The organism is Streptomyces sp. HUAS TT7, from assembly GCF_051550175.1.
In the GTDB taxonomy this organism is placed as follows: domain Bacteria; phylum Actinomycetota; class Actinomycetes; order Streptomycetales; family Streptomycetaceae; genus Streptomyces.
Window position 1 is genome coordinate 957193 of the sequence record NZ_CP196175.1, and the last position, 461373, is coordinate 1418565.

Here is a 461373-nt window from a genome sequence, read left to right on the forward strand (position 1 = left end):
CACGTGAGGTGCTGGACCACGGAGACCCGCTCCGGGTTCTCGTCCGTGGTCTCGGCGACGTCGTAGCCGGAGATGCCGCCCAGGCCGTGCTCCGCGCCGAACAGGGTGAGCAGGGACTTGGGGGCCGGGGCGAGGGCGTACGGGTCGGCGTGCCAGTCGGGGCCGTTCACCGTCAGGTGGGCGGAGGCGTCCTTGTCGCCGGCCACCACCAGCGCCGGGGTCGTCATCGGGGAGAAGTCCGGGGTCCGGAGGAAGGCGAAGTTCTCGGCCACGTGGTCGGTGAGGGCGTCGCCTCCCCTGCCGGGCGCGGCGAGCAGTACGCCCGCCTTGATCCGAGGTTCGGCCAGGTTCACCTCCGTACCGTCGTCCGGATCGATGAGCCTCGCGCCGAGGAGCAGGCTCGCGGTGTGGCCGCCCATCGAGTGGCCGGCGACGGCGACCCTGCCACGGTCGAGGCGCCCAGCGAGCTGCGGGACGGCGGCCTCGACCGCGTCGAGTTCGTCGAGGATGCGCGTCATGTCCTCGGCCCGCGACCGCCAGTACATCGGCGCTCCGGGGGTGGTGGGGTCCAGGCTCAGCGCCGTCGAACTCAGGTGGGTGGGCTGGATGACCGCGAAGCCGTGTGCCGCCCAGTAGGTGACGAGCGGGGCGTAGCCGTTCAGTGAGGAGAGGTGGTTCGAGTAGCCCTGTCCGTGGGAGAGGAGGATGACGGGCAGGGCTGTTCCGGTGGCCGGGGCGGAGACCCGTACCTCCAGGTCCACGGGCCGGCCGGGAGCCGGCACCACCACCGGAGCGACCGAGAGGACGGGAGCGGGCGGCGGGGTGAGGGTGTGGGCTGCGTACGTCGATGTCGGTTCGCTCATGGTGTGCGTGCCCCTTCGGTGTGCCTGCGAGGTGTCTGCGATGTGCCCTGCAATGCGCCTTCGACATGCCTTCGATGGCCCCTGACGGCGGCGGCTACACAGGGCTCTCAGCGCAGGGGGAGGCGGTCGGGCGCGTCCGGCTTGAGCTAGGCTGCAAGCGGAACGTTGTTCCGTTTAATATACGGAGCGCTGTTCCGTTTGGTCAATGGCTGTCGGAAGGAGTGCGCGGTGCCCAGGACAAGTCCCGCCGGGGAAGGTGCGGCCCGGAGCAAGCGGGCCGACGCGCTGCGCAATCAGCAGACGCTCCTCGACGCCGCCGCCGCGGTGTTCGTCACCTCCGGCGTCGACGCGCCGATCCGCGAGATCGCTGCCCGGGCGGGCGTCGGGATGGGGACGATCTACCGCCACTTCCCGACACGGGCCGACCTGGTCGTCGCCGTCTACCGCCATCAGGTCGAGGCGTGCGCCGAGGCCGGCCCGAGCCTCCTGGCCGACGGCGAGTCCCCGCTCGCGGCCCTTCGCCAGTGGGTCGGCCTCTTCGTCGACTTCCTGGTCACCAAGCACGGGCTCGCCAAGGCGATGCAGTCGGACAGCAGCGGCTTCGACGCGCTGCACGCGTATTTCCTCGACCGCCTGGTGCCCGTCTGCGCGGAGATGCTCGACGCCGCGGTCGGCTCCGGGGAGATCAGGCCCGGTACGCAGGCGTACGAGCTGATGCGCGGCATCGGCAACCTCTGCATCGGCCGCGACAGCGACCCCCGCTATGACCCCCGCCGTCTGGTCGAACTGCTCCTTCGGGGGCTGGAGCAGCCCCGGCCCTAGGGGTTCCGCCCCTTCACTCCCCCGCCGAGCCCTCGCACCGCTCGCGAGCCGCCCGCAACCGGACCAGCGGGTAGTGGGCCTGCTCGTTCGCCAGGGCCGCGATCGCCTCGTCGATCAGCGGCAGCGCCTCCGCCGGACGGCCGCTCTGCTCGAAGGTCTCGGCGAGGTCCGTGAGCGTACGGGCCGTGTTGTACGCCTCGTGGGTGCCGCGGAAGAAGGTGAGCGCGCTCTCAAGGCGGGCCTCCGCCTCCGCCCATCGGCCCAGGCCACGCAGGGCCCGGCCGCGATGGCGCTCCAACAGGGCGCGGGCGCGCGGGAGATCGGCGCTTCCCTCGCCGTCGGCCGTCACACCGTCGAGGATGCGGTCCGCCGCCTCGAAGCAGTCGTACGCCTCCGGGTAGCGCCATTCGCGCAGCCGCAGCAGTCCGAGGGATTCGACGGCGGTGGCGTGGCCCCGGGCGTGGCCGACGGCTTCTTCGATGCGGGCGGCTTCGCCGAAAGCGCTCTCCGCTTCGGCCGGTCGATCGAGTTCCGTGAGGTTCAGGCCGAGCAGGGTGTGCATGCGGGCGGCCTCGCGGGAGTCCGGGTAGTGGGCCTCCATGGCCCGGATGCCGACGCGCAGGGCGGGGAGCAGTTCGTCGTGGCAGCCCATCTTCAGCTGCACCGGCCACAGGGCCTGGTTGAGCCGGAAGACGGCGTCCGGGTCGGCCAACTCCTCGGCGGTGAACACGGCTAGGAGGAGGTTGCCGAGCTGGTCGTGGAGCGCGCTCAGCGCCTCGCCCGCATCCGCGTACCGCACGCCGTCCTGTGTCGGCGGCTCCGGATCACCGAGGCGCCAGCCTTCGCGCAGGGCGGCTTTGCTCGCCGGTTCGGCGAAGGCCACACACCAGTGCACAGCGCGCCGCACCGCCCCTTCCACCGCCTCGATGCCGTCCTCGCGCAGCGCCTCCGCCGCGGCGTACTCCCGGACCAGCGGCCGGATCCAGTACGTGCCCTGGGCCGCGAACGTACCGTTGGCCGCGCTCTCAAGCAGACGGCTGCCGGCCAGTTCGCCCAGGACTCGCTCGGCGGTCGGCTCGTCAACGCCCAGCGTGGCCGCGGCCATCGGCGCGCCGATGGCGGGCCAGTCGCGCTGGGCGAGCAGCCGCAGGGCGCGCGCCGCGTCCGGGCCGAGGTCGCGGATGTCGTCGGCGACAGCTGTGCGGGCCGCCTCGCCGCCCGGGTCTCCGCCCTGCCGCCAGTGCTGCGCGATGAGGCGGGCCGCGGCGGCGCGCAGCGCGAAGGGCGAGCCGTCGCAGCGGGCGAGGACGGCGGGCAGGGCAGCGCGGTCCAGCGGCACGTTCCCGGCCTTGGCGACCTGGGTGAGCAGCCGCCGCGCGTCCTTGTCGGCGAGCGGCCCGACCGGGATCCCCACCGCGTCGAGGCCGGGCAGCGGGTGCCGGGCCGCCACCACGACGAACACGCCGGGCGCGGAGGTGAGTACGGGAAGGATCTGCGCGGCGGACCGGGCGTGGTCGAGGATGATCAGCAGTCGGCGGTCCGCCGTGCAGGCTCGCAGCAGCGCCTGGCGGTCGTCCGGGCGGGGCGGGATCTCGGCTGCCGGGATGCCGAACTGCTGGAGCAGCAGGCGCAGTACGGCCGAGGGGTCCCGGGGAGTGGAGCCGGTGCCGCGCAGGTCGGCGTACAGCTGTCCGTCGGGGAAGCGGCGCAGTTGGGTGCAGGCCCAGTGGATGGCGAGGGCGCTGGTGCCGATGCCCTGCGGGCCGTGCAGTACCGCGACCCGGGGCCGGCCGTCCGCCTTGCGGAAGGCCTCCGCGCTCAGGGCCTTGCGCTCGCTGTCGCGGTCGGTGAAGAAGCGGGTGGAGGCGTGCAGAGCGGGCACCCGGTTCGGTCCGCCGGGGCGTGGGGCGCTGCGGGCGAACGCCGTCCAGGCTTGGGCGAGGGCAGGGTTGTGGCGCAGGGCGTCGTGCACCTGCTGGGCGACGCTGTCCAGTTCGTCGCGTCCGCGCGGGGCCCTGACCTCGCGGCCGACGATGCGGCGGACCAGCCCGCCGGCGCTCTCCCAGGCCGCCTTGCCCGCTTCGTTCGCGACGGCCGTGCCGACCGAGCCGAGTACGGCGGCAATGGCCGCCGTCGATGTGAAATCCAGCATGTCCCGCCCCCGCTGCGCCTACCGCCTTGACCTACCGCGGTCACGCTAGCAAGCAACATCCTTTGCGGCAGGCCGAGTTCGCCCGGGGTTGGCCGAAACCTAGCGGGTCGGCACCACGCTGAGGTGGGCGCGGCCGCGCCGGGCGACGGTGGGTTCGGTTTCCCGGAGCACCAGGGTCAGCCGGCGAAGGCCGAACTCCCGCAGCGTGCGCGGGGATTCGCTGACCAGGCGGCAGCTGGTGCGGCCGCGCTCCGGATCGGGGTGGCGTACGTGGCGTACCGCGCCGTCGTGGTGCACCGCCGCGTCGCCGACCGCCCGGACCCAGTGCGGGAGGCCGAGGCGGAAGGCGGCGTCCATGATCGGGTCGTCGGCGATCTCCTGGCGGATGTCGCGAAGGCCGGGAGCGCTCTCGTCGTCGGCGTAGGCCTCGGCGAACTGCGCCAGCATCGGCAGGCACCAGGCCGTCTCGTGCTCGGCGAGCACGCTGGCCGCGTCCGGGTGGAAGAGCACGAAGCGCAGGAAGTTGTGGCCGGGCATGGCGGTGGGGTGCGGCCCGATGCCGCCGAAGAGCGCGTCGTACGCGGGGTTCGCGTGGGCCACGCCCCAGCCCGGATCGAGGACCACGGACGGGAAGGGCAGGGCGTCCGTCATCGCGAAATAGTCGTGGACATAGGCCCTGAGCTCGGGGTCGTCCGGAAGCTCCCTGGCCTCAGGGGCACCTGTTCTTACGGTCGTCGTGTCGTCGGCGGCACGCTCCCCCGCGGCCGTCTGCTGTCCGGGCCGCTCGTGGACCAGGGCGAACGGGCGCCCCACCACCGGAGCGTGCACTGCCACAACCTTGGTCACCGAATCCTTCGCCACCGATTCTTCCGCCATCGAGTACGCGACTCCTCTTGCTGGCCCGCGAGTGCGGCGGCCGGCCTTCGGGCCCGCCCGGGGCTCGGAGGGCGATCTTCACACCGCGTGGCGATCCTGATACCGCCGACACAATGATGTCAAGCATCGTGGCATTCCGGCCCCCCGAAGCATTGATTGCGCCACAACTGTGGCAAGTTCTGGTTGTTGTTGCCGGGACCCGCTAACCTCCGGAGCATCCACTGTTGTGCCCACCGACCTCGCATGATCTAGGAGAACTACTGGTGACGGACGGCTTCTTGGTTCCGGGACCGGCGGCCACGGGCCCCCTCGCGGCCGTCGTCGCCCGTGTGGCCGAGCTCGCCGGAAAGCTCGGTACGAGCCAGGCGGACGTGTTTGACGTCCACCGGCTCTCCGAGGCCTCGGGCGTTCCGGCCGACGTCGTGGGCGCGCTCCTCGACGGGCAGCCTGCCGGCGAACCCGATCTGCAGGCACGCTTCCTGCAGCGGTTCAGCCTGCTGCGCAGCACCCGGCGCAAACCCAACGGCCGCCCGTACACCCAGCAGGAGATCGCCGACGGCGCGGGGATGTCGCGCCAGCAGGCGGGCGCGCTGATCAACGGCGACCGGCGGCCGACGATGGAGCACTGTGACGCGATCCAGCGCTTCTTCGGCGTCCACGCGGGGTTCCTGACCGCCGACGACACCGACGCGCTCGGCGGTGCCCTGCTGCGCACCGAGCAGGAGCTGCTCCAGCAACTCGCGGGCCGCGAACGCGAGGGCGCGCTCGCCGGCGCGCCGGGCGGGGACGCACTGGAGCGACTGCTCCAGGACCACGGGGTACGCGGCATCGCCTGGCGGGCCGCCCAGCTCCCCACCGACAAACACCGCGACAAGGTCACCGAGTGGCTCGACATGCTCCTGGAGAGCGTCAAGCGGTCGGAGTCCTGACATGATCCGCACCATGCGGCGGCAGCGCCCTGCCGCACCCATCGGCCTGCCCGGACATCGTCGTCCATTCATTTCAGGCCGTCATGTGATGCCGAGTTCAACGAACTCCGGCTCAATGTTGACTGGATCAATCGCATGCGGCTCGGCAGGCTGCACAGAGACGGGCTGCTCGACGAAGTGCTGCTCCATGAACGGCTGGCGGGGAGAACGGTGGGCATAGGCAAGGAGATGCGCCGGCTGTGCGGCGAGCTGGTCGCGGGAATCACGATCCCTGCCCCGGCGGAGCCGACCGCTCTGTACGCCGCCCTGTGCGAGGGCATGAGCAAGCGCCGGGGCCGCCCGGTCGAGTTCCGCATGGCGGCCTTCCCGCCGGGCACCGCGAGCGGGCTCTGGCTCGACATGGCGGACCGGGACCTGGTGGTGGTGGAGGAGCGCACCGCACCGGACCACCAACTGGTCATCCTGGGCCACGAGTTGTGGCACATGAACGCGGGGCACGGGAGCCACCACGTCGACGGCGGCACGGTCGCGGCCCGGCTGCTGTCCGCGGAGGGCGACCTCGGCGCCGCCGTCCGCAAGGTGGCCGCGCGCACCCGCTCCCACCTGTCCGAGGAGACCGACGCCGAGAGCTTCGGGCTGCTCCTGGGCAGCAAGTGCCGGCCCTGGCTGACCGGTTCCGGCATGCGCGGACCGGTGCGCCGCGACATGCTGGCCGGACGTATCGAGGCCTCGCTGGGGTACCGCGGGCCGCAGGGCTGAGGCGTGCAGAGCCAGGACTACTACATACCGGCCGCCGCGATGGGGGCCGCGCTCGCCTTCAAGGTTCCCTCGCTGGCGCGGGCCTGGCGCGATCCGCTACTGCGCGCGGTGTGCGCGCTGCTCGCCATGGCCGGCCTCGTCTTCTTCTTCGCCGCACCGGCGACCATCGCCGAGGTCAACCGGATCACCGGCATCCGCAACTTCTCGGCTCCCCTGGTCTATTCGCTCCTCAGCGCGTTCAGCGCCTCCTGCCTCGTCCTCATCGTCAACTGGCGTGGCGGGCCCCCGGAACAGACCCGGCGGATCTCGCGCCGGTGGATCACCGCGTACAGCATCGAAGTCGTCGCGCTCATCGCACTGTTCACGCTGGGGAAGACCCCGGTGGAGCGGCTGCGGGACCTGGACACGTACTACGCCAACACTCCGTACATCCGGGAAATGATCCTGCTCTACCTCGTGGCGCTCACCGTTGCGGGTGTCTCGATGAACGTGATGTGCTGGCGCTGGGCGCTCCAGGTGCACGGCTGGCTGCGGGCCGGCCTGCTGATCATCGTGCTCGGCTATCTGTTCAACCTGGCTTACCTCGTCACCAAGTTCAGCGCGGTGTTCGCCCGCTGGGGCGGACACGACCTGGACTACCTCAGTTCGGACGTGGCCCCGACGCTGGCCTCCTGGGGTGCCCAGATCAGTGCGGTCGGCTTCTGTCTGCCGCTGGTCTGCCAGCGGTTCGCGGACAGCTGGAGCACCTGGGCCACCTACCGGCAGCTGGGGCCGCTGTGGCACGTACTGCACAACGGGGCGCCCCAGCACCACAGGCCGGTCCGCATCTCCTGGTGGTCCTCGGCCGAACTCCGTGTGACGCAGCGCGAGTCCGACATCCATGACGGCATGCTGAGCCTGTACCCCTACTTCGACGCCAAGGCGCGCGCCGCGGCCTACGAGGCCGCGCTCGCGGCGGGCTCCGACCCGGTGCTCGCACACGCCGAGGCCGACGCGGCGATGGTGACGGCGGCGGTACGGGCCCGGGCCGCCGACCCACTCGGCAAGATCGTCAATTCCGCCGAGGCATCCGGATCGACGCCGCCCGAGTGGCCGCGCGATCTGGTGCGGATGTCCGTCGTCCTGCGTCAGTCACCCGTCGTCGCGGCAGCCCGAGGGCACGCCGCGACCAGGTCAGAGAGCGATTCCCATGAGCGAACCCGTTAGCGTCCGTCGGGGTACGGGCCCCCGCAGAGCCGTTGTCATCGGCGGGGGGATGGCCGGAATGCTGGCCGCCGCGGCGCTGCACGAGCACGCCGACCTGATCACCGTCGTCGAGCGGGACGTGCTGCCGACCGGTCCCGAGCCGCGCAAGGGACTCCCCCAGGCCCGTCACGTCCACGTGGTGTGGTCGGGCGGCGCCCGGGCCATGGAGAACCTCCTGCCGGGACTCACCGATCGCTGGCTGGCGGCCGGCGCCCGCCGCATCCCGCTGCCCACCGGGCTCGTGTCCATGCAGTCACAGGGCTGGCTGCGCCGCTGGCCGGAGATGCAGTTCATGATCGCGTGCAGCCGTGATCTGCTGGACTGGGTGGTGCGCGAGCAGGTCGTCGCCCGGCCGGGTGTCACCGTTCTGGAGCGCACCGAACTGCTCGGCCTGGAGGGGAGTTCGGCCCGTGTCACCGGGGTCCGGGTGCGCACCGCCGAGGGCGAGGAATCCGTCCTGGACGCCGACCTGGTCGTCGACGCGTCGGGACGCGGTTCGCGGGCCCCGCTGTGGCTCGGCGCGCTCGGAGTGCCCGCGCCGCACGAGGAGGAGGTCGACTCCGGCCTCGCCTACGCGAGCCGCGTCTTCCGCGCCCCCGGGGGCAGCGACGACTATCCGCTGGTCAATGTGCAGTCGGACGCCCGCGAACCGGTGCCGGGGCGCACCACGACGATCGTGCCCATCGAGGGCGGACGCTGGCTGGTCACTCTGTCGGGCACCCGGGGCGGCCAGCCGAGCGGCGACGCCGAGGAGTTCGAGAAGTTCGCCCGCTCGGTCCGCCACCCCGTCGTCGGCGAACTGATCGCCGAGGCGGAGCCGCTCTCGGACGTCGTCGTGACCCGCAGCACCGTCAACCGCCGGATCTTCTTCGAACGGGTCAAGCAGTGGCCGGAGGGCTTCGTCGCGCTGGGCGACGCCGTCGCCACATACAACCCGGTCTACGGGCACGGGCTTTCGGTCGCGGCCCAGGGAGCGGTCGCGCTGCGCGACAACGTGGCCGTCCACGGGCTCGCCTGCGCAGGGCTCGCCCGCCGGGTACAACGGGCAGTGGCTCGTCCGGTCTCGGTCGCCTGGGACCTGGCCACCGGGCAGGACATCCTCTACCCGGGGGCGGTGGGCAGGCAGCCCGGTCTCGGCGCGAAGGTATTGCGCCGGTACGTGGACCGGCTGCTGCTTACCGCGACCGGCCGGCCGCTCGTCACCAAGGCCTTCTTCGAGGTGATCACGCTCTCCTCCCCGCTCACCGCGCTGGTGCGGCCGGAGGTCGTGCTCGCCGTCCTGCGCGGCCCCGCGCTGCCGAAGCTGACGGCCCCTCCGCTGACGGAGCGTGAACTCGCCGTCGCCCAGCGCCCGCAGCGGACGCCGTAGGCGGAGGCGTCAACCCGTCGCCGGGTCCCGGGATGTGAGGGGATCGGTCCCGCACGATTTGGGGCGCGTATCGATGCTTCCATAGGATCCGGCGATGATCACCAGAAAACGGCTGGCGGCCGGAGTGTGCGCGCTGGTCGCCACTTTCGCCACCGGCATCCTCCCGGCCGCGGGCACGGCCTCCGCGGCCGCGGCGCCCGACGGGCAGTCCGAGCAGGCCGCACCCAAGGTCGACCTGGTCCTCGACGTGTCCGGTTCCATGCGGACCGCCGACATCGACGGCAAGTCCCGGATGTCCGCCGCCAAGCAGGCGTTCAACGAGGTCCTCGACTCGGTCCCGCAGGAGGTCCAGCTCGGGATACGCACGCTGGGGGCCAACTACCCCGGCGAGGACCGCAAGGTGGGCTGCAAGGACACCCGCGCGCTCTACCCGGTCGGCCCGCTGAACCGCACCGAGGCCAAGACCGCCGTCGCCACCCTCGCGCCCACCGGCTGGACGCCCATCGGCCCGGCGCTGCAGGGCGCGGCCGAGGACCTCAAGGGCGGTGACGCCACCCGCCGGATCGTGCTCATCACCGACGGCGAGGACACCTGCCAGCCGCTGGACCCGTGCGAGGTGGCCCGCGACATCGCCGCCCAGGGCATCCACCTCACCATCGACACGCTCGGCCTCATCCCGGACGCCAAGACCCGCGAGCAGCTCACCTGCATCGCGGAGGCCACCGGCGGCACCTACACCTCGGTGCAGCACACCGATCAGCTCTCCGGCAAGGTCAAGCAGTTGGTGGACCGGGCGGCCGACCCGGTCGCCGTGCCGGTCGCCACCAACGGCACCGCGAGCTGTGAGAACGCCCCGCAGCTCAAGCCCGGCCTGTACACGGACCGCGAGAAGTTCGCCGAGCACCGCTCGTACAAGGTGGACGTGAAGCCCGGCCAGGAGCTGCGCGCCTCCGCCAGCATCGGCGTGGACCGCCAGACCAACCCCGACTACGGCGTCCTGCTGCGGGCGGTGACCGCACACGGCCGCGAGATCGTACGCGGATCGGAGGCGGGCGACGGGCGTACGGACCTGATCTCCACGGGCCTGCGCTACCCCAAGGCCCCCGCGGACGACTCGGACGACAAGACCCCGGAGACCGTGTGCCTCCAGGTCTCCAACTCCTTCTCCGCGCCGCCGGGCGTCAAGACCGACCCGGGTCTGCCGGTCGAGCTCGCCATCGACGTGGTGGACGGCCCCGACCACGCCTCCGACGTGGCTTCCTTCGGTCTCGGCCGGGGCTGGTGGCTGCTCGGCGCGCTCGCGCTGGCCGGTCTCGTCGCGGGCCTGGTGTGGGGCTGGATCTCGCGCTGGCGCATCGCGGTCTGGCGGACCAACTGATGCCCGACACCATCTCTCACTCCGGGGGTCAACTAATGCGTACCGTACGGAAGTTGGCGATCGCCGCACTGGCCGGTGCGGCGCTCCTCGGCGGGGCCGGGACCGCGCTCGCCGACACGCCCTCGCCGAGCCCCTCCGCGTCGAAGAGCGATGCCGCGCCCACCGAGGCCGGCACCGCCTTCCGTACCGCGGTCGCCGTGCAGCAGGGCCAGAAGGCCACCGCGTCCGCGTCGACCGGCGACTACCTGTACTGGATGTTCCCCGCCGACGCCGGGCAGCGCCCGACCGTCACGGCCAAGGTCACGCTGCCGGACGCGGCCTCCCGGCACGGCGCCTCCACCTGGCGCATCGACGTGTACGACGGGCTGCGCCGCCGCCAGCCCTGCATGTACGGCATGCAGTCCCGCTCCGCGGCGCGGGACGCGACCACCGTCGAGCTGTCCTGCACCCTGCGGCCGACGGTCGCCTGGGCCGACACGTGGTCGAACGATCCGCTGCCGGGCAGCTACTACGTCCGCCTGACGGCGGTCTCGCTGCCCGAGACCGACCGGGGTCTGCCGTTCAAGACGGAGGTCGAGCCGACCGTCCTGGACACCGGCGGCGCGCACGCCGTGGACGGCAAGCTGGCCACCCCGCTCGGCGCGAAGTCCGCGGTCGAGCCGGACGGCGGCTGGGCGTCGGGCTGGTGGACCGACCGCTGGCTGTGGACCGGCGCGGGCGGCCTGCTCGCCGCGCTCGCGGGCGTCGCCGGCTACAACCTGACCCGCGGCCGCGGCCGGCCTTCGCGGGTGCCGCCCGGGGTGTGAGTACCCCCTGAGGCACCGGCTCCGGCCCGCCGTCCCGCCCCCGGGACCGGCGGGCCGGTCTCGTTTCAGGCGGCGCCGTACACCCGCCGGCGGCCCCATCCGTACGAGACTCGGAGGTACGCGACCGAGCGCCACCCTCCGCGAAGGAGTTCACCGTGTCCTCAGCTTCGAGCACGCCCACCGTCGCCGTACTCGGCACCGGGATCATGGGGTCCGGCATGGCCCGCAGTCTGCTGCGGGCCGGGCTGTCCGTACGGGTCTGGAACCGGACCCGGGCCAAGGCGGACGCGCTGGCCGGCGACGGGGCCGGTGTGCACACGGACGCCGACGAGGCGGTGCGCGGCGCCGATGTCGTCCTGACCGCGCTGAACGACGGCCCGTCCGTGTCCGCCACCCTCGACGCCGCGGCGCCGGGCCTGCGCCCCGGCCAGCTGTGGCTCCAGACCTCCACCGTCGGACCGGACGCGACCCTCGAACTGGCTGCCCGGGCAGCCGGGTTGGGGGTGGTGTACTGCGACTCCCCCGTCCTGGGCACACGCAAGCCCGCCGAGGAGGGCAAGCTGACCGTCTTCGTCTCCGGGCCGGCCGAGGCCCGCGAGCGCCTCACGCCCGTCCTGGACGCGATCGGGCAGCGGACCGTCTGGGTGAGCCACGAGCCGGGCGGGGCCTCGCGTCTGAAACTGGTCGCCAACACCTGGGTGATCAACCTGGTGGGCGCCGTCGCCGAATGCCTCGGCCTCGCCGAGGGGCTCCACGTGGACCCCCGCCTCTTCCTGGACGCGATCGCGGGCGGCCCGCTGGACACCGCCTATCTGCACACTAAGTCCGCCGCCCTCCTCACCAGCGACCTCACCCCAAGCTTCGCCGTCTCCACCGCCCTCAAGGACACCCGGCTGATCCTGGAAGCGGCCCGACAGGCGGGCGTACGGCTCGACTTGACGGAGGCGTCGGCCGAGCGGTTCGCCCGCGCCGAGGCGGCCGGGCACGGGTCCGAGGACATGGTCGCGACGTACTTCGCGGGCCGCACCAAGCAGTGACCCGCGGTCCGTTGCGGTGTTACGGCGTGCGGAAGGTGTAGAAGCCGCGGCCGAACGTCGCCGCGACCAGGCGGTGGTTGGTGTGGTCGTAGGAGAGGTCGTCGACCGGGACCAGCGGCAGGCCGCCGCCGAGGCGCAGCCAGCGGGCCCGCCCGTCGAGCACGGCGCCGACGAACACGCCCTGGTCCGTGGCGGCGTACAACACGCCCCCGGCGCCCAGGACCACGTCGTTGACCGGTGCCTGCGGCAGGTTGCCCGACAGGTCGCTCCAGCTCGCGCCCGCGTCCCCGGTACGCAGCAGATGAGGCTGAGGGGAGCCGGCCCGGTAGCCGGACAGCGAGACGTACGCCGTCGCCGGGTCGGCGGGGTCGACGGCGATCCCGGTCACCCAGGGCTGCCCGGCGAGGACCTGGGTCCAGTGTCCGCCGAGGTCCCTGGTGACCCACACCCGGCCGTCGTCGGTGCCTGCCCAAACGGTGTGCCCGTCGCGGGCGGCGGCGACGGTGGTGATGGTGCCGTACGGGTAGGTGTCGCGCCCGGGACCGCCGGTGAGGTCGGGGCTGATGGGCGTCCAGGTGGCGCCGCCGTCGGTGGACCGGTTGAGCCGGTTGCCGCCGTAGTAGAGGACGTTGGGGGCGACCGGGTCGAACCGGACGGGAGTCAGCCAGTTGCGGCGGTCGGCGGTGGTCGAGTCGGTGTACTCGGTCAAGGTGGTCCCGCCGTCGGTCGAGCGGAAACAACTCCCGTACTGGTAGCAGGCGTACACCTTGTTCTTGTCGGTCGGGTCGATCAGGTTCTGCAGTCCGTCACCGCCGAGGTACTCGTTGAACCGGGGGCCGCCCCAGGACCGGATGGAGCCGTTGTCCTGGGCGCCGCCGGATATCCGGCCGGTGTCCTGCGGGGTCGTGGCCACGGTGTAGAGCTGGGTCCACGGCTCGTACGCGGCCTTGGTCCAGCCGCCGTCGCCGCGCGCGTCGGAGCGGTAGACGCCGCCGTCGTTGCCGAGGTAGACGCGGCCGGGGTGCTTCGGGTCCCAGATCATGGCGTGCTGGTCGGCATGGACGGCGGTCTCCTCGGCCGTCCAGGTGGCGCCGCCGTCCTTGGTGGTCATCAGGGCGACCCCCGCCACGTGCACGTGACGGGCGTCGGCCGGGTCGACCCACACCTTGCCGAACCACCAGGAGTAGCTGGACTGCGAGTCGGCGAGCGCCGGGTTGTCGGGCAGCCGGGTCCAGGTGTCGCCGCCGTCGGCGGAGGTGAACAGGCCGCCGAAGCCGCCGCCGGTGGCACCGACCAGGGCGTACAGGCGGCCGGGTTCGGAGCGGGAGATACCGAGGCCGGTGCGGCCCGTGTCGGCGGTGGGCAGTCCGCCGCCGAGCCGCCGCCAGTGGGCCCCGCCGTCGTCGGAGCGGTAGATGCCGGAGCCGGTTCCGCCGTAGGCCCGCTTGTCCGGTTCGCGGCGGTGGTCCCACAGGACGGCGTAGACGCGGTCGGCGCGGGCGGGGTCGCGCTGTACATCGACGGCTCCGGTGAAGCCGTTCGGCACGTCCAGGACCCGCCGCCAGGAGGAGCCCGAGTCGTCGGAGAGGTAGACGCCCCGGTCGCCGCCGGCGTTGTAGAGCGATCCGGTGGCGGCTGCGAGGACGCGGCGCGGTCGGCGCGGGTCCACGTCGAGGGCGCCGATCGCCCCGGAGTCGCGCAGCCCGGCCTGCTGCCAGCTGCGGCCGTGGTCGGTGGAGCGGTAGATGCCGGTGCCTTCGTAGGTGACGCTGCCGCCGCCGGGGTTGGGTTCGCCGGTCCCGGCGAAGAGAGTGCCGTCGGGGGCGGCGGCGACCGCTCCCATGGCCTGGGTCTGCTGGGCGGGCCAGACCGGTTCGAAGGTCCGGCCGGCGTCGGCCGAGCGCCACAGGCCGCCGCTCGCGGCCGCCGCGTACACGGTGTCGGGGCGGCCGGGGTCCAGGGCCAGGGAGACGACCCGGCCTCCGATGTTGGTGGGCCCGGCGGACTGCCAGGTGCCGGGTGTGGCGGGCAGCGCGGCCGCCTGCGACGCCGCGGTGTCGTAGGCGTGGCGGGGCAGCGACTGCCCGGGGATCGCCTTCTGCACATAGCTGTACTCGGCGGGCGCGGCGGGCCCGCCGTCCTCGTCGTCGTCCCGGGTCCCGGCACCGGCCGCGTGGGCCCCGGGCGCCAGGAGTCCGGCGATCACGAGGGCCAGGGCGACGGTGACCCGCGCCCGGCCCGATCTCCCTGCGCGCATGGTGGGCTCCTTCCGCGTCCGGCGGGCCGGAGCGCGTCAAGTGGAAGAGCTTGCCGATCGCTTCCGATGGCTTGCGCGCGGTCCTGGTGACGCGGCAGACCCATCGGGGAGAGAGTTTTCATCAACTGCCGCTGTGGCACCAGCAGTTGGGCTCCACACCTGTCGGGTTCACGCCAACCGGGAGCCCGGTTCCGTGGTGCGCGTACTCCTGGTCGGCCTGAGCCCCGCTCCGGCGAGGCGATCACGGAGTGCCGCCGGTCATGGGTTCTCCGCCCCGCCCGGGAGACGACCGTCCGGCGAGGGCGGCCCGAGGAGGCGGGCCTCCACAGCAGGGAGGTCCGGGCCCGGCCGGAGTACCCCTGCGCCGGGCGCGCCTCGGCCCCGAAACTCCGGCGAGAAGCGTCCGGGCGGTTCGATAGCATGGCTCTGCCCATCGGGCGGGGGTGTCACCTGGTGTGATCCTCCGGGTGGGCCTCCCTACCTGGGTTCGCCGCGGCCGCGCCGCGGTGCCGCACGCACGAACATAAGGAGCATCCGAGGATGTCTCGACACCTGATCACCAGCGCGCTGCCGTACATCAACGGAATCAAGCACCTGGGCAACATGGTCGGGTCGATGCTCCCCGCGGACGTCTACGCCCGCTACCTGCGCCAGCGCGGCCACGACGTCCTGTACATCTGCGCCACCGACGAGCACGGGACCCCGGCCGAGCTGGCCGCCAAGGAGGCCGGGCTGTCCGTCGCCGAGTTCTGCGCGCAGTCGCACGACACCCAGAAGGCGATCTACGACGGCTTCCACCTGGCCTTCGACTACTTCGGCCGCAGCTCCTCGCAGCAGAACGTGGAGATCACGCAGCACTTCGCGCGGAAGCTGAAGGAGAACGGGTTCATCGAGGAGCGGGCGATCCGCCAGGTCTTCTCGATCGCCGACGACCGCTTCCTGCCGGACCGCTACATCGTCGGCACCTGCCCGCACTGCGGCTACGACAAGGCGCGCGGCGACCAGTGCGAGAACTGCACCCGCGTACTGGACCCGACCGACCTCCTCGACGCGCGCTCCGCGATCAGCGGCAGCAGCGACCTGGAGGTCCGCGAGACCCGGCACCTCTTCCTGCTCCAGTCCAAGCTCCAGGGCGAGGTCGAGGAGTGGATCGACCGGGTCGGCGGCGAGTGGCCGCAGCTCGCGTCGTCGATCGCCCGCAAGTGGCTGACCGAGGGGCTGCACGACCGCTCGATCACCCGTGACCTGGAGTGGGGCGTGCCGGTCCCGGCCGACACGTGGCCGGAGCTGGCCGCCGAGGGCAAGGTCTTCTACGTCTGGTTCGACGCCCCGATCGAGTACATCGGCGCGACCAAGGAGTGGGCCGACCTCGACCCGGCGAACCGCGACTGGAAGTCGTGGTGGTACGAGCCCGAGGGCGCGGCCGACGTCCGCTACACCGAGTTCATGGGCAAGGACAACGTCCCCTTCCACACGGTGATGTTCCCGGCGACCGAGCTGGGTGTGCGCGAGCCGTGGAAGAAGGTCGACTACGTCAAGGCCTTCAACTGGCTCAACTACTACGGCGGCAAGTTCTCCACCTCGCAGCGCCGCGGCGTCTTCACGCACGACGCGCTGGAGATCCTGCCCGCCGACTACTGGCGCTACTTCATGATGGCGAACGCCCCGGAGTCCGACGACACGTCGTTCACCTGGGAGCACTTCACGGCGACGGTCAACAAGGACCTCGCGGACACGCTGGGCAACTTCGTGAACCGGGTCCTGTCCTTCTCGCGCAAGCGCTTCGGCGACGACGTCCCGGCGGGCGCCGCGGCCGGGGCCGCCGAGGCGAAGCTGGGCGAGGAGATCGCCGGGCTGCTCGCCGAGTACGAGAGCCACATGGAGGCGCTCCAGTTCCGCAAGGCGGCCGCTTCGCTGCGCGCCCTGTGGTCGGCCGGCAACTCCTACCTGGAGGAGAAGGCCCCCTGGCTGGAGATCAAGACCGACCCGGAGGCGGCCGCGCTCACGCTGCGTACGGCGATGAACCTGATCCACCTGTACTCGGTGGTGTCCGAGCCGTTCATCCCGTCCTCGGCCAAGGCCATGCGCTCCGCGTTCGCGCTGACCGCCACTGTGCCTTCTGAAACGCATGCGACCTGGGTGACGTCCGAGCAGGCCAGGGCCCTGGACACGGTTCCCGCCGGTACGGCCTTCACGGTGCCGCCGGTGCTCTTCGCGAAGATCACGGAGGAGGACCTGGAGTCCTACCGCGAGCGCTTCGGCGGCGCGGACGAGGTCTGATGCGACTTTGATCCTTGCTACAGCTTGTGGGGCCCTGTCCGGTCGGACAGGGCCCCACAGCCGTCTGTACGGTCAGGCCGTGAGCAGCGCCGGGTCACTCACGCCCGACGCGCCGGTCTCGACATGGCCGGCGAACCGGCGCAGGAACGTGGCGTCGGCGTCCGATGTCACGGACACGTCGTACCAACTCTTGCTGCCGCGCAGGTCGACCGTGAACTTGACGGTGGCGCCCGCGGCCACGGTGAAGGTCTGGGTGGCCCCGCCGTAGACGCTCGCGTTGGCGACCTTGAGGTGGACCGTGGTCTTGCCCGCGTTGGTCATGGTGAGGTCGAGGTTGCCGGTGCCCGCGTTGTGGCGGGCGGTGACCTCGGGTCCGGCGGTCTTGCCCGGGCTCTGGAACGTCCGCAGGAAGCCGTTGGGCCCGAACACGCTCAGTTTGGTGGCCCCGCTGGAGTAGGTCGTGTTCCAGGCGTCGGAGATCGTCTTGCCCGCCTCCGTGGTGTAGGTCCACGGGCCGTCGGTGCGGTTGGCCGACGTCACGAGGAACTGCGCGCCGGCCGAGGCGCCGCCGCCGAAGGTGAGCGAGTACTTGCCCGTGCTCACGTTCGCCGACCCGTCCACGAAGGGCGCGTACGGCAGCGGGCGGGTGGGCCGGGACCCGGCCTCCTGCTTGGGGAGCGTGCCGGTGGCGGGCGGGACCGGCACGAAGTCGGGGTGCCTGTTGTGGTCCGGCGGGATGTACGCGGTCGTCGAAGGCAGCGACGGGGCCGAGGAGTTGGTGCGGCTGAAGTCGAACGCCGAGGTCAGGTCGCCGCAGATCGCACGCCGCCAGGGCGAGATGTTCGGCTCGTGCACGCCGAAGCGGCGCTCCATGAACCGGATGATCGAGGTGTGGTCGAACGTCTCGGAGCAGGTGTAGCCGCCGGTGCTCCAGGGCGACACGACGAGCATCGGCACCCGCTGGCCGAGCCCGTACGGACCGGCCGCGTAGCTGATGTTGCCCGGGAAGTAGTCGGGGGCGGTCGCGACCGTGGACAGGCCCTGGGAGGCGCCGGAGGGCACGAAGGGCGGGATCACGTGGTCGAAGAAGCCGTCGTTCTCGTCGTACGTGATGAACAGCGCCGTCTTCGCCCACACCGCGGGGTTGGAGGTGAGCGCGTCGAGGACCTGCGAGATGTACCAGGCCCCGTAGTTCGCGGGCCAGTTGGGGTGCTCGGTGAAGGCTTCGGGGGCGGCGATCCAGGAGACCTTGGGCAGCGTTCCGGCCTTGACGTCGGCCTTCAGGACGTCGAAGAATCCGTCGCCGTTCTTGGCGTTGGTGCCGGTACGCGCCTTGTCGTACAGCGGGTCGCCGGGCTTGGCGTTGCGGTAGTTGTTGAAGTAGAGCAGCGAGTTGTCGCCGTAGTTGCCCCGGTAGGCGTCGCTGATCCAACCCCAGCCGCCGGCCGCGTCCAGGCCGTCGCCGGTGTCCTGGTAGATCTTCCAGGAGACGCCCGCCTGCTCCAGGCGCTCGGGGTATGTGGTCCAGCCATACCCCTTCTCGTCGTTGCCCAGGACGGGGCCGCCACCGGTGTTGTCGTTGCCTGTATAGCCCGTCCACATGTAGTAGCGGTTCGGGTCGGTGGAGCCGATGAACGAGCAGTGGTAGGCGTCGCAGATGGTGAAGGTGTCCGCGAGCGCGTAGTGGAACGGGATGTCCTCGCGGGTGAGGTACGCCATCGTCGTGGACGTCTTGGCGGGGACCCACTGGTCGTACTTGCCGTTGTTGAACGCCTTGTGGCTGCCGGTCCAGTCGTGGTTCAGGTCCTGGATGAACTGGAGGCCGAGCTTGTCCGCCTTGGGCCGGAAGGGCAGTACCTCCTTGCCGCCGCCGACCTGGTGGAACACCGACTTGCCGCTGGGCAGCGTGACGGGCCGCGGGTCACCGAAGCCGCGTACGCCCTTCAGGGAACCGAAGTAGTGGTCGAACGAGCGGTTCTCCTGCATCAGGACGACGACGTGCTCGACGTCCTGGATGGTGCCGGTGCTGCCCGCGGCCGGGATGGACGCGGCCCGCGCGATGCTCTGGGACAGCGCGGCGAAGGCGGCGGTGCCGCCCGCGAGCTGCATGAACCGGCGCCGGTTGAGTTCAGCCATGAGTGGGGGCCTCTGCAAGCGTGAGGGGACAGGGGGGCGAGAGGGGTGTACCAAGAACACCCGGGGCCGCGGAAGCCCCCATGTCGTCACTGTGACGTTGCGCCGTACGGGAAACGAACAAGAACCCCATGTCGCGCGCCACACCACAGGTTTGTGGATTTCCTGTGCTTGCGGCCTATGCCATGCCTATGCCATCCAGAAGAAGACCGCGGTCATCCGCTTGTCGTCGATGGTGCTGCCGCAGTAGCCGGTCGCGCTGTGCATGGTGTTGGCCGTGTAGAGCAGCAGCCGGTTGTAGCGGTGCGCGACCCGCACGTCCTCGGTGAAGGAATCCGGCGGTACGAAGCGCGTGCCGAGCGCCTCTACGAGATTGTTGTGCGGGGCGGTGACCATGTTGCCGCCCAGGACCCCGCCGGGCAGGCTCTGCCGGAAGAAGCTGGTGCCGCAGTCCTTGGGCGCCTGCGGGTTGAGGTAGAGCACCGCGGCATAGCGGCACAGCGCCCGCGAATCGGTGTGCGGGCGCGGCTCGCTCTCGCCCGCGCCGACGACCTGGATGCAATTGTGGTTGAGGGTGGCACCGCCGGGGGCGGTGGCTTGCCACAGTTCCTTGGCCCCGGTGTGCTGCTTGACCAGGCGCTCCACGCGGGCGAGCTCGGCGGGCGCGAGGCCGGGCATGGTGCGCAGGCCCGGCCAGGACTCGGGCTTGTGCGGATATCCCTCGACCCAGTCGTCCTTGGCGACGCAACGCGCCCTGACTTCGTCGATGTTGGGCAGCACATCGTCCAACACCCAGTAGTCCCGGCCGAGTTTGGGCTTGCGATAGGGAAGAACCGGGAGCACCGGACGATTGGGTGGCATGCGGCCGACCATAGTGGCGGGTCACCTGCGACTCTCCTTCGAATGGGTCAACCTTTCGCCAATACAAGGGAATTGGCGGGGCCGGGAAATTGGGTATTGGCTCGCACATGTCCGGCGGACGAACGCGCACAAAGAAAGGGGAGGGCAAGGAAGGGCCATGATCGGGCAACGGATCGCTCCGCATTCCGTCAGGTGGGCGCCGTTCGGCCGATGGGCAGTGACCGGCGTCCGGCCGATGAGCCCGGCGGGAGTCGAGGCAAGGGCCTTCGCCACCACCGCCGGCCGATCGGGGCGCCCGTCCGAGTCGCGCGGGGCCCGTGAGAGCGCTCTCACCTGCCGCGCTCGGCATGGACGGCCGCCGCCCCGTGCCGCGGCGCTGGGATTAGGCTCATGGACGATATGGACGACCACTCGACGACTCCACGCAGCCATCCCGCCCGGCCGCTCGCTCCCAAGGCGGACAAGGACACGGTGCGTCGGCACAACCTCAGCCTGGTGCTGCGGGCCGTGCACGACGAGAGCGCTCTCAGCCGGGCCGGGGCCGCCGCCCGCACCGGCCTGACCAGGGCGGCCGTGTCCTCGCTGGCCGATCAGCTGATCCGGGGCGGGTTCCTCACCGAGTCGGGCAAGTCGTTCAGCGGGCAGGCCGGGCGGCCGGGCACCATGCTGACCCCGGCCCGCACCGGTGCCGCCGGGGCCGGGGTCGAGGTCAACGTCGACTATGTGTCGATGTGCGTGGTGGACCTTGCCGGGACCGACCGGGTGCGCCTGACCGAGCACCTCGACAACCGGGGCGAGCCGGCGGCCGACGTGCTGGCCCGGGCGGCGCGGATCGCCGCCCGCGCGCTGGACTCGGCGGCCGAGCAGGGGCTCCACCCGGTCGGCGTGGAGCTGGCGCTGCCCGGCCTGGTCTCCCAGGGTGCGGTGCGCCAGGCTCCCAACCTGGGCTGGAACCGGGTCGAGGCCGGGGAGATGTTCAGCGAGGCCCTGCTGCTTCTGCGCCCCAACTCCCCCGCCCTGCCTGTTGGTTCGGACAACGAGGCCAATCTCGCGGCGCTGGCCGAGCTGTGGTTCGGCGGTCCGGACGGGCGTGTGGACCACTTCCTCTACCTGACCGGGGAGATCGGGGTCGGCGGGGCGCTGGTCGTCGGCGGTGAACTGCTGCGCGGCGCGCACGGCTTCGCCGGGGAGATCGGGCATGTGGTGGTGGACCCGGACGGGCCGGAGTGCCGCTGCGGTTCGCGGGGCTGCCTCGAACAGTACGCGGGCCAGCTGGCGCTGCTGCGGTCGGCGGGCCTCGACGAGAACGCCGGGATGCCGGGCGTCACCGAGCTCGAACGCCGGGCCCGGGCCGGTGACGAGAGCGCTCTCGGCGCGCTCGCCGACGCGGGCCGCACCCTGGGCATCGTCCTGTCCGGCGCGGTCAACCTCTTCGACCCGGAGGCGGTCGTCCTCGGCGGCATCTACCGCACTCTGATGCCCTGGCTCGCCCCCGCCGCCGACCGCGAGCTGACCCGCCGAACCGTGTCGGGCCTCTGGCCCCCGGAGAGCGGCCGCCTGCGCGCCTCGTCCCTCGCGGGAGACGCGGCCCGGGGCGCGGCGGCCCGAGTCGTACGGCGCGTCCTCGCGGACCCGCTGGCTTACGGGTAGACGGCCTCGCGCGGGGAGCGGCCTGGCTACCCCTCAGTGATGCCCGTCCCCCCGGTTGAGTTCCCGGTACTCCTCGGCCGTCGGCTTCGGGATCTGGCTGCCGGGGCCGTACATCGCCTTTGCCAGGCGGGCGCGCAGGCGGTCGGAGCGGCGCGCTTTGCGCACCACTCCGTTCGCGTCGACGGTCGGGCCGAGCTCGTAGGGCCGGGGCTGTTCGTGGGCGGTCAGGGTGTACAGCTCGGCCTGGGTGAGCGGGTTGTGGACCTCCACGTACTCCCCGTGCGGCAGGCGCTTGACGATGCCCGACTCGCGGCCGTGCAGGGCCTTGTCCCGGTCGCGGCGCTGGAGCCCCTGGCAGAACCGTTTGGCGACGACGAAGGCGACGGCGGGGCCCACGAAGACACCGATGCGTACGAACCAGGTGATCGCGTTGATCGACACATGGAAGTGGGTGGCCCACAGGTCGTTGCCGCCGCCGATGAGCAGCACTCCGTACAGCGTCAGCCAGGCGACGCCGAGGCCGGTGCGGACGGGTGCGTTCCGGGGCCGGTCGGCGATGTGGTGCTCGCGTCTGTCGCCGGTGATCCACGCCTCGATGAACGGGTAGACCGCGATCGCCGTCATGATCAGCGGGAAGAGCATGAAGGGGATGAAGACGCCGAGTTGGAGGGTGTGGCCCCAGGCGTTGATCTCCCAGCCGGGCATCACCCGGATCAGCCCTTCGGAGAATCCGAGGTAGAAGTCGGGCTGGGCTCCGGTGGACACGAGGTCAGGCCGGTAGGGGCCGATCGCCCACAGCGGGTTGATGGTGGCGACCGCGCCCATCACCGCGAGCACCCCGAACACCAGGAAGAAGAAGCCACCCGCCTTGGCCAGGTAGACGGGCAGGAACGGCGCTCCCACCACGTTCTTCTCGGTCCGGCCGGGCCCGGCGAACTGGGTGTGCTTGTGGTAGAAGACCAGGATCAGATGGACCACGACCAGGCCGAGCATGATGCCGGGCAGCAGCAGGACGTGAATCGGGTAGAGCCGCGAAATGATGTCGTGGCCGGGGAACTCGCCGCCGAAGAGGAAGAACGAGAGGTACGTTCCGATCACCGGGATCGACAGGATCGCGCCCTGGGCGAAGCGGATGCCGGTGCCGGAGAGCATGTCGTCGGGGAGCGAGTAGCCGGTGAGCCCGGTGAGCAGGGCCAACATCAGGATCGTCCAGCCGAACAGCCAGTTCACCTCGCGCGGCTTGCGGAACGCGCCGGTGAAGAACACCCGCATCATGTGCACGAGGAGTCCGGCGACGAAGACGATCGCCGCCCAGTGGTGGATCTGCCGGATGAGCAGTCCCCCGCGCACATCGAGGCTGATGTTCACGGCGGATTCGTAGGCCCGCGTCATGCGGATGCCGTTCAGCGGCGGGTACGAGCCGTGGTAGACGACTTCGACGCCGCTCGGCTCGAAGAACAGGGTCAGCCAGATGCCGGTCAGGATGAGGATGAGGAAGCTGTAGAGGCAGATCTCGCCGAACATGAACGACCAGTGGTCCGGGAAGATCTTGCGCATGTTGGCCTTGGCCAGCGTGTGGATGCCGAGCCGGCCGTCCGCCCAGTCCGCGAGCCGCTCGCCCTTGCCGGTCTCGGGCGGCCGTCCGTTGGTCCGGGTGCCTTCGATGCGTCCGCTCATGCGTCTCCCCCTCAGGCGGATACCAGGGTAGACACGGTGTCCCCCCACAGCCAACAGGGCCTGGAGTAAAGGGATGTGATTAGCCATCAGATGGTGGCCGCATTCGGGTGGGGCGCGGCACGTTCACCGTGGGTGGTGCGTTCGGGTCGTGCGGCGGTGCCCGGCCCCGGCCGCCGCACACGGTGTCCGGGCGGCCATTCCCGCTGATTGCGGTGGCCGTCCGCGAGAATGCCGTACCGCAGTCTTTGAGGGGCTCGCTCGACAGACGGGACTCGGCACATGACGGAAATCGATGCGTCTCGCACGGCACCGGAAGCGTTCGAGGCGGGTTTCCGGCTGCGCGATGTGGTGGTGCGCGAGCTCGACGCACGCTGGCCGGCCGGGGCGGACGGCGTCGACGAGGTGTGCCGCCACTCGCTCCTGCCGGCCGGGAAGCTGTTCCGGCCGTGCCTGCTCCTGGCGAGCGCGCAGGCGGTCGGCGGCGACCCGATGAGCGTGCTTCCGGCGGCGGTCGCGGCGGAGTTCGGGCATGTCGGGAGCCTGATCCACGACGACATCATCGACGCGGACGCGGTGCGCCGCGGCCGTCCGGCGGCCCACCGCAAGTACGGGGTCGACGAGGCCATCGTCGCGGGCGACCTGCTCTTCTTCTCGCTCTTCGAGTGCCTTGCGGAGTGCCGCGAGCGGGGTGTTCCGGCCGACCGGGTGGTGACCGCGGTCGCCGCGATCTCGCGGGCCGGAATGGATCTGTGCCGGGGCCAGAGCCTGGAGGCGCGGCTCACCGGGCGGCGGGTGTTCGAGGTGGGCCCGTATCTGGAGATGGTCCGCCTGAAGACGGCTGCACTGTTCCGCGCGGCGTGCGAGGTCGGCGGGATCCTGGGCGGGGGCGGCCCGGCCGCGCTCGCCTCGCTGGTCTCGTACGCGAACCATCTGGGCGTCGCCTTCCAGGTCCACGACGATCTGCTGGCCTACACCAGCGACGCGGAGAGCGCGGGCAAGGCGCCGACGAGCGACATCCGCAACGGGCGGCCCGTGCTGCCGGTCATCCTCGCCCACCGCGACGGCGGCGAGTCCAGCCGTCGGCGGATCGAGGACTGCCTTTCGGGGCGTACGGATCCGGCCGAGGCGCTGGCCACGCTGACCGTGATCCTGCGGACGTCGGGGGCGATCGACGAGTCGCTCGCCCTGGCCGGCCGGCACGCGCGCGCGGCCGTCGCCGCGCTCGACGGACTGCCGCACGGCGAAGGGCGTGATCTGCTCGCCGAGTTCGTGACCCGGGCGCTGGCCGCGTTGCCGGGCGCGGGGACGGGCGCGGGGACGGGCGCGGGGACGGGCGCAGGGACGGGCGCGGGTGCGGGAACGGGCGCGAAGGCGGGCGCGGCGACGAGCACCCCCGGGAACCGGCCGGGCTGAGCCACCGGGGCCGAATCCGATCGAGGGCTGTGACCATCCGTCACAGCCCTCACTTGTGCCCCCTCGGCACCGGTCTCCGGGGGCCGTAAGGCGCCGCCGCACCCACCCCAACCAGCCATGTTTACTTGTTACTTGACTCAAGATGACTGCCAATGTTGAATTTATTGGGTCGCAGAGTCAGCCGAGGAGGCAGGACACTATGGGGGACGACAGCACCGCCGGAATCATCCTGGCGGGCGGCAGGGGGGAACGGGCGAAGCCCATCACCCTGCAGTCCGCCGACTACATCCGCAGCAAGGCGCTCATACCGTTCGCCGGCCGGCCGCTCATCGAGTGGATCGTCGAGGCCTGCCGGGAACAGGGCATCCGCCGCTTCTACGTGGTGGCCCAGGGCATGGAGAACCGGAGCCAGATCAAGCTCGTGCTCGGTCACGGCGAGCGGTACGGCGTCGAGATCAACTACTCGCGGTCCCGGTTCGACCAGTACAACGTCGGCTCGGGCGCCGCCACTTTGCACAACCTGGAGCAATGGGACCTCACCGGGCCCGCGCTCGTCATGCCGGTCGACTCGCTGTTCGACTTCTCGCTCGACCGGCTGCTCGCCACCCACACCGCAACGGACGCCCTTGTCACGGTCGCGGCCGTCACCCGCACCCCGCAGGAGACCGCCAACAAGTACGGCGTCATGCGCACCACCGGCCAGGGGCTCATCTCCGGCTTCGTCGAGAAGCCCCGGCTCCAGCTCATCGAGCACCTCTTCCCCGAGGCGCTCGCCACCCCACATGCCCGCACCATCGCCACCAGCGCGGGCATGTATCTCATCGACTGCGGCAGGCTCCGACTGGCCGCCCGCAATCCGGAGTTGATCCGGCTCGCCCAGCAACGCCTGGACTGGGGCGGCGACTTGCTGCCCTGGCTGGTCGGCCACGACTTACCGGTCGCCGTCGAGCCGATCGACCGGCTGGGCGACCTCGGCAGCATCGGCGACTATCTCGCCACGCTGGGCGAGGTGCTGACCGGCCAGTATCCGCAGATGAACCGGGCGATGGAGAGCCCGCTCAGCACGGAGCCGCGGTACTGGATCCACGAGTCCAGCCTGCGCACCAAGGACAACGTCACCGGAACCACCCTCGCCCAGAAGATCGCCGACGGCAGCGTCGTCATCGGGCCCGGGGTGCGCATCGGCCGCCATGCCGAGATCGGGGCCGGCGTCCACCTCCAGTACACGGACATAGGCGACGGCGTCGACGTGCACGAGGGCGTCCATCTGAACCGCTCCGCGCTGGGCGACGCCGCGGTGGTCGGGGCGTACGCGCAGATCAGCGACTCCTACATCGGGCCGATGGCGCATGTGCACTCCGAGCGGCGCAGCCCGGTCCGCCTGGACGACCACTCGGCTCTCGGCGACGGAGCCCATCTGTGGCCCGGGACCCGCCTGTCGGGGGTCAGCGTCTACCCGAGGCTGCGCGTGCCCGCCGTCTCGGGACTGCCCGCGGGGACGCAGCTCACCAGCTCGGACGACATCCTGCAATGGGTCTGACCCGAAGTCCGGGTCCCAACTCCCTGACCGATCAACGGATATGACGCTCTTTCAGGAGACTTCCGTGAACAGTCCGATCGCAGTGATAGGCGGTACCGGCCGGGTAGGCCGGCTCGTAGCGCAACGGCTCCTGGACCGCGGTGACGCGGTACGGGTCGTCGGCCGCAGCACCGAGCGCGGCCGGGAACTGCCCGAGGAGGCGCAGTTCTTCCTCGGTGACGTACGCGAACCGGAGACGCTGCGCATTCCGCTGCGCGGCTGCTCAGCGATCATCTACACCGTCGAGCCGGGCACCGATCAGGCGGGCCCCGACAGCCCCGAGTCCACCGTGCACACCGGGGTCCGCAACGCTCTGGCCGCGGCGCGCGGTGGAGCGGTGCTCCCGCAGTTCGTGCTGGTCAGCCAGCGCTACGTGACGCGCAGGGACCACCCGATGAACGCCTACGGCCGGATGCTGGACTGGCGGCTCGCCGGCGAGGACGCGGTGCGCGTGTCGGGCCTGCCCTACACGGTCGTGCGGCCGAGCTGGCTGACCGACCTGGACGGCGACTCGCGCATCACCCTTGAGCAGGGCGACCGCAGGGACGGCTATGTCTCGCGCCGGGACGTGGCCGAGGCCTGCGTCCAGGCCCTGTACTGCCCCTCCGCGCGCGGGGTCACCTTCGAAATGCGCAGTGAGCCCGGCAGCGCGCCGACCGCATGGGAGCCGCTCTTCGCGCGGCTCCGCTCCGACGAGCCGGCCTACGAGGCCTCTGGCCGCCAGTTATCCGATCCGGTCGCCGACCGGGCCATTGCTTGACCATCCGCTTGACGTCGAGTCATCAGACTCATCAGACCAGGGAGGCACCCGTGACCGAGGCGCCGCAGATCACCGCAGGACGGCCGCAGCCGCTGGGGACCACTGTCGACGCCGACGGGGTGAACTTCTCCGTCTTCTCCGAGCACGCCACACGCGTGGACCTGCTGCTGTTCGACCGCTGCGACGACCCCGAGCCCTCCCGGACCATCCAGCTCCACCCCGACCGCCACCGCAGCTTCCACTTCTGGCACTGCCATGTGCGGGGACTCGGCGCCGGGCAGGTCTACGCGTACCGGATGGACGGGCCGCACGACACCAGCAGGTCGGGCGCCCGCTTCGACCACCGCAAGGTGCTGCTCGACCCGTATGCCCGCGCCAACATCAACAGCCGCTGGAAGCGCACCCACGCCATCGGCCTCGACGACAACGTCGCGCACTCCATGCGCAGCCTGGTCGTCGACCTCGACGACTACGACTGGGAGGGCGACGAGCCACTGCGCACCCCCATGTCGGAGACGATCATCTACGAGCTGCATGTGCGCGGCGCGACGGCCTCACCGACCTCGCACGCCGCGAACCCCGGCACCTTCTCCGCCCTGACGGAGAAGATCCCGCACCTGAAGGAGCTGGGGATCACCGCCGTGGAGCTGCTTCCCGTCTTCGACTTCGACGAGACGCAGGTGCTGCGCACCGGGCCCGACGGCAGCGAGCTGCGCAACTACTGGGGCTACGACCCTTACGGCTTCTTCGCCCCGCACACGGGCTACTGCTCCGAGCCCCATCTCGCGGGCCACATCGCCGAGTTCCGCGACATGGTCAAGGCGTTCCACAAGGCGGGCATCGAGGTCATTCTCGATGTCGTCTTCAACCACACCAGCGAGGGCAACGAGTACGGCCCGACGATCAGCTTCCGCGGTCAGGCCAACGAGGCGTACTACCACCTGTGGCCGCAGGACCGCAGTCACTACATGGACTTCACGGGCTGTGGAAACGCCGTCAACGCCAACCACCCGATGGTCACCAAGTTCATCCTGGAGTCCCTGGAGTACTGGGTCCGCGAGCACCATGTGGACGGGTTCCGCTTCGACCTCGCCTCCGAACTGTCGCGTGGCGCGCTCGGGTACGAGATGGCGGTGCCGCCGGTGCTGTGGGCGATCGAGCTGTCGCAGGTGCTGGCCGAGACGAAGATCATCGCGGAGCCGTGGGACGGCGGCGGCCTCTACCAGGTCGGCCGGTTCCCCGGGAAGCGCTGGGCGCAGTGGAACGGCCCCTTCCGGGACGACGTACGCCGCTTCGTGCGCGGTGACGCCGGGCTCGTGGGGGACATCGCCGCCCGGCTCGGCGGCTCCGAGGACCTGTTCGGCCCGCAGCACGAACTGCCCACCAACAGCATCAACTTCATCACCTGCCACGACGGCTTCACCCTCAACGATCTGGTCAGCTACGACGAGAAGCACAACTACGCCAACGGCGAGGCCGGGGCCGACGGCGCCGGCGAGAACTTCAGCTGGAACTGCGGCGTGGAGGGACCCAGCGACGACCCCGAGGTCGAGCGGCTGCGGGTGCGGCAGATGAAGAACCTGCTCGCCGTGCTGATGCTCAGCCGGGGCGTGCCGATGCTGCTCGCCGGCGACGAGTTCCGCAACAGCCAGGGAGGCAACAACAACGCCTACTGCCAGGACAACCCGACGTCATGGCTCGACTGGGACCAGGCCGAGAAGGAGCAGGAGACCTGGAACTTCACCCGACGACTGATCGAACTCCGCAGGCGCTACCGCACCTTCCGTGAACCCCGTTTCTACAACGGACACCTCAACTCCCGTCTGCTGTCCGATGTCACCTGGCACGGCACCAAACTGGAGCAGCCCGGCTGGGAGGACACCCACGCCCGGGTGCTGGCCTGCACGCTCGGCGGCTTCAATCAGGACCCCGACCTGCATCTGATCCTCAACATGTACCACCTGGGCCTGGACTTCGAGCTGCCCCGGATCCGCGGCCGCCGCTGGCACCGCGTGCTCGACACCGCGCGCCCCGGTCCGTACGACATCCTCCCCGCCGGACAAGAGGAGCTGATCGACGACCACACCTTCCACGCCCACGGCCGCAGCGTCGTGTTGCTGGCGGCCCTGCCTGACGAGAAGGGCACCTCTCGATGAGTGGATCTGCCGAACGCCGCACGTTCTCCGACACCCTGGCGGGCTACGTCACGTACTACAGCCCCACCCAGCACCGTTTCGGTCTGCGCACCTCCGACGACCGGGAATTCACCGTCCACCTGCCCCGCAATGTCTCCTCTCGCATCGTGCGCAACCTCGGCGACGACTACCGCGACACCACCGCGAGCACCCAGGACATGCTCGCCGAGGGCCGCTACCTGTTCGCGTACGGGATCACCTACCAGTGGGAGGGCGGTGAGCGGTTCGAGGCGAAGGAGATCACCTTCCCCGAGGAGAGCCGCGGTTCCTACGTCTTCGAGCACCCGGCGTGGTGGGTCCAGCAGGCCGCCGCCGTAGCCGACTTCTATCTGCGCGGGCACTTCCCCGACGGCACGTACGACTGGCGCAACTTCCGCACCCATCTGACCCTCAGCGGCACCCATCTGCCCGACTTCGACGGCGCGGACGTGCGCCAGGAGACGGACACCATCTCGCGGCTCGTGTACGGGCTGTCCACCGCGTATCTGCTGACCGGCGAGGACCGCTTCCTGGAGGCCGCCGAGAGCGGCACCGAGTATCTGCGCGAGCACATGCGGGTCACCGACGCGCAGGACGGGATCATCTACTGGTACCACGGCATCGACGTGACCCGGACGGGCCAGCGCAAGGTGTTCGCCTCGGAGTTCGGCGACGACTTCGACGCGATCCCGATGTACGAGCAGATCTACGCGCTTGCCGGGCCCACCCAGACGTACCGCATCACCGGTGACCCGCGGATCCTGAACGACATCGACGGCACGGTGGCCCTGTTCGAGCGGTACTTCAGGGACCGGAGCCTCGGCGGGTTCTTCTCGCACCTGGACCCGATCACGCTCGACCCGAACGCGGACTCGCTCGGCCGCAACCGGTCCCGCAAGAACTGGAACTCGGTCGGCGACCACGCCCCCGCGTACCTGATCAACGCCTATCTCGCCACCGGCCGCGAGGACTTCGCGGCGCTGCTCGAAGAGACGGCGGACACCATCGTCGAGCGCTTCCCCGACGAGGAGACCAGCCCGTTCGTGCAGGAGCGCTTCCACGCCGACTGGAGTCCCGACCGCACCTGGGGCTGGCAGCAGGACCGGGCCGTGGTCGGCCACAACCTGAAGATCGCCTGGAACCTGACCCGGATCAAGGCGCTGCACGACAAGACGGAGTACGGCGTCACCGCCGACCGGATCGGCGAGATCATGCCGGCCGTGGGCAGCGACCAGCTGCGCGGCGGCTGGTACGACGTGGTCGAGCGGCGCCCCGACCCGGACAGCGGCATCCACCGCATGGTGTGGCACGACCGCAAGGCGTGGTGGCAGCAGGAGCAGGCGATCCTCGCCTATCTGATCCTGGCCGGCACCTCGGGCGACCCCGAGCAGCTGCGTCTCGCGCGTGAAGCCGCCTCGTTCTACAACGCGTTCTTCCTCGACTACGACGACGGCGGCGTCTACTTCAACGTGCTGGCCAACGGCATCCCGTATCTGCTCGGCACCGAGCGGCTCAAGGGCAGCCACGCCATGGCCGGCTACCACTCGCTGGAACTCTGCTATCTCGCGGCCGTCTACACCGGCCTCCTGATCAGCAACGACCCGCTCACGCTGCACTTCCGGCCGCGCCCGTCGGATCTTCCGGACCGCACGCTGCGGGTCGCGCCCGATCTGCTGCCGGCGGGTTCGGTGGAGCTGACCCGGGTGTGGGTGGACGGCGAGCCGTACCACCGCTTCGACAACAAGGAGCTCACCGTCAAGCTGCCCGAGGGGGACGTGCCGGTGCGGGTGCGCGTCGAGCTGGAGCCGGCACAGATGCGGCTGCGGATGCGCACCGAGTTCGACGGCGACACCGCGCACGTCCGCTGCGACGGGGTCATCGACGCGGCCGAGCTGGAGAAGTTCCGCCGGATTCTGGGCGAGGTCATGGCCGCGGAGCCGCAGCGGGTGGAGTTCCACCTGTGCCAGGTCACCGAGATGTGCCGGCCCGCCATCAACGAGCTCCTCTTCCAGCGCACCAAGGCCGGTCTCGACGCGGACTTCGTCATCGTGGGGTGCACGCTGCCCGACGTCGCCGACGCCCTGCTCTCCACCGATGCCTTCCTGCTTGAGGGCGGTGACGAGTGCGCCCATGAATGACTTCTCTCGTCCGCTGGGCTCCAGCGCACACCGATCGATTCGGACACTCCCGGGGGCACCGTGTCTTCCATCCTCCAACTCTCCGACGCCCGCAGGGCTCCTGCCACGGCGGACTTCACCGGCTACTGCCAGGACCTGTTCGTCGCGCTGACGCGCTCCGACCAGCGGCGCTGGGGCGAGGTGTATCTGCGTGGGCTGCTCGACGTACCGGGCCGCAAGACGCCCACCAGGATCTCCGAGCACGTGCTCGGGCACCGGGCGGTGCAGCAGCTCCAGCAGTTCGTCCACCAGAGCCCGTGGGACTCGGGGCCGGTCCGCCGGCGGATCGCCGAGCGGACGGGTGAGGTGTTCCGCACCGAGGCGTGGGCCGTCGACGAGGTGGTGTTCGCGAAGAACGGCGACCGCTCGGTCGGCGTGGCCCGCCAGTACGCCCCGTCGCAGCAGCGCACCGTCAACTGCCAGCTGGCGTACGCCACTTCACTGGTGGGGACGGGCGGCGGCCTGCCGGTGAACTGGCGGCTGCTGCTCCCCCAGCGCTGGGACCAGGACGAGCGGCTGCGCGGCCAGGCCCATCTGCCGGACGAGGAGCACTGCCGGCCGCGCTGGAGCTACGTTCTGGAGGCCCTCGACGAGATGACCGAGGAGTGGTTCCTGGAGCCGCAGCCGGTGCTCGCCGACTGGCGCTCCGAGAGCGATGTGGAACCGCTCCTTCGGGGTCTGGAGGCGCGCGGCCACGGCTACTTGATCGAGGTGTCGCCCAGCACCGGCGTCACCCTGCCGCGTCCGCATGCCGCCTCGCCGGCGACGCGGGGCACGGTGACCGAGCTCGCCGAGCACGTGGCGCGGCGTGACGAGCGCACCCCGATCGCCTGGCACGACCGTACGACGGAGCGGATGCGGCGCTCGCAGTTCCTGTCCGCTCCGGCGCTGCTGTGCTCGGACGGGCCGCAGCACGCGGTGCACCGGCAGCGGCCCCGGCACCTGGTCACGGACTGGCCGTACGGCCGGCCCGCGCCGCGCTCCTACTGGCTGACCAATCTGCCGGCCCGCCGGCTCGCCGAGGCGATTCCGCTGGCGCAGCTGCGCAGTCTGTCCGCGGACGGGTTACGCAGACTGCAGGAGGACTTCGGTCTTGGTGACTTCGAGGGCCGCTCGTTCCGCGGCTGGCACCATCACGTCACGCTCGCCTCGGCGGCGCTCGCCTTCGACGCGCTGAGCAGGCACACCGAGGAGGAGTGGCTGAGCGGACAGGGCGCCTGATGATCTGAGCTGTGAGTCGACCGGCCGTCCGCCGGGCCCGCTTGGGGCCCTGCGGACGGCCATTGGCTATTTCGTCCAGCCCACGGCCGCGAAGTCGATGTCGCCGAGGCCCGGTATCCCGTAGTTGGCGAGGCCCTTGCGGACCGCCATCATCTGCGGGCGCTGGTAGAGCTCGACGTCGTGGCCGAGCTTCCAGATCTCCGCGTCGGCCTGGTTGTACAGCTGGGCGGCGCGCGCCGGATCGAGGGTGCCGGAGGCCTGCTGAAGGAGGTTGTCCAGCGTGGTGTCCGAGATCCGGCCGTAGTTCTGGAAGCTCTGGGCGCCGCGCGGCAGCCGGTAGACGGCCTGCGACTGGCTGGGGTAGGTGAGGTCGGTGAAGCGGAAGATCGCCAGGTCGAAGTTGCCGACGTCGAGGTATTTCGGCCCGTAGTCGTCGGCCGGCACCTTCTGGATCTCCACCCCGATGCCGACCTGGGCGAGCATCTGCTGGAGCAGCTGGGCGAGGTCGAGGCCGAGCCGGTTGGTGGACTCCGCGATCACGAATCGCAGGTTGAGGGTCTGCCCGCCCTTGACGCGCGGCTTGCCCTGGCCGGGCGACTTCCAGCCCGCCCTGTCGAGAAGCTGTTCCGCGGCCTTGGGGGCGAACTTGCCCAACTCGCCCGAGTTGTCGGCGTATCCGGGCTGGTTGGTCATGAAGATGTGATTGCCGAGCAGCGGCACCCCGACGGGCAGCCCCTCGGCCGCGACGTTCGCCAACGCCTGCCGGTCGACGGCCTGTTGGAGGGCGTGGCGTACCTCGACGTCCTGGAGCGGGCCGCCCGCGCCGTTGAGACTGACATGCACCTCGTCCCAGGCGGAGCCCGTGCGCACCGTGCTGTTGCGGGCCGGCTTGAGCTGTTGGTACGCCTCGGCCGTGGCCGCGTTCACCGCGTCGATCTCGCCGTTGAGGTAGGCCTGGAGGGCGGCGGCCGGCAGCAGCGCGCGGAAGACCACCTTGTCCAGGCGGGGTCTGGTGCCCCACCAGGCGGGGTCGGGCACGGCCGTGACGGACTGGGTCGTGCGGTCCATCGAGGCGATCCTGAACGGGCCCGCGGTGACCGGGATCCGCCCGGACCAGCCGTTGTTGAACTGCTCGGGCGTGCTGGTGGCGGACGCCGGGAAGAGCGGGTCGAACAGGCGCTGCCAGTCGGCGTACGGGGAACGGAAGACGACCTGCACCTCGCTCGGGTCACCGCCCTGGCGCACCTCGGATATCTGGTCGTAGCCGGATGGATCGGCCACCAGATAGCGGTCGTCGCCCCGGCCGAGCGCCTTCCACTCGGCCTCGAAGTCGGCGACGCCGAGCGGCTTTCCGTCCGACCAGCGGGCGTGCGGGTTGAGCTTGTAGGTGACCGTCTGCGGCGAGGTCGTGGTGACGGACGCGGAGAGCAGGTAGTCGGGGTTGGCGTGCGGGACACCCTTGGCGTCACGGCGGAACAGCTTGGGCTCGACCAGGCTGTCGATCTCCGAGGCCTCGCCGATCGTCCCCGCGGCCTGGTTCACGTTGTACTGCGTGACCCACTGGGAGGTGGCGAGGGTGAGGGTGCCGCCCTGGCGGAGGTTCTGCGGCGGCTGGCGGCCGATGTCTTCGGTTCCGTAGGCGGGGGCCTTCATGGTGCGGGGGGACGCGCCGTGCTGCGGCGCCGCCGAGGTCGTACAGCCCGCGAGCGCCAGTGCCGCCGCACCCAGCGCCGCCCATGCCCGCGCTCCCCGTAACCGAGCCACTCCAGCCTCCGTCCTGACGACGCGTCAATTAGCCGAACTGATCTGCGATTTACCGCTGGGACCTTAGCATTGCGGCATGTCAGGCCGGTGAACTGTCCATGCCGCCCGCCCCTTTGAGGAGACACTCTTGGTCGGCCGCTTGTCCAAGCGCCTCGCCCACGGCGCGCTCCTGCTTCTGTTCTCGGTCTTCCTGTCGTACGTCATCTCCTCCTCCGCGCTCAGTCCGCGCGCCTACTTCGAGGACCGTCAGCCGCGTCCGTCGGCCGCCACGGTCGACCATGAGCTCGCGCTGCTCGGCACCGACGACCGGACACCGGTCCTGGAGCGCTTCGGGCACTGGTCGTGGCGGGCCGTCCACGGCGATCTCGGGCGAACGGTGGACGGGGGCTCGGTGGACGCGGAGTTCGGCCGCCGGATCGGGGTGTCCACCCGACTGCTGCTCATCGGCACCCTGGTCGGCACCGGGCTCGGCGTGCTCGCCGGGCTCTGGGCCGCGGTCCGCCGACACCGCCTGCCCGACCGGGCGCTGACCGTGTTCTCGTTCCTGGTCCTGTCGGTGCCCACGTTCGTGCTTGCGCTGCTCTTCAAGGAGGGCGCCCTGTGGTTCAACCAGAGCGCGGGCCACACGGTGATCCGCTACACCGGCGAGCGCACCCCCGGCCTCACCGGCTCCCTCGCCACCCATCTCAAGGACCGGGCCGTCCATCTCACCCTGCCCGCGGCCACGGTCGCGCTCGGCGCGGTCGCCTCCTACAGCCGCTACCAGCGCGGCGCCACGCTCGACGTGCTCGGCTCCGACCATCTGCGGACCGCGCAGGCCAAGGGGCTCACGCCGGGCCGGGCGCTGCTGCGGCACGGGCTCCGCACCTCGCTGATCCCGCTGACCACGTTCTTCTCGTTCGGCTTCCTGACCCTGTTCACGGGGGCCGTGTTCACCGAGGAGATCTTCGGCTGGCCCGGCATGGGCAGCTGGTTCATGGACTCGGCGCAGAAGGGCGACATCAACTCGGTGGTCGCGGTCAACCTGTTCGCGGCGGCGACCGTGCTGCTCTCGGGCTTCGTCGCGGACGTGCTGCACGCCGTGCTCGATCCGAGGGTGCGCACACGATGAGTACGGACGCGATGGACACGGAAGCGATCGTGCTGCGCGGGCGCGGCGCCACGACCGGGCGGGCCCTGCTCCGCTCCCCCGGGGCCCTGACCGGCCTCGCACTGATCGCGGGCCTCTTCGCTCTCGCGTACGCGGGCCCCTACCTCACCAACTGGAGCTACACCGACATCGACTACACGGCCCTGCGCAGCGCCCCGGGCGCCCAGCACTGGATGGGCACCAGCCGGATCGGCCAGGACGTGTTCGCACAGACGGTGCGCGGACTGCAGAAGTCGCTGCTCATCGGCGCCCTTGTGGCCCTGGCCAGTACGACGCTCGGGGCGGCCTTCGGGACCTGCGCGGGGTACTTCGGCGGCTGGGTGGACCGGGTGCTCATGTTCGTGGTCGACCTGATGCTGGTGATTCCGGGCTTTCTGCTCCTGGTGCTGCTCGCGCCGAGGCTGCGCGGCCTTGGCTGGCCGGCGTTCGCGGGGCTCCTGGCCGCGCTCGGCTGGATGATCACGGCGCGGGCGGTACGGATCATGACGCTCTCGCTGCGGGAGCGGCCCTTCGTCGCCGCCGCGCACCACATGGGCGTCGGGCCGTTCCGGATCATCGTGCGGCACGTCCTGCCGCACCTGGCCTCGTTCCTGATCACGGACGCGACCGTGGCGGTGGCCGCCGCCGTGATCAGCGAGACGGGCCTGTCGTACTTCGGGTTCGGGGTGCAGCCGCCGGACGTGTCCCTGGGCACGCTCATAGCCTCCGGCACCGATGTGGCGCTGACCTGCCCGTGGATGTTCCTCTTCCCGGCCGGCCTGCTGCTGCTCTTCGTCCTCGCGGTGCACCTGGTGGGCGACGCGCTGCGGGACATTCTCGACCTCGGGTCCGACCGGGCTCAGGCCCTGCGATGACGGCCGCCACGGTGCTCGACGTCCAGGACCTGCACGTGTCGTACGCGGGCTCCTCCCGTACGCCACTGCCGGTCGTGCGCGGGGTGGGGTTCACCCTGCGGCGCGGCGAAGTCCTCGGCCTGGTCGGCGAGTCCGGGGCCGGCAAGACCGCGACCGCGCTCGCCCTGCTCGGGCTGCTTCCGCCGGGCGCGCGGGTGACCGGCTCGGTGCGGCTGCTCGGCACCGAGCTGGTCGGCCTGCCGGTGCGCGACCTCGCCCGGCTGCGCGGGAGCCGGATCGCGATGGTGTTCCAGGACCCGCTCGCGGCCTTCAACCCGGCCCAGCACATCGGCGACCAGATCGGCGAAGTCCTGCGCATCCATGAACGTCCACGTCCTACAAGGGAGTTGGCGCGGGGGCGCGCCTTGGAGCTCCTGGAAGGCGTGGGCGTACCGGACCCGTCCCGCATCGCGCGCTCGTACCCCCATGAGCTCTCCGGCGGACTGCGCCAGCGCGCCATGATCGCCATGGCGACCGCCAACGACCCCGACGTCATCGTGGCCGACGAGCCCACCAGCGCCTTGGACGCCACGGTCCAGGCACAGGTCCTGGCCGCCCTGGAGCACGCCCGCCGGGCGACCGGCGCGGCGCTGCTCCTGGTCAGCCACGACCTGGGGGTGATCGCCGGCGCGGCGGACCGGGTGGCTGTCATGTATGCGGGCCGGATCGTCGAAACGGCGCCGGTGGACGCCCTGTTCACGCGGCCCCGCATGCCGTACACGCTGGGTCTGCTCGGCTCGGTGCCGCGCCTCGACGCCGCCGTGCCGCTGACCCCGATACCGGGCGGTCCGCCCGCGCCGGGCAGCGCCGGACCCGGGTGCTCGTTCGCACCGCGCTGCCCGCTCGCGGCGGATGACTGCCGGTCCGGGGAACCCGAACTGGCGGGTTTCGACGGCCACTTGGCGGCATGCGTCCGCCCGGACGCCCTCGCGGGACAAAAGGCCGCCGACCTCTTCCCAGCCTCGGCCCCGCTGCACGGCACTCCCCCGGGCGGCGCGCCCCTGCTGCGCGTCGCGGGCCTCACCAAGTCGTTTCCGCTGCCCGGACGTTCGGGCCTTCGGTGGCGCGGGCGGCCGGCGGAGGTCCGGCTCGCGCTGGAACGGGTGGACCTGGAGGTCCGCCGGGGCGAGACGGTGGCGCTGGTCGGCGAGTCGGGCTCCGGCAAGACCAGCACCCTGATGGAGATCATCTCGCTGGGCGCACCCGAGTCCGGGACCGTCGAGATCGCCGGGTACGACACGGCCGCGCTGAGCCGCGCCGATGCCCGCAGGCTGCGGGGCTCGGTGCAGATCCTGGTGCAGGACCCGATGGCCAGCCTGGACCCGCGGATGCGGGTGGCCGACATCGTCGCCGAGCCGCTGCGCGCCCAGCGCGCCCCGAAGGAGACCATCGCGGCGCGGGTGCCCGAACTCCTGCGCCGGGTCGGCCTCGACGCCCCGGACGCGGAGCGCCGCCCGCACCAGTTCTCGGGCGGCCAGCGACAGCGCATCGCGCTCGCCCGGGCCCTCACCGTACGCCCCGAACTGCTGCTCCTGGACGAGCCGGTCTCCGCGCTCGACGTGTCCGTGCAGGCGGGCATCCTCGATCTGCTGCGCCGGCTGCGCGACGAGCAGGGCCCGGCCTGCCTGTTCGTCGCGCACGATCTGGCGGTGGTGCGGCAGATCGCCGACCGGGTGGTGGTGATGTACGGGGGCCGGACCGTGGAGAGCGGCCCGGTCACCGACGTGTTCCAGAGCCCGCGCCACCCCTATACGCGCGCCCTGCTGTCCGCCGTGCCGCTGCCGGATCCGGCGGCCGAGCGGGCCCGCGCCAGGATCGTGCTGCCGGGCGAACCTCCGGGTGCGTCGGAACGCGCGACGGGCTGCCGCTTCCGTGGCCGCTGCGCGGTGTACGCCACCCTCGGCGAGGAGCGGCAGCGGTGCGAGCGCGAGACCCCGGCGACGACGGGTGCGGACCCTTTGAACGAACACACCTCGGCCTGTCACTTCCCGTACGACGCGAAGGGGGTGCCCGCCCGGCTCGGCCCGGAGCAGGAGGAACACCCCCCGGTGCGCTGAGCCTGTGTCCGTACCCCGTCCGGATCGGACACAGGCTCCGAGGGTTCACACCCGGTGGGCCGAGACCGCGTCGCGGTAGACCCCCAGGGTCCGCTCGGCCACCTTGTCCCACGAGAAGTGCTCCACCGCCCGCGCCCTGCCCGCGGCACCGAGTGCGGCGGCCCGGCCCCGGTCCTCGATCAGGTCGTTGACGGCTTCGGCGAGGCCTGCCGCGAACTTGTCGGGATCGACCGGTTCGCCCGTGGCGTCGTCCCGTGCCTCGAACCCGACGAGAAGTCCGGTCACCCCGTCGTCGACGACCTCGGGGATCCCGCCGACCGCAGAGGCCACGACCGGGGTCCCGCAGGCCATCGCCTCCAGGTTCACGATGCCCATCGGCTCGTACACCGAAGGGCACACGAACACCGTTGCGTGGGTGAGGAGTTGACGTACGGAGTCCTGATCCAGCATCCCGTCGATGCGGAAGACCCCGGTGCGTACGGTGCGCAGTTCCTCGACGATTTCCGCGGCCTCGGCGGCGATCTCGGGCGTGTCGGGCTGTCCGCAGCACAGCACCAGCTGGGCGTCGGAGCGCAGACCGAACGCGGCCCGCAGCAGGTGCGGCAGACCCTTCTGGCGGGTGACGCGGCCGACGAACAGCACGATGGGCAGGTCCGGGTCGATGCCGTACCGCTCCAGTGCGTCCAGGCGCGGGTCGGGCCGGTAGGCCTCGGGGTCGATGCCGTTGTGGATGACGTGCACCCGCTCGGGGTCGACGTCGGGGTAGACGCGCAGGATGTCGTCGCGCATCGCGGCCGACACGGCGATCAGGGCCGACGCGGACTGTGCGGCCGTGCGCTCCATCCAGCACGACAGGGCGTAGCCGCCACCGAGTTGCTCGGCCTTCCAGGGCCGCAGCGGCTCCAGGCTGTGCAGGGTCATGATGTGCGGCACGCCGTGCAGCAGGCCCCCGAGGTTCCCGGCCATGTTCGCGTACCAGGTGTGGCTGTGCACGACGTCCGCTCCGGCGCAGTCGGCGGCCATCGCCGCGTTTGCCCCGAGGAATCCCAGCGCGGCGTCCACCACGGCGAGGCGGGCCGGTGGCTCGTATGCGTCAACGCCGGGTTCCGTTCTGGCCGTTCCCAGACACCGCACTTGTACGTCAGCGAGCCGGCGCAGCCCCCGCGTCAGCTCGGCCACGTGAACGCCGGCTCCGCCGTAGACCTCGGGGGGATATTCACGGGTGAGTAGATCGATGCGCATTCCCTCTCCTTCCGATGTCCGCCTGTCAAGCCGGTTCAGCAGCACGTTCCCCCGTCCGCGTGCACCGCCTCCACGTGGGAACGCTGATAGCCAGGCGATATCGAGGCAGCACCTGATTCACGCATCAGGACCCCACTGATAAATACCCCCACAGAGAATACGGCGACAACGATCAGCCAAATCTGCTTCGATCCCATTGAAATATCCCCTCCCCGGACAGCTCAATTTGACTCAATGAGTCAACCAGGCGTGACCTTTTCAGTCAAGTCTTGTTTGGGTAATGAGCGATCTTGACTGTTACGGAAGAGGGAATTCCGAATAACCCGCGCAACGGGGCCCGAAAGCAGCCAAGTCACGCCCAGTTCGCCCCAAACCCCACGCCCGAAGCCCTTGCGGGCACCTGACTTCCGGGTAGCATCAGCTGTAATGATCTGAGTCAAGCCTCGTTGCTCAAGGAGTCACCGTGGATCACTCTGAGCCTTCCTCACCCGTCGGCCTTGGGCAGCGCATCCGGGAGCTCCGGATCCGGCGCGGGCTGAAGCAGCAGGACCTCGCATCCGAAGAGATCTCCACCAGCTATGTGTCGCTGATCGAGGCCGGCAAGCGGGCGCCCTCCGACGCGGTCCTGGGGGCCCTGGCCGAGAAACTGGGATCCTCCGCCGAATACCTCCGCACCGGCCGCGACCAGCATGAGATGAAGGAGGCCCGACTCAAGCTGGCCTTCGGCGACATGGCCTTGCGCAACGGGGCCGACGGCGAGGCGCTGCAGACCTTCAGCGAACTCCTCGGCGGCGCGTTGCCCCTGGACGCCGCGATGAAACGGCGGGCGCGCATGGGGCAGGCCGCGGCGCTGGAGAAGCTCGGGCGTCTGGAGGCCGCGATCCCCCTCCTTGAGGAGATCTTCGCCGACCGCGGGCTCGCGGCGGGATCGGACGAATGGTGCCGTACGGCTGTGGCGCTCTGCCGCTGCTACCGCAACATGGGCGACATCACGGTCAGCATCGAGATCGGCGAGCGGGCCATGAGCAAACTGGACTCGCTGGGCCTGGATGTGACGGTGGATCACATTCAGCTCGGATCGACCCTCATGGGCTCCTACCGCCAGCGTGGCGACCACGCCCGGGCCCATCTGCTGGCGCAGCGCCTCATCCCCGTGGCCGAGAAGCAGGGTGCGCGCGCCGCGCGGGGGGCCGTGTACTGGAACGCAGGCCTGGTCGCCCAGTCCCGCGGCCAACTGGCCGAGGCGCTGGCGCTGACCGAGCGCGCCCTGGCGATGATGGCCGAGGACGACAACGTACGCCACGTCGCCATGCTCAAGATGAACTACGGGTGGCTGCTGCTGCAGACCGAGTCCGGCGACGCCGCCCGGGCCAAGGACCTCCTGGAAGAAGCCCAGCAGTCGCTGGCGGAGGCCGGCAACGCCGACGAGCTCGCCCGCTGCGAACTCAACCTGGCCCGAGCCGACACCATGCTCGGCAACTGGGACGAGGCGGCCGCCCACGCCGAGCGCGCCCTCGGCCTGCTCGGCACCGAGCCCCGCGTCCTCGCCGTCTCCGCCCGCATCACCCTGGCCCAACTTCACTTCCTGCGGCAGGAGAGCGACCTCGGCAAGCAGGTGCTCGAAGCGGCCGCCCGTCAGTTGCGGCATTTCCCCGCTTCGCACGAGACCGCCACGTACTGGCGCCGTATCGGTGACCTGTGGAGGGACGAGGGACACTCCAAGCAGGCCCTCGCCGCCTATGACGCCGCGCTCTCCGCGACCGGGCTCCAGCCCACACCCAGCCCGCGCGACGCGCTCAGAGAGCAGGCGTCGCGCTAGCCCCCGAACCCGTCACCACGCCGAGCACCCGGTCGCGCAGCGTCTCCATCGCGGCCGGGGTCTCGGCCTCCACGTGGATGCGTACCAGCGGGGCCGTGCGCGCGGGGCGTACGTTGAACCAGGAGCCGTCGCCGAACTCCCCGGTGACGCCGTCGAGGTGGTCGAGTTCGGCCTCGGTCGCCGCGAAGTGCGCGGTGACGCGGTGCAGGGCCGCCACGGGGTCCTCGACCCGGATGCCGATCTCGCCGGAGCGCGGGTAGCGGTCGTGGCCCGCCGCCAGTTCCGACAGCCTGCGGCCCGAGTGGCCGAGCTCTGCCACGAGGTGCAGGGCAGCGAGCATGGCCGAGTCCGCGCACCAGAAGTCGCGGAAGTAGTAGCGGCCCGCGTGCGATCCGCCGAAGGCCGCGCCCTGTTCGGCCATCAGCGAGCGGATGGCCGCGCGCCCGACCCGGCAGCGCAGCGGGATGCCGCCGGCCGCCTCCACCGCCTCGACGGCGGTGCGCGAGGTGATGAGGTCGTGGACCACGGCGGCGCCGGGCCGCCGGGCGAGTTCGCGCGCCGCGACGAGGCCGACGACCGCGGCGGGCGGGACGGCGGCGCCCCGCTCGTCCACGGCGCGACAGCGATCCGCCCCCTCGTCGAAGGCGAGCCCCAGGTCCGCACCCGTACGCCGCACCCGCTCCCCGAGGTCCCAACTCCCTTGTGATGAGCGCTCGTTGGCTCCGAGGAACCGTACGGGCACGAGCTCCACCTCCGGGTGCAGCACCCGGGGTGCGGTGAGCGCCGCCATGCCGTGGGCGGCGTCGATCACCACCTTCAGCGGCCGGATGCCGGTGAGGTCGACGAGGGAGCGCAGATGCCGCGCGTAGTCGTCGAGGACCGGTGCGGCGACCGTGGAGCCCGGCTCGTCCGCCATCGGCGGGCGGGGTCCCGTGAGCCGCTCCCGGATCGCTTCGAGCCCCGTGCCCTCGGCGACCGTCACCGCGCCGGCCCGGCACAGCCCGATGCCGTGCGGCGCGCCGGGGCCGTGGCCCGCGGCGACCAGGGCACTGGGCACGTCCAACTGCCCCGACAGGTAGGTCAGGCAGTCCGCCGGTCCGGGTCCGGCGTCGAGGACGTCCGCGCCCTGGTCGAGTACCCCTTGGGCGAAGGCGTCCGCGAGCGCCGGCGAGGAGCCGCGCAGGTCGTGCGCCACCGCGACCACGGGCGCCCCGGTGAGCAGCGCGAAGGCGGTGCCGGTCCGGTAGGCGCCGCCCAGGTCCAGCTCGTCGGGGACCCGGCCGCGGATGCCGTACGTCCCGACGATCCGCTCGGCCGTGCCGCGTACCTCACTCATCGTCGCTCTCCTGGGGGTTCGGGCGGAGCCAGAAGGCGGCCAGCGGGGGCAGGGTGAGGGCGGCGCTCTGTGCGCGGCCGTGCCGGGGCACCGGCTCGGGCACGATGACGCCGGGGTTCAGCACGCCGCTGCCGCCGTAGCGTTCGGCGTCGCTGTTGAGGACCTCCGTCCATGCGGCGGCGTCGGGAAGGCCGATGCGGTAGCCGGTGCGGACCACCGGGGAGAAGTTGCAGACGACGACCAGCGGGCGGCCTTCGGCGTCGTACCGCACGAAGGACAGGACGTTGTCCTCGGCCCGGGATCCGTCGATCCAGGAGAAGCCCGCCGGGTCGCAGTCGAGCTGCCACAGCGCGGGGGTCGCGGTGTAGACCTGGTTCAGATCACTGACCAGGGAGCGGATGCCCCGGTGGTCGGCGTGGCCGGGCCAGTCCTCGTCGAGGACCCACCACTGCGGCCCGCGGTCGTGGTCGAATTCCTCACCCTGCGCGAACTCTTGGCCCATGAAAAGGAGTTGCTTTCCCGGATGGGCCCACATGTAACCCAGAGTGGCGCGGAGATTCGCGCGCTGCTGCCACCAGTCCCCCGGCATCTTCGCGACCAGTGAGCGCTTGCCGTGCACGACCTCGTCGTGCGAGAGCGGCAGCACAAACGCCTCGCTGTAGGCGTACACCATCGAGAAGGTCAACTCGTCGTGGTGATAGGAGCGGTGGACCGGGTCGCGGGCGACATAGCCGAGCGAATCGTGCATCCAGCCCATGTTCCACTTGAGGTCGAAGCCGAGCCCGCCGAATCCGTCCTGGCCCACCTCGTACGTGGGCCGGGTCACGCCCGGCCAGGACGTCGACTCCTCGGCGATGGTGAGGGCGCCCGGGGCGCGGCGGCGCACAGTATCGGTCATTTCCTGAAGGAAGGCGACGGCGGCCAGGTTTTCCCGTCCGCCGTGCTCGTTGGGGCTCCAGCCGTCCTCCTCCCGGGAATAGTCCAGGTAGAGCATCGAGGCGACGGCGTCCACGCGTATCGCGTCGACATGGAATTCGGTGCACCAGTAGACGGCGTTGGCGACAAGGAAGTTGCGCACCTCCCGGCGGCCGTAGTCGAATTCCAGGGTGCCCCAGTCCGGATGATGGGCGCGCCGGGTGTCCGCGGGTTCGTAAAGGGGCTCGCCGTCGAATCGGGAAAGGGCGAACTCGTCCTTCGGGAAGTGAGCCGGCACCCAGTCCGCGATGACCCCGATCCCGGCGCCGTGCAGCGCGTCCACGAGGTAGCGGAAGTCGTCGGGAGTGCCGAGGCGGGCGGTCGGGGCGAAGTAGCCGGTCACCTGGTAGCCCCAGGAGCCGCCGAAGGGATGTTCCATCACCGGCATGAGCTCCACATGTGTGAACCCCAGGCCGGCGACGTATTTCGGCAATTCTTCGGCGAGCTGACGGTAGGTCAGGCCCGGTCGCCATGACGGGATGTGGACCTCGTAGACCGACATCGGGCGTTGGCGGCAGTCCTCGCCGCCCCGCTGGGCCATCCACTCGGCATCGCCCCAGACGTACGAGGACTCATGGACGACGGAGGCGGTCGCGGGCGGGCACTCGGTTGCGCGGGCCAGCGGGTCGGCCTTCTGGAGCATGCGGCCGTCGCGGGTGTGGATCTCGTACTTGTAGCGGGTGCCGGGTCCGGTGTCCGGCACGAACAGCTCCCACACGCCGCTGGAGCCGAGCGAACGCATGGGGTGCGCGGCACCGTTCCAGCCGTTGAAGTCGCCGATGACGCGCACCCCTTGGGCATTGGGTGCCCACACCGCGAAGGTGGTTCCGGTGACGCCTTCGAGGGTGCGGACCCGGGAGCCGAGCGCCCGCCACAGCTCCCAGTGCCGGCCCTCCGCGATGAGGTGGAGGTCGAGGTCGCCGAGGGTGGGCAGGAAGCGGTAGCCGTCCTCGTGGCTCTCCTCGCGCTCGCCGTAGGTGACGTGGAGCCGGTAGGCGGGCACCGCGGTGCCCGGAAGGAGGCCGGTGAACAACCCGTCGCGCTGGTGGGCGAGTTCGACCCGGGCTCCGTCCGCGGTGACCGCCGTCACGCCGCGGGCGAGCGGGCGCAGCACTCTGACCGCGACACCGTCCGCGACCGGATGCGCGCCGAGCACGCCGTGCGGGTCGTGGTGCGCCCCCGCGAGCAGCCGGTCAAGCTCGGCGTCAGCCATGCGGGTCGTCAAGTGCCGTGTCTGGAGCACGGGTTGGGGTTCCTTTCCAGGGGTGTCCGATGGGTCAGCGGGAGCCCGCGAGCCGGTGGATCGCGGCCAGCGGGACGGGCAGCAGGGCCGGGCGGTGCCGCGCCTCGTAGACGGCCTCGTACACCGCCTTGTCGGCCTCGAAGGCGCGCAGCGGCACGGGCCGGCAGTAGGGGTCGGCGCCGCCCGGGTCGCGGTAGCCGTCGCAGAAGGCGCGCCGGTTGCGTGCGGCCCAGGCGTACGCCCGCCGGGTGCGCCGAAGGCGGGGTCCTGGGCCCGCGTCGGCGGACCGTTCCCGCACGTCGGCGAGCGCGGTGCGGGCGGCATAGTCGAAGGAGCGCAGCATGGAGGCGACGTCGCGCAGCGCGGACTGCGGCCGGGTCCGTTCGGCGGCGGGGGTGGCGGGCTGACCCTCGAAGTCGATGACCCGCCAGCCGTCGGCGGTGCGCAGCGCCTGCCCCAGGTGCAGGTCGCCGTGCGTGCGTTGGGCGAGCGTCGGGCAGCCGCGTGCGGCCCTGGCCGCGTAGTCCTCGTACAGGGCGTCGAGCGCGGAGCGGTACCGGGCGAGCGCGGGCACCTCCTCGATGGCTTCGGCCAGGCGGCGTTTCATGTGCGCGGCGTCGTCGGCCACCGCGCCCGGCCCGAGCAGATGGCGCGGGAACGCCTCGGCGAGTGCGGTGTGGACCTCGGCGACCGCCTGGCCGAGGGTGCGGGCGTGTGCGGTGAAGCCGCCGGTCGCGGGGACGGTGCGGCAGCTGCCCTCGATGCAGTCGGCGGCGTGCCGCACCGCGCTCTCCCACCCGTCGGCCTCGGCGGGCAGGAAGTCTTCGAGCAGCCCGAGCACCAGGTCCTCGCCGCCCGGCGCGTCGGTGCGCAGCGTGCCGTGGAGGCGGGGTGTGCGGGTGCAGCGCTGTTCGGTGAGGGCGCGCAAGGCGTCGATCTCGGCGTGCGGGCCCGGCTCCGGCCGCCGGTACAGCTTGAGCAGCAGCCGGTCGCCGTACGCCACCGTGCTGTTGCTCTGCTCGGCGGTCAGCGCGCGGGGTACGAGGCCGACGGGCAGGGGCAGCGCGGAGGCGCGTTCCAGGCGCGGCCCGCCGGTGCGGTCGCGCAGGGCCAGGGTGCGCAGGAGCACCCCGAGCAGCGCCGGGTCCTCGACGGCCTCGTACAGGGTCCAGCCCCGCCAGGGCCCGTCCGGCACCTTGGCGATGGCGGACGGGGCGAGGCGCGCGGGGAGGTCCGGGCGCAGCCCGAGGAGGAGCTGGTAGAGCTGCTCGGGGCGGCCGGCGTGGCGGGCCCGCAGCACGGCGTGGACCAGCGCCGGGGACTGTTCCCGTACGACGGTGACGGCGACCGGGGCGAGTTCGGCGAGCGGCCCGCCGCCGCCCGCGAACCAGCGGCGGGTGACCAGCCACGGTTCGAGGGCGGGCAGCAGCGGGGCCAGGATGCCCGGCTCGGTGGCGGTGACGCTCATGGCGTCGGCCCGTCGGTGAGCGGGGTCAGGAGGTGGGCGGGAGTGTGCGACGGCTCCAGGCGTACATAGGTGTGCGGGTGCCAGGTGTGGAGTTCGCCGGTGAGTTCGTCGCGCACCTTCAGAGAGCCGTCGTCCGGCAGGCCGAGGGCTGCGAGGTCGAAGGAGACGGTGGCCTCGCTCGCGTGGTGCGGGTCGAGGTTGACGACCGCGAGGACGGTGTCGGTTGTGCCGTCCGGATGCCTCAACTGCTTTGAATAGGCGAGGACTTGGTCGTGGTCGGTGGGGTGGAAGCGCAGGTTCTTGAGTTCCTGGAGGGCGGGGTGGGCGCGGCGCAGCTCGTTGAGGCGAGTGATCAGCGGGGCGATGGTGCGGCCCTCGGCCTCGGCGGCGGCCCAGTCGCGGGGGCGCAGCTCGTACTTCTCGGAGCGGGCGTAGTCCTCGGTGCCCGCCGCGAGCGCCTCGCCCTCGCACAGCTCGTAGCCCGCGTACATGCCCCAGGTCGGCGCGAGGGTCGCGGCGAGCACCGCGCGCGCCTCGAAGGCGGGCCTGCCGCCGTTCTGGAAGTAGGCGTGCAGGATGTCGGGGGTGTTGACGAACAGATTGGGGCGCAGGAAGTCGGCGCTGTCCTCGGCGAGTTCGGCGCCGTACTCGGCCAGCTCCTCCTTCGTGTTCTTCCAGGTGAAGTAGGTGTACGACTGCTGGAATCCGGCCTGGGCGAGTGCGTGCACCATGGCGCGGCGGGTGAACGCCTCGGCGAGGAAGACCACGTCGGGGTCGGTGGCGGCGACCGCTGCGATGACGCGCTCCCAGAAGGCGACCGGTTTGGTGTGCGGGTTGTCGACGCGGAAGATGCGGACGCCCTGGGCGATCCAGTGCCGCAGGATCCGTACGGTCTCGGCGACCAGGCCCTCGAAGTCGCTGTCGAAGTCGAGGGGGTGGATGTCCTCGTACTTCTTGGGCGGGTTCTCGGCGGAGGCGATGGTGCCGTCCGCGCGGTGGGTGAACCACTCGGGGTGCTCGATGAGCCAGGGGTGGTCGGGTGAGCACTGGAGCGCGAAGTCCAGGGCCACCTCCATCCCCAACTCTCCTGCCCTGGCGACGAATTGACGGAAGTCGTCAAGGGTGCCGAGCGCCGGGTGGACGGCGTCGTGGCCGCCGTCGGCGGAGCCGATCGCCCAGGGCGAGCCCACGTCGTCGGGGCCCGCGGTGAGCGCGTTGTCCGGGCCCTTGCGGTGGCTGCGTCCGATGGGGTGGATGGGCGGCAGGTACACCACGTCGAAGCCCATCGCGGCAACGGCCGGAAGCCGCTCGGCGGCGGTTTCGAACGTGCCGCTGACCGGCGCCTGCCCCGGCGTGAGCACCGCCCCCTCGGAGCGCGGGAACAGCTCGTACCAGGAGCCGACGAGCGCGCGCCTGCGCTCGACGAGGAGGTGCAGCGGCCGGGAGACGGTGACCAGTTCACGCAGCGGACGCGTGTCCAGCGCGGCGATCACCTTCGGGTCGGTGATCGCGGCGAGCCGACGGGGGGTGGGGCTCGCTTCGTCGCGCAGCGCTTCCGCCGCCGTGGTCACCGCCTCCCGGCGGTCCATGTCCGGGATCGCGAGGGCGGCCCGCTCGTGCAGCACGGCTCCCTCGGCGAGCGTGAGCTCCACGTCGACCCCCGCGGGAATCTTCAGCTGTGCGTCGCGGCGCCAGGTGGCGACGGGGTCGGCCCAGGCCTCCACGGTGTAGGTCCAGAGCCCGGTGGCGTCCAGGACGACGGTGGCCTCCCAGCGGTCGGCGTCGGCGTCGACGAGCGCCATCGGCGTCCATGGGCCGCGCCGTCCCGCCGGGTCGCGCAGGACCACGTTGGCGCCGACGAGGCCGCTGCCCTCGCGGAAGACGGTGGCGCCGATGGTCACGCTCTCACCGGTCACCGCCTTGGCGGGCACCTCGCCGCCCCGCACCTGCGGGGTGACGTCGAGGACCGGGATGCGGGCACCCCGGGGAGCGGTCGGCAGCGCGGCACGGGCGGAGGTCATGGAGGTCATCGCGCACTCCTCACGGCGGCCCCGCGGGCCGGGCGCTCCCGGTTCGCGAGCAGGTCGATGATGGTGCGGGCGAACAGGTGGCAATGGGCGCCGGTCCGCGCGGTGACCAGGTCGTCGTGAACGACGACGTCCTGGTCGACGTACTCGCCGCCCATGTTGCGCAGGTCGCCGAGCAGGTTGTTGTGGACGACCGCACGCCGTCCGCGCACCAGGGAGGGGACGGGGGCAGCGAGCCACATGCCGTGGCAGATGATGCCCTTGACGATCGCCGGGTCGTTGAACGCCCGGCGCAGGAACGTGGACGCGGGCGGCAGCCGGTCGGGGTCCTCGGTGTAGCGCAGCCGGTCGGAGACCATGCCGGAGGGCACGATCACGGCGGAGAACTCCTTGAGCGCGAACTCGTCGATGTCCTCGAAGGAGCGGTCCACCTCGAACGGCATCCGGTGCTCGTGTCCGGTGAAGGTCATCCTGTCCTGGCCCCACAGCCGGGTCAGGAAGTGCACCTCGGCGCCTTCCTCGGGGAAGCGGTGCTGGTAGTAGAGGATCTCCGGTTCGTAGAAGTCGCTCTCCATCAGGACGGCGATCTTGTGGCCGGTGAGTCGCACGGCTACTCCTCCCTCCCCCGGCCGGTGACCAGGTCGATGAGAAACGGCCCCGGGGTGCCGAGCGCCTCGGCGACGGCGGCACCTGCCTGGCCGGGCTTGTCGACGCGTACCGCGGGTACGCCCAGGGACTTGGCGAGGGACGTGAAGTCGATGGCGGGCCGGCTCAGGTCGAAGATCTCGGGGTGGTCGTGGGCGGGGACGTCGACCGAGCGCCAGTACTGCTCGATGTTGTCCTCAAGGAGCTTGTAGCTGCCGTTGTTGCAGATGACGAACTTGGCGCCGATGTCGTACCGGGCGGCGGTCCACAGCGCCTGGATCGTGTACATCGACCCGCCGTCGCCGGTGAACCCCACAACTACCTTGCCAGGATGGGCGAGTTGGGCCCCGATCGCGCCCGGGATGCCGACGCCCAGAGAGCCGCCGCGGGTCTGGAACCAGTGGCCGGGCCGGGTGGGCGGCAGATGGCGGAAGAGGTCGGGCGATGCGGTCAGCGCCTCGTCGAAGAGGATCGCGTCCTCGGGGAGCCGGCGGGCCAGCTCCTGCGCGAAGGCCGTGGTGGGCAGCGCCAGCGGGTCGAGCGCGGCCTCGTTCTTCTGCTGGTTCGCGGCGAGTTCGTAGGACCGCTCGGCGGCTCGGCGCTTGATCCACTCCTCGGCGCGGCGCCGGTTCACCGGGCTCATGCGGGTCTCCAGCGCGTCGGCGAGCGCGGCCAGGGTGCGCTTCGGATCGGCGACGAGACCGAGGTTCACGGGGAAGTTCTTGGCGATGGCGTCCGTGTCCAGGTCGATGTGCACGACCGGGGCGCCCGGCGCGAAGACGCCGTCGAGGGCGGGATACACCTCGGGCAGCGCGTACGTACCGACGATGAGGACGGCGTCGGCCGCGGCCGTGACCCGGCGGCTGTTCTCGCCGAACATGTGGCCCAACTGCCCTGCGTACGCCGGGTGTTCGACGGAGAGGTTGACCTCCGACCAGTCGGCTCCCCACACCTCCGCGCCCCAGGTCTGGGCGAGGCGGGCGAGTTCCTGCTGGGCGCCGGAGAAGTGCACCCCGTCCCCGGCGACGACGATCGGGCGCTCGGCACCGGCGAGCAGCGAGGCCGCCCGGCCGAGCGCCTCGGGGTCGGGGCTGCTCGCGGTGTCGAGGTAGGTGACCGGCACGGCCTCCTCGGTGGTGGGCCGGTCCATGACATCGGCGGGCAGCACCACGAGCACCGGTCCGTACGGAGGCGTCCCGGCCACCTTGAAGGCGCGGCGCAGGGTGCGCAGCGTGGACTCGGGGTCCACGACGCGGGTGGCCCACTTGGTGACCGGCTCGGCCATGGCCACCAGGTCGGCGGCCATCTGCGCTTCCATGTTGTCGTAGCGCAGACCGGCCTCGCCGGCGATCACCACGAGCGGGGCGTGTCCCCGTTTGGCCTGGTAGAGCATTCCGACGCCGTTGCCGAGGCCCACTCCGGTGTGGAGCTGGACGACGGTGGGGCGGCGGGTGGCCCGCGCGTAGCCGTCCGCCATGCCGACGGCGACGGCCTCCTGCAGTGCGAGGACGTACTCCAGTGAGGGGAAGTGGCGCAGTTCGTCGAGGAATCCCTGCTCGACCGTGCCGGGGTTGCCGAACATGTACCGGACCCCGTCGGCCTGCAGCTGTTCGAGCATCGCGACCCGCGCGGGCCTGCTGACCATGGTGTGCTCACCTCTCGTGCGGAACGGGAACTGCCGTGCTGTTCGGGTCAGTTGGTGAGGAACCCCCACTGGCGCAGGCCCTGCTCCAGGACCTCGACGACCTTCTGGCCGGTGAGGTAGGAGTCGGGGGTGGACCGCCCGGTGATGAACGGGTAGTCGACGATGACCGAGGTCTCCTTGCCGAAGTTGCCGTGGTAGGCGCCGCCGGGCGCGGTGGCGTCGCGCAGGATGTACTCCAGCGGGTACGGCGGCGGGCCGATCACGAAGTCGGTGCCCATGAAGCCGGTGCCGTCCTTGTAGTCGTACTCGATGCAGTGCCCGGTGACGTGCTTGCCCCGGATGATGCTGGTGCGGTCCTCCTGGTCGCGGGCGAAGGCGAGGGCCGCGACGCCGTAGCACTCGGCCGCGATCGGCAGGTCGAGGGCGTGGAAGGCGAGGATCAGGTCGTGCACCCGCCAGTTGTTGGCGAGGTCGACGATGGGACCGCTGCCGCCGACGACGAGCAGGGCGTCGTACCGTCCCGCGATCTGCTCGCGGACCTGCTCCAGGCGGGTGTTGTACGCCTCCCAGTCGCGCAGGAAGTACGGCTTGCTGCGGTAGGGGCGGTCCGGAAGCCAGGACGACAGGTCCAGCGGGTCGTCGAGCCGGTCCGAGGTGTCGATGGCCTTGACCTTGGCGGCCATCTCGGGGGTGGTGACCGAGCGGCCGAGCGGCGGGTCGATGTAGTCGGGGTCCATGCTCGGCGGCAGGGCCGGGGCCCGCTTGCCGGTCGGGGTCGCGAAGCTGACGTGATAGCCGGCTTTGTCGAACGTCTCCAGGGGGCCGATCAACTCCTCGCCCCAGTAACCGTATTCGGACAGGACGACGAGGATGCGCTTGCTCACGGGAGTTCCTCTCCTTGGGGGTTCCACGTGGTGCCGGGGTCCTGTCTAGGTCCGCCCGCTCGGCCGGGACCAGCCCTTGACGGCCGGGAGCACAGACATCCACAAGTGGGCGGAGGGACTACGGCATGTCGTGCTCAGGCCCAGGCCACAGGGTGTGGCGAGGTCTCAACATCCCTCGCTGACAGGCGAGTTGCCGCAGCCCGTACGACGACTTCACGCAGTGCGTACCGGCCGCGAGGCGGGCCGTGCGCGACGGTCGCGGGCTGTGCCGGAATCGGTGGGCGGCACCCCGCCCCGGGTGCCGCGCCGAGTCGTGCCGCGGGCCCCGGGCCCGCGCACTGAAGGGAGTCAGCCATGACGGCCGAGAAGACCGCGCCCGGCACGGGCATCGCCGCGTTCGTCCAGCACTGGTTCGACGTTCTCAGCAGCCACGAGCCCGTCGAGGAACTCCTCGCCCACATCGTCGACGACGGCCTGGAGATGGCCTTCCCCGAGCGCACCCTGCGCGGCCACGCCGACTTCCGCGAGTGGTACGAGGTGGTCGGCGAGGCCTTCACCGACCAGAGCCATGTGGTCGAGCGCCTCGACGTCTCGGAGGACAGCACCGGCGTCGACATCTCGCTGACCGTCGTGTGGACGGCCAAGCAGACCTCCGACGGCTCCGTCAGCTCGTTCCGCATCGGCCAGACCTGGCGCCTCGTCCGCGAGGCCGGCACCGGCCGACCGCTCATCTCCGGCTACCGCGTCGGCGACCTCAACCCGGCCTGACCGCGACCACCCCGATCCAGGAGGTTCCATGTCGCCCCGTTCCACGGGCAATTCAGCGCCTCGCGCCTTCGACTACATCGTGGTCGGCGCCGGGTCGGCCGGCTGCGCCGTGGCGAGCCGGCTCAGCGAGGACGAGGACACGGCCGTGCTCGTCCTGGAGGCGGGCGGCTGGGACGAGCGCCCCGAGATCCACCGCTCGGACGCGGCCGCGGTGCTCGCGCTGCTCACCTCCGAGTGGAGCCCCGAGATCGACTGGGGATACGCCACCGAGCCCGAACCCGCCATGGACGGGCGCCGGATCCCGGTCGCCCGGGGCAAGGTGGCCGGCGGCTGCAGCTCGGTGAACGCGCTGATGTGGGTGCGCGGCAGCCGCTACGACTACGACCGCTGGGCGGCACTCGGCAACCCGGGCTGGTCCTACGACGACGTGCTGCCGTACTTCCGGCGCTCCGAGGACTACTCGGGGGGCGGCTCGCGGCTGCGCGGCAGCGGCGGCCCGGTCCGGGTGCGCGACCTCGACGACCCGACCCCACTCGCCGGGGCGTTTGTCGCGGGCGCCGCCGAACTCGGTTACAAATCCAGCGAGTTGGACTACAACGCTGAGCGGCAGGACGGCTTCGGCTTCCTGTACCAGACGACCCGGGACGACGCCGGGGCGCGTTCCTCCACGGCGGACGGCTATCTGCGTCCCGCGCTGAGGCGGCCCAACCTGAGCGTCGAGGTGCGGGCCCGGGCCACCCGGCTGATCCTGGACGGCACCCGGGTCACGGGCGTCGAGTACGAGCGGGACGGGCAGCTGTACCGGGCGGTCGCCGAGCAGGAGGTCGTGGTCTCGGCGGGCGCCTTCGAGTCCCCGAAGCTGCTCATGCTCTCGGGGATCGGCCCGGCCGCGCATCTGCGCTCGCACGGCATCGACTGCGTACAGAACCTGCCCGGGGTCGGCGGCAACCTCCAGGACCACCTGTTCGTGCCGGTCTGCTACCAGTCGCTCCAAGAGCACCCCGAGGGAGCGCTGCTCTCCGAGGCCGGTCTCTTCACCCACACCCGGGACGCGGGCCCGGGCGAGCCGCCCGACCTCCAGTTCACGTTCGGGCCCGTCAAGTTCCTGGCGCCCGACGCACCGGCCGCGCACCAAGAGGGCCCCGGCTTCACGTTCGCGCCGATCTCGATGCTTCCGCAGAGCCGCGGCCGACTCCGGCTGCGCAGCGCCGACCCGTCGGCCAACGCGGTCGTGCGTGCCAACTACCTTGCGTCCGCCGCCGATACGGATGTGCTGGTGCACGGCATCCTGCTGGCCAGGGAGCTCGCGCACACCTCCGCGTTCGGCCCGTTCCGCGGCGAGGAGCTGGGACCGGGCGAGCACGTGAGGGACCCGCGCGAGCTGCGCGGCTACGTCGCCGCCCATGCGACCACCCTGTGGCACCCGGTCGGCACCTGCCGCATGGGCACCGGACCCGACGCGGTCACCGACGCCGAACTGCGGGTGCACGGCATCGACGGCCTGCGGGTCGCCGACGCGTCCGTCATGCCGACGATCGTCGCCGGGAACACCAACGCACCGAGCGTGATGATCGGCGAGAAGGCGGCCGCTCTCATCAAGAAGTCCTTCCTTCAACCGTCACTCCGGACCGAGGGGAATCCCCATGCCCACGTCTGACCACCTCCGGCTGTACGAGCGGTTCCTCACCGCGCTCAACACCGAGGACTACGCCGAGATCGCCCGCGTGATCGGCGCCGACTTCGAGGACCACCACCCCGGCTTCGACATCTCGGGCCTGGAGTCCTACCTCGACGCGCTGCGCGGCGCCCACCGCACGCTCGCCATCAAGGGCGAGCTCCTGGAGACCATCGAGTCGGGCAACAAGCTGATCACCCGGGTGCGCCTCACCGGCGCCCACCAGGACACCGTGCTCGGCTTCCCGGCGACCGGCCGCAAGGTGGAGTGGACCACCACCGAGATCTGGCGGATCCAGGACGACCGCCTCGTGGAGCGCTGGGCGGAGGACGATCTGCTCGGCCTGCGCGGCCAGTTGTCGCCCGACGAGGAGAACGTCGCCGTCGTGCAGAAGGTCAGTGACGCCGTCAACGAGCGCCGCTACGACGACCTCGACGACCTGTTCGGCCCCACGTTCAAGGACAACAACCCGGCGTGGGACGTGCAGAGCCTGGACGAGCTCAAGGGCATCATCAAGGCCGCCCACGACGCACTCGACTTCAAGGTCACCCTCGACGCCCTGTACGCCGCCGCGCCCGACAAGGTGATCATGCACATCACCTTCCACGGCAAGCACATCGCGCCGTTCTTCGGCATGGAGGCCAGCGGCAAGGAGGTGTCGTGGACCAGCCTGGAGGTCTACCGCCTGGAGAACTTCAAGGTGGTGGAGCGCTGGGTGCAGGCCGACACCGCCGGCCTGATGCGCGAGCTCGACGTACCGCTCCCGTAAGTACGCGCCGGCCCAGGAGGGATCACCCATGAACACGCGAGAGATCGTCGACACGTACTACCGTCTCGCCAACTCCGGTGAGTGGGACGCCTGGTGCGACCTGTTCGCCGTCGACCAGACGATGGACGAGCAGCTTGCCGGACACGTCGAGGGACGCGAGACTCTCAGGGAGATGATGAAGGGCTTCCCCGAGATGTACGCGTCGTTCTCCAACACCCCCGTGCACATCGTGGTGGACGGCGAGCAGGCCGCGGTGGTCTCGCATATCTCCGCCGTCACCACCGGCGGCGACACCGTCGAGGCGGAGGTCTGCAACTACTTCCGGATCTCGGGCGACCTGATCCACTACATGTCCAACTTCCACGACAGCGTGCCGTTCGCGGCCGTCACGGGAGCGTGACGCCCGTGTCCGCACCCGCCGACGTGAACGTCCGCTGGGCCCATGTGGGCCTCAACTGCCGCGACCAGAAGGCCACGGAGGAGTTCTACAGCCGCTGGTTCGGCTTCCGCCGGGCCCGCGTCGTCGAGGCCGACGGCAGCCGTGTGGTGTTCCTGCGCAGCGGCCCGGTCTACCTGGAGCTCTTCCCCACCGACGCGGCGCCCGCCTTCGACACGGTGAACGACGGGCCCGACAACCCGGGCGCGGCCCGCCACCTGGCCTTCCAGGTCGACGACGTCGACGCGTTCCTCGCGGCGGCGGACGGCGAACTGAAGGTCACGCTCGGCCCGCTCACCTTCGACGAGTTCATCCCGGGCTGGAAGACCGTCTGGGTCTCCGACCCCGACGGCCTGGTCATCGAGGTGAGCCAGGGCTACACCGACCAGTCCGCCGAGGAACTGCGGACGTACGCGTGAATCCGCACGATCGCACGGGGCACGGCCGGTCACTCGACCGGCCGTGCCCCCATTGGCACCACCCGACATCCCACGGAGTGAAACCGCATGAGCGCTGTCACCGAGCAGAACGTCCTCATCACCGGTGCGACCGACGGCCTCGGCCGGGCCCTCGCCCATGAACTGGCCGCCCAGGGCCACTCGTTGATCCTGCACGGCCGCAGCGCCCGCAAGGGCCAGGAGCTTCTCGCCGAGCTCCGCGAGAAGACCGGCAACGCGAACATCTCGTACGAGCTCGCCGACTTCTCCTCGCTGGGGGACATCGACGCCCTCGCCGACCGGATCCTCGACCGGCACGACCGGCTCGACGTCCTGGTGAACAACGCCGGCATCGGCGTGGAGCTGGCCCGCCAGGAGAGCCAGGACGGCCTCGAACTCACCTTCCAGGTCGACTACTTGGCGGCCTACATGCTCAGCTGCCGCCTCGCCCCGCTGCTCGTCCACTCCGCGCCGGCCCGCATCATCAACGTCAGCTCGGCCGGGCAGGCCCCGATCGACTTCGGCGACGTCATGCTGGAGCGCCGCTGGGACGGGGTGCAGGCGTACTGCCAGGCGAAGCTGGCCCAGATCAGCCTGACGGTGGATCTCGCCGAGCAGCTGGCCGGCACGGGTGTCACGGTCAATGCGCTGCATCCGGCCTCCTACATGCCGACCAAGATGGTGGTGCACCTGTTCACCCCGCAGAGCACGGTCGCGGAGGGCATGCGCAATGTGGCGCGGCTCGTCACCGACCCCGCGCTCGCGGAGGTCACCGGGGAGTACTTCGACCGCGACCGCCGCTCGCGGGCCGGAGCCCAGGCCTACGACCCGGCGGCCCGGGCCCGTCTGCGCGAACTGAGCGAGTCCCTGACGGGGGTGGCGCTGCCCGCGCTGGCCTGATCGCTGTTCGGCACGTGAAGTACGTGTAGTGCGTCTAGTGCGTGAAGCGCCCCGCTCCCGGTCTCGGGGCGGGGCGGTTCACGTAGTACGCGACCCGGTCAGGCGGTGATCGACAGGGCGTGGTGGAAGACGTTCTTCGGGTCCCAGGTCTTCTTGACCTTCTGGAGGCGGGGGTAGTTGCCCTTCCAGTACAGGGTCTGCCAGGGCACGCCCGAGGTGTTCCAGGCCGGGTCGGTGAGGTCGACGTCCGGGTAGTTGATGTAACTGCCGTCGGCGGGCCCGTCGGGCAGCGGCACTCCGCCGGTGTCGGCGTACATGTCCCGGTACAGGTTGCGCATCCAGGCGATGTGCCGGTCGTCCTGGCCGGGGTCGCTCCAGTACGTGGTGAAGTTGGCCTTCAGCATGGAGTCGCGCTGGGCCAGCGCGGTGGCGCCGGGGGCGACGGTGTTGACCTGACCGCCGTAGGTGTAGAGCAGGATGCCCGCGTGGCCGTCGTACGTCCTGTCGGAGAGGTTGCGCCAGAGCACGGCGAGCTGTGCGTCCGACCAGCTCTCGCGCAGGTAGGCCCCCTTGAACTTGCCGCGGTTGAACACACCGGTGTCGTACGGGTCCTTGAGGGTGGCCTTCAGCCAGGGCCAGCTGGAGGTGGCCGTGGTGTGCGGCGCGGTCACGCCCTCGGCGACCGCGGCGAGGTAACTGCCCATCAAATCAGCCGAGTTGGGGAGGGAGCCGTCGATCTGGGCGCTGAGGACGAGGGCGCCCTGGACGTAGTTGTTCAGGATGAACACGCTGTTGAGGCTGTCGTACGCGGTGCCGACGGTGTTGTTCGTGTGGTGCCAGTTGTTGTGGTTGCGCACCAGCCGGCCGAAGTCGGCCTCGGTGAGGTCGGTCCACTTCCAGCTCGCGGTGGCCTTGAGCAGGCTGGACGGCGGCTTGGGCAGCAGGCTGGACGGGGTGGTTCCGGTGGCGTTCGGCGAGCGGAACCAGTACCGGGTCACGATCCCGAAGTTCCCGCCACCGCCACCTGTGTGGGCCCACCACAGCTCGCGGTTGGGATCGGTGGTGTCCCGGGTCGCGACCACACAGCGCGCGATACCCAGGGCATCCACGTACACCACCTCCACCGCGTACAAGTGGTCCACGACCGCACCGTACTGGCGGCACATGGCCCCGTATCCACCACCGCTGACATGCCCGCCGACGCCGACGGTGGGGCAGGTGCCGCCGGGTATGGTGACGCCCCACTCCAGGTAGAGGGTGCGGTAGACATGGCCGAGCATGGCGCCGGCCTCCACGGCGAAGGCGCGGCGCGCCGCGTCGTAGGTGATGGCGCTCATCTCGGACATGTCGACGAGTATCCGGACGTCGGGGTCGTCGACGAGGCCGTCGAGGCAGTGTCCGCCGCCACGGACGGCGATTCTCTTGCCGCCGCTCACCGCCTCCTGCACGGCCTGCACCACTTGGTCGGTGGAGTGCACGAGGCGTACGGAATCGGGCTTGGCGGCGAATCTGGCGTTGTAGCCGCGGGCCGTGAGGTCCAGATAGCGGGGGTCGTCGGGGGTGACGGTCAGGGCGGCGACGGTCGTGCTCGTCGTGTCGGCCGTGCCGGTCGCGGCGCGGGCGGAGCCGGCCGCGGTGATGCCGAGCACGGCGGCGCCGCCGACCCCGGAGGCGGTGCCGAGAAATCCCCGGCGGGTCACTCCAGCCATGGTGGTCTCCTTCAACAGGTTCAGCAGGTGGGTGGGGCAAGGGTTCAGCAGGTGGGTGGGTCAGGGTTCGACAGGTGGGTGGGGCGGGTGAAATGGGAGCTGCCGCTCTCCGAAGCGAGGGCCTCGGGGAGCGGCAGCGGAGGGAGCGGGGTGTGGCTCAGTAGACGTCGTGACCACTGACCGTGGTCTCCGGCACGTCCTCGCGGACGTCCCAGTGCTCCACGATGCGGCCGTCGTCGATGCGGAACACGTCGACCACGACCATGCCGCGGTGGCCAGGCTGCGGCCGGAAGTGGGAGTGCGTGAAGACCAGGCCGTTGTCGCCGACGGCCCGGCGGATCTCGAACCGGGCCTCGGGCAGCTGCTTGCGGAAGCCCTCGATGAACTCGACGAGCGGCTTGCGGCCGTCGGGCAGGTTCGGGTTGTGCTGGATCAGCCGGTCGGCCAGGTACTCGTCGGCCCGGTCGGTCTGCCCCTCGTTCCAGATGTTCTCGATGTAGTCGCGCACGAGCTGCACGTGGTGGTTGGACACGGTGTCTCCTTGTTGTTTCTGCCTGTTACGAGGTGTGGTTCGGGTGGGCCCTCACGAGCTGGGGACCGGGGCGGTGGCAGGCTGCTCGGCCACCGTGACCTTGCGCGCCGACGAGGCGTGCGCGAGGGCGGCGACGGCGAGGATGACGAGGGCGACGGCCGGGATGGGGCCCGCGCCCATGCCGGGCAGCAGGGCGCTGCCGATGAAGCTGCCCAGGCTCATGCCGAGGTAGAGGGCTGCGGCGTTCATGGCCAGGATGAGTCCGGGCTGGGTGGGCAGCAGGTCCACGAGGCGGGCCTGCTGGGGTGCCTGGTACATCTGGCTGAAGAACGCCCAGATCGCGAAGAGCACGAGGCCGGGCTCGGAGTGCGGGGCCACCAGAAGCAGGACGAATCCGGCGGCGAGGCCGGCGACCGCGACGGTGATGGTGCGCGAGCCGCCGAGCTTCTCGGCGATCCTGGGCGACGAGGCGTTGCCGAGGACTCCGATGACGCCGAACGCGAGCAGGGTGGCCGAGATCAGCCCGGACGAGGCGCCGAAGCGGTCCTTGAGATAGGCGCCCGCGATGCCATAGACCGTGAACTGGGCCGCCATGAACAGCAGCGTCGTCGAGACGGTCGAGAGCGCGGCGGGGGTGCGCAGGGTGTCGCGGTAGGCCTTGATCGTGGGCGGCTCGCCGGACGGGATCTCCGGCACGTACACCGCGACGAGCAGACACCCGAGTGCCGACAGCGCGGCCACTCCGAGCATCGCCGGGCGCCAGCCGAGGCTGCCGCCGAGGAACGAGGCGAGCGGCACGCCGAGCACCGCGGCCGCCGTCATCCCGGCGAACACGGTGGCGAGGGCGCGCTGCCTTCGCTCGGGCGGCACGATCAGGGAGCCCGCCGCGGAGGCGCCGGGTCCGAAGACGGCCGCGCCCATCGCGCCGACGACCCGGGTCACGGCGAGGAAGCCGTAGTTGGGGGCGAGGGCGCCGAGGGCCGCGCCCACGGTCAGCAGACCGATGCCGAGCAGGAGCACCCGCTTGCGGTTCCAGCGGCGCAGCAGAATCGGGGCGGCCGGGGCGAACAGCGCGAATGTGAGCGCGAAGACGGTGACCAGGAAGCCCACACGAGCCGGCGCGACGTGCAGGTCGTCTCCGATGGGGCCGTTGAGACCGACCACTGCAAGTGAGATCGTCCCCAGACTGAAATAGCCCAGCGACAACGCGAGCAGGGCCGGTGTCGAACTGCGGGACGGCATCACGCCACCTCCTTTTCCATGCCGGAAAACTTGAGTACGCAGGAACGTTAGGGGCCGGGTGCCTCGGTTTCGCGCTCGGCGGGCACCCTCCGGAGCACTCTGCGAGGTCCTTCGCCGTACTACGTCAACTAGCGTTCTGACGAGGCCTGTTGGGCCTTACGGAAGATCAGCGGAACGGACCGTCCGCCGCTGGTCAGCCAGTGCTCGATGCCGTTCACGGCGACCAGCAGAGCGGCCGCGGAGCCGAGCGTGGCGAGCCCCGGAAGCCAGGGCGCGACCCCGCCGAGCGCGAGCAGGGCGAGGCCTCCCGCGAACCGGGTGAGGGAGGCGGCGCCGAACATGCGCCGGCGGGTGTAGCAGAAGGTGAGCGTGAAGAGCGCGGCGCCGACGGGAAGCAGTGCGGCGGCGATTCGATGGGGTACCTGGGTGGGCTCGACAGCAATGCGATCCGCCCCGACGGACACGAGCAGCAACCCCAGGACCAGCACCAGATGGCCATAACTGAGCACATCTCGTACGACGACGGACGGGGTGGGGTGGGTGCGCAGGGCGTGGGCGATGGCGGAGGCGACGAGGTGGAAGTAGAGCCACCACAGGGCGCACCCGGTGAGAAAGGCGAGGGAGACGGAGAGCAGTTCGAGCACCCCGAGCCGCCGCCCGGCCACCCAGGCGCCCACGGACACGACGTTCTCCCCGAGCGCGATGATGATGAAGAGCCCGAACCGCTCGGGCAGATGGTTGACCCCGAAGGCCAGCTGCCGCAGATGCCCGCTGAGTATGAGCGGAGCGAGTATCTCCGCGGCCACGGCGACGGCCCAGCCGATGGTGCGCAGCCCGGAGGGCAGCACAGCGGTGGCGAAAAGAACAAGGGCGAACGCGAGCCCGGCCCGGTAGGGGTGAATGGTATAGACAGCGCACTCGCGCCGGATGGCCTCCCCGATGAGCAGCCGCAGCGCGAGATAGCACCCGGCGTAGAGCAGCGCCTCGTAGCGGGTCTCCAGAGCGTGCGGGGCGGCGACGCTCATGCCGTACGTGGCGAGCCCGGCGAGCAGCAGGAACACCCGCTGCATGGTGGTCTCGTGCACGGCGTTCATCGCCATGACGACATCGACCCAGGCCCACCAGAGCGGCACCAGGACCAGCAGGCAACTGCCCAGCGTGGCCCAGTCGGGCCGCTGTGCGAGCACGTGCGCGATCTGGCTCACCCCGAAGGCGAGCACCAGATCGTAGAAGAGTTCCGTCCAGGTGGCCCGGTCCCGCACATCGACGAACCCGGGCTCCGCGGACCGTACTTGACCAGCGAGATAAACCACCGCCGCACCTACTCCCCTCGACCGACGGGAATGCTGGTTGCAGCGTCAAATGTGCGTGTGCCCCCAGAGGCACCCCCCGGCACGGGGTGGCATGGGAGCACATTGCAGTAAGTCGCGGAGGGGGCTGTCCGAACTCGATGGGCAGGGCCGGCGTCACGAGGTGACCCGCGCCGGCGGGCTCGCGCCCTGCGTGTTGCCCCGGCTGGTCGCCGGGGCGACACGGTCGATGGCGGCGCTTCTACAGACCGAGCAGGCCGAGCACGGCGTGGAGTAGTCCGCCGAGCAGATCTCCCAAACCTCCCATGACAATGTCCTTTCTGTGGAGGATGTCGGGTTCTAGCTGCTCCGACGCTACCCAGACCCGCCGAGTGGCGCTCTACGGGTCACCCATTCGGGGACACCGGCCCCCAGCCCAGGCCGCCCTAAAGGCCCCCGCCGGGCAGCTCCCGCATCGTCGGGTACGAGTCCTGCGCCCCTCGCCGGGTCACCGCCGCCGCGCCCACCCGCGCCGCGAACGCCGCCGCCACCGCAAGGTCCTCGCCCGCTCCCAGCCGCCACGCCAGCGCGGCGGTGAACGCGTCGCCCGCGCCCGTCGTGTCGACCGGGGCGACCTTCGGGCTCGGGACCCGTACGCACCCGGCCGGGGAGGCTACGAGGGCGCCGTCCGCGCCCAGGGTGACGACCACCGAGCGCGGCCCGAGGGCCAGCAGCGCCCGCGCCCAGGCCTCCGGCCCCTCCCCGGCCGACTCTCCCAGCATGAACCGCGCCTCGTGTTCGTTGACGATCAACGGGTCGCAGGCCGCCAGGACTTCGGCGGGAAGCGGGGCGGGCGGTGACGGGTTCAGGACCAGGCGCGCGTCCGGCGCGAGGGAGCGGGCCACCTCCGTCACCGTCTCCAGGGGGACCTCCAGCTGTACGGAGACGACCGGGGCCAGGGCGAACAGGGTTCGGGCGGCGCGGATGTCACCGGGCGTCAGCCGGCCGTTGGCGCCCGGGGACACGACGATGCTGTTGTCGCCCGACGGGTCGACGGTGATCAGGGCGACTCCGGTGGGCGTCTTGTCCACCAGCACGCCCACCGTGTCGACCCCGGCCGCACGCAGCGACGTCAGCAACAGCCGTCCGTGCTCGTCGTCGCCCACCTTGGCCAGCAGGGCCGTACGGGCTCCCAGGCGCGCGGCGGCCACCGCCTGGTTCGCGCCCTTGCCGCCGGGGTGGACGGCGAGGTCCGAGCCGAGCACCGTCTCACCGGGTGCGGGCCTGCGCTCCACTGCGATCACCAGATCGGCGTTGGCCGACCCCACCACCAGCAGACCGTAGTCGTGCATGAAATCGTCGTCCTTCTCTACAGCTGATCGATGGTCAGATACCAGTGCCGCGCGGCGCGTTCACGAGACGAATTCCGCCGCGTTCTTCTTCGTGACCACCTTCACCGGCACCTTCACCGCGCTCTCCGGCTTCTTGCCCTGCGCCGCCCTGACCGCGTTCTGTACGGCCATCCTGCCGAGTTCCGCCGGCTGCTGGGCGACCGAGGCGTACAGCGTGCCCGCCTCAACTGCCTTGATTCCGTCGGGAGTTCCGTCGAACCCGACGACCGCGACCGAGCTGCCCGCCTTGCCGCCCAGCGCCTTCACCGCGCCGAGCGCCATCTCGTCGTTCTCGGCGAAGACGCCGCTGATGTCGGGGTGGGACTGGAGGAGGTTGGTCATGACGTCCAGGCCCTTGGTTCGGTCGAAGTCGGCGGGCTGGCGGGCCGCGACCTCGATGCCCGGGTACGCCTTGAGGCCTTCGGCGAAGCCCGCGCCGCGCTCCCGGCTCGCGGAGGTGCCCGCGGTGCCCTGGAGGATCGCGATCTTCCCCTTGCCGCCGAGCTTCTCGGCGAGGGTCTGCGCGGCGAGCCTGCCGCCCGCCACGTTGTCGGAGGCGACCAGCGTCGCGGTCTCTGCCTTGTTGACCCCGCGGTCGGCGGCGACCACCGGGATGTCCGCCTGGTTGGCGCCGCGTACGGAGGGGCCGACCGCGTCCGAGTCCACCGGGTTGACGATGATCGACTTCATGCCGGAGCTGGTGAAGTTCTGTATCTGGTTGGCCTGTTGGGACGCGTCGTTCTGCGCGTCGGTGACGGTGAGGTCGATGCCCTCCGCCTTCGCCTCGGCCTGCGCGCCCGCCTTCATCTGCACGAAGAACGGGTTGTTGAGGGTGGACAGGGACATCCCCAGTTTCGTGGTGGTGCCCCCGGACGACCCCGGGTTCAGGAGGTACCCCGCGCCCACGACGGCCGCCAGGCACACCGCGGCGACCGCGAGTTTCACCGCGCCGGGCCCCTTCCCGCCGGACCCTGCCGTGCCGGAAGGGGTGCCGGGCGTCGCGCCCGCCTTGCGGCGCAGGGTGTCGAGCAGCACCGCAAGGGCGATGACGACGCCGATGACGACCTGCTGCCAGAACGCCGACACGGAGAGGAGGTTGAGCCCGTTGCGCAGCACCGCGAGGATCAGCGCGCCGATCAGGGTGCCCGACGCCTTGCCGACGCCGCCCGACAGGCTGGCACCGCCGATGACGACGGCGGCGATCGCGTCGAGCTCGTAGCCCTGGGCTGCCTGTGGCTGCGCGGAGACGAGCCGGGAGGCCAAGACTATGCCCGCGACGGCGGCGAACAGACCGGACAGCCCGTAGATGACGAGTTTCTGCCGCTTCACCCGCAGCCCGGAGAGCCGCGCCGCCTCCTCGTTGCCGCCGATCGCGTACATCGAGCGGCCGATGTACGTACGGGAGAGGACGAGTGCCGTGACCAGTCCGGCCGCGATCATCACCAGGACCGGGACCGGCAGCCAGCCGCCGAGTGTGTCGCCGAGGACCGAGACCGAGTCGGGGAAGGCGATCGGGCTGCCCTGCGAGATCACCAGGGAGAGGCCCCGGCCGACCGACAGCATGGCCAGCGTGGCGATGAACGGCGGGAGTCTGCCGTACGAGACGAGCACGCCGTTGACAAGACCGCAGGCGATGCCGGTGGCGACGGCCATCAGGACGGCGAGCCACACGGGCACGCCCTCGGACGTCGCCGACCAGGCGAGGACGGTCGCCGACAGCGCGGCCACCGAGCCGACCGACAGGTCGATGCCCGCCGAGACGATGACGAAGGTGACGCCGAACGCGAGGATCGCGGTGACCGCGGCTTGCACGCCGACGTTCAGGAGGTTCTGCGTGGTGAGGAAGTCCCCGGAGAGCAGCGCCATCGCCGCGACCAGGACCACCAGGGCGCTGAGCGCGCCGTTGTCGAGCAGCAGGCGGCGCACGATCGCGGCCCCGCCCGCGCCCGTACGGTTGTCGAGCGTGTCAGTGGCCACGGGAGCCCTCCATGTCTTCCTGGTCCTGCTGTGCGTTCGGTGCGGCGACGGCCAGGGCCATCACGGCGTCCTGGGTCGCTCGATGTGCGGGGAGTTCGCCGGCGATGCGGCCCTGGTTCATGACGAGGACCCGGTCGCTCATGCCGAGCACCTCGGGCAGATCGCTGGAGATCATCAGGACCGCGTGCCCGGAGGCCGTGAGCTCGTTGATGAGCTGGTAGATCTCGACCTTGGCGCCCACGTCGATGCCCCGGGTCGGCTCGTCGAGGATCAGCACCAAGGCGCCCGCGAGGAGCCATTTGCCGATGACGACCTTCTGCTGGTTGCCGCCGGACAGGGTGCGCACCTGCTGGTCGAGCCCGGCCATGCGCACCCCGAGCTGCCCGGCGATGCGGGCGGCGGCCGTGCGCTGGCCCTTGAGGTCGACGAGCCCGGCGCGGCTGGCCGAGCGCAGCGTGACCAGGCCGAGGTTCTCCTGTACGGAGGCGTCGAGCACCAGGCCCTGCCCCTTGCGGTCCTCGGGCACGAGCCCGACCCCGGCGCCCATCGCGGCGTTCACATCGCCCCGGGCGAGCCGTTCGCCGCGTACCTCGACGGTGCCCGCGTCGTACGGGTCGGCGCCGAACACCGCGCGGACCACCTCGGTGCGCCCGGCGCCGACGAGGCCTGCGAGGCCGACGACCTCCCCGGCCCGCACCTCGAAGCTGACGTCGTGGAAGACACCGTGCCGAGTCAAGCCGCTGACCTGGAGCAACGGCCCACCCGGGGCGGGCCTCTCGCGCGGGTACTGCTGCTCGATGCTGCGGCCCACCATCAGCCGTACGAGCTCGTCCTCGGGGGTCGAGGCGGGCACCTGGCCGATGCTGCGGCCGTCGCGCAGCACGGTGACCCGGTCGCCGAGGGCCGCGATCTCTTCGAGGTGGTGGGTGATGAAGACGATGCCCACGCCGTCGTCGCGCAGGGTGCGCACGATCCGGAAGAGCTTGTCCACCTCTTCTGAGGTGAGCACGGCGGTCGGCTCGTCCATGATCAGCACGCGGGCGTCCAGGCTGAGCGCCTTGGCTATCTCCACCATCTGGAGCCGGGCGATGCCGAGTTCGCGCACTTTGGTGCGGGGCGAGACGTCCACGCCGACCCGCTTGAGGAGCTTTTCGGCGGCCGCTTCCATCGTCCGGCGGTCGATCATCCCGAAGCGCCGGGGCTGGCGGCCGAGGAAGATGTTCTCGGCGACGCTCAGCTCGGACACCAGGTTGAACTCCTGGTAGATGGTGGCGATGCCGAGGCGCTCGGCGTCCTGCGCGCCGTGGATGCGCACCTCGCGGCCTTCGGCGAGGATGCGTCCGCCGTCGGGGCGATGGGCGCCCGAGAGCATTTTGATGAGGGTGCTCTTGCCGGCGCCGTTCTCGCCGAGCAGCACGTGCACCTCGCCACGCCGCAGATCGAAGTCGACCCCGTCGAGGGCGACCACGCCGGGAAAGGTCTTCCGGACCCCTTCGATACGCAGCAACTCACCTGAATCTACGGCCAGTTGACCCTCTGCTGAGCTCACTGCTCGCTCCTCGGGGTCGGGGCGCTCTCGCCGCAGGAACGGCGTACGACGAGCGAGGCGGGGAGGGTGACGGACCGCGGGGTCCGGCCCTCGATGAGGTCGGCGAGCGCGCGCACGGCGGCCCGGCCGAGTTCGCCGGTCGGCTGGGCGATCGCGGTGACGGGCGGGTCGGTGTGCACGAACCACGGGATGTCGTCGAAGGCGGCGAGCGCGATGTCGTCGCCGATGCGCAGCCCTCGGGCGCGCAAGGCATCGAGTGCGCCCAGCGTCATCAGGTTGTCGGCGGCGAAGACGGCGTCGGGCGGCTCGGGCAGGGCGAGGAACCGTTCGGTGGCCCGGCGCCCGCTGGCCGCCTGGAAGTCTCCCTGGCCGACGTAGTCGTCGGGGAGGGAGATGCCGTGCTCGCCGAGCGCCGCGCGGAACGCCTCTACGCGCTCGCTGCCGGTGGTGGTGGCGGCCGGGCCCGCGATGATGGCGAGCCTGCGGCGGCCGAGGCGGTGCAGATGGGCGACCAGGTCGCGGATGGCGGCGCGGCCGTCGGCGCGCACCACGGGTACGTCGATGCCGGGGATCCAGCGGTCGACGAAGACCATGGGGGTGCCGCCGCGCGCGGCCTCCAGCATGAGCGGGGAGCCGCCGTCGGTGGGCGAGACGAGCAGCCCGTCGATGCGGCGGTCCAGGAGGGTGCGGACGTGGTGGTCCTGGAGCTCGGGCCGCTCGTCGGCGTTGCCGATGATCACGCTGTAGCCGAGCGCCCGGGCCGCCTCCTCGACGGAGCGTGCTAGCTCGGTGAAGTACGGGTTCAGTACGTCGCTGATGACCAGGCCAAGGGTGCGCGTCTGGTCGGTGCGCAGCGAGCGGGCCACGGCGTTGGGCCGGTAGCCGAGCGTCTCGACGGCCGCGAGGACCCGGGCGCGCGCCGCCTCGCTGACCGACGGATGGCTGTTGAGCACCCGCGACACCGTGGCGACGGACACCCCCGCCTCGGCCGCGACATCCTTGATGCCCGCCATCGCCGGACCACCTCCTCGTGGAACCTCGACTCCCGATCCCAGGGACCGCAGCCCGGTCGTGGAATCGATTACACGCAGGCATTGGAATCGATTACACGACGGTCGGGCAAGACCTGAAGGGGGTAGCGAGACCGGATCGTGACAGTAAATCCCCGACCGCCCCAGAGGGGTTGCATAAACATTCGTATTGATGCATACTCTTCCCATGTCCAAGGTTCTCACCTCCCTGCCCGCCGGCGAGCGCGTCGGCATCGCCTTCTCCGGCGGACTCGACACCTCCGTCGCCGTCGCGTGGATGCGCGACAAGGGCGCCGTCCCGTGCACCTACACCGCCGACATCGGCCAGTACGACGAGCCCGACATCGCGTCGGTGCCCGGCCGTGCGAAGGCCTACGGTGCCGAGATCGCGCGCCTGGTCGACTGCCGTGCGGCGCTGGTCGAGGAGGGCCTGGCCGCGCTCGCGTGCGGCGCGTTCCACATCCGCTCGGGCGGCCGCGCCTACTTCAACACCACCCCGCTGGGCCGCGCCGTCACCGGCACGCTCCTGGTGCGGGCGATGCTGGAGGACAACGTCCAGATCTGGGGCGACGGCTCGACCTTCAAGGGCAACGACATCGAGCGGTTCTACCGGTACGGCCTGCTCGCCAACCCGCACCTGCGGATCTACAAGCCCTGGCTGGACGCGGACTTCGTGACCGAGCTCGGCGGCCGCAAGGAAATGTCGGAGTGGCTGCTCGCCCACGACCTGCCCTACCGGGACAGCACGGAGAAGGCGTACTCCACCGACGCCAACATCTGGGGCGCCACCCACGAGGCCAAAACACTTGAGCACCTGGACACGGGTGTCGAGACCGTCGAGCCGATCATGGGCGTGCGGTTCTGGGACCCGTCGGTCGAGATCCTCACTGAGGACGTGACGATCGGCTTCGCCCAGGGCCGCCCGGTGACGATCAACGGCAAGGAGTTCGCCTCGCCGGTCGACCTGGTGATGGAGGCGAACGCGATCGGCGGCCGCCACGGCATGGGCATGTCCGACCAGATCGAGAACCGGATCATCGAGGCCAAGAGCCGCGGCATCTACGAGGCCCCCGGCATGGCGCTGCTGCACGCGGCGTACGAGCGGCTCGTGAACGCGATCCACAACGAGGACACTCTCGCGCAGTACTACAACGAGGGCCGGCGGCTCGGTCGGCTCATGTACGAGGGCCGGTGGCTGGACCCGCAGGCACTGATGGTCCGCGAGTCGCTCCAGCGCTGGGTCGGCTCGGCCGTCACCGGCGAGGTGACGCTGCGGCTGCGGCGCGGCGAGGACTACTCGATCCTCAACACCACGGGCCCTGCCTTCAGTTACCACCCGGACAAGCTGTCGATGGAGCGCACCGAGGACTCCGCGTTCGGTCCCGTGGACCGGATCGGCCAGCTCACGATGCGCAACCTCGACATCGCCGACTCGCGCGCCCGCCTTGAGCAGTACGCCGGTCTCGGCATCGTCGGCACCGCGCACCCGGAGCTGATCGGCGCCGCCCAGGCGGCGGCGACCGGCCTCATCGGCGCCATGCCGGAGGGCGGCGCGGAGGTCATCGCCTCCCGCGGCCAGGTGTCGGGCGACGACGAGCTCCTGGACCGCGCGGCGATGGAGTTCGGCACGGACTAGCGCTCCACCGGAAGCGGAGTTCGTCGTCCGCGGCATACACGTCGGTCCGCTCCTCTCGGGGAGCGGACCGACGTGGTTCAGTCGTCGAGCAGCAGCCGCCGGGCGGTGAGGGCGAGCCGGGCTCTCAACAGCCCGGCGGGCTCGGTGAGTTCGACGCCCAGGGTCTTCCCGATCAGCTCCAGCCGGCGGGCGACGCTGCTGTGGTGCAGATGGAGCAGGTCGGCGGCGCGGCGCAGGGAGCCGGTGGCACAGTATGCGTCCAGTGTCTCCAGGTCCTCCGGGTTGCCGGCGAGGCGCGCGATCGCGGCCACGTCGGCGTTGTCGCGCGAGGCTTCCCGCGGTATCTCGGCCAGGAGCGCCAGAGCCCCCAACTCCTGGTAGCGGACGACGGGTTCGCGCGCTGTGGTGAACCGCAGTGCGGTACGCGCTTCGCACCACGACCGGTCGGGGCGCTCGGCGGCGCCGACGCCCGCGCGTACGCCGGCCGGAAGCCGGGCCGCGTCCACGCTCGCGGCCAGGATGACGCCCACGTCGCCGAGCGGTGCCGCCTTCACCGGGCGCGCGGGGCACAGCAGCCCGCCGATCTTGTCGAGCGGAAGGTGCGAGCGTACGGCGACGACGCGGACGGGCACCGCGGCGGCGAAGCCGAGGAGCCTCAGGGCCCGGGCGCGGGCCGCATCCTCGCTGTCCGAGCTGACGACCAGTTCGACGAGGGCGGGGTCGGCCATGGTGGTGCGAGCCGGGCCGTACCGTTCGACGGCCGCCGCGACGGCGATGGAGAGCCGTTCGAGCACCATGTCGTCGAGCGGCCCTGTCGCACCGGGCCGCTCCAGCCACACCGTGCCGATCTCCTCCTCGTCGAGGGTGATCGGCGCCGTGCTGGACGGGGGTGGTGGCGAGGCGGTCGCCGCCGTTCCGTCGGGCGCGAAGCGGACTGCCCGCCCGGTGCCGTGCAGCCGGATCCCGGCCACGCATTCGGCCAGGCCCGCCGACGCCCGGGCGAGCGCCGGGAGATCGACGCGCCGGCGCATCAGCGTGTCGTAGAACATGACGACGCGGATGGCGCCCTCCGCCGCGGAGTCCACCTGCGACAGCCGTATGACCAGTGCCTCCATGACACCTCCCCCCAGAGGAGGGTAAGCGCCGAACGGTGCGTGATGGGGACCCGGTGCCCGACGCCCGGCGGATGCTCCCGGCGGCCGGCCGGACCGAGGATGGTCCGCATGGAACACAAACTGGATCCCGAACTCGAAGCATTCGTCTCGCTGTTCCCCCGCGCCGACCTGACCGACCCGGTCAAGGAGCGGGTGAACTTCGCCGCACTGGCCGCCTCGGTGCCCGCACCGGACACCTCGAACCTGGACGTCGAGGACCTCATGGTGCCCGCCGATCCCCCGGTGCCGGTACGGATCTACCGTCCGCGCGAGGCGCAGGGCACCCTCATCTGGCTGCACGGCGGCGGATTCGTCATGGGCGACGTGGAGACCGAGCACCCGTGGGCCGCCCGCATCGCGGAGGCCTCCGGCGCGGTGGTGATCTCGGTGGGCTACCGCCTGGCTCCCGAGGACCCGTTCCCGGCCGCCCCGGACGACGCCTATGCCGTACTGACCTGGGCGGCCGGGAACGCGGCCGAACTCGGCATCGACCCGGACCGGATCGCGGTGGGCGGCCACAGCGCCGGCGGGGGTCTCGCGGCCGCTACCGCGCTGCGGGCGCGTGACGAGCAGGGCCCGCGCATCCACTTCCAGCTGCTCAACCAGCCGGGCCTGGACGACCGCCAACAGACCTGGTCCGCAAGGGAATTCACCGATACGCCCTGGATGACCCGCGACAAGATCACCGCTTCGTGGCGCCACTACCTGGGCTCCACACCGGCCTCCCCGTACGCCGCCCCCGCCCGCGCCACCGACCTGACGGGCCTGCCGCCCGCGTACGTCGCGACAGCGGAGTACTGCCCGAACCGCGACGAGGACATCACCTACGCGCTGCGTCTGCTGCAGTCGGGCGTATCGGTCGAACTGCACCAGTGGCCCGGCACGTTCCACGGCTCGCAGGCACTCCTACCCGCTGAGGTGTCACAGCGTCAGATAGCGGAGCTGGCCGCGGTGTTGCGCCGGGCCGTGACCAAGTGACCGCCCCAACCGCACTGCCGAAGGAAGGACGCCCGGAAATGACCAGCACCGACACCATGCCCCCGATGGATCTCTTCGCCCGTTTCATCCACCTCGGCGACGGCGGCCAAGTGCACCCGGAGCCACAGGTGTTCAAGGACTCCGGGAGGGGCGGCTGGCACATGATGACGTTCCACGTGGAGACCGACGCCGACGTCCATGCCGATCACTGGGAAGTCCACCCGGAGGCGGAGGAGCTGGTCACCTGCCTCACCGGAGGGATACGCCTGTACTTCCGCCCCGAGCAGCAGGGCGAGAAGGAGGAAGAGGCCAAGCTGGCGCCCGGCACCGCGGTCATCGTCCCGCGAGGCCGCTGGCACCGCATCGAACTCGACGCCCCGAGCGACATCATGTCCGTCACGGTGCGGGGCGGGAGCCGGCTGGAGAGGCGGGCATAGGCCCAGGCGGGGGCGCAGGCTCTTGCGCCCGAGGAGCCCTGCTCCAGGTGGGTCACCTGCCCCGCCCGGCTGGGGCGGGGCAGGTGACCATGTCAGCCGGCCGTGCCGACCTCTGCCTCCCCCGCCCATCGCCGACTCCAGGCCTCCAGCGGACTCAGCGCGTCCACGAGGTCCCGGCCGAGCGGGGTCAGGTGATGGGCGGCGCCGTCGAGGGTGAGCAGTCCGGCGTCCGTCAGCTCGTTGAGGATTCAATGCCAGGGTGTCGCATCGACAGGGCGGCGACCGTCACCTTGACGCGACGTCTGGCGACAACTCCCGCTCCCCTGCCGTGGTTTGGCCCTCGCGCGCACCCGGCACGACCTGCCGGACACTGAGGACGGCGGCCAGGGCGATGACGCCGCCGACCACCGGCACCGCGCCACCGCAGATGGCCCCCGTCCGGCCCGAAGGCCGGCCAGGGGCCGAGCATGTGTCCAGAGGTCAAGGTCGGCGGCGGTACAAAGCGCTCTACCAAACTGAGCTACACCGGCCGAAGCCGACGGCGGGACTCGAACCCGCGACATCTCGATTAATAGTCGAAGTAACCGCTGCCTGCGCACCTGGACGAGTTCCACCGTAGCTCGCGCGGAGTGACACCGGCACGTGAATAAAGTCCCGCCGCCCGAAGGAAGCCGGGCCGAGCCCGGGCTGCTCGACTGCCTGCGGACCGGCCGCGCGGCCATCGTCGCCGCGCACCTGCTCGGACTGGGGCGGCGTACTGACGCGGAAGGCAACCTCCGCCCCGGGCAGGGAGGTTGCTTGCCGCGGGCTAGCCGCGCCCCCTCACCCGGAGCTGCTCGGTGAGGACGACGGTGAGGACGAGGCATGGGGCTCCACGACTGGGATGTTGTACACGTGCTTCGGAGTCACGATCTTGGTGATGGCCTGGCCGAAGAGGGTGCTGGGCTCATTCTGGTTGTGCAGGATGTCCGTGTTGAGGACCAGGGTCACCGTGGCCTTTGCCTCGGGGAGGTACATCGTCAGGGCCTCGTACCCGGGCAGTGAGCCGTTGTGGCCGATCCAGCCCTGGATGTTGAAGATGCCCAGACCGTAACCGGCGCCCGGAATCTTCGTAGGGATGGTCTTGAGGCGCTCGGCCTGCGTCTTGTGCGAGAGCAGAGTGCCGGTGGCGAGCGTGGTGGCCCAGCTCTTCAGGTCGGACAGGTCGGAGATCACCGCTCCGGCCGCCCAGCCCCAGGAGGGGTCCCAGTCGGTGGCTTCCTCGACCTTTCCGGACAGCGTCTGGTTGGTGTAGCCCTGGGGATGCGGGCTGGGGAACGCCGCGTTCGTCGGGAAGCTGGTGTGGGTCAGCCCGGCCGGCTTCACGACCTTCTGCTCGATGAACTGGTTGAGCGGCATGCCGCCCGCCTTCTCCACGACCAGCCCGAGCAGGATCAGGTTGGTGTTGCAGTAGAGGAACTCCTTGCCCGGCTGGAACAGGACCGGGTGCTTGAAGGAGTAGTCCAGCAACTGCTGCGGTGTGAAGGGCTTCGTCGGGTTGGTGAGCAGCGCCTTGACGAAGCCGTCGTCCGCCGAGTAGTTGAACAACCCACTTCGCATTTCCGCGAGTTGACGCAGGGTGATCTTGTCACCGTTCGGGACGCCGGAGATGTACTTGCCGATCGGATCGTCCAGGCCCACCTTGCCCTGGTCGACCAGTTCGAGCAGCGCGGTCACCGTGAAGGTCTTGGTGATGCTGCCGATGCGCGTGTACATGTCCTGCTTCATCGGGGCACCCGTGGCCTTGTCGGCGACGCCGAAGCTCTTGACGTAGCTCCCCTTGCCGGGGGCCGAGAGACTTACGCTCACGCCGGGGACGTCCGCCTCTTTCATGACCTGCTTGATGGCGGTGTCCAGCTTCGCGGCGACGGCCGGGCTGAGCTGGGCGAAGTCGCCGCTGCTGCCTTTCGATGCCGACGCGGAGGGGGACGGGGACACGGTGGCTCCGTACGCGGTGCCCGTGACGGCCGGGACGGCCAGCAGCGCGGCCGCCGCGACCCCCACACCCGCTCTGCGCCACTGGATCTGTGAATACCTCACGGGCAGGCCTCCTGCCGGACGAGGAACATCCGGACATCGCCATCCGGACGATGACATCACTCGCTTCCCACGCTAGGCCCGCCGAGCCGCCCTCGCATGGCGGCCCCCGGGTTGCGAGAGCCCCAGGACCGTGCATACGCCCAGGTAGAACTGCCAGTGCCGCAATCAACCGGACGGATCCAGGCCCCCTCGGCGCCCAAGGTCTAGCCTCACCCCATGACCGCCGTCGAGAAACCTTGGGACCCGACAGCCGAGGGCGTCCTACAACTCCCCTCCGGTCTGCTCGTACGTGGCCGGGGCCTGAGACACCCGCTCCCTGCCGGACCGAAACCGCAGTTCGCGCTCCACCTACGGGGCCGCCGCCCCGCACCGGTCGAGTGGGAGCACCAGTGGCTCCGCTGGCCGGACTTCTGGCTGCCGACGGACCGGCCGGCCTTCGCGCTAGCACTGCGCACGCTGCTGGCCCGCGCCGAGAAGGAGCGCGTGGAAGTGGCCTGCGGAGGCGGCTTCGGCCGCACGGGCACAGCCCTGGCCTGCCTGGCCGTCCTGGACGGCGTCCCGAACACGGACGCGGTCGCCTACGTACGGGAGCACTATGCGCACCGCGCGGTCGAAACACCTTGGCAGCGAGGGTTCGTTGCAAGGTTCGGGTAGAGCCTCTCCAGGGTCAGGAGCCGTAGCGCCGCTGCCGGGCGGCGAAACTGCGGAGGGCGCGCAGGAAGTCGATTTCTCTGAAGGCGGGCCAGTACGTGTCGCAGAAGTAGAGCTCCGAATAGGCGCTCTGCCACAGCAGGAAGTTGGACATGCGCTGCTCGCCGCTGGTGCGGATGACGAGGTCCGGATCGGGCTGGCCTGCGGTGTACAGGTGGCGCGTGAGATCGTCCGCGCTCAGGGTGTCGGCGACCTCGTCGAGGGTGCGGCCTGCCGCAGCCTGCTCGGACAACAAGTCCCGTACTGCGTCGACGACTTCCTGTCGGCCCCCGTAGCCGATGGCCAGAGTCAAGTGCGCGCCCGTGGTGCACTCCCGCGTGGCCTCCACCGCCTGTTTGAGGGCGTGCGCGGTGGATTCGGGCAGGAGGTCGAGGGAGCCGGCGATGTGCAGCCGCCAGCGGGCGTCGGGGCGGGCGAGGTGTTCGGCTGCCACGGTCTCGATGACCTGCATGAGGAAGGCGACTTCGGCGTCGCTGCGGCCCGTGAGGTTTTCGGTGGAGCAGACGAACACGCTGACGTGCCGGATTCCCAGGAGCTCGCACCAGGACAGCACTTCCTCGACATGGTCGGCCCCGTGCTGGTGACCCAGGCCCGGATGGGCCAGGCCCATCTGGCGCGCCCAGCGCCGGTTGCCGTCCATGATCAGGCCGATGTGCCGGGGCAGCGGCCCGGAAGCGACCTGTTTACGCAAATTCCTGGCATAGAGGGCGTAGAGGGGTCCCGAGGCTTTCATGGCGTCCTTTCGCATGACCGGCGCGCGCGGCGGTCGGCTGGGTGCACGGGGCCGGGCTGCTTCGAGCACCCTGTGGCACGTTCGCCGCCATCCGGCCCTCGGGCATACTACGAGGCAATTAGCACGCGCCGCGTGTCATTGGAAAGACACACCCAAGGGAGCAGCCAGAAATGCAGACGACCGACGCCCAATTGCTCGTCCTCTGCGTGCTCGCCCGCGGCCCTCTGCACGGGTACGCCATCAACACCGCCGTCGAAGACCTGACCGGTCAGCGCCTCGGACGCGGCAGCCTTTCCAGCGCCCTGGCCCGACTGGAGGGCAAGCAGCTGATCGAAACGCTGCCCGCGCGAGGCAGACAGCGTCCCCTGCGACTGACCCCGGGCGGCCGCCAACTCCTGGAACAGGAGCTGGAGTTCACGGCCCGTATCACCCAGCGCATGTTCGAGTCGGCCGTACCCGACAGGGCCCACTACCAGGAGCGACTGGCGACGACCGACACCGCCCGCGCCTACAAGAGCGTCATGCGCCGGGCACTCTCGGCCGGTCCCGGACAGACCGTTCTGGACCTCGGCTGCGGCCCCGGTGGCGACCTGGACGCTCTGGCCGAGGAAGTGACCTCTTCGGGCCGTGCCCTCGGTGTCGACCACGACCCTCACATGGTGAAGCGCGCTCGCACCCGGCTGGCCGGGCGCCCCCAGGCGTGTGTCCTGCAAGCAGACGCGCACGCGCTCCCCGCCGGGGACGCGAGCGTCGACCGCGCCTGGACCGACCGGACGCTCCAGCATGCGGCCGACCCCGACCGGGTACTGGCCGAAATCCGTCGCGTGCTGCGCCCGGGCGGCCGACTGGTCATGGCCGAACCCGACTGGGAGTCCCTGGTCTTCGACCACCCGGATCTTGAGGCCTCGCGCGCCTACACCCGCCACATTGTGGAGCGGATCGTCCGCAACGCCCTCGTCGGACGCCAACTCGCCCGGCGCGCGGCACAAGCCGGGTTCGACGTCGCCGAGGTCGTCCCCGTCACCTCGGTACTGCGGGACGCACGTGAGGCCGATCAAATCCTGGGCCTGCAGCGCAACGCCCGTCGAGCCGCGCAAGCCGGCTACCTCACCACCGTGGCGGCGCAGGGGTGGTTGGACACACTCGCCCGTGAACCCTTCCTCGCGACAGTCACGTTGTACGTGGTGATTGCCGACCGGCCCGCATAGCGCCCTTTGGGCAAACACACATGGCGCAGGCCCTTGCCCTCGCACGTAATAAGCAACAAGCTAGCCCAGTCCTTACCATCCGCTTCCAGGTGCGCTCCAGTCGCAACGTCGACACCCCGACCGCCGGCGCACTCGCCTACCGCCGCTCGGGCATCGCGTTCCTCGTGTCCTGCGCGCCCATCTCACTGTCCACCGGGATACCGGCCTGGGCGTCCGCAACTCTCCTTCCGGCGGCGGTAGTTGTCCATACGATCGGTGAACTGTGGCACGCCGCAGCGGGCTTCGAGGTCAGCGCCACCAGCCGCACGTCCCGCAGGCACCCTCGAAGACCGCCGGGAAGCAGTCGGCCGCGACCTGAGGAGTGAACCCCCGCACACACACCCCCCGCCTCCGGGTGCAATGACGACTCCCGAGGACAAAGGCTCCCCTTGCATGCCCGATCGACGGACGACGTGACCCAGCATCGAGTCACTTAGGTTAGCCTCACCTCTCATGAATCTCGTTCACCTGGCCGCCTCGGCCGGATACACCACACCCCCGCTCTGGCGGATTCTCACGAAATCGGGCTATTTCGCAGGCTTGTCCGGGGCCATTGGCGCCACGGTGACGTACGCCGCCACGGTCCGCCCGGCACTTCGCGCGACCGGGAACGAGCAGGGCGACATCGACGTGCTGCGTCGGCGGTCGGCGACTTACCTGGCGTGGGCCGGGGTCGCCCTGCTGGTGACCGGTTACCTCCAGCTCGCCGGCCGCGTGGCGCGCGCCGGGAAGGGCATGCCGTTCGGCGAGGCGCTCGCGCCGGGGAACATCTGGGACTTCCTGCGCGCACCCGCGGCGAAGGGCGCGTGGGTGGCTCAGGGAACGATCTACATTGTGCAGAACGTGGTCCTGGTGCTGGCGTCCGCCGCGCTGATCGCGCTCCTCCTCCCTCGCGTTCGAAGACACCTCGACACCCTCGCTCGCACCGCCCTGCCCCTGACGGTGGCGGTGTCACTCATCGGGGCCGTACCGGCCACCGCGCCCAAGAACGCGGAGAAGGTGATCGACCTCGTGTGCGACCAGGTCCACATCGTGAGCGGCACGGTGTGGATCGGCGGCCTTGCGGTCCTCGCCGCCCTCGCCACGGCCCGCGGCCGCCTGAGCGAGAGCGCGGGCGCGCTGTGGGCGGACTTCTGGCGCCGCTTCAGCCTCGTCGCCCTGATCTGCGTCGGCGCCGTGCTCACCTCCGGGCTGTGGATGAGCTGGAAGCACGTCGGCGGCATCGGGCAGCTGTGGAGCACGAGTTACGGACTCTTCCTGCTCATCAAGATCGCTTTGGTGCTCGGCATGGTCACGGCCGGTGGCGTCAACCAGTTCTGGCTGATGCCGCGCATAGCCCAGGCCCGCCGGGCCGACGCCACCGCACCCCTGCTGCACCTGACGCTGCGTCACTTCCCCAAGGTCGTATGGGCCGAGGTCGCCCTGGGAATCGCCGTCCTGGCCGTGATCCCCTTCCTCAGCGGCTCGGCCCGCTCGGAGGCGGGCAGCCCGTCGGCCGTCACCAGCGGCAGCATCATCACGGTGGGCACCGCCCTGGTCCTCACGCTCGCGGCGTCCCTCTACATCACGGCGAGGACGTCGGACGCCCTGGCCCGCCGAGGAGACCCGGCTGTGGCCTGATCCCGTACGGGATGGCTGAGCACCTGGTCGGGCCGGCGCTCCTCACGCCCCGAGGGGCTCTCAGAGGAGACCCAGGTCGCGGAGTTCCTTGTGGAGGTCGGCGCGGCCCGGGTCCGGCGCGGCGGCGGGTCGCGCTTCACCCGGGACGGCTGCCGGACGGCGGCCGTCCCGCAGCAGGTACGCGCCGGCCATGCCGCCGACCAGCCCGCCGAGGTGCGCCAGCCAGCTCACGCCCGGCGTACCGGGCACGGCGACCGTCACCATGTACGCGAAGGACGCCGCCATCACCAGGCCGATGAGCGTGTCGATGAGCCGCCGGTCGAACAGGCCGCGCAGCACCACGTATCCGAAGTAGCCGAAGATCACGCCGCTCGCGCCGACGCCGAGGGTGTTGCTGCCCTGGAAGACCCAGACCGCGAGGCCGCTGGTCACCGCGACGAGCAGGGTCAGCCACAGAAAGCGGACCACACCCCGGTACGCCGCCAGGAAGCCGAAGACGAACAAGGGCCCGGAATTGGCCTCGATGTGATCCCAGCCGAAGTGCAGGAAGGGTGCGACGAGGATGGCGCCCAGACGGCCCGGGTCATGCGGGATGACCCCGAAGTCCATGTCCAGCCGGTAGTCCGACAGCCAGTTGACGACTTGCAGGGCCCAGACGACCACCATGAATCCGAACATGACGAAGAACGCCTTGCGCGCCTCCGCGATCATCTCCTCGGCGCTCCGCTGCCCCGTCCGATCCCAACCCTGCAGCAGCCTGCCCACCGAATCCGCCCCCTGTAGCCCATTCTTCGAACACTCTGGAGAGGAATGGTAAACCCGCACGAAATGCCACATCAACGGGTGACTCGGGCAGGCTCGCAACGCACTTCCCCGACCGCCGGGGCCCCGGGCAGCCCGCTGCGATCACAGGTAGGTGATCACCACGGTCACGGGTAGGTGATCACCACTGATCGGGCCGGATCACAGTCGTCCTGAATGCACCCCCGTTGGCCGCAGCGTGAGCAACGGCCTCATTCGCCTCGTCCAGGCCGAACTCCGTGACATCGAACTCGGCCAGGTCCAGGAGGCCGGACGTGATCAGGGTGGCCAGGCGGGCGCCGGCCACTGCCGGGTACATCCACCGACCCCGGACCGTGATGCTGTTCCGCATGAGCCACGCGTAAGGCAGTTGGAGGTCGTCGCCGCCCCGCATGCCCACGCCCCCCCATCAGGACGACCCGGCCGAACTCGCGGACGGTCATCGCGGCGGTCCGCACCGGGGTCGGCCCGGCGCCGGGCGGCAGCAGATCGAGTACGCAGTCGATCGGGCCCGGGGCCGCCCGGCGCATCCGTTCCCGGTCCTCGTCCTGGTCACCGGTGAGCCGCACGGGCCGGACGCGCGGGCCGAAACGGCGTACCAGGTCGTCAAGGACCGTCTCGTTGCGGCCGGGCGCCACCACACACCCCGCCCCCATCGCCAGGGCGAGGTGGACGGCCCCACTGCCGAAATAGCCGGTCGCGCCACTGACGAGGAGCGTCTCGCCTGCCTCGAACTGCGCCGCGAGGAGCCCTCCGTACGGCACCAGGAGCGGCCCGAGCGCACACCAGCGTCCGGCGTCCGCGGCGTCGATCGGGCCGATCGGGATCGCGTTTTCGGTCGGGATCAGCATCTGTTCGGCGAAGGGGCCGTGGCGGAAGTGCCGCTGCAGGCGCAGGCCGCCGTCACCGCGCGCGCTCAGGCCCTGGAGGGTGATGTCGGGGGTCCGCGCGTCGTCGCGCGAGCGAACGGTGGGATCGCAGAACACCCAGTCGCCGACGGCCAGCCGCGTCGCGTCGGGTCCGACCGCCCGCACCCTGCCGATCGCCCCGATCCCCGGCACGACCGGCAGTTGTAGCAGGTACCCGCGCTCGCCGCTCAACACCTCGTCCATATAAGGGAGTACGGAACTCGCCACGACATCCACGACCACCTCCCCCGTACCAAGGACCGGGTCCGGCATCGTCTCGACCACCAGCGGTGATCCGAACGTCCTGAGCAGTGCGGCTTTCATGGTCATGGCTCTTTTCTGGAGGCCCTGGAGGTCCATGGAGGCCCTGGGGATCCAGGGGATCCGTGGAGTCAGACCACCATGACAAGTCCCCCCCCGCCCGCATCCAGGAGCGGATCGTCCTAGGACTGTCAGGGCCCTGCCTGAGGTCTGGCTATGGAGCGGCGTCCGGGCCACCGTCGCTCGATCGCGACAGGCGTGGCGGGGTGAAGAAGTTCACGAGGTTGCCGTCGGGGTCGCGGAGGAGGAGCGAGCGGTTGCCCCACGGCATCGTGGTGGGCTTCTGGACGAGGTCCTCCACGAGGGCGAGGGCGGTCAGGTTCGCGTGGACGCTGTCGACATCGTCCACGCGGAATTCCAGGATGACGCTCCGGTTGTCGGCCGGGTGTGCGGCGCCGGGGGCGAACATCGGGACCGTACGGGTGCTGCCGATCGCGAGGGTGGCCGTGGCGGTGCTGAGTTCGGCGAAGTCCTCGGTGGACCATTTGGCCCGCACGCCGGTGGCTCGCTCGTAGAAGTCGACGAGGCGGCCGATGTCGTCCGTGATGATGCGGATCGAGACGAAGTCCATGTCCATATCCACGAGTTGTCTCCCTGAGTGAGGTGCGGGTGAGCGCGTTTGCGCTTCCGATCGCACGCTACGACCGATACCGGACAGAATCCGCCCGGTATCTGCGGGAGACTTCTGGACATGCCCCGACCCACCGCCCGCGTACTCACCCTCCTCGAACTCCTGCAGTCCGGCGGCGTCCGGACGGTCGCCGAACTCGCCGACCGGCTCGATGTGGACGAGCGCACCGTGCGGCGCTACGTCCAACACCTCATCGATCTCGACGTGCCCGTCGAGTCGGTGCGCGGGCGTTACGGCGGCTACCGGCTGGGCTCCGGTTACCGCATGCCTCCCCTCATGCTCGGCGACGACGAAGCGCTGGCCGTGCTCCTCGGTCTGGTCGCCGGTCAGCGGGCCGGCCTGATGACGAGCACGGGCGCGGCGAGCGAGACGGCTGCGGCCAAGGTCCGGCGGGTCCTGCCCGGGCGGCTCGGCCGCAGGCTCGACGCCGTGCTCGACTCGCTGGCCTTCACGGCCGGGCCCGGCGAGTCGAGCACACCTGAGACAACGGTCCTGCTCCCGATCGCCGACGCCGTACGCCATCACCGGCCGGTCTCGATCCGGTACGCCGCCGCCGACGGCCGGCGCAGCGAACGCACCCTGCACCCGTACGGGCTCGTCGCCCACTCGGGCAAGTGGTACGTGACCGGCGCGGATCCCGCGATCGGCGAGGACCGGACGTTCCGGCTCGACCGCATCGCCGACGCGAGGATCCTCCCCGGCTCGTTCGTGCCGCCCGCCGGAATCGACCCGGCGGAACGCGTCCTGTCCGGGCTCGCCACGGCTCCGTACCGGCATGAGGTGACCCTGCGGATCCAGGGAACGGCCGAGCAGATCCGCACCCGGCTGCCCGCAGGCCTCGCAATCCTGGAGGAGTTGCCGTCCGCGAGCGGCGCGGATGCGGCGGCCGGGCCCTGGTTCCGAGTCGAGCTGCGGGTGGAACGGCTCGACTGGCTGCCGGGCGTACTCGCCGCGCTGGACCGGCCGTTCGTCATCGAGCGACCGGACGAACTCCGGGCACGCGTCGCCGCCCTCGCCGCCCGACTGGCCAATTCGGCCCGACCGCTCGGGGACAGCGGGAGTCACCCGTGACCCCCTGGAAGCCATCGGGTGGTGGGTGCCTGGAGCCGCAGGCCACCGCGGTCCAGCTGCACGACCACGGTCAGATTCACCCCGAATAAGGGTTGGCCTAGACCTGCTGCCCTTCGCCTCTGCAACGTCAAGGATGATCAAGGTACGACACCGGGGGCGATCCTCCCGGGCCGATCACAGGAGACGACTGACATGACGGATGGTTCGACCGGTTCCCCGCACGGTGTGCGACAGGGACGCTCGTGGTTCACGGCGGGGTGGGTGGCGATGGGACGCGGGCTCGCCATGTTCGGCCTCGGGCTACTCTCCGTGTTCCTTGCCTGGTTCGCGCTCACCGCGATGTCCCTGGTGCTCATAGGCGTCGGCCTGTTCCTGGTTCCGCCGATGGTCGCGGCGGTGCGCTGGTCGGCGCAGGCCCAGCGCCGGATGACCGCTGCGAGCGGGGTCGAGGTCACCTCCCCCTACCGGCCCGCTCCCCCGGTACGGAGCGGTTGGCTCGGCGCCTGGCGCAGGTGCGAGGCACTCTTCACCGACAGCTCCACCTGGCGCGACCTGCTGTGGGCACAGGTCGCCATAACCGTCGGCGGACTCCTCGCGATCATTCCCTTCGGCATGCTGGCGCACGGCGTCTTCGGACTGCTGCTGCCCCTGATCTGGGAGCCGGTGGTCACCGCCTGGGACGGCAGCTGGTACATGTTCATCCCGCTCCGCGACCACGACGACGCGGTCATGGCCGCCGTGCTGGGCTTCGTCGAGATCCCGGTCGGCCTCTTCATCGCACCGTACGTACTGCGCCTGCACGCCCGCCTGACACACTCACTGCTCGCGCCCACGGAGCGGTCCCGGCTCTCGGCCCCCGCCCAGCATCCGGCCGGGCCCGGCAGGGATTTGGTGGGCTCCTCCGGTGCCGAGATCGGCCGCGGCTAGCGCGATCTGCACGATGGCGCCCCGAGCCGGGGCGCCAGGTCGGGCGCGCCCGACCGCCACAAGCGCCACAGGGGCGAGCCTCAAACCCGTACCGCGTGGGCACGACAACCACCAGGATGTACGGGTGAACCAGGTGACCATCAGCGAAGAAGACCGCCGGGCTCTCGGGCTCTGGGCCGCCGATTGTGTGGAGCGCGTGCTGCCCCTCTTTGAGGCGAAGGCCCCTTCGGACATCCGCCCCCGCGAGGCGATCGAGGGCATCCGGGCCTTCGTACGCGACGGGAAGCGGACCGGTCGGCTGCGAGCCGTGGCCTGGGCGGCGCTCGCAGCCGCCCGAGACGTCGACGACCCGGCCGCCACCGCCGCCGCCCGCGCCGCGGGCTATGCGGCGGCGACCCCGTACATCCACCCCTTGGCCACCCCGCACCAGTCGAGGCACGCCCTCGCGCCGGCGGTGTACGAGGCCCGCGCGAGCGAGCTGGCGGCGGGCGACGATGCCGCGGTCGGTGACAGGGAAATCCAACGAGCGATCAGCCACGCCTCACCGGAAGTCCGCGAACTGGTACGGCGCATGCCACCCCGCGCCCCCGGCCGCAGCCGCTTGGACACGCTGTATTACGAGCTGGACTCGGCCCTTCGCGGTTGAATGCTGGGCCGTGCGAGCCCGTCGGCTCCCCCACGATCCCCCGGACCCGGCCCCGCGCCGTGTGCCCCATGGTGCGCGTGAGGATCATGGGCGACACGGATGTCCCGGCGGTGGCCGAGATACGGGTGCGGGGCTGGCAGAAGGCGTACGCGGGCATCGTGCCCGGGTCCTACCTCGGCGCGATGAGAGCCGAGGACACGGCCCGCAGGACACGGGAGTGGCTGGCCGATCCGGTGGGCACCACCACCGACCTGGTGGCCGTCGCCGAGGACCACGAGATCCTGGGCTGGGCCGCCTGCGGCCCGAACGCGATCAGGCGCGGCAGTGCAGCATCTCGAAGCACGGGTTGGCCCTGTAGTCCGCCCAGAAATCGGCGCCGTACGCGGCGATCCCGGCGGGTGACACCTCGGTGGGCACCCACGTGATCTCGCTGAACCCGGCCTTGGCCAGGCACGTTTCGAACACCTCGCGGCGTGCCAGGCCGGAGGTGAACGAGATCGGCATGCCCTCCAACAGCGCGGTGACCCTCACCCGGGGCCCGGTGCCGGACTGCTCGCCCGTCAGCTCGGTGAGGAAGCCGTACGCGCGCGGCGAGGGCCCGGTGAAGTCGTAGTCCGGCTTCTGGTGGAGCATGAAGAAGTCGCCGCCGCTCTTCAGGCTCTCGTGCACCTTGCGACACAGGTGCTCGAACCCGTCGACGGTTTCCGCGTAGTTGAGCAGCATCACGGCGGTCGCCACATCGAAGCGTTCGTCCGTCAGCCACAGGTCGGCCACATCGCCGACCTGGTAGCGCACGCCCAGCGGGTCGGCCTGCTCGATGCCTGTCGCGGCGGCGATCATCTCGCCGGAGATGTCGACGCCGAACACGTCCGCCGCACCGCGCCGCTTCAACTCGCGGCTGTAGAAGCCGGTGCCGCAGGCCAGGTCGATCACCTTCTTGCCTTGGACGTCCCCGACCATGCCGAGGAAGCTGGGGGCTTCCACGTACTGGGCCAGCGGAAGGGCCTTGAACCCCTCGAACGCCTCACCGATCTCGTCGTACGTCTCCTGCGCGCTCATCGAGCACTCCTCCCGTTGGGGTGTCCTCTCCCGGACACCGGCAGTCTCTCCAGACTTGGCGGCAGGCCCGTACTGGCAGAAGCTACAAAAGATCCGGTGGCCGAGGCCGGGGTCACACGAACTCGGCGGCGAAGGGCCCGCACTGAAGCACGAGGACAAGCGATTCCCAGAGCGCCGAACGCGAGTCCATCAGTAGGGCGGGGAATGCGGGGGCCTTTGCCGAGGAGCGTTGGCCTCGTCGTTGCGAGCGCTCGCCAAGTCGGTCCGCCATCGGAGGTTTGTGCAGGTGGGGGTGGGCCGGTGAGGGTGGTCACGACGGCCGTTCGGTGGTCGTGTCCGCCAGCGCGGAGTCCGCCCCTCCACTGCCGACAAGCGGCGTCAACGGTGCTCCCGATTCCCAGGAGAAGGGCTCGCTCGCGTGTCGATGCACTCGGACCGCCACCTGCTATAGGCTCCGGCACAAACTGGATGGTAAGGGTCTAAGGGGATCATGGACGCGATCAATTCACCCGCCCCGTTGGTCTCGGTCCTGGCGGATGTCAGTGACCTGAGCGATGCAGAGCTGGCTGAGCTGCCCGACACGGTTTTCGGCGCCATGGTGGCTCGGTTGCGGGACGATGCGCTCCATCCCTCGTGCGAGCCGGTATCGGCGTTCACGTCGGCACTTGGTGCAGTGGACCGGCACCGTAAGTGACACTCCGTCAGTTTCTATTGAAACTGCATGGCCGGTGCAATCTGTCTTGTTCCTACTGTTACGTGTACGAGGCGGCCGATCAGAGCTGGCGCGCCAAGCCCCGGCGGATGGAGTCCGCGACGGTGCGGCAGGTGGCCCGGCGGATTGCCGAGTACCGGCAGGGGGACGAGGCAATTTCGGTCATTCTTCACGGGGGCGAGCCGCTGCTCGTCGGGGCCCGGCATCTGGATGAGGCACTGAGTGCGCTGCGTGACGCCCTGGGCGACGGGGGCGGCGAAGGGGCTCTGTGGGTGCAGACCAATGGAGTGCTGCTGCGGGACGCGGAGCTATTGCGGGTGCTGCGCCGGCATGGTGTACAGGTCGGGGTCAGCCTGGACGGAACTGCTCAGGACCACGACCGCAACCGGCGGTTCGGGGACGGGCGGGGAAGTCACCGGGCCGTCACCGAAGGACTTCGGGTGCTGGGGTCCGAGGTCAACAGGCATTTGTTCGCGGGGGTGTTGTGCACGGTCGATCTGGCCAGTGATCCCGTTGCGACCTACGAGGCTCTGCTGGAGTTCGCGCCGCCCAGGATGGATCTTCTTCTGCCGCACGGGAATTGGAGTGCTCCCCCGCCAGGTCTTGAGGGGTGCGTGCCACCGTGGATTCCGCCGACCCCCGGTGGGCGGAGCACTCCTTACGCGGACTGGCTGTGTGCCGTGTTCGACCGCTGGTACGGGGCGCCCCGCCGCGAGACCGGTATCCGGCTCTTCGAGGAACTCATCATGCTGCTGTTGGGCGGCCGGGCGGGCAGCGAGATGGTGGGGACCGGGGCGATGGACCTGGTCGTGGTGGAGACCGACGGGACCATCGAGCTGGCGGACAGCCTCAAGGTGGCGTACGACGGAGCCGCGATCACCGGGCTGAACGTGTTCGAGGACTCGTTCGCGGACGTGGCGGGGCATCCGGCGTTCAGCACGCCGCCGCGTGCCGCGGTGTGCGGACGCTGCGCGTTGGAGAGGGTGTGCGGGGGCGGGCTGTACGCCCATCGGTACCGGGCAGGCGCGGGGGATGTTTTCGGGTATCCCACGGTGTACTGCCATGACATGGCCGCTCTCATCGCCCACATCGGGGCCGCCGTGCAACAGGACGCGGCGGCGCTGCGTGCCCGCAGGGCACAGGAGGTGGGTGTGCGGTGATGCGGTCGCACGTGGTCCCCCGCGAGACGTTCCTCGCCATCGCCCGTGGGCGCGGTGGTGCCGAGGCGGTCGCCGTGCTGCGGGCGGGGCAGCTCAGCAAGCGGCGACTGCTGCTCGGCGCGGTGCGCCGGGCGGCCGAGGAGCGCCGGCCGCGAGCCGCCCGCCGGGCGCGGCTCGCCGAGACGTACGACGAGTTGGAGCGGCTGAGGTGTGGTTCGCGCGAGCGCTGGGAGGCGGCGCTGCTGCGGCCGTACGTGGATCTGTGGGCGGCCGACTGCCTGCGGGTGATGCACGCCGAGGGGGATGAGGAGCCCTGGCTCGGCGGGCTCGCCGAGCTGTTGACCGAGACGGGCCACGTGGTGCGGCTGGAGGCCGCGGGGCGCCGGTTCACCCTTCGCATCGACGATCGGGGACCGTACCGCGAGGCGCACGGCGCCCCCGTGCCCGGGCCCTTGGGGCAGGAGCTGCTGCACCGGTGGGAGGAGGCGCTCGCCGAGGCATGGCGGGTACTTGTTCACCGGCACCGCCGGCACGCGGAGGCTCTGAGCGCCGGTCTTTCCACGCTCGTACCGCTGCTCCCGCGGCCCGACGGAACGAGCGTTTCGTCGGCGGTGCGGCGGGGCTACGGGGCCGTCGGGGTCTCCTTGCCGCCGGATCCCGAGCGGCTCGCGCTGGCGCTGGTCCACGAGTTCCTGCACGTGCAGCTCGGAGCACTGCTCGACCTCGTACCTCTGCACCGGCCGGATTCCGGTGCCCGGTTCCACGCGCCGTGGCGGCCCGACCTCCGGCCGGCGGGGGCACTGCTCCAGGGCACCTATGCGCATCTCGGTGTCACCGACTTCTGGCGGGCTGAGGACGGGCCGTACGCGGAGGAGCAGTACGCACACTGGTGCGAGCGGACGTTGGGCGCCGCCGAGACCCTGCTGGGAAGTGATGAACTCACCAGTGACGGGCGGGAGTTCGTGACGGAGCTGCGGCGAACGGTTGTCGGCTGGAGCAAGGCGTAGGCGAGTTCTGGCCCGAATGTGACGCTCTGCCCGCCGCGTTGTGGACGGAGGGCACTAGCAGGCGGACACGCGGGGTATGTCCCTGTCCGCCGGGAGCGGGCTTTGCGTTCATCTGCTGGAGCCGTGGAGGGCGCGGTGGGGCCGTTCTTCTTCTTGAGCTACGCCAGGGTCGACGACGAGAACGCGTACGTGCGCCAGTTCTACGACGACCTGTGCACGCAGATCATCGAGCTGTCCGACACGGCGGCCCAGGTCCCCGTGGGTTTTCGCGACTACAGCTCGATCCGCATCGGTGAGCAGTGGAGCGAGCAGCTGGAGCGCGCGCTCGGCAGTTGCCGTTCCATGGTCGCCCTCTACTCCCCGGCGTATTTCCGCAGCGCGTGGTGCTCGCGCGAGGCAGGTGTGATGATGCGCCGGGCGCATCAGTACTTCGCGCGCAACCAGAAGGGCTCATCGGCGCTGATCCCCGTGCTGTGGCAGTCCGTCGAGGTGCCGCAGGAGGTCGCGCACATCCAGTACCTGACGGACGGATTCGGATCCTGGTACGCCGATGTCGGCCTGCAGCGGCTGCTCCAGCGGGACCCGACGGGCGAGGACTACCGGGGCGCGATCCGTCTGATCGCCCAGCGCGTGCTCGACGTCGCCCGGCACGAGGAGCTTCCGGTGCCCGAACGGCCGGTGCTGCTCGTGCACGAGCCGCTGTCCTTCCAGCCGCGGACAGCGCCGGCGCGGCCGGGCAGCACCGTGCGGTTCTTCGTCGCCGCCGGCACGAGCGAGACGGCCCCCGAGCACCGGCGCGGCACGCCGTACTACGGAGCCGCGGGGCTCGACTGGAACCCGTACCACCCGCAGGAGGAATATCCGCTCTACCAGCAGGCACAGCGGCTGGTCACCGCCCAGGGGTACGGCACCGCCTTCCAGGAGGTGCGGGCCGGGCTCACCCGGCAGCTCAGCCGCGCCTGGCACGACGACCAAGTGACGGTCCTCCTGGTGGACGCGTGGAGCGCGTCGATCACGCCCCACCGCCAGGAGCTGGAGCAGTTCGACCGCACGGAGCACCCGGCGACGGGCGTCCTCGTGCCGTGCCATCCACAGGAGGAGCGCGACCGCTACGAGCTGTGGAGCCGGGTCACCGAGGTCTTCGAACGCAAGGCGTCCCGGGGCATGCACGACCGACAGTTCCAGATACGCGTGTGCTTCGGGGACTTCAAGAGGGCGCTGGGGCAGATGGTCTCGGCCGCGCAGAACAACCTGATACGCAAACGGCAAGCGGTCGTCGTTCCGCCACAGGACGACGATGCGGACGCCGTACCTGCCACTCGGCCCATCCTGCGCGGGCCCGTCGGCGGCCCCTCGCGGCGCCCTCAGCCGCAGGAGCACCGGAACGGCGCGCACGACCCGCAGCCCAGCCGACCGAGGATCTCGTACAACCCGTACGCGCAGCAGGAATCGCGTGACGCCCGCAGAGAAGGAGGGCCGGCCCGATGAGCAGCCCGGATGCCGGTGAGTACGGGACCGTCGTGACGTTCTACTCGTTCAAGGGCGGGGTCGGCCGCACAATGGCCCTGGTCAACACGGCCTGGATCCTCGCCAGTAACGGGCTGCGCGTCCTGATGGTCGACTGGGACCTGGAGGCGCCGGGACTGCACCGGTACTTCCACCCGCTGCTCGTCGACCCCGAACTGAGCTCCACCCAAGGCGTCATCGACCTCATCCGCGACTACGCCCTGCGCACCGGCGAGCCGATGTCGAGCGACCACCAGGGCCGTGCAGCGTGGTTCCGCGACCGCAGCGACATCGACCGCTGCATCATCGGGATCGGCGTGGAGCTCGACAGCGCGGGCCGGTTGGACTTCCTGCCCCCCGGTCTGCAGGACGAGGGCTACTCCGCCGCCGTGTCCACCTTCGACTGGGACCACTTCTACACCCGGCTGCACGGCGCCGCGTTCCTCGCCGCACTCCGCGACGAGCTCCGCAGCCGTTACGACTACGTACTGATCGACAGCCGTACCGGCCTGTCCGACACGGCCGGCATCTGCACGGTCCTGCTTCCCGACGTCGTCGTCGACTGCTTCACCCTCAGCGCGCAGTCCATCCAGGGCGCCGAAGCGGTCGCCGCGTCCATCCGCGCCCAGGTCACTCAGCGGCCGGTACGCATCCTGCCCGCCCCCATGCGGGTGGAGTACGCCGAGCAGAAGAAGCTGGAGGCGGGCCGCGACCTCGCCCGCAGCCGCTTCCTGCCGTTCCTCCCCGGCATGAGCCGCGAGGAGCGCGAGCGTTACTGGGGCGACGTGGAGATCCCCTACCGTCCCTTCTTCGCGTACGAGGAGATTCCCGCGCCCGTCGGCGACCGGCCCCACCAGGGCGGCAGCCTGCTCGCCGCATCCGAGCGGCTCACCGGGCGGATCACCGAGGGACGCGTGACACAGCAGCGGGCGATGCCGGAGACGGTCCGCCGCGCGCTGCTGTCCCAGTACGAGCGGACCAAGCCGCCCGTGCCCTCGGACCTCTTCCTCACCTACGCGCCCGCCGACCGCATGTGGGCCGAGTGGATCGCTGCCCGACTCACCGGCCTGGGCTACCAGGTGGCGCTCAGCGGAGCGGCCGAGCAGGCGGGCTCCGACGCGCAGACCGAGGTGCGTCGGGCACTCGACGGCTCCGGGCGGATCATCGCGCTGCTCTCCCCGGACTATGTACGGCTGCCGCACGCGCACACCGTGTGGAAGGCGGTCGCGGCCCGCGACCCCGAGGCCTCGCAGCGGATGCTGATCCCCGTCCGCATCCATGCGGCCTCCCTGCCCGCGCCGTTCGCCGACCTGGTCGCCGTCGATCTCGTCGAACGGGACGGGCCGGATGAGGCGGAGGCGGCGCTGCTGGCGGCCGTCGGCCGGCCCGGCACCACCTCGGGGGACGCGCCGCGGCCACTCGCACCGGACGACGACCGCGGCCCGCGCTATCCCGGCACGCCGCCCCCGGTGTGGCAGGTCCCGCCGCGCAACGCCGCCTTCACCGGGCGCGGACAGACCCTGGAGGCGATCCGTGACGGATTCGCGGCGGGCAGCCCGCTGGGCGGCCCGCCGCAGGCCGTCTTCGGCATGGGCGGGGTCGGCAAGACCCAGGTCGCCATTGAGTACGCCCACCGGTTCGCCGCCGACTACGACGTCGCGTGGTGGATCAACGCCGGCCAGCCCGGCCTCGTCCGGCAGGAGCTCAGTGCTCTCGCACCCCGGCTGGGACTGCCGTCCGGCGACGACGTGAGGGTCACCTCCAACGCCGTACTGGAAGCTCTGCGCCAGGGTCTGCCGTACCGGCGGTGGCTGCTGATCTACGACAACGCCGAACAGCCCGAGGCACTGGCCCCATTGCTCCCGTCCGGCCCCGGCCACGTCCTGGTGACCTCCCGCAACCGGTCCTGGGCCGAGCGCGCGACGCAGGTCGAGGTGGACATCTTCGCGCGGGACGAGTCCGTGCGGCTGCTCCAGGTGCAGAACCCCGACCTGCCCGCCCGCGACGCGGGCCAGGTCGCCGAGGCACTCGGCGACCTGCCTCTGGCCGTTGCCCAGGCTGCGGCGTGGCTGGAACAGTCCGCCATGCCCGTGGAGACCTATCTGGAGCTGTTGAGCACCCAGCTGGCAACGACCCTGGAGCAGGAGTCGGCCACCGCCTATCCCCGCTCCGCGGCAGCCACCTGGCTGCTGTCGCTACGAGCCGTTCGCGAGTCGAATCCAGCGGCGGCCCAACTCCTGGAACTGTGCGCCTTCTTCGGCCCCGACCCCATTCCGATGTGGGCGCTGTACGGCAACAGGGCGGGCGAGCTGCTGGCCCGCCACGATCCGCGGCTGGTCGACCCGATGCGGATGGGCGCCCTGTTCGCCGAGATCAACAGGTACGGGCTCGCGCGGACGAACCAGAGCGACAAAACCATCACCCTGCACCGACTGGTGCAGGAAGTGCTGCGCTCACAGGTGCCGCAGGCCGAGTGGGCAGCCATGCGCGCGCACGTGCACGCCATCCTCGCCGAGGCCAACCCCGGGAACGCCGAGGACCCCGCCTTCTGGGCTCGGCACGCCTCACTGCTGCCGCACCTTCAGCCCTCCCGGGCGTTCACCAGCCGGGACAGCCGGGTGCGCCGCTGGATCGCCGAAACCGTGCGCTATCTGTGGCGCCGCGCGGACTACGCCACCGCACAGGAAACGGCGGAACGGGCGCTGGCCGCCTGGCTCCCCGCCTTCGGGGAGGAGGACCCACTGGCGATCTACCTGCGGACCCAGTACGCGAACGTGCTGCGTTCCAGCGGGCAGATCGACGAGGCGTACGCCATGGACGAGGCGGCGCTGCGACGGGCCCGCGAAGCACTCGGTCCCGAGGACCACTACACCCTGGTGGCCGCCATGAACCTGGGCGCCGACCTCCGCAGCAAGGGCGCCTACACCCAGGCTCGGGACATCGACCGAGAGACGCACGCCCTGTGCCTGCGCGTCTTCGAGAGCGACCATCCCCGCGTCCTGTGCGCTGCCAACAATCTCGCCGTGTCGCTGTTCCTCGTCGGAGGCCGGCTGGAAGCCCGCCACCTCGACCGGGACGTCTGGCAGGCCCGGGCCCGCGTCATCGGCCCCGCCCACCCCGACACACTCAGCTCGGCGAACAGCTACGCCCGCGACCTGTGCGAGACGGGGTCGCTGCCCGAGGCGCTGAAGCTGCTCCAGGAGACGGTGCAGGCGTTCCGCGACACGACCGGAGCACGCCACCCGGCGACACTGCGGGCCGCCCGCAACCTGTCCGCGGTACTGCGCCGCATGGGCCGGTACGAGGAGGCCGAGGCGCTCAGCACGGACATCCACAACGTGTCGAGGTCCGTCCTCGGCCCCGACCATCCGGACACCCTGGCAGCCGCCATGAACCTGGCCTGCGCCCTGGTCGCCACCGGGCAGGCGCAAGGGGCGCGGACGCTGGCCCAGGACAACCTGGACCGGCACCGCACGCAGCTGGGCGAGCGGCATCCCTTCGCCCTCGCCTGCGCGAACAACCTGGCGATCTACCTGCGCCTGACGGGTGATCAGGATGCGGCACTGGCTCTGTCGCGCAGGACGGTGGAGCAGTACCGCGAGGTGCTCGGACCCGACCATCCATACACGTTGACGAGCACGATGAACCACGCCACGGACGTGGTCGCCGACGGCGATCTGGCGGAGGCGGTCCGGCTGGGGCGCGAGGTCCAGGACAGGTTCGTACGCGTCCTCGGCGCCGACCACTACGACGCGATCGGCTGCTCGTCGAACCTGGCGCTCGACCTGCGGGCGACAGGAGCGAAGGACGAGGCGGGCGCGCTGCACCAGGACGCGCTGCGGCGGGCGCAGATTGCGATGGGGTTCGGGCACCCGACGACCCTGGCCGTACAGGGGTGGACGCGGCTCGACTCGGACATCGAGCCGCCGGACACCTGATGGTCCTGCGGCCGGCTTCACCCCGTCGGCGCGCTCGCCGTCTCCGGCGTGCGGATGTGCTGGGTGAGGAAGAGGGCCGCGCGGTCCAGCGCTTCGTCGGCCTCGTCGAGGACGCCGGCGAACGACTGGAACACGTGGGGCACGTCGGCGGTGATGTCGAGGACGACGTCCACTCCGGCGGCCCTCGCGCGCGCGGCCATGCGCGTGGAGTCCTCCAGGAGCACTTCGTTGGTGCCGGCCTGAAGGAGCATCGGCGGGAATCCGGTCAGGTCGGCGAGGACGGCCGGGCTGAGCATGGGCTGGTGAGGGTCCTGCCCCGCGAGGTACATGGCTCCGGTGCGGCCGAGGGATTCGCGTGTGAAGAACGGGTCGATGCCTGCTTTGGTGTCCATGCTCTCGCCGGTGCGGGTGGCGTCGAGTCCGGGGGAAAACGCGACGATCGCCGCAGGCAGGGGGAGGTTCGCGGCGCGGGCGGCGAGGCAGGTGGTGACGGTGAGCCCACCGCCCGCGGAGTCGCCGGCGAACACGATGCCGGAAGGGTCTTCGCCGCTGTCGAGCAGTGCGCGGTAGGCGCTCAGCGTGTCTTCGATCGCGGCCGGGAACGGGTGCTCCGGGGCGAGCCGGTAGTCCAACGAGTAGGCCCTGCGCCCTGTCTTGGCCACGAGGTTGCCCGTCAGGGACAGTGCGGTCTCGGGTGAGCCGAACACGAAGCCGCCGCCGTGGAAGTACAGGATCGTCCCTGCGCGGGCGCCGTCGACCGGATCGACAAGCAGTGCGGGGCGTGGGCCGAGTGTCGTGGGTGTGGTGCGGATTCCGTCCGGGACGATCATTTTGGCCATCATCGCCCTGAATCCGGCTCGGAGCGCCTCGACCGGCCGAGGGGCCTCGGGTCGGGGCTGCCGCAGCATGGCGTCAATCATCGTGCGCTGTTCCTTGCTCATTCCTGGCTCCCGTCGCAAGTAGCCGCTACGTAAGTATCTGCCGCTACACTATATGCTGTGGCATACAAATCGAGCACTGCTGATCTCCCGGGCTTCTTCTCCGACCTCGTCCGTTGCGAGACGCGGCTGTACAACGCCCTCAACGACCGTCTCCGCGAGCGGCACGGGATCGTCACGTCGCAGTTCGAGTTCCTGCGCCATCTCCGTGACCATCCCGGGTCCCGGGTGGCGGACCTCGCCGCCGAGTTCGCGGTCGGAATCGGGGCGACCAGCAAGGGCGTCGACCGCCTGGAGAAGCAGGGGTGGGTCGTCCGGCAGCGCAATCCATCGGATCGCCGGTCATCGCTCCTGGCGCTGACCGACGAGGGCTCGGAGCTGGTCGACGCGGCCGACCGCACCTTCACCGAGCGGCTGACCGAGCTGATCGGAGGCACGCTCGACGGATCCCGGATGTCGCCGCTCGCGCAGGCCCTCTCGGAGCTCCGCGCCGTACTGGAACGCGACCAGATCGGCATGCCCACAGGCTGACGGGCCTGCGCGGTCCAACTGCCCGCAGAGCGAGGAAAAGGGGGTGCGTACACGCTCCGCCTCCTGCCAGGCTGCCCCAGATGAACCGTGAACTCATCTCCCTGCATGCCCACGCGGACCATCCGATCGCGGCCCCGCTCGACGACGACTCAGTACGTCAACTGCTGGAGCACGGCATCCCGCGCGCCGACGCCCGCGTACTCGACCTCGGCTGCGGTGGCGGGGAGTGGCTCCTGCGCGCCCTGACCGCATACCCTCACCTGCGGGCCGAAGGCGTGGACATCTCCGAGGCCTCGCTGACCCGCGCCCATGAGGCCGCTCAGCTCGCCGGCGTCCAACAGCGCCTCTCCCTCCACCAGGAGGATGCCGCGGAGTTCGCCTCCCCGCACGCCTTCGACCTGGTGCTCAGCGTCGGGGCCACACACGCCTTCGGCGGCCTGCTTCCCACCCTCGCGGCGGCACGCAAGCACCTGGCTCCCGGCGGACGCGTCCTGGTCGGCGACGGATTCTGGACACGCGAACCCTCCCCCGAGGCCGCCGAAATGCTGGGCGACCTCGGCGACTTGGCGACCACCCTGGACCGCGTCGCCGCCAATGGCTGGACACCGGTCCACGGACACATCAGCACACAGCGGGAGCTCGACGCCTACGAATGGGCATGGACGGGATCCCTTGCCTCCTGGGCGCTGGACCACCCGGACGACCCGGACAGCCCCCAGGCCCTGGAGGCAGCCACCACCCATCGCGACGAATGGCTGAACGTGTACCGGGATGTCTTCGGTTTCGTGTGCCTGATCCTGCGCCCGACGTCCGGATGAGCCGGACCGTCCGCCCGGCCAACTCGGCGCTGCCCCGCACACATCGCGGACACCGCCCAGTCGATGAAGTGGGATCATCCACGTCGTGCACTCCTGGAATTCCCTGACCCTCGCGGAACAGACACTGCTGCGTCGAGCCATGTCCCAGGATCCCCTGGCCGGGGTGACCCAGACCTATGGCACGGCCCTGCGCTGGGCACATGCCGAAGAGGCCCCGCCGCCTCGTAGTTACTCCGAGGCCGAGCAGCGGGGGCTGGTCCCGCTGCTCGGTGCGGTGCTGCGGAGTCTCGTCGAACGTGACCTGGTCATCGTCCGGGAAGTGGAAGGCATGTCACCTTCCCCCTCTGACCCCGTCCTGACCGGCGATGCGCTGCACGCGGTCCTCAAGGACCCGGTCAACTGGCTCTGGTCACCCGCATCCGATCGCCGCTTCTCCCTTGCGACCCCGGACGCTGTCCGCCGCCATTGGGCCGACGATGCCTGCCCAGCGGTGGATACCGGTGGATTCCCCGCCTGGGACGGGTTGAGCAGAGCCCAACGCGAGGTTCTGGTCTGCGCCGCGGAGGCAAGCGGCATGCTGACGGGGCCGTTCGGGATCTGGGAGGACCTGCCGAGTGGGTCGACCACCAGCTCGCCCCGTTGATCCCCTTTGTTCGTGCCGGGTGGATCGAGGTTCGGCACTACCCCGGCGTGAACGACGACGCGTTCACGGTGATCCCTGCCGACGACCTCCATCGCGCCCTGTCCGACCCCGCCGTCCGGTACGAGGGCGAGGACTGGGGCGTCGGCGTCGGCTGTGTGTTCACCGACGCGGGTCTTGCCGTCTGGCGCGGCGGCTGGGGCCGCGCTTGGGGCAGGCGCCTCCGCGTCGACTGACCCTTCCGTAAAGCCCCTCCGCAGGGCCGGGAAGGGCCCCGACGCGACTGCGCCGAGCAGGCGTTCACCAGCAGGAGCGGAGCAGGGCGCGGCACCGGGTGTCCTCGCTGTCTCCTCGCCCGTCTCCTCGCTCCGACACGGGGCAACGCCCGTTGAGCTGCGGAGACATCAGGGCGTCGGCTCCGGGTGCCTGCGTGCTCCGCTGGGCGGGTCACTTCGGGGGCTGGGAGTTTCGGTCGGGCGGCGGCCGGTGATGCATGGCGTACCGGCGGGCGATGCAGGGCGGTCAGAGCAGCGTCGTACCCGCCGTATCGTCATTCGGAGGCTCCGTCGTGTCACTGCGCTACCGCCGCCTGCCGCTGCCCCGTCACGGCGGGCGCGCGGTCATCATCCTGCTCGCCGCCGCGTTGGCGCTGGCCGGCCCGGCCGGGGCCGCCCCGCATGGCGACGAAGACGGGGCGCTCCGGGCCCGCCTACGCGAACTGGTCGACCGTCCGGACGGCCCGCCCGGCGCCATCGCGGTGCTCCGGGACGGCGATCGGGTACGGGTGGTCCAGGCCGGGGTGGCCGAGCTCGGCACGCGGCGGCCGCCCAGCGCCACCGACCACATGCGTCTTGCCAGCGCCTCCAAGGCGTTCAGCGGTGCGGTCGCGCTCCGCCTGGTCGACCGCGGGCTGCTCAGCCTGGACGACACCCTCAACCGGCTGCCCTCGCTGCCGGCCGCCTGGGGTGCGGTGACACTGCGTCAGCTGCTCAACCACACGAGCGGGTTGCCGGACTACAGCGCGGCACCGGAGTTCGTCAAGCTGATCCAAGCCGACCCGCACCGGGTGTTCGACTCCCGGCATCTGCTCGACTTCGTTGCCGACCAAGACCTGGAGTTCGCCCCGGGCTCCCGCTACCGGTACTCCAACTCCGACAACGTCGCCGTCGCCCTGATGGCGGAGGCAGCGACCGGGCGCAGCTACGAGGACCTGCTGACCGCGGAGGTCTACCGGCCGCGCGGGCTCACCGAGACCAGCCTCCCGGTCGGCCACCGGCTGCCCGGGCCCTACCTGCACGGCTACGACGTCGAACCGGGCAGACCGACGGAGGACGTCTCCACCCTGTTCGGCGCCTCCGGTTCCTGGGCGTCGGGCGGCATGGTGTCCACCCCGGCGGACTTCGGCGTCTTCATGGCCGGGTACGCGGGCGGCACGCTGATCAGCGACGCGACCCGCAAGCAGCAACGAGCATTCGTCGACGGCGCCTCGGAACCGGCCGGCCCCGGCGCCAACCAGGCCGGGCTGGCGATCTTCAAGTACACCACCCGGTGCGGGGTGGTGTACGGGCACACCGGCAACACCGCGGGCTACACCCAGCTCGGCGTGGGCACCCCGGACAGCCGCCGCAGCCTCACCCTCTCCATCACCTCACAGGTGAACCAGAAGACCGCCCCGGCCCTGTTGGCACACCTGCGCGCCGTAGAGGAGGACTTCGTCTGCGCCCTGCTGACCCACTAGTGCTGCCGCTCCTCAAGGACGTACGCGTTGCGACGCCTGCGTGTACGGGTACGGACGGGAGGGGCCGGTCGGCTCCGGGCCAGGGACCGCGTCCTCCCCCACCCGGCCGGCTACGGTCCGGACAATGGCCCAGGCTGGCGGACACAGCCCTACAGTGAGCGCATGCCAGACGATCAGCAGCCCGTGGCCGTGGCGGCCGGCGTCGAGATCCCGGTCCCTGCCGATGGTGAGGTATGGACGGTGGGGGCAGTCGTCCTCCATCAGGACGGCAGAGCCTTCGCCCAGAAACGCAGCCCTGACCGGCGGCTCTTCCCTGACTGCTGGGACATCGTCGGCGGGCACGTCGAGCCCGGCGAATCACTCCTTGACACGCTCGCCCGCGAGGTCGAAGAGGAGACCGGCTGGTACCTGCGCCGCGTCCGGCGCCTGCTCGGGATCACCACCTGGACCGGCGACGACGGCGGCGGAACCCGGCACGAGGCCGACTACCTGGTCGAGGTCGAAGGCGACTTGGACAATCCGGCCCTGGAATGGTCCAAGCACACGGCCTACGACTGGTTCGGCCCCGCCGACCTGCACCGCCTCACGGAGAACCGGGCCCCTGGTGAATACCTGATCCGTGACCTCATTGCCGAGGCGCTACAAGATCGGACGGGCGCGGGCCAATCCTGAGCCGGGTCTGGTTGGTTGGCGCCCGCAGGCGCTGCCGCTGGCCTCGTGAAACAAAGCCCCCCTCCCCTTCCGGTCGCCCGACGCGCGCTGCGGAACCCGGCTTCAGCCGCTCGTTCCGTCGGCTTCCGGGTCCGGCTCTTGAGGGAAGCCGAGTCGGTCGAGGACCGAGTCGAGCAGCTCCTCCACGAAGGCCTCCCGCGAGCGCAGCACCTCCTCGATCGAGTCCACCTCCACGGCCCGTCCGAAGCCGGCCACCCCGTGCGAATCTCGCCGAGGTGAGCGCCGAGCTGCCCGGGACAGCCCGCTCCAGCCCCGGCGATGTTCCCCAAGTCGCCGTCCTCCCCCAGGAATTGCCTCCGGTTTACCCGCACTCCCTTCACAAGCCATGTGACATATGCAATTTTACAGACCGCGGAACCAAGCCGCGTTCATGCCAACTGTTCGGCTCGACCCGTGGGTCACCCGGGTCCGCTCCGTCACGCCCCGAGGTCAGGGGCGGCCGGGCGGGCCAGGCCCGCGGTACCCCCACCCGCCGCGCGCCGGAGCGCGGCCACACCGCTGGGAGGCGGCACGTGAACACCCGACCGGAAAGCCAGAGACGAAGTCTCACCGGTTTCCTGATACTCGCCCTCGCGCTCTGCCTCGGCATCGCCATGCTCGCCCAACCGGGCCGCGCCGCCGCCGCGGCCGCTCACCCAGAGGCGGCCGCGCCGTCCGCCGACAACAGCAGGAGCAGCCGGGCCACACCGCCGCCCGTCGGCTCGACGGCCGACATGTCCGACCGTTCCGACGCCCGCCGCAGCCCGATCGACGCTGCCCACCTGCCCCCGAACAGGCCGTTGACCTCACCGACCCCGCAGAAGCAGCAGGCGAAGGGCGACACGGCCAAGGGCGCGGCCGCGGCCTCCTGCACGCCGGGCGACTTCGGCAGCCGGACCGGATCCGACCTGGTCGCGTTCGTCCAGGCGTCGACCACCAACTGCGTCAACACCCTGTTCAGCCTCACCGGGACCAACGCCTACAACGCGTTCCGCGAGGCGCAGATGGTCACCATCGCGGGCGCCCTGCAGAACACCGCGCGCACCTACCCCGGTGACAACTCCACCAACGTGTGGCAGCTCGTGCTGTTCCTGCGCGCCGGTTACTACGTGCAGTCCAACAACGCCTCCGACGTGGGCCCCTACGGTCCGACCCTGGCCGCCGCCAGCGAGGCCGCCCTGGACACCTTCACCTCGTCATCGCACTTCATGGACGTCAGTGCGGCCAACGGCGACATCATGGGCGAGGTCCTGATCCTCACCGACAGCGCCAACGAGCAGGCGCGCTACCTGAGTACGTACAAGAAGGTGCTCAACGCCTACAACAGCTCGTACGACGCGTACTGGAGCATGCAGGCCGCGGTCAACGACGTGTTCACCCCGCTCTTCCGCGGCCACTGGAACCCCGCCTACATCTCGGCGGTGACCGCCGACCCGAGCATCATCGACACGCTGAGCACGTTCGCCCTGAACCACCTCTCCAAGCTCAACGACGTCTGGTTCTACCTGGATTCCAACGCGGGTACGGAGATGGCCCGCTTCCTCGACACCCCCGCGCTGCAGGCCAAGGTGCGTCCGCTGGTCAAGGGCCTCCTCGGCTCGTCCGCCATCACCGGCTCGACCGCGCCGCTGTGGGTCGGGGTCGCCGCGATGACCGACGCCTACGACAAGGCCCAGTGCTCGTACTACGGCACCTGCGACTTCACCGGCCAGCTCACCCGCGCCGCGCTGCCCATCACGTACAACTGCGACGCCGGCCACACCTTCCGTGCCCAGTCCCTGACCAGCGCTGCCCTCGCCGAGGCGTGCAAGAGCCTTCAGGGGCAGGACGCGTACTTCCACGGCATCGTCAAGGACAACGGCCCGGTGGCCGACGACCACAACAGCAACATCCAGATCGTGACGTTCGCCAGCCCGAAGGACTACCAGACGTACTCCGGCTGGATCTTCGGCAACAGCACCAACAACGGCGGCGAGTACCTGGAGGGCAACCCCTCCGACCCGAACAACCAGGCCCGCTTCCTCTCCTACGTGAAGAGCGTCAACGACGGCTTCCCCGGGGACATCTGGAACCTGAACCACGAGTACACGCACTACCTCGACGGCCGTTACGACATGGCCGGTGACTTCAACGCCGGGCAGGCCGTGCCGGACATCTGGTGGATCGAGGGCTTCGCCGAGTACGTCTCGTACAGCTACCGCGGCCTGCCCGACACCGAGGCGATCGCCGACGCCGCCCAGCACACCTACCCGCTGAGCACGCTGTGGCAGAGCACGTACGCCAACTCCGACCTGACCCGCACCTATCCGTGGGGCTACCTCGCCACCCGCTACATGATCGAGAAGCACCCGGCGGACGTCCAGAACATGCTGGCCAAGTTCCGCTCCGGCGACTACACCGGCGCGTACGCGGTGTACAACACCGGCATCGGCACCCGTTACGACGCCGACTTCAACACCTGGCTCGACGCCTGCGCCGCCGGTGCCTGCGGTGTCACGAGCGGCGGCCCCGCCGCGGCCTTCGACGCCACCGTCTCGGGCCTGACGGTGAAGCTGACCGACAAGTCGACCGACGCCGGCAGCACCATCACCGCCCGCGCCTGGAACTTCGGCGACGGTACGACCTCCACGGCCGCCAACCCGTCGAAGACCTACCAGGCCCCCGGCACGTACACGATCACCCTGAAGGTCACCGACGCGAAGGGCCTGACCAACACCACCACCAAGTCCGTCGCGGTGACCGGCGCCCTGCCCACCTGCACCAACCCCGACACCCGGGTCATGGACCGCAACTGCTCCCGCACCGGCCTCGCGGCCAACCAGGGCGACCTCGACTACCTGTACCTCTACCTCCCCGCCGGAACCGTCACCCTGCACATCACGACCACGGGCGGCACCGGCAACGCCGACCTCTACTACAACCCCAAGAACTGGGCGAGCCCGACGGCCTACACCGCCCGCTCGGTGACGTCCGGCAACACCGAAAGCATCACCGTCACCAACAGCACGGCCGGATACCGCTACATCAGCCTGTACGCGCAGACGGCGTTCAGCGGAGTGACGGTCACGACGGCCTACTGATCCCGGATACGGATCCCGCCCATTGACGGCGTTCGGTGCCGACTCGGAGATCCGGGTCGGCACCTCCGCGCGCCCTGTCCGCACATGAGTGCCGGGCAGGGCGCGATGCGTTGCCTTTTGCGCTCTGCCCGTTGCCGAGTCGGGCTCCTTGACGTTGCTCTGTTGTAGCCCTCATATTCAAGGAAGTCCTGACATGCCCCATGCTGCCCATATCGCCATGATCGGCACGCCTTTGGTCAGCCACGTGCTGCCCAGCCTGGAGATCATCCGTGAGCTGGTGGCCCGCGGCCATCGCGTGACGTACGCCAACGCCGACCACACCGCCGAGCTGATCGCCCAGACCGGCGCCGAGTTGGTCCCCCTGACCTCCACCCTGCCGCTCGCCCACCAGGACTGGCCGCAGGACCCCATCGCCGCCGCCTCCCTCTTCCTCGACGAGGCGATGGCCGTTCTGCCCCAGCTGCACGCGGCGTACGACGACGACCCGGCCGACCTGTACCTCTACGACATCGGTGCGTACGCGGGCCGCGCGCTGGCCGAGGCGCAGGGCCGCGCCGTCGTCCAGCTGTCACCGACGCACGTGGCCTGGGAGGGTGCCCGGGAGGAGATCGGCGCGGCGTTCGCCGAGCTGCCCGGAGGCCCCGCATACCGAGCGCGGTTCGCCGCCTGGCTGGAGCGGTGCGGCGCGGAGACCACGAATGTGGAGGAGTTCACCGGCCACCCGGAGCGAGTGCTGGCCATGATCCCGCGCGCCCTGCAGCCCTATGCGGACCGGGTCGACACCGAAGCGGTCACGTTCGTCGGCCCGTGCTTCGGCGCCGGCGAGGAGGAGGGCGGCTGGATGCGTCCGGCCGGCGCGCAGAAGGTGCTCCTGGTGTCACTGGTCGGCTCCGAGCACCCCCGGCCACAGGAGATCTACCAGCAGTGCATGGCGGCCTTCGCGGATCTTCCGGGCTGGCATGTGGTGCTCCAGACCGGCGGCGACAGCGATCCGTCCGAGCTGGCCGAACGGATTCCGTCCAACTTCGAAGTACGGCCGTGGACAAGCCCGTTGACGATCCTCGAGCACGCGGACGCGTGCGTGACGTACACCGGAATGGCCACCAGCAGCGAGTGCCTGTACGCCGGTGTGCCGGTGATCGCGGTACCGGAGGGCGCCCAACAGTGCCGCTACGCCGACCGGCTGGTCGAGCTCGGTGTTGCCCGCCAGGTCAACACCGCGGACCTCACAGCGGCAGCGCTGCGCACGGCCCTGATGGAACTCATCGGCGATCCGCGGATCGCCGCGCGCTCATCGTGGCTGTGGGCCGAGGTCCGCGCCGAGGGCGGCACCCGCCGCGCCGCGGACCTGATCGAGACGCAGCTGACAGAGGAGCGCGTGAGCTGACAACGCGGGGGGGGCGGCACCGGCACATCCACCATGCGGTTCGCCCTCCATCCGAGCCCTGCCCCGAGGGCCACGCAGGCAGACCGCGATTGACTTAGGTTAGGCTAAGCTAATCATCAACGGGTTGGCCCTGGGGACGCGCTCGCCCGTGACATCAGGGAGGGGAACACCACGGTCCTGCCGGCCATCGGTTCCCGCCCTGTGCCCGCCCGCTTCCACATGGCCGGCGCCCGCGTACCCGTTCGGCACCGCCCCGTGCCCGCACACCTCCCATGAACGCCAGAGAGAATGGAAGAACATGACCGTACGGGTCGCGGTGGCCGGCGCCAGCGGCTACGCGGGCGGGGAACTGCTCCGCCTGCTGGCTTCACACCCCGGCGTGGAGGTCGGCGCGGTGACCGCGCACACCAGCGCGGGCCGCCCGCTCGGGTCCGTACAACCGCAGTTGCCGCAGCTCGCCGACCGGCTCCTGCTCGACACCTCGGCTGACTCCCTGCGCGGCCACGACGTCGTGTTCCTGGCCCTCCCCCACGGCCAATCGGCCGCGCTGGCCGCCGCGTTGGACCCCGGCACGCTCATAGTGGACTGCGGCGCCGACTTCAGACTGCGCGATCCAGCCGCCTGGGAGCGGTTCTACGGTTCCCCCCACGCCGGCACCTGGCCGTACGGTCTGCCCGAACTTCCGGGCGCCCGGGACGAGTTGAAGGGTGCGACTCGGATCGCGGTGCCCGGCTGCTACCCCACCGCGGTCACCCTGGCGCTGTTCCCCGCCTACGTCGCCGGCCTCGTCGAGCCCGAGGCCGTCGTCGTCGCCGCCAGCGGAACCTCCGGCGCCGGGCGGTCGCTCGCACCGCACCTCCTCGGCTCCGAAGTGATGGGTTCCATGAGCCCGTACGGGGTCGGCGGCGGACACCGTCACACCCCGGAGCTCGTCCAGAACCTTTCCCTCACGGCCGGCGAGCACGTGACGGTGTCCTTCACTCCGACCCTGGCACCCATGCCCCGGGGCATCCTCGCCACCTGTTCGGCCCGGCTGCGCCCGGGGATCGCGGCGACGGGGCGGGACGACGAGGTGCGCGCCGCGTTCGAGGCCGCGTACGCCGACGAGCCGTTCGTACGGCTGTTGCCGCCCGGCCAGTGGCCGTCCACCGGCGCGGTGCTCGGCTCGAACACCGTCCAGGTACAGATCGCCGTGGACCCGGACGCCCGCAGGCTGATCTGTGTGAGCGCCATCGACAACCTGACGAAGGGCACCGCGGGTGGCGCGGTGCAGAGCATGAACATCGCCCTCGGCCTGCCGGAACGGCTGGGCCTGCCCACGAATGGAGTGGCTCCGTGAGTGTGACCGCCGCCCTTGGATTCCTCGCCGGCGGAATAAGCGCCGGCATCAAGGAGTCCGGTGACCCGGACCTCGCTCTGGTCGTGAACCGGGGGCCGTCGCGCGCCGCCGCCGGTGTCTTCACCTCGAATCGCGTACAGGCCGCGCCCGTACGCTGGTCCCGCCGCGTGCTCGCCGACGGGCGCGTCAGCGCCGTGGTGCTCAACTCCGGTGGCGCGAACGCCTGCACGGGGCCCGGCGGCGCCGACGACACCCGGCTGATGGCGGAACGGACGGCGCGGGCCGTGGACACCACACCCGACGAGGTCGCGGTGTGTTCCACGGGCCTGATAGGCGTCCGGCTGCCGATGGACCGGGTGACGGCCGGCATCACCGCCGTCGCGGACACCCGACGAGGTCGCGGTGTGTTCCACGGGCCTGATAGGCGTCCGGCTGCCGATGGACCGGGTGACGGCCGGCATCACCGCCGTCGCGGACGTCGTTTCGGCCGCGGGCGGTGAGGACGCGGCCGTCGCCATCAAGACGACGGACTCGGTCCACAAGACCGCGGTGGCCAGGCGCGACGGCTGGACAGTGGGCGGCATGGCGAAGGGCGCGGGCATGCTCGCCCCCGGCCTGGCCACCATGCTCGTGGTCCTGACCACGGACGCCGACGTCGGCGCCGAGGTGCTCGACCCGGCGCTGCGCGAAGCGGTGCGCACCACCTTCGACCGGGTGGACTCGGACGGCTGCATGTCCACCAACGACACCGTGCTGCTGCTCGCCTCGGGAGCCTCCGGTGTGACGCCCGGGGCCGCGGAGTTCACCGCGGCCGTGCATGCCGTGTGCCAGGACCTGGCCCGGCAGTTGATCGCGGACGCCGAGGGCGCGTCCAAGGAGATCGAGGTGTCGGTCGTCGGCGCGGACACGGAGGCGGACGCCGTCGAGGTGGGCCGCTCGGTGGCCCGCAACAACCTCCTCAAGTGCGCGCTGCACGGCGAAGACCCCAACTGGGGGCGGGTGTTGTCCGCCATCGGCACCACATCGGCCGTGTTCGACCCGGACCGTCTGGACGTGGCGATCAACGGTGTCTGGGTGTGCCGGGACGGCGCCGAGGGCGAGGCCCGCGACAAGGTCGACCTGTCGGAGCGGCGCATCGATGTCACCGTGGACCTGCGTTCCGGCGACTCCTCGGCCGTCGTCTGGACCAACGACCTGACGGCCGAGTACGTCCACGAGAACAGCGCGTACAGCTCGTGAGCGGGGCAGGAACGGCGGAGCCGAAGACGCCCGCCGCGATACCGGAGCCGCTGCCGGACGCACAGGATCTGCCGTGGCTTGAGGAACTCCAGGGCCGCACGGTCGTCGTCAAGTTCGGCGGCAACGCCATGGTCGACCCGTCGCTGCACCGGACGTTCGCCCAGGACGTGGTGGAGCTGTGGCACGCGGGTCTGCGGCCCGTCGTGGTGCACGGGGGCGGCCCGCAGATCAGCGCGATGCTCGACCGGCTGGGCCTGGAGGTGCGCTTCGAGGCCGGGCTGCGGGTGACCACGCCGGAGACGATGGACGTGGTGCGCATGGTGCTCACCGGCCGGGTCCAGCGGGAGCTGGTCGGGGCCATCAATGTGCACGGCCCGTTCGCCGTGGGCCTGTCGGGCGAGGACGCGCACACGATGACCGCCGTGCGGCGCACCGCCTCGGTGGACGGACGGCCGGTGGACATCGGTCTGGTCGGCGACGTCGTGGCGGTGGACTCCTCGGCGATCGGCGCGCTCCTGGAGCGCGGGCACATACCCGTGGTCTCGCCCGTCGCACGCGGCGAGGACGGTCAGGTCTACAACGTCAACGCCGATCTCGCGGCCTCGGCGCTGGCCGTCGCGCTCGGTGCGGACCGGCTGATGGTGATGACCGACGTCGAGGGGCTGTACGCGGACTGGCCGCAGAGCAACGACGTCATCGCCCGCCTGAACGCAGCCGAGCTGGACGCGCTGCTGCCGCGGCTGGCGAGCGGCATGCTCCCCAAGATGGAGGGCTGCCTGCGGGCGGTCCGGGCCGGTGTCGGCCGTGCGCAGGTCATCGACGGCCGCGCACCGCACGCGCTGCTGCGCGGCCTGTTCACCGAGGACGGACCCGGCACCACCGTGGTGCCGGACGAGGAAACCGGGTCCGAGGGGCCCGGCGGCAAGGAGGACGGCGCGTGACCGCCGCGAGCACCACCCCGCTGACCGACCGCTGGCGTGCGGTGATGATGGACAACTACGGCACGCCCGCGCTCGCCCTCGTCCGGGGCGAGGGCAGCACGGTGTGGGACGAACAGGGGCGCGCGTACACGGACTTCACCGGCGGGATCGCGGTCAACGCCCTGGGCCATGCCCACCCGGCCCTGCTGTCGGCCGTGCGGGACCAGGCCGCCAGGCTCGGGCACGTGTCGAACCTGTTCGTCTCGGAGCCGCCCGTCGCACTGGCCGAGCGGCTGCTCGACCTGGCGGGCAGGCCGGGCCGGGTGTTCTTCGCCAACTCGGGCGCCGAGGCCGTCGAAGCCGCCTTCAAGATCGCCCGACGGACCGGGCGTCCCCATCTCGTGGCCGCCGAGGGCGGATTCCACGGACGCACCATGGGGGCGCTCGCCCTCACCGGCCAGCCGTCCAAGCAGGCCCCCTTCGCTCCCCTGCCCGCGGAGGTCACACACGTTCCGTACGGCGACGCGGAAGCACTCCGCGCGGCCGTCACGGAGCACACCGCGGCGGTCGTCCTCGAACCGGTCCAGGGCGAAGCAGGGGTCGTGCCGGCCCCTGGGGGATATCTGCGGGCCGCCCGCGAGATCACCCGGGCCACGGGCAGCCTGCTCGTGCTTGACGAGGTGCAGACCGGGATCGGGCGTACCGGTCACTGGTTCGCGCACCAGGCCGAGCCCGGCGTGGAGCCGGACGTGATCACCCTCGCCAAGGGCCTGGGCGGCGGTCTGCCGATCGGTGCCACACTCGCCTTCGGCGGAGCCGCCGGTCTGCTGACGCCCGGTCAGCACGGGTCCACCTTCCCTATGTTGTCTGCAGGACCGGGCGAGCCCTTCGTATGGTTCTCCCACCCAGGGGCGTCGGGCGTGGCTTTCAACCTTCTGCCGCTAGTGGCAACCACCGATTGGCCACCCGACGCCCCACGACGACTCGGCTGCCAATTAGGAATTGCGAATGATCGCTCCGTAGGGAATCGACAGCGAGGTCGTCCGTCGGGAGGCACCAGCACCACACCGCACGGAGGCACCACATGGCCGCGATCTGGGCCGGCATCGACGCAGGCAAGACCCACCACCACTGCGTCGCGATCGACGAGAGCGGCCACCGGCTGCTGTCCCGGCGAGTCGCCAACGACGAGCCCGAACTGCTCGAACTCCTCACCGACGTCCTGGCCCTGGGCGACGAGGCGACCTGGGGAATCGACCTGGCCGACGGTGGAGCCGCCCTGGCCATCGCGATCCTCCTCAACCACGACCAGCCGGTCCACTACATCTCCGGACGCGCCATCCACCGCGCCTCCGAGGGCTACCGCGGCGAAGGAAAGACCGACGCCAAGGACGCCGCCGTCATCGCCGACCAGGTCCGCATCCGCCGCGACCTGCACCCCTTACACACCGGCGACGAGACGGTCACCGACCTCAAGATCCTCACCGGCCGGCGCATAGACCTCGTCGCCGACCGCACCCGCACCGTCAACCGGCTCCGGGCCCAGCTGACTGGGATCTTCCCCGGCCTGGAACGGGTCCTGGACCTCACCAACAAGGGTCCGCTGACCTTGCTGACCGGCTACCAGACCCCCGCGGCCATCCGCCGGCTCGGTGCCAAGCGCCTGGAAACGTGGCTGCGCAACCGCAAGGTTCTCCGAGCCGATCAGCTCGCCGAGACCGCGGTCGAAGCGGCCGAGCGCCAGCACACCAGCCTGCCCGGGGAGAAGCTGACCGCCCAGATGGTGCACACGCTCGCGAAGGAGGTGATGCTCCTCAACGAGCAGGTCGCCGAGTTCGACAAGCTCATCGAGGCCCGGTTTCGCGACCACCAGCACTTCGAGGTGATCACCAGCATGCCCGGTCTGGGCATCATCCTCGGTGCCGAGTTCCTGGCCGCTACCGGCGGCGACATGGCCGCCTTCGGGACCCCTGACCGCCTCGCCGCCTTCGGCGGCGTCGCCCCGGTCCCGCGCGACTCCGGAAAGATCAGCGGGAACCTGCGGCGCCCGCAGCGATACAACCGACGGCTCCAGCGCGTGCTCTACACCTCCGCGCTGTTCAGCATCCGACGGTCCGAGGAATCCCGCCGGTTCTACGACCGCAAACGCGCCGAGGGTAAGCGTCACACCCAGGCCGTCCTTGCCCTCGCTCGTCGCCGCGTCAACGTCCTCTGGGCCCTTCTCCGCGACGGACGGTGCTACGAGCTCACACCGCCGACCGCCTCTGCGGCTTGACAGACGGCATTAGGAATCGGTGGCAGTCCGGTCGCGTGCGCCGCCGGGCTCGCCGTTCTGGAGACCATCGAGAAGGAGGGGCTGCTCTCCCACGTCACGCGGGTGGGCGAGCAGCTTCGCGACGGCATCCGGCGGCTGGAGCACCCTCTGGTCCGCGAAGTGCGGGGCGCGGGGCTGCTCCTGGGCGTGGTGCTGGCGCAGCCGGTCGCCGCGCGGGTCCAGCAGGCGGCGCAGGACGCGGGTTTCCTCGTGAACGCGACGGGGCCCGGAGTCGTACGGCTGGCTCCGGCCCTCACGCTGCCCGAGGAGCGGGCCGATGCGTTCGTGACGGCGCTGCCCTCGATCCTCGACGCCTCGTACGGCACCGGTGGAGCGTCCTGAACTGCCTTGCAGATCCTGCCGGTTGATGGCAGAAGGGCGGGCCCGCCACTGGGCCCGCCCTTTCGGTATCCACCGAGTGCGTTTACGGAATGCGTCTAGAGAGTGCGGGCCAGGACGCGTGCGTTGCGGCCGGGGTCCAGGGTCCGGGCCCAGGCGGCCGGGGCCAGGTCCGGGCGGGACGGGACGAAGCCGTGGCCGAGGAAGAGCCGGCCGCTCCCGGTCGTCGCGGTGAACAGCATGGTCAGGGCGCTGGCGCGGGCCCGGGAGAACGCCGCCTGCAACAGGTAACCCCCCATCCCCGAGCCCTGCCGGTGCGCGGCCACGCAGAAGTTGTACAGGATGCCGTCCGCGGCGTGTTCGCTCAGCCCGAGACCGCCTTCGAGGGTGCCGTCGGGGGCTTGGGCGACGAGGAAGTCGGATGCCCGCGCAACGTAGAGGGAGAGCGGGCGTTCGCGGAGGGCGCCCGCGCGGACGAACGGCCGGGAGAGGGCGGCCAGCGCGGGAGCGTCGCCCTCGTTCGCCCGGCGGACCTGGAATTCGGCGCCATCTCGCCATCGGGCGGTGGGGGTTCGAAGGGGGGACGCGGCGAGGGCGGCGGGGGGCAGCGTGGCCGTGGTCAAGGCATTCCTTCCTCGGGTCGCACCGTTCGTGGGCGCGGGGCTGCCGGACAAAAACCCGGTGAGGGCAGAGCGTCGGGCAACCCCAACGGAACGGTCGAACTAAGGCTAGCCTTACCTAATTGAATCGGCCAAGTCGGCCACGTTGTCGGGGCCTGCTAGCCGCAGGGGCGGCCCGGGTAGGCGTCGGTCTCCGGGGCGCCCGCCTCGCGCATCCGGCGTATCACTTCCCCGAGGACTACGTCGTCCACATCGCACGGGATGTTCAACTCCCGGTCGAAGACGAGGGATTCGCCCGTGCTCACCTGCCAGATCACCCAGCGCCACTCGACGGCGGGGCCCTCCCACAGCGGGGAGAGCCGTTCCAGGGTGTCCATGCGAGTGTTCACAGCTTTCCTGCTTTCGTTGCTTCTTTTCCGTCGACGAATGTCGCCACGACCTCGATGCCGCCGATCCGCGAGTGATCGACGCGTAGCGGGTCGTCTCCCAGGACGACCAGGTCGGCACGCTTGCCGGGGGAGAGACTGCCTGCCGAGTCGTCCCAGCGGCATGCGTAGGCGCCCGAGACCGTGTAGGCGCGGAGCGCCTCCTCGACCGTGACCGCCTCCTGCGGTCCGACCCGGCGGCCGGAGGCGGAGGCCCGCTCCACCATGAACTGGACGGCACGCAGCGGCGCCCCGTCCGTGACGGGCCGGTCCGAGCTGCCCACGAGCGTCACGCCGTGGTCCAGGAATCCCCGTCCGCGGTACATCCAGGGCGCCCGTTCCGGGCCCATCACATCCGCGTAGTCGTCCCCGAAGGAGTACAGGAACGCCGGCTGGACGACCGCGCCGACACGGAGGGACGCGAAGCGCGGCAGCTGGTCGGGGCGGATCAGCCCGGCATGCTCGATCCGGTGGCGCGCGTCCGGCCGGGGCAGCAGGTGCTGCGCCCGCTCCAGCGCGTCGAGCGCGAGGTCCGCGGCCCGGTCTCCGATGGCGTGGACGGCGAGCTGCCAGCCGGCGAGATGGCCGTTCACGATGAGCCGGGTCAGGACTTCGGGGTCGTCCTGCAGCTGACCGGTGTGGCCCATGCCCGCGTACGGGGCGGTGAGCGCGGCGGTGCGGGCCATCATGCCGCCGTCGGTGTAGATCTTGAGCGCGCCCAGCGACAGCCAGTCGTCGCCGAACCCGGTGCGCATGCCCAGGTCCAGGGCGTGCGTAAAGCCGTCGGCCCGGTGTGCGTCGCGGGGGCGCAGCGTGTCGCCGGCCGCCATCAGCTGGACCCGCAGGGGCAACCGCCCTTGGTCGCGCAGTAATTGGTAGGCGCCGAGTTCCACCGGGCTGTGGCCGAGCAGGCCGCCCCCGATGCCCGCCTCAGCGACGGCGGTCACGCCTTCGGCGAGACAGGTCCGGGCCGCCCGTTCCACGGCGTCCGCGATGTCGGCCTGGGCGTAGGGCAGCCTCAGGCGCCGCGCCGCGGTCATGGCGCTCTCGGCCAGGAAGCCGTCCTGGTGCGGGACTTCGGCGGGGAGCAGGTCCAGGACCGCGCTGTTGACCACGCAGCCGTGGCCCGAGTCGTGCATCAGGAACACCTTGCGCCCGTGGCTGACCGCGTCGAGTTCGGCGGCGGTCAGGTGGCGGCCAAGGGCCCGCTGGTCATAGCCCATCACGTCCACCCAGTCGCCGGGCGCGCCGGTGCGCGAGGCCGCCTCCGCGACAGCCGCGAGCACCGCCTCCACGCGCTCGCAGGGAGCGACACTCGGGGCGCTCTGCTTCAACCCGGCCCAGGCCAGGTGGACATGGCTGTCGATGAACCCGGGCAGCACGGTGGCGCCCTGCAGGTCGATGACCTCGCGGGCGGGGAGCGAGGTCACCGCCTCGTCCAGGCCCACGATCCGGCCCCGCCAGATCCCCAGGTCCCGGGCGACCGGCCGGTCCGGGTCCATGGTGACGATGTTCGCGTTCGTCAACCTTGAGCACAGCATGGGAAGTCCGTCCGTCACAAGGCGTCTCGGCCGGTACCGGGGCCGGAGGCGCGGGCGTACGGGCGCGGCGCCGCCGGGCCCTCCCGGTCAGGCGTCGACGGCCGCCACGAGGGAGCGGGGGCGCAGGTCGGTCCAGTGGGACTCGATGTACTCCATGCACGCGTCGCGGGTGGACTCCTCGAACGCGACCGTCCAGCCCCCGGGCACCTCCACGAACGACGGCCAGAGCGAGTGCTGGCCTTCGTCGTTCACGAGGACCAGGAAACGGCCGTCGGCGTCGTCGAACGGGTTGGTGCTCATGTGTGGGTTCCTCCTGGAGCCCGATGGGACCGGCATGCCCGGTCCGGCGCGCAGGCGCGTTCCCGGGCGGCAAGGGCCGCGTCCGTGGGGGTGGTTGATCTGGATGAGGTCGGCCGCGAGGCGAGTCATGCTTAGGTTAGGCTCACCTAATCACAAAGCTTAACGTTTCCACCTCTTCCTCACAAGGAGGCACCGATGCCTGGACCCGGACAGCCACAGGAGCGGCTGGGTACGGCCGAAGTCGCTTCCGGTTGCCCAGCCGGCCCGGAGAGTCCGTTCGCCCGGTTCGGCCTGCCCGGCGTGCCCGGCACCGATGAGTTCTGGGCGGCGACTCCCGCGTACGTGCCGTCCGGCGACGGCGGTTGGGTCGCCCTGTTCCTGTGGCGCGGCGCCCGGGCGGTCATCGAGTTCGAAAGCTGGTCGGATCCGGTGCCGCTGGTGCGGTGGCGCGACACGGACTGCTGGTACGCCGAGGTGCGCATGCCCGCACGGCTCCGGGTGACCTATCAGTTCAGCACGGCTGACGGGTCGTACGCCGATCCGTACAACCTTGTCGGGGCCGGCGGTGAGCGGTCCGTCACCGCCACTCCGGACGCTCCGCCCCAGCCGCACTGGCCGGCCGTCGGAGCGGCCGATGTGCTGCCGCTCCCCCGCACCCGTGTGCGCTGGGCCAGTGAGCGCCTCGGCGGGCGGCGCCCCGTACGGATCCATCCGGTGGGCGGCGGCGGACCGGTGGTCCTGCTGCTCGACGGGGACGACTGGCTCCATCTGCACCCGGCGATGGCCGCGTTCGACGCCGCCTGCGCCGCGGGTGACATGCCACCGGTGACGCTGGTCTTCGTGCCGGCCAAGGACCGGCTCGCCGAGTTCGGGTGCCGGCCGGAGCTGTGGGAGGCGATACGGGACGAACTGCTTCCGCTCGTGGCCGACAGCGGGGTGCCCGCGGACCTGGACCGCCTGGTGGTCGCGGGACAGAGCCTGGGCGGACTGAGTGCGATGTACGCGGCGCTGGAGTTCCCGGACGTGGTGTTCCGCGTCGCCTGCCAGTCGGGGTCGTTCTGGTGGACGCCGGAGGCGGCCGCGCTGCCGGACCCCCTGGGCGGTCCGGTCGGCGGCGCCGTCGCCGGGCGCCTGCGCGAGCACCCCGCCCTGTCCGGACTGCGGATCGCCTTCGACCTGGGCGAGCACGAGACGCGCATGCGTCCCCACTGCGAACTGGTCGAGGCTCTCACCGAGAAGGCCGGCGCGACCGTCCGGACGTCGCGGTCGGCGTCGGGCCACGACCGGGCGGGCTGGCGCCAGGCCCTGCTCCGGGACGTCGCCTGGGCACTGGCCTGACACACGCGAACGGCCTGGGGGCCCGGCGATCACGCCGGGCCCCCAGGCCGTTGTCACCGGGTCACCGCCAGGCAATACGCCTCGTCGGTGGTCAGCAGCCCGCGGTGCGTGCCCTCGGCCGTGACCACTCCGTCGTCCACGACGAGGACCCGGTCGGCGGCGTCGAGCAGGGCCGGACTGCTGGTGATCACGACGGTCGTACGGCCCCGGCGCAGCTTCGCGATGTTGCGTGCGACGAGCTGCTCGGTGACGGCGTCCACGGCCGTCGTCGGGTCGCGCAGCACCAGTACCTCCGTGTCGGCGGCCAACGCCCTTGCCAGGGACAGCCGTTGACGCTGGCCTCCGGAGAGGTTCGAGCCCCGGTCGCGGACCTCGTAGTCGAGTCCTTGCCGGTGCAGGGCCACCACATCGGTCAGCATGGACGCCTCGACCGCCTCGGGCAGCATCCGGCTCGTCCCCGACGGGTCGATGTTCGAGCGGAGTGTCCCGGCGAAGATCTCCCCGTCGTAGGGGTTCACCAGGATGTGCTCGCGGACCGACTCGACCGAGAGGCCCGCGAGCTCACGCCCGCCGACCCGCACCACTCCCTCGTAGGCTTCCGGCGGAACGTGCGCGGCGAGGATCGACGCGAGCTCCACCGCCGCACGCGGCTGGTAGGCCGCGATCGCCGTGAACTCCCCGGCCGGAATCTGGAACTTCAGCCCCTGCAGGGACCCGTACCGGACGCAGTCGATCTCCAGGCTCCCGCCCGGGGCCGGACGCTCCGTCCCCGGGACCGTCACCGGCGGGGCGGACAGCACCAGGGCCATCCGCTGCGCCGACGCGCGTGCCATCATCACGTACTTCGGCATGTCCGAGAACTGCCGGAGCGGCTCCATGATGAACTGCGCCAGGCCGACGGCCATGACGAGTTGCCCGATGCTGATCTGCCCGTCGAAGGCCAGCCAGCCGGCCGTCAGGGTCACCGAGGCCGCGAGGGTGGCGTTCAGGCCCAACGCGGTGCCCGCGTAGGCGCCGTTCACCCGGGCGACGGTGATCGACTGCTCCTTCGCCTCCGTGCTGACCCTCCGGTAGGACCGGAACGCCGCGTGGTTGCCGCCGAAGCCGTGCAGCGGGCGCAGGCCGGTGATGAGGTCGGCGACCTTCGCCCCCGCTCGTGCCACCCGGGCCTGCTGCTCCTTGGTGCTGGTGCCGATCCGCCTGGACATCACGCTGAGGACGGAGAGGATCGCCACGGTCCCCGCCATGACCAGCAGGCCGAGGCGAAGACTTGCCATGCCCAGCGCGACCGCCGCGATCAGTACCGAGATCATGGAACTGATCAGGATCGGCACCACCTCGACGATGTCGGCGGTCTGGTCGGCGTCCTCGGTGGCGATGGTGAGCACCTCGCCGGACTTCAGGCCGGTTTCCCGGGCCACCGGCTGGAGGCCGCAGGCCGCGACCCGCACCCTCCAGCGGTGCGCCTCGGTCGTGTTGGCCTTCTGCAGGACACGCATCCCGAACCGCCACGACAGGGACACCACCGTGATGAGCACGGCCAGCACCGCGATCGACACCAGGAGCGATCCCGTGCTCCGCTCCCGCATCGTGTGCTCGACGATCTGGCCGAGCGCGATGGGGAACGCGGTCTCGCCGGCTTGGTAAAGGCTCATGAGGACGGTGCCCCAGACCATGGCGCCGACGTTGCGGCGTATGGCCGTCCGGAGGATGTCGGATCCCGGGCGGCGGGATCGCTGGGTGTCAGGAGTTGTCATCAAGGTGGCGGGCAATCGCTTCCGGGGTTCGCAGGGTGAGCAGATCACGGATGGTGATCACGGGGCCGAACTCCCGGCGCAGGAGCCCGACCAGACGTACGGCCAGCATCGAGTGTCCTCCGAGGGACTGGAAGTCCCCCACCGCGCTCACCTCGTCGTCGTCCAGGTCCAGGGTCTCCGCGAAGTACTCGCAGACCACCGTCTCGGTCTCGGTCTCCGGGCCGCGCTCACCCGAAGTGGTCAGCGCTCCCAGCGGCTTGGGCTCGGGGAGTGCCGAGGTGTCGGCCTTCCCGTTGACCGTGAGCGGGATGCTGTCGACCTGGGCGTAGTGCGTCGGCCGCAGGAAGTCCGGCAGCCCGGAGCCCACCTCGGCGGCGACGTCCGCCAGATCGGCGCCGTCGAGCACGAGGTACGCGGCAAGCCGGTAGGCACCGTCGACCTGCGGGTCGGGCTGGGCGACGGCAGCGGTGAACCGTACCGCCGGGTTCGCCGCGAACGCGGCCTCGACCTCCCCCAGTTCGACCCGGTGTCCACGGATCTTGACCTGCTGGTCGGTGCGGCCCAGATACATCAGGTTGCCGTCGGGCCGCCGGATCACCAGGTCCCCGGTGCGGTACATCCGCTCGCCGGGCACACCGAAGGGGGACGCCACGAACCGGTCCGCGGTCTGGGCCGGACGGTCGAGGTAGCCCCGGGCGATGCCGATGCCCGAGACGTAGAGCTCGCCCGGCACGCCGTCCGGCAGCGGCCGCAGCCACGGGTCGAGGACGTACACGTCGGTGTTGTCGATCGCCACGCCCACCACCGGGTCCTGGCACTCGAACGTGCCGACGCCCAGGGTGTTGATCGTGTACTCGGTGGGGCCGTACAGGTTGTAGCCCACCGTCCCCTCGGTCGCCGCGAGCCGCTGCCACAGGGTCGGGGTGACCGCCTCGCCGCCGAGGAGCACCAGTGCGGGACGCCGGGCCGGGTTGTCGAGCAGGCCCTCCGCCACCAGTTGCTGTGCGTACGTCGGGGTCACGTTGACGACGTCGATGGCATGCTCACCGCAGTACTCGACCAGGGCGGGCGCGTCGCGGCGCAGTTCCTCGTCGCAGATGTGGACCTCGTGGCCGTCGGCGAGCCACAAGAGCTCCTCCCACGACATGTCGAAGGCGAACGACACGGTGTGGGCGATCTTGAAGATCCGGTTGCCGTGCTCGGCGAGGACCGGTTCGAAGATGCGCCGCTGATGGTTGATCAGCATGTTGGTGAGGCCGGCGTACTCGGTCACGACGCCCTTGGGCTTTCCGGTCGAGCCGGAGGTGTAGATCGTGTACGCGGGGTGGCGCAGGCGCAGCGGGTCGTCCGGCGCGAAGGTCGTGAACGGCTCGGCCTGCGGCAGGGGGCGGTCCAGCTCGATCAGATCGCCGGTCAGCCGGTGCGAGACGGCGCCGACGGTGAGGATCACGTCCGGGCGGGCGTCCGCGACGATCGAGGCGATCCGCTCGTCCGGGTGGTCCAGCTCCAGCGGTACGTACGCGGCTCCCGTGCGCAGCACGGCGAACAGCGCCACGATCGAGTCGAGCGAGCGCGGGATCGCGAGGCCGACGGTCCGCTCGGGGCCGATACCGCGGGCGGCGAGCACTCCCGCCAACTCGCGGCTGCGGCCTTGGAGTTCGGCGAACGTCATGCTCCGGCCGTGCGAGACGAGCGCGATCCGCTCCGGGGCCCGGTCGGCCGCCAGGTCGAACCGGTCAACGACGGTGTCCGTGCCGATGTCCGTGCGGACGGCGGGCTCGGGCACGGGGCCGAGGCCGGGGAGCGCCCCCACCGGCCCGGTCGAAGCGACGAGGTCATCGAGGACGCGCACGTAGTCGTCGAGGAGACGGCGGGCGCTGTCGCTGTCGCCGTGGCGGTGCTCCAGCTTGACGGTGAGCCGGTCGCCGGGCGTGACGACCCAGGTGTACGGGTAGTGGGTGGAGTCGTCGGACTTCACCGCGGTGATGCCGTGGCGGGTGTTCATCTCGGCGAACGCGTCCATGTCCAGGAAGTTCTGGAGCACGAAGAGGTTGTCGAACAGGGCGTCGTGGCCGCTGGCCCGCTGGATCTCGCCGAGCCCGAGGTGCTCGTGCTCCATGGCCTCGACCCTGGACGCCTGCACGGCCGACAGGTAGTCCGCGACGGTGTCGCCGGGCCGCGCCCGCGTCCACATCGGCACGGTGTTGAGCAGCACGCCGACGATGCCGGAGAGGGAGGCGCCCTCGCGGCCGGAGACGGTCACGCCGAACACCGCGTCGCTGCGGCCCGTGTGAGCGCCGAGCAGAAGTCCGAACGCGCCGGTCAGGACGGAGTTCAGGGTGACGCCGTGCGTCTTGGCTGCCTCCCGCAGCAGCTGCGACTGCTCGGCGGAAAGCGTGTGGACGAGCGCGGGCGGCAGGTCCTTGGAGAGGGACGGCGCCGGTCCGGCGAGCAGCGTCGGACCCGTGAGCCCGGCCAGCTGCCCGGCCCAGAACCGCTCCGAGGCGGCCTGGTCCCTGGCGGCCAGGGTCCGGGCGTAGTCCTCGAAGGAGGGCGTGGCGGGACGGGTGTCCGGCTGCTCTCCGGCGAGGACGGCCTCGTACGCGGCGAAGAGGTCGCGCAGCACGATCTCGCGGGACCAGCCGTCCCACAGCAGCAGGTGGTAGCTGAGGAGCAGGCCGTCGCGGCCGTCCGGCAGCCGGATGACGGTGAGCCGGATCAGCGGTGGTTCGGCCGGGTCGAAGCCGGTGGTGCGGTCGCGGACGCGCAGTGCCTCCACCTCGGCTTCGGTCGACAGCTCGACCGTGCGGACGTCGATCGGCCGGCCGGCCTTGAGGACCTGGACCGGGTTGCCGTCGTCGTCGGTGGTGAAGCCCGCGCCGACCACGGGGTGCCGGGCGATCACCGAGGCCATGGCCCGGGCCAGTGCGCCGGTGTCCAGGCGCCGGTCGAAGGAGAAGTAGCTCTGTGCGACGTAGTGCCCGGCCGAGCCCGCCATCTGTGCCTGGAAGTACAGGCCCCGCTGGAGCGGAGTGACCGGCGCCGTGCGCTCGGCCGTCACCGCGGAGTCCGCGATGGCCTCCAGGGCGCGCAGCCAGTGGGCGGTGATTTCGTCGGGGATCTCCTCGGCGAGGGTGAAGGCGGCGTGCAGGCTGCCGGTGGCCGCGTCCGTCCAGGCGTTGACCTCCACGGCGTAGGGGCTGCCCTGGTCGCCGCCGGTGATGTGCAGGGCCTCCGATTCGCTGCCCCGGCCGAGGTAGTTGAACAGCACCTGGGGGCGGGCGGTCAGCAGTGGCGCGGTCTGCGGGTTGAGGTGCCGCAGCCGGCCGTAGGCGAGGTGCCCGGCCTCGTCGGGCTGCCGCTCGGCGAGTTCGCGGGCGGCGGCGACGGGGTCGGTGTGCGCGGTGAGCCGGACGGGCGCGATGGCGGTGAACCAGCCGACCGTACGGGTGTAGTCGTGGTGTTCAAGGACCGGGAAGCGGCCGTGCCGTTCCAGGTCGATCGCGAGATCGCAGGGCGACGCCTGGACCTCGGTCAGGGCGGTGCGCAGCGCTCCGCACAGCAGCTCGGTGAGCGCGACGCCGAGCGCGGCAGGAGCGGTGCGCGTGACGCGGTCGCTCGCGTCGGGCCCGAGCACCACGGTGGTGTCGCGCAGCGCGCCCACCGACGGAAGCAGCGCGGGCGCCTGGAGGGTGTCGATCCAGTGCCCGAGGGCGTCGGCCTCACCCGCGGACCGCAGAGTCAGGGCTTCCGCGTACTCGGCGTACGACGTCGTCACCGGTGCGAGGGGCTCGCCGCGCAGGACGGCCGCGATGTCGTCGAGCAGGATCAGCCAGGACACCGCGTCGACCGCGATGTGGTGGACGGTGATCACCAGGGTGCCGGTCGCCGCCAGCCACGAGAACGCGATGACGTCCCCGGCCTCCGGGTCGAGCAGTCCGGCCGCCTCGTTCGCGGCGGCCTCGGCGTCGGCGGAGACCGCGCGGACGAAGACGGCCTCGCGGGCCGGTTCGGTGCGCAGGGTCCACACCCCGTGCTCGGTGTTCAGCCGCATCCGCAGGGCGGGGTGGGCGGCAAGGACCGCGTTGGCGGCGCGCTCGGCGTCGGCGAGGGTGGTGCCCTCGGCCGGCTGCAGCGTCCGCGCCTGGGCGAACCGGGCCAGGGATCCGCCCAGTTCGCGCTGGCGCAGGATGATCGGCGTGGGCGGCACGGGACCGTCCTCGCGGCGTGCGGGCACGGAGGGGGCCGCCGGGGTCTGCGGCGCGCGGGTGCCGAGGAGTTCGGCGAGGGCCCTCGGCGTCTTGTGCAGGAACACGTCGCGGGGTGCGATCGTCAGCCCGAGCGCCCTGGCCCGGTTGACCACCGTGATGGCGACGATGCTGTCGCCGCCGGCTCCGAAGAAGTCGGTGTCGGCGTCCGCGTCGGGGTGGTTCAGCGTCTCGGCGAAGATGGCGACGAGACTGGACAGCGCGGAGCCGTCGACGGCCGACGGCGTCTCGTCCCGCGCGGCTCGCGCGGCCAGGGCCTTGCGGTCCAGCTTGCCGTTGACGGTCAGCGGCAGGGCGTCCACCGGCAGGATCCGGCCCGGCACCATGTGCACGGGCAGTTTCGCGGCGAGGAGCGCGGAGAGGTCTCCGGGCACCCGGCCCACGACGTGTGCGACCAGGTGGTCACCGCTGTCCGCGACGGTGACGGCCACGTCGACCACCCCCGCGAGGTCCCGGATCGCGGATTCGACCTCACCGAGCTCGATGCGGAAGCCCTTGAGCTGGACCTGGTCGTCGGCACGGCCGGCGAACTCCAGCTCGCCGTCGAGGGTGCGGCGGGCGAGGTCGCCCGTGTGGTACATGCGGGAGCCGTCGTTCGCGAACGGGTTCGCCACGAACCGGCCCGCGGTGAGGCCCGGCCGGCCGAGGTAGCCGAGTGACACCTGGTCGCCGGCCACGTAGATGGCACCGACCCGGCCCGGCGGCACCGGCCGCAGCCGGTCGTCGAGCAGGTAGGTCGTCAGGCCCGGGATGGGGCCGCCGATGGGGCTGACGTCGCCGCGGGCGAAGTCGTCGGCGGTCAGCACCCGGTGGGTCACATGGACGGTGGTCTCGGTGATGCCGTACATGTTGACCAGCTCGGGCGAGGCGGCGCCGTGCCGCTCGCCCCAGCCGCTCAGCCGCCCGAGGTCCAGCGCCTCGCCGCCGAAGATGACGCGGCGCAGGGCGGTCAGCGGTTCGGCGGCGTGCCGGTCGGCCTCGATGAACTGGTAGAAGGCCGACGGGGTCTGGTTGAGCACGGTCACTCCGCGCTCCCGGACAAGCCGGTGGAAGTCCACCGGCGAGCGGGTCAGTCCGTAGTCCGGAACCAGCAGTTCGCCGCCGTGTGCCAGCGCGCCCCACAGCTCCCAGACCGCGAAGTCGAAGGAGTACGAGTGGAACTGGACCCACACGTCGTCGGGGCCGAAGTCCATGTCCGGCCGGGTGTTGGCGAGCAGGGTCACCACGCTGGAGTGCGGGACGACGACGCCCTTGGGCCGGCCGGTCGAGCCGGAGGTGTAGATGACGTACGCGGGGTCGTGTCGGCTGACGGACGTTTCCGCCAACTGCCCGTCGCCCTGCGGAAGTTCGTCGTCCTGCGGAAGTTCGTCGCCCTGCGGAAGTTCGTCGCCCTGTACGAGGACGCGGGCCGGGACGCCGGCCTTTTCGAGCAGCGCCGTGAAGCGCTCGCGCTGGTCCGGGTCGACGAGGACGGCCTGGGGCGCGGCGTCCGCCAGGACGTATTCCAGGCGGTCGTCCGGATAGGCCATGTCCAGCGGTACGTAGGCGCCGCCCGCGCTGACGATGGCGACCAGGGCGACGACCTGCTCGATGGTGCGCGGGACCGCGACGGCCACCCGCCGGCCCGGCCGGACTCCGGACGCGCGCAGGGCGGCGGCCAACTCGTCCTTGGCGGCGGCCAGTTCACCGTAGGTCAGCGACCGGGTGGTGCCGTCGAGAGCGCACTGGGTGACGGCGGTGGCGGCCGGGTCGCGGCGGGCCGCCGCGTCGAACAGGTCGCCGAGCGTGGCGGGGGTGATCGGCGCCGGGCTCCGGGTCCCCTGCGGCACCAGGTCGCCGAGCACGGCGTCGGGCCGGTCGAGGAGGCCGGTGAGGGTGTGCGTGAACCTGCGCAGGATGTCCTGTGCGCCGCTCTCCCGCAGCAGTTCGCCGTCGTAGATCAGGTTGAAGCCCGGGCGTCCGTCGAGGGACCTCTCCACGACCAGCGTCAGCGGGTAGTGCGGGGCTCCCTCGTTGACGAGTTCGGTGACGACGAGCGTGTCGCCGGGGCTGCGCAGGGTGGTGACGTCGGTCGCCACGTCGAACACCACGAGGGTGTCGAAGAGGGAGCCGACGCCGGCCTGACGGCCGATCCGGGCCAGGGAGACGTGCTGGTGCGGCAGGACCGCGCCCTGGTGTTCGCGCACCGAGGCGAGGAGTTCGCGCGCGGTGGTGCCGGCGGCCCAACGGGCGCGCAGCGGAACGGTGTTGATGAACAGGCCGACCATGTCGCCGATGCCGGGCACGTCCGCGTCGCGGCCGGAGACGGTGGAGCCGAACACCACGTCCCCGGAGCCCAGGATGTCGCCCAGGGTCAGCGCCCAGGCGCTGTGCACGGCCACGCTCAGCGTGACACCGGCGGCCCGGGCGGCCGCGTCGATGTCGCCCGCCGGCTGCGTCGAGGTATCGGCGAACCGGTCGGACGGGATGTGCTCCCCGGCCACCAGCGAGGGGCCGGGCAGCCCGTCGAGCTCGGCGGCCCACACGCGGTCGCTCTCGTCGGCGTCGCGGCCGGCGAGCCAGCTCACGTAGTCGGGGAAGCCGCCCAGCGGGTACACGCTGCCCGGCGCGTGGTACTCGGCGAGGAGTGCGCGCAGCATCGGCGGCACCGACCAGCCGTCGGCGATGATGTGGTGCACGGTCTGCACGAGCACGTTGCGGCCCGGCTCCGGGTCGCGGAACAGGGTGAACCGCATGAGCGGGCCGGTGGCCAGGTCGAAGCCGGTCCGGCGGTCGCGCTCGGCGTGGCGGCGGATCTCCTCGTCGGTGATGCCGGGCCGGTCGACCGTGGTGAACGGAGCTACGGCGCCGCCTTCCAGGACGGAGACGACGCGGCCGTCGGCGAGGGCCGTGAAGCGGGCGGCGAGGTTGGGGTACAGGGTGAGCAGCCGGGTCGCGGCCGCCGCGAGCCGGGCGGCGTCGATGTCGCCCTCCAGCGTGAGCAGTTGCTGCTCGACGTAGCTGCCGGCGGAGTCATCGTCGAAGACCGAGTGGAAGTACAGGCCTTCCTGGAGCGGGGTGAGCGGCAGGACGTCGCGCAGCTCGGGGCCGTCCAGGGCGTCGACGTCGTCCTGGGTCAGCCGCACCAGCGGGAAGTCGCTGGGCGAGTGGCCGCCCTGGTCGAGCGCGGCGAGACCGGCGAGGGCGCTGCGGAAGTAGCCGCCGAGCGTCTCCACGTCCTCGTCGCTGAACATCCCGTCGGGCCAGGAGACGGTGGTGGCGAGTTCGTACTCGCCGGAGGCCGCGGGTTCGGCGATCGCGTTGAACTCCAGGGCGCGCGGCAGGCGCATCCTCGGGTCCCGCTTCTCGCCCAACTGGCCGGTGGTTTCGGCGAGTTGCCATTCCTCGGAGGTGCCCGCGTCGAAGCGGCCCAGGTAGTTGAACAGGACCTGGGGCGCGGGGGCGGCGAAGGAGGCGTCCGCCAGGTACCGCAGGGCGCCGTAGGAGACGCCGTTGCTCGGTACGCGGGCGAGGTCCTCCTTGACCGCCTTGAGCGCGGTGGCGAGGTATGCGGGGGCGGTGAAGTCGCCCGAGGTGCCGGGGTCCACGGTCACCGGGAAGAGGGTGGTGAACCAGCCGACCGTCCTGGACAGGTCCGGCTCGGCACCGGCGCTGCCCGCGACGTGCCGGCCTTCGCGTCCGTGGCCTTCGAGTTCGATGTGCGCGAACGTCTGGTCCTGGCCGCGGTCGCGGCGCCAGCGGGCGAGAGTGACGGCGAGCGCGGTCAGGAGCACGTCGTTGACGCCCGCGTGGAACTTCGCCGGGACCTCGCCGAGGAGCGCGGCCGTGAGGTCGGCGCCGACGGTGAAGGTGCGGTGCCGTTCCCGCTCGACCGTGTCGGCTTCGGACAGCGCCCGCCTGCCGAGCGGTGCGTCCGGCCCCGGCAGGGCGCGTTCGAAGTAGGCGCGGTCGTCGTCGAACGCGGAGCCCTCCAGAAGCTGCGTCCAGCGCCGGAACGACGTGCCCACCGGGGGCAGTTCGATCGCCTCGCCCGCGGAGGCCCGGCGCCAGGCGGTGGCCAGGTCCTCCATCAGGACGCGCCAGGACACTCCGTCGATCACCGTGTGGTGGATGACGACGACCAGCTGGCGTGCTGCACGGCGCCAGACGGCGCGCAGCATCATGCCGTTGTCCGGGTCGAGCCCCTCGGTGGCGAGGGCCACGCACCCATCGAGCGGCCGGTCGCTCTCCTGCCAGTGGGCCGTGGCTCCGTCGGCCTCCGGGATGTCGAAGCTCCAGCGGTCGCCGCGTACGAGCCGGGCACGCAGCATGTCGTGCCGGGCGACGACGGAGGTGAGGACGGCGTCGAGGGTGTCGGCGGTGAGGTCCGGCGGGGTGTTGAGGACGACCGACTGGACGAACCCGTCGATCGCGTCCGTGGTCTCGCCGAGCCACTGGACGATGGGCGATCCGGTGACGGGGCCGGTGGCGACGTCGCCGTGGTCCACCAGGGTCACGTCCTCGCGGCTCGCGACGGCTGCCAGCGCGCCCAGGACGCTGTTGGAGAAGATCTGCCGCACGGAGACGTACAGGCCCGCCTCGCGCAGCGCGCTCAGCAGGGAGATCGCGAGGATGCTGTCTCCGCCGAGGTGGAAGAAGTCCTGGTCGACGCCGACTTCGTCGAGCCGCAGCACGGAGGCGACGGCCGCGCACACGGCGCGCTCGTCGTCGTTGGAGGGCCGCACGAACGAGCCGGTCACGATCCGGGGCTCGGGCAGCGCGCGCCGGTCCAGCTTGCCGTTGGCGGTGAGCGGGAACTCCGCCATCACGACGATGTGGGCGGGCACCATGTACTCGACCATGTGCTCCGCGGCCCAGGACTTGACCTCGTCGGCGCTCAGTTCCTCGCTGCCTGCGGCGGGGATCACGTACCCGACGAGGTAGGTGCCGCCCGCGCTGTTCTTCTTGGCGACGACGCAGGTGTGCCGCACCCGGGGGTGTTCGGCGAGGCCGGCCTCGACGTCCTCCAGTTCGAGGCGCATGCCGCGGATCTTCACCTGGTTGTCGGCGCGGCCGAGGAAGTCCAGGGATCCGTCCGGGGCGAACCGGGCGAGGTCGCCGGTCCGGTACAGGCGCGATCCGTCGTTCGCGAAGGGGTTCGCCACGAACCGGGAGGCGGTCAGGCCGGGCGCGCCCACGTAGCCGCGCCCCAGGAGGAAGCCTCCTACGTAGAGTTCGCCGCCGACCCCGACCGGGACCGGGCGGAGCTCTTCGTCCAGGACGTAGAGCTGGGTGTTGGGGTTGGCCTTGCCGATCGAGGTCGACAGGCGCTCCGCCCTGCCCCGGTAGATGACGTGGGAGACGCCGATCGTGGTCTCGGCCGGCCCGTAGCCGTGGTACATCGGGATGCCGAGCCGGGTGCGGAACCGTTCGTACAGCTCCGGGGTGAGCACCTCGCCGCCGCACCACACGTGCCGCAGGCTGTCCAGGCGCTCCGAGTCGCCCGCGATCTCCAGGAGGACGTCGAGCATGGACGACACGAGATAGGTGAAGGTGACGCGCTGCTCGGCGATCACGCCCAGCATGTGGTGCGGGTCGCGCTCGCCGCCGGGTCGCAGGATCACCAGGCGGGCACCACACACCAGCGGCAGGAAGATCTCGTTGATGGATATGTCGAAGGACAGCGGCGCCTTGAAGAGCGAGGCGTCGTCGTGACCGAAGCCCAGGATCTCGTCGACCTGCCACAGCAGGCGCTCGCTGATCGCCTCGTGCCGGATCATCGCGCCCTTGGGGCGGCCGGTCGAGCCGGACGTGAAGATCACATAGGCCAGGGAGTCTCCCTGGACGGTGACTCCGGTGTCTTCGACGGGGCAGGCGCCGTACTGCCAGTCGTCGAGGTCGACGGCGACGGCGGCCGGTTCGGCGGGGTCGTGCTCACCGGTGGCGTTGAGCTGGACCGCGACCCGCGCGTCGTCGATGACGACGGCGCGGCGGGCGGCGGGCCACTGCGGGTCGAGCGGCACGAACGCGCAGCCGGCCTGGAGGACACCGAGCAGGCCGATCACCATGTCGGCGGAACGGCCCAGCGAGATGCCGACGACCTGTTCCGCGGCGAGTCCGCGTCCGAGCAGGTGGTGCGCCAACTGGGACGACTTCTCAGCGACTTGACGGTACGTCAGGGATCGGCGTTCGTCGACGACGGCCACCGCGTCCGGCCTGAGCCGGGCCTGTTCGCGGAACATCTCCACGATGGTCGGCCGGATCCGGTCGGCCGCGGTGTCGTTCCAGCCGGCCAGGATCTTGAGCCGCTCCGTCACGCCGGACGGGGCGATGGTGCCGATGGGCCGGTCCGGGAAGTCCGCCAGGTCGTCCAGGGCGAGCTGCGCGTCGGAGGGCAGGACGCCCTCGGGCACGGCGATGCGGATACCCTCCGAGGCGGCTTCGCCGACCTCCCAACCGCCCGGCGCGCCACCGCCGTTGTCGACCCAGCCGAGCACGTCCGCGAACAGCGTGCCGGGTGTGAGCTCAATGCCGTCCGGGCTCTGGCCGGTCGCCCAGTACGCGAGGCCGATGGCAGCCGCCTCGGCGACGGTCCGGTCGGAGTAGCCACCCAGGCGCCGGTGTACGTCGGCCAGACGCGCGGGGGAAAACAGCACGAGACGAGCGCTCGGTTCCATCATCGAAGACTCAACACCCTTCCAAGGCACATAGGTAACCCTAACCTAAATTAGGGTTACCTAACTACCGTCTCTCCAGGCCCGCCAGAGCCTCGCGTAGCGGCCGCCCAGAGCCACCAACTCCTCGTGCGTGCCCTGCTCCACGACTCGTCCCGCGTCCAGCACCGCGATACGGTCGGCGGCCACCGCCTGGGTCAGCCGGTGCGCCACGAACAGCGTGGTGCGGCCCGCACAGGCGGCCTGAACGGCGCGTTCCAGTTCTGCGGCGCCTTCACTGCCCGCCTCCGCGGTCGACTCGTCGAGCACCACCACCGGCGCCCGGCTCAACACGAGCCGGGCCAGGGCGACATGGGCGACCTTCATGCCGTCCAGGCGCTCCCCTCCCTCGCCGACCGCGGTGTACAGCCCGTCGGGAAGCGCCTCGACCCATGTGTCGGCGCCCACCGTGCGCAGCGCGTCCGTCAGTTCGGCGTCACTCGCCTCCGGTGCGGCCAGCCTCAGATCGTCGGCGAGCGGGCCGGAGAACACATGAGTCTCCTGGGTCAGGACGCTCACCAACGCCCTCGCACCGACCTCGTCCAGATCGGCGAGGTCGGTCGACCCGACGCGCACCGTCCCGGCCTGCGGGGTCTCCGTCCCCGCGACGAGCGCGGCCAGCGTCGTCTTGCCGGCGCCCGTCGCTCCCACGAGGGCCAGTGAGCCGCCCGCCGGGATCGTCAGGCTGACGTCCCGCAGGACCGGCTCCTCGGACCCGGGGTATCCGAACGTCAGCCCCTCCACCGCCACCGGGTAGGGGGTGCCGTCCTGCGGCGCGGCTGCCTCATGACCCACCAGCCGCTCCGCCGCGGGCTCCGTCAGCACCCCGACGAGCCGCGTCAGGCTCGCGCCCGACTTCTGCGCCTCGTCGAAGGTGAACATGATGGCGCCGAGCGGCGTGAACAGCCGGTGGAACACCAACGGGGCCGCCGACACGTCGCCGAGGCTGGCGCTGCCGGTCTCCAGCAGGACGTAACCCACCACGAGGATCAGCACCAGGCCGATGAACTCCGCACGGTTCTCCCTGCCGACGAACCGGCCGAAGAAGCGGAACACCTCGATCCCGTAATCCCGTACCCGCTGCGAGTCGTTGGCCACCTTGGCGCGGAACGTCTCTTCCAGGCGGTACGCCCGCACCGTGTCGATGCCGTTCAGACCGCTGATCAGGGCCTGCGCACGGTCGGCCTGGGCGAGCCGCTGTTTGCGGTAGAGCGGGGCGGACCGGGGCAGGTACCAGCGCAGGGCCAGCGCGTAGGCGGGCAGCGCGCAGGCTCCCGCAAGACCGAGCCGCCAGTCGAGACCGAACATGCCGATCGTGGCGACGGCCACCAGCACACCCGCGGAGAACACCGTGGGAATCGCCGAGCGGATGCCCTTGGACAGGACGGCGACATCGTCGCCGACCCGGGACAACACGTCACCTCGGCCCACCTCTTCGACCCGGGCTATGGGCATCCCGAGCACGGCCCGGACGGCACCTTCACGCAGGTGGGCGAGCAGATCCGCGCCGAGGCGCCCGATCAGATACGTCGACACCGCGGTGGCCGCCGCACCGAGCAGCGCGGCGGCCACCATCACGACCCCTGTGGTGAGCAGGGCCGAGCGCGGCTCACCGCCGACCACCCCGTCGACCACCCGGCCGAGCAGGAGGACCGGGAGCATCTGAAGCGCGGCCCCGGCCACCGTGCTGAACACGGTGGCGGCCGTCAGCCACGGCATCTCGCGGCAGCGGGCCGCGACCCATCCGGCCGCCTCACGGCCACCCGTCGTGCGCAGGGTGGCCGGGGCGGCATGCGTCTGCGTGGTCACCTAGCCGACCGACTTGACGAGCTGGTCGATGGCGTACGGCAGGGAGAGCAGGGTGGCCTGCGACATCGCCGCACCGGCCGCCGGACCCTCGCTGTCGAGCAGGTAGGACACCTTGTTGGCCTTGTAGACCTTCAGGTTGGTGAAGAGCTTGTCCTTCTTCAGGGCGTCCGTGTCGGCCTTGTCGTTGATGGCGAAGACGCGGTCGACGTCGACGAGGTCCATGCGCTCGGGGGAGAGCTGGGTGGAGAAGTTGGACCCCGCGATCTTGTCGATCTCGGTCTGGCCCTTGAAGCCCATGCCGGTCAGGAGCTGGCCCCGTACGTCGGTGGTGGTGAACGGCGTGACCGAGTTCTTGTACCAGGACAGCGCGACGGCGGTCTGGTTGGCGAACTCGGGGTGCGCCTTCTTCACTCCGGCGAGCTTGTCCTGGACGCCCTGGACCATCTTCTTGCCGTCGTCGGCCCTGCCGAGCGCCGTGGCGATCTGAAGGGCGTTGTCCTGCCAGGGAGCGCTGAACGGCTCCTTCTCGGCCTTCGTGCGGCCGACCGTCGGCGCGATCTTGGAGAGCTTGTCGTACGCGGCCTTGTCGATCTCGGAGTAGACCGCGACGATCAGGTCGGGCCGAAGAGCGGCGATCTTCTCGAAGTTGGGGCCGGTGTCGCCGTTGTGCATGACGACCTCGGGCTTGGCGCCGCCCCACTTGTCCTTCACCCAGGGCCACTGCGTGTTGATGTCGGGGCTCTGGCCCGACGGGTTCGGGTACTGGTCGACCATGCCGACCGGCTTGACGCCGAACGCGAGCACGGTCTGGTCGTCGGTGTAGCCGACGGTCACGACCCGCTTGGGAGCCTTGTCGATCTTCGTGGACCCGAACGCGTGCTCAACGGTGACCGGGAAGGCACCTGCGGCGGCCGGGGTGTTGGCGCCGTCGTCCTTGCCCTGGTCCGCCGAGTCGGAACCGCACCCCGCGAGGAGTCCTACGCCGAGGGCCGCGGCGGACACGGTCGCCGCCAGCCGCCGCCAGGGCTTCATACGTGTCGTTCGGTCGAGGAGCATCCGGAATCCCTTGCTTTCTTGCTGTCCACTGCGGCCCGGATCAGGGCAGGCAAACCTTAGCTTGCGTTAGTAAGGTAAGCCTAGCCTAAGTCGCAGAGCGGACGTCTCAGCTGCCCGGACCCTGGACGTGGGTACGTCCGATCGGCACGATGAGCGGCCGGTCCCCCACCGGATCGTCAATGACCTCGGCCCGCAGGCCGAACGCCTCGTGCAGCAGCTCGGAGGTCACCACGTCGCGCGGGTGCCCCTGCGCCAGGACCGAACCCGCCTTCATCACGATCAGGTTGTCGCTGTAGCGCGCGGCCAGGTTGAGGTCGTGCAGCACCATCACCACGGTGCAGCCGGACTCGTGCAGGTCGTCGACGAGGTCGAGCACGTCGACGGCGTGCGCCAGGTCCAGGTAGGTGGTGGGCTCGTCGAGCAGCAGGAGATCGGTGCCCTGAGCGAGCGTCATGGAGATCCAGGCGCGTTGGCGCTGGCCCCCGGACAGCGAGTCGACGGGGCGGTCGGCGAGGTCGGACACCCCCGTCAGGGCCAGCGCGCGCTCCACCACGGACACATCGTCCGAGGACCACTGCCGCAGCCAGCTCTGGTGCGGGTGACGGCCCCTGGCGACGAGGTCGGCCACGGTCAGGCCCTCCGGCGCGACCGGCGACTGCGGCAGCAGGCCGAGCTTCTTCGCCACGTCCCTGGTCTTGAGCCTGCCGATGTCCTCACCGTCGAGCACGACCGACCCCCGGGTGGGCTTGAGCAACCGCGACAGGGTCCTCAACAGGGTTGATTTCCCACAGCCGTTGGGGCCGATGATGGTGGTCACCACCCCTGGCGGGATCGTCACGTCCAGTGCGTCGATGACCGTCCGGTCGCCGTAGCCGACGGTGACACCCTTGGCCGCCAGCCTCGGAACGTCGGCGACTGCGGGCTCGATCCCGGTGATGTACTCAACGGCCATGACTACCCCTCAAATTAGGCTTGCCTAACCTTTCTATCACCTAGCGGCGGTTCGCCCGCACCAGAAGGTAGATGAGGAAGGGCCCGCCGATCGCGGCGGTGACCACGCCGACCGGCAGGGTGATCGGCAGCGCGGTCCGGGCGATGAGGTCCGAACCGATCAGCAGCAGCGCTCCCACCGTGGCGGAGGCCGCCAACGGCGGTGTCGGGTGCTTCGTCAGACGCATCGCCACCTGCGGCGCCACCATGGCGACGAAGGGGACCGGCCCCGCCGCGCTCACGGCGAATCCGGCCAGCAGCACCGCGCACAGCAGCAGCACCGCGCGCACCCGCGCGTGCCGGACGCCCAGGCCCGCGGCCACGTCGTCGCCGAAGTGCAGCGGCTTGAACTGGAAGGCCACGCCCACCACGACGGCCATGAGGGCGAGCGTGCCCCAGAGCGCCACCGACACGTCGTCCCACGACCGGTTGTCCAACGAGCCCACCAGCCAGGCCTGGGCCCGCGCCACGTCCTTGATGTCGGCGGTGACGAGCAGCCAGGTGGTGATCGCCTGCATCACGGCGCTCACGGAGATGCCGATGAGGATGAGCCGGAATCCGTCGACGCCGCGCCGCCACGCCAGGAAGTAGACGAGCAGGCCCGTGGCGAGACCCCCCGCGAGCGCCGCCCCGGACAGGCCGACCGAGCTGACGACCGCGGTGGCCGCACCGCCCGACACCGTCACCAGGAACACCGCGACCGCGCTCGCGCCTCCGGTGATCCCCAGGATGTCCGGACTGGCCAGCGGATTACGGGCGATGGACTGGGTCAGCGCCCCGGACACCCCGAGCGCGACGCCCACGACGAGTCCGGCCAGGGCTCGCGGCATGCGCAAGTCCATGATCACGAAGTTGTCGACCCGCTCGCCCCCGCCGAAGAGCGTGGCGATCACCTTCGGCAGGCCGACGGGGAAGTCCCCCACGGCGATGGACAGGCAGAACAGAAAGAAGGCCGCCGCCATCAAAAGCAGCGTGACCAGGACGACCCTGGGCCGCCAGACGAACGACACGCGGCCGAGCCGCACACCCGGCGCCACGGCCGGCTTCACCACTGTCACGTTCATGCGCTCTTGAACTTTCCCCGCCACACCAGGACGGCGAAGAAGGGGGCGCCGAGGAGGGCGACGAGGACGCCGGCGTCCAGCTCGCCCGGTCGCACCACGACGCGTCCGACGATGTCGCAGACCAGCAGGACGGCCGCGCCGAGCAGACCCGCGTACGGCACCAGCCAGCGGTAGTCGGGCCCGGCCAGGTACCGGGCCACGTGCGCCACCATGAGCCCGAGGAACGCGATGGGACCGCAGGCCGCGGTGGCCGCGCCCGCGAGCAGGGTGATGGCGACGATGCCGACGGTCCGGATCAGCGTGATGTTCACGCCGAGCCCCCGCGCCACGTCGTCACCCAGGTTGAGCAGGTTGACGGACGGCAGGAGCGCCAGGGCCAGGACGAGTCCGACGACGATGAAGGCGGTCATCGGCCAGATGACGCGGAACGGGACACCGGCCACCGAGCCGACGTTCCAGAACCGCAGCGCGTTCAGAGCCGCCTTGTCCGACAGCGCGACCGCCGTCGTCATCGCCGCGAGGAACACCGTGACCCCCTGTCCGGCCAGGGCTAGCGTCAGCGGGTTGCCGGCGCCCCGGCCGATGCTCGAAAGCCCGAACACGACGCCACCGGCGAGCGCGGCCCCCAGGAAGGCGAACCAGATGTACTGGAAGGGGTCAGTGAGCCCGAGGACGGAGATCGCCGACACGACGGCGAACGAGGCGCCGGTGTTCACTCCCAACAGACCGGTGTCCGCGATGGGATTGCGGGTGAATCCCTGGATCAGCGCCCCGCCGACACCCAGCGCGATGCCCGCCACGATCGCGAGCACGGTGCGGGGCACCCGCACGGTCTGCACGATGAGCCGGATGTCCGTGGCCTTCTGGTCGCCGTCCGCCCCCGCGAACAGCCCGTGCCACACCTCGGCCGGGGTCAACGCCCGTGCGCCCACGGCTATGGAGACGACGGCGGCGGCCACGAGGAAGGCGACGACGGCCGCCAGACCAACGATCCGCCGCTGTCGTACCCCTGCGGTTCTGGACGATGCCGGTCGTTGGACTGCAGTCGTGCTCATGTCGACAGAGGCTACCCGGGCGTCTGCGCCGGGCCGTTGGGGCCTCTCGCCCTCGCCCAAGGTCGGGCCGCCGGCGTGGCGGCGAGTGCCAGGGAGCACGGATCTTCCTTTCTCGTGCCTGGTGCGTACGCACCGCCGCCGTGCCTGGCCGGTGCGAACACCACAGGCACGGCGGCGGGCCAAAGGACCGGTCAGCGGGCCGCCTGCCCGACTCCGCCTTCGGTGACTTCCGCGACAGCACCCGTCTCGTCGGGTACGTCCTTGAGGTCGCGGTCGAGGATCGAGTCCAGGATCTCGCCGACGCGTATGGCGGTGTTGGACAGCAGGGAGGACGTGATGCCGTGGGTGTGCTCGGTGCCGCCCTGGAGGTAGATGGCGCAGCGCAGTTCGGGGTCGGTCGCCACCCGGTAGTCGCGCTCGACGCGGACGCGCCCCTGGTCGTCACGGTGGCAGCGGTCCGCGACCCCGCCGAGCAGGCCCAGACCGTCGGCCTCCAGATACCCGGTGGCGCAGACGACGACGTCGGCGTCCACCAGGCTCTCCTCGCCGGTGACCAGGGACTTGACGGTGGCGCGGACCCCGTCGGCGCTCTCCTCGACGGCGGTCAGGCGCGAGACGTTCAGGAAGCGCAGCCGCTCCTCGCCGAGCACCTTCTCCTGGTACGCCTGGCGGTACAGGTCGTCGATGAGGTCGATGTCCACCACGGAGTAGTTGGTGTTTCCGTGATAGCCCATCAGCCGGCGCTTGACGTCCTCCGGCGCCGCGAAGTATTCGTCGACCGCCTGGGGGTCGAAGATGCGGTTGGCGAAGCTGCTGTCGTCCGCCGGGCTGTAGCCGTAGCGGGAGAAGACCGCGCAGACCTCGGCCTCGGGGAAGCGGCGGTGGAGGTAGGCCACGTTCTCGGCGGCGCTCTGACCGGCGCCGACGACGATGAAGCGCGTGGGCTCGGTGCCCTCCAGCGCGTCAACCTTCTTCAGCAGGTCGGAGTTGTGCCAGACGCGGTCGGTCCGGTCGATGCCCTCGGGCATGACCGGGCGCAGTCCGGTGCCGATGACGAGATTGCGGGCGCGGTGCACGACGACCTCGTCGCCGGAGCGAGCCGTCACGTCCAGGTACTCCACCACGCCGTCACGCAGGACGGGTTCGACGGAGACGACCTGGTGGCCGTAGGAGACCAGGTCGTCGACCTTGGCCGCCGCCCACTCGAAGTAGTCGTGGAACTCCACCCGGAGCGGGAACAGGTTCTTGTGGTTGACGAAGTCGATCAGCCGCCCCTTGCTCTGCAGGTAGCAGAGGAAGCTGTACTCGCTCGACGGGTTCCGCAGCGTCACCAGGTCCTTCATGAAGGAGACCTGCATCGTGGCGTCGTCGATGAGCATGCCCCGGTGCCACCCGAAGCTCGGCTGCTGCTCGAAGAAGTGAGCGGTGACCGCCTCCTGCCTTCCGACGCGCGCGTTGTGCTCGCTCAGCGCGATCGCCATGGCGACGTTCGACGGCCCGAAGCCGATACCGATCAGATCGTGGACCAGTGGTGCGTCGCCAGGAAGAGCCTGTGACATGTCACTCCCGTTCGTGCGGGACAGCCGCCTGTCAGGCGTCGTGTCAGGGGTGGGAAAAAGGGGGCAGTCCAGGCACACCGGTGACCGGCAGCCGAGCGGAACTTAGGTGAGGCTAACCTGATCCGACCAGCCCTGTCGAACAGACAACCCGCACATATCGCCCACCCTTGGGTCAATCAAGCCCAGAATTGGCATCGTTGCGATGTTAGGTAAGGCTTGCTTTACTTACCCCTGATTGTTTCGCTCTTCTGAGGAGGAACCCCGATGCGGGTCGTCATGTTCGGCTATCAGACCTGGGGCCATCGCACCCTGAAGGCGCTCCTGGACTCCGAGCACGACGTCGTGATGGTCGTGACACACCCCAAGAGCGAGCACGCCTACGAGAAGATCTGGAGCGATTCGGTCGCCGAACTCGCCGAGGAGCACGGCGTTCCGGTCGTCATCCGCAACCGCCCGGACGACGACGAGTTGTTCCAGCGGCTGAAGGAGGCCGCCCCGGACATCATCGTCGCCAACAACTGGCGCACCTGGATCCCGCCGCACATCTACACCCTGCCCAAGCACGGCACCCTCAACGTCCACGACTCGCTGCTGCCCAAGTACGCCGGTTTCTCGCCGCTGATCTGGGCTCTCATCAACGGCGAGTCCGAAGTCGGCGTAACCGCGCACATGATGGACGAGGTGCTCGACGCCGGCGACATCGTGCGCCAGGAGGCGGTCGCCGTCGGCCCCACGGACACCGCCACCGACCTCTTCCACAAGACGGTCGACCTCATCGCCCCGGTCACCATCGGCGCCCTCGACCTGATCGCCGCCGGACAGACCGAGTTCACCAAGCAGGACCGGACGCAGGCCAGCTTCTTCCACAAGCGGGCCGAGGAGGACATCCGCATCAACTGGAACTGGCCCGCCGAAGTCCTGGCGCGCCTGGTCCGCGCCCAGTCCGCCCCGTATCCGGCGGCCTTCACCTTCCACCAGGGCAAGCGCCTGGAGGTGCTCTCCGCCGTCGTGTCCGAGGGCGTGTACGGCGGCACCCCGGGCCGCATCTTCTACCGCGAGGGCGAGGGTGTCGCGATCGTCGCCGGCGCCGACGCCCGCACGGGCCGCAACCACGGCCTGGCCATCACCCGGGTCCGGACGGAGGACGGCCAGGAACTGTCCGCAGCGGAGTACTTCACGTCCATGGGCGGCTACCTCACCGAACGCCCCTGACACAGGCGGCGCTCTTGCCGCCCCCCCCCCCCTGATCACCGGCCCGCCCCGGACGGTCCCGGGAGGACCGGTGTCGGCCGCCGCGCGGACCGTCCTTCCGCGCGGCGGCGCACTGACCGCCCTGCCGAGAACGGGCCGGCCTGTGCGGGTTTACTGGTGCTGCGTGCCGCGCGGGACGCAGCAGCGCCGCCGCAGAGTACTCGGTGGCTCCACCCGCTGAAGCGACGGTGAGCGGTCGCACCGGAGCCAACGGCGCGCGGCCTCGGGGGCGCCCGCTGCTCCCTCCGGAACTCCGGCCCTCAGACCGCGGTACGCACGGTCGGCAGCGGCATCAGGACCGGGCCTGCCGCCGGGTTCTTGCGGCAGGCGTCGCCGCACTCGGCGTCGAGCGAGCAGCACAGCGAGCAGATCGGCCCGGCCTGCACCGGGCAGTCGGCGATGTCCGGGAGTTCGTAGGCCGTCTCGCAGACCGCGCAGCTGTGGGTGGCCGTCACGTCCGCCACAGCCGCCTCCGGTCCGTTCACCGGGTTGGGGCGGGCGAGGTAGTACCTGCCCTTGGTGGCCCAGGCGATCAACGGGCACAGCACGAGCGCGAGTCCGGCCGCGATGAAGGTCGAGAAGGCTTCGGCGTACCGGCCGAACAGACCGAAGAAGGCCAGGATGGAGACGACCGAGGCGAACGCCATCGAGCCGAATCCGGCCGGGTTCACGGCGTACAGATAAGCCCTCTTGAACTCGATGTACTTGGGGCTCCAGCCCACCCGTTTGTTGATGACGAGGTCCGCGGCGACGGCCGTGATCCAGGCGATGCCCACGTTCGAGTAGAAGCCGAGCAGCTTGTTGAGGGCCGCGAACATGTTCATCTCCATCAGCGTCAGCGCGATGGCGAGGTTGAGGAAGATGTACCAGACCCGGCCCGGGTGGCGGTGGGTGAGCCGGGAGAAGAAGTTCGACCAGGACAGCGAACCGCTGTACGCGTTGGTCACGTTGATCTTCACCTGCGAGACGATCACGAACAGCGCGGCGGCCGGCAGCGCGAACGAACCGAGCCACGGGCGCAGGGCCTCGATCTGCGGGGCGATCGGCTCCAGGGCGTGCGTCTTGCCGACCGCCTCCAGGGCCACGAAGGCGAGGAACGCGCCGCCGAGCTGCTTGGCCGCGCCGATGATCACCCAGCCGGGTCCGGCGGCCAGCACGGCGAGGTTCCACCGGCGCCTGTTCGCCTCGGTCTTGGCGGGCATGAACCGCAGGTAGTCGGCCTGTTCGCCGATCTGCGCGATGAGCGAGAGCGCCACGCCCGTGCCGAGCCCGAAGCCGATCCAGGAGAAGCCGGAGCCCGCGCCCTCGGTGCCGCCGAAGGAGCCGAACGCGCCCCAGGCGTCCGGGGCTTCGAAGGCGAGCACCAGGAACGGCAGGACCATGCCGATGATCCAGAGCGGCTGGGTCCAGGCCTGCACCTTGGCCAGCGCCCCCATTCCGCGGAACACGATCGGGATCACGATGAGCGTGGTCACCAAGTACCCGACCTGGACCGGGAGTCCGATCGCCTGGTGCATGGCCTGGGCCATGATCGATCCTTCGAGGGCAAAGAAGATGAAGGTGAACGAGGCATAGATGAGGCTGGTGAGGGTGGACCCGAAGTAGCCGAAGCCGGCCCCGCGCGTGATCAGGTCCATGTCCAGGCCGTACTTGGCGCAGGCCCGCGCGATCGGGACACCGGTGACGAAGATGATCGTCGCCGCGGTCAGGATCGAGGCGAGCCCGCTGGTGAAGCCGTAGGTGAAGACGATGGATGCGCCGATCGCGAAGTCAGCGAGGTAGGCGATGCCGCCGAGCGCGGTGGACGCCACCATCGTGGGCGACCAGCGCCGGAACGAGTGCGGGGCATAGCGCAGCGAGTAGTCCTCGCGGCTCTCGTCGGCGGCCATCCTGGCGTAGCTGCGCCGGGGCCCGCCCTCCGGCGGCGGCTGCGCGCCCGCCTTGGCGGATGGTGCGGCGGCGGTGTCCGTCATCGCGGCTCCCCGTTCGTCGGTCCGGTGTGCGGTACGGACCGGAAGGTAGGAGCCGGACATGACGGCACGCCGCCGCCCAGGATTGCCTGCGCGTTAAGAGAGCCCGCCGCGGGTTAACTCCGGATCACACGGAACGGACGCGGGCTCTGGGACACCGGCAGTAGTGGTCGAACCATCCGGTGTCCCGCAGCGTGCGGGAAAGGGACGTCGTGCCGATCGCAGCCCCGAAGCCCCCCAAAGCCTCAGCCCGCCAGCTTCAGGTCGCCGCACCCCCGCTCACCCGGCAGGAGCGGGCGGAATTGCAGTCGGAACGTCGAGTTCCCGCTGGTCCACAGCGTGTCGGGGCGTGCCGAGGTCAGCAGGGTGCGGGCGCGGTCCAGGTCCGCGCCGGTCAGTACCGTGCAGGAGCCGCCGTTGACCTGCTCGCCGTCGCCCAACGGACCGAGTGGCCAGGGCCGGGCCTCGGGGGCCTTGCCCGAGCCCCAGATCCCCGCCGTCACGGCAAGTCGGGTGTAGGCGTACGGGACGGAGCCGCCTGTGCGGTCGGCGGGGGGCAGTTGGTCCGGGGTCATGGCGGCCAGGCGGGCTACGTCGCCCCGGCGCCCCTTCTCGGCGGGGTCCGGCTTGAAGACTTTGGTCACCGGGGTGCCTCCCGCGGCAGCGAGGGTGACGATCAGCCCCGGTGCGTCGGGCGCGGGCGAGCCGTACGTGTGTGCCTGGTCGAGGCCGGCGTCGAGGGCTCGCCGGTAGAGCCGTTCGACCGCCTGCACGGTGAGGAGCTGGACCCGGACCCCCGGTAGAGCACCCGTTGTCGGACCCGGCGTGTAGATCTTTCGGTCTCCGTACAGCGCGTAGTCCGGCAGTGGCGTGCCGGGCGCGGCCGGTGAGCTGGGGTAGTGCTGGGCTCGCAGGACCAGGGTCTCGGCGCCGCTCGGCAGGGTGATCTTGGAGGTCCCTGCCGAGCCGGTGCCGCAGCCTGCGAGCAGCAAGACCAGTGATACGGCGGGGATCAGGAGGCTGGGCAGGGTTCGCCGGCCCGCGGAGGTGCGGGGTGGTGGGGCGGCGCGGGGCAGGGGTGCGAGGCGGGAGCGGCGGGACACCGGGTTGGACGTGCCGTGTCGTGATCGGGTTCCCATGCCTCTTCGCCCCTTCCTCTTGGAGGGATGTTCCCCCGGAGTCATGCGGTGGAGCTGCGGTGCGTACGGGCCGAGCTGCGTACCGGTGCTGCTTCCGGTCCGTACGCACCGATCATGCTTTCTGTACCACCTGGTCGACTACGGGCTCGTAGCTATGACTTGGCCAGGGTGAGGGTGTAGGAGCCGCTGCCCGCCCTGTTCACCAGGACCACGCCGTAGCAACCGCCGGCCGTCGCCGTGTAGGTGAACGACTCGGCCTTGCCCGGGCCCTGTCCGCCGGCCTTGGCCGCCGCGAAGGCGCGGGGCTGTACCCACGTGCTCGACTGGGCCGGGTCCGACGCCATCAGGAACAGCTCTGCGTCCTGACTCGGATCCGAGGGCGTCGCCGTGATCGTCGCCTTCGTGTTCGCCGGTACGCACATGTCGCGGACCGTCACGATGTCGTTGGGGGCGGTCACCACGTCAGCGCGTCCGCGTGGACGGCGCCGCTCTTCTTGTCCGCGGCGTGCCGTGAGGCGTCGGAGATCTGGTCCTTCTTCGCCAACTCCACTTTTTTGTACGGGAGATCCGGGGTGGCGCGGCGCGGGGTGGCTCCCGCGGGCACCGTGGTGGAGCCCGAGATTCCCTGGGCCGGTGCTCGGTAGCCGAGCAGGGACTGGGCCGCGGTGGCGCCGGCGGTGACGAACGTGCGGTCCGCGCCGGAGTCCGTGCCGTCCTGCTTGGCGCCGCTGACCCGGACGTCGACCCGTGCGGCCCCGGCCGCCCCGGCTCGCACCGTGCCCTCGAAGTGGCGGGTCGCGCCGCGGGCGAGGGTGAGGGAGCCCTGCGCGCGGTCGAGCGGGCCGAGCGGCAGCGGGGCCGCTGAGTCCAGATGCCGCACCGACAGACCCGCGGGGGCGGTGACCCAGGTCAGCGTGCCGGGCAGGTCCGCCTCGACGCGGGCGCCGGACAGGTCGGTCTGCGCCGTGACGTCGATGGAGATCTTCGCCGTCCCGCCGACCGCGGGGACATGGTCCAGCTTCGTGACGACCCGTACGCAACGGGCTCATTCACCTTGCGTAAATGTGCACTGGGGCGCCGTTGACTTCGCCTTGCCGGACGTCTGGGCCGCGGGGCCGCTCGCGGCGGCGGTACCGCCGAAGACGAGCGCGAACCCGGCTCCCAGGGCCAGGGCTCCTCGCAGTCCGGATAAGCCGGGTGAACGTCTGCGTTTCATAGGTCTCCTCGGGCACGGCCGTGCCACGCACGAAGCCGTGCGGACGGGCGCGCCTCAGGAGGAACGGGAGGGGCAGATCACGGTGTGCCGTTCTCTTGCTTCCCCCGAGGCACACAACTTTGCTCCTGATGGACCGGCCCCGAACATAGCCATCCGGACCACTCGCGACAACCCGTCAAACGATCAACTTGCGACACGCTTCTTCCCACAACTCCGGTAACAGACACGGGAGTTGACGCCTACTCGGCCACCACCGTCGCCGACCAGACCGCCGGATACCGGTACGTCAGCCTGTACGCGCAGACAGCGTTCAGCGGCGTAACGGTCACGACGACCTGCTGATCCCGGCTGCTCATCCCGTTCGGTGCCGGTCCGAAGAATCGGGCCGGCACCGAAGCGCGTCATGGGGCATCCCTTCAGGACTCCCCCGGCTTCCCCCTTGGAGAAGGCCGCTTCCTTGGCTCAGCCGGTGTGCCCCTCGTGGCCGCCGTGTCCGGCGCCGTGGTCGAACGCCATCGCCTCCTTGGGCATGACGACGTACGGTCGCATCATCCCCATGTCCTCGTGCTCCAGCAGATGGCAGTGGTACATGAACCGCCCGTACGCCCCCTCGAACCGGCCCATCACGCGCAGGGCTTGTCCGCCGGGCACCCGGAACACGTCCTTGTACCCGTGCTCGTTCGGCGCGAGGGGTATCTGCCGCTGCGGGTCGACGGCCACGGGGCTGCGTGTGCCGCCCACCGTCGGGTCGAACCCCGACACGTCGTACGGGTCGCGGCCGAGGATCTGGAAGTCGGCCAGGTGGATGTGCATCGGGTGCGTGACGGGCGGGTTCACCGCGAGGTTGAGGAAGCTCCACTGTTCGTAGGAGCCTTCGGCGATCGTGAAGCCCAGGCCGTCGTTGAAGGTGCGTGCGATGCGACGGTACGTCTTGGTCGAGCCGTCCGCGCCGCGCACCTGGATGACGCCGTCGGCCGGCAGCCGCAGGTCCCCGGTGTCCTTGACCTCGGCCATCTCCCACATCTCCGGATGCCCGCCGCCGCCCTTCGTGCCGGGCGGGGTCAGCACGACGAGGCGGTGGCCGTGCTGAACGTCGTGCGTGATCCTGCGGAACGAGCCGGACAGGACGCTCGGCAGCTCGAAGTCGTCCGGCTCCCCCGGGTCTTCGCACGGGCCGACGCGGAACTCCATGACCTGCGGATAGCGCACGTCGCCCGCCACGTCGGGGACGCCCGGCGCCTCGTTCGGCCCCTTGTTGACGAAGCGGACGGCCTTCCCCGCGAGCGCCCGGAAGTCGATGAGGAGGTCCATCCTCTCGGCCGGGGCGATGGTGAGCGTGGGCAGGCCGAGGTCGAAGTCGACGGGCACCGGGCTCGGCAGGAGCCCCCCGTCGCTGCCGATCTGGTGGAGCACGCCCGGCACCGGCCGGTCGTGCTCGTCGACGAGCACCAGGTCGTAGATCCGGGCGTTGGACGCGTTGACCAGGCGGAAGCGGTACCACGCGGGGTCCACGTCGGCGTACGGCCAGATGCGGCCGTTGACCGTCGTGTACGGGCCGGTGAAGGGCAGTGTCACCGGCTTGCCCGTCTCGGCGTTCTTCGGGTCGACGATGAGCGTCTTGTGCAGCAGCCTGCCGTTGAGCCGGCCGCTCTCGTCCGTGGCCAGGTTCCGGTCGGCCAGCAGGAGCGGTATCTCCCGCTCACCGGAGGGGAGTTGGAGTGCATCCTCCTCGTCGTCCCTCAGGAGATACGTGCCGTACAGGCCCGTGTGGACGTTCCACCGGGTGATGTTCATCGCGTGGTCGTGGTACCACCACTGCACCGCTCGGTGGTCGTTCGGGTACTCCGAGAGCTGGGCGTCGCCGCAGCCCACGGCGTTGTCCGCCCAGCCGTCGTTGCCGCCCCCGGTGCGGGCGCCGTGCAGGTGCGTCACCGTCCAGGCGGGCAGCGCCGCGACGTCCTTGCTGGGCTCCGCGCCGCCGAGCCCCGGCTCGGTGGACGGCGAGGGCGTGGCCTGCGGGACCTCGACGGCGGTGACGGGATACTCACTGCCCGTCGGGACGCGGTTGGTCCATGCGATGCGCACCCTCTGGCCGCGCCGCACCTCGATGGTGGGTCCCGGAACGACGCCCCCGTAGCCCCACATCAGGGTGGGCGGCAGCTGCGGATGCAGCCGTACCCACGTGGGCCGTACGGCGATCTCCGTCTCCTCGCGCACGTCGTCGGAGGCGGGGCGCAGCAACGGAGGAATGGGCAACTCCGCGATGTACGGCGTCAGTTCACCGTCCTGCTGAGCCGGTGACACGTCGTCCTTCTCGGTCGGTGACGCCTCGCCGGTCAGCCGGTCCGCGATGCGCTCGATGATGTCGGTCAAGATGGAACACCCCCGTGTTCTCGTCTCGTGCACCTCCGCGTGGGTCAATACGCGCGGTGCCCCCGTCGGGCGGCCCGGTCAACGGCCACCCACACCGTCAGACGCCCGATGCGCCACGAAAGTTCACTGAATTCCTCAATCCGGTTGAAAGGCCCGCGAAGTCGTCCGGCGCCGAGCCCGGGCCGTCCGACCCGGCCGATCTTGTACGGCGAGGCATCCGCATACACCGGCCGGTGTCGCGCGCCGGAGATCCGACATCCCGCCCGGAAGGTGGCCCAGGTCACAGTCGGGCGGTGTCACGGTCTTGGGGGCGGGCGGTGTCCTATGGACGTCCGAATCGCCGCGGCACATAGGGAGAAGGCCTGCTGGGAGATCGCCGCCGGGCACGTTGTCGCGACCGGGAGTCCACTCGGCCGAACTTCTCTCCGCGCGTCGGGTTCAGGTGGTGGCCTCCGGCCTGGCCACCCGATCCGGCCGGTACTGCACTGAAATTCTGGAAGCGAAAGGAGCGTCGTCATGAAGGCCATGATCGTGTGTGTCTCTGTGTCGCACGGCAACACGAAGAGGATCGCCGACGTCATGGGAAACGTCCTTGAGGCCCCTGTTGTCGCCCCTGAACAGGTCGACCTGGAAGAACTCTCTGCCTGCGACCTCGTGGGATTCGGCTCGGGGATCTTCTCGATGGCCTTCCATCCGCGACTGCGCGAGTTCGTCCGGTCACTTCCGAAGGAGCAACGGGGCAAGGCATTCGTATTCGCCACCAGCGGATTCCCCGAAGCCCCGCTCCGGCCCTTCACCCGCCCTCTTCTCCAGCTGCTCCAACAGAAGGGTTTCGAGGCAGTCGACGCCTTCTCGTGCCGCGCGTTGGACACCTGGCTCCCGTTCAAGCCCATCGGCGGTATCAGGAAGCAGCGCCCCAATGCCGACGACCTGGCGGCGGCGCGGACGTTCGCCGAAGGCCTGCGAGCGCGGTTTCACACCACGTCCCGGCCGGCCTGACGGGGCCACCCGTGCGCTCGTCGGCCGTCGCGCACGCCGACGGCGTTGCTCACCTGGGGCTGAGGGATGCGGAGGGCCGACTCACCTGGACCGCAACCGGAACAGAAATGCCGACCGCGGCCGAGCCATTTCCTTGTGATGCGCCCCGGCCGAACGCGCCGACGGCGGGCAGCAGAACCAGGTGGGTGCCGACAGTCGAGTCGACCGGCGTCCGAGCGCACCTGGGGTAGCCGGCTCGGATGTGCTCAGCCAGCAGGTCACGGTCGGCTTGCGGGGCGATCGTCGCGAGGACGGTGCGCCCGAGACGCGTGCACATCGTTCCAACTGTCCGTTGCTCATGGGATGTCCATCGAGCCGCCCCGTGGACACATCGACGACCTGGAAGCAGAGCATTCACGTGGAAGCGTCCACGTGATGGCCCTATCGCGCCTGTACGGCGCCCGGTTTCCCCGGAATCATTCCACGTGAGCCGGGTGCGGAGGTGCACCGTGGATGTTCCGTTCGTGGGGCGCGGCGAGCTGCTCACCCTTCTCGGGCAGGCGCTGGACCGGGCGCGTACGGGCGTTCCGCAGCGGGTGTTGATCGAGGGCCCGGCGGGGATCGGCAAGACCGCACTGGTGAGGCGTTTCCTCGCGCTCGCCGACCTGCCGCATGTGCTGTGCGCGGCAGGCGAGGAGGACGAGTCGGGCCTGGCCTTCGGGGTGCTTGCGCAGTTGCTCGACGACGGCTCGCGCACCCCGGGCCACGAGGAATGGGGTGACCCGTCGGCGGCCGGGGCGGATCTGCTCGACGCCCTGGACAAAGCACAGGGCGATGACGGCGACACCGTGGCCATCGCCGTGGACGACGCGCAGTGGGCGGACCACCCCTCGCTCAAGGCCCTCACCTTCGCGCTGCGGCGGCTGCGCGCCGACCGTGTGGTGGCGCTCGTGGTTGTGCGAGACCTCTCCGACCATCGCATGCCGGAGGGGCTGCGCCGCCTGTGCACGGACTCTGACACCGTACACATCCGCCTTGAAGGCCTGGACCGATGCGAACTCAGGCTACTCGCAGGTGAGTTGGGCCTGGGCGGGCTCACTGCGCAGGCCGCTGCCCGGCTGCACGCCCACACGGCGGGGAACCCGCTGTATGCCCGGACCCTGCTGGAACAAGGGGGCCCCGGTCTTCTGGACGACCTGGAGCGTTTGGATGCGACCCTGCCCGCCCCGAAGCCGTTCGGCTCGTTCATCCTGGCCCGGCTCATCACCTGCACGCCCGAAACCCAGGCGTTGGTGTGCGCGGCGAGTGTGCTCGGCGCGCACTGTTCCCTCACCTCGGCCGCGGCGCTGGCCGGGCAGAGCGATCCGCTGCCCGCGCTCCAACAGGCCGTATCAGCAGGCCTGTTGACGGAACGGCCCGGGGATCCGGTCATACGGTTCCCGCATCCCCTGGTCCACGCCGCCGTCTATCACCAGCTCGGCCCGTTGCGGCGGGCCGAGCTGCATCTGCGCGCTGCCGCGTTGGCCGACGACACCGCGCTCGCCCTGCGGCACCGGGCCAGGGCGGCGGTGGGGCCGGATCCCGGGCTCGCGCGTGAACTCGCCGCGCTCGGGCGGCGGCTCGCGGCCGCGGGCGTGTGGTCGAACGCGGCCGGTCAGCTGTCCAGCGCCGCCGAGTTGTGCGCCGACCGCTCGGCATACGAACAGCTCACCATGGAGGCCTTGGAGTGCCGGCTCCTCGCGGGCGACGTCCCCGATGTGTCCGAGGCCGCCGAGAAGCTCCACGCCTTCGCCGCGAGCGGGTGGCGCAGCTATCTCCTGGGCCGGCTCGCGCTGTTCGACCTCGACCGGGCCGAGGCCCTGCTGCGCGACGCCTGGAGCCGTTGCGACACCGCCTCCGAACCGGCGCTGGGAGCCCGGATCGCGGGGCAGTTCGCCGCCCTGTACGGGAGCATGGCGCGAGGGCGGGACATGGCCGAGTGGGCCCGGACCGCGCGCGGACTCGCGCCCGAGGCGACCGCCACGGACATGATCCGCTACCTCGAACTCGCTGGGGCCGGGATGAGCGGGCGAGCCGCCGAGGCGCTCCCCGCCCTGGAGCACCTTCCCCACCCCGCGGTGGCCTCTCCCGTGCAGCTCGAAGAGCTTCTGGGGCGCGGAACGCTGCGTCAGTTGACGGATGATCTCCTGGGCGCGACACGGGACTTGACGGGCGTCCTGGACGCCAGTCACGGGCGGGCCGCCTCGTTCCGTGTGGTGACCGCCACGGTGCTCGCGTCCGCGGAGTACGGAGTCGGCCGATGGGACGACTCGATCGCCCGTTGCTACGAGACCGTGCGTCTGGCCGCCGACACCGATCAGCCCCACATCGCGCTGTACTGCCGAGTGCTCGCCGCGCTGGCCCACTCGGCGCGCGGCGCGTGGGAGGCCGCCGAGTCCCAGGTGGCGGTCATCCGCGAGTACGCGTTGTTCGGTCATCGCAACCCCGTGGTGTGGACGGCTCTGTCCGAGGCCCACCTGGCCCGTGCCCGCGGGAGCCCCGAACAGGTCGTCGCGGCCCTGGAACCGCTGCTCGCCCTCGGCAGGCGCGGCGAGTCCGAGGAACCCGGCGCCCTGCACTGGCCGGATCTGCTGGCCGACGCCTGGACCTCGCTCGGCGCGTACGAGCGGGCCGAGCAAGCCCTCGCCCCCTATGGGGAGTTGGCGGCCGCCCGGGGGCATCACGGTGCGCTCGCGCTGGTGGCCCGCAGCCGCGGGGGCCTGGCGGCCGCCCGTGGTGACACGGATGGCGCGGAACGGGAGTTCCGGGCGGCCCACGAACATGCCGCGTACACCAGTGTTCCCTTCGAGCGTGGCCTGCTGCATCTCGCGCACGGGCAGTTCCTGCGCCGCTTGGGCAAGCGGACCCGGGCGGGCGAGGAGCTGCGGGCCGCCAGGGATCTGCTCCTGCGACTGGACGCGCGCCCCGATCTGGAGCGCTGTGAGCGGGAGTTGGCGGCTTGCGGTCTCGCGCCCGGGGAACACGCGGCGCGTGATGCGTCCCTGCTGACCCCGCAAGAACTGGCCGTGGCACGGCGCGTGGCGGCCGGGCTCTCCAACCGCCAAGTGGCGCGCGAGCTCGTCATCAGCGTCAAGACCGTCGAGTACCACCTCGGCCGCCTCTACGCGAAGCTCGGCATCGACTCGCGCACCCGCCTCGCGGCCCGGCTCGCCGACAGCGACGGGCTCACCGACAGCGACGGGATCACCCGCGGCGACTAGGGAGTTCCCCAGGGCGTTCCCCGGGGCCCCGGCGGGGATCCGTGCATAGCGTCGGTCGCATCCAGGTAGTCACGGGGGGACGCGATGGTGCGAGTGAATGAGGTCTGGCCGGGGGGATCCGCCGGGCCGAAGCGGCGGCACGGCCGACGAGTGACCGTGGTGGGGGCGGGGATCGCGGGTCTGGTGGCAGCGTACGAACTGGAGGGGCTGGGGTACCGGGTCGAGGTCCTTGAGGGCAACGACCGTGTCGGCGGCCGCATCCGGACCCACCGATTCGGCGCCGGTGACGACGCGCCGTCGGTGGAGCTGGGCGCGATGCGCATTCCGACCCGTCACTGGCGGACCCTGGGCTACATCGATCAACTCGGCCTCGGTGACCGCATCCGCCGTTTCACCACGCTGCTGTCGGACGAGAACGCCTTCATCGCGACCGATGGCGGGCACACCCGTATCCGGGACGCCTCGGACGTCCTGTGCAGGCAGTTCCGACGCGAGGCCGTGTTCGCCCGCTACAGCGACGCGACGATCGCGTTCGGCGCCTGGCTCACCGCCGTCGTCGACGCGATCGCCCCGCCCGACCTGCGCAGGGCGCTGCGGAGCGATCTGCGGGACCAACTGCTCGACCTGGTCGAGAAGATCGACCTGACGAGCTTCCTGCACGGCTCGGCGCGGGACCGTGTCGACCTGCACTTCCTGTTCTCCGCGCATCCCGGGCTGCGCTCGGCGTGCAGCCGCCGGCTCAACAGCTTCCTGGACGACATCCTCACCGAGACCAGCCCCGCGCTGCTGCGGCTCGCGGGCGGCATGGACCAGCTGCCCCGGCGCCTCGCCGAGCGCCTCCAGGCCAAGGTGTCATGCGGACACAAGGTGGTGGGCATCGAGGTCCGGAGCGACGATGTGCTGCTCCATGTCAAAACGGACACCCGCACGTTCGTCAGGCGCACCGACTTCGTTGTGTGCACCGTTCCCTTTCCCGTGCTGCGCCGGATGTGGCTGAGCGGATTCGATGCCGACAAGCGGGCGGTGCTCAATGACACGGTCTACTGCCCGGCGACGAAGGTGGCCTTCCACTGCCGCGAGCCGTTCTGGCTCCAGGAGGGCATCACGGGCGGTGCGTCGTTCAGCGGGGGCCGCATCCGTCAGACGTACTATCCGCCGGCCGAGGAGGCTGCCGACCGGGGGGCGGCACTCCTTGCCAGCTATACGATCGGTGAGGAGGCGGACTGGCTGGGCCGGCTGCCCGCCGCGCAGCGCTACCGTGTCGTCCTCAAGGAGCTCGGTGTGATGCATCCCCAGGTGCTGCGGCCCGGCATGGTGCTGGGTGCGGCGAGCGTGGTGTGGGGGCGCTCGCCCTGGACCCTGGGCGGCTGTGCCACTCGCTGGGGCAAGGATGCGGCGGCCCGCGAGCAGGAGCGGCTGCGGGCGGCCCGCCCGGTGAACCGGCTCTTCTTCGCGGGCGAGCACAGTGCGTCGGTGCCCGCCTGGATCGAGGGGGCGATCGAGTCGGCGCTGCACGCCGTGCGCCAGATCGCCGAGTACGAACCGCCACGCGGCACCGCGCACTCGCGGCACCGCAAGACCCTGGGAGCGCCGCGATGAGCGTGTTCGAGCTGCCCAGACTGCACTTCGCCGGGACCGCGACGACGAAGCTCCCGACGGGGCAGCGCAGCGGCCTGGTGGACCTGGCCACGCAGACGGCGCTCACCGACGAGGGTCCGTTCGGTACGGACCGGCCGAGCAGCGAGTACCACGCGTTCCTTCAGCGGCGCGGCCCTCACTTCGACGCGTCGGGACGGATGTCGCCCGAGGGCTGTTTCAGCGCCGCCAAGGGGTGGAACTTCGACGGCAACGGGCACTTCTGGCTGGATGCGGCGATCGTGTCCGTCGAGATCCCGGGCGGCGGGGTGGACACCGCCGACCCGGTGGTCGGCACCAGCGTGGACGTCTGGGGCCACTACAACGAGTATCTGCGCACCACCGTCAACCGGGCCCGGATCCTCGACATCGACCCGGCGTCGCGGTGGACCACCGCGCTGATGGTCGGCCAGTTCTCCTTCGGCCGTCGCGACAGGTCGCACGACGAGGGCTATCTGGTCACCGGCCGGGTGAGCGGGCTGCATCCGCCGCGCTGGGTCGGCTTCAACCACATCCTCGACGTGGGTGATCACTTCTTGGCCCCGCAGCTGCGGTACTGCGCGGTGCACCAGTTCGTGGTCACGCGGGCCGAAGGGCTCGACTGGCTGCCGGACGCGGCTCCGTCCGGCGCCGTTCGCGCACTGCGCCGCGCAGTGGACGGCGGCGCCGACGGTCTCGTGGTGCAGCTCTCCCTGTCCAACATGTCCACGCCGCGGGTCCCGGACGCGCCGAGCCACTGGCAGGTGCGGGGCACCATCGCGCCCTGGCGGGACCGCGAGCTGCGCAGCTATCCAGCCGGGCGGCTCCTCACCCCGCGCGGCCCTCGCCGAGCCGGGACCCCAACTCCCTTACGTCCTTTGACCGTTGAGGTGGCCGAAGGGCGGGCCGTGCTCAACATGCTCACGGCCGTGCCCGTCACCACACGCGCGGAGGAGGCCGGACCGGGCCCGCTGCACCGGCTCGGCCCGCTCGTCGACGCGGGCGACTTGGAGCTGCGTACCACCGGAACCGGTCGCCTCGTCGCCCGGATCCCTGCCGAGTCGTACCGCGGCGAGGCGGCCGCGAACACCTCGGGCATCGTCACCGTCCCCGCCGAAGCGGCGTGGCCGGAGGCGGCGGATCAGGGCCTGCTGCTGACCGGGACGGACGGCGCGGGGCGCCGCGTCACGCTCCTGTCCGAGCAGGAGGTCAACCTCCAGGCCGACGAGGCTCTGCTCGTGCTGCACCATCCCGACCAGGCGGGCGGCCGCGACCACGCGGTCGAGGTCCCTTTCCGCTGCTACGTCCGGGGCCGCCCGGCCGCCGTCGACCGGGTGCATCTGCGCCAGTACTTCAACCCACGCGCCCTGCCGGCCGACGCCGACGCCGGTTCCCCGCAGGCCCGTTGCACGGATGCCGTCGTGCTCGGGGTGCGTTCGGGGCGCCTGCGCGAGGAAGGCACGTACGGCGATGCCTGTGTGGCGCACACCGACGAGGACGGGCAGGGCTGGTTCACGGTTCGCGGTGTCCGGCCGGGGACCTGTCGCCTCCTGCTGACCGCGGACCCCGCCGACACCCCGTGCTCCGCGCCCGAGGTGCCCGGCTCGGCCTGGACGGCCTACGACGACGAGGACGCGCTCGGTTACTGGGCGGGCGCCGGAGCGCTGGCCGTGCGCGTCCTGCCCGACGACTGGCGCCTGAACAAGATCCCCAGCTCCGAGGTCGACTTCCCGCTGCTGTACCGCGAGGTCTTCGCGTACTACGAGCACGTCTCCTCGTTCATGACGTCGGAGGTGTTCAGCCTCGCCGACCGCTGCAAGGTCGAGACGTATGCCGAGCTCATCTGGCAGATGTGCGATCCGGGCAACCGGACGAAGACGTACGCCATGCCGCCCGGCCGGGACCTCACCGACGCGAAGGCGCGACTGCTGCTCGCCTACCTGCGCAACTGCCAGGCACAGGTGCGTCCGCCGGTTCCCTACGGCATCGGAGCCGCGAGGGGTGCACAGCCGCGGATCACCACGCGGGGCGAGCTGTGGGCCGCGCTGAAACAGGCCGCCACGCTGGAGCTCGCGGTCATGCTCCAGTATCTGTACGCCGCGTTCTCCGTGCCCACCTTCGGGGCGGGCCGGGAGTACGTGCGGCGCGGGCTCTGGACGCCCGGGCAGCTGGAGCTCGCGTGCGGCGGCGGGGGCGCGACTCCGAACGACGGGATCCGCGGTGCGCTGCTGTCGGTGGCCCGCGAGGAGATGATCCACTTCCTGGTGGTGAACAACATCGTCATGGCGATGGGCGAGCCGTTCCACGTCCCGGCCTTCGACTTCTCCACCGTCAACTCCCTGCTCCCGATCCCTCTCGACTTCGCCCTCGAACCGCTGAGCGTGGGCAGCCTCCAGCGCTACATCGCCATCGAGCAGCCCGCGGAGCTCACCCCCGTGCTGCATGAGGAGGACGCCACGCCGCGCGGCGGCGCCTGGGGCTCGGTGAGCGAGCTGTACGGACTGATACGCGACGGGCTGCAACGCGTCCCGGACCTGTTCCTGGTCGACAAGGGCCGGGGCGGCGGCGAACACCATCTCTTCATGCGCCAGTCCGTCAACTGGTCCCATCCCGACTATCAGTTGGAGGTGGACGATCTCTCCAGCGCCCTGTTCGCCGTCGACTTCATCACCGAGCAGGGCGAGGGCGGCGTACTGGCCAGAGCCGCGCACTCGCCGGAGGAGCCCTCGCACTTCCGGACGTTCCTGCGGATGAGCGACCTCTTGACGACCGAGCGGACGGCGGGCCCGCACGGAATCCCCGTGCCGTGGAACCCGGCCTATCCCGCGCTGCGCAATCCGACGCTGCGGGCGGGCGGCGGGGTGCTTGATCCCGTCACCGACCCGGAGGCCCGCGCGGTGATGGGGCTCTTCAACCGCTCGTACTACCTGATGCTGAACCTGATGGTGCAGCACTTCGGGGAGAGCCCCGACGCGAGTCTGCGGCGCTCGAAGCTGATGAACGCCGCCATCGACGTGATGACGGGAATGATGCGCCCGCTGGGCGAGCTGCTCACCACTCTTCCTTCGGGGAGGCGGGGACGCACGGCCGGGCCGTCGTTCGAGCTGGACGTCGAGCCCGCCTTCAACTCCCGCCCCGATGTGGCGCGCCGCTCCCTCGCCCTGCGCTTCGAGCACCTCGCTGCGGCAGCCCGCAAGTGCGGCTCGGTGCCCGCACAGGTCCCCGACATGATGGCGTTCTACGCCGACTTCTTCCACCACACGCAGGGGCGGCCATGACCGGACACACCCTGGACACCGACGTGTTGGTGATCGGCGGCGGGCCCGTCGGTCTCGCACTCGCGCTGGATCTCAAGTACCGGGGCGTGCGCTTCGTGGTCATGGAGGCCTCCGACGGGACGGTCGACCACCCCAAGGTCGGTACGGTGGGCCCCCGTTCGATGGAGCTCTTCCGGCGCTGGGGCGTCGCGGAGCGGATACGGGCGGCCGGATGGCCCGGCGATCACCCGCTGGACATCGCGTGGGTCACGGCGGTCGGCGGCCACGAGATCCTGCGGCTCGACTTCGGCACCGCGGACACCCGGCCGCCCCTGCCCTACACGCCCGAACCGGAGCAGGTGTGCCCCCAGCACTGGCTCGGCCCGCTGCTCGTGCGAGAGGTGGGCGTCCACCCCGAGGGGCCGCTCAGGCTGCGCTGCCGTCTGGACGGATTCACCCAGGCCGAGGACGGCGTCACCGCCACGGCCACCGACCTCGCCGAGGGGACGGCCCTCACCGTCCGGGCCCGCTACCTGGTCGCCTGCGACGGCGCGGCCTCCCCGGTGCGCAAGGCCGCCGGGATCGCCGCACCCGCCCGGTACGAGCCCCTGACCTTCCGCAACATCCTCTTCCGCGCACCGTTGCTGCGTTCCCGACTGGGGCCGCGGGGCGCCCTGGTGCACTTCCTGACCCGGCCCGGCGCCCTGCGCTACCCGCTCCGCTCGATGGACGGCCGGGAGCTGTACCGGCTGACGGTCCCGGGCGCGGCGGGGCGGGGCGCGCAGGACGAGGACGCCGGGGTGATGGTGTCCCGGGCGATCGCCTGGGACACCCCCGTCGAGGTGCTCTCCGAGAACGTGTGGCATCTGACCCACCGCATCGCGCGGACCTTCCGGTCCGGCCGGGTCATCCTCGCCGGGGACGCCGCGCACACCCTCGCCCCGTCCGGGGGCTTCGGCATGAACACCGGCATCGCCGACGCCGCTGACCTCGGCTGGAAACTAGCCGCCGAACTGGCCGGCTGGGCCGGTCCGGGGCTGCTCGACACGTACGACACCGAACGCCGCCCGGTCGCCGAACGCGGACTGGAGGAGGCCAACCGCAACCTGCGGCGCACCGTACGCCGCACGCTGCCGCCGGAGATCCTGCTCGACGACGAGAGGGGACGGCGGGCCAGGGCGGAGCTGGGGCGGCGGATGGCGCAGGGCGGTGTACGACGCGAGTTCGAAGCGCCCGAGGTGCACTTCGGGTACCGCTACGCCTCGCCCGTGATCGCATCCGGCCCCGCCTCCGGCAGCGGGCCGACGGCAGCACCGGGGGCGCGGGCCCCCCATGCCTGGCTGGGCGGCGGGGCATCGGTCATCGACCTCTTCGGCCCGGCCTTCCACCTCCTGCGCTTCGCCGACACCGACCGACTCGACGGATTCCGGCGGGCATTCGCGAGGCGACTCGTCCCGCTGGAGACGACACGTTGTGACGACCGGACGGTGGCCGAGCTCTACGAGCGCGCGTTCGTGGTCGTACGCCCGGACGGCCACATCGCCTGGCACGGTGACGAACTCCCGGAAAATCCGGAGGGGTTGGCGGACACGGTACGAGGCGCGGCATGAGCGGCACACTGGCCCCGTTCCGTCTCACCCGCTCCGACGTGTCCGACCCGTACTCCGTCTACCGCCGCTACCGAGAGGCCGATCCGGTGCACCTGGCGTCGGATGCCTGGCATCTCTTCCGGCACGAGGACGTCTCACGGGCGCTCACCGACCGTCGCCTGGGACGCAGCGCCGCCACCGCGCACGAGGGCGGATCGCCTCCGCCGCCGCGCATCCCCGCCGACTTCCCGCACCTGACGCGGACGGTCGCGAACTGGATGGTCTTCCTCGACCCTCCACGGCACACCCGCATCCGGGCACTGGTGGCGAAGGCATTCACGCCCAAGGTGGTCGAAGGCCTCAGGCCGCGCATCCGCGCGCTGGCCGCCGACTTGGCGGACGAGCTCACCGCAGCACTGCACCGTGACGGGTCGGTCGACCTGGTGGACGTCTTCGCCGCCCCGCTCCCGATTCAGGTCATCAGTGAACTGCTCGGCGTTCCGCGGGAGTTGCGGACGTGGTTCCGCGCGCGGGCGGTCGGCCTCCAGCAGGCCACCAGCACCCGCACGGCCCGGGCCGCCGACGCGTACGCCGTCGCGGATCGCGCGGCCCGCGAGCTGGACGAGTACTTCCGCTCGGAGCTGGCGGCCCGGCACGGGACCGGCCGGGTGGATGGAGAACGGGATCTGATCGCGGGGATGATGGCCGCGGATGACGATGGGGAGCAACCACCGCTGTCCGACGACGAGTTGGCGGGTACCTTCGTCCATCTTCTGACGGCCGGCCACGAGACGACCACGAACCTCCTGGCCAAGGGACTCCTGGCCCTGCTGCGCCACCCGGACCAGCTCGCCCTGCTGCGTGCGCGTCCCGAGCTGATGCCGGGCGCCGCCGAGGAGCTCATCCGCTACGACTCGCCCGTGCAGACGGTCAGCCGATGGGCTTACGCGGATGCGGGGTTCGGCTCGCGTACGGTCCGCCGGGGTGACCGCGTCGTCCTGGTCCTCGGCTCGGCCAATCGCGACCCGGAGCGGTTCGCCGCGCCGGACCGCCTCGACCTGACCCGGGACGCCCGCCGCCACTGCGGCTTCGGTCTCGGCATCCACTACTGTCTGGGCGCCGCACTCGCCCGGGCAGAGGCCGAGACCGCCCTGGCCGAACTCCTCCGGGTGCTGCCGGAGTCGACGACAGTGGACCAACCGGTGTGCTACGCCGACGACTTGGTCTTCCACGGGCCGAGCAGCCTGGTGCTGCGGGCGGGGAATCAGGCGGCCCGGATCAGCCACCTGTCGAGGTAGGCGGCCACACGGGCGCGGTCGCCCGCACGGGCCCGCAGCCCGATGTATCCGTCCGGCCGCACCAACAGCAGTTCGCCGCGCGGCAGACCGGAGTGCCGTCCGGACTCGGCGTGGACGCGTACGACGTCGATGGGTGCGGCGTAGGTGTCGGCCAGCCGGCGCACCCCGGCGTCGTCCGCCCGCGCGCCCGGGAGGAGCAGCAGGGTCCATTTCTCGTAGGACAGCAGATCGTGGAGGGAGCGCCGTCGGCCCGCCACGACCACGGGCAGGTCCGGCAGCCGGTCGCCCGCGCGCGGTGTTCCGCCCCCTCCGACGGAGCTGCCGGGCAGCCCGCTCAGCTCGCTCGCCCGGTAGTGCATCACGAAGTCGCTGAGCATGCTGCGGACTCGTCGGCCCGCGCGTTCGCTCGCGAGAACGCTGGGCCCGACCAGACCCATGGCGTGGAGGGTGAGCCGGGTGGGCGGCAGTTCGAGTACGTTGCGCCGCATTTCCCGCATGACTTCCTTCGCGGTGCGGCGCTGTTCGGTGGAGTAGGTGTCGACCAGGGAGTCGACGGCCCAGCCCCGGTGCACGGCGGCCAGCTTCCACCCCAGGTTGTGCGCGCCGCGCAGCCCCGTGTTGAGCCCGTGCCCGCCGATGGGCGCCCACAGGTGGGCGCTGTCTCCGGCGAGCAGCGCCGGGCCGGTCCGCAGGGTGCCGGCGAGCCGGTCCTGGAAGCGGGCCCGGTTGGACCAGGCGGGGCTGGTCGGCACGAGCCGGGCACCCGGGTCGTGTGCGGCGCGCGCGACGAGGTTCTGCATCTCCGACACGCTCGGCGGTTCGTCGATGCGCGGATCGGGGTCGGTGCAGAAGCAGAAGAAGCGGTATCCGCCGCCCGGGACCGGGCTGGCGATCACGCAGACCTGGTGCTCCAGGAAGAAGTAGGTGACATCGGGGGCGTAGCGCGGGCGCCAGTCGGCCTTCGCGTTGATCTGTACGGCCTGGAGGTTGGGGCGGCGTTCCCCTTCGAAGGGGATGTCGAGGCTGGTCCGTACGAGACTCCGTGAGCCTTCGCAGCCCACGACCCAACGGCTGTGGACGGTCCGCACCTTGCCGTCGGGTCCCCTCAGCTCGGTCTCGGCCGCGTCGCCGGTCACCCGGACGTCGACCGCTTCAGTGGACCAGCGGACCTCGGTTCCCAGCTCCCCCAGCCGGTCGCCGAGGAGCCGCTCGGTGGCGTCCTGCTCGATCGAGAGGGGTTGCGGGTACGCAGTGTCGGTCATGGACATGTCGTGCCCACCGAGTGCGCGGCCACGGGCGTGGATTTCGGCCCGCCGCAGCGACAGGCCTTCGGCATGGAGCCGGTCCGCGCAGCCGAGATCGCGCAGCACCTCAAGGGCCCGCTGCCAGATCACACACGCCCGCGCTTCCCGCTTGGTGCTGGGTTCCTTGTCGACGACGACCGTGTCCACCCCGTATTGGCGCAAGGCGATCGACAGGGCGAGCCCCGTGGGGCCGGCTCCGATCACCAAGACGTCGCAGGACTCGCTCATGTGTGCCTCCCCTGGCACCCGAGGGACCCGAACGCGCCGAAACCGGGCGCGTACTGGCGAGCATGACGCCCTCCGGTGGCCTCCGGCCAGTGGGGGAAACCCTGTAGTGCCGGAACGGCACGGTCACCGGCGAGTACGCCGCTCACGGGTGTCACCGCTTCCCGGGGTGGGCACTTTCCTTCGTCTCCCCACCTTCTTCAGCAGCTGACGCACCCGGTCACGGCCATATCTTCCCGTGAGCCAAAACGGAATTGACGGAATTGGCGGACGATGCGGGACCGGTTGACCCGCGCTTTTCGCAGCCGTACGTTCTGGTCGTCGGCGCGGTCCACGGGGGACGCGCCCCAGCGCGTTTCCAGGAGGACGCGATGCACTGGTACGTGGACGGACTGAAGAAATACACCGTGTTCAACGGGCGTGCGCGGCGCCAGGAATACTGGATGTTCACGCTGTTCAGCATCATCGTCAGCGTCGTGCTGACACTCATCGACCTGGCACTCGGCACCAGCCCGGTCATCGGCACGCTCTACAGCCTCGCGGTGCTCCTCCCCACCCTCGCCGTGGGCGCACGCCGGCTGCACGACACCGACCGCACGGGCTGGTGGCAGCTGCTCGCACTGATCCCACTGATCGGCGCGATCGTCCTGATCGTCATGCTGGCGACCGACAGCAAGCCGCACACCAATGCGTACGGGCCGAATCCGAAGGAAGCGGCCGCCTACTAGAGACCCTGGTCGAACCGCACCTCCCACCGCTGGGGGGATCGCGGACGGGGTGGTGGTGCTGGGGCCGGTGGCGCGGCGGTCGGGGTGGCCGAGTGATTCCGGGGTTGGTGGGCGTTCGGGGGCCCGCCCGTGTGCGGGTGGGCCCCCGAACGGGTGGGCGGTGGTTATGGCCGCCAGATCACCGCGGTGTGCGCGGGGCTGGTGGGCGTCGGGTAGGTGACCCGGACGCCGACGGTCAGGCCGGCGTTGTTGACGAACAGGGCGTAGGAGTTGCCCTGCGGTGCCACGTTCAGTTCGGTCAGGGTCCCGTCGGGCTCCCAGCGGAGGGCGTAGCGGTTCTCATTGGACGGAGACTTTTGCCCGGTGTGCCCGACCGATACACCCGCGTCGTTGACGGCGACGGCCCTGGTGTATTCGTAGTCGGCGCCGATGGTCGTGGCGGCGCCGTCCGGGCTCCAACTCGTGGCGGTGTAGTCGATGTTGTCCTCTCCGAGCACGTAGCCGACGGCGGTGCCCGAAGCGTTGACGGCCATCGCCTCGGAGTGCCGGCCCAGGTCCGTGACGGTGCCGTTGGCGCTCCAGGTCAGGGAGCGCCACTGGTCGTTCGCGGCACCGGCCGGCGTGGCCCGCCCGAGCACGGTGCCGGCGTCGTTGATCTGACCGACCCACACGTCCCGGTAGGCCGAGGTCGGGTCGAGCGCGATGGGAGTGCCGTCCGGTCTCCACTTCACGGGGTGGGCGACGCCGGACGCCGAGTAGGACAGACCGGCCACCGTGCCCGAGCTGTTGACCGAGAGGGCGGTGCTGTTGACGTCACCGCTCAGCGCGGCGAGCGGGACGGCTCGGCCGTCCGGGCCCCACTTCACCGCGTGGGAGGCCGCGCCGATCGAGGATTCTCCGACCGCCGTGCCGGTGCGGCTGATCGCGGAGACATAGCCCCAGCCGCCAATGTCCCCGGGCAGCAACTGCAGCACGGTGACCGTGCCGTCGGGGGCCCAGCGCACCGTGTGGTGCCCCGAGAAGCCGACGGCGGTGCCGTCGTCGCTGACGGCCCGGGCCTCACCGTTCGGGTCCCCGGGCAGCAGCGGGAGTGCCGTGGGGCTGAGGTCCGCGTTCCAACGGACCGGGAAGAACCGGTTCGTCGAATCGGCGGCGTAGCCGACGATCACCCCGTTGTCGTTGACCCCGGAGGGATGGCTCCAGACGGCGCCAGGAGGGAAGGGAAGGTCGACGGCCACATTGGCCGCCGCCGGACCGGTGTCGGCCGTCGCGCTGCCGGCCGCGCCCAGCGTGAGGGTGCAGACGGTGGCCAGGGCGATGGTGGCGGCGCCTGCGGACCGCGGGGCTCGTATACCGATGCTCATGACGTGCGTTCCTCGTCTCGTGGACTTCGTCGGAATGGCACTGTGGTGATGCTGTGTCATGTTTCGCGTGGAGAGATCCCGTGCACCACACGGTTCGACGCACAGGAACTTCACTCAACCTTCACGACGTTCGGCGTCGGCGCAGCGGAATCCGGATGCCTGTCCGGGATCCGTCGGTGAAGCACGTATGACTCCCGATGACGCCTCATGACGCCTGGAGCCAATACCGGCGGCTGGCCGAGCTGACCAAGCAGGTCGCGGACACCCGCTCGGCGGCCTTGATCCTTCTCCTTGGCGAAGACCTTGGAGAGCTCGTGTTGAGGAAGGGCGACGGTGCCGCAGTCCGTGTCACCAGCCGACGGCTGGTTGCTCGGGTCGTAGGACGACGTGGCACCGATGGCCAGGACCGGGCGACCATCAATCCTGTAGCCGATCGACGCATGCGGGAGCGGTCGTGCGGCACGGACGCTGGTCATGGGCGGTCTCCTGAACCCAAGCGCCCCCGCGCAGGCGGAGTCCAACCACCACGCAGCAGCGGGCACGACCGCCGAGCGGGGCAGTTCCCGACGGGATCGGACACGCACGCCACGGCGTGGGACGAGCTCTGGCCATTGGCCAGCCGTGTCCACGTCCAGCCCACCGCAACAAGAAGGGGGCCGGACTTGCCGCACCATCTGAAACGACGGGCTGGGCCTGAGTTCGGTTTGAGCCTTTTCGCCACAGCCCGGACTCGGGGAAGTGTCCCGGGATTCCGCCGGTCACTACTGTGTCCTCCCGATTGGCGCTAGGCGCGGTGTCGGTTGATGGCCCGCGTCAGACGACTGAGGGGATCCCTGTGCGATTTCCATCGCTCCGCCGTAGAAGACCCGCGTTACGCCGCCTGGCAGGCATGGTGGCGGCCGTCGGAATGATCACAACCTGCCAGCTGACCGCCGGGGTGGCCGTGACGGCTCCCACCGCCGCCGCGGCTCCCGCCGCCGTGTCCGTCGGAGTGCCGGGCGGCGGTGTCGGCCTGGCTCGGCAGTCGGACCGCATCCTCACCGCTATGTTCATCGACACCGACGGCGTACTCAACGTCGCCTGGGAGTACAACAACGGTCCCTGGCACGCACCCGTCAGGATCAGTGCCTCGGTGGCCGAACCCGGCACCCCGGTCGCGTTGTCGATGCAGACCAGGACCCGGTTCACGGCCGCGTTCATCGACAAGTGGGGCAGGCTGAACGTGGCCTGGCTCGACGACAACGGCCCCTGGACCCAGCCCACACCCATCAGCGGACAGGTCGCCAAACCCGGCGGATCCGTCGCCCTGGCCCAGTACGGCGACAACCAGCTCACCGCCGCCTTCGTGGACAGCTCCGGCACCCTGCGCACGGCGTCGGTCACGGGCACCGGTCCCTGGTCCCCGCCGGCCCCGACCGGCGGCGCGGTCGGTCTCCCGGGGTCCCCGATCGCCCTGGCCAGGCACAAGACCGGTCAGGTGGACCGGATGGTGGCCACGATCATCGACAACACGGGCACTCTCAACACCGCCTACCAGCCCTACCCCGGTGGGCCGTGGACAGCGCCTTCCGTGGTCGGCTACCCGCTGACCAATCCGGGCGGCGGGGTGGCTCTGGCCCAGCAGAACGACAGCACCCTGACGGCGTCGTTCACCAGCACCTACGGGTTCATGCACGTGGCGTGGGTCAACGACGGAGGGAACTGGAACGGACCGGTCAGCGTCGACGGCCTGAACGCCGACAGGGGCACAGGCGGCGGCGCCATTGCGATGGCCAAGCAGACTCCCGGCATCCTGGTCGCCGCGTCCGTCGACTGGTGGGGATACTTCAGCGTCGCCTGGGCCGAAAACAACGGCGCCTGGAACCCACCGGTCCGCGTCGGCGGCAGCGTCGCCCCGCACGGCGCTGGTGTCGCCGTGTTCAAACAGTCCGACAACATCCTCACCGCGGCATTCATCGGCAACGACGGCAAACTGAACGTCGCCTGGGTGGAATACACCGGCGCCTGGGCAGGCCCAGTACCGATCAACTAGCGTCCAGCCCTGCACCGTGATTCGGCAACCGGGACCGGGGTCCCTCTGCGGGCCCCGTCTTCGATCTGCCCCCCACCACTGCGGACAGTATGCGTGGCCAGCACCCGGGGGCGGCCCCGACAGACCGCCCTGGGCCGGTCGGTGGCGTCTGCCCGCCCAAGGCCGTCCCTTCCTGACCAGCAAGGCGGCGGCTCAGCGGATCGCATGCTTGCGCGGCACCCGCCGACGAAATGCTGCGCGCGGCAACGGCCCGTTGCTGGCGAGACACGGGCGAAGGGCGACCACTAAGGACCAGTAACCAAGGAGAATGATGACGAGACCGCTTCGTACCAGCAGACGCGTGAGCATAGTGATGGCTTTACTGCTCGCGCTCATGGGTGTCATGGCCCCAGCAGCGTGGTCCGCGGCCCCCGCCGCGAAGGACAACGCACCGCGGGACCTGTCGACCGTGGTCGCAGATCATGCGAAACGTGGTGCGGCCTCCGCGTGCTACGGCAACGTGGTGATCACCTCGCGGGCCAACGGCCGACTGGTCTCCGCCGAACTGGGCTACGGCGGCGACAGCTACGCCATGCTGCGGGCCCGCGCGACCGCCGTGGGGCCGTGGGAACTGTTCACCGTGTGCTTCAACGACTGGTACTGGACCGTGCAGTCACAGGCCAACAACCTGTACGTCTCCGCTGAGCTGGGTTACAGCGGCGACAACAACGGAATGCTGCGAGCACGTGCGACCGCGATCGGCCCCTGGGAGCGGTTCTCGCTCAGCTCCTGCGGCCAAGGGTGCACGACCATCACCTCCATGGCCAATGCCTCCCTTGTCTCCGCCGAACTGGGCTACGGCGGCGACAGCTACGCCATGCTGCGGGCCCGCGCAACCGCAGTAGGCCCCTGGGAGCAGTTCACCACTCCGTTCTGATCAGGACGCGTGTCTGTCGCGCAGACACCTTGAGCAGCCTCGTCGATCCTGAGCACCGGCCACGCCGCAGATGGGGGTGACGGTCGCTGACAGACGGCCCCTTTGGCCTTCAGTCGATCACGGGCACGGTGAGCAGTCAGCTCCCGGCCCGCTGTGGAGGCTGAAATTGCCCGGGACAGGCGGGAGTTGACCGTGGTCCACTGGCTCGGCGCGCGGTGGAACGGGCCGCGCGCCGACGTACGACCACGAGTCTCTGCGTCGCCCTGGCGCCGCTGCCCGAACACCGCGTATCGCCACACAATGAGCTGTTGCCTGAAGTGCTCGATTGCACCAACGGGGGTGCTGCGATGAGCAGGTGGGTCTACGTCGGTGGAGGCTCGGGGCCGAATGGGACCGGGGGCGCGGCGCAAGTACTGGGGGTGCATGCAGCCCTGCTGCCGATGGGGCAACAGGGGCGGGTGCTCTACTTCTCGGGCAGCCAGTGGGTGGAGGCCCCCTTGTGGGAGGCCATCGAGAACGAGCCGAATCCGCCGGCCGACTCCCGGTACCCCGCCGGGAAGGCCCAAATCGATCACACCAGGCTGTACGACTACGCGACCCGGCAGGTGTCCAATCCGGGCTCACCGGACGACGACCTTTTCTGCAGCGGTCACGCGTTCCGGCAGGACGGGCGGCTGGTCGTTGCGGGCGGTACACAGCACTTTCCCGACCCCACCGAAGGGGATCTGCACCACGCCCACTGGAGCGGAACACGCTCCAGCCGGCTGTTCGATCACACCGCGCAGTAGCGGGCTCAACGCGGCGCGAGCGTGACCGCGCTCTGGCGGGGCGAGCACCTGGACCTCTTCGCCACCGGCACCGACGGAGCCATCTGGAGCACCTGGTGGGAACCCGGACCCAGCTGGCAACCCTGGTTCCTCATCCTGAAGGGGCAGTTCTGGGTGTTCGCGGGACAGCTGATCCGGGATCCGGCACAGCGGGCCGCGGGCGCGCCCATGGGCGGCGGGCGGTGGTACCCCACGCTGGTGACACTGGCGGACGGCGGTGTCTTCGCACTGACGGGGCATCCGCTGATCGGGAAGTACGGGGACCGGTCCTACGACTACGACGAGCGGCACGACAACACCAAGCCGGATATCTACCGCCAGCAGAACAATTCCTGGCAGGGCGTCGACAAACAGCTCGGTGGATGTCATGGACAAGAGCCTCTGCTACAGCCCCGGCGGTAAACAGGTCACGCGCGCGTTCACCGGGCCACAGGCGATCGACGGCATGTACCTGGACCGCTTCTTCACCAGTCAGCCCACCACCTCCGTGCTGCTGCCGTTGCACCACGAGGAGAACTACCGTGCACGGGTCCTGGCCTGCGGTGCCCAGCAGGCCGTCGTCACCGACCTGGGGGCCGCCAACCCGCAATGGGTGACCACGGCGGCGCGCGCTTTGACCGACCCCGCCTCGGGCCGGCCGCCTGTGCGCTACTTCTGCACCGCTACCCTCCTGCCGACGGGGGACGTGCTCGTCTCCGGGGGTGTCACCAAGGAGGAGTACAAGGAGGCTGACGGAGTCCGCACGGCCGAGCTGTACCACCCGTCGGCCAACGGCGGCAGCTGGAGCACCGGCGCGGTCGCGGCCGAGACCCGGGGGTACCACTCCGTCGCGCTGCTCACCCCGGACGGCCGCGTGTGGACGGCCGGCTCACAGTTCAACGACAAAACGATCCCGAACCTGTCCATCGAGCTGTGCGAGCCCGACTATGTGGCGGTCGCCGACTGGGTGACCATCAAGTCCGCGCCGGGTGCCCTCGGTTATGGCCAGGTCTTCCGGGTCGACTACACCCCGGCCTCCACCGCCACTCCCATCGCGAAGGTCGTCCTCATGCGGTGCGGCTCCGTGACGCGCTCCTTCGACGGCGACCAGCGGTACGTAAGCGTGCCCTTTACCGGAGCAAGCTCCACGCTCACCGTCACCGCCCCGCCGGACGGCACGGTGGCACCTCCCGGCTCCTACATACTCTGCCTCATCCTGGCCGCCGTGCTGCCGGCCGCCGGCGTCTTTGCCGTCCGGCAGGGCCCGGCGGCGGGCTTTCTCCCCCAAGCCACCTGGGGCGGCTGGCGGTCCCAAGAGGTGCTGCACTGGTCGGCGCACATCCGTGTCAACACGTGGGCGCACGCCGCCGAGGCGGAGATCCACATGGGCAAAGCCGAGTCGATCACGCTCAAGGCATACGGCGAGGACGCCCACGGCACCACGAACATGGACCCCACTGCCTTCACCCTCACCCCCGACGGGAAGCTCACCGGGCACGAACTCCCCGCCGCCGATGGGCACTTGGCGGAGTGACCGCTCGACTGCGGGGTTCACTCGTAGACCCGGACGCGTCGGCCGGCCTGATCTGCGGGTGTCGGCAACCCCGAACGCCTCTCTGGACTACCGGGCTCGACCGACTCCACGAAGCCCTCACGACCGCGGTTGGCCACCGGCATTTGCCGTGTCCAACTACTTGGGACTGGCCCCGCGTCGATTCGTCGGCGAGAACGCCTTCATTGATGCTCCCTGGCCGGATCGGCCCGTATGGGGGCGACCCGCCGACCGGTTCCAACAAGCGTGGCAACCCGGCCGCAGCTGCCAACAAGACTGTCCCGCCGGTTCCGACTCCGCTGGCCTGCAAGGTGAAGGAGCGCAGGTCGTCGCACTCTTTCGGGTCCGCCTACCGTGTCACGGCACGGCGTGGTCCAGGCCCCGGCCGGCCCGACAGCCCGCGCCCGTCCCCACGGCCGCCCGGGAGCGGACGCCCCTCGATACGCAGGCGGCAGGACCCAGCATCCCCGCAGTGGCTTTGCGGTCGACTCGCAGGTTCACCTCACCGCGACAGCCTGGAAGTGACCGCTTGAAGTGCTGGGCCGCGGAAATGACCACCTGGCCGAGGACGATCGTGTTCGCAACTGTGACCGAACAATCCACGCCGTTATCGGCTTGGCCACATCTGTTCCTGCGCGGCAGCCGGTACCGCCGCGATGGTAGGAGACCTGCGCTGATTGGCGTCCGGCCATCCTTCAGCGCGCCCGCGAGAGAGGAAGTCCGCACATGGCTCCGATCCCGATCAAGCCCGGCAAGTACAAGATCCACGCGCACATCATCGGCCCGACCTCCCTCCTGACGGCCACCGAGTACGCAGTCAAGTACGGCGCTCCTGTCATCACCGACCGCTTCAACCCGCTCCCGATCGAGCAGGAGTGGGTCATCGACGCCGCCGACCACGAGGTGGTCGGGTCGCCGTACGTCATCCACCTCGCGTACCACCCGGCTGCGGGCCTCGTCGTCCCCGAGGACAAGCTCTTCGTGAACAGTGTTCCGCGCGCCGAGTGGGCGAAGTTCACGTTCGAGCGGGTCATCGGAGGCGTCAAGATCCTTTCGGAGAAGGGGCTCGCCCTGCGGGCCGGGCACCGCGGCGCGCAGATCGCACTCGTGCCGCCCCAGCCCGAGTTCCAGGAGACCTGGACCCTGGAGTACGTGGGCCCGATCGCCGACACCGAGGAGTAACACACCACCATGGGGTGGCCGGCGGTCACACCACCGGCCACCCCACCGCCGCTCCCTCGCGGCCATCTTCAGAGCGATGCAGGTCTCTGGCGGCCAGAGCGTAGCCGCCCCAACGGGAACGCACGCCGGCCCGCAGCTCGGGGCAGCACCGCCCTCCTGAGTGCCCGGCGTATCCAACGACAACTTCGGGTCCCTGGCCCTCCGGGCTTGCCCGGCCCCTTATTATGTCAGTATGACGATTACGAAGGCGGAGATCGTCGTCGCCGCCGAACGCATTGCCCGCATCCTGTACGGGCGACAGGACGCGGAACTGCTGGTCGGGTTCGAGCGCAGGTATGACTCGGGTCCGTGGGTGGAGGTCCGCGACGGGGTCATTCACTACATCGTGCAGGAGCGGGGGTATGAGCATCCCCACAATGTCTACGATGATCTTGATGAGTTCATGTACGTGGTCACTGAGCAAGCCACGAGCTACATGGGCCGGTCGTGGGAGTCCAAGCACCGTGAAGAACCGCCGGAAGACCGGGACCCCCGCATCGGATGGCTGGCCAAGCAGATCCAGCTGATGCGGCGCGTGAACCCGGCATGGGCGGAACGGTTGAGGGCGAGCCTCGCGGAATGGCCCGACATCAGCCTTGAGGACATCGACACCCACCCCGTGGATTGACCCTGCGCCGCGGGGAGCGGAACGCCGGTGGCCCCCACCCGGACGAGCCGGGTGGGGGCCACCAAACGTTGACGTCACCCCGCGGGGCGGTCCGCTAGTCAAAGATCTCCACGATGTACTTGTTCTTCAGGAGCCAGTGGACGTTGACGGTCGAGGGCAGCTTGTACTGGATACCGCCGCCCGGCTGCTCGAACCACGGTGCGATCTTGCCGCCCTGGATGTCGCCGTGCACCCGCGCGTCCTCCGTCGTCCAGTCCTTGATCCACTTGTAGACGTGGTAGCCGCCCCTTTCGTCGACCTTGGCGACGACATTGTCCGGCGGCAGGGCCCGCTGGCTGTACGGGGTGCCGTCCCTCGGAGCGAGGAACCCCCCACCCCTGACCGCACCCTTGGCGTCGATGAAGCCCTCTCCGCCGAAGCGGTCCATGAACTCACCCTTCACCGGATAGTGCGGCTTGAACGCACCCTGGAACCCGTCGGGGAACCCGGCGGCCTCGGTGGGGTACTTCATCCCCCACTCTTCGCCCTTGGTCCAGTACTTGTGGAACCACTCCTCGATGGTCAGGTTGCCGAACGGCTTGTAGTCGTTCATCAACGGCTTGGCCTTCGCGGGCAGGCCGTCGAGCTGCGTCGGCAGGTCGACGATCTTGCTGAAGGAGGCCGCGAGACCGCCGGTCTTGTCGGCCTTGACCGCAGAGTCGATGATCGAATTCAGAGCCTTGGCGTACTGGTTGGTGGCCACGCCGGCCTTGAGGTCGTTCAGGGCAAGCTTGGCCTTGGCGATCTGCTCGGCCGTGAAGTTGACCTCGGCGAGGGGGTTGTCGACAACCTTCGCGGAGCTGCCGATCCGGCCCAGCGTGACGAGTGAGCCCAGCTGCATGCCGGTGTCGGCGCACTGGTCGGCCGTGGCCCGGGCGATCGGCGGGGAGGCGACGACGGGGGGCTGACTGGTGTCACCGGAGACGCACTGCATGAAGATTTTCGGGAGGTCCCCGAGCGTCTGACCGATGAACTTGTCCCAGCCGTCAGTGATGCGGTTGTACGTGCGGCTGAACTCTTCGGTCTGCGACTCCGAAGAGAATCCGGTCCAGCGGATGTCCTTTTCGGGGCACTTGCTGCCGATGTCCGAGGGGACGTTGGGGGCGGTGCAGTAGAACGTGTCGACGCTCAGCACGTAGTCGAGGCGGAACTTCTGCGTGCAGTGCAGGGCCCCCTCACACCCGCCGACCGTCGACACGGTGGGGTTGTTGTTCGGGGTGCGGTCGTCATACACACGGGCGGCCATGAACTCGCGCGGCACACCGTAGAAGCCGTTGTCCGGCAGGACGATGGAGTTGCGGTGCAACTGCTCCAGGGCGGCTGCGGCTCCACCGTCGCTTCCGCCGCCGAGGCCGTGGGCCTTGATATCGGCGATCTTGGCTTGCTCGCGGTCGTAGCTCGCGAGGGCTTCGTTGGCGAGCTGCTGCCACTTCGCCTTCACATCGGCGGGAACGTCATCGCCCCGGTTGCCGGAGTCGCCGCCGTTGTTGTCGGAGCCGTTGCCGGTGAACGTGATGGGAACGGTGGCGGAGGTTCCGGTGTCGTGCGCGGTGCGGACGTTGAGGGTGTGGGAGGTCGTGATGGGGGCGCCGGGGCGCAGGCCGGTGTCGACAGTCACCGACGTCTTGCCCGCGGCGTCCACCCGCTGCCACGCCCCGTTGTCCAGCTGCCACTCCACCCAACGGGCCTTGTGGCCGGCGGGCAGGGTGACGGTGAACTCGCCCGGCTTACCGTTGCTCGCCACACCGGACGGCTCCACCGGACGGTCAACCGGCGCGGTCACCTTGAACTTCGACCACGGGGACCAGTCCGTCTCGTACGCACTGCCGTCGTAGGCCGAGGAGCGGACGAGGTACGTCCAGCCGTCCTTCAGCTTCCCGTTCGGGACAGTGACAGAGGTCGGGGTGCCGGAGGCGGTGAACCCGGAGACGAGCACGCCCCACTGGTTGTCGTCGGTGAGGCTCACCTTGGACCCGGCGCTGCCGTCCGCCTTGACGGTCCACACCTCGAAGGTGCTGGTCGTCTTGTTCCCGTCCGGATCCACAACAGTGTTGCGGAGGGTGGGAGTCAGCGTATTCGTCTGCCATACGCCCGAGGTCTGCTTGAAGGGCGGGCCGACCTCCGGCCCCTTGGGCGTGTTCGGCGGACGGTTGGCGCTGACCGCGGCGCTGAATCCGGCTCCAGCTCCGAATCCGGCGCCCGGCGCACCGAACACCTGCGGCGGGGCCGCTGAGGGCCGCTCGCCGCTGGGGGCGGTAGCCGTCGGCGGGTCGTCGATGCCGGCGGCGGTCGCCACTCCGGAGCCAAGAGCGATGACCAGGGCCGTGGTCACGGCGACGGACGCTCTCCTCGCTCTGGAGGCGGGTATCAAATGTCTGAAACGACTGAGAGGGTTCACACAGATCCGTTCATATACACCTTCGCGTGATGCGTACGCGCCACGCGGTACTGGACAGTAACTATTGGTCCAGACCAATGCTATGACCCCGGTCACTCACGCGATAAGTCAACTACGCCCCATTTGCGGCCGTTTACCAATCCGCTTGAACTGCAGATACGAGGTACGAGCCATGGGAGCCCCAACCGAACCACCTCGTCGCTTCCAGTCGCCTTCGAACCGCGCCTGAATGCTGGGGTGTTCACCGCCGGGGCCTCACCGTCGGGCGCGTTCGCTCCGCGCTCGGAGGTCCACTTGAAGCGTTCGTCCACGCTGTCAGCCGCCCACAGCATCGCCGGCTCCCGCAGCGCGGTCAGGTTTCCCGCCCGGAAGTAGTTCGCCAGGGTCGCGTCCCCTTCTCGGGTGCGTAGATGTTGCCGTGCGCCATGCGGCGGCGCAGTGCCCCGGCGGGCACGCCGACCAGCTCGATTTCGTGGGTGCGGCGCACCACGTCGTCGAGGACGGTTTCCTGGTGAGTCACCTGCCCAGACGGCGCGACATCCTGGCCCTCGACGAGGCCTGATTCCAGTGCCCCGCGTCAGGCAATGTTCGCCCTCTGCCTTGCAAGGCAATGCAATTGGGGGACTTGATGTACGGCGGCATGCGGTGCGCTCTTGACAGTCGCTTCACGGTCGGGCGGGATGGTGGGTGCGCATCGGGCGCGGCTGTCGAGTCGGGGGGCATGTGGTGGAAGGTGTTGGTGGTCCGGACCGTGTGGAGATACTGGAGCGTTGGGCCCGAGGCTTACAGATGCTCCATGTGGCTCACAACATCGCCTCGGAGCGATTCAATTACTGGAACCGCGTCACCGGGATCTCCACAGCCATGCTGTCCGCAGTCGTCGGTACAACGCTCTTCGCCTCTCTCTCGGCCTCCGGCCTCAGCGGGGTTCGTGTGGGAGCCGGCGCCTCCAGCCTGCTGGCGGCTGCGCTCAGTGCCGGGCAACTGGTCTGGAACTATCCCGAACTCGCCTCACGCCACCGAACAGCCGCTGTGCGCTACGCGACCCTCCGCCGACAGGTCGAACTGCGGCTGGCGAACCGGGACCAAGTGACCGAGGCAGACCTCGACGTCACATCGACCGAGTGGGAGGAGATCGAGCAGTCTGCCCCACAGCTGCCGATCGGTGTCCGCCGCCGCGCCAGGAAAGAGACCTCCAGAGTCCCGCTACGTGCCTGAACTCCGCGCCTCAGGCTGTTGCGGTGTCAGAACGAGTGCGGGTGCGTGAGATAGATGATGGCGACGGCCGGCTGCTGCGGATCATCCGCAGAGGCTCCGGGTAGGTGGTTGACGTCATCAGCCGCGAGGGCCTGCGCATCCTGCTCCGCGAGGAGGGCGTCTCGTTTCAACGCGTGAATCCCTGGAAGGACCTCCCGCGACCCCGACTCACCTCCAAGAAGGCTCGCGTCGAGCACCTCTACGCCATCGCCGACGGCGAGGTCCTAACCGGACCGGTCGGAGGATGTGGCCGACGGCGAGGCCTGGACGCCGGCAGCGGTCCAGGCCGTCCGCTTCGAAGTGAGCACTGTCGGTGGACGGATCAGAGGCCACCATGGTGGGTCCGCCGGGGGCATGTACGTGAGCAGAAGGCGGTCGCCGTCTTCGGTTTGCATAGAGTTGTGGGCGCTGCCTTCGGTTCGCTCACGCGGTCTTTCGGTTTCTCTTCGCTCGCTTGGTGTCCGGGTCGGGTGAAGACCAGCGCGTCCTCGTGTTGCACGACGGAGAGGGGGATTCCGCGTTGGCGGGCGTCGCGGACGTTCTTCATCTGGAAGAACGAGGGGCGGGTGATGAGTTGGCCGTTGCGGATGCCGGCGAGGGGGGCGACGCAGCGTTCGGTGGGAGTGAGTCCGGCTGCTCTGCCTGCGGCGAGGACGGCGGTGGGCAGGTCGATGAGTTCGCCGCGTTCGCGCCAGGGGCGGGTGGTGATGATGACGGTGCCACCTGGGCGGAGCAGGGTGCGGCACTGGGTGAGGATCTCGGTGAAGGCGTCCAGGAGGCGGTCGGTGGAGACGTGGGCGAGGCCGTCCGGGTCGCGGCTGTAGCGGAAGTCCTTTTTAAGCACGCCGAGTTCACCGGTCTCCCTGCTGGAGCGGACCTGTCCGTGGACGCTGGGCCCGTACGGCGGTGAGGTGACGACCAGGTCGACCGTGCCTCGGACGGTGTGGGGCAGGAGACTGGTCAGGTGGCGGGCATCACCACCGTGGACGGCGCCGGTGCCGGTGGCGCCTGCTTGTGCGGCGGACGTGACGTTGAGGCGGGCGAGGTCGGCCCACTGGGGTTCGTACTCGACACCGAGTACGTGGCGGCCGAGGTGGACGGCCTCGACGAGGGTGGTGCCGATGCCGCACATCGGGTCGAGGACGAGGTCGCCCGGGCGGGTGTAGGTGCGGATGGCGTGGGCGGCAATGCCTGGGTGCATCTTCGCCGGGTGGGCGGCCGAGCCCGGCACGTAGCGGCCCTTGCGCTGGGCGGGGGCGGAGGTGGGGGCGGTGTTCCACAGCGAGACGGGCGAGGGCATGGCAACTCCTCCGGTGTTCAGGCGGGGTGGATCGCGGCCAGGACGACGAGGTCGCTGTGCAGGACACCGGGGCTGGCGTCGGCGGGCGGCCCGGGTACGAGCCGGTCGTCGGCGGGGTGGGCGTGGGCGATGACGATGTGTTGGAGGTAGCGGAACCCGGCCGTGCGTGCGCCGACGATGAGTGAGCCGGGCGGGTCGGTGGGGATTCCGCCGTCGCGGCGTTGGCGGGTGGCCAGCAGGAGGAGTCCGTCTTTCGGCAGGAGTCGGTGAGCGCGGTGGAAGAAGCCGGGCCAGCCGTTCTCCATGGCTCCGGGCATCTCGTTCGCGGCTGTCGAGAGTACGTCGTTGGGGGTGGGCAGGGCGTCGGGGTGGAGTTCGGCGAGCAGGACGGGTGCCTCGCTGCTCGTGCTGTTGGCGTAGGTCGTGCAGAGGGCGCGCGCATCCATGCCGGGTGCGGTGTCGTGGATCTGGATGGTGAGCAGAGGTGCGGGCGCCGCGTCCGGACGGTGGGTGTACTCGGTGCGGATCCTGTCGGACGCCCAGGCAGGCAGAACGCTGCCGGGGGTGGGTGCGGTGTCCGGCTGGTCGGGGGCCGGAGCCAGATGGTGGTCGGCAGGGGGTGAGAGGTAACTCGGGGGCGGGAAGGTGTGATGGCCATGGGCGGGTGGCGCCCGGGGCGGGGCCGGTCCGACTGGTGCTGACGTGAAGTAATAGGGGCGCGGCCGGGCGAGATTGTCATGGCCGTCAGCGGCGTGTGTCCTTTGCCGTCACATCTGTCCTCCGCGTCGTGCGCCTGCCTGCCCCCTACGGTTCCGTGTCGGCGAACGCAGTCACCGCAGGCCGGGCGCCGGATGACCATGCTGTCCCCCTCCCCCGGGCGGCCGCGTTCTCCCTGCTGTCAGGGGGAGGGTTTCGGCGTTCGGCGGGAAGCGGTTCCTGTCCGGAGGGCCGACGATTTCGTCGAGCTCGGTGAAATAGTCGGAGGTCGTGGTGTCGGCCACCACATGCACCGCTCAGTCGGCCTGACATCACCGTCCGGGTTGCTCACCCACGCTGCCCGCTCAGGCCGGGGCCGAGTGGTCAGTTCGAGCCAGTGCGCCGCTAATTGCGGCGGAACCGTGGCCCAGAGAGCACGGGTAAGCGGAGGTGCGTTGAGGGGGTGCGTCGTGTGGGACGGGTGGCAGGCCTACATGCGGGGGAAGCCTGTGGTTCCTGGAACGAGGAACCTGATCAATACATCGCGAATTACGCCCATTTAGGCCAATGCCCAACCTGCCGGCGCAGCAGTCTCCAGACCCGCGTGCTCCGCGATGTCTGTGCCGTCCCGCCGGGGGCTGGGCGGGAGGCTGGACTGCGGGTGGTGGGCTCGCTGTCCGCCGTGGCCTGTGCCGCGGGCGGACCCGCAGAAGTCCTTGTTGTGACCGTCGGCGCCACCGGTATGGATGCGGCTGTCCGGTGCCCTGGTCCGGCCGGCGGGGTAGTAGGTGTGCCAGATCCCGGGGACTGGTCAGGCCCCGGGACCCTTGGGGGGACTCTCTAACGTGATCTTGCGCCGGGTTCAGCGACTCGGTGCAGCCCCAGCCCCCCTGCTTCCCTCACCCGGCCCGTTGCGGGCCCGGTGAGGGGTGGGCGCCGCCGCTGTCCGTTCAGCTTGTCGCGTCGGCGGTTGAGGGGTCAGAGGAGCTTCTGCGGGCCCTGGTACTGGTCGACGGGTGCGAGGTTGCAGGCGGACTTGGGGCCGCCGAAGGCGTGGCCGCCGATGCCCTCGCCCTCGGGCAGCGGCACCGCGCAGCGGAGATCGATGTTGATGAGCGAGGCGCCGTAGGTGTTGAGGATGCCGCCCGCGTCGCCGGTGATGGCGGTGTTGCCGTTGCGGGTGCCGAAGTCCGAGGCACTGTCGCCGCTCGCGGTGGCATCGATGCCGGTCCCGGTGGTACCGGTTCCAGGCAGGGTGGTTCCGGTGCCGGGCAGGGTGGTTCCGGTTCCAGGCAGGGTGACGCCGGTGCCGCTCGTGCCAGTACCGGTCCCGGGCACAGTGGTACCGGTACCGCTCGTGCCCGTGCCGGTCGTGCTGGTGCCGGTCGTGCCGGTGCCGCAATTGCAACTGGTGCTGGTGCCGGTGCCGCTCGTCGTGGGCCCCTGCGCGGCATAGGCGGCGAGGAGGCTCTGGAGTGCACTGGTGGGAATCTGGACCGTGGTGGTGGGGGGCGGGGTGTTGGCCTGAGGCTTCGGGGTGTTTGCCGAGGCGGGCATGGCAATGGCCATGGTTGCGGCGGTGGCGAAGGCCGCGCTGGCGAGAATCTTCTTGATCACGGTGATGCTCCCAATTCGGTGGGGTGCCAAGGGGTGACAAGTCCTGCGGACAACCTGTCACTCTTGGAACGAGAGCATGCAGAAAACGTCACTAACTATGCACATTCAGACCAATATGCAGGAGTGGGGGCTGGTGCGCTTGCTGTCCGTGCCTCCCCGGGTCCGCGGGGGGGGTGTTGAGCGATTCTCGATCTGATCACGTACTCGGGGGATGGCGACCTTCACGGTGACTACGGCCTTCGAGCCTCACGTTGACGTTCGTGTACGACGACACCGTGCACATCAGCTGACCTTCCCCGGACTGCCCTTTGTGGCGGTGTTGCTCGCCGTCGACATGCTGTCGCGGGTCTTCGTTCGGGTGAGCTGTGGGTCCGGCAATACGGGGCCACATAAGCGAAGGGTGCCGACTCTTGTTGAGTGACCGCGATCCCGCAGAGTGATCAGGCCGCGCGACCGCGGCCACTGAACAAGAGCCGGCCCCCAAAGAGAATGCCCTTGGCCACCGATGGCACCGGTATGGGCGCGTATATCCGGTGCCCGGGTCCGGCCGGCGGGAGGGTGCCCGGTCCCGAGGCCGTGTCCGGACCCCGGGACCCTTGGGCACTCCCTATCGTGACCTCGCGCCGGGTTAAACCGCTCGTCGCGGCCCGGGTCACCCTGATTCCCCCGGCCAGCCCAGTGCGGGCCCGGGAGCCGTGCGAGGTGCTGTCCGTTCGGCCTGTCGCAGCGGTTCTTGTGGTGCCGACGACCCACATCCCTGAGCCATGCGTCGTGGCCCCGGCCGTCCAGGGCGGTCCGTCCTCAGCGGTCTGTTCGGTGTGTGATTTCGGTGTGTGATGCGGAACGACGCTCTCCAGCCGGCAGCCCCTGGGCGGGCGCACGGCCCCCTGCGCGGGCAGGGGGCCGTGCGTCAGGCGCGGCAGTTGAGAGGCTGTCAGAGGAGCTTCTGCGGGGCCTGGTACTGGTTGACGGGTGCGATGTTGCAGGCGGCCTTGGGGCCGCCGAGGCCGTGGCCGCCGATGCCCTCGCCCTCGGGCAGCGGCACCAGGCAGCGGCCGTCGACGTTGGCGAACGAGGCGCCGTAGGTGTTGCCGATGCCGCCCGCCTCGCCGGTGATGGAGGTGTTGCCGTTGCGGGTCCCGAAGTCCGTGGCGTCTGCCGAGGCGGGGGCTGCGACGGCCATCGTTGCGGCAATGGCGAGGGCCGACCCGGCGAGAACCTGCTTGATCACGATCATGCTCCCATTCGGTGGATCAGAGGGGTGACAGGCCCGCCTGGGGGCAGTGACCTGTCCCCCCTGGAACGAGGAACGTGCATAACACGTCACAAAGTGCGCTCATTCAGACCAACACACAGGAGCGGGGCAGGTGCCGGTGTGCCTGCTGTCCGCGGGCGGCACCCGAAAGCGAGCGTCTGGCCGCCGGGACCACCGGCAGGACGTGTATGTCCGGTGCCCGGGTCCGGCCCGGCGGGGTGGTGAGTGTGCCGGTCCCGGGGGCCGTGTCCGGACCCCGGGACCGTGTGCATCTCCATCGGGTTCAACGGCTCTGCGCAACCCTGGTCGCCCCGCCTCCCTCGCCCAGTCCTTCCCGCGCCCGGCAAGTCGCGTCAACTGCTGTCCGTTCAGCTTGTCGCGTCGGGCTTTCTGGTTGGACACCCACACCCCGAGCCGCACCCGCTCTCAGCGACGAAGCCCTGTCGATGTTCGCGGGTCGCCACGGTCGGGCAACCCGACAGCCCGTCAGGCGGCCGTGGCCTGGGCGTGCTTGAGGGTGCGGAGGATGAGCCACTGGTCGCCCCAGGCCATGGCGGTACCGATGACCGCCATCATGATGCCGAGCGTGAGCTGCCCGGCAGCCGCCCCGAGCGCGAGACCGGCGACACCAAGCCCGTACCGGATGACGAACCGAACGGCGAGGAGCCCGAGCGCGAGGAACCGGGTCCGCTTGTTCTTCCACAGCGACTTCATGTACCGGATCCGCGCCTTGAGGACGGTGAAGGCGAGCACGATCTGCACGATCGCGACCACCGGGATCAGCGCGTAGAGGACGGGGTAGGCGCGAGCGATGTCGAAGATCCCGGCGAAGAGCCCGACCAGCGGGAAGTACCAGTTCGGCAGCCCCTTGAGCACAACACCGTCAGTGGCGGCACCCTGGGCCTCTACCTGGACCGACGTCTCCATCACGACCGTGGCGCTCATGGCGTTCCCCTCAACCTTTTCCCACCAACCGCCGGCTCTTGCCGACATCTCTGATCCTGCCGTTGGGGACGGCGCGGGCGGCAGAGTGAAGCGTCCTGACTGCCACGGGACAAATGTCATCGGCGCCGCACAGCCCGACGCGTCAAGGCTGGGGGCGCTCGGCCGCCTCAAGCGGGTCGGTGGGGGTCTCGCCAAGCTGCGGGTTGAGCACGTCGAGGGCGTCGAACTCGGCACGCTGGAGGAGGTATTCAGCGTTCGGGAAATACGGGCGGTGGCCGCCGGTCGAAGCGTTGCCGTGCACCGCGCCGCCCGCTGAGGGGACGGCCGCCTCGGTTACGACCGCCTACCCGACGTGGTCGGTGTGCAGATGCGTGAGCACCGCGGTGTCGACGTCGGCCGGGTCGATGCCCGCGGCGGCGAGCGACTCGGGGAGCGCGCCGGGCACGGGCGCCCACGAGGCGGCCGGGCGTCCGCGTCAACCGTGCCCGGGTCGTAGCGGTCGGCCTCGGCCCACTGAGCGGGTGGCCTCAGGGAAGGCCCCGGCACACGGGAGAAGAACGGGCCCTCGCCGTCGGTCAGGGCAATGATCTCGGTCGAGCCGATCCGGAGGCGGGGAATGTTGAGGGACGTGGCCGCGATCCTGCCACGCCTGGATCCACACCCGACTGCCTTTTCAGGGCGGCACTCCATAGCGGGTGGCGATCTCGGTGGCACGGTTGCGCAGGGAGGTGCGCAGCCGCTGGGGGCCAGGGCTTCCGCGTTCGTGGCGAGCTGCCACAGCACCCATTCGGCGTGTCTCGAATCTTGGAAGATCACGTTCATCCGCAGCCAGCCGTCGGCGTCGGCTTCTTCGGCGCAGACGGCCAGCACGGTGCCCACCAGGTCCTCCCGGCGTGCCGAGTTGACCCGTACCAGCACGGCGACTTGGTCGCCGCCGGTCCGAAACTGCGTATTGCGTTCCTGCCAGGCCCGGTCCAGATCGACCCTGTCCGGACGCTGCGCGGGTTCATCGAGTTCCTCAGCGGCCAACACCCGGGACAGCCGGTAGGTGCGGTCGGCGCCCGACCTCGTGGCCAGGAGGTAGCCCTGATCGCGTACGGTGACCAGGCCGATCGGGTCCACCGTGCGCCACTTCGGGGTCTGGCCCACAGCCGCGTCGTGGACACGCAGCTTGTGTCCGGCGAACACCGCGCGCCGCCCGCCTCTGTCGAACGATCTGAAACTCGTCGGCGGGCGGCGGGTGAGACAGGTGTCGCGCGCCCTCCGAGGCGGCGTCGATCCGGAGGGGCGTCACATTGTAGGCGGTCAACGGCCCTCGAACCTCTGGCATTTCCCGCAGTCTTTCGTCATGAGGATGGGGGCGCGCGGCGGCTCGGGCCGATGACGGACAGCCCGCGACTCCCACCGGGACGGCCCCGCGGGGAAAGTCTTGTTGGCGAAGATCGGGGAACTATCAGCGTGTTTGACAACCAGCAGAACCAGCATCTGTCGCGGCGCCGTCTGCTCGGAATGGCAGCGCTCAGTAGCGCCGCCGTCGCCGGGATGACCACTATTTCCGCCGCCCCGCGTGCCGCGGCCGCCGAAAAGCGGAGTCCGCGGGCCGACAGCGGCTCGTTCGTACCCGCCGTGGTGATCGGTACGGGATACGGCGCCGCGGTATCCGCGTTGCGGCTCGGCGAGGCCGGGATTCCGACGCTCATGCTCGAAATGGGCCAGCTGTGGAACAAGCCCGCGGACGACGGCAACGTCTTCTGCGGAATGCTCACGCCCGACCGCCGGTCGAGCTGGTTCAAGTCGCGCACCGAGGCCCCGCTGGGCTCGTTCCTGTGGCTCGATGTGATCAACCGGGACATCACCCCGTATGCGGGAGTGCTGGACAAGGTGCACTTCGACCAGATGTCGGTGTACGTGGGGCGGGGTGTCGGCGGCGGCTCGCTGGTCAACGGCGGCATGGCCGTCGTACCGAAGCGCGCGTACTTCGAGGAGGTGCTGCCGCACGTGGACGCCTCGCAGATGTACGAGCGGTACTTCCCGCGCGCCAACTCCATGCTCAAGGTGAACCACATCGACCAGGGCTGGTTCGAGAAGACGGACTGGTACAAGTTCGCGCGGGTCTCTCGCGAACAGGCGGGCAAGGCGGGCCTGAGCACCACCTTCGTCCCCAACGTCTACGACTTCGGCCACATGCGACGCGAGGACGCCGGTGAGGTGCCCAAGTCCGCGCTGGCGGGCGAGGTCATCTACGGCAACAACCACGGCAAACAGAGCCTGGACAAGACCTACTTGGCCGCCGCGCTCGGCACCGGCAAGGTCACCATCGAGACCCTGCACCAGGTAAAGGCGATCCAGCAGCAGCCGGACAGCAGCTACGTACTGTCCGTGGACCAGATCGATGCCGACGGGAAGGTCGTCGGCCACAAGGAGATCGCCTGTCGGCATCTGTTCCTCGGCGCCGGCAGTCTCGGCTCCACCGAGCTGCTGGTGCGCGCCCGGGACACCGGTGCGCTGCCCGAGCTCAACTCCGAGGTCGGCGCGGGCTGGGGCCCCAACGGCAACATCATGACCGGCCGGGCCAACCACGTCTGGAACCCCACCGGTGCCCACCAGTCGTCGATTCCCGCCCTGGGCATCGACGACTGGAACAACCCCGCCGCCCCGGTCTTCGCGGAGATCGCGCCGATGCCGGCCGGCCTGGAGACCTGGGTCAGTCTCTATCTGGCGATCACCAAGAACCCCGAGCGCGGCACCTTCGTCTACGACAAGGCCAGCGACCGGGCGGTGCTGCGCTGGACCCGGGACCAGAACAGGCCCGCGGTCGACGCCGCGAGGTCGCTCTTCGACCGGATCAACAAGGCCAACACGACGATGTACCGCTACGACTTGTTCGGGCCGCAGCTGAAGAACTTCTCCGACGACTTCTGCTACCACCCGCTCGGCGGCTGCGTCCTGGGCAAGGCCACCGACGGGTACGGCCGGGTCGCCGGCTACCGCAACCTCTATGTCACGGACGGCGCGCTCATCCCGGGGTCCATCGGAGTCAACCCCTTCGTGACCATCACGGCCCTGGCCGAGCGGAACATCGAGCGGATCATCGCGGAGGACGTCAAGACCGCGTCCTGAACGCTCCGCTGGAACGGCGGTCCGTTCGCTGCGGGTCGTCCGCGGCCGATCGCGCGGTTCCCGCGCCATTCGCGGGGCGCGATACCGCGGCGGGCCGATGTGCCGCCGCATGGCAGGGGTTCGCAGCCTGCCATGCGGCGTTCGCGGTGGCGGAGGTCCAGCGTCCGCCGGCACCTTGCCGCGCCGGTCTCCGGCACCGCACCCGTCTCCGGTACGGCATCGGGCAGTCGGTTCGCCCCCGCCCCGAAATGCCGGACGGGTTCTACGGATTTTCCGGTGGGCGGCGTGAGATCAAAGGGGAGTGCGGCCAGTCGATCCGCACGACAGGGTGCTCGCCGAACCCCGTCTGTCCTCGCGAAAGGGAATCCATGGAATCCGCCCGACGGCCGATCCTCTTCGTCAGTCTTCCGGAGAGTGGGTTGGCCAATCCACTGCTCGTGCTCGCCGAAGAGCTCTCCCGTCAGAACGTTCCAGATCTCTGGTTCGCCACCGATGAGCCCCGGCGCGGGGATATGAAGAGGATCTCGGTCGGGTCCGAGGTGGAGTTCGTCTCGCTGGGCGACGTGGCCACCGAGTTGTCGGCGGTGACGTGGGACGACTCGGTCTATCGCGAGGTCACTCAGCCCTCGCGTTTCAAGGCGCACCGCGCGGTGATCCGGCACTCTTACAAGCCGTGGCGGCACGAGGAGAAGTTCCGCAAGTTGGCGGCCTTCGTCGACGAGGTGCGGCCGGCGCTGATGGTCATCGACTGCATCAGTTCTTTCGGGATCGAGTTGGCGATTTCTCGGAAGATTCCGTTCGTGCTGAGTGTGCCGTTCGTGCCGAGCAATGTGCTGACGGCATTCACTCCCTTCTCCAAGGGCTACACGCCGGGGGACTTCCCCGTACCGCACACAGGGCTGCCGCACCCGATGACGCCCGTCCAGCGGATGAGCAACGCGCTCTTCAAGTGGCGGACGCTGGCGATGTTCTGCACGCCGCAGATGGGCAAGGTGGTCGCGGAGGACAACCGGCGGCGGAAGGCGCACGGGCTCGGGCCGCTCAGTCCGATGGCGCGGATCGAGCACGCCGATCTGGTGCTGTGCAATTCGATCGCCGAGCTGGACTACGCCTTCGACATTCCGGAGAAGGTGCGGCTGGTCGGTGCGATGGTGCCGCCGTTGCCGGAAGCATCACAGGACGACGTTCTCTCGCAGTGGCTGGATGAGCAGTCCTCGGTCGTCTATGTGGGGTTCGGGACGATCACCCGGCTCACCCAGCACCAGGTCAATTCCATGGTGGAGGTCGCCCGTCGGCTTGAGGGCCGGCATCAGGTGCTGTGGAAGCTGCCGTCGGAGCAGCAGCACCTGCTGCCGCCGAAGGAGTCCTTGCCGGCGAATCTCCGCATCGAGAACTGGGTGCCCTCGCAGTTGGACGTGCTGGCTCATCCGAACGTGAAGGTGTTCTTCACCCACGGTGGCGGCAACGGCTACAACGAGGGCGTGTATTTCGGCAAGCCGCTCGTGGTCCGGCCGTTGTGGGTGGACTGCTACGACCAGGCCGTCCGCGGCCGGGACTTCGGTATCAGTCTGACCCTCGACCGGCCGCGGGACATCGACGTCGACGACGTGCTCGACAAGCTCACGCGGGTGCTTGAGACCCCTTCTTTCCAGGAGAACGCGAAGCGGCTCGGTGCCCTGCAGCGTGCGGCCGGCGGCCGGGAGACCGCTGCCGAGCTGATCCTCGGGCATTCGGCCCTGGCTCCGGCTAAGGCGTAAGGCCGCGCGCACCCACATACGTACCAGGACCACGAGGAAGACCAGGAAGAGGCAGCGGATGTCTTTCAAGTACCCGGTTTCCAGGCCCGCTCTGGACGGCAGGGAGTTGGAGTATCTGACCACCACCGTCGAGGACGGCTGGATATCTTCTCAGGGCCCGATGGTCCAGAGGTTCGAGCGTGCCTTTGCCGAATACAACGGGATCGCGCACGGCGTTTCCTGTTCGTCGGGGACGGCGGCGCTCACACTCGCGCTGCGGGCATTGGGAATCGGCCCGGGTGATGAGGTCATCGTCCCGGAGTTCACGATGATCGCTTCGGCGTGGGCGGTCACCTATACCGGTGCTACGCCCGTGTTCGTGGACTGCGGGGACGATCTCAACATCGATGTCACCCGCATCGAGGAGAAGATCACGGCGCGCACGAAGGCCGTGATGCCCGTTCACATCTATGGCAGGCGTTGCGATATGGACGCCGTGATGGATATTGCCCACCAGTACAACCTGCGGGTTGTGGAGGACAGTGCCGAGGCTCACGGCATCCGTCCGGTCGGGGACATCGCGTGCTATTCACTGTTCGCCAACAAGATCATTACGGCGGGTGAGGGCGGCATCTGCCTCACCGATGACCCCAAGCTGGCCGGGCAACTGGCGCACCTGCGGGCCATGGCCTTCACCAAGGACCACAGTTTCCTGCACAAGAAGGTCGCCTACAACTTCCGCATGACGGCCATGCAGGCCGCCATCGCGCTCGCCCAGGTCGAGCGGATCGATGACATCCTCGAAACCCGGCGGGAGATCGAGCGGCGTTATGACGAGGGCCTTGCCGGCGTTCCTGGTATCACGTTGATGCCGCCGAGGGACGTGTTGTGGATGTACGACCTGCGGGCCGAGCACCGTGCGGAGCTGCGGGAGTTCCTGGCCGGTGAGTCGATCGAGACCCGGCTGTTCTTCAAGCCGATGAGCCAACAGCCCATGTACTTCCATCCCGACTGGCCCTCGCTCAAGGCACATGCGTTTGCCGAGGACGGGCTGTATCTGCCCACCCACACCGAACTCACGGCCGCCGACCAGGACTTCGTGATCGACAGGGTCCGCGCGTTCTACGGCGCCAGCTGACGGACCGTTCGAGAGGGGATACCGACCCATGACGCACACAGGCCCGGCCGTGCCGCGGACCTGCCCGGCCTCGGCCCAGGCAGGTCCGGCCACGGACACGACGGATTCGCCGATGGTCGAATTTCCGCTGCGCCAACCCGGCGTGCCGTTCCCGCCACCCCATTACACCGACTACCGCGACCAGCAGGGGCTGGTCCTCTCGCACCTGCCCGACGGCAAGCGGGTGTGGCTGGTCACCCGGCACGAGGACGTTCGCGCCGTACTGACCAACCCCAAGATCAGCTCCAACCCCGAGCACGAGGGATTCCCCAACGTCGGGGAGACCGTGGGAGTGCCCAAGCAGGATCAGATTCCGGGCTGGTTCGTGGGGATGGACTCCCCCGACCACGACCGGTTCCGCAAGGCCCTGATCCCGGAGTTCACCGTGCGGCGGGTACGGGCGATGCGGCCCGCGATCGAACGCACGGTGGAGGCGCGCCTGGACGAGATGCTGGCCGCGGGCAACACCGCGGATCTCGTCGCCGACTTCGCGCTGCCCATCCCCTCTCTGGTGATCTCCTCGCTGCTCGGAGTGCCGCCCGCGGACCGTGAGTTCTTCGAGTCCAGGACCCGCGTCCTGGTCTCCCTCCGCAACGCCACCGAAGAGCAGCGCAAGACGGCCGGCAAGGAACTTCTGCGCTACATCAACCGACTGATCTCCATCAAGGAGAAGTGGCCCGGCGACGACCTGGTGAGCCGACTGCTGGCCAACGGCGTCATCGCCCCCCATGAGCTGTCGGGCGTGCTGATGCTGCTGCTCATCGCCGGCCACGAGACCACGGCCAACAACATCGCACTCGGCGTAGTCACCCTGCTGACGCACCCACAGTGGATCAATGACGACCGGGCCGTGGAGGAGACGCTGCGCTTCCACTCCGTCGCCGACCTGGTGTCCCTGCGGGTGGCAGTCGAGGACGTGGAGATCGCCGGCCAGCTCATCAAGGCGGGCGAGGGCATCGTGCCGCTGGTCGCCGCGGCCAACCACGACGAGTCCGTCTTCGAATGCCCCCACACGTTCGACCCCTCCCGGTCCGCCCGCAGTCACGTGGCCTTCGGCTACGGCGTGCACCAGTGCTTGGGACAGAACCTGGTGCGGATCGAGATGGAGGTCGCCTACCGGAAGCTCTTCGAGCGCATCCCCAACCTCCAACTCGCCACCCCGGTCGAGGGGTTGAGCATCAAGTACGACAGCGTGCTCTACGGGCTGCACGAGCTTCCGGTCCGCTGGTAGCCGCCCGGCCCGTCCGTCCGGGGCGCGTGCCACCGACCACCGGGCGGGCCCGCCTTCACCGCAGGAGAGACCAGGAGAGACATCGATATGCGTATCACCGTTGCCCCCGACCGCTGTGTGGGGGCGGGCCAGTGCGTGCTGAACGCGCCCGCGCTCTTCGACCAGGACGATGACGGACTCGTCACCCTCCTCACCGACCCGACCGCCGACCAGGAGACCACGGCCCGACTGGCGGGTGCCCTGTGCCCGTCCCGGGCCATCACCGTGCACGAGGGCTGAGGCCCGACAGGGGCAGGAGCCCGGGTCCGCACCCCGGCGTTGTCCCCCCACCACCAGACGAGAGTGCTTGAGATCCGGGAGTGATGGTGCCCGTCCACACAGATGACTACGTGATCCAGCCGCCCACCGACGCGGCGGAGGTACTGGGCGGCTACACGCTGTCCGATGTGTTCGAGGCCGCCGTGGGATCCGCTCCCGACTCCGTGGCCGTCGTCGACGGGGACCGCTCGTGGACGTGGACACAGTGGCGAGCGGACGTCGACGCGCTGGCCCGCGGCTTGCAGGAGTCAGGGGTCGCGCCCGGCGACGTGGTGGCGGTGCAGCTGCCGAACTGCTGGGAGCTGCAGACCCTGCACCTGGCCGTCGCGGCCGTCGGAGCCGTGCTGCTCCCCGTCCACCAGGGCACTTCGGCCCCGGAGGTCCATGCGCTGCTGACCCGGGCGGAACCCGTCCTGCTGGTCCTGTCGGCCTCCGGGAGCGAGAGCGCGGCGACGGCCCGTTCGCTCGGGGAGGGGGTCACGTCGCTGCGCGGTGTGCTGCTGACCGGGGCGTCGGAGGCGGAGTGCCGAGAGGCGGGTGCCGAGTCGCTGGACGGGCTGCTGGCGGCCTGGGCGGGCAGCCGGCCCCGGCCGGTGGACGTCACCCCTGACCTGCCGCTCGTTCTGATCCCCTCATCCGGAACGGTCTCGGCGCGGCCCAAGCTCTGTGTGCACAGCCACGACGGTCTGCTGTCGAACACCGCTGCCGTCCTCGCCGAGGATGCCGACACCTTCGCCGGTACGGTCCTCACGGCCTGCCCGATGACCCATCTGTTCGGCCTCCAAGCCGTGCATGCGGCGCTGCTCGCCGTCTGCGGGCAGGTGCTGCTCACCGGGTGGGACGCGGACCGCTTCGTGGCGTTGGCGCGGGAGCATGCGCCCCGCGTCGTCTTCGCCGTACCCGCGCAACTGCGGGACGTCGTCGCGCGGTTCGCCAGGACGGACGAGCCGGCGGGCTTCGCGCCGCACCAGGTGCGTACGGCGGGGGCCGCCCTGGCGCCCGCGCTCGCCGCTCAGGTACGCGGCGTCCTCGACTGCGAACTGGTCGTGGTGTGGGGCATGTCCGAGATCGGCACCGGCTCCTGCACCCGGGCCCAGGACCCCGACGGCAGCGTGGGCCGGCCGGTCCCCGGTGCGGACGTGCGGGTCGTCGACGAGAACGGCGAGGTGTGTGCGGCGGGCGAGAGCGGTGAACTTCAGTACCGGGCACCCGGGATGTTCCGCGGCTATTTCCGCGAGCCGGAGCTGACGCGCTCGGCGCTCACCGAGGACGGCTGGCTGCGGACCGGCGATCTCGGGGCCGTCGGCGCCGACGGAGTGGTGACCCTGCACGGCCGGACCGCCGAACTGATCAACACCGGCGGCCGGAAGTTCAGCGCCGCCGAGGTCGAGGGAGTGCTCGCGGGTCTTGCGGGCCTGGGCCCGCTGGCCGTGGCCGGCGCACCGGACGACCGGCTCGGGGAGTACCCGTGCCTGATCGTGACGGACCACGCGGACCGCACGATCGGCCTGACCGAAGTGACCGCGTTCCTGCACCGGCTGGGCCTCGCCGACCACAAGATCCCCCTCGAACTTCTCACCGTGCCCGAGCTTCCCCTCTCCCCCGCCGGGAAGCTCGACCGCCGGGCGCTCCATGGGCTGCTCACCGGCCTTGAGGAGGTGTCCGTCCCAGCCCGGCTCGGCGCGATCCCGCCGTACACGGTCGAGGAGGCGCTGGACCTCGTGCGCGACTGCGTCGGCCGGTTGCTCGGGAAGGACGGCACGTTCGTCCCGTTCTCCCCCGAGGCCGACTTCCGGCAGCTCGGCCTCGACTCCATCCTCGCGGTACGGCTGCGGAATCTGCTCCGGGAGGAGACCGGGCTCCTGCTCCCGACCACGCTGGCCTTCGACCACCCCACCCCGCGGGCCGTCGCGCGGCTCCTGGCCGAGCAGGAGGGGCCGGCCCGGGAAGAGCCGCGTCGGACCTCGCCGGACGATGCCGACCCGGTGGCCATCATCGGCATGGCCTGCCGGCTGCCGGGCGGAGCCGGCTCCCCCGAGGCCCTGTGGGAGCTGCTCACCGACGGGGCCGACGCCATGTCCCCCTTCCCGGAGGACCGTGGCTGGGACCTGGACCGGCTCTTCGACGAGGATCCCGACCAACCGGGTACCACCTACGCCCGTGAAGGCGGCTTCCTGCGCGACGCGGGCGACTTCGACGCGGGCTTCTTCGGCCTGTCCGACATGGAAGCGACGGCGATCGACCCCCAGCAGCGGCTGCTCCTGGAAGCGGCCTGGGAGACCTTCGAGCGGGCAGGCATCGCCCCGGAGTCGTTGCGGGGGACCCGTACCGGTGTGTTCGCCGGCGCGATGGACCGCGGCTACGGCGCCCACGCGTCCGCCACGCCCAACGCATGGGAAAGCATGCTCACCACCGGGACCGCCGGTAGCGCGACCTCGGGGCGCATCGCCTACACCTACGGGCTCGAAGGCCCCACGATGACGGTCGACACCGCCTCCTCCTCGTCCCTCGTCGCCCTGCACCTGGCCTGCCGGTCCCTGCGGTCCGGCGAGACCGACCTGGCGCTGGCCGGCGGCGTCACCGTCATGGCGACCCCGACGCCCTTCACACACTTCTCCCGGTTGCGCGCGCTCTCCCCCGACGCCCGCGCCATGCCGTACTCCGACTCCGCGAACGGCTCCGCGTGGGCGGAGGGCGCGGGGCTGCTGCTGCTGGAGCGGCTGAGCGACGCCCGGCGCAACGGACACCGCGTCCTGGCGCTCGTCCGCGGCTCCGCGGTGAATCAGGACGGCGCCTCCAACGGGCTCACCGCGCCGAGCGGGCCCGCACAGCAGCGCGTCATCCGCCAAGCCCTGGCCGACGCCGGGTTGACGCCGCAGGACGTGGACGCCCTGGAAGGGCACGGCACCGGCACGCCCCTCGGCGACCCCATCGAGGTCCAGGCACTACTGGCCACCTACGGCCAACGGCGCCCCGTGGACCAGCCGTTGTGGCTGGGGTCGGTGAAGTCGAACATCGGGCACACCCAGGCCGCCGCCGGTGTCGTCGGGGTCATCAAGTCGGTGCTCGCGCTGCAGCACGGCGTCCTGCCGCGGACGCTGCACGCGGACACCCCCTCGGCCGAGGTGGACTGGTCCGCCGGTGCGGTACGGCTGCTGACCGAGGCCCAGCCCTGGCCACGGGAGAGCGGACGCACGCGCCGGGCGGGAGTGTCCTCGTTCGGGCTCACCGGGACCAATGCGCACGTGATCCTGGAGGAGGCGCCGGGCGAGTCCCCGGAGGAGGCGCGGGGTGCGTCCGGGCCGGCGCGGAGCCCGGAGCCGGCCGACGACCCAGCCGCGCCCTGGGTGCTGTCCGCCCGGAGCCGGGCGGCGCTGCGCGCACAGGCACAACGCCTGGCCGAGCACGTGACGGCCCACCCGGACCTGCGCGCCCAGGACGTCGCCCACGCCCTGACCACCACCCGCAACCTGCACCGGCACCGGGCCGTCGTCACCGGCTCCGACCGGACGCAACTCCTTTCCGCAGCGGTGGAATTCGGGCGTGGCGAGCGCGCCCCCGGCGTCATCCTGCACGATGCCGCGCCGGGCGGACTGGCCTTCGCCTTCCCCGGGCAGGGTGGCCAGCACACCGGCATGGGACACGCGGCGGCCGCCGCTTTCCCCGCCTTCGGGCAGGCCCTGCACGAGGTGTGCGCCACGCTGGATCCCCTGCTGGCGCTGCCGCTGACCTCGGTGATGTGGGCGGCTCCCGGCTCCGACGAGGCGGCCCTCCTCGACGACACCACCTACACCCAGCCCGCGCTGTTCGCCATCCAGGTGGCCCTGTACCGGCTGTTCGAGTCCTGGGGCCTGGTGCCCGATCACCTGGTGGGGCACTCGTTCGGCGAGATCTCCGCCGCCCATGTCGCCGGTGTGCTCTCCCTCCAGGACGCGTGCACCCTGGTGGCGGCCCGCGGCAGGCTCATGGCCGCGCTGCCGCCCGGTGGCGGGACAGTGGCGGTACGCATCACCGAGGACGAAGTGATGCCGTGGCTGGCGGAGTTGAGTGACTGCGTATCGATCGCTGCCGTCAACGGGCCGCACTCCGTCGTGCTCTCGGGCGCCGAGGCCCCCCTCATGGCGCTCACCGACCGGCTCCGCGCCGCCGGTCACAAGACCCGACGGATCGCGGTGAAGGTCGCGGCCCATTCGCCGCTGATGGGCCCCATGCTGGAGGAGTACCGCTCGGTCGCCCGCGGGCTGTCCTACGCCGCGCCCGCCGTTCGGATCGTCTCCACCGTCACCGGCCGCCCGTTGACCACCGAGGAGGCACTCGACCCGGACCACTGGGTGCGGCACGTGCGACAGTCCGTACGCTTCGAGGACGCGATCGGCGTGCTCCGGGACGAGCGCGTCACCGGGTTCCTGGAGCTGGGTGCCGATCCGACGCTCACGCCGATGATCGACGAGTGCATGGAGTCGGCCGACCCGCAAACCGGGGCCGCCGTGGTGCCGAGCCTGCGCGCCGGAGTGCCGGAACGGCACGCCCTGCTCGCCGCAGTCGCCCGGATGCACGCCCATGGCGCTCCCGTCGACTGGGACGCGGTGCTGCCCGAGACCCGGCCCGTGCCGCTGCCGACGTACGCGTTCCAGCGGCGACGGTTCTGGCTGGCATCGACTCCCGCGGGACCGACGGGCCCGGCTGCCTACGGAGGCGTCGTGGATGCCGCCGGTGTCGGGGGTGCCCCGGTCGGTAGGGGCGGGACGGCGGCCGGTGAAGAGCCGTCGGGGCTGGACGCCCGCCTGTCCGGCCTCGACGAGGCCGCGCAGAACGCGCTCGTGCTGGCCCTGGTCCTCGACGAGACCTCGGCCGTGCTCGGCGGCCAGGAGATACGTGGCGAGGAGGGCAACCGCACGTTCAAGGAGCTGGGCATCGACTCGGTGAACGCGGTCGAACTGCGCAACCGCCTCATCTCGGCCGCGGACATGCGATTGCCGGCCACGCTCGTGTACGACTTCCCCACCCCGAACGCGGTGGTCCGGCTCGTACGTGAGCGCAGCACGGCGCGGCCCGCCTCCCCCGTGCGCGATGTGGAGTCGATCGTGGCCGAGTTGGAGGACCTGCTCATGACCGGCACGGAGGTCTCGGAGGAGACGGTGGCACGCCTGAAGGCGGTGGCGGCCGCGACGGTGGGGGCCGGCGGTGGTACGGGCGACGGCCCCGGTGGAGCACTGGACCTGGCATCGGCCAGCGACGAGGAACTGTTCCAACTGATGGACGCGGAGAGCTGACGGTGGGTGTGCGGGCCTTCTCCGAAGCCCCCCGCACCCACCCGTAGGCAAGCGGGCCGCGCGCATCGGGGAGTCCGGTGTGCGCGGCCCGCTTGCCTACGGGGCCCGACGCACTGCGCCAACACTAGAAAATCCCGCATCATTTCGGGCCATAAAGTCCCGTCATGAACTCCCATTCCACGGCGGCGGTGCAAGCCGCCCGCCACCTCGCCGTATCGTTCGTGGCCGCCGTGTCGGCGGTGGCGCTCACCGCGCCCCACGCCTCGGCCGAGCCCCTCGCCGCGCCCGCCGGAACAGCGCCCCGGCACGCGCCGCAGACATCGCTCACCGCACCCGGTATTCCGTTCACCGACGCCAAGGTCACCCAGCGGCCGGACGGCTCGTTCGCCGTGTCCTGGAAGGCGCCTGCGGCCGGTTCGGTCACCGTCTACGTCGGGGACAGGGTCGTGGCCTACGGTGGCGCCGAGGCCGACGTCACCGTACGTGGGCTGCCCCCCGCCGACCGCCAGTGGTTCCGCCTCGTCCCCGACCAGGGCGACCCGCTCACCCTCGCCGACCGCTCGTTACACCTGGAGGGCGCGCCCAACTTCCGCGACGCGGGCGGCCACCGCACCGCCGACGGCCAGTGGGTGAAGATGGGCGTGCTGTACCGCACCAACGACCTGCACGCGCTCACCGACGCCGATCTGGCCAAGCTCCAGCGCCTGGGCATCCGTACGGACGTCGACCTGCGCATGCCGGGCGAACGCGCCGAGGACCCCGACCGCGTGCCCGCGGGCGCACGCTATATCGCCGCCGATGTCTTCGGCGGCGACGTCAAGCGTGAGATGCCCGCCACGGCCGCCGCGTCCGAGCGGATGATGACCCGCTCCTACCGGTGGCTCGTCTCCAGGCCCTCCGCGCTCGACGCCTACCGTTCGCTGTTCAGTCTCGCCAACGCCCCCCGCTCCTCCCCGCTGGCCTACCACTGCGAGGGCGGCAAGGACCGTACGGGCTGGGCCACCGCCGCCCTGCTCACGGCCCTGGGCGTGGACCGCGACACGGTCCTGCGGGACTACCTGGCCACCAACGACTACCTCGCGGCGCGGAACGCCGCCACCCTCGCCAAGCAGACCCCCGAGATGGCCGCCCGTCTCAAGCCGATCCTGGACGCCAGGGCCGAGTACCTGAACACCTCCTTCGACGAGGTCAAGGCCCGCTTCGGCACCTTCGACGCCTATCTCCAGGACGGACTGGGCCTGAGCAGGCAGGTCCTGGAGCGACTGCGGGAGACCCTGCTCGTCGACTGACCGGCCGACTCGTCGACCGGTCAGCCTGCCGAGAAGCCTTGACGGACCGCACGAAAGAACGCCCCTCCCGGCGCTGCGGGAGGGGCGTCGTGTGTGGTCCCTTCGGTTCAGGAGAGGCCGATTTCGTTGTCGAGGAGGTCGAACACCTCCTCGTCGGAGGCGGACTCGAAGTCGAAGTCCCCGTCGGAACGGGAGTCGTCGTGCCCGGCTGCCGCGGGGGTGTCCCGCAGGGCGTCCCACTTCGCCCTGAGGACCTCCAGGCGGCCGGCTATCTGCTCGTGAGCCTCCTCCGTGACGTCGAGCCCGCCGAAGGTCTTCTCCAGCCTTTCGAGTTCGCCCAGGAGTGCCTCCGGTCCGGAGGGCGACTCGGGTGCGATCCGGGCGTGGAGGTGGTCGACGAGTTCGGCCGGCGTCGGGTAGTCGAAGAGCAGGGTCGCCGGCAGGCGGATTCCGGTGAGGGCACTCAGGCCGTTGCGGAGTTCGACCGCGGTCAGGGAGTCGAAGCCGAGGTCCTGGAAGGCCCGGTCCGGATCGATCTCCGTGCCGCTGGCGTGCCCGAGGACCACCGCGACCTGGCCGCCCACGGCGTCCAGTACGACCTCGCGTCCCTCTGCCGCAGACAGGCCGGTCAGCCTCTGCGCGAAGGCAGCCGAGGCGTCGCCCTCCGTCGTGGCCGCCGCCGTGCGCCGGCCTGCGGTGCGGATCAGGCCGCGCAGCAGTGGCTGGGGCTCGCCCTGTGCGCGGAGCGCCGCGAGGTCCAGACGGACGGGCAGTGCCGTGGACTCGGCCGTTCCGAGCGCGGCATCGAAGAGGGCCAGCCCCTCCTCGACAGACAGCGGCGGCATGCCCTGCCTGGCGATCCGCTGGACATCAACATCAGCCAAACCACCGGTCATACCACTGTCCTGGGACCAAGGACCCCACGCCAACGACACCCCAGACAGACCCAACGCACGACGATGACCCACCAACGCGTCCAAGAACGCATTACCCGCCGCATAGTTACCCTGACCAGCACTACCGACCGTACCGGCCACCGACGAGAACACCACGAACGCACCCAGATCCAAACCCCTGGTCGCCTCATGCAAATACCACGCCGCATCCACCTTCGGACGCAACACCCCCGCCAACCGCTCCGCAGACAACGACTCCACCACACCGTCATCCAACACACCAGCCGCATGCACCACAGCCGCCGGCACATGACGACCAACCAGATCCGCCACCGCCACCGCATCGGACACATCACACGCCTCAACAACAGCCTCCGCGCCAAACTGCGCGAGTTCAGCAACCAACTCCCCAACACCCTCCGCAGCCGGACCACGCCGACTCACCAACAACACACTCCGCACCCCATGCACCGCCACCAAATGACGAGCAACAACCCGCCCCAAACCACCCGTACCACCCGTAATCAAGACCGTACCGGACGGATCCCATTCGACGCCGGCTGCGGGAGTGTCCTGCCGCTGCACTCGGGCCAGCCGCGCGGCGAGGACCTGTTGGCCGCGCACCAGCAGTTGCGACTCGTCCGATGCCAACGCCGCCGGGATGAGCGTTACTTCGGCGTCGTCCTCCACATCCACCAGGCCGAAACGGCCAGGATGCTCCGACTGCGCCGACCGCACCAGACCCCACACCGCCGCACCCGCAAGATCCGCACCGGACACCGCACCCCGCGTCACGAACACCAGACGCGACGACACCAACCGGTCCTCCGCCAACCACGACTGGATCACGTCCAACGCCCCCGCCACCGCGGCGTGCACCGACTCCACCGTTCCGGCGGCTCCGATGGCCGGCGGGACGAGCACGGTCTCGTGGGCGCCCGCCTCCGCGATGTCGTCGAGATCCGTGTGGGGCTGGAGCGAGAGTCCGTCGAGGACGCCTTCGGCGTCCTTGCCGAGCATGGTGAGGGAGCCCACAGGCTCGCCTGCGAGGTGGATGCCGGTCCAGTCGACCTTGAAGAGGGAATCGCCGGCCTGCAACTGCCCGGCGCTGATCGGACGCACGGTCAGGGACCGTACCGAGGCCACCGGCGTGCCGGTGGTGTCCGCGATCGCGATCGACGTGTCGTTCCCGGTGGCACGGATGCGGACCCGCACCTGGGAGGCACCGGACGCGTGCAGGGTCACCCCGCTCCACGAGAAGGGGACACCCCGCTCGTCCGGTCCTTCGCCACCCAGTAGCGCCGCATGCAGCGACGCGTCGAAGAGGGCAGGGTGCAGCCCGTAGGCGTCGCCGTCCGTACCGTCGGGAAGCCCGACCTCCGCATAGACGTCATCACCCACCTTCCAGGCCGCCCGCAGGCTCTGGAACACCGGACCGTAGGCGAACCCGGCGTCCGCGAACCGCTCGTAGCAGCCCGCCACGTCGAGCGGCTCGGCGCCCTGCGGCGGCCACACCGCGGCATCGAACGACGGCGCCTCGGCAGCCGGGGCCAGGACACCACTGGCGTGCAGCGTCCACGGTTCCGCTCCGTCACGCGCGTGCACCGACACCGGCCGGCGACCCCCGTCATCGGACTCACCCACCCATACCTGCACCTGGACCGCGCCGTCGGACGCGGGCAGCACCAGCGGCGCGGCGAGCGTCAACTCCTCCACCTCGCCGCAGTCCACCTCGTCGGCCGCCCGCAGCACCAGTTCCACCAGTGCCGTGCCGGGCACCAGCACGGACCCCAGCACCACATGATCCGCCAGCCACGGATGCGAGGACACCGACAACCGCCCGGTGAACAACACCCCACCCGAGCCCGCAAGTTGCACCGCCGCACCCAGCATCGGATGCCCCGCGGAATCCAGACCCGCGAACCGCACATCACCGGAACGCGCCACCCGACCCGACGGCCAGAACCGCTCGCGCTGGAACGCGTACGTCGGCAGGTCCACCCACCGCCCACCCGAGCCGGCGAAGACGGCGGACCAGTCGACGGGCACGCCGCGAGCGTGCAGACGTGCCACAGCCGTGAGGAGTGCCGGTGCCTCCTCCCGGTCCTTGCGCAGTACGGGGGTCAGCACCGACTCGTCCGCCGCGGACTCCGCGGCGAGCGCGGAGAGGGCGCCGTCGGGGCCGAGCTCCAGGTACGCCGAGACGCCCTGCGCTTCCAGTGCGCTGACCCCGTCGGCGAAACGCACGGCTTCGCGGACGTGACCGACCCAGTATCCCGCGGAGCACAGTTGCTCCGCGGTGGCGGGTTCGCCGGTGACGTTCGAGATCACGGGGATGCTCGGCGCGCTGTACGTCATGCGGTCGGCGACGGCGCGGAAGTCGGCCAGCATCGGTTCCATCAGCGGCGAGTGGAAGGCGTGCGAGACCCTCAGCCGGCTGGTCTTGCGGCCCTCGGCCGTGAAGCGCGCCGCGATGGCCAGCACCGCGTCCTCGACACCGGAGACCACCACCGACGACGGACCGTTCACCGCCGCGATCGACACCTCACCCGTCAGATGCGGAAGAACCTCCTCCTCCGTCGCCCTGACCGCCACCATCGCCCCACCGACAGGCAGTTGCTGCATCAACCGGCCCCGGGCCGCCACCAGCGCACAGGCGTCCGCAAGGGAGAAGACACCCGCCACGTGCGCCGCGGCGACTTCCCCGATCGAATGCCCCGCCACGAAATCGGCGCGCACACCCCACGACTCCGCCAACCGGAACAGCGCCACCTCGATCGCGAACAGGGATGCCTGGGCGTACGCCGTCTGGTTCAGCAGCTCCGCATCCTCACCCCACACCACGTCCCGCAGCGGACGGTCCAGGTGCTCGTCCAAGGAAGCACACACCGCGTCGAACGCCGCCGCGAAGACCGGATAACGACCATACAACTCCCGCCCCATACCCAGGCGTTGTGACCCCTGACCCGAGAACAGGAAGGCGAGCTTGCCGGCGCGGGCCCGGTCCCGTGCCACGACGGCCGCCTCACTGCGGCCCTCGGCCAGGGCTGACAGCGAGCGCAGCAGCTCCTCCCGGTCCCCGGCCAGGATCACCGCGCGGTGCTCGAACACCGCGCGGCCCGTCGCCAGTGAGTAGGCGACATCCGTGACCCGCGGCGCCGGCTCACCGTCCAGTCGGGACAGCAACCGCCCTGCCTGGGCGCGCAGCGCCGACTCGGTCCGGCCGGACAGCGGCACCAGCACCGGCAGCGCGGCCCCGGCCGTCTCGTCCTCGGCGGCGTCCGGTGCGGCGTCGGTGTTGGTGTCGGCGGGGGCGGGTTCGGGCTGTTCCAGGATCACGTGCGCGTTCGTACCACTGATCCCGAAGGACGACACACCCGCACGACGCGGCCCGTCCCCCCGCTCCCACTCGACCGCAGACCTCAGCAACTCAACCGCACCGGCATCCCAGTCAACATGCGACGACGGCTCATCCACATGCAACGTCCGCGGCAACACACCATGACGCATCGCCAACACCATCTTGATCACACCCGCCACACCGGCGGCGGCCTGGGTGTGCCCCAGGTTGGACTTCACCGAACCCAACAACAACGGCCGATCCCCCGACCGCTCCTGACCGTACGTCGCCAACAGCGCCTGCGCCTCGATCGGATCACCCAACGCCGTACCCGTACCATGCGCCTCCACCACATCCACATCCGCCGCCGACAGACCCGCACTCGCCAACGCCTGCCGAATCACCCGCTGCTGCGACGGACCATTCGGCGCCGTCAAACCATTCGACGCACCATCCTGATTCACCGCACTACCCCGCACGGTCGCCAAAACCCGATGCCCATTACGGCGCGCATCCGACAAACGCTCCAACACCAAAATCCCGGCACCCTCAGCCCAACCCACACCATCAGCCCCATCAGCGAACGCCTTGCAACGCCCATCCGACGACAGCCCACCCTGACGGGAAAACTCCACAAACGTCGTCGGTGTCGACATCACCGTCACACCACCCGCCAACGCCAGCGAACACTCACCCAGACGCAACGACTGCGCCGCCAGATGCAACGCCACCAGCGACGACGAACACGCCGTATCCACCGTCACCGCCGGACCCTCAAAACCAAAGGAGTACGACACCCGACCCGAAGCGACACTGCCCGCACTGCCGCTGCCCTGATAGCCCTCGAACTCGCGCCCGGACAGCAGCGTCGAATAGTCGTGGTACATCACGCCGGCGAAGACACCCGTACGGCTGCCGCGCAGGGTGGCCGGGTCCATACCGGCGCGCTCCAGCGCCTCCCAGCTCGTCTCCAGCAGCAGTCGCTGCTGGGCGTCGGTGGTCAGGGCCTCGCGGGGGCTCATCCCGAAGAACTCGGGGTCGAACTCCGCCGCGTCGTAGAGGAATCCACCGGAGCGGGTGGCGATGGCGCCCTCCCTCTCGGGGTCGTCGGTGTCCTCGATCTCCCAGCCTCGGTCGGTGGGGAAAGCCGAGACGGCGTCCACCCCCTCGGACACCAGCCGCCACAGGTCCTCGGGCGAGGCGACGCCGCCGGGGAAGCGGCAGCTCATGCCGACGATCACCACCGGGTCGTCCGTCAGGGACGGGAGAGCGGACACCGGGAGCGGCGTCTCGGTCTCCGTGCCGAACAGTTCGCCCAGGAGGTGGCCCGCCAGGGCGTCGGCCGTCGGGTAGTCGAACACGGTCGTCGCCGGGAGTCGCAGTCCGGTGGCCCGGCCCAGCAGGTTGCGCAGCTCGACCGCGGTCAGGGAGTCGAAGCCGAGGTCCTGGAAGGCCCGGTCCGGATCGACCGTCTCCGGGCTCGCATGTCCCAGGACCACCGCGACCTGGGCCCGTACCAAGTCCAGCAGCGCCTCACGGCGTTCCACCGTGGTCAGCCCGGCCAGGCGCTGCGCGATGCCGGCTGCCGCGACCGCGCCGGATCGGCGGGTCCTCGTGCGGATCAGGCCGCGCAGCAGTGGCTGGGGCTCGCCCTGTGCGCGGAGCGCCGCGAGGTCCAGACGGACGGGCAGTGCCGTGGACTCGGCCGTTCCGAGCGCGGCATCGAAGAGGGCCAGCCCCTCCTCGACAGACAGCGGCGGCATGCCCTGCCTGGCGATCCGCTGGACATCAACATCAGCCAAACCACCGGTCATACCACTGTCCTGGGACCAAGGACCCCACGCCAACGACACCCCAGACAGACCCAACGCACGACGATGACCCACCAACGCGTCCAAGAACGCATTACCCGCCGCATAGTTACCCTGACCAGCACTACCGACCGTACCGGCCACCGACGAGAACACCACGAACGCACCCAGATCCAAACCCCTGGTCGCCTCATGCAAATACCACGCCGCATCCACCTTCGGACGCAACACCCCCGCCAACCGCTCCGCAGACAACGACTCCACCACACCGTCATCCAACACACCAGCCGCATGCACCACAGCCGCCGGCACATGACGACCAACCAGATCCGCCACCGCCACCGCATCGGACACATCACACGCCTCAACAACAGCCTCCGCGCCAAACTGCGCGAGTTCAGCAACCAACTCCCCAACACCCTCCGCAGCCGGACCACGCCGACTCACCAACAACACACTCCGCACCCCATGCACCGCCACCAAATGACGAGCAACAACCCGCCCCAAACCACCCGTACCACCCGTGATCAAGACCATTCCGGACGGATCCCAGGTCATCGCCTGCTCGGACCGGGCACGGGCCAGCCGCGGAACCAGCACCTCGCCGCCGCGCACCAGCAGTTCGGGCTCGTCGGTCGCGAGCCCTTGCGCCAGCACGGTCACATCGGAGTCGTCGGCCAGGTCCACCAGGCCGAAGCGGCTCGGGTTCTCCGACTGCGCCGACCGCACCAGGCCCCGCACGGCGGCACCCGCGAGATCCGCGCCGGCGACGTCCCCGCGGTTGACGAACACCAGGCGCGAGGTGGCGAACCGGTCGTCGGCCAGCCAGGACTGCACCATCTCCAGCGCCCAGGCAGCCGCGCGGTGTACGGACTCCACCACTCCGGCGGCGCCGGCGGGCGGCGTGACCAGGACCGTACCGGGCACGGTCGCCCCGGCCAGGGACTCCAGATCCGCGAGAGTTCGCCATGGTTCTCCCTCCGGACCGGTGCCGAGCTCGACACGCTCGTCCGTGAGCGGGACGGGAACCCAGTCGACCTTGAAGAGGGCGTCACGGTCGGCGGCCTGCAACTGCCCGGCCGAGAGCGGACGCACCACCAGCGACTCCACGGAGGCGACCGGCGCACCGGAGGTGTCCGCCATCGCGACCGACATTCCGTTGGCCGTGCCCCGGATTCGGACGCGAAGGTGGGAGGCTCCGGAGGCGTGCAGGGACACTCCGGTCCACGAGAAGGGGACTCCGCCCGCTTCCACTCCGCCCCATGCCGCCGCGTGCAGGGCGGCGTCGAAGAGGGCGGGGTGCAGCCCGTAGGCGTGGCCGTCCGTGCCCTCCGGGAGCCCCACCTCGGCGTAGACGTCCTCGCCGAGCTTCCAGGCGGCGCGCAGGCCCCGGAACACCGGGCCGTATGTGAGGCCGGCATCGGCGAGTTCGTCGTAGCCGTCCGCCACGTCCACCGACTTCGCGCCCTTCGGGGGCCATATCGCGGCGTCGAAGGAGAGCGCCTCGGCTCCCGTGGTCACCACACCGCTGGCGTGCAGCGTCCAGGGGCCCTCGGCCTCACGCGCATGCACCGACGCGGGGCGACGGCCCGAACCGTCCGCCTCCCCCAGCCACACCTGCACCTGCACACCGCTGTCTGACGCGGGCAGCACCAGCGGTGCGGCCAACGTCAGTTCCTCCAGCAGGTCGCAGCCGACCTCGTCGGCCGCGCGGAGGACCAGTTCCACCAGCGCCGTGCCGGGCACCACTACGGACCCCAGCACTACGTGATCCGCCAGCCACGGATGCGAGGACACCGACAACCGCCCGGTGAACAACACCCCACCCGAGCCCGCCAGTTGCACCGCCGCACCCAGCAACGGGTGCCCCGCGGAATCCAGACCCGCGAACCGCACATCACCGGAACGCGCCACCCGACCCGACGGCCAGAACCGCTCGCGCTGGAACGCGTACGTCGGCAGGTCCACCCACCGCGCACCCGTACCGGCGTACAGCGCCGCCCAGTCCACGCTCACGCCCCGGACGTACAGCTGCGCCAGGGCGCCCAGCAGCGCCGTCTCCTCGGGCCGGTCCTTGCGCAGTACGGGAGCAAGCAGGGCGTCGTCCGGTAGCGACTCCTGTGCCATCGCGGACAGCACACCGTCCGGGCCGAGTTCGAGGAAGCGCGTCACCCCTTCCGCGTGCAGGGCCCGTATGCCGTCGGCGAAACGCACGGCTTCGCGGACGTGCTGGACCCAGTAGTCGGCCTGGCCGAGCTGTTCGGGCCCGGCGAGTCGGCCCGTCAGGTTCGACACGACGGGGATCGTCGGCGTGCCGAAGGACAGCCGTGCCACCACCGCGCGGAAGTCGGCCAGCATCGGTTCCATCAGCGGCGAGTGGAAGGCGTGCGAGACCCGCAGCCGGCTGGTCTTGCGGCCCTCGGCCGTGAAGCGCGCCGCGATGGCCAGCACCGCGTCCTCGACACCGGAGACCACCACCGACGACGGACCGTTCACCGCCGCGATCGACACCTCACCCGTCAGATGCGGAAGAACCTCCTCCTCCGTCGCCCTGACCGCCACCATCGCCCCACCGACAGGCAGTTGCTGCATCAACCGGCCCCGGGCCGCCACCAGCGCACAGGCGTCCGCAAGGGAGAAGACACCCGCCACGTGCGCCGCGGCGACTTCCCCGATCGAATGCCCCGCCACGAAATCGGCGCGCACACCCCACGACTCCGCCAACCGGAACAGCGCCACCTCGATCGCGAACAGGGATGCCTGGGCGTACGCCGTCTGGTTCAGCAGCTCCGCATCCTCACCCCACACCACGTCCCGCAGCGGACGGTCCAGGTGCTCGTCCAAGGAAGCACACACCGCGTCGAACGCCGCCGCGAAGACCGGATAACGACCATACAACTCCCGCCCCATACCCAGGCGTTGTGACCCCTGACCCGAGAACAGGAAGGCCGTCTTCCCCGCACCGGACGTGCCCTCCGCCAGTCCGGCGTCGGCTTCGCCCACTGCGAGTGCGGACAGGGCGAGCACCAGTGCTTCGCGGTCCTCACCCCACACCACCGCGCGGTGCGGGAAGCTCGACCGTCCTGTCACCAGTGAGTGGCCGATGTCCCGCGCGGACCGTCCGTCGCGGCCGGTGACGAGGGGCAGCAGGCGTGCCGCCTGGCCACGCAGCGCGGCCTCGTTCTTGCCGGAGAGCACCCACGCCAGCGCGCCGGGCTCGATCACCGGGGTATCCGGTTCGGTGTCGGCGGGGGCGGGTTCGGGCTGTTCCAGGATCACGTGCGCGTTCGTACCACTGATCCCGAAGGACGACACACCCGCACGACGCGGCCCGTCCCCCCGCTCCCACTCGACCGCAGACCTCAGCAACTCAACCGCACCGGCATCCCAGTCAACATGCGACGACGGCTCATCCACATGCAACGTCCGCGGCAACACACCATGACGCATCGCCAACACCATCTTGATCACACCCGCCACACCGGCGGCGGCCTGGGTGTGCCCCAGGTTGGACTTCACCGAACCCAACAACAACGGCCGATCCCCCGACCGCTCCTGACCGTACGTCGCCAACAGCGCCTGCGCCTCGATCGGATCACCCAACGCCGTACCCGTACCATGCGCCTCCACCACATCCACATCCGCCGCCGACAGACCCGCACTCGCCAACGCCTGCCGAATCACCCGCTGCTGCGACGGACCATTCGGCGCCGTCAAACCATTCGACGCACCATCCTGATTCACCGCACTACCCCGCACGGTCGCCAAAACCCGATGCCCATTACGGCGCGCATCCGACAAACGCTCCAACACCAAAATCCCGGCACCCTCAGCCCAACCCACACCATCAGCCCCATCAGCGAACGCCTTGCAACGCCCATCCGACGACAGCCCACCCTGACGGGAAAACTCCACAAACGTCGTCGGTGTCGACATCACCGTCACACCACCCGCCAACGCCAGCGAACACTCACCCAGACGCAACGACTGCGCCGCCAGATGCAACGCCACCAGCGACGACGAACACGCCGTATCCACCGTCACCGCCGGACCCTCAAAACCAAAGGAGTACGACACCCGACCCGAAGCGATGCTGGCCGCGCTGCCGTTGCTGCGGAAGCCCTCGAACTGGTCGCCGACGAGGAGGTCCTCGTAATCGGTGTACATCACACCCGCGAAGACACCGGTCCGGCTGCCTCGCAGTGACATCGGGTCGATGCCCGTCCGCTCGATGGCCTCCCAGGCCGTCTCCAGCAGCAGCCGCTGCTGCGAGTCCGTCGCCAACGCTTCCCGAGGGCTCATCCCGAAGAACTCGGGGTCGAACTCCGCCGCCTCGTGGAGGAAGCCCCCGGCGCGGGTGTACGAGGTACCGAATGCCTCGGGGTCCGGGTTGTGGAGGGCCTCCACGTCCCAGCCGCGGTCGGTGGGGAAGCCGGACACCGCGTCCACGCCCTCAGACACCAAGCGCCACAGGTCCTCCGGCGAGGCGACGCCGCCCGGGTAGCGGCAGCTCATGCCGACGATCACCACCGGGTCGTCGGCCGTACCCGTCGAGGACGGCACCCGCGTCGGCAGCTCGACCTGAGCGTGCTCGCCGAACAGCTCGTCCAGCAGAAAGTCGACGAGCGCGCCGGCCGTGGGGTAGTCGAAGACGGCGGTGGACGAAAGCCTCATGTCTGTGGCTTTGTTGAGTCGATTGCGCAGCTCGACCGCGGTCAGGGAGTCGAAGCCGAGGTCCTGGAAGGCCCGGTCCGGATCGACCGTCTCCGGGCTCGCATGTCCCAGGACCACCGCGACCTGGGCCCGTACCAAGTCCAGCAGCGCCTCACGGCGTTCCACCGTGCCCAGTCCACTCAGGCGACTCACCAGGCCGGAGACGGCGGCCGAGCCGGCGACCACCGAGCGTCGGGTGCGGTCCCTGATCAGGCCGCGTAACAGGGGAAGCACCTCCCCTTGTTCGCGCAAGGTTGCCAAGTCGAAGCGCACGGGAAGGAGTTGGGCGTCGTCGGCTGCCAGCGCGGCGTCGAAGAGGGCCAGCCCCTCCTCGACAGACAGCGGCGGCATGCCCTGCCTGGCGATCCGCTGGACATCAACATCAGCCAAACCACCGGTCATACCACTGTCCTGGGACCAAGGACCCCACGCCAACGACACCCCAGACAGACCCAACGCACGACGATGACCCACCAACGCGTCCAAGAACGCATTACCCGCCGCATAGTTACCCTGACCAGCACTACCGACCGTACCGGCCACCGACGAGAACACCACGAACGCACCCAGATCCAAACCCCTGGTCGCCTCATGCAAATACCACGCCGCATCCACCTTCGGACGCAACACCCCCGCCAACCGCTCCGCAGACAACGACTCCACCACACCGTCATCCAACACACCAGCCGCATGCACCACAGCCGCCGGCACATGACGACCAACCAGATCCGCCACCGCCACCGCATCGGACACATCACACGCCTCAACAACAGCCTCCGCGCCAAACTGCGCGAGTTCAGCAACCAACTCCCCAACACCCTCCGCAGCCGGACCACGCCGACTCACCAACAACACACTCCGCACCCCATGCACCGCCACCAAATGACGAGCAACAACCCGCCCCAAACCACCCGTACCACCCGTAATCAAGACCATTCCGGACGGATCCCAGGTCATCGCCTGCTCGGACCGGGCACGGGCCAGCCGCGGAACCAGCACCTCGCCGCCGCGCACCAGCAACTGGGGCTCATCCGACGCCAATGCCCGCGAGAACACCGCCGCTGAGGCGTCGTCCTCCACATCCACCAGGCCGAAACGGCCCGGATGCTCCGACTGCGCCGACCGCACCAGACCCCACACCGCCGCACCCGCAAGATCCGCACCGGACACCGCACCCCGCGTCACGAACACCAGACGCGACGACACCAACCGATCCTCCGCCAACCACGACTGGATCACGTCCAACGCCCCCGCCACCGCGGCGTGCACCGACTCCACGGCGCCGTCGGAATCGGCCGTCACCGCTGCCAGCACCGTGCCGTACGCACGGCCGGATGCGGCCAGGGAGGCCAGATCCGCGTAGTGCTCGACCGGGTCCGCGCACCACGCGGCCGTCGAGCCCGCGGGGAAGCCGATCGCCGCGACAGTCCCCGCTGTCCCGGTCTGGCGCAGGTGTACGGGGTTCCACTGGACGCGGAACAGCGCATCGTGGCCGAGCGAGTTCGTGCCGCTTTCCCACTGGTCGGCGGAGACCGACCGCAGGACGAGTGCGCCGATGGTGGCGACGGGGCCGCCCTCGGTGTCGGTGACGTCCACGGAAACCGTGTCGCTGCTGTGCCGGGTGACCCGGACCCGTACGGCCGCGGCGCCGGAGGCGTGCAGCGAGACGTCCTCCCAGGCGAAGGGCACGACCTGCTGGTCGACTCCGTTGAGGGTGACGACGTGCAGGGCCGCGTCGAGCAGTGCCGGGTGCAGGCCGTAGCCAGGCGCTTCGCCTTCGGCCACGGCGGGCAGGGCCACCTCGGCGAAGACCTCGTCGCCACGGCGCCATGCGGTGCGCAGGCCCTGGAAGTGCGGGCCGTAGTCGAATCCGCGGTCGGCGAAGCGCGGATAGAAGCCGGTCAGATCGACGGGCTCGGCGTCGGCGGGCGGCCAGGGCGCCGAGGCGAAGTCGGCGGCGGCCGGCTGAGGGTCGACGGCGAGTACGCCGGTGGCGTGCTGCATCCACGGGCGGTCGCCGTCGCCCTCCGTCCTGGAGCGCGCGCTGAAGGTGCGGCGGCCCGCCTCGTCGGCAGGGCCCACGTGCAGTTGGAGGTGCACGCCGCTGTTCTCGGGCAGGACGAGCGGGGCGGCCAGGGTCAGTTCGTCGACGCGGTCGCAGCCCGCCTGGTCGGCGGCGCGGACGGCGAGTTCGACGAATGCCGTGCCCGGCAGCAGGACCGAACCCATGACGACGTGCCCGGCCAGCCACGGATGGGTGGCGAGCGACAGGCGCGTGGTGAACAGCACACCGTCGCCGTCGGGCAGTTCCACGGCGGCGCTCAGCAGCGGGTGCCCGGCCGCTTCGAGACCGGCGGCACCGATGTCACCGGTTCGGGTGTGGTCGGGGGTCGGCCAGAACCGCTCGTGTTGGAAGGCGTACGTCGGCAGGTCGACGGCGCGGGCGTCCCGGCCGGCGGCGGGGAACGCGCTCCAGTCGATCGTGGCGCCGCGTACGTGCAGTCGTGTCAGGGCCGCGAGGAGGGTCTCCTCCTCGCGGCGGTCCCGGCGCAGGGCGGGGACGAGGACGGTCTCATCGGGAGCGCTCTGGCCGGTGCTGTCGTCGTCCGGCAGCGACTCGCGGGCCATGGCCGTGAGCGTGCCGTCGGGGCCCAGTTCCAGGAAGCGCGTCACGCCCTGCGCGCTCAGGGTGCGGATGCCGTCGGCGAAGCGCACCGCGGCCCGCACGTGGGTTACCCAGTATTCGGGGGTGCGCAGCTGGTCCGGGGTGGCGAGGTCGCCGGTCGCGTTCGATACGACGGACAGTTCCGGCTCGCCGTAGGACAGGCCCTCGGCGACGGCGCGGAAGTCGGCCAGCATCGGTTCCATCAGCGGCGAGTGGAAGGCGTGCGAGACCCTCAGCCGGCTGGTCTTGCGGCCCTCGGCCGTGAAGCGCGCCGCGATGGCCAGCACCGCGTCCTCGACACCGGAGACCACCACCGACGACGGACCGTTCACCGCCGCGATCGACACCCCACCCGTCAGATGCGGAAGAACCTCCTCCTCGGTGGCCTGGAGCGCCACCATCGCGCCGCCGGCGGGCAAGGCCTGCATGAGCCGTCCGCGGGCCGCCACCAGCGCACAGGCGTCGGCCAGCGTGAGGACCCCGGCGACGTGCGCGGCGGCGATCTCGCCGACGGAGTGTCCGGTCACGTACTGCGGCCGGACGCCCCAGGACTCCACGAGCCGGAACAGGGCCACCTCGATGGTGAACAGCCCGGCCTGGGCGTAGGCCGTCTGGTTCAGCAGTTCCGCGTCCTCGCCCCACACCACGTCCCGCAGCGGGCGGTCCAGGTGCTCGTCGAGGGCGGCGCACACCGTGTCGAACGCCGCCGCGAAGGCGGGATGACGGTCGTACAGTTCGCGCCCCATGCCGAGGCGTTGGGCCCCTTGGCCGGAGAAGAGGACGGCGTCCCGGCCGGTGTGCGCCGTGCCGGTGTCGAGGGCGGGATCGGCCTCGCCCGCGGCCAGTGCGGTCAGGGCCCGCAGCGCGGTGGCGTGGTCGTGGGCACGGACGGCCGCGCGGTGGGCGAGGGCCGTGCGGTGCGTCACCAGCGTGTGGGCGACGTCGGTGAGCCGGGGTGCGGGCTCGTGGTCCAGGTGGGAGCGGAGTCGGGCCGCCTGGGCGCGCAGGGCGTTCTCGCCCTTGGCCGAGAGCAGCAGCGGTACCGTCCCGTCGGGGGCGGTGGTGGACGGTTCGGGTCCGGTGGCCGGGGGCAGTTCCAGGACCACGTGTGCGTTGGTGCCGCTGATGCCGAAGGCGGAGACGGCCGCGCGTCGCGGGCGGCCGGTCTCGGGCCAGTCGGTGTTCTCGGTGAGCAGTTCGACGGCGCCCGCGGTCCAGTCGACGTGTTCGGTGGGTTCGTCGACGTGCAGGGTGCGCGGCAGCATCCCGTGCCGCATCGCCAGCACCATCTTCATCACGCCCGCCACACCGGCGGCGGCCTGGGTGTGTCCGAGGTTGGACTTCACCGCGCCGAGCAGCAACGGCTGGTCCGCCGGCCGCTCCTGGCCGTAGGTGGCCAGCAGTGCCTGGGCCTCGATCGGGTCGCCGAGTGTCGTACCGGTGCCGTGCGCCTCCACGGCGTCGACGTCGCCGGCGGCCAACTGGGCGTTGGCCAGGGCCTGTCGGATCACCCGCTGCTGAGAGGGGCCGCTGGGTGCGCTCAGGCCGTTGGACGCGCCGTCCTGGTTGACGGCGGAGCCGCGTACGACGGCGAGTACCTGGTGGCCGTTGCGGCGGGCGTCGCTGAGCCGCTCCACCAGCAGCAGGCCGACGCCCTCGCTCCAGCCGGTGCCGTCGGCGGCGGCCGCGAACGGCTTGCAGCGGCCGTCCGGGGCCAGCCCGCGCTGCCGGGCGAACTCCACGAAGGACGACGGGGTGGACATCACGGTCACACCGCCCGCGACCGCTAGGGAGCACTCGCCCTGACGCAGCGCCTGCGCCGCCATGTGCAAGGCCACCAGCGAGGAGGAACACGCGGTGTCCACGGTGACGGCGGGTCCTTCGAAGCCGAAGGTGTAGGAGACCCGGCCGGAGACCACGCTCAGGGCATTGCCGGTGAGCCGGTGCCCGCTCGCTTCGTCCTGTGCCGTGTCCAGGACGGCGCCGTAGTCCTGGGTGTTGGTGCCCGCGAAGACCCCGGTGCTGCTGCCGCGGAGGGACTCCGGGTCGATGCCCGCCTGTTCGAGCACCTCCCAGGTGGTTTCCAGGAGCAGTCGCTGCTGCGGGTCCATGGCGAGGGCCTCGCGCGGCGAGATGCCGAAGAAGTCGGCGTCGAAGCCGGCCACACCGTCCAGGAAGCCGCCGTCGCGGACGTAGGTGGTGCCCTGGTGGTCGGGGTCTGGGTGGTAGACGCGGTCCAGGTCCCAGCCCCGGTCGGCGGGCATGGGGGCGATGGCGTCGCCGCCCTCGGCCAGCAGCCGCCACAGGGCCGCGGGCGAGTCCACGCCGCCGGGGAAGCGGCAGGCCATGCCGACGATCGCCACCGGTTCGTCGAGGGCGGCGGCCGATGCCTGTACGACCGTGGCGGGCCCCGTGGCGCCCAGGACTTCGGCGCGCAGGTATGCGGCGACCGCGACGGCGCTCGGGTGGTCGAACAGCAGGGTGGCGGGCAGCCGCAGTGCCGTCGCGACGGAGAGCCGGTTGCGCAGGTCGACCGCCATCAGCGAGTCGAATCCCTGCTCGCGGAAGGCGCGTTGGGCGTCGATGGTGTCCGGTGTGCGGTGGCCGAGGGACTTGGCGGCCTCTTCCCTGACCATGGTCAGGAACGCCTGTTCCTGTTCGGCGGGCGGCAGAGCGGCGATCCGGTCGCGCAGGGGGGAGCCTTCGCGGCGCGGGCCGTCCGCGGGGCGGACCGCGCGGCGGGCCTCGGGCAGGTCGCCGATGAGGGGGCTGGGGCGGACGGCGGTCAGGGCGGGGGCGTAGGCGCTCCAGTCGATGTCGGCCACGGTCACGTGGGTCATGCCCTGGGCGAGGGCCTGGCGCAGGGCGGCGAGCGCGGGGGCCGCGGCCATGGGCAGCAGTCCGTCGCGGCTCATCCGGTCGGCGACGTCACTGTCGACGGCCATACCGTCGCCCGCCCAGGGGCCCCAGGACACGGAGGTGGCCGGGAGGCCCTGCTGGTGGCGCTGTTCGGCGAGGGCGTCCAAGTAGGCGTTGGCGGCGGCGTAGTTGCCCTGTCCGGCGTTGCCCAGGACGCCGACGATCGAGGAGAACAGCACGAAGTGGTCCAGGTCCAGGTCCTGGGTGAGCTCGTGCAGGTGCTGTGCGGCCTGCGCCTTGGGGCGCAGTACGGTCTCGAAGCGCTCGGGGGTGAGCGCTGCCAGTACGCCGTCGTCCAGCATGCCCGCCGCGTGCACGACGCCGGTCAGCGGCAGATGCGGCGGGATGTCCGCGAGGACGGCCGACAGGGCGTCGCGGTCGGCGACGTCGCAGGCGGCGAGGGTCACCTCGACGCCGCGGTCGGTGAGTGCGGCCGCGAGTTCGGGTGCGCCGGGGGCCTGGGGGCCGCGGCGGCTGGTGAGTACGAGGTGTTGGGCTCCGGCGTCGGCCAGCCAGTGGGCGAGGTGTGCGCCGAGGGCGCCGGTGCCGCCGGTGACCAGGACGGTGCCGTGGGTGCTCCACTGGGCGTCGGTGTCGCCGCCGGGTGCGGTCCGTTCCAGGCGGCGGGTGAAGACCCCGGCCGGGCGGATCGCGACCTGGTCCTCGTCGCCGGCGAGGGTGCTCAGCAGCGCGGAGACGGTCCGCCCGTCCAGGTTCTCGGGGAGGTCGACGAGCCCGCCCCAGCTCTGCGGGGACTCCAGCGCGGCTACCCGGCCCAGGCCCCAGGTCTGCGCCTGTACGGGGCTGTTGAGCGCGTCGTGCCGGTCGACGGCGACGGCGCGGCGGGTCACGCTCCATAAGCGTGCCTGGATGCCTGCGGCCTCCAGGGCGCGCAGCAGCGCGGTGGTGGCGGTCAGGCCGCGCGGCACGGAGGGCAGCTGCGGGTGGGGGCGCTCGTCGAGGGCCAGCAGGGAGAGCACGCCGTCGACCGGGGTGTCGGGCCGGGCGAGGGCGTCGCCGGGATCGTCGGTGTCGGGCAGTTCCCGTACGTCGGTGTGCAGACCCTGGTCGCGCAGGGCGTCCAGGAGGCGGACGGTCCACGGATCTTCGGTGGCGCCGTCGGGCAGGACGACGAGCCAGTGGCCCGTGGCGGCGGGGTCGTTGGAGGCGGTGCGCGGGGTCCAGTGGGTGCGGTAGCCGAAGCGGTCCGCGGCGGCCTGGATGCGGCGTTGCCGGCGCCAGGAGGAGAGAGTGGGCAGGAGGTTGCCGAGGGAGTCCGCGTCGCTGCCGTCGATGGCGAGGACGGCCGACAGCTCCTGGAGGTCCTCGCGTTCGACGGCGGCCCAGAATCCGGCCTCGCCCGCCTCGGCGGCGGCCGCTTCCGCCGGCTCGTGTTCGGCCGGGTCCAGCCAGTACCACTGGCGCTGGAAGGCGTAGGTGGGCAGTCCCACGTGGGGAGCGCTGCGGGCGCCCAGGCAGGCGGACCAGTCGACGTGGGCGCCGTGCGCGAAGGCGGTGGCGACGCCCGTGGTGAGGGTGGGTGCTTCGGGGCGGCCGGTGCGCAGGAGGGGGACGAGGAGAGGCTCGTCGGGGGTGGTCAGACAGTCCTGGACCATGGGGGTGAGGACGGCATCGGGGCCGATCTCCACGAAGGTGGTGACACCCTCGGCTTCGAGGGTGCGCACGGCGGCGCAGAAACGGACCGCTTCTCGGACCTGCCGGACCCAGTAGTCGGGCGAGCACAGTTCGTCGTCGGTGGCGAGCTCGCCGGTCACCGTGGATACCACGGGGATGCGGGGGGCATGGAAGGTCAGGCCGCCGACGACGCGCCGGAAGTCCTCCAACATGCCGTCCATGTGCGGGGAGTGGAAGGCGTGACTGACCCGCAGACGTTTGGTCCGGCGGCCCTGCGCTGCCCAGTGGGCCGCGATCTCGGTCACGGCCTGTTCGTCGCCCGAAATGACGGTGGAGTCGGGCCCGTTGGCGGCGGCGACGGAGACCTGCCCCTCTAGGCCCGCCAGGCTGTCCCGGATCTCCTCCTCGGTGGCCTGGATCGCCACCATGGCGCCGCCTTCGGGCAGTGCCTGCATCAGGGTGCCCCGCGCGGCGACCAGTCGTGCGGCGTCCTGGAGGGGCAGCACGCCGCTGACGTGGGCGGCGGTGATTTCACCGATGGAGTGGCCGACGACGGACTGGGGGGTCACGCCCCAGGACTCGACGAGCCGGAACAGGGCGGTTTCCAACGCGAAGAGGGCGGCCTGGGTGTAGGCGGTCTGGTCGAGGAGGGCGGCGTCGGCGCTGCCTTCGTCGGCGAAGACGACGTCGTGCAGCGGCCGGTCCAGGTGCGGGTCGAGCTCGGCGCACACCGCGTCGAAGGCGGCGGCGAACGCGGGGTACGCGGCGTACAGTTCGCGTCCCATGCCCAGGCGCTGGGAGCCCTGCCCGGCGAAGAGGAACGCGGTGGCGGTCTTGGCGGCGACGCCGCTGACCAGGCCGGTGGTGGTGCGGCCCGTGGCCAGGGCGTCCAGGCCGTCCAGGAACGCGTCCCGGTCGTCCGCGACGAGTACCGCGCGGTGCTCCATCAGGGCCCGGGTGTCCACGAGGGCGTGGGCGACGGCGGCCGGTTCGAGGTCGGCACGCTCCCGTACGTGGCGGCCGAGGCGTTCGGCCTGGGCGCGCAGGGCCCCTTCGGTGCGGGCGGACAGGATCCAGGGCAGCGTGCCCGGCCGGGCGGCCGGCTCGGGGGCGGCTTCGGACTCGGGGGCGGGCGCCTGTTCCAGGATGACGTGGGCGTTGGTGCCGCTGATGCCGAAGGAGGAGACGGCGGCGCGGCGGGGCCGATCGGTGCTCGGCCAGGGTTCGGCCTCGGCGAGGAGCCTGACATGGCCGTCGCTCCAGTCGACGTGCCCGGTGGGCTCGTCCAGGTGCAGGGACTTGGGCAGTTGCCCGTGCCGCATCGCCAGGACCATCTTCATCACACCGGCGATACCGGCGGCGGACTGGGTGTGCCCGATGTTGGACTTCATGGAGCCGATCAACACGGGCCGGTCCGCGGGGCGCTGCTGCCCGTACGTGGCCAGCAGGGCATGCGCCTCGATGGGGTCGCCGAGGGTGGTGCCGGTGCCGTGCGCCTCCACGGCGTCGATGTCCGCGGTGGTCAGGCCCGCGCCGGTCAGGGCCTGGCGGATGACGCTCTGCTGCGAGGGGCCGTTGGGGGCGGTCAGGCCGTTCGAGGCGCCGTCCTGGTTGACGGCCGAGCCCTTCACCACGGCGAGTACGGGGTGGCCGTTGCGCACCGCGTCGCTGAGCCGCTCCACCAGCAGCAGGCCGACGCCCTCGCTCCAGCCCGTGCCGTCGGCGGTGTCCGCGAACGGCTTGCAGCGGCCGTCGGGGGCCAGGCCGCGCTGGCGGGAGAACTCCACGAACAGCTGCGGCGTGGACATCACGGTCGCGCCGCCCACCAGGGCCATGCCACACTCGCCGCGCCGCAGCGCGTGCATCGCCAGGTGCAGGGCGACCAGCGACGAGGAGCAGGCCGTGTCCACGGTCAGTGCGGGGCCTTCCAGACCGAGGACGTAGGAGATCCGGCCGGAGGCGATGCTGATGTGGTTGCCGGTCAGCAGGTGCCCGCCGACCTCGTCGGTGCGTCGGCCCGCCTCGGCGTCGTAGCCGCCGTAGTCGGTGCCGACGAAGACGCCGGTGCGGCTGCCGGCGAGGGATTGCGGGTCGATGCCGGCGCGTTCGACGGCTTCCCACGCGGTTTCCAGCAGCAGTCGCTGCTGGGGGTCCATGGCGAGCGCCTCGCGCGGGGAGATCCCGAAGAAGGCGGGGTCGAACTCGCCCGCGTCATGGAGGAATCCGCCCTCGCGGGCGTAGGCGGTGCCCTGGTGGGCCGGGTCGGGGTGGTAGAGCCCCTCCAGGTCCCAGCCACGGTTGCGGGGGAACGAGGAGATCGCGTCGACTCCGTCGCGTAGCAGTTCCCAGAGCTCTTCCGGCGCGCGGACGCCGCCGGGGAAGCGGCAGGCCATCGAGACGATCGCGATCGGCTCTCGCTGCTTCGCCTCCGTCTCGTCCAATTGCTGACGAGTCTCGTGAAGGTCTGCGATCGCGCGCTTGAGGTACTCGCGCAGCTTCTCCTCGTTCGACATCAGGACGCCAATCGTTCGGTGGAATGCCGGACTTCGGGAACAGAGCGTCGACACGCACGTCCGACCGGTTCCCCGCCATCTTCCACGCGGTGGACTGCGGGTTTCCGTAGTTGAGTGCCGGAATGCGCCGCGGCGGGCGGCCCGGTGGCCGCCCGCCGTGACGTTCTGTTCCTGTGCGCTGGTCAGGTGTGTGCCGTGGTTACGCCTCGCCGAGGGTGGCGAGCCATTCCTTGACGATCCGCGCGGTCTCCGGAGCGTCGTCGCGCACCATGGAGAAGTGGTCGGCTTCCACGAGGCGCACCTCGGCCGTCGGGAACGCCTTGCTCTTCGTGTCCTCGGCCGCAGCGGCCGCGATGGCCTCCAAGGCGACGGTCTCCCGGGTGGCGCGGACGACCAGCACGGGGGCGGTCGTGTGCGATACCTCAAGTTGGCTGAGCAGGTTCATCCACCGTCCCATGCCGGACAGCCTGGAGTTCGTCATCCGCACCGGCGATTCCTCGTCGACCCGGAAGTTGTGGTGCATCAGCCTGTCGTAGTCGATCTCGTCCTCGTCGTCGTGCCGGATGCTGACCGAGTCCAGCAGCACCACCGCTGCGGGCTTGATGCCCCAGGTGGCCTCCAGCAGACCGGCGGCGGCGTAGGCGTAGGTACCGCCGGAGGAGTGCCCGGTGAGGATGAACGGGTTGCCGTCGCTCGCGCGCAGGGCGCTCTCCGCGATGGTCCTGACCGCGGTCATCACCGTGGTCGGTACCCGTTCCCCGGCGGCGAAGCCGACCAGGGGCAGCGCGCAGACGTGCCGTTCGCCCCGGAAGGGTGCGGCGAACCTGGCGTACTCGTGGACGCCGCCGTTGGCGGTGGGTGTGCTGACGCAGATCATCCGCGGTTCGGCGGGGCCTTCGGCGAGCGTGGTCGGCAGCGGCAGTTCCTCCAGTTCGGCTGTGTTCTCGAAGGTCTGGCGCAGGCCGGTCAGGGCCCGCAGCATGAGCCTGGCCTCCGGGAACTTGCCGTTGTCCATGGCGTCGAGGAACAGCCGCTCCAGCGAGTCGGGTTCCGGCCCGGCCAGGAGCAGGCTCCCCGCGGACGCGGAGCCGGCGAGTCCGGGCTGTGCGGCGAATTCGCTGCGCAGCCGTGCGCCGAGGTCGGCGGAGGTCTTGGTGTCGAAGACCAGTGTCGCCGGCAGTTGCAGTCCGGTGGCCGTGGCGAGCCGGTTGCGCAGCTCGATCGAGGTCAGCGAGTCGAGACCGAGTTCGTAGAAGTCCCGGCGGGGCTCGATCTCCGCCGGGGACGCGTAGCCGAGGATGAGGGCGGCCTCGCCGCGGACGAGGTCGACGAGGTGGCCGACGCGCTCGCCTTCCGGCAGCTCCAACAGTTGCTGGGCGAAGGTGGCCGGGGTGCCGGACGTGCTCGTGGCGTTCGAGGCGGTCCGCCTGCTGGGGCGGACCAGGCCGCGGAACATCGGCGGAATCTCCCCCTGCGGCACCCGGGCGCCGGGGATCAGGCCCACCGCCATCACGACGGGCTCGACGTAGTCGCGAGCGCTGTCGAACAGTTCCATGCCCTCCTTGATGGAGACCGGCGCCATGCCGTTGAGCCGCATGCGCGCCACGGTGGCCTGGTTCAGCGATTCGGCCATGCCGCCGCCGTCCCAGTGGCCCCACACCAGCGACTGGCCCGGCAGGCCCAGGGCGGCGCGGTGCCGGACCAGGCCGTCGAGGAAGGCATTCGCGGACGCGTAGTTGGCCACGCCCGGGGCGCCCAGCACACCGGAGACGGAGGAGAACATGATGAACCCGGCCAGGCCGAGGTCCTTGGTGGCCTCGTGCAGATGCCAGGCGGCGTCCACCTTCGGGCGCAGCACCGGCGTCAGGCGCTCCGGAGTCAGCGCGGTCACCACGCCGTCGTCGAGGACACCGGCGAGGTGGACGACCGCGGTCAGCGGGTGCTCCGCCGGGATGGCGGCCAGGAGTCCGGCGAGCGCGTCCGGGTCGGCCGTGTCACAGGCCGCGATCGTGGGCAACGCGCCCAACTCCCGTAGTTCCTCGGCGAGTTCGTCCGCACCGGAAGCCTTCGGGCCGCTGCGGCTGACCAGCAGCAGGTGCCGGGTACCGTTCGCGGCGAGCCACCGGGCCAGTTCGATGCCGAGGCCGCCGGTACCACCGGTGATCAGTACGGTCCCCTCGGGGTCCCACTGCGACGGCCGTGTCTCGGCGTCGGTGGGCAGCCACGCCAGCCGCCCCATGAGCACCGCCTTGTCGCGCACGACGAACTGGGTCTCGCCGGAGGGCAGCAGGCCGGGCAGCGCCTCGACGAGCACCGCCAGGTCGCCGCCGTCACCGTTCTCGTCCAGCTCCTCGACGTCGGCCAGGACGAAGCGGCCGGGGTGTTCCGCGATCGTCGAGCGCACCAGGCCCCAAAGGGCGGAACCGGCCAGGTCACCGCCGTCCACCGCACCACGCGTCAGGAACACCAGCTGGGAGGTGGTGAAGCGTGCGTCGGCGATCCACTCCTGCGCCAGCAGCAGAGCCTGGGTCGTCAGTTCGTGCACGGCCGCCGGGAAGCCGTCCTGTGCGCGGGGCACGGGAACCACGACCAGGTCCGGGGTGCCCGTGATGTCGGCGAGTGAGGCGGTTCCCAGGGGCGCCAGGACGGTGCTCCGGAGACCGGGTACGTCCTCTGTACGCGGTGCCGGGATCCACTCCAGGCGCAGTAGCCGGTCCCGCTGCCTGCGGACGGCCCGCTTGGGGGCTTCCGCCAGGGCGCGCAGCGTGACGTGGCGCGCCGACAGGACGGGTTCCCCGGCGGCGTCGACCGCCGTGACGCTGACGGAGTCCGCACCCGTCTTCGTGATCCGTGCCCGTACCGCCGAGGCGCCGGTGGCGTGCAGCGACACGTCCTTCCAGGAGGCGGCGCAGGAGAGGTGCTCCTCGTCGCCCGCGCCGCTGAACGCGGTGCCGTGCAGGACCGCTTCGAGCAGTGCCGGGTGCAGGCCGAAGGACGGGGCGTCGGAGGCGAGGCCGTCCGGGAGTTCGGTTTCGACGAACGTGTCGTCGCCGCGGACCCAGGCCGCTTGCAGCCCGCGGAAGGCGGCGCCGAACTCCGTCCCGTCGTAGTAGCCGTCCACGTCGGCGTCGGAGGCGTCGCGGGGCGGCCAGTCGGACGCGTCGAAGTCCGCGGTGTGCTCGCCGGTGGTGAGGGTGCCGGTGGCGTGCCGGGTCCACGGTTCGTCCGGTGTGGCCTGGGGCCGTGAGAAGAACCGGATCTGCCGGTCGCCCTCGTCGTCGGGGGCGCCCAGCCACACCTGGAGCACCAGGGCCGTGCCGTCGGTGAGCGCCAGCGGTGTGTCGAGGGCGAGTTCGGCGACGCGGTCGCAGCCGAACCGGTCGCCGGCCCGGACTGCCAGTTCGACGAAGCCGGAGGCCGGGAAGACGGCCGTGCCGCCCGTCACGTGGTCCTTGAGCCAGGGGTGGGTCTCCATCGAGAGGCGGCTGGTGAACAACATGCCGTCGCCGTCCGCCAGCGGCACCGCCGCGCCGAGCAGCGGGTGCTCGGTGGGCAGCAGACCCGCGGAGGTCACATCGCCCGCCAGTGCCCTGCTCTTCGGCCAGTACCGCTGGCGCTGGAACGGGTAGGTGGGCAGGTCGACGTGGCGGGCGCCGGTGCCGTCGAAGATCCTGGCCCAGTCCGCGTCGACTCCGGCGACGTGCAGCTGCGCCAGGGTGGTGAGCAGGGCCGTCTCCTCGGGGCGGTCCTTGCGCAGGGCGCTGACGGCGAAGACGGTGCCGTCGCTGCCATCCACGTTGTGCGGGACCATCCCGGTCAGTGTCCCGTCGAGGCCCAGCTCCAGGAAGGCCGAGACGTCCTCGGCGGCCAGGGTGCGTACCGCGTCGGCGAAGCGGACGGGCTCGCGGACGTTGCGGACCCAGTAGTCGGCGCAGCGCATCAGGTCGTCCGAGGCCCGTTCGCCGGTCACGGTCGAGACGAGGGGGATGCGCGGCTCCTGATAGGTGAGGCCCTCGGCCACCTTGCGGAAGTCGTCCAGGATCGGGTCCATCAGCGGGCAGTGGCCGGCGACCCGCACGGCCACCTGCCGCGTCTTGCGGCCCTCGGCGGCGAATGCCTCGGCGATGCGCTGTGTGGCGGGTCCGTCGCCGGCGATGACGACGGCCTGCGGTCCGTTGATCGCCGCGATCGAGACGCCGTCGACGAGCCGCGCGGTTGCCTCCTTCTCGCTCGCCTGGATCGCCACCATGATGGCGCCCTGGCCCTCAAGGGTGTTCATCAGCCGCCCGCGGGCGGCCGCCAAGGTGCAGCCGTCCTCCAGCGAGAGGACCCCGGCGACGTGCGCGGCGGCGATCTCTCCGAACGAGTGCCCGCCGACGAAGTCGGGGCGGACGCCCCAGGATTCGACGAGCCGGAACAACGCCACCTGGATGGCGAACATGGCCGGCTGGGTGAACACGGTCCGGTCCAGCCGCTCGGCGTCGGTGAGCATCACCTCCCGCACCTCGTCGTCGAAGTGGGCCAGTGCCGCGTCCAGTGCCTCGGCGAACACCGGGAACCGGTCGTACAGTTCGCGGCCCATCCCGACCCGCTGCCCGCCCTGGCCCGGGAAGAGCATCGCCAGCGAACGGTCCTCGGCCGTACCGCGCGCCACCTCGTCCCCGGGGGCCCCGGCCAGCAGCACCGCGCGATGCTCGAACAGCGGCCGCCCGGTGGCCAGCGAGAAGCCCACATCGGCCGGCGCGAGTTCCGGCCGCTCACCGACCCAGTCCCGGAGCTGCCCGATCCCGTCGGCCAGCGCCTGGGGCGACCTGCCCGACACCAGCCACGGGACGGCCTGCGGCTCGACGGGCCGGGTGTCCCGGTCCGTCCGCTCGGCGCTCTCCGGTGCCTGTTCGAGGATGGCGTGGGCGTTGGTGCCGCTCATGCCGAAGGAGGAGACCGCGCCGCGGCGCGGGCGGCCGGTGTCCGGCCAGTCGGTCTGCTCCGTGAGGAGCTTGACGTCGCCCGCCGTCCAGTCGACGTGCGAGGAGGGCGTGCCGATGTAGAGGGAGCGCGGCAGCACACCGTGCCGCAGCGACAGGACCATCTTGATGACGCCGGAGACGCCGGCCGCCGCCATGGTGTGGCCGATGTTCGACTTGAGCGAGCCCAGCATCAGCGGCTGTCCCTCGGCCCGGTCCTGACCGTAGGTGGCGAGCAGCGCCTGGGCCTCGATCGGGTCGCCGAGCGAGGTGCCGGTGCCGTGCGCCTCGACGGCGTCCACGTCGCCCGTCGAGAGCCCGGCGTTCGTCAGGGCCTGGCGGATGACGTGCTGCTGGGACGGGCCGTTCGGGGCCGTCAGGCCGTTGGAGGCGCCGTCCTGGTTGACGGCCGAGCCGCGGACGACGGCGAGGATCTCGTGTCCGTTGCGGCGGGCGTCGGACAGCCGCTCCAGGACGAGTACGCCCACGCCTTCGGCCCAGCTCGTACCGTCGGCGTCGTCGGAGAACGCCTTGCACCGGCCGTCCGACGCCAGCGCACCCTGCCGGCTGAATCCGGCGATGCTCATCGGCGTGGACAGCAGCGTCACACCGCCGGCCAGCGCCAGCGAGCATTCACCGCTGCGCAGTGCGTGGGCCGCCAGGTGGAGCGAGACGAGCGAGGAGGAGCACGCGGTGTCGACGGTGAGGGCCGGGCCCTCCAGGCCGAACGTGTAGGAGAGACGCCCGGAGAGGACGCTGCCGGCGAGCCCGGTGCTGGCGTGGGCCTCGACGTCCTCGCTGGAGTTCATCAGGATGCTGCCGTAGTCGGAGCCGCTGGTGCCGACGAAGACTCCGGTCTCGGTGCCCCGCAGGGACACCGGGTCGATGCCGGCCCGCTCGATGGCCTCCCAGGAGGTCTCCAGCAGCAGCCGCTGCTGCGGGTCCATCGCCATGGCTTCGCGAGGGGAGATGCCGAAGAAGGGGGCGTCGAAGTCGCCGAGGTCGTCCAGGAAACCGCCCCTGGACGAGGAACTGCGGCCCTGGTCGCCCTCCGCCCCGCCGAGCAGGCTCTCCAGGTCCCAGCCGCGGTCCGTCGGGAAGGCGGAGATGCCGTCGCGTCCGTCGACGACGAGCCGCCACAGGTCCTCCGGGGACCGCACACCGCCGGGCAGCCGGCAGGCCATGCCGACGATGGCGACCGGATCGTCGGTGGACGCCGTGCTGATCGCGGCGGGGGCGTGGGCCTCGTCGTGCTCGTCGAGGAGGACGGCGATGAGGTGGCCGGCGAGTGCGGTGGGGTTGGGGTAGTCGAAGACGAGGGTGGCGGGCAGCCGCAGGCCGGTGGCCGTGGAGAGCCGGTTGCGGAGTTCGACGGCGGTCAGCGAGTCGAAGCCCAGGTCGTGGAAGTCCCGCCGGATGTCGATCGCCTTGGCCGAGGCGTGCCCGAGCACGGCGGCGGCCTCGGTCCGTACGAGATCGACCGTGAAGGCGCTCCGCTCGTCCGGGGTCAGCTCCGTCAGTCGCCGGGTCAGTCGCAGGACCGCTCCGGTGCCGCCGACGGAGACCGCGGCCGTACGGCGGGCGCCCTTGACCAGGCCCCGCAGCACCGGCGGTACGGTGCCGCGGCTCCGGGCGCCCGTGGCCAGGGGCCCGACCGGGACGAGGTGCGCCTCGTCGGTCGCGGTCGCGGCGTCGAACAACGCCAGTCCCCGCTCGACCGACAGCGGCGGCACGTCCAGGGACACGATCCGCTCGGGTTCCGCGGCGGCCGACGCCCGCGTGTTCCCGTCCTTCTTCACCCAGGCGCCCCAGGCGAGGGACTGGGCGGGCAGGCCCTGCGCCGTACGGTGGCGGGCCAGCGCGTCGAGGAAGGCGTTGCCCGCGGCGTAGTTGCCCTGACCCGGAGTGCCCAGTACGCCCGAGATCGACGAATACAGCGTGAACGCGGCGAGGTCGAGGTCCTTGGTGGCTTCGTGCAGATGCCAGGCCGCGTCCACCTTCGGACGCAGTACGGCCGACAGCCGCTCGGACGTCAACGACGCCGCCTCGTCACCGTCGAGGATGCCAGCGGTGTGGATCACCGCGGTCAGCGGGTGCGCGGTCGGAACGGCGGCCACCAGTCCATCGACGGCAGCCCGGTCGGCCATGTCACAGGCCCGCACGGTCACCTCGGCGCCGTGGACGGCCAGTTCATCCCGCAGTTCGGCGGCACCCGGGGCGTCCGGGCCACTGCGGCTGACCAGCAGCAGGTGGCGGATGCCCCGCTCGGTCACCAGGTGCCGGGCCAGCTCGCCGCCCAGCCCACCGGTGCCGCCGGTGATCAGCACCGTGCCGTCCGGGTCCCACGCCCGCGGCAGAGTCAGCACGATCTTCCCGATGTGCTGCGCCCGGCTCATGGACCGGAACGCCTCCGGCGCCCGCCGCACATCCCAGGAGGTCACCGGCAGCGGACGCAGCGCGTCCTGGGCGAACAGCTCCAGCAATGCGCCGAGCATGTCCCGGGTGCGCTCCGGACCCGCTTCCGCGAGGTCGAAGGCGCGGTAGTGCACTCCGGCGGCGGACCGGGCGTCACGGATGTCCGTCTGGCCCATCTCCAGGAAGTGGCCGCCCGGGGTGGTCAACCGCAAGGAGGCGTCGATGATTTCGCCCGTGAGGGCGTTGAGGACGACGTCCACGCCGCGGCCACCGGTGACCGCCCGGAAGCGCTCCTCGAAGTCGGTCGTGCGGGAGGAGGCGATGTGGTCGTCGGCGATACCCAGCTCGCGCAGCGTGTCCCACTTGCCCTCGCCGGCTGTGGCGAACACCTCGGCACCAAGGTGCCGGGCCAGCTGGATCGCGGCCATACCCACACCGCCGGCCCCGGCGTGCACCAGGACCGACTGGCCGGGCTGGAGATCGGCGAGGTCCTTCAAGGCGTAGTACGCGGTCAGGAAGACCATCGGTACGGAGGCGGCCTGGGCGGCCGACCAGCCCTCGGGGATACGGGTCAGCAGCCGCTCGTCGGCGACCGCCTCAGGGCCGTAGCCGCCGAAGACCAGGCCGGTCACGCGGTCGCCCGGGTGCAGTCCGCGTACGCCGGGCCCGGTCTCGGTGACCACACCGGCGGCCTCGGCACCCAGCGGTCCGGCTTCGCCCGAGTACATGCCCAGGGCGTCCAGGACGTCGCGGAAGTTGACGCCGGCGGCCTGCACCTGGATGCGGACCTGGCCCTCGGTGAGGGGCTCCAGGACTTCCGGGCAGGGAACGAGAGCCAGGTTGTCCAGGCTGCCCTTGGCCGCGCTGCTCAGCCGCCACGGCACGTCGGCGGGCGGCAACAGCCCCGCACTGCTGCCGAGCGGAGCCAGGCGCGCCACCCGGACGGCACCGTCGCGGACCACGAACTGGGCGTCGTCGGTGGCCAGCAGACCCGGCAGGTCCGCAAGCACCCCGGTCAGGTCTCCGTCCTGACCGTCCTGACCGTCTTCGAGGTCCAAGAGCGCGATCCGCCCGGGATTCTCCGACTGCGCCGAACGCACCAGACCCCACACCGCGCCCGCGGCCACATCCCGTACGGACTCGCCCTCGACGGCGGAGACGGCGCCACGGGTGACGAACACCAGACGCGCGGCTGCGGGCTCCTCCTGCCCCGCCCACTCCTGGAGCAGGCCCAGGACCCGGGAGGTGAGTTCGTGCGCCGCGGCGGGTACGTCGTCGCCCGTACCACCGGACACGGGGACCACCACGAGGTCCTCGTCGCCCGTGAGATCCGCCAGGGACGCGACCGACGCGCCCACACCCAGCTCATCGGCGCCCAGGGACACACACCGGACTTCGGAGGACTGCACCTCGGGCGCCGCCACCCAGTCCAGCGACAGCAACGCGCCGAATTCCGCGCGACGCTGTGCCATCAATGGGGTTGCTGCATCGGCCAGTTGGCTGCGAAGGATGAGCGCCTCGGCGGACAGGACGGGTGCGCCTTCGACGTCGACGGCCGCGAGGGACACCGAGTCGTCGCCGGTCTTCACCACCCGGACCCGCAGCACCGCCGCTCCCCCAGCATGCAGTGACACACCCCGCCAGGCGAACGGCAGAAGGAGTTCCTGCTCGCTGCCGACCCCGGCCAGCCGGTGGGACTGGAGCACCGCGTCCAGCAGCGCCGGGTGGATCCCGAAGGACTCGGCCTCCTCGGCGGCCGGGGTCGGCAGTGCGGCCTCGACGAAGACCTCGTCCCCGCGCCGCCACACGGCGTGCAGGCCCTGGAAGGACGGGCCGTACCCGGTCCCGTCGTAGAAACCCGCCAGATCCACAGCCACCGCGTCCTCCGGCGGCCAGGCCCCGGAACCGAAGTCCGCGATCCGCTCACCGCTGGTCAAGGTGCCGTGGGCATGCTGAATCCACGGCTGATCAGCGGATCCGTCGGCGGGTCCGTCGGCGGGTCCGTCGGCGGGTCCGTCGGCGCGCGAGTGCACCGAAATCGTCCGGGCACCCGCCTCGTCCGGGGCACCGACCAGCACCTGGACCTGTGCGCCTCCGTCCTCCGTGAGCGTCAGGGGCGTGAGCAGGACGAACTCCTCGACCCGGTCGCAGCCGACCTGGTCGGCGGCGCGCATGGCCAGCTCCAGGAAGCCGGTGGCCGGGAAGAGAACGCTGCCCCCCATCCTGTGGTCGGCCAGCCACGGATGCGCCTGCAACGACAGCCTGCCCGTGAACACCATCTCGCCGGAGTCGGCAAGAGTGAGGGTCACGCCGAGGAGCGGGTGCTCGGCCGGGAGGAGCCCAGCACCGGTGACGTCCCCGGAGAGCGCGGCAGGCCGGGGCCAGTACCGCTCGTGTTGGAAGGGATAGGTCGGCAGTTCCACGCGGCTGGCCCCCGTGTCTGCGAACCATGCGGCCCAGTCCACCGCCACACCCGTCACATGCAGGCGCGCCAGCGCCGTCAGCAGCGCCGACTCCTCGGGACGGTCCTTGCGCAACGCACTGACGAACACCGCAGCCTCGTCCGCACCATGCTGCGCCATCGCCGTCAACACACCATCCGGACCCAACTCCAGGAAGACCGAAGCACCTTCAGCCTCAAGCGCCCGCACACCATCCGCGAAACGCACCGTCTCCCGCACATGCCGCACCCAGTAGTCAGGCGAGCACACCAACTCCTCGGAGGCGAGTTCCCCCGTCACGTTCGAGACGATCGGGATCTCCGGTGCCTTGAACGACAGGCCCTTCGCGACCTTCCGGAAGTCCTCCAGCATCGGCTCCATCAACACCGAGTGGAAGGCATGACTCACCGACAGCCGCCGCGACTTGTGCCCCTCACCCGCCAGTTCCTCGGCAATCCGCAGAACCTGGGACTCCTCCCCGGCGAGCACCACTGCCTCGGGACCGTTGACCGCCGCGATCGACACCCCGTCGACCAACCGCGGCCGAACCACACTCTCAGCAGCCTGGACGGCCACCATCGCACCGCCCACCGGCAACGCCTGCATCAACCGCGCCCGCGCCGCCACCAGCACACACGCATCCTCCAGCGACAACACCCCCGCCACATGCGCCGCCGCGATCTCGCCGATCGAATGCCCGGCCACAAAGTCCGGACGAACCCCCCAGGACTCCACCAACCGGAACAACGCCACCTCGACGGCGAACAACGCCGGCTGCGTAAACCCCGTCTCGTCCAAACCCTCCACATCACCGAACATCACGTCCCGAAGCCCGGCCTCGAAACGCTCCAACACCGCATCCAACGCCCCCGCGAACACCGGGAACCGGCCGTACAGCTCCCGGCCCATCCCCACCCGCTGCGCACCCTGCCCCGAGAACAGCACCGCGGTCTTTCCGGCCGTGTCCTCGGCGAAGCCGCGTGCCACCTCGACGGTCTCGTCGCCCTCGGACAGCAGTACCGCACGGTGCTCCAGGTGCGCCCGGGTGGTGGCCAGCGAGAATCCCAGGTCGACCGGCGACAGACCGGTCAGCGCGGTGATCTGCTCGCGCTGTGCGGCGAGCCCATCCTCGGACTTGCCCGACACCAGCCACGGCACGACCGCCGGCGCAATCACCGGCGCGAGCTTCGGAGCGGCCTTCGGCTCACGGTCGCCCTGCTCGTTTTCGTCCTGATCGCTCTCGTCCTGCTCGCCGGGTTCCTCGGCGAGCGGTGCCTGTTCAAGGATGACGTGGGCGTTGGTGCCGCTGATGCCGAACGACGACACGCCCGCCCGCCACGGCCGGTCGGCCTTGGGCCACTCCCGGGACTCCGTCAGCAGTTCCACCGCACCGGATTCCCAGTCCACATGCGACGACGGCACATCGGCGTACAGGGTCTTCGGCAGGACGCCGTGCCGCAGCGCCAGGACCATCTTGATGAGTCCGGCCGCGCCGGCGGCCGCCTGCGTGTGGCCGAGGTTGGACTTCACCGACCCCAGCAGCAGCGGGCGTTCGGGGTCACGATCCTGACCGTAGGCGACCAGCAGGGCCTGGGCCTCGATCGGGTCGCCCAGGGTCGTGCCCGTGCCGTGCGCCTCGACGGCGTCCACGTCCGAGGGGGAGAGACCGGCGCTCGCCAGGGCCTGCTGGATCACCCGCTGCTGGGACGGGCCGTTGGGGGCCATCAGGCCGTTGGAGGCGCCGTCCTGGTTGACGGCCGAGCCGCGGACGACGGCGAGGATCTCGTGTCCGTTGCGGCGGGCGTCGGAGAGGCGCTCCACCACCACGATGCCGACGCCTTCGGACCAGCCGGTGCCGTCGGCGTCGTCGGAGAACGCCTTGCACCGGCCGTCCGACGCCAGCCCGCCCTGCCGGCTGAATCCGGCGAAGCTCATCGGCGTCGACATCACCGTCACACCGCCGGCCAGCGCCAGCGAGCACTCGCCGCTGCGCAGTGCGTGGGCCGCCAGGTGGAGCGAGACGAGCGAGGAGGAACACGCGGTGTCGACGGTGAGGGCCGGACCCTCCAGCCCGAAGCTGTACGAGAGCCGCCCGGACAGGATGCTGCCCGCCAGTCCGGTGCTGCCGTGGCCCTCGATGTCCTCGCGGGAGTTCAGCACGGCATTGATGTAGTCGACGCCGCTCGTGCCCACGAAGACGCCGGTGCGGCTGCCACGCAGAGCGGTCGGGTCGATGCCGGCGCGCTCCAGCGCTTCCCAGGAGGTCTCCAGCAGCAGCCGCTGCTGGGGGTCCATCGCCACGGCTTCACGGGGTGAGATGCCGAAGAAGCCCGCATCGAACGAGGCGGCGTCGACGAAGCCGCCTTCGGCGGTGGCGCTGCTGCCGCCTCCCTCACCGCTGAGAATGTCGAGGTTCCAGCCACGGTCCGTGGGAAATGCCGAGATGCCGTCGCGGCCGTCGTCCAGCAACTGCCAGAGGTCTTCCGGCGACCGCACTCCGCCCGGCAGCCGGCACGACATTCCGACAATGGCTATCGGCTCCTGCTTGGCGGACTCAGCCTCCCGAAGCCGTTGGCGGGTCTGGTGCAAGTCGTTCGTGACCCACTTGAGGTAATCGACGAGCTTGCTGTCGTTCGGCATGGCGTGGAACCTTCCGTGTAAATGCTGGGGCACTGACTCAGCGATCGCTGTGCCGGCCGAGCTCGTTGTCGATAAAGGCGAAGATCTCGTCGGTGCTGGCGGATTCGATCCGCTCGGAGACCTCCTCGCCGTCCTCCTCCGCCGGGGTCCCGCGCCAGTCGTCCAAGATCTGTGCCAGGCGGCCGGCGACGGCGGCCCTGGTACAGGCGTCGGGCTCGCTGACGGCGAGCGCGGAGCCGAGCCGTTCCAGCTCGGCGAGGAGGTCCGGACCCGTGGCGGACTCGTCCACGAGCTCCGCGACGAGGTGTTCGGCGAGTGCGGTGGGGGTGGGGTAGTCGAAGACGAGGGTGGCGGTCAGCCGCAGGCCGGTGGCGGTGGAGAGCCGGTTGCGCAGTTCGACCGCGGTCAGTGAGTCGAAGCCCAGGTCGTTGAACTCCCGCCGGGCGCCGATCGCGTTGACCGAGGCGTGCCCGAGCACGGCGGCAGCCTCCGTCCGTACAAGGTCGGTCGCCAGGCGTATACGCTCCTCCGGCCGTGCCTCCCGCAGCCGATGGCCGAACGTCGCCGCGGCTTCCGTGCCGCCCGTGGCGCCGGCGGCCGTCCGGCGGGCGCCCCTGACCAGGCCCCGCAGCACCGGAGGCACCGAGCCGCGGCCCGAAGTGCCCGTGGCGACCGGCCCGATCGGGACGAGGTGCGCCGTGTCGGTCGCGGTCGCGGCGTCGAACAACGCCAGCCCCTGCTCGGTGGTCAAGGGCGTGGCCCCGTAGGCGGCGATCCGCTTCAGGTCCGCGTCCGACAGGGCGGCGGTCATCCCGCCGCTCGGGGCCCAGGCGCCCCAGGCGAGGGACTGGGCGGGCAGGCCCTGCGCCGTACGGTGGCGGGCCAGCGCGTCGAGGAAGGCGTTGCCCGCGGCGTAGTTGCCCTGACCCGGAGTGCCCAGTACGCCCGAGATCGACGAATACAGCGTGAACGCGGCGAGGTCGAGGTCCTTGGTGGCTTCGTGCAGATGCCAGGCCGCGTCCGCCTTCGGACGCAGTACGGCCGACAGCCGCTCGGACGTCAGCGAGGACACCACACCGTCGTCGAGAACACCGGCCGTGTGGATCACGGCGGTCAGCGGGTGCTCGGCCGGTACGGAGGCCACGAGCGCGGCGACCGCCTCCCGGTCGGCCGCATCACCGGCCCGCACGGTCACCTCGGCGCCGTGGACGGCCAGTTCATCCCGCAGTTCGGCGGCACCCGGGGCGTCCGGGCCACTGCGGCTGACCAGCAGCAGGTGCCGCATGCCGCGCTCGGTCACCAGATGCCGGGCCAGCTCACGGGCCAGTCCCCCGGTACCCCCGGTGATCAGTACGGTGCCGTCCGGGTCCCACGGGCGCGGCAGGGTCAGCACGATCTTCCCGATGTGCTGCGCACGGCTCATGTAACGGAACGCTTCCGGCGCCCGCCGTACGTCCCACGTCGCGGTCGGCAGGGGGCGCAGCGTGCGCTGGGCGAAGAGATCCAGCAGTTCGCCGAGCATCTCCTGGACCCGGTCGGGGCCTGCTTCGGCGAGGTCGAAGGCACGGTAGTGCACTGCGGCGGCGGACTCAGGGCCGCGGATGTCGGTCTTGCCCATCTCCAGGAAACGGCCACCGGGGGCGGTCAACCGCAGCGAGGCGTCGACGAACTCACCTGCCAGGGCGTTGAGCACCACATCCACGCCCCGGCCCTCGGTGACCGCCCGGAAGCGCGCCTCGAAGTCGGTGGTACGGGACGAGGCGATGTGGTCGTCCGCGACACCCAACTCCCGCAGGGTGTCCCACTTGCCCTCGCTTGCCGTGGCGAATACCTCGGCGCCGAGGTGCTGGGCCAGCTGGATCGCCGCCATACCGACACCGCCGGCACCCGCGTGCACCAGAATCGACTGGCCCGGCCGCAGATCCCCGAGGTCCTTCAGGGCATACAGGGCGGTCAGGAACACCAGTGGCACCGACGCCGCTTGAGCCGACGACCAGTCCTCAGGGATACGGGCCAGCAGCCGCTGATCGGTCACCCCCACCGGCCCGTAGCCGCCGAAGACCATGCCCAGCACCCGGTCACCCGGACGCAGTCCGCTCACGCCCGGCCCCGTCTCGGTGACCACACCGGCGGCCTCCGCGCCCAGCAGCCCGGCCTCCCCCGGATACATCCCCAAGGCATTCAGCACGTCGCGGAAGTTCACGCCGGCGGCCTGGACCTGGATGCGGACCTGGCCCTCCGTAAGGGGCTCCAGGATCTCCGGGCAAGGCGCGAGCACCAGACCGTCCAGGCTGCCCTTGGCCGCGCTGTCCAGCCGCCACGGCACTCCGGTAGGGGGCAACAGCCCGGCTCCGCTGCCGAGTCGGGTCAATCGGCCCACCCGTAGCGCACCGTCGCGTACCACGAACTGTCCTTCTCCGAGGGCCAGTTGGCCCGGCACGTCCGCGAGCACCGCGGCGAGATCCTCACCCTCCGCCCCGTCCTCCAGGTCCACCAGCGCGATCCGCCCGGGGTGCTCCGACTGCGCCGACCGCACCAGCCCCCACACCGCGGCAGCGGCCATGTCCCGTACGGACTCCCCCGCATCCGCCGAGACGGCGCCACGGGTGACGAACACCAGACGCGAGGTGGCGGTTTCCTCCCGGTCCGCCCAGTCCTGAAGCACACCGAGAACCCGTGCGGAGAGCTCGTGAGCACCGGCGGGCACGTCGTCGCCCGCACCAGACACGGGGATCACCACAAGATCCTCGTCCCCCGCGAGATCCGCCAGGGAGGCGACCCACGCGCCCACACCCAGCTCATCCGCGCCCAGGGACACACACCGCACGTCGACCGACCGTTTGTCGGCCGACCGCGTCTCGGGAGCCGCCACCCAGTCCAGCGACAGCAGCCCGTCGTGCCCCGCACCGCGCCGAGTCGTCGACCGGCCCGTGCCGGGGTCCCGGTACGCCCGCATCACCATCGCCTCGGCGGACAGCACGGGTGCGCCTTCGACGTCGACGGCCGCGAGGGACACCGAGTCGTCGCCGGTCTTCACCACCCGCACCCGCAGGACCGACGCGCCCCCAGCGTGCAGCGAAACGCCCTTCCAGGCGAACGGCAGAAACTGGTCGTCGGCGCCGCCGACCCCGGCCATCCGGTGGGACTGCAGCACCGCGTCCAGCAGCGCCGGGTGGATCCCGAAGGCCCCGGCCTCCCCGGCGACCCGGTCCGGCAGCGCGACCTCGACGAAGACCTCGTTCTCGCCCTGCCAGACCGCGCGGAGCCCCTGGAACGCGGGTCCGTAGCCGGTCCCGTCGTAGAAGCCCTCCAGGTCGACATTCACGGCGTCCTGCGGCGGCCAGACCGGGGAGCCGAAGTCGGCGGTCCGCTCCCCGCTGGTCAGCGTGCCACCCGCGTGCTGAGTCCACGGCTGACCGGGGTCGCCGTCCGGGCTCGCATACACCGAGACGGCGCGGGCACCCGTCTCGTCGGCGGCTCCGACCAGCACCTGGACCTGTGCGGCACGGTCCTCCTGGAGCACCAGCGGCGTCATCAGGACGAGGTCCTCGACCCGGTCGCAGCCGACCTGGTCGGCGGCGCGCATCGCCAGTTCCAGGAAGCCGGTCCCGGGGAAGAGGACACTGCCGCCCATGACGTGGTCGATCAGCCACGGATGCGTCTGCAGCGACAGCCTGCCTGTCAGCACCACCTCGCCGGAGTCGGCAAGAGTGAGGGTCACACCCAGCAGCGGGTGCTCGGCCGGGAGGAGCCCGGCACCGGTGACGTCCCCGGAGAGCGCGGTGGGCCGGGGCCAGTACCGCTGGTGCTGGAAGGGGTAGGTGGGCAGCTCGACGCGGCGGGCGCTGGTGCCGGCGAAGATGCCGGACCAGTCCACCCCGACGCCCACGACGTGCAGGTGCGCGAGAGCGGTGACCAGCGCGGTCTCCTCCGGCCGGTCCTTGCGCAGGGCCGGAACGGCGGTCGCGGCGTCGTCCAGGGTGTGCTGGGCCATCGCCGTCAGCACCCCGTCCGGCCCCAACTCCAGGAAAGCCGAAGCCCCTTCGGCCTCCAGGGCGCCCATGCCATCGGCGAACCGCACAGTCTCCCGCACATGCCGCACCCAGTAGCCGGGCGAGCACACCAGCTCTTCGGCGGCCAGCCCGCCGGTCACGTTGGAGACGAGCGGAATCTGCGGGGCCTCGTACGACAACCCCTCCGCCACCCGGCGGAAGTCCTCCAGCATCGGCTCCATCAACGCCGAGTGGAAGGCGTGGCTCACCGGCAGCCGCTGCGTCTTGCGCCCCTCGGCAGCCAACTCATCGGCGATACGCGCCACTTCGGCCTCGCGACCGGAAAGGACGACCGCCTGGGGACCGTTGACCGCCGCGATCGACACCCTGTCGGTCAGCCGCGCCACCACCTCATCCTCGGCGGCCTGGACGGCCACCATCGCGCCACCGGCCGGCAACGCCTGCATCAACCGCGCCCGCGCCGCCACCAGCACACACGCATCCGCCAGCTTCAACACCCCGGCCACATGAGCCGCCGCGATCTCACCGATCGAATGCCCGGCCACGAAATCCGGCCGCACACCCAACGACTCCACCAACCGGAACAACGCCACCTCAACCGCGAACAACGCCGGCTGCGCAAACCCGGTCTCATCCAACCGCTCCCCGTCCTCGAACATCACCTCCCGCAGCTCACCATCGAAGTGCGCCAGCACCGCATCCAACGCCTCCGCGAACACCGGGAACCGGCCGTACAGCTCCCGGCCCGTCCCGACCCGCTGCGTACCCTGGCCCGAGAACAACACCGCCAGCGGGCGCGCCTCCTCCGCGCGGCCTCGGGCCGCCTCGGACAGCTCGCCGTCCTCGGACAGCAGTACCGCACGGTGCTCGAAGGCCGAGCGGCCCGAGGCAAGCGAGAACCCCACATCGACCGGTGTTGCCGCACCGCTGCGCGACGAGATCCGCTCGATCCCTGCCGCCAGCGCCTCCTCGGTCCTGCCCGACACCAGCCACGGGACGACGGCGGGCGCCAACCCCGGTTCGGTCTCCGGCTCTTCGGCCGGTTCCGCCTGCTCGATGATGACGTGGGCGTTGGTGCCGCTGATTCCGAACGACGACACCCCGGCCCGCCACGGCCGGTCGGCCTTGGGCCACTCCCGGGACTCCGTCAGCAGTTCCACCGCACCGGATTCCCAGTCCACATGCGACGACGGGGCGTCCACGTGCAGCGTCTGGGGCAGCACACCGTGCCGCATCGCCAGGACCATCTTGATGATCCCCGCCACACCGGCCGCTGCCTGCGTGTGGCCGAGGTTGGACTTCACCGAGCCGAGGAGCAGCGGCCGCTCGGGGTCGCGGTCCTTGCCGTAGACGGCCAGCAGGGCCTGCGCCTCGATTGGGTCGCCCAGGGGCGTGCCCGTGCCGTGCGCCTCGACGGCGTCCACGTCCGAGGCCGACAACCCGGCCCCGGCCAGCGCCTGCCGGATGACCCGCTGCTGCGACGGCCCACTGGGCGCGGTGAAGCCGTTGGAGGCGCCGTCCTGGTTGACGGCCGAGCCCCGGACGACCGCGAGCACCGGGTGCCCGTTGCGGCGGGCGTCGCTGAGGCGCTCGACGACGAGGATGCCGGCGCCTTCGGACCAGCCGGTGCCGTCGGCCGCATCGGCGAACGCCTTGCAGCGGCCGTTCGCCGCCAGTCCGCCCTGCCTGCTGAACTCCATCAGGGAACCGGGGGACGACATGACGTTGACCCCGCCGACCAGGGCCAGCGAGCACTCGCCGGCCCGCAGGGCGTGGGTCGCCGTGTGCAGGGCCACGAGCGAGGAGGAGCACGCCGTGTCGACGGTCACCGCCGGGCCTTCCAGGCCCAGCGTGTACGAGAGCCGGCCGGACGTGGCGCTGGCGGCGATGCCGGTGCCGATATCGCCGGTGGCGTCGGCCAGCGAGCGCACCAGCAGGTAGGCGTAGTCCTGGCCGTTGGTACCCACGAACACGCCGGTGCGGCTGCCACGCAGAGCGGTCGGGTCGATGCCGGCGCGCTCGATGGCCTCCCAGGAGGTCTCCAGCAGCAGCCGCTGCTGCGGGTCCATGGTGAGGGCCTCACGCGGGGAGATGCCGAAGAAGTCGGCGTCGAAGTCCCCCACGCCGTCGAGGAAGCCCCCTTCCTGGCTGACGGCGTTGCCACGCTCGTCGACCCCGGCGTCCCGCAGGGAGTCCAGGTCCCAGCCGCGGTCCGTGGGGAACGCGCCGATCGCGTCCTTGCCCTCGGCCAAGAGCTCCCAGAGGTCCTCGGGCGACTGCACGCCGCCCGGGTACCGGCAGGCCATCGCCACGATCGCGATCGGTTCCGTGGCCGCGGCAACGAGCTTGTGGTTCTGTCGGCGCAGGTGCTCGGCTTCCTTCAACGAGGCGCGGAGGGCTGCGACGACAGTTTCACTGGATGTGGTCATGGTCCGCTCTTTCAACGCTCTTGGGAGGAGTTGCCGTCGAGTGCCGCCTGTACCAAGCCGGCGACGTCCATCGCGTCGATCGACTCGTCGTAGGCGTCCGGTGCCTTTCCGGCGGCCGCGCCGTCGGATGCCGCGGCCTGTTCGGCGGCGAGCTTCATCAGGGGTTCGAGTACGCCGATCTCGCGTAGTTGGTTCATGGAGACGGAGGCGAGCAGGGCCCGGATTCCGGAGGGGGCCGGGTCGCCGTCGTCCGCCCCGTCCCCCGGTCCCTCGTCGGGGACGAGCAGGCTCAGGAGGTGGTCCGCCAAGTCGGCGGAGTTGGGGTGGTCGAAGACGAGCGTGGCGGTCAGGGTCAGTCCGGTGGCGGCGCCGAGCTGGTTGCGCAGTTCGACGGCGCTGAGGGAGTCGAATCCGAGGTCGCGGAACGCCCGGTCGGCGCCGACGACGTCGACGGTGGAGTGTCCCAGTACGGCCGCGGCTCGGCCGCGGACCAGGTCCAGTACGGCCCGGGCACGCTTGGCGGGCGGCAGGTCCGCCAGCCTCTCGCGCAGTGCGTCGCCGGTGGCGGCCTCCTCGGTGTCCCCCGCCGTCCGGTGCTCGGTGCCGGTCGGCCGGCCGAGGAGCGGGCTGGGCCGTACCGCGGTGAAGGAGCGGACGAACCGGTCGCGGTCGATGTCGGCGACGACCTCGGTGGGCCGCCCGTCCATGACGGCCCGGCGCAGCGCCACGACGGCGAGGTCCGGGTCCAGCGGGCGGATGCCGGTGCGCCGGGCCGCTTCGGCCGCCCGGTGGTCGGCGGCCATTCCGTCGCCGCCCCACACGCCCCAGGCGAGCGAGGTGGCGGCCAGGCCCTGGGCGCGGCGCTGTTCGGCGAGGGCGTCCAGGTAGGCGTTGGCGGCGGCGTAGTTGGCCTGGCCGGCGTTGCCGACCGCTCCGGAGGACGAGGAGAACAGGGCGAACACGGCCAGGTCCAGGTCCCGGGTGAGGTCGTGCAGGGCCAGGGCCGAGGCGGCCTTGGCGCGGAACACGGCCTCGTAGCGGTCCGGGGTGAGGCTGTCGAGGACACCGTCGTCCAGGACGCCCGCCGTGTGGATCACGCCGGTCAGCGGCGCCTCGTCGGGGATCGCGGCGAGGACCTCGGCGAGCGCGTCGCGGTCGGTGGCGTCGCAGGCGGTGAGGGTGACCTCGGCGCCCAGTGCGGTGAGTTCGGCCCGCAGTTCGTCCGCGCCGGGGGCGTCGGCGCCCCGGCGGCTGATGAGCACCAGGTGCCGGGCGCCCGCCTCGGCGAGCCGGCGCGCCACGTGGGTGCCCAGGGCTCCGGTGCCGCCGGTGATCAGGACGGTGCCGGTGGGGTTCCACTCCCGCGTGCCGGGGCCGGCCGGTACGGGTACCAGTCGGCGGCCGAGGGCGGCGGAGGGCCGGATCGCGATCTGGTCCTCGCCGCCGGGAGCCGCGAGAGTTTCGGCGAGGCGGGCCGCGGACCGCACGTCGAGGGTGTCGGGCAGATCGATCAGACCGCCCCAGCGCTGCGGGTACTCCAGGGCGGCGACCCGGCCCAGGCCCCATACGGCGGACTGGGCGAGCCCGGGTACCGGCTCGGCGGGGGTGGTGGCGACCGCGCCGCGGGTGACGCACCACAGGGGTGCGGCGAGGTCCGCGTCACCGAGTGCCTGGATGAGGGCGGTGGTCAGGGCCAGTGCCTCGGGGGCCTCCGCACCGTGCCCGGGTGCGGCGGCGAGGGTGAGCAGCGACACCACTCCGGTGAACTCGTGTCCCTTGGCGGCCAGTTGACGCAGTCGTGCGGCCAGCGCCGCACGGTCGGGGCCGGGCACTTCCAGGCGTACGGTGTCCGGGCCCAGGGCGGTGACGGCGTCGGCGGCCCAGGGGTCGTCGAAGTGGCCGGCCGGGAGCACGGCGAGCCAGGTGCCGGCCGGGGTGCGGACGGGTTGCGGGGTCAGCGGCTGCCAGGTGATCTGCTGCCGCCAGCCGTCGATGGTGTGCTCCTCGCCCCGCCGGCGGCGCCAGTCCGCGAGCGCGGGCAGCACCTTGGCCAGTGCGTCGCCGTCGACGTTGAGGGTCGTCTCCAGCGAGGCGAAGTCGGCCGCGTGGACCGCCGACCAGAAGCCGTCGTCCGCGGCGCCCGGCGCTGCGGGGTCGGCGGCCGGCTGGGTGGCCGGCCAGTACCGCTCGTGTTGGAAGGGATAGGTGGGCAGGTCGGTGCGGTGGGATGCGGTCGCGGTCCCGTCGAACAGGGCGTCCCAGTCGGGGGCGGCTCCGTCGACGTACAGCCGGGCGAGGGCGCCGACCAGGGACTCCTGTTCACCGCGGTCCTTGCGCAGCGCCGGTACGGTGACCGGCCGCGCGGGCAGGGCGACCAGGGTGTCCAGGGTGTCCTGGGCCATGGCGCCGAGTGAGCCGTCGGGGCCGAGTTCCAGGAAGGCGGTCACGCCGCGCTCGGCCAGGGTGCGGATCCCGTCGCCGAAGCGGACCGTTTCGCGGACGTGGCGCACCCAGTAGTCCGGGTCGCACACCTGCTGTTCGGTGGCCGCCCGGCCGGTGACGTTGGACACGATCGGGATCGCCGGGGCGTGGTAGGCAACGCTTTCGGCGACGCGTCGGAAGTCCTGGAGCATGGCATCCATGTGCACGGAGTGAAACGCATGGCTCACCCGCAAACGCGTAGTCTTTCGCCCGTCGGCGGTGAACTTCTCCGCGATGTCGGACACGGCGGCCTCGTCACCGGAGAGGACCACCGATCGCGGTCCGTTGGCCGCGGCGAGGGACACCCGGTCGGTCAGGTGCGGCCGGATCTCCTCCTCGGTGGCCTGTACGGCGACCATGGCGCCGCCCGTGGGCAGGGCGTTCATCAGCCGGGCCCGTGCGGCCACCAGTCGGCACGCGTCGTCCAGGGAGAGGACCCCGGCCACGTGCGCGGCGGCTATCTCGCCGACGGAGTGTCCGGCGGCGAAGTCCGGGCGGATGCCCCAGGATTCGACCAGGCGGAACAGTGCCACCTCGATGGCGAACAGTGCGGGCTGGGTGAAGCGCGTCTCGTTCAGCCGCTCCGCGTCCCCGAACATGACGTCCCGCAGGGGGAGTTCCAGTTCCGTGTCCAGGCGTGCCGTCACCGCGTCGAGGGCCTCGGCGAACACCGGGTAGCGGGCGTGGAGTTCCCGGCCCATGCCCACGCGCTGCGAGCCCTGGCCGGAGAACAGCACCGCGAGCTTGCCCCGGCGCTCCGCCGCCCGGCCGTGCAGGACCTGGGGGGTGTCGAGTCCGTCGGCGAGCGCGGCCAGGCCCGCGAGCAGTGCCTCGCGGTCTTCGGCGAGGACGGCGGCCCGGTGGGTGAAGGCCGATCGGGTGGTGGCCGTGGACAGTGCGAACGCGGCGACGGTGAGATCGGGCCGAGCGGCCACGTAGGCGTGCAGTTGTCGGGCCTGGGCCCGCAGTGCATCCGGCACGGTGCCCGTCACGGGGACCGGCAGCGGACCGACTGTCCCCTGGGGGCGCGCGGGCTCGTCCGTCGTGGTCTCCGCGGGCTGTTCGATGATCACGTGGGAGTTGGTGCCGCTGGCGCCGAACGCCGAGATTCCGGCCCGGCGCGGGCGTCCCGTACGCGGCCAGTCGGCCGCTTCCGCCAGGAGTTCGACGGCTCCGGTGGTCCAGTCGACGTGTGCCGACGGCTCGTCGATGTGCAGGGACCTGGGCAGCACGCCGTGGCGCATCGCCAGCACCATCTTGATCACGCCGGCGACGCCGGCGGCCGCCTGGGTGTGGCCGATGTTGGACTTCACCGACCCCAGCAGCAGCGGCAGTTGGGGGTCACGTCCCTGGCCGTACGTGGCCAGTAGCGCCTGCGCCTCGATGGGGTCGCCCAGGGTGGTGCCGGTGCCGTGCGCCTCCACGGCGTCCACGTCGGCCGGTGCCAGCCCCGCGTTGGCCAGCGCCCGCTGGACGACGCGGCGCTGCGAGGGACCGTTGGGCGCGGTGAGGCCGTTGCTGGCGCCGTCCTGGTTGACGGCCGAGCCGCGCAGCACCGCGAGGACCTGGTGCCCGTTGCGGTGGGCGTCCGAGAGGCGTTCCAGGACGAGGACGCCCACGCCCTCGGACCAGCCGGTGCCGCCCGCGGCGGAGGCGAACGGCCGGCAGCGGCCGTCCGGGGCGAGGGCTCCCATCTCCCCGAACTCGACGAAGTTCACCGGGCTGGACATCACCGTCACACCGCCGGTGAGCGCGAGGGAGCATTCGCCCGCCCGCAGGGCCTGGGCGGCCAGGTGGAGTGCCACCAGGGACGACGAGCAGGCCGTGTCGACACTGACGGAGGGGCCTTCCAGGCCGAAGGTGTAGGACACCCGGCCGGAGAGCAGGCTCGCCGACTGCGCGGTCTGCGCGTGGCCCAGCTGGCCGGCTTCGGGCCGGTAGTCGCCCGATCCGCCGCCGACGAACACACCTGTGTCGCCGCCGCGCAGCTGGGCGGGGTCGATGCCGGAGCGTTCCAGTGCCTCCCAGGTGGCTTCCAGGAGGATGCGCTGCTGCGGGTCCATCACCATCGCCTCGCGCGGGGAGATCCCGAAGAATCCGGGGTCGAAGTCCGCGACGTCGTAGAGGAATCCGCCTTCGCCGGTGACGGTCCGGCCGCGGCCGTCCCGGTCGCCGTGCAGCAGTCGGTCCAGATCCCAGCCGCGGTCCGTGGGGAAGCCCCCGATGGCGTCGACTTCGCCCGTGACCAGCTGCCACAGGTCTTCGGGCGAGCGGACCCCGCCCGGGTAGCGGCAGCTCATGCCGACGATGACGACCGGGTCCTCGGAGGTGTGGGAGTGCTGCGCCGGCACCGCACCGCGGAGTTCTTCCGCTTCCTCGCCGAGGAGTTCGGCCCGCAGGTGGCCGGCGAGCGCTTCGGCCGTGGGGTAGTCGAAGACGAGGGTTGCGGGCAGGGTCAGGCCCGTCGCGGTGGCGAGCTGGTTGCGCAGGTCGACCCCGGTCAGCGAGTCGAAGCCGAGGTCCCGGAACGCCTGGCCTGAGGGTACGGCGTCGGCGTCCGCGAACCCGAGCACCGCGGCGACCCGGGCGCGGACGAGGGCCAGCAGGACCTCGATGCGTTCCGTGTCCGTGCGGGCGGCGAGTTCGGCCCGCAGGCCGGTCGCGGTGCCCGCGGTGCCCGGCTCGGTACCGCCCGGCTCCGCCAGTGCCTCGTGGGCCTCGGGCAGCTCCGCGAAGAGGGCGCTGCGCCGGTTGCGGGTGAAGGCGGGCACGAACCGGTCCCACTGGACGTCGGCCACCGTCACCGAGGGGGTGTCGGTGCCGAGCGAGCGGGCGAGCGCGCTCAGGGCCCGGGCAGGGTCCATCGGGGGCAGCCCGTTGACCCTCAGGTGGGTGGCCAGGCTGTCGGACTCGGTGTCGGCCCAGCCGCCCCAGGCGACCGTCACGGCAGGCAGTCCGCGGGTGCGCAACGTGCGGGCCAGGGCGTCGAGTTGGGCTCCGGCCGCGGCGTCGGTGGCCCGGCCGCCGGCACCCCAGGTCCCGGCGATCGAGGAGAAGAGGACGAACGCGTCCAGGGGACGGTCGCCGGTCGCCGCCTCGGTCACCTCCGCCAGGTTCGCCACGTCGGCGCGCAGCGCGGCCAGGGCGGCGTCGGGCTCCTCGGTGCCGGACGGCGTTTCGGCGTAGACGACGGCGGTCAGCGGTGCCTGTGCCGGCAGTGCGGCGAGCGCGGTCAGCAGCGCCTCGCCGTCGGTCGGGGCGCAGTCGAGCACCGTCACGGGTACGTCGAGGCCGTCGAGCGCGGCGTGGGTCCGTGCCGGGTCCGGTGCGGTGGGGTCGGCCAGCACCAGGTGCCGGGCGCCGTGTTCGGCGAGCCAGCGGGCGCAGTGTCCGCCGGTGCCGGCCGCCGGGCCGACGATCAGGACCGTGCCGGTCGGCTGCCACGGGGTCGCCGGGCCGTCGTTGGTGGCGCGCACCAGTCGTCGCCCGAAGAGGCCGGAGGTCCGCAGCGCCACCTGGTCCTCGTCGCCGATGCCCGCGAGGACGGCACGGAACCTTTCGGTGGAGCGCCGGTCGAGCACCTGCGGCACGTCGACCAGGCCGCCCCAGCGGTCCGGGTGCTCCAGGGCGGCGACCCGGCCGAGTCCCCAGACCGTCGCCTGGGCGGGGCTGACCTCGGTCTCGGAGCGGCCCACCGACACCGCGTTGCGGGTGACGCACCACAGCGGGGCGTCGATTCCGGCGTCCGCCAGTGCCGCTATTGCCTCGTTCGGCCAGGCCGGTCCGGCGGGGGCGGCGTCGGTGTACGGGGCCGCGAGCAGCGAGACCGCGCCCGCGAACTCGACGTCGTGTGCGGCGAGTTCGGCCAGCGGACCGCCGAGTGCGGCACGGTCGGTCGGGTCGGCTTCGACGATGACGGCCGACTCGCCGAGGGCCGCGAGGACGGCGGCGGTCCACGCGTCGGCGGCGCCGCCCGTCGGGACGAGCGCCAGCCACCGGCCGGTGAGGGTGGCGGGCGGGGTGCCGGTCAGCGGGGTGAAGGTCACGCGGTAGCGCCAGCCGTCGACGGTCGAGCGTTCGACGCGCTTGCGGCGCCAAGCGGACAGCGCGGGTACGAGGGCCGACAGTGCGGCGTCGTCCAGTTCGAGGCCGTCCGAGAGCGACGAGAGGTCCGCGCGCTCCACGGCGTCCCAGAACTCGGCGTCCACGGAGTCCTGCGGGCCGTCCTGAAGGTGCCCGGCGGCCCCGGCCTCCGGCCAGTACCACTCCTGCTGGAAGGGGTAGGTGGGCAGGTCCACGCGGCGGGCGCCGGTACCGGCGAAGATCCCCGACCAGTCCACCCCGACGCCCACGACGTACAGGTGGGCGAGCGCGGTGACCAGCGCGGTTTCCTCGGACCGGTCCTTGCGCAGCGCCGGAACGGCGGTCGCGGCACCGGCCAGGGTGTGCTGGGCCATCGCCGTCAGCACCCCGTCCGGACCCAACTCCAGGAAGACCGAGGCGCCTTCCTCCTCAAGCGTCCGCACACCGTCCGCGAACCGCACGGTCTCCCGTACGTGCCGCACCCAGTAGTCGGGCGAGCACACCAGTTCCTCGGCGGCGAGATCCCCGGTCACGTTGGACACGAGGGGGATCTGCGGAGCGTCGTACGACAGCCCCTCGGCCACCCGCCGGAACTCCTCCAGCATCGGCTCCATCAGCGGCGAGTGGAAGGCGTGGCTCACCGTAAGACGCTGCGTCTTGCGGCCCTCGCCCGCCAACTCCCCGGCGATCCGGAGGACTTCGCCTTCGTCACCGGCGAGGACGACTGCCTCGGGGCCGTTGACCGCCGCGATCGACACCCCGTCGACCAGTCGCGGCCGGACCGCGCTCTCAGCGGCCTGGACGGCCACCATCGCACCGCCCGCAGGCAACGCCTGCATCAGCCGCGCCCGGGCCGCCACCAGCGCACAGGCGTCCGCGAGCGAGAACACCCCGGCCACGTGCGCCGCCGCGATCTCACCGATCGAGTGCCCGGCCACGAAATCCGGCCGGACGCCGAGGGACTCGGCCAGTCGGAACAGTGCCACCTCGATCGCGAACAGCGCCGGCTGGGTGTACCCGGTCTCGTCCAAGCCCTCCGCGCCGCCGAACATCACCTCCCGCAGCGGACGCTCCACCGCGTCCCCGGCCTCGAAGTGCGCCAGCACCTCGTCCAGGGCCGCCGTGAACACCGGGAACCTGTCGTACAACTCCCGGCCCATGCCCGCCCGCTGGGCACCCTGGCCGGAGAACAGCACGGCCAGTTTCCCGCCGGCCTCCTCGGCGACACCGCGTGCGAGTTCCCGTACGCCCGCTGCGTCGGCCGCGAGAACCGCGCGGTGGGCGAACGTCGAACGGCCGGTGGCGAGGGAGTGGCCCACGTCGAGCGGTGACGTGCCGGTCAGTGCCGAGACCTGCTCGATCTGTGCCGTCAGCGCGGCCGCGGACTTGCCCGACACCGGCCAGGGCACGAGGCCCGGCAGCGTGGCGGGCTCCGGTGCCACCCGTTCCTCGGTGTCCGGTGCCTGCTCGATGATGACGTGGGCGTTGGTGCCGCTGACGCCGAAGGCGGAGACGCCGGCCCGCCGGGCGTGCCCGGTCTCGGGCCACTCCTGCTGCTCGGTGACGAGCGCGACCGTGCCGTCGGTCCAGTCGACGTGCGAGGACGGGGAGTCGATGTGCAGGGTCTTGGGCAGGACGCCGTGGCGCATCGCCAGGAGCACCTTGATGGTGCCGGCGACGCCGGCGGCGGCCTGGGTGTGGCCCAGGTTCGACTTGACGGCGCCGAGCAGGAGCGGGTGTCGCCTGTCCTGCCCGTAGGTGGCGATGAGGGCGCCTGCCTCGATGGGGTCACCGAGGGTGGTGCCGGTGCCGTGGGCCTCGACGACGTCGACGTCGGCGGGGGTGAGGCGGGCGTCGGCGAGGGCCTGGCGGATGGCGCGCTGCTGGGCCCGTCCGCTGGGCGCGGTCAGCCCGTTGGAGGCGCCGTCCTGGTTGACGGCGGTGCCGCGCACGATGCCCCATACGTCGTGGCCGTTGCGGCGGGCGTCGGAGAGCCGTTCCAGGACGAGGACGCCCACGCCCTCGGACCAACTGGTGCCGTCGGCGGCGTCGGCGAAGGGCTTGCACCGCCCGTCGGGGGCCAGTCCGCCCTGGACCGTGAACTCGGTGAAGGAGCCGGGGCTGGACATGACCGAGACGCCGCCGGCCAGGGCGAGGGTGCACTCGCCGTTGCGCAGCGCGTTGGCAGCCAGGTGCAGGGCGACCAGCGCGGAGGAGCAGGCGGTGTCGACGGTGACGGCCGGGCCCTCCAGGCCGAACGCGTAGGAGAGGCGGCCGGACATGACGCTGGCGGTGTTGCCGGTGGCGACGTGGCCGCGGAGGTCGGCGGTGCCGGTGCCCTGGCGCAGGAGCGTGGCGTAGTCCTGGCCGTTGGTGCCGACGAACACGCCGGTGCGGCTGCCGCGCAGGGTGCTCGCGTCGATGCCGGCGCGCTCGAACGCCTCCCACGAGGTCTCCAGCAGCAGTCGCTGCTGCGGGTCCATGGCCAGCGCCTCGCGGGGCGAGATGCCGAAGAAGCCGGCGTCGAAGAGGCCGACGCCGTCCAGGAATCCGCCTTCGAGGGTGGCCGAGGCGCCCTGGGCGAGCGCATCGAGGTCCCAGCCGCGGTCCGCGGGGAAGCCGCTGACCGCGTCCTCACCGCGGCTCAGCAGCCGCCAGAGGTCCTCGGGGGACCGTACGCCGCCGGGGAAGCGGCAGTTCATGCCGACGACGACGATGGGATCGTCGTCCGCCGCCCGGCCGGCCGGGGCCGGGATGCCTGCGTCCGACTCGGGCAGGGTGCCCAGGAGTTCGGCGAGCAGAAAGTCGGCGAGTGCGGTCGGGGTCGGGTAGTCGTAGACGAGGGTCGCGGGCAGTTTCAGGCCGGTGCCGGCCGTGAGGGTGTTGCGCAGTTCGACGGTGGTCAGCGAGTCGAAGCCGAGGTCGCTGAAGGCGCGTTCGGCGCCGATGTCCGAGGTGCCGGTGTGTCCGAGGACCGCGGCCACCTGGGTGCGTACCAGGTCCAGGACGAAGCTCGGGCGGGCGGCCGGGGAGAGTCCGGCGAGCCGCTGGCGCAGGGCCGGTTCCCGTACGGCGGCGTGCGGTGTCCCCGCGGACGGTGTGGTTTGGCGCAGTGCGGGCAGGTCGCCGACGAGGGGGCTGGGGCGCGTCGCGGTGAACACCTCCGCGTAGCGCGGCCAGTCGATGTCGGCGAGGGTCGGCGTCGGGTCGCCGTGCTCGATCGCCCGCCGCAGGGCGGTGAGGGCGAGGTGGGGTGCCATGGGGACGAAGCCGCCGCGGCGGATCCGAGCCTGGACGCCGGTGCCGTCGGCCGCCATACCGGTCTCGGCCCAGGGGCCCCAGGCCACCGAGGTGGCGGGCAGACCGTGGGCGCGACGCTGTTCGGCGAAGGCGTCGAGGAAGGCGTTGGCGGCCGCGTAGTTGCCCTGGCCGGGTGCGCCGAGGGTGCCGGCGACGGAGGAGAAGAGCACGAACGCGCTCAGTTCCTGGTCTCGGGTGGCCTCGTGCAGGTTGAGCGTGGCGGTGACCTTGGCGTGCAGGACCGCGGTGAACTGCTCGGCGGTGAGGGTGTCCAGGGTGCCGTCGGCGACGGTGCCGGCGGTGTGGAACACCGCGGTGAGCGGGTGCTCGTCGGGGATCGCGGCCAGGACGGCGGTCAGCGCGTCGCGGTCGGCGGTGTCGCATGCCGCGAGGGTGACCTCGGCTCCCAGCTCTTCGATCGCCGCGGCCAGTTCAGCGGCGCCGGGGGCGTCCGCGCCGCGGCGGCTGACCAGCAGCAGGTGCCGGGCGCCCGCCTCGGCCAGCCATCGGGCGACGTGTCCGCCGAGCGCGCCGGTGCCGCCGGTGACGAGCACGGTGCCGGTGGGGTTGAAGGTGCCTGTCCCGGGGGCCGGTTCGGCTCGGTGGTGGGCCAGGCGACGGGCGAACGCCGCGGTGGTGCGCAGCGCGAGTTGGTCCTCGCCGCCACTGTCGGCGAGGACGGCGGCCAGGCGGCGCAGGGTGCTGCCGTCGAGCTCATCGGGCAGGTCGATCAGACCGCCCCAGCGCTGCGGCTGCTCCAGTGCGGCCACCCTGCCCAGGCCCCAGACGGCGGCCTGGGCAGGGTGGACCGGGTGTTCGGTGCGGTCCACGGCCACTGCGGTGCGGGTCACGCACCACAGGGGGGCCGCGATGTCCGCGTCGCCCAGGGCCTGGACGGCGGTGGCCGTCAGCAGCAGGCCCGTGGTCGTGGTGTCAGTGACGTCCTGTGTGTCGTCGCCGGTGGTGGCCAGCAGGGACAGGACGCCCGTGAACTCGCCGTGTGCGGCGGTCAGTTCGCGCAGCCGGTCGGTCAGGTCCCGGCGCTCCGGGGCGGTGACGACCAGGCGTACGGAGTCGGTGCCCAGCACACCGGCGGCCGCGTCGAGCCATCCCGGCTCGCCGTCGGCGGGTGCGAGCACCAGCCAGGTCCCGGTGGGGCGTGCGGTGGCCGGGGCGGCCAGGCGCTTCCAGGTGGTGCGGTAGCGCCAGCCGTCGACGGTGGAGCGCTCCCGGCTGCGGCGCCGCCAGGAGGAGAGGGCCGGGACGACGGCGGTGAGGGTGTCGTCGTCCAGGTCCAGCGACGAGCCCAGGGACTCCAGGTCCGCCCGCTCGACGGCCGACCAGAAGTCCGCGTCCGCCGCGTCGGCGGGGTGGGCGGGTGCGGTGGTTCCGGTGGCCGTCTCGGGCCAGTAGCGCTCGCGCTGGAAGGGGTAGGTGGGCAGGTCGATCCGGTGGGCTCCGCTGCCCGCGAACACGGCGTCCCAGTCGACCCGTACCCCGTGGAGGTGCAGGTGGGCCAGTGCCGTGGTCAGGGCCGGGGCCTCGGGCCGGTCCCGGCGCAGTGCCGGGACGGCGGTGGCGTGGGTCTCCTCGTCGGTGCCCTCGCGTACCGCGCCGCTGAGCACGGCGTCCGGGCCGAGCTCGAAGAAGGTGCGCACACCGTGCTCGGTGAGATGCCGTACGGCGTCGGCGAAGCGGACGGTGCCGCGGACCTGTCCGGTCCAGTAGTCCGGCGCGGCGAGTTCTTCGTGCGTGAGGAGCGTCCCGGTGACGGTGGACACCAGCGGCACGGTGGGTGCGTGGCAGGTGACGGAGCGGACGGCGTGGGCGAAGTCCGCCAGCATCGGGTCCATGTGCGGCGAGTGGAAGGCGTGGCTGACGCGCAGCCGCTTGGTGCGGCGGCCCCGCTCTTCGAAGTGCGCCGCCACGGCGAGCACCGCGTCCTCGTCGCCCGAGACGACCAGGGAGGTCGGGGTGTTGACGGCGGCGACCGCGGCCCGTCCCTCGTACGGGGTGAGCGCGGCGGCCACTTCGTCCTCGGTGGCTTCGACGGAGGCCATGGCGCCGCCCCGGGGCAGTGCGGCCATCAGCCGGCCGCGGGCGGCGACCAGAGTGCAGGCGTCCTCCAGGGAGAGGACTCCGGCGGCGTGTGCGGCGGCGAACTCGCCGATGGAATGGCCCGCGACGTAGTCGGGGCGCAGGCCCCAGGACTCGGCGAGGCGGAACAGGGCCACTTCGAGGGCGAAGAGGGCAGGTTGGGTGTAGCGGGTGTCGTCCAGCAGCGCGGCCTCGGGTGAGCCCGGGGCGGCGAAGAGGATCTCCCGTAGCGGACGGTCGAGTTCGAGGTCGAAGCGGGTGAGTACGGCGTCCAGTGCCTGGGCGTAGACCGGGTGCCGGTCGTAGAGCTCGCGGCCCATTTCGGGGCGCTGGCTGCCCTGGCCGGTGAAGAGGAAGGCCAGCCGGCCGCGATCCGGGCGGCCCGTGAGCAGCCCGGCGTCGGGGGTCGCGTCGCGCAGCGCGGTCAGGGCCCGGGTGAGGGTGTCGGGGTCGTCGGTGAGGACGGCCGCGCGGTGCTCCAGGGCGGCCCGGGAGGTGGCGAGGGAGAATGCGAGGTCGGTGAGCGGGAGTTGGGGGTGGTCGGAGAGGTGGGTCAGGAGCCGTCCGGCCTGGGCGCGCAGGCCCGCTTCGGTGCGTCCGGACAGGACCAGGGGGACGGGGGTGGTGTCGGCCGGGCGGGCCGGTGCGGTGGCTGCGTCTGCCCCGTCTACCTCGGATGCCTCGGCTGCCTCGGACCGGTCTGCCGGGGCCTGTTCGAGGATGGTGTGGACGTTGGTGCCGCTGAGCCCGAAGGAGGAGACGCCCGCGCGGCGCGGGTGTCCGGTGCTCGGCCATGGCAGCGGCTCGGTGAGCAGTTGGAGGGCGCCGGAGCTCCAGTCGACGTGCGAGGAGGGCCGGTCGATGTGCAGGCTCCGCGGCACGGTGCCGTGGTGCATGGCCATGACCATCTTGATGATGCTGGCGACGCCGGACGCCATCTGGGTGTGGCCGATGTTGGACTTGACGGAGCCCAGCAGCAGCGGGTGCCCGGGGTCGCGGCCCTGGCCGTAGGTGGCGAGCAGGGCCTGCGCCTCGATGGGGTCGCCGAGGGCGGTGCCGGTGCCGTGTCCGTCGACGACGTCGATGCTGTCGGGGTCCACGTTGGCGTTGGCCAGGGCCTGGACGATGACGCGCTGCTGGGACGGGCCGTTGGGCGCGGTCAGGCCGTTGGAGGCGCCGTCCTGGTTGACGGCGGAGCCACGGATGACGGCCAGGACCCGGTGCCCGTTGCGACGGGCGTCGGAGAGCCGTTCGACGAGGACCAGCCCGACGCCTTCGGCCAGGCTCATGCCGTCGGCCTGGTCGGAGTACGCCTTGCAGCGGCCGTCGGCCGCCATCGCGCGCTGCCGGCTGAAGCCGACGAACGCGCCGGGCGTGGACATGATGCTGACGCCGCCCGCGAGGGCCAGGGAGCTCTCGCCGTTGCGCAGGGACTGGCAGGCCAGGTGCAGGGCGACGAGGGAGGAGGAGCAGGCGGTGTCGAGGGAGACGGCCGGGCCCTCGAAGCCGTAGGTGTAGGAGAGCCGGCCGGACAGGACGCTGGAGATGGTGCCGGTGATCAGGTGTCCCTCGGCGCCTTCCGGGCTGGCGCCGGAGGCTCCGTAGTCCTGGTAGCTGGCACCGATGAAGGTGCCGGTGCTGCTGCCGCGCAGGGTGGCGGGGTCGATCCCGGCACGTTCCATCGCCTCCCAGGAGGTCTCCAGCAGCAGGCGCTGCTGGGGGTCCATGGCGAGGGCCTCGCGGGGCGAGATGCCGAAGAAGGAGGCGTCGAATTCGGTGGCGTCGTGGAGGAAGCCGCCCCGGGTCGAGTAGGTGTGGCCGGCCCGGTCGGGGTCGGGGTCGTAGAGGCCCTCGGCGTCCCAGCCGCGGTCGGTGGGGAATTCGCTGGTGGCGTCGCCCCCCTCGGCGACCAGGCGCCACAGGTCCTCCGGTGAGCCGATGCCGCCGGGGTAGCGGCAGCTCATGCCGATGATGGCGAGGGGCTCGTCGTTGGCGGCGCCGGTGTGCGTGGTCGGGACGGTGGTGCCGGTGGCGGACCCGGCGAGGGATTCGCGCAGGAACGCGACGAGGGCGAGCGGGTTGGGGTGGTCGAAGACCATGGTGCTCGGCAGGGCCAGCCCGGTCACGGCGGCGATCCGGTTGCGCAGGTCGACGGCGGTCAGCGAGTCGAAGCCGACGTCGCGGAAGGCACGTTGTTCGGAGAGCACGTCGGGTGAGGCGTGGCCGAGTGCGGTGGCGGCCTCGCCGCGGACGAGGTCCAGCAGGAGCCGGTCCTGCTCGACGACGGCCAGCCCGCGCAGCCGGGTGGCGAACTCGCTGCCGGAGTCCTTGGTCTGGCTGGTGTCGTCCTCGACGAGTCGCCGGACCTCGGGCAGGTCCGCGAAGAGCCGGGTGGGCCGCGCGGCGGTGAAGACGGGGTAGTAGCGCTCCCAGTCCACGTCGGCGACGGCCAGCAGCGTCTCGTCGTCGTCGAGGGCCTGGCGCAGGCCGGTGAGGGCCAGTTCGGGGTCCATGAAGACCAGTCCGCTGCGGCGGATCTGGCCGGGGTCGACGCGGCCGAGCTTGAGGTCGTCGGCCCAGATGCCCCAGGAGACGGCGGTGGCCCGGGCGCCGCGGGCGCGGCGGTGTTCGGCCAGGGCGTTGAGGTGGGCGTTGCCGGCGACGTAGGCGGCGTGGGCGCCGCTGCCCCACATGCCGGCGGTGGAGGAGTACAGGACGAAGGCGTCGAGGTCGTCGCCGAGGAGTTCGTCCAGGTGCCGGGCGCCGTTGACCTTGGCGTCCATGACCTTCGCGAAGTCGTCGAGGGTCGTCTCGTCCAGCGTCGCCAGCTCGATGGTGACGGCGGTGTGCACGACGGTGCGTACGGTGCGGCCCTCGGCCGTGAGCGCGGTGAGCATCTGGGCGACCGCGTCGCGGTCGGTCAGGTCGCAGGCGACGACGCTGGCCTCGCAGCCCAACTCGGCGAGTTCCCGGACGAGTTCGTCGGATCCGGGGGCCGCGGGGCCGCGGCGGCTGGTGAGCACTACGTGCTCGGCGCCCTGCTGGGCGAGCCAGCGGGCCAGGTGCGGGGCGAGGGTGCCGGTGCCGCCGGTGACGAGGGTGGTGCCCCTCGGCGTCCAGGGGCGGGCCGGAGCCGGGTCCGCGGGGGTGGCGCGTACGACGCGGCGGGCGAGGACGCCCGAGGCGCGGACGGCGAGTTGGTCCTCGCCGGTACGGCCGGTCAGGACCGCGGCCAAGCGCTCGGCGGCCCGCCGGTCCAGTTCCTCGGGCAGGTCCACCAGGCCGCCCCAGCGCTGTGGGTGTTCGAGGGCGGCCGTCCAGCCGAGGCCGAGGATCTGGGCCTGGCCGGGGCGGGTGAGCCGGTCCGCGCGGCCGGTGGAGACGGCGCCCTGGGTCAGGCACCACAGCGGCGCGTCGATGCCGGCGTCGCCGAGTGCCTGCACGAGCGTGACGGTCAGGGCCGTCGCGCGGCTGAGCGCCGGATGGTGCGGGCTCGGCTCCTCGGCCGCGGCCAGCAGGGACACCACGCCCGCGAGGTCCGCGGTGCCGTCGAGTTCCATGAGGCGCGCGGCCAGGGTCGCGCGGTCCGTGCAGGCGTCGTCCAGGACGAGGGTGCGGGCGTCGGCGCCGTGCGCGGTGAGGGCGCCGACGAGGTCGTCGTCGGTGGTGCCTTCGGTGGTGACGACGAGCCAGGTGCCGGTCAGTGCCGCCGTGGGCAGGGTGGTCAGCGGCTGCCATGTGGCGCGGTAGCGCCAGGAGTCGACGGCCGCCAGGTCGCGCCGGCGTCGGCGCCAGTCGGAGAGGGCCGGAAGGACGGGCTCCAGGGCGGCGCGGTCCAGGCGCAGACGGGAGGCGAGGGAGTCGACGTCGTCCTCTTCCACCGCCGTCCAGAATTCCGCGTCCACCGGGTCCGCTGCGGGCCGGTCCTGGGACCGGTCGGGGATCGCCCACAGATGCTCGCGCTGGAAGGCGTACGTGGGCAGCGGTACCCGGCGGGCGCCGGTGCCGGCGAAGACCGCGGACCAGTCGACGCCCGCGCCCCGGACGAAGGCTTCGGCGAGGGAGGTCAGGAAGCGGTCGGTGCCGCCCGCGTCGCGCCGGAGGGTGCCGAGCACCGCGGCCGCGCCGCCGGCTTCCTCGGCCGTCGCCTGGATGCCCATGGCGAGTACGGGGTGGGAACTGACCTCGATGAAGAAGCGGTGCTCCTGGGCGAGGAGTTCACCGATGGCGGGCTGGAAGCGGACGGTCTGCCGCAGGTTGGTGTACCAGTAGTCGGCGTCCATGACGGTGGTGTCCAGCCAGTCACCGGTCACCGTCGAGAAGAAGGGCACCTGCGCGGGGCGGGGGCGCACCGGCGCGAGGACGCGGTGCAGTTCGTCCCGTACCAGCTCGACCTGCGCGGAGTGCGAGGCGTAGTCCACGGCGATGCGCTTGGCCCGGACGTCCTCGGCGACCAGCTCGGCCTGTAGGGCGTCCAGCGGCGCGGTGGCGCCGGAGACGACGGTGGACCGGGGGCCGTTGACCGCGGCGATCGACAGGTCTTCGTACCCGACGGCCCCGGCGAGGCGCTGTTCGACGTCGGCGGCGGGCAGCGGGACCGACATCATGCCGCCGGATCCGGCCAGCCCGCGGGCGATGGCCCGGCTGCGCAGCGCGACGACGCGGGCCGCGTCCTGAAGGGAGAGCGCCCCGGCGACGGCCGCCGCGGCGATCTCCCCCTGCGAGTGGCCGACCACGGCGTCGGGGGTGATGCCGTGCGAGGTCCACAGTGCGGCGAGCGAGACCATGACGGCGAAGGAGGCGGGCTGTACGACGTCGACGCGGTCCAGCGTCGGCGCGCCGTCCACCTGGCGCAGCACGTCGAGCAGGGACCAGTCGACGAACTCCGAGAGGGCGGTGGCGCATTCGGTCAGGCGCTCGGCGAAGACCGGGGACTCGTCGAGGAGCCGTGCTCCCATGCCGACCCACTGGGAGCCCTGGCCGGGGAAGACGAAGACGGTCCTGCCGTCGGTGTCGGCCGTGCCCTGGACGACGCCGGGCGCGGAGCCGCCGGCGGCGAGGGCGTCGAGGGCCGCGCGCCGGGTCCACTCGTCGGTGCCGACGACGACGGCGCGGTGGTCGAAGAGGGTGCGCGCGGTCACCAGGGAGTGGCCGACGTCGAGGGCGCCGGGTGCCTGTTCGTCGTCGAGGTGGGCGGCGAGGTTGGTTGCCTGGGCGCGCAGCGCGCCCGGGGTGCGGGCGGTCAGCGTCCAGGGGATGGCGCCGCCGGCCGGGGGCACCGGCCACTCGGGGGCCGCCTCCTGCGGGCGGGGGGCTTCTTCGAGGATGGTGTGGGCGTTGGTGCCGCTGATGCCGAAGGAGGAGACCGCGCAGCGGCGCGGGCGCTCGCCCTCGGGCCAGTCGGCGGGCTCGTGCAGCAGGGCGACGGTGCCGGGGGTCCAGTCGATGTGGCTGGAGGGAGTGTCGGCGTGCAGGGTGCGCGGCAGTGCTCCCCGGCGCAGGGCCAGGACCATCTTGATGACGCCGGCGACGCCGGCCGCCGACTGGGTGTGGCCGATGTTGGACTTCACGGAGCCCAGCAGCAGCGGGTGCTCGGGGTCGCGGCCCTGGCCGTAGGTGGCGAGCAGGGCCTGCGCCTCGATGGGGTCGCCGAGGGCGGTGCCGGTGCCGTGGGCCTCGACGGCGTCGATGTCCTTCGGGGCCAGCCCCGAGTTGGCCAGGGCCTGGCGGATGACGCGCTGCTGGGAGGGGCCGTTGGGGGCGGACAGGCCGTTGGAGGCACCGTCCTGGTTGATGGCCGAGCCGCGGACGACGGCGAGGATCTCGTGTCCGTTGCGCTGGGCGTCCGAGAGGCGCTCCAGGACGAGGACGCCGACGCCTTCGGCGAGGGTCATACCGTCGGCGCCGTCCGAGAACGCCTTGCAGCGGCCGTCGCCGGCCAGGGCCCGCTGCCGGCTGAAGGCGATGAACGGGTTGGGGTTGGTCATCACGGTCGCGCCGCCGGCCAGGGCCAGGGAGCTCTCGCCGTTGCGCAGGGACTGGCAGGCCAGGTGCAGGGCGACCAGGGACGAGGAGCAGGCGGTGTCGACGGTGACCGCCGGTCCTTCGAGGCCGAAGAGGTAGGCCAGGCGCCCGGAGAGCACGCTGGGGCTGGTGCCGGTCACCAGGTGGCCGGCGGAGCCGTCCTCGACGCCGAGGCCGTACTCCTGGTAGGTGGAGCCGATGAAGGTGCCGGTCGCGGTGCCGTGGACGTGGGTGGGGTCGATGCCGGCCTGCTCGAACGCCTCCCAGGTGGTCTCCAGCAGCAGCCGCTGCTGGGGGTCCATCGACAGCGCTTCGCGCGGCGAGATGCCGAAGAAGGAGGCGTCGAACTCGCCCGCGTCGTGCAGGAACCCGCCCTGGGTGGAGTAGGTCGTGCCGGGGTTGTCCGGGTCGGGGTGGTAGAGGCCGGTGTTCCAGCCGCGGTTGACGGGGAAGTCGGTGATGGCGTCGACGCCGTCGCTGACCAGGTCCCACAGCTGCCCCGGGGAACGGACGCCGCCGGGGAAGCGGCAGCTCATGCCGACGATGGCGATGGGCTCGTCGAAGCCCCCCGAGGGAACGGCCACGGGCGTGGCCGCGGCGCCGTCGGTGCCCAGGAGTTCCGCACGCAGGTGGCGGGCGAGGACGGTGGGGGTCGGGTAGTCGAAGACGAGGGTGGCGGGCAGGGCCAGGCCGGTGAGGGCGGCCAGCCGCTTGCGCAGTTCCACGGCGGTCAGCGAGTCGAAGCCGGCGTCGCGGAAGGCCCGCCGCTCCGAGATGGCGTCCGCGGAGTCGTGGCCGAGGGCGATGGCCGCCTCGGCACGTACCAGGTCGGCCAGCAGCCGCGTCTGCTCGTCCTCGTCGAGGCCCCGCAGGCGGGCGGCGAATTCGGGTGCGGCGCTCGTGTCCTCCGTGCGGGCGAGGGCCTGGACCTCTGCCAGTTCGTCGAAGAGGGCGCTGGGGCGGGTGGCGGTGAAGACGGGGTGGTAGCGCTCCCAGTCGATGTCGGCGACCGTGACGGTGACGTCCTTGTCGACGACGGCACGGCGCAGTTCGGTGAGGGCGTTCGCGGGCGCGAGGAAGCGCAGGCCGCGCTTGTGCAGTGCGTCGGTGACCGCCTCGTGGGTGGCCATTCCGGCCTCGGCCCAGGGACCCCAGGCCACCGAGGTGGCGGGCAGGCCGCGGGCCGCGCGGTGCTCCGCCAGGGCGTCGAGGTAGGCGTTGGCGGCGGCGTAGGCGCTCTGCCCGGCGCTGCCCCACACTCCGGCGATCGAGGAGACCAGGACGAAGAAGTCCAGGTCCCGGCCGTCCAGCAGGCTGTCGAGGTGGGCCGCGCCGAGCATCTTGGCGGCCATCGCCTCGGCGGCGGCGTCCAGGGGGGTTTCGGCCAGGGAGGCGTTCTGACCGACGCCGGCCGCGTGCACGACGCCGGTCAGCGGGTGCTCCGGGGGTACGGAGGCCAGGAGTGCGGCGAGCGCGCCACGGTCGGCGGTGTCGCAGGCCGCGATGGTGACCTCGGTCCCCAAGTCCCGTATTTCTGCGGCCAGTTCGGCCGCTCCCGGGGCGTCGGGGCCGCGGCGGCTGGTGAGGAGGAGATGGTCGGCGCCGCTGCGGGCGAGCCAGCGGGCAGCCTCGGCGCCGAGCGCTCCGGTGCCGCCGGTGATGAGCACGGTGCCGCCCGCGGTGAAGGCGTCGGCGGGGGGCAGTTCGGCTTGCGGGTGGCGCACCAGGCGCCGGCCGAGCGCTCCGGTGGCCCGGAGGGCGATCTGGTCCTCGCCGCCCCGTGCGGCCAGCGCGCTGACGAGGTGCTGGGTGGTGGGGGCGTCGAGGGCGGCCGGCAGGTCGATCAGGCCGCTCCACAGCTGCGGGTGCTCCAGGGCGGCGACCCGGCCCAGTCCCCAGACCGCGGCCTGGAGGGGGTTGGTGAGCGGGTCGTCGGAGCCGGTGGTGACGGCGCCGCGGGTCAGCGTCCACAGCGGGGCGGCGAGGTCGATGTCGACCAGTGCCTGGGTCAGGACGAGGCTCAGCGCGAGCCCGGTGGGCAGCTCGGCGCCGGCCTCGGCGCCGGGCCGGTCGGCGAGCGGGAGCAGGGACAGGATGCCGGCGAAGGCGCGGTCCTGCGTCCGTACGGCGTCGAGCCGGGCGGCGAGTTCGGTGCGGTCGCGGCAGGCGTCGTCCAGGGTGAGGGTCTCGAACTGGGCGCCGTGGCCGCGCAGTGCGTGCAGGATCTCGTCGCTGTCGATGCCGTCGGCGGTGACGAGCAGCCAGGTGCCGTCGAGTACGGGCGCGGCGGCCGCCGTCGCGGGGCGCCAGGCGACGCGGTAGCGGGTGGAGTCCAGCAGCGCCTTCTCGTGCCGGTGCTGGCGCCAGGAGGACAGTGCGGGCAACAGCGCGTACAGGGAGGCGTGCTGTTCGTCGCGCAGCCCGAGGAGAGTGGCCAGCTCTGCGGCGTCGCCGCGTTCGACGGCGCCCCAGAGCTCGGCGTCCGCGGGGTCGGCGGCGGCCGGCGCGAGGCCGACCGGGGCCGGCTCGGGCCAGTAGCGCTCGTGCTGGAAGGCGTAGGTGGGCAGATCGACCGGGTGTGCTCCGGTGCCGGCGAGGTACGCGGGCCAGTCGACGGCCGTGCCGCGCACGTGCAGGCGGGCCAGGGCGGTGGCCGCACAGCGCTCCTCGCCGCGCCCGGCGCGCAGCAGCGGGACGATGTGCGCGTCCGCCGCGTCGCCGAGGGCTTCCTGGGCGGCGGCCGACAGCACGCTGTCGGGGCCCACTTCGAGGAAGGTGCCGGCGCCGGAGTCGTGTGCGGCGCGCAGGGTGTCGGCGAAGCGGACGGCGCCGCGGGCGTGCGCGACCCAGTAGTCGGCGGAGCGCAGTTCGTCGTCGGTGGCGGGTCGTCCGGTCAGGCCGGAGATGACGGTCACGTCCGGCGCGTGGTAGGTGAGCTCGGCCGCGACCTCGCGCAGCCCGTCGAGCGCGGGCTCCATGAGTGGCGAGTGGAAGGCGTGGCTGACCGTCAGGCGCTTGGTCTTGCGGCCCTGGGCGGCGAAGTGGGCGGCTATCTCCTCGGCGGCGGCCAGGTCTCCGGCGACCACGACGCTGTGGGGGCCGTTGACAGCGGCGAGGGAGACCTCGTGCTCGCGCCCGGCGAGCAGCGGCGCCGTCTCGTCCTCGCCGGCCTGGAGGGAGATCATCGCGCCGCCGGCGGGCAGCGCCTGCATCAGCCGTCCCCGGGCGGTCACCAGGCGGGCCGCGTCGGACAGCGAGAGGACGCCCGCGACATGCGCGGCGGTGATCTCGCCGATGGAGTGGCCCAGCAGCACGTCGGGGCGGATGCCCCACGTGCCCAGCAGCCGGTGGAGCGCGACCCCGACGGCGAACAGCGCGGGCTGGGTCCACTCGGTGTGGTCCAGCAGCGCCGCCTCGGGGCTGCCCTCCGGGGCGAACAGGACGTCCTTGAGGGGACGGTCCAGGTGCGGGTCGAGGGCGGCGGTGACCTCGTCGAGGGCCTGGGCGAACGCGGGGAAGCGGGCGGCGAGTTCACGGCCCGCGCCGGGGCGCTGGCTGCCCTGCCCGGAGAACACCACGGCCAGCTTGCCCGCGCCGCCGATCTCGCCCTCGGTGAGCGCGGAGCCGGGCCGGTCGGCGGCCAGGTCGGCGAGTGCACGCAGCAGTTCGTCGCGGTCGCCGGTGACGACGGCGCGCTGGTCGAAGGCGGTGCGGGTGGTGGCGAGGGAGAGCGCGACGTCGACCGGGTCGAGAGTGGGGCGCTCGTCGAGGAAGGACCGCAGGCGGGCGGCCTGGTCCCGGAGGGCCGCGCGGCTCTTGCCGGACAGCGTCCAGGGCACGACGGCCGGGGTGAGCGCCGGCTGTTCGCGCTGGTCGGAGGCGGCCGGCGGCTCCTCGACGATGAGGTGGGCGTTGGTACCGCTGAAACCGAACGAGGAGACGGCGGCGCGACGCGGCCGGCCGGCCTGCGGCCAGGGCGTCTCCTCGGTGAGCAGGCGCACCGCTCCGGAGCCCCACTCCACGTGCGAGGACGGCTCGTCGGCGTGCAGGGTACGGGGCAGCACGCCGTGGCGCATGGCCAGGACCATCTTGATGACGCCGGCGACGCCGGCCGCGGCCTGGGTGTGGCCGATGTTGGACTTCACGGAGCCCAGCAGCAGCGGGTTCCGCGGGTCGCGGTCCTGGCCGTAGGTGGCGAGCAGGGCCTGCGCCTCGATGGGGTCGCCGAGGGTGGTGCCGGTGCCGTGGCCCTCGACCGTGTCGATGTCCGTGGCGGACAGGCCGGCGGCGGACAGCGCCTGCCGGATCACCCGCTGTTGGGCGGGGCCGTTGGGGGCGGTCAGGCCGTTGGAGGCACCGTCCTGGTTGACCGCGGAGCCGCGGACCACGGCCAGGACCTGGTGCCCGTTGCGGCGGGCGTCGGAGAGGCGTTCCAGGACGAGGACGCCGACGCCTTCGGACCAGCCGACGCCGTCGGCGCCATCGGAGAACGCCTTGCAGCGGCCGTCCGGAGACAGGCCGCGCTGCCGGGAGAACTCGATGAGGGCGCCCGGCGTCGACATGACCGTGACACCGCCGGCGAGTGCGAGCGAGCACTCCCCCGCGCGCAGTGCCTGCATCGCCCAGTGCATGGCGACCAGCGACGACGAGCAGGCGGTGTCGACGGTGACGGCGGGGCCTTCCAGCCCGAGCGTGTAGGAGATCCGCCCGGAGGCGACGCTCGGGGCGGTGCCACTGCCCTGGTGGCCCTCGAACTGTCCGCCGGAGAGGACCGTGGCGTAGTCGTTGTACATCACGCCCGCGAACACGCCGGTCCGGCTGCCGCGCAGGGACGCCGGGTCGATGCCCGTGCGCTCGATGGCCTCCCAGGACGCTTCGAGCAGCAGCCGCTGCTGGGAGTCGGTGGCCAGGGCCTCGCGGGGGCTCATGCCGAAGAAGGCGGGGTCGAAGTCGGCAGCGGTGTGCAGGAATCCGCCGAAGCGGGAGTAGGAGGTGCCGATGCGGTCCGGGTCCGGGTCGTAGAGCGCGTCCAGGTCCCAGCCCCGGTCGGTGGGCAGGCCCGAGATGGCGTCGGTACCCTCGCTGACCAGCTGCCACAGGTCCTCGGGCGAGGCGACCCCGCCCGGGTAGCGGCAGCTCATGCCGACGATGACGATGGGGTCGTCGTGGGTGGCGGTGCCGGCGGCACGGGGAGCGCTCGTTGCGGTGGCGGCTTCGGAGCCCATGAGCTCGGCGAGGATGTGCGTGGCGAGGGCGTCGACGGTCGGGTAGTCGAAGATCACCGTCGCGGCGGTGCGCAGGCCGGTGGCCGCGCTGAGCCGGTTGCGCAGTTCGACGGCGGTCAACGAGTCGAAGCCCAGCTCCCGCAGCGGGCGCCGTGCGTCGATGTCGGCGGTGCTGGAGTGGCCGAGTACGGCGGCCACTTGACCGGCCACGAGGTCGAGCACGACCTCCCGGCGGTCGGTCTCCTCCAGCCGGGACAGCTTCTGTACGAGGGTGACGGCGGTCTCCGAGGCCGAGACCGCCGAGCGGCGGGCCGGGGTACGGATCAGGCCGCGCCACAGCGGCGGTACCGCGCCCTGGGCACCTTGGAGGCGCAGGACGGACAGGTCGAGCCTGGTCGGCAGGAGGACGGCGGCGTCCATGGCGGTGGCGGCGTCGAAGAGGGCTGTGCCCTGTTCCACGGTGAGCGCCGGGGTGCCCATACGGGCCAGGCGCGCGAGGTCCTCGTCCGTCAGGCCGCCGGTCATTCCGGCGGTGGGCTCCCACGGGCCCCAGGCCAGGGAGAGCCCCGGCAGGCCCTGGGCGCGGCGCAGTTGGGCGAGCGCGTCGAGGAAGGCGTTGGCGGCGGCGTAGTTGCCCTGGCCCGCCGTGCCCACGGTGCCGGAGAGGGAGGAGAAGACGACGAAGGCGGCCAGGTCCAGATCCCGGGTGGCCTCGTGGAGGTGCCAGACGGCGTCGGCCTTGGGCCGCAGGACCGTGCTGATCTGCTCGGGGGTGAGTGACTCGATCACGCCGTCGTCGAGGGTGCCGGCGCTGTGCACGACGGCGGTGACAGGGTGCTCGGCGGGCACACCGGCCAGCAGCCGGTCCACGGCGGCACGGTCGGCCAGGTCGCAGGCCGCGATGGCCACCTGGGCACCGTGTTCGGTGAGTTCGGCCACGAGTTCCCGGGCGCCCTCGGCGTCGGCGCCGCGGCGGCTGACGAGCAGGAGGTGCCGTACGCCGCGCTCGGTGACCAGGTGCCGGGCCAGTACGCGGCCCAGGCCGCCGGTGGCCCCGGTGAGGATCACGGTGCCCTCAGGGGCCCATTCCGCGGTGGTCTGCGATGCCTGGGCGCGGGCGAGCCGCGCGGTGAGCACGGCGGTGCCGCGGACGGCGGTCTGCGGCTCGTCCAGGGCCAGGGCCCGCAGCAGCGGCTGCGCGGTGGGCTCGTCGAGAGCGGGGTCGAGGTCCAACAGGCCGAAGCGGCCGGGGTGTTCGCTCTGCGCGACGCGCACCAGGCCCCAGACGGCGGCGGCCACCGGGTCCGGCGCCTGTCGGGCGTCGGTGGCGACGGCGCCACGCGTGACGAAGACCAGCCGGGACCCGGCGTACTGCTCGCTGTCCAGCCAGCTCCGCAGGCACGCCAGGACGTGGGCGGTGCGGGCGTGCACGGAGGTGACGACCTCGTCACCGGTGTCGGCGTCCGCACCCGCGAGGGGGGCGAGTACCACGTCCGGCGCTCGGGTGCCGTCCGCGCCGGGCAGCGCCATGACGGTGAGGTCCGGCGACGAAAGCGCCCGCTCCAGGCCGAAGAGGTCCGGGCCGAGGACGCCGACCGAGGCGGGCACCGTCTGCGGGGACTGGTGTGGTGCGGTCCAGCGCAGTTCGAACAGGGCTTCCCGGACGAGGGAGTTGGCGGCGCCGAACCGCTCGTCGGGCACCGTGCGCAGGACCAGCGAGCCGATGGAGGCGACGGCGGCGCCGGTGGTGTCGGCGACGGCGATCGCCACGGCGTCGTCTCCGGCCGGGGTCAGCTTCACCCGGACCGTCGTCGCCCCGCTCGCGTGCAACGTCACGTCCTGCCACGAGAAGGGCAGGCCGCCGCGGGCGTGCTCGCCCAGGTCGGCGAAGGCCGCGGCGTGCAGGGCGGCGTCCAGCAGGGCCGGGTGGATCCCGAACGACGCCGCGGAGTCGGCGTCGGAGCCGTTCGTGTCGGGCAGCGTCACCTCGGCGTAGACGTCGTCGCCGCTGCGCCAGGCGGCGTGCAGACCCTGGAACAGCGGGCCGTAGCCGAAGCCGGTGTCGGCCATCCGATCGTAGAAGCCGTCGAGGTCCAGCGGCTGGGCGCCGGCGGGCGGCCAGGCGGTGGCGTCGAAGTCGGCGTGGTGCTCGCCGGCGACGAGGGTGCCTGAGGCGTGCTGGGTCCAGGGGAGTTCCTCCGGCCCGTCGGGGCGGGAGTGGACGCTGACGGCGCGGCGACCCGACTCGTCGGGGCTGCCCACCCAGACCTGCACCTGGACGCCGCCCTCCTCGGGCAGCAGCAGCGGGGCGGCCAGCGTGAGTTCCTCCACGCGACCGCAGCCGGCCTCGTCCCCGGCGCGCACGGCCAGTTCCAGGAAGGCGGTGCCCGGCAGCAGCACCGTGCCGCGTACGGCGTGGTCGGCGAGCCAGGGGTGGGTGCGCCGCGAGAGTCGACCGGTCAGCAGCAGGCCGTCGGAGTTGGCGACCGACACGGCCGCCGTCAGCAGCGGGTGGTGCGCCGCGCCCAGGCCGGCGGCGCGCACGTCACCGCCCGTCGCGGGGACGCTCCTGGGCCAGTAGCGGCGGCGCTGGAAGGCGTAGGTGGGCAGAGCGGTGCGCCGGGCGCCGGTGTCCTGGAAGTAGGGCTCCCACTGGACGGCCACGCCGCGGGTGTGCAGACCCGCCAGCGCGGCGGTGAGGGTCTCGGCCTCGGGGCGGCCCGGCCGCAGCACGGCGAGCGTGGCGGGGACGCCATCGGCGAGGACGGCGTCGGCGGAGTCGGAGCCGCCGTCGGCGGTGCCGGTCGCAGCCAGGGAGTTCTGAGCCATGGCGGACAGGACGCCGTCGGGCCCCAGCTCCAGGAAGGTGGCGGTGCCGTGGCCGTGGAGCCAGTCGAGGGCGTCGGCGAACCGTACGGTGTGCCGGGCGTGGTTCACCCAGTACTCGGGGGAGGTCAGCTGCTCCACCGTGGCGAGGGTCCCGGTCAGACCGGAGACGACCGGGAGGACGGGCGCCTGGGGGGTGAGCCGGGAGACGACGGTGCGGAAGTCCTCCAGCATGGGCTCCATGAGCGGGGAGTGGAACGCGTGCGAGACGCGCAGCCGCTTGGTCTTGCGGCCCAGCGCGCCGAAGTTCTCCACGACGGCGCTGACGTCGTCGGCCCGGCCGGCGACGACGACGGCGGCGGGCCCGTTGACCGCGGCGATCGAGACGCGGTCCGACCGGTCCGCCAGCAGGGGCAGAACCTCCTCCTCGGTGGCTTCGAGGGAGACCATGGCGCCGCCTTCGGGCAGCGCCTGCATGAGGCGGCCGCGGGCGAGCACCAGGGCCGCGGCGTCGGCCACGGTGAAGACCCCGGCCACGTGCGCAGCGGCGATCTCTCCGATGGAGTGCCCGGCGAGGAAGTCCGGCTTGATGCCGAAGGACTCGGCGAGCCGGTACAGCGCCACCTCGATCGCGAACAGTGCGGCCTGGGCGTAGCCGGTCTCGTCGAGCAGGGCGGCCTCGGGCGTGCCCTCGGCGGCGAACAGCACCTCCTTCAGAGGCCGTTCGAGACCCTGGTCGAGGTGGCTGACGACCTCGTCCAGGGCGGTGGCGAAGGCGGGGAAGCGGGCGGCCAGTTCACGCCCCATGCCCGGCCGCTGGGAGCCCTGGCCGGCGAAGAGGAAGGCGAGCTTGGACCGCGTCCGGGCAGTGTCCTGCACCAGACCGGGGGCTGGCGCGCCGTCGGCGAGCGCGGTGAGGGCGGCGCGGGCCCGGCCCAGGTCGGCCGCGGTGAACGCGGCTCGGTGTTCCAGGCCGGAGCGGGCCGTGGCCAGGGAGTAGGCCACGTCCACGGGCGCGAGACCGGGGTGAGCCGTGAGGTGTTCGAGCAGCCGCGCCGCCTGGGCGCGCAGCGCCTCGCGGGTGCGGCCGGAGACAAGCCAGGGGACGTCGCCGACCGCCAAGGATGCGTCGGCGGCCGGCGGCGCGGTGCCCTCCTGGTCGGCCTCGGGGGACAGGGCGGCCGGGGCCTGCTCCAGGATCGTGTGGGCGTTGGTGCCGCTGAGCCCGAACGAGGAGATGCCGGCGCGGCGCGGCTGTTCTCCCTGCGGCCAGGAGACTTGCTCGGTGAGCAGTCGTACGGCGCCCTGTGTCCAGTCGACGTGCGAGGACGGCGCGTCGACGTGGAGTGTGCGCGGGAGCAGGCCGTGGCGCATGGCCAGCACCATCTTGATGACGCCGGCCATGCCGGCCGCCGCCTGGGTGTGGCCGAGGTTCGACTTGACGGAGCCCAGCAGCAGGGGGTGGTCGGCCTCTCGGCCCTGGCCGTAGGTGGCCAGCAGTGCCTGGGCCTCGACCGGGTCGCCCAGCGCGGTGCCGGTGCCGTGCGCCTCGACGACGTCGATCTCGTTGGCCGAGAGGCGCGCGCTGGCCAGCGCCTGCTCGATCACCCGTTGCTGCGAGGGGCCGTTGGGCGCGGTCAGCCCGTTGGAGGCGCCGTCCTGGTTGACGGCGGAGCCCCGGATGACGGCCAGGATCTCGTGGCCGTTGCGGCGGGCCACCGAGAGGCGCTCCAGGACCAGGACGCCCACGCCCTCGGCCCAGCCGGTGCCGTCTGCGGAGTCGGCGAAGGAGCGGCAGCGGCCGTCGGCGGAGAGCCCGCCCTGGCGGCTGAACTCCACGAAGGTGGTGGGGCTGGACATCACGGTGACGCCGGCGGCCAGTGCCAGGGAGCACTCGCCCTGACGCAGGGAGTGGGCGGCCAGGTGCAGGGCCACGAGGGAGGACGAGCAGGCGGTGTCGATGGTGACCGCCGGGCCCACGGTTCCGAAGAAGTACGCGAGCCGGCCCGAGATGACGCTGGTGGTGGTGCCCGTCAGGGCGAAGCCCTGGACGTCGTCGTCCGGACCCACCCGGTACTCCTGGGGCATCGCCCCGACGAACATGCCTGTCCTGCTGCCCCTGACCGCCGCCGGGTCGATACCGGACCGCTCGAAGGCTTCCCAGGAGGACTCAAGGAGCAGTCGCTGCTGCGGGTCCATGGCGAGTGCCTCGCGGGGGGATATCCCGAAGAAGGAGGCGTCGAACTCGGCCGCGTCGTGGAGGAATCCACCGGAGAACTCCCCCGCGTCCTCGGCCAGTTGCTCCCAGCCGCGGTCATCGGGGGAGGGCGTGATGCCGTCCCCGTCGGCGGCGAGCAGGGACCAGAGCTCTTCGGGGCTGCTCACGCCACCCGGGAAGCGGCAGCTCATGCCCACGATCGCGATCGGCTCGCGAGTCGCCGCCTCCAGCTCGCCCACCCGCTGCCGGGATCGCCGCAGGTCGGCGCTGGCCCGCTTCAGGTAGTCGCGGAGTTTCTGTTCCTGATCCATGTTCGCCACGTTCCAACCCATCTCAAGACCGTCGGACAGCAGAGGATTTCGAGGGGGACAGCCGGCACTGCGGACTGCTGTTCCACAGCTACTGAGTTATCTGCGTGCCCTGCACGAGGCAGCTCGACTTCCCGCACGCCACGCGCCCAGTCTCTATGGGGGTGACCATGGAATTCCGTAGAGTCGGCCGGGCCCGGGGCCGGCCGCGCGCAGACAGGCCGGAGGCGCCGCGGATGCTCAGCGGCACCCCCGGCGCCCAGTACCTCCTCGGCTCGCCCATGGAGCAGTCCGGGTCGCAAAGGCAGACCTCGGCCCGCGTCCGCGCGGCGAGCCACCAGAATGCGGGTAGGAGTGTTACTTGATGAAGTCCTCGACGACGCGGGGCGGCCAGGTCCCCACCGTCAGCGCCCCCATCGCATACGCGCGGGAGACCAGCGCCGCGCGGTTGGGAGCCTTCAGTTTCCGCAGCAGACTGGTGACGTGATATTCCACGCCATGTTGGCTGAGATACAGACGGGACGCCAGCGGAACCGTGGACAGGCCCGCCGCGATTCCCTCCAGAATTCGCGCGTCGATCTCGCTGAGCAGTTTCCTTTTCGGTGCCACCAATGCGTCGTCCGCCGGTCTCCGGCCTGACTGCATCACCACGAGGACGGCGGCCGGGGCGGGGCCGTAGCCGCTCACGGCGGCGGCCGTGAGGCTGCCGGTGAACACGTCGCCGGTCGGCCGCAGCGCCACCACGTTCGTGGCGAAGCGGTCCCGGCGGCCCTCCAGGAGCCGCTCGAACTGCCGCATGAGCGGCTGCCGCACGCTGGGGTGCACCAGATCGCGGAAATTACGCCCGAAGATGTCGGGTGCCGCCGTCGAGGAATCGGAGGGGGGAGGGGCCAGTACGTCGACGGAAGGTTCGGCGGGGGTCGCGAAGTGACGGAAGAAGTCCTGATTGGCCTGACGGATCGTCAGTGCCGGATCCAGTACGGATATGCACACGCTCGGCCACTCCTCTCCTCGGACCGCCGTACCGGTCGCGCCGACCGTACTGTGGCCTGCCGAAAACTGCAGAGAATCCACCAGAGCAGGAATCATCAAGGGACTGACATCCTTTCCAACCCCCGTATGTGAACCAGAAATCAAGAGACATCGAGCGAGAAGGAGAAATCCGGAGAATGAAGCGTGCCACGGGAACCGAGGGCCGCCCGGAAGCTGCCGGAAAGAATTTCCGAACTCCCCGACACAATTGACACTAAGGACCGATCTGAACAAGCGTCAACGTTGACCCGTGCCCCACCCCTAATCCTGTGGTCTCACACTCCCGCACGGTACGGTCCGCCTCGACCTTTCGGCTCCCCGAACACTCGGAACTCCTACCGCCGGTATCCCCCGCACCGTAAGAGACGCTCCTCACGGCGCACTCAGTGCGACCCGAGTGCGCTCTGGCCTGCGAGCAGCTCCCGTCGCCCTGAGACGCCCAACTTCCGGTAGCACGACGTCAGGTGCTTCTCCACCGCACGCGTGCTCACGCCCAGTTCATCGGCGATTTCCTGATTGGTCAGACCCCGGCTCACCAGGGAGACAACCTTGCGCTCGCCCTGGGTGAGCGGTGCCTCCTGGCTGGGGGCGGCGGTTCCCAGGGCCGCGCGGGCGCGCTCAGTCAGCCAGGGGGCGCCGCAGGCGGTGGTGAGATCAACGGCCTCACGCAGCACCGTCCTCGCCTCCTTGCCGTTTTCCAGAGTCCGGCCCAACTGGAGCAACGTACGGGACAGTTCGAGCGTGTTGGCGGACGTGCGAAGGATCTCGGCGGACTCGCGCAGGGCGGATTCGCCGCCTCCACCGGGCAGGAGGGCGTTCAGGCGCAAGGCACGGCCGAGAGCGGCGGGAGCCGCCCACTGCCGCGCCCAGGTCAGTTCCTCCTTCGCCAGGACCAGGGCCGGCCAGGTCTCGCCCAGCCGGTGGTGGAGGACGATGGCACGGGGCCGCCAGGGGAAGAGGATGGAGTTGCGCCAGCCGGCCGATTCCAGTTGGCGGCCGCAGGCCAAGAGGGCTTTCAGGGCGGCGGCGCCGCGGCCGCGGCGGGCGACGAGCGAGGCCCTGAGGAGTTGTCGGATGGCCGTCATGGCGAGGCTGGCCGGCCAGCACCTCCCGGGGTCCTCAAGGAGACGTTCGATCAGCTGGATGTTGCCGGACTCCATGGCCACCGCGGCCCGGACGACCATGGTTGGCACGCGCCAGTCCGCGTCGGACAGTCCGGCGGCCCGGTCGGCCTGTTCGCGGGCCTGGGTCAGGCGCCCACAGGCGAGCTGGATCAGGGCGTTCTCGGCGTGCACCCCCGCATGCGGGCGCTCGGTGTGCTGCTCGCAGGACAGGCGGGTGTTGATGCCTTCCACCGCGTCGGCGGCGTACAGGGCCACCGCGACCAGCGGTAGTGCGATGCGGGCGGGTTCGGAGGTCACCGGCTCGCGTTCCAGGATCTGTCCGGCCAGGGCTGCGACCTCCGGTGCCGGCAGGGCACTTGAGAGGACCCCCGCATTGTTCAGGACGGCCACCAGTTCGCGGGCGCCGCCGGTGTCCAAGGGGGGTGGGGTGCCGAGTGAGCGCAGGCGTTCCACCGCGCCGGTCAGCTCCGCCGGGTTCTCGTGCCCGGCCTGCCACAGGCGCGCTTCCAGGCGCAGGGCGATATCGCTGGGACACCTCTGGCTCGGCTCTGTGGGCTCGAAGTCCTCGGAGACGTTGCGCAGCAGGTCCACCGCCGAGGAGGTTGCGTCACCGAGGAAGCTGGGCGGGATGAGCAAGGTAGCCGCGGCCCGGTCGGTGGCCGACGACAGCAGGCGGACGGCCTGGCTGATGTGGCGTTCGCAGGCGGCGGGGTCGATGCCGCGTTCGGCCTTGGCCAGGTCGATCAGCAGGCGCGCGCGTTCGCCGTCGCCCGCGGTGCTCTCCAGCAGGGCGCGCCGCAGGTAGCGGGCGGCGGCGTGCGGCGCACTGCGGCACAGCGCGGCGTCCGCTGCCGTCCTCAGCACCCCTATGGCCCACGGGCGCTGGGTGTCGATGACCCCCATCAGCAGGGCCGCGACGTGTTCGGCCGGGCGGCCGGCCTGGTGGAGGATTTCAGCCGCGGCGTCCCGGGAGCGTTCGCGTTCGGCGATGGTGAGGGCGGAGTCGACGGCGTGGCGTACGACATCGTGGAGGAAGCGTGGGGTGTCGTCGTGGGGGGCGAGCAGGCCGAGGCGGTGCAGGGCGCGCAGGGCCCGCTGGTAGCCGATGGTGTCCAGTCGTGCGTGGCGCCGGACGAGCTCGGGCTCGCCGTGGTCGCCGAAGGCAGCGATGGCCGCGGCCAGGTCGCGTACGGGGGCGGGCTGTGTGTGGAGGCAGCTGGTCAGCCGGTCGCGGAGCTGGGTGGGGCACACGGTGCGGGCCTGGTCGGCCTGTTCGGCGGTGGGGCGGTGGCCGTTGAGAGCCTGGTCGCGCAGGACGGACTGGAGGAAGAGGGGGTTGCCGGCGCAGGTGTCGTGGCAGGCGAGGGCGTAGCTGTCCTCGGCGGGTTCGCCCAGCTGGTGGTGGATCAGGGCCCGGGTGCCGTCGAGCGAGAGCGGGGCGGGGCGCAGGATGTCGGCGGCGTCCGCCAGGTCGCCGACGAGCGGGTGCTGGGCTCGGGGCTCACCGTCACGCAGGGTGCACACGAGGGCGGCGCGCATCCCGTCCGTGCGCCGGGTCAGGTAGGCGAGCCAGCGCAGGGAGGGAAGGTCGGCCCACTGCAGGTCGTCGACGAGGAGGAGTACGGGGGTGGTGGCGCAGGCTTCGGCGAGTATCGACCGCAGGCCGTGCAGGACGGCTTCGGAGGCGGGGACGTTGTGGTCGCCGGGGGTGGGGAGGCCGTCGGGTAAGAGGGGGCCGAGGAGCTGGTGGACGATGCCGAAGGCGAAGTCCTGCTCGATGGGGGCGGCGTTGGCCCGTAACACCCGTAAGTTGTCGGGGGGAGGGGTGCCGGCCTCGTCGAGGAGGGAGGACCGGCCGATGCCCAGAGGGCCGGTCACCAGCAGTACGGAGGAACGGCCCGCCTGTGCCTGACGCACTGCGGTGCCGATCCGGGCCAGTTCGGATTCCCGTTCAAGCAGCATCGATCATGTCCTTTCCATCGGCCGGCTCCGCGCACGGAGCTCCTGGCGTGAGGTGATGCGCAGTTTCTTGTACGTGCTGCTCAGCCGCAGCTCGACGGTGCGCCGGCTCACCGAGAGCTGTTCGGCGATCTCGCGGTTGCCGAGGCCGCAGCGGGCCAGTTCGGCGGTCCGCCGCTCGGCGGGCGAGAGGACGGCCCACTCCTTGGGGAGGGTGGAGTCGTCGTCGAGCGTGGCGGTCTGTTCCAGCCGGGTGGCCAGCCACCGCACGCGTTCGGCCAAGCGGCTGGAGGTGTGAGTGACGGTGTGGCGGGACAGTTCGGTCAGCAGACGGGCCGCGGTGGTGCGGTCGCCGTTGGTGGCCTCTTCCGTGGCGATGTCGGCCAGGGCCCAGGCATGGGCGAGCTGGTTGGGCCCGCGAGGGACGGGGGTGAATTCGCGGGGTCCGGCGGCCGGTTCGCGCGGGGCGAGGGATTCGGCGCACAGTTGGGCCAGGCCCAGTGCGCTCGGGGCGCCCCAGCGGCGGGCGAGGGTGAGGTCCTCGCAGATCAGGCGCTGGGCCTGTTCCCGGTCGCCGAGGGTGAGACAGGCTCTGGCGGCCAGCGAGCGCCACGGCAGCACGGCGGGGTTGATCCACTGTCTGCGCAGCAGCCATCTTCCGGTCTCTTTGAGCAGTTCGACGGCCTCGGCCCAGCGTTCTTCGTCGATGGCCACGCGGGCGCGAGTGAACACGAGGAAGGGCCAGTGGACGCCGCATTCGGATCCGGGCGGTACCGGGGCGTCGTACAGGGCACGGGCCTGGTCGCGTTGGCGGGTCTCCAGGGCGATGGCGGTGCGTACGGCCATGTGGTGCGGGACGGCCAAAGGGTGCCAGGCAGCGGCGGGCAGCGCCCGTTCGGCGCCGTTCACCGCGCGTTCGGCGGCGTCCAGGCGGCCGCCGCGCATGTGCAGTTCGGCGTGCAGAACCAGCGCGCGGGCGAGCGTGGGGCGGCGGTGGCGGCGGCGCAGTTCGGCGACGATGGCGGCGAGGTGGTCCTCGGCTTCGGTGGCGGCGTCGGTGAGCCAGAGTGCTCTGATGGCGACCAGGCGGGGGATCACGGGTGCGTCGTGGCCTGCTTCCAGAGCCCGGCGGGCCAGCTCCGCGGCCTGTTCGCGGTGCTCGCCGCGGGCGGCGAGCTGTCCGGCGCGTAAGCCGGCCTGAGCGGGGACAAGGGGGTGTTGGGGCAGGGCGGGGACGCCGGCGGCGGGGACGTCGGCGGCCTCGGGCCCGGCCTGGGCGGCGTACCAGTACAGCGCGATCAGGTCGTCGCGCTCGCTGCCGTGGGCGGTGGCCAGGGCCTGGGTGGCGACCCGGCTGCCCCAGGCAGCGTCGCCGCGGGCCAGGCCCATGTCCAGAGCCTGCAGGCGCAGTTGGGCCCAGCGTTCACCCTCGCCCGGGTTGTTGGCGACGGTGGCGAGCCTGCGGTCGCTCGCTTCGGGGGAGGTCATGGCCTCGACGCCGGCCAGGTCGAGGCTGGTCTGCGCGCGCTGAGCGGGGTGCTGGGGCTCGTCGAGGGCGCGGTTCAGCCAGGCGGCGGCCCGGGCGAACTCACTGCGGCGCATGGCGGCGCCGAAGCTGCCGTACAGGGCTTGGACCGCCCAGGGCTCGCCGATGGGGGGTGCGTGGAGGAGGAAGCGGGCGATGTCCTCGTCGCCGGCGCCGGTCCGGTGGGCGAGGTGGGCTGCGCGGGCATACAGGGCGGCGCGTTCGTCGGTCGGCGTGTCCTCCAGGATGCGGGCCCTGACCACGGGCAGGCGGATGCGTTCATGGGGGCCGTCGGGGACGGTGAAGCCGGCTGTTTCCAGCGCCGCGCGCAGCTGGGACTCTCGTGCGGTGCGCAGCCCGGCCAGGGAGCAGATCAGGGTGAAGTCCAGCAGGTCGCCGCCGACGGCCAGCGCGCGCAGGACGGCGGTGGCCTCGTCGGTCAGGCTCCGCAGGGCGCGCCCGGCGCGCTCGCCGATGATGCCGGTGATCAGAGTGTGCAGCTGCGGGATGAGGTCGGCGGTGGGGCGGTGACCGGCGTCTGCCAGGCAGTGCAGTGCCGCGTGCAGTACGGCGGGGCTGCCGTGGGATGCCTGGGTGGCCGCGGCGGCGAACGGCTCGTCGCAGGGGGCCCCGAAGATCATTTCAGCGAGGGCGGCGACCGCGCGGGGGCTCAGCGCGCGGACGGTGAGGTGGCGGGTCAGCCGTGCGGAGGGGGCGGTGTCGGTCAGCCAGTCGGGGCCGTGCGGGTCGGTGCCGGTGCGGCCGACGAGCAGTACGAGGGGGAAGCCCGCGGACAGGCGGCGCACCATGGCCTGTAGCCAGTGCAGGGAGGCCGGGTCCAGCCACTGCGCGTCCTCCACCGTCACGAGGGTGGGTGTGCGGCGGGTGGTGTGCAGGAGTTCGAGGAGGCCCGGCAGGCCGTCCGGCTCGCGGTACTCGCGCAGTACCCGAAGCGCGCGTTCAGTCACCTCACCCAGCTGGGTGAGAAGCTGGATGACGGCTCCGTGCCGAAGGTCGCGTTCGGCCGGGGAGCCGCTGACGCGCAGGACGCGTACCGCGCGCTCCTCGGCGAGCCGGGCGGTCCAGCGCAGCAGGGCGTTGTGGCCGAAGCCGGGGCGGCCGGTCACCGAGACGACGGCAGGGTGGCCTTCGCCGAGAGCGGCCACCACCTCCGTCAACTCTGCTTGCTCCTGCTCGCGTTCGAGCAGGGACGAGTCGGTGCGTCGACGCCCCGCCCATAGGAACCCAGCGTATGGCTGTTCGTCGTTCAGTCCCGCCACAGACGCCTCCTCGGTCCGCTCACCCAAAGCCCTGTCCGCCTGGCCGCGGTGCCGACCGTGGCGCCCGAGCTCCGCGGACGCCCGAGGAGCGGAGAACCTCGGCAAGCTGTGCGCGCTCGGCGACGCCCAACTTGCGGTACACACTGGTCAGATGCATCTCGACCGTGCGTAGGCTGACGTACAGCGACTGCGCGATCGAGCGGTTGCCTGCGCCGCCGGCGGCGAGACTGGCGACCTTGCGTTCCATGCTGGTGAGCAGGTCCAGGGGCGAGCCGGTCATCTTGCGCATGCGGCCACCCGCCGCCACCAAGGCGGCGCGGGCATCCTGGCCCAGTGCGAGGGCGCCGCAGCGCTGGGCGAGACCGGCCGCGGCACGCAGGTGCTCGCGCGCGGCGGGTCGGTCGCCGTCCGCCAACAAGACCTTTCCCAGGACGAGTTCGGCGCGGGCGTGCTCGACGCGGGCCGGCGAGGAGGCCAGTTCGCGCACCGCCTCGCCCAGCAGTTCCACGCCGCCGTCACCGGGGGTGGCCACGCCGCGGGCCAGGGCGGCCAGGCCGAGGACGCGCGGGGTGCCCCACTGTCGTGCCAGCCGGGTGCCGTGCGCGGCGGGCTCCTGGGCCTCTTCCGCGCGGCCCAGCTCCGCGAGTACGCAGGCCGCCTCCACCCACCAGGGCAGGTATGCCGCGTGGCGCACTTCGGCCTCCTCCAGTGACCTGCCGCATTCACGGAACAGTGCCAGTGCGCCCTCCGCGTCCCCCAAGGCGCGGCGGGCTCGGCCGTGGGCCATCAGGTAGCGGTGGTAGGTCCACACGTACTCCTCACGCCGGGCGGGCTCGATGCCGGTCAGCAGCGCCTCGGCGGACGCGACCTCGCCCCGGTCCACCAGCACGCCCGCCAGGGCCAGGCGCGGCAGGACCATGACCTCGCCCCACCGTTCCGCGCTGCTGATTTGGACCGCCGTACTGGCATCCGCGAGCGCGTCCGGGAGCGCTCCCAGGCCGTGCTGGATCCCGGCGCGGATGGAGAGGGCCAGGGCATAGGTCCATACGGCGGAGTTCTCCCGGCCGTGGCGCAGGACGCGGTCCAGCGCGCGAAGCGCGTCATCGGTGCGGTCGGCGAGGTCGAGGACGATGGCGGAGTTGATCAGGGACCAGCTCTTCAGGGGCAGTTGGAGGCAGGAGCTGGCGCGCAGTGCGCGATTCACGGACGGTTCGGGGGGTTGGTCGTCGAGTGCCGTCAGTACGGCCATGGCCGCCAGCTTCTGGCACTGGGCGGGGGTGTCGCCCTCAGGCAGGGTCATCGCCGCGGCCCGCTTCCGTGTCGCGGCGAACGTGCTGCGGCCGTGCGAGCCGACGATCAGGAGCACCGACTCGACGAGCGTCCGCAGTTCGCGGTCGGCGGGCAGGGGGTCGGGGCCGAGTTCGGCGTCGAGCGCGTCCAGGACGTCTTCGAGGATGTCCAGGGCGACGGAGATCTCGCGTGCGGCCAGGCCGGTCGTGCCGAACTGCGCGGCGATCCGCGCCCGGGTGCGTACGTCGACACTCGGCGCCAGCGCTTCGCGGAGCAGGCCGATGGCCTCGGGCGGGGCGGTCTCGGCCAGTGATCTGGCCAGCCGGAAGCGGACCTCCACGCTGTCGGGGTCCACTTCCAACACCCGGTACAGGTAGCGGGCCGCGGCTTCCGGGGCGCCGACCTGCTCGGCGCGGGCCGCGGCTTCCAGCAGCACGCCCGGCATCCATGGTTCGGGGATCGAGCGCACGTGCAGGAGGTGGTCGGCGACCTCTTCGGCGGGTCGGCCCGCGTCGCTCAGCAGCAGGGCTGCCCGTGTGTGGAGGCTCGACAGCGCTTGGGCGTCCAGGGGCGCCAGTACCGCGGCTCGCACCGCGCCGTCCGCCAGGTGCCGGCCACCGGGCACCAGCAGTCCTGCCTCGCGCAGCACCGTCAGCGCGTCCGCGACGACATCGGCGGGGACGGCGGCCAGGGCGCCGACGTGGTCGGTCCCGCTCGCGCCGAGGACCGCCACCGCCCGTGTGACCTGTTCGACCCAGGGTGGCCGGCGGTCCAGGAGTTCGCGTGCCCAGGACGCCAGGACTCGACCGCCGGTCTCGGCGATCCGGTCGGCACCGCCCACGTCCGGACCGGCGCCCTCGGCACGCAGTTCGCGCAGCAGCCGGCCCAGAAGGCGGGGGTTGCCGCCGGTCGCGGCCCGCGCGCGAGCGAGGAAGACGGGGGCGGCGGGTGCCGGGAAGAACCCGCGGACGATCTCCGCGACATCCGGCTCGGTCAGCGGTCGCAGGCGCAGCGTCGTCGTGCGGCGGTGGGTGGCCAGGTCTGTCAGGGCGTGGTGGACCGGGGCGCGGCGGGTGAGGGCGGCGGCCTCGGCCTGCTGCGTGAGGACGACGAGCAGGGGGAGGCCGTCGGACCGGCGCAGCAGGAAGTCCAGCCAGCGCAGGGAGAGTTCGTCGCAGTGATGGATGTCGTCCAGGGCCAGAACGAGCGGGCGGCGGCTCAGCATGTCCAGCACGAGGCAGTGCAGGCCGTGGAAGGTGTGCTGGACAGCGGGGGCGTGCGGCGACTCACCGGGAGTGAGGGCGGGCAGGGCGTGGCGGGCGGCTCCTTCAAGCGGGGTGCCCTGCGCGATCGAGCCGAGCAGGGCGCGTACCCCGCTGAATGATGCGCTCGACGCACCCTCCTCACAGCCGGCCCGCAGAACCGTCGCGTGCCGACCGGCCTGCCCACTGAGGAAGGCGTGCAGGAGGGCGGACTTGCCGATTCCGGCAGGGCCGGTCACGATTACCGAGCACGCGCGCCCGGAACGCGCATTGCGGGCACAGCGGTTGAGCTCGCGCACGACATCGCCTCGGCCGACCAAGGCGCCGCCTAAGTCAGAATCTACGCTCTGGCTCCGCACCCTGGGACTCCTCGCACCTCGGAGACACAACGCATGTGACGGGCATCACCACATCGCACCACAAATCACTCTAAATGGTGATGTCCGACGTGCGCCAGAGTACATGATCTACGCAACCCCTGGCCAGCAACGTTCCTCGTCACGCGGGCTCCACGTCCGCGGAACTCCTTCCGCGGCGGTCGTCGTGGCCCTGCTGCCTCCTCCTGGCGATGGTGCCAGACCGGTCCGCCGGGATACGGCGGTCGGTCGCCGGCCTTGTGTTGCACACACCCATTCCACAGGGAGAACTACGCGAAATCCCGTAGTGTCCTTGGCGCCGCGTGGCGGCGCGGTCGCCGTGTCGAAGCGGTACGGGACACACCCGGGCACACTCCGTGCGCCGAGGTATCCCGTGGGCGCGGGCGGACTACCAGCTGCCGGCCAGCAGCAGATCCCCGTACTCCCGCTCGCGGGATGCCTGGCGCAGATCGGAGTCGACCATCATGCGCATCAGTTCGGGGAAGTCGACGGTGGGCTCCCAGCCCAGCTGGGTGCGGGCGCGCTCGGCGTCCGCACAGAGAATTTCCACCTCGGCCGGGCGCACCAGCGAGGGGTCGATGCTGACGTAGTCCTCCCAGTTCAGGTTCACATGCTCGAAGGCGATGCGGACGGCGTCGCGGACCGAGTGCATCTGGCCAGTGCCGATCACGTAGTCGCTCGGCTCGTCCTGCTGCAGCATCAGGTGCATGGCGCGGACGTAGTCCCCGGCGAAACCCCAGTCGCGCACGGCGTCGAGGTTGCCCAGGGACATCTTGTCCTGGTAGCCGAGCTTGATACGGGCTACCGCGAGGGAGATCTTCCGGGTCACGAACTCCGCTCCACGGCGCGGGGATTCGTGGTTGAACAGCATGCCGGAGACCGCGTACATGCCGAAGGACTCACGGTAGTTGCGGGTGATGAAGTGCCCGTAGGTCTTCGCCACGCCGTAGGGGCTGCGCGGCCGGAAGATGGTGGTTTCGCACTGCGGGGTCTCGGCGACCTTGCCGAACATCTCCGACGAGGACGCCTGGTAGAAGCGGATCTGGCCACCGTCGCCGTTGCGCGAGCCGTTCAGGCCGCTGACCATGCGGATCGCCTCAAGCATGCGCAGTACGCCCATGCCGTTGATCTCGGTGACGAGTTCGGCCTGCTGCCAGGACATCGGCACGAAGGAGATCGCGCCGAGGTTGTAGATCTCGTCGGGCTGCACCTTGTCGACAGCTGATACCAGGCTGGCCTGGTCCATCAAGTCACCGTCGACGAAGGACAGATCGGAGACGAGCCGGCTGACCCGCGACTTCCGGGGATTCGCCTGACCCCGCATCAGGCCCCACACCTGGTACCCCTGCGCGAGCAGGTGCTCGGCGAGATAGGAGCCGTCCTGCCCGGTAATTCCGGTGATCAGCGCACGCTTGGACATCTCATTCCTTTCCTCCGCACAGAACAGACCGCCCAAACGCAGAGCCGAGTCTGCTACTTGAAATGTTGGCCACTTGGCGTCGAATGGCGTCGAAAACGCCGCGGTCCGGACGCCGGGTAAGCGCACGCTTCCAAGCGGCCGGTCGCGGTGTCAAGAAATTTCGGGAACACTACGGAATTCCGGAGTCCCCACCACCGTCATTTCTTGGCCTGTGCGGAGGTGGCGCCGCATCCGGTACGGCCCGCGTCACCCCGCCACCGGACACTACGGATTTTCCTGTGCCAGGTGCGCTGCACTTTCCGGGTGTGCCCCGCCCAGGCCCGGTGGGCGCCTCATCCGCGCCCCGACCGGACCTGCCCGTCTCCTGGAGCGTCGCCCGGTGCTGTTCAGACTCCTACGAATCCAGCTGCGTCCCCACCGGCGCTTCATCGCCCTGCTGGGGCTGCTGCAACTGGCCCAGATCCTGGCCACCTTGGCTCTGCCGACGTTGGGCGCAGCGGTCATCGACAACGGCGTGGTCAAGGCCGACAGCAGCTACATCACCCGGACCGGCCTGGGCATGCTGGCCGTGGCACTCGTACAAGTTGCGGCGTCCGTGGGTGCGGTGTCGCTGAGCGCGCGTACGGCCATGGCGATGGGCCGCGACCTGCGCTCGGCCGTCTTCCGCCGGGTGCTGGACTTCTCGGCGCGCGAGGTCGGGCAGTTCGGCACTCCGTCGCTGATGACGCGCACCGTCAACGATGTCCAGCAGGTGCAGACGCTGGTGCTGTCCGCGTTCGGCGTCGTCGTGTCGGCGCCCCTGATGTGTCTGGGGAGCATCGCGCTCGCACTCCAGCAGGACATTCCGCTCTCTCTGCTCCTGGTGATGCTGATGGTGGCCCTCGGAATGTCATTCGGCCTCATTCTCGGCCGCACCGATCCGTTCTACGACCGTATGCAGAAATACCTGGACCGCATCAACGGCCTGCTGCGCGAACGCATCACGGGAGTCCGCGTCGTACGAGCTTTTGTGCGCGACGGCCACGAAGGCGCAAGATTCGGCCGCACCAATTCCGAATTGTGTGACATCTCGTTGCACGTCGGCCGCATGCTGGCCACCATCGTTCCCGTCGTGCTGCTGGTACTGAACGCCTTCATGGCGGCTGTGGTGTGGTTCGGCGCACACCGCATCGACGCCGGGGCGATGCGGTTCGGTGCGCTCAGCGCGTTCCTGAGCTATCTGACACTGATCATGATGTCGGTGGTGATGGTCACCTTCGTGTGTCTGGCGATGCCACGGGCAAGGGTCTCAGCCGAGCGTATCCAGCAGGTGCTGTCGACCGAGCCGAGCGTGACGACACCGCCGCGGCCCGTACGCGCCGTGCCCGAGACCGGCCAACTGGCCCTGTACGGCGCCGGGTTCAGGTATCCGGGAGCGCAGGAGCCGGTGCTGAGCGGGATCGATCTGAGCGCCGGCCCCGGCGAGACGGTGGCGATCCTCGGCAGCACCGGCAGCGGCAAGACCACGCTGCTCAATCTCGTGCTGCGGCACTTCGACGCCACCGAGGGCCGCGTCCACGTGGGCGGCGTCGACGTCCGCACACTGGACACGGAGGTGCTGCGCCGCACCGTCAGCTTCGTCCCGCAGCGGGCGTACCTCTTCTCCGGCACCGTCGCCGGCAATCTGCGCTTCGGCAACCCCGACGCCACCGACGACGACCTCTGGCACGCGCTGGAGATCACGCAGGCCCGGGATTTCGTCGAGCGCCTGCCGCAGGGGCTGAACTCACCGATCACGCAGGGCGGCACCAATGTGTCCGGCGGACAGCGGCAGCGCCTGGCGATCGCCCGCGCCGTACTGCGCAGGCCGGACATCTATCTCTTCGACGACTGCTTCTCCGCGCTGGACCACGCCACGGACGCCGCGCTGCGGGCCGCGCTGGAACCGGAGATCTCCCGGGCGACGGTACTCACCGTCGCCCAGCGCGTCAGCACCGTCCAGCACGCACAGCGCATCGTGGTCCTGGACGCGGGCCGGGTGGCCGCCACCGGAACGCACGAGGAGCTGCTGCGCACCAGTACGGCGTACCGGGAGATCGCCCGATCCCAACTCACCGCGCTCACCGGCCACTACGGCCGCTCCGGCCCGGACACCGGAACCGCCACGACCCCTCGGGAGGCCGCCCATGGGCTCGGCGGACAGCTCTAGCCGCGGGCGGCATGGCCCCGCCCGCCGCACGCTGGCACTGCTGCGACCGCACCGCGCCCCGGTCGCCGTGGCGGTCGCCCTCGGCATCGGCGGCGTCGCGCTCAACGCGGCGGGCCCGATGCTCCTCGGCAAGGCCACGGACCTCGTCTTCGACGGCATCCGGCACACCCATGGATCCGGATCCGGCGGAGTCGACTTCGACGGGATCGCCCGTGTGCTGCTGATCGCCCTGGTGTTCTTCGCCGCCGCCTCCCTCCTCACCCTCCTCCAGGGGCGACTGGTCGCGGCCGTCGTACAGCGTGTGGCCTTCGCGCTGCGCCAGTCGGTGGAGGCCAAGCTCGCCCGCCTGCCGCTGCGGTACTTCGACCGCCACCCGGCAGGTGAGCTGCTCAGCCGGGTGACCAACGACGTCGACAACCTCCAGCAGACCCTCCAACAGACCCTCAGCCAGCTGATCACAGCGATGTTCTCCGTACTGAGCATGCTGGTGCTGATGCTCGTCATCTCGCCGCTGCTGGCACTGATCATGGTGGCCTGTGTACCGGTGTCCGCCGTACTCGCGGCCCGGATCAGCAATCGCGCGCAACCGCGGTTCGCCCGTCAGTGGTCCGCCACCGGAGCGCTGAACGCCCACGTCGAGGAGGTCTACACCGGTCACGCGCTGGTCAAGGGCTTCGGACGGCGCGAGCAGGCCGAGCGCGCCTTCGACGAGCACAACGCAGCCCTCTACCGCGCCGGCGCACGGGCCGAGTTCGTCTCCGGTGCCATCGAGCCGTCGATGATGTTCGTCGCCAATCTCGGCTATGTCATCGTGGCGGTCGTCGGTGCGCTGCGCGTGGTCGCCGGGGCCCTGTCCGTCGGCGACGTCCAGGCGTTCGTTCTCTACTCCCGGCAGTTCAGCCAGCCGACCGTCGAGGTCGCCGGCATCGCCGCCCGCCTGCAGTCCGCCCTCGCCTCCGCGGAGCGGATTCACGAACTCCTGGACGCGGACGAGCAAAGACCCGACCCAGACCGCCCCGCGCGACTCCAAAAGGCCGGACTCCAAAAGGCTGTCGGAAGAGTCCAGTTCGAGAAGGTCTGTTTCCGCTACTCCCCCGGCACCCCCCTCATCGAGGACCTCTCCCTCACCGTCGAGCCCGGCCGGACCGTGGCGATCGTCGGTCCTACCGGCGCGGGCAAGACCACCCTGGGCAACCTCCTCATGCGCTTCTACGAGACCGACGCGGGACGCATCCTCCTCGACGGCACCGACATCACCACCCTGACGCGCGAGGACCTGCGCTCCCACATCGGCCTGGTACTCCAGGACGCCTGGCTCTTCTCCGGCACCATCGCCGAGAACATCGCCTACGGACGTCCCGACGCCACTCGCGAGGAGATCGTGACCGCCGCCCGCGCCATGTGCGCCGACCGCTTCATCCGCACCCTGCCGGACGGCTACGACACCGTCCTGGACGAGGAGTCGACCAACGTCAGCGCGGGCGAGAAGCAGCTCATCACCATCGCGCGGGCCTTCCTCGCACGGCCCTCGATCCTGCTCCTGGACGAGGCGACCAGCTCCGTCGACACCCGCACGGAGGCCCTCATCCAACGCGCGATGCACTCGCTGCGCGCGGGCCGCACCAGCTTCGTCATCGCCCACCGCCTCTCCACCATCCGCGACGCGGACCTGATCGTCGTCATGGAAGGCGGCCGCATCGTCGAGCAAGGCACCCACGACCAGCTCCTGGCCGCCGCGGGGGCCTACGCCCGTCTCCACTCGGCCGTGGGGCCCGGTGCCGGGCTGGAGGGTGCCTCACCACGCTGAACCGGCACCGCACCGTACGACCTGACGAATCGCTCGAAAGGAGCCGATCCACCATGCCCGACAGCCATGCCCTGAGCGAGCTGCGCGCCGCGATCAGCGCGCCCGACCACACCCCCGAGGACATCGCCGCGCTTCCCCTGCCAGAGTCCTTCAGGGCCGTGACCGTCCACAAGGAGGACACCGAGATGTTCCGCGGAATGACCGGCGCGGACAAGGATCCGCGCAAGTCGCTGCGCGTCGACGAGGTGCCGATGCCCGAACTGGGACCCGGCGAGGCGCTGGTCGCGGTGATGGCCAGCTCGGTCAACTACAACACGGTCTGGTCGTCCCTCTTCGAGCCGCTGCCGACCTTCGGCTTCCTGGAGCGCTACGGGCGCACCTCGCCGCTCGCCAAGCGGCACGACCTGCCCTACCACATCCTCGGCTCCGACCTGGCCGGCGTGGTGCTGCGCACCGGCCCTGGGGTCAACGTCTGGAAACCCGGCGACGAGGTCGTGGCGCACTGCCTGTCGGTGGAGCTGGAGAGCCCGGACGGACACGACGACACCATGCTCGACCCGGCCCAGCGGATCTGGGGCTTCGAGACCAACTTCGGCGGCCTGGCCGAGATAGCCCTGGTCAAGGCCAACCAGCTCATGCCCAAGGCCGCCCACCTCACCTGGGAGGAGGCCGCCGCGCCGGGTCTGGTCAACTCCACCGCCTACCGTCAGCTGGTCTCCCGCAACGGCGCCGGTATGAAGCAGGGCGACAACGTGCTGATCTGGGGCGCCAGCGGCGGCCTGGGCTCGTACGCCACCCAGCTCGCCCTCGCCGGCGGCGCCAACCCCGTCTGCATGGTGTCCAGTCAGCGCAAGGCCGAAGTGTGCCGGGCCATGGGAGCGGAGGCGATCATCGACCGCTCGGCCGAGGACTACCGCTTCTGGACCGACGAGCACACCCAGAACCCGCGGGAGTGGAAGCGGCTAGGCGCCCGCATCCGGGAGCTGACCGGAGGTGAGGACGTGGACATCGTCTTCGAGCACCCCGGCCGGGAGACCTTCGGGGCGTCCGTCTACGTCACCCGCAGGGGAGGCACCATCGTCACCTGCGCCTCCACCTCCGGCTACCACCACGAGTTCGACAACCGCTACCTGTGGATGCACCTCAAGCGCATCGTCGGCACCCACTTCGCCAACTATCGCGAGGCCTGGGAGGCGAACCGCCTCGTCGTCAAGGGCAAGATCCACCCCACCCTCTCCTGCACCTACCCGCTGGCCGACACCGCGCTCGCCGTCCACGACGTGCACCGGAACGTCCACCAGGGCAAGGTCGGCGTGCTGTGCCTGGCCCCGACCGAGGGACTGGGCGTGCGGGACGAGGAAATGCGCGCGAAGCACCTCGACGCGATCAACCGGTTCCGCTGACCGCTGCGTCGGCCCCGCGTACGAGACGCGGGGCCGGAACAGCGTGTGGTGGGCGAGTTGTTCGCGGCACATAGCGGTCAACACCTCACTGAACGAGCAGGCGCGCCGCCCGCGCGGCGCCGGCCGGGCCGTCCTTGGTTCACCGGGCGCAGCCAGGCTGGCTCAGGGTGACGAGATGCTGCCTCAGGAGGGCGATGACAGCTGCGGCCTCGGCGGTGAGGTAGAAGTGTCCGCCGGGATAGACGCGCAGGTCGAAGGGGCCGGTGGTGTGGCCTCGCCAGGCTTCGGCCTCGTCGAGCGAGGTCTTTGGATCGCTGTCGCCGGTGAGCACCGTCAGCGGTGCCCGGATGGTGACATCGGGCGCGCAGCGGTAGGTCTCGATGGCTTGGTAGTCGCTCCGGATCGCCGGCAGGATCATCCGCAGGATCTCCTCGTCGCCGAGGAGCGCGGTGTTGGTTCCGGCGAGGAGTTTCAGTTCCCCGACGATGCCTTCATCGGTCTTCCGGTGGACGTTCTCGTCGCGGATCCGGGAGGGTGCGCGACGGCCTGAGGCGAAGAGGTGGGCGAGTTCACCACCGTCTGCTTCGAGACGACGGGCCACCTCGAAGGCCAGTGTGGCGCCCATGCTGTGGCCGAAGAAGGTGGTGGGCCGGGCCGTCAAGGTGGGACGCAGCGCGCCGTAGACCTGGTCGGCGAAATCGGCGATATCGCTGGGGCTGACTTCCATGCGCCGGTCTTGCCGACCCGGGTACTGGACCGCGAACACCTCCGCCACGGAAGACAGTTGGGCGGACACGGGGAAGTAGAAGGACGCCGAGCCACCCGCGTGAGGGAAGCAGAAGAGCTGGCTGGGGCTGGACGGCGCGGGGTGGAAGCGCCGCCCCCACAGGCCCCCTTCGGTGGACGTCGTCATGTGAGTGATCTCCTAGCAGGTGGAGCCGAGCGGGACGAATTGACAGGCGGGCGCGTGGGGGGGGGGCACTGCGACGGGAGGACAGGGCCGTGGCACATGGCGAACGCCCATCAGGAGACCGAGCGGCCCCACTCCCTGAGCCACCAGGGCCCCGCAAAGCCCTTTGTGGGCCCTGGAACTCATTGGACATGCCCGCGCAGTGGGTGAATCCCTAGACTTCTACCCCGCCTCCCCATCAGTTCTGCGGCCCTGTACTCGGCGTCAGTGCGGACACTAGGGATATCCGGGCGCCCCGTGTGCTCCAATGGACCGGGGCGGCGTGCCGGCCGGCTCCGTCCGCCTGGCGGCCCGCGTGCCGCCGGCCAACAGGGGGTGTCCTTTCGTGCTGTTGCGGCTGCTGCGTCCCTACGGTGGGGCGACCGGCGCACTCGCACTCCACCAACTGCGGCTGATTCCAGGCACGTTGGCGTTGCCGACGCTCGGCGCGGCGCCGACGGCGAACTCCTGCGCGTACCAGGCTTCTACGCCCGGCTCCACGCCTCCCACTCCCCTGCCACCGCCGTCGAAGCGGCGGCAGGCTGATCAACGAGAGAGAGGGCACCGTGCCTGCTGGAAACCTCCTGGCCATCAGCGATCTGCATGTCGTCCACGCCGAGAACCGCACGCTGGTCGACTCGCTGCGGCCCGCTTCGGACGGCGACTGGCTGATCGTCGCGGGCGATATCGGCGAGAAGGTCGACGACATCGCCTGGGCGCTGCGCCTGCTGGCGGGCCGGTTCGCCAAGGTGATCTGGACACCGGGCAACCACGAGCTGTGGACCCATCCCCAGGACCCTTGCACGCTGCGCGGCGAGGCCCGCTACGAGCACCTCGTCGCGCTCTGCCGCGACCTTGGCGTCGCCACGCCGGAGGATCCCTACCCGATCTGGCAGAGCGCCGACGGACCGGTGGCGGTGGCCCCGCTCTTCACCCTCTACGACTACTCGTTCCGCGCGCCCGGTGCCACCACGACGGCCGAGTCGCTTCGCATCGCGCACGACGCGGGCATCGTCTGCACCGACGAGTACCTCCTGCACCCCGACCCCTACCCCAGCCGCGCGGCATGGTGCCGGCAGCGCGTCGCGGAGAGCGAGCGGCGTCTGACGGCACTCGACCCCACGCTGCGGACCGTCCTGGTCAACCACTGGCCCCTGGTCCGCCAGCCGACGCAGGTGCTGCGCTATCCGGAGTTCGCCCAGTGGTGCGGGACCGAACTGACCGCGGACTGGCACCTGCGCTTCCGCGCCGCGGCCGTCATCTACGGCCATCTGCACATCCCGCGCGTGACCCACTACGACGGGGTGCGCTTCGAAGAGGTCTCGGTCGGCTACCCGCGCGAGTGGCGGGCGCGGCCGCCGCGGATTCCCCTGCGCCGGGTGCTGCCGGCGCCGGTTGCCGGAGGCGTGCGGTGATCGAGGCGATCCTTCCCCGCACGGTCGTCACCGAGGCGGCGTACGACGACGAGGCGCGCCCCGGCGACCACTTTTTCGACGAGGAGCGGGAAACGATTGCGCAGGCGGTGGAGTCGCGGCAGCGGGAGTTCACCACTGTGCGGTATCTAGCCCGCCGTGCGCTGGGACGGCTCGGCCGTCCTGCGGCGCCGATCCTGCCGAACCGACGCGGCGCTCCTCAGTGGCCGGACGGCATCGTCGGCAGCATGACGCATTGCGCGGGCTACCGGGCCGCCGCGGTCTCCCCCGCCGAGCTCACGGCTTCCGTGAGCATCGACGCCGAGCCGAACGGGCCACTCCCGGACGGTGTCCTGGAGGTGGTGACACTGCCGTCGGAGCGGGCGGCGATTGTGTCCCTGACCGAACGTCGGCCGGACGTGCACTGGGACCGGTTGTTCTTCAGCGCGAAGGAGAGCGTCTTCAAGGCGTGGTACCCGCTGACGGCCCGCGAACTCGACTTCTCCGAGGCGGAGATCGCCGTGGACCCGTGCGACGGAACCTTCTCGGCCCGGCTGCTCGTGCCGGGGCCGCTCATCGACGGCCATCGCGTGCCGGTCTTCCCGGGCCGCTGGCACCAGGCCCGCGGTCTGCTCGCGACGGCCGTCCATCTGGCGAGGGAGAGCGAGCTCGACGACGTCCCCCGAGCACGCCGTGGCCTGGTCTCACCGTCTTGACGTCACACTCAGGGGTCGTGGCGGCGATGCCCCCAGGTCGGCCGGTTTCGCCGACTGCTTCACCCACATGTTCGCCGCCGACGAAGTGCGCTCCCCCAAGCCCGCACCAGAGGCCGCGAAGTCAAAGATCACCAAACACTGGTCAAGAGGGCGTTGCGGCAGGGCAGTTGGCAGACGTGCGTGGTTTCGTCGCTTCCGATGTCGAGGGGGGCGATCGGTTCATGGCGGATCTGCTTGAGTAATTGGCCGTTTATCGGAAGCGCGACACCATGCTCGGCGGTGAGCATGAGGTGTGCCAAGAAACAGAACGATCACCCTGCTGTCGTTCGGCCATGCCTGCGTGGACATCTACCAGGGCGCCGTGACGTCACTCGTCCCGTTCTTCGTCGCCGAGCGCGCCTACACGTACGCGGCGGCCTCGGGCATCGTGCTCGCCGCGTCCCTGCTGTCCTCGGTGGCGCAACCGTTGTTCGGCGCGTTCACCGACCGGTGGGCGATGCCGTGGCTGCTGCCCGTCAGTACGGTCCTCGCCGGGCTGGGGATCGCCCTGAGCGGCCTGAGCGGGTCCTACGCGCTGACGCTGGCGTTCGTGGCCGTGGCCGGTGTCGGTGTCGCCGCGTATCACCCCGAGTCCGCCCGGGTCGCACGGATCGCCAGCAAGGGGAGCCACACGGCGATGAGCTGGTTCTCCCTCGGCGGCAACATCGGATTCGCCCTCGCGCCCGTCATGGTTGCCGTCGTCATAGCCACCGGCGGACTGCGGTACTCGCCGTTCCTCGTGATCCCGGCCCTCGCTGGCACCGTGCTGTGCCTGCCCGCCCTGCGCGCGCTCGGCAGAACGTCACCCGGCGCTTCCGGCAAGGCAGTTCGCGCCGGAACCGAAGACAGGGCTTCCTTCGTCAAGCTGGCGCTGGCCGTGATCTGCCGGTCCATCGTCTTCATCGGCCTGAGCGCGTTCATCTCGCTCTACGTCCAGCAGCGGACAGGTGGTGGTACAGCGGCGGGCACAGCAGCACTGTTCGTGCTCTACATCGGCGGTGCGGTGGGCACCGTGCTGGGAGGCAGTCTGGCCACCCGCTGGGACCGGGTGACCGCTGCGCGCAGGTCGTACCTGATGTCCGTCGCCGCCGTCGCAGGCATCGTCTTTGTCCCCGGCCCGGCGATCTACGTGTTCGTGGCGCTGACCTCCGCCGGCCTCTACATCCCCTTCTCCCTCCAGGTCACCCTCGGCCAGGACTATCTCCCCACGCGCGTCGGCACCGCGAGCGGGATCACTCTCGGCCTGGCCGTCAGCGTCGGCGGCATCGTGAGCCCCCTCATCGGCTGGATCGCCGACACCACCTCCCTGCAGACGGCGCTGGCCCCACTGATCGCGATGCCGGCCCTGAGCTGGTTCCTGTTCCGGATGCTTCCCGAACCGGCCGTATCGAAGGCCGTGGCACCGGCACAGCAGACCCCGGACGGCAGCGCGGGGCCCAACTCACCCACACCCAGGGGAATCGCCCCTGACACACCTGCACCCACGGGCACGCCAGACATCACCCGGGCGCAGGGGCACTGACCGGATATCCACTACCGGTCACGTAGAGGGGGTTGAGAGGCTCCCAGGCATGGGGGATTGGAAAATCCGCGAACCACGCAGCCCAAACCACCGTCCCACCAAGGGATTTCGACGTCCGGCCGAGGGATTCACCGAACTCACCCTGGCCCCCGGGGCAGCGTCCCGGGCGAGCGCCCTCGCCCTGCGCAACACCCTGGACGTGAACACGGGAACCGCTGTCCTGGAGCACGTCATCCGGCATGCCGAGGCCGATCCGGGCCGCCCTGCTGTCACCGACGGCGAACGGATGCTGAGCTACCGGGATCTGCTGGAGCGGGTCGCCGCGACACGGAACGCGCTGCTTTCCCGGGACGTGCGCACAGGTGACGTGGTTGCTGCCGCCGGCCCTCGCAGTGCCGGCACACCGGTCGTCTTCCTGGCACTGGAAAGTGTGGGCGCCTGCTACCTGCCCATCGACCTGGACTGGCCGGAGGAGCGGGCCCGGGACGTCCTCGAACGCAGCCGGGCCGTTCTGCTGCTGGACTACTCCGATACCGACGGCGCCGCCCGTGCCGCCTGCTCGGCCGCCGCGGCACAGCGGATACCCGCCCTGCGTCTGCAGGTGGAGAGCGCACCCGGTGAACTGCTGGCCCCGAATGCCCGCGACCACTCGCATGAATCCCGCTACACGATCTTCACTTCGGGAAGCACCGGCCGCCCCAAAGGCGCTGTGGTCGAACACCAAGGCATGCTCAACCACCTCTGGGCCAAGGCCGGTGACCTCTCGCTCGGACCCGACGACGCGGTGGCCTTCACAGCACCGCTGGCGTTCGTCATCTCCATCTGGCAAATGCTCGCTCCACTGCTGGTCGGTGGTCGCATCGCGGTGGTGAACGACACCGCGATGCACTTCCCGCGAGGACTCATCACCGCCCTCGATGCCGCGGACGTGACCGTCGTCGAGCTCGTCCCCACCGTCGTCGGTCGACTCGTCGACGAAGTGCAGCGCCTCGGCGGCGGATCGCTGAAGAGACTGCGCCGGCTGGTGTCCACAGGTGAAGAACTCCATCCCTCGGTGGCAGCGCGTGTACATGAGGCTCTCCCCCATGTGTCCGTCGTCAACGCCTATGGACTCACCGAGTGCTCCGACGATGTCGCCCATCACCTGGTGACGCATGCCGACCTCCAGAGATCCCGGCTCCCTGTCGGCTCACCGGTCGTCAACACCACGCTCTATCTGCTCATCCACGGAGCGGATGGCACATGGCGGGCAGCCGAGCCCGGGGAGATCGGTGAGCTGTTCGTCGGCGGAGCGGGTGTGGGGCTGGGTTATCGGAGCGATCCCGACACCACCGGCCGTGCCTTCTTCCGCGATCCCTTCGACCCGGCCTCGCCCACGGGAAGGCTCTACCGCACCGGCGACCTGGCGCGCTTCGACGAGGGGCTCGTGTACTACCTCGGCCGCGGCGACCGGCAGGTCAAGGTCGCTGGCGTCCGCATGGAGCTCGGTGAGATCGAAGCGGTCCTGAGCCGTCATCCCGGCATTGACAAATGCGCCGTCACGGTGTCCGGCGGCGCCGGTCCCGGCGAACTCGTCGCGCACTACTGCCTGCGCGGCCCCGCCTCACCGGAAGAACTGCAGCAGACCCTGAGTGCAGCACTGCCGCTGCCGATGGTGCCGCGGCGATGGAAGGAGTGGGACGCGTTACCGCTCACGCACAACGGAAAGATCGACCACCGCTCGCTTCGGGCGGCCGCCACCACCCGGAAAGAGGCACGATGACCACGGCAGGAGTGAGGACGTCCGCGTCCGCCGAGAACCGTGTCTCGGCAGACGGGGCGGCGGATCTGACGGAAAAGGCCGCCGCCGTGGCCCGTGCCGCCGAACAACACCTCGCCCGGGCCGAGCGGGACGCAGTGTTCCCCGAGCAGGCGCTGGCGGAGATGCGCCGGACCGGTCTGCTCGGCCTTCTCGTGCCGGCCGCGGACGGCGGCCTCGGAGGCACCGTCGCCGACCTCGTCGACGTCACCATGGTGCTGGGACGTACCGACATGTCAGTGGCGATGATCTTCGCCATGCACTGTCAGCAGTCGGAGGCGATCGTGCGTTACGCGAAGCCGCCGCTCCGCGATGAGCTGCTGCCCCTGCTGGCGTCGGGGGATCTGTATCTGGCCTCGGTCACGACCGAGCCCGGCAAGGGCGGTCACCTCCTGACGTCGTACGCCCCGCTGCGCGAGGCCGGCGAGACCCTGGAGATCGACCGGAGGGCCCCGATCGTGACCGGCGGCACGGCGGCGGACGGCTTCCTGATCACCATGCGCAGCCCGCACGCCACCGCGGATCACCATGTCTCCCTGGTGTACGCCCACCGCAGCCAGCTGTGCGTGGAGGCGACCGGGTCGTGGTGCCCGATGGGGATGCGCGCCAGCCATAGTCTGCCGCTGGCCCTCACCGGCACGGTCCCCGCCCACCAGGTGCTCGGCGAACACGGCGCCTTCCATCACATCGCCCGGACCGTCTTCGGCCCGCTGGCTCACCTCGGCTGGTCGGCGGCCTGGCTGGGGACCGCGTGCGGGGCCCTGTCCCGCGTCCTGCACCTGCTGCGCGACCCGGGGAGCCGCAAAGGGTTCGACCTCGGTTCGGAACTGCTGCTGACGCGATTGTCCCGGGCCCGGCAGCGGCTCGACGGCGTCCACGCTCTGCTGCGCCGGGCTCAGGCGCTGGTCTCGCGGGGGACGGATCTGTCCGCCCCCGGCAGCCAGTTGCTGCTGAACAACCTCAAGATCACTGCCGCTGAGGACTGCTGCGCGGCTGTGAACGACCTCGTCGAAGCCGTCGGGCTCCGGCACGGCTATCTCCAGGACTCGCCGACCCGGCTGGAAAAGGCCCTGCGCGACCTGCGCTCGGCTTCGCTGAACTACAGCAACGACCGCCTCCACCTGGCGGACGGGCACCTGTGCCTGCTCGACCCGGACGTGCGGCTCGCCTGATCGCACCGCACTTGACCCCCTGCTTCCGAGTACTCCGAGGAACCCGACATGCCCGGACAACCCGCGGACAGCTCGACCGAGAACTGGGCCACCGCGCTGCGGTACATCGCAGGACGCAAAGCCGCCGAGGAATCCCTGGGATTCCTTGCCCACATCAGCGCCACGATCCGGAACACCGCCGGCCTCCCGGACATCGTCCCGGCAGTGGCCCGAACATGCATTCCCTTTCTCGGTTCGGCGATATCCCTGGACGCACCAGCCGTGCATCCCGAACCCGTCGTCCGGTCGCCGGACGGGTTGTCGGCGGCACTGGACGGAGTGCGCACCCTGGCCGGGAGCAGCGGCGAACAGCGGATCGTGATCAGCGAACACGAGGGCTGCGCGCAGCTCACCGACCCCCGGCATCTGGAGCTGCTGCGCGGGTGGAAGGCCGGTTCGGCGGTGGCCGTCACGCTGGACTACCGGGGCGTTTCCGGCGGCCGTCTCGTCCTCGTACGAGGTCCGGAACACCGGCGAGGTCCCATCGGGCCGGGTGATCTCGCGCTGATCGACGAAGTGGCCGACAGGGTCGCGGCGTTCAACGCGTTCGCCACGCACCGGGGCCGCCGGGAAGTGAGGAGAGACATGGCGGCGAGCTGGACGGACGTACGCTCCTGGATCCTTGAGCGCAACCCCGACCTGACGGACCTGGATCCTGACACCGACATCATCGAGACGCGTGTCATCAGCTCCCTGCAGTTCGTGGAGCTCGTGCTCCACGTCGAGCAACTGCGGGGCACGATGCTGCGGTCGGAGGAGGTGACCCTCGATGCCTTCCGCACGCTCAAGGAAATCGAGAGGAAATTCCTCAGCCAATAGGCCCGGCACGGAATTTAGACGATCCGTTGTGCTGCAGGGCGACATCGGGACGGCCGACGACGCCGTGGTCTTTCTGCCGCCGGCGGGCAGCACCGTGTCGCCGTACGTCGCGACAGGAACCCGTCTGTCTCCCACGCTGCCGGCAGCACACTGCGAGATGCCCGGACGCGGCCGTCTGGCGGACGACGAGGCACCCGCCTCGGTGCGGGACGCCGTGGACCGCTGGACCGACGACCTTGCCGCGCTGCTGCCGGGACGGCGACTGCACCTGTTCGGGCACAGCCTGGGAGCGCTGTTCGCGTACGAACTCGCGGCCCGGTTTGCCGCCCGGCCCGTATGCGCGGTCGGCAGCGTGCTCGTGTCGGGGGCCCGCGGGCCGCTCAGCGCACCCCGGTCCGCAGCGGCCACGGCATTCACGGCCTGGCACCGTCAGGAGGGCGACGCCGAGGGGTCCTGGCTGTTGGCGGACCTCGAAATGCGACGGCAGCACCGGACCGACGGAGCGCCGGTCGACGTCCCGCTTGCGCTGCTGTGCGGGAGCGCTGACCCGTTCACCCGGCCCGACGAGATGCTGGAGTGGAAACGCTTCATCACCGGTCCGCACCTCGGAACGTTCACCTTCGACGGCGGGCATGACTACTACCTGTCCGGCCAGGACGCCATCGCGGCAGTCATCGGCCGCATCGTGGAACGCAGTCAGAATTCTGGAGACCCAGGAGTGGGAAATGACGGCTGACAACAGCAACATCCCTTCCACCGATCAGCTCATCGACGTCATCGGGAACAGTTCGGTGGGCATCGCCGTGACCGACGGGACCGGCGCCGTAGTGCTGCACAACAAGGCGCAGTCCGTGCTGATGGGCGGAGAGGCCGCCCACCTCGGCGGGCGAATCCTGCTCGACGGTGCGGACGACGGCCTGGCCCGGTTGCTGCAGCGCCTGGAGCAGGAGCAGCGGGTGGAGAACGTCCAGGTCGCGTACTGCAGCGCCGAGGGCCGGGAGCACACGGCCCGGGTGAATGCCGTAGTGGCCGGCAAGAGCGGCGGCACCACCCGCATCCACTGGGTGAGCCGCCCGGAACTCGGAGAGCGGCTGCCGGTGCCGAACACCGCTGCCGGGGACACGGCCACATCCGACGCCACGGCCTGGATCCGCGCGGTCGGCGCCTGCGCACGCCCGTCCCTGGCCCCCAGCGCGGACAAGGAAGAGGTGATGCGGGAGTTCTACCAAGTGGCACCCGTGGCAATCCACTTGATCGGGGTCAACGGCAATGTCATGTACGCCAACCCTGCAGACGTCGCACTGGTCGAATACGACTCCTCGCCGTCCGAGTACGTCGGCGGACACATCCGCAAGATCTACGAGGACCAGGGCCTGCTCGACGACTTCCTGTCGCGCTGGGAAGAGGACTCGCCCATCATCAACTTCCGCGCGAACTTCGTCACCAAAGAAGGTGCTCCGAAGCCGGTGCTGATTTTCTCGACGGCCCAGGCCCAGGGCGGCACCGTCAGCAACACCCGGTGTTTCGTCTTCAACGACCCCGAACCGGAGCGCACACGGGACACGGCCAGCGCCTTCGGCTGGCCGGCCTGAGACCGGGCCGGCCCAGGACCGGCACGGGCGGGGCACGGTGTTCGCCGTGCCCCGCCCCGGTGTCGCCAGCTGGCTGCCCTCGTCGGTCATCCGGCGAGGGCGAGGCCGGCATGTGAACGCCGCTGCTGGTGGCCCCAACGCGGTGCGGTCGTTGTGACTTTGTGGTTGCGCCTTCAGCTGCCTGGCAGCAACAAGGCACTCATCACGGCTGACCCTGTCCAGGACAGCCCCAGCCACGATCAGCGAACCTGCGGTTCGGCGCTTCCCGTGAGGAGAGCCACGTCCTTCTCGGTTTTCACTGGCGTGGCGGGGAGGCTCGAGGGCTGCATGACGATGCGGGTACGACGGTGTTGGCGGGCGGGTGTGTTGAGGCGTACGTCTTGGATGCCGCGCTTCATGGAGTTGCGTATCCACTTGCCGACGGGGCGTTCCACGAAGCGGTGGATGAGCCAGGCGGTGGCCATCATCAGCGCGATGACCGAGACCACCAGGACCGGGGCGGGGAGCCGGTTGCGGAAGTGGTGGATGAGGGTCATGCCGATGAACATGTGGATCAGGTACAGCGGATACGTGATCGCACCGGCGGTGGAGAGCCACTTCCACTGGATCTTGTCGAAGACGCCCAGGGCGATCGCCCCGACCACGGCGAACCCAGCGATGATGATCAGCCGGACCGGCCAGGTCGGCAGGTGCTCGGCGGCCACCCGGCCGAGGTTGCTGGCCATGCGGTAGTGGATGTAGCGCTGGGACAGGAGAAGCTGGAACAGGACGATGCCCCAGAGCAGGGCGTTCTGTCCGAAACGGCGCATCAGGTAGAAGGCGATGCCCGCGATGAAGAACGGCGCGTACTGCGGCATCGCGAACGCCGCGAGCGCCGGAAAGCCGAGGCTGGGCGCGAGGGCCGCCGCAACGGTCCACACCCCGATGAAGATGAGCAGGTTGCGATAGGTGACCCCGCAGAGCACCACGATGGCCATCAGGACGTAGAACTTGAGCTCCACGAAGAGCGTCCAGTACACGTCGTCGACGTTCTTGGTGTTGTTGCCGGCCTGGACCATGGTCAGGTTGACGATGACGTCGTCCCAGCCGCGTATCGACGTGATCTCCGGCCATTTCTTCACGACCAGCGCGGTGAGCGGCACGGCGACCCAGTACGCGGGGAAGAGCCGGGAGGCGCGGGAGACGGCGAAGTCACCGAGGCTGCGGCCCCACACGCTCATGCAGATCACGAACCCGCTGACCAGGAAGAACACCTCGACGCCCAGCCAGCCGAACTCGGCGAACCTGTGCAGCGTCGGGAAAATCGTGGCCGGGTCGTGGCCCCAGGGCCGGCTCAGCGCGAGGTAGTGGTAGCAGACCACCATCAGAGCGGCGACGAGCCGGAGCCCGTCCAACGCCGCGAGTCTGGTCGCCGGTCGGCGCTGGGACATGCGAAACCTCCACAGCGTCCGGGGCAGGGACGCGATAAGTCTGACATTTCCGGCAGTCGCGAACTACCGGGGGGGTAAGTTGTGTGTAAAGCATTTTCTCATGCCCGTGTCCGTGGTGGCGCAGAAGGTCCTGGGCCGGGGCCGGACGACCACGGAGGTCAGCTGTCGGAGCCACGCTCAGGGTGCGCGATCACGGGCATGGGAACCAGGGCCGATCCCGCGGAGTTGTCCTGCAGCGGTCACGCTGAATGGCACTGCCGGGCTGACCACCACCAGCCGGGATACGCCATCCCCACGGGGCAGCCCCGCGGATACCACTGATGGCGCCGGGGCGAGCTTCCTGTAGAGCGCCCGGTGGGCGCCTCCGGCTTGCCCGCTAGGCGGCAGGCGTACAGCACAGCTGGGTGCTTCGGCGGCGACCGGCGGCCCGTGAACGCTGCAGCACAGGGGGCAACGTGCGAGGAGGGGAACCGCGTGGCCGCCGGGAAGAGGGCTCCCGGAGGCCGCGCCGGTATTCACGTCTGCGGGTCAGGCGAGTTGGATGAGGGTCTTCCAGGTGTTGCCGCCCCACACGCTGGTGTCGTCGGTGAGGTCGCCCTTGCCGTTGCCCTTGTACAGGTGCATGGTGCCGTCGTTCCAGACGGCCATGATGTCGGCGATGCCGTCACCGTCGAAGTCACCGCCGATCATCTGCAGGGCGGTCTTCCAGGTGTTGCCGCCCCGGGCGACCGGGCGCTCTCCCTCGATCTGGCCCTCACCGTTGCCCTTGTAGAAGTGCATGGTGCCGTCGTTCCAGACGGCCATGATGTCGGCGATGCCGTCACCGTCGAAGTCACCGCCGGGCAGCAGCCGCACGGTGGCCCACGTGTTGCCACCGACGGTAATGCGACGCTCGCCCTCAAGCTGGCCGTCGCCCTTGCCCTTGTACAGGTGCATGGTGCCGTCGTTCCAGACGGCCATGATGTCGGCGATGCCGTCACCGTCGAAGTCACCCGCGGTGAGCTGCTTGGTGGTGCCCCAGGTGCTGCCGCCGGTGGTGACGGGGACGCTGTCCTTGATGCCGCCCTTGCCGTCACCGGCGTACAGGTGCATCGTGCCGTTGGAATAGATCGCCATGATGTCGGCGATGCCGTCGTTGGTGAAGTCACCCTTGGCGAGCTGTTTGGTGGTCTTCCATGTGGTGCCGCCGAGCTGCTGGGTATCCGTGCCGGCCAGGCCCTTGTTCTTGTCGCCGGGGTAGATGTGCAGGGTGCCGTTGGACCAGATCGCAGCCAGGTCGGCGACGCCGTCCCCGGTGAAGTCGTCCTGGGCGCGGAAGGCCGTCTGCTGGATCCACCCGCCCAGGTCGTCGACCCGTGCATCGAGCGCACCGGTACGGGTCTCGGCAGGGTCGTTGCCAAGGCAGCCTCCCTGCCATGAGCGGGTGTTGACTGCGACGAGCTCAGCACTGCCGTCCTGCTTCGTACGCAGAGCCGGGGCGCCCGCGTCCCCCTGGCAGATCACCGCATCCGCCGAGCCGTTCAGGCCGACCGACGTGGCGTCGGCCGAGGCGACCGTGAAGGCCGCCGAGTGCAACTTGCTGGGCACCCACTCGGTCTTCGTACGCCCGAACCCGGCCGACCACAGCTGCTCACCAGCCACCGGAGCGGTCGAAGCGACCTTAGCCGGGACGACGTTCTGGATCCGGTTAGACAGCTTCACCATCACGACATCGCGGTCGGTGCGCGGCACCAGCTCGACAGCCTCCCGCACGCTGCCGGTGGCTTGCGTCAGATCGCTGCGGCCGACAGTGACGGTGGTCTTCAGGGCAGGCTTACCAGTCTGGGCAGGCTTACCGTCGACGGTGAAGCAGCTGGCCGCGGTGAGTACCCACTGCGGGTCAACCAGCGTGCCGGTGCACGCTGTTGCCTCGCCGACGTTGAGCTTGGCGGTGAAGGCGTAGCCACCGCTAGCTGCTTCACTGCCGGTTAGAGCGGAGGCGGGAGAGGCGGTCAGGAGCCCAGCTCCCACGGCAGTGGAAAGGAAGGCGGTTGTCCACGCGGTGCGTGAACCTCGTACAGGCATGGCAGTCCTTTGAACAGGTCTAGAGGGAAGATCCAGTGCGGGATACGGGTGAGCCGGGGCCGCACGGCGGTGTGACCGGTGGAGCACGGTGTCCCGGGCGCCGTGGGTTAGCCGATGAGGCTGTCCCAATCGCTGCGGGGCGGGTCCATGGCGGTGCCGGTGCTGGTGAAGGTCCAGATACGGGCGCGGTTGCGGCCGTCGGTGCCCTGGCCGTAGTCGTAGTGGACGGCGAGGTCGGCCGCAGAGCAGGTTGGCCGGGGCAGCGTTCAGCGGCGATACAGAGATCGAGGTCTGGTTGCCCGTATGCCCTGGCAGGCTGGCATGTGCCGCTTGGCGGCCACGATTCGCAGTATGCCGCCGCTACTACCTCGTGCGGTTAGGCAGCGCAGCCCGCCAATGCGTATGACCCGGTGGGTCAGCTGGTGACGCGAAGCTCAACCAGCATGGAGCGCTTACCAGAATCGCCTGTCTCACCCATCGCGGTGTAGTCGTTCTTCGGCGCATTGACGACGGTCTCCTGACCATCGGCGGTCAGCGTGGCCTGAACAGGGTGCTCCTTGGTCCAGATACCGAAAGAATCGGGCACCTCCATCGTCAGGTAGCCCCGACTGCCACTGACCGTGAAGCAGAACTTCGCCGATGAGGTCGCTGTGCGCGCTTTCACCTGGATGTCATACCCGCTCGCACAGTCCGAGAGCACGATGTGACCGTCGCCCTTCTTCAGGGTGATCTTCTGGTCCTGCAGGACCTTCGCCGCGTTCGGGTAGTCGAAGCTCTCGACTGCCGACGGCATGTCAGCGGCCCCAGCGCTCACCGTAGTCGGTGCCGCGGAGTGGGGCGCGGCCTGCGCCGTGGCGAGCGTGGCGGCTCCAGCCGAGGCCGCGATCACGCCAGCGATGCCAATCAAGAGTGCCTTTCGGGCACGGCGTATCGCCATGTCGTCCTTCCGGAGAGAGGGCAGGCACAGTTCGCGCCCACAAGATTCACACAAGTAAAACATATGTAAGATTCGGCGAGAGGCCCCCAATCACTCCCGCGTCAGGGGGGGTTGCCGCACTCCGGATGTTGCGGCTGCACTCGACAGGTGCACCGATCCGCTACTACACCCACCCCCACATCGCGCCAAACTGGAAATATGCCGACACGGTTGCAGTCGGGGAGCGGTGTGTCTTGGTAGCGGACATACCGATCCGAAAGGAACCCAGCAGGTGAAACAACGGCGACTGCGCGCCCTACGAGCGTCGCATCAGCCTGTCCGAACATCAGCGTCTGGGATGCGCGGGGCATGGGCCGCGCTTCTTCCCGGCACCCTCTTGGTGAGTCTGCTAGGCGCAACCCCGGCCGTGGCAGACGCCGATATCACCGTGCCAGTACCTTCGGACCGGTCTCTGGTCGTCGACTACTGGACGACTGGTGGAGCAGGGATTAAGGAAGCGGCCGAGAAGGCGCTCCTTGGTACGGACGAGGACATCAAAAAGTTCCTCGCTGTCAAAGACGGCATCCAGAACGCTGACGACGAGGTTGATGCGAGCCGCATCCTCAACCGGGGTGGGCCTGCCGTGCGTGACGCGGCCAAGAAAGCCCTTGCCGCCGAGGACCCGGCCGTCCTTCGCGCTTTCTTGACGAACGGCTGGAAGGCACCGCTTCAGGCGGACAACGAGGTCGAGGTCTCCAAACTCATCAACTACGGCGGGAACGGGGTCAAGGCCGCTGGCAAGACCGCCCTGCAGGGCACACCCGAGGACATCGAAAAGTTCCTGAAGGAGACCCAATACACCGCCCGCGAGGCGGACAACGAGGTCGAGGTCTCCAAACTCATCAACTCGGGCGGCCCGAACATGAAGGCCGCCGGAAAGCTCGCGCTACAAGGCGGCCCCGAGGATATCGTCGAGTTCCTGGAGATAGGCCAGTTCACGGCCCGCGACCGCGACCAGGAGCACGCCACAATCGCCCAGCTCACGGAGCAGGCCACCCAAGCAGGCCTGCGGGCCGAGCAGGCCACCAAGGATGCCCAGGAATCAACCGCCAAGGCGATTGCCGCCGCCGATCTGGCGAAGAAGGCCGCGGAGACGGCCGCAAAGGAGACCGAAGCGGCGAAGAGCGATGCGAAGAAGGCGGCGACGAAGGCCAAGCAGGCTGCCGCCGCGGCCCGTGCCGCAGCCAGTGCCGCACAGACCGCGATCGATGCCTCTAACGCCGCCAACCGGTCTGCCCGCATAGCCGCACTCGCCGCTGCTCAGACCGCGAGCGCGGCCGCGGCCGCGGCGGATGCCGCGGAGGCAGCCTCCAACGCGTCGATCGCCGCCGCCAACGACAAGTCCAAGGCCGGGGAGGCCGCCGGCCAGGCCAAGGCCGCTCGCTTTGCGGCTGCTTTGGCTACGAAGTCAGGTCTTGCGGCCCAGCAAGCCGGCAGGGCCTCACTTGCAGCCGCCGACGCAGCCCAGGCTTCCAAGAGCGCAGGCGCGAATGCGACCGCCGCCGCTATTGCTGCCGAAGACGCCAACAACGCTGCGGAAGCCGCTGGCATCCACTCCGGCGAGGCCAAGGCTGCCGCCGACGAAACCCGCCGCCACGCCAACGAGGCCAACCGCGCCGCCGACGCCGCAGAGACTCTCGCCCGTAAGTCCGCCAATGCTGCCTACGAGGCCCGGGATGCCGCCAACTCGGCAGCTTCCCACGCGAACAAGGCCGCTGATGCGGCCGACGAAGCCGCCAAGCACGCCGGCGAAGCCACCACCGCAGCCGCCGATTCCAAAAAATACGCTGCAGCTGCGAAGGAAGCCGCCGAGACCGCGAGTTCGGCAACGGCGACGGCCAAGAACGTGTTTGCACTCGCCCGGGAGAGTGAGACCGAAGACCTCACCTCCCGCACGAACGCTGCTATTGAACGTGCCCGCACCAAGCAGACCGTGGCTGAGGAGGGGGTCGTCGCCGTCGCCAGTGCCGTGGTGATAGCTCAAGCTCTCGATGGCGAGGCAAATGCGTTGGCCGCGGAAGCTGTCAAACCCGGTGCTGATGTCAAGGCGGTGGCTGCCAAGGGCCGCGACCTTGCCATGAGGACTCTCAAGAGCCGGGGCCCCTGGTTGCAGGACGCCGCTACCCGGGCTCTGTCCGGCACCGACACCGACGTACTGGAATTTCTCGGCGCAGGTTGGAAGAAGGCCGCTCGGGACGAGGCCCGCCAGCAAGTCGTAGACCTCGCCGCCCAGAGCCCGTATGCCGGGGTGCGCACCAAGGCCAACGAGGCGCTTAAGGGAACCGACGAGGAAATCAGTAACTTCCTTGCCACTGGCCAGTACGAAGCCGCCGGTGCGGAGTACGAGATCGAGGTCTCGAAGATCAACAATGCTGGTGGGCCGGGCGTGAAGGAGGCCTCCAAGGCCGCCCTTGCTGACGGCCGTGTCAAGGTGCTGGCCGACTTCGTCAACAGAGGCCAGTACCAGGCACGGAACGCAGACGAACAGGTGATCGCCTCCAAGCTCGTCAACGACGGCGGTGCAGAAGTGAAGGCGGCGGCCAAGGTTGCGCTGACCGGCCCCGCCGACGAACTGCACAATTTCGTCCAGGTCGGTCAGTACATGGCCGACCGCAAAGACAAGCTCGCCGACACTCATGTCGCCCAGGTCCAGCGCCTGATCAACGAAGCCGACATCGTCGCTGCCAAGGCCCAGCAGAACCGCTGGCTCGCCGCCGAGGCCTCCGCCATAGCGAACCAGGCTCAGACCGAGGCCAACACCGCGGCCGCCGAGGCAAAGAAGTCCGCCGACCAGGCAGCCGGGTACGCCAACGACGCCAAGGCCTCTGCCGACAAGGCACAGAACAGCGCCAACCAGGCCGCAAAATCCGCCACCACCGCCCGCACTGCAGCCGACGCCGCCGCCCGCGACGCCGACGCTGCCGCCGAGTCCGCAGCCCAGGCGGAATTCTCCGCCACCTACGCTCGGCATTCGGCCGAAGCAGCAAACAGCGCAGCAGCCGCTGCCAAGGCCTCTGCTCTCGCCGCTGGCAAGAGCAAGGAAGAAGCGGATGCCGCCGCCTCGCAGGCCTGGTCCATCACCGACAATCTGCGCAACCAGGAAATAGAATCTCAGCGCAAGGCGGCAGAAGAGCAGCGTAGACAGCAGAACCAGGCTGCGAAGAAGAAGCCCTGCATTCCGTACCCCAGCCGGGATAACCTCCCGCCGTGCATGCTTGATACGGGCCCCGGTGGCGACCACTACTTTCAGCCTCTCGACATCGACCCCATTATGACTGCTATCTTCTGGCAGGTCACTGGGCTCAACGATGTCAAGGACTGCATTAAAGACCCGACTCTGGGCAAGTGCAGCATGGCCGCGATGATGGTCCTTCCCGTCGGCAGGCTCAAGGCAGCCGGTGAAATCGCCGAAGGCGTGGAGGTCCTGGCCAATGGAACACGAGCATTCCGTGCCGTCAACGGAGGGTTCAAGGTGGGAGTGACTGCCGACGAGATCGTCGCAATCAACCGCAAAGTCGGTGGAACTGGAATCATCCTACGCAACCACCCGGAGCAGATTCTCGCTAGCGCCAGCTACTACAACTCGTTCTACGATAAGCTAGGCGCTGTGATATACGGCCTCGTGAAAGGTCACACCTTTGACGATGGCGTCAAGCGAACCACCATCGAGGTGGCCGAGCTCCTAGTGCAGAGGAACAACGTCTCAAGCGTCGTCCCCCCCGACATGCTCGCGGACATCGTCTTCCAGGTGGGTGAGGGCAAACTGGCCGACGCCACTGCTATCGGCAGAGCAATTAGCGGACGCTAGTGGAAGCAGGAACAATGGAAGTTCAACAACTGATGGAGAGCCTGGGTCGCTCAGGTGTGAATGTTCTCCTCAAAGTAGATGAAGAGAAGATGTCGCAGGATGATGAAACCTGGACCGTCTTCATGTCCGGCCCGGCCTTGGGTGAAGGGGAGTATATTCACCTGGAAAGGTCAAGCTTCGACGAAGGTCTCAGTGAAGCGCTCTCCAAGCTGAGCGAATCCCCGGGAGACTGGGAATGGGTTCCCGCCCACTCGACAATCTCCGACGTAACAGGAATCGAGTCCCTTCTAGAGAGCCTGGGGCGTGCGGGCGTAACCTCCATCCTGAAGGTGGACAGCGAGAGAATCATGAAAGATGGAAATGCTTGGACCATCTCACTCGGCGGGTCCGCACTCGGTGAATTCGAATACATTCGCTACGACTGTCCCACGCTCGCCGAGTGCCTCGAGTCTACCTTCGTGCGGTTGCGTAAATTCCCAGGAAAGTGGGAGTGGCTGCCTGAACTCTCGTAATATAGACTTCTAGCCTTCAATCTTTCGTGACGGCTCACTCGTTTAACGAGTGAGCCGTTTCGGCTTATCAGACTGAACGGCTGAGTTCGGTAGAGATCTCAGACGTTGTGTGTGGAGGAGTAGTCAAACCCTGTGGATCGTGAGGTAGTTCAGGCTGCGTAGGCTTCAGGGCGTTCAACGAGGTGGCCGCGTTCGAAGCGGGCTCCGGCTCAGACGAGTGCGACGAGGTGGGGTTCGTTCACGGCTCGCCAGCGGGCCTGGGCGGATTCGACGCGCTTGAAGACCATCGCCGGAGCGGCGGACCGGGAGCCAGCCCCTTTGGTGACCATGGTCCACAGCCGGACGGTCGCGAAGGTCGACTCGATGGGGTTGGTGGTCCGCAGGTGGATCCAGTGCTCGGCGAGGAAGTCGTAGACCGCCAGCGCTCGCCCTCGTCATCGACGATCTTCTTGACTGTTTGGCGAACGCTTTGACCGCGGCGGCCGCGTGCTCCTTGTCCTCGGCGTTGTAGATGTCAACGATCACGATGACCTACTGACGCCACTGCCCCCGTACGGTGCCCGTCCAGAGAACCAGGCCGGCACTGCACAGCATGCTCGCACCAGGGCGCTGACGGCCTGTTCGTCGCGGACCCATCGGTGATCTACTGGTACGGGTCGAGCTTGCGGCGAACAAGCAGCTGGAGCAGGCGAAGTCGGAGGCGCCCCGGCGCCCGAGCCCATCGGCGGCCCTATTGGCTCTGCTGCCGAAACCACTCCAAGACCTCGGCAAACTGGGCAAGGCTGTCGTCGATCAGCGCGCTCAACGGGAAGCTTGGCCGCCTCCTGTGCAGGTCAGCGTCAGGAACAGTCATGTCCGCGCCGGGAATTGCTTGGATTCGATCACGGAATTCCCGCAAGAGACCGGGCCTGGTGAACGGTTCACGCTTCGCCAGATGAGCGAAGGCGATCTCCACCACGCCCGTACTCGGATAGATGTAGGCAGGCCATATGTAGCCCTGGGGGCCGCGCCCTTCGCGCAGCATCGGCGCACAACTCGTCTCGTCGGCTGCGCCGTACCACAACCAGCCGCCCTTGGACTCCCAGCTCTCCAGCAGCTTCAACAGTCCGCCGGCGAGGTCGGGGTGATGCTTGGAAAGCAGTGTGCGGAAGTTGGCCGCCCGATCAACTGTAGTGGACTCGGCGACCACCTCGCCATTGGCTTCCCTCGTGTCCCCGAGCCCGGAAAGAGCAGCCAGGGCAGCTGCGGACAGTCTTTGACTGGGGTCCGCCGTAACTCCCTCGAAGCGCACACCCTCGCGTTCCAATATCTCTTGCTGCGTTTCGGTGCGACTGTCGAGCCAGGCGAAGTCCGGAGAGGACGTGCCGCCTGCGCGCAGAACACGGTGTGCGTTCTGGACACCCACGTGCTTGGCCAGGTAGTTGCCAATGGTCTGGGGAGAACCTGCGCCGGTGACAACCGAGAGATCCTTGTAGGTGGTCCATGTGGCGGAGGGCATGGACGCCAGCACCGTCCGCAGACGCAGCCACTCCGAGCGTTCGTCGGTCTGTACCACGGCTCCCGGGAGCGGAGCTGGCCAGATGAGTACGGCACGATCGGCGAGCCGGTCAGCCCGCGCCAGGATCTCGGGCCGGCCCCAGCGGGGTGCGGTGGCGATTTCCCGGTTCATTCGCAAGGCGCTCTGATCGAAGATCTGTTGCTTGCGTTCGTAGGGGTGGTTGGACAGCCGTAGGTTCTCACCGGTTAGCGTCAGATTGCCCAGGGTATGAACCAGAGTTTCGTGCAGCTCTTCGGGCCGTTCTCCGTCGGAGGCGTCCTCGGCAAGGGCGGCAAGCCATGCCTCGCCGGCGCGCTGCGGGAGGATGTGTTCGACGGTTGCCCAGCTACGCGAGAAGTCCACCGGCTCCGGGATTGCGTAGCTCTTCTCGAACTGCCGGAGCACAAAAGCGCGATGGCGGCTGCTCCCTTGCCAATAGAAGGGGTTCATACGGACTGCCTCACGCAGCTCATCATCCGTGGGCCAGCCCCGTCGCGGCGCTGACAGATACCGCAGGACGGCTTCCGGCAGCGGGCGGTCCCGCTCAAGGTTCGCCGGCAAGGTGGCGAGGATCTGCCTGACGCTGTGGGACCCGACCTGGCAGATCATCCGCCGCACCAGAAAGCTCTCCACGTAGCTCAACGCCAACGCCGCCTCTTCCGGCGTGCTCTTGCCGCGCTCTGCTTGGTCCAGGATGTGCAGCGCAGGTGAATAGTGAGCTTCGCCGCCCCATTCCGCCAGGCGCTGCAGGGCATCCTGCACCTCTGCCCGAGGCTCTCGCTCCGGTTCGAAGACCCGCAGGAGGAGACGTCCGAGACACCGAAGCCGGGCAAGGTCCTCACGGAGGCCCTCTTCGCCCTCGACGCTCGCGATCTTGTCCATACGGCGCTGTTGCTCCTGGTACACCTCACTGCTAGTTACCCGGGCCTGCCCCTGCAGGATCAGGTCGAGCCAGGCGAGCGTGGTCAGCCGTTCGGGTCCCAGTTCGGTCTGCATGGGGAGCCAGACCTTGTCGTAGACCTGCTCTCCCAGACGCGGCAGCTTCATGAACACGTAGTTCCGCAGCAGGTCTGCCTGGCTGAGGGGCTTACCCGTGTTGTTCAGCGACTCGAAGATCCGAAAGACGTTGTCCTGCGGCCCCGCTGTGATGGTGACCAGCGTGAACTGCCGCCGCAGCGCCTGCTCGATGTGACGGATGGCTTCCCATTCGCCAACAGGGTCGTGTTCGGTAAGGGCAGCCCGGAAGAAGCGGTAGGCCGTCCCGATGGTGTCGTTGCCTCCCGCAGACGGATCGCCGTCCACACACGCAAGATATGACGGTCTGTCAGCTTGCGTGGGCAACAGACGATAGACGTCAAGCCCTCCGTAGTCCTCCTCGTTGACCAGGTACCGACGGTGTATGAGCTCGGCCTTTCCCGGATCCAAGGCGCGGACGTGGTCCCGGAGAGCACAGGCGACCAGCATGAGAGTGGTCAATCGCTGCTGCCCGTCGATCACGGTCCAGCACTGCACAGTGTCCGGCAGCGGCGGACGCGGATCGAGTACGAGCGACCCCAGAAAGTGTCCACTGGAAGCCTGGGACGTGCCTGCCGCCACCAGGGCCTGCTCCGCGAGGTCGTCCCACAATCTCTGGTGGTTGTCCGCCTCCCAGCTGTAAGTGCGCTGATACAGGGGTATTTGGAACTGGTTATCCCCTTGGATCAGCCGCTCAAAGGTCGTTTCCCGCGCTTCCACCGAATCCCCACCCGCCCCGACCGTCACTTGCATGGGACTTCCGTACGGTGCAAAGCCCAAGGGCGTACACACTATCGAGATCACTTGGCCTTCGGAGCGTGCCCGCACAGCCTCACCGGCCCTGCCCCGGATTTCGCCCCTCCCGCGCCTGAGGGCTGTGGCTCTTCCGGTCATATTCACTGGCCTATGGCATCGCGTAGCGCTTCGACCCCGCGCAGGAGCACGAGATGTCCTGGCCGCGCCGGGCCCAGGTGTTGCCTGATTCAGGGCGGCAACGCCGGCGCAGAGCAGCCCGGCCCCCGCGGTCCGTCGTGTGGAGGCCGGGCCGGGGCGCTCAGCCCTCCTGTCGCCTCTGGTAGTCCTGTCGCAGGGCGTCGAGGATCTGGGCGGCCTCTGCGAGGTCCGCCTTTCGGGCTCGCTCCGCCGCCGTCGCCAGGCGGGCGATGGCTTCCTTGAACCGGCCGAGGCCGTTGCCCTCGACCAGGGCGGCGATCCGTACGGTTTCGGCGCGTGGCACTTCGCCGTGCTCCCCGCCCTGTTCGTAGGCGGCGATGGCGGCCTCCGCCTCGGCCAAGGCCTTAGGGAAGGCTTCGGCTTCCGCCAGGACTCGGGCACGGCGGTAGTGCACGGCGCCCGTCTCGCACCAGGGGACGAAGCCCTCGGTACCGTCCGGCACAGCGGCCTGGACCGCGTCGGCCTGGGCCAGGTGTTCCAGTGCCGTGTCCAGGCCGTCGGCCCCGCGGGCCAGCATCACCAGGCGCGCGAACTCGCACATCATCTGCATGACCAGGGACGGTTTCGGCGCCTTGGCGTGCGAGGCGACGGCACGCTCGTACGCCGTACCCGCGGCGTCCCAGCGGTCGGCCAGCGCCAGCGTGATGGCCGTCTCGGCCGCCACCATGGTCTGAAGCCCGTGCTCGTCCTCCCATACGGCGACGGTGTCCGCGAGTCGCAGGAACTCCTCGGCCGCCGGCAGGAATTCCTCCAGCTCTCGCAGCCCGCGCGCCAGCGTCAACCGAGTCTGGGCGACCAGCCGTTCGTCGAGCGAGGAGGCCTCCTCGTCGGACAGGACGGACTCCAGTACTGCCACCGCGTCGGCCTGCTGCCCGGTGCCCGCCAGGACGTCGGCGAGCTGGAGGCGGGTGTTGGCGGCCTCGTCGTGTTCCCCGTCCTGGTCGAATCGGGCGGCTGCCTCCGAGAGATGGCGTACGGCACTGCCCGCGTCCCCGAGGTGCGACGTGGCGTGGCCGAGCAGTGCGTAGGTGGGAGCCATGGCGAAGTCGCGGTCGTCGTAACGCACGGCGTCGGCAATCGCCTGGTGCAGCAGCTCCACCGCCTCTGCAGGCTCGTTCGAGGCCATCAGGAACTGGGCGAGCAGGGCACGCGGGCGTGAACCGCGCCAGGGCCGCCCGGAGGCGTCCACGTCCTTCAGGGCCGCGCGCAGTTCGGCCACGGCGCGCTCGACGTCGCCGCGGCGGCCTGCAATGTCCGCCGCGAACTGCCTTGCGTTGGCCACATGGTGAGAGAGTGTCAGGCGTTCGGCCTCGGCGTGCAGAGTCCGCGTGAACTCCTCGAACCGGGCCACGGCCGAGTCGGAGGGCTCCGGCAGCTGCCGCAGAACGTCCCGGAAGGCCGCGAAGGTGCAGGAGTACAGCACCGTGAGGTATTCCAGCGCCCGTGCCGCCGCCGGGTCCTCTTCGGACGCGGCTTCTCCCACGCCGAAGGATCCGCCGCTGAGCGGGGCCTCGGTCTTGAGACGTTCCGCCTCGCGCAGGGCTTCGTCGAGGGCTGAGCGGATGGCGTCCGCGTCCAGGCGCTCGGTTGCGTGATCCGCCGCCTGGCCCGCCAGCGCGGCCTCGTCCTTGGCGTCGCCGGCGAAGACTGTCGCCCAGGCGAGAACTCGGCTGCGTGCGGAGAGGCCGTGCCAGGGCATGCCGAGTTGCTCGAACAGCTCGGCGGCTCGCTTCAGTTCGCTGGTGCTTTCCGTGTAGCGGTCCTCGCGCGAGAGCAGGTAGGCGCGCTGCTCTGCGAGCTCCGCGTGCAGAAGGTCCTGCGGGCCGAGCCGGTCGTCGTGCGCGGCGGTGCCGTCGGCGAGGCGTTCGGCGACGCGGGTCCACAGCCTGTCGACGCCCGGGTGTCCCACGGCAGCCATACGCCGTGCCTCGCGCACCAGCGAGACGAAGTCCTCGGGAGTCTCCGGCCCGGCGGCGGGTACGGCGGCGGTCGCGGCGCCCGTGGTCGAGGAGGGGCGGGTCAGGGATGTGCGCAGTCCGAGCGGGAGCGGCTCGTCGAGCAACGGCCGCTGTACAAGGCGTAGTTGACGGCGTTGGCCGACGGCCGTGGTGCCGTTGCGCTCGTCGAACGCCCTGGTGAGCCGGTCCGCCTCGGAGCGTACGTGGGTGAGGAGTTCGCCCGTCGTCCAGTTCCTTCCTGGTGGGCCGGCGACGGCGGTGCTGTCGTGTCCGTCCTCGACGAGGCGGGCGAGCAGCACCTCGGTACCGGTGAGGAAGTCCAGGTGGGCCAGCGGGGCGCCGGTCGCCTCGAACAGCGAGCGGTTTTCCGCGAGGATCTCCAGGCCCCGGCCCTCATTGCGGGAGAGCGCGCAGAACTCCACGTGCAGACCGACCTCGTCCTGCATGCCCGTGTTGCCCCGGACCCGCCGGTAGCCGGTGAGGTGGTGGGAGCGGGCCTCGTCGAGGCGGCCCGTCCGCAGCAGCGGCAGCAGAGCGCGCGCCTGGCTCATCTGCGGCTCCTCGGTGCAGCCCATGCCTTCGGCGAGGACGGGCCGCCAGGTGTCGAGCGCGCCGGCGTCGTCGCCCGCCAGCACCTGGTGCCAGGCGAAGTGCCGGGTCTCGCACGCCTCGCAGTCGCTCAGCTCGGTACGGGGACGTGTGGCCCACAGGTCGTAGGCGTCGGCGACGCCGGTACCCGTGTGGGACGCGACGTGGTAGCGCATCGCGGCCACCGGCTGCAGCCCGTGGCCGGCAGCCTCGTAGCGGGTACGCATCTGGTCGATCCAGCCGTGGACGGTGGCCAGGGGTACCTCGGGCACCTGGAGCAGGGACGTCGTCACCCACTTGAAGCGCCAGAAGATCTGGTGGGCCTCCCATTGGCTGAACGACGCGGGAGTCGTGTCCCACAGCTTGAGCAGCCGGGCGAAAACCACGGGCGACTTGCGGTGTTCGCCGGTGAACTCGTACGCCGACATCAGCTCAAGGAGGGCCGTGACGAGGACGTCGGGCTCCTCGAAGGGCTCGGCCGCCTCGACGAGTTCTTCGGCGGTGATGGTGCGCTGCGGGCCGTGCGCACGGTCGTTGTTCTCGCGCAGCGCCTCGACCACGGCCTCGGGGGTGTCCAGCATTTACAGTTCCTTCCTGGGCTCGGAGCCGGGTGCCGCCGTGCCGGGTTGGTGCATGGCGTGGGTGAGCAGGCCGATGAAGGCCCGGTTGAGCAGAGCGCTCTCGCTCACTCGCAGCGGGCGCCGGCTGAGCAGCAGGGCCTGCCCGTAAAGGGCTTCGGCGGCGACGACGGCAAGTCCGCGTTCGCTGATCGTGAGGGCCTGGCGGACCAGCGGGTTGAGGTGGTTCAGGACGAGCTGGGCGCGCGGGGACTCCTGGCGCAGCGAGCCGAGGATATCGGCCCACAGGCCGTCGCTCTCGGCGGCCAGGCTCGACCGGGTCCGCTCATGGCGCGCCTCCCGGTTGTCGAGCAGCAGCGCGGGAGCGGTGACGGGCTGGAAGTCACGCAGGACGACATCGCAGTCGTGGACGCCGATCGTGTCCCTGGCAACGGAGAGGAAGGTGGCCGCGCGCAGTTCGGCAGCCGGGTCCACGGCATCGAGATGTGCGGTGACGGTGGCCGGGTCGAGGTCCGTGACGGCCGTACCGGGGCGGATCTCGGGCAGCCGGTGCACGAGGTCGCGGTCATAGGTGTAGCCACCGTTGACGACGCCCAGGCCAGCGGCCGCCGCGATGGGGGCGACCTGCCGGAACTCCTCGACGCTGCGGGTGACCAGCAGGGTCGGGTGCGTCCGCGCGAACTCCTCCAGCGTCACGTTGCCGTCGGTGGTCTCGAACGGCAGCCACGGCAGCACGATGCGCAGCAGTTCGTCGTCGTAGCGGGCGAGGGCCTTGACCGCGAGGTGGTGCGTGTCGATGAAGCGGTGCAGCAGGGAGGGGTCGCTGGCGGCGAGTCCGGTGAGCCAGTCACGGATCCGGTCACCCAGGGCGTCGCGTACGGCGGACAGCGTGCCGTCCTCGTACAGCGCCTCCCGGGAGGCGGTCGGCCGCAGGCTGGTGGTGTCGACGACGCAGCGTACGAAGAACGCCCATTCCGGCAGCAGTTCGGGAGCCTGGTCCGTGAGCAGCATGCCCTTCAGGTGCACGCGGTGCCCCGCGCGCTGCGCCGGGCTCATGGCCGTGGGCAGTACATAGGCGACGCCTCGCAGGCCGGCTGCCGGAAGGTCGAGCTCGATGGTGTCGAGCGGGGTGAAGTCGAACAGGGTGCGGCAGTACGCGGTCATCGCCTCGCGACGGGCCAGCGGCGAACGGTGGGCCTGCTCCCACGGAGGTGTCTCGTTGGCCTGGTGCGTCTCACCCCGCGGCCCGACGACCGTGACCTCGTGCCTCAGCAGACCGCCATAGTGACGGGCCAGGGCGACGACCTGCTCCGGGCTCGTCCACTCGGCGGTGTCGGCACGCGGGACGAGCCGGACGGTGGTGCCCGGCTCCGGCACGGCCGACGCGGGCAGGGTACGGATGGTGTAGCGGCCGTCGGAGTGGCCGCGCCACTCGACGGCGGGCGCCGACGGGTCGGCGGCGGTGCGGCTGAGCACCGTGATCTCGTCCGCGACGACGAAGCACGCGAGGAGTCCGATGCCGAACTGGCCGATGAACTCCCCACGGGCGGCGTCGAGTCCGGCGCCGTCGAGGGCACCTTCGGTGGTCCGCTTGGAGCTGCGCCCGATGGTGGCGAGGAACCGGTGGACGTCGGCCTCGGTCAGCCCGATGCCGGTGTCGGTGACAGTGAGGGTGTCACCGGTGCGCACCGTGATGGTGCCGGGTGCACCGGGCTCGACGGCCTGCCGGGCGGTGATGGCGTCAACGGCGTTCTGCAGCAGCTCACGCAGGTAGACGCGGGGGCTTGAGTAGAGATGGTGGGAGAGCAGGTCGACCAGGCCGCGCAGGTCGACCTGGAAGGTGTGAGCGGTCTCGGAGTGAGGCACCTGGTGATGTCTTTCGGTGAGCGCGTCTTCCGCGCCGTGTGACGGCGCGGGCGCGAACGCGGATGGAACAGGAACGGTGGGTACGGACGGACGTGGCACGGCCGGGCCGAGGCAGGCTGCCTCAGGGGCCGTACCCGCCAACAGCCGTGAACAGGGCGGCAGTCGGACCCGACGTACGACGGACGTGGAATGTGTCTGCCGTGAGATGTGTCGATCTTCGGATCTGCCGTCCGAGCGCGGGCGCATCCAGACAGCGACGGGCCTCCTGGCCAAAACGCCGTCGCGAGATGCCCCGCTCCGGGTAGGTAACTGACACGGCTCGGAAGCGCTGCCGGCACGGGAATGCGAGCCAGGTACGGCAAGGGCCATGAAAGCCCGGGACCGCACCGCCTCGCCTCGCCTCGGCGCCGACAGCCTCCCGGCTCAGCGCCCGACCGCGGAACGCTGCTCCCGGTAGGCCGCAGCGGGATCCGAACCGTTGAGGTAGTGCCAGGGGGACTCGGTGACCCGGCCCTCAGTGGCTTCGAAGCACTCCCGGGCGCCGCCATGGTCGCCGGCCAGCGAGAACGCCATGGCGAAGGTGTTGAGGACCTGCAGCCATCCTCCCGAGCGGACGAAGTCCGGGTGCCTGAACGAGTGGTCGGCGGCTTCCCGCAGCGAAGCCGTCACCGCGGGCTGACGCATGTACGAGGCGTCCGCCCCCGAGTCGAGGGAGAGCCACTGCTCGATGTGCGCCATCGCGACGAGCTGGCCCAGCAACGTGCCCCCGGGCGCGCCGAACGCCGACTCACGCGCGAAGGCGTGCATTTCCTCGTGCGAGCCGCTCCACTTGTCGCAGACCTGCTGCAACTGCTGCTGGTGGGCGCCCAGATGGAACCGGTCGCGCCGCACGGCAGCCTCGAACCGGCGCCGTGCGGTGACCTGCCCGACCTGCAGACCGCGGCCGGTCATCTGCAGTCCGAGCCAGGGCGAGGTCCAGAGCGGCTCGCTCTCTGCCACCTCGTACAGCCGCTGCTCGGCCGTGCGCAGCCGCGCGTGGAACACCTCGAACTGCTCCCGGGAGACGTGCCTCGCCGAGGCTCCGGTCCGGGCTTCCCACCCCCAGCTGATGTGGCGGAATCCCGCCACGAGCCGGGGCAGCGCCGCCCCGGGTTCCGCTTCAACAACCCGGTCGATCCACTGCTCCACCCCCGCCGTGTCGCCGACCGCCCGGACCAGCTCCGTCCGGTCCTCGCTCTCGGGACGCCCCTCGAACACGTCCCGCACGGTGTCCCAGTCCCCCGACGCCGCGGCCTTCCGGACCCGCGCAACGTCCGGGTCGCCAGAATCCTTCTGTACACGCGCAACGGGCCGGCCGGCCCATTTCCCCAGCGTGAGCCCCCATCCACGGAGCACCGCCATGTCCCCACCCCTTGTTGTGTTCAAACGGGGAGGCACATGACCACTCCCCCGTGAAGGTAGTGACTATCACGCGTGACTGACCATCGCACGCCGATTCCCGTTCGCGTCCGGGAGCCGGTGCCCCCGGACGAACACACGGCTCGCCGCTCGCTGCCCTACGCCGTGCGGAGCCCTACGACCCGAGCGCAACGGCCCGGGGTTATTTGTTATCCAGACCAATTTCAGAGTTCGACGGACTGTGCAACGGCACCGAATATTCCGTCCCCGCCTCAACTCCTCCGATACGGCCGATTCGCGCATCTGGCGCGTCAAGTCAGCCGCTGACGACACGGTTGAAGGTGCGTGATACTGCCCGCCTAAGTTGGGCAGAAGATCATGGCAGCGCGGTCGCGGCACCTAGCCAGAGCTGGCCTTGCAGCGTGCCCTTCACGCTCTCGGGTTCCGCTACCGCGTGAACGTCACCGTCCCGGGAATACGTCGGCGCCGGGGGCACTCAGTCACTGTCAAGTGCGGACTCAACAAGCCGAACGCTGAGGGAGTGTGACCTGGACCAGCATGGTGAGCTGTACGGGCAGGCGCGTGGACCGTCGACCAGGGGCGCCCCCCGGCACGGTGACCGTTCTTCGGGACCGACATCCTCACCTGTGACGCAGATCACCGGAACGCCCGGCCGTGAGCGGACAACTCTTAACGTGAATCATTCGATATACGACCGCATACGCGGCGGAGATCCCGGAGCGTTCCGGGGGCTCTTCGACGAGCACGCGCAGCTGGTCTACCGGCATGCGGTGCGTGTCACGGGTGACTGGGCGTTGGCGGAGGACGTCGTCTCGCTGACGTTCCTGGAGGCGTGGCGGCTGCGCGAACGGCTGCGCGACGAGGGCGGGAGCCCCAGGCCCTGGCTGATGGGCATCGCGGTGAACGTCCTGCGCAATGTCTCGCGGGCGGCCCGTCGGCACAGAGCGGCGATGGCGCGCCTGCCGGTACGCGACACGGTGCCGGACTTCGCGGACGAACTGGTGGGCCGCATGGCCGACGCCGAGCAGCTTGCGGCGGCCCAGCGGGCGCTGGCCAAGCTGCGCCGCTCCGAGCGCGAGGTGGTCACCTTGTGCGTCTGGTCCGGCCTGACCTACCCGGAGGCTGCCGAGGCCCTGGGGGTGCCGGTGGGCACCGTGCGGTCCCGGCTGTCCCGGGCACGGACCCGGCTGCGTGAACTCGCCGAATGCGAACTGTGGAAGGGCACCGACGCGGCGGCACACGGTCCCGCGGGCTCCTCCGAAATCCCCCGAACAGCCCGGCCGAAGAAGGAGCGGAACCGATGACGCGCATGCCCTGGAGGCGGCACGAGCCGCTCAACACCTCCGAGTTCGACCTGCTGATACCGGCACCGGGCGACCCGCGGATGCCGCAGGACCGCCACACCGCGCTCGCCACCCACCTGGAGAGCGAGATCCTGCGCGCTTCCGCGCCTGCCGCGGTGCGGCGCGCCCGCCTGCGGCGCACGGCCTTCATCGGCGTCCCGGTGGCCGCCGTACTGGCTGCCGGTGTGATCGTGCCCGGGTCCCTGCACCTGGGCGGGACGTCCGGCCAGGGGGTACGGGCCGGCGGCCACCGGGACGCCGGGCCACGGGAGAAGCCCCCGTGGATGCCGCTGGTGCCCGGTACCACCAAGAACCTCTCCGCGACCGTCGACCGCATTGCGCTGGCCGCGGCGGCACAGCCCTCCCTCACACCACGCCCAGACCAGTTCATCTACATCAAGAGCAAGGTGTCCTTCCTGCGGGGCGACAGCAACCCCGCCACCGGGAAGACGGACACCTGGATCACCCCCCTGCACACACGCCAGATCTGGATGTCCCCCGACGGGAAGAAGGGGTTCCTGTACGAACCGGGCGGCGCCCTCAGCGATGTGGAACCCGACGGCACAGACCTCGACGACGGGCCCCACAGCTCCAGCGACAAGCGCCATTCCTACAACAGCATGAAGGCCCTCCCCACCGACCCCGATGCCCTGTTGAAGCGGCTCTACCAGGGAGGCAAGCGCGGCAACCACGACGACGACTGGATGGCGTTCAAAGAGATCAACAGTCTTCTGTCCGAGCAGATCGCGCCCTCCGCCACCAGTGCCGCCCTCTACAAGGTCGCGGCCCAGATCCCGGGGGTCGAGCTCGTCCCGAAGGCCACCGACGCGGACGGCCGCGAGGGCATCGCCATCGCCTTCACCCAAGGAGCCACCCGGCACGAGTGGATCTTCGACAAGGACACCTACACCTACCTGGGCCAGCGCCAAGTCCTGGTGAAGGAGGAAGAGGGCCTCAGGCCGGGCACGGTGGTGGGGCAGACGACGGTGGTCGAACGGGCCGTCACGGACGCGAAGAAGGAACTCCCGGACGGCAGGCGGCTATGACGTCCGCATGCCAACCAACGCGGGCATCCCGGGAATCAGCCATAGCAGCCCTTCGACCTGCGGCATCAAGTCGGCGGAGGCTCACTGCCGTGCTGTTCGACGTCGACGGTGTTCTGCCCCACGTATGGGACCAGAAGGCTTACGTGCCGCGTCGAACAGGGCCGGGCCGCCTCGGACCGGAACTCACCGACTCCCACACCGGGCAGCGGCGTCCCGCTCCTACTCCAGGCCCGACGGGGAAACATGCGGCCACAGCCGCTTCGTCGATGCCGAACACAACCTCCACCCCCGCACTGGTACTGACAGAGCGCGAAGACGCCCGGCCCTCACAAGCGAGGGCCGGGCGCCGCCATAGGCCGGTACACCATTGGCCGTTGCCCATGAGTCCGGCCCGTCTTCATCGCACAGGGTCGTCAAGTCCCGTCGTGGACAAGGGAGTCGACCACATCGCCCTGCAGTATGACGGTGGTTCAGCCGCGCAGCTGATACCGATCACGTCTCTCCCGCCCTTCCTGGACTGCTCCAGTTCGGCGATCGTGCGGCCAACGGTGCCAACCAGAGCATCCAGCCGGTCGCGCTAGGCCAGCAGCCGACGGTAATGACCCCGCAAAGCCTCCAGCTCGTCGACCTGCGCGGCCAGGATCCGGCCGGCCGACCGAACGAACGGGTTGCGTGGGCCCGAGGGCGATCGGGCCCCGGCAGCGTCATCCGGCGGATCCCCCTGCGGGCGGCGGAGAATCATGAGTGTGACCGTGTTCGCCGGTTCGGGCCGTCCGGTCGAGGAGGTGCCCGACCGCTTCCGCCACGATCCCGGGCTGCTCGGCCTGGATGAGGTGGCCCGAGTCGACCTCCTCGAAGAGTCCGTCCGGCAGTGTCGCGACCCATTGCCGCTGGTGGGCGGTCATGGAGGTGCGCTGCTCACCACGCCCCCTCTCAGGGCGGGTCGGCGCGAGCAGTACGGTCGGGCAGGTGGGGAGGCCGGGCGGCTCGGCGCGGAACCGGGGGATGGCCGCGACCACGGCACTGAGTTCCTTCCTTGTCTGTGCGGTCCCTGCGGGGACGAAGTCCTCGGCGAGCATGGTCGCGTAGGTGTCGGCCGGAAACACACGCCGGACGTTCCCGCTGGCCAGGCGGGCGAGTGGGCGGAACCGCACCAGCGCCTGCGTCACGGCGAGTGCGCGGTCGACTTTCCTGGCGGTCTGGTCGAACCGGTCGTAGACGGGCGCGCTCTCCGGCGTCGGGTCGATCAGCAGCAGGCCGCGCAGCCGTGGGCCGAGGCGGTCCGCCGCGCGGCGCGCGACCAGCCCGCCCATGCTGTGCGCGACGAGCACCAGAGGGGACGACCGCGGAACCACTTCCTCGATCAGTGCCGACAGGTCGGCGGCCATGTCGTCGATACCCAGCTGGCCCGAGGTCCGGCCGCTGCGGCCGAACCCGGCACGGTCGTACGCCACCAGTCGGGCGCGATCGGCCAGCAGCGGCAGTACCGCGTCCCAACTGGTCCGGCCGAGGCCTGCTCCGGCCTCGAAGACCACCCAGTCGGCACCCCGGCCCGACTCCTCGACATAGACGGAGTGCCCGTTCACTGCAACGCCCCGCCCGCCAACCCGTCTCATCCGTCCCGCACCCCCACCTACAGTCTCAATTTCGAGAACGGTATCACTCATGAAATAGTGACGCCATGGACACCGCCGAACTGCTTCTCCACCCGGTACGCCTGCGCGTGGTGCACGCCCTGTCCGGCGGGCGCACACTCACCACCGGCGAGCTGTCCACCCGGTTGCCCGATGTCCCGAAGGTGAGCGTCTACCGGCACGTGGCCCTGCTCACCGAGGCCGGTTTCCTCGAAGTGGCCGAGGAGCGCCGCGTACGCAATGTCGTCGAGCGCCACTACCGGCTGCGCCGCGACCGCCCCTCGATCGACGGCGAGGCAGCCGCGACCATGTCCCTGGACGACCACCGCCGTGGTTTCGCCGCCGCCATGGCCGTCCTGATCGCCGAGTTCAACGCCTACCTCGGTCGCGAGGGGGCGAACCCGACCGCCGACTCGGTCTCCTACCGGCAGGGCACGCTCTGGCTCAGCCCGGACGAACTCACCGAGCTCGTCACGGAACTGGTCGCCGCCCTGCAGCCCCGGCTGGACAACCAGCCCGGCCCGGGCCGGGTCCCGTACCTGCTCAGCCCCGTTCTCTTCCCCACCGACCCCTCATCACCCTGAGCACAGGCCGTCAGGTACTACACCGGGATGCTGCGTCATGCAGGATGCCGTGTGTGCACGACCGATCCAGTACGCCGAAGCGGCCGTCGGCTCCACCGGTTGCCGAGCGTGCCGGCAGGTCACCGTCGGTAGGGTCGACGGAGCCGCTGGCTCTTCCGTAGACGGGACCCTCCTCCATGCCTTTTGCGCCTCGTGTCATAGCTCGGGTCTTGCTGGTGATCGCCACCATTCTGTTGGCCTGGACGGTGGTTCTGGGGTTCCTGCTGGACGGTCAGACCCAGGTGCGCAACTGGTCGGTGTCCTGGGTCGGGATGGACTTGTTGCAGGCAACGGGCCTGGTGGCAACGGCAGTTCTCCTGGCCCGTCAGGTTCGGACGGTCTCACCGGTGGCCGCCGCCACCGCCGCGCTTCTGGTCCTGGATGCGTGGTTCGACGTTGCGACGTCCGAAGACGGCGGCGCCCAGTACGTCGCACTGGGCATGGCCTTCTTGGTGGAACTGCCCGCCGCCCTCTGGCTGGCGTGGCTGGCCGCCTACGCGCTGGACTGGGAGGCACCATCACGCCCGGGCAGGGAACCGTAAAGCCGTGCGGATGCCGGGCCCGTGGCTTGTGATGACGGCGCTCGCCGTCGGCACAGTCATCGGCGCCGCAACACGAGGCCGGGCTGACCCTCGACGAAGGTCGCCCATCGGCCAGAACAGGACGAAGCGGTTGCTGCGGCGGCGCCGGTGTCTGTGCGAGGTCGTCGCCTCGTGCAGCCGCTACTTCCAGATCTGGTACTGACCACCGTTGCACGCCAGCGTGTACACGTCGCCGCTGGAATTGCTGTCCAGGCACTGCCCGGTCTCTCGGTTGACCAGGTTGAAGCCGTTCCCGGTCCACTTCTCGTACCACTGCTCGTAGTAGTTGGCCGGGCTGGAGCACGGCTCGGTGTAGACCTGGCCCTGCCAGTAGGAGGTGAGGCACTCGCCGTTGGACGCCTTCTCCGTCCAGGCACCATTGGAGTTCTCCAGGTTGTCCTGACCGTCGTACCAGTCGCTCTTGAGGTGGCCGATCGGGTCGAAACAGTGGACCAGCCCCGGGGCGTCCGTGCTGACACGGTGCTCCGCGCCCACCGTGGCCTCGGTGATCAGGCAGCCGCCGGTCTTCGCGTTCCGCCAGTGAACCTGGCTCTCGGCGAAGGCGCTGCCCGACGTCGAAAGAATCAGAACGGGCGTCACAGCAGCGGCGGCCAGGACCGTAGTCATGCGCTTCTTGGACACGGGCGTCTTAAACATGGGGGACCCATTTCTTGGATGAAGGTAGTTACCCGGGCAGGCGTCGGCGGACATGGCGACGGTCAGATCTGTCGCAGGCCAACGGGGATCCGGGGCAGCACGAAACTAGCGCGCGGACCTGCCCGGTCACGCGCTGCCAGACCACTGGGACGTCCCGACCGCGTCCCAACCTCCAGACCAGCGGTTTGGGATATCTCAGAGACGCCTTGGCCACGACCAGCGAGACCCTCATCAAAGCCGCCCTGCACCGCGCGGTGAACCGCTTCGGTGCCTGCCCCGACGCCTGGACCGCCGTGCACAGGGCCCCCGGGACGTCAGCTGCCCGGGGTTTCGCGCTGTCTGTGGCCCGGTAGCACTGCGGTAGACCACGCCCCGCCGTCCCGTCCGGGTCGGCGCACGCGTTCAGCCGACGTCAGGGCCGTATCCGAGGCTCTCCAAGAGACGGCGGCGTTCATCCTCCTCCCACTCAAAGAACTCCAACAGGGCGCGCATGTTTCGGTGGAAGGTGATCGCGGCTTGAGCACACCAGCGAGGACATCGGGCGGCAGGGCCACTCGCACAGCAACTCGCCGGGCGCGGCATGGACTGGGCGGGGAAGCGGGGTCCCGGGGCCGCGGCCAGCCGTTGAACCCGGCGCATAGGAGAGTGCACAAGGTCCCCAGGTCCGGACACGGCCTTGGGGCTCCGGGATCCCGTCATCCATACTTATCTTGGTTGCGCAACCGAGGAACCATCCATGGGCGCGCGCCGTTGATCGCATTGAGAACAGGAACTGGGACAGCTGCGGAGGTAGTTCATGGGTGTGCCCTTGTCCAAGGGCGGCAACGTGTCCTTGAGTAAGCAGGCTCCCGGCCTGACCACTGTGATCGTGGGGCTGGGGTGGCGGGTCGGGCCTGCCGCGGGCGCCGGGTACGACTTGGACGCAAGTGCGCTGCTGTGCGATCAGTCGGGGAAGGTCCTCTCCGACCAGCACTTCGTCTTCTTCAACAACCTTCACAGCCCTGATGGTTCGGTCACCCACTCCGGAAGCAGCACGCCGGCCGATGGAGTGGACAACGAGCAGATCCGCGTGGACATCGCCCGGGTCCCGGCCGACGTCACGAAGATCGTCTTCGCTGTATCCCTCTACGAGGCAGGGCCGCGGAGCCAGAACTTCGGGCAGATCGACAGTGCATACATCCGTGTCGTCGACCAGGACAGCGGCGGCGAGCTGGCCCGCTACGACCTCAGAGGCGACGCTTCGGCCGAGATCGCGATGGTCTTCGGTGAGTTGTACCGGCACGGTGCGGAGTGGAAGTTCCGTGCGATCGGTCAGGGGTACGCCTCGGGGCTCGCCGGCATCGCCGACGACTACGGCGTCGACGTCCTGCGCGAACCCCCCGCCGCAGGCGGCGGTACCGCCACCCCGCCGCCGCCCTCCGTGCCGCCCGCGATTCCCGCACAGTCCGTCCCCGCAGTCGCCGTCCCCCAGACGTCGACGGCCGCCGCACCCCAACACCCCTCAGGGAGTTCTTTCGTGACGTGCTTCTTCGACCCCAACCACGGCCCCGGTACGACGTCGGTGATGTGGTCCCCGCAGTGGGGTGTCCCCCGCCCGATCGAGACGTGCGGGGGCTGCGCGCAGCGGGTGCAGACCACACCTCCGCCCTACTACACCGTTCCTCAAGCTCAGGCGGGATATCCGCAGCCCATACAGCAGGGGTACCCACAGCAGGGGTACCCACAGCAGGGCTACCCGCAGCCGGTGCAGCAGGGGTACCCGCAGCAGCCCGGCGGGCAGCCGGGGCAGCAGCCCCGGCGCTTCGGCACGGGCGCGCTGATCGGTGCCGGTGCCGCCGGCCTCGTCGGTGGCGCTCTCCTGAACGAGGCACTGAGCGACGACGAGCCGAACGTGGTCGTCAACAACTACTACGAGGACGACGACTTCTAAAGGACGACTTCTAAAGAGAGAACGGCGACCGGCGCGGCAGCAGTGTCCGGATAGGCCAAGAAGCATGGTGAGGCCCACGCGTTGCGCGTGGGCCTCACCATGGCGGCCGATCGGCGGATCTCCCGAGCGTCCTTGAGACCCATCGAACCGCCTTGCACGGCTGCGGAGTTCCAGTCCCTGGCAGCGGAACCGGGTCCGGCACGCAACGTGCGGGTCAGCTGACGATGCCTCGTTTCACAGTCGCTTCGCCATCCGGAAGGCGTGCGCGTAAAGACCCGTGCCGTCGAGCAGTGACGTGCCGCCCTCGTCGCCCATGGTGGGGCCGTTGGCTGTTTTGCGGCTGGAGATGAAGCGGTGGTGTCCCGTCGAGTCGATGCCGAGGTAGATGCCGACGTGGTCGATCCGATGTCCGGCGTCCGGGGTCGCGTCGAAGAACACCAGGTCCCCGGGCTGGAGGGGGCTCAAGTCGGTGGCTTGGCGGTGGGAGTTGGCGATGATGCCGGCGCCGGGGCCGTCCTCGGCCATCATGCCGGCGCGACGGGGTAGCGCCTGTCCCATGGGCTGCTTGAATTCGAGCGGGTATCCCGAGCGGTATCCGTACACCGTTCGGACGAAGCCGGAGCAGTCCAGTGAGCCGTAGAAGTCGTTCCTGGCTTCGCGATGGCGTCCGTTCGGATAGGTCCAGTCGATGCCCAGGTAGTCGTTGAAGTCGGCGGTTGCCTGCCTTTCGTCGTCGTCTCCCATCGGGCCGTAGGTGGCCGGGCCCGCGTAGCGCGTGCCCTTGTCGTCGTGCCGGTCGGCCGTGCCCCGGACGTACTGGGCCGCTATGTCCAGCACGTCGGGCCCGTGGTCGGTCAGGACGGTGTTGAACCAGCTCTTGAACCAGTCCTCGTGCTGTGCGCCCGAGTGCCAGGGGTGCGGCGCCAGGCGGACCACCGCGCTTGTGGTGACGGTGGCCGCGGTCGTGGCCGGCTCTGCGAAGGTGCGCTTCGGGCCGGTGAACACCACCGTGCGGGCGTCCTCGGTGAGGACCGCCACGGTCCTGCCGTCAGCGTCGCGGGCGATCGTGCGGGGGGTCCCGGCCAGACGTACGAAGTCTCGGCCGTCTTCGTCGTGCACGACGACCGCCACGACCACTGCCAGAAGGGCCAGGACCAGGACGGCGGCCAGGAACGCCGGCCTGTGCCACAGGTTCCGCAGCCGGCCGGCGGAGGCCTCTGCGTCGGACGCGGTCGGCTGCATCGTTGGCGGTTGAGTCTTCGCCATGGTCACCCCGCCAGGTGGAGTAGGAGCCCGCTGGCCAGGACGGTGTACGTCAGTCCGGTGACGGCCGTTGTGGCCGTGGCGGTGGCCACGACCGGCTGCCGCAGGAGCTGGTAGGCGATCAGGCCGGGGACGATGAAGCCCAGGGTCTGGTGAGTGAACAGCAGCGGGTACTCCTTGAGCAGGAAGAGGGAGAGGGTCATCTGGAGGAACACGCTGAGCAGTACGACGCTGGCGAACAGCCGCTTGCCGAAGAGGATGACGACTTTCCTGGCGGCGGCTGCGGCGGCCCATGTGAGGCAGGTGACGGCGGCGATCAGCAGGATCCTGCGCCAGTCCTGAAGCAGGGTGACGGCCAGCCAGGCCGGGGTGATCATGCCGCCCGGAGACAGGTTGGTGACCAGGTAGCAGCCGAGCCCGAAGAGCAGTCCGATGGCGAGCCCGAGCGTGGCGACCTCGCCCGACAGCGGGGCGTTCACCGGACGGCTCGCTGTGCCGGGGCGAGCGATCCCACGTGCTCAAGGAGCCGTTCACCCTGGCCGTGAATGTTGCCGACCGCCACGAGCGAGGCCGTGCCGCTGACCTGATCGGCGATGGCGCGCCAGATCTGGGCGGGGTCGCGCTGCGGTCCTCCGAGGTCCAGAATCCGCCCAGGCCAGTGAGCCGGGACGGCGTCCCGCGCAGATCTGGTCGGGTGCCCTATGAGCACCAGCGTGTCGGTGTCCAGTTCACGCACGATGCGCCCCATCTGGCCGTTGCGTTCGATCCGGTCCGGGCGGCAGTTGATGAGAGTGATGAAGGGAGGCTTGATCTGACCGGAATCCACCAGGTGACGGAAGTTCATGACGGTGGACTCCGGGTCATTCGCGGCGAAGATGTTCGCCAGGCGCACGGTGCCGTCCTCCGTCTCGTATTCCTCAACGGTGAGCACACCGGGGTCGGGCGGAGCCGCATACATCCCGCGCAGCGCAGACGCCCGGTCCACGCCCAGCCGGGCAGCGACCGAGAGCGCGATCGCCACGTTCTCCTTGAAGGTGGTGTAGCGGAAGCCCGCCATCTCCTCGTCCGAGACCGACTCAGGCTCTGCCACGACGAGTTCACAGTGGCGGCGGGAGGCTTCCACCTCCAGCAGCGCACGGCGGTCCCGCTCGGCTGTCACACACACTCCGCCGTCCGGCATGGACCGTGACAACGACCGCGCCACGTCGTCCAACGTCGGGCCCATCTCGTCGAGATGGTCCTCGCGGACATTGCAGAGCACCCCGATCGTCGAGCGGACCAGCACCTTCTGATTGATCTCCTGAAGCGCCGGCTGGACCGCCATGCATTCCATCACCAGGACGTCGGGGCGGACCGCGGCAGCCCGGCGGACGATGCCGATCTGCTCGACGACATTGGCGATGCCGAACTTGCGGTGGACCGGCTCCTCCCTGGCGTCCGGATGGATGAACCGAGCCGCCGTGCCCGTCGTCTTCGCCACCACAGTGAGGTGTCCGCCACGCAGCGCCCCGGCGGTCAGGCGGGTGATGGAGCTCTTGCCGCGGATGCCGTTGACCAGGATCCGTACCGGGATCCGCTCCAGGTTGCGCTCATGACGGCGGCGCTCGGCCACACCTGTCAGGAAGAGCGCCAGCAAGGTGAGCGTAAAGACGGTGTACAGATAGAGGATCATCACGGCACCTTTCGGGACATGGCAGCAGGCACCCTCCGGTCATGCGCGGATCTCATCGCCGTCTCGGCCGCCATGCCGACCCGGATCCGCTCCAACGCCCGTGCCACCAGCCCCAGTTCGTCGTACCTGCGGACCTCCACGACGTCGCGTACGTCGCCGTCGGCCACGCGCTCCGCATCGCGCACGAGGCGGCGCAGCGGGCGCAGCCACATGACGTACAGCCAGCCGAACAGACCGAGGGTCACCACTGCCAACACCTGGGCCAGCAGCAGGGCCTGGTCCCGGGCCCGGGTCTCGGGCAACAGGACGGTGTTGACGCTGCGGGCGGTCACCACCCTCCACGACGGCCCGGGATTCTTCCCGCCGCCAGCTGTCGGCGCGGCCGCGACGATCTCCCGGGCGTCCGCACTGCCGTCGCCGAGGGACACCACCGGCTTGTCGGTACGCGCCGCCCGGCGCAGCTCCTCTCGCGCGAGGGGCTGAAACGCCGTGAAGCCTGCCGTGGAAGCCAGTACTTCTCCTTTGGCGTCGACCACCCATGCCGTCGCCGGCTGGACGGCGTCGAAAGCGTTCCGCAGCTTGACGAGGTCGTACTCGGCGACGGCGATCGCCCGGTCGTTGTTGCCGTAGCTGAACGGCGCGTACTGGACCACCACCGGCACCTTGTCGATGCGGACCGCGTCGCTGCTCCCGGCGTTCGCCGGACGTTCGGGAACCTGGTCCGGATGCGCGGCCGCCCCCGCGTGGGCGAGCACCCGCCGCTGCGCATCCAGGACGTAGACACTGCGGTAGCGCCCGTAGCGCTTGCTGAAGTGCTTGATCTGACTGTCGAACCTGGCCGGGTCGGACCCCAGGGTGAGGCCGTCCGCGAGCTGGGCGAGGTCCAGCTCGCCGGCCCGCAGGGCGCGCCGCACATGCTGGGCCGCGCCGGCCGTCACGGCCTGCTGGCCGTCGAGTACGGCTGTGGGGACGGTGACGCCCTGTTCGAACCGGCCGCCCGCGGCCAGCACGGTCCCCGCGACCGTGAGCAGCGCAAGGAGACCGCACGTCCAAGGCAGCCATACCGAGGAGGCGAGCCTGCGCGTGCGGCCGGGGCGAGATGCGGAAATCCCGCTCACCGGGCCACCCCTGGTCGCGAGTCGGATATGTTCCGGACACAAGGCAGCACTTGTCAATCCCCTCCCGTTTCAACGACGTTGAGCCTTTCGGCCCTCTGAGATGATCGCGGGACGTTCCTGAGGTTTTGATGAGGCGGAGCCGACTATCCTGACGGCCGTGCGCATACTGGTGGTCGAGGACGAGGGTGATCTGCGGTTCGCGGTGGTCGCGGCACTGCGCAATGACGGACTGGCCGTCGACGGAGTCCCGGACCTGCCCGCCGCGGACGAGGCCCTGTTCGTCACCCGCTACGACTGCGTGGTGTTCGATCGGATGCTGCCGTCCGGCGACGCCGTCGGCTACGTACATCGCCTTCGTCAGGCAGGCCGGACGGTACCCGTGCTGTTCCTCACAGCCCGCGACACGGTCGCCGACCGGGTCGCCGGGTTCGCCGGCGGTGGCGACGACTATCTCGTAAAGCCTTTCGCGATGCCCGAGTTGGTGGCGCGCGTGCACTCTCTGTGCCGACGCGCGGAGGTGGTGCGTGCGCCGGTCCACCAAGTCGCCGACCTTGAGATCGACACCGCGCGACGCCAGGTCCGCCGCCGCGGTGTGCTCCTGGTGCTGACCCGCAAGGAATTCGCCGTCCTGGAGCTGCTGGCAACGCGCTTGGACCAGGCAGTGCCTCGGGGTGAACTCATCGAGCGCTGCTGGGACGAGATGGCAGAGCCGAACTCGAACGTCGTCGAGGTGCTGGTCTCCCAGCTGCGCCGCAAACTCGGTGACCCGTTGGTGATCCACACGGTCCGGGGTGTGGGGTACCAGCTGGCCTCGACCGGCAGCGGCGGATGACGGCCGAAGCCCGCATCCGCAACCTCCGTTGGCGACTCACCGCACTGTTCACCCTGACCAGCCTCGTCGGCCTGGTCGGGCTCGCGGTGTTCGCCCTTCACAGCGACAGCGCCGCCGCACACCGTCAGCTCGAAGCCACCATGGACCTGCAGGCCGACCACGCCGTCAGCCTGATCGACTACGACGACAACCGCCGACTCGACCTCCAGCCCCTGATCGACACCGTGGACAGCGACTGCCCGCCACTGACCGTACTGTCCGGCACGGCCGACCACTTGACCGTGGCCCGTACGCCGCCCCGGCCATGCGTCGCCCTCGCGCCCGATGACGTCCATACGGTCGCTGCGACCGCGCTGCGCCAAGGCTCGGCTGCCTGGACCGACACGCGAACGCCGGACGGGGACCCGGTGCGGCTGCTCGCCACACCTTTCCCGGGGCCGGACAACCGATCCTGGGGCGGAGCACTGGTCACCGCCGTCGACACCGCCGACAGCGAGTCCGAACACCGCCATCTGGTAACGCTCCTGACCGTGGGTTGCTCGGTCCTGGTGTCGTTGTCCGCCATCGCCGGACATCTGCTGTCCGGCAGGGCGATCCGCCCGGCGTTGACCGCGCTACGCCAGCAGGAGGCGTTCCTCGCCGACGCTGCCCACGATCTGCGCACGCCCGCCGCTTCCCTGCGCGCCCTCGCGGAGACAGCCCGCCACGACGACACCCTGCGCGGCGAGGCGCTGGACCGCACGGTGCGCCTGGCGACCCGCATGAGCGACCTGATCGACGGGCTGCTCACCCGCGCCAGACTCATCGCCGGCGTCGCTACCGTCACCCGCGAGCCCCTCCGCCTCGACCAACTCGTCGAGGCAGTCGTCGACGACACCGCCACTCACGGGCACCAGGTCACGGTCCTGGCTCAGCCGACCGTGGTGGAGGCCGATCCCGACCTGCTGCGCCGGGCTCTCGCCAACGTGCTCAACAACGCACTCGCCCATGGCCACGCCCCCGGGCAAGGAGCCGAAGTCGAGCTCACCGTCTCGCCGGAGGGCACCGTCACCATCGACGACGCGGGCCCGGGAATCCCTCCCGCCCTGGCCGGCTCACTGTTCGAACGCTTTCACAGCACCTCCGGATCGACCGGCCTGGGGTTGTCCATCGCGTCCTGGGTCACCCACACCCACGGCGGCACACTGACCGTCGAGACCAGCCCACGCGGTGGCGCCCGCTTCGTCCTCCGCCTCCCCGGCCACACCAAACACCGCCTGTGAGAGCACAATCGAGGTCTTCTGCCTGCCGCGGCCGCCATGACATCGAGATCGCCACCCTCGTGGTTCACGGTCACTCGCCCCCCGGCCCCTCCTCAACCAGAATGCGGAAGCCTTCTCAATCCGCTGTGGCCTGCTCCACCGCCGAAACAACGTCCGCCTTGGTCGGCGCCCCGGAGGCGCGGCGTACGAGGCGACCGGTGCGGTCGAGGACGAGCACGGTGGGGGTACGCATCACGTCGACGCTACGAACCAGGTCGAGCCGGGTCTCGGCGTCGATCTCCACATGGCGCACGCCGGGCGTCTGGGCGGCCACGTCGGCCAGCAGACGCCGCGTTGCGGGGCAGGCGGCGCAGAGGGCCGTCGAGAACTGCACCAGCGTCGCCCGCTCGCCAAGCGCCGCACCCAGCTCACCGGAGGACAACCGCAGCGCGCCGCCCCGGCCTTCCGCACGCAGCCTGCCGCCGCGACGGGCACGGACCAGCCCGAAGACGGTCGCTGCCGCCAGCACGAAGGCGGCCACGATCAGCCCGGTCAGATCATTCACGGCCGCCTCATCCGTGACGCAGCCGGGCCCGGCTGCGGACCGCGAGCAGGTAGAGCTCGCAGCCCAGGCAGTAACCGAAGACGGCGTTCAGGAAGGCCGCAGCGAGCGCCGCCGCGCTCGCCGTGATACCGAGCCAGGTGGCACCGGACAGGTACCCCGCCGCCCCGACAGCCGCAAAGCCCAGGCCGACCACCTGCGCGAACCGCGGCGGCCGCTCGTCCTCAAGCTCCTGCGGCGGCCCGAGCCGGGGACGCACCAGCCGACGGTAGAGCCAGCCGTACGGGGACCAGCGCAGTCCCAGAACCGCGCCGAGGGCGAAGACGACAGCCTGGGCCGCGAGCAACACGCCGCTGCCGGTGACCAGGACCACGAGCAGAACAAGGGTGGTGAGCAGCGCGGCGAAGCGCGGCCCACGCGGGTCGAGGCGGACGGGCACACCAGGGGTGCGGTCAGGCATGGCGACTCCGGGACGATACGAATGGATCCTGGCGAAGCGAGGGCGCGGTCAGCGACACGCGGCGGACCACACCCGACCGAAGTCGATGTGAGCCCTGATAACCAGGAACGTCGCGGAGAACATGCCGCCATTGCAGCAGGCACCTCCGCCGCGGTCAATCACCACTCACCTGCCGGACACTCGCCCGGGCCACCGGCAGCGGCCCGCCCCGATCATTCACGCACCGCAGGCAGCCGACCCGAACCGCACCAACAGGCCCCGTGCACACGGCGGTTGCCAGCCATCCCACACGAACCACCCACCCGGCCCAGCCTTTGTGCGCCATGCTGCCCTCACCCCCGGGGCAGGCGGTCGGCCCCATGCCGACGTGACGGAACGCCACGCCCCGGGGCCACCCGCACCCAGGCGGCCCCAGCCGGCCCTCTGGCGGATCCCGCAACCAGCCCTGGACCGATCACCTGGCCGCCGGGCCGTCACCCGATTCCGGGGTGGCGGCCCGCACTGCATCTTTGGGTGTACTGCGGATTCCACCCCGGGCACGAGGAATAGGGTCCTCCGAAGCGAGACCGTGGAGCCATGAACGCGAACATCACCAAGCAGGTAGTCGGGTCCATCGGCTGGGTCGTCGGCATCCAGGGCATACTCGGCTTCGCCGGCTCGCAGTTCGGCAACGGGCCCTGGGGTTTCCTACACAAGATCATCGGCGTTCCGACCGCCGGATATCTGACACTTGCGGCGCTGGGCACCGGGCTGGCCGTCTGGTCGGAGGTGGGCAAGAAGGCGTCACAGAAGGGCTGTTGACGTGCCACCGGGCGATGTGGTCCATCGCGAACTGGTCTTGGTCTCCCCCGGGGCTGATGGAGTCGCCTGGGTCCGACACAATTCGGCGGCCTGGAGAACCGAATCTGCGCTCTGACCTGCGCGGACATGGGTAGGTCCGCCTGGAGAGTGTTTCTGTAGGCGGTGATGTTCGCGCCGGTCAGCGGGGTCCGGCTGAAAGGCGACGATCTGCTTCGGGGCGGGGATTTGGAGTTGGGCGAGCAGTTCTCGTTGGGTCTTGGTCAGGGCGGTGACCTGCTGGAGGGTTCCGGTGGGGCCAGTGAACGTGTCGAGGTGGACGCGCTGGAGTTCGCAGCGGATGCTCGACCATGTGGAGCCGGCGCTGGTCTCGGTGATGCGGATGAGCAGGAGAGCGAGCCAGCAGGCGCCCTCATCGCCGTCGTCGGCCCAGATCCCGAGGATCTCGCAGGTGCCCTCGACGGTGACAGCCATAGCACGGCAGATGGGGGTCGGCAACCTGGCCGTCACGGATCTTGGTTCTGTTGACAGGTTCGCCATGATTCATCCGACCAGTGCCGCCAAACAATGAGGAAGTTCGATAGCTGTGCTGATGCGTGCGCCGAGGGAGTGCGGCTCCTGGTTCTGGGATCTGGACGATGTCGTGGAGCCCGGTCTGGAGTCCGCGCTCAGGACTGCGGGGCGCATGAGTGCGGTACTCCAGAAGCACGCTTTGATGGAGCCGAACGGGCTTGAGTGGAACTGGTTCCAGCTCGGAAAGGGCGGGCTCGGTATCCACAGCCGCCTAGATCTTGTCGGGCGTTCGCTCGATGATCCGGTGTTGCCCGATGAACTGCGCGCCTGTCGGCCGGCTCGTCATCCGCAGGCGGAGATGGGCGGAATCCTTGTGCGGGGATCCGGAGCGCGTGGTTCGACGCAAGCGGAACGCGTCACAACGAGTACCGTCTCGTCGAGTTGATGGTGTCACCCGACGAGATCGGCCCTTGGGCCGATCTGTCCGTGTACCACGACGTATGGGCCCTGTGTGATTTCCGAGGCGAGCCCCACCCGGCCATCCACGCTGCCAACGCACCTCGGCTCGCGTCAGCCCTGGAGGAGCTCGTTCACGTGCTCGGAGTCGAGGCGGAGCCCGGCGAGCAGGCGTATTACGGTCACGCAGAGGGCTCGGACCCGACGTCGTGCGTCAGACCGGCCTCGCCCACGCTGAAGCACCCTCCCCGCAACTGGCAGCGGCCCGGCTCGGCCCCATCAACGCCCCCGCCCTCCACTACACCCTCGGCGACGGCACCCACCCTGAAGCCTGGACTCAACTCCAGCAACTCACCCAATACCTGGGGTAGTTCGCGGGGCGGCTCAACACCAAGTGAATCCAGAGGACTTGATCGAGGAATCCCCGCAGACGACTCCGGGCCGATTCGCATCACGGGTGCGGCTGATCAGCCTTGCTTCTGAGACCACTGGAAGTCTTACGAAGTCGCCATGGACTGGCGGCGATTGCTGCGGCTCGGCCCCCAAGCCATGCGGCTGCCATGCACCAACTGTGCCCACCTCTGGTAATCGGCGGCGCCGCCCCATGCCCGCTACCGCTCCACCCAGCCGACCAACGCCCACCACCTCGCACACCCATTGGCGAGTTGAGCAGCCGGCGTTGTGCACGGCCAGCGCATCGCCTCGCTCCTCCGGCGCCCGGCGTTCCAGCTTGATCGCCGCGCTTCGTACCCGCGAGCAGCCCAACTCCATGACAGAGAAACCGAGTTGGAATAATCCGTCTCGGCCAGGCACGTGGAAGCGGTGCGTCATGAAACCGCCCGGAGGGGTCAATGACTCCCGGTAACGAGATAAATCAGCCTTCCAGGATAAAACCTACCAAGACCACCAGCCGCGCGATGGCGGTTCTGCTTACACCCGCCGAGAGGCAAAGAACAACAGGCTCTCAGTATTTGAGAACGCATTTCCCTCCGTAGATCACCTGTGCTTATGATCAACACCCGCTCACCAGCGGATACGCACCACACAATCCGATGGGCCCGGCCCGTCGGATACCGCACGCCTGAGGTATGAGCGCAGACCCGCGTTCATACCTGAGGGATGGGCGCAGACCATGCGCCGAATTCCGGTTTTCTTCTGTCGGCACATCCTGCCGCTTCACGTGTTCAGGGTGTGACGCCTGAGCGTCCGCCACCCCATTCGATTCGCATCCCGTAGTGGCTTCCGTGTGCAATCACGGCTGGCCGGCTCCTCCGTGGGCGGATTCGGATGGGTCTTGATCAGCGCTTGTACCTGCCGTGATGCCTCAAGGAAGGTGAACCCCCGATCTGGCCGTATGGTCGGGAATTCCATCGTACGGAGTCATAGGCGCTGAGCACATATCCGCTGTCGCACCCGCTGGGCGGGCTCGGAACTCAGGTTCCGCAGGCGGTTCTTCCCGCCTGGAGCGGCACCAAGAACAGAAATACAGAACGATGACTCAGACCGTAGAAAAACCCGTCCCCTCGCACTCTTCCGAGACCATGACGGGGGCTCAGTCCCTCGTCCGTTCTCTTGAGGAAGTGGGCGTCGATATCGCGTTCGGAATCCCGGGTGGAGCGATCACCCCTGCGTACGACGCCCTCATGGATTCGACCAAGGTGCGGCACATTCTGGCGCGGCACGAACAGGGTGCGGGCCACGCCGCTACCGGGTACGCCCAGGCCACCGGGAAAGTCGGGGTCTGCATGGCGACGAGCGGCCCGGGAGCGACCAATCTGGTCACTCCGATTGCCGACGCCTATATGGACTCGGTTCCCATCGTGGCCATCACCGGGCAGGTGGCAAGTTCGCTCATCGGCACGGATGCCTTCCAGGAAGCCGATATCTGCGGCATCACCATGCCCATAACCAAGCACAGCTCCCTCGTCTCGGACCCGGACGACATTCCCCGCGCGATCTTCGAGGCCTTTCACATCGCATCCACCGGTCGGCCCGGGCCCGTCCTGGTCGACATCACCAAGGACGCACTGCAAAAGGACACGGTCTTCCGGTGGCCGACGGAGCACCGACTGCCCGGCTACCGGCCCGTCACCAAGCCGAACGGCAGGCAGATCCAGGAAGCCGCCCGGATGATCGCGGAGGCCAAGCGGCCGGTGCTCTACGTCGGTGGCGGTGTGCTCAAGGCTCGGGCGAGTGCCGAGCTGAAGGCCCTGGCGGAACTCGCCCGGATACCCGTCACCACGACGCTCATGGGCATCGGCGCCTTCCCCGACAGTCATCCGCAGCACCTGGGCATGCCCGGCATGCACGGGACGGTGACCGCGGTGACGGCACTTCAGAAGGCCGACCTGATCGTCGCCCTGGGAGCTCGGTTCGACGACCGTGTCACCGGCAAGCTCGACGGCTTCGCTCCGCACGCCGCGATCGTGCATGCCGACATCGATCCCGCCGAGATCGGCAAGAACCGTTTCGCGGACGTTCCGATCGTCGGAGATGCCCGTGAGACACTGACCGACCTCACGGCCGCCCTCCGGGACGTACTCAAGAGCGCGGAAGACCCCGGGAAGACCTGCGACTACGCGGCGTGGTGGGAGCAGCTCGACCACTGGCGCAGCACCTACCCGCTGGGCCACGAGCCGGCCCCGGAGGGCGAGCTCTCGCCCCAGCAGGTCATCCGGCGCATCGGCCAACTGACCGACGAGAACACGATCGTCGCGGCGGGCGTCGGCCAACACCAGATGTGGGCCTCGCAGTTCATCGCCTACGACAGGCCCTACACCTGGCTCAACTCCGGCGGCGCGGGCACGATGGGCTACGCGGTCCCGGCCGCCATGGGCGCCAAGGCGGGCAGGCCGGAGGCGGCGGTCTGGGCGATCGACGGTGACGGCTGCTTCCAGATGACCAATCAGGAACTGGCCACCTGTGCGCTGAACAACATCCCGATCAAGGTCGCGATCATCAACAACGGCGTCCTCGGCATGGTCCGCCAGTGGCAGACCCTGTTCTACGGGCAGCGGTACTCCAACACCGTGCTGCACTCCGGCGAAGCACCCGGCAAAGAGCCCAACCACGGCACCCGCGTCCCGGACTTCGTCAAGCTCGCCGAGGCCATGGGCTGCTACGCGCTGCGCTGCGAATCCCCCGACCAGCTCGACGCGACGATCGAGAAGGCGATGGCGATCAACGACGCCCCCGTCGTCATCGACTTCATCGTCCACGAGGACTCCATGGTCTGGCCGATGGTCGCCGCCGGCACCTCCAACGACGAAATCCTGGCCGCGCGCGACAGCCGTCCCGACTTCGGCGACGACGAGGAGTAGGAACGCCATGGCGAAGCACACACTCGTTGTCCGGGTCGAGAACAAGTCCGGTGCCCTCACGCGGATAGCCGGCCTCTTCTCCCGCCGGGCATTCAACATCGACTCGCTGTCGGTGCGTCCCACCGACGAACCCACCACCTCCGAGATGACGATCGTCGTCGATGTGGACGAGCGCCCGCTGGAGCAGGTCATCCAGCAGCTCGACAAGCTGGTGAACGTCATCTCCATCCAAGAGCCGAGCGTTTGACCAAGGGCTCGTGCAGCTTTCGGTGCGAGTGGGTTCTGAGCGGCGTCCGCCGCTCAGCCTGAGCACACCGCCCGGCCCCGGCATGCCGGGGCCGGGCCGCCCGATTTGCCTGAGATACCCGACCCGTCGCGACGGGCCATCGGATGAGGCGCGTAGAGGGAGTCCGCCGGCCCCTGCGCCGTGGGACACGACTCAGTGACCGCCCACCACACGTGGATGCCACCCGACAGTCTTGAAGGTCGATTTGAGGGATACCACACCCGATGTCTACTACTACGATTACTCAGCCTCCGCCGGCGCCGACCCGTCGGCGAACTCCCCTGCCGATGGCGTCTCGACCGGAGCACAACGGCCAGGTGGTACTGAGCGTTTCAGCGAGTGACCTGTCCAGTTGCCGCTTCCTGGTCTCGCCGCTCCTTGAGGCACTGGCGGCGAGCGAAGTCCTGTGCGGACAGCACCCGGCTCTGCGCGGCTGGTACCGGCGCAGCCTGAAATTCGGAAATCGGCACGCACTCAACTTCCCCCAGGCCGAAGTGCAGCACCGGATTCGTCTGACGGCAGGGCAGCTGCTCCGACGACAGGGGGCGGCGAGCGGCCGTCAGGAACCCGACTTCTCGGCACTGGGTCCGTTGGAGGAGTCGGCGCGGAAGTTCTTCCAGGACTGCCTCGCCGACGACTGGCCCCGGATCAGGACCGCTCTGGAGTCCGATGTCGCGCTGCGCGCTCACAACCTGGCGGCGTTCGGAGTCCGCCAGGTCGTCGACAACCTGCCCGGCCTCACCGTGCGCGACATGCGGGATGCGCCGGGAGACGCCGGGCGCGGGCTGATCCTGGTGCCCTCGGTCTTCCAGCGGACCCGGGTGCTTCTGACGAACGAGTGCGGGACGGTCATCACCTACCCGGCGTCCGGCCACCGCCAACTCTGGGACGACAGCGAGGCGGTGGCCCCCACCCGGCTCGCCGCGCTGCTCGGCCGCGGCCGCGCGGCAGCGCTCCTCAACATCGGCGCGGGCTGCGGTACCACCGAGCTGGCCGACCGGCTCGGCGTCAGCGCGGGTACCGCCTCCGTGCACGTGACCGCCCTGCGCAACGGCGGCCTGGTCGCCACCCATCGTGTCGGCAAGGCGGTCAACCACGTTCTGACACCCGTCGGTTCGGCACTCATCACGGCGCAGCTCACCACGGAGCCCGTCATGCTCCCGCAGATGCTCTGACGCGGACGCAGTCCGACTCGGCGGGTTCCGAAGAAGAACCACCTGTTGTGCCCGCCCGGCAGCGGCGGGCACAACAGGCGACACCGGGACCCCCTTTCAGGGGTTCGTCGGACGGTGGGTCAGCCGTTGATCAGGTGGTCGGTACCGGGGACCAGGTGGCTCTGGTGGGGCGCCATGTCGTCCACGTTCACCGTCTTGATGATCCAACGGCTCTGCAGCGCCTCGGGGTCACCGACGTTGACGACCTCCTTGGCGTGGATCGTGTGGTTGTTGTACGTGATCACGAAGTCGCCGGGCTCGATGAAGACCCGCCGCTTGAGGGAGTGCAGGGTTTCGGCGACCTTGGGGACGATGGCCTTGGCGGCTTCGGTGACCCCCACGGTCCGGTTCTCGAAGAACCGCAGGTCCTCCGGGCCGCGGCCGCCGATGATCGGGTGCATGTCCGCCTCGCCGAGCTGAACCCGGCCGCCGCCCATGGTGCTCAGGTCGTCGAAGGGCGTGTAGAACTCGCTGGAGCGCAGCAGCGTCAGCTCTTCCTCGGTGAAGGAGGCGATGACGTCGATGTTCCGGACGAACGAGGTGTAGACCTCATTCACGGGGTTGCTGCGCATGCCGACCATGTACACCTGGTCGGGCCGTACGAAGTGGTTGGCGAGGTCCTTGTGGAAGTGGATCTGCTTGAGCGCCTTCTGCGACTGGCTGCCCTGCAGATGACGCTGCGGGTAGATGTCCTGGAAGACATCGCCGTCGTTGACGTTGACGTACCCGATGGCCGGAGTGTTCGCGAGCTGGGCGAACAGCGCGAGGAACCCCTCGGCGATGAACGTCTTCTTCAGCTCGTACTTGGAACGTACGGGCTGGTCAAAGTCGAACACCGGGACATCGCGGTCGTAAGGGACGTTCTTCAGGACTACTACGGGCTCGGCGGCACGGTCGCGGGTGCCCAGCGAGTCGACGTAGGCACGGAAACGCTCCGGGACCACGCCCTCGGCTATGAGCCGGCCCACCTGGAAGCGATGCGCCTCGTAAAGGCGGTAAGGGTTGGCTGTGAGGTTGTCGAGCGAATACTCCAGTGCCTCGCGCTCCGCATCCGTGAACACGAACTCTGGAGCGATGGTCCAGTTGGCTCCGACAGCAGCTTCAACAGTCATTAACGCTCCTTGTGAAATTCCCTCACCGGTGGGGGCGGGGATTCTTCCGTTCGACGCAGGGCCGGATTACGAGTTCGGCGCCGCAACAAGGGCAGTCAACTCCCGCCTTTTTGCTGTGTCCATGCATTTGAGGCAGAGTCAAAATCATCATTCAGATTCCGACGAAGTGGCGGAGAATTTCCGGAATGGCCGGTTTTAATCTACGGACAGCGGATCGGGCTCCCACCTGGGCCGGAAGCTCGGGTGTGATCCAGGCCACCTGCGATTGATCTTCCTGGCAGTCGGCTGCTAGCGTCTCAAACAGGCGAGCCGAAAATAGCTTGCGAGTGGGGGCACATAAGGCCATCAGCCGGAAAGCCACCCCACACCCCTCTCCTTGCCGTGGCGCAGAACAGCGACAATTCTCGATTCAGCTGCCCGGCATCTGCACTTTTGTGGAAGCCGTCGATTTTCTGGTCAACGGCCGGCCGCAGGCCTTAGAGAAGATCGAGAACCACATGTCGCTGACCGAAAGTCGACCGAAGATGGTGTCGCGCACCTTTGGTGTCGTGGGCACCGCATACCTGAGTCTTTTCATGGTGTCCGCGGACAATTCCATCATCAACACCGCGGTACCGAGAATTTCGGCGTCATTGCGGGCGGGCACGCCGGACGTGCAGTTCGCGATCGACGCATACATGCTGGTCTTCGCCTCGTCGCTGATCATCGCGGGCAGTGTCGTCGACCGCGTGGGTGCCCGTCGTTCGTACGCCGGGGGCGTCAGCGTGTTCACGGCCGCCTCGCTCCTAGGAGCATTCGTGCCCTCGGTGTCCATGCTGGTGCTGTCCCGCGCGGGCATGGGCATCGGTGCGGCGTTCATCGTGCCGAGCATCTTCAAGCTGTTCGCCAACGAACTGACCGACAGCGGCCGACGGCGCGTGCTCGCGCTGTGGCCGGCCGTCGTCGGTCTCGGCGTGGCCATCGGCCCAGTGCTCGGCGGCCTGCTGCTGACCCGGTTCTGGTACGGATCGATCTTCCTGATCAATGTGCCGGTCGGCGTGATCGCCCTGATCGGCACCGCCACCCTCGTCCGGCGCCGGAAACCGGAGCCTGTCACAAGGCGCCCCGACCCCGTCGGAGCGGTGCTGCTCCTGATCGGTGTCGCGGTGTTCGCCTCGGCGATCATCTTCGCCGTCGACGACCGGCTCCCCGGCTGGCTGCGGTTCGGCCTCGGCGCCGCCGGTCTGCTGACGCTGATCGGATACACCGTCCATGAACGGCGCACCGCCCGGCCGCTGTTCGACCTCGGCTACTTCCGGACCCGTACGTTCACCGGCGCCGTCGTGGCCATGTCCGGACTGTTCTTCGCCCTGTTCGGCACGGTGTTCCTAGCCGGTCAGTTCACCCAGTACGGCTTGGGCTGGAGCCCCCTGCAGGCCGGTGCCGGCCTGCTCCCGCTCGCGGTGGGGCTGACCATCGCCTCACTGTCCTGCGTCACGGTCACCTCGCGGATCGGGCCGAAGGCCACCGTGGCCACCGGGCTCGGCCTCGGTGCGCTCGGCTGCACACTGTGCGCCATGGCCGCCGCGGACCTCCGCTATCCGCTGCTCGCCGCGGGGCTGCTGTGCTGCGGGCTCGGCATGGGGCTGTCCGTCGGACCCGCGCTGACGCTGATCGTCACCAGTCTGCGACCGGCCGACGCGGGCGTCGGATCCTCCGTGAACGCCATGTTCCAGCAGATCTGGGGCGCCGGGGGCGTCGCGGTGATGGGCCTGGTGTTCTCGACGAGCTACGGGAAGCACATCGAGTCGGCGCCCGGTCTGCCCTCTTCGGCCGGCTCGGTGAGCAAGGGCTACGACCTGCTCGCCCACGGGTCCGGGCAGGCCGCGACGTGGTTCGCCGACAGCGTGAGCTCCGGCCTGCTCGCCGCCTGGATCACCGGCGCCGCGGTGGCGTCCGTCGCCGTGATCGCCGTCCTGGTGATCCTGCCCACCACCACGAGTACCTCTGCCACTCCCCGTTCGCGAAAGGTCAACGCCTGATGACTCCGGAAACCGGCGGCATGCTGTATGCCGCGATCGCCGCGCATGCGGTCGGCCGTCCCCAGAAGACCGCGTTGTCCCGTGGCGAGCACAAGCTGAGCTACCGCGAACTCGCCGATGCCTGCGACACCTTGGCCGCGCGACTGCGCGAGCTCGGCGTCGGGGCGGAGAACGTCGTGGTCATCGACCTGCCGGTCGGCTTCGACACCATCGTCGCGATGGCCGCGGTCGGCCAGGTCGGCGCGGCCTTCACCCTGCTGGAGCCGGATCTGCCGGACAGCCGCAAGCAGTTGATCGTCGACGACTGCGGCCCGGCCGCGCTGATCACTGAGTCGGGCCCGAGGCGTGGCCCGCGACCGGGGCCGCCGCTGGACGAACGGCTGGTCCGGCGCACCTCCCCCGCCGCGTACGTCGCCTACACCTCAGGGTCGACCGGGGCGCCCAAGGGAGCCGTCGTCGAGCAGGCCGCTCTGGAGAACCACGTCCTGCGCACCATCGACTGGTACGGCCTGACCTCGGACGACACCCGGCTGCTCTTCTCCTCGATCGCGTTCGACCTCGCGCTCGAACAGATCTGCACCTCGATGGTCGCCGGCTGCGAACTCGTCTTCCGGGACGAGGCGTTCGTGTACGGCGGAGCCGAGGACTTCCTTCACCACTGCCGTCGGCTCGGTGTCACCGTGCTGAGCCTGCCGACAGGCGTCTTCAACAGGTTCGGCGCCGAGCTGGCCGCGTCGGCCGGGCACACCGCGCCGGAGCTGCGCCTGGTGATGGCCGGCGGCGAGGCGCCGACCCAGGGTGCGGTGGCCGCCTGGGCGACCGTCGCGCCGGGAGGCACCCGCGTGGTGAACGGGTACGGTCCGACCGAGACGGCCGTCGTCGTCTGCTACCGGGACCTGCTGCCCGGCGACGCCATCGCGATCGGGGCGCCGATCGACGGCGTCCGGTTTCTTCTTGAGCCCCTCGGCGAAGAGGGGAACGCATCCGGTCTCGTCATCCAGGGCGTCGCGGTCGGTCGCGGCTACCTGGGGCACGCGGCGTCGTCCTCGGCGTTCTGCCTGCTCGACGGGGAGTGGTCCTACCGCACCGGCGACGTGGCCACCGCGAAGGGCGACGGCGGCTACGACCTGCACGGCCGCTACGACGCGCAGGTCAAGGTGAACGGCGGTTTCCGGGTGGAACCCGGTGAGATCGTCTCCCGGCTCCTGTCCGTCGACTTCGTCGTCGACGCGGTGGTCGTACCGTTCGAAGCCGCCGGCGGCCGGCTGCTCGCCGCGTACGTCCGGCTCGACAAGAGCCTCGCGCCGCCGCCGGATCCCGAGGCGGCGATCGTGCGGCTGCTCGCGGCCTCCCTGCCCGACTACATGGTGCCCTCGCGAGTCACCGTCCTCGACGAGTTCCCGCTGACGTCGCGCGGCAAGGTCGACCGCGCGGTACTGCTCGACCGGGCGAAGGCCCTGCCGAGCACGGATGTCGAGGACGACGCCGATCCGTCGGACGTGACCGCACAACTGCGGCGGGCTTGGCGACAGGTCCTCGGTGCCCCGCCCGAGGACGAGTCGACGAGCTTCTTCGCGGCCGGCGGCAACTCGGTCAGGGCGATCGAGCTGATCACCGAGGTGCGCGGCAGGTTGAACGTGAGCCTGCGCGCCGCCGAGCTGTACCGGACGCCCCAATTCGACGCGCTGGCCCGCCTCTTGGCCGATCGGCGTGACGGGATTCCGACCGCACACCACACCACCGGCACCACCCTGGTGCGGATGCGTCCGGCGGGCGAGGACCGGCTGTGGGTCTTCCTGCCTCCGCTGTCCGGCGCGGTCACCCGGTACGCGTCACTGGCCAGGCTGCTGCCCGCCGACGACACCGTGTGGGCCATGGAGACCCCTCCCGAGCTGTCCGGCAAGGGCATGGCGGCGCTCGCCGACGGACTCGCCGAGGTCCTGCTGGCAAGCGGCGTCGAACGGTTCGGCAGCATCTGCGTGTCCGGGTTCTCGCTGGGCGGCGTGTTCGGCTACGAGGTCGCCCGCCGGCTGCACGACCGCTGCGGCGACGCGGTGCGGGCCCTGCTCATCGACCCGCCGGACCCTGGTGCCCACCGGGTCCGTGTGGAGGACGCCTTCGACATCTTCGTCCGTGTCGGCTGGTCGATCACCATCCCCGCCCAGCGGTTCGTCGACGAGCACGGCGGGTTCGACCTGGCCGCGGTCACCGCGGCGGCCAAGGACGCGGGGACCCTGGCGCGGGACGCCGGCCAGCAGGAGATCGAGGACGCCTGGGCGGTGTACGAATCGAACGCACGGGTCCTGGACGGCTTGCTCCTGAGCCCGCCCGACGGGCTGAAGGTGCGCATCCTCCAAGGCGACACCGGTGGCCAGATCGACTACGCCCGCCGCGGGCCGACCACCGTCACGGCCGACGGCGGCAAGCCGTGGACCGGCGGACACGCCATCGGCCAGTGGCGGGACGTCCTGCCGGACGAGGCCGTCGACAAGCTGCCCGTCGACCACTTCGCCCTGCTCGAATCGCCCAACGACGAACTGGTTCGGGACTGGCTCGACGCCCAGGCCCGCCGCTGACCCATTCAGTGCAGGACAGCCCGGTTCGCCGGGGCGGCCGTTCGGTGCCGCCCCGGCGAACCGGGTGATCCGGCCGGCGAGGATGCGTCTCCGGCCCGTCCCAGTCGATGCGTCAGTTGATGCGCTGTGTGGCCTGGCGCACGAGATGTCGCAGTCGAGTCCGGTGGGGGGTGTCGGGCAGCCGGTCCAGGTGGCCCTGGGCCTGCTCGCCATACGTAGTGGCCAAGTTGCGGGCACGAACCATCGCCTGGGTGCTCTGGAGCACTCGGTGCAAGGCCGGCAGCGCCCGTTCGTGGTCGGTGTCGTTCCACAAGGCATGCAGTTCGTCCTGTTGATGCGGCGTGGCATGGGCGTACGCGAGCAGGACGGGCAGGGTGGTGCGATGGTTCCTCAGGTCGCTGGAGGCGTCCTTGCCGACGGCCTCCGAGGTGCTGTCGTAGGGCAGGAGGTCGTCACGGATCTGGAAGGCCATGCCGAGAGCCAGGCCGTACGCGCTCAGCGCCTTGACGTGGTCGTTGCCGCCGTCGACGAGGTAGGCGCCAAGGCGGCTCGCGTAGGCGAAGAGCACAGCCGTTTTGAGTTTGATCATCTCCAGGTAGGTGTCCACCGGGCAGGTGAGGTCGTCGGTGATGGACAGTTCGAGGGCCACACCGCGCGTCAGGTCTTCGCCTGTTTGGCCCGCTTCGGTGAAGGCTTGGTTGAGGCGCTCTGCGGTGACGCCCTGCTCGCGGCAGCGGGAGAGCCCTTGGAGGGCTTTCATGACCAGGCCGTTGGCGGCCAGGAGGGCGAGGTCCGCACCGAAGCGGGCGGGCGCCGAGTCCCGGCCCCTGCGCTGGTCGTCACCGTCGATGATGTCGTCGTTGATCAGGCTGGCGACATGGACGAGTTCGATGCTGACCGCGGCCTGGACCACCATGGCGGTGTCCCCGCCGACCGCTCCGGCACCTTCCACGGTGAGAACCGGCCTGAGCAGCTTCCCGACGGGCAAGAGGGCGTGGCTCTGGATCGTGGCGAGCACTCCGTCCTGCGACTGCTCGCAGCAGCGCCGCAGTTCTGCGCTGATCGCCCGGTGCGATGCCCAATGACGTACGTTGTCGGACTGCTCGTGCGCATGGGAAACAGCGATGGGAAGGCAGAAGGGAGCCGCTTCCGTGCGCGGTTGAGGGATGGCACCGGCCATGGATCCCAGTGAGGAGACCGCCAGCCGTTTCAGAGCAGCTGTACGAGGGCGGGGGCGTCGGCGCAGAACAGCGGGCAGATCCTCGGTCACGGTCTGCAGATGCAGCCGGTACAGGGACTGCATGGTGTCGATTGCGGCCTTGCCGTACGCAGGCAGGCTCGCCGCCACCATGTCGGCGCCGGCCAGGAGAGCCGCGGCCCGGTCAGCTTCGCATCGCAGCGCCCGCAGCACCTCGGGAGTTGCCCTGCGGTTCACCAGATCCGCGGGATCGGCTGCGCAGTTGTCCAGGGTCTCTCTTGAGATTCCCAGCCACCCGCGCGCCAGGTCTTCGGAGAGATCACGCAGGTTGTCCACCCGGTCCAGGCCCTCACCGAACGACAGCACCGCCTGGTCGAACGCAGGATCGCCGACCGGACCGCCCAGCAGGGGACAGCCGAGCAGAACAGGCGCGCCCACGGCATGGCGGGCGAACTCCGACAGCTCCGCCTCGGTGGCGAACTCGGTTCTCCCGATGTCTGCCTGGGTCGTCGCGACGAACCGCTCCAGTGAAGGCACCGGCAAGGCGAAAGCGACGATGCTGTGCACGATCGCGGCGCGCACAGGGTGCGCCGAACGGCCCGAACGGACTTCCGCCAGAAGGGCCTGCGTCTCCTCGGAAAACCTCGCGACATTGCCCTTGCGGTGATCCGCCAGGTCATCCACCCACCGCACCACGGCTCCCACCGCGGCCATCGCCGGCCGGCGCTGCGGCGGCAGGAACGCCCCGGCCATGGCCATGGTCCAGTCCGTCTTCAGCGCCAACTTGAAGCAAGTCCGGTACGACTTCCTCAATGTGGTGTCGTCGATACCTGCTAGATCGAGGCACTCGTCGAACTTGCCCAGTTCCCAACGTGCCAAGGCTTGACCTTTCTCGGGAGGTGATTCCTACGGTGCCTTGCGCGTGCGTGGCTCGGGCGTCCAGGCCACGGTCATCGCTCCACCCGATGCCAGCAGCAGGAAACCGAGGAACAGGCCGCCCATGTTGGCCGCGACAAGGCTGACCAGGGACAGCATGAGAGCGAGAACCCCGGGGAAGAGACGTCTTTCCGGTACGTGCCAAGTGGTGACCCCGGACACCAGGCACAGACTGCCCAGCAGCCATGCCGACGCGCCGGCCGTCCCCGAGAACGGCAACATGCTCAGGCCGTTCCAGGTGGTTACCACGAGTTCGACGCCTCCCAGGCACATCAACAGGCCGCCCCAGAAGGGACGTGCGCGATACCAGGGCAGCCAGCGGGACCGGACGGCCGGCCACAGTCGGTTCACCGTCACTCCTCGGAGCCCTGAGAGCCGGTGGGGCAGCCTTGTCGGCCGTGGACGAAGTCCGCGTGGAACCCCTTCGCGGCGAGGGTGGCAGCGGCGAACGTCCGGGGTTCGACACGGACCTTGGACGCCGTGAAGGAGCCTGCTGTCAGTTTGAAGGGCGTGGTCTGCTCCCGCCCCGCCACGTCGGTCTTCATGCTGGCGGAGGAAAGGGAAACGCTCGACGAGGTGAGGGAGGCGGCTTCGATGGTGAATCCCGAGCTGGAGAGCGTGTCGGCATACAGACGCGCAGTGGTGGCCCCGATCACCGGCAGCTCCACCGTGGACGTCACGCATACGCCGTCGGCCTGAAAGTCCTCGAACAGAGACAGGAGCGCCGTATCGGGGTGTTCGCCCGAGGAGAGACCCGGAGCGATGGACATGCCGGTCACGTGGATCTGATCCGCAGTGATCACGACGGGTACGCGTCCGGTGAACGCGAACTGCAGCGCACCGGCACTGCCGCTCGACAACAGCGCATACGCAGCCCCGAGAACAACTGCCAACACTGCCGCGCAACGCCGCCACCGAACGTGCCCCGACGGTGTCACCGGGGCCTCCGTCGGCTCGCTCGACCCGCCTTCGCAGCGCAAGGCCCACTCTCCTCTTCTCATTGGGTTCGTCACGCCTGCCGGGCCCGAAGGCAACCGGAGCATCCGATGGACCGCCTCGGGGACATCGGCGCAGCAGCTCATTGCAACCGCCCTGCCACCCGGACCCCCGCTGTGACTACTTGCCGTTCCAGCTCCCCACCGGCCGCTTGATCCCCTTCTCGGTAAGCCAATAGGGCATCCCGATCAACGCCACATGGCATCAACTGGTGCTCCGCAAAGGGCACGTTCACCCAAACGAGCACAACGAGGGGGAAGCAGCCGCCGCCCTCATCCTGGAACGGGCCAAGGACTCCACCCTGCTCGGCTCCTCACCTAAGGCCCTGCCCGCCGCATGCGGCTGTGCCACAGACATCCACCACCCCCACCGGAGGCGACACCGGCCCGTCTTCCATGCCGTTCTCCACCATGGCTACGCGGACTTCCCGGCCGACGAGACCGCCACACAATTCGCTGTGCCGCACTCGGCCTTGGCGACGGCCCCCTTGGCCTCCGTGCCGTTGATGGTGACGCCACAGCCCGCCTGGCCCCCCTTGCCCCCCTTGGCCCATGACCAGGCTGAGGTGGGGCGAGCCCTCGCCGTCCGTCACCCTGGTCGGCGCCGGCCTCGCGGAACTCTTGCGCGCGGGCCGGTGATACGCGCCTTGAGGAAATTCTCCAAGGCCGAACTCGACGCTCTGGTCGCCGAGGTGACCGTGGATGCCTACGGCGAGTACGAACAGCTTGGTTCCTTCGCCGTGGTGATCGGCGACCGGCTGGCCCTGCCGTTCGAGACCACCGTCCTCGGCGTCACGGTCACCGTCACCGCGATTGAGCTGAATCCCAGCAATCAGATCACCGCCCGGTGCCGGCGCGGCCGGTACCGCCAGGCCATCGGAATCCTCGACCTCCCGGTGCCCACTCCCCCACCCGACGGTCGGGAATGGGTGGAGGCGTACCGCCACTGGACGTCCTGAATCCGCCTGCGCTGCGGCGTCGAGGGCCGCAAGGCGGCAGCCGAGGATGTCCCGTTCCTGCACGTCGAGTTCAGCAACACGGTGCGCACGCCCGCACGAGGCGCGCCGTCACCGCCGTGGACACGCTCACCGCCCGGTGGGCGGCGGGCCAGGAGAGCACAGGGCGGGACTGACGCCACGGTCGCGGGTTCAGCGGTGCTGGGAGGGCGTACCGGCGGCGTCAGCCTTCGCGGATGGCGTAGCCGAGCGCTCGTTGGCCGAGGGTCTCCTCGACGATGTCGAGGAGTTCCAGCAGAGCCTCGGCGATCGCGGCGGGCTTCTCGCCGGCCGCGATGCGTCGGCCGATCTCGCTGTAGAGCAGTGAGTGGAACCAGCCGATCTCGCTGGCGACCACGCGTGGCGTCTGGTCGTCGGGGGCCGCTGCGGTCTCTTCGGCCAGGACCGCGGCGAGGGCGTCGGTCATCTGTCGGCCGAGGTCTTCCAGGCGGGCGGTGAGCGTGGGGGCTGCCCGCATCATCTCGAATACGGGGCCGAAGCCCGCGGTCAGGCCCACCTTCCGGTCCCGGCGCCGCAGTTCGTCCCGCAGTTGGCCGAGCACCGCTCGCGCGGCGGACTCGCCGGGCTGCCGGGCGCGCACGATGTCGGCGAGCCGCTGCGGGGATGCCTCGTCCGGCGGCAGAACGAGGTCTTCCTTGGCCGCGAAGTAGTTGTAGAGGGTGTTGACCGAGACGTCCGCGGTTGCTGCGACTTCGGCGATGGTGACGTTGTCGAAGCCCCGTGCCACGAACAGGCCGAGAGCCGTCTCGGAGATCCGTTGCCGCGTCTGCCGTTTCTTCCGCTCCCGCAGTCCTTCACTCACAGCAGCTCCTGGGGAAGCCACTGGGCGGATACCCGTGCGCGGGAGGCGAGGTGGGTCACATAGGCGTCGCGGACGTCCTGCGGGGTGGCGAACCCCGGCTCGTCGGCCAGCCACGCGTCCGGCACGGCCGCGACCACCCGGTGCAGCACCTCCGGGGGCACCCGGGGGGCCAGTTCGGCGTCCGCCGCCGCCATGTCGAGGCCGGGCGAGCCCAGCGCGTGCGACCGGAAGTCGTAGGCCTTGCCGACCGCGTCCGCCGCGCCCTCCCACCGGTAGTGGAACACCAGCGCCGCGCCGTGGTCGATGAGCCACCGACGGGGCTCTTGGCGGCCGGAGGTCGGCCACGTCATGAGATTCGGGCTGTGCACCGTACGGTCCACATTCGCGGTGAACGCGTCCAGCCAGAGAATCCTGGCCGACTCCACCGGATCGGCATCGGGCGCACCCGGAGTGAAGTCGGCGGCTCCCGGCAGGTAGTCCATGCCGAGGTTGATCCCCGCGCTGGCGTGCAGCAGGTCCTGCACCTCCTGGTGCGGTTCCTCGGCGGCTACCGAGGGATCGAAGTCCACCAGCACCAACTCCGGTACCCGCAGCCCGAGGTGACGCGCCAGTTCGCCCACGATGACCTCGGCGACGAGCGCCTTGCGGCCCTGTGCCGAGCCGGTGAACTTGACCACGTACGTCCCCAGGTCGTCGGCCTCGACGATGCCGGGGACGGAGCCGCCGCTCCGCAGCGGGGTCACATACCGCACGGCCGTCACCGTGCGCAGCCCGTCCGAGGGTGTCTCCATACACTCCTGTCCCTGCTCCGGCTGCTGGCGCCCGCCCCGGCTAAAAGTGAAATGCACTGCAAATATACAACGCGCTATCGTTTTTGTGAGCTTCCACGGGAGGGAACGATGACAGTGACGACGGTCGGGCACGAGGCCGCGGTGGGACGCGCCAACGCGGCTCTTCAGACATACACGCTCTCGGGCGACGGCTGGCGCCGCAGCCCCGGCGAGACCCTGCAGCAAGCCCTCGCCGACCTTCTCCACTGGTGTGACGACACCCAGCGCGACTTCGACACCGCCCTCAAGCAGGCACGCGCCCGGCACGCCGCGGAGAACTCGCCCTCCGCATAGGCGCGGACCGCCCTGCGCACGCGGCCGGCTACAGCATCTCTCGATCAGCCACGCCCTGGTGTGCCCACTGCCACGACTCACCTCTCGTGGCTCCAAGTCCCGGGTTGCTGACCGAACGTGAGTCATGGCCGGAGGGGATCACCGTGCACCTCGGCGCGACGCCTTCTCGGCCGGGCCAAGAAGACCCGCCCCGCCATCGCCAGGAGCTGAGTCGGCACCGGCTTCAAGAATGCCGTCGTCGAGCACGGCGCCAGGCGGTGGCGGCTTTCAGGCTGCGGCCGTCTCCCGAGCGGGCGGCCCGATCGCGGCGCCGAGTACGGCGTTGTTGGGCAGGAGCATCTTGCCGTCGTCGGTGTGGAGTTCGATGAACAGCAGGGTCATATCGGTGACTTCGCCCTCGATGCGGCCGCCGAGCGGGCCGGACTGGACGCTGATCCTCTCGCCGATCGTGAAGGGGTGCGCGACCAGCAGTACCAGGCCGGCGAAGATGTTGCCGAGGACCGGCTGGGCGGCGATGCCCAGGATCACGCCGGTCAGCGCACCGCCGACCAGCAGTTTCTCCCACGGGACCCGGACCAGGCTGAGTGCGCCGAGGATCACCAGTGCGTAGCCGGACAGCAGGCATATCACGCGCAGCGCGGCCGAGCGGTTGTCGCTGAGCCGCCCGGTCAGCAGCTTCACCAGGTCGTCGGTGGCTCCGCGCACGGCGATCAGCGCGCCCACCAGGAAGACCCCCGCGCTGATGCCGGCGACCACCCGGGACGTCATCGACTGGTGGCTGTCCGGATTGCCGAGCAGTCCGCCGAAGTTGAGCGACACGACGAGCCCGCCGAGGGCGAGCGACGTGGTGATCACGGCCCGCCGGGTGCGGATCACCCCGCGCCAGTGCAGGCCGTGCCCAACGGTGCTGCCTGCGGCTTTGTGGTCGTGGTCCATCGATGGGCCCCCTGTGGTGTGAACGTCGCGGAGCAGAGTACCCGCACTCGCGGAGGCGGTTCGGCCACGGTGCGGCGGAACCCGAACGAGTCGTTCCGCGTCAAGGGTTCACCAAGTAGTTGCGTGATCGCGCAAGAATCAGGCTATGCTTCTGGAGGTTTGAAGAAGGCACCTCGTTCGGTGAGGCGTCTGCACGGACACAGGCCACTGACCCCACGACGTCGAGAGACGCCCAGGGTCAGGACAGGTCTCCCCGACTTAAGGGGTGACCCCAAGTGGCTTCCCCAGCAGGGGGATTACGCCGTGCAGTGCCAAAGCTCTGACGAGTTGGGGTGAACCGGGATCCGCCCGGTCCGCTCCTTGCCGCGTCGTCCAGCGCCCGTGTGCGCTCCGGCCGGAAGGAGGCGAGAGACATGGACTGCAGTTGCAGTAGTCCGGGCCATAGTCGGCCCCGCATCCGATCGACCTCGCCCGTCCTCGGCACGCGATAACGACACTCCCTCCGCACACTCCTTCTCACCCGCACCCGTACGGCCCCCGGCCGTCCCGGGCGGCCGGGCTGCTTCGGTGTGCCATATGTGACTGCCGCGTGCCCCCATGTTCTCCCCCTGCCAGGGGAATCGGGAGGCTCACCATGACCACCGCACCCGCCAGGCCCACCATTCCGACCCCCCGCACCGCCGTACTGGACGACGCCCACGTCGGCGACATCCGCGGCGCGCTGGGCACCATCAAGCAGGACGACCACGGCGAGCGCCGGGGCCTGTCAGCCAAGCTCAAGACCCTCCTTGCGATAGTCGGCCCGGGCCTGATCGTGATGGTCGGCGACAACGACGCCGGCGCCTTCGCCACGTACGGCCAGGCCGGCCAGAACTACGGCACCAGCCTGCTGTGGACCCTGCTCCTCCTGATTCCCGTGCTCTACGTGAACCAGGAGATGGTGCTGCGCCTGGGTGCGGTCACCGGCGTCGGACACGCCCGCCTCATCCTTGAGCGGTTCGGCAAGTTCTGGGGCGCGTTCAGCGTCATCGACCTGTTCCTCCTCAACGCCCTCACCCTCGTTACCGAGTTCATCGGCATCACGTTGGCCGCGGGGTATCTGGGGCTGCCCAAGGTGGCGTCGGTGGTGCTGGCCGCGGCGGTCATCATCGCTTCCGCGTTCACCGGATCCTTCCGCCGCTTCGAGCGCATCGCGATCATCCTGTGTGCCGGTTCGCTGCTGCTGGTTCCGCTGTACTTCATCATTCACCCGGCCTCCTCGCAGATGGCACACGACTTCGTGGTGCCCAACATGCCCGGCGGCTCGGGTGAGTTGGCGACGGTGATGCTGCTGATCATCGGCATCGTCGGCACCACGGTGGCGCCCTGGCAGCTGTTCTTCCAGCAGTCGTACGTCATCGACAAGCGCATCACCCCGCGCTTCATGAAGTACGAGAAGGCCGATCTGTGGCTCGGCATCGCCATCGTCATCATCGGCGCCGCCGCCGTCATGGGCATGGCCGCCGCCGCGTTCGCCGGAACCAGCGGCTTCGGCAACTTCGACGACACCGCCGGTGTCGCGGCCGGCATCGAGGCCCACGCGGGCAAGGTCGCCGGCGTGCTCTTCGCAGTGGCCCTCCTCGACGCCTCGATCATCGGCGCCTTCGCAGTCTCACTCTCCACCGCCTACGCCATCGGCGACGTGTTCGGCATGAAGCATTCGCTGCACCGCGGCGTGAAGGGCGCCAAGGGCTTCTACGCCATCTATGCCGGCCTGGTGGCCGTGGCCGCCACGATCGTCCTGATCCCCGGCTCCCCGCTCGGCCTGCTCACCCAGGGCGTACAGACCCTGGCCGGAGTCCTGCTGCCGTCCGCCTCCGTATTCCTGCTTCTCCTCTGCAACGACAAGGCCGTGCTCGGCCCGTGGGTCAACGGCCCGAAGACCAACGCGTTCACCGCCGCGGTCGTCGGCGTCCTGGTCACCCTCTCCGTCATCCTGACCGCCTCCGTCCTGTTCCCCGACATCACCGCGAACGCGATCCTGAACATCATGGCCGCCTGCGGCGTGGCCGGGGTCCTGGCAGCCGGATACTCCTTCACCCGGCGGCGCACCGGCACCAAGGAAGACCCGATCGACCGCACCGGACGCGACGGCTGGCGGATGCCGCCCCTGGAGACACTCACCCGGCCGACCATGTCCACCACCCGCAAGATCGGCATGGGCGCCCTGCGCACCTACCTGCTGATCGCGATGATCCTGGTCGTCATCAAGGTCGTCCAGGTCGCCCTCGGCCAGTGAGCCCCGCGCGGGGCGGCGAACAACGCCGCCCTCGCGGACGCAGCGCCATACAGCCGTCGACTCCCCTCGGCCCGTCACCAACTCCCCTTGAACAAGGGGGGATCCGATGCGTTTCCTTCAGCACGTTGCCGGGTGGCCGGTATCCGGGGAGAGCAGCCGGCACACCTGCCGGTGACGTAACACCCGGGCCCGGCGTTCCCCGGTGCGAGCGCGGAGTGTCGTCCAGCCGACGGCTCAGGGGGCGGGGCATCAGCCCCTCTCGGGCGACCGGTTCGACCCCGTTACGGGGCGGGACTGGGGCGCAGCTGACCGGGGGCGGGCAGGCCCTGGGGCACCGGCGATACGCCGTGGACCCGCTCGGCCGGGGTGCCGCTGAGTGCTTGGTCCATGTATGCGAGAAGTGCGTCGCCGATCGGGTTCGGCAGCGGCTTGCCGTCGTCGCCGAACCGCTCGTACTTCATCAGGTTGTGGCCGATCGCGGCCTGGCGGCGCCCGTCCTCCGTGGACATCGCCCAGGTCCCCGCCCCGAACACGCCACCGTCGTGGCCCCAGTACCAACCGCCGCTGGGCATCTTGAGGGTGAACAGACCGAGCCCGTACCGCATCGCCACCTCCTGTCCCGCCTCCGGCTCGTACGCGGGAACCGTCGTCTTCATCTCCCGCAGCTGTGCCGCGCAGAGCAGCTTCCCGCCCAGCAGCCGGCGGTAGAAGTCGTTGAGGTCGTCCATCGTGGAGACCATCGCACCGGCCGTCCCGGCCCAGGACATGTCGTAGACGCTGTAGTCGCGTGCCGGTGCGATGGTGCCGTAGAACGACTCGTACATCTTGGCGTGCGGCCCTTCGATGCGGGCGGAGCGCGGGAAGTAGGTGTGCCGCAGCCCGGCCTCGCGGATGACGTTGTTGGTGATGTACGACTCGGGGTCCTGGCCCGTGACCTTCTTCAACAGCAGTCCGGCGATGATGTAGTTGGTGTTCGCGTACGCGTACTTGCCGCGCGGGGCCAGCGGCTTGGCCGCCAGCCCCAGGCGGACCAGCTCCTCGGGGGCCAGCTTGTGGAACTGGCCTTCGTCCAGGGCCTGTCCCGGGTCCTTCACCAGCTTGGGGAAGGCGGGCAGCATGTAGTCCGCGATGCCGCTCGTGTGGTTGAGCAGCATCCGCACCGTCACCTTCCGTCCCCGCTCTCCCGGCACCAGCTCCGGAAGGTAGTCACCGATCGGGGTGTCCAGGCCAATCCGGCCCGTGGCCACCTGCTGGAGGACAGCTACCGAGGTGAAGGTCTTCGTGATGCTGCCGATCCGGTGTTCGTAGTCGGGGCGCATCGGCCGTCCGGTGTCGAGGTCGGCGACACCTGCCGCTCCCCGCCACCGCTCAAGGCCGTCCCTCACCGATGAGTAGGCCCGTACATCCCCGCCTGATGGAACGCCTCAAGCGAGGCACTCAACGCCTTCCGGTCGAGACCGGACGGTGTGGAGACGGCGGAGGCAGAGACGGAGGCCGGTGGCGGGATGGCGGCCCCGGCCGGAAGCGCACCGACCGCGAGGGACAGCAGGGCCGCCGATGCCACGGCGGCCAGGCGCACTGTCCGGCGGTCGGGGCGTGAACTCGACTGGGTGTCAGGCATGGGCAGATCCCGTCTCTTCAGGTGTGCGTGGCGGATGTCTCCATCCTCTGCGCGCCCCACCGGCCGTCCCTCCACCCTCAGAACGACCTTGCTCACAGGAAAAGATGACGTTTGTCAGGTTCGATGACACAGACGCAACCGGCCAACGAGAGACGGGAGTTCATCGAGCCGACCGGGCGACTCGGGAGGTCGTCGCTGTCGGCCATGGCCGCAGCGCCCGGCTCAAGCGGCGATCGTCCACCGGTCGAACGCGCCCGGCCGGGTACGCCGGGACTCGGCCAATCCCGCGATGCCGCATATCTGCCTGCGGTGCCCAGCTGATCTGGTCGGACAGATTCGTACGCATCACATAGGAAAGGTCAAGTCGGCAATGGAGCATTGGGTTCCGGAATGTTCGTGACAGGGGCCATTGCGCTTTTGATCATGACCCGGTGCGGCTACCGATCGGAGGGGTGGCGTTGCCGAGTCCGAGCCTCCAGGGGAAGCGGCACTTTTCACACTGAAAGCCGGAACATCCCTTTATTTCATGACTGTTGAACGCGGGATTGAAAGTCCGACGGGTGTCCGAAACGCTTCGGAGGTCATCTTATTCGGCGTTGACTGGCCGAGAACCACCCAATAGGTTCGCTCTGCTCGATCGCCGATGCTCTGCAAAGAACCTGGAGGTTCCCATGCCTGAGACGAACAACGAGCCGCAGTTCAGTGAACTCGACGACCTGGACGTCATCGAGTCGGCCGAGCTGAAGGTGGGTGGCGCATTCCACGCCTTCCGCTTCAAGTCCCTCATCGAGGCCGACCCGGAGTCCTGACCCAGGACAAGCGCACCGGTGGAGCTGGGCTTCCGGCTCCACCACCTGGAACGTCGACGCGGGCGGAGGAGTGCGGAAAAGGGTGGCGAATACCGATCCAGACGTGCTTCTGCTCTTTCCCCCGCAGACAGAAGCCCGGCTCTTCCCTTATCTGAGCCTTCCATATCTGACCGGTTATCTCCGGCGGGCGGGCCGTACGGCGCGCCAGGCCGACCTGAATCTGGAACTGTTCCACGACCTCCTCGCTCCCGAACCGCTGAGGCACGCCCAAGAACGCCACCTGGCCCCGGCCCGCACGGACATGAAGAGCTGGTACCGGGCCGCGATGGCCGAGACCGCCCGCCGCTTCCTGCCGGAGCTGCGCAGTCAGGTTCTCGCCAAGAGCGGTGCCGGGACGCTCGGCGCCGACCGGGCCGTACGGCTGGCCAACCAGGCGGTCGAAGTCGTCCTTGAGGAATCCTTCCTGACCCGTACGTGGCCGAGCCTGCGCACGCTGGACGAGCAGGTGCGGCAGACCGCGGCCCTGCCGGCGAGCGCCCTGGACACACCGACGGCGACATTGCGGCGCCTGGTGGAGCGCACGCTCGCCGGCTCCCGCCCGCGCGTCATCGGGCTCTCCGTCGCCTTCTTCAGTCAGATCGCACCCGCCCTGCTCATAGCCGCCTGGGCGCGGGCGCTGGCCCCCGAGGCACGCATCTGGCTGGGCGGCCAGCAGGTGATGCTGCGTCAGGACGACCTGATAGCACTGGCTTCCGTGCGCGACTCGGTGGACGCCCTGTGCGTGACCGCGGGAGAGGAGCCCCTGACCCGGGCCCTTGACGCGTTGGACGGTGCGCTGCCGGAAAGCGAGGTGCCCGGTGTGCGGCGCCCCCGCGAGGACGCGCAGCCCCGCCCCGTCCGTACCTCGTTCCGGGACGCCGCGACGCCGGACTTCGACGACCTCCCGGTCCGCTCCTACGTCGCCGAGGACTTCCAACTCGCCGTCGTGTCCTGCGTCGGCTGCTACTGGGGCCGGTGCGTCTTCTGCTCCTACGGGAACCGGTCCCTGCCGCAAGGCGCCTACCAGCAGGGCACCCCGGGCCAGATCGCCGACGCCGTGGAGCACACGGTCCGTACCCATGGAGTGGACTTCGTCGCCATCGTCGACGAGAACACCAACCTCAGACTCGTCACCCAGGCGATGCGCGAAGTGCGCCGCCGCGGTGTGCGCGTCACCTTCAGTACCCGCAACCGGCTCGAATCCGTACTGCTCGACCCCGGCTTCTGCCGGGAACTGGCCTCACTCGGCTGCGTCTTGATGAGCGTGGGCTACGAGACCAACGCGCAGCGCCTGCTCGACCGGATGGACAAGGGCGTGCGGGCCGCGGATTACCAGACCATCATCGACAACGTCGTCGGCGCAGGCATCAACCTCCGGCTGTCGGTCATGGGGGGCCTCTTCGACGAGACCGAAGCGGAGGCGGCGGAGTCGCGGCGCTTCCTCGGCAGCAACGAGGACAAGATCGGCATCGACGTGCTCCAGCTGATGGTGGCCGAGCCGGGGACCCTTCTCGCGAACAATGCCGAGGAATACGGCGTGCGGCTCGACCGCACCGGGGCGCTGGCCGGCAACCCCGAACTGAACTACCTCGGCGGACGACACGGCTACCCGCTGTCCGTTCCTGGCGGGCCGGAGCGCGATGAGTCACTGCGCCGGCTGCTCGACACCTTCGAAGGGGTGCGTCCGCAGGGCAATGACGCCCTGCCACCGCATCTGCGCCGCCGGGGTGCCCCGGGCGAGCCGGTGCTGCGCGCCCGGCTGCGGCCCTGGGTCCGGCTCGTGCCGGCCGGCCCCGCGGCCGCCATGGTCGACGCGGACCGGAACGTCACGCTGCTCGCCGACCTGATCTGGCAGCAGGTGTTCGCCCTGCCGCGCGCCGACGTGGCCGTCGAGCAGGAGGACGGCACCCTGCTGATCGCCCGCACAGCCTCAGGAGGCGCCCGGCTCAGGCGTCTGGCCGCCGCGGACGCGGTGGTCGCCGTCCCGTCCCGCCACCTCGTCCCGGGGAGCCGCTGATGGCCGCCGCGCCCGCACTGCTCACACACCGAACCACCCGGCTGGGTCTGGGCGTGGGTATGGACCTGCCGTGGGGGGAGCGGATCGGTTTCGCCCCGAGCGCCGACGGCGGGGACGTGACGCCGCGCGTCCGGGCGTTCCTTCGCCGCCACGAGGAGCACTACGGCTACTCGTTCTTCGCCTTCCAGCCCCGCGACCGTGCCCGGCTGCGGGCCGCCGACTACGTCGTCGCGTACGACCGGCTGTACGACGCCATGCCCGCGGGCCGGCCGCGGGCCTTCCACCAGACGCTCTTGAACATGGGGACGCCGGAGCGCTACGACCGCCGGCCGGTGGCGGACTTCACCAACGAACTCCACGCCCGGTACGGCTTCTCATGGGTAGTGGAGGACCTGGGCATCTGGAGCCTCCAGGGCCGCCCGCTGCCCTACCCCCTCCCGCCGGTCATGACCGAGCGGGGACTGGAACGCGCGACGTCCAACGCCCGCGAGGCCAGGGAACTCCTGGAACCCGAACTCCACGTGGAATTCCCGGGATTCACCGAAGGCGGGTCCTTCGTGCTCGGCGCGATGGACGCCTTCGACTACTTCCGTCGCCTCGCCGACGACGCGGACGTCTGGGTCACCCTGGACGTCGGCCACCTGCTGAGCTACCAGTGGCTGCGCGGCCGGACCGGGCCGGCGATGTACGAGGGCCTTGAGTCCCTGCCCCTGGAGCGCTGCCGCGAACTTCACCTCTCCGGCTGCCAGATCGTGCGGGGGAAGTTCCGCGACCTGCACCACGGGGTGCTGCTCGACGAGCAGATCGACCTCACCCGCCACCTGCTGCCCAGGTGCCCGAACCTGCTGGGCGTCACCTACGAGGACCCCGTCTACAACGAGGACGGCGAGCTCACCCCGAAGAGCAGGCCCAACTACGAGCGGCTGCGCGACGTCGTGGCGCAGTGGATGGACGGCGAGGCCTCATGACGTCCACGACCGGACCGTCCCCGGAATCCGCTGCCGCCGACCCCTCCGAACTCGACGCCGACGAGCTGACGGACCTCTTGCTGCGGCTGCTGACCGACGACGAGTTCCGGAACGGTCTGGCACGCGAGGGGGCATCAGCCATCGCCCGCAACCGCGCAGAACTCGGCTGCCTGGCCACGATCGACCAGGACGAACTTGAGTACACGGCCCGGAGGTTCCGCGGCAACCTCTGGAGCGGAGACGCGGGAGCCGGCATCAGCGCCGCCTTTCCGCGCTCCCTGGAGCTCCTGGCGCGAGCGGGGTGGAACCGTGAGCGCCTGCTGGCTGCCTTTCTGCGCTCCCCGGAATTCACGCAGTACCGGGCGCTGCCCTACACCGGTGAGGGCATCTCCCTTGAGGAGGCGTTCGGCCGCTTCGCCACAGGACTGTCCGGCGACGCGAACAGCGGGGATCCGTCGGACGAGGTTGCCGGAGGACATGACCTGTCCAGCACCCTCGTGCACGAGATGCTGATGGCGCTGCTGACCGCGCTCGTGCACGAGGCGCCGGTGGCGTTCCGCACCGACCTCGCCCAGATCATGCCCACGACGCACGGCTACGCTGCCGTGCACCACCATCCGCCGGCCCTGCTCGCCACCTGGCGGGGCACCGACCGCTCGGCGGGCCAGGTGGTGGAGGAGGGGCGCGAACCGGTGCCGTGTCTGTACTCCAGCACCCCGCGCGGCCTGGCCTTCGGCCCGGTGTCGCCGTACACCGCGGAGGCGCTCACGATCCCCGGACACCCGGCGGCCGATGAGGTGCGCCAGGCGCTGCTGAAACGAGGACTGTGGTGACGGCACTGGAAGAACTACGAGAGGGACTGGTCATCGTGCCCGAGCACGGGCACATCCTGCCGGTGTGGGACACCCGCGGCTTCCACGGTGAGCACCTGCTCTTCTTCGACCGGCACCTCGACCTGAAACACGTGCCCGCGGCGGACTGCGAAGCGCTCGCCGCCCTGCGGGGCCGTCCCGAGGACCTGGCCGCCGAAGGCCGCAGGCTGCCGTTCCGCGAACCCGGCCACGGGCGGTACGGGCTGGACGACTTCCTCTACCCGGCCCTGGCCGGCAACTGGCTGGCCTCGGTGTGCTGGGTCGTACCGGGCGAGGCAGGGCGCGACCCGGCCAGAGCACTCCTGGACGCGCTGAGCCTGGTGCCCCACGTCGGGCATCAGGTCATGGACACCTTCAGCCGCGAGCCGTGGGGGGCCCGCGCCACGCTGCCGGTCGGGAGCGTGTCCTGCACCGGACTCGACGCCTTGGGCCCCGCGGTCCTGGACACCGTCACCGCCGTCGACCTCGACCTGGACTTCTTCGTGGACAGCGACGGCCGGGCTGACCACACCGTGGCAGCGGTGCTGGCCGCGCTGGGCAACAACCCTGCGCGGTACGGCAGTTGGACCGGATCGATGAGCGTGTCCAGCGGCTTCGTACCGCAGCGGTCCGCGGACGCGCTGGCCCGGCAATGGGCGGACGCCCTGCACAAGGAGTTGAGGACACCGCCCGCCGAGACCTTCACCCGGCACGCCGACGCCGCCGTTCCCGAACGCGGGCTGACCGCCGCCGCGCTCGGCGCACCGGTCGGCCCCGCAGAGCTGGAGCGCCTGTGGGAGGAGGAACTCGCGGCGTTCGGCGCACAAGGCGCCACCCTGCGCGCCGTCCTCGACGCGCAGGCCGGCCGGGTGGACGAGGCCATCGCCGGCGTGGGACGCGCCCGCGCCCTGGGAGCCCGCGCCTCATGGCCCGCCTACGTCGGCGGACTCGCCGCCATGCGTGCCGGGCGGCACGCGGACGCACTGGAACTGTTCCCCCTGTGCACCGAGGACATCTCCGACACCCTCGACGCCCACGCGGCCATTCTGGAGATCATCTGCGCTCTGCGGGCCGGACGCGCCCGCTTCGCGGTGGAGCAGGCCCGCCGAGCCCTGCACGTCATTCCGCTCCACCGCGATGTCGCCGGACTGCTCGACCGGGCCGGACGCAGCGCCGGAGACAGAGCCGCACAGCACGACGCCCAACAGCACGCCAAGGCCCTCGCGGAGGTGTGGGATGGGCGATGAGACACCGTTCCTGCCCGGAATGAGCCGTGAGCTCTTCTACTCCGAGTACTTCCGCCGCAAGCCGTTCGTGCTGCGCGGCGCCGCTGAACACCTCCTGACGCCCGCCCTGGAGGAGCCCGAGTTCGACGAGATCCGGCGCCGGATGCTCCGCGACCATCCGGTGCAGGCCGTCGAACGCCCCGGCGAGGCCTGGTTCATCCGGGTCGCCGACCTGGCCAGCCCCCGGCTGGCCGCGCTCAGCGCCGGCGTACGGCAAGCCCTGGACTGGCCGAACGTGTGGTGCGACACCGTGCAGACCCTCACCACGTCCGGCATCGGCTGCCACTTCGACGACAGCGACAACTTCGTCGTCCAGCAACAGGGCACCAAACGCTGGCAGTTGTCGCCACCGTCGGGACTGCCCGACGAATCGCTGCGTCGGCGCATGCTGGGTGACCGCTCCGTGGGCACCGCCTATATGCCGGACGACGCCCTGGAGTTCGTGCTTGAGCCGGGTGACATCCTCTATCTGCCCATCTTCTGGAGCCACTGGGGGGTGAGCGAGGGGGCCTCGCTCAGCGTGAGCATCGCCCTGAACTCGGCCAACGCCCTCAGCGACGTCATGCCCCTGCTCACCGGGGAACTCGCCGGACAGCGCGCCTGGTGGGCACCCATGGCACCGGACGGCGGTCTCGATTTCTTGTGGAAGGCGCTGGACGATCCCGCACTGCGTCGCCGAGTCGAGGACGCCTACCGGAGCAAGCGAGCGGCGGCGGTCGCCGCCGCCCCCGTGCGGACGAAGGCCACGGCGCCCGCCGCGAGCCACCCCACCGATACCTCCGAGCCGAGCACACCCCGGCCGGCACGCCAGGCACCGGACGGTCTCTCCTTCGCCTTGGGCGACGCAGCGCTGAGCACACTGCTGCGCGCGCCACAACAGCCCGTACAGGCAAGTGGGTTGCTCACCGACCTGACCGGCGAGGGCACGTGGTCGCCGGCCCACCGGGCCCACACCCGGCACGTACTGCTGCTTGTGCTGCGTCTGCTGCGGCACTTCGACGCCAAGTGGGCTGCCCTGCCCGGCGTGCGAAGCTCCGCACAGGCGGTCATCGACGTGCTGGCCGGTGCCGACACGGCGGAACTGGAGGCGGTGGCCCGTCATCCCGTCGTCCTCGGTGCCGTCCGGCGTGCCGAACACGAGATCGCGGCGGACTACCACGACTCCAGCGGCGCCTTCGTCGCCCAACTCGTCCCGGCCGTCCTTGCCACAGCGGTCCGCCGCCCCGAGCTCCTGGCCGACCGGACCGTCGCGGTGGTGTCCTCGCAGCCCCACGCCCTCGCCGTTCTGCCGCTCGCCGAGCACTGGGCGGTACCCGGCGGCCCGGCCGATCCCGTGGCGCTGCGCCTTGACGCCGCCGACGCGCACCCCCTGCTGCGCACCGCCGACGGAACCTGGCACCGCGCGGAGCGCCGGCCCATCGCCGCGGTCCACGGCAGCGGGCTGCTGCTCCTGGGCGCGCACAACTGGTGGAACACCGCGCTCACGCACGGAGTGACGTGGCACTGCGGCCAGTTGCCCCCACCCGGCCCGCAGGACGCGACGCCGGCCGCCGACGCGCTCGCGCTGCTCGCCGACTGCTGGCCGGAGGCGCGCGCCGCGGTGGAAGCGAGCCTGGTGGTCATGGCCGAGCCGGCGGGCGCGGCGGAGTGGCTGGGCTGGCGGCGGGACGAGCACGGACGTGATCCGGCGCTGACCCGCGCCATGGGCCTGGTGACCGTGCTGGCGAGGAGCCGCTGGCGGATCATCACCGATCTGTTCCCCGTGGCCGGTCCGCTGCCCCCCGTCACCTCCCCGTGGGACGGCGTCCCGCGGTCGGCGGCCTGGGCGAGCGGCCAGGTCGTAGCCGCCCGCACACAGGCCGAGTTCGCCCGCCGACTGCGTCGGCACGGCCACCAGGACCCGGCCCTCGCCCGGACCGTGGACGCCGCCATGGCGAAGGCGGAAGCTGTCCGGGCCGCGCTGCCCTCCTGCGCGGACGGCGCCGTCGACGGCTGGTTCGACGCCTTCTCGGCGTTCCAGAACACACTCACGGACAGAAAGACTTCATGAACGCTTCGTCCAGCCCCGCACCCGCAGCTCCCGCACCCGGAGACACCGGAGCCGAGCCGCCCGAGGGCACCGGCTCATGGCGCACCGTGCTGCGAGAGCCGCGCTTTGCCCGTGTATGGGCCAGCCAACTGACCAGTTCACTGGGCGACCAGGTGTTCCCGTTCGCCATCGCCACCAACCTCCTCATCGACGACCACAGTGTCACCGGCTTCGGCACCGTACTGGCCGCCCGCGCCCTCGGCATGGCTCTGTGCGTCCTGATCGGCGGCGTGATCGCCGACCGGTTCCCACGCGCCCGGATCATGGCCTGTGTCGACGTGCTGCGCACCGTGGTCGTCGGCGTGGCGGCCATCGCCGCGATCGGCTCGCCGCCCTGGGTGCTGGCCCTGCTCGTGCTGTTCGTCGGCGCGGGCGAGGCCTTCTTCGACCCGGCCTACGAGTCGCTGCTGCCCAGGTTGCTGCCCAAGCGCCAACTGGAGGCGGCCAATTCACTCACCACCGCGACCGAGCGGACCCTGGGCGTGCTCGGCCCCACCGTGGCCGGGGCCGCGGTCGCCGTGCTGGGCGCCCGCAACGCGCTCCTCTTCGACGCCGTCACCTTCGCGATCAGCGCCGCGCTGCTCCTGGGCGTCCGCGAGAAGAAGGAGGTGCGGCCTGCGCCCGAGCCCGGCTCGCTGCTCAAGGAAGTGGGATCCGGCTTCCGCGAGGCCCGTGCGAGGCCCTGGGTCTGGGCCGTCCTGTGGATGTCCGTCTTCCACATGATCACGACCGTTCCCGTGTGGTTCGTTCTGCTGCCCGACCGGCTGCTCCAGTCCAAGTCCGACACCATCGGCTACGGCGTCGTGATGGCCGCCTTCTCGGCGGGAGCCCTGGCCGGCGGGATCCTGGTGCGCCGGGGCAGGCGAAGCGGCTCAGGCACACTGGCACTGCTGAGCCTTCTGCCCTTCGGGCTCGCCGTGGCGCTGCTGGGCGTGACCACATCGGTGCCGGTGCTCGCCCTGGTCGCGGTGCCGGCCGGAGGGGGGCTCGCGGTCTTCCAAGTGCTCTGGATGAGCGCCCTGCAGCGTCACATCCCCGATGAATTCCTGGGCCGGATCATGTCCCTGGACTGGCTCGCCTCGACCGCTGCCGCGCCCCTCGGTTACGCGCTGGTGGGCCTGGCTCTCGCCGGGGTGCCGGTGTGGGTCATCACCTTCACGGGCGCGGGCCTGTTCGCGGTGAGCACGCTCGCGCCGCTTTTGAACGCCGGTGTCCGCGAGTTCGGAGGACCGAGGGCCGAGGCACCCGTGCTGGAACCGGAGGCCGGCTGAAGCCCGTACGCGACTGCGGGCGGGCCTCCCGGCCTGTCCGCACGCGCGCCGCACCACACCCGCAAGGAGACGGTATGCCCGACCTCGTGACACAGCTCCCGGCACCTGAGCGGGTGCACGTGGACGTGTCCTCACTGCGCCCCCTGTTCCAGGAGGCCGCCCCGGCGCCGGACCTCGCACTCGCGGTCCTGCCGGGGCACCCCCAGGACCCCACTCGCACAATCGCGCGGATGGCGGCGAAGATCTACCTCAAGCGACTGCTCGTCCAACTCCGCGACCACGGTGCCGCGTCCGCTCCGGCGGACGTCAGGCGCTGGGCACAAGGGATGGTGGACGGTCTGCTGCGGATGCCGCACGAAGCCCTGCTGCGGCTGGTGCTGACCCCGGGCGTCACCTCCTGGACCAGGACGGCCCAGGGGGCGACGGCGGATGGCCGGGCCCTCAGCCCCCGCGCCCTGCTCGGCCATCTCGGCGCCTTCCTCCTGCCGGACCTGCTCGCTCCGCGGACGGTGACGGCGGCCGAGGTCCCGGTCATCGCCGAGGCCGGCGAAGTCGTACTCCCTGCCGCGCGCGTGGCGCTGCGGGTCCCGGGCGCCGAGGGAGTCCTCACCGTACGCGCCACGGAGAGCGGTCTGCGGGTGGCCGCGGAGGGACGCACGTACGACATCCCGTGGGCCTGCCTGCCGGACGGGCCGGGCGGGCCGGCGCAGGAGCACCCGTCGGTCCGCGCGCTGACGGTACTGCCCGGCGGGCCGCTGCTGACCGGACCGCTGCCCTGGCATCGGATCGCCTACCCCTCAGAGGCCGAGGGTCCGTTGGACCTCGGGCCGGAGGACTTCGCACGGTTCGCCGGGGACATCGGCTCGGGCTGGGACACGGTGCGCCGCCTCTGGCCCGAGGCGGCGGACGTGGTGCGCGGCACCACGCTGCACATCATGCCCGTCCGCAGCCAGGGGAACTGGCCGTTCAACTTCACCCTGCCCAGCTTCCGGGGCCTGGTGCTCACCAGCGGGCGGCCCACCTACCTCTCGGCCCAGACCCTGGTGCACGAAAGCGGCCACAACCGGTTCAACTCGATCCTGGACGTGTACTCCGTTGCCGAGAACGCCGCCGAAGAGCACTACTCGCCCTTCGTCGAAGCAACCCGCCCGCTGGTCAACATCTTTCACGGGGTCCTGTCGTTCCTGAACGACGTGCACATGGCCATCCGCTGCGTCGACTCCTTCTCGCCCGCGGACGGGCCCGCCATCGAGCCCTACGTCGACGACATCACCGCGCGACTCGCCGTCGGCCTCGACACCTTGGAGCGTCATGCCAGGACCACCGAGCAGGGCGCCCAACTGCTGGCCGGATTCAGGGCCGCGATGCCGGCATGAACCCGCGGCCCGAGACGACCGCCTGCCGTGCGGTGACGGTCCGCGGCCCGGAATCGCAACCGCGTGCTGCGGAGCGGACGGAGGGTGAGCACGGCGAGGCACCCCTCGCCACCGCGTCATGGCTCCTGGCGACCGCACTGAACGTGCATCGGATGGCCGCCCGGCTCGCCGCCGGGCAGCGCGCGGCCGGCGACAGCGTCGAGGCGGTCGCCAAACTGGTCAGCCGCTGGACCAGCCTGAGCGGCGACGCCGTGCCACCGGCCGGACACATCCGCCTTGAGGCGCTGGTGGAGATCCGCAAGCCGGGCGTGCGACGGCCGCTGCTCCTGTGGCAGTGGTCCGGGCCCGACCCGGTGGAGGCGCTGGCGGCGTCGCTCCCCCGGCTCGACCGTGAGCTGCACGCCGTCGCCCGTGCGGTGCCCCTGCCCGAGACGTTCGCGGGGCCGGTGGTCCTTGCGCCCGAGACCGCCGTGCATTTCGTCCACGAGACGCTGGGCCACAGCTTGGAGGCCGACAACTACCGTACGTACGGAGCCGGTTGTGGCCTGGCTCTCGGTACGAAGGTGAGCGTGCCGCATCTCGGCGTCGTGGACGGTCCCCGTGCCGGTCTGGAATCCTCCCGCCCCCAGGACGACGAAGGCCATCCCTCCCTGAGCACTCCGCTCGTGGATGCCGGAGTGGTGGGGGGAGTACTGACCGATGCCGCGGAGGCCCGGCGGCAGCGCCTGCCGCGTACCGGCAACGGCAGACGGGCGTCGGGGGCGGCGAAGGCCCTGCCCCGCATGTCGGCACTCCACGTCGCCCGGGGCACCACGCCCGCTGCCGAGCTGATCCGTTCCGTGTGCTGCGGCCTCTACTGCCGGGGTGCCTGGGGCGGCGGCTCCGTGGAGGAGTTCTTCGCCGTGCGTCCTGCGTACGCGGAATGGATCGAGGACGGCGAACTCACGGGCTCATACGTGTACGGCTTCGATCTCAAGGGCCGCAAGACCAGCGGGCTGCGAGCACTGCGCGAGGTGGGGGACGACATGGGCGTCTTCAACCCGGTCACCGGCTGCGGCAAGGACGGCCAAGAACTCCCGGTCAGCATGTGCGGCCCGTCGTTCGGCTTCGACCGGCTCCACGCCGTCCCCATCGGCCGGCCACGAACCGCTCCGCCGCCCGCGGACGGGGGTGGCGCACTCGGCGGTACGGCCTAGCAGGGGATCGACCTGCTGTCTCCGGTGCACTCGTAGATTTCGCATCCCGTCTGGGACTGGAACAGCACGCTGTTCGGCGACGGGACAGCCGCCATCTCGATGACCGGCATCGATCCAGCGGCCACCGTCCAGTTCCGCCCTCTGAGCTCTCACCCAGAGCGTGCTGCTACTTCCCGTGCTTCCAGGTGTGGTGCTTGGCGTCCCAGCGCTGCCAAACGCCGTTGTGGTGGCGCTTCCAGCTGTGGGTGTGCGCGTCCCACTGGGCGTAGGAGTGGGTTTCGGCGTCCCAGCGCAGCCAGACGTGATGCTTGGCGTCCCAGCGGTCCGCCTTCTTGTCGACGGCCACGTCCCAGCCGAGGTGACGGTGCAGGCCGTGGTCTCCCTTGTTCTTTTCTCCCTTGTGCTTTCCGTGGTCACCGTCGCCCTTGTACTCGTGTGCGACCTGAGTGTCCTGCGGGGCGGCGGATACGGCGCTCGCGGCCGCCCCCGCGGCTCCGGTCAGCAAGGCTGCCGACGTGGCGACCGTGGCAACGCGACGCGTCCATGCGTGAGACATGAGGGTGCTCCTGATTCAGGGGGATCCCATCGGCTTCGGGTGTCGCGGGAACCCAACTCTCTTGGTACGAAGTGCATCTTGGGTCTGCCGTGGCATGGGTCGAGGAGAACCCGGCGTTTTCCGCCCGACCGGATGACTTGACGGCTCGCTCGCTGACGGCAGGTTCACCCTTGACCGGCCCAACTGCGGTCGCCGCAAAGGAGCAGCAGCAATTCCGGGAGGTACTCGTCAGCCCGTAGGTTCGTATCCCGCAGGTGAGTGCGGAGGGTGCGGTTTACACCGCGGATTTCGTGGTCGGTTCGCGGCGGCGCTGGGCGCTGTCGCTGATACGGATCAGCAGGGCCACCATCAGCCAGTTGGCGACCATGGAGGAGCCGCCCTTGGCGAGGAACGGCAGCGCCTTGCCGGTCAGCGGGATCAGGCCCATGACGCCGCCCGAGACGACGAACACCTGGAGCAGGAGCGCACCGGCCAGGCCGGCCGCCAGGAGCTTGCCGAACGGGTCGCGGGCCAGGACGGCGATGCGCAGTCCGCGCTGTGCGAGGAGGCCGTACAGGAGCAGGACCGCCATCACCCCGGCCAGGCCCAGCTCTTCGCCGACGGTTGTGAGGATGAAGTCGCTGTTGCCTGCGAAGCCGATGAGTTCGGGGTGGCCCTGACCGAGGCCCGTCCCGGTGATGCCGCCGCTGCCGAAGCTGAACAGGGCCTGGCCGAGCTGTTCGGAGATGCCCGCCTTCTGCCCGGCGGGCGTGAAGGCGTCCATCGGGTTGAGCCAGGCCACCACCCGGCCGTGAACGTGCGGCTCCATCGAGCCGACCACTCCGGCCCCGACCACGGCCATGAGCAGGCCGCACACCACCCAGCTGGTCCGCTCGGTGGCCATGTACAGCATGATCACGAACAGGCCGAAGAAGATCAGGGACGTACCGAGGTCGCGCTCGAAGATGAGCACGAGGAGGCTGAGCACCCAGATGGTGGCGATCGGGCCCATCTGCCGGCCGGGCGGCAGCCGCATGCCGAGGAACCGTCGGCCGGTCAGGGCGAGCGCGTCGCGGTTGACCGTGAGGTAGCCCGCGAAGAACACCGCGATCATGATCTTCACAAACTCGCCGGGCTGCACGGACAGCGGCCCCAGCATGATCCACCGCTTGGCGCCGAACTGGTCCGCACCGAAGAACGCCGGAGCCATCAGCAGCACCAGGGCGACCGCCATCATCACATACAGGTACCGCTGCAACCAGCGGTGATCACGCAGGACGAGCAGCACACCGACACAGACGGCCACCCCGATGACCGTCCACATCAGCTGCCCGCTGCCCGCCTGGGGAATCCTCAGACGACGCTCGGCCGCATACGTGATGTCGAGCCGGTACATCAGCACCAGACCGAGCCCGGTGAGCAGCAGGGCGAGCGGCAGGATCAGCGGATCGGCCCGCGATGCCCAGCGCCGCACCGCCAGGTGCGGCACCACCGCGAGCAGGAAGACCGCGGCGGCGAACCCGGGCAGCCCCGAGGGCATTCGACCGTCCATGGACAGACCGGTATAGGTGTAGCCGCCCACGGTGATCAGTACGACGAAGCCGAGCAGCCACGCCTCGGTGCGCCGCCGGTTGGGCGCCTGCGCGAGCGCCGCGAACGACATCGTGTGCCCGTAATCGTCCTCTGAGCCCGCACCCTCCCGCGACCGCGATCGGGTCGCGTTCGTCAGTCCCCGCACAGAAGCCTCCCACCCCGGGAGAACCGCAGGCCCAGAAGCATCGCACCACCCGCGCTCGCGGCATTGACGCGCCGGAGGACGACAGGCATCCCGAGCCGGTTCCTGCGGGCTCTCCTCATAGACACTTGCTAAGTTGCGCCATTATGCAACTAATCGGGACTACGGTACGACCCGCCGGCCGAAACCGCGAACGCCGGGTGGCCCGACTCCGCCGACTCAACGGCGAAGCACCTGCCGGCCACACGGGCACCCGGTGCCCATCGCGAGCCCCGCGCTCGGCGCGACGGCGTTCAGCGAATCGCTGGGCCGGGCACAGTGGCTCGGAAATTCGGCCCATCCGCAGGAGTAGCGGTTCCTAACCCCGTGGAGCCCACTAAAACAACGTCGAATGGACAGAGAACCTTCATATGAGAGTTCGATGAAGAGCCCCCTACTCGGCGTAATCTCGCCGCCGGCGTCCGTTAGCCTCGGCAACGGATCGACGCCAAGGCGGTCAACCCTTCGATGCGCGTCCTCCCCCTTGGCGGCGGCACCAGGAGTTCCGCGCCGCCTCCCGAGTCGCAGACCAGCAAGAAAAGGTTGATGGACGTCATCGAGAACCGTGGTTTCGCCACTGGCGCGATCTGGCCCGTTGCTCCCGCCGCTCCCGCCCGGACCCTGCTCGACATCCTGGTGGCCTCCGCCGAGGCGTACCCGCACGCCCCAGCTCTCGATGCGGGCGGCACCGTGCTCGACTACCGGACGCTGATGCACGAGGTGAACGAGTTCGCCGGACGGCTCGCGGCCTACGGGGTCGGCAACGGCGACCGGGTCGGCGTCCGGGTGCCCTCGGGCACCTCGGACCTGTACGTCGCCATCCTGGCCGTGCTGCGGGTCGGCGCCGCGTACGTACCGGTGGACGCCGACGACCCCGACGAGCGGGCCGCGATGATCTGGGAGGACGCCCAGGTCTGCGCGGTGCTCGGCGCCGGCCGGAGCATCACGCCCAGCCCGACCGTGCGCCCCGGCGGGCGGCCTTCCTGGCCAAGCCCGGACGACGACTGCTGGATCATCTTCACCTCCGGCACCACCGGACGGCCCAAGGGCGTCGCGGTCAGCCACCGCGGCGCCGCGGCCTTCGCGGACGCCGAGGCCCGACTCTTCCTCCAGGGCGCCCCGGTCGGACCGGGCGACCGGGTGCTGGCCGGCCTGTCCGTCGCCTTCGACGCCTCCTGCGAGGAGATGTGGCTGGCCTGGCGGCACGCCGCCTGCCTGGTGCCCGCGCCGCGCTCGCTGGTCAAAACCGGCACCGACCTCGGCCCCTGGCTGGTCGAGCGCGGGATCACCGTGATCTCCACCGTGCCCACGCTGCTCGCGCTGTGGCCGGTGGAGTGCCTGGAGCGGGTCCGCCTGGTCATCGTCGGCGGCGAGTCCTGCCCACCCGAGCTGGTGGAACGCATCGCCTCGCCGCAGCGCGAGTTCTGGAACACCTACGGCCCGACCGAGACCACCGTCGTCGCCACCGCCGCCCAGATGTTCCCGGGCCGGCCGGTCCGGATCGGCGCCCCGCTGGACGGCTGGGAGATCGCCGTCATGGACGAGCAGGGCCACCCGGTGCCCTGGGGCGGCACCGGCGAGCTGGTGATCGGCGGCGTCGGCACCGCCCGCTACCTGGACCCGGCCAAGGACGCCGAGAAGTACGGCAGCAGCCCCTACCTGTACAGCCCGCGCGTCTACCGCAGCGGCGACCTGGTCCGCGCAGAGCCCGACGGCCTGATCTTCGTCGGCCGCGCCGACGAGCAGGTCAAGCTGTCCGGCCGCCGGATCGAGCTCGGCGAGGTGGACTCGGCACTCCAGGCCCTGCCGGGCGTGCGTGCCGCCGCCGCTGCCGTCCGCAAGACCCCCGCCGGCGGCGAGCTGCTGGTCGGCTACCTGGTGCTGCACCCGGGGGCGCCGTACGACCCCGCCGCCGCCCGCGCCCTGCTGCTGGAGCGGCTGCCGCAGGCTCTGGTACCGGTGCTGGCCACCGTGGACGGGCTGCCGACCAAGACCTCCGGCAAGGTCGACCGCAACGCACTGCCCTGGCCTCTTGCCACCTCCGGCCCCGACCCGACGGGCACGGGCCCGCGCCCGACGGGCACGGCCGGCTGGCTGGCCGAGCAGTGGGAGGCCCTGCTCGGCATGCCGGTCGGCGCCGACGGCGACTTCTTCGCGCTCGGCGGCACCAGCCTGGCCGCCGCCAAGCTGGTCTCGGTGCTGCGCACCCGCTGCCCCGGCATCTCCGTCGCGGACGTCTACGCCCACCCCGGGCTGCTCGGCCTCGCCGCCAAGCTGGACGAGCTCAGCGGCCCGGCCCGCCGGGAAAGGCGGGTGCGCCCCACCCCGCGCCGGGTCGGAGTGATCCAGTTCCTGGTGCTCGCCGTCCTCTACACGATCAGCAGCCTGCGCTGGGTGATCGGCCTGGCAGCCCTGGACAACCTGACCTTCGGCACCCTGCGCTGGGCGCCCCACACGTCCTGGTGGGTGATCCTGGCCGGCTGGTTCCTGCTGTCCAGCGCCCCCGCCCGCCTGGTGATCGGCGCCGGTGCGGCCCGAATGCTGACCGCCGGCATGAAGCCGGGCAGCTACCCGCGCGGCGGCTCGGTGCACCTGCGGATCTGGACGGCCGAGCGGGTGGTCACGATGTTCAACGTCGCCTCCCTGATGGGCACTCCCTGGGCCGGACGCTACGCCCGGGTGCTCGGCTGCCGGGTCGGCAAGAACGTCGACCTGCACTCCATGCCCTCGGTGACCGGCCTGGTCAAGCTCGGCGACGGCTGCTCGATCGAGCCGGAGGTCGACATCACCGGCTACTGGCTGGACGGCGACCTCCTGCGCCTCGGCGCGCTGGAAGTCGGCCCCGAGTCCCGGATCGGTACCCGCTCCACGCTGCTGCCGGGCGCCAAGGTGGGCGCCTGGGCCGAGGTCGCCCCGGGCAGCTCGGTACTCGACCCGGTCGCCGACGGCGAGTACTGGCACGGCTCCCCCGCCCGCCCCTCGGGCCGGGTCGCGAACGGCTGGCCCGCGCCGGACCACCGACGCTCCCGCTTCTGGGACCTGATGTACGGCGTCGCGCTGCTCGGCTTCGGCCTGCTGCCGCTGATCGCCGCGGCGCCGTCGCTGCTCCTGCTGTACCCGCTGATCGACACCGACAAGACGCTCGTCCCGGCGATGGTCCAGATGATCGTGGCCACGCCGCTGCTGGTGCTGGTCTCGCTGGCCACCTACTCGCTGCTGCTGATCCTGGTGGTCCGGCTGTTCAGCGTGCCGATCAGGCCCGGCTACCACCCGGCGCACGGCAAGGTCGCCTGGTGCACCTGGATCGTCTCCAGCCTGATGAACGGCGCACGCGGCACCCTCTTCCCGTACTACGCCAGCCTGTTCACCCCGGTCTGGCTGCGCCTGCTGGGCGCGAAGGTCGGCCGCCGTGTGGAGGCGTCCACCGTGCTGACCGTCCCCAAGCTGATGCAGGTGGACGACGGCGCCTTCCTCGCCGACGACACCCTGATCGCACCGTACGAGGTGCGAGGCGGCTGGCTGCGGATCGGCGCCTCCCGAGTCGGCCGCCGGTCCTTCGTCGGCAACTCCGGCATCGTCGGCCCGGGCCGCGAACTGCCCGACAACGCCCTGGTCGGTGTGCTCGCGGACGCCCCCGAGCGGTCCGAGCCCGGCTCGTCCTGGCTCGGCCGGCCCGCCATCGCACTCCCCCGCGTCGTCGACGGCGGCGACCCGAGCCGCACCTACGACCCGCTCCGCCGGCTGATGCTGGCCCGCGCGGTGGTCGAGCTGTGCCGCTTCCTGCCGATCGTCTGCACCGCGCTGCTCGGCGGCGTCGCCTTCGGCGCGCTGCAGGACGTGGTGGACCGTTTCGGCCTGGCGGCCGGGGTGGCCGGCGGCGGGCTGATCCTGCTGGGCCTCGGCGTGGTCGCCTGCGCGATGACGACGCTGGCCAAGTGGCTGCTGGTCGGCCGGTTCAAGGTGGCCGAGCACCCGCTGTGGTCCAGCTTCGTGTGGCGCAACGAGCTGTACGACGTCTTCGTCGAGGAAGTCGCGATGCCCTGGCTCGGCAGCACACTGATCGGCACGCCGTTCCTGAACATCTGGCTGCGCAGCCTGGGCGCGAAGATCGGCCGCGGCGTGTGGTGCGAGACGCACTGGCTGCCGGAGACCGACCTGATCACGCTGGAGGACGGCGTGAGCGTGAACCGGGGCACGGTGCTGCAGACCCACCTGTTCCACGACCGCGTGATGCGCCTGGACACCGTCCACCTGCAGGAGGGCGCCACCCTCGGCCCGCACTCGATCATGCTGCCGGGCTCCCTGCTCGGGACGGGCGCCGCGGTCGGCGCCCACTCCTTGGTGATGCGCGGCGAGGAACTCCCGGGCGGCACCCACTGGCTGGGCAACCCCGTCGCCGCCTGGCCCTCCGGCAGTCCGGAGGCCCAGGCCCAGCGCCCGCACTCGGCGGGCCGCCACCGTCGTCGCCCGAGCCGGGCTCCGGCGCGCCAGCGGGTCGGTGTGTAGGGAGAGCGAACAGAACAGGGGCGCGGGGAACTGCGCGCGGCGGAAGGCACCCCATCTCGCTGGACCTGATACGCGTATCACACTCGCGTATCCGGGAGTCGCTGTTCGGTGTGGAAAGCGTGGGCGGCGGTCACCAGGGTGACGGGGTGATGCCGGCCCGGCCAGGAGCGTCCTTCGAATAGGAGCTCCTGGCCGCTGTCGACCCGGAGTCGGCCGAGCCTCATACGGCGGGCTGAACAGGCCACGGCAGGCAGCACTGGCGGAGTGGTATCCGCCAACAGGCCGCCGTGCCGGGCGAGTTAGGGTCAGGAGCCGAAAGGGAGTGATTGCTTCATGGACATTGAGCAGGCGCGCACCCGTATCGCCGCGATCCGGGCGGCCGATGGCACGGTGTGCGACACCGGTGAGCTGGACCAGCTGTGGGCGGTGCTGGAGACCGTACGCCCTGAGGAGATCCTCGGGACCTGGAAGGGCAGCGGGATCGCCACCGGTCACCGCGTGGAGTCCTTGCTGGCCCAGGCCAGGTGGTACGGCAAGACCTTCCACTCCGTCTCCCGTGTCGAACCCCTGATCTGCCACGACGAGCACGGCGCGCTCTTCTCCAATACTGAGCTGGCCAAGGGCGAGGCAAGCCTGTGGATGGTGGAGTTCCGCGGGGAGGTGACCGCCACGATGGTCTATGACGGACAGCCCGTACTCGACCATTTCAAGCGGGTCGACACCAACACCCTGCTTGGCGTGATGAACGGCAAGAACGTCCTCGACGAAGGGCGCCACTTCTACTTCACTCTCGAACGCGCCTGAAAACTCGGCCAGTTGGCCACAGGTGCCACCCCGCCCCCTGAACTACATCCGCCCCGCCGTCCCGGCCGCGACGCCTGGCGGCTGACAGCACAAGGAAGACCCGCGTGCGCATACAAGCAGCACTGGTGGAGTCCCCCGGCGGCCCCTTCACCATCCACCATCTCAACCTCGACGAGCCGCGGCCGGACGAGATCCTGGTGCGGACCACTGCCGTTGGCATCTGCCACACCGACCTCAGCACACGGCGGATCTGGCCCCCAGAACGTCTGCCCATGGTCTTCGGCCACGAGGGCGCCGGTGTCGTCGAGGCCGTGGGGGACGCGGTGACCACCGTCGTCCCCGGCGACACCGTGTGTCTCAGCTACCGGAGCTGCAACGCCTGCCCACCGTGCGTGACGGGAGCCCCGGCCTACTGCGAGAGCGCCGGCATCCTCAACTTCAGCGGCTCCCGCCCCGACGGCAGCACTCCGCTCTCCCGCCTGGACGGTACCCCGGTCCACGGCAACTTCTTCGGCCAGTCCGCGTTCGCGTCACACTGCTTGACCTTCGAGAGCAACACCGTCAAGGTTCCCGCGGACCTACCCCCGGCTGTGGTCGCGCCCTTGGGATGCGGCGTCCAGACCGGCGTCGGCACGGTCCGCAGCGTCCTGCGTCCGTCGCCGGGCGACACCCTGGCCGTCTTCGGTGCCGGCGGCGTCGGGCTGAGCGCGGTCATGGCAGCCGTCGCCGACAACTGCACCGTCATCGCCATCGACCCCATAGCCGCTCGACGCGCCATGGCCCAGGAACTCGGCGCCGCAGCAGTCATCGACCCCACCACCGAGGACGACGTGGCAGCAGCCGTCCGCGACCTCACGCACGGCGGCCCGCACCACGCCATCGACACCACCGGCCGGCCTGCCGTGATCACCCAGGCCATCAACGCCCTGCGCAAACGAGGCACACTCGCCCTGGTCGGCCTCGGCACCGCCGAGTTCGACACCATGCCCGCGATAACCAAGGGGCTCACCATCCGCGGGGTGACCGAGGGCGACGCCATACCCACCGAGACCATCCCCCAGCTGATCACCCTTCACCGGCAAGGCACGCTCCCCCTGGACAAACTCATCACCGAGTTCCCCTTCAACGACATCGAAACCGCCGCCAAGGCCGCGTCCGAAGGCCACGTCATCAAACCCGTCCTCGCCTTCCCAGACGGGGGATGAGCCCGGCACGGCCCAAGTCAGCACGCCGACAGACCCGTTGCCGCCTTGTGGCCGTTAGCCTGTCGGTATGTCAGACCCCGGGCGGTGCCATAACCGATCCTCACTGTCAGAGCGTGTCATGCCCGGTCGCACGGAAGGCCTGATCACCCTGGGTGCTGCGGACACCCTGTGGGTGGATTTGACGGCCAACAGCGCGGTGCCGACGGCTGCTGGGGCTTTCACCCGCTCTCCTGCCCATGCCCGGGTGGGATACGTCCTGCTCGGCGCCCATGCGGTGGCGACGGTGACAACGAGCGGCGGCCAGTGCAGCGTTGTGGAGGCCCGGGTGCACCGGGCTGCCGCGGAACTGAACGCGGTAGGGATGGACCGGCAGGACCTCGTCCGCATCGGTCCGTTTCGTGGGGTGCCGCGGCAGGAGTGCCACGAGGAAACGCCCTTGCGCTGGCGCCGACGCATCATGCGGGAACTGCAGGAGCCGGGCGGCCCCGAGCGGGCAGCACGACGTGACGAGACCCGGCCGTGTCATCTGGCGGGGATCGACTGGCGACAGCTGCTCGTGGAGCAGACCCGCGAGGGGGCGCAGCGGACGTGGTGGCTACCGCGTGCTGTGGTCAGGCTGCTGGATGCGGCCGAGCACGCCGAAACACGGTGGGTGCAAGCCGCGCGGGCCCGCCAGGCGAGCGGAGCCGTCACCGGGCCGCTCGCCCGCCCCCGGCGGGCCCCAGATGCCGGCCGGCGACAGACGACAAGCCACGAGGGCCGCACCGGCGCACCGCGCCCGTACAACAAAGAGCTGGACGGCCAGCTGTACTCGGTACTCAGCCGGAAGCCCGGTATCTCCCGCAGGGTGGCCGAGTGGGCGTGCGCCGTGTGCCGCACCGCGCCCGCCGGCGTGCTCGACCACTGCCACGAACACGGCTACGTCCGCGCGCCTGTCTGCCAGTCCTGCAACACACAGGAACGCCCCGACCACCTGTACAGCAACGACATCCGGGTGGCCGGCCGCTACACACGCCTCTTCGACACCGACGCCGTCGCCTGGCTCCGCCACTGGCACCGCTGCCCCGGCTGCCGCGCCCGCACCACCCTGCCCCTGCCCCACCTCGCCGCGTGGACCGCCCACACCGCCTGCCGCTCACTGCGCCCGACCCACCGCGCCCCCCGCGGTCGCACGCCCTGCGGCATCCTGCGCGTGTCCTGGACCGGCAGCCAGAACGCGCCCCGGTCCTGCCTGCTCACAGTCGCCGTCGACTTCTGCCCCTCCGGCGAGCACCGCATCCTGGCGCAAGTCCCCTACCGCGAAGCCGCCGAGCGGTTCCGCACCTGGCTGACCGAGACAGCACCTGCCGTGGCCACCGCCGCCGGCCCCGACCGCCTGGACGACCTCCCTACCCAGATCCGGCCCGTCATCGCAGACACCAACGGCGAGGGCCAGGCACTGTTCTGACCGAGTACCGGCAGACCTGACACCACCACCCCGATGGTGTCCGCCGCAGCAGAACAAGCGTCGTCCCGGACAGCGCGGCCACGCTGGTGCCCAGTGCGTCGGCGAGGCGGATCAAGACGCCCCTGCCGGGCGCGGAAGCACGCTCTTCCAGACAGCGCGGCATGGGCTCCCAGCGCTGCCGGAAGGTCGCTGCCGATCGATCGAGGCGCTCGGCGTCCGCGCCTTCCTCAGCCCGGAGAAGCCGTAATGGGCCCATCAGCCCGCTCCCGTCTTGCCCAGTCCGTTCCCGCCACCATGCCCCTCGGACCGAAGGGAACAATGGCCGTGACAACCCGCGCGGGCATGAAGCAGGCGGCGACTACGCGTGTGCCACCACCGCCACCGGACACAGAGCGTGGTGGATCACCGAGTGGGCAACCGGTCCCAGGCGGGCGCCACTTGGGATGCTGCGGCCGACGACCAGCAGGCTCGCCTTGGTGGAGGCCATGAGCAGGTGGTGAGCCGCGCGGCCATGCACCGTCCTCTCCGTCACTTGCGTGTCGTGGAACTTGTTCCGCCAGGGGGTCAGTGCGGTGGCCAGGCCGTGCGTCTTCTCCTCTTCCGGGTCGACCGCCGATCCGGACGGAGCCAGGGGCATCGCCCAGGTGTGCAGGACGTGCAGGGGCGCCCGGCGCGTGGTCGCCGCGTCGAAGGCGTACTCGATGAGCTCGTCGCACGGGTGGTCCAGGTCGATGCCGAGGACGACCGGGCGGTACGGGCCTGCTGCCGAGTCCCAGTGCTCGTCCTCGGTCCGCTCCCCCGCCCGGACCAGAACGACCGGGCGAGTGGCTCGGGCGGCGACCGCCAAGGCGACCGAGCCGACCAGGAATCCGGCGAAGCCGGTGAAGCCGCGGGATCCCAGGGCCAGGGTCTCGGAGGACTCGGCCGCGGCCAGGAGGCCCTCGATCGGCGGACCGGGCACCTGACGGCGGACGATCTCCAGCGTGGGGTGGGCGAAGGCCAGCACCCGGGCGGCCCGGTTCACGGCGTTCGCCACCCGGTCGGCCGGGGCGTCGAGTTCGGGCAGTCCGGTGCGGGCTTCGGGTACCTCGCCTGCGTGGAGGAGCTGGAGGGCCAGTCCGCGGCGGAGGGCTTCGCGGGCGGCCCAGTCGGCGGCGTCCAGGCTTTCGACGGAGCCGTCGATGCCTGCGGTGATGATGCGCTGCATGACGCACCTCCTTGGTGCGATGGAGTTATCCGGTCCAGGTCCAGTCGGCGATCTCGGGTAGGTCGGTGCCGTGTTCGCGGATCCAGGCGTGGTGGCGGGTACGGGTGTCGGCCATGGTCTGGCGGACGCCGGCCGCGCGAGTGGCGAGGCCGGGGACGCGGTCGATGACGTCCATGACCAGGCGGTAGCGGTCGAGGTCGTTGCGCACGACCATGTCGAAGGGCGTCGTAGTGGTGCCGGATTCCTTGTAGCCGCGCACGTGCAGATGGGCGTGGCCGGTGCGGCGGTAGGCGAGGCGGTGGATCAGCCACGGGTAGCCGTGATAGGCGAAGATCACCGGCTTGTCGGGGGTGAACAGCGCGTCGTACTCCGAGTCGGCCATCCCGTGCGGGTGTTCCTCTTGGGGCAGCAGTTTCGTCATGTCGACGACATTGACCACGCGGACCGCCAGGCCGGGCAGATGGCGGCGGAGCAATGCGGCTGCGGCGAGCACCTCCAGTGTCGGCACGTCGCCGGCGCAGGCAAGGACCACATCGGGCTCGCGGGTGCCGTCCTCCGTCCCCGCCCACTCCCAGATGCCGGCGCCACGTGCGCAATGCGCCCGGGCCTCGTCGAGGGAGAGCCAGTCGAAGCAGGGCTGTTTCCCGGCGACGATGACATTGACGTAGTCGCGGGAGCGCAGGACGTGGTCGGCCACCGAGAGCAGGGTGTTGGCGTCCGGCGGGAGGTACACGCGGACGACGTCCGGGCTCTTGTTGAGCACGTGGTCGACGAACCCGGGGTCCTGGTGCGAGAACCCGTTGTGGTCCTGGCGCCAGACGTGCGAGGTGAGCAGGTAGTTCAAGGAGGGAATCGGGGCGCGCCAGGGCAGCCCGCGCGCGGTCTTCAGCCACTTGATGTGCTGGTTGACCATGGAGTCGACGATGTGGACGAACGCCTCGTAGCAGGAGAACAGACCATGGCGGCCGGTGAGGTTGTACCCCTCCAGCCAGCCTTCGCAGAGGTGCTCGGACAGGACCTCCATGACCCGGCCGTCCCGCGTCAGGTGTTCGTCGGTGGCCAGGGTCTCGGCCTGCCACGCCTTGCCCGTGACCTCGAACAGCGCACCCAGGCGATTGGAGTCGGTCTCGTCCGGGCCCACCACCCGGAAGTCCCGGCGCCCGGCCGTGTCGGCCATCACCCGGGCGAGCAGACCGCCCATCACCCGGGTCGGCTCGTGCAGCGTCGCGCCCGGCTTGTCGACGGGCACGGCGAAGTGCTCCAGCGGCGGGACGGGCAGGGCGCGGGTGAGCAGGCCTCCGTTGGCGTGCGGGTTCGCGCCGAGGCGCAGGTCGCCGTCCGGTACGCAGGTGAGGACCTGCTCGGTGGGGCAGCCCTCGGCATCGAACAGCTCACCCGGCCGGTACGAGCGCAGCCACGCCTCCAACTGCCGCAAGTGGTCCGGGTTTTCGCGTACGTGCGCCAGCGGAACCTGATGGGAACGCCACGTCCCCTCGACCGGTACCCCGTCGACCTCCGTCGGCCCCGTCCAGCCTTTCGGCGTGCGCAACACGATCACCGGCCACGCAGGACGGCGGCCGGCCGACTTCTTGTACTCCGCGATCCGATCCAGGGCATGGTCCATCGCGCGCGCCATGCTCAGATGCACCTTGCCCGGGTCGGACCCGGTCACGTGCAGCGGCTCGTAGCCGTATCCCTTCAGCAGGGCGTCGAGTTCGGCCTCCGGGATGCGGGAGAGGACCGTGGGGTTGGCGATCTTGTAGCCGTTGAGGTGCAGGATCGGCAGGACCGCGCCGTCGTGGACGGGGTCGAGGAACTTGTTGGAGTGCCAGGACGCGGCGAGCGGTCCTGTCTCGGCCTCACCGTCGCCGATCACGCAGGCGACCAGCAGCCCGGCGTTGTCGAAGGCCGCCCCGTACGCATGCGCCAGGGAATAGCCCAGTTCACCGCCCTCGTGGATCGAGCCCGGCGTCTCGGGCGCGACATGGCTGGGCACCCCGCCGGGGAAGGAGAACTGCCGGAACAGGCGCTCCATGCCGGCCGCGTCCCGGCTCACGTCCGGGTACGTCTGTGAATAGGAGCCGTCCAGCCAGGAGTTGGCCAGGACGGCAGGCCCGCCGTGTCCCGGTCCCCATACGCAGACCGCATCCAGCCCGCGGTCCTTGATCACCCTGTTGAGGTGGGTGTGGACCAGGTTCAGGCCGGGCGAGGTGCCCCAGTGGCCGAGCAGCCTCGGCTTGATGTGCTCGGGCGTCAGCGACTCGGTCAGCAGCGGGTTGGCCATCAGGTAGATCTGGCCGGCGGCCAGATAGTTCGCCGCCCGCCAATGGGCGTTCAAGGCAGCCAGGTTCACCGGTCGGTCCTTGGGCACGGTGCCTCCTCGGTCTCGGGGGTACGTCATCGGTGCGCCGCCCGGGTACCGCTCTCGGCGATGCGCATGCGGGTCGTCATGCGTGCGGGACTACGGCCACCGGGCAGGGCGCGTGGTGGAGTACGGCGTGGTTGACCGGGCCGAGCTGCATGCCGAGGTGGCTCTTGCGGCGACGGGCGCCGACCACGAGCAGATCGGCCGTGTTTGCCACGTCCAGGAGTGCCTTGCGGGCGTGGCCCTCGATCGCCTGCGGCCGCACTTCCACCACGCCCTTCACCCGGGCGGTGGGCCGCAGAGCTTCGGCCAGCGCGTCCTCTGCCAGGGCACGGTGCCGCTCGGAGTCCGACCGGTGGTCCGGATGGTCGGGCACCTCCCGGGCCGGGCAGCGCCAGGCATGCACCGCATCCAGTGCCGCGCTCTGCAGTTCCGCTTCGCGGAGCGCGAACTCCACTACTGGGTGCGCCTGTTCGGCCTCATCGACGCCGACGGCGATCCGGCGGAAGCTGCGGCGCAGGTGCCGCTCGTCGCCGCGTACGACGATCACCGGAGACTGTGCGCGGGCGGCGACCGCGAGGCCGACCGAGCCCAGCGGCAGTCCGGCGATTCCGCCCGCTCCCAGGCCGCCCACCACGACAGCGAAAGCCTCACGACTCATCCTGGTCAGTACGGCGGCGGGGTCCTCGGTGACCAGTTCTCCGTACGCCTTCACCGCTGCGGCACGGCGGTTGGCACGCTCCACGGCCGACCCGACGAGGTTCTCGCCGTACACCCGAAGGGCGCTCCGGTCGGGGCCGAACGTGGGGCCGTAGCCCTCGTACCATCCCCAGGCCTGCGAATGAATGACGCACAGGGGCAGGCCGTGCAGGGCTGCCTCGTCCGTCGCCCAGTCGAGTGCTCGCAGGCTCGGGTCCGAGCCGTCCACACCCACGATCACCGGCTTGTCCACAGTGTCACCCCCTCAGGGTCCGCCCCGTTCGGGGCGTCGTACCGGACGCTTCCACCGTCGCGCGCAACCGGATAGGGGCGAACCGGCCCCAGCCGGGGCCATTCGGCCCCAGCCGCCCACCGTGCGGGTTCCGCAGGGTGGGAGCAGAGCCGGCGGAAGGGGAAGCGATGACCACTCGTACGCGCATTGCCGTCATCGGGGTCGGTACTGGTCCCCAGCGCCGTGCCGATGGGCGACGGCGGAATCAGCTACGGGCAGGCCTCGATCGCAGCCGCCCGGCTCGCGAAGGGATGAGGAACCCCTGTGCCTCGGCATACCGGGCAGGGTGACGGAGATCCACGAAGAGGCCGGAATGCGCATGGCGACGGCCGACTTCGGCGGCGTGCGGCGCGAGATCTGCCTCGCCTGCACCCCGATGGCGTCCGTCGGTACGTACGTCATCGTGCACGTCGGTTTCGCCATCACCGAGGTCGACGAGGTGGAGGCGGAGCGGACCCTCGACGTCCTGCGTGCCATGGCAGGGGCCGTCGAGGGCGAACTCGGCGAACCGCTGCCCGGGTCCGGCTGACCAGCCGGACCCGCCCGGACACAGGGCCGACCGGCCCCCCTCCTTGCCCCCGACGGCCTCTGGGGCGTACCCCCGGGCCGCCGGATGCTGAGTACGTCAACCGGCGGAAGAGGAACCGAGATGACCGACAACGAGCCCACCGGACGGCCGGTGCACGCGCTGCTGGCCGACGGCACGACGGTACGGATACGGGTGGCCCGGCCCGACGACCACGCCCAGGTCCAGCAGTTGTACGAGGAGATGTCCACCGAGAACCTGCGGCTGCGGTTCTTCTCGGTCGGCCGCAGCTCCGCCCGACAGGCAGCCGACCGCTGCTGCGGACCGGACCGGCCCGGCCACCGGGCCCTTCTCGCCGAGGCGGCGGGGAAGGTCGTCGGGATCGCCGAGTACGAGATCACCAGTTCTCCCGGCACCGCCGAGATGGCGCTGGCCGTCGCCGACGGACGCCATCACCTGGGCATCGGCACCCTGCTCCTGGAACACCTGGTGTCCGCCGCCCGGGAGGCCTCGATCACCGCGTTCACGGCCGACGCACTCGCCGAGAACCACGAGATGCTGAAGGTGTTCGCGGACCTCGGTCTGAGCACAGCCCGCCACTTCGAGGGGCCCGAGGTCCGCTGCACCGTGCTGCTCGACCAGGACGAGACCTACCTCTCGGCGGTCGAGGAGCGCGGAAGGACCGCCGACGTGGCGAGTCTCCAACCGCTGCTGCGCCCGGACTCGATCGCCGTGGTCGGAGTGGGCCGCAGGCCCGGCTCGGTGGGACGCGCCATCCTGCACAACCTCCGCGCCGGTGGCTTCACCGGGCGGCTCTTCGCGGTCAATCCGAGCATCACCTCGGTTCTGGGAGTACCCACATATCCCTCGATCGCCTCGCTGCCCCGCATTCCCGATCTCGTGGTCCTCGCGGTGCCCGCCGCCGCACTGCCGGCCACCGCCGAGGAGTGCGGCAAGTCGGGGGTGCGCGCGCTGGTCGTCGTCTCCGCCCGGCTCGACGCCACACAGTCGGACGCCCTGCTCACTGCCTGCCGGACGTACGGCATGCGGCTGGTCGGGCCGAACTGCCTCGGCATCTCCAACACCGACCCGGAGCTCTCTCTCGACGCGACGTTCGCCGCGAGGCATCCGCGACCGGGGACGGCAGGTGTCGCCGTGCAGTCCGGCGGCGTCGGCATCGCCCTGCTCGACGGGCTGTCCCGCCTGGGCATCGGAGTGTCCAGCTTCGCCTCGCTCGGCGACAAGTACGACGTCAGCGGCAACGACCTGCTCCAGTGGTGGGAGTCGGACGGCCGGACCGATCTGGCTCTGCTGCATCTGGAGTCCTTCGGCAACCCACGCGCCTTCTCCCGCACCGCCCGCCGGGTGACCCGGCGGATGCCGGTGCTCACCGTCGACGCGGGCCGCACGGAGGCGGGCCGACGCGCCGCCGCCTCGCACACCGCGGCGGCCGCGACCCGGACCATGACCCGGCGGGCCCTGTTCACCCAGGCGGGCATCACCGCCACCCGCACGATCGCCGAACTCCTCGAAGCCGCCGCCCTGTTGCACGCCCAGCCGCTTCCGGCAGGGAACCGTGTCGCCGTGGTGACCAATGCGGGAGGCGCGGGCGTACTGGCGGCGGATGGCTGTGCCGAGGCCGGACTCGTCCTGCCCCCGCTCGGCGCGGATGTGGTCGGTGACCTGCTGACGGTCCTCCCCGAGGGAGCGACGGCGGGCAACCCCGTCGATGCCACCGCGGCCGTCTCCGAGGACCAGCTCAGCCAGTGCGTGGACCGCCTCGTCAGGCACGCCGGCATCGACGCCGTCCTGGTCGTACTCGTACCCACCGCGGTCGCCGCGGCAACAGGCGACGACCTCACCCGGGCCCTGTCCCGTGCCCCCGGGCGCCGCACCCGGACGGTCGCCGCGGTACGCCTCGGCCAGGACCTGCCCGTCAAACTGCTGCCCACCGAGGACGGCGGTGCGGTTCCCGCCTACGCTGATCCGCAGTCCGCGGCCCGCGCACTGGCCCACGCCGTGGACCGCGCCCGCTGGCTGGCACGGCCTCCCGGCACCATCCGGCCACTCGACGGCATCGAGACCGACGCCGCCCGGGCACTCGTCGACACGTACCTGACCAGCCACCCCGACGGGGGCTGGCTCGGGCCACGCGAATGCGCCGCCCTGCTCGCCTGCTACGGCATCCCCCAACTCCCCTGGGCCTGGGCCGAGACCGAGGACGACGCGGTCTTCGCGGCCGAGCGGCTCAAGGGCCCGGACGGTCTCGCCGTCCTCAAGGCGCACTGGCCGGGCCTGCTGCACAAGAGCGAGCAGCACGCGGTCCATCTCGATCTGCGCGGGGATTCCCAAGTACGCGCCGCCTACCGGGACTTCGAGACCCGCTTCGCCGGCCTGCTGACCGGCGTCGTCGTCCAGCCGCTCGCCGAGCGCGGCATCGAGCTCTTCACCGGCGTCGTCCAGGACGAAGTGTTCGGCCCGCTGGTCCTGTTCGGACTCGGCGGCACGGCCACCGACGTGCTGGCCGACCAGGCCGCCTGCCTCGCCCCGCTCACCGACCTCGACGTGCACGACCTGATCACCGCCCCACGCTGTGCCCCGCTGCTCTTCGGGCAGGGCGGCAACGGACCGGTCGACCTCGAAGGCCTCGAACAGCTGCTGTCGCGCCTTTCGCGGATGGCCTGTGACCTGCCCCAGCTGGCCGAGGCCGACCTCAACCCGGTACTGGCCCGGCCCGGCGGCGTCACCGCACTCGACGTCCGCATACGGCTGCTGCCGCGCAAGGCCGACAACCCCTATCTGCGACGTCTGCGCTGAGGAGGAGGCAGAGATGAAGCACAGCAAGATCGGCTCAGTGATGACCACCGAGGTGGTCACCGCCCGGTTCGCCACTCCCTTCAAGGAGGTGGCTCAGCTCCTGGCCACGCACCGCATCAGCGGCCTGCCCGTGCTCGACGCCGACGACAAGGTGATCGGGGTGATCTCCGAGACCGATCTCCTGGCCCGCGAAGCCGAGGCACCCGGACCGACCGCTGCGAAGCGCGGTCTCCGGCTGCCCCGGATGAGCCCCGCGGCCCGCAGGGCTCAGGCCAAGGCGCAGGCCCGTACGGCAGGGCAGCTGATGTCGCAGCCGCCGGTCTGCACCCACGCCGAGAACACCATCGCCGAGGCCGCCCGCACCATGGCCCGGCAGAGGGTGGAGCGACTGCCCGTACTCGACGAGGAGGACCGTCTGGTCGGCATCGTCACCCGACGCGACCTGCTCCAGGTCTTCCTGCGCACGGACGACGAGATCCGCCGCGAGGTGATCGCCGAGGTGCTGGTCAACACCCTGTGGCTGTCACCGCAGACCATCACGGTCTCCGTGGCCGACGGCGTCGTGACCCTCGACGGGAAGCTGGAGCGCCGCAGCGAGGTACCCATCGCGGTGAACATGACGCGCCAGATCGACGGAGTCGTAGCGGTGGTCGACAAACTCGGCTACCACCTGGACGACTCCCACCTGAAGCCCACCGATCAAGCCTTGCACGGCGTCACCGAGGACTGGCTGCGCAAGCTGTGAAAGGACAGGTCATGCGTCACTACTGGGACGGCTGGGGAATGGACGGCTGGGGGTACGCGGGCGCGGGGCTGACCGTGCTGGTTCTCCTGGTACTCGTGACCGTGGTCGCGGTCGTCCTGCTCCGCCGAGGCGAAGGCGTGCGGCACGACCGGACACCGGCAGCGGAGCAACTGCTCGCCGAACGCTTCGCCCGCGGCGAGATCGACGACGAGGAGTACCGCAGGCGGCTCGCGGTCCTGCACGACACCAAGCCTTCAGGAAAAGACAGGTGACCTGCGATGATCGAGCGCGTGCTCGTCGTGTACGGCACGAAGTACGGCTCCACCCAGGAGATCGCCCAGTCGATCGGCGACACCTTCCGCAAGGAGGGGTTGGCGGCCGACGTGCGGCGGGCGGCCGATGTGAGGGACCTGCGCCCGTACGGTGCGGTGGTCGTCGGCGGCGGACTGTACGCGAACCGCTGGCACCGGGACGCGCGTCGCTTCACGCGTCGCCACCGCCGCGCGCTGAAGGAGCACCCGCTCTGGCTGTTCAGCAGCGGGCCCCTGGACCCGTCGGCCGCCGAACGCGAGATTCCTCCCGTGCCCGGGGTACGCCGCATCGCGGACCGCCTGGGCGCCAGGGGGCACGCGACCTTCGGCGGCCGGCTGGACGGCACCGCGAACGGCCGGCTCGCCCGGATGATCGTCAAGTCCGGCAAGGGCGGGGACTTCCGCGACTTCGAGCAGATCGCCGCGTGGGCATCGGGGATCGCCGCCGCACTCGCGGGCGAGGAGGTGCGGCACCGTGAAACGCGCGAGTAGCAGGACGAAAGTGCGGCGGTGGCGGTGGCGCCACAACCCGCTGCGCCGCAGGTCGGACACCATCGAGGCATGGACCCGAGTAGTGCTGGGCACCGCGCTGTTCCTCGGCGCTCCACTGGCCGGTTCGCTGGCCGGGCTGACCATGTATGACCAGGCGCAGGCGACAGCCGCCCAGCAGCGTGCTTCGCGCCACCTCGTCCGGGCCACCGTATTGGAGGACGTTCCCACCTCCCCGGCCTCGACCGACGGAGCCGCAACCCGCCAGGTCTCCCCCGTGGCCGTGCGCTGGACGACCTCGGACGGCCGCACCGTGACGGGCAATGTGAAGATGCCGGAGGGCACCAGGAGCGGCAGCCCCACCGACATCTGGGTGGACACCCACGACAGGACCACCACCGCACCACGCAGCAGCAGTGACAGCCGGGCACAGGCCATGGGGGTCGGCGGCGTCACAACGACCGCTGCCGGACTGGCGGTCGGGGGCCTCTGGCTGGCCTTCCGGTCAACAGCCAACCGTCGCCGCATGGCCGAGTGGGAGCGGGACTGGGCCGTGACCGGCCCCCAATGGGGTCTGCGCAGCCACTGAGCCGGCCCGCCCGGCCTCTGACAGGGCCGGTCGGCCCCTGCCCCGGCGCCCACTTCTCTTCGAAGCTGGACGCAGCTGACACCTCGACGACAGGAGGCCGCGCATGACCGCCATCGGAGCCACGGCAGTCCTCGACCGGCTGGGCCTTGAGGCGCTGGTCGCGGCCCTGAGGGCGGGCGGCCGCACCGTGGTCGGCCCCACCGTCCGCGACGGCGCGATCGCGCTTGCCGAACTCGATTCCGCCGAGCAACTCCCCTACGGGTGGGGCGTGGAGCCGGCGGCCGGACGCTACCGGCTGCCCCGCCGCGAGGACGGGGCCGCCTTCGCGCACTCCGCGGGCCCCCAGTCATGGAAGAACTTCCTGCATCCCCAGCGGGAGAAACTGTGGAGCGCCGACCGCTCCCCGGAAGGAGAGGTGACCGTACAGGTCGAGCGTCCGGTCCCACCCTCCTACGCGTTCCTGGGGGTCCGGCCCTGCGATCTGCGAGCCATCGCGATCCAGGACCGGGTGCTGGCCGGCGGCTACTTCCAGAACACCGGCTACACGGAACGCCGGAGCGGGACGTTCCTCATAGCCGTCGAGTGCACCGAACCCGGGGCCACCTGCTTCTGCGTCTCCATGGGCACCGGCCCTGGAGCGGATTCCGGCTTCGATCTCGCCCTGACGGAAGTGGTCGACGAAGAGGGACACCGGTTCTTCGTCCGGGTCGGCAGCGAGGAGGGCGCCACACTTCTGGACGCGCTGCCGTACCGGAGCGCCGACGCGGCCACGGCGAGCGCCGCCCGTGCCGCCGTGACCGAGGCCGTCGACAAGATGGGGCGCGCCATGCCACCGGTGGACCTGCACGCCCTGATGGGCGCGAGCCTGACGGCCGAGCGCTGGGACGACGTCGGCGCCCGCTGCCTGACCTGCGGCAACTGCACCATGGTGTGCCCCACCTGCTTCTGCACCACCACCGAGGAGGTCACCGACCTCACGGGCGACCACGCCGAGCGGTGGCAGCGCTGGGACTCCTGCTTCGACCTCGACTTCTCCTTCCTCCACGGCGGTCCGGTCCGCTCCTCCGGCCGCAGCCGATACCGGCAGTGGCTGACCCACAAACTCGGCACCTGGCACGACCAGTTCGACAGCTCCGGCTGCGTGGGCTGCGGGCGCTGCATCGTCTGGTGTCCGGTCGGCATAGACATCACCGAAGAAGTCGCGGCTCTCAACGAGGAGGCAGAGCGATGAGCACCTCAACGACCATGATGAGCGCCCTCCCGGCCGAACACCGCGACCGGCTGATGCACATCGCTCGCGAGGTGTCCTTCCCCACGGGCACCCGGATCTTCGAGGAGGGCGGCCACGCCGACCGATTCTGGATCATACGGACCGGGTCGGTCGGCCTCGACATGCACGTACCCGGCCGCCGGTCCCCCCTCATCGAGACGCTCGGCCATGGCGAACTGGTCGGCTTGTCCTGGATGTTCCCGCCCTATGTCTGGCAACTGGGGGCAGAGGCCCAGAGCCCCGTGCGGGCGCACGAGTTCGACGCCTTGGCGGTGCGCATGATGTGCGAAGACGACCCGGCGCTCGACGCGACGGTCGGCCACTGGGTCGGCCGGGTCCTCGCCCATCGGCTGCAGGCCGCGCGCACCCGCCTCCTCGACCTGTACGCGCCCTACGGCAGCGGGACCGGTGCGCGGGGATGACTGCCGTTCCGGTTCCCTACCGGGTCGTCGCCCGCTGGCCGGAGACCCCCGACACGGTCACGCTCCGCCTGGAGCCGGTGGGCGCACCGCTGCCCGCCTTCATGCCGGGCCAGTTCGCCATGGTGTGGGCGTTCGGGCGCGGCGAGATCCCCCTCTCGGTCAGCGCCATCCCCACCACCGGTGGCCTCGCGCACACGGTCCGCGCCGTCGGCGCCGTCTCCGAGGGGCTGTACGCCGCACGGGTCGGTGATGTGATCGGGCTGCGCGGCCCGTACGGGACCGGGTGGGAACTGGACAAGGCCATCGGCCAGGACCTGCTGGTCGTCGCCGGCGGCATCGGGCTGGCCCCGCTGCGCCCGCTGATCCGGGACGCGGTCACCGACCCGAAGCCGTACGGGCGCCTCAACGTACTCGTGGGCGCCCGCACCCCGGTCGACCTGATGGCGAAGATCGAGACCAAGCAGTGGAAGACCGCCTACACCGGCGTGACCGTCGACCGGCCGGACGACCGCTGGGCGGGCCAGATCGGCGTCGTCACCAAGCTCCTCCACCGTGCCCGTTTCGCACCGGACACCACCACGGCCTTCGTCTGCGGACCCGAGCCGATGATCCGGGCCACCGCCCGCGACCTGGCGCACCGCGGACTCCCGGCCGACCGGATCCGAGTCTCGCTCGAACGCAACATGCGCTGCGCGACCGGGCACTGCGGCCACTGCCAACTCGGTCCGCTCCTGCTGTGCCGGGACGGCCCGGTCGTCACCTGGGGCCGGGCCGAACCACTGCTCTACGTCAGGGAGTTGTGACATGAATGCGCCGCCGACGCTCGCCGTGTTCAAACTCGTCTCCTGCGACGGCTGCCAACTCACCCTTCTGGACTGCGAGGGCGAACTCCTCGGCCTCGCGGGGCAAATGGAGATCGCCCACTTCCTGGAGGCATCCAGCGCGGTGGCGCCCACCGCACGGGTGTGCGGCATCTGCCCGGTCGCCCACCAGCTCAGCGCCTGCGCGGCGATCGAGGACGCCTGCGGGATCACCGTCGATCCCGCGATCCGGGAGTTGCGCAGGCTGCTGTACTGCGGCGAGTGGATCGAAAGCCAGACCCTGCACATCTACCTGCTCCACGCCCCCGACTTCCTGGGCTGCGCCAGTGCCATCGAGCTCGCCCGCACGGCACGCGAGCACGTGGAACGCGGTCTGCGGCTCAAGCAGGCGGGCAACGCGATCCTCGAACTCCTCGGCGGCCGAGCCATCCACCCGGTCAACGTCCGCCTCGGCGGCTTCCACCGCACCCCGACGCCCGATGAACTCAAGCCGCTGGCCGATCAGTTGAAGCACGCAAGGGACGACGCGTGGGACACCGTCCGCTGGGTGGCCGGCTTCGACTTCCCCGACGCCGAAACCGACGCCGACCTGTTCGCGCTGGCCGCGCCCGGCACCTACGCCATCGAGACCGGAACCCCGGCCGTCCTGCGCCCCGACGGCACGCTGAGCACCTTCCCGCTCCACACCTTCCTGGACCGCGTCCACGAGGAGCACCTGCCGCACTCCACCGCCCTGTACTCCACGCTCGACGGGCGCCGCCATCTCACCGGCTCCCTGCCCCGGTTCGCGATCAGTGGCCGATGGCTCTCGCGCACGGCGGTGGAAGCCGCCCGAGCCGCAGGCCTCGGCGACCCGTACGAGGGAGCCGTCTGCCGCAATCCGTACCGCTCCATCCTCGTACGCGCCGTAGAGGTCGTGTACGCGGTCGACGAGGCACTGCGGGTCATCGCGACATACGAGCCGCCTGCCCGCCCGTACACCGAAGTCCCGCCCGTCGCGGGTACGGGGCACGGGGCGACCGAGGCTCCGCGGGGACTGCTCTATCACCGGTACGCACTCGACGCGGAAGGCACGGTGACCGACGCCCGGCTCGTCCCGCCCACCGCGCAGAACCAGGCAGCAACAGAGGCCGACCTCCGGCGCATCGCGCAGACGGCGATCACTCAACATATTCCGAACGACGCCGAGTTGACCGCCCTCTGCGAGCGGGCGATCCGCAATCACGACCCCTGCATCTCCTGCTCCACCCACTTCCTCGACGCGCACCTACAGCACCTGAGCCCCTGAGGAGGCTTTGTCATGGCCAGTTCTCCGCACATCGTGAGCGATGTGATGACCCACACCGTCGTCTCCGTCGGCCGCAACGCCGCGTTCAAGGAAATCGTCGAGCTCATGGGGCAGTGGAAGGTCAGCTCCCTGCCCGTGATCGAGGGCGAGGGCCGGGTGATCGGCGTCGTGTCGGAAGCCGATCTGCTGCCCAAAGAAGAGTTCCGCGACACCGACCCGAGCCTCCTGCCGACGCGTCGGCCGGCCGATGTGGCCAAGGCCGGGGCGGTTACCGCGGGCGAGTTGATGACCGCTCCCGCCATCACGGTGCATGCCGACGCCACGCTCGCCCAGGCGGCTCGGACGATGGCCCTGCGCAAGGTCAAGCGGCTGCCCGTCGTCGACCGGCTCGGCATCATTGAGGGTGTGGTGAGCCGCAGCGACCTGCTCAAGGTGTTCCTGCGGCCCGACACCGAGCTCGCCGCCGAAGTCAACCGCACGGTCGCCGCCATCCTCTTCCCCAACCAGGCGGTCACCGCCTCCGTGCAGGACGGGGTGGTCACGTTCCGCGGACCGATCCGCGACCGGAACCTCGTCCCCGTGGCCGCCAGGCTGGCCCACGCGGTCGAGGGCGTCGTGGACGTCCGCATGGACCTCACCGCACCGGCCGCACCGCCGCCCTCCCGATGAAGTACCTGGACGAGTACCGCGATCCGGCCCTCGCCCGGCACCTGCTCGCCGAACTGCGGCGGACCGCCACCCGCCCCTGGCGAATCATCGAAGTGTGCGGCGGCCAGACCCACACACTGGTCCGCCAGGGCATCGACGAGCTGCTGCCCGCCGGCGTCCGCATGATCCACGGCCCCGGCTGTCCGGTGTGCGTCACCCCGCTGGAGACCCTCGACCGCGCCATGGCCATCGCCGCGCGGCCGGGCGTGATCCTCACCAGCTTCGGCGACATGCTGCGAGTCCCCGGCACCGAGACCGACCTCCTGGCACTGCGGGCGCGCGGCTCCGACGTCCGGGTGGTCTACTCACCCATGGACGCCGTACGCATGGCCGAGGCACAGCCCGACCACGAAGTGGTCTTCCTCGCCGTCGGGTTGGAGACCACCGCCCCCGCCAACGCCCTGGCGGTGCGGCACGCCGCACGGCTGGGTCTGGCGAACTTTTCGATGCTGGTCAGCCACGTCCTCGTACCGCCCGCCATGACGGCGCTGCTCGGCTCGCCCGACTGCGAAGTGCAGGCGTTCCTCGCCGCCGGGCATGTGTGCGCGGTGATGGGCTGGCAGGAGTACGAGCCCATCGCGGCCCGGTACCGCGTACCGATCGTGGTCACCGGTTTCGAACCGCTCGACCTGCTGGAGGGCATCCTGCTGGCCGTCCGGCAGCTCGAAGGCGGCCGGCACGAGGTCGAGAACCAGTACACCCGCGCCGTACAACGCCCCGGCAACGCCGAAGCACAGTCCGCCGTCGCCGAGGTCTTCCAGGTCACCGACCGGGCCTGGCGCGGGATCGGCACCCTGCCCGCCAGCGGGCTCCAACTCACCCTCAAATACGTGCAGTTCGACGCGGCACGGCGGTTCCGGGTCGATGGACTGCATCCGGTCGAGGACCCCGAATGCATCGCGGGCGCCATCCTCACCGGCGCGCGGCTGCCCACCGACTGCACCGCCCACGGGACGCGCTGCACACCTCGTGCCCCGCTGGGCGCCCCGATGGTGTCCGCCGAGGGCACCTGCGCCGCCTTCCACTCCGCCGGCCGCACGAAGAGGAGCCCCTCATGACGACGCCGGTCTGCCCCGTCCCCCACCGCGAGGACGAACGGATGTCGATGGGCCACGGGCAAGCACCCGGACCATCACGGTGAAGCGCACCTGACTCCACGTCGGCACCCTGCCTGTGCGCCCCGCCCTCACCCGGCGTGGCGCACAGGCACCCTCGCGCTGTCAGCGGGGACCAGCACTTCTGCAGACAAGACTGCGACGGGCTGTCACGATGTGGGAGTTTCCTCTGAAAGGGCACTCAAGGCAGCTCGCAGGGCTGTCCCAGACGGTAGACAGAGGTTGGGCGAGGTCGGCGCCCAGTATTGCTGCGGGCCCCACCCTGAGGAGCCCCATGACCATCACGTCACCACCACGGCTGCGAGCCGCGCCATGCCTCACCGGCGCCCACACCGGGCACCGCACCCTTCCGCCGCTGGATCCGGTGCATACGAGAATCCCCCGGTGGCTCAGCCGCCCGATCCCCCGTCAGCAGGGCTCCATACAGTGCGACTGATTCGCCTCGTCGACCCAACTTGGCCCTCCGGATGCCTCACCGGCAGAGCGCCAACAGGCCACCGTCGTGGGTGGTTGTGAATCATTGAGGACCTTGGCCGTGGTGGGGGGTGGTTTCGGTCTTCGTGCGCAGGGGCGGTTGCGGGGTTTTGTGGGGGTGCGGGACGCTCTGTTGCCCGGTCGAGGGGACCGCCGACAGCGCCAGGAGGGCGCCCGCCGCGCGACTCCTGCCCGGCCGAGCCTTTCCCGTGCCGTCCTGGCCATGGAGGTCTTCATGCTCAGCCCTCTTCACTCTCCGCGCACCCTGTGTGCCGTCGGCGCCGCCGGCGTCACCACCGCGGTAGTCCTTGCCGTGACCGGTGTCGCCCACAGCGCCCCGGCCGCTCAGCCCGAGCAGACCTGTTCCACCGCCACGTTGACCGGTACCTACCTGTTCGCCGGTGACGGTCTGTCCGTCTCCGGCACGTCCAGCCAGCCCCTTGCCTTCGCAGGCTCCGAGCACTTCGACGCCGCCGGGCACGTCCGGGGCACCTCCAGCTCCAGTTTCAACGGCACCATCACGCGCGGCGCCCCGTTCACCGGCACCTACACCGTCAACGCCGACTGCACCGGCACCCTGGCCATCGGCACCACCCTCCACTTCGACCTCTACACCGCCCCCAGCGGCGACTTCTTCACCTACATCCAGACCGACCCCGGCTCCGTCAGCGCCACCACCGAACATCGAGCCACCCGCACCTGACCGGCCGTCCCACGGCCGTCGCCATTGCCGGGGCCAACCGGCCAAGAGCGTCCGCCGGTTGGCCCCGGCACCCCTGCCAGGGAGGCAGCACTCAGTCCGAGACGCGGTTCTCGGCTCCGGACACGGCCGTGCCGGGGTCGGTCCGGGCCTCGGTGCATGACTGCCCCGAGGGGGCCGCATACAGGTCGAAGTGGCTGGTCGACGCGGCGATGGTGTAAGTCGCCGAGCCGGTGCAGTCGGCGTTGACGCGGTAGGTGCCGGTCTCGTGGGTGTGCGCGGTGATGACGCCGTTCAGACTCTGGGTGACGGTCCCTGTGATGTGGCCCTTGATCCCGCGTCTGCGCGAGCAGGCGCGGATCGCCCAACCAGCCATGCCGCACGCCAGATACCGCCCACTCCCGTGCCTGCGGCCCGACAGCACGCAAAGGATGATTGCAAAGCGCCGGGCAGGCCGCTACGTCACACCGGTGGTGCCTCCCGTGTCACACCGCATCCACCCCGCGGTCGCTGTCCTGAGGGGAGGGGGAAGGCGGGGACTGGTGGGGCGACGGAAGGTTCAAGGCCCGCCCGGTCCGTGGTCGTCCTGGACCTGCCCAGTGGATCCACCCCAGTACGGCCAGGCAGCCGGGCGCGGCGAGGATCGCGAACCAGGTCATGGCGGTCGGCATGCCCGTATGGTCCGCGAGTGCTCCCACTCCGAGGACAGGGACGGCCAGGGCCAGGTATCCGACGGAGTACGCCGCCGACAGGACCTCTCCGCGTAGGTGGGCCGGTATCACGGCGGTGAGGTCGGTGAGTGCTCCGGTGAAGCCGATGCCCTGGCCGGCGCCGCAGACGACCGCGGCACCTGTCAGGACCGGCAGACTGTGCAGGCCCGCGGCCAGGACGAGCAGGGCCAGCCCCCCGGTCATCACGCCGAGCCCGACCTGCTGTCCGGCCCCGGCGGCAAGGCGGCCGGCATAGGGTTGCGTGAGCGCCGAACAAATCAGCATCAGTGCCACAACGCCTCCCCCCACCGCGGTGTTGGCGGTGTGGCTCAGCGCCCCGGCCACGGAGGGCACCAGCGCGAGGAAGACGCCGAGCAGACTCCATGAGAACACCGTGGTGGCCGCAGTCGTCACGAACACTCGCCGGGCCGCCCGCGGGAGCGCGGGCCGGTGCGGACGCCACGGCCCCGGGGGGTCTGGGGCTCCGGCTGGCCAGCGCATCAACAGGACGGGCAGCAGTAGCAGCAGATGGGTGAGGTACGGGAGCATCAAGGGAGCTGGGAGGAGCGCCGCGATGGTCCCGGACAGGAGGGGGCCGCTCGCGCTGCCGACGGAGATGGCCAGCGAGGCGAGGGACACGGAGCTGCCGCGGACAGGGCCGGAGCCGTCCGCGTGGGCCGCGTCGGCCAGCGCGGCCGTCGCCGCACCCGAGGTGAGTCCGGCGGCCGCCCCCTGAAGCATCCGGCCCGCGAACAGGACCGCGGGAGTGGCCGCGAAGGCCAGCGCTCCTGAGGCGAGGGCGGCCAGGGCCAGGCCGAGGTGGGCCACGCGTCGGCGTCCCCATCGGTCCGACAGCCCTCCGCACACCAGCATTGTCGGGATGATCACGGCGACGTACACGGCGAACAGTGCGGTGGTCTCGAAGGCCGAGAGTCCGAAGCTCAGCCTGTACTTGGCGTAGAGCGAGGTGGGCAGACTGGAGCCTGCACATGTCACGGCAATGGTGTAGGTCGGGCCGGTCAGGTGTGATCGCGGTGCGCTCACGGCGGCTACAGCTGAGCGCAGATCGCGTCGAGCTGGCGCCGCTCGGCGGCTTCGTCCTCGTCCTTGCCCCCGAGCATGTAGCCGCCGAACTTCATGTGGCCGCGCTCCTCGCCGAGCGTGATCACCCCTCGGCCGACCTCGGCGATCGCGGCCTCCACGTCTGCGAGTTGGACATCGGTGTGGGTGCGGATGTAGAGGTCGGTGAGGCGTCGGGCGGGAATGATCTCGCCGTGTGCTGCACGCACCTGGGGGTCGGAGTTGAAGGACTCCCAGTACATCCGTGAACCGGGGATCACGCCCGGGGCGGCCACGGATATGGTGGTGATGGAATCACGGTAGGTTTCGGCCAGGGACAGCCAGTTGTCGACCTCTGTGCGCAGTAGCTTGAGTGTGGTGCCGGGCAGGCCCATGATGCCTGAGGCGTAGAGTTTGTAGTCCAATTTCTGTGCGAGCTCCAACGCTTCGTGCATGCGGTCCGGGCCTTTGTTGATTCCTTTGGAATCCCCCTTGAGCAGTGTGGGGTCGAATGCTTCCAGGCCCACGTTCCAGGTGCGGATGAATCCCTGGCAGAGCTCGGCCGACTGCAGGAACTCGTACACCAAGCCGTAGGCGAGCATGAACCGGTGGCCGCGGAGCACGGGAGAGGCGGCGCAGGCCTCGGCGAGCTCGTCGAGATAGCCGATCTCCCCCGACCACTGATCCCGTGAGAAGCCGAAGGTGGAATCTCCCGCGGCGTAGACGTTCGCGCCGAGTTCACCCACCACGTTCTCCAGTACCGGCAGGGTGGTGGAGACCCGGGTGGTCTTGGGGGTCAGCCCCTGGATCGAGCAGTGTTTGCACCGGCGGCCGGGCCGCCTGCCCCAAGTACAGCCGGCGTCCAGCGGAAGCGTCACCATTCGCTTCAGGTCGTAGTGCTGCGCGTACCAGACCGCGAACGCCTTGTCGTAGTACTGCTCCAGCTGGTCCTCGATCAGGCGGTAGTCCGGCAGCAGACGGCGGTCGATCGGATAGGAAGGTGCGGGCTGATTCACCACTTCGCCCCGGTGCCGGTAGGCGAGGGAGGGCACACGTCCCAGGTCCAACTGCCCCCGCAGCGCGTACAGCAGGCCCATCATCGTGAAGGGGCCGTTGTTTCCTGTGCTGACGAAATCCACCAGCCGACCTCCGTACTGGCCGGTGAGTATTTCGCGGTACAGGATTCCGGCATGGTCATTGCCGAAGATCACTACCGCATCCGGATTCACCCGCTTGATCTCCGCGGCCACGATGAACGCCCACAGGGAGGTGGAGGTGTAAACGGTGAATGCCGCCACATCCGGAGGGTCTGCCTCGATGGCCGCGCGCACCTCGGGCCACGGAACGTGACTCATGTCGAAGTGGCGCCAGTCGATCTCGGGGAAGCACCGGACCTGATAGGTGATCATCTCCATCAGCCCGGCGTGCGGGTAGACCGAGCCCTCGTTCTCGTACCGCTCCTGGCCGCCCACCCCCGGGATCGTGGCCCCGCCGCCGGAGTGGCCGCCACGGTGGGCAGAGGTCAGAGGCAGGGCGAAATACCAGACCGAGCGAATCCGGGACGTGGGCGCGGCCGTCTCCGGCAACGGAAGCACCCATTGGTACCGCCCGTCCACGCCGACGACTTCCTCGACCGGTTGCAGGCTCATCTCCATGCGACGATCAGTCCCCCGTTGTGTGATTGCTGGCGTCGTTTCAGCCATTCGCGAGCAATGCTTGTCGGGGTTGCTCGCCACTTCCAAGAGGGTTCTCGGACACCTGTCGGAATCATGGGACGAGCGAACACTGTCTGTAAAACCGGATCTATACAGCCCGGAACGGACCTACGCAGAAAATGAAGTCACGGTTTGACCGATCGGTAATAGCGCTGCGCACCCTCGTGCAGAGGGAGTGGATCGGTGAAGATAGCAGTGCGCAGGTCAACGTTCTGGGCTGCGTGCACCTGCTGACCAATGCGGTCACGGCCGTTGATCACTGTGCGGGTGACGGCCTGAGTGAGTTCCGCGCTGACATGATCCGCCGTGATCAGCAGATTTGCGATTGCCACCGTATTGACCGACTCGCTGCTCCCGATCTCCGGATAGAGATCGGGAGGCAGGGCGGCTGTCCGATAGCGCTGAGCGAAACTCCCCTGTCGATGCAACGGTTCGACCAGGTCACCGAGTTGTACGAGCTTTATCGGATAGCTTCCCGCGAGGTTCTGCACCGCGGACGTGGGCAACCCGCCGGACCAGAAGAACGCGTCGAGGCGCCCCGCCCGCAGAAGGGCCGGCATGGTGTCGATACCGGCCCTCGTTGGCGTGATGTCGTGGTCCGAATCCAGTCCCGCAGCGCGCAGAAGACTCCGGGCGACCAATTGCACACCCGAACCGCTTTCCCCGATGCCGACGCGCAGACCTCGGAGATCTTGGACGGAGCCCACCTTCGAATTCTTCGGCACCACGAGTTGCACGAAGTCGTCATAGAGGCGTGCGCAGGCGCGCAACCGACCGCCGTCCTGGGGGTGTTGGGCAAGGTAGGCAGTCACCGCGTCCACCGTGGCAAAGGCGAAATCAGCCTGCCCGGTGGCCACTCTCTGCAGGTTCTCGACAGAGCCCTGGCTGTTCGTAAGCCGTACCTGAAGGCCGGGCTGGTCGTGCGCCAGATCCTGCTTGAGCAGTTCGCCGTACTTCACATAGACCCCGGTGGGCACACCCGTGGCGATCGTCGCGCGCCCGCTGGGCGCCGGCCCGGCGCCCAGCGGCCACAGCCACCAGGCCAGGAGCATCAGAGCCATGACCACGCCGCCGATCAACACGAGGAGCCGGCTCCACGGACGCGGTCGTATAGAAGCCATGCCGAGATCCTGTCAGCCGGCGGGCTCGGTCACCAGGGGCGGACAGAGCCTGCTCGTCCGCAGCCTGGACGAGGTCTTCTCTGGGCCGGCGCCGAGCTTGGACCCGACCGGGAAGGGCCGGCGCCGCTGGACGCCCTCCGGATCGCCTTCGGGGTCGGCTCACCGCCACCACCAGCAGCCGACACCTCAACAACCAAGGTCATCCATGGATCAGACAGTCCCGCGCTGCTGCTTGGCCAGGCGGGGGAACAGCTGCAGGGCGTTGGTTCGGCCGATGGCCGTGCGCTGTTGGTCGTTCCAGCCCGGGTACGTCGCGAATCCGGTGACGTTTTCGGTGGTGTGGTCCGCAGGCATGAACGGGAAGTCGCTGCCGAACAGAATCCTGTCCGGGGCAGCCAGTTCGGTGAGGGCCGGCAGGGCGTAGGAGTTGGCCGACATGGCGATGTCGTAGTAAAGGCCGCGCAGGGAGGCGATGACGTCGCTGGGTGCACGCTCGGTCAGGTACTTGCCGATCGTGGGGCCATAGGTGAGGCGCTGGGCCAGGAACGGCAGGGTGCCGCCGGCGTGGGAGACGATCAGCTTGAGATGGGGCAGCCGCTCCAGTACGCCGTTGAAGAGCAGGCTGACCACGGTACGGGTGGTCTCGAATGTGAACTCGTACAGCGACGGCGGCAGGTCGAAGGTGGCCAGGTCCTTGGCCGGCGGGGTGCCCGGGTGGACGTGGACGGGCAGGCCTCGTTCGGCGATCTCGGCGAGCAGCGGCTCGAACTCCGGATCACCGAGGTAGCGGTTGCCGTAGCTGGTGAGCAGGCCGATGCCGTCGAGCCCCAACTCATCGATGGCGTAGGCGAGTTCGTCCTTGGCCGCCGCGACGTCGGGCAGGGGAAGGATCGCGAACGCGCCGAAGCGGGCCGGGTGGCGGGCGATGAGTTCGGCGTAGTACTCATTGACCTGGCGGGCCAGGTGGCGGGCCTCGTCGCGGTCGGCGAAGGTGACGCCGGGCGCGGTGATGGACAGGACGGAGGCGGCTATGGAGTGGCGGTCCATGACCTCCAGGCTCTCCTCCGGTGTCCAGGTGGGGTAGTCGACGCCCGGGATGGCGACGCGATCGCCGAGTGCCTTGGCGTAGGCGGGCGGTATCGCGTGGTGGTGGACGTCGATGAGGTCGGTCGCCTGCGGCATGGTGTGCTCCGATGGTGGTACTGGCTGGGATCAGGTGTCCTGGGGGGCGCCGGTCGTGGGGGGCGGCGCAGCGAGTTCGATGCCGAACCAGGTGCGGTACGCGTCCAGGACCGCGGCGTCGTCGGTCAGTTCCTGCTTGGTCTTGTGCCCGCCCACGGTGCGGGTGAGGGTACGGCCGGCCAGAGTGACTCGTCCGTCGGCGGTGGGGAGCGAGCACACCTGGCGGGCCAGGAACGGCGATTGTGGAGCGCTGCGGAACCACCACACCATGGGTGCGAAGTCGGCGAGCTCACGCGGCCGCAGCTCAAGTCGGTACTGCACCTCCCCGTCGCGCAGCAGGTCCAGATCTCCGAGGGGTGTCTCGGCCAGTTCGAAGGTGCCTTGCGCGTCGGACTGAGGGGCGCGGGAGGCGAGGAGCAGGGGGTGTCGGAAGCCTTGGCCGTAGCCGACGTCGGCGAGCCAGGGCCCGTCCCCGTCTTCGGTCTGCACACCCAGGGTCAAGTGGCCGAGCAGAGGCCCGAATTCGCCGTCCTCAAGGACCCGGCCGGCGAGCGGGACCGCGTCGAAGCCGAGAGAGAGCAGCAACTCGTAGAAGGCGCCGTTGAGTTCGTAGCAGCAGCCGCCCCGGTTCTGGCCGATGATCTTGTCCAGGGCCGGTTCGCCGAGACCGACGGGTGGACTGGGCCGGCCGAGGGCGAAGTCGATGTTCTCGAAGGGAACGCTGAGGACGTGGCGTTCGTGGAGGTGGACCAGCGCCTGGGTGGTGGGGCGCTCGGGGCGTTTGGCGCCGATGCGTTCCAGGTAGGCGTCGGCTGTCTTTGCATCGAGCATCAGATGTACTCCGCTGCGTAACGTGCCACGATGCTCTCCGCCTTCGCGAGGTCCCGGGCGTACTGCTCCGCGTCGGCGGCGGGCATGTCGCCCTCGCCGGACACACCGAGTTCGGTGAAGAAGCGCTCGAATCCTGCGGGGGTGAAGATGATGAGCATCTTGCAGGGCTTGTCGCCGGTGTTCTTGAAGGCGTGGACCTTGCCGCGGGGCACGAAGATGAACGCGCCCGTCCCGACGACTTGGGAGCGCTGTTCGTTCGAGATCTGCAGCTCTCCGTCGATGAGGTAGAAGGCCTCGTCGCTGTCGTGGTGGATGTGCAGGGGCGGCCCGCCGCCGGGGGGCACGAGCGCCTCGATCAGGCCGAGGGATCCGTGGGTGTTCTCCTTGTCGGCCTTGATCGTGTAGTGGTCACCGAACACCCAGCGGGACACTCCGGCCTTCGGCGGGATGTAGACGATCCCCTCGGATTCCTCGAAGCTCACCGGTTTCCTTCCTCGGTCGGTGCGTGCACTCCCATGGTCGGTGCGTGCGCTTCCATCCCACACCGGGCCGGCGGCCGTCCGGCATCACGTGAATCCGGGGTTTTTCCCCCTCACTGGCGTGGATACGGGATGGCACCGGCGCGGCCAGACGTCATGGTGTGCGGAGCGTCGCGCGCGGACTGTGCGTGCCGGCGTTCTCCGTACCGAGGAATGGATGGGAACATGACTGCTCGCTTCACGGGCAAGGTGGCTCTGGTCACCGGTGGCGGCTCCGGAATCGGCCGGGCGACCGCGTTGGCCTTCGCTCGGGCGGGGGCAACGGCGGTCGTTGCGGGGCGCACCGTGGAGCACCTGGAGGAGACGGTCCGCCTGATCGAAAAGGACGGCGGCCGCGGTGGATTCGTGGTGGCGGACATCGCTCGGGAACCGGATGTCGAGCGTCTGGTCAGCACGGTGGTGGAGCAGTTCGGCTCCCTTGACGTCGCCGTGAACAACGCGGGCCACCTGCCGCAGCCGGCCGGCCTCGCCGAACTCGACCACGAGACGTTCTCGCGCACCCTGCAGATCAATCTGCTGGGCACCTGGCTGTCGATGAAGCACGAGATTCTTCACATGCGGGCCAACGGTGGCGGCTCCATCGTCAACGTCGGGTCGGTGGTCGGCGCACATCTGACCATCCCGGGTGCGGGTGCGTACGGGGCGAGCAAGGCGGCGATCGCGGCACTGACGCGCAGTGCGGCACGCGAGTACGCGGCCGACGGCATCCGGGTCAACACACTCAGCCCGTCGTCCATGGAGACGCCGATGTCGCTGCTGGAGAACGAGACCGAGGCCGAGCGGGTGGAGCGGGCCAAGGGGATGTTCCCGTTGGGCCGCATCGGCACTGTTGAGGAGGGGGCGGCGGCAGTGCTGTGGCTCGCCTCCGACGAATCGGGCTTCGCCCTCGGCCACGACCTGGTCATCGACGGCGGGATCACGTCCTGAACCTCGCGGTTGCCAGTACCTGTTGTGGCCGTGCCCCCGTCTGCCGCTGCTTCTGTGCGGCGGACGGGGGCACGGCGCTGTTCTGCGCACCGGGTCGGGTCAGCGGTGGGTCGCGGCGGCCGCTTCCTGGCGCGCCGCACCGTGGGCGACGACGTCGCTGGGGCGGGGGGTGCGGTACTGGAGCCGGCCTGCCCAGAGGGCGCCGATGAGGGCCACGGCGCCGAGCGCGGCACCCACCCAGGCGACGGAGGCGTAGCCGAAGCCGGCGCTGATGACCATGCCGCCGAGGGCGGGTGCCAGCGTGTTGCCGACGTTGAAGGCGGAGGTATTGGTCGCACCGACGAGAGTGGGCGCGCCCGGTGCCACGACGAACACCCGTGACTGCAGTACGGGGTTGGTCACGTAGCCGACCAGGCCCAGGACGAAGACCAGGACGACGGTGGCGACCGTGTTGTGCGCGGTCACGGCCAGCAGCGCGGAGGCGACCACCAGGACGCCCATGGCCAGAACGAGGGTGCGGATGGGATAGACCTCGGCGACCTTGCCGCCGATCGCCATGCCGATCAGGCCGCCGACGCCGAAGAGCGCGAGGAGGACGGGCACCCAGCCCTCGGACAGGCCGGTGACATCGGTGAGCAGTGTGGCGAGGTAGCTGAAGGTGACGATGACCGCGCCGAAGGCGAAGGCTGTCACGGCGTACGAGAGCCACAGTTGGGGGCGGGCCATGGCCCTGAGTTCGCTGCGGACGGTGCGCTGTTCGTCCGCGGCTCCCTTGCCGCCGGGGATGGCTGCCAGGGAGCACAGCAGGCTGATGAGAGTCAGGGCCGCGACGCCCCAGAAGGCGGCCCGCCAGCCGGACACCTGGCTGAGCACCGTACCGGCGGGCACGCCGACGATCGTGGCGAGGGTCAGGCCGGAGGCGACGACGGCGACCGCCTTGCCCTTGGCGTCGGCGGGGACGAGTGCGACGGCGGTGGCCACGGCGACGCCCCAGAATCCGGCGTAGGCGAGGGCGCTGATGACCCGGGTGGCGAAGAGGACGCCGTAGCCGGGTGCGAGCGCACCGGCGACGTGTGCGGCGATGAACACGGCCTGGAGGGCTGCCAGGGCGGTGCGGCGCGGCCACTTCAGGGTCGCAACGGCCAGCAGTGGCGCACCGATCACCATTCCGATCGCGAAGGCGGAGATGAGCAGGCCGGCGTCGGGAATGGAGACACCCAAGTCGTGGGCCATGTCGGGCAGCAGTCCGGACAGCATGAACTCCGACGTGCCTTGGGTGAAGATTCCCAAGCCGAGTACGTAGACGGCAAGGGGCATGGAATGCCTCCAGATGCAGGGGAACAGAGCGGAGAGTGGGCGGCCGCGGGGCGACGCTAACACAGTTTTGAAGCAACTGATTCAAAATGAGTGCGGTCCGCCGTGCTGTCGTGAACTCTCCTGGTCACTGCGCCAGTTGCCCGGGGCGTTCAGCTGCCACAGCAGCAGCGCCGTCTGGATCCGCTGACGCCCGTGTGCATCACTCAGCGACACTCGCAGAATCCGCTCGATGCGCCGTATGCGATGCGCCACCGCACTGTGGTGCAGGCACAAGATCTTGGCGGCCTCCCGCAGCGATGAGCTGCGGCACACCGCCTCCAGTGTGGCCAGGCCCTGCTCTCCGTCCGGACCCCCGCCCAGCCGTGCGACGGCCCCAACATCGGGATGCGCGAGGGCAGTTGGTGCCGGCAGGTCGGCGAGCAAAGCCAGCGCGCCCAGGTCCTCGGCCACGACCGCGCGTGGCCATGTGGGCCCGAGACCGGCGAAACGCGCCGCGCGCCGCGCCTGCGCCCACGAGTCCGGGAGCTGCTGGGGGCCTGTCGCCGGCCCCACCCCCATCGCCGTGTGGGCCGGCCCGGGTTCCGCCTCCCGCGGGACGGCTGCCGAACCGGGCAACAGAACCGCCCCCACCGTCGGCCAAAGGGCTGCCGCATGAGCAGCCGTGGGAGCGCCCTCGCGGCCGCCCAGGCGTTCCGCGCAGCCGTGCAATGCCCGGTGCAGCAGGCCGGGTTCGCACACCACGACCGCTACGGTGCGCACGTCGGCCCGAGGGCTGAGCCCCAGTAGTTGCAGGGCCCGGGAGCGCTCGGCCTCGGGGAGCCATGCGGACAGCGCCGCCTGCACCAGACCGGGATCCCCCAGGCGCAGCGGCCAGTGCCCCCCTGGCGCACGGCCCTCTCCATCCGCGCCCGTGCGGCCCGGCATGGCGGCTCCTGCCCACCCTTCTCCTTCCCACCCTTCGAGGGTGGGATCGGAGGGTGGGACGGGGCTGTGCACGGCCCCCTGTCCGGAGACCGGATACGGCGGGTTCGGTGTCGGTGGGTACATCCGCGGAGGCTAGGCCGCACCCCCGCCCGGTCGGCTCGCGGCAACAGCAGTCCGTCAGGTTGCCGCGCCAATCGGCGCATGGGCGGCGGGCAATGGGCGACAAGTGGCGGAGGCGGACGACGCCGCTCCCACCGCAGGATGACCCCATGAGTGACACCACTTCCCGTTCCACGGGCCAGGCACCGACCCGGATGAATCTGCGGCCCGACCTGGCGGCTCTGGTGGAGGGCATCCCGTATCTCGACGTGCGCGACCCGCAGGCGGCCCGCGCCACCCTCAAGGAGCTTGAGGCTCAGTGGGAGCCCGCGGACACGAGCGCGATCACTGTCGCCGAGCAGTCGATCCCCGGGCCCGAAGGCGCCCCGGACGTCGTCGTGCGGGTCTACAGCCCCAAGGCACCCGGGCCGCACGGTGGCCTGCTGTGGATCCACGGCGGCGGCTTCGTCATGGGCAGCCTGGAGACCGAGCACAACCAGTGCGTCTGGTTCGCTTCACAGGCCAAGTGCGTCGTGGTCAGCGTTCAGTACCGGCTCGCGCCCGAGCACCCTTTCCCTGCCGGCGCGGAGGACTGCTACGCCGCGCTGCGCTGGCTCGCTGCCCAAGCCGGGGAACTCGGCGTGGTACCGGGCCGGTTGGGGGTGGCGGGGTGCAGCGCAGGCGGTGCCCTGGCCGCGGCCGTCGCCCTCATGGCGCGTGACCGGCAGGGCCCCGAACTTGCCCTGCAGCTTCTGACATTCCCGGTGACGGACGACCGGATGGACACGCCGTCCGCGCGTCGGTTCCACGACACCCCTGTCTGGTCCACGCCGCAGTCCGAGGCGATGTGGCGGCACTACCTCGGCGAGGGGCACGAGCAGCGCGAGACGTCGCCGTACGCGGCACCGAACCGGGCCGCGACCCTCGCGGAGCTGCCCCCCGCTCACATCGTCACCGCCGAGTACGACCCGCTGCGCGATGAAGGCATCCGCTATGGGCAGCGACTGCTCGAAGCGGGCGTCCCGGTCACACTGCACCAGTGGTCCGGCGCCTTCCACATCTTCGACTCCTTCGGCACCGCCACGGGCGAGCGCTCCATAGCGGAGCTGGTCCATGCCGTGCGTGAACATCTGGGTGACTGACCTCCCCCTTCCCACCCTGGTCCTGCTGCGAGGAGCATCATGACTGCAGTATCCGGCGCGTCCCGGCCCGAGCGCGTCACGGCAGAGAACGACTGGTACTCCCCCGCCGGCATCGCGCTCGGCGTACGCGTGGGCGACCTCGTCTTCACCTCCGGCCAGGCGCCGGTGGACGAGCACGGGGTCACCGTCGGCCGGGGCGACTTCGAGGCACAGGCCCGCCGGGCCCTGGCCAATCTCGCCACCGTCCTGGAGAACGCCGGGTCAGGTCTCGGCCACGTCGTCAAGGCGACGGTGTTCGTCACCGACATCGCCCGGCACCAGGACGCGTTCGCCGCACTGCGCGCGCAGTACTTCACCGCGCACGCGTTCGCCGAGTCGTTCGTCGAGGTCTCCTCCTTGGCCGACCCGGACTGGCTGATCGAGATCGAGGCGGTCGGGGTGGTGGCGTAGTGCGAGACCGGAGCACGTTCGCGGGCGACGTCGGACCGTGTCGCAAGTTTTTTGTGCGACCGCTCCAAAACCTTTAGGGTACGAGCATGGCCAGGCCCAGGAAGTTCGACGAGACGCACGCGCTCACGTCCGCCATGGACGCCTTCTGGCGGCACGGCTACGAAGCGACCTCCACCCGGGACCTGGCCAACTGCACAGGCCTGGGCCAGTCGAGCCTGTACAACACGTTCGGGGACAAGCAGCAGCTGTACCTGCGCGCCCTGCGTCACTACTACGACACCACCACGGCCGAGCAGACCGCCCTGCTGCGGCGGCCGGGCCCGGTCAAGGACCGGCTCCGGGAGCTGATCGTCGGGGCCATCGATGCCGATCTCGCCGATTCGGAGACGTCGGGCTGCTTCGCCATCAACGCCTCGGTGGAGAAGGCGAGTTCGGATCCCGCCGTGAAGGAAGAGGTGCGGCGGCACTTCTCCACGGTGGAGGAGGCCCTGTGCGAGGCCATCGCTCGCGGACAGCGGGCCGGCGAGATCGCCGGAGCACACGACGCCAGGACCCTGGCGGGCCAAGTGCTCAGTACCTATTACGGCCTGCGGGTCCTGGCCAGGGTGCACAGTGACCGCCGGGCCCTGCTGAACGTGGTGGACGGCCTGCTGGGCGGGTTCTAGCTCCGGGCGGCATCCGCCCTCAACGCCCGCCGCAGAACATGACAGACTCACGCATTCCGTATTGCGGCTCATCCCCGGCGCGGGCAGGGTCGGCCGGGTGAAACGAGCCAACGCGGACTCCCGGCCGACCCTCAAGAACATTCCTGACGCCACACTCCCCGCAGCGCGCAACGCCTTGCGCCCCGCGGCCCCACACCACGGGTGGGCAGCCCTGACCCGCGCCGAACTGCGGGTGGCGCACCTCGTCGCCGAGGGGCTGACCAATCGAGCCGTCGCCGCGCAGCTGTCCGTCTCGCCGCACACGGTCGACAGCCACCTGCGGAACATCTTCGCCAAACTGGGCATCTCCAGCCGGGTCGCGCTCGTCCGGCTCGCCGTACTGGCCGACCTCGCCGCCTGACCCCTCGATCCGGTTCACCTCACCGAGTGCCGCCGGCGATGTCCGGCGAAGGTCGCGAACGGTCAACTGCCGCCCACAGAGTGTCACTTGACGGACTTCTCCATCAACCATTGCAGGAGATTATTTATCTCCCGATAGTGGTATTCGCCCCGGTCGGCCCGTCTCCAGGGGGACGGGCCGCGTGCATTCGCATCGCCCCGGAACGCTCCGCATTCGAGCCGCCGCAGGACGAAGAGCGCCGGGCAGGGCATACCGGCGGCGCGCCACCTGCCCGTGCCGCCGCCGACCTACCACGCCCACCATCCGCCGGACCTGTTCCGGCATGCTCGCCGAGGGAAGTCGATGATCGACATTCAGTCCTACCTCCGTTCCCTACCCGCCCTCCAGCAGCCCGACTGGGCAGCCGACCCGCGCCTTGCCGACGTCAGGGCAGATCTCGTGCGGATGCCGGCCCTGGTGGACTCCGAGGCGGTGCGCCGGCTGCGCGCCCTGCTGACGGAGGCCGCCGCCGGACACATTCAGGTGATCCAGACCGGTGACTGCGCCGAGGACCCGGCCGAGGCCACCCCGAACGACGTGGCCCGCAAGGCCGCGCTGCTCGACGTGCTGGCCGGCACGATGAAACTCTCCTCCGGCAAGCCGGTGCTGCGGGTGGGCCGGATCGCCGGCCAGTACGGCAAGCCCCGCTCCAACCCGACCGAGAACGTCGCCGGCGCCGAACTTCCCGTCTACCGGGGCCACATGGTCAACCACCCGGAGCCGGACCCCGAGCTGCGCCGCCCCAACCCGGGCAATCTGCTCACCGGCTACCGGGCCGCCAGCGACACCATGCACTACCTCGGCTGGCGTGGTACCGCCGGCCGCTCCGAGTTGGGCGTGCCGGTGTGGACGAGCCACGAGGCTCTGCTGCTCGACTACGAACTGCCGATGCTGCGCCGCGAAGGTGACGGATCCCTGCTGCTGACCTCCACTCACTGGCCCTGGGTCGGAGAGCGCACCCGCCAGCTGGACGGTGCGCACATCGCCCTGCTCGCCGCCGTGTCCAACCCGGTCGCGGTGAAGGTCGGTCCGTCCATGACACCGGACGAGCTGCTCGCCCTGTGCGACCGGCTGGACGGCCAGCGCCTCCCGGGCCGGCTCACGCTGATCGCCCGCATGGGCGCCGAGAACGCGGAGCAGAAGCTGCCCGCACTCGTCGATGCCGTGAGCCGGGCGGGCCACCCCGTGCTGTGGCTGTCCGACCCCATGCACGGCAACACCGTCGCCGGGCCCGACGGCCTCAAGACGCGCTACGTGAAGACCGTGGTGCGCGAGGTCGAGGCCTTCCAGAGCGCCGTGTTCGAGAACGGCGGCACCCCGGCCGGTCTGCATCTGGAGACCACCCCCGAGAGCGTCGTCGAGTGCGTCCTCGACTCCGGAGAACTCCACCACCTGGGCGACAAGTACCTCAGCTTCTGTGACCCGCGCCTGAACCCGCGGCAGGCCATCGAAGTCGTCTCGGCCTGGCGCGCATGAGCCCGGCCCCTGGTACGCGCCGACACCCATCTCGTACGGAGGTTGTGAACGTGGAAGAACCCCTCGCCCTGGTCACGGGCGCCGCGGGCGGCATCGGCGCGGCAGTCACCCGGCTGCTCGCCGAGCGGCAGCTCAAGGTCGCGGCGGTGGACCTGGAAGGCAGCTTGATCGAGGAGACCGTCGCCAAGATGCGCGCGGACGGGCTCGACGTGACTGCCTTCACGGCCGATGTCACCTCAAGTCCCGCTGTGGGGCTTCTGGTCCAGCAGGTGGAGGACGAACTCGGTCCGATCGAGCAGCTGGTGAATGCCGCCGGCGTGCTTCGCCTGGGAGCGGCGCACACGCTGTCCGACGAGGACTGGGCAGCGACGTTCGCGGTCAACACGACCGGGGTGTTCCACACGTCGCGGACCGTGGTCAACCGGATGATCCCGCGTGGACGGGGCGCGGTCGTCACCGTCGCGTCGAACGCCGCGGGCACGGCCCGCACCGGCATGGCCGCCTACGCCGCTTCCAAGGCCGCCGCGACCGCCTTCACCAGGTGCCTGGGGCTGGAGGCCGCCGCGTACGGCATCCGCTGCAACGTCGTCGCCCCCGGTTCCACGGACACTCCGATGCTGCGCGGCATGCATGCCGCGGACTCCGCGGCGAAGAAGTCGATCGCCGGTGACCCTGCCGCGTTCCGGGCCGGCATACCTCTCGGCAAGGTGGCGACACCGCACGACATCGCGGAGGCCGTCGCCTTCCTGCTGTCGGACGCCGCCGGGCACATCACGATGCACGAGCTGACCGTGGACGGCGGTGCGACGCTCGGTGTCTAGCTCTGAAAGGACCGACCAGCCCGTGCCCGGTATTCCGGCCGTCGAGCCGTACCCGATGCCCTCCGAGGGCGAACTGCCGGCCAGCACCGCCCAGTGGGCCGTGGATCCGGAGCGCGCGGTGCTTCTGCTGCACGACATGCAGGAGTACTTCCTCAAACCCTTCCCACGATCCGGCGAGCCCGGCGGCACCCTGATCACCAACACCGCGCTGCTGCGCGAGCGATGCGCCGAACTGGGTGTTCCTGTTGCCTACACCGCCCAGCCCGGCAGCATGACGCCCGCGCAGCGCGGTCTGCTGAAGGACTTCTGGGGGCCCGGAATGAAGGCGACGCCCGAGCACCGGCGGGTGGTCCCACCACTCGAACCGGCACCGGGTGACTGGGAGTTCACCAAGTGGCGCTACAGCGCCTTCCACAAGTCGGACCTGCTGGAACGGATGCGCTTCCACAACCGGGACCAGCTGGTCATCTGCGGCGTGTACGCGCACGTCGGTGTCCTCATGAGCGCGGTGGACGCGTTCACCAACGACATCCAGCCGTTCCTGGTCGCGGATGCGGTCGCCGACTTCTCCGCCGACTACCACCGGCTGGCACTCGACTACGCGGCCCAGCGCGCCGCCCGTGTCGTGACCACCAAGTCCGTGCTGACCGAACTCGATACCGCCGAGGTGGCGCGCTGAACGCGCCGGCGGCGAAAGGAACGACTTCCATGGCACGACAGGACGACGCGCAGAAACTGCTCGCGCGGATCCTTCGCGGCACCTCTGGCCCGTTCGCGCTGCTGCACCGCCCCGAGTCGGCCGGCCCGGACACCCTGGAGCTGCTGACGGGTGACATCGCGCAGGCCGATTCGCTCGCCGGACTCGACCTGCCCGAACAGCCCCGGCCGGGGGCGCACCACGAGTTGCTCGCGCTGGTGCCTTATCGCCAGCTCGCCGAGCGGGGCTTCGAGGCACCCGACGACGGAGAGCCGCTGCTCACGATGCGGGTGCGCGAACAGGCAACACTGCCCCTGTACGAGACGCTGGCGCGGCTGCCCAATGAACCGGTGAAGGTCGCCGACGGTGGCTTCGACGTGGACGACGCGGCATACGCCGACATCGTGCGCCAAGTCGTCGCCGACGAGATCGGCACCGGCAAGGGGGCGAACTTCGTCATCAAGCGCTCCTTCACAGCCCAATTGCCGGGCTTCACGCCCCGGTCGGCACTGTCGTTCTTCCGCCGCCTGGTCGAGCGGGAGGCAGGCGCCTATTGGACGTTCCTCGTACACACCGGTGAGCGGACCTTCGTCGGCGCAACCCCGGAGCGGCACATCAGCGTGCATGACTCCACCGCCGTGATGAACCCGATCAGTGGCACCTACCGGTACCCGGCGAGCGGTCCCGACCTGGACGGCGTCCTTCGGTTCCTGGCCGACCGCAAGGAGACCGACGAGCTGTACATGGTCGTCGACGAGGAACTGAAGATGATGGGCCGCATCTGCCCCGAAGGCGGACGGGTCGTGGGCCCGTACCTGAAGGAGATGGCCCGGCTCGCTCACACCGAGTACTTCATCGAGGGCCACACCGACCGCGACGCGGCCGACATCCTGCGCGAGACGCTGTTCGCGCCGACGGTGACGGGATCTCCGCTGGAATCGGCGGCCCGGGTCATCGCCCGCTACGAGCCGGCCGGGCGCGGCTACTACAGCGGGGTGGCCGCCCTGATCGGCCGGGACGCGTCCGGCGGCCGCACCCTGGATTCCTCGATCCTGATCCGTACCGCCGACATCAACGCCAGTGGGCAGCTGCGGATCGGAGTGGGGGCGACGCTGGTACGTCACTCCGACCCGGAGTCCGAGGTGCACGAGACCCGCGCGAAGGCCTCGGGACTGCTCGCCGCCCTCGGCGAGACGGAGCCCACCCGGTTCGGGGCACACCCGGCGGTGCGTGAGGCGTTGAACGAGCGCAATGACCTGGTCGCCGGGTTCTGGCTGCAGGAGCAGGGCCGGCGCGGTCAGGCGGTCGAGTCGCTGACCGGTCGGCGTGTCCTCATCATTGATGCCGAGGACACCTTCACCGAGATGATCGCCCAGCAGATCCGTTCGCTGGGCTGTGAGGTGGTGGTGCGCCGTTTCGACGAGCCGTACGGCTTCGATGCGCATGACCTGGTGGTCATGGGGCCGGGTCCGGGCGATCCGCAGGAGACCGGCCATCCCAAGATCGCACACCTGCGGACGGCGGTGGCCCAACTCCTGGAGGAGCGCCGTCCGTTCCTGGCGGTGTGTCTGAGCCATCAGGTCCTCAGCACTCTGCTCGGTCTGGACATCGTGCGCCGGCCCGTTCCCAACCAGGGGACGCAGTGCGAGATCGACCTGTTCGGCCGCACGGAGCGGGTGGGCTTCTACAACACGTTCGCCGCCCAGTGCGCCGATGACGTCATCACCCACCCGGTGCACGGCCGGATCGAGGTCAGCCGGGATGCCGAAGGGGGCGAGGTGCACGCGCTGCGCGCCAACGGCTTCGCGTCGATGCAGTTTCATGCCGAGTCGATGCTCACGGTCGACGGGCCTCGGATCATCGGTTCCCTGCTCCAGGCGGTGGCGGCGACGTGCACGCGGTAATCGTCTGGTGGGACCTGACCGAGTCGCGGCAGAGCATCTCCTCGCTGAGAGGGTTCCTGCGCGACGAGGCTGTGGACCGCTTCTCGAAGGTGGCGGGGCTGCGCCTGAAGGTGTGGATCTCGGATCCGGCCACGAACCGATGGGGAGCGGTGTTGCTGTGGGAGTCGGCCGAGGCCGCCGCAGCGCCGATCCCCGCACGGGCGGCGGAGCTGATCGGTTACCCGCCCACCGAGCGGTACGCCTTTGACGTGGAGGCCACCGTCGAGGGCGAATTCGCCGCCGCCGCACTCGCCGGCCGCGGGCTGGCGCTCCAGTAGCCGAGGCGCCGGGCCGGCCGTTCGATCGGGTGTCCTCCTGTGGCGTCCCTCCGATTCTGTATGCGGAGGGACGCCACGGGGTGTGCCTGCGGCAAGCCGTGAGCAGGCGGTCTTGTCGTGGGCGGCCAGGAGGGCTCGCCGGCGCGTGTGGTCGCAGGGTCGCGTTCTGGAGAAGCGGCCCGGGACTTCTACCCCCTGACACCTTACGGAGCAGCCATGAACGGACCTGCGGCAGTGCTCGTCGGAATGCCCGGCACGGGCAAGTCCGTTGTCGGGCAGGCCCTTGCCGACCACCTCGGCCTCGCATTCCGCGATACCGACCACGATCTGGAGCGGCTGACCGGGCAGCCGGCGCACGAGATGCTGCGCTCCGGTGGCGAGGTCCGCTTCCGTGCGTGGGAGCGCCGGGCTGTCGAGGTGGCGGTCCGGGAGCACGCCGGGGTTCTGGCGCTCGGCGGGGGCGCGGTGTTGCACCACGCGACGCGTCTCCAGCTCAAGGAGTGCCGCGTCGTGCATCTATGGGCCGGCCTGGACACTCTCGCCGAGCGGGTCGGCAGTGCGGAGTCGCGTCCGCTGCTCACCGAGGACCCGCGGCGCAGGCTTGCGCAGTTGATGCAGGAGCGTCTGCCCCTGTATCGGGACGTGGCGACGGTGTCCGTGCGGGCCGAGCACCGCGAGCCGGATGAGATCGCTGTGGAGATCGCCGTCGCCCTCGCGACCCTCGTGTGAGCAGTGGTCCCACTCGCCGGGGCACAACCGCTTCGGTGCGGGCCCGACTTGACGGACTGACCTCGATAGTGACGAACCGGGATGTATCGCTTTGCCGATCGCGCGTACCGGGAGCCAGGGTCGCCCTGACGGGGGCCGGCCGTTCCCAGCAGCGCCCCGGCCCCCGCCTCCCCCGCTCTGTCCAAGACCGACCGCCGGGACCGGCTGACCGCTGCCGCGTCGGCCGCACTCAATGAAGGAGAGCGATGACCGCCGCTTCCCCCCCTGCCCTCCAGGCCCGCATCCCCGGGTCGAAGTCCCTCACCAACCGGGCGCTGTTGCTCGCCGCGGCCGCGCGCGGAACCAGCGTCCTGAAGGCCCCTCTGGTGAGCGATGACACCGTCGCCTTCCGGCATGCCCTGACAGGTCTGGGCGTGCGGATCGAGCGGGAGTCCGGCGACCGCGCCTGGGTCGTCGCAGGTCTGGGGCGCGGGCCGGCCGGGAGTGGCAGCGTGTGGTGCGAGGACGCGGGGACCGCGGCCCGTTTCCTGCCGCCGTTCGCCGCGGCCGGGCAGGGCGACTTCCGCTTCGAGGGCACCGCCCAGCTCACGGCGCGGCCGGTGGCTCCCCTCGCCGAGGCGCTGCGGCACCTGGGCGCCGACGTCCACACCGAGCCGGACGGACGGCTGCCGCTGCGGGTGCGCTCCACCGGCCTGGACGGCGGGGAGTTGGGCCTGGACGGGAAGCTCAGCAGTCAATTCCTGTCCGGGGTGCTGATGGCCGGTCCGCTGATGCGCCAGCCGCTGGTACTGACGGTGCGCGACTTGGTCAGCCGCCCTTACGTCGATATGACCCTGGCTCTGATGCGGCGCTTCGGGGCGCACGTCGGTGAGGACGTTCCCGGTGTGTTCACCATCGCCCCCGGGGGATATCGGGCGGCGGAGCTGCGCATCGAACCCGACGCCTCCACTGCTTCGTACTTCTTCGCCGCTGCCGCGATCACCGGCACCACCGTGACGGTGGCCGGCCTCGACCGCGGCAGCCTCCAGGGCGACTTGCGCTTTACCGAGGTGCTGGAACGGGCGGGGGCACAGGTCGAACGTACGCAGGAGGCGACCACGGTCACCGGGGCAGGTGCTCTGCGCGGTGGATTCACCGTCGACATGGGCGACATCTCCGACACCTTCATGACCTTGGCCGCCATCGCGCCCTTGGCCGACGGCCCGATCACGATCCGTGGCATCGCCCATGCCCGTCTGAAGGAGTCGGACCGCATCGCCGCCGTCGCCGAGAATCTCAGTGCCCTCGGTATCCGCACCGACGTCGGGCACGACCGCATCACCATCCACCCCGGCCCGTGTGCGCCCGCCAGGATCGCCTGTCACCGCGACCACCGCATTGCCATGGCGTTTTCAGTCCTCGGCCTGCGCGCCGACGGCATCACACTCGACGACCGCGACTGCGTGGCAAAGACGTTTCCCGGTTTCCACGAGGAGTTGGACCGGCTCTTTCCGCAGCACAGGCCCACCACCGTCAAGTGAAGGGCCACCACCCCCACGTGAACAGAGAGGACGCGACGTACAACATGGCTCACATAGTGATTGCCGGCGGCGGTATCGGAGGGCTCGCCACAGCTCTGTCGCTCGCCCGGCACGGGCACCGCGCCACCGTCCTGGAACGGAGCCACACCTTCGCCGAAATCGGCGCGGGCATTCAGCTGGGCCCCAATGCCTTCCACGCCCTGGACCGGCTTGGAGTGGGCGACGGGGTGCGTGAGCGTGCCGTGTTCATCGATGAACTGCGCTTCATGGACGGCACGACGGACGAGAAGGTCACCTCGATGGCGTTGACCGGCGCCTACCGGGAGCGGTTCGGCAATCCGTACGCGGTGGTGCACCGGGGCGATCTGTATCAGCCGCTTCTCGCCGCCTGCCAGGCGTCGGACTCCGTGGAGTTGGTGGCCGGCGCCGCCGTCGAACGCTACGAGCAGAGCCCCGACCGCATCACCGCACACACCGAGGACGGACGGGCGTTCACCGGGGCGGTTCTGGTCGGCGCCGACGGCATCCGCTCCACCGTGCGCGCGCAGATGCTCGACGACGGCGGGCCGCGTGTGTCCGGGCACACCATCTACCGTTCGGTGATCCCGATCGACAAGGTGCCTGAGGAGTTGCGCTGGAACACGGTCACCCTGTGGGCCGGCCCCAAGTGGCACTTCGTGCACTACATCATCGGCGGGGGCGAGTTCCTCAACCTCGCCGCCACCCGCGACGACGGCGCCACCGAGGCCGTGACCGGCCGCCCCGCCGAGCGTTCCCATGTCCTTGGCCAGTTCCCTGATCTGGGGGCGACCGCCCGCCGCCTGCTCGAACTCGGCGAGGGTTGGCGGGAGTGGGTGCTGTGTGACCGTGATCCGGTCGACGCCTGGACCGACCGGCGGGCCGTGCTGACCGGCGACGCCGCGCACCCCATGCTGCAGTACGCGGCGCAGGGGGCCTGCCAGGCCCTGGAAGACGCGGTCGTCCTCGGCGACCTGCTGGAAGGGGTACGAAGCGACGATGTGATACAGCACCTGGAGAAGTTCAACGCCGCGCGCCGCGCGCGCACCCACCGCACCCAACTGGTGGCCCGTCGCATCGGCCACGAGTTGTACCACCCGGCGGGCGAAGCGGCGTTGGCGCGCAACAGCATGCTCTCCGCCTTCTCCCAGGAGCAGTTGCACGACGAGGTGTCCTGGTTGCACGGAGACAGGGACTTCACCCGCAGCGGCCTTGAGGAGCGGCAGGCATGAGCAGGTTGCGTTGGCTGACCGCAGGGGAGTCCCACGGGCCCGCACTCGTGGCGACCCTGGAGGGTCTGCCCGCCGGCGTCCCGATCACCACCGAGCTGGTGGCGGACCATCTGGCCCGCAGACGCCTCGGCTATGGACGCGGTGCGCGCATGAAGTTCGAGCAGGACGAGATCACCTTCCTCGGTGGTGTCCGGCACGGCCTGTCGATGGGCTCGCCGGTCGCGATCATGGTGCGGAACACCGAGTGGCCCAAGTGGGAGCAGGTCATGTCGGCCGATCCCGTGGACCCGGCCGAGCTCGCAACGCTGGCCCGCAATGCCCCGCTGACCCGGCCCCGCCCCGGGCACGCGGATCTCGCGGGCATGCAGAAGTACGGCTTCGACGAGGCCCGGCCGATCCTGGAGCGCGCCAGCGCCCGGGAGACCGCGGCCCGCGTGGCCCTCGGTGCCGTCGCGCGCTCCTTCCTCAAGGAGGCCGCCGGTATCGAGGTCGTCTCCCATGTGGTGGAGCTGGCTGCCTCGAAGGCGCCGTACGGCGTGTACCCGACGCCCGCCGATGTGGGGAGGCTCGACGCGGACCCGGTGCGCTGCCTGGACGCGGACGCCTCCAAGGCGATGGTCACGGAGATCGACCAGGCGCACATGGACGGCGACACCCTGGGCGGGGTGGTCGAGGTCCTGGCATACGGAGTACCGGTGGGTCTTGGCTCGCATGTGCACTGGGACCGCCGGCTGGACGCGCGGCTCGCCGCCGCGCTCATGGGTATTCAGGCGATCAAGGGTGTCGAGGTCGGCGACGGCTTCGACCTGGCGCGGGTGCCCGGCTCCAGGGCGCACGACGAGATCGTCGGCACCGAGGGCGGCATCCGGCGCTCCTCCGGCCGCTCGGGCGGTACCGAGGGCGGTCTGACCACCGGTGAACTGCTGCGGGTGCGGGCCGCGATGAAGCCCATCGCCACCGTGCCGCGTGCGCTCGCCACGATCGATGTCGCCACCGGTGAGGCCGCCAAGGCCCATCACCAGCGCTCCGACGTGTGCGCCGTGCCGGCCGCGGGCATCGTCGCCGAGGCCATGGTCGCGCTCGTCCTCGCGGACGCGGTCACCGAGAAGTTCGGCGGCGACAGCGTGCCGGAGACCCGGCGCAATGTGCGGTCGTACCTCGACGCGCTGTCCATTCGCTGACCTGTGACCAGAGCCGATGCGGGCCGTGCCCCACACCGGCCCGCTCCCCTGGTGCCCGGCGCAACACCCCCTGCACGGGAGGCCTTACCGCTCTGTCCCGGCACGCGGCAACGACGGCTTCCCGCTCCGGGCCCTGGTGGTGTGCCGAGTAACGGGAGAGTCAACCAGGTGCGTGGAGAACCTCGTTCGGGCAGGCGCGGAGCGGACATGGTGGGCACACGCCAGCACAGGGTTGCCGACCAAGCCGGGAGCGTCGTGAACATGTCTGCTTTCAAGCAACGAGCGATCTTCGACGATGTCGTCGGCGAGCTCAGCGCCGCGCTGTTCTCCTCATTCCGCCGCAAGGACCAGCGACACAAGGCGGAGACCTATCTGCATGGCCTCCTCACCACCATCGGGCGCAAAACCATCCGCAACATCGCTGCTCAGGTGGGCGGTCCCGCCGACACCGAGCAGAGCCTGCATCACTTCATCAGCAGCTCCCCCTGGGACTGGCGGCCCGTACGTGCCGCGCTCGCCGACCATCTGGAACAGATGAGTTCACCGCAGGCCTGGGTGGTGCGGGCCATGCAGATACCCAAAGGGGGCGAGTACTCGGTGGGCGTCGACCGGATTTTCGCCCCGCATCTGGGCGAGACGTTCCGCGGGCAGCAGGCCTTCGGGGTGTGGCTCGCCTCCGAGGAGCTGAGCGCGCCGGTCAACTGGCGCATTCTGCTGCCGGACCAGTGGGTCAGCGACCCCGAGCGCAGGCGCCGCGCGGGAGTACCCGACGGGGCTCGCCCGGAGACCCCGGACGAGTGCGCAGTCGCGGCCGTGCTGGACACGGCACGGTACGGAAGCCGTTCACCCAGACCCGTGGTGATCGACTTGCGGCGGGGCAACCCGCATACGGCGATGCCCCACCTCACCGCGTCGGGTGTCCCGGTCCTCGCCCGCATCAGTTCCTCCTGCCGAGTGACCGTGGCCGACCGGGCGTTGCCCGGATTCGGCGCCGGAGCACTTCCGGCTCGACGGATCCTGGAGGCGGTGAAGGGACTTCGCCGCCCGGTTTCCTGGGCGGACCCGGCCGCCCACGGGGCCACGAGGACTTCGCTCGTCGCGGCGATCCCCGTGTCCTTCCCCTCGCCAGAAGGGGTCCGGCCGCGGCCGCTGCTGTTACTGGGCGAATGGCTCGACCCGTCGCGCCCGCCGGTCCAGCTGTGGCTCACCGATCTGACGCAGATGCCGATGGCGGCGCTGCTGCGCCTGACGAAGCTCACGCACCGGGTCGACCGGGACTTTGCGCACGTCGGCACCACGACCGGTCTGCTGGATTACGCCGGCCGCTCCTTCCGGGGCTGGCACCGGCACATCACCCTCGCCTCTGCAGCCCATGCGGCCCATGTGTTGACAGCCGAAAACTATGGGATGGGCCGCGCCGCCTGATGGCTCGCCGCGGCGGTCCTCTGCCGTTGCAGGAGGCCGCGGGTCTGTTGGAGTCGCAGCGCCAACTGCACCTCCAGCATCTTTTCCGGCTGCTGCCACTGGGGACCCAGGAGTTCGGTGATGCGCTTGAGACGGCGCCAGACGGTATTGGGGTGCACATGAAGCGATTCGGCCGCATTGGTCGGGCTGCCTCCGCCGGCGAAGTAGGCACCCAGGGTGGCGACGAGGTCGGTCTGCCAGTCACGGTCATGGCTCAGCACGGGGCCGAGAGTCGATTCGATGAATCCTTCGGCATCGTGCTGGTCGGACAACAACAGCCCGAGAAACCCCAGTTCCCGGGCGGAAGCCGTGCTGCCCCGTGCGTTGAGCGCGGTCAGCGCGTCCAGGCAGCGCAGCGCTTCGTGGTAGATGCGACCGGTGTCGGCCGGCCCCTTGCCCGGGCCGGCGACACCGACCGATACGGAGTGGCCGAGCACGGCGGACAGTTCCTCAGCGACGGCCCGGGCTGCCCCGGACGGGTCCTCGCCGGGCAGCAGCAGCACGATGCAGCCGTCGCGCGCGGTCTTGAGCCCGGACATCCGGTACGCGTAGGAGGAGGCCCAGACCAGAGCACGGCCTGGTTCGCCGCCTTCAGGCCGGACAACGAGCAGGACGTACGGCGCGTCCAGGTCGAGACCGAACTGGCCGACGCGCTGGGCCATGTGCTGCAGTTGGTGCGCGGCGCGCGGGGGCGAGGCCAAAAGGTCGTCGAGGAGCTCGTCGCGTACGGGCCCTTCGGCCATGGCGGTGGAGCGCTGGAGCAACAGCTGGATCGCGAAGGCCTGGGCGGTGAGGTACAGCAGGCGCTCGTCCTCGCCGACCAAGGCGGTGGCGGGGCGCAACACCAGCTGGCCGAGGTTCTCGGCTCCGGCGATCACGGGTGCCACCCATGTGTTGCCGACGGCAGCCACGACACCGCGGCGTGAGTGGGCGTCGAGGGCGCCTTCGGCCACAGCGGTTTCGTCCAGATCGGCGATGTCCCCGCCGGCCAGGATCCGGCCGCCGGGATCCCGCAGTTGCAGGGTGCCGTCCAAGGCATCACCGGCTGCCTTGGCCACGCTGGTGAGGTCGGCGCCGGCCAGGAGCATGTTCATGGTGCGGCTGTGGGCCTCGCTGAGCTGTTGCATGCGTACGAGGCTGGTGCGGGTGCGAAAGCCGTCCAGTTCGAGCGCGTCGATATCGCCCCTGGCCTGTTCGAGGCGCTCAGCCCGCTCGATGGCCACGGCCGCCAGTACAGCCAGTGAGCAGACCACGCCGAGTTCGTCGGGGGAGAAGTGCCGTACCGTGCGGCAGGCGCCGTAGAGCACCCCGACGGTACGGTCGCCGTTGACAAGCGGCACGGCCATGACGGCGTGCAGGCCTTCGGCCTGGATCACTCTGTTGAGGTTCTCCGGGCACTCGATGCCGTCGTCGTCCCGGTAGTCGGCGGTCCACACCGGGGCTCCGGTGGCCAGGGCGCGATGTCCCAGACCCCAGCCCTGGTCGATGTGAAGTCCGTTGACCAGGGCGGTGATCGAGCCTTCTGAGGTGTGTACGTACATCGCACCCTGCCCATCGAGGAGGGCAACGCACGTCAGATCGAAGTTGAGGAGTCGCCTCACCCGCCTGGTGACCACCCGTAGCAAGGGGTCGAGATCGTGCGGGAACGTCAGGTCACGAGCCGTGTCGACCAGATCCGCCAGGCTGTCTTCGCGCTGCCGGCGCCGGTCCTGCGACACACGGATCCTGCTCGCGAGTGCGACGGCCCGTTCCAAGCGAGCGAGGTTCTGCGGAGGTTGGCCGGCCCGGCGTGCCCGCTGCAGCAACTCCTCCAGCCTGCCCGGCGGTGCCTCCTCGGCAAGGAGTTCGAGGATGGTGAGCAGACCGGTCTCCGTGGCGCCCGATTCATCCGTCATGCACTGCTCCCCTAGGGCGCTCCATTCACAGGTAGGCCGAACGTAATTCGTTGATGATCTTCAAGTCAATCGGTGACCTGCGGTAATGACCATCCGTGACGTCCGAGCGAGCCCGCACCTCGCCGGTCACGGCCGAACAGCACGCTGTGCGCGCTGAAGGCTGCTGCGGGCGGCCGCTGCCACCCGGTCCGGGGTGAGGCCGAACTGCCGGTAGAGCGACTGGTAGGGAGCGGAAGCACCGAACTGCTCGATACCCATGGCCTCTCCGGCGTCCCCGATGAAGGGGTGCCAGCCCAGCGAGGTGCCGGCCTCCACGGAGACCCGGGCCTTCACGTGGGGCGGCAGCACAAGGTCGCGGTAGTCCTGGTCCTGTTCGCAGAACCATTCCACGCACGGCATCGACACCACACGGGTGCTGATTCCCTCCTGCTGGAGGAGACCGCGGGCGGCCAGGGCAAGGTGAACTTCGCTGCCGGTTGCGATCAGGATCACCTCGGGGGCATCGTCACCGGCCTCGGCCAGGATGTATCCCCCGCGGGCAACTCCCTCGGCCGGGGCCAGACCTGAGGAACCGCTCCGGTCGAGCACGGGCAGGTTCTGCCGGCTCAGGCACAGCCCCGCGGGCCGGTCGGTGTGTTCAAGGACGGTGCGCCAGGCGATGACCGTCTCGTTGGCATCCGCGGGGCGGACGATGTCGAGGCCGGGGATGCCGCGCAGCGCCCAGAGGTGCTCGATCGGCTGGTGAGTGGGACCGTCCTCGCCGAGCCCGATGGAGTCATGGGTCCAGATGTAGGTGACCGGCAGCTTCATCATGGCGGCGAGGCGGACCGCCGGACGCATGTAGTCGGAGAAGACCAGGAAGGTGCCGCCGTAGGGGCGGGTACCGCCGTGCAGGGCAATGCCGTTGAGGATGGCGCCCATGGCGTGTTCGCGGATGCCGAAGTGGACCGTGCGCCCGTAGCGGTGTCCGGCGAAGGCTTCGGTCGCGAACTCCTCGGGGATGAAGGAGGGCTCCCCCTTCATGGTCGTGTTGTTGCTGTCGGCCAGGTCCGCGGATCCGCCCCACAATTCGGGCAGTACCCCGGCGAGGGCGGAGAGCACTTCGCCGGACGCCTTGCGGGTGGCCATCTCCTGGCCGGGGGCGAAGACCGGCAGGCCCTGCGCCCAGCCTTCGGGGAAACGACGGACGGAGATCCTGTCGTAGGCAGCGGCCCGCTGGGGGTGGGCGGTGCGCCAGTCCGCGTAGAGCTTGTCCCACCGCCCGTGCGCCTGAAGCCCGCGGTCTGCGGCCCGGCGGGCGTGGGCGAGGACCTCCGGGGGCACCTGGAAGGAGCGTTCAGGATCCAGACCCATGGCGGCCTTCGCGCCCGCTGCCTCCTCGCGACCGAGAGCGGCACCGTGGATCTTGCCGGAGTTCTGCTTGTTCGGGGCCGGCCAGCCGATGATGGTGCGCAGCGCCACCAGTGAAGGCCGGTCGGTGACTTGGCGCGCCTGCTCGAGTGCGTCGTGCAGGGCGGGGACGTCCTCCTGGTAACCGTCGGGGGTGGTCCAGTCGACCTGCTGCACGTGCCAGCCGTAGGCCCGGTAGCGGGCGGCCACGTCCTCGGACTGGGCGATGCGGGTGTCGTCTTCGATGGAGATGTGGTTGTCGTCGTAGAGGACGACGAGGTTGCCGAGCTTTTGGTGGCCGGCCAGGGAGCCGGCCTCGTGGCTGATGCCCTCTTCCAGGTCGCCGTCGGAGGCGAAGACCCACACGGTGTGGTCGAAGGGCGACTGTCCCGGTGCGGTGTCGGGATCGAACAGGCCGCGCTCGCGGCGCGCCGCCATGGCCATGCCCACCGCGTTGGCCAGGCCCTGGCCCAGCGGGCCGGTGGTGGTCTCGACGCCGGGCGTATGGCCGTACTCGGGGTGAGCCGGAGTGAGGCTTCCTTCGGTGCGCAGCGCCTTGATGTCGTCGATTTCAAGGCCGTACCCGGACAGGTACAGCTGGTTGTAGAGGGTGAGGCTGGAGTGCCCGCAGGACAGTACGAAGCGGTCCCGGCCCGCCCATTGCGGGTCGGCGGGGTCGTGGCGCAGCAGCCGCTGGAACAGCAGGTAGGCGGCCGGAGCGAGGCTCATGGCAGTACCGGGGTGGCCGTGGCCGGCGGTCTCCACCGCGTCGACCGCGAGGGCTCGGGCAACATCGACCGCGCGGCGATCGAGCTCGGTCCACTCGAAGGGGGCGGACAGCGGGGCCGGTGGGGTCGTACTCGCCTGGGGGTTCACAGGGTGCTCAGGGCTCCTAGTCGAGGAAGGGTCTACGAGGCGGAAGCGGCGTGGACCGGGCCCGTCGCAGCCGTCCTGGCCGACAGTGCGAGCCGGCTTGAGCCATCCCCACCGCGGTCATCCTGAAGGGGGTGGGAGTGGTGGCCAACGGCCCCGGCGACAGCCCGTCAAGTCGGCCGGGAGTTCATCAAGTCGGTCCTGGTCGGGCTGCACCGCTCGCGGTTGGGTCAGGCCATGGCGCAGACTCCCGCAGCAGCACGTGGCCCCCCTGCGTACGTCCTTCGCATCATCGGGGCGCCGGCCACGCTCTGGGGTCCCCGGGCGGCGGATGTCGCGGCCCGGCCGGCTTGGCGGGGAATGGTGCCCCGCAGGGGTGCGCCGGCGGGAGCAGCGGCCTGGCTTCGCCGACGCAGCCGCTGGTAGGTCGCGAGAACGCCGCGGGGGTCGCCAGTGTGGCGCAGCTCGTGCATCAGCCCCTCGTACAGCGGCTGTTGGGCGCGAAACCGCGAGAGGAACAGCACCAGGTCGTCCAGCAGGGCGCGGCACCGCCCCAGCTGTGCCTCGGCGGACATCCATTGGTCCAGGGCCCGCTGCCAGGACCGTTCGAGTCGGGCTGCGTGGGCGCGCAGGTGGGGGCCGGTCAGCACGCCGGAGTACGGTTCGCCGGACCACAGGGCCAGGGCGCCTCGCAGCCGGCCGGCCGCGGTCTCGAAATCCTCGGTCTCCATCGCGCGGTAGCCGGCGCCTGCTTCCCGCTCGAAAGCCGCGACGTCACTGGTGCCTCCCTCGCTGTGGAGCCGGTAGCCGCCCGGCAGTCCCGCCAGCACGGTATGGGCAGTGCGGCGCTCGCTGCGGGTGTCACCGGCGCGCCCCTGGCTGTGGGCGAGGGCAGCCTGGATGAGGACTCTCACGTGCCGGACATGCCCCTCCAGCATGTCGGTGGCGCGGCGGGGCGGACCCGCGGGCCACAGCTCCTCGACCAGTACCACTGTGGGCACCATGTGGTCGGCCTGTGTCGCAAGCAGCGCCAGAACCTGCCGGGTCTGCGCTTCGGTGGGTGTGATGGGTGATCCGCCCTCGTGCACGGACAGTTCCCCCAAAAGCTTCAAGTCCATTCCGCCCCCCTCGATGTCCATCGCGCTCGTCGCCGCGCCCGTAGGGCTCGCGCTGCAGCACGGTGCGCTCCCTCGCACCCGAGTACACTAAATAATAGTAGTTGTTTTCTTTTTTGGGAACCCCGTGACACCGGAGGACGAGGCCCGCATGCACAGTCGGCCGCTGTACGGCAAGCCTCAACAGGCCTCGCACGCCCACCACTTGAAGAAGTGCCGATACTCTCGGCCCATGGGGACGGGCACCGACACCGCGCCCAGGTCGCCCACTCGTCGCGTCTCCGACTCCTGGGCCCCCAGCCATCCGGTACATGCGGAACCGACACAATCGACGAGGACCGTCGAGCACGAAAGGACAGTGACCAGCACACCGATGAGCCGCGAACTCCTTCACCCCACCCTTGACGAAATCCGCCTGGAGAACGTCATGAAGGCCCTGTCAGACCCGGTCCGGATGCACATGGTCCGCGAACTCTCGCGCACGACAGGTGAGTTGTCAGGCGCGTCCATCGATGTGCCGGTCAGCAAAGCCACAGCCACTCACCACTACCGGGTTCTGCGCGAAAGCGGGGTGATCCAGCAGAACTACCGGGGCACCGCCAAGATGAGCAAGTTGCGGCGCAACGACCTCGAATCTCTTTTCCCTGGCTTCCTCGACGCCGCACTCACCGCGGCCGTGCACGAGATGGCCCGCCACAGCGGGTGTTTGAGTCAAGGGTGAGCGTCTGAACCAACGGCCCAGCGGGATGCGCGCAGCAGAGTCCGCGGGGCCGTGTGACGAGACAAGTACATGGCGAGTATCGCCATGTACTTGTGCCCCGGTCCGGCCCGCCACATCTTCGACCACACGCCTTGACTTGCCTGGTCGGACGGGCCGTGCGGCACTGGTCTCGCTCCAGCGCCCCGGGCATCTCCTAGCGGAGGGCGAGGAAGTGCCGCTCTTCCTCCGTTTCCGGTCTCTGCCGGGTGGGACCAAAGCGTACGCGGACGCCCATCGTCAGCAGCCCCCGTTCACTCCGCACGCCCCGCCGAACTCCGCATCCTGCTGGGCCTGGGCGTCGAGGATCGCCTTGCGCAGCTGGGCGGGGCTCGGCACACCCTCGATACGGACGTCACCGACCAGGAGGGTCGGCACGGACTGCACGCGGTGCGCCTGCGCCTCGCGGAGCGCGTCCTGGTGCTTGTCGCTGTACGTGCCCTGTTCAAGGGCCTCACGGAACGCGGCGCCGTCCAGTCCGATCTCCTCGGCCAGCGGCTGCAGGACGTCGAGATGACCGAGGTCCTGGTCCTCTTGGAAGAAGGCGCGGAACATACGACGCGTGTACTCGGTGCCCTTGCCGTGCTCGGCCGCGAATTGGTAGCCCTCGAAGGCGAGGCGGGTGTAGGGCTGCGGAGAGACGGTGGGCAGGGTGATGTCGACATCCAGGCGGCGGGCCATGGGGTACACCGCGCGCCGCCAGATGTCGGGCAGGTAGGCGTCCTCGGGCCGCAGGGTGGGCTGCGGATGGGGCCGCAGCTCGAAGGGCTTCCACTCGATCTCGACGTCGAGGTCCTTCGTCGCCTCTTCCAGCGGCCCCTCGGCCAACATGCAGAAGGGGCAGACGTAGTCGGACCAGACCTGGATCTTGACTGGGGTGCTCATCACAGTCGGCCTTTCCGGCCGGTCAAGAACTCCTGGAACGGCACTTCGTGCCCCTCGATCGGGGCGTGCGTCACCTTGATCGGCCAAGTGGTGGGGTCGGTGGAGAAGATGGAGTACGAGTCGGCGTAGTCGAAGCCGTACACGCCGGCGGTCCTGCGGTCGGCCGCGTACACGATGTGCTCGATGTTGAAGTAGAGGGCGGCCATGTAGCACAGGGCGCAGGGCTCGCCCGAGGCGATCAGGGTGGATCCCGCGACGCCGTACCTGCCGGCCTTCTTCGCCGCGGCGCGCAGCGCGACGACTTCGGCGTGTGCCGTGGGGTCGTTGTCCTCGTGGACCCGGTTGAAGCCGGTGCCCAGGACGAGGCCGTCCCGTACGACGATCCCCGAGAAGGGAATGCCGCCTTCGGCGACGTGACTGCGACTGATCTTGACGGCTTCCTCCACGTAGGGAGTCAGGTGATCGAGGGGGTCGCTTTGCATGGCGGAGTCGGTCCTTGAGAGGGGGCGGGGGTGTCGGTCGAGCACGGGGGCGGCGTCGTGGCCGAGAGCTGCCCCGGTGCGGTGGAGGTGTCCTCAGACGCCGACGCCCTGGGCCTCCTGCGGCCGGTCGACGGGCTGTTCGGTGCTGCTCTGCTTGTCGGCGAGCTTGAGCCAGACGACGCCGAGGATGATGACGCCGAGCCACAGGGACTGGACGAGGGTGAGGCCCTCGTCGAAGAAGACGGGCCCGAGGGCCGCCGCTCCGGCCGCTCCGATTCCCGCCCAGACGGCATAGCCGATGCCGACGTCGATGGTGCGCAGCGCGACACTCAGCGCCCACAACGTCAGAAGGAAGAACACGACGGCAACCAGCGACCAGGTCAGGCGGGTGAAGCCGTGGCTTCCGCCCACCGAGAGCGCGTAGCCGATCTCGAAGAAGCCGGCGAGGAGGAGCATGAGCCAGGAGTTGGCGGCGGAGGGGCTGGTCGAGGACATGAGGAAGGTGCCTTTCGTGAGGTTCGGGTGGTGGGCGGGCGACTGTCAGGCGGCGCCGCTGAGCTGGAGGCCGACGACCCCGGCGATGATGGCCACGATGCCCAGCGCCTTGCGCCAGCTGAGGCGCTGGCCGAACAGCAGGGCGCCGAGGAGGCTGATGCCGATGCCGGAGACCGAGGTCCACAGGGCGTATCCGACGCCGACGTTGAAGGTCAGCAGGGCCTGGCTGAGGAAGTAGGTGCCGAGGGCGCCGCTGACGAGGGTCACGGCCGTCCACTTGCGATTGCGGAAGCCTTCGGCCTTGCCGGCCGCGATCGCGACGCCGATCTCGAAGACGACGGCGATGGCGAGGTAGAGCCACTGCATGAGAGGGAGTCCTTTCGGTTTGACGGCCGCGATTTCCGGGCCGGCCACTCTGGGGGGCGGGAGTGGGGTGCCGCTGTTGCGACACCTTCATAGATGTTGCTTGTACATGCAAAGACAAGAGCCCCGTGTGCAACCAAAGGCTCGACTGGGGGAACGTCAGGAGCTTGCATGAGCATGTACTCTGATGTCAAACATCAACCCCAGGGAGGCTGCGACTATGGCAACTTCACACTCCGTGCCCCCGCGCACGTCCGACCACACCGCATGGAACCGCGTCCTCGCACTGCACGCACACGTGGAACGCGAACTGACCCAGGCGCTGCAGAGTCGGCACGCGATCGGCCTGTCGGAGTACCGCTCCCTGGAACACCTCGACCACGCCGACGACAGCGAGCTGCGCATGCAGGACCTCGCCGAGAGGGTGGGCCTGGGGCAGTCATCGGTAACCCGCCTGGTGGGGCGGTTGGAGACGGCCGGCTTCGCGTACAAGGACCTGTGCCCGTCGGACAAACGCGGCGTCTACGCAGTCATTACCGACGAGGGGCGGCAGCGCTACCAGGCCGCACGCGCCACCTATACCGAGGTCCTCTCCTCCGCGCTGAACGCCTTCACCGCCGACCCGGAACTGGGACCCACGGTCCAGGCCCTGCGCGCCCCCCGGAGCTGATCCCCGACTCCCCCGAACACATCGAGCACATCGCCTCAACACCCCGGACGCTTCAGGCGTCCGGGGATTTTTAGTTGTACACACAATTACCTGCGATCTGGATCACACCCACTTCGCCAAGTGCATGCTTGACCAAGCATGCACTTGGCCGGATACCTTCGCCCTCGACACCGCACGATTCAACGAACAGTCGAGCGACACCTGTGGCCGCCGACTGAGCCGACCGCAAGGAATCCCGCCGTGCCATCGCCACGTCTGGCCGAGATCATCGCCGCCCACGGCTACCACCGGCTCCACCACACAGCGCTCCACTTCAACGACCAGGCCGTCACCTACGGCGAGTTGAGCGAGCTGACCCAGAACCTGCGCAGCCACTTGCTGCGGCTGAATCTCCCGGCAGGCAGCACCGTGTGTGTGCCGGCGCACAAGACGCCGCAGACCATTGCCCTGCTGCTGGCCGTCTTCCACGAAGGCCACATCGCCCTCGCCCCCTCCCCCGACCTGGGCAGCGCCGCGCTCGAACGCCTGGCGCAGCAGGCCCGGGTCTCCCACCTGCTCACCGCGGCCGCCGACGGCGAGCTCACCGCGACGCCGGTGCGGGCGGATCAAGAGCAGGCCCAGCACTTCGCGACACCGGATCCGGCACGGACACGGCTGCTGCTGACCACATCGGGCTCGACCGGGACTCCGAAGATCGTTCCGATCGAGTCCAGCGGGTTCGACGCGTTCACCGACTGGGCCGTCCACGAGTTCACCCTGTCCCCCCATGACACCGCGCTGTCCTACGCCCCGCTCAACTTCGACCTCGCTCTCCTCGATGTCTGGACCTTCCTGCAACTGGGGGCGGAAGTCGTCCTGGTGGACCAGGGCAGGGCGACGGACGGCCCGCACCTCCGGTCGCTGGTCACGGAACACGAAGTCACCTTCGTCCAGGGGGTGCCGATGGTCCACCGCCTGCTGGTCGAGGCCGACGAGGTCTACCGGACCGTACGCCGCACGATCTTCACGGGGGACAGCATGCCGGCCTCGCTGCTGGCGCAGGTGGCAGCGGCCTTCCCCGGAACCCGCTTCCACAACGTGTTCGGCTGCACGGAGACCAACGACTCGTTCATCCACGAGTACGACCCCGCCGCGCCGGTCGGCACGATGCCGATCGGCCGGCCCGTCGCCGGCACGCGAGCACTCATCCATGCCCCGGACGGAACGGTCGTGGAGTCCGCCGGGACCGGTGAACTGCTGGTGGCCACGCCCTTCCAGACCCACGGCTACCTCAACACCGCACTGAACCCCGCGGCGTTCACCGTCGTCGACGGAGTCACCTATTACCGCACCGGCGATCTCGTCTCCCGCGACGAGCACGGCATCTACAGCCTCCAGGGCCGCGCGGACTGGCAGGTCAAGGTCCGGGGAGTGCGCACCAACCTCCAGGAGGTGGAACGTGTGATCGCCACGCACCCTGACGTGGCCGAGGCCGTCGTCGTCCCCCTGCCCGACGAACAGGCGGGAGTCCGGCTGCACGCACACGTCAGCAGGCGCCCCAGCAGCGCGCTGACCAGTCTGCAGCTGCGTACGCACACGGGAAGACACCTGCCGCGGCACGCCATTCCCACCTCCGTGCACATCACGGACGCTCCCCTTCCCCGCACCTCCACGGGCAAGCCCGACCGAAACCAGATCAAGAGCAACCGAATGAAGGAAATCCACGCATGAGCAGCAGGGACACCGCCGCCGAGATCCGCGACTTCGTCGTGACCCAGTACCTGTCCGGCGAGGACGCGTCCGATCTCACCGACGACTACGACCTCATCGAGTCCGGAGTCATCGACAGCCTCGGTCTTGTGCGGCTCATCGCGCACATCAGCCAGGCCTACGAAGTCCCCCTGGACGACATCGAGTTCGGCCCGGACAACTTCCGCAGCATCGACGCGATCACCGACCTGATCACCTCCCACACCGAGGCCCTCGCGGCCTGAACTACCCCGACGACACCTTCCAGTTACAAGGAGAAACAGCACATGATCGTCCGCAGCACCGACAACCTCGCCCCGGTCGAGTGGGGCAACGGCCTCAGTTACCGCGTCCTGACCGAGTCCGACGGCATGGGCTTCGCCATCTGCGACACCCTGGTCCGCCGCGGCACCTCCAGCGCCCTGCAGTACCGCAACCACCTCGAGGCCTGCTACTGCGTAGGGGGGTCGGGTGAGGTCGTCGAGAAGGACGGCACCCGCCACAAGATCGTGCCGGGCACGATATACGCCCTCGACCAGCACGACCCCCACTACCTCGTCGCCTCGGACGACGAGGACCTGCATCTCATCTCCGTGTTCAACCCGCCCATCAACGGCAACGAGAAGCACAGCCTGTCCGAGGACGGGTTCTCGCACTACTGATACGGCGGGGCGACGGCCCCTGTACCCCCGCCGACGGCGCCCGCTCCCCACCGGGTGCCGTCGACGGGGCACGCCACCCACCTCACCCGCAGCGGACCTAGGACAATCCTTGAGCGACGACCTCTTCCACCTCGCCACCCCGTGGGCCGACGAACTCAATGCCAACCTGCAGGAGTTGGATGCCTCCGCCGCCTTCCCGCAGGACAAGTGGAAGGCCATCCGGAGCTCAGGGATCCTGCGCACCCCCTTCCACCCCGACTTCGGCGGGAGCGGCCGCAGCCTCACCGAGACGATGCGCGCCCTGGAGGGACTGGGGTACACCTCACGCGACGCGGGCCTGTCCTTCTCCGCCTCCACCCAGATCGTGTCCGCCGGCATCCCCGTGCAGCGGTTCGCGACGCAGGAGCTCAAAGAGCGGTACCTGCCCAGGATCATGGACGGTGAGCTGATCACCGCGCACGCGATCACCGAGGAGTCCGGCGGGTCGGACGCGATGAACCTGTCCACCGTCGCCCACCGCGACGGCGACCACTACGTGGTCAACGGCGGCAAGATGTTCATCACCAACGCCCCGATCGCCGACCTGTTCCTGCTGTACGTACGCACCGGCAAGCCCGGCCCGTTCGGTCTGACCACGCTACTGGTCGGGGCCGGCACCCCCGGCCTGTCCGTCGGGCCCACGATGGACAAGCTCGGACTGCGCACCAGCCCGATCGGCACTCTCTCCTTCGACGAGCTGCGCATTCCCGTTGCCCAGCGCGTCGGCGGTGAGGGGGCGGGCTTCCTCGTCCTGGACTACGTGATGAAGCGCGAAGTCCTCTTCGGCTTCTCGCTCACGCTCGGCGAGATGACCCGCCGGCTGGAGGAGACCATCGACTTCGCCAAGGCCCGCACCCAGTTCGGGCAGCCGATCGGCAAGTACCAGGCCATCTCGCACAAGATCGCCGACATGAAGATGCAGGTGGAGACCGCCCGCAAGTGGCTCACCGACACCGGGGCGAAGGTCGAGGCGGGGCAGGACGCCTCCCTCGACCTCGCGGCCACCAAGACGATCGTGTCCGAAGCCAACGTGCAGACCGCGCTGGCCGCGGTGCAGATCCACGGCGGGCGCGGGGTGCTCACCGAGCACGGCATGGAACGCGAACTGCGCAATTCGATCGCCGGGACCATCTACTCCGGCAGCTCGGAGATCCAGCGCAACCGCATCGCCGCCCTCATCGGCCTCTAACCACCACAGGACACGCCATGACTGCTGACCTTCTCCAGCTGACCCGCCCCACCGAGTTTCTCGACTACGAGACCGACGAAGTCCAGGACTTCATCGACCACGTCGTCAAGGACCGCTCGGCCGACAAGAAGACCAACGCGATCGAGCTCTACTACGCCGTGCGCGACGGCGTCTTCTACGAGGTCTACGGGGCCGATCTCTCCCCCGAGGGGCTGAAGGCCTCGCACACCGCGAAGGTCAAGTCCGGGTTCTGCCTCCACAAGGCCGCCCTGTACGCCGCGGCAGTACGCGCCCTCGGCATCCCCTCCCGCGTCGTGTACGGCGACGTGCGCAACCACCTTGCCTCGCCCCGGCTCATCGAGCACATCGGCGGCGACGTGTTCTTCCACGGCCTGACCCAGGTTCACCTGGACGGCAAGTGGGTCAAAGCCACACCGGTGTTCAACAAGATGCTCTGCAAGCTCTACGGCATGGAGGCCTTGGAGTTCGACGGCACCAACGACAGCCTCTACCACCCGTACGGCGAGGGCGGGGGCTCCATGGAGTTCCTCGTCGACCACGGCGCCTTCGACGACGTTCCCTACGACTTCATCATCGCGACCATGCGGTCCAAGCACCCCAAGTTCCTCGACAGCGCCGGGACGGGCACCGTCAGCGGCGGGCGGCTGGCCGACGAGTCCACCCTCACCCCGTCCAAGTAGGAGATCTCCCTCATGTCCACCAGCAGCACTCCCGCCGACGGATGGGACGCCACCACCCGCATCGGGGTCGTCGTCCCGCACGCCGACGTCGGTCCGGAGGCCGAACTCCAGGCCCTGGCCCCCGCCTCGGTGTCCATCCACGGCTCCCGCATCCATTTCGCCGCCATGCGCGCCGGCGGCGAAATGGACGAGAAGATCCCGCACGACCCGGTCAGGGCATTCGTCGAACCACCCTTCCTGGACCGGGCCGTGGAACTCGTGGCGGCCTCCCCGCTGCACGCGCTCACGCTCGGCTTCACCTCCTCCAGTTACGTACTGAAGGCCAAGGGAGAAGAGGAGTTGCACGAGCGGCTGACGCCGGTCACCCGCGGACTGCCGATCACCAGCACGACGAAGGCAGCCCGCTCCGCGTTCCGCGCGCTGGGCGCCCACCGGATCGCGATCGTGAACCCGCCGTGGTTCGACGACACGCTCTCGGGCCAGGGCGCGGACTACTTCCGCGAGTTCGGCTTCGACGTCGTCCACCACGGGCCGTGCGGCCTGCCGTCCGACCAGAAGGCGATCACCCCCGGCAACCTGTCCGCCTGGATCCGCACCACGGTCGCCGGCCACCGCCCCGACGCCGTTCTCGTGGCGGGCAACGGCATCCGGGCCGTCGGCACCATCAAGCCCCTTGAGGAAGAGCTCGGATTCCACGTGATCACCGCGAACCAGGTAATCCTCTGGCACGCGCTCCACCTCGCGGACGCCGCCCACCTCGCCGCGGACATCACCGACTACGGGCACCTGTTCACCACCACCCCGAAGGACGAATACGCGTGAGCCTGCTGGACGCCGACGGTTACGAAGCCGTGTTCGGCACCCCTGAAGGAGACATCTACCGCTTCCCTCTCGTGTGCTGGCACGACGACGGCACCCATGTCTCCGGAATGGTTCTGCACAAGGGGCAGCTCAGGCGTGCCGAGCTGGTCAGCGGCTTCATGCGCTACGACACCCGCCCCGCCCCCCTGCGGGTGGACGCCTACTCGTCCCCGCTCGCCGACGCACCGCCACGGACCCACCTGCCCGCAGCCATGAGGTGACACCGCCACCGACGGACGAAGTACCGGCGGGGGCGCGCTCTTCGGCATACGAAGCGCGCGCCCCCGCTGTTCCGTGACCGTGCGATCGCCTGGTGCGCGTGGTCAGGCGGTGCGTCGGTCTTGTGTCTGCTGCCGGCCGAGTGAGCGCCACGGCTCCGCGTAAGGATCGGGCGCTGTCTTGCTGTTCGAGCCGAAACCGCTGATGCTCCGCATGTCCTGGTGCGCTGTCAGCCGAGCGTAAGTGAAGGCCGCGGAGACCAACGTCATGTGGTGGTGCCATCCGGGGAACGAACGGCCCTCGAAGTCCCGCAGGCCGAAGTTCCGTTCAAGGCGGCCCACGGTTCCGGCCGCCTCCGCACGCCGGCCGGCCAGTCCGACGAGGTCTCCGAGGGGCTGGTTCACCATGTTGGTGATCCACAAGCCGCCGCGGCGGCCCCGGCCGTCGGGTTGGGCGAACAGCCGATAGGTGTGCTGGGGCCCGGGCAGCGAACGGGTCCGAGGTAAGTGAACGAGCCCCATCGAGTACGGCCGTCCATCGGCCGGCGCGGGCACACGCTGGGGGATGAGGCCGGTACGTTCGTGTTCACTGATGAGTCGGACGGCGGCCACGGGGCCGGCCTCGGGGCACTGCCGGGCTGCCAGATGACTGCCGGGCAGGACCAGCAGGTTGTCAGGTACAGCGACGACGAGGTCGTGGCCCCGGGCACTGAGTCCGTTGATCAGTGCGGCGGCGTCCAGGTACCCGGTCGCGTCGGCCACCACCGGCATCGGGCCGTGGGCCGCGTGTACGGCCAGCTCGTCGGTCAGATTCAGGAGCCACTCCTCCGCCGAGGCCGTGACGTCGCTCGGAATGCGGGCCCGTAGCCGTCGTGCCTCGTCGGACCACTCGTCAGGAAGCAGCATGCTCCAGGCGACCGGAAGGTCTTCGGTGTCCGACGACAGGAAGACCCCGAATCCGATCTGGCAGTTGACGGTACGGCCGGCGTGCGGAATGAAGCGGCGGTGCACCCCGCAGGACTGCGCGCCCCGCTTGGGCAGTACGGCGGGGGCGATGGTCCAGCACCGGGGCCGGGTGCGCTGCTCGGCCCATCGCATGAGCTCGGCGCGGATGGGCCCCCACTCCCAAGGGCTGGAATTGATGAACTGGTGCAGGGCTTGCGCCGCCGTCGACGAGTCGGTCACCTCGGCAGCCATGCGCCGGACCGTCTTCTTGCCCGGCGTACTGAGCAGGCCCTGCACATAGGCAGCCGCCCATCTTCGTTGGTCGATCCTGGGCAGATGTCTGAAGAGCTCCTCAGCAAACCCGCTGAAGGACTCCGATCCGCCCACCCCATGCTGCGCAGTCATTTCTGGGTCCCCCCCTGTCTCCACCTACGCTCGTGGATCACGCCAAAGAGTTCCGGCTGCCGGTGCACGCGCAGCACCTCCCTCTCCGTGCACAGATAAAAATAGTTGACTTTTTCTTTTTTTGTAAAGGGTTGGCCTTGAAGGAACGTGGCCTCCGCAGCGCGGACACCCCCGCACTCCAGGCGGGTGGGAGCGCTTCGAGCCGACCCGGCAGCGACCGCACCGAAGAGCCGTCGGCTCCCGGCAAGGGCTAGGCCGCCGGTCACCGTGCTCAGATCCGCCGCCTCGGGACAAGCGCGGCCATGACCGACGCCCCCCGGCGATGCTGCGATCATTTCAAGACACATAGAATAGTGATTGCTATCTTTTTTTTGGAGCCGAGGAAGCCTAGGCATAACCTGGGCGGCGCGCCTGCCCAGCCGGGACGGCTCTCAGGCCGCCGGGGCGGGCCGCCGCCCCCCTCGGGGCTCCAGGCCTGGGGGTGCACCTTCATCTCGGCATTGCAAGGGGGTGTGTCGTCGTCCCGGTGCGCCGGCGAGACGAGCCCCATGGAACGCGACGGACACTGGTGTGCCTGTCCGACGGAAGGTCAACTGGATGCAGGAGCGAGCTGCACGCACACGGCAGGCCTTGGTCCATGCCGCGGCCCGGGAGTTCGACGACAACGGGTACGCCGCTGCGTCCCTGACCGGCATCGGCAAGGCCGCGGGCACGTCAACGGGCGCCGTGACCTTCCACTTCACGTCGAAGGCGGCGCTGGCCGACGCGGTGCACGCCCAGGGCGTGGCAGTGACACGGCGCGCCCTGCAGCAGGTGGATCACCAGGCCGGCCCGCTGCGGTCGGCGATCGCCATGGCGGGCGCGGTGGTGCGATGTCTGGAGAACGACGTCGCGGTGCGCGCGGCGGCGCGTCTGGACCGGGATCGCGAGGACTGCCCGCCCAACTGGCGTGCCGTGTGGTCAACGGCCGTTGAGGAGGAGCTGGCCAAGGCGGCGGGCACGCCGTCGTGCGCGCCGGCCAACCCCTCCCTCGTCCTGGCGCTCGTCCTCTATCTCGTCCATGGGGCGGAGGCGAACGTGCGGGCGCAGCGGCGCGGGGGGGCGCCCGAGACCCGGGCCGGCAGTGTGTCGGACCTGCCCGGGACCCGGGCGGGCAGTGTGTCGGACCTGTTCACCCGGATGTGGGAGATGCTCCTGCCGGTGGTGGAGGGCCCGCCGTCGTCGTGAACTCCCCTGCCGCCGGCGGTGTCACACGGCGCTGCAGCCGCCGTCCACCGGGACTCCCGCTCCGGTCATGAACGACGCCTGCGGACCGCAGAGCCAGACGGCCACGCGGGCGATCTCCTCCGGCTCGGCGAGCCGCTTCTGGACCGCCCGTGCCACGGCGGCCTCCTCCAGTCCGGGCATCTCCTGCAGCGCCTGCTCGATGAGTTCGGTACGTGTGATGCCGACCATCAGCGCGTTGACCCGGATGTCCCGGTCGCCGTACTCGGCCGCGGCGGCCCGGGTCAGCCCGAGGACGGCGTGCTTGGCCGCCACATAGGGGGCTACGGCACCGGTGGCGAACTGGCCCGCGGTGCTGCAGGTGTTGACGATCGCCCCGCCCCTGCCCTGAGCGAGCATCACGGGTATCTGGTGGCGCAGGCAGTTCCACACGCCGCGCACATTGACATCCATGATCCGGTCATAGACGTCGTCCTCCAGCTCGTGCAGGGGCACGGCCGCCATGCCCCAGCCGGCGTTGTTGAACGCCGCGTCCAGCGAGCCGAACGTGTCCACAGCGGTGGCCACGGCCCGTTCCACGTCCGCCGGCACGGTGACATCGCCCGGCACGGGCACCGCCGTGCCGCCCTCCGCGGCGATGGACGCGGCCAGCTCCCGCAGCCGCTCCTCCCGCCGGGCCATCAGGACGACGTTCGCCCCTTGCGCGGCGAACAGCCGCGCGGCCGCCGCACCGATTCCGCTGGAGGCCCCGGTGACCATCACCGTCCTGCCACCGAGCTCCCCCAGGCCCCTCTCCACCGACATCTCCATCTCCATCTTCATCCCCCACCCCCGGTTCACCATGAACCGGTCATGCCCAGCACAGCACATCCCGGACCCGGAAATCATCCGGGACGGCACCCGACCGTCCCCGGACGATCCACCGGTCAGCCCCGCCTGCCGCGCTCCTGCCCGAACTCAAGGCGTGCCACGGCGCTCGGCACGGCGATCGACGGCAGCACGATCCGCCACATCTCCTCGATACGCTGCGGCAGGTCGGCCCGGCCCGACTCTATCGAGGAGTGCATCTGGGCGCCGGTACAGGCGTTGACGATCAGCCGTGCCACAGCCTCCACGTCGACAGCCTTGCGAACCTCCCGCCCGGCCTGTGCGGCGCGGAGGTCGCAGGCGATGATGTCCGCCCACTGCCGGTGCGAGTTCTCCTCCGGAGCGTTGAACTGCTCCTGTTCCATCACCAGGCGCGCGCCCGCGAACAGCACGGCGTCCTCAGCGAGTCCGTACGCCCAGGTCAGCGTGATGTCGACGGCATGCTGCAGACCCTCGGACTGATGCTCCGGCCGGACCCGGCCGGGCTGGGAGAGCACGATTTCCCGAGCGAGCTCCTCCTTCGACTTGAAATGGAAGTACATCGCTCCGAGCGTGAGCCCCGCCCTGTCCGCGATCTTCGAAACGCTCGCGCCCGCGAACCCGAGCTCCCCGAAGACCTCGGCCGCCGCCTGAACGAGCGCCTCCCTCGTCCGTACCGCACGCTCCTGCTTCACGGCTCGCTGCGCCATCCCGCCTCCTCCAAGTAAATGCTCGACAAAAAAAACAACGGGCACTATTTTATTTCTTGATCACGCTCGGCATCCAACCCTGCCCGTCAAGATCGAAGCAACTCTGGGGATCGAAGCAACTCTGGGGGGAGTAGCACCATGTCTCACAGCACTGCTGAAGCATCATCCACTCTTGAACCACCATCGATCACGTCGCCGCACGGACGCACCCACATCGCTCTCAAAGAGTGCGTCGGCAAGCGCGACCTGTCGGAGGTCTTCGTCGTCGACTGCCTGCACCTGTGCAGCAGCGAGCAGAACGTCACCGTCGAATGGCCGCCGGCGCACGACTTCTACACACCGACCCCGCAAGCCCACAGCCCCCTGCTCTTCACCGAGAGCGTGCGCCAAGCACTCGCCGTGTCCTGCCACACGGCGCACGACATACCCATGGACTACAGCCTGGGCTGGGAGCACCTGACCCTGGATGTGGTCGCCGACGCGCTGCGGACCACTGGACATCCGACCACTGTCCAATTACAGGTCATCCACTCGGCGATCAAGCGCCGCCGGCTGGGCTCGGTCCAGTTGGTCGCCCATGTGCAGGGCACCGTGGACGGCGTGTATGCGGGTTCTGCCGAGGTCCACTACAGCGCCCACCCGAGCAGCATCTACAACCGGCTCCGCGGCCCCTACGCCGATCGCGCCGTCTTCTTGAGGGCTGCCCCGCCCACTCCGCCCGTCGCTCCCGAGCGCGTGGGCCGCATGAACGCACGGGACGTGGTCCTGTCCCCCACCGGTGAGGCGGGCCGGTGGCAGATGCGGGTCGACACCAGTCACACCGTCCTCTACGACCACCCCCACGACCACATACCCGGCATGGTGCTCCTCGAAGCTGTGAGCCAGGCGGCCCAGGCGAGCCTCAAGGCACCCGCGACCCCGGTCGCCTTCGACACCACCTTCGATGGGTTCGTCGAGTTCGACGCGCCCTGCTGGCTCAACACCACCCCTCTGAGCCCTGATCTCCAAGGCCGTCCGCGCGTACTGATCGACGCACACCAGCGCGAACGGCGGGTCTTCAGCGCCACAGTGATACTGGCTCCCCACGGGGCCCGCTGAAGCACCGCCAGGCCTGAACTCCCGTCACAGCACCACGGGAGTCCAGGCCCGCTCGCGGCACACGTCCACCTGACATCCAGCGATGAACGCGCGGTTCATGACCTCCCAGAACGCGATGCTGCACCAGCGCCCTGGCCGCAGCCCTGGATGATGTACAGGCCGCGTACGAAGCTCTCGGGCTGAAACTCACCTACTACGCAAAAGAGCGAGTCGTGACCGTTGAGCCACAACCCGCTCTTCCTTCTATGTGCGTACGCACTGTGTCCGAGGGGCAACACGGGCCATAGGCGCACGCCGCTGGTCAGCGGCGAAATCGCGCTCGCGCGATGAGCCAAGCTTCGTCACGTGGCGCCCGGTACCTCACGGGCAGTGTTGCCCATTCTGTTCTGACATCGGTCACTTCACTCAGGCTGGGCGCTGGCCGACATCCTCCAATTCAGTGACGCCCTCGCCCCGTACTTCCGCCCCATCTCCGCCCGCCGGGGCCTGATGCGGCGCTAGTTCGCGGAGCAGCTGTAGGTGAAGTCATTGCTGCCCTGGTTGCCGTTCGGTCCGAACTGGACGAGGAGTTCGGCATCGAAGGCACCTCCGGGCACGGTGGAGGGCATCAGAAGGTAGTAGGTGTCGAAGCCGTTGTACTGGGTGCCCAGCAGCCACGCGCTCCATCCATGGGTACGTTCGTAGTACCCGCTGGCGAAGCCCGGGATCAGAGTGGGGTTGATGGTCGAGACGTCCACCGCACCGGTCCTGGTGCGGGTCACGGTGACCGCACCCGGATGACCTGCGCCGTCGAGCGTGCCGGACACCGTCCGCCACAGGGTGTTGCGGCTCCACTCCAGATGGGTCTCCGTACACGACAGTCGCTGACCGGCTGCTGGGGTGGTGGGTGCGCTGGCTGCGGCCGTCGCGGGCGACACGGTCGCTATGAGCGCCACAGTCGCAACGCCCAGGCCCGTAGCCTTCGCTGTGAGTCGCATAGCTCGTTTCTACTCCTGCCCGGGGCCATCCGATAGTGCCCCCCTTGATGAGCCGCGGGCCAGCACCGCGCCCCCTCGCCCAGTACCGGCCCAGGTGGCATACCGCCGCGGTCCAGAGCAGCGTCCCCGCCGTCCCCGAATGCCCCGGCCGGGTCAGCGAAACGGCCTGCCGACCGGGCCGGTTCACGGTCAGCCGCTCCACCACAGCAGTCGTACCCGCGACCTGTTCGCCCGCCCGGATAACACCGTCACCTCGATCGCAGAACTCCTCGACGTCTCCCGCGGTCGTTCGATGCATTGCCCGTCAGTGGACCCCCACGGCGTGATCGCGAATCTCGGTCGCGTGCCTCGCGGCCTTCGTGAGTTCACCGTCAGCCTTGGCTGCGTTGAGCTGCTTCCAGTTCGCGGCGCACACCTGGCAGCCGGGAGCAGGTGTGCAGTCCAGCAGCCAGGCCTCGAACCCCACCGGGAGTTCAACTGCTGCTTCCTGGGTGGTCTTGTGACGTGTGGCTGCCATCGTGTCTCCCCACCTCGCCGTGGCTTTCGGAGACGACCGTAGGAAGACCGAGCTAGGCGGCCCTGCAAATATTCTTGAACATTCTCCCGTGACATCCGAGGATGCCTCGACATTCCCCCGTGGCCACAGCCACCCTCTCCACCAGGGCTTCTGCGAGCGGACGAGGGGTGGATCGCATGGCACGTTGGTTGCGCTTCAACGGCACGGGCAGCGGGGGCACCGGATGCCCGTCGGTACATGGGGACCTGGACAGTCGGGAGGTAGTCGTTCACGGCCCGCCGCTGACTGACCCGGAGGACGTGGCTCAGCTCCAACATCTGTCGGAGGGTGAGGTCGCGGTGGTCGTGCCACATGAGCTGCTGGTGGACTGGGCACCGAAAGACGCCACCCGGGAGGCGAGGATCATCGACCTCGACGAGTTCGAGAACCTGTTCCGTGCGTTCAAGCACACCGCTTGGCGGCTGGAGACGCGTCGCCGCTACGCCAGTGACGAGGTCACCGACACCTACCGGCAGTTCCTGGAGACCGGCACCGCGGAGTGGGATCCCCAGGACCCGTACTGCGAACTGATCCGATCGCAGACGGCACAGGGCAAGCGAGTCGAGCGGGTGCGCATCGTGGACCAGCCGCCGACCACCGGTCAGCTCTACCTGCTCGACAACGCGAAGCGCAACAGCGCCCTGGGCGAGGACATCCGCAACTTGTGGCGCACGGATGCAGAACAGCTCCAACTCCCCGTCGAGGACTTCTGGTTGTTCGACAGCCGACTGGTGGCTCTCCTACGGTTCGATGATGACGATCAGCTCACTGACGTCGAGCTGATTACTGAACCAGCGGAGGTCGTCCGCTACTCCGTGGTCCGCGATGCCGCATGGCATCACTCCGTTCCGTACCGGGAGTTCGCGACCGGGCTGGACGCAGACGCCTAAGCGAGCAGACAGAATAGGTACCGGTGAGCACGGACTACCAGAAGGCACGCGAGGACCTGGGGCGCAGACTCCGGGAACTCCGAGTCGAGAGCCCGTACGGCCGTCTCACCGGTACGGCTTTGGCCCAGCAGCTTGGCTGGCCACAGTCCAAGATCAGCAAGCTGGAGAACGGCCGGCAGACTCCGGCACCCGAAGACCTCCGAGCCTGGGCTGAGGCCACGGGCCAGGCCGGCTCCTTCGATGTGACATCTTCGAGAGCTACGCCCCCCTGCAGAACTCGCCACGAGACGCAGAAGATGCGGTACGGGCCCGCATGAGGCGGCAGGAGTGGCTGTACCGGCCGGGTAAGCGGCTGAATCCGCTGATGTGGGAGGGAGCACTGCGGGCCCAGATCTGCCCGCCCGCCGTTCTGGTCTCTCAGCTCGACCGGCTGCTGGGCGTTGTGGGCATGGACACGGTCCACCTGGGGATCGTGCCGTGGGAGGCCCCCCTCAAACTTCCGCCCGCGAACGCATTTTGGATCTTCGACGACCGACTGGTAGTGACCGAGGACTGGCACGCCGAACTCTGGCTGGACGACGCCGACAGTCTCCGCCTCTACCAACGCCTCTGGACGACGCTCAGCGAAAGCGCAGTATTCGGCCCGGACGCCCAGAAGCTGATCAGCCGAGTGCGCCACAGCATCAAGACCTGATGGATCACGACCGACCAATTTCCTCGGTTCTCTTCGCCGTGTCAATGCGCCACTCGCGCCGTCACGAGGGCGAAGCCAGCACGGCCGAACCCACAGATGTTCTAGCGGTACCGGATGTACGGTCGGGAGAACAGCTGCCGGCCGACGGCCAGCATCATCTTCCCCTTCCACAGGCATCGGCGCGTCGATGTTCCCAAGCGTTCACCAGGCACGGTAATCATGCGCTACCTTCCTTTCGCGCTCGGTCTCCCTGAGCGCAGGCCACCGCCTGACTCGGGGACTTCGGCCTGCCATCATCCGGTTGGCTTGCACCATCATGAGCGCGATCCAGCTGTCACCCATCACAGCGGCCTGCAAATCGCACAGCCAATCGCACGCCATGCCCATGCCAAGAATAGTGAGTGGTTACGAAGTGAACATTGCGCGACGCCTGGGGGATTCGCCACGGGTTCGAGGATGCTTGAACGAGACGAACTGCCCGGATGTCTTCGAGCTGAGTACCGGTGACTTCGCTGTAATCGGCGAAGGCATGACGGACCGGCTTCGCGGCTTGCTGCCGGACGATGCGGGCGTCGGCCCCGGGGAGCACGTCGTAGTCGTACCCCGTGACGTCCTCATTAGGGCTCGTCGGGACATTCCTAAGACCTAGCGGGCGGACCCCTGAACGAGGGTGAGAGACGATAGTCACTCACCCTCGGGTTCAACCATTCCGTCGCAGCGGGGTCGCCGAAAGCGCTGCCTGGTACGCCCGCTCCACTATTTCCGAGAATTCCGCCTCAGCAGTGCCAGGCGGAATTTCCTGGGCTCGCGATATACGCAGGCTCTCCCAGAATTCTTGCCAGAGCTGGCTGGTGAAGAGATGCTGGAAGGACCCCTCGATCTGGGCAGTACTGTACCCAGTCTCGTAAGCCAGGAAGTGCAGCGATAGCACTTGGTTCATATACAGGTACTGCTTGTTCCTTAGCTCCGATCCCTCAGAGCTGTACGAGGGCCAGGTGGCCACGAGGTCGGGGTCATCCATCGCCATCTTGTGCAACGACATATGGAGACCCCGCATCAAGGCTTCCGAGGTGCGATGGAGCTCGCCGTTCGTCAGTCCGCTGACCTGGCACTGCTCTTGCAGAGACTCCTGTTGAGACCTCAATGCATCTCGGTGAAACTCCGCTTCGCGCATCTGGACACGGATAGCCCCGGCCATGTAGATGAGCACCGCGGTGGAACTCACTGCCGAAGCAGCACCCAGCGCCTGACCCGCGTTACTGCTGTCCTGGCTCTGAAGCCACGGAATGCGAACGAGTAACAGGCTCAGCGCGACGCACGAGCAGCAGGCTGCGAAGGTTGCAGAAATCGCAAGGGCAACCTGCTTTGCGCGGGTATTCACCGAAAGCTCACCCCCCTGGAATGGTGACCCGTGACAAGGTCTACAGAACTAGTATCCATCCATCGGGCGCCGTAAGCAGAAATAGATTCGGACGACTGCCGTCCATATTCGGGTGCCTTTACAGCGACACCTGAATGATTGCGGTCCCTGAGGTGCCTGCGTCCCGATACGTCGAATGTATTCGTACCGGTTAGAACTATGGCCGGGTGCGCGGTCGCACGAGCTGTGCCGGCGGGTAGCCGTGACCCAAATCGTGCTTCCCGTGCGACCGCCGTGCGCCCCCGCCTCGGATGACCAGCTCCCCGCGCGACGACCGAGGCGCCCTACGACGTCAGCTGAGGCAGTTCATCCAACTGCAGATGGTGCTGTCACCGCTGAGCCTCTTCAGCGTGGCCACCGGCCGGGTGACGGAGCAAGGGCCCACAACACGCGAGGCTCCCGGCCGCTGAGAGAGATGTTCGAAGCCTCAACTCACCGGCATGGGAGCCTTGTGGGTTCCATACGGTTCGCGGATTCACTGAGCCCTGGGAAGTCACTGTTACCGCATCTTGGCGGGGAGGCTTGCTCGCTGCCCAGAACTCAACCTGGCCGAATTGAATGAGCGGCGGCCCATAAATGATCCCCGAGTCCACTGCTCGGGCTGCGTGTGAAACTGCTCGCCATCCGCAACTTGCAGCGCGGATGCCGAACGGCTCCAACTCCCCGTCGAAGACTTCTAGTTGTTCGACAGCCGACTGGTGGCTCTAAAGTTTGCTACCGAGCCGGTGCGGCCCTCACGTAAATCCCCATCACCAGCCCCACCTTCTCCGCCCAGCCGTTCGACTGGTCGCACGGTTCGAAGGTGCGGGCGGCTGAGTGGAGGAGCGGTGGCTACACGTTCCCTGACCTGTACTGCCAGACGGCATGCTCCAGTCCGGCCTGGTCGTGCCCGAGAAGCGCAGCTGCTTCCTCGTACACGGCTCGCAGTTGCTCGTAGCGGAGCCCCGGGACACCGGCATCCGCGGCGAAGGCGCGCAGATGTACGTCGACGGCGACCTGCGAACGGCCGACAAGGTTGCCGATGTAGTCGATGGTCTTCGGTCCCACCCCCTTCCCCGTGCGCAGAGCGGCGCGATTGGCCTGGTGGTCGAGCCATGCGTGGAGATCCTCGCGGGTGTCGACCCCGTTGGCAGCCAGCAGGTCAGTGATGGCGTGTGCCGTCGCGACCTTCCCCGAGTGGTTGAAGTTCATGGCTGCGGCAAGGTCTTCTGTGGCGAGCCGCCTCTGGAAGCCGCAGACCGTCGCCGCATCGGGCCAGTCCGTTTGAAGCCGGAGAAGCCGCGGCCGGAGGGTCGCCTCGTAGTTGCAGCGGGCGTGGAAGCCGGCGTCGCAGATGACAGCGCCCATGTGGGTCCATCCGCCGGGCTTGGGAAACGGACCGTCGCCAAGGAGGTGCTGCACGTGGCCGGCGGTCAGGCGGCGGTTCGTAGCGCGGGGAGCACCTGAGGCCCTGGCTGAGCTGCTGCCTTCGGTGACGCGATCTGGTGTCACCTGGGCCGCATAACCGCCCTGGCCGACCGGTCCTTCTGCGGACCCGACGGCATCACCGAAGTCACCACCATGGCCACCGCCCACCTCAACGCCCGCGCCAAACCCTGGATCTGGAGCCGCCCGGCCCCACCAACGCGCGTCGAGGGCGACGATCTCGTCCACGTACAAGCCGTCATTTTCCCCAGGTTCCTCGGGCATACTCCGCAGAAGGGTCCCTGACCGCAGGGTGCCGGGTGAGCGAACGGCTGTCCGGGCCCGGCGCAGTCCCGTCCGCGGTTTCTCCGCCAGGCGTACGCCCGGTTGTTCGGCGCTCCGCCGGGAGTGCGCTCTGTCTCGCGCCACCATGCGCCACGTCGACTGTATGGCCAAGTCCAGTCACTCGGCGGACACTCCTACCACGCGGCACGCTCAGAACAGGCCCGAAATGGCGCCCAAATCTGCAACTGCCGCAACAGGAGAAGACACCACCGGGGATTCGACGGCACCTCAGCAGTTCGGTCCGACCCGTCGAGTCAGCCGTCGGCAGCACCGGTAGTTGCCGTGCCTGCGGCATCCGGTGGAGGCAGGGACGGGAGAGGGGGCACCAGTGGAGCCTTGTGCACCGTCGGTCTCCACGACACCACGGCAGCGCCGATCACCGTGGCCCTGACCGGGAGGGTGTCGGCCGACGTCGCCCGCATGGATCCGGCCACGCACCCCACGTGCCCGTCTGCGCGGCCGACCCGGGCCGGTGGCGCCGTCGGCACCCGCATGCCCACGTCGAGGGTGACCGTCGCGGGGTAATCACACGGGTCGCGACGTCGCCGGCCCGGACGGGCCGCGGGACGGCCCGGATACGGCGACATCGCAGCCGCCGACATTCGCGGGGCGCGGCCCGGCCGGGGCACGCCACATCGTCACACCACTACTCCTTCAGATCAGGAGGGCGTCCATGCGACATTTCGTCACGATGGTCATCACGGTGGCCGCGACCGTGGTCTTCAGCGGCGTGTCGGCCCCTTCGGTACCGGCCGCACCGCTCGCCCGGGGCTGTTCGGGCTCGCCCGCGCCCGGCGGCGACTGGCCGATGTACGGGAGGGACTACACCAATTCACGTACGCAGCAGGACGAGAAGGACCTCCCGCCAGTGCGGGCCGCCACGCTCGCACCACGCTGGGTCTACGACACCGGCAACCGGGCGCAGGTGGTGGGTTACGAGGACATCGCCAGCACGCCCGTCGTCGCGCGGGGATGCGTCTTCTTCGGCGACGCGGCCGGTGACGTGGCCGCCCTGGACGCGGACAGCGGCCGCCGGGTGTGGCGCACGCACATCGATGTGCCCGTCGGCCAGACGGGCACCCGGTCGGGAGTGGTCGTCTCGACGGTCGCCGTCGACGGGCAGCAGGTGTTCGTGGCGGTGAACAAGGTGGGCGGGCCGTATGTGCTGGCGCTGGACGCGGCGACCGGGAGCCGGTTGTGGCAGAGCCCGCCGCTGGACTCGCAGCCCGGCGGCTACACCAACGCCAGTCCGATCGTGTACCGCGGGGCCGTCATCGTGGGCTTCTCCGGCCCGGAGGGAGTGCCCACCGGCCAGGGAGGGTTCACGGTTCTGCGGGAGTCCGACGGCCAACTCCTCAAGCACACCTACACGATCCCGGAAGCCGACCAGGCGGCTGGTTACGCGGGTGGCGGGATATGGAGTACGCCCGCGGTGGACACGGCGACCGGATACGCCTACGTGGGGACCGGCAATCCGTTCAGCAAGCAACAGGAACACCCGCGGACCAACGCGATCCTGAAGATCGATCTGATCCCGGGCAGCCCGACGTTCGCCACCATCGCCGCCTCCTACAAGGGACTCATCGACCAGTACGCCCCGATCGTGCGTGATCTGGCGCGGCCGACGTGCATGCTGCTGCCGGAGAACCCGACCTTCCCGCCGTTCCCGCCGTTCCTCCCCCCGCTCCAGGAAGCGCGCGACAGCATCGCCTGCCTGCAACAGGACCTGGACTTCGGCGCGGCACCGAACCTGCTGCGCGGCCCGACCGGCGAACTGCTCGTCGGCGAACTGCAGAAATCGGGTATCTACCACGTCGTACGGGCGGACTCGATGGAAGCCGAGCGCCGGATACTGCTCGGTGTCGGCTGCCTGGTCTGCAACGGCGCCTCCACCGCACATGACCCGGTGACCGGCCAGGTGTACGCCGACGTCTCCCCGGGCACGCTGATGGCCGCCTTCAAACCGGACGCGAGCACCGCCACCTGGGTCTCGCCCGTCGCGGACGGCATCCACTACCAGCCGGTCGCCGTCGCGGACGGGGTCGCCTACACGGCGGACTCGACCGGCTTCCTCGACGCCTACGACGCAACGACCGGGATCTTGGTCCTGCGCCGGTCGCTGGCCGCCGACGGCGCACCCGACGCCGTGGCCGCACTGGCGAGCAACGGTGTCTCCATCGCCCACCACACCGTGTACGTCGCCGCCGGAAGCCGGATCATCGCCTACCGACCGCTCCTTTCCCTGTGACCACACGCCGTGCCCTAGCCTCGATCCTTCACTTTGAGTGAGATGGCAGTGTTGATCGTCAACTTGCGGGAGTCCGGGCTGGTTTCATGGTCTGGGCATGCCGGATGGCCAGTGCGGTGACTGGCGTCTCCGAGGTCCTTCTGGTCGTGAGTGTGCAGGACGTCTAGGTCATCCGGCGGGTCGGGGGCAGGGCTGCGAACCGGCGGAAGGCTGTAGCCAGTTCGTTTCTCCAGGGCCTGGTTGCAGAGATGCGCAGGTGGAGGCGGCGACCGCCGCGGGTGTGGCGGGCAGCGTCGTGCGGGAGCCGGTAGCGGAGCTTCCTCGGCCCGGCGGTGGTGAGTTCGCCGTCCAGCAGCAGAAGCCTCGTCCAGGCGAGCAGGTCGGCGGCGGCCAGGGACAGCTCCAGCCAGACGGTGTTGATGCCGAACTGGCGGGAGGGGAAGCGGCCGAGGCCGGTGTCCTTGCCGCAGCGGATGCGGTCCTCAAGGCGCAAGCCGTAAGGCACACATAGCCGACTCTGTGGCGGGGGATGTCCCGGTCGTAGGGGTGGACGGCTTGTGAAACTCCCTGAGGCACCCCCGTTGCGGTGTCCGGGGCAAAGTGGCTGGCGGCCCTGCCGGCGGCGGAACGCCTACCCCGGACACTCTCCTTGGCGTGTTCACGAGAACGGACGTGGCGAGGGTTGTTTCCAGGTGACGAAGGTTCCAGCCGCTCCCTGCACGTCGGACGGGCTGAGGGTGGTGTCGGGCTTGGCGGACACCAGGCCAACGTAGTCGTGGGTCCCTGCCGTGTGCCGGGTGACCGAGACGTGGCAGATCGTCCCCGCACCGCAGAGTGCGAGGTAGACCTGGTCCGTCTGGTCGAAGACGCTGATCCAGTAGGGGCCCGCCGCGACATCCATATTGGTCTCCGCGGTGAGCGTTACATACTGGCCCTCGGCCGGCTCCCGGGCCGAGGCCAGGAGCGTCAGCCAGCGTGACCCGACCGGCTGTGGACCCGCGCCCGCCGCGGGTTTGGGAACGATCCGGGGGCCTGCGGCCGGGTCGTAGGCATCACCGGGCACACTCCCGAGAGGACCCGGCTGCCCCGCGCGAACAACCGGTGCGCTCATCCCCGCGCCTGGTGACGTCTCTTGCGAGACGGCAGGAACAGCACCTGACACAATGACCATGACCATGGCCGGCAACACGACAGCCGCCCTGCGCGCTCGCACCGTTGCCCTCATGCCCCGCACTCCCTACTGTCAGCTGCTGCCCCATCATGGACTGCAGCACGCCGCCGCACAGCAACACCTTCCCCGGCGTTCGGGTGAAACGGGCCGGGCCCCACACACCGAAAGTGGCGGTGCGCCCGTCGCGAAACGCACGAGTCACCGATCCCGGGAAGAACCGAGAAGGCGGCCGCGACGAGCCGTTGGCCGAGCGGACCGAGGTCACGTGCGTCACGTACGCCCCCACGAAGGGCAGCTCCGGGTGCGTCCTTCGATCGGGCGGACTACACCCCCTGACAGCACGGCAGTTGGTGATCGGGGGCAGTTCCGCAGTGTCGTCATCATCCTAAATCTGGGGGGACCTTTGATGTCCGTGCGCCATGTGACCGTCACCGCGCTCTCGCTGCTGCTGGCCGCATCGGTGGCGGGGCGGTCAAGCGGTAAACCGTCCGACGGCGCGAAACATCCCGAAGCGCCGTCGAGCACGGCCCGGAACCCGGCTCCAGCCTGCGGCGCCCCAGCCGCGCTGCCGTACGGACCCGGCCCGCAGACGAAGTACACCGTGCAAGCCCAGCCCGCCCCGGGCAGCTGCACCTACCGGTACCCGGCGGACAAGCAGCCGCTGCCGGACCCGAAGTGCACCCCCGGCGCGCTCAACCCGAAAGTGACACAGGCGACGTTGAAGGAGACGGTCTGCACGTCCGGGTACACAGCCACGATCCGCCCACCGTTCTGCGTCACCGGACCGGAGAAGACCGCCAACGCCAAGTCGTACAGCTACACCGGCCCCATCGGCGACGCCGGATATGACCGCCTAATCTCCCTGGTTCTCGGCGGCGATCCAGACGACCCGCGCAACATCTGGGTCGAGCCTCCGTCGCCGAACCACAAGCCCGGCGGCGGCACCAACAACCCCAAGGACAGCGTCGAAGCCAAACTCTCCACCGCAGTCTGCTCCGGCAAGGTCCAACTCGCGGCAGCACAGAACGCCATCGCGACCGACTGGTACAACGGCACTGGCCAAACTCGGCCTCACATAGGACCCCGGTCAAGGGAATGAAGAGCGCAGGAGTCCCGGGGAGCGGTCAGGCGCCTCCGAGACTCTGCACGTGCAGCCATCGGCAGACCACAGCGACCACTGACCACGGCACCCGCTATCGAACTCCGCACACCTTCACCGCGCTCAACGCCGCTCGCGGCGACCTGATCGACGCGTACGCAGCGGTGCGCGCCCCGCTGCCGCACCTGCCCGACTACGCCGTCACCGCCTTCGGCGAGCGCCTGGACCGGCACGGCGCCGACCCGGATTCGTGGCCGTCCGCGTGCGCGGACGGCCATCCGATCGGCTATGCCTGCGGCAACACGATCGAGGACAGCAACCGATACTGGCAGCGGACTGCCCGGCGCCGACGGAGGAGTACACCGTCCTGCCTGCCATGGCGCTCAGAAGATCGGGGTGCGGCCCGGGGCGCGGAAGACTGGCACAGCGCGGCGCATGCTCGACGCCCTGCTCGCCAGCCACCCTGAACCCTACGTAACGCTCGGTAAACGCGGCCGCCGGAGACGGGAAAGTCCACCAACTCTACCTACCGGTCGTGGGGCACGAGGACATCGGGCAGAGCCAGCCCTCACCCGCCTCGCCCCTCCTCACCTCGATGATCCGTCCTGCCCGCTGACCGGCCCATCGCCACGGCCCGCTCCCCGAGGGGTGCGGGCCGTGGGCCATCAAGCCGGGCGGAGGCGCCGATTACGCGGTGCCGCAGTCCTGCAGATCTCCCGTGGACTCCCTGATGTCCAGGTCCCATACATACCCGACCGTGTTCGCCCACTGGACGCCGTTGCGGCCCGGCCGCTCAATACCGAGAACCAAGCGCTTGCCGTTGTTGTCGGTGATCTTGCAGACCCCGGCGACATCGTCACCGGCCCACGCCGTCCCCACCTGCCCCGTGGACAGGCCAGGACCGGCGTACAGGGCGGTGTCCCTGCTGGGGGTGACTCGGCGGCCGTAGCCGTCGCAGCTCGGCAGGTCGGCGGTGTCACCGATGACGTCGTCATCCCACACGTAGCCTGCGGTGTTCGCCCACTGCACCCCGTTGCGGCCCGGCCGCTCAATACCCAGGAGCAGGCGCTTGCCGTTGTTGTCGGTGACCCGGCAGATCGCGGCGAAGTTGTCACCCGCCCACACCGTCCCGGTGCGCGGGGTGCTCAGCCCGGGACCCGAGTACAGGCCGGTGTCGACGGCGGTGTGCACCTCCCGTCCGGCCCCACTGGCGGTGGACGGTGTTGCTGAGGCCGGGGCGGCGGCGGTCCCCAGCAGCGCGGCGCACGACAGGGCCGCAACGGCCAGTGGCCTGGTAGCTCGCATGATGTTTTCCCTCCCGCCCGGGGTGGTCGTCCCGGGCAACAGGCAAGAGCCTGAGGGAACGGTGAGGCTGCGGGAACAGAGGTGACGCACGTTGGCCAGAACGCGTGAGTGGATACGCCGTCATGCGGAGCATCTCTCCAACGGGTCCCGCCCGCCGCAGGTCTGGACCAAGCTGCGCCAAGCGGAACCGCCCCGACTCTCCCACCCGTGCCCCTACTTGGCGGATTCCGGCCGCCCTCACCGCAGAACGCAGCCCGCCCCTCGCCGCCCTCCCGTGTGACCTGCGGATACGGCCGGTTAGGGTCCGGCTATGGACACCGTCATAGCCATCGCCCTCCTGAACACGTTCGCGTTGTCCGCGTTCGCCTGCGGGCGCCTGGCCGTACGGGTCGTACACCGCGCCCCGCGCTGGGTGTACTTCCTGGCCCCGCCCGCCCTCACCGTGGCCTCGGGCTACGGGGTGGTGTGGCTGTTGTTCTGGCCGTCCTACTACGGAGGCCTGTTCCTGGTCGTCTGGTGGGCTGTGGCGCTCTTCGGCACCATCACCGGCTGGACCTGCCCCGGGCCGCGCCGCGGCGTACGGGCCTGCCTCAAGGCCGCTGGCTGGCGGAAGGCCTCCCGGCCGGCGCGGGTCTAGGACGACACGATCCGCACCACGTCCCGGAGGATTTTCCAGTTCTTCATCCGGGAGAGGACGCGCTCGACGCGGGCCCGGGCCTTGCGATGGACCTTGTTGTCGGTCTCCTGCTCGTCGGTCAGTTCACCACCTGCCGGGCGCCGGTGCGGGATCAGGCAGGTAGAACGCCGGTTTCCAATGAGCCCAGCTCCTTTGAAGGGACGGGCTGAGCTGGTGCTCTACCGGATGGGTGTGCGTGGCCCGGATCCCCGCCGGGCGAGCACCGCAGGTGGCCGCGGCAGCCGTGATCAGGATCGCTTGGAAGGCCGTTGCCGGGGAGTCCAGGCCGGCCGGCATGACTCAAGGGATCACATGCCACTCGTGAACCCGCAGGCTGGTACTGCTGGGGTCGTCCCTCGCAGGGGAGCCACACCCATACGGAGTCCTGAGCCGGATCACTGCTGACCGGTCAACTGCCCACCGGTTCAGCAGAATTCCGCCTTCACGATGTTGGTGTCGACGCTGTCGGGCACGCCCCAGTCGGCGTTGAGGTTGAAGGCAAGGGTGTGCAGGCCGTCCTCGGTGGTGACGGCCCCGGAAAGCGAGCCGAGCCAGCCGCCGTCGTGCCCCCAGACCCGCACCCCGCAGTCGGTCGTGTACGTGGCGATGCCCAGACCGTAGCGGTACCCGGGTTTCTGCGGGTGCGGAATGGTCGTCTTCATCTCGGCGAGCTGCTCGGCGGGCAGCAGTTCACCGCGGATCAGGGCGCTGTAGAAGCGGTTCAGGTCCGCGGCGGTGGAGATGATGTCGCCGTCGCCCCAGGACTGGGAGGCGTTCTGCCGGGTGACGTCGTAGATCTTCGTCGCGTCGGGATCGGCGCTCAGTGTGGAGTAGGCCCGGCTGCTCGGCTTCGGCACGTCCACGGAATTGCCGGGCAGAACGGTGCCGCGCAGCCCGAGCGGCTCGATGATGCGGGTGCGGACCTCGTCCTCGTAGCTGCGGCCGCCGACCCTCTCCATGATCAGGGCGGACAGGACATAGTTGGTGTTGGAGTAGCCGTACCGGGCGCCGGGCTCGAAGCTCGGCCGGTGCGACAGGGCGGTCCGCACGGCCAGATCGGGCGTCACCGTGTCATAGCGGTGCCGGAGGAAACCCGGGGCCTCGACGTACTTCTTCAGGTAGCCGGGATCCGCAAGGTAGTCGTAGATCCCACTCGTGTGGTTGAGCAGCTGCCGTACGGAAATCCTCCGCCCGTCGTTGCCGTTGCCGCGCACCACGCCGGGCAGCCAGCGCTCCACCCTGTCGTCGAGACCGACCTTCCCCTCCGCCTCCTGCTGCAACAGCACGGTCGCCACAAACGTCTTGGTCATACTGGCGACACGGAAGCGGTCATCGACACCGCGCGGCTGACCCGTCGCGCGGTCGCCGACCCCCGACGTACTCCGCCAGACCCCCTTACGGTCCCTCGCCTGCGCCGTAATCCCGGGAATCCCGGCCTTCACTATCGTGTCCATGACCCGCTGGGTGGCCCGATGCCCCTCACCCCGCGCCGTACCACCCGACGACGCTGCCCCGGCGGGGGCGGCAAACGCGCTGACGACGACGGCTCCGGCAACCAGTGCCACCGCTGCCCTGCGCGCCATCCAACGAGCTGCCATGCCTCGCTCCTTACGGATCCTTGCCCTTACGGGACACGGCGCTCGCCGCTGCCCCGGCAAGCGCCGGAGCGCAGCATCAACACCCTTCGCACACAAGAGACTTCACGGCAGCCGCGTTGGTTGAGCCGCACTGCGTTCCGGCGGCCGTGGCGGCGCCGGACGGGGAAGTCCACGCTGTCCTCAGTGAGTGGGGCTCCGACAGGTCTGGGCAGATCATGTTGCTGTGTGCTGGCCCGTGCGCGGGAGCGGGTGGTGGCAGGTGGTGCAGATACGGGTCCAGCACCTCAGCCCGTCCCCGCAAAGGAGCTGCACCCATCGCAGCTGGCCTTCGTCGGCGGTACGCAGTTGCGAGGTGAGTTGCCGGTCAGGACTCGACATCAGCCTTCTCTTTTTCACCCGGTTCCCGAGTCCTCTTCGCCGCTTTGTGCGGCACCAGCCCTGTCGAGGCATCTTCCGGCAAAGCCCAGCGCCGCAGACTCAACCGGGCGGCGACCGCCAGGCCAACGCCGCCCTCTACCGGATCGTCCTCAGCCGCCTGCGCCGGGCGGGCCCTTCCCAGAACTACATGCAGCGGCGCCTCACGGAGGGCAAGACCAAGCGCGAGATCATCCGCTGTCTCATTGGGGAAGTATCGATGCTGCGGCCCAACCCATGGGCCGTGATTCCCCGGTGAGTGTCGGGGGACGGCCTCGTTGCCGTGCCGCGCTCGACGGCCAGTTTGAGTATTGCCGCCCCTGACACGCCGAGGCCCCAGACCGGCGTCAAGGACATGCCCCACCGAGGGCCGAACAATGAGGAACCGGCAGCCGGGTCTCGTCACCTGCGGAGTCAACCAGCAACTCCGGCAGAAGGGACGAGATTGATGTTCGTCGGATGGGACTGGGCCAGCGCCAGCCACGACGTGACCGTCATTGACGACCGCGGCATCGTGATCGACCACTGGGCCTTCCAGCACAGCGAAGACGACCTTTCGGCCGCCTTGGCCCGACTGTCCAGCCACGGCACCCCGGCTGAACTGCCCGTCATCATCGAACGTTCCAGTGGGCTGGTCGTCGACCGCTTGCTCGAGGCCGGACACCCGGTCGTGCCCGTCCACCCCACCGCATTTCACGCCGCCCGACCTCGATGGGGCGCCTCCGGCGCCAAATCCGATCCCGGCGACAGCTACAAACTCGCCGACTACCTACGCACCGACGGCCACCGCCTGCGCCGCCTCGTGCCTGTCGACAGCGGCCTGCGAGAACTCCAAGCCCTCGTGCGCCTGCGCGACGATCACGTTCGTGCACGCACCGCCGCCGGCAACCAGCTCGGCGCTCTGCTCGAACAGCACTGGCCCGGACCCAAGAACCTGTTCTGCTCGCTCGTCTCCGACATCGCCCTGAACTTCCTGACCGACTACCCCACCCCGCAGTCCGCCGCCCGACTCGGCGAAGCCCGCATGGCCGCCTTCTGCAAGCGCCATGCCTACCGCGGCGGCAAGTCCGCATCCGCACTGCTGGCCCGGCTCCGCTCTGCTCCCGTCGCCCCCGTCAACCTCCCCGCCGACGTCCTCACTGCGCTCATCACCGCGCAAGTCCAGCTCCTGCGCAGCCTGCAGACGACCATCGCCCAGCTCGAGACGACCATCAAAGACCGCCTCGCCAGGCACCCGCGCACCGTCCTTCTTGCCGAGCTGCCCGGCGTGGGCACCATCAACCTCGCACAGCTGCTCGCCGAGGTCGGCCCGGTCCTTGACCGCGTCGAGTCCGCCGAACAAGCCGCCGCCGAGTGCGGAGCCGCACCAGTGACCAAGGCATCAGGGAAAACACGCGGCGTCTACTTCCGGTGGGCCGCCAACACACGCGCCCGCAAGGCCATCACTGCCTTCGCTCACAACTCCCGCATGCAATCACCCTGGGCCGCCAGCCTCTACGCAAACGCCCGCGCACGCGGAAAACGCAACCCTCACGCCACCCGGATCGTCGCCCGCGCATGGCTCCGTGTCATATGGGCTTGCTGGCACAACGCCACCCCTTACGACCCCTACAGCCACCCCGCTGCCCAACGCCTCACAGCCCCCTGACTTGACTCAGAGGACTCAAACGGTACGTCGCCCGAGAGATCTACCGGCTCATTGTCCCCGCAAACCCGACGGCAGATCCCACAGGACCAGCCCGAGACGCGACTTGACATCCATAGGGGCATCAAACTCAACGAACAGCAACTCGCCGACCTCGGCATCGACTGGGCGTAGGCCGTCAGGGTGAGCGCAGCCGCGGCCAGTCGTTGAACCGGCAGGTCAAGAACGCCGTCGCCACCGGCAGACCTCTCGACCTCTACCGCCCCGTCTAACAAACCACCGCTAGTAGACCACGCGTTGGTACCGGAGTTCGGTGAGGGTGACGCCGTCGTAGACGTCGTCCTGAGTGTGCCCGTCGGCCCGGTACCCGGCCCGCTCATAGAACTGGCGAGCGTTGTGGTTGTCGCTGAGGACCCACAGGACCATGGCTTGAAACCCCTGGCTCTCCATATGGGCATGAGCCTCGCTGAGTAGAGCTTGACCGATGCCCCGCCGAGTTACGGCCGGGTGGACGTAGCAGGGCATGGATCTCGCCTGTACGCACGCAGGAACCTGGACTCGGGACGGTCCGAAGTTGATCCATCCCACGGGGCGTCGGCATCGACGGCGACCAGAAGCGACGCCAGGCAGCGACGGGAGGGTACGCCGGGATCGCCCCTTCCGTACTTGCACCATCACCCCACCGTAAGAGCACAGCCGAGACCCGCCCCGCCGCATCGACGACAGCAGGAGCCAACAGCAATTTTCAGGAGTGGTCCACACTCATGATCAGTGATCTGCAGATTGCATGAATGCCCGGTGATGCCGACCACCGCACTGCCCCACTTCGAGGTCTTTCAGACGTGAGAGCTCCGCAGAATGATCTCCCACCACGCCCTCACTGCGGACAGGGCGGTCATGGCCCGGGCTGCCGGGCCACCCGGGATGCGTTCCCAGGCTGCCATGGCCAGGACGGCACTGCCGACCGTGATTCCGGCTCTGACCGTCTCGGACAAGTCAGGCGTAGGGCGCCCGCCGACCCACTGCGCGACGCCTGCAACGACAGCCGGCGCGCCTTCGGGGCCGACCCCGCCACGAACGCGGACGCGGACGCGGACCTAAGGGCTATCGCCGAGCGGGCCAGCCTCTGCCACCTTCCTCGACGAGAAGGCGCTGAGGGGGCCCGCAGCGCACGCCTGCCCCTTACAGCGACAACGGGGCGCCAAACTAGGCTATTTCAGCATCTATACCGCCACTCTAGGCCGTAGCGTCGCCGGGAGAGGCAGCAGCGAGCGGGCCCTCCCGACGCAGGAGGGTCCGCTCCGGGGGCTTCTTGGCGGAGCTAGTGCTTGTACCCGTGCTGCACGTCCAGGCACAGCGCCCAGACGTCGGTGTAGCTATTCGGGGCGGGCGATCCCCCGCTGTGGGCGGCGGCCGTCCAGGACTCCGGGCTGGAGCTGCCGTCGCCGACCGGGGTGCCGTCGGGGTCGCTGGGGTAGCTGCCGTTGAGGTGGGGGCCGCCCGAACCTGCCTTGGTGAAGTCGGTCGTGTTCACGTTGCCTCCGCTGATGGCGGCGCCCCCGCTGACCAGTTCACCGTCCCCGTCCTCGCGGGAGCAGCCGGCCGTCGCCTGCTGTCCCGTGGCGGCCTTGTCCGGGCCGCTCACCTCGCTGAAGTGGACGGTCGTGGAGACGTGCTTCAGGTTGCTGTCGTCCCCGCTGCAGATCGCGTAGGCGTAGGTCATGTTGTTCTCGCCGCGTCCGCCGCCGATCCCTCCGACCGCCGTCCAGGAGTCGGGGTCTCTCTCGCCGTCGTCCGCGGCAATCTTGCCGAAGTGGTGCTCGGCATCGTTGAAGGTGGGGAAGCCGGCGATCGGCTTGAGGCTGCCGACGCTGGCCGGGGTGGTCCTGGCGCCGCCGCCTATCAGGACCGTGCCGTTGGGGCAGGTCGCCGTCACGAGGCGGTCCGACAGCCCGCTGGTGGGTCCGGTGATCTTGTTCATGACCACCTGGGTGTGCCTGATCAGATTGCTGTGGAGGCACATCGCGTAGGGGGTGGTGGAGAAGGAGGGGCTGCTGTGGCTCCCGCTTCCGCCGAACGCCAGCCAGTGCGTGGCGTCGGTGCCGACGATCCCGGGCGTGTCGGTGTACTCGGTGGTGCCGTCGGCACTGGGCGCCATGCCCATCACGTGGTTGCCGTTGGAGCTCTGGTCGTTCCCGATGGCCTGGTCGGCCCCGCCGCCGGAGACGAGGCCGCCGGAGCAGTCCGCGTGCGAGGAGACCCCGGTGAAGGGGGTCGCGGGGCCGATGGTGGCTCCGGGAGTGGTCACGGTCACACCGGCGGTCTTGGCGTGTGCGCTTCCGGGCACCGCCACGGTCAGTAGGGCCGCCAGGAGCAACGCCTTGCCCGTGGCGGCGCGTCGTAGGGTTTTCTTCCTCATCGGATTCTCCATCTTGTTCCAAAGGTGATCCGCGGGCGGGCGCGGGCGTGCCCGGTACCACACCCGCCGGCGGATCTGTGGTGCCGCTGGCTCAGACAGCCCGCGGCTCGGACAACCGCCGGCTCAGACTCCGTCGTTGGCGCACAGCGCCCAGGTCTCGGAGTGGGTGCCCGCCGAGGCCTGTCCCCCGGTGTGCGTGGAGGCCGTCCAGTACGCCGCCGTGGTGGTCCCGTCGCTGACCGGGGTGCCGCCGGAGTCGCTGGGGAAGCTGCCGTTGAGGTGGTCGCCGCCCGAACCGGGGCCGGTGAAGTCGGTGGTCGTCACGCTTCCTCCGCTGATCGCGGCGCCCCCGCTGACCAGGTTCCCGTCCCCGGTGCCGCAGCCGACGGTCGCCGTCTGGCCGGTGCTTCCCATGGTCGGGCCGGACACATCGGTGAGGCGGACCTTGACGGTCGCGCTGCTGATGTTGATGCCGGTTCCGCTGCAGATCGCGTAGGCGTAGGTCTCGTTGCTGGTGTTGCCGGTGCCGGCGTCCCATCCGACGGCGGACCAGGAGTCGGGGTTGGTGTCTCCGTCGGCCGCGGCCTTCTTGCCGAAGTCGTGTGCGGCGTCGTTGAAGGTGGGGAAGCTGCCGATCACCTTGAAGTTGCCGACGCTGGCCGGGGTGGTCCGGGCGCCGCCGCCGATCAGACGGGTGTTGGCCGGACACGTCGCCGTAACGATGCCCACCGTCGCCGCGGTGGTGGGTGCGTTGACCTTGTTCATGACGACCTGGGTGTGGTTGATCAGGTTGCTGGTGAAGCACATCGCGTAAGGGGTGGTGGAGAAGGACGAGTTGACCTGACCCCCGCTTCCGCCGATGGCCAGCCAGCGGGTCACGTCGGTGCCGACGACCCCGGGCGTGCCGGTGTACTCGGTGGTGCCGTCGGCACTGGGCGCCGTGCCCATCACGTGGTTGCCATTCACCCCCGCGCCGGTGCCAATGGCCTGGTTGATCCCGCCGCCGGAGACGAGGCCTGACGCACAGTCCGCGTGGGTCGATATCTCGGAGTCGATGCCGGACGGCCCGCTGGTGGCCCCGGGGGTCTTCACGGTCACCGCCACGGTGTTGGCGTAGGCGGTCCCCGGCAATGCCAGGGCCATTACGGCACCCAGGAGCAGTGTCCTGCCCGCGGCGAAACGGCGCAGAAGTCCTGTGTTCATGTGGATCTCCCCATCTGACGGGCGATAGGCGATAAGCGACAGGCGATGAAGGCAGCACGGCGCGGTACGGAGCGGTATCCGGAAGGGGGCACGGGCGCCGTCGGTGCGGAAGTGACACGGCATCACAACGGCTGTCTGCCTCGCGGATGTACGCCGCTCAGGGGCAGACCCGAGGGTCGGACCGGCCTTTTCGCCACCCTGTCCCGAGCAGCGCATGCGGACTCTAACAGCCATTGGGACTCGCATCTACATAGGAGTTCAGCAATCTTGAGTGGCAGATGCAGATCTGCAGGATGTGACTTCCCAGTAGCCGAGGAGCCCCCAAGTCCCGTCCCTGAACGCGAAGACGCCCGCCCCAGGACGGGGCGGGCGTCTTCGCATACAGCGGAGTTCGACCTTGCGTTCGCGGGCCTGGTTGGCGAAGGCCGCCAGCCAGCGGTGACGGCCTGGCGGTCATCCGGCAGGTAGCCGACGACCCGTCCGAAGGCGTTCTAGTACTGCGCGGCGATCACGGCCGGTGTGAGGTCACCCAGCATGGTTGTCCTGAGGTCGTCTTGCAGGACGTCTTCAACGCCCCTCCGGCCAGCACCGATTGGTCGACTCCAGGATCGCGCGAGTATCCCCACAGTAGGTCCGGTAACGGCCATCAGACCCACCGTGCGGCACAGCTCTCGGTAGCTGTGCCGCGCGCAATGGGTCTGCCGAAGCTCGTACCGCGCCCAGCTCAATCAAACTCGCATGAGACGTGGCTCCCCGGGCCCCGGTGATGATCGCGAAATGGATCAAGTACCGGATCATCAACACCGAACGCCAGGACTGGCTGCGCGGCTACGACGCCGCGGCCCGCTACCGGGAGCGTGAGGGCGATCTGGAAGTGCGCTTCGAACGCCTCGAAGGCGCCTACCCCTTGGGGCGGTGGCTCTCCGACCAGCGGCGCGCCCTGCGGGCCGGGCGAATACCCAGCAAGCTGGCCGACAATCTGGAAGCGCTCGGGGTCGTATGGGACACCGCCGACGCCCAGTTCGCCGAGAACCTCGCGGGCGGCGCGCCCGCCTCTTCCTCACCCACCACCGCTGACGCCCCTCGCCGGAGCCGGTGGGAGACTCCTGCGGTGACCACCCTGGATGACACCACCCGCACGTCGCTGCTCCGCCGGGGCTTCGCCCTGGAGTACGCCACGCTGGGCTGGAACGTGATCGGCATCGTGGTGCTGGCCATCGCCGCCGTCTCCGCACGCTCCGTGGCGCTGGCCGGGTTCGGCCTGGACTCCCTCATCGAGATCGGCGCCTCCACCGTGGTGATCTGGGAACTGTCCGGTACCGGCGAGGACCGGCAACGCCGCGCACTGCGGATGATCGGATTCGCATTCGCCGCCCTGGCCGTGTACCTGCTGGTGCAGTCCACCCTCGTGCTGGTCACGGCCTACCACCCGGGCCACTCCGCCCTCGGCATCGCCTGGACAGCCATCACCGCCGCGGCGATGTTCACCCTCGCCCACGGCAAGACCCGCACCGGCGCCGCCCTGGACAACCCGGTCCTCAGGACCGAGGGACGCGTCACCCTGATCGACGGCATCCTCGCCTCAGCCGTCCTGCTCGGCCTCACCCTCAACGCCACACTGGGCTGGTGGTGGGCCGACCCCGCCGCCGGCTACGTCCTCGTCTACTACGCCGTGCGCGAGTGCCGCGAGATCTTCACCGGCGATCACTGACCGCGCGGCGGCCGTTGCACGGTCAGCCCGACTGGCCTCCGGGGCGGGAGGCAAACGCCGTGACGGCCCCGCCCCGGTTCAACTCCCGGAGCCCCTCCCGAGCGCGTGGCGCCGCTCGTCCGAAATCGATTGCCGGAGGGCAGCCTTGCAGGCAGTCTCACAGGCCAGGTGACTGAGTTCCGTGCGGGACGCGGTGGGCTTAAGTCCTGAAGGTACGCCCCAGGCTGTACAAGTCCCGCACCCTCTTCGGCGGCCCCAGGAGGGCGGGCAGGCCCCCGCCAGATCGTCACCGCACCGCCCGCTACGGGGTGACGCCGAGGTCTTGCTGAACCGCAGGGCAAATGAAGGTTCCGCTTCTGCAGTTCCGGCAGACGAGCAAGCCTGCATCTGGGCGGGGCGTCGGGTAGCCGTGCTGTGTGTGGAGGCTGTCCTTGAGTGCGTCCATCACGGTGTCATCAGGCCCCAGAACAGTGCCCATGGGATGAACACGGCGCCCGCGAGGCTGAGCAGTCCGAGGCGGGCGTGGGTCCGGGCGGTGGCCGAGGCCCTGGCTCGCCACCAGCCCAGTGCTGTGGCTGCGGTCGCCAGTGCCGTTCCGGCCGTCAGGAGTTGCAGGACGAGCCAGAGCACTGGACGGTTGCCGAACACCGGGCCGGGGGACAGCGTCATCGCGACAAGGCCGAAATATCCCAGGAAGCCGAGCACCGCAGCCAGTCCGGTCGCGGCCAGCCATCGCGCTGCCCGGCCGGCGCCCGGGGCGCTGGGGCGCCCGCGCAGGCGTCGTACGAGTTCCACCAGCAGGTACGTGGCGAACGAAACGACCATGAACGAGAAGATGGCGGCCTGTGCCGCGGATGACTGGTAGCCGGGCAGGGGGGCCAGGGCACTGCTCTGCCGGGGCTGGTGGGGCAGGGCGTCGTCGGTCCGGTGTCCATGTCCTGCCACCCAGGACGCCATGGTGTCGACGTAGCCGGGCGTCAGAGCCTTGCCCCGCTGGAAGCCGTCGGCCGAGGCGTGCAGTTTGTGATCGGCGTGCGGGAAGAAGCGCAGCGTGACATCGGTATTGCCACCGTCGCGCAGTGCCTTCTCGATGGCCCCGGCGCTTTCCGCGGGAGGTGACTGCTGGTCGTTGCCCCACATGGCGAGCACGGGCTTGCCCAGTCGCCGCAGCACGGGCATCGGGTCGTAATCCGCCTCGGGGAAGAGACCGGCATCCGCGAGAACCCGTGTGCCGGTCACCGGCACGGTCCGCAGCAGTGACCCGGCGACGCCGTCGTGGCGAAGTCTGTTTTCCAGTGCCCACGCCGACTGCCGGGCCGGGGATACGCCGGACGCGCCGACCAGGACCACGTAGGAGACCTGAGCCGAGCGGGAGGCCGCCAGCGGGGCGACCCAGCCGCCCTCGCTGAATCCCCACAGTCCGATCTTGTGGGGATCCACATCGGCTCGCCCGCTCAGCAACTGGACACCGGCCAGGGCATCGTCAGCGAGCTGAGCGTAGGACCGCTGTGTCATCGAATACCCCGCGGTGCGCTTGTCGTAGCTGAGAACCACGAACCCCGCCCGCGCCATGGCCCGGACCTCCGCCTGGTATTCCGACCGCTTCCCGGGGCCCGAACCGTGCACCAGCACGATCCCGGGCCGCCGTCCCACCACTCCAGCAGGCGCCGTGACCGTACCGTGCAGCGTCACCTCCCCGCTGCGGAACTCCACGCTCTCCTCGGCGCCCTGCCCGGCAGGACGCGCCACAGCCACCCCGGCTGCTGGCGCCAGAGCGGCCAGCAGCACCACCAGACACAATCCCCATCCCCACCGGACCCGCATGCTGCTCCCCCATGCTCAAGGACCTCCCTCCCGAAAGCCTCGGTCGGGTACCTTTTCGACGATCGTGCCTGCACAGGACAACAGCAGCCCATCCAGCAGGCCCGCCAACCGAGTTGGGGCTAGCCCCCGAAGAGCACCACCTGCCTGCTCCCGGCTCGCCCGAACTGGACTGTGACGGCAGCCGTCTGAGTATTCGTCAGGACCCGCGGTGTCCGCTCCCGCACACTCACGGCCGATGCATAGGCGAACAGGAACGTGCCCCGCACGCGGACACCGGGTATGGCTTCAACGGCCTGTCGACGACGGCTGCACATGACTGGCCGCCCGGTGTCCCACGACACCCCAGCCGCCGATTGGGAGTTGCGATTCGGTCGCTGCTGAAAGCCACCCCAAGGGGGAGCTGCCCCGGGGCGGCTCCCCTCCTCCTGCGCGACACAGCGGAGGACGCCAGGGAGCGCCCAGAAAAGACGATCACCCAGTACAACAGCGCAACAGGCGGATTCGGATGCCACCCGCCGCGGCACCACCAGCTCGGCCGGCAGCACATGCGCGACCCTGCAGCCCGAGCACCGCGACCGGCGCGGCCGCAGAAACAACCGAGCGCCGAGATCACCACATACTTCCCGCGGCCGCCCATGACCCCATGTCACAGACCCCGCGCCAGCGTGACCCGCTGCATGCAGAAGCCCCCGCCGGACCCGATCCGGCGGGGGCTTCTGCGGGTCACGGCCCCTATCAGCGGGGTCCCGGCTGTAGCTGTCCGAACAGTTGGAAGACCTCTCGGGCCGCCGCTCGGCTCCCCACTTCACAGCAGATCGCGGTATCCCGTCGCGGTGCCCGAGAACTCGCCGGTGCCAAGCGCGGTCCCCATCACGGCGAGCACCGCAGCAACGTGGGCACCCCAGTACATGTCCACTCACAGCGCCGCCTCCCCCGCTGGACGATGGGGCTGCGGAGCAGTCGGCGTACGGGACATGAACGTTTTGGACGTGCCCTCCCCCCTCCGGTCCGACGGCACCGGGCGGTCACCCTCGCCGCGCTCAGGCTGTGGCTCCGGTGATGATCTCTGCTTCAGGGAGCGGGGCTGCCTTTCGTGGCCCCCGCCATGGCCACGGAAGCCCGAGGAGCCGGTGTGCCCGCGCAGCTTCGTGAATCGTCGGGCTGCTGCCGCGTCCTCCTAATGCGCGGCCGGTGCCGGGCGGGCGCTGCGTGCGGGAGGGCAGGGGATGGATGACGGGTGAAACGGTCGGTATCGGGCTGCCGTATTGGTGGGGCGTGTGAGTCTGTGGGCCGGTGCGCGGGAGGCGCGGCTGCAGTTGCCGCTGAGCCGCTACGGGCTGCGTGCCGAGGGGGTGGTGGACCAGGAGCATGAGCCTGGGGACGATGGTTCGACGCCTGTCGTCGAGTTCACCGACCGGCAGGGCCGGCCCGTCAGGTTCCGGCTCCCCATGACGGGGACGGGCTGGCCCTCGGAACCCATGTACCGGTCGCCTACCTGCCCGAAAGGACGAAAAGCGCACGGGTATTCACCCGGAAGTACCTCCTACATCGGATCGTCGGCTTGTTCTTCGGAGCCATGCTCTGGCTCGGCGTCGCGACTGGAGTCGTGTTCACGCACTGAGCTTGTTCTCCCGGAGACCGCCCACCGCCCTGGATCAGCCCAAGGTCCCACGACAGTGCGCCTGACCTGATAGGTGCTCAAGATCGAGTGCTTAGTGTTAATGGCCGTACCAGTCCCAAGTATCGAAGGACGCCGCCACGAGGTATGACAGGGGCGGGGTCACGGCCAAGGCGCTCTCCGCGGAACTCAACTCCGGGGCGTGCCGGGGGCGTCGAGGTCACTCACGGCCGCACGACCCCGGAGAGGGGCTTTGTCGGCAGCCCCACCTACCCCCTTCGAGGTTTGTGTTCCTCCCTTCAGAACCTCCCGCCTCGTGTGCATACTGGGGGCCCGGAAAGTTACCCGGGGTACGCGGCCGACGGTCCGGGATTCTCCTCGGGCGTTACCAGGCCCGGGGTCTGACGGTGCGTCATCCGGTGGGGACGTCGGAGGAGGTCACCCGAGGTCCCCTCCTCAGTCGGCACCCCATGGGAAACATCGCGCGTGGCCCGAGTTCCACACTTCTCAGGAGCCGTCTTGCACATACCGAAATATGTCACCGCCGTCTGTGCCGCCGCCGCGGCGACGGTCTTGGCCACCTCCACGTCCGCGGCCGCGGAGACCGGCCCGAAGCAGGACAACTTCCTTCCCGCCATGGTCCATTCCATCCTCCACCTCGACATCGATCCGCCGGGCGCCAATGACTGGAACTGCCGTCCCAGCGCCGCCCATCCGCGTCCGGTCGTCCTGGTGCACGGGACCTACGAGAACCGCTACAACAACTGGGCGCGGATGTCCCCCGAGTTGAAGGCCCAGGGCTACTGCGTCTACGCCCTCGACTTCGGCGACACCGACGACGCCGGAGTGGCTCTCGCTCCCACCGTCAAGGGCTACGGAGACATCAAGCAGTCCTCCAAGGAGCTGGCCGCCTTCGTGGACAAGGTGCTCGCCGCCAGCGGCTCCGGCCAGGTGGACCTTGTCGGCCACTCCCAGGGCGGGACCCTGTCCCGCTGGTATCTCAAGGCCGACGGAGGCGCGAACCCGACCGACCCCTCGAAGAACAAGGTCAAGAAGGTCGTCCAGCTCGGCGCGACCAACCACGGCACCACCATGAGCGGCATCGAGACGCTCGCCGACATGCTCCACATGCTGGGCCCCGGGGAGAAGATCCTCGGGAAGGCGGGCCCCCAGCAGTACGTGAAATCAGACTTCATCAAGGAGCTCAACGCCGACGGGGACACCGTTCCCGGGATCGACTACACCGTGATCGCCACGAAGTACGACGAGATCACCACGCCCTGGCAGAGCACGTTCATGACGGCGGGTCCCGGAGCAACGGTGCAGAACGTCACCTTGCAGGAGGGCTGCTTCGTCGACCTCTCCGCCCATCTGAGCATGACGTACAGCCCGCGTGCGATCGGACTGGTCAAGCGGGCCCTGGACCCCTCAGCCCCGGCGGCTCCCTGTGTGCCGAGGGCGCCCGCCTTCTGATTCCGGCCCGAAGGTCCGCCTTGGCCGATCTCGATCGTCAGTCGGCCGCCGGAGGATGCCGGAAAGCAAGGCGGCCGACTCCGCCCTCCAGTCCCGTGAAGATCTGGCGGCCGCCAGATCTTCACGGTCTTCAACGCCCTGGTTCACCCCAGGAAACTCAACCGCACCTGGCGGTCCGGGTTGTCCTTGTTCGGCCATGGTGTCGCACCCCCAGAACGTGCCGAAAGGCCGGGACCCCACAGAGTCCCGGCCTTTCGGCGCAGGCGGGCTCCGCCCCACGGGCCCACCGCGCCACACGGGGGCCTTGCCCCGCCCGGGATGCCGTTGACGGGTCACGGGCTCAACACCTGAGGACCGGCCAGGAGATGGCGCGGCCCCGGGGGTCAACGGTCCACCACCCGCGCACACCGCCCTGGCCGCGCAACCCCCACACCCACCGCGAGCGGCGGCCCGCCAGCGCTTCCACCACGTGCTCCACCCCCACGAGGGCCGTAACGGCGTGCCCCCGGCCCCAGCAGCCAACGGTGGCGGGAAGACGGCCGGGAAGGCCACCCCGCCACCGCGTTCCCCGCGGCCACGCAGAACACGTCGCGATCGAGGGCGCGACCTCGCCGGTGGTCGTGGAGCTCGGCGTAGGGATCACCAGCACCGCAACCCGCGCCGACAGGCTCAGCGGTGGGCAGCACGCCCAGCGCGCCGACCTGGGAATCGAAGGGGCGTGAGCGGTACGGGAGCGCGCATCTCTCACACAGGGCGGCCGCGCGACGCACCCGTTGCCGAGTGTTGTTACGAGAAGACCCGTCGCGACACGTTGGATGGCGCCCAACTCGCCGCACTCCGACGGGCCTTGGTCTGACAGCCACGGTGACCACAGCCGCGGCCGGTCGTTGGACCGGGCGGTCAAGTGAAGTAGTGCACAGGAGTCCCGGGGAACGGTCATGGTCACAAACCCCGGGACTCCGCGCCGGGGCCGGCCTCACCGCATACGCGAACCCGCACCCTCCCCCGTCTCAAGCACATGGCGTTCACCCTGCACGGCAAGGAAGCTGCGCGCTCTTCATGAGGGGAATGGACGGCCCGGCTCTTTACAGGAACCGGGGCCCTCCCTTCCCGAACCGCCCGAGCCGAAGCCGGACCCCACCATCATGAAGCCCCGAAAGGCCTCTCTACCAGTGGAGTAGTTCAAGCCCCCCTACCGGTCATCGACCACGACGCCCCCTTCCGCCCGCTCCCCGCCCGCACTCCCCGCTCCGGCAACCCCCAAGCAGCCGCCGCGAACCCGCCCACCACAGGAACGCGGCCAGCCGCACGACCGGCTGGTCCCCAACAGTCGATCCGTGACGTAGGGTTGGGTTCACCGACGCGGGGTGGAGCAGCTCGGTAGCTCGCTGGGCTCATAACCCAGAGGTCGCAGGTTCAAATCCTGTCCCCGCTACTGCACAAGAAGGCTCGGAGCCCACGCTCCGGGCCTTCTTGACGTTGCCGAACCGTGCCGGGGGTTCCTGGTGCTTGTGCTCACCCCGTGTGAGGCGTGGTGGCCGAGTTGGCCGGTGCTCCGTTCGGTCGCTGAGGCAGCCCGGTGCGCCGGTCCACCGGTGCCGGCAGCGGGTCCAGCGGGCAGCGGCGCACGTGCCAGGTCTGGAGGCCGACGAGGAGGAGCAGCGCCATGCACAGGGTCGCGGAACTGCCGGCCGTGCCCCAGCCGAGGCCACCCTGTGCTGCCGGCTTGGCCAGTGCGTCACCGCCGGCGGCTCCCAGCGGACGGGTGAGGATGAACGCCAGCCAGAACAGGACGGTCCCGCTGACCGCGGTCAGGTAGTGCGCGGCGACGATGAGCAGCATGATGCCCGCGATGACCAGGAAGGCGCCCCGAAAGCCCAGGCCGGTGTCGTCAGAGAGCCAGTCTCCGCTGGAGGTGCCCAGCGTGTTGGAGACCAGGATCGCGGTCCAGTAGAGGATCTCGCCGGTACGGCTGGAGATGTTCTCCACGTCGTAGGTCTGCCCGGTGCGCCACCATGCCAGGAAGACCAGTGCGAGGACGGTGGTGAGGATCACCGCGCCCCAGGCGTAGCCGAGGCCGTCGGGCGCGCTGCCATGGCCGAAGCCACGGTTGAGGAAGTCGGAGATCTCGGTGCCGACCATGCTGGTGCCCAGGACCACCGCCCAGTACAAGGCGGGATGGAACCGGCGTGCCCCTACCTGCGCCACGACGACGATCAGGAAATAGACCAGGAAGACGAAGGCGGTCGTGAGGTAGCCGAGCTTGAAGGTGATGCCGAGCAGGTCTCCGGCCGTCTCCCCGAGAGTGACGGCAACCGTCTTCAGCACCCAGAACAGCACCGTCACCTGGGGAAGCTTGCGCAGCACGTACGTCGCCTCGCTCTGCCCCGCCACCGCACCGCGCATGTGTGTCGCCATTCCGCTCCGATCCTGGCTCCTGCCCGCGCCCTGCGTGCCGTGGCGCGGTGATGCGGCGCGTGTCATCACGAGCCGTCACTTGTCCTGCACGGTGCGGAAATCACTGGTACAGCCTGCCAATACCGACGTACCCGGCAGCCCCATTCCCGCCCGGGAAGCCGATCACCACCCGAAGGAGGGACGGCCCTTGACCACGGCACCACCGTCCCAGCCGACGACGTCCGGTACGGACTCCACGCCCTCGACGCCGAAGAGACCCCGCTGAGGATGTGCAGGAGCCAAGTGAAGTTGCGGCACGTTGTGCCGTCACAAAACAGGAAGTCGTCGCACACCGCTGAACCGATCGTGCAGCTCGAAGCAGCGCACGCATCAGCGTCACAATGACGAGGTCACGCTGCGGCGTCCTGCGCTCGGCCTTCGATGATGTTCCGGCCGAGGGTGAGACGGTCGACGATGGCCGCGCAGAGCCGCGGATCGGTGAACGTCCTCGCCCACCCACCTGTGGCTGGCACTTGTTCCCTCACAAGAGTTTCCGCTGCCACCTGGCCGTATCCCGCTCTGGCGACTCTCGCTGACTCTGCAGGTCATCGCGGGAGGAGCCGTCCCAAAGAACCGCTGACTACGGATCCACGGCAGTTCCAGGCCCGGACAAGCCATTACCGACTGGCGCTACCCAGGACGATTCGGTCAAGAAAGCATCAACGCGAATGTCTCGTAGCGCTACCACCACCCGTCGGCCCACCGCCGTCGTCATCGGCGCCAGCGCGACAGGCCTGTTGGCCGCGGCCGCACTCGCCGAGTTCGCCGACGTCACAGGCGGTGGCCGCTGCCCGTCGCGTTCCCGTGCGTGTTCTGGGGATCGTCTTCCTCGTCCTGACCGGCGCCGCCGCTGCCGAGGCCACCCAGGCGGTCGGCTCCCTGCTCCTGCTCAGCCTGCTCGCCGCGCCGGCCGGAACCGCCCAGCGCCTGACCGATCGGCCCTACCGGGTGCTCTCCCTGTCGGCGGGACTCGCGGTGGCCGACCTGTGGGCCGGGCTCGCCCTCGGCTACGCCGTGCCCCAACTCCCGCCCAGCTTCCCCATCATGGCCGTCGCCACCGCCGTGTACGCGGTCGCGTTCGTCGCCGTACGGTCAACGCTCCGTACCGGGCCAAGGACGGCATGCTGACCACCCCGCCCGACGACGTGAACCTCATCGGCCGCCGAACCGCCCAACGCGCAACCGTGCTCCAGGCGTTGATCGAGGCCCGCGGATTCGTTGGCGCCAGGACGCTGCACGCCGCCCTCGAAGCATCGGGTTCGCACATCGGCCTGAGCACCGTCTGCCGAACCCTGGGCGCCCTCGCGGCCGCAGACCGTGCCGATGTCGTACGCACGAGAGTGGGCGAGCGGCTCTTCCGTCACCGGCCTGCCGCCCAACACCGGCACTACCCGCTGTGCCGCGGCTGCGGCCTGGGCATGCCCATCGACGCCGAGGACGTCGAATCCTGGGCCGAACGCATCACCGCCGCCTCGGGCTTCGCCGAAGTCGAGCACACCGTGGAACTCACCGGCGCCTGCCCGGACTGCCGCGCCGAATAGAGCCGAGGACCCGTTCCACTGCCCTCCCCTGGCCGTTCCGGCCTCCAGCGACACCACACCTGACACAGCTGCCCCTGTCCCCGTCCGGCCCTCACCTCCCCGAGGGCGCACCCTCCTATGGGCGGTGGGCAGCGGTTGGAGCCCCGGCTGGCGTCGCTGCTGGCGGCCACCGGCTTCCTCCAGACGCTGGCGGGCGGCCTCGGGTCACCGCTCAACGTGGTGCTGCCGGACCAGATCGTTGAGAATCTCGCGCGCTTCCGCGCCGTGTACCGCAGGCACCACCTGAGCGGCGAGATCTTCTTCACACACAAGGCGAACCGGTCGAGCACATTGGTGCGGCGCCCGGCCGTCACGGGCGTCGGAGCCGGGATGGACGTCGCGTCGCTCGGCGAGCTTCAGCACACCCTCGGGGCATGCGGCACGGCCAGACCTCGGCGCCTGCCGCCAGAACGCGAACCGTGCCGTCGGCCCTGGCGACGGCCGCCAGGTCGCCCTGTGCGCTGAGCGCGACCGGCGCGTCGTCGATGGCGGCCTCCCAGGCGGTGATCAGCGCCTGGTCGGGGACGGTGAAGCTCACGCGGCCGCGGCCGCCGTGGCCAGGCACTCGGCGAAACCGCGCTCCAGCGCCGCACGGTCGAGGTTGCGCCCGATGAAGACCAGCCGGTTGCGCCGCTCCTCGTCCTCGCGCCAGTCCCGGCCGAACTCCCCGTCCAGGAGCGTGTGCACGCCCTGGAACACGTACTGCTCGGGCGCGCCGGCCAGGGCGAGGATGCCCTTGGAACGGAAGATGTCGACGCCCTTGGTGCGGAGCAGATTGCCGAGCCAGCGGTTGAGCCTGTCTTCGTCGAGTTCGCCGGGCAGGTCGATGCCGACCGAGGTGACGGTGGTGTCGTGCCGGTGCTGGGTGTCGGTGAGGAAGGACGGGGCGTCGGCGAGCACCCGCTCCAGGTCGAACGCGCCCATGTCCAGGACGTCGCGGAGGTCCACTTGCGCGTGCCGGGCCGGGACGATCCGGACCTCGTGGTTGATGGCACGGATGCGGGCGACGACGTCGATGAGGGTCGCGTCGTCGGCCAGGTCGGTCTTGTTGAGCACGATGCGGTCGGCGAGGGCGATTTGCTCGACGGCCTCGTTCTCCACGCCCTCGGGCTTGGCGTCGTCCAGATGCGGGAGCACATGCGCGGCGTCGACCAGGGTGACGATGGCGTCCAGGCGCAGTTGCCCGGCGATCTCGTCGTCCAAGAAGAAGGTCTGCGCGACCGGCGCCGGGTCGGCCAGGCCCGTCGTCTCGATGACGATGCGGTCGAACTTCTCCCGCCGGCGCATCAAGGCGCCCAGGATCCGGATCAGGTCCCCGCGCACGGTGCAGCAGATGCACCCGTTGTTCATCTCGAAGATCTCTTCCTCGACATCGCACACGAGGGCGTCGTCGATACCGACCTCGCCGAACTCGTTCTCGACGACAGCGATCCGCAGGCCGTGCTGCTCGGTGAGGACCCTGTTGAGGAGGGTGGTCTTGCCCGAGCCGAGGAAGCCGGTCAGGACGGTGACGGGCACCCGTTCGTCACGGAGTTCAGGTGCGGTGGTCATTCATGGGCTCCTTGGTGCGCATCGGTGAGCAGGGCGGCCCGCAGATCGCCCTCGGTGACCTGCCCGGCGGGACGGGGCAGGGTCCAGCGGCGGGCCGGGCCGTCCATCGGAAGCACGACGACGACGGTCTCCAGCGGCGGGCAGCCCGGCTCGGTGCGGGCGAACTGGCGGATCATGACGGCGGCGTCCTCGTCGAGATCGAGGAGGCGACGCACGGCCTCCTTCAACTCGACCAACTGAGGGCCGGGTACGGGCCCTTCCGGTCGTCCGGAGCGGAATCCCAGCGGCATGACGGCAGTTCTCCTTGGTTCTCGGCGGGCGGCGTCCGTAAGGGACCCATCGCCTCAGCTTCACGGTGTCCGGGGGCGAGTGAGCAGGGTGTGGGTTGCCGTCGGCAGCGCGTCAGGCGCTGCCGACGGCCGGTGGCAGGCGCTCACGGCTCCTCGGCCGGTACTCATGGACGCCAATCCCGGAGTACCGCCGGGTCCGTGCGGCCCCACCGCCTACGGGGCGTACGCCTTCCTCGCCAGACTCTAGATGAAAATGGATATCATTAGCAATATCAGGGGCGGCTCTGTAGTCCTGCTGCGGGCGAGTGGCTCTTGCGGCCTGCGGTACGCCAGCGCGCCCGGGCGTAAACGGTCCGCGCCAACGCGGGGTGGCGACCGCCATCAGCCAGCCCGCAGAGCCTTGCCCGTTTCTTTCTCTGCCCGTTAGAGGCTCAAGGTCGTGAGCGCGTCCCGGGCACCCAGGGGCGGCGAACCCGTCCTCTGGGCACGCGGCACCCGGCCATGCAGCGCGCACCCGCGCCGAGTGCGACTGCCCGGCACGGCAACTCCTGCCGAGCGGCGATGCCCTGCCGTCCGAGGCAAGGCAGCTCTCACCGATCCGCGCGCCGCGCTGTGGCCGGGCCTGGCCGTCCTGCTGGCCCTGGTGCTGTGGCCGGCCCGGGTATCGGTGGGCCGGGGACGGCTGGTCTCCCGGAGGTTTCTGCGCGAGTCCGGCGTACACACCGACCGGCTGGTCTCGGTGCGCTGGTCCAACGGCGTCGCGCAGCGCCTGGTCCTCCGCGATGCCGAGGGCGACCGGGTCGAGCTGGCCCCGAAGGTCCTGGTCGCCAATCCCCCTCTGTGGCACCTGCTCGACGGCGACGCACGCACCCGTGCCCAACGGGGCACCCTATGCTGCGGCGAAACGGCGCTGCGCCAGTTGGCAGCACGCGTCGACAAGGAAACGGCCCGCACGGTGTTCAGGCTCTCGGGCCTGGAGTAGCCGCTTCCTCTCTCGGCCTGCCTCACTCACTAGCGCTCTGACCGCATAGGTTCGCCGGGTCGGCCGGGCGGGGTGGTGTCCGCTTCCAGCGGGCGCTCTTGGTCGCCACGGATGAGGGCGTGTTTTCGGGGTCTAACCTGGCTCCGTGACGCAGCGATTGAGCACGGTGGTGCTGATGTGTGGCCTTCCGGGAGCGGGCAAGACCACCTACGCGATGGAGCTGGTGCGACGCGGTTACGTTCGGCTCTCGATTGACGAGGTGGTCTGGCAGCGACTCGGGCAGCGCGACGCTGGCTTGGTGCTGGAGACCGAGGCATTCGACCAGCTCAAGGAAGAGGTTCGTCGCGAGCAGCGGCAGGAGCTGGTCGAGCTGATGCTGGCTGGGCGCGATGTGGTGGTGGACTACAGCTTCTGGAGTCGCGCCGCCCGCGACAACTACAAGGCGCTGATTGAAAGTCACGGCTGCCGCTGGGAACTGGTCCATCTCAAGGCCGACCGGACGACGCTGGAGCGTCGCCTCGAGGTACGGAATGGCAAGGAAGGTGCTAACTCCGTCACCGTGGATGAGACGCTGTTCAACCGGTACCTGGCCAACTTCGAGGAACCGAGTGGAGAGGGTGAGCGGGTCTTCACGCAGTCCTCGACCTGAAGACCTGGATCCGTTCGGCGGGGAGGGGACGCCCTCCCCAGCGGAGGCCCTTCTCCCTGCGGATCCGGGCGCGCTCGCGGCGTTGGGCTGCCGGCACGTCAGGATGCCGGGCGTTGCTGTTGCGCCAGCGAAGGTATGCGTGCAGCGCCCGGGTCTGCACGGATGCCACCGGAGGGGCTGCCGACGTCCTCCCCGTCACAGGCTCAGCCGGTAGGGGACGATGCAGACGACCACATCCGTGCGGGCCCGCAGCGCGGCGGCCAGTAGGAGGCCGCGCTGGTTCTGCAGGATCTGGTAGCGGCGGTGGTGCGGTTCGACCTCGGGGATGAGGACGGCGATCTGCCGTCCTCCTTTCGCCGCTGCCAGGACGTAGTCGACGATGGGCTGCACCAGTGAACGGTGCGGGCTGTCGATGACCTCCAGTCGCACCCCCGGGTTCCACCGGTCCCAGTTCGCCCTCAGCGAGCGGGCCTTGTCGGGATCACTGTGCACGGCGACGGCGAGAATCTCGCGGCCGAGGGCGCTGGCGGCGGTCAGCGCGTACTGGGTGAGTTTGCTGATCTCGCCGACCGGCACGATCACCAGGGAATCGGTGTGCCGCACGGGCGGCGGCGGAATGTCACCGAGGCCGAGTTCGATTCCAGCCAGCGTGTAGTAGCGCTGGATCCGGGCGAAGAGCAGCATGAGCAAGGGCACGGCGGCGACCACGACCCAGGCTCCTTCGAGGAACTTGGTGGCGAGCAGCACGATCCCCGCCACGGCAGTCAGCACCGCGCCGATGCCGTTGAGCAGTGCGCGCGGCAGCCAGCGGGGTGGCCGCTGTCCGGCCCAGTGCCGTACGAGGCCGATCTGGCTGATCGTGAACCCGATGAAGACACCGATCGCGAACAGCGGGATCATCCGGTGCGTATCGGCGTTCACGGCGATCAGGAGCAGGGAGGCGAGCAGGGCGAGGGCCACCACTCCCCAGCGGTAGACCGGCCGTTCCGCGCGCAGCCCGAAGAGATGGGGCAGCCGGTGGTCGCGGGCCAGCAGGCTCATCAGGACGGGCAGCCCGCCGAAGCTGGTGTTGGCGGCGAAGCCAAGGGCGAGCGTGACGATCAGGTTGGTCGCGTAGTACAGCCAGCCTGTGCCGTACGAGCCTGCGGTCAGCTGGGCGAGGACGGTGACGCCACCGCGCGGGGCCACGTGATCGCGGCGGATCAGCACCGCGAGGCCGATCAGCATCAGCCCGAGCAGGGCGCCCAGCATCAGCTCGGTGCGCTGGGCCCGCCTGACCCGCGGGGTGCGGAAGGAGGGCACTCCGTTGGCGATGGCCTCCACTCCGGTCAGCGCGGAGCAGCCGGAGGAGAACGCCTTCAGGAGCAGCAGTACCCCCAACGTCTCGGTGGCGTGGACGGGTTGTGCGCTGCCGACGACGGCCGCGGGGTGTGAGCGCAGCAGCCCGAGGACGATGATGCCGAGGATGCTCACGATGAACAGGACCGTCGGCAGCATCAGCACCCGGGCGCTCTCGGCCACCCCTCGCAGGTTCACCGCAGTGAGGAGGGCGAGTCCGATGAGGCAGACGGCGAGCAGGTGCGATCCCAGGGCGGGGAACGCGGAGGCAAGGCTCGCCGCACCAGCGGCGAGACTCACGGTCACGGTGAGCACGTAGTCGACGACGAGACTGGCCGCCGCGAGCAGACTGGTCCGGGGCCCGAGGTCCTTCTTAGCCACCGCGTAGGCGCCCCCGCCGTCCGGGTGCACGGCGATCACCTGCCCGTACGAGACGACGAGCACCGCCAGGAGCCCGGCAATGACGAGGGTCACCGGCAGTGTGGCGGTCAGCGCCCCGGTCCCGGCGGCGACCAGCACGAGCACGATCGCCTCGGGACCGTAGGCAACCGAGCTCAGCGCGTCCAGGGACAGCGCGGCCAGCCCTTCGATGCTGGTGAGGCGGTACTTGTCACCTTCCCCGTGCCGCAGCGGAACTCTCGGCCGCAGCTCGCGGCGGGCCAGTCCGAACGTCATGGAGAACCTCGCGGGGCCGGGAACAGAGAAGGCTGCTCCGGGACAGTCTCTCCGGCTGCCTGCGGCAAAGCGCGGCAAGGACGCGCCAACGCTTGGCGTCGCATCCCAGCCGCCTTGCAGAGGCCACCTTGACCTGGCATCTGGATGGATCTGCACAGCTCAGTTGAATCTCGCACGCGACTGCGGTCGAGAGCCCGCCCGTGAGCTGCTGGTCAACGAAGTCGCTGTGGCTGGGGCGGTGATGGACCGGGCGGTACCGCACTGGACAGGCGCAGCGTGATGAACTGCCGTCCGTTCACCGTTACCCAAGGCCGAACCCCTTGTGAGCGTTGCATCCTGCGAAGATCCAGCATCGCCCGTGTCGTGAACAAGCCCTTCCAAGAGCGCGGCGCATGGACCGGCAGGCAACTGGGCACCGATGCCCGCGTGCCCACCACAGACGACTTACCTCGCTTCATTGACCTGTCGGCACGGCTGACGGGCTTCGACGAAGTGGCCCTGGAGGCCACCGGGCTGACCGAGGTGTACCGGGCGGTCGCTGTGGAAGAGCTCGGCGCGGAGCGGTACGCGCGGCTGCTGCGCGAGCTGCGGGAACCGGACGACGTCCTGGATGGCGAGCTGCGGGAAGCGGCCCGGGCGGTGACGTACCTCTGGTACACGGGCAGTTGGCCGGGGCCGCCGCCGATCGTGGTCTCTCCGCGCGCCTACGCCGAAGGCCTGGTGTGGAAGGCGGCCGGTCTCAAGGCTCCCGCCACCGATCCCGGCGGGTATGGCAGTTGGGGCGAGACGGGCGATTGGACCGGCCAGGACACCGGGGCTGACGGGAGCGGATGGTGACACGGTACGACGTGATCGTCGTCGGCGCCGGTGTCGCGGGCTCGCTCGTCGCGCACCGCCTCGGTCGGCGCGGCAGACGGGTGTTGGTCCTGGAGGCGGGCGCAGCGGGCCCCGGCGCCCACGAGCCGCCCGCCGACCCGCTCACCACCTACCTGACGGCCACCGCCAAGGTACCCGGCTCCCCCTACCGGGCCCACCCGGCGGCCCCCTGGCCCGAGGTGACGGACCTCTCCGGCCTCTCCGGCAGGGACGGGACCCCCGGTTTCCGGGCGGACGGCCACCTGCGGCAGGACGGCCCGCTCCCGTACGCCAGCGGATACGTCCGCGTGAACGGCGGCACCGGCAACGTCTGGACCGGCCTCGCGCCGCGCATGCTGCCGGAGGACTTCAACACCGAGTCCTTCGGGTACGGACGGCGGTGGCCCCTCACGTACGACGACCTGGAGCGCCACTACCGGGCGGCCGAGGAGGAGCTGGGGGTGGCCGCCGACGCCGACGAACAGCGCACGCACGTCGGCCTGCCCCTGCCCGACGGCTATGTGTTCCCCATGCGGGCCCTGCCCCCCTCACGGGTGGACCGCATCCTCTCGGCCCGCCTCGACGGTCGGCGCGTCAAGGACCCCGTCTCCCTGCGCGAGGTCGAGCTGAAGGTGGTCGGCACCCCGCACGCGCGCAACGGCGTCCCGGACCCCCGGTACGACGGCGGCCGCGGCTACGTGCCGCGCGGGCGGGACGGACAACCCGCCCCGGACAGCCGGTGCTTGGGCAACGCGAGTTGCGTGCCGCACTGCCCCTCGTATGCGAAGTACACCCCGCTCAAGACCCAGGGGCGCTGGAGTACGACCGTCACGCTCCGGGACCGGTCCGTGGTGAGCCGGATCCTCGTCGACGGGCGGGGGCGTGCCACTGGCGTGAAGTACCACGCGTACAACGGGCAGGTGTCCGTCGCGCACGCCGATGTCGTCGTGCTCGCCGCGCACGCCGTGGAGAACGCCCGCCTGCTGCTCCTCTCCCGGCTCGCCGACCGCAGCGGCCAGGTCGGCCGCAACCTGATGGACCATCCAGTCCTGCTGACCTGGGGCCTGCTGCCCGACGACGCCGGGCCGTACCGGGGCCCCGGCTCGGTCTCCGGCCTTGAGGGCTTCCGCTCCGGCGCCGCACGCCGATTGCGGGCGCCGTTCCGCGTCGAGCTCGGGGCGTGGGGCTGGGTCTGGGCGAAGGGATCCGTCGACTCGGACGTGCACCACTTCCTCACCGAACGGGGGCTCTTCGGCGCGGAGTTACGGCGAGCGGTCGGGGACCGGGTCCGCCGCCAGTTCACCCTCCAGTTCGAGATGGAACAGGGCGCCGACCCTGCAAACCGGGTCACCCTCCACCCGTACGAGCGCGATCTGCTCGGCCTGCCCCGCCCTCTCGTCACGTACGACCTCGACACACATGTAAAGGAAGGCATGGCGGCGGCCCGGGCGGTCTCCGACCAGATCTTCGCGCTGCTCGGCGCCGAGGACCACACGGACTACACACCGGTGGCAGCCTGGCCGGGCCGCTTCGAGCACGGCGGCCGCACATACGGATACCGCGGCGCCGGCCACGCCGCCGGCACCCACATCATGGGCGACTCCCCCGCCACCTCGGTGGTCGATGCCTGGCAGCGCTGCTGGGACCACCCCGGCCTGTACGCGGTCGGCTGCGGCAGCATGCCCTCGGTGGCCACCTCCAACCCGACGCTGACGATGGCCGCGCTCACGTTGCGCAGCGCGGAGCGCATCGAGGCAGACCTGGCAGCCCGCGACAGCCCGACCCCTCTTGCCCCGCCCTCGGCACCCCCGGCAACCGACGAGCCAACACCGACCCGAGGAGTCTCGCAATGACCACCCCTCTGCCGCTGCCGCCCGTACCCGAGTCTTTCCAACTCCCTTTCCATTACGGCGCGTTGCACCAGATCGGCATCGACTGGCTGGTCGACCCGGGCCCGGTCCGCAAACTGCTCGCCCAACAGCACCCGGATCTGACCGCAGCCATCTTCGAGGACGGGCAGGCGCTGGCCTCGCTCAACTACCAGCTGTACTTCGCGCAGTACGCGTTCGGCGGCGGCACCACCCAGGAGATCGAGTTCAACGTCATCGCGTTCCCGTCGCGCGAGGGCGACCGGCTCCCGCGCCTGACCTACGCCCAGTACGCCCAGGGCTGGGACCAGACGAAACTGCTCGGCATCGCCCGCCTCCACGTCGTGTGCGACAACCCCTTCGCCATCAGAGCCGGGCGAGAGCTCTACGCGGAACCGAAGCACGCCGGCTGGTTCGAGGTCGGCCTGCCGTCCCTCAACGGACCCGTCGGCGAAA

At 70.3% G+C, this 461373-nt stretch carries 309 protein-coding genes, 2 tRNA genes, 19 pseudogenes and 1 riboswitch (2 of these 331 cut by a window edge); of the genes and pseudogenes, 183 read left to right on the forward strand and 147 right to left on the reverse strand.

Translation table 11 applies throughout. The annotated features are described in order from the left end of the window. Positions 1–863, reverse strand: the 5' portion of a protein-coding gene (locus ACSHXC_RS04535) for an alpha/beta hydrolase family protein (protein ID WP_438290291.1). The gene continues 106 nt to the left of window position 1, outside the view; 863 of the gene's 969 nt are visible here — the first part of the coding sequence; the start codon lies at positions 861–863; its stop codon lies beyond the left edge, outside the window. Between the two features lie 228 nt (positions 864–1091). Between ACSHXC_RS04535 and ACSHXC_RS04540 the strand changes: the two genes are divergently transcribed. Beyond that, positions 1092–1685, forward strand: a complete 594-nt coding sequence (locus tag ACSHXC_RS04540) for a TetR/AcrR family transcriptional regulator (RefSeq protein ID WP_438290292.1) — start codon at positions 1092–1094, stop codon at positions 1683–1685. A 13-nt stretch (positions 1686–1698) separates the two neighbouring features. Here ACSHXC_RS04540 and ACSHXC_RS04545 read toward each other — a convergent pair whose 3' ends face one another. Both ACSHXC_RS04545 and ACSHXC_RS04550 read right to left on the reverse strand, forming a co-directional pair. Then, the gene (locus ACSHXC_RS04545; protein WP_438290293.1) at positions 1699–3837 is read right to left on the reverse strand and encodes a tetratricopeptide repeat protein; all 2139 of its coding nucleotides are present in this window, start codon (positions 3835–3837) and stop codon (positions 1699–1701) included. A gap of 99 nt (positions 3838–3936) precedes the next feature. Next, positions 3937–4713, reverse strand: a complete 777-nt coding sequence (locus ACSHXC_RS04550) for an MmyB family transcriptional regulator (RefSeq protein ID WP_438290294.1) — start codon at positions 4711–4713, stop codon at positions 3937–3939. Between the two features lie 263 nt (positions 4714–4976). Here ACSHXC_RS04550 and ACSHXC_RS04555 point away from each other — a divergent pair, with 263 nt between their 5' ends. The 7 genes from ACSHXC_RS04555 (at position 4977) to ACSHXC_RS04585 (ending at position 12236) form a co-directional block, all read left to right on the forward strand. Beyond that, positions 4977–5642 carry a helix-turn-helix domain-containing protein gene (locus ACSHXC_RS04555; RefSeq protein ID WP_438290295.1) on the forward strand — a complete coding sequence of 222 codons (666 nt, stop codon included), beginning with the start codon at positions 4977–4979 and terminating at the stop codon, positions 5640–5642. Between the two features lie 228 nt (positions 5643–5870). Next, positions 5871–6401: a toxin-antitoxin system, toxin component gene (locus ACSHXC_RS04560; protein WP_438296433.1), complete on the forward strand. Its 531-nt coding sequence runs from the start codon at positions 5871–5873 to the stop codon at positions 6399–6401. 3 nt (positions 6402–6404) lie between these two features. Further along, positions 6405–7607 (forward strand): MAB_1171c family putative transporter, encoded by a 1203-nt coding sequence (locus ACSHXC_RS04565; protein WP_438290296.1) that lies wholly within the window; start codon positions 6405–6407, stop codon positions 7605–7607. Next, positions 7591–9015 carry an NAD(P)/FAD-dependent oxidoreductase gene (locus tag ACSHXC_RS04570; RefSeq protein ID WP_438290297.1) on the forward strand — a complete coding sequence of 475 codons (1425 nt, stop codon included), beginning with the start codon at positions 7591–7593 and terminating at the stop codon, positions 9013–9015. The genes ACSHXC_RS04565 and ACSHXC_RS04570 overlap by 17 nt, the downstream gene beginning before the upstream one ends. A 94-nt stretch (positions 9016–9109) precedes the next feature. Next, a complete protein-coding gene (locus ACSHXC_RS04575) occupies positions 9110–10393 on the forward strand; it encodes a VWA domain-containing protein (protein WP_438290298.1) in 1284 nt (427 codons plus the stop codon). Positions 10394–10428: 35 nt separating this feature from the next. Further along, a complete protein-coding gene (locus ACSHXC_RS04580; protein ID WP_438290299.1) occupies positions 10429–11199 on the forward strand; it encodes a hypothetical protein in 771 nt (256 codons plus the stop codon). 155 nt (positions 11200–11354) lie between these two features. After that, positions 11355–12236 (forward strand): NAD(P)-dependent oxidoreductase, encoded by an 882-nt coding sequence (locus ACSHXC_RS04585; RefSeq protein ID WP_438290300.1) that lies wholly within the window; start codon positions 11355–11357, stop codon positions 12234–12236. Positions 12237–12255: 19 nt separating this feature from the next. On the opposite strand, the gene ACSHXC_RS04590 is transcribed toward ACSHXC_RS04585, so the two are convergent. Beyond that, positions 12256–14493: a glycosyl hydrolase gene (locus ACSHXC_RS04590; protein WP_438290301.1), complete on the reverse strand. Its 2238-nt coding sequence runs from the start codon at positions 14491–14493 to the stop codon at positions 12256–12258. A gap of 540 nt (positions 14494–15033) precedes the next feature. On the opposite strand from ACSHXC_RS04590, the gene metG reads away from it, so the two are divergent. Continuing rightward, entirely contained in the window at positions 15034–16773 is a 1740-nt protein-coding gene (metG, locus tag ACSHXC_RS04595; protein WP_438290302.1) for a methionine--tRNA ligase, read from the forward strand. A gap of 72 nt (positions 16774–16845) precedes the next feature. On the opposite strand, the gene ACSHXC_RS04600 is transcribed toward metG, so the two are convergent. Next, positions 16846–18909, reverse strand: a complete 2064-nt coding sequence (locus ACSHXC_RS04600; RefSeq protein WP_438290303.1) for a phosphocholine-specific phospholipase C — start codon at positions 18907–18909, stop codon at positions 16846–16848. A 186-nt stretch (positions 18910–19095) separates the two neighbouring features. After that, positions 19096–19767 carry a DUF6445 family protein gene (locus ACSHXC_RS04605; protein WP_226599592.1) on the reverse strand — a complete coding sequence of 224 codons (672 nt, stop codon included), beginning with the start codon at positions 19765–19767 and terminating at the stop codon, positions 19096–19098. 390 nt (positions 19768–20157) lie between these two features. On the opposite strand from ACSHXC_RS04605, the gene ACSHXC_RS04610 reads away from it, so the two are divergent. Then, a complete protein-coding gene (locus ACSHXC_RS04610) occupies positions 20158–21417 on the forward strand; it encodes an ROK family protein (protein ID WP_438290304.1) in 1260 nt (419 codons plus the stop codon). 33 nt (positions 21418–21450) lie between these two features. Here the strand turns inward: ACSHXC_RS04610 and qcrB are convergent, their stop codons facing one another. Then, positions 21451–23094 (reverse strand): cytochrome bc1 complex cytochrome b subunit, encoded by a 1644-nt coding sequence (qcrB, locus tag ACSHXC_RS04615; protein WP_438290305.1) that lies wholly within the window; start codon positions 23092–23094, stop codon positions 21451–21453. A gap of 279 nt (positions 23095–23373) precedes the next feature. Here qcrB and ACSHXC_RS04620 point away from each other — a divergent pair, with 279 nt between their 5' ends. The 6 genes from ACSHXC_RS04620 to ACSHXC_RS04645 all read left to right on the forward strand — a co-directional run bounded on the left by ACSHXC_RS04620 (position 23374) and on the right by ACSHXC_RS04645 (position 32418). Beyond that, positions 23374–24507, forward strand: a complete 1134-nt coding sequence (locus tag ACSHXC_RS04620) for a polyprenyl synthetase family protein (RefSeq protein ID WP_438290306.1) — start codon at positions 23374–23376, stop codon at positions 24505–24507. A gap of 199 nt (positions 24508–24706) precedes the next feature. Further along, positions 24707–26047, forward strand: a complete 1341-nt coding sequence (locus ACSHXC_RS04625) for a sugar phosphate nucleotidyltransferase (RefSeq protein ID WP_438290307.1) — start codon at positions 24707–24709, stop codon at positions 26045–26047. A 64-nt stretch (positions 26048–26111) separates the two neighbouring features. Then, complete coding sequence (locus ACSHXC_RS04630) at positions 26112–26846, forward strand: SDR family oxidoreductase (protein WP_438290308.1); 735 nt, start codon at positions 26112–26114, stop codon at positions 26844–26846. Positions 26847–26896: 50 nt separating this feature from the next. Next, positions 26897–29002, forward strand: coding sequence for a glycogen debranching protein GlgX (glgX, locus tag ACSHXC_RS04635; RefSeq protein WP_438290309.1), 2106 nt, complete (start codon positions 26897–26899; stop codon positions 29000–29002). Beyond that, positions 28999–31158, forward strand: coding sequence for an AGE family epimerase/isomerase (locus tag ACSHXC_RS04640; RefSeq protein ID WP_438290310.1), 2160 nt, complete (start codon positions 28999–29001; stop codon positions 31156–31158). The genes glgX and ACSHXC_RS04640 overlap by 4 nt, the downstream gene beginning before the upstream one ends. A gap of 60 nt (positions 31159–31218) precedes the next feature. Next, entirely contained in the window at positions 31219–32418 is a 1200-nt protein-coding gene (locus tag ACSHXC_RS04645; protein ID WP_438290311.1) for an IS701 family transposase, read from the forward strand. Positions 32419–32484: 66 nt separating this feature from the next. Here ACSHXC_RS04645 and ACSHXC_RS04650 read toward each other — a convergent pair whose 3' ends face one another. Continuing rightward, complete coding sequence (locus ACSHXC_RS04650) at positions 32485–34182, reverse strand: ABC transporter family substrate-binding protein (protein ID WP_438290312.1); 1698 nt, start codon at positions 34180–34182, stop codon at positions 32485–32487. Positions 34183–34309: 127 nt separating this feature from the next. Between ACSHXC_RS04650 and ACSHXC_RS04655 the strand changes: the two genes are divergently transcribed. Genes ACSHXC_RS04655 through ACSHXC_RS04665 form a run of 3 tightly spaced genes read left to right on the forward strand, consistent with a single transcriptional unit; the run spans position 34310 to position 38282 of the window. Then, entirely contained in the window at positions 34310–35293 is a 984-nt protein-coding gene (locus ACSHXC_RS04655) for an ABC transporter permease (RefSeq protein ID WP_438290313.1), read from the forward strand. Further along, positions 35290–36186: an ABC transporter permease gene (locus ACSHXC_RS04660; RefSeq protein ID WP_438290314.1), complete on the forward strand. Its 897-nt coding sequence runs from the start codon at positions 35290–35292 to the stop codon at positions 36184–36186. Before ACSHXC_RS04655 ends, ACSHXC_RS04660 begins: the two co-directional genes overlap by 4 nt. After that, positions 36183–38282, forward strand: a complete 2100-nt coding sequence (locus tag ACSHXC_RS04665) for a dipeptide ABC transporter ATP-binding protein (RefSeq protein ID WP_438290315.1) — start codon at positions 36183–36185, stop codon at positions 38280–38282. The genes ACSHXC_RS04660 and ACSHXC_RS04665 overlap by 4 nt, the downstream gene beginning before the upstream one ends. A gap of 45 nt (positions 38283–38327) precedes the next feature. Here the strand turns inward: ACSHXC_RS04665 and glgA are convergent, their stop codons facing one another. Further along, positions 38328–39524, reverse strand: a complete 1197-nt coding sequence (gene glgA / locus ACSHXC_RS04670) for a glycogen synthase (protein WP_438290316.1) — start codon at positions 39522–39524, stop codon at positions 38328–38330. A 463-nt stretch (positions 39525–39987) separates the two neighbouring features. Here glgA and ACSHXC_RS04675 point away from each other — a divergent pair, with 463 nt between their 5' ends. After that, positions 39988–41343, forward strand: coding sequence for a helix-turn-helix domain-containing protein (locus ACSHXC_RS04675; RefSeq protein WP_438290317.1), 1356 nt, complete (start codon positions 39988–39990; stop codon positions 41341–41343). Here the strand turns inward: ACSHXC_RS04675 and manB are convergent. The 7 genes from manB to ACSHXC_RS04710 are packed head-to-tail and all read right to left on the reverse strand — an operon-like array spanning position 41321 to position 51566. Continuing rightward, positions 41321–42679, reverse strand: a complete 1359-nt coding sequence (gene manB / locus ACSHXC_RS04680; protein WP_438290318.1) for a phosphomannomutase/phosphoglucomutase — start codon at positions 42677–42679, stop codon at positions 41321–41323. The two genes, ACSHXC_RS04675 and manB, sit on opposite strands and share 23 nt — an antisense overlap. Next, positions 42672–44897, reverse strand: coding sequence for a 1,4-alpha-glucan branching protein GlgB (gene glgB, locus ACSHXC_RS04685; RefSeq protein ID WP_438290319.1), 2226 nt, complete (start codon positions 44895–44897; stop codon positions 42672–42674). The genes manB and glgB overlap by 8 nt, the downstream gene beginning before the upstream one ends. A gap of 34 nt (positions 44898–44931) precedes the next feature. After that, the gene (locus tag ACSHXC_RS04690; protein WP_438290320.1) at positions 44932–46365 is read right to left on the reverse strand and encodes a maltokinase N-terminal cap-like domain-containing protein; all 1434 of its coding nucleotides are present in this window, start codon (positions 46363–46365) and stop codon (positions 44932–44934) included. Further along, on the reverse strand, positions 46362–48395 hold the full coding sequence (locus ACSHXC_RS04695; RefSeq protein WP_438290321.1) for a maltotransferase domain-containing protein: 2034 nt from the start codon (positions 48393–48395) through the stop codon (positions 46362–46364). Before ACSHXC_RS04695 ends, ACSHXC_RS04690 begins: the two co-directional genes overlap by 4 nt. Continuing rightward, on the reverse strand, positions 48392–49000 hold the full coding sequence (locus ACSHXC_RS04700) for a DJ-1/PfpI family protein (RefSeq protein WP_438290322.1): 609 nt from the start codon (positions 48998–49000) through the stop codon (positions 48392–48394). The genes ACSHXC_RS04695 and ACSHXC_RS04700 overlap by 4 nt, the downstream gene beginning before the upstream one ends. Positions 49001–49002: 2 nt before the next feature. Next, on the reverse strand, positions 49003–50682 hold the full coding sequence (locus ACSHXC_RS04705) for a thiamine pyrophosphate-binding protein (RefSeq protein WP_438290323.1): 1680 nt from the start codon (positions 50680–50682) through the stop codon (positions 49003–49005). Between the two features lie 47 nt (positions 50683–50729). Then, complete coding sequence (locus ACSHXC_RS04710; protein ID WP_438290324.1) at positions 50730–51566, reverse strand: type 1 glutamine amidotransferase domain-containing protein; 837 nt, start codon at positions 51564–51566, stop codon at positions 50730–50732. A 354-nt stretch (positions 51567–51920) separates the two neighbouring features. On the opposite strand from ACSHXC_RS04710, the gene ACSHXC_RS04715 reads away from it, so the two are divergent. The 6 genes from ACSHXC_RS04715 (at position 51921) to ACSHXC_RS04740 (ending at position 56551) form a co-directional block, all read left to right on the forward strand. Beyond that, positions 51921–52334, forward strand: coding sequence for a nuclear transport factor 2 family protein (locus ACSHXC_RS04715; protein WP_438290325.1), 414 nt, complete (start codon positions 51921–51923; stop codon positions 52332–52334). A gap of 28 nt (positions 52335–52362) precedes the next feature. Next, complete coding sequence (locus tag ACSHXC_RS04720) at positions 52363–53991, forward strand: GMC family oxidoreductase (protein WP_438290326.1); 1629 nt, start codon at positions 52363–52365, stop codon at positions 53989–53991. Next, positions 53978–54778 carry an ester cyclase gene (locus tag ACSHXC_RS04725; protein ID WP_438290327.1) on the forward strand — a complete coding sequence of 267 codons (801 nt, stop codon included), beginning with the start codon at positions 53978–53980 and terminating at the stop codon, positions 54776–54778. The genes ACSHXC_RS04720 and ACSHXC_RS04725 overlap by 14 nt, the downstream gene beginning before the upstream one ends. 28 nt (positions 54779–54806) lie before the next feature. After that, entirely contained in the window at positions 54807–55178 is a 372-nt protein-coding gene (locus ACSHXC_RS04730; protein WP_438290328.1) for a nuclear transport factor 2 family protein, read from the forward strand. A 5-nt stretch (positions 55179–55183) separates the two neighbouring features. Next, positions 55184–55633 carry a VOC family protein gene (locus ACSHXC_RS04735; RefSeq protein WP_438290329.1) on the forward strand — a complete coding sequence of 150 codons (450 nt, stop codon included), beginning with the start codon at positions 55184–55186 and terminating at the stop codon, positions 55631–55633. Positions 55634–55720: 87 nt separating this feature from the next. Beyond that, a complete protein-coding gene (locus tag ACSHXC_RS04740) occupies positions 55721–56551 on the forward strand; it encodes an SDR family NAD(P)-dependent oxidoreductase (protein ID WP_438290330.1) in 831 nt (276 codons plus the stop codon). Between the two features lie 98 nt (positions 56552–56649). Here ACSHXC_RS04740 and ACSHXC_RS04745 read toward each other — a convergent pair whose 3' ends face one another. The 8 genes from ACSHXC_RS04745 to ACSHXC_RS04780 all read right to left on the reverse strand — a co-directional run bounded on the left by ACSHXC_RS04745 (position 56650) and on the right by ACSHXC_RS04780 (position 67253). Further along, entirely contained in the window at positions 56650–58260 is a 1611-nt protein-coding gene (locus ACSHXC_RS04745) for an FAD-binding oxidoreductase (RefSeq protein WP_438290331.1), read from the reverse strand. A 157-nt stretch (positions 58261–58417) separates the two neighbouring features. Beyond that, complete coding sequence (locus tag ACSHXC_RS04750) at positions 58418–58792, reverse strand: nuclear transport factor 2 family protein (RefSeq protein ID WP_438290332.1); 375 nt, start codon at positions 58790–58792, stop codon at positions 58418–58420. Between the two features lie 51 nt (positions 58793–58843). Next, positions 58844–60034 (reverse strand): MFS transporter, encoded by a 1191-nt coding sequence (locus ACSHXC_RS04755; protein WP_438290333.1) that lies wholly within the window; start codon positions 60032–60034, stop codon positions 58844–58846. A gap of 128 nt (positions 60035–60162) precedes the next feature. Further along, positions 60163–61347: a low temperature requirement protein A gene (locus ACSHXC_RS04760; protein WP_438290334.1), complete on the reverse strand. Its 1185-nt coding sequence runs from the start codon at positions 61345–61347 to the stop codon at positions 60163–60165. Positions 61348–61769: 422 nt separating this feature from the next. Continuing rightward, complete coding sequence (locus ACSHXC_RS04765) at positions 61770–62675, reverse strand: ribokinase (RefSeq protein WP_438290335.1); 906 nt, start codon at positions 62673–62675, stop codon at positions 61770–61772. 60 nt (positions 62676–62735) lie between these two features. Then, positions 62736–64691 carry an ABC transporter permease/substrate-binding protein gene (locus ACSHXC_RS04770; protein WP_438290336.1) on the reverse strand — a complete coding sequence of 652 codons (1956 nt, stop codon included), beginning with the start codon at positions 64689–64691 and terminating at the stop codon, positions 62736–62738. Beyond that, a complete protein-coding gene (locus ACSHXC_RS04775; protein WP_438290337.1) occupies positions 64681–66240 on the reverse strand; it encodes a sugar ABC transporter ATP-binding protein in 1560 nt (519 codons plus the stop codon). The genes ACSHXC_RS04770 and ACSHXC_RS04775 overlap by 11 nt, the downstream gene beginning before the upstream one ends. Continuing rightward, positions 66237–67253, reverse strand: coding sequence for a LacI family DNA-binding transcriptional regulator (locus tag ACSHXC_RS04780; RefSeq protein WP_438290338.1), 1017 nt, complete (start codon positions 67251–67253; stop codon positions 66237–66239). The genes ACSHXC_RS04775 and ACSHXC_RS04780 overlap by 4 nt, the downstream gene beginning before the upstream one ends. Positions 67254–67458: 205 nt before the next feature. Between ACSHXC_RS04780 and argG the strand changes: the two genes are divergently transcribed. Beyond that, a complete protein-coding gene (argG, locus tag ACSHXC_RS04785) occupies positions 67459–68907 on the forward strand; it encodes an argininosuccinate synthase (protein WP_344379378.1) in 1449 nt (482 codons plus the stop codon). A gap of 77 nt (positions 68908–68984) precedes the next feature. Here the strand turns inward: argG and ACSHXC_RS04790 are convergent, their stop codons facing one another. Next, positions 68985–70022, reverse strand: a complete 1038-nt coding sequence (locus tag ACSHXC_RS04790; protein WP_438290339.1) for a helix-turn-helix domain-containing protein — start codon at positions 70020–70022, stop codon at positions 68985–68987. Between the two features lie 108 nt (positions 70023–70130). Between ACSHXC_RS04790 and ACSHXC_RS04795 the strand changes: the two genes are divergently transcribed. Both ACSHXC_RS04795 and ACSHXC_RS04800 read left to right on the forward strand, forming a co-directional pair. Beyond that, positions 70131–71039, forward strand: coding sequence for an alpha/beta hydrolase (locus ACSHXC_RS04795; protein ID WP_438290340.1), 909 nt, complete (start codon positions 70131–70133; stop codon positions 71037–71039). Between the two features lie 38 nt (positions 71040–71077). Then, positions 71078–71476, forward strand: a complete 399-nt coding sequence (locus tag ACSHXC_RS04800; protein ID WP_438290341.1) for a cupin domain-containing protein — start codon at positions 71078–71080, stop codon at positions 71474–71476. 533 nt (positions 71477–72009) lie between these two features. On the opposite strand, the gene ACSHXC_RS04805 is transcribed toward ACSHXC_RS04800, so the two are convergent. Together ACSHXC_RS04805 and ACSHXC_RS04810 are read right to left on the reverse strand one after the other, a co-directional pair. Then, a tRNA-OTHER gene (locus tag ACSHXC_RS04805) sits at positions 72010–72116 on the reverse strand. A gap of 182 nt (positions 72117–72298) precedes the next feature. After that, the gene (locus ACSHXC_RS04810) at positions 72299–73555 is read right to left on the reverse strand and encodes a serine hydrolase domain-containing protein (protein WP_438290342.1); all 1257 of its coding nucleotides are present in this window, start codon (positions 73553–73555) and stop codon (positions 72299–72301) included. Between the two features lie 216 nt (positions 73556–73771). On the opposite strand from ACSHXC_RS04810, the gene ACSHXC_RS04815 reads away from it, so the two are divergent. After that, entirely contained in the window at positions 73772–74209 is a 438-nt protein-coding gene (locus ACSHXC_RS04815; protein ID WP_438290343.1) for a protein-tyrosine phosphatase family protein, read from the forward strand. A 13-nt stretch (positions 74210–74222) separates the two neighbouring features. Here ACSHXC_RS04815 and uppS read toward each other — a convergent pair whose 3' ends face one another. Next, positions 74223–74999: a polyprenyl diphosphate synthase gene (gene uppS, locus ACSHXC_RS04820; protein WP_438290344.1), complete on the reverse strand. Its 777-nt coding sequence runs from the start codon at positions 74997–74999 to the stop codon at positions 74223–74225. Between the two features lie 170 nt (positions 75000–75169). On the opposite strand from uppS, the gene ACSHXC_RS04825 reads away from it, so the two are divergent. The 3 genes from ACSHXC_RS04825 to ACSHXC_RS04835 all read left to right on the forward strand — a co-directional run bounded on the left by ACSHXC_RS04825 (position 75170) and on the right by ACSHXC_RS04835 (position 77866). Then, positions 75170–76207 (forward strand): methyltransferase domain-containing protein, encoded by a 1038-nt coding sequence (locus tag ACSHXC_RS04825; RefSeq protein ID WP_438290345.1) that lies wholly within the window; start codon positions 75170–75172, stop codon positions 76205–76207. Between the two features lie 89 nt (positions 76208–76296). Next, the gene (locus ACSHXC_RS04830) at positions 76297–76572 is read left to right on the forward strand and encodes a hypothetical protein (protein ID WP_438290346.1); all 276 of its coding nucleotides are present in this window, start codon (positions 76297–76299) and stop codon (positions 76570–76572) included. A 127-nt stretch (positions 76573–76699) separates the two neighbouring features. Continuing rightward, on the forward strand, positions 76700–77866 hold the full coding sequence (locus ACSHXC_RS04835; RefSeq protein ID WP_438290347.1) for a copper resistance D family protein: 1167 nt from the start codon (positions 76700–76702) through the stop codon (positions 77864–77866). A gap of 60 nt (positions 77867–77926) precedes the next feature. Here the strand turns inward: ACSHXC_RS04835 and ACSHXC_RS04840 are convergent, their stop codons facing one another. From ACSHXC_RS04840 to ACSHXC_RS04850, 3 genes and pseudogenes are all read right to left on the reverse strand, one after another. Next, positions 77927–78577: a rhomboid family intramembrane serine protease gene (locus ACSHXC_RS04840; RefSeq protein WP_438290348.1), complete on the reverse strand. Its 651-nt coding sequence runs from the start codon at positions 78575–78577 to the stop codon at positions 77927–77929. A gap of 302 nt (positions 78578–78879) precedes the next feature. Further along, positions 78880–79905 (reverse strand): alcohol dehydrogenase catalytic domain-containing protein, encoded by a 1026-nt coding sequence (locus tag ACSHXC_RS04845; RefSeq protein ID WP_438290349.1) that lies wholly within the window; start codon positions 79903–79905, stop codon positions 78880–78882. A gap of 122 nt (positions 79906–80027) precedes the next feature. Further along, positions 80028–80467: pseudogene (locus ACSHXC_RS04850) on the reverse strand (VOC family protein). 120 nt (positions 80468–80587) lie between these two features. Between ACSHXC_RS04850 and ACSHXC_RS04855 the strand changes: the two are divergent. From ACSHXC_RS04855 to ACSHXC_RS04865, 3 genes are all read left to right on the forward strand, one after another. Then, a complete protein-coding gene (locus ACSHXC_RS04855; protein WP_438290350.1) occupies positions 80588–81598 on the forward strand; it encodes a helix-turn-helix transcriptional regulator in 1011 nt (336 codons plus the stop codon). 192 nt (positions 81599–81790) lie between these two features. Next, on the forward strand, positions 81791–82525 hold the full coding sequence (locus tag ACSHXC_RS04860; protein ID WP_438290351.1) for a sensor domain-containing protein: 735 nt from the start codon (positions 81791–81793) through the stop codon (positions 82523–82525). A 124-nt stretch (positions 82526–82649) separates the two neighbouring features. Continuing rightward, the gene (locus ACSHXC_RS04865; protein WP_438290352.1) at positions 82650–83171 is read left to right on the forward strand and encodes a putative immunity protein; all 522 of its coding nucleotides are present in this window, start codon (positions 82650–82652) and stop codon (positions 83169–83171) included. Between the two features lie 312 nt (positions 83172–83483). Here the strand turns inward: ACSHXC_RS04865 and ACSHXC_RS04870 are convergent, their stop codons facing one another. Beyond that, a complete protein-coding gene (locus ACSHXC_RS04870) occupies positions 83484–84230 on the reverse strand; it encodes a class I SAM-dependent methyltransferase (RefSeq protein WP_438290353.1) in 747 nt (248 codons plus the stop codon). A gap of 490 nt (positions 84231–84720) precedes the next feature. Here ACSHXC_RS04870 and fxsA point away from each other — a divergent pair, with 490 nt between their 5' ends. From fxsA to fxsT, 5 genes are all read left to right on the forward strand, one after another. After that, entirely contained in the window at positions 84721–84924 is a 204-nt protein-coding gene (fxsA, locus tag ACSHXC_RS04875) for an FxSxx-COOH cyclophane-containing RiPP peptide (protein WP_438290354.1), read from the forward strand. After that, on the forward strand, positions 84921–86102 hold the full coding sequence (locus tag ACSHXC_RS04880; protein ID WP_438290355.1) for an FxsB family cyclophane-forming radical SAM/SPASM peptide maturase: 1182 nt from the start codon (positions 84921–84923) through the stop codon (positions 86100–86102). The genes fxsA and ACSHXC_RS04880 overlap by 4 nt, the downstream gene beginning before the upstream one ends. Next, entirely contained in the window at positions 86102–87109 is a 1008-nt protein-coding gene (locus ACSHXC_RS04885) for an aKG-HExxH-type peptide beta-hydroxylase (protein ID WP_438290356.1), read from the forward strand. Before ACSHXC_RS04880 ends, ACSHXC_RS04885 begins: the two co-directional genes overlap by 1 nt. Positions 87110–87211: 102 nt before the next feature. Continuing rightward, a complete protein-coding gene (locus ACSHXC_RS04890) occupies positions 87212–88597 on the forward strand; it encodes a TIR-like protein FxsC (RefSeq protein ID WP_438290357.1) in 1386 nt (461 codons plus the stop codon). Next, on the forward strand, positions 88594–92553 hold the full coding sequence (gene fxsT / locus ACSHXC_RS04895; RefSeq protein WP_438290358.1) for an FxSxx-COOH system tetratricopeptide repeat protein: 3960 nt from the start codon (positions 88594–88596) through the stop codon (positions 92551–92553). The genes ACSHXC_RS04890 and fxsT overlap by 4 nt, the downstream gene beginning before the upstream one ends. 17 nt (positions 92554–92570) lie before the next feature. On the opposite strand, the gene ACSHXC_RS04900 is transcribed toward fxsT, so the two are convergent. Further along, positions 92571–93494 carry an alpha/beta hydrolase gene (locus ACSHXC_RS04900; RefSeq protein ID WP_438290359.1) on the reverse strand — a complete coding sequence of 308 codons (924 nt, stop codon included), beginning with the start codon at positions 93492–93494 and terminating at the stop codon, positions 92571–92573. 57 nt (positions 93495–93551) lie between these two features. On the opposite strand from ACSHXC_RS04900, the gene ACSHXC_RS04905 reads away from it, so the two are divergent. The 6 genes from ACSHXC_RS04905 (at position 93552) to ACSHXC_RS04930 (ending at position 97890) form a co-directional block, all read left to right on the forward strand. Next, positions 93552–94022 (forward strand): MarR family winged helix-turn-helix transcriptional regulator, encoded by a 471-nt coding sequence (locus ACSHXC_RS04905; protein ID WP_438290360.1) that lies wholly within the window; start codon positions 93552–93554, stop codon positions 94020–94022. An 80-nt stretch (positions 94023–94102) separates the two neighbouring features. Beyond that, positions 94103–94840 carry an SAM-dependent methyltransferase gene (locus ACSHXC_RS04910; RefSeq protein WP_438290361.1) on the forward strand — a complete coding sequence of 246 codons (738 nt, stop codon included), beginning with the start codon at positions 94103–94105 and terminating at the stop codon, positions 94838–94840. Between the two features lie 139 nt (positions 94841–94979). Beyond that, positions 94980–95483, forward strand: coding sequence for a hypothetical protein (locus tag ACSHXC_RS04915; RefSeq protein ID WP_438290362.1), 504 nt, complete (start codon positions 94980–94982; stop codon positions 95481–95483). Between the two features lie 47 nt (positions 95484–95530). Next, on the forward strand, positions 95531–95716 hold the full coding sequence (locus ACSHXC_RS04920; protein ID WP_438290363.1) for a hypothetical protein: 186 nt from the start codon (positions 95531–95533) through the stop codon (positions 95714–95716). 332 nt (positions 95717–96048) lie between these two features. Next, a complete protein-coding gene (locus tag ACSHXC_RS04925; RefSeq protein ID WP_438290364.1) occupies positions 96049–97218 on the forward strand; it encodes a serine hydrolase domain-containing protein in 1170 nt (389 codons plus the stop codon). A 162-nt stretch (positions 97219–97380) separates the two neighbouring features. Next, the gene (locus ACSHXC_RS04930; protein ID WP_438290365.1) at positions 97381–97890 is read left to right on the forward strand and encodes an NUDIX hydrolase; all 510 of its coding nucleotides are present in this window, start codon (positions 97381–97383) and stop codon (positions 97888–97890) included. 102 nt (positions 97891–97992) lie between these two features. On the opposite strand, the gene ACSHXC_RS04935 is transcribed toward ACSHXC_RS04930, so the two are convergent. Further along, positions 97993–98145 (reverse strand): hypothetical protein, encoded by a 153-nt coding sequence (locus ACSHXC_RS04935; protein ID WP_438290366.1) that lies wholly within the window; start codon positions 98143–98145, stop codon positions 97993–97995. Between the two features lie 317 nt (positions 98146–98462). Here ACSHXC_RS04935 and ACSHXC_RS04940 point away from each other — a divergent pair, with 317 nt between their 5' ends. From ACSHXC_RS04940 to ACSHXC_RS04975, 8 genes and pseudogenes are all read left to right on the forward strand, one after another. Further along, complete coding sequence (locus tag ACSHXC_RS04940) at positions 98463–101009, forward strand: collagenase (protein WP_438290367.1); 2547 nt, start codon at positions 98463–98465, stop codon at positions 101007–101009. Positions 101010–101202: 193 nt separating this feature from the next. Then, positions 101203–102396: a macrolide family glycosyltransferase gene (locus tag ACSHXC_RS04945; RefSeq protein ID WP_438290368.1), complete on the forward strand. Its 1194-nt coding sequence runs from the start codon at positions 101203–101205 to the stop codon at positions 102394–102396. A 298-nt stretch (positions 102397–102694) separates the two neighbouring features. After that, entirely contained in the window at positions 102695–103735 is a 1041-nt protein-coding gene (argC, locus tag ACSHXC_RS04950) for an N-acetyl-gamma-glutamyl-phosphate reductase (protein WP_438290369.1), read from the forward strand. Next, positions 103732–104974, forward strand: a pseudogene (locus tag ACSHXC_RS04955) (bifunctional glutamate N-acetyltransferase/amino-acid acetyltransferase). Before argC ends, ACSHXC_RS04955 begins: the two are co-directional and overlap by 4 nt. A 128-nt stretch (positions 104975–105102) precedes the next feature. Then, entirely contained in the window at positions 105103–105915 is an 813-nt protein-coding gene (argB, locus tag ACSHXC_RS04960; protein WP_438296435.1) for an acetylglutamate kinase, read from the forward strand. Between the two features lie 44 nt (positions 105916–105959). Continuing rightward, a pseudogene (locus ACSHXC_RS04965) lies at positions 105960–106751 on the forward strand (aminotransferase class III-fold pyridoxal phosphate-dependent enzyme); the annotation flags it as partial. Positions 106752–106978: 227 nt separating this feature from the next. Continuing rightward, complete coding sequence (locus ACSHXC_RS04970; RefSeq protein WP_438290370.1) at positions 106979–108169, forward strand: IS110 family transposase; 1191 nt, start codon at positions 106979–106981, stop codon at positions 108167–108169. Between the two features lie 18 nt (positions 108170–108187). Next, a pseudogene (locus tag ACSHXC_RS04975) lies at positions 108188–108550 on the forward strand (aminotransferase class III-fold pyridoxal phosphate-dependent enzyme); the annotation flags it as partial. 95 nt (positions 108551–108645) lie between these two features. Here the strand turns inward: ACSHXC_RS04975 and ACSHXC_RS04980 are convergent. From ACSHXC_RS04980 to ACSHXC_RS04995, 4 genes are all read right to left on the reverse strand, one after another. Continuing rightward, a complete protein-coding gene (locus ACSHXC_RS04980; RefSeq protein WP_438290371.1) occupies positions 108646–109170 on the reverse strand; it encodes a GNAT family N-acetyltransferase in 525 nt (174 codons plus the stop codon). Positions 109171–109325: 155 nt separating this feature from the next. Then, entirely contained in the window at positions 109326–109556 is a 231-nt protein-coding gene (locus tag ACSHXC_RS04985) for a hypothetical protein (RefSeq protein WP_438290372.1), read from the reverse strand. Beyond that, complete coding sequence (locus tag ACSHXC_RS04990; RefSeq protein ID WP_438290373.1) at positions 109553–111133, reverse strand: amidohydrolase; 1581 nt, start codon at positions 111131–111133, stop codon at positions 109553–109555. The genes ACSHXC_RS04985 and ACSHXC_RS04990 overlap by 4 nt, the downstream gene beginning before the upstream one ends. Positions 111134–111220: 87 nt before the next feature. Then, positions 111221–111433, reverse strand: coding sequence for an MbtH family protein (locus ACSHXC_RS04995; protein WP_438290374.1), 213 nt, complete (start codon positions 111431–111433; stop codon positions 111221–111223). 195 nt (positions 111434–111628) lie between these two features. Between ACSHXC_RS04995 and ACSHXC_RS05000 the strand changes: the two genes are divergently transcribed. Continuing rightward, the gene (locus ACSHXC_RS05000) at positions 111629–112771 is read left to right on the forward strand and encodes an alpha/beta hydrolase-fold protein (protein WP_438290375.1); all 1143 of its coding nucleotides are present in this window, start codon (positions 111629–111631) and stop codon (positions 112769–112771) included. A gap of 53 nt (positions 112772–112824) precedes the next feature. Here ACSHXC_RS05000 and ACSHXC_RS05005 read toward each other — a convergent pair whose 3' ends face one another. The 8 genes from ACSHXC_RS05005 to ACSHXC_RS05040 all read right to left on the reverse strand — a co-directional run bounded on the left by ACSHXC_RS05005 (position 112825) and on the right by ACSHXC_RS05040 (position 133021). After that, a complete protein-coding gene (locus ACSHXC_RS05005; RefSeq protein WP_438290376.1) occupies positions 112825–114528 on the reverse strand; it encodes an ABC transporter ATP-binding protein in 1704 nt (567 codons plus the stop codon). Beyond that, positions 114515–125455 carry an amino acid adenylation domain-containing protein gene (locus tag ACSHXC_RS05010; protein ID WP_438290377.1) on the reverse strand — a complete coding sequence of 3647 codons (10941 nt, stop codon included), beginning with the start codon at positions 125453–125455 and terminating at the stop codon, positions 114515–114517. Before ACSHXC_RS05010 ends, ACSHXC_RS05005 begins: the two co-directional genes overlap by 14 nt. A gap of 57 nt (positions 125456–125512) precedes the next feature. After that, positions 125513–127207: an ABC transporter ATP-binding protein gene (locus ACSHXC_RS05015; RefSeq protein WP_438296437.1), complete on the reverse strand. Its 1695-nt coding sequence runs from the start codon at positions 127205–127207 to the stop codon at positions 125513–125515. A gap of 90 nt (positions 127208–127297) precedes the next feature. Beyond that, positions 127298–128353, reverse strand: a complete 1056-nt coding sequence (locus tag ACSHXC_RS05020; protein ID WP_438290378.1) for an ABC transporter substrate-binding protein — start codon at positions 128351–128353, stop codon at positions 127298–127300. A gap of 106 nt (positions 128354–128459) precedes the next feature. Beyond that, positions 128460–129305 carry an ABC transporter ATP-binding protein gene (locus tag ACSHXC_RS05025; RefSeq protein WP_438290379.1) on the reverse strand — a complete coding sequence of 282 codons (846 nt, stop codon included), beginning with the start codon at positions 129303–129305 and terminating at the stop codon, positions 128460–128462. A gap of 40 nt (positions 129306–129345) precedes the next feature. Then, positions 129346–130407: a FecCD family ABC transporter permease gene (locus ACSHXC_RS05030; RefSeq protein WP_438290380.1), complete on the reverse strand. Its 1062-nt coding sequence runs from the start codon at positions 130405–130407 to the stop codon at positions 129346–129348. Then, on the reverse strand, positions 130404–131462 hold the full coding sequence (locus ACSHXC_RS05035) for a FecCD family ABC transporter permease (protein ID WP_438290381.1): 1059 nt from the start codon (positions 131460–131462) through the stop codon (positions 130404–130406). The genes ACSHXC_RS05030 and ACSHXC_RS05035 overlap by 4 nt, the downstream gene beginning before the upstream one ends. 191 nt (positions 131463–131653) lie before the next feature. Beyond that, positions 131654–133021, reverse strand: coding sequence for a lysine N(6)-hydroxylase/L-ornithine N(5)-oxygenase family protein (locus tag ACSHXC_RS05040; RefSeq protein WP_438290382.1), 1368 nt, complete (start codon positions 133019–133021; stop codon positions 131654–131656). Between the two features lie 264 nt (positions 133022–133285). Here ACSHXC_RS05040 and ACSHXC_RS05045 point away from each other — a divergent pair, with 264 nt between their 5' ends. Beyond that, entirely contained in the window at positions 133286–134233 is a 948-nt protein-coding gene (locus ACSHXC_RS05045; protein ID WP_438290383.1) for a methionyl-tRNA formyltransferase, read from the forward strand. Positions 134234–134532: 299 nt separating this feature from the next. Here ACSHXC_RS05045 and ACSHXC_RS05050 read toward each other — a convergent pair whose 3' ends face one another. The 5 genes from ACSHXC_RS05050 to phsA form a co-directional block, all read right to left on the reverse strand. Further along, the gene (locus ACSHXC_RS05050; RefSeq protein WP_438290384.1) at positions 134533–136245 is read right to left on the reverse strand and encodes a purine-cytosine permease family protein; all 1713 of its coding nucleotides are present in this window, start codon (positions 136243–136245) and stop codon (positions 134533–134535) included. Between the two features lie 242 nt (positions 136246–136487). Next, positions 136488–137381 carry a hypothetical protein gene (locus tag ACSHXC_RS05055; RefSeq protein ID WP_438290385.1) on the reverse strand — a complete coding sequence of 298 codons (894 nt, stop codon included), beginning with the start codon at positions 137379–137381 and terminating at the stop codon, positions 136488–136490. Between the two features lie 152 nt (positions 137382–137533). Beyond that, entirely contained in the window at positions 137534–137839 is a 306-nt protein-coding gene (locus ACSHXC_RS05060; protein ID WP_438290386.1) for a hypothetical protein, read from the reverse strand. After that, positions 137836–138261, reverse strand: coding sequence for a hypothetical protein (locus ACSHXC_RS05065; protein ID WP_438290387.1), 426 nt, complete (start codon positions 138259–138261; stop codon positions 137836–137838). The genes ACSHXC_RS05060 and ACSHXC_RS05065 overlap by 4 nt, the downstream gene beginning before the upstream one ends. Positions 138262–139059: 798 nt before the next feature. After that, a complete protein-coding gene (gene phsA, locus ACSHXC_RS05070) occupies positions 139060–140970 on the reverse strand; it encodes an O-aminophenol oxidase PhsA (protein WP_438290388.1) in 1911 nt (636 codons plus the stop codon). A 516-nt stretch (positions 140971–141486) separates the two neighbouring features. Between phsA and ACSHXC_RS05075 the strand changes: the two genes are divergently transcribed. From ACSHXC_RS05075 to ACSHXC_RS05100, 6 genes are all read left to right on the forward strand, one after another. After that, positions 141487–141969 (forward strand): flavodoxin family protein, encoded by a 483-nt coding sequence (locus tag ACSHXC_RS05075; protein ID WP_438290389.1) that lies wholly within the window; start codon positions 141487–141489, stop codon positions 141967–141969. Positions 141970–142457: 488 nt separating this feature from the next. Next, positions 142458–145208, forward strand: coding sequence for an AAA family ATPase (locus ACSHXC_RS05080; RefSeq protein ID WP_438290390.1), 2751 nt, complete (start codon positions 142458–142460; stop codon positions 145206–145208). A gap of 84 nt (positions 145209–145292) precedes the next feature. Further along, the gene (locus ACSHXC_RS05085) at positions 145293–146807 is read left to right on the forward strand and encodes a flavin monoamine oxidase family protein (RefSeq protein WP_438290391.1); all 1515 of its coding nucleotides are present in this window, start codon (positions 145293–145295) and stop codon (positions 146805–146807) included. Beyond that, complete coding sequence (locus ACSHXC_RS05090; RefSeq protein ID WP_438290392.1) at positions 146804–150100, forward strand: ferritin-like domain-containing protein; 3297 nt, start codon at positions 146804–146806, stop codon at positions 150098–150100. Before ACSHXC_RS05085 ends, ACSHXC_RS05090 begins: the two co-directional genes overlap by 4 nt. Next, positions 150097–151689: an FAD-dependent monooxygenase gene (locus ACSHXC_RS05095; protein WP_438290393.1), complete on the forward strand. Its 1593-nt coding sequence runs from the start codon at positions 150097–150099 to the stop codon at positions 151687–151689. The genes ACSHXC_RS05090 and ACSHXC_RS05095 overlap by 4 nt, the downstream gene beginning before the upstream one ends. Continuing rightward, complete coding sequence (locus tag ACSHXC_RS05100; RefSeq protein WP_438290394.1) at positions 151686–152966, forward strand: cytochrome P450; 1281 nt, start codon at positions 151686–151688, stop codon at positions 152964–152966. Before ACSHXC_RS05095 ends, ACSHXC_RS05100 begins: the two co-directional genes overlap by 4 nt. On the opposite strand, the gene ACSHXC_RS05105 is transcribed toward ACSHXC_RS05100, so the two are convergent. Further along, positions 152933–154498, reverse strand: a complete 1566-nt coding sequence (locus ACSHXC_RS05105) for an FAD-dependent monooxygenase (protein WP_438290395.1) — start codon at positions 154496–154498, stop codon at positions 152933–152935. The two genes, ACSHXC_RS05100 and ACSHXC_RS05105, sit on opposite strands and share 34 nt — an antisense overlap. A gap of 368 nt (positions 154499–154866) precedes the next feature. Between ACSHXC_RS05105 and ACSHXC_RS05110 the strand changes: the two genes are divergently transcribed. Continuing rightward, positions 154867–155223 (forward strand): DUF805 domain-containing protein, encoded by a 357-nt coding sequence (locus ACSHXC_RS05110; protein WP_438290396.1) that lies wholly within the window; start codon positions 154867–154869, stop codon positions 155221–155223. A gap of 164 nt (positions 155224–155387) precedes the next feature. On the opposite strand, the gene ACSHXC_RS05115 is transcribed toward ACSHXC_RS05110, so the two are convergent. Then, on the reverse strand, positions 155388–156587 hold the full coding sequence (locus ACSHXC_RS05115) for a hypothetical protein (RefSeq protein WP_438290397.1): 1200 nt from the start codon (positions 156585–156587) through the stop codon (positions 155388–155390). A 110-nt stretch (positions 156588–156697) separates the two neighbouring features. Next, positions 156698–157063 (reverse strand): hypothetical protein, encoded by a 366-nt coding sequence (locus ACSHXC_RS05120; protein WP_438290398.1) that lies wholly within the window; start codon positions 157061–157063, stop codon positions 156698–156700. A 431-nt stretch (positions 157064–157494) separates the two neighbouring features. On the opposite strand from ACSHXC_RS05120, the gene ACSHXC_RS05125 reads away from it, so the two are divergent. From ACSHXC_RS05125 to ACSHXC_RS05155, 7 genes are all read left to right on the forward strand, one after another. Beyond that, complete coding sequence (locus ACSHXC_RS05125) at positions 157495–158619, forward strand: hypothetical protein (RefSeq protein ID WP_438290399.1); 1125 nt, start codon at positions 157495–157497, stop codon at positions 158617–158619. Between the two features lie 340 nt (positions 158620–158959). Then, positions 158960–159535, forward strand: a complete 576-nt coding sequence (locus ACSHXC_RS05130) for a fascin domain-containing protein (RefSeq protein WP_438290400.1) — start codon at positions 158960–158962, stop codon at positions 159533–159535. A 308-nt stretch (positions 159536–159843) separates the two neighbouring features. Then, positions 159844–160323 (forward strand): hypothetical protein, encoded by a 480-nt coding sequence (locus ACSHXC_RS05135; protein WP_438290401.1) that lies wholly within the window; start codon positions 159844–159846, stop codon positions 160321–160323. Positions 160324–160344: 21 nt separating this feature from the next. Further along, positions 160345–160764, forward strand: a complete 420-nt coding sequence (locus tag ACSHXC_RS05140) for a hypothetical protein (RefSeq protein ID WP_438290402.1) — start codon at positions 160345–160347, stop codon at positions 160762–160764. Then, entirely contained in the window at positions 160730–161875 is a 1146-nt protein-coding gene (locus ACSHXC_RS05145; protein ID WP_438290403.1) for a galactose oxidase-like domain-containing protein, read from the forward strand. Before ACSHXC_RS05140 ends, ACSHXC_RS05145 begins: the two co-directional genes overlap by 35 nt. Before the next feature lie 744 nt (positions 161876–162619). Beyond that, positions 162620–163075 (forward strand): hypothetical protein, encoded by a 456-nt coding sequence (locus ACSHXC_RS05150; RefSeq protein WP_438290404.1) that lies wholly within the window; start codon positions 162620–162622, stop codon positions 163073–163075. A 232-nt stretch (positions 163076–163307) separates the two neighbouring features. Continuing rightward, positions 163308–163742: an Imm63 family immunity protein gene (locus ACSHXC_RS05155; RefSeq protein ID WP_438290405.1), complete on the forward strand. Its 435-nt coding sequence runs from the start codon at positions 163308–163310 to the stop codon at positions 163740–163742. Positions 163743–163836: 94 nt separating this feature from the next. Here ACSHXC_RS05155 and ACSHXC_RS05160 read toward each other — a convergent pair whose 3' ends face one another. Both ACSHXC_RS05160 and ACSHXC_RS05165 read right to left on the reverse strand, forming a co-directional pair. Then, positions 163837–166113, reverse strand: a complete 2277-nt coding sequence (locus ACSHXC_RS05160; RefSeq protein ID WP_438290406.1) for a TNT domain-containing protein — start codon at positions 166111–166113, stop codon at positions 163837–163839. Between the two features lie 368 nt (positions 166114–166481). Beyond that, a pseudogene (locus tag ACSHXC_RS05165) lies at positions 166482–166699 on the reverse strand (sensor histidine kinase KdpD); the annotation flags it as partial. 233 nt (positions 166700–166932) lie between these two features. Here ACSHXC_RS05165 and ACSHXC_RS05170 point away from each other — a divergent pair. After that, positions 166933–167397: an SLATT domain-containing protein gene (locus ACSHXC_RS05170; protein ID WP_438290407.1), complete on the forward strand. Its 465-nt coding sequence runs from the start codon at positions 166933–166935 to the stop codon at positions 167395–167397. 26 nt (positions 167398–167423) lie between these two features. On the opposite strand, the gene ACSHXC_RS05175 is transcribed toward ACSHXC_RS05170, so the two are convergent. Beyond that, positions 167424–167567 carry a hypothetical protein gene (locus tag ACSHXC_RS05175; RefSeq protein ID WP_438290408.1) on the reverse strand — a complete coding sequence of 48 codons (144 nt, stop codon included), beginning with the start codon at positions 167565–167567 and terminating at the stop codon, positions 167424–167426. Between ACSHXC_RS05175 and ACSHXC_RS05180 the strand changes: the two are divergent. Further along, positions 167502–167663 (forward strand): annotated as a pseudogene (locus ACSHXC_RS05180) (IS630 family transposase); the annotation flags it as partial. The gene ACSHXC_RS05175 and the pseudogene ACSHXC_RS05180 sit on opposite strands and share 66 nt — an antisense overlap. A gap of 95 nt (positions 167664–167758) precedes the next feature. Here the strand turns inward: ACSHXC_RS05180 and ACSHXC_RS05185 are convergent. The 7 genes and pseudogenes from ACSHXC_RS05185 to ACSHXC_RS05215 form a co-directional block, all read right to left on the reverse strand. Then, positions 167759–168736 carry a TRM11 family SAM-dependent methyltransferase gene (locus ACSHXC_RS05185; RefSeq protein WP_438290409.1) on the reverse strand — a complete coding sequence of 326 codons (978 nt, stop codon included), beginning with the start codon at positions 168734–168736 and terminating at the stop codon, positions 167759–167761. A gap of 17 nt (positions 168737–168753) precedes the next feature. Then, entirely contained in the window at positions 168754–169182 is a 429-nt protein-coding gene (locus ACSHXC_RS05190) for a hypothetical protein (protein ID WP_438290410.1), read from the reverse strand. A 1228-nt stretch (positions 169183–170410) separates the two neighbouring features. After that, positions 170411–171049 (reverse strand): hypothetical protein, encoded by a 639-nt coding sequence (locus ACSHXC_RS05195; protein WP_438290411.1) that lies wholly within the window; start codon positions 171047–171049, stop codon positions 170411–170413. Positions 171050–171983: 934 nt separating this feature from the next. Further along, complete coding sequence (locus ACSHXC_RS05200) at positions 171984–172280, reverse strand: hypothetical protein (protein ID WP_438290412.1); 297 nt, start codon at positions 172278–172280, stop codon at positions 171984–171986. 510 nt (positions 172281–172790) lie between these two features. Beyond that, entirely contained in the window at positions 172791–173249 is a 459-nt protein-coding gene (locus ACSHXC_RS05205) for a hypothetical protein (protein ID WP_438290413.1), read from the reverse strand. Positions 173250–173403: 154 nt separating this feature from the next. Then, positions 173404–173888 (reverse strand): annotated as a pseudogene (locus ACSHXC_RS05210) (MBL fold metallo-hydrolase); the annotation flags it as partial. A gap of 34 nt (positions 173889–173922) precedes the next feature. Further along, positions 173923–174446: pseudogene (locus ACSHXC_RS05215) on the reverse strand (helix-turn-helix transcriptional regulator); the annotation flags it as partial. A gap of 312 nt (positions 174447–174758) precedes the next feature. Here ACSHXC_RS05215 and ACSHXC_RS05220 point away from each other — a divergent pair. The 7 genes from ACSHXC_RS05220 to ACSHXC_RS05250 all read left to right on the forward strand — a co-directional run bounded on the left by ACSHXC_RS05220 (position 174759) and on the right by ACSHXC_RS05250 (position 187393). Beyond that, on the forward strand, positions 174759–176369 hold the full coding sequence (locus ACSHXC_RS05220) for a GMC oxidoreductase (protein ID WP_438296439.1): 1611 nt from the start codon (positions 174759–174761) through the stop codon (positions 176367–176369). A 368-nt stretch (positions 176370–176737) separates the two neighbouring features. Next, positions 176738–178126, forward strand: coding sequence for a glycosyltransferase (locus ACSHXC_RS05225; protein ID WP_438296441.1), 1389 nt, complete (start codon positions 176738–176740; stop codon positions 178124–178126). 58 nt (positions 178127–178184) lie between these two features. Then, positions 178185–179243 (forward strand): DegT/DnrJ/EryC1/StrS family aminotransferase, encoded by a 1059-nt coding sequence (locus ACSHXC_RS05230; RefSeq protein WP_438290414.1) that lies wholly within the window; start codon positions 178185–178187, stop codon positions 179241–179243. Positions 179244–179355: 112 nt separating this feature from the next. Then, complete coding sequence (locus tag ACSHXC_RS05235) at positions 179356–180513, forward strand: cytochrome P450 (protein WP_438296443.1); 1158 nt, start codon at positions 179356–179358, stop codon at positions 180511–180513. A gap of 87 nt (positions 180514–180600) precedes the next feature. Beyond that, on the forward strand, positions 180601–180792 hold the full coding sequence (locus ACSHXC_RS05240) for a ferredoxin (protein ID WP_438290415.1): 192 nt from the start codon (positions 180601–180603) through the stop codon (positions 180790–180792). An 83-nt stretch (positions 180793–180875) separates the two neighbouring features. Next, on the forward strand, positions 180876–186104 hold the full coding sequence (locus tag ACSHXC_RS05245) for a beta-ketoacyl synthase N-terminal-like domain-containing protein (RefSeq protein WP_438290416.1): 5229 nt from the start codon (positions 180876–180878) through the stop codon (positions 186102–186104). Positions 186105–186268: 164 nt separating this feature from the next. After that, positions 186269–187393, forward strand: coding sequence for a tyrosine-protein phosphatase (locus ACSHXC_RS05250; protein ID WP_438290417.1), 1125 nt, complete (start codon positions 186269–186271; stop codon positions 187391–187393). Positions 187394–187500: 107 nt separating this feature from the next. On the opposite strand, the gene ACSHXC_RS05255 is transcribed toward ACSHXC_RS05250, so the two are convergent. The 9 genes from ACSHXC_RS05255 to ACSHXC_RS05295 all read right to left on the reverse strand — a co-directional run bounded on the left by ACSHXC_RS05255 (position 187501) and on the right by ACSHXC_RS05295 (position 266618). Next, positions 187501–207885, reverse strand: a complete 20385-nt coding sequence (locus ACSHXC_RS05255) for a type I polyketide synthase (RefSeq protein WP_438290418.1) — start codon at positions 207883–207885, stop codon at positions 187501–187503. Positions 207886–208084: 199 nt separating this feature from the next. Further along, positions 208085–220345 (reverse strand): SDR family NAD(P)-dependent oxidoreductase, encoded by a 12261-nt coding sequence (locus ACSHXC_RS05260; RefSeq protein WP_438290419.1) that lies wholly within the window; start codon positions 220343–220345, stop codon positions 208085–208087. A 37-nt stretch (positions 220346–220382) separates the two neighbouring features. Beyond that, a complete protein-coding gene (locus ACSHXC_RS05265; protein ID WP_438290420.1) occupies positions 220383–226802 on the reverse strand; it encodes an SDR family NAD(P)-dependent oxidoreductase in 6420 nt (2139 codons plus the stop codon). Continuing rightward, positions 226799–255352, reverse strand: a complete 28554-nt coding sequence (locus tag ACSHXC_RS05270) for a type I polyketide synthase (protein WP_438290421.1) — start codon at positions 255350–255352, stop codon at positions 226799–226801. Before ACSHXC_RS05270 ends, ACSHXC_RS05265 begins: the two co-directional genes overlap by 4 nt. Before the next feature lie 354 nt (positions 255353–255706). Further along, positions 255707–256438 (reverse strand): LuxR C-terminal-related transcriptional regulator, encoded by a 732-nt coding sequence (locus ACSHXC_RS05275; RefSeq protein ID WP_438290422.1) that lies wholly within the window; start codon positions 256436–256438, stop codon positions 255707–255709. A gap of 326 nt (positions 256439–256764) precedes the next feature. After that, on the reverse strand, positions 256765–259467 hold the full coding sequence (locus tag ACSHXC_RS05280) for an AAA family ATPase (protein WP_438290423.1): 2703 nt from the start codon (positions 259465–259467) through the stop codon (positions 256765–256767). A 3-nt stretch (positions 259468–259470) separates the two neighbouring features. After that, a complete protein-coding gene (locus tag ACSHXC_RS05285; protein WP_438290424.1) occupies positions 259471–262269 on the reverse strand; it encodes an AAA family ATPase in 2799 nt (932 codons plus the stop codon). Between the two features lie 19 nt (positions 262270–262288). Continuing rightward, on the reverse strand, positions 262289–265180 hold the full coding sequence (locus ACSHXC_RS05290; protein ID WP_438290425.1) for a helix-turn-helix transcriptional regulator: 2892 nt from the start codon (positions 265178–265180) through the stop codon (positions 262289–262291). 406 nt (positions 265181–265586) lie between these two features. Continuing rightward, entirely contained in the window at positions 265587–266618 is a 1032-nt protein-coding gene (locus ACSHXC_RS05295; RefSeq protein ID WP_438290426.1) for a GDP-mannose 4,6-dehydratase, read from the reverse strand. A 379-nt stretch (positions 266619–266997) separates the two neighbouring features. Here ACSHXC_RS05295 and ACSHXC_RS05300 point away from each other — a divergent pair, with 379 nt between their 5' ends. Genes ACSHXC_RS05300 through ccrA form a run of 3 tightly spaced genes read left to right on the forward strand, consistent with a single transcriptional unit; the run spans position 266998 to position 272016 of the window. Beyond that, positions 266998–268806, forward strand: coding sequence for an ABC transporter ATP-binding protein (locus ACSHXC_RS05300; protein WP_438290427.1), 1809 nt, complete (start codon positions 266998–267000; stop codon positions 268804–268806). After that, a complete protein-coding gene (locus ACSHXC_RS05305) occupies positions 268784–270613 on the forward strand; it encodes an ABC transporter ATP-binding protein (protein ID WP_438290428.1) in 1830 nt (609 codons plus the stop codon). The genes ACSHXC_RS05300 and ACSHXC_RS05305 overlap by 23 nt, the downstream gene beginning before the upstream one ends. Positions 270614–270666: 53 nt before the next feature. Further along, the gene (ccrA, locus tag ACSHXC_RS05310; RefSeq protein WP_438290430.1) at positions 270667–272016 is read left to right on the forward strand and encodes a crotonyl-CoA carboxylase/reductase; all 1350 of its coding nucleotides are present in this window, start codon (positions 270667–270669) and stop codon (positions 272014–272016) included. 139 nt (positions 272017–272155) lie between these two features. On the opposite strand, the gene ACSHXC_RS05315 is transcribed toward ccrA, so the two are convergent. Both ACSHXC_RS05315 and ACSHXC_RS05320 read right to left on the reverse strand, forming a co-directional pair. Then, positions 272156–272929: a thioesterase II family protein gene (locus tag ACSHXC_RS05315; protein ID WP_438290431.1), complete on the reverse strand. Its 774-nt coding sequence runs from the start codon at positions 272927–272929 to the stop codon at positions 272156–272158. A gap of 405 nt (positions 272930–273334) precedes the next feature. Next, positions 273335–273466, reverse strand: coding sequence for a hypothetical protein (locus tag ACSHXC_RS05320; protein ID WP_438290432.1), 132 nt, complete (start codon positions 273464–273466; stop codon positions 273335–273337). Positions 273467–273531: 65 nt separating this feature from the next. On the opposite strand from ACSHXC_RS05320, the gene ACSHXC_RS05325 reads away from it, so the two are divergent. Beyond that, a complete protein-coding gene (locus ACSHXC_RS05325; protein ID WP_438290433.1) occupies positions 273532–274380 on the forward strand; it encodes a metallophosphoesterase family protein in 849 nt (282 codons plus the stop codon). Beyond that, on the forward strand, positions 274377–275093 hold the full coding sequence (locus ACSHXC_RS05330; RefSeq protein ID WP_438290434.1) for a 4'-phosphopantetheinyl transferase family protein: 717 nt from the start codon (positions 274377–274379) through the stop codon (positions 275091–275093). The genes ACSHXC_RS05325 and ACSHXC_RS05330 overlap by 4 nt, the downstream gene beginning before the upstream one ends. Before the next feature lie 128 nt (positions 275094–275221). Here ACSHXC_RS05330 and ACSHXC_RS05335 read toward each other — a convergent pair whose 3' ends face one another. After that, positions 275222–275380 (reverse strand): hypothetical protein, encoded by a 159-nt coding sequence (locus ACSHXC_RS05335; RefSeq protein ID WP_438290435.1) that lies wholly within the window; start codon positions 275378–275380, stop codon positions 275222–275224. Positions 275381–275385: 5 nt separating this feature from the next. On the opposite strand from ACSHXC_RS05335, the gene ACSHXC_RS05340 reads away from it, so the two are divergent. From ACSHXC_RS05340 to ACSHXC_RS05365, 6 genes are read left to right on the forward strand one after another with little or no spacing between them, the layout of a single operon-like run. Beyond that, on the forward strand, positions 275386–276654 hold the full coding sequence (locus ACSHXC_RS05340) for an MFS transporter (RefSeq protein ID WP_438290436.1): 1269 nt from the start codon (positions 275386–275388) through the stop codon (positions 276652–276654). A gap of 49 nt (positions 276655–276703) precedes the next feature. Then, positions 276704–278416: an amino acid adenylation domain-containing protein gene (locus ACSHXC_RS05345; protein WP_438290437.1), complete on the forward strand. Its 1713-nt coding sequence runs from the start codon at positions 276704–276706 to the stop codon at positions 278414–278416. After that, positions 278413–279624: an acyl-CoA dehydrogenase family protein gene (locus tag ACSHXC_RS05350; RefSeq protein ID WP_438290438.1), complete on the forward strand. Its 1212-nt coding sequence runs from the start codon at positions 278413–278415 to the stop codon at positions 279622–279624. Before ACSHXC_RS05345 ends, ACSHXC_RS05350 begins: the two co-directional genes overlap by 4 nt. Before the next feature lie 48 nt (positions 279625–279672). Then, on the forward strand, positions 279673–280482 hold the full coding sequence (locus tag ACSHXC_RS05355; protein WP_438290439.1) for a hypothetical protein: 810 nt from the start codon (positions 279673–279675) through the stop codon (positions 280480–280482). 28 nt (positions 280483–280510) lie between these two features. Further along, entirely contained in the window at positions 280511–281218 is a 708-nt protein-coding gene (locus tag ACSHXC_RS05360; RefSeq protein ID WP_438290440.1) for a thioesterase II family protein, read from the forward strand. Continuing rightward, on the forward strand, positions 281208–282074 hold the full coding sequence (locus tag ACSHXC_RS05365) for a PAS domain-containing protein (RefSeq protein ID WP_438290441.1): 867 nt from the start codon (positions 281208–281210) through the stop codon (positions 282072–282074). The genes ACSHXC_RS05360 and ACSHXC_RS05365 overlap by 11 nt, the downstream gene beginning before the upstream one ends. Positions 282075–282313: 239 nt before the next feature. Here ACSHXC_RS05365 and ACSHXC_RS05370 read toward each other — a convergent pair whose 3' ends face one another. From ACSHXC_RS05370 to ACSHXC_RS05380, 3 genes are all read right to left on the reverse strand, one after another. After that, positions 282314–283504: an acyltransferase family protein gene (locus ACSHXC_RS05370; protein ID WP_438290442.1), complete on the reverse strand. Its 1191-nt coding sequence runs from the start codon at positions 283502–283504 to the stop codon at positions 282314–282316. A 528-nt stretch (positions 283505–284032) separates the two neighbouring features. Further along, on the reverse strand, positions 284033–285514 hold the full coding sequence (locus ACSHXC_RS05375) for an FG-GAP-like repeat-containing protein (protein ID WP_438290443.1): 1482 nt from the start codon (positions 285512–285514) through the stop codon (positions 284033–284035). A 469-nt stretch (positions 285515–285983) separates the two neighbouring features. Beyond that, positions 285984–286505: a hypothetical protein gene (locus ACSHXC_RS05380; protein WP_438290444.1), complete on the reverse strand. Its 522-nt coding sequence runs from the start codon at positions 286503–286505 to the stop codon at positions 285984–285986. A 406-nt stretch (positions 286506–286911) separates the two neighbouring features. Here ACSHXC_RS05380 and ACSHXC_RS05385 point away from each other — a divergent pair, with 406 nt between their 5' ends. Both ACSHXC_RS05385 and ACSHXC_RS05390 read left to right on the forward strand, forming a co-directional pair. Then, complete coding sequence (locus ACSHXC_RS05385) at positions 286912–290352, forward strand: hypothetical protein (protein WP_438290445.1); 3441 nt, start codon at positions 286912–286914, stop codon at positions 290350–290352. Positions 290353–290366: 14 nt separating this feature from the next. Continuing rightward, entirely contained in the window at positions 290367–290864 is a 498-nt protein-coding gene (locus ACSHXC_RS05390) for a hypothetical protein (protein WP_438290446.1), read from the forward strand. Positions 290865–291073: 209 nt separating this feature from the next. Here ACSHXC_RS05390 and ACSHXC_RS05395 read toward each other — a convergent pair. The 5 genes and pseudogenes from ACSHXC_RS05395 to ACSHXC_RS05415 all read right to left on the reverse strand — a co-directional run. Next, positions 291074–291380: pseudogene (locus ACSHXC_RS05395) on the reverse strand (IS256 family transposase); the annotation flags it as partial. A gap of 214 nt (positions 291381–291594) precedes the next feature. After that, the gene (locus ACSHXC_RS05400; RefSeq protein ID WP_438290447.1) at positions 291595–294168 is read right to left on the reverse strand and encodes a DUF262 domain-containing protein; all 2574 of its coding nucleotides are present in this window, start codon (positions 294166–294168) and stop codon (positions 291595–291597) included. 301 nt (positions 294169–294469) lie between these two features. Continuing rightward, a complete protein-coding gene (locus ACSHXC_RS05405; protein ID WP_438290448.1) occupies positions 294470–297496 on the reverse strand; it encodes a hypothetical protein in 3027 nt (1008 codons plus the stop codon). Further along, a complete protein-coding gene (locus tag ACSHXC_RS05410) occupies positions 297497–299359 on the reverse strand; it encodes an HSP90 family protein (protein ID WP_438290449.1) in 1863 nt (620 codons plus the stop codon). A 423-nt stretch (positions 299360–299782) separates the two neighbouring features. Then, positions 299783–300616 carry a hypothetical protein gene (locus ACSHXC_RS05415; RefSeq protein ID WP_438290450.1) on the reverse strand — a complete coding sequence of 278 codons (834 nt, stop codon included), beginning with the start codon at positions 300614–300616 and terminating at the stop codon, positions 299783–299785. 836 nt (positions 300617–301452) lie between these two features. On the opposite strand from ACSHXC_RS05415, the gene ACSHXC_RS05420 reads away from it, so the two are divergent. Together ACSHXC_RS05420 and ACSHXC_RS05425 are read left to right on the forward strand one after the other, a co-directional pair. Beyond that, on the forward strand, positions 301453–302082 hold the full coding sequence (locus ACSHXC_RS05420) for an RNA polymerase sigma factor (RefSeq protein WP_438290451.1): 630 nt from the start codon (positions 301453–301455) through the stop codon (positions 302080–302082). Beyond that, positions 302079–303167, forward strand: a complete 1089-nt coding sequence (locus tag ACSHXC_RS05425) for a CU044_5270 family protein (RefSeq protein WP_438290452.1) — start codon at positions 302079–302081, stop codon at positions 303165–303167. The genes ACSHXC_RS05420 and ACSHXC_RS05425 overlap by 4 nt, the downstream gene beginning before the upstream one ends. A 481-nt stretch (positions 303168–303648) precedes the next feature. Here ACSHXC_RS05425 and ACSHXC_RS05430 read toward each other — a convergent pair. Next, positions 303649–303816, reverse strand: a pseudogene (locus tag ACSHXC_RS05430) (MerR family transcriptional regulator); the annotation flags it as partial. A 55-nt stretch (positions 303817–303871) separates the two neighbouring features. After that, the gene (locus ACSHXC_RS05435) at positions 303872–304753 is read right to left on the reverse strand and encodes an alpha/beta fold hydrolase (RefSeq protein ID WP_438290453.1); all 882 of its coding nucleotides are present in this window, start codon (positions 304751–304753) and stop codon (positions 303872–303874) included. 95 nt (positions 304754–304848) lie between these two features. On the opposite strand from ACSHXC_RS05435, the gene ACSHXC_RS05440 reads away from it, so the two are divergent. Then, positions 304849–305385: a helix-turn-helix domain-containing protein gene (locus ACSHXC_RS05440; RefSeq protein ID WP_438290454.1), complete on the forward strand. Its 537-nt coding sequence runs from the start codon at positions 304849–304851 to the stop codon at positions 305383–305385. A gap of 209 nt (positions 305386–305594) precedes the next feature. Then, positions 305595–305966 (forward strand): hypothetical protein, encoded by a 372-nt coding sequence (locus ACSHXC_RS05445; RefSeq protein WP_438290455.1) that lies wholly within the window; start codon positions 305595–305597, stop codon positions 305964–305966. Between the two features lie 180 nt (positions 305967–306146). On the opposite strand, the gene ACSHXC_RS05450 is transcribed toward ACSHXC_RS05445, so the two are convergent. Further along, entirely contained in the window at positions 306147–306632 is a 486-nt protein-coding gene (locus ACSHXC_RS05450; RefSeq protein WP_438290456.1) for an RICIN domain-containing protein, read from the reverse strand. Between the two features lie 826 nt (positions 306633–307458). On the opposite strand from ACSHXC_RS05450, the gene ACSHXC_RS05455 reads away from it, so the two are divergent. Then, entirely contained in the window at positions 307459–308592 is a 1134-nt protein-coding gene (locus tag ACSHXC_RS05455) for a TerD family protein (RefSeq protein ID WP_438290457.1), read from the forward strand. A 234-nt stretch (positions 308593–308826) separates the two neighbouring features. On the opposite strand, the gene ACSHXC_RS05460 is transcribed toward ACSHXC_RS05455, so the two are convergent. From ACSHXC_RS05460 to ACSHXC_RS05475, 4 genes are read right to left on the reverse strand one after another with little or no spacing between them, the layout of a single operon-like run. Continuing rightward, entirely contained in the window at positions 308827–309858 is a 1032-nt protein-coding gene (locus ACSHXC_RS05460; protein WP_438290458.1) for a C40 family peptidase, read from the reverse strand. Between the two features lie 2 nt (positions 309859–309860). Then, positions 309861–310334 carry a poly-gamma-glutamate biosynthesis protein PgsC/CapC gene (locus tag ACSHXC_RS05465; RefSeq protein ID WP_438290459.1) on the reverse strand — a complete coding sequence of 158 codons (474 nt, stop codon included), beginning with the start codon at positions 310332–310334 and terminating at the stop codon, positions 309861–309863. Beyond that, positions 310331–311527: a poly-gamma-glutamate synthase PgsB gene (gene pgsB, locus ACSHXC_RS05470; RefSeq protein ID WP_438290460.1), complete on the reverse strand. Its 1197-nt coding sequence runs from the start codon at positions 311525–311527 to the stop codon at positions 310331–310333. The genes ACSHXC_RS05465 and pgsB overlap by 4 nt, the downstream gene beginning before the upstream one ends. Next, complete coding sequence (locus ACSHXC_RS05475; RefSeq protein ID WP_438290461.1) at positions 311527–312645, reverse strand: HAMP domain-containing protein; 1119 nt, start codon at positions 312643–312645, stop codon at positions 311527–311529. The genes pgsB and ACSHXC_RS05475 overlap by 1 nt, the downstream gene beginning before the upstream one ends. A gap of 163 nt (positions 312646–312808) precedes the next feature. Between ACSHXC_RS05475 and ACSHXC_RS05480 the strand changes: the two genes are divergently transcribed. Together ACSHXC_RS05480 and ACSHXC_RS05485 are read left to right on the forward strand one after the other, a co-directional pair. After that, positions 312809–313477 carry a response regulator transcription factor gene (locus ACSHXC_RS05480; RefSeq protein WP_438296445.1) on the forward strand — a complete coding sequence of 223 codons (669 nt, stop codon included), beginning with the start codon at positions 312809–312811 and terminating at the stop codon, positions 313475–313477. Next, positions 313474–314739: a sensor histidine kinase gene (locus tag ACSHXC_RS05485; protein WP_438290462.1), complete on the forward strand. Its 1266-nt coding sequence runs from the start codon at positions 313474–313476 to the stop codon at positions 314737–314739. Before ACSHXC_RS05480 ends, ACSHXC_RS05485 begins: the two co-directional genes overlap by 4 nt. Before the next feature lie 115 nt (positions 314740–314854). On the opposite strand, the gene ACSHXC_RS05490 is transcribed toward ACSHXC_RS05485, so the two are convergent. Together ACSHXC_RS05490 and ACSHXC_RS05495 are read right to left on the reverse strand one after the other, a co-directional pair. Then, entirely contained in the window at positions 314855–315274 is a 420-nt protein-coding gene (locus tag ACSHXC_RS05490) for a TlpA family protein disulfide reductase (protein WP_438296446.1), read from the reverse strand. A 16-nt stretch (positions 315275–315290) separates the two neighbouring features. Then, positions 315291–315740, reverse strand: a complete 450-nt coding sequence (locus ACSHXC_RS05495; RefSeq protein ID WP_438290463.1) for a DUF4395 domain-containing protein — start codon at positions 315738–315740, stop codon at positions 315291–315293. Between the two features lie 576 nt (positions 315741–316316). Here ACSHXC_RS05495 and ACSHXC_RS05500 point away from each other — a divergent pair. Next, complete coding sequence (locus ACSHXC_RS05500) at positions 316317–316541, forward strand: hypothetical protein (RefSeq protein WP_438290464.1); 225 nt, start codon at positions 316317–316319, stop codon at positions 316539–316541. Between the two features lie 384 nt (positions 316542–316925). Here ACSHXC_RS05500 and ACSHXC_RS05505 read toward each other — a convergent pair. Further along, positions 316926–317055: pseudogene (locus tag ACSHXC_RS05505) on the reverse strand (transposase); the annotation flags it as partial. A 168-nt stretch (positions 317056–317223) separates the two neighbouring features. Here ACSHXC_RS05505 and ACSHXC_RS05510 point away from each other — a divergent pair. From ACSHXC_RS05510 to ACSHXC_RS05530, 5 genes and pseudogenes are all read left to right on the forward strand, one after another. Further along, the gene (locus ACSHXC_RS05510) at positions 317224–317496 is read left to right on the forward strand and encodes a hypothetical protein (RefSeq protein ID WP_438290465.1); all 273 of its coding nucleotides are present in this window, start codon (positions 317224–317226) and stop codon (positions 317494–317496) included. 220 nt (positions 317497–317716) lie between these two features. Beyond that, complete coding sequence (locus ACSHXC_RS05515; RefSeq protein WP_438290466.1) at positions 317717–317878, forward strand: DUF6177 family protein; 162 nt, start codon at positions 317717–317719, stop codon at positions 317876–317878. A 1089-nt stretch (positions 317879–318967) separates the two neighbouring features. Further along, positions 318968–320827, forward strand: coding sequence for an acetolactate synthase large subunit (locus ACSHXC_RS05520; RefSeq protein WP_438296447.1), 1860 nt, complete (start codon positions 318968–318970; stop codon positions 320825–320827). A 7-nt stretch (positions 320828–320834) separates the two neighbouring features. After that, positions 320835–321062 (forward strand): annotated as a pseudogene (gene ilvN / locus ACSHXC_RS05525) (acetolactate synthase small subunit); the annotation flags it as partial. A gap of 338 nt (positions 321063–321400) precedes the next feature. Next, positions 321401–322288, forward strand: a complete 888-nt coding sequence (locus tag ACSHXC_RS05530) for a hypothetical protein (protein WP_438290467.1) — start codon at positions 321401–321403, stop codon at positions 322286–322288. Positions 322289–322407: 119 nt separating this feature from the next. Here ACSHXC_RS05530 and ACSHXC_RS05535 read toward each other — a convergent pair whose 3' ends face one another. Continuing rightward, complete coding sequence (locus ACSHXC_RS05535) at positions 322408–323439, reverse strand: hypothetical protein (RefSeq protein ID WP_438290468.1); 1032 nt, start codon at positions 323437–323439, stop codon at positions 322408–322410. Between the two features lie 409 nt (positions 323440–323848). Continuing rightward, on the reverse strand, positions 323849–324145 hold the full coding sequence (locus ACSHXC_RS05540; protein WP_438297100.1) for a hypothetical protein: 297 nt from the start codon (positions 324143–324145) through the stop codon (positions 323849–323851). On the opposite strand from ACSHXC_RS05540, the gene ACSHXC_RS05545 reads away from it, so the two are divergent. Next, the gene (locus ACSHXC_RS05545) at positions 324060–325460 is read left to right on the forward strand and encodes an MFS transporter (protein WP_438296448.1); all 1401 of its coding nucleotides are present in this window, start codon (positions 324060–324062) and stop codon (positions 325458–325460) included. The two genes, ACSHXC_RS05540 and ACSHXC_RS05545, sit on opposite strands and share 86 nt — an antisense overlap. Beyond that, the gene (locus ACSHXC_RS05550; protein WP_438290469.1) at positions 325460–328036 is read left to right on the forward strand and encodes an AMP-binding protein; all 2577 of its coding nucleotides are present in this window, start codon (positions 325460–325462) and stop codon (positions 328034–328036) included. The genes ACSHXC_RS05545 and ACSHXC_RS05550 overlap by 1 nt, the downstream gene beginning before the upstream one ends. Before the next feature lie 112 nt (positions 328037–328148). Here ACSHXC_RS05550 and ACSHXC_RS05555 read toward each other — a convergent pair whose 3' ends face one another. Genes ACSHXC_RS05555 through ACSHXC_RS05565 form a run of 3 tightly spaced genes read right to left on the reverse strand, consistent with a single transcriptional unit; the run spans position 328149 to position 331150 of the window. Next, positions 328149–330113 carry a polyprenyl synthetase family protein gene (locus ACSHXC_RS05555; protein ID WP_438290470.1) on the reverse strand — a complete coding sequence of 655 codons (1965 nt, stop codon included), beginning with the start codon at positions 330111–330113 and terminating at the stop codon, positions 328149–328151. 27 nt (positions 330114–330140) lie between these two features. Then, on the reverse strand, positions 330141–330521 hold the full coding sequence (locus tag ACSHXC_RS05560; RefSeq protein ID WP_438290471.1) for a DUF6114 domain-containing protein: 381 nt from the start codon (positions 330519–330521) through the stop codon (positions 330141–330143). 2 nt (positions 330522–330523) lie between these two features. Further along, on the reverse strand, positions 330524–331150 hold the full coding sequence (locus ACSHXC_RS05565; protein ID WP_438290472.1) for a DUF6230 family protein: 627 nt from the start codon (positions 331148–331150) through the stop codon (positions 330524–330526). 662 nt (positions 331151–331812) lie between these two features. Here ACSHXC_RS05565 and ACSHXC_RS05570 point away from each other — a divergent pair. Next, positions 331813–332124 (forward strand): hypothetical protein, encoded by a 312-nt coding sequence (locus tag ACSHXC_RS05570; RefSeq protein WP_438290473.1) that lies wholly within the window; start codon positions 331813–331815, stop codon positions 332122–332124. A gap of 220 nt (positions 332125–332344) precedes the next feature. Here the strand turns inward: ACSHXC_RS05570 and ACSHXC_RS05575 are convergent, their stop codons facing one another. After that, entirely contained in the window at positions 332345–332983 is a 639-nt protein-coding gene (locus tag ACSHXC_RS05575; protein WP_438290474.1) for a TetR/AcrR family transcriptional regulator, read from the reverse strand. Continuing rightward, entirely contained in the window at positions 332980–333774 is a 795-nt protein-coding gene (locus ACSHXC_RS05580; protein ID WP_438290475.1) for a HipA family kinase, read from the reverse strand. The genes ACSHXC_RS05575 and ACSHXC_RS05580 overlap by 4 nt, the downstream gene beginning before the upstream one ends. Before the next feature lie 108 nt (positions 333775–333882). On the opposite strand from ACSHXC_RS05580, the gene ACSHXC_RS05585 reads away from it, so the two are divergent. After that, complete coding sequence (locus tag ACSHXC_RS05585; RefSeq protein WP_438290476.1) at positions 333883–334107, forward strand: hypothetical protein; 225 nt, start codon at positions 333883–333885, stop codon at positions 334105–334107. 267 nt (positions 334108–334374) lie between these two features. Here the strand turns inward: ACSHXC_RS05585 and ACSHXC_RS05590 are convergent, their stop codons facing one another. Further along, entirely contained in the window at positions 334375–335043 is a 669-nt protein-coding gene (locus ACSHXC_RS05590; RefSeq protein ID WP_438290477.1) for a mechanosensitive ion channel domain-containing protein, read from the reverse strand. Between the two features lie 165 nt (positions 335044–335208). After that, positions 335209–335382, forward strand: a riboswitch (M-box (ykoK) riboswitch). Between the two features lie 295 nt (positions 335383–335677). Here ACSHXC_RS05590 and ACSHXC_RS05595 point away from each other — a divergent pair. Further along, complete coding sequence (locus ACSHXC_RS05595) at positions 335678–337321, forward strand: NRAMP family divalent metal transporter (RefSeq protein WP_438290478.1); 1644 nt, start codon at positions 335678–335680, stop codon at positions 337319–337321. 281 nt (positions 337322–337602) lie between these two features. On the opposite strand, the gene ACSHXC_RS05600 is transcribed toward ACSHXC_RS05595, so the two are convergent. Next, entirely contained in the window at positions 337603–338706 is a 1104-nt protein-coding gene (locus ACSHXC_RS05600) for a serine hydrolase domain-containing protein (protein WP_438290480.1), read from the reverse strand. Then, entirely contained in the window at positions 338703–338942 is a 240-nt protein-coding gene (locus tag ACSHXC_RS05605) for a hypothetical protein (RefSeq protein WP_438290481.1), read from the reverse strand. The genes ACSHXC_RS05600 and ACSHXC_RS05605 overlap by 4 nt, the downstream gene beginning before the upstream one ends. Before the next feature lie 671 nt (positions 338943–339613). Between ACSHXC_RS05605 and ACSHXC_RS05610 the strand changes: the two genes are divergently transcribed. The 9 genes from ACSHXC_RS05610 to ACSHXC_RS05650 all read left to right on the forward strand — a co-directional run bounded on the left by ACSHXC_RS05610 (position 339614) and on the right by ACSHXC_RS05650 (position 350844). Beyond that, positions 339614–339751: a hypothetical protein gene (locus ACSHXC_RS05610; protein WP_386002270.1), complete on the forward strand. Its 138-nt coding sequence runs from the start codon at positions 339614–339616 to the stop codon at positions 339749–339751. A 103-nt stretch (positions 339752–339854) separates the two neighbouring features. Beyond that, positions 339855–341807: a B12-binding domain-containing radical SAM protein gene (locus ACSHXC_RS05615; protein WP_438290483.1), complete on the forward strand. Its 1953-nt coding sequence runs from the start codon at positions 339855–339857 to the stop codon at positions 341805–341807. Beyond that, entirely contained in the window at positions 341807–342775 is a 969-nt protein-coding gene (locus ACSHXC_RS05620) for a multinuclear nonheme iron-dependent oxidase (RefSeq protein ID WP_438290484.1), read from the forward strand. Before ACSHXC_RS05615 ends, ACSHXC_RS05620 begins: the two co-directional genes overlap by 1 nt. Continuing rightward, positions 342772–343608, forward strand: coding sequence for a hypothetical protein (locus ACSHXC_RS05625; protein WP_438290485.1), 837 nt, complete (start codon positions 342772–342774; stop codon positions 343606–343608). Before ACSHXC_RS05620 ends, ACSHXC_RS05625 begins: the two co-directional genes overlap by 4 nt. Continuing rightward, positions 343605–344873 carry a hypothetical protein gene (locus tag ACSHXC_RS05630; RefSeq protein ID WP_438290486.1) on the forward strand — a complete coding sequence of 423 codons (1269 nt, stop codon included), beginning with the start codon at positions 343605–343607 and terminating at the stop codon, positions 344871–344873. Before ACSHXC_RS05625 ends, ACSHXC_RS05630 begins: the two co-directional genes overlap by 4 nt. After that, on the forward strand, positions 344863–346962 hold the full coding sequence (locus tag ACSHXC_RS05635; RefSeq protein ID WP_438290487.1) for a JmjC domain-containing protein: 2100 nt from the start codon (positions 344863–344865) through the stop codon (positions 346960–346962). The genes ACSHXC_RS05630 and ACSHXC_RS05635 overlap by 11 nt, the downstream gene beginning before the upstream one ends. After that, positions 346959–348272, forward strand: coding sequence for an MFS transporter (locus ACSHXC_RS05640; RefSeq protein WP_438290488.1), 1314 nt, complete (start codon positions 346959–346961; stop codon positions 348270–348272). The genes ACSHXC_RS05635 and ACSHXC_RS05640 overlap by 4 nt, the downstream gene beginning before the upstream one ends. Positions 348273–348346: 74 nt before the next feature. Further along, positions 348347–349648, forward strand: a complete 1302-nt coding sequence (locus ACSHXC_RS05645) for an aKG-HExxH-type peptide beta-hydroxylase (protein WP_438290489.1) — start codon at positions 348347–348349, stop codon at positions 349646–349648. Next, positions 349645–350844 carry a metallopeptidase TldD-related protein gene (locus tag ACSHXC_RS05650; RefSeq protein ID WP_438290490.1) on the forward strand — a complete coding sequence of 400 codons (1200 nt, stop codon included), beginning with the start codon at positions 349645–349647 and terminating at the stop codon, positions 350842–350844. Before ACSHXC_RS05645 ends, ACSHXC_RS05650 begins: the two co-directional genes overlap by 4 nt. Before the next feature lie 166 nt (positions 350845–351010). On the opposite strand, the gene ACSHXC_RS05655 is transcribed toward ACSHXC_RS05650, so the two are convergent. Both ACSHXC_RS05655 and ACSHXC_RS05660 read right to left on the reverse strand, forming a co-directional pair. Further along, a complete protein-coding gene (locus ACSHXC_RS05655) occupies positions 351011–351400 on the reverse strand; it encodes a hypothetical protein (protein ID WP_438290491.1) in 390 nt (129 codons plus the stop codon). Positions 351401–351674: 274 nt separating this feature from the next. Next, positions 351675–353042, reverse strand: coding sequence for an FtsW/RodA/SpoVE family cell cycle protein (locus tag ACSHXC_RS05660; RefSeq protein ID WP_438290492.1), 1368 nt, complete (start codon positions 353040–353042; stop codon positions 351675–351677). 657 nt (positions 353043–353699) lie between these two features. Between ACSHXC_RS05660 and ACSHXC_RS05665 the strand changes: the two genes are divergently transcribed. The 4 genes from ACSHXC_RS05665 to ACSHXC_RS05680 all read left to right on the forward strand — a co-directional run bounded on the left by ACSHXC_RS05665 (position 353700) and on the right by ACSHXC_RS05680 (position 361115). After that, positions 353700–357659, forward strand: a complete 3960-nt coding sequence (locus ACSHXC_RS05665; protein ID WP_438290493.1) for a Pls/PosA family non-ribosomal peptide synthetase — start codon at positions 353700–353702, stop codon at positions 357657–357659. A 333-nt stretch (positions 357660–357992) separates the two neighbouring features. Then, positions 357993–358463, forward strand: a complete 471-nt coding sequence (locus ACSHXC_RS05670) for a DUF4334 domain-containing protein (protein ID WP_438290494.1) — start codon at positions 357993–357995, stop codon at positions 358461–358463. 104 nt (positions 358464–358567) lie between these two features. After that, positions 358568–359668 (forward strand): NAD(P)-dependent alcohol dehydrogenase, encoded by a 1101-nt coding sequence (locus ACSHXC_RS05675; protein WP_438290495.1) that lies wholly within the window; start codon positions 358568–358570, stop codon positions 359666–359668. A 118-nt stretch (positions 359669–359786) separates the two neighbouring features. Further along, positions 359787–361115: an endonuclease domain-containing protein gene (locus ACSHXC_RS05680; RefSeq protein ID WP_438290496.1), complete on the forward strand. Its 1329-nt coding sequence runs from the start codon at positions 359787–359789 to the stop codon at positions 361113–361115. 358 nt (positions 361116–361473) lie between these two features. Here ACSHXC_RS05680 and ACSHXC_RS05685 read toward each other — a convergent pair whose 3' ends face one another. Genes ACSHXC_RS05685 through ACSHXC_RS05695 form a run of 3 tightly spaced genes read right to left on the reverse strand, consistent with a single transcriptional unit; the run spans position 361474 to position 365639 of the window. Then, on the reverse strand, positions 361474–362322 hold the full coding sequence (locus ACSHXC_RS05685; protein WP_438290497.1) for a universal stress protein: 849 nt from the start codon (positions 362320–362322) through the stop codon (positions 361474–361476). A 25-nt stretch (positions 362323–362347) separates the two neighbouring features. Next, complete coding sequence (locus ACSHXC_RS05690) at positions 362348–364723, reverse strand: phosphoketolase family protein (protein ID WP_438290498.1); 2376 nt, start codon at positions 364721–364723, stop codon at positions 362348–362350. A 46-nt stretch (positions 364724–364769) separates the two neighbouring features. Continuing rightward, a complete protein-coding gene (locus tag ACSHXC_RS05695; RefSeq protein WP_438290499.1) occupies positions 364770–365639 on the reverse strand; it encodes a universal stress protein in 870 nt (289 codons plus the stop codon). A gap of 301 nt (positions 365640–365940) precedes the next feature. Between ACSHXC_RS05695 and ACSHXC_RS05700 the strand changes: the two genes are divergently transcribed. The 13 genes from ACSHXC_RS05700 to ACSHXC_RS05760 all read left to right on the forward strand — a co-directional run bounded on the left by ACSHXC_RS05700 (position 365941) and on the right by ACSHXC_RS05760 (position 377956). Further along, complete coding sequence (locus tag ACSHXC_RS05700; RefSeq protein WP_438296449.1) at positions 365941–366207, forward strand: HypC/HybG/HupF family hydrogenase formation chaperone; 267 nt, start codon at positions 365941–365943, stop codon at positions 366205–366207. A 120-nt stretch (positions 366208–366327) separates the two neighbouring features. Further along, positions 366328–369021 carry a bifunctional acetate--CoA ligase family protein/GNAT family N-acetyltransferase gene (locus ACSHXC_RS05705; RefSeq protein WP_438290500.1) on the forward strand — a complete coding sequence of 898 codons (2694 nt, stop codon included), beginning with the start codon at positions 366328–366330 and terminating at the stop codon, positions 369019–369021. Positions 369022–369034: 13 nt separating this feature from the next. Then, positions 369035–369766: a CBS domain-containing protein gene (locus tag ACSHXC_RS05710; protein ID WP_438290501.1), complete on the forward strand. Its 732-nt coding sequence runs from the start codon at positions 369035–369037 to the stop codon at positions 369764–369766. 11 nt (positions 369767–369777) lie between these two features. Next, positions 369778–370038, forward strand: a complete 261-nt coding sequence (locus ACSHXC_RS05715) for an SHOCT domain-containing protein (protein ID WP_438290502.1) — start codon at positions 369778–369780, stop codon at positions 370036–370038. Positions 370039–370044: 6 nt separating this feature from the next. After that, positions 370045–370569 (forward strand): flavodoxin domain-containing protein, encoded by a 525-nt coding sequence (locus tag ACSHXC_RS05720; RefSeq protein ID WP_438290503.1) that lies wholly within the window; start codon positions 370045–370047, stop codon positions 370567–370569. Then, positions 370553–371155, forward strand: coding sequence for an Rv1733c family protein (locus ACSHXC_RS05725; RefSeq protein ID WP_438290504.1), 603 nt, complete (start codon positions 370553–370555; stop codon positions 371153–371155). Before ACSHXC_RS05720 ends, ACSHXC_RS05725 begins: the two co-directional genes overlap by 17 nt. Before the next feature lie 103 nt (positions 371156–371258). Next, positions 371259–372386, forward strand: coding sequence for a 4Fe-4S dicluster domain-containing protein (locus ACSHXC_RS05730; RefSeq protein ID WP_438290505.1), 1128 nt, complete (start codon positions 371259–371261; stop codon positions 372384–372386). Continuing rightward, a complete protein-coding gene (locus ACSHXC_RS05735; RefSeq protein ID WP_438290506.1) occupies positions 372383–372847 on the forward strand; it encodes a Crp/Fnr family transcriptional regulator in 465 nt (154 codons plus the stop codon). The genes ACSHXC_RS05730 and ACSHXC_RS05735 overlap by 4 nt, the downstream gene beginning before the upstream one ends. Further along, positions 372844–373650, forward strand: a complete 807-nt coding sequence (locus tag ACSHXC_RS05740) for an FAD/NAD(P)-binding protein (protein WP_438290507.1) — start codon at positions 372844–372846, stop codon at positions 373648–373650. Before ACSHXC_RS05735 ends, ACSHXC_RS05740 begins: the two co-directional genes overlap by 4 nt. 1 nt (position 373651) lies before the next feature. Next, on the forward strand, positions 373652–374956 hold the full coding sequence (locus tag ACSHXC_RS05745; protein WP_438290508.1) for a nickel-dependent hydrogenase large subunit: 1305 nt from the start codon (positions 373652–373654) through the stop codon (positions 374954–374956). Between the two features lie 12 nt (positions 374957–374968). After that, positions 374969–375625 carry a CBS domain-containing protein gene (locus tag ACSHXC_RS05750; protein ID WP_438290509.1) on the forward strand — a complete coding sequence of 219 codons (657 nt, stop codon included), beginning with the start codon at positions 374969–374971 and terminating at the stop codon, positions 375623–375625. Beyond that, complete coding sequence (hypD, locus tag ACSHXC_RS05755; RefSeq protein WP_438290510.1) at positions 375622–376722, forward strand: hydrogenase formation protein HypD; 1101 nt, start codon at positions 375622–375624, stop codon at positions 376720–376722. Before ACSHXC_RS05750 ends, hypD begins: the two co-directional genes overlap by 4 nt. A gap of 766 nt (positions 376723–377488) precedes the next feature. Further along, the gene (locus tag ACSHXC_RS05760) at positions 377489–377956 is read left to right on the forward strand and encodes a hypothetical protein (RefSeq protein ID WP_438290511.1); all 468 of its coding nucleotides are present in this window, start codon (positions 377489–377491) and stop codon (positions 377954–377956) included. Between the two features lie 91 nt (positions 377957–378047). Here ACSHXC_RS05760 and ACSHXC_RS05765 read toward each other — a convergent pair whose 3' ends face one another. The 7 genes from ACSHXC_RS05765 to ACSHXC_RS05795 all read right to left on the reverse strand — a co-directional run bounded on the left by ACSHXC_RS05765 (position 378048) and on the right by ACSHXC_RS05795 (position 385053). Next, on the reverse strand, positions 378048–378329 hold the full coding sequence (locus ACSHXC_RS05765; RefSeq protein WP_438290512.1) for a hypothetical protein: 282 nt from the start codon (positions 378327–378329) through the stop codon (positions 378048–378050). Positions 378330–378438: 109 nt separating this feature from the next. Next, positions 378439–379659, reverse strand: coding sequence for an MFS transporter (locus ACSHXC_RS05770; RefSeq protein ID WP_438290513.1), 1221 nt, complete (start codon positions 379657–379659; stop codon positions 378439–378441). Between the two features lie 53 nt (positions 379660–379712). Next, entirely contained in the window at positions 379713–381371 is a 1659-nt protein-coding gene (locus ACSHXC_RS05775; protein WP_438290514.1) for a B12-binding domain-containing radical SAM protein, read from the reverse strand. Positions 381372–381562: 191 nt separating this feature from the next. Further along, positions 381563–382558, reverse strand: a complete 996-nt coding sequence (locus ACSHXC_RS05780; protein ID WP_438290515.1) for a TAXI family TRAP transporter solute-binding subunit — start codon at positions 382556–382558, stop codon at positions 381563–381565. Positions 382559–382768: 210 nt separating this feature from the next. Further along, positions 382769–383740: an amidohydrolase family protein gene (locus ACSHXC_RS05785; RefSeq protein WP_438290516.1), complete on the reverse strand. Its 972-nt coding sequence runs from the start codon at positions 383738–383740 to the stop codon at positions 382769–382771. Between the two features lie 30 nt (positions 383741–383770). Beyond that, positions 383771–384571 carry an arylamine N-acetyltransferase family protein gene (locus ACSHXC_RS05790; protein ID WP_438290517.1) on the reverse strand — a complete coding sequence of 267 codons (801 nt, stop codon included), beginning with the start codon at positions 384569–384571 and terminating at the stop codon, positions 383771–383773. Continuing rightward, the gene (locus ACSHXC_RS05795) at positions 384571–385053 is read right to left on the reverse strand and encodes a cupin domain-containing protein (RefSeq protein WP_438290518.1); all 483 of its coding nucleotides are present in this window, start codon (positions 385051–385053) and stop codon (positions 384571–384573) included. Before ACSHXC_RS05795 ends, ACSHXC_RS05790 begins: the two co-directional genes overlap by 1 nt. A gap of 222 nt (positions 385054–385275) precedes the next feature. On the opposite strand from ACSHXC_RS05795, the gene ACSHXC_RS05800 reads away from it, so the two are divergent. Beyond that, positions 385276–386037, forward strand: a complete 762-nt coding sequence (locus ACSHXC_RS05800) for an SDR family NAD(P)-dependent oxidoreductase (RefSeq protein WP_438290519.1) — start codon at positions 385276–385278, stop codon at positions 386035–386037. 99 nt (positions 386038–386136) lie between these two features. Here the strand turns inward: ACSHXC_RS05800 and ACSHXC_RS05805 are convergent, their stop codons facing one another. Together ACSHXC_RS05805 and ACSHXC_RS05810 are read right to left on the reverse strand one after the other, a co-directional pair. Continuing rightward, positions 386137–387354, reverse strand: a complete 1218-nt coding sequence (locus ACSHXC_RS05805; RefSeq protein WP_438290520.1) for a Cmx/CmrA family chloramphenicol efflux MFS transporter — start codon at positions 387352–387354, stop codon at positions 386137–386139. Positions 387355–387435: 81 nt separating this feature from the next. After that, positions 387436–387804, reverse strand: a complete 369-nt coding sequence (locus ACSHXC_RS05810) for a helix-turn-helix domain-containing protein (protein WP_438290521.1) — start codon at positions 387802–387804, stop codon at positions 387436–387438. A gap of 201 nt (positions 387805–388005) precedes the next feature. Between ACSHXC_RS05810 and ACSHXC_RS05815 the strand changes: the two genes are divergently transcribed. From ACSHXC_RS05815 to ACSHXC_RS05885, 15 genes are all read left to right on the forward strand, one after another. Continuing rightward, positions 388006–388140: a hypothetical protein gene (locus ACSHXC_RS05815; RefSeq protein WP_438290522.1), complete on the forward strand. Its 135-nt coding sequence runs from the start codon at positions 388006–388008 to the stop codon at positions 388138–388140. 407 nt (positions 388141–388547) lie between these two features. Continuing rightward, on the forward strand, positions 388548–389519 hold the full coding sequence (locus tag ACSHXC_RS05820; RefSeq protein ID WP_438290523.1) for an alpha/beta hydrolase: 972 nt from the start codon (positions 388548–388550) through the stop codon (positions 389517–389519). Positions 389520–389558: 39 nt separating this feature from the next. Continuing rightward, entirely contained in the window at positions 389559–389969 is a 411-nt protein-coding gene (locus ACSHXC_RS05825; RefSeq protein WP_438290524.1) for a RidA family protein, read from the forward strand. An 86-nt stretch (positions 389970–390055) separates the two neighbouring features. Beyond that, complete coding sequence (locus ACSHXC_RS05830; RefSeq protein WP_438290525.1) at positions 390056–390634, forward strand: TetR/AcrR family transcriptional regulator; 579 nt, start codon at positions 390056–390058, stop codon at positions 390632–390634. A 97-nt stretch (positions 390635–390731) separates the two neighbouring features. Then, positions 390732–391034, forward strand: coding sequence for a helix-turn-helix domain-containing protein (locus ACSHXC_RS05835; protein WP_438290527.1), 303 nt, complete (start codon positions 390732–390734; stop codon positions 391032–391034). A 342-nt stretch (positions 391035–391376) separates the two neighbouring features. Further along, positions 391377–392549, forward strand: coding sequence for a 3-deoxy-7-phosphoheptulonate synthase (locus tag ACSHXC_RS05840; RefSeq protein ID WP_438290528.1), 1173 nt, complete (start codon positions 391377–391379; stop codon positions 392547–392549). A gap of 50 nt (positions 392550–392599) precedes the next feature. Beyond that, on the forward strand, positions 392600–393370 hold the full coding sequence (locus tag ACSHXC_RS05845) for a 2,3-dihydro-2,3-dihydroxybenzoate dehydrogenase (RefSeq protein WP_438290530.1): 771 nt from the start codon (positions 392600–392602) through the stop codon (positions 393368–393370). Between the two features lie 22 nt (positions 393371–393392). Continuing rightward, positions 393393–394049: an isochorismatase family protein gene (locus ACSHXC_RS05850; protein ID WP_438290531.1), complete on the forward strand. Its 657-nt coding sequence runs from the start codon at positions 393393–393395 to the stop codon at positions 394047–394049. A 29-nt stretch (positions 394050–394078) separates the two neighbouring features. After that, a complete protein-coding gene (locus ACSHXC_RS05855; protein WP_438290532.1) occupies positions 394079–395971 on the forward strand; it encodes an anthranilate synthase family protein in 1893 nt (630 codons plus the stop codon). After that, positions 395959–396288, forward strand: coding sequence for a hypothetical protein (locus ACSHXC_RS05860; protein WP_438290533.1), 330 nt, complete (start codon positions 395959–395961; stop codon positions 396286–396288). The genes ACSHXC_RS05855 and ACSHXC_RS05860 overlap by 13 nt, the downstream gene beginning before the upstream one ends. A 216-nt stretch (positions 396289–396504) precedes the next feature. Next, positions 396505–397017 carry a shikimate kinase gene (locus ACSHXC_RS05865; RefSeq protein ID WP_438290534.1) on the forward strand — a complete coding sequence of 171 codons (513 nt, stop codon included), beginning with the start codon at positions 396505–396507 and terminating at the stop codon, positions 397015–397017. 245 nt (positions 397018–397262) lie between these two features. Further along, positions 397263–398537 carry a 3-phosphoshikimate 1-carboxyvinyltransferase gene (aroA, locus tag ACSHXC_RS05870; protein WP_438290535.1) on the forward strand — a complete coding sequence of 425 codons (1275 nt, stop codon included), beginning with the start codon at positions 397263–397265 and terminating at the stop codon, positions 398535–398537. A gap of 44 nt (positions 398538–398581) precedes the next feature. Continuing rightward, positions 398582–399787, forward strand: coding sequence for a 3-hydroxybenzoate 6-monooxygenase (locus ACSHXC_RS05875; RefSeq protein WP_438296451.1), 1206 nt, complete (start codon positions 398582–398584; stop codon positions 399785–399787). Then, complete coding sequence (gene aroC / locus ACSHXC_RS05880) at positions 399784–400968, forward strand: chorismate synthase (RefSeq protein ID WP_438290536.1); 1185 nt, start codon at positions 399784–399786, stop codon at positions 400966–400968. The genes ACSHXC_RS05875 and aroC overlap by 4 nt, the downstream gene beginning before the upstream one ends. Before the next feature lie 261 nt (positions 400969–401229). Then, positions 401230–402393 (forward strand): IS701 family transposase, encoded by a 1164-nt coding sequence (locus ACSHXC_RS05885; RefSeq protein WP_438290537.1) that lies wholly within the window; start codon positions 401230–401232, stop codon positions 402391–402393. On the opposite strand, the gene ACSHXC_RS05890 is transcribed toward ACSHXC_RS05885, so the two are convergent. The 3 genes from ACSHXC_RS05890 to ACSHXC_RS05900 form a co-directional block, all read right to left on the reverse strand. Next, positions 402369–404327 carry a helix-turn-helix domain-containing protein gene (locus ACSHXC_RS05890; RefSeq protein ID WP_438290538.1) on the reverse strand — a complete coding sequence of 653 codons (1959 nt, stop codon included), beginning with the start codon at positions 404325–404327 and terminating at the stop codon, positions 402369–402371. The two genes, ACSHXC_RS05885 and ACSHXC_RS05890, sit on opposite strands and share 25 nt — an antisense overlap. A 126-nt stretch (positions 404328–404453) precedes the next feature. Further along, positions 404454–406592 carry a transketolase gene (gene tkt, locus ACSHXC_RS05895; RefSeq protein WP_438290539.1) on the reverse strand — a complete coding sequence of 713 codons (2139 nt, stop codon included), beginning with the start codon at positions 406590–406592 and terminating at the stop codon, positions 404454–404456. Between the two features lie 227 nt (positions 406593–406819). Further along, on the reverse strand, positions 406820–407707 hold the full coding sequence (locus tag ACSHXC_RS05900) for an AfsR/SARP family transcriptional regulator (RefSeq protein ID WP_438290540.1): 888 nt from the start codon (positions 407705–407707) through the stop codon (positions 406820–406822). Positions 407708–408062: 355 nt separating this feature from the next. Here ACSHXC_RS05900 and ACSHXC_RS05905 point away from each other — a divergent pair, with 355 nt between their 5' ends. Then, positions 408063–408425 carry an ArsR/SmtB family transcription factor gene (locus tag ACSHXC_RS05905; protein WP_438290541.1) on the forward strand — a complete coding sequence of 121 codons (363 nt, stop codon included), beginning with the start codon at positions 408063–408065 and terminating at the stop codon, positions 408423–408425. A 276-nt stretch (positions 408426–408701) separates the two neighbouring features. Here ACSHXC_RS05905 and ACSHXC_RS05910 read toward each other — a convergent pair whose 3' ends face one another. The 4 genes from ACSHXC_RS05910 to ACSHXC_RS05925 form a co-directional block, all read right to left on the reverse strand. Next, a complete protein-coding gene (locus ACSHXC_RS05910) occupies positions 408702–409346 on the reverse strand; it encodes a DsbA family oxidoreductase (protein ID WP_438290542.1) in 645 nt (214 codons plus the stop codon). Next, positions 409346–409828, reverse strand: a complete 483-nt coding sequence (locus ACSHXC_RS05915) for a nucleoside deaminase (protein ID WP_438290543.1) — start codon at positions 409826–409828, stop codon at positions 409346–409348. Before ACSHXC_RS05915 ends, ACSHXC_RS05910 begins: the two co-directional genes overlap by 1 nt. 93 nt (positions 409829–409921) lie before the next feature. Further along, complete coding sequence (locus tag ACSHXC_RS05920; protein ID WP_438290544.1) at positions 409922–410323, reverse strand: DMT family transporter; 402 nt, start codon at positions 410321–410323, stop codon at positions 409922–409924. Positions 410324–410368: 45 nt separating this feature from the next. After that, positions 410369–410689, reverse strand: a complete 321-nt coding sequence (locus ACSHXC_RS05925; protein WP_438290545.1) for a DMT family transporter — start codon at positions 410687–410689, stop codon at positions 410369–410371. 217 nt (positions 410690–410906) lie between these two features. Between ACSHXC_RS05925 and ACSHXC_RS05930 the strand changes: the two genes are divergently transcribed. From ACSHXC_RS05930 to ACSHXC_RS05965, 8 genes are all read left to right on the forward strand, one after another. After that, entirely contained in the window at positions 410907–411356 is a 450-nt protein-coding gene (locus ACSHXC_RS05930; RefSeq protein ID WP_438290546.1) for a MarR family winged helix-turn-helix transcriptional regulator, read from the forward strand. A 240-nt stretch (positions 411357–411596) separates the two neighbouring features. Further along, complete coding sequence (locus tag ACSHXC_RS05935; RefSeq protein ID WP_438290547.1) at positions 411597–413066, forward strand: AMP-binding protein; 1470 nt, start codon at positions 411597–411599, stop codon at positions 413064–413066. Next, positions 413063–413329 carry an acyl carrier protein gene (locus ACSHXC_RS05940; RefSeq protein ID WP_438290548.1) on the forward strand — a complete coding sequence of 89 codons (267 nt, stop codon included), beginning with the start codon at positions 413063–413065 and terminating at the stop codon, positions 413327–413329. The genes ACSHXC_RS05935 and ACSHXC_RS05940 overlap by 4 nt, the downstream gene beginning before the upstream one ends. Before the next feature lie 42 nt (positions 413330–413371). Beyond that, complete coding sequence (locus tag ACSHXC_RS05945) at positions 413372–413746, forward strand: ectoine synthase (RefSeq protein WP_438290549.1); 375 nt, start codon at positions 413372–413374, stop codon at positions 413744–413746. Positions 413747–413855: 109 nt separating this feature from the next. Continuing rightward, positions 413856–414974: an acyl-CoA dehydrogenase family protein gene (locus ACSHXC_RS05950; protein WP_438290550.1), complete on the forward strand. Its 1119-nt coding sequence runs from the start codon at positions 413856–413858 to the stop codon at positions 414972–414974. Positions 414975–414991: 17 nt separating this feature from the next. Then, a complete protein-coding gene (locus tag ACSHXC_RS05955; protein WP_438290551.1) occupies positions 414992–415675 on the forward strand; it encodes a transglutaminase domain-containing protein in 684 nt (227 codons plus the stop codon). A 12-nt stretch (positions 415676–415687) separates the two neighbouring features. Next, positions 415688–416497: a maleate cis-trans isomerase family protein gene (locus tag ACSHXC_RS05960; RefSeq protein WP_438290552.1), complete on the forward strand. Its 810-nt coding sequence runs from the start codon at positions 415688–415690 to the stop codon at positions 416495–416497. Further along, positions 416494–416757, forward strand: coding sequence for a DUF6253 family protein (locus ACSHXC_RS05965; RefSeq protein ID WP_438290553.1), 264 nt, complete (start codon positions 416494–416496; stop codon positions 416755–416757). The genes ACSHXC_RS05960 and ACSHXC_RS05965 overlap by 4 nt, the downstream gene beginning before the upstream one ends. Before the next feature lie 102 nt (positions 416758–416859). Here ACSHXC_RS05965 and ACSHXC_RS05970 read toward each other — a convergent pair whose 3' ends face one another. Beyond that, on the reverse strand, positions 416860–418104 hold the full coding sequence (locus ACSHXC_RS05970; protein ID WP_438290554.1) for an IS701 family transposase: 1245 nt from the start codon (positions 418102–418104) through the stop codon (positions 416860–416862). 597 nt (positions 418105–418701) lie between these two features. On the opposite strand from ACSHXC_RS05970, the gene ACSHXC_RS05975 reads away from it, so the two are divergent. Then, the gene (locus ACSHXC_RS05975) at positions 418702–419331 is read left to right on the forward strand and encodes a TetR family transcriptional regulator (RefSeq protein WP_438290555.1); all 630 of its coding nucleotides are present in this window, start codon (positions 418702–418704) and stop codon (positions 419329–419331) included. A gap of 21 nt (positions 419332–419352) precedes the next feature. Here ACSHXC_RS05975 and ACSHXC_RS05980 read toward each other — a convergent pair whose 3' ends face one another. Next, positions 419353–420087 (reverse strand): SDR family NAD(P)-dependent oxidoreductase, encoded by a 735-nt coding sequence (locus tag ACSHXC_RS05980; RefSeq protein WP_438296452.1) that lies wholly within the window; start codon positions 420085–420087, stop codon positions 419353–419355. 167 nt (positions 420088–420254) lie between these two features. Beyond that, the gene (locus ACSHXC_RS05985; protein WP_438290556.1) at positions 420255–420884 is read right to left on the reverse strand and encodes a ScbR family autoregulator-binding transcription factor; all 630 of its coding nucleotides are present in this window, start codon (positions 420882–420884) and stop codon (positions 420255–420257) included. Positions 420885–421022: 138 nt separating this feature from the next. Between ACSHXC_RS05985 and ACSHXC_RS05990 the strand changes: the two genes are divergently transcribed. Further along, a complete protein-coding gene (locus tag ACSHXC_RS05990) occupies positions 421023–421982 on the forward strand; it encodes a ScbA/BarX family gamma-butyrolactone biosynthesis protein (RefSeq protein WP_438290557.1) in 960 nt (319 codons plus the stop codon). A 497-nt stretch (positions 421983–422479) separates the two neighbouring features. Here ACSHXC_RS05990 and ACSHXC_RS05995 read toward each other — a convergent pair whose 3' ends face one another. Both ACSHXC_RS05995 and ACSHXC_RS06000 read right to left on the reverse strand, forming a co-directional pair. Next, complete coding sequence (locus ACSHXC_RS05995) at positions 422480–422959, reverse strand: hypothetical protein (RefSeq protein ID WP_438290558.1); 480 nt, start codon at positions 422957–422959, stop codon at positions 422480–422482. A gap of 304 nt (positions 422960–423263) precedes the next feature. After that, positions 423264–423476: a hypothetical protein gene (locus ACSHXC_RS06000; RefSeq protein WP_438290559.1), complete on the reverse strand. Its 213-nt coding sequence runs from the start codon at positions 423474–423476 to the stop codon at positions 423264–423266. 176 nt (positions 423477–423652) lie between these two features. Here ACSHXC_RS06000 and ACSHXC_RS06005 point away from each other — a divergent pair, with 176 nt between their 5' ends. Together ACSHXC_RS06005 and ACSHXC_RS06010 are read left to right on the forward strand one after the other, a co-directional pair. Continuing rightward, positions 423653–424405 carry a DUF6879 family protein gene (locus ACSHXC_RS06005; protein ID WP_438290560.1) on the forward strand — a complete coding sequence of 251 codons (753 nt, stop codon included), beginning with the start codon at positions 423653–423655 and terminating at the stop codon, positions 424403–424405. Between the two features lie 23 nt (positions 424406–424428). Continuing rightward, positions 424429–425099 (forward strand): annotated as a pseudogene (locus ACSHXC_RS06010) (Scr1 family TA system antitoxin-like transcriptional regulator). 700 nt (positions 425100–425799) lie between these two features. Here ACSHXC_RS06010 and ACSHXC_RS06015 read toward each other — a convergent pair. Next, positions 425800–426480, reverse strand: coding sequence for a DUF6082 family protein (locus ACSHXC_RS06015; protein WP_438290561.1), 681 nt, complete (start codon positions 426478–426480; stop codon positions 425800–425802). An 870-nt stretch (positions 426481–427350) separates the two neighbouring features. Further along, positions 427351–428172, reverse strand: a complete 822-nt coding sequence (locus tag ACSHXC_RS06020) for a hypothetical protein (protein WP_438290562.1) — start codon at positions 428170–428172, stop codon at positions 427351–427353. Positions 428173–428941: 769 nt separating this feature from the next. Here ACSHXC_RS06020 and ACSHXC_RS06025 point away from each other — a divergent pair. Next, complete coding sequence (locus ACSHXC_RS06025) at positions 428942–430516, forward strand: outer membrane protein assembly factor BamB family protein (RefSeq protein WP_438290563.1); 1575 nt, start codon at positions 428942–428944, stop codon at positions 430514–430516. 163 nt (positions 430517–430679) lie between these two features. On the opposite strand, the pseudogene ACSHXC_RS06030 reads toward ACSHXC_RS06025, so the two are convergent. Beyond that, a pseudogene (locus tag ACSHXC_RS06030) lies at positions 430680–431006 on the reverse strand (transposase); the annotation flags it as partial. 168 nt (positions 431007–431174) lie between these two features. Continuing rightward, positions 431175–431579, reverse strand: a complete 405-nt coding sequence (locus ACSHXC_RS06035; protein WP_438290564.1) for a hypothetical protein — start codon at positions 431577–431579, stop codon at positions 431175–431177. A gap of 514 nt (positions 431580–432093) precedes the next feature. On the opposite strand from ACSHXC_RS06035, the gene ACSHXC_RS06040 reads away from it, so the two are divergent. Next, complete coding sequence (locus ACSHXC_RS06040; RefSeq protein ID WP_438290565.1) at positions 432094–432786, forward strand: hypothetical protein; 693 nt, start codon at positions 432094–432096, stop codon at positions 432784–432786. A 78-nt stretch (positions 432787–432864) separates the two neighbouring features. Continuing rightward, a pseudogene (locus ACSHXC_RS06045) lies at positions 432865–433402 on the forward strand (GNAT family N-acetyltransferase). A gap of 71 nt (positions 433403–433473) precedes the next feature. Here the strand turns inward: ACSHXC_RS06045 and ACSHXC_RS06050 are convergent. Beyond that, entirely contained in the window at positions 433474–434091 is a 618-nt protein-coding gene (locus ACSHXC_RS06050; protein ID WP_438290566.1) for a hypothetical protein, read from the reverse strand. A 310-nt stretch (positions 434092–434401) separates the two neighbouring features. Between ACSHXC_RS06050 and ACSHXC_RS06055 the strand changes: the two genes are divergently transcribed. Next, entirely contained in the window at positions 434402–434728 is a 327-nt protein-coding gene (locus ACSHXC_RS06055) for a hypothetical protein (protein ID WP_438290567.1), read from the forward strand. Here the strand turns inward: ACSHXC_RS06055 and ACSHXC_RS06060 are convergent. Beyond that, positions 434725–434907 carry a transposase family protein gene (locus ACSHXC_RS06060; RefSeq protein ID WP_438296454.1) on the reverse strand — a complete coding sequence of 61 codons (183 nt, stop codon included), beginning with the start codon at positions 434905–434907 and terminating at the stop codon, positions 434725–434727. The two genes, ACSHXC_RS06055 and ACSHXC_RS06060, sit on opposite strands and share 4 nt — an antisense overlap. A gap of 285 nt (positions 434908–435192) precedes the next feature. Next, positions 435193–436365, reverse strand: a complete 1173-nt coding sequence (locus ACSHXC_RS06065) for a serine hydrolase domain-containing protein (RefSeq protein ID WP_438290568.1) — start codon at positions 436363–436365, stop codon at positions 435193–435195. A 398-nt stretch (positions 436366–436763) separates the two neighbouring features. Here ACSHXC_RS06065 and ACSHXC_RS06070 point away from each other — a divergent pair. Together ACSHXC_RS06070 and ACSHXC_RS06075 are read left to right on the forward strand one after the other, a co-directional pair. Next, a pseudogene (locus tag ACSHXC_RS06070) lies at positions 436764–436984 on the forward strand (transposase); the annotation flags it as partial. Positions 436985–437227: 243 nt separating this feature from the next. Beyond that, positions 437228–438427, forward strand: a complete 1200-nt coding sequence (locus ACSHXC_RS06075) for an IS110 family transposase (protein WP_438290569.1) — start codon at positions 437228–437230, stop codon at positions 438425–438427. Positions 438428–438706: 279 nt separating this feature from the next. Here the strand turns inward: ACSHXC_RS06075 and ACSHXC_RS06080 are convergent, their stop codons facing one another. From ACSHXC_RS06080 to ACSHXC_RS06090, 3 genes are all read right to left on the reverse strand, one after another. Continuing rightward, a complete protein-coding gene (locus ACSHXC_RS06080) occupies positions 438707–439141 on the reverse strand; it encodes an N-acetyltransferase family protein (RefSeq protein WP_438296455.1) in 435 nt (144 codons plus the stop codon). A gap of 604 nt (positions 439142–439745) precedes the next feature. Continuing rightward, complete coding sequence (locus tag ACSHXC_RS06085) at positions 439746–440843, reverse strand: hypothetical protein (protein ID WP_438290570.1); 1098 nt, start codon at positions 440841–440843, stop codon at positions 439746–439748. A 123-nt stretch (positions 440844–440966) separates the two neighbouring features. Then, positions 440967–442046, reverse strand: coding sequence for a hypothetical protein (locus ACSHXC_RS06090; RefSeq protein WP_438290571.1), 1080 nt, complete (start codon positions 442044–442046; stop codon positions 440967–440969). A 745-nt stretch (positions 442047–442791) separates the two neighbouring features. Between ACSHXC_RS06090 and ACSHXC_RS06095 the strand changes: the two genes are divergently transcribed. Next, entirely contained in the window at positions 442792–443757 is a 966-nt protein-coding gene (locus ACSHXC_RS06095; RefSeq protein ID WP_438290572.1) for a Helicase associated domain protein, read from the forward strand. Between the two features lie 444 nt (positions 443758–444201). On the opposite strand, the gene ACSHXC_RS06100 is transcribed toward ACSHXC_RS06095, so the two are convergent. Continuing rightward, entirely contained in the window at positions 444202–445548 is a 1347-nt protein-coding gene (locus tag ACSHXC_RS06100; protein WP_438290573.1) for an alpha/beta hydrolase family protein, read from the reverse strand. A 2170-nt stretch (positions 445549–447718) separates the two neighbouring features. On the opposite strand from ACSHXC_RS06100, the gene ACSHXC_RS06105 reads away from it, so the two are divergent. Then, the gene (locus ACSHXC_RS06105; protein WP_438290575.1) at positions 447719–448672 is read left to right on the forward strand and encodes an esterase/lipase family protein; all 954 of its coding nucleotides are present in this window, start codon (positions 447719–447721) and stop codon (positions 448670–448672) included. Between the two features lie 1361 nt (positions 448673–450033). Then, positions 450034–450107: transfer RNA gene (locus ACSHXC_RS06110), tRNA-Met, on the forward strand. Positions 450108–450187: 80 nt separating this feature from the next. Here the strand turns inward: ACSHXC_RS06110 and ACSHXC_RS06115 are convergent. After that, positions 450188–451090 carry a COG4705 family protein gene (locus ACSHXC_RS06115; RefSeq protein ID WP_438290577.1) on the reverse strand — a complete coding sequence of 301 codons (903 nt, stop codon included), beginning with the start codon at positions 451088–451090 and terminating at the stop codon, positions 450188–450190. Positions 451091–451506: 416 nt separating this feature from the next. Then, positions 451507–451590: pseudogene (locus ACSHXC_RS06120) on the reverse strand (IS21-like element helper ATPase IstB); the annotation flags it as partial. Between the two features lie 343 nt (positions 451591–451933). Between ACSHXC_RS06120 and ACSHXC_RS06125 the strand changes: the two are divergent. From ACSHXC_RS06125 to ACSHXC_RS06135, 3 genes and pseudogenes are all read left to right on the forward strand, one after another. Then, a complete protein-coding gene (locus tag ACSHXC_RS06125) occupies positions 451934–452257 on the forward strand; it encodes a metal ABC transporter permease (RefSeq protein WP_438290578.1) in 324 nt (107 codons plus the stop codon). Continuing rightward, a complete protein-coding gene (locus ACSHXC_RS06130; protein ID WP_438290579.1) occupies positions 452251–452670 on the forward strand; it encodes a Fur family transcriptional regulator in 420 nt (139 codons plus the stop codon). The genes ACSHXC_RS06125 and ACSHXC_RS06130 overlap by 7 nt, the downstream gene beginning before the upstream one ends. Positions 452671–452787: 117 nt before the next feature. Beyond that, a pseudogene (locus ACSHXC_RS06135) lies at positions 452788–453090 on the forward strand (Y4yA family PLP-dependent enzyme); the annotation flags it as partial. A gap of 153 nt (positions 453091–453243) precedes the next feature. Here the strand turns inward: ACSHXC_RS06135 and ACSHXC_RS06140 are convergent. Both ACSHXC_RS06140 and ACSHXC_RS06145 read right to left on the reverse strand, forming a co-directional pair. Beyond that, positions 453244–454260, reverse strand: coding sequence for a CobW family GTP-binding protein (locus ACSHXC_RS06140; protein WP_438290580.1), 1017 nt, complete (start codon positions 454258–454260; stop codon positions 453244–453246). Continuing rightward, the gene (locus ACSHXC_RS06145) at positions 454257–454550 is read right to left on the reverse strand and encodes a hypothetical protein (RefSeq protein ID WP_438290581.1); all 294 of its coding nucleotides are present in this window, start codon (positions 454548–454550) and stop codon (positions 454257–454259) included. Before ACSHXC_RS06145 ends, ACSHXC_RS06140 begins: the two co-directional genes overlap by 4 nt. Before the next feature lie 439 nt (positions 454551–454989). Between ACSHXC_RS06145 and ACSHXC_RS06150 the strand changes: the two genes are divergently transcribed. Together ACSHXC_RS06150 and ACSHXC_RS06155 are read left to right on the forward strand one after the other, a co-directional pair. Beyond that, positions 454990–455532: a hypothetical protein gene (locus tag ACSHXC_RS06150; protein ID WP_438290582.1), complete on the forward strand. Its 543-nt coding sequence runs from the start codon at positions 454990–454992 to the stop codon at positions 455530–455532. A gap of 145 nt (positions 455533–455677) precedes the next feature. Next, positions 455678–456181: an AAA family ATPase gene (locus tag ACSHXC_RS06155; protein ID WP_438290583.1), complete on the forward strand. Its 504-nt coding sequence runs from the start codon at positions 455678–455680 to the stop codon at positions 456179–456181. On the opposite strand, the pseudogene ACSHXC_RS06160 reads toward ACSHXC_RS06155, so the two are convergent. Continuing rightward, positions 456162–456353 (reverse strand): annotated as a pseudogene (locus tag ACSHXC_RS06160) (hypothetical protein); the annotation flags it as partial. The gene ACSHXC_RS06155 and the pseudogene ACSHXC_RS06160 sit on opposite strands and share 20 nt — an antisense overlap. A gap of 23 nt (positions 456354–456376) precedes the next feature. Continuing rightward, entirely contained in the window at positions 456377–458194 is a 1818-nt protein-coding gene (locus ACSHXC_RS06165; protein WP_438290584.1) for an APC family permease, read from the reverse strand. 426 nt (positions 458195–458620) lie between these two features. On the opposite strand from ACSHXC_RS06165, the gene ACSHXC_RS06170 reads away from it, so the two are divergent. The 3 genes in view from ACSHXC_RS06170 to ACSHXC_RS06180 are tightly spaced (each overlapping or abutting the next) and all read left to right on the forward strand, a layout consistent with a single transcriptional unit that may run on beyond the window. Next, positions 458621–459031 (forward strand): hypothetical protein, encoded by a 411-nt coding sequence (locus ACSHXC_RS06170; RefSeq protein ID WP_438290585.1) that lies wholly within the window; start codon positions 458621–458623, stop codon positions 459029–459031. After that, the gene (locus tag ACSHXC_RS06175) at positions 459025–460902 is read left to right on the forward strand and encodes a GMC oxidoreductase (protein ID WP_438290586.1); all 1878 of its coding nucleotides are present in this window, start codon (positions 459025–459027) and stop codon (positions 460900–460902) included. The genes ACSHXC_RS06170 and ACSHXC_RS06175 overlap by 7 nt, the downstream gene beginning before the upstream one ends. Beyond that, positions 460899–461373 carry the 5' portion of a hypothetical protein gene (locus ACSHXC_RS06180; RefSeq protein ID WP_438290587.1) on the forward strand. 395 nt of this gene lie beyond the right edge of the window, so the window shows 475 of its 870 coding nt (coding positions 1–475); its start codon is at positions 460899–460901; its stop codon lies off the right edge, out of view. Before ACSHXC_RS06175 ends, ACSHXC_RS06180 begins: the two co-directional genes overlap by 4 nt.

Excerpts from the sequence above, each read along its gene's own strand:
- ACSHXC_RS04545 (WP_438290293.1), bottom strand. The coding sequence starts at position 3,837 with ATGCTGGATTTCACATCGACGGCGGCCATTGCCGCCGTACTCGGCTCG.
- ACSHXC_RS04550 (WP_438290294.1), bottom strand. The coding sequence starts at position 4,713 with ATGGCGGAAGAATCGGTGGCGAAGGATTCGGTGACCAAGGTTGTGGCA.
- ACSHXC_RS04560 (WP_438296433.1), top strand. The coding sequence starts at position 5,871 with ATGCGCCGGCTGTGCGGCGAGCTGGTCGCGGGAATCACGATCCCTGCC.
- ACSHXC_RS04570 (WP_438290297.1), top strand. The coding sequence starts at position 7,591 with ATGAGCGAACCCGTTAGCGTCCGTCGGGGTACGGGCCCCCGCAGAGCC.
- ACSHXC_RS04575 (WP_438290298.1), top strand. The coding sequence starts at position 9,110 with ATGATCACCAGAAAACGGCTGGCGGCCGGAGTGTGCGCGCTGGTCGCC.
- ACSHXC_RS04580 (WP_438290299.1), top strand. The coding sequence starts at position 10,429 with ATGCGTACCGTACGGAAGTTGGCGATCGCCGCACTGGCCGGTGCGGCG.
- ACSHXC_RS04590 (WP_438290301.1), bottom strand. The coding sequence starts at position 14,493 with ATGCGCGCAGGGAGATCGGGCCGGGCGCGGGTCACCGTCGCCCTGGCC.
- metG (WP_438290302.1), top strand. The coding sequence starts at position 15,034 with ATGTCTCGACACCTGATCACCAGCGCGCTGCCGTACATCAACGGAATC.
- ACSHXC_RS04600 (WP_438290303.1), bottom strand. The coding sequence starts at position 18,909 with ATGGCTGAACTCAACCGGCGCCGGTTCATGCAGCTCGCGGGCGGCACC.
- ACSHXC_RS04605 (WP_226599592.1), bottom strand. The coding sequence starts at position 19,767 with ATGCCACCCAATCGTCCGGTGCTCCCGGTTCTTCCCTATCGCAAGCCC.
- ACSHXC_RS04610 (WP_438290304.1), top strand. The coding sequence starts at position 20,158 with ATGGACGATATGGACGACCACTCGACGACTCCACGCAGCCATCCCGCC.
- qcrB (WP_438290305.1), bottom strand. The coding sequence starts at position 23,094 with ATGAGCGGACGCATCGAAGGCACCCGGACCAACGGACGGCCGCCCGAG.
- ACSHXC_RS04620 (WP_438290306.1), top strand. The coding sequence starts at position 23,374 with ATGACGGAAATCGATGCGTCTCGCACGGCACCGGAAGCGTTCGAGGCG.
- ACSHXC_RS04625 (WP_438290307.1), top strand. The coding sequence starts at position 24,707 with ATGGGGGACGACAGCACCGCCGGAATCATCCTGGCGGGCGGCAGGGGG.
- ACSHXC_RS04640 (WP_438290310.1), top strand. The coding sequence starts at position 28,999 with ATGAGTGGATCTGCCGAACGCCGCACGTTCTCCGACACCCTGGCGGGC.
- ACSHXC_RS04660 (WP_438290314.1), top strand. The coding sequence starts at position 35,290 with ATGAGTACGGACGCGATGGACACGGAAGCGATCGTGCTGCGCGGGCGC.
- ACSHXC_RS04665 (WP_438290315.1), top strand. The coding sequence starts at position 36,183 with ATGACGGCCGCCACGGTGCTCGACGTCCAGGACCTGCACGTGTCGTAC.
- glgA (WP_438290316.1), bottom strand. The coding sequence starts at position 39,524 with ATGCGCATCGATCTACTCACCCGTGAATATCCCCCCGAGGTCTACGGC.
- manB (WP_438290318.1), bottom strand. The coding sequence starts at position 42,679 with ATGAGTGAGGTACGCGGCACGGCCGAGCGGATCGTCGGGACGTACGGC.
- ACSHXC_RS04690 (WP_438290320.1), bottom strand. The coding sequence starts at position 46,365 with ATGAGCGTCACCGCCACCGAGCCGGGCATCCTGGCCCCGCTGCTGCCC.
- ACSHXC_RS04695 (WP_438290321.1), bottom strand. The coding sequence starts at position 48,395 with ATGACCTCCATGACCTCCGCCCGTGCCGCGCTGCCGACCGCTCCCCGG.
- ACSHXC_RS04705 (WP_438290323.1), bottom strand. The coding sequence starts at position 50,682 with ATGGTCAGCAGGCCCGCGCGGGTCGCGATGCTCGAACAGCTGCAGGCC.
- ACSHXC_RS04715 (WP_438290325.1), top strand. The coding sequence starts at position 51,921 with ATGACGGCCGAGAAGACCGCGCCCGGCACGGGCATCGCCGCGTTCGTC.
- ACSHXC_RS04720 (WP_438290326.1), top strand. The coding sequence starts at position 52,363 with ATGTCGCCCCGTTCCACGGGCAATTCAGCGCCTCGCGCCTTCGACTAC.
- ACSHXC_RS04725 (WP_438290327.1), top strand. The coding sequence starts at position 53,978 with ATGCCCACGTCTGACCACCTCCGGCTGTACGAGCGGTTCCTCACCGCG.
- ACSHXC_RS04730 (WP_438290328.1), top strand. The coding sequence starts at position 54,807 with ATGAACACGCGAGAGATCGTCGACACGTACTACCGTCTCGCCAACTCC.
- ACSHXC_RS04740 (WP_438290330.1), top strand. The coding sequence starts at position 55,721 with ATGAGCGCTGTCACCGAGCAGAACGTCCTCATCACCGGTGCGACCGAC.
- ACSHXC_RS04745 (WP_438290331.1), bottom strand. The coding sequence starts at position 58,260 with ATGGCTGGAGTGACCCGCCGGGGATTTCTCGGCACCGCCTCCGGGGTC.
- ACSHXC_RS04755 (WP_438290333.1), bottom strand. The coding sequence starts at position 60,034 with ATGCCGTCCCGCAGTTCGACACCGGCCCTGCTCGCGTTGTCGCTGGGC.
- ACSHXC_RS04765 (WP_438290335.1), bottom strand. The coding sequence starts at position 62,675 with ATGCACGACTACGGTCTGCTGGTGGTGGGGTCGGCCAACGCCGATCTG.
- ACSHXC_RS04780 (WP_438290338.1), bottom strand. The coding sequence starts at position 67,253 with ATGGCGGGCATCAAGGATGTCGCGGCCGAGGCGGGGGTGTCCGTCGCC.
- argG (WP_344379378.1), top strand. The coding sequence starts at position 67,459 with ATGTCCAAGGTTCTCACCTCCCTGCCCGCCGGCGAGCGCGTCGGCATC.
- ACSHXC_RS04790 (WP_438290339.1), bottom strand. The coding sequence starts at position 70,022 with ATGGAGGCACTGGTCATACGGCTGTCGCAGGTGGACTCCGCGGCGGAG.
- ACSHXC_RS04795 (WP_438290340.1), top strand. The coding sequence starts at position 70,131 with ATGGAACACAAACTGGATCCCGAACTCGAAGCATTCGTCTCGCTGTTC.
- ACSHXC_RS04800 (WP_438290341.1), top strand. The coding sequence starts at position 71,078 with ATGACCAGCACCGACACCATGCCCCCGATGGATCTCTTCGCCCGTTTC.
- ACSHXC_RS04815 (WP_438290343.1), top strand. The coding sequence starts at position 73,772 with ATGACCGCCGTCGAGAAACCTTGGGACCCGACAGCCGAGGGCGTCCTA.
- uppS (WP_438290344.1), bottom strand. The coding sequence starts at position 74,999 with ATGAAAGCCTCGGGACCCCTCTACGCCCTCTATGCCAGGAATTTGCGT.
- ACSHXC_RS04825 (WP_438290345.1), top strand. The coding sequence starts at position 75,170 with ATGCAGACGACCGACGCCCAATTGCTCGTCCTCTGCGTGCTCGCCCGC.
- ACSHXC_RS04835 (WP_438290347.1), top strand. The coding sequence starts at position 76,700 with ATGAATCTCGTTCACCTGGCCGCCTCGGCCGGATACACCACACCCCCG.
- ACSHXC_RS04840 (WP_438290348.1), bottom strand. The coding sequence starts at position 78,577 with ATGATCGCGGAGGCGCGCAAGGCGTTCTTCGTCATGTTCGGATTCATG.
- ACSHXC_RS04845 (WP_438290349.1), bottom strand. The coding sequence starts at position 79,905 with ATGACCATGAAAGCCGCACTGCTCAGGACGTTCGGATCACCGCTGGTG.
- ACSHXC_RS04855 (WP_438290350.1), top strand. The coding sequence starts at position 80,588 with ATGCCCCGACCCACCGCCCGCGTACTCACCCTCCTCGAACTCCTGCAG.
- ACSHXC_RS04860 (WP_438290351.1), top strand. The coding sequence starts at position 81,791 with ATGACGGATGGTTCGACCGGTTCCCCGCACGGTGTGCGACAGGGACGC.
- ACSHXC_RS04870 (WP_438290353.1), bottom strand. The coding sequence starts at position 84,230 with ATGAGCGCGCAGGAGACGTACGACGAGATCGGTGAGGCGTTCGAGGGG.
- fxsA (WP_438290354.1), top strand. The coding sequence starts at position 84,721 with ATGGACGCGATCAATTCACCCGCCCCGTTGGTCTCGGTCCTGGCGGAT.
- ACSHXC_RS04885 (WP_438290356.1), top strand. The coding sequence starts at position 86,102 with ATGCGGTCGCACGTGGTCCCCCGCGAGACGTTCCTCGCCATCGCCCGT.
- fxsT (WP_438290358.1), top strand. The coding sequence starts at position 88,594 with ATGAGCAGCCCGGATGCCGGTGAGTACGGGACCGTCGTGACGTTCTAC.
- ACSHXC_RS04900 (WP_438290359.1), bottom strand. The coding sequence starts at position 93,494 with ATGAGCAAGGAACAGCGCACGATGATTGACGCCATGCTGCGGCAGCCC.
- ACSHXC_RS04910 (WP_438290361.1), top strand. The coding sequence starts at position 94,103 with ATGAACCGTGAACTCATCTCCCTGCATGCCCACGCGGACCATCCGATC.
- ACSHXC_RS04915 (WP_438290362.1), top strand. The coding sequence starts at position 94,980 with ATGTCCCAGGATCCCCTGGCCGGGGTGACCCAGACCTATGGCACGGCC.
- ACSHXC_RS04930 (WP_438290365.1), top strand. The coding sequence starts at position 97,381 with ATGCCAGACGATCAGCAGCCCGTGGCCGTGGCGGCCGGCGTCGAGATC.
- ACSHXC_RS04945 (WP_438290368.1), top strand. The coding sequence starts at position 101,203 with ATGCCCCATGCTGCCCATATCGCCATGATCGGCACGCCTTTGGTCAGC.
- argC (WP_438290369.1), top strand. The coding sequence starts at position 102,695 with ATGACCGTACGGGTCGCGGTGGCCGGCGCCAGCGGCTACGCGGGCGGG.
- argB (WP_438296435.1), top strand. The coding sequence starts at position 105,103 with ATGGTCGACCCGTCGCTGCACCGGACGTTCGCCCAGGACGTGGTGGAG.
- ACSHXC_RS04970 (WP_438290370.1), top strand. The coding sequence starts at position 106,979 with ATGGCCGCGATCTGGGCCGGCATCGACGCAGGCAAGACCCACCACCAC.
- ACSHXC_RS04990 (WP_438290373.1), bottom strand. The coding sequence starts at position 111,133 with ATGCTGTGCTCAAGGTTGACGAACGCGAACATCGTCACCATGGACCCG.
- ACSHXC_RS04995 (WP_438290374.1), bottom strand. The coding sequence starts at position 111,433 with ATGAGCACCAACCCGTTCGACGACGCCGACGGCCGTTTCCTGGTCCTC.
- ACSHXC_RS05000 (WP_438290375.1), top strand. The coding sequence starts at position 111,629 with ATGCCTGGACCCGGACAGCCACAGGAGCGGCTGGGTACGGCCGAAGTC.
- ACSHXC_RS05005 (WP_438290376.1), bottom strand. The coding sequence starts at position 114,528 with ATGACAACTCCTGACACCCAGCGATCCCGCCGCCCGGGATCCGACATC.
- ACSHXC_RS05010 (WP_438290377.1), bottom strand. The coding sequence starts at position 125,455 with ATGATGGAACCGAGCGCTCGTCTCGTGCTGTTTTCCCCCGCGCGTCTG.
- ACSHXC_RS05015 (WP_438296437.1), bottom strand. The coding sequence starts at position 127,207 with ATGCCGTGGCTGACGGCCGCCACCGTGTTCAGCACGGTGGCCGGGGCC.
- ACSHXC_RS05020 (WP_438290378.1), bottom strand. The coding sequence starts at position 128,353 with ATGCTCCTCGACCGAACGACACGTATGAAGCCCTGGCGGCGGCTGGCG.
- ACSHXC_RS05025 (WP_438290379.1), bottom strand. The coding sequence starts at position 129,305 with ATGGCCGTTGAGTACATCACCGGGATCGAGCCCGCAGTCGCCGACGTT.
- ACSHXC_RS05030 (WP_438290380.1), bottom strand. The coding sequence starts at position 130,407 with ATGAACGTGACAGTGGTGAAGCCGGCCGTGGCGCCGGGTGTGCGGCTC.
- ACSHXC_RS05035 (WP_438290381.1), bottom strand. The coding sequence starts at position 131,462 with ATGAGCACGACTGCAGTCCAACGACCGGCATCGTCCAGAACCGCAGGG.
- ACSHXC_RS05040 (WP_438290382.1), bottom strand. The coding sequence starts at position 133,021 with ATGTCACAGGCTCTTCCTGGCGACGCACCACTGGTCCACGATCTGATC.
- ACSHXC_RS05045 (WP_438290383.1), top strand. The coding sequence starts at position 133,286 with ATGCGGGTCGTCATGTTCGGCTATCAGACCTGGGGCCATCGCACCCTG.
- ACSHXC_RS05050 (WP_438290384.1), bottom strand. The coding sequence starts at position 136,245 with ATGACGGACACCGCCGCCGCACCATCCGCCAAGGCGGGCGCGCAGCCG.
- ACSHXC_RS05055 (WP_438290385.1), bottom strand. The coding sequence starts at position 137,381 with ATGGGAACCCGATCACGACACGGCACGTCCAACCCGGTGTCCCGCCGC.
- ACSHXC_RS05075 (WP_438290389.1), top strand. The coding sequence starts at position 141,487 with ATGAAGGCCATGATCGTGTGTGTCTCTGTGTCGCACGGCAACACGAAG.
- ACSHXC_RS05085 (WP_438290391.1), top strand. The coding sequence starts at position 145,293 with ATGGTGCGAGTGAATGAGGTCTGGCCGGGGGGATCCGCCGGGCCGAAG.
- ACSHXC_RS05090 (WP_438290392.1), top strand. The coding sequence starts at position 146,804 with ATGAGCGTGTTCGAGCTGCCCAGACTGCACTTCGCCGGGACCGCGACG.
- ACSHXC_RS05095 (WP_438290393.1), top strand. The coding sequence starts at position 150,097 with ATGACCGGACACACCCTGGACACCGACGTGTTGGTGATCGGCGGCGGG.
- ACSHXC_RS05100 (WP_438290394.1), top strand. The coding sequence starts at position 151,686 with ATGAGCGGCACACTGGCCCCGTTCCGTCTCACCCGCTCCGACGTGTCC.
- ACSHXC_RS05105 (WP_438290395.1), bottom strand. The coding sequence starts at position 154,498 with ATGAGCGAGTCCTGCGACGTCTTGGTGATCGGAGCCGGCCCCACGGGG.
- ACSHXC_RS05110 (WP_438290396.1), top strand. The coding sequence starts at position 154,867 with ATGCACTGGTACGTGGACGGACTGAAGAAATACACCGTGTTCAACGGG.
- ACSHXC_RS05115 (WP_438290397.1), bottom strand. The coding sequence starts at position 156,587 with ATGAGCATCGGTATACGAGCCCCGCGGTCCGCAGGCGCCGCCACCATC.
- ACSHXC_RS05120 (WP_438290398.1), bottom strand. The coding sequence starts at position 157,063 with ATGACCAGCGTCCGTGCCGCACGACCGCTCCCGCATGCGTCGATCGGC.
- ACSHXC_RS05125 (WP_438290399.1), top strand. The coding sequence starts at position 157,495 with ATGATCACAACCTGCCAGCTGACCGCCGGGGTGGCCGTGACGGCTCCC.
- ACSHXC_RS05145 (WP_438290403.1), top strand. The coding sequence starts at position 160,730 with ATGGACAAGAGCCTCTGCTACAGCCCCGGCGGTAAACAGGTCACGCGC.
- ACSHXC_RS05150 (WP_438290404.1), top strand. The coding sequence starts at position 162,620 with ATGGCTCCGATCCCGATCAAGCCCGGCAAGTACAAGATCCACGCGCAC.
- ACSHXC_RS05155 (WP_438290405.1), top strand. The coding sequence starts at position 163,308 with ATGACGATTACGAAGGCGGAGATCGTCGTCGCCGCCGAACGCATTGCC.
- ACSHXC_RS05185 (WP_438290409.1), bottom strand. The coding sequence starts at position 168,736 with ATGCCCTCGCCCGTCTCGCTGTGGAACACCGCCCCCACCTCCGCCCCC.
- ACSHXC_RS05190 (WP_438290410.1), bottom strand. The coding sequence starts at position 169,182 with ATGGATGCGCGCGCCCTCTGCACGACCTACGCCAACAGCACGAGCAGC.
- ACSHXC_RS05205 (WP_438290413.1), bottom strand. The coding sequence starts at position 173,249 with ATGAGCGCCACGGTCGTGATGGAGACGTCGGTCCAGGTAGAGGCCCAG.
- ACSHXC_RS05220 (WP_438296439.1), top strand. The coding sequence starts at position 174,759 with ATGGCAGCGCTCAGTAGCGCCGCCGTCGCCGGGATGACCACTATTTCC.
- ACSHXC_RS05225 (WP_438296441.1), top strand. The coding sequence starts at position 176,738 with ATGGAATCCGCCCGACGGCCGATCCTCTTCGTCAGTCTTCCGGAGAGT.
- ACSHXC_RS05230 (WP_438290414.1), top strand. The coding sequence starts at position 178,185 with ATGTCTTTCAAGTACCCGGTTTCCAGGCCCGCTCTGGACGGCAGGGAG.
- ACSHXC_RS05235 (WP_438296443.1), top strand. The coding sequence starts at position 179,356 with ATGGTCGAATTTCCGCTGCGCCAACCCGGCGTGCCGTTCCCGCCACCC.
- ACSHXC_RS05240 (WP_438290415.1), top strand. The coding sequence starts at position 180,601 with ATGCGTATCACCGTTGCCCCCGACCGCTGTGTGGGGGCGGGCCAGTGC.
- ACSHXC_RS05245 (WP_438290416.1), top strand. The coding sequence starts at position 180,876 with ATGGTGCCCGTCCACACAGATGACTACGTGATCCAGCCGCCCACCGAC.
- ACSHXC_RS05250 (WP_438290417.1), top strand. The coding sequence starts at position 186,269 with ATGAACTCCCATTCCACGGCGGCGGTGCAAGCCGCCCGCCACCTCGCC.
- ACSHXC_RS05255 (WP_438290418.1), bottom strand. The coding sequence starts at position 207,885 with ATGTCGAACGAGGAGAAGCTGCGCGAGTACCTCAAGCGCGCGATCGCA.
- ACSHXC_RS05260 (WP_438290419.1), bottom strand. The coding sequence starts at position 220,345 with ATGCCGAACGACAGCAAGCTCGTCGATTACCTCAAGTGGGTCACGAAC.
- ACSHXC_RS05270 (WP_438290421.1), bottom strand. The coding sequence starts at position 255,352 with ATGGATCAGGAACAGAAACTCCGCGACTACCTGAAGCGGGCCAGCGCC.
- ACSHXC_RS05275 (WP_438290422.1), bottom strand. The coding sequence starts at position 256,438 with ATGATTCCTGCTCTGGTGGATTCTCTGCAGTTTTCGGCAGGCCACAGT.
- ACSHXC_RS05280 (WP_438290423.1), bottom strand. The coding sequence starts at position 259,467 with ATGCTGCTTGAACGGGAATCCGAACTGGCCCGGATCGGCACCGCAGTG.
- ACSHXC_RS05295 (WP_438290426.1), bottom strand. The coding sequence starts at position 266,618 with ATGTCCAAGCGTGCGCTGATCACCGGAATTACCGGGCAGGACGGCTCC.
- ACSHXC_RS05305 (WP_438290428.1), top strand. The coding sequence starts at position 268,784 with ATGGGCTCGGCGGACAGCTCTAGCCGCGGGCGGCATGGCCCCGCCCGC.
- ccrA (WP_438290430.1), top strand. The coding sequence starts at position 270,667 with ATGCCCGACAGCCATGCCCTGAGCGAGCTGCGCGCCGCGATCAGCGCG.
- ACSHXC_RS05315 (WP_438290431.1), bottom strand. The coding sequence starts at position 272,929 with ATGACGACGTCCACCGAAGGGGGCCTGTGGGGGCGGCGCTTCCACCCC.
- ACSHXC_RS05335 (WP_438290435.1), bottom strand. The coding sequence starts at position 275,380 with ATGCTCACCGCCGAGCATGGTGTCGCGCTTCCGATAAACGGCCAATTA.
- ACSHXC_RS05345 (WP_438290437.1), top strand. The coding sequence starts at position 276,704 with ATGGGGGATTGGAAAATCCGCGAACCACGCAGCCCAAACCACCGTCCC.
- ACSHXC_RS05350 (WP_438290438.1), top strand. The coding sequence starts at position 278,413 with ATGACCACGGCAGGAGTGAGGACGTCCGCGTCCGCCGAGAACCGTGTC.
- ACSHXC_RS05355 (WP_438290439.1), top strand. The coding sequence starts at position 279,673 with ATGCCCGGACAACCCGCGGACAGCTCGACCGAGAACTGGGCCACCGCG.
- ACSHXC_RS05365 (WP_438290441.1), top strand. The coding sequence starts at position 281,208 with ATGACGGCTGACAACAGCAACATCCCTTCCACCGATCAGCTCATCGAC.
- ACSHXC_RS05370 (WP_438290442.1), bottom strand. The coding sequence starts at position 283,504 with ATGTCCCAGCGCCGACCGGCGACCAGACTCGCGGCGTTGGACGGGCTC.
- ACSHXC_RS05380 (WP_438290444.1), bottom strand. The coding sequence starts at position 286,505 with ATGGCGATACGCCGTGCCCGAAAGGCACTCTTGATTGGCATCGCTGGC.
- ACSHXC_RS05390 (WP_438290446.1), top strand. The coding sequence starts at position 290,367 with ATGGAAGTTCAACAACTGATGGAGAGCCTGGGTCGCTCAGGTGTGAAT.
- ACSHXC_RS05400 (WP_438290447.1), bottom strand. The coding sequence starts at position 294,168 with ATGCAAGTGACGGTCGGGGCGGGTGGGGATTCGGTGGAAGCGCGGGAA.
- ACSHXC_RS05405 (WP_438290448.1), bottom strand. The coding sequence starts at position 297,496 with ATGCTGGACACCCCCGAGGCCGTGGTCGAGGCGCTGCGCGAGAACAAC.
- ACSHXC_RS05425 (WP_438290452.1), top strand. The coding sequence starts at position 302,079 with ATGACGCGCATGCCCTGGAGGCGGCACGAGCCGCTCAACACCTCCGAG.
- ACSHXC_RS05440 (WP_438290454.1), top strand. The coding sequence starts at position 304,849 with ATGGACACCGCCGAACTGCTTCTCCACCCGGTACGCCTGCGCGTGGTG.
- ACSHXC_RS05450 (WP_438290456.1), bottom strand. The coding sequence starts at position 306,632 with ATGACTACGGTCCTGGCCGCCGCTGCTGTGACGCCCGTTCTGATTCTT.
- ACSHXC_RS05455 (WP_438290457.1), top strand. The coding sequence starts at position 307,459 with ATGGGTGTGCCCTTGTCCAAGGGCGGCAACGTGTCCTTGAGTAAGCAG.
- ACSHXC_RS05460 (WP_438290458.1), bottom strand. The coding sequence starts at position 309,858 with ATGGCGAAGACTCAACCGCCAACGATGCAGCCGACCGCGTCCGACGCA.
- pgsB (WP_438290460.1), bottom strand. The coding sequence starts at position 311,527 with ATGATCCTCTATCTGTACACCGTCTTTACGCTCACCTTGCTGGCGCTC.
- ACSHXC_RS05485 (WP_438290462.1), top strand. The coding sequence starts at position 313,474 with ATGACGGCCGAAGCCCGCATCCGCAACCTCCGTTGGCGACTCACCGCA.
- ACSHXC_RS05495 (WP_438290463.1), bottom strand. The coding sequence starts at position 315,740 with ATGCCTGACCGCACCCCTGGTGTGCCCGTCCGCCTCGACCCGCGTGGG.
- ACSHXC_RS05500 (WP_438290464.1), top strand. The coding sequence starts at position 316,317 with ATGAACGCGAACATCACCAAGCAGGTAGTCGGGTCCATCGGCTGGGTC.
- ACSHXC_RS05510 (WP_438290465.1), top strand. The coding sequence starts at position 317,224 with ATGAGTGCGGTACTCCAGAAGCACGCTTTGATGGAGCCGAACGGGCTT.
- ACSHXC_RS05530 (WP_438290467.1), top strand. The coding sequence starts at position 321,401 with ATGGCGTCTCGACCGGAGCACAACGGCCAGGTGGTACTGAGCGTTTCA.
- ACSHXC_RS05535 (WP_438290468.1), bottom strand. The coding sequence starts at position 323,439 with ATGACTGTTGAAGCTGCTGTCGGAGCCAACTGGACCATCGCTCCAGAG.
- ACSHXC_RS05540 (WP_438297100.1), bottom strand. The coding sequence starts at position 324,145 with ATGATCAGCGACGAGGCGAAGACCAGCATGTATGCGTCGATCGCGAAC.
- ACSHXC_RS05550 (WP_438290469.1), top strand. The coding sequence starts at position 325,460 with ATGACTCCGGAAACCGGCGGCATGCTGTATGCCGCGATCGCCGCGCAT.
- ACSHXC_RS05580 (WP_438290475.1), bottom strand. The coding sequence starts at position 333,774 with ATGGAGACACCCTCGGACGGGCTGCGCACGGTGACGGCCGTGCGGTAT.
- ACSHXC_RS05585 (WP_438290476.1), top strand. The coding sequence starts at position 333,883 with ATGACAGTGACGACGGTCGGGCACGAGGCCGCGGTGGGACGCGCCAAC.
- ACSHXC_RS05590 (WP_438290477.1), bottom strand. The coding sequence starts at position 335,043 with ATGGACCACGACCACAAAGCCGCAGGCAGCACCGTTGGGCACGGCCTG.
- ACSHXC_RS05595 (WP_438290478.1), top strand. The coding sequence starts at position 335,678 with ATGACCACCGCACCCGCCAGGCCCACCATTCCGACCCCCCGCACCGCC.
- ACSHXC_RS05605 (WP_438290481.1), bottom strand. The coding sequence starts at position 338,942 with ATGCCTGACACCCAGTCGAGTTCACGCCCCGACCGCCGGACAGTGCGC.
- ACSHXC_RS05610 (WP_386002270.1), top strand. The coding sequence starts at position 339,614 with ATGCCTGAGACGAACAACGAGCCGCAGTTCAGTGAACTCGACGACCTG.
- ACSHXC_RS05620 (WP_438290484.1), top strand. The coding sequence starts at position 341,807 with ATGGCCGCCGCGCCCGCACTGCTCACACACCGAACCACCCGGCTGGGT.
- ACSHXC_RS05625 (WP_438290485.1), top strand. The coding sequence starts at position 342,772 with ATGACGTCCACGACCGGACCGTCCCCGGAATCCGCTGCCGCCGACCCC.
- ACSHXC_RS05635 (WP_438290487.1), top strand. The coding sequence starts at position 344,863 with ATGGGCGATGAGACACCGTTCCTGCCCGGAATGAGCCGTGAGCTCTTC.
- ACSHXC_RS05640 (WP_438290488.1), top strand. The coding sequence starts at position 346,959 with ATGAACGCTTCGTCCAGCCCCGCACCCGCAGCTCCCGCACCCGGAGAC.
- ACSHXC_RS05645 (WP_438290489.1), top strand. The coding sequence starts at position 348,347 with ATGCCCGACCTCGTGACACAGCTCCCGGCACCTGAGCGGGTGCACGTG.
- ACSHXC_RS05650 (WP_438290490.1), top strand. The coding sequence starts at position 349,645 with ATGAACCCGCGGCCCGAGACGACCGCCTGCCGTGCGGTGACGGTCCGC.
- ACSHXC_RS05655 (WP_438290491.1), bottom strand. The coding sequence starts at position 351,400 with ATGTCTCACGCATGGACGCGTCGCGTTGCCACGGTCGCCACGTCGGCA.
- ACSHXC_RS05660 (WP_438290492.1), bottom strand. The coding sequence starts at position 353,042 with ATGTCGTTCGCGGCGCTCGCGCAGGCGCCCAACCGGCGGCGCACCGAG.
- ACSHXC_RS05665 (WP_438290493.1), top strand. The coding sequence starts at position 353,700 with ATGGACGTCATCGAGAACCGTGGTTTCGCCACTGGCGCGATCTGGCCC.
- ACSHXC_RS05670 (WP_438290494.1), top strand. The coding sequence starts at position 357,993 with ATGGACATTGAGCAGGCGCGCACCCGTATCGCCGCGATCCGGGCGGCC.
- ACSHXC_RS05680 (WP_438290496.1), top strand. The coding sequence starts at position 359,787 with ATGCCCGGTCGCACGGAAGGCCTGATCACCCTGGGTGCTGCGGACACC.
- ACSHXC_RS05685 (WP_438290497.1), bottom strand. The coding sequence starts at position 362,322 with ATGCAGCGCATCATCACCGCAGGCATCGACGGCTCCGTCGAAAGCCTG.
- ACSHXC_RS05690 (WP_438290498.1), bottom strand. The coding sequence starts at position 364,723 with ATGACGTACCCCCGAGACCGAGGAGGCACCGTGCCCAAGGACCGACCG.
- ACSHXC_RS05705 (WP_438290500.1), top strand. The coding sequence starts at position 366,328 with ATGACCGACAACGAGCCCACCGGACGGCCGGTGCACGCGCTGCTGGCC.
- ACSHXC_RS05710 (WP_438290501.1), top strand. The coding sequence starts at position 369,035 with ATGAAGCACAGCAAGATCGGCTCAGTGATGACCACCGAGGTGGTCACC.
- ACSHXC_RS05715 (WP_438290502.1), top strand. The coding sequence starts at position 369,778 with ATGCGTCACTACTGGGACGGCTGGGGAATGGACGGCTGGGGGTACGCG.
- ACSHXC_RS05720 (WP_438290503.1), top strand. The coding sequence starts at position 370,045 with ATGATCGAGCGCGTGCTCGTCGTGTACGGCACGAAGTACGGCTCCACC.
- ACSHXC_RS05730 (WP_438290505.1), top strand. The coding sequence starts at position 371,259 with ATGACCGCCATCGGAGCCACGGCAGTCCTCGACCGGCTGGGCCTTGAG.
- ACSHXC_RS05735 (WP_438290506.1), top strand. The coding sequence starts at position 372,383 with ATGAGCACCTCAACGACCATGATGAGCGCCCTCCCGGCCGAACACCGC.
- ACSHXC_RS05740 (WP_438290507.1), top strand. The coding sequence starts at position 372,844 with ATGACTGCCGTTCCGGTTCCCTACCGGGTCGTCGCCCGCTGGCCGGAG.
- ACSHXC_RS05745 (WP_438290508.1), top strand. The coding sequence starts at position 373,652 with ATGAATGCGCCGCCGACGCTCGCCGTGTTCAAACTCGTCTCCTGCGAC.
- ACSHXC_RS05750 (WP_438290509.1), top strand. The coding sequence starts at position 374,969 with ATGGCCAGTTCTCCGCACATCGTGAGCGATGTGATGACCCACACCGTC.
- hypD (WP_438290510.1), top strand. The coding sequence starts at position 375,622 with ATGAAGTACCTGGACGAGTACCGCGATCCGGCCCTCGCCCGGCACCTG.
- ACSHXC_RS05760 (WP_438290511.1), top strand. The coding sequence starts at position 377,489 with ATGCTCAGCCCTCTTCACTCTCCGCGCACCCTGTGTGCCGTCGGCGCC.
- ACSHXC_RS05765 (WP_438290512.1), bottom strand. The coding sequence starts at position 378,329 with ATGGCTGGTTGGGCGATCCGCGCCTGCTCGCGCAGACGCGGGATCAAG.
- ACSHXC_RS05775 (WP_438290514.1), bottom strand. The coding sequence starts at position 381,371 with ATGAGCCTGCAACCGGTCGAGGAAGTCGTCGGCGTGGACGGGCGGTAC.
- ACSHXC_RS05780 (WP_438290515.1), bottom strand. The coding sequence starts at position 382,558 with ATGGCTTCTATACGACCGCGTCCGTGGAGCCGGCTCCTCGTGTTGATC.
- ACSHXC_RS05785 (WP_438290516.1), bottom strand. The coding sequence starts at position 383,740 with ATGCCGCAGGCGACCGACCTCATCGACGTCCACCACCACGCGATACCG.
- ACSHXC_RS05790 (WP_438290517.1), bottom strand. The coding sequence starts at position 384,571 with ATGCTCGATGCAAAGACAGCCGACGCCTACCTGGAACGCATCGGCGCC.
- ACSHXC_RS05800 (WP_438290519.1), top strand. The coding sequence starts at position 385,276 with ATGACTGCTCGCTTCACGGGCAAGGTGGCTCTGGTCACCGGTGGCGGC.
- ACSHXC_RS05805 (WP_438290520.1), bottom strand. The coding sequence starts at position 387,354 with ATGCCCCTTGCCGTCTACGTACTCGGCTTGGGAATCTTCACCCAAGGC.
- ACSHXC_RS05815 (WP_438290522.1), top strand. The coding sequence starts at position 388,006 with ATGAGCAGCCGTGGGAGCGCCCTCGCGGCCGCCCAGGCGTTCCGCGCA.
- ACSHXC_RS05820 (WP_438290523.1), top strand. The coding sequence starts at position 388,548 with ATGAGTGACACCACTTCCCGTTCCACGGGCCAGGCACCGACCCGGATG.
- ACSHXC_RS05825 (WP_438290524.1), top strand. The coding sequence starts at position 389,559 with ATGACTGCAGTATCCGGCGCGTCCCGGCCCGAGCGCGTCACGGCAGAG.
- ACSHXC_RS05830 (WP_438290525.1), top strand. The coding sequence starts at position 390,056 with ATGGCCAGGCCCAGGAAGTTCGACGAGACGCACGCGCTCACGTCCGCC.
- ACSHXC_RS05840 (WP_438290528.1), top strand. The coding sequence starts at position 391,377 with ATGATCGACATTCAGTCCTACCTCCGTTCCCTACCCGCCCTCCAGCAG.
- ACSHXC_RS05855 (WP_438290532.1), top strand. The coding sequence starts at position 394,079 with ATGGCACGACAGGACGACGCGCAGAAACTGCTCGCGCGGATCCTTCGC.
- ACSHXC_RS05865 (WP_438290534.1), top strand. The coding sequence starts at position 396,505 with ATGAACGGACCTGCGGCAGTGCTCGTCGGAATGCCCGGCACGGGCAAG.
- aroA (WP_438290535.1), top strand. The coding sequence starts at position 397,263 with ATGACCGCCGCTTCCCCCCCTGCCCTCCAGGCCCGCATCCCCGGGTCG.
- ACSHXC_RS05875 (WP_438296451.1), top strand. The coding sequence starts at position 398,582 with ATGGCTCACATAGTGATTGCCGGCGGCGGTATCGGAGGGCTCGCCACA.
- aroC (WP_438290536.1), top strand. The coding sequence starts at position 399,784 with ATGAGCAGGTTGCGTTGGCTGACCGCAGGGGAGTCCCACGGGCCCGCA.
- ACSHXC_RS05885 (WP_438290537.1), top strand. The coding sequence starts at position 401,230 with ATGTCTGCTTTCAAGCAACGAGCGATCTTCGACGATGTCGTCGGCGAG.
- ACSHXC_RS05890 (WP_438290538.1), bottom strand. The coding sequence starts at position 404,327 with ATGACGGATGAATCGGGCGCCACGGAGACCGGTCTGCTCACCATCCTC.
- ACSHXC_RS05900 (WP_438290540.1), bottom strand. The coding sequence starts at position 407,707 with ATGGACTTGAAGCTTTTGGGGGAACTGTCCGTGCACGAGGGCGGATCA.
- ACSHXC_RS05910 (WP_438290542.1), bottom strand. The coding sequence starts at position 409,346 with ATGAGCACCCCAGTCAAGATCCAGGTCTGGTCCGACTACGTCTGCCCC.
- ACSHXC_RS05915 (WP_438290543.1), bottom strand. The coding sequence starts at position 409,828 with ATGCAAAGCGACCCCCTCGATCACCTGACTCCCTACGTGGAGGAAGCC.
- ACSHXC_RS05920 (WP_438290544.1), bottom strand. The coding sequence starts at position 410,323 with ATGTCCTCGACCAGCCCCTCCGCCGCCAACTCCTGGCTCATGCTCCTC.
- ACSHXC_RS05925 (WP_438290545.1), bottom strand. The coding sequence starts at position 410,689 with ATGCAGTGGCTCTACCTCGCCATCGCCGTCGTCTTCGAGATCGGCGTC.
- ACSHXC_RS05930 (WP_438290546.1), top strand. The coding sequence starts at position 410,907 with ATGGCAACTTCACACTCCGTGCCCCCGCGCACGTCCGACCACACCGCA.
- ACSHXC_RS05940 (WP_438290548.1), top strand. The coding sequence starts at position 413,063 with ATGAGCAGCAGGGACACCGCCGCCGAGATCCGCGACTTCGTCGTGACC.
- ACSHXC_RS05945 (WP_438290549.1), top strand. The coding sequence starts at position 413,372 with ATGATCGTCCGCAGCACCGACAACCTCGCCCCGGTCGAGTGGGGCAAC.
- ACSHXC_RS05955 (WP_438290551.1), top strand. The coding sequence starts at position 414,992 with ATGACTGCTGACCTTCTCCAGCTGACCCGCCCCACCGAGTTTCTCGAC.
- ACSHXC_RS05960 (WP_438290552.1), top strand. The coding sequence starts at position 415,688 with ATGTCCACCAGCAGCACTCCCGCCGACGGATGGGACGCCACCACCCGC.
- ACSHXC_RS05970 (WP_438290554.1), bottom strand. The coding sequence starts at position 418,104 with ATGACTGCGCAGCATGGGGTGGGCGGATCGGAGTCCTTCAGCGGGTTT.
- ACSHXC_RS05975 (WP_438290555.1), top strand. The coding sequence starts at position 418,702 with ATGCAGGAGCGAGCTGCACGCACACGGCAGGCCTTGGTCCATGCCGCG.
- ACSHXC_RS05980 (WP_438296452.1), bottom strand. The coding sequence starts at position 420,087 with ATGGTCACCGGGGCCTCCAGCGGAATCGGTGCGGCGGCCGCGCGGCTG.
- ACSHXC_RS05985 (WP_438290556.1), bottom strand. The coding sequence starts at position 420,884 with ATGGCGCAGCGAGCCGTGAAGCAGGAGCGTGCGGTACGGACGAGGGAG.
- ACSHXC_RS05990 (WP_438290557.1), top strand. The coding sequence starts at position 421,023 with ATGTCTCACAGCACTGCTGAAGCATCATCCACTCTTGAACCACCATCG.
- ACSHXC_RS05995 (WP_438290558.1), bottom strand. The coding sequence starts at position 422,959 with ATGCGACTCACAGCGAAGGCTACGGGCCTGGGCGTTGCGACTGTGGCG.
- ACSHXC_RS06000 (WP_438290559.1), bottom strand. The coding sequence starts at position 423,476 with ATGGCAGCCACACGTCACAAGACCACCCAGGAAGCAGCAGTTGAACTC.
- ACSHXC_RS06005 (WP_438290560.1), top strand. The coding sequence starts at position 423,653 with ATGGCACGTTGGTTGCGCTTCAACGGCACGGGCAGCGGGGGCACCGGA.
- ACSHXC_RS06025 (WP_438290563.1), top strand. The coding sequence starts at position 428,942 with ATGCGACATTTCGTCACGATGGTCATCACGGTGGCCGCGACCGTGGTC.
- ACSHXC_RS06040 (WP_438290565.1), top strand. The coding sequence starts at position 432,094 with ATGTCCGTGCGCCATGTGACCGTCACCGCGCTCTCGCTGCTGCTGGCC.
- ACSHXC_RS06050 (WP_438290566.1), bottom strand. The coding sequence starts at position 434,091 with ATGCGAGCTACCAGGCCACTGGCCGTTGCGGCCCTGTCGTGCGCCGCG.
- ACSHXC_RS06055 (WP_438290567.1), top strand. The coding sequence starts at position 434,402 with ATGGACACCGTCATAGCCATCGCCCTCCTGAACACGTTCGCGTTGTCC.
- ACSHXC_RS06065 (WP_438290568.1), bottom strand. The coding sequence starts at position 436,365 with ATGGCAGCTCGTTGGATGGCGCGCAGGGCAGCGGTGGCACTGGTTGCC.
- ACSHXC_RS06075 (WP_438290569.1), top strand. The coding sequence starts at position 437,228 with ATGTTCGTCGGATGGGACTGGGCCAGCGCCAGCCACGACGTGACCGTC.
- ACSHXC_RS06080 (WP_438296455.1), bottom strand. The coding sequence starts at position 439,141 with ATGCGGCGGGGCGGGTCTCGGCTGTGCTCTTACGGTGGGGTGATGGTG.
- ACSHXC_RS06085 (WP_438290570.1), bottom strand. The coding sequence starts at position 440,843 with ATGAGGAAGAAAACCCTACGACGCGCCGCCACGGGCAAGGCGTTGCTC.
- ACSHXC_RS06090 (WP_438290571.1), bottom strand. The coding sequence starts at position 442,046 with ATGAACACAGGACTTCTGCGCCGTTTCGCCGCGGGCAGGACACTGCTC.
- ACSHXC_RS06115 (WP_438290577.1), bottom strand. The coding sequence starts at position 451,090 with ATGGCGACACACATGCGCGGTGCGGTGGCGGGGCAGAGCGAGGCGACG.
- ACSHXC_RS06130 (WP_438290579.1), top strand. The coding sequence starts at position 452,251 with ATGCTGACCACCCCGCCCGACGACGTGAACCTCATCGGCCGCCGAACC.
- ACSHXC_RS06140 (WP_438290580.1), bottom strand. The coding sequence starts at position 454,260 with ATGACCACCGCACCTGAACTCCGTGACGAACGGGTGCCCGTCACCGTC.
- ACSHXC_RS06145 (WP_438290581.1), bottom strand. The coding sequence starts at position 454,550 with ATGCCGCTGGGATTCCGCTCCGGACGACCGGAAGGGCCCGTACCCGGC.
- ACSHXC_RS06165 (WP_438290584.1), bottom strand. The coding sequence starts at position 458,194 with ATGACGTTCGGACTGGCCCGCCGCGAGCTGCGGCCGAGAGTTCCGCTG.
- ACSHXC_RS06175 (WP_438290586.1), top strand. The coding sequence starts at position 459,025 with ATGGTGACACGGTACGACGTGATCGTCGTCGGCGCCGGTGTCGCGGGC.